We start from the raw sequence: 454804 nt of genomic DNA on the forward strand, positions 1-454804 counted from the left end.
GAACGAGTTCAGCACCCCACCCGGCCCGAAACTTTCCAGCAAAGCAAGAGCAGCGTCGATCTCGCGCTGGGTGTTCGTGGGCTCGGCGGCAGCCATCAGCCTCACCTCATGCGACCGGCTCGCCTCGGCGACATTCGCTGGCATCGGCGCGATGGGGGTCGCGGCGATGACCCCCGCACCGACAAGTGCGACTCCCGTCGTCATGTACGTTTTGGCGCTGGCTTTCATAAGCCCCTCCCCGGATAGCTGTGGCGAATCAGGCAGCAACTTACGCTTGCGTCAGACTGGTGTCCAGTTTCCCGCGAATATTGTCGATCAGAAGTAGCTGTATGAGGAAAAAATGGACCTCCAGAGCCGCATACCTCCCGGCATATCCCGGTCTGCAACGGACTTTCGACATCTACATCGGCAGTGCCCGGCCGTCATGTCAGCCACAAGAGTTCGCCGTGTACTCGGTACCCGCGTGCCAGGCGCTGAGACGCCATCAATCTCCGCAAACCGCGAAACTCATCACGTTCTGGCGCGAGCCCGACGCGACTCGTGCACGTTGGGAATGCTGCGCACCGCAACGTCGAGAATCGGCGTGGCGACCGTATCCCGCTATCCGATTTGCGAAGCAGGCGGACGGCCGACTGTAGAAGTAGTTAGTTCGAGCGCTCATGCCGGTGGCTGCGCCGGCGACCGCCTGCCTGAACAGCAAACGTCAACGCTGAGCGCCTCAGTACCCCGGTGTGACGACCTCGGCGAGTTCCTGCTCGGGCTCCTGTGGCGGCACGGGCGCGGGCATCCGGGGCCGCGGCGAGCCGACCTCGTTACCGGTCGAGCCGCCACATTCCGCACCGCTCACTCCCGGCGGACACGCGGAATTCGCCGGAGTTGCCGCACTCGCAGGCGAGTTCGGCACCAGATACGGCACACACTGTCCGGCGTAGAGGTCCTCTTCCTCGCCGGCCGGGCAGTTGGCGAGGTGGACCGGCGCGACTGACGGCACGGAGGCGACCATCCCGAGCGCTGGCGCTGCTGCCGCGACCGCGAACCCGCCGGCGAGGATCAATCGTCGCGCGGACAAGGAGATCGACCTCATCGGCCACCCTTCGCTCGTGAGTTTGGCTGCCGCCACAACCGTATCGCGCAGCGCGGCGCAAGGCTCACTGCACGAGCGATGGGGTGCTGAACGGTTGGCCGTCTCGGGCGGCCAAGTACTCGGGCCGCGGTGTTTCGGCCCGAAAGGGCGCCACGAGTCGGTTCTCGATCGAGTTGAACACCAGGAAGATGTTCGATCGGGGGAACGGCGTGATGTTGGAACCCGACCCGTGCATCAGGTTCGAGTCGAACCACAGTGCCGTGCCGGCGGGTCCGGTGACCTGGTCGATGCCGAAGCGCGCGGCGGCCTCGGTGAGCGTGGCCTGGCTCGGCACCCCGATCTCCTGTTTGACCAGCGATGAGGTGTGGTTATCGGGCGGTGTGGTCCCCACGCACGGATAGAAGATCTCGTGCGATCCCGGCATCACCATCAGCGAACCGTTGTAGGCGAAGTTCTCGGTCAGGGAGATCGAGCAGGAAACGGCCCGCATCATCGGCATCCCGTCCTCGGCATGCCAGGTCTCGAAGTCGGAGTGCCAGTAGAACCCGGTGCCGGTGAACCCCGGCATCAGGTTGATCCGCGCCTGGTGCAGGTACACGTCGCTGCCGAGCAGTTGACGGGCTACGGGCAGCACGGAGTCGAGGGTGACGACCTCGGCGATCACGTCGCTGAACAAGTGCGGCTGGAACACCGACCGGATGCTGCCGCCGGGCTCGCGGATGATCCGGGGATCGGCGGGATCAGCCTGAGCCCCAATGTGGTTCAACTCATCGCGTAGCGGCGACAACCAGTTGTCGCCGACGGCCGAGGGGCGTACCAGGTAGCCGTTCGCAGCGATCGTTTTCAGGTCGGCATCGCAGAGCGGACCGTCGGGCTCGCCACCCCAGACCGTCGGCTCGGCGCGCGGGATGGGCGCGGACGGTTTCTCGAGCCGGGTGGGATACCTGTCCACGCGATCGGGAAAACAGTTGCCGCTCAACTCGCTTGCACCGCCGGAGGGTAGGTCCCGGTCTCGTCGTGCACCTCCTGGCCGGTCACCGGGGGATTGAACACGCACAGCATCCGCAGTTGGATGTCGCATGCGACTCGGTGACGTTCGTGGCCGTCGAGCAGGTACATGGTGCCCGGCCGCAGCGGATGCTGCTCACCGGTCTCCAGATTGGTGAGCGTGCCGGAGCCCTCGACCACCCAGACCGCCTCGACGTGGTGGCGGTAGTGGAACTCGCTGACGGAGTTCGCGTTGATGGTGGTCTCGTGAAACGAGAAACCGACGCCGTCGCCGGCCAGGACGATGCGTTTGGATCTCCAGTCCTTCGCCGACACATCGCGTTCGGTGCCGGTGATCTCGTCAGTGGTGCGCACGATCACGGTCGTGCTCCTTTCGGGGTTGCGATGACGACGGTCAGGACAGCGTCGCGGCGATCGATTCGGCCAGAATATCGATGCCGGCATCGAGATCCGCCTCGGAGGTGGTCAGCGGCGGAAGCAGCTTGACGACCTCGTCCGACGGACCGCTGGTTTCCATGAGTACCCCGCGGTCGAACGCGGTCCGGCACACGGCCGACGCCATCGGTTCGTCGTCGAACTTGAGTCCTTGGGCCATTCCGCGTCCTCGCGCAGTGATGCCCGGATACCGTGCGGCGATCTCCTCCAGCCTCGCCCTGACCTGCTGTCCTTTGGCGATGGTGTCGTCGGCGAACGTTTCTGTCTGCCAGTAGATTTCGAGGGCTTTGGCGGCCGTGACGAACGCCGGGTTGTGGCCACGGAAGGTGCCGTTGTGCTCACCGGGCGCCCACACGTCGAGGTCTCTGCGGAACAGCGTCAGCGCCATCGGGAGCCCGTATCCGCTGATCGACTTGGACAGCGTGACGATATCGGGAACGATGCCGGCCTCCTCGAAACTGAAGAAGCGGCCGGTTCGCCCGCAGCCCATCTGCACGTCGTCGACGATGAGCAGAATCTCACGCCGGCTGCACAATTCGGCGAGCGCTTGCAACCACTCCATCCGGGCGACGTTGAGACCGCCCTCGCCCTGCACGGTCTCGACGATCACCGCGGCGGGACGGTTGAGTCCGCCACCGGAGTCGTCGAGCACCCGCTCGAACCACTGGAAGTCCTCGGTGGCGCCACCGAAGTAGTTGTCGTACGGCATCGGCGTGGCGTGCACCAGCGGGATGCCCGCCCCCGCCCGCTTCATCGAATTGCCCGTCACCGACAGCGCACCCAGGGTCATGCCGTGAAATGCGTTGGTGAAGTTGATGATCGACTCACGACCGGTGACCTTGCGGGCGAGCTTGAGTGCCGACTCGACGGAGTTCGCGCCGGTCGGGCCGGGGAACTGCACCTTGTAGTCGAGCCCGCGAGGCTTGAGGATCAGCTGTTCGAAGTTCTGCAGGAACTCGGTCTTGGCCGATGTCGCCATGTCGAGCGAGTGCACGATCATGTCGTTGGCCAGATAGTCGATCAGCGGGCGCTTTAGTTCGGGGTTGTTGTGGCCGTAGTTCAGCGCGCCGGCACCCGCGAAGAAGTCGAGGTATCGATTGCCCGAGGCGTCGGTCAGCCAGGAGCCTTGGGCGACGGCCATGGTGGTCGGCCATCCCCGGCAGTAGCTACGCACCTCCGATTCGACCGAGCTGTAGACCTCGGGCAGGTCGGATTCATCGGGACGGGGGAGTGTTGCAGGCGTTGACATGTGTCCTTTCCGGTGTCAGTCGGCCAGTGGCATGGCGATCGGTCCGATCCGCAGAGTCGGTTCGTCCTCGTGGGCCCGATCGGCGTCCAGTTGTTCGGCGGTGAAGCGGGGCTGTTCGATCAGGGGTACCCCGTGCCGCCGCGCGAAGGAGCCGAAGAACGCGCGCGAGGCCGAATTGCTGGGGGCCACCGTGGCTTCCACTGTGACCGGATGACCCCGCCGGTCGCTGCGGACGCGGTGGACGAGGTTGTCGAGCATGGCGCCGGCCAGGCCGGTCCCGCGGGCCGCAGAGGCCACGGCCACCTGCCAGACGAACAACACCTCCGGTCGTGCCGGCGGGTGGTATCCGGTTATCAACCCGCAGATATCACCGTCTCTGTCCGCCACGATCGAGGTACTGGCAAAGTCCGTGGCCATCAGAAGATAGGTATAGGTGGAATTCAGATCGAGCACTTCGGTCTCTGCGACCAGACGGTGCATCGCGATGGCATCGCCCTCGGCTGGAGGCCGAAGAAAGTGCTTCCAGGAAATAGTTTGCGGTGCTGTCGCTTTCGAAGTTGCAGCCCGTTGGTCGAGGACTGGGCTCCGTTCACGACGTGCACGAATCGTCACTTGCGTTGTCACCACCGAACAAATTCATCGAGTCTCATCAGTTACGTCATCGGCGACGTGACCGTATGCCAGCAAAAAATGGCAAGCAAGTTTCGACGGTCGCTTCCTGAGCACGTGGCGGCGTGTCGATGCCGGAATTACCTGCGCGGATGTGCGATGGGCGGCGGGCGCCGCCAAGATCGATCTGTTATCAAATCGTTATCGTTCGCGCGCGAAGATGATTCGATGCACTAACAACGGGTACCGTGTTACGCGACCGTCAATGCGGACGACAGTGACATCCGGAGCGTTCGGGGGTCCGCTTCTAGCGCACTTTCTCCGCGCCCGGCCATGCCGTGAGCGCCGCGGGACGAACGACTTGTTGACCTATTGGAGGAAATTTCGTGCGACGCATCGTCGGATCGCTCATTGCCGCCGCCGTCACCGCGGTCGGCTTCGCTGCGCCTGCAGCGGCCGACCAGGCGGAGTTCGTCCGCAAGCTGCAGGAGCAGTACGTTTTCCTGACCGCGGACCAGCTGATCGCCGCGGGCAACAAGGTCTGCGCCGCCACGGCCAGTGGGGTGCCCGCTTCCGACGCCGTGATGATGGTCCGCGACGATCTCGGGGTCTCGGTTCCGGCCGCAGGCGACATCGTCAGCCTTGCCGTCGTCGAACTCGGCTGCTGACCCGAACGCGACCTCTATTTGGTAACAAGCTGGTCAAGCGGCGCGTGGCGCACTGAAACACGAGACTCGGATTGTTAGCTTGCCTGCGTGAGGTCGTCTGTCTGCGCAATGCTGTCCGCGGTGCTGATTCTCGTAGGCGTCGCGGTCCAAACACCCACGGCCGCAGCTTATTCGCGTGACGGTTTGCCGGTGGAGACCCTCGACGTGCCGTCCCCCTCGATGGGTCGCAACATCCGCGTGCAGTTCCAGGGCGGCGGGCCGAATTCGGTGTATCTGCTCGACGGGCTGCGGGCCCGGGAAGACGCCAGCGGTTGGGACATCAACACCGCCGCCTTCGAGTGGTTTTACCAGTCCGGCATCTCGGTCGTCATGCCCGTCGGCGGGCAGGCCAGCTTCTACACCGACTGGTACCAGCCGGCGACGGGCAGCGCCGGCACCGTCACGTACAAGTGGGAGACCTTCCTGACGCAGGAACTGCCCGCATGGTTGGCGGCCAACCGCGGACAGTCGCCGACCGGCAACGCCGTCGTGGGGCTGTCCATGTCGGGCAGCGCGGCGTTGACGCTGGCGATCTGGCATCCGAGGCAGTTCATCTTCGCCAGTTCACTGTCGGGCTACCTCAACCCGTCAAGCGGCTTGTGGCCCACGCTGATCGGCTTCTCGATGAAGGATGCGGGCGGCTACAGCGCGACGAACATGTGGGGCCCGACGTCGGATCCGGCGTGGCGGCGCAACGATCCGATGGTCAACATCAAGACGCTGGTGGCCAACAACACTGCGCTGTGGATCTACTGCGGCAACGGCGCGATCTCGGAACTCGACGCCGGGGCGGACTTCGGGGCGCAGTACAGCGCGCAGTTCCTGGAGAACATCACGTTGTCGACGAACAAGGAGTTCCAGCAGAAGTACCTCGCGGCAGGCGGACGCAACGCGGTCTTCAACTTCCCGACCGACGGAACACACAGCTGGGGTTACTGGGGTTCGCAACTGCAGGCGATGAAACCGGACCTGCTGCGCATCCTCGCCCCCGCCCCCCGACCCTGACAGGCGGCGCTCATCGGACAATTGCCGGCTGACCGGCGCTGATGGGTCCCGCCGATGCGTGCAACCGGCCTACTCGCTACCCTATTGCGCGGGTTAAGACCGCAGCCTCGTGATCGGCCATGACCGCTACGGTGGTTGCCAAACAAGAGGTGAGTCTTGGACGGACAACTTTGTACCGAGAACTGGGTGGGACGCGTCGCTGTCGTCGCGGCCTCCGGGGATCTCGACATGCTCACGGCGCCTCAGCTGAGGGACGCCGTGCAGGCGGCGTTGGCCAAGGATCCGACGGGTTTGATCGTCGACCTGACCAGCGTGGAGTTCCTGGGGTCCGCGGGGATGCAGGTGCTGATGGAGACCCACAACCAGACCGACGGCGCGCAGACGCGGTTCGCCGTCGTCGCGGACGGCCCTGCCACCAGCCGGCCGCTGAAGATCACGGGGATCGCCGATCTGATCGACCTGTTCTCCTCGCTGGATGACGCGCTCGGCAACCTCACTGCGTGAGCACGGCCTGGGCGGGGTAATCAGTTCGGACCATGAACAGTACGACGGAACTTGGTTTTTCGAGCAACGGCCCCGCAGACGCTGAGACCGTTGCCGAGTTCCGCAACGCGTTCGCGCAGTGGCTGCGCGCCAATTTCGCGCTCGATGCGGACCGGCTCAGTGACGTGCTGCTGGCGGTCAACGAGGCGTTGACCAACGCGGCCGAGTTCGCCTACGTCCAGGCCCAACAACCAGGCACGATGTCGGTGACCGCCCGCTACGATGCCGCGGACCGCCGCCTGGTGGCGATGGTTTCCGACCACGGGACGTGGCTGGAGAAGACGCCGGACGGCAAGCCCAACACCCGCGGTCGCGGTATCCAGCTGATGCGCGCGCTGTCTGACCGCGTGACGATCGACCGCGCTGCATCCGGCACGCGCGTGCAACTCGACTTCGGCGATTGCCCGCTCATCTCCCAAGAGTGTTACGCGGACTCCGCATAGCTTGCGGTTGTGACGCTCGTGGCGCCTGATGTCGGTTTGCTGACGTGTCCGCCTGTGATCTACCGCTCACTTTGCGCTTGAAAGCTAAGAAACCGTTATCTCGTGACGCCGGACACAGCGTTCGGAAGTTGTTGCGGCATCGTCGTTTCCACAGGTCAGCGGACTGCGTCCCGTGCTCTTCGAAGGTGACCACCGGATGACGAGCACATTTCTAAGCGGTGTCTGAGAGCTTTTGGCGGATTGTCTCAAGCCGTGCTTCTCGCCGCCGAATCGTGTCGGTTTCCGTCGCTAGACTCATTGCGAGACCGCGCCGAGGGGCGCGCTGCGACTTGGAGTCTAGGGCCGGTGAACGTCATTACCGGCGGAGGTACCGAATAACAATGGTTAGCGTTTTGATGCCTGAACATGCCCCGCCTGCGAAGGCGACAACCCCAACGCGGGTGGACCCGAGCGTCACCGCATTGGGCGCCGTCGAGCTGAACCGCGGACCGGTCGGCGACATCGCGGCGACCGGAACCGGTGCGGCCCTGGTGACACATCCCGGCGACGACAGCGTCGCGGTGCTCAACGCCCGCACGCTCGCGGTCGAGGCGATCATCGCTGTCCACGGCGAGCCGTTCGCCGTCGCGGTCCACGAGGACCGCGCCTACGTGAGCACTTCTTCCTGGAGCCACAAGGACGAGGTCGCCGTCATCGACACCGCCACCAAGACGGTGATCGGCGCGTATCCGCTCTCAGAGAATGTCACGGCGCTCGCCGTCAGCCCCGACGGCAAGCGGGTCTACGCCGGAAGAACCGGAGACGGACACATCGATGTCGCGGTGATCGACATCCCCGCCGACCGTGTCGACACGATCGACGTCGCGACCGGCGCGGGCATCGGTATCGACGCCCTCGCGATCGACGCGAGCGGCACGCATCTTCACGTGGCGACCACCGACGCCCGCGGCAGCGCCGTGGTGACCGTCGACCTCGAAACCGGGCGACTCGGTCGGGCAGTGCGGATCGGCGCACCCATTCGCGACATCGCCGTGGCCGACGACACCGCTTACGTCCTCAGTTCGGACCGGACCCGCGGCGGTGTGGTGCACGTCGTCGAGCTCTCGACCGGACGCGTCACCGACATCGTCGAACTCGGCGGCGCTCCAACTCAGCTCGTGGTCGGTGCGGACAAGGCCAGGGCGTACATCGTCGACTACGACCACGTCGTGGTGTTGTGCACCCTCACCCTGCAGGTCGTCGACACCATCGCCGTCGGCGCCCGGCCGTCCTGCGTGACGGTCGACGCGCACGCCGGTCGGATGTATGTCGCCGACTACGCGGGCGGGGTGACGGTATTCGCCGCCGACTCGACAATGCCGCTGCTGTATCCGCAGTTCGCGGCGACCGATCCGATCGTCGCCGCCGAGATCCGCGAGCTGGAGCCGGTCACCGCTTAGGTTGCAGCGCAAAGGGTCCCGTGGTCACCGCCGACTGCACGCGGCGGTGAGCGTGCTCTAGCGGCGGCTGCAGTCCAGCGACACCGAGATGGGTTGGCTGATCACCACCGGGAACAGCACCCCGTCCTGATTGCCGCCGAGCACCGGCCGCAACTGAGTGAACTGCTGCGGGTTACGGACGCTGGTGACGACGCACTCGTCGAGCGGTGCGGTACCGATCTTGTCGATGCGGACCGTGTAGCCCTCGCTTTGCAGCTTCTCGATCACCTCGGCCGCCGACTCCTGCTGAGCCCAGGCCGACGCGGCGGGTGCGACCAGCAACCCGCAGACGCCCGCAGCGGCAGCCGCTACCCGAATCGTCCGCATGACCGGCCTCCCTCTCGTCCTGCGTCAATCATGCGCCATCAGCGCTCGGCGCGCTGGTATGCGGTCACTACCGCAGCACCGCCCAGGCCGATGTTGTGCTGCAGCGCGGCGGTGACGTTGTCGACCTGCCGCTTGTCGGCCGTTCCGCGCAGCTGCCAGGTCAGCTCGGCACACTGCGCAAGGCCCGTCGCACCGAGCGGGTGGCCCTTGGAAATCAGGCCGCCGGAGGGGTTGACGACCCAACGTCCGCCGTAGGTGGTGTCGTTGTTGTCGATCAGCTTGGGAGCCTCGCCCTCGCCGCACAGGCCGAGCGCCTCGTAGAGCAGCAGCTCGTTGGCCGAGAAACAGTCGTGCAGCTCGATCACCTGGAAGTCGGCCGGTCCGAGCCCGCACTGGTCGTAGACCTGCTGGGCGGCCTGCACGTTCATGTCGTAGCCGATGAGATTCTTGGCGCTGCCGTCGAAGCTGGACTCGAAGTCGGTGGTCATCGCCTGGCCGACGATCTCCACCGCCTGGCCGGCCAGCCCATGCCTGTCGACGAACGCCTCGCTGGCCACGATCGCCGCGCCCGAGCCGTCGGAGGTCGGCGAGCACTGCAGCTTCGTCAGCGGATCGGAGATCATCTTGGCGGCCAGGATGTCGTCGAGCGTGTACTCGTCCTGGAACTGAGCGTACGGGTTGTTCACCGAATGCTTGTGGTTCTTGTATCCGATCTTCGCGAAATGCTCTGCGGTGCTTCCATGTTGACGCATGTGCTCGCGGCCCGCGGCGCCGAACATCCACGGCGCCACGGGAAACCCGAACTCGTCGATCTCGGCCATCGCCTTGACGTGCTTGCCCATGGGAGATTCGCGATCGTCGTGACCACCCCGCAGCGACCCGGGTTGCATCTTCTCGAAGCCGAGCGCGATCGTGCAGTCGGCGAGCCCACCGCGGATCGTCTGTGCGGCGAGGAACAGCGCCGTCGAACCCGTCGAACAGTTGTTGTTGACGTTGACGATCGGGATGCCCGTCATCCCGAGTTCGTAGAGCGCCCGGTTGCCTGACGTCGAGTCGCCCGCGACGTAGCCGACGAACCCCTGCTGCACCTCGGAGTAGTCGATGCCGGCGTCCTCGAGTGCCTTGGTGCCGGACTCCTTGGCCATCTGTGGGTAGTCCCAGCCCTCACGGCGGCCGGGCTTCTCGAACTTCGTCATTCCGACGCCGACGACGAAAACTCTGTTATTGACGGTGGGCATGTGATGAATCCTTTCGCTGCGCTGCGATGACAGAAACACACAGCGCGGCACCTGTCCAGCGCCGTCAGCCGTACTTCAGCCACCAATTGTGCAGATCGACGAGGTTTCCGCTCAGCGTGTCGCCCAGAATCAACTCGGCGTTCCTGGTCCACGTCACGCCGGACTGCTCCTTGTAGGTGCCGCACGCGATGCGGCCGGCCACGGTGTCCGGTGTCTCGGTGAAGTGCCAGGTGGCCGGCGAGTCGGTGCTGCTTTCGGGGCATCGCAGCATCGGCGTGTACAGGGCGATGATGTCGTCGAAGGCCTTGTCGAGTGTCGGCTGATCGGCGTACAGCGAGTACCGCGCGTTCCGCGGGCCGCCCTCCGGTGTGGCCTGGCCGCAGTCGACGGTCGCCAACGCGTCGGTTGCGGGTGGGTGCACCGGCTGGCACACGCCGTCGTCGTAACCGGCCGGCAGCAGGCCCAGCAGCTTGGCGTCCAACGATCCTGCGCTCGGCGTCGTGCTGCGCGGGGTCCGCCGGGTGGTGCGCTCGCTCGTCTGCGTCGGCTCGGTGGTCGTGGTGCCCGACGCGGACGGCGCATCCTCGTCGGGCTTGATGAGGAACCAGATTCCGACTGCGCCGAGCACCAACACGAACACCGCGATCGCCGCGGCGACCGGGATCCAGGCGGTGCTTTTACGGGTCGGTGGTCCCGGTCGCCCGGGCGCAGGAGTGCTGCTCCACATCGGCCCGCTCGGCGGACCGGACGGCGTGTGGAAAGAGGCCGGCGTCGGGGCAGGCGTCTGGTAGATCGGCGGACCCTGCGGCACAGGCGGCGGTGGCGGACGATACGGTGTCGCGGCCTCACTGCGTTGCAGGATGGTCGCGGCCTTGTCCTGATCCCGTTGTGTCAGTGCGTCGTTCGCCGCCGCGGCCACGTCTCCGGCGCTGGCGTAGCGGTCCTCCGGTCTCTTGGCCATGCCGCGGGCGATCACCGCGTCGAAGGCGACCGGAACGCCCGGCCGCTGCCGGCTGGGCTGGGGGATGGGCTGCATCAGGTGCGCGGTGATGACCACGCTGACGCTGTCGCTGGGGTACGGCTGTGAGCCGGTGAGGCATTCGTGCAGAACGCAGCTCAGCGCGTACACGTCCGCACGGTAGGTCACCTCGTCGTTGGTGAACCGTTCCGGCGCCATGTAGGCGTAGGTGCCGACCGCGGTGCCCAGTTCGGTGAGCTTTTCGTCGGTGGCGGCGTTGGCGATGCCGAAGTCGACGAGATAGGCGAAGTCGTCGCGGGTCAGAATGATGTTCTCGGGCTTGACATCGCGGTGCATGATGCCGCTTTCGTGGGCGGCGTCGAGCGCCGAGGCGACCTGCTTGATGATCGCCACCGCCCGGGCGGGCGTCATCGGACCGTAGTTCTTGAGCACCTTGCGCAGGTCGGTGCCGTCGATCATGCGCATGTCGACGTAGAGCAGCCCGTCGATCTCACCGTAGTCGTGGATCGGCACCACATGCGGCTCCTGCAACCGGCCCGCCGAGTGCGCTTCGCGCTGTAACCGCTTGCGGAACACCGGGTCGTTGGAGGCGGACTCGGGCAACAACTTCAGCGCGACGATGCGGTCCTTGACGGTGTCTTCGGCTTCGTACACCTCGCCCATGCCGCCCTTGCCCAACAGCCGGCGCAGCCGATACGGACCGATCTGGGAACCGACACGTGATTCCCCCCGCTGCGGCTCGGTCATCGGATGCTCCTAGGGCGGTGCGGTAGCCGGCGAAGACACCCTAATCCCCAGCTGAGCCGGATGCTGCTGGATCCGCGGTCTGCAATGTGACCCGCACAGGCCCGGCCGTGGTGTAGACCTGCAAGAGTAGAACGTGTTCTAGTTTCCTGGTGAGGAGTCGGTATGGGGCTGCGGGTCGTGCAGTGGGCAACCGGAGGGGTCGGTGTAGCAGCGATCAAGGGCGTGCTCGAACATCCCGAACTCGAACTCGTCGGCTGCTGGGTGTATTCACCGCACAAGGCGGGCAAGGACGTCGGCGAGCTCGTCGGCACCGAACCACTGGGCGTCACCGCCACCGACAGCCTCGACGAGATCCTGGCCCTCGACGCCGATGCGGTGATCTATTCACCGCTGCTGCCCGATCCCGACGTGGTGGCGGCCCTGCTGAGGTCCGGTAAGAACGTCGTCACACCCGTCGGCTGGGTGTACCCGAGCGACCGGCAGGGCGCGCCGTTGCGGGAGGCCGCGATCGCAGGCAACGCGACGTTGCACGGCACCGGCATCGCTCCGGGCGGGATCAGCGAGAAGTTTCCGCTGCTGTTCTCCGCGTTTTCGACGGGCGTGACTTTCGTTCGCGCAGAGGAGTTCTCCGACCTACGGACCTACGAAGCCCCCGACGTCGTGCGGCACGTGATGGGTTTCGGCGAAGTCCCGGACAAAGCGCTCAGCGGACCGATGCAGAAGCTGCTCGACGGTGGCTTCATCCAAGCCGTGAACATGATCGTCGACAAGGTCGGCTTCCGCACCGACCCCAAAGTCCGGTCCACACAGGAGATCGCGGTCGCGACAGCGCCGATCGAATCACCGATCGGTGTCATCGAGCCGGGTCAGGTCGCGGGCCGCAAGTTCCACTGGGAAGCCCTGGTGGCCGACGAGCCGGCGGTGCGGGTCACCGTGAACTGGTTGATGGGTGAGCAGAACCTCGATCCCGCTTGGACATTCGGCCCGGAAGGCCAACGGTACGAGATGGAGGTCCGTGGCAACCCGGACGTCAACATCGTCGTCAAGGGCTTCCAGTCGGCGGTCGGCGGCGAGGGGCCGGAGTACGGCATCGTCGGCACCGCGGCGCACTGTGTGAACTCGGTGCCCGCGGTGTGTGCCGCCGCGCCCGGCATCGCGACGTATCTGGACCTGCCGTTGATCGGCGGGAGGGCGGCGCCCCGGCTCGGTTGATGCCTGGCACACTCACGGGCTGTGAGCAGACGAGCACTGGTACTCGCCGGCGGCGGGGTGGCGGGGATCGCATGGGAAACCGGCATCCTGACCGGTATCGCCGACGAGTCGCCCGTGGTGGCGGAAGCGCTGCTGGCCTCCCACGTCATGGTCGGCACCTCGGCGGGTTCGACGGTCGCGGCGCAACTCGGCAGCGGCCTCGGGTTGTCCGCCCTGTTCGACAGGCAGACCGCGGCGAGGTCCGCGGAGATCAACCCGGGTGCGGGCATCGAGGAGATCACCGAGGTGTTCCTCGCCGCGATGACGGAGGCCGGTTCGAAGACCGAGAAACTGCAGCGGATCGGCGCGATCGCGGTGGCCACCGAGACCGTCGCCGAACCGGTACGGCGCGCGGTGATCGAGCAGCGGCTGCCGTCGCACGACTGGCCGGATAACGACCTGCGCATCGCGGCGATCGACACCGCCACCGGTGAACTGGTCGCGTTCGACCGCAAGTCGGGCGTCTCTCTGGTCGACGCGGTCGCAGCAAGTTGCGCGGTGCCGGGGGTGTGGCCGCCGGTGACCATCGGAGGCCGGCGCTTCATGGACGGCGGCGTCGGCAGCACGGTCAACCTCGCGCTCGCCGACGACTGCGAGGTGGCGGTTGCCCTGATCCCGCAGGGCATCTCGTCGCCGTCGCCGTTCGGGACCGGAACCAGGGATGAGGTCGCCGCTCGGAACGCCTTCGCCGTATTCGCCGACGACGAGGCGCTGGCTGCCTTCGGGGCCAACCCGCTCGACCCCGCATGCCGTATCCCGTCGGCGCACGCCGGTCGCCGGCAGGGCAGGCGAGTGGTCGCCCAGGTGGCCGCGTACCTCGAGCTCTAATCCTCAGTGGCAGAGGGGATTTCGCGACGCTGGGGCTTCTCGAGCGCGTCGAGTGCCGCCGCGGTCAACTCCACACCGACATCGATCACCTCCGCGGCGCGGTGAAACTCCAGGCTCCGGCACGCCGAACGCGGCACCTCGATGAGCAGATCGGGCGGGTAGCCGGCCAATTGGTGCCTCGCCAGCGCCGCCTGCGCGATGTCGATGGTGCGGTTCATCACCTCGAAGCTGCCGAGTTTGGGGACCACGGCTGCTTCCTTGGTCGCGTCGACGAGTTCCTCGCCGCTGTCTGCAGGCGCAGGGTCTTCGTCGGGGCCGGCGCCGAAGCGCCCCAGCATCGCATTGGACTCGAACAGCGACGTGGTGCTGCGCCACACCCGGGCCAACCATTCGCTGGTCATGCGCGATCCGGGTTCGGCCGGCTCCTCGGCGCCACCGGATTCGCTGCCGGCCAGAGACACCGCGATGGTGAGGTCCGCGTTGACGGCCGCGATCGGCGCCATCGGCAGCGGTTCGAGGATGCCGCCGTCAGCGAGTAGGCGGCCGTCGAGCAGGTGCGGTGCGATCACCCCAGGGATCGCGATCGAGGCCCGGATCGCGGCGTCCACCGGCCCCCGCTGCAGCCACACCGACTTGCCGGCGATCAGATCGGTCGCCACCGCGGTGTAGGGGATCGGTAGGTCCTCGATCCTGACCTCGCCGAGGATGTCGCGGACCGCGTCGAGGATCTTGGTGGCACGCAACACGCCCGCAGCGGTGATCGAGGGATCGAGCAGGCGCAGCACCGCGCCCTGGGTCAGCGACTGCGCCCACTCCGCGAACTGGTCCAGCTTTCCCGCCGCCTGCAACCCGCCGACCAGGGCTCCCATGGACGATCCGGCGATGCCGACGATCTCGTAGCCACGGTCCTGCAGTTCCTCGATCACCCCGATGTGGGCGTATCCGCGGGCGCCGCCGCTGCCCAGCGCCAGCGCAACCCGCTTGCCAGCCATACCGCCATTGTCGCGCGCGGGCGACGGTGCTATCCGCAGAGGCCGTCGGCGGCCGCCCTCACGGCGACGATCACCGCGGCCTGGCGCGGCGGCGGCAACGCAGACCACGCGGTGTCGTAGGTGCCCGGCCCCGCCGAATCCGTGGACTGCAGCATGCCGAGGTACGGCTCGATCTGCGCCTTCGGGTCACCACCCCGCTCGTCCATCCACTGTCTGGCCGTCATGCAGGCCTTGGAGTATTCCTCCTCGGTCGAGTCGGCGGGAGCGCCCACCGCCGTGGTGACACCGCCAGGAGAAACCGCGACGGAACCCGGTGCCGCAGTTGGTGTTTCCGAGCTGGATTCCGTGGTGGTGGGGGATGAGGGCTCGTCGGGAGTGGTTTCGGCGCCCGACGAGCATGCCGCGATGACGCCCGCCATCGCGACGGCCGCCACGAGATGACCAGAGTGTCTGCGCATGCCCGCCAATCTAAGGCAATCGACCGGGCGGGTTCCCCAGCCGCGCTGTTCTGCTGACTTCGACTCAGCGTGAATCTGAGCCGTACCACCCCGCTGGCCAGCAGTTATCCGCTTCGCAAGCCGGTCGCGACGCCTGATGTCACGGGTCGACAGCGACACTTGAGTACATGACGACCGGACGCCAGGGGTGTTGTGGGGCTTAGCGCCCCGCCCTGCCCGTCTCGCCTCTTTTCTGGAGCTTTCATGGTCGCCCCTGCAGTCCTGCCCTCTGCCGTGCCGGCAGTTTCCGCGCCGACGCGGCTGCGGTTGCCCGATCTGTTGTTCGCCGCCGACCGCGGTGCCGACGATGTGCTCACCGGTCGCTACGACCACCTGATGCCCGTCGGCGGTCCGCCCACCGACGAGCGGTGGTTCACCCGCCTACACGGTGACGATGAACTCGACATCTGGTTGATCAGCTGGGCGCCGGGCCGGTCGACCGAATTGCACGACCACGGTGGGTCCCTCGGTGCGCTGACTGTCGTGTCCGGCGCACTGCGGGAGACTCGTTGGGACGGTGGGTCTTTGCGGCATCGTCGGCTGTCCGCGGGCGATCAGGCGGCCTTTCCGCTGGGATGGGTGCACGACGTGGTTCGGGCACCCGAGCGTGCCGCCTCAGCTTCGGTCGCGTCGACGCTGAGCGTGCACGCCTATTCGCCGCCGCTCACCGCGATGTCCTACTACGAGGTGACGAAACGGAAGACGTTGCGCCGCAAGCGCACCGAGCTCACAGATGCGCCGGAGGGATGACATGAGCAGCCGAATCGAACGGGTCCTCGACGACGCTCGCGCCCGGTTGCGCCGGTTGCCGGCTTCGGAGGTGCCCGCCGCATTGGACCGGGGAGCCATCCTGGTCGACATCCGGCCGCAGGCGCAGCGCGCGCACGAGGGCGGTGTTCTGCGGGCGCTGGTGATCGAGCGGAATGTGCTCGAGTGGCGCTGCGATCCGACCAGCAATGCGCGGCTGCCGCAGGCCGTCGACGACGACGTCGAGTGGGTGGTGCTGTGCTCGGAGGGCTACACCTCGAGCCTGGCCGCCGCATCGCTGCTCGACCTCGGCCTGCGCCGGGCGACCGACGTGATCGGCGGGTATCGCGCGCTGAAAGCCGAAGGCGTTCTCGTCTAGGCGTTTTCGTCGTTGGACAGCAGCGGGCGGAGACGCTGCGTCTTCTCCGGTGTCCAGCCGGGGGGCTGCAGGATCGCCGCCCATGCGTCGGCCACGTTCTTGACGTAGACGTGGCCGTGCCCGTCGGGAACGTCAACGGCGACCGCCATATCCGCCGACACCTGGAGGAACGTCACCACCGGGATCCACTGCATCCGCCCGGAGACGTCGTATCCGCGAGGCTCCTTGAGCCAATCAGGTTCGGCGAACAGCAGATCCGGGTCGAACCAGGCGATCGGGTCCGAGGCGTGCTGCAGATACACGACCCGGGGATTGCCCCACGGTTCGTCGGGCCGGCCCAGATCCTCGGCGCGGGCGGCGAAGCGGACGTTCTCACCCTTGTCGAATATCGGCAGCCACATCGGCGAACCCGGGTCGCGGTCGCGGGTGAGCTGCGTCCAGATCGTGTTGTTGAACGTCGGGCCGCTGAACAGCGCGCCGTCCGTGCGCGCGATGAGATTGTTGAGCGCGAGGAACGGTGCCTCGCCACCGAACGAGCCGAGGCTCTCGCCGAACACCACCAGGCGCGGCCGCTGCGGTTCGGGCATCTCGCGGATCAGCGCGTCGACGGCCTCGAACAGCGCCTGTCCGGCCTGCCGCGCGTTCTCCTTGTCCACGAGGAACGACAACCAGCTCGGCAGGAAGGAGTACTGCATTGACACGATCGCGGTGTCGCCGTTGTACATGTATTCCAGCGCCGAGGCTTCCGCCTCGTTGATCCACCCGGTGCCGGTGGTGGTCGCCACCGCGACCACTTCGCGGTTCAGACCGCCGGTGCGCTGCAATTCCCGGGCGGCCAACGCGGCGGTGGCCTTGATCCCGTCGGCGGAATGCAGACCGGCGTAGGCGCGGATCGGCTCGACGGCAGGGCGCCCGGTGAACGCCGTCAACTCCTCGACGGTCGGGCCCGCGGCAACGAACACCCTGCCCTGGTGGCCGAGCGACTCCCAGCTCACCAGCGACTGTGGCCCGCCGGAGCGCAACGGCGATGTCGGCGCGGCGAAGTCGGGATCGGTCTCGTCGTTGACCGCGGCGAACGTGCTGTTGATCGTGCTCATCGCGAAGCGCACCACGATGCCGTTGAGCAGCGCGACGGTGAGCGCGATCAGCAACACCACCACCACTACGGCCGAGACCCGCGGCGGCGCAAAGCGTTCGAGCTGGCGCACCAGGAAGCGCACCAGCCTGCCGATCAGCTGGCCGATCTCGACGAGCACGAACAGCGTCACGATCGACAGCACGGCGGTTAACGGATGATCCCAAAAGCCCAGTCGCGGTACGCCGTTGAGGTCGCGTACCTCGTCCTGCCAGATGCGGAAGTAGATGATCATCAGGATTTGCCCGACGACGCCGACGATCACGAGCGCGATCCAGGCCTGTCGCGGCGCGGGCGGACTGCTGTCCTTCGACCGCATGTAGCGCACCAGCCAGACCACGAACACGCCGAGGCCGTAGCCGAAAGCGCCGGCGGCACCGCTGACCAACCCCTGGAACAGCGGGCCGCGCGGTAGCAGTGACGGGGTCAGCGAGAGCCAGATGAACACCAGCCCGAGCGCGGTTCCGGTGAACGTGTAGTGGCGCAGCCACCACGGCTTGTCGGCTCGCTTCGCGGGTTTGTCCTGCGGCGGCGCTTCGACTGTCGGGTCGGTGTCGTCGCGGGTGTCGGTCACCCCCGCAGACTAACGATGGCGGAAGTTCGGGGGGCGCTTCTCGGTGAACGCGTTCATGCCCTCGGTCTGGTCTTCGGTGGCGAATGCCGAATGGAACAGCCTGCGCTCGTAGAGGAGTCCCTCGGTGAGGGTCGTCTCGAACGCGCGGTCGACGGCCTCTTTGGCCATCCGCGAGGCCGACAGCGACATGTCCGCGATGGTCTTGGCGACCGCGTTGGCTTCGTCGAGCAGGCTGTCGGCCGGCACCACGCGCGACACCAGGCCGGCGCGTTCGGCTTCCTCGGCGTCCATGTTGCGGCCGGTGAGGATCAGGTCCATCGCCTTGGCCTTGCCGATGGCGCGGGTGAGCCGTTGCGAGCCGCCCATGCCGGGCAGCACACCGAGTTTGATCTCGGGCTGGCCGAATTTCGCGGTGTCGGCAGCGATCAGCAGGTCGCACATCATCGCCAACTCGCAGCCGCCGCCGAGAGCGTATCCGGCTACGGCGGCGATCGTCGGGGTGCGGGTGGCGGCGAAGCGGCTCCACGCGGCGAAGAAGTCACTTCCGAACACGTCGGCGAACGACAGGCCGGCCATCTCCTTGATGTCCGCGCCGGCGGCGAACGCCTTCTCGTTTCCGGTGAGAATGATCGCGCCGATCGCGGGATCGTTGTCCAATTCGGCTGCCGCGGAGGTCACTTCGTGCATCACCTGGCTGTTGAGGGCGTTGAGCGCCTTCGGCCGGTTCAGGGTGATCGTCGCGACCCGGTCCTCACGGGTGACCAGAATGGTTTCGTAGCTCATGAGAACTCCAATTCGCGATCGGCCGGCGCGAAGTAGGCCTCGACGTCGGCGGTGGTGACCGCCGCCAACGAGGCAGGCGACCATTTCGGGTTGCGGTCCTTGTCGACGACCTGGGCGCGGATGCCCTCGACGAAGTCGTGGGAGCGCAGCGAGGCGCACGAGGTGCGGTATTCCTGGCCCAACACGTCCTCGAGTGTGTCGAGTTTCGCGGCGCGGCGCAGGGCTTCCAGTGCGACGCTCACACAGATGGGGGAGCGCGTGTTGATCAGATCGGCGGCGTCGACGGCGGCGGGCGTGCCGTGTCCCCGCAAGGCGGCGACGATGTCGCCCACGGTGTCGTTGGCGTAGCAGTGGTCGATCCAGTCGCGCTGCGCGGCAAGGCTACTGGGCGGCGGTTCGGTGGCGAACGCGGCCAGCGCTGCGTCGATCCCGTCATCGATGAGCTTGGCCTTGAAGTCGGGGAGTTTGTCGTGGGGGACGAAATGGTCGGCGAAGCCCATCGCGATCGCGTCGGCGCCGTCGAAGTTCGCGCCTGTGAGCGCGGCGTGGTAGCCGAGCAGGCCGGGCCCGTGCGACAGGATCAGCGTGCCGCCGACGTCGGGGACGAAGCCGATGCCGACTTCGGGCATCGCCATCTTGGTGGTGTCGGTGACGACGCGCACGCTGCCGTGGGCGCTGACCCCGACACCGCCGCCCATGACGATGCCGTCCATCAGCGCGACGTACGGCTTGCCGAACCGGCCGATCTGGGCGTTGAGCAGGTATTCGTCGTACCAGAACGCCCGCGCTTCGCGCCCTTTTTCGGGGCCGTCGGCCTTGGCGCTGTGATACAGCGCGACGATGTCGCCGCCCGCGCAGAGGCCACGTTCGCCGGCCCCGTCGACCACGACGGCGGTGACGGCGTCGTCGTGCTCCCAGTCGGCGAGTGTGCGCGACATCGCGGTGACCATCGGATGGTTCAGCGAATTGATGGCCTTGGGCCGGTTGAGGGTGATCAGGCCGACGCCGCGGTCAACAGTTACTAGGACATCCTCGTTTTCACCCACGGATATGCAATGTAGAACGTCGCCCGGCCTGCGGTGTCTCCGGGTAGGGTTTCTGCTGAAGACGCTGGGAAGTTCGGCGGTGCAGCCGGGAACCAACCAGAGGATCGAGACGTTGACGGTGTGTTCGCCGAATGTCGAACCACATCTCAGGAGAGGAACCGACGGTGCGGGAATCCAGCAACCCCGTATTCCGATCCCTGCCGAAGTCGCAGGGCGGATATGCGCAGTTCGGTACCGGAGCCGCTGGCTACGGTACGCAGGCGGTACACGCCGACCCCTATGTGACGCAGTACCCCGATCAGCAGCAGGCCGGTGTCGCCCGGCCGTTGACCATCGACGACGTCGTCACCAAGACCGGCATCACGCTTGCGCTCCTGACGGCCGTCGCGGTCGTGACTTACTTCCTGGCCACCGTGAACCCCGGCATCGCAATGCCGCTCGCGATGGTGGGTGCGATCGGCGGTCTGGTCCTGGTGCTGGTCGCCACCTTCGGCCGCAAGCAGGACAACCCCGGGATCGTCCTGAGCTACGCCGCGCTCGAAGGTCTGTTCCTCGGCGGCATCTCGTACCTGTTCGCCAACGTCATCTCCGACGGCGGCTACGCGATGATCACGCAGGCGATCGTCGGTACCTTTGGGGTCTTCTTCGGCATGCTGGTCGTCTACAAGACCGGTGCCATTCGGGTGACGCCGAAGTTCACCCGCATGATCGTCGCGGGCCTGTTCGGTGTGGTGGCGTTGATGCTCGTCAACCTAGTGACCGCCATGTTCGGCCTCAATGACGGCGCCGGGCTGGGCCTTCGCGACGGCGGCATGCTTGCGATCGGCTTCTCGCTGCTGTGCATCGGCCTGGCGGCGTTCAGCTTCCTGATCGACTTCGACGCGGCCGATCAGATGATCCGCGCCGGCGCGCCGGAGAAGGCGGCGTGGGGCGTCGCGCTCGGCCTGACCGTCACGCTGGTCTGGCTGTACATCGAGATCCTGCGGCTGCTGTCGTACTTCAACAGCGACTAGCAGCCTGACGAGAAGGCCCGGCACGAAATGTGCCGGGCCTTTCTCGTGCGTGGACTCTGCGCCGAAACTGACCGGAAAATACCTAAGGTGAGTGGGCAGGCGACAGCGACCCGGCGGAGCTTGCGGAGCCGGGTGTCGTTGCGGGACTTGTAGTTGGTGGTTAGGCGGCGGGTTCGAGAGTGACCTGGTAGCCCATGGCGGTGAGTTGGGCGATGTGGTTGCGGAGCTTGCGTTCGATGGCGATGCGGTTGGTGTGATAGTCAGGGCCGAGATCGCGGAAGCGGGCGAGCGGGTTGGCGAGTAGGTGCCAGATGACGACCAGGATGGAGCGGGCGACCGCGACCAGGGCTTTGAGCTTGCCGCGGCGTTTGGCGAGGCGCCGGTAGCGTTCGCCGAGGAAGGTATCGGTCTTGGCCGCCGCGGCGGCTCCCCGAGCGCACCCTTCAGATACGGGTTGCCCTTGCCGGTCTTGCTGGCGCGGGTCACCGGCCCGGACTGGATGGTGCGCGGGCACAGCTTGGCCCACGACACCAGGTGCTCTGGTGTTGGGAACCGGCTCATGTCGGTGCCGATCTCGGCCAGGATGTCTTGCGCGTTGGCGACGCTGATACCCGGATCTCGTCAAGGCGATCGACGGTGCGCAGGGCGCGTTCGGCCTGGATCGCGGAGTCGGCCTCGATGGTGGGATCGACCCGGATCGGGTTGGTGCCGCCGCCGCTGGCAGAGCCGGGATCGGCATCGCTATCGGCACCCGCGCGGGCGCCGGGCCCTCGTCGCTGCCGGTGTGCTCGATGGCGTGAGTGCCTTCGGGTAGCTCGTTGATGAGTTCCTCGATGCGCATGGTGAGGGTGTGGATCTGGGTGTCCAGTGCGTCGATCTGGCTCAGCAGCATGCGTGCCAACTCGGCGTGATGTTCATCGAAACGCCCGTCGAGCGCAGTGATCAGCTCTGACCGTTTGGACCTCATCTTTCCGCGGGCCAGCTCGGCCAGTCGATACGGGTCGTGCTCGCCGGCGATGAGGCCTCGACCATGTCCCGCGTCGACAGCGTGATCATCGTGGAGGCCACCGACGAAATTTTGATCAGTGCGTCCTCGAGCAGCTTTTCCAGCCGCTGCCAGTAGCGGGTGCGGTCGCGGGTCAGATCCTCGCGCATCCGGGTGTAGTCGCGTAGCCGCCTGATCTCGGGCGGCGGCACGAACGACGGCCGCAGCAGGCCCTTTCGGTCAGCTTGGCCAGCCAGACCGCGTCGAGTTTGTCGGTCTTGGGTCGGCCCGGCACGTTCTTCACATCGCGGGCGTTGACCAGCTGCACCGACAGCCCGGCCGCTTCCAGCAGGTAGTACCAGATCCGCCAGTAGTCGCTGGTGGACTCCACGGTGACCTTCTCGATGCCCAGGTCGGTCAGCTGATCGCCCAGCTCAGTAATGGCGCCGGTGCGCGCGGCAGGTCCCATACCCGACTGAACCGCCGCCCCGTCTTGCCGGGTAGGCGCACGCACACCTTGCCTGTCGCCTTGGCCACATCGATGGCCGCGACCCGTTCGATAACCAGTTCATGCTCGGCGTCGGGAATCTCCACCGGCCCCGCCACCCCTGCCGCTGGCTTCTGCTTGCGTTTGCGCCGTGCTGCCACTTCGCTTGCCCTCCAATCGAACCCATCCCAGAACATCGGGTGGATCGCCCGGGGGCCTCGGTCAAGGAAACCGAAATTCTGACCGGCGTGCTCAAGGCAACAGTACGTGACCCTGCAAGGTCGGGCCCCGGCGCCAAGCTGCACAACGGGCTACAAGCCCAGAGTCTCGTCGGCGTCGACGAGGCGACCCGACCCCATTTTCACGCCTACGAGGCGTCCCACAATGAAAAAGGAAGCTGCACACAGATCGCGATTCATCCACAGATTGCGATCTGGCTGCAGTTTCGGCGCATGATTTCGGCGAGAGTCGAGCCATGGCGATCCTCAACGAGCCCTTCATCGGAAGTGAAGCCGTAATCAATGGTGTGCTCCGCAAGCACGAGTTGCGGTCGCGCTACCGCACCGTCTTCCCAGATGTGTATATGTCGAAAGACGTTGTGCCGTCACTGTACGACCGCGCGAAGGCGGCATGGTTGTGGTCGAATCGCGAAGGCGTGATGGTGGGGTTGACGGCGTCGGCGTTGCACGGAGCGAAGTGGGTCGATGACGATGCTCCGATCGAAATGGTATGGCGCAACACGCGTGCGCCCCAAGGCATGCGAACCTACGACATGCGAGTGCCCTCCGCGGAATACCAGTTCGGGCCGGGGTTTCGCATGACCACACTCGCGCGCACGGCCTTCGACATCGGGCGTCGCAAACCGCTGGGTGAAGCGGTCGCTCGTCTCGATGCACTCGGCAACGCCACCGGGTTGAGTGTCGACGATGTGCTCGCGGTTGCTCGGTCGCATCGCGGGGCACGCGGTCTTCGAAGTTTGGAAGAAGCGCTGCGGCTCTACGATGCCGGCGCCGCGTCGCCGAAAGAAACATGGTTGCGGCTCTTGGTGATTCGCGCTGGTTACCCGCCGCCGCAGACGCAGATCCCGGTGCGCAGCCCCGACGGCTTACGCCAGTACTACCTCGACATGGGTTGGCCCCACCTGATGTTGGCGCTCGAGTACGACGGCGAACAACATCGACTCGACCCGCGCGAGTACGCCTACGACATCCGACGGTCGGAGGACGTCGCGGCGCTGGGCTGGACCCGGATCCGAGCGGTCAAGGCGCACTCGGGGGCCGACATCCTCCGCCGACTTGACCGAGCCTGGCGATCGAAACTGCACACAGATCGCGAAATCTCGTGAATTCGCGATCTGTGTGCAGCTTCCTTTTTCATTGTGGGACGCCTCGTAGGCGTGAAAATGGGGTCGGGTCGCCTCGTCGACGCCGACGAGACTCTGGGCTTGTAGCCCGTTGTGCAGCTTGGCGCCGGGGCCCGACCTTGCAGGGTCACGTACTGTTGCCTTGAGCACGCCGGTCAGAATTTCGGTTTCCTTGACCGAGGCCCCCGGGCGATCCACCCGATGTTCTGGGATGGGTTCGATTGGAGGGCAAGCGAAGTGGCAGCACGGCGCAAACGCAAGCAGAAGCCAGCGGCAGGGGTGGCGGGGCCGGTGGAGATTCCCGACGCCGAGCATGAACTGGTTATCGAACGGGTCGCGGCCATCGATGTGGCCAAGGCGACAGGCAAGGTGTGCGTGCGCCTACCCGGCAAGACGGGGCGGCGGTTCAGTCGGGTATGGGACCTGCCCGCGCGCACCGGCGCCATTACTGAGCTGGGCGATCAGCTGACCGACCTGGGCATCGAGAAGGTCACCGTGGAGTCCACCAGCGACTACTGGCGGATCTGGTACTACCTGCTGGAAGCGGTCGGGCTGTCGGTGCAGCTGGTCAACGCCCGCGATGTGAAGAACGTGCCGGGCCGACCCAAGACCGACAAACTCGACGCGGTCTGGCTGGCCAAGCTGACCGAAAAGGCCTGCTGCGGCCGTCGTTCGTGCCGCCGCCCGAGATCAGGCGGCTACGCGACTACACCCGGATGCGCGAGGATCTGACCCGCGACCGCACCCGCTACTGGCAGCGGCTGGAAAAGCTGCTCGAGGACGCACTGATCAAAATTTCGTCGGTGGCCTCCACGATGATCACGCTGTCGACGCGGGACATGGTCGAGGCCCTCATCGCCGGCGAGCACGACCCGTATCGACTGGCCGAGCTGGCCCGCGGAAAGATGAGGTCCAAACGGTCAGAGCTGATCACTGCGCTCGACGGGCGTTTCGATGAACATCACGCCGAGTTGGCACGCATGCTGCTGAGCCAGATCGACGCACTGGACACCCAGATCCACACCCTCACCATGCGCATCGAGGAACTCATCAACGAGCTACCCGAAGGCACTCACGCCATCGAGCACACCGGCAGCGACGAGGGGCCCGGCGCCCGCGCGGGTGCCGATAGCGATGCCGATCCCGGCTCTGCCAGCGGCGGCGGCACCAACCCGATCCGGGTCGATCCCACCATCGAGGCCGACTCCGCGATCCAGGCCGAACGCGCCCTGCGCACCGTCGATCGCCTTGACGAGATCCCGGGTATCAGCGTCGCCAACGCGCAAGACATCCTGGCCGAGATCGGCACCGACATGAGCCGGTTCCCAACACCAGAGCACCTGGTGTCGTGGGCCAAGCTGTGCCCGCGCACCATCCAGTCCGGGCCGGTGACCCGCGCCAGCAAGACCGGCAAGGGCAACCCGTATCTGAAGGGTGCGCTCGGGGAGGCCGCCGCCGCGGCGGCCAAGACCGATACCTTCCTCGGCGAACGCTACCGGCGCCTCGCCAAACGCCGCGGCAAGCTCAAAGCCCTGGTCGCGGTCGCCCGCTCCATCCTGGTCGTCATCTGGCACCTACTCGCCAACCCGCTCGCCCGCTTCCGCGATCTCGGCCCTGACTATCACACCAACCGCATCGCCATCGAACGCAAGCTCCGCAACCACATCGCCCAACTCACCGCCATGGGCTACCAGGTCACTCTCGAACCCGCCGCCTAACCACCAACTACAAGTCCCGCAACGACACCCGGCTCCGCAAGCTCCGCCGGGTCGCTGTCGCCTGCCCACTCACCTTAGGTATTTTCCGGTCAGTTTCGACGAAAAGCGGGAGTTAGCTCAGGCGCTCGATCACCATCGCCATGCCCTGCCCGCCGCCGACACACATCGTCTCGAGCCCGAACGTCTTGTCGTGCGTCGTCAGGTTGTTCAGCAGCGTGGTGGTGATCCGCGCGCCTGTCATGCCGAACGGATGGCCCAGCGCGATCGCGCCGCCGGACACGTTCAACCGATCCTCGTCCATGCCCAGCGCCCGCGCCGAACCCAGCACCTGCACGGCGAACGCCTCGTTGATCTCATACAGGTCGATGTCTCCGATCGTCATCCCGGCGTTCGCGAGCGCCTTCTTCGTCGCCTCGATCGGGCCAAGACCCATGATCTCCGGCGACAGCCCGCTCACCCCCGTCGAGACGACGCGCGCCAAGGGGGTCAATCCGAGTTCGCGAGCCTTGGTGTCCGACAGGATCACCAGCGCGGCGGCTCCGTCGTTCAGCGGGCAGGCGTTACCGGCGGTCACGGTGCCGTTAGGCCGGAAGACCGGCTTGAGTTGGCTGATTTTCTCGTACGTGGTGCCCGCGCGCGGGCCATCGTCCTTGGCCACCGTGGACCCGTCGGGCAGTGTCACCGGCGTGATCTCGCGTTCGAAGAAGCCGCTGTTGATCGCCTCCTCAGCGCGGTTCTGCGACCGCACGCCCCAGTGGTCCTGGTCCTCGCGGCTGATCCCGGTGTGCAACGCGACGTTCTCCGCGGTCTGGCCCATCGCGATGTAGACGTCCGGCAGCGCGCCGTCCTCGCGGGGGTCACGCCATTCCTCGGCGCCGGCCGCGGCCTGATCCGAGCGGCTCATCGCGTCGGCGAACACCGGGTTCTTGCTGTCCGGCCAGCCATCGGCCGTGCCTTTCGGGAAGCGCGAAACCGTCTCCACCCCAGCGGAAATGAACGCGTGGCCCTCGCCGGCCTTGATCGCGTGGAACGCCATCCGGGTGGTCTGCAGCGACGACGAACAGTAGCGGTTGACCGTGGTACCCGGCAGGAAGTCGTAGCCGAGTTCGACGGCGACCGCCCTGCCGACGTTGAAGCCGGCCTCGCCTGCGGGCTGGCCGCAGCCCATGATCAGGTCGTCGAGCTCGCGCGGGTCGAGCGCGGGCACCTTGTCCAACGCCGCGCGCACCATCTGCGCGGCCAGGTCGTCGGGCCGCATGTCGACCAGCGAACCCTTTCCGGCGCGCCCGATCGGCGACCGCGCGGTCGCGACAATGACGGCTTCAGGCATGGTGTCTCCTCGCATCGGTGGATATGAGGAAAACCTAGCTGGCGGGCACGACGATGGGTGCGGGGACCCCAGTCGACCGCCGCCATAGCCTGCTCAACCCGCCGACTCGGGCCAGCAGCGCGAGACCTTCGCCCGGCTGCGACTGCCACGGCAATTCCGGCGCCGCGCCACCGATCCACTCGCTCAAGGCATTACCCAGCGCGGGCAGCAGTTGGTTGGCGGCCAGCGCGTAGCCCGCACCGGACGGGTGAAACATGTCCGGGGAGAACAACGCTTCGGGAGTGGTGCGGAAGTGGGGCGCCAGCAGGTCGGCCAGCGGCACCGGGATCCCGCCCGCGGACCGCACCGCGGCCGCCTGGGCCCGAGCCAGCCGCAAGCCCCGACTGCGGGCGACCGAGCGCAACGGCTGTGGGATCGCGGTGATGACGCCGAAGTCCGGGCAGGTGCCGACCACCACGACGGCACCCGCCGCTCGCAACCGGCGCACCCCCTCGCCGAGTCGGTGCGCCGACGGCCTGATGCCATTGGGACGGGTGATGTCGTTGGCGCCGATCATGATTACCGCGGCGTCCGGCGGTGGTCCGGCGACGAACATCGCGTCGATCTGGCCCGACAACCCTTTCGACGTCGCCCCGACGATCGCCTTGGTGCTCAGCCGGATCCGTCGTCCCGAGATCTCGGCCAGCCCGCGGGCCAGCAGCACCCCGGGCACTTCGTCGGCGGTGGCGGCTCCGTAGCCGGTCGCGGTGGAGTCGCCGAAGATCATCAGGTGCAGGTCGAAGGGCACGTCCCGATGCCAGCGCTCGACGGGGCCGCCGCCCGGCGCGTACACGCCGTCCGCGCGCGGCGGGATGTCCCATGCCTGCGGAATGACGCTGCGGGCCTGGTCAGCCTGCCCTACCAGTAGGTTCCGCACCCCGATGTATGCCGAACCGACCGAACCGAGCGTGGCCGCGGCCGCAAGGGTCATGGTGGTCATCCGTCGCGGTGTGCCCACGGGTAAAAGTTTATGTCCGTTTCCCGGACCACCCGCGTGGCGAGAAGCGAGGCGGGGTCACATTGCGGTATCAACTCCGGTATCGAATATGACTCGCTGATTGTTTGAAGTGAACAGATGGTGTCAAGCTAAGATTGCGGGTCGCGCTCAGAAAATTAGGCGTACTCGGCACTACAACGGCGTAGGGAGTGGTTGTCATGACCGCACCGAGCAAGGTGAGACATGCTCACTATTCGCGGGTATCGCCTGGTCAGGCGCGTAAGCCGCGCAAGTTTCCAGTCAGTGACGGCGCGCCCGTCGAGGTCGTCGAAGACGGTCCCAGCCTGGCCGGACGGCTCACGGCGCTGGCCGCACTGCTAACTGTCCGGCCCACCCTAGCTATCGGAAGCTATGCGCCGAGGCTGCCCTGGCCATGGGGTTTGGTGGATTTCGCCGCACGTATCGCACGCCCGGCGCCCGGCACCGTGCGCGCGACGATCTCGCTGTCGGACTGCACCGCGCAGCTTGTCCGGGCGCCCGGTGTGCTGCCCGCCGACGGCAAGCGCGGTGTCATTCTCTACATGCACGGCGGGGCGTTTCTGACCTGCGGGGTGAACTCGCACGGCCGACTGGTGCAGGCGCTGTCGGGCTACGCCGACTGTCCGGTGCTGGTGGTCAACTACCGGATGATTCCCAAGCACTCGGTCGGCATGGCGATCGACGACTGCTACGACGCCTACAAATGGCTGCGCCTGAGGGGCTACGAGCCCGACCAGATCGTGCTGGCCGGTGATTCGGCAGGTGGTTACCTCGCGCTCGCGCTGGCCGAGCGCCTGCAGCGGGACGGCCTCGAGGGTGAGGTGCCCGCAGCGATGGTGACGTTGTCGCCGCTCTTCGAGATCGACAACGAGACCAGGGCCAACCACCCGAACATCCGCAGCGACGCGATGTTCCCGCCGCGGGCGTTCTGTGCGCTCGTCGACTTGGTCAAGGAGGCCGCGGGCAGGCACGTGACCGACGGCACGCCCGAGGAGGTCTACGAGCCGCTCGACCACATCGAACCCGGGCTGCCCCGCACGCTGATCCACGTGTCGGGGTCAGAGGTGCTGATCAGCGACGCGCGCAAGGCCGCGCGAAGGTTGGCGGCCGCCGGCGTACCGGTCGAGGTCCGGGTGTGGCCGGGACAGATGCACGTGTTCCAGCTCGCGGCGCCGGCGGTGCCGGAGGCGACCCGCTCGTTGCGTCAGATCGGCGACTACATCAGAGAGGCCACCTGGTAACCCAGCTGGTAACGGGGAACGCCGCCTGACACGATGGAGTCATGCGGATCGCCCGGCACGTCAGTGAGCTCATTGGCAATACCCCCCTGGTTCGGCTGAACTCTGTTGTCCCCCAGGGAGCCGGCACGGTCGCGGCGAAGATCGAGTACCTCAACCCCGGGGGCAGCGCCAAGGACCGCATCGCGATCAAGATGATCGACGCCGCCGAAGCCAGCGGTGAACTCAAGCCCGGCGGCACGATCGTCGAACCGACCTCGGGCAATACCGGGGTGGGGCTGGCTCTGATCGCCCAACAGCGCGGCTACAAGTGCATCTTCGTGTGCCCCGACAAGGTTGGCGAAGACAAGCGGAACGTGCTGCGCGCCTACGGCGCCGACGTGGTGGTATGTCCGACAGCGGTGCCACCCGACCATCCCGACAGTTACTACAGCGTGTCCGACCGGCTCGTCGGGGAGATCGACGGCGCGTGGAAACCCGACCAGTACTCCAACCCGATGGGCCCCGAGTCGCACTACGAGACCACCGGCCCGGAGATCTGGGCCGACACCGACGGCAAGGTGACCCATTTCGTGGCCGGCGTCGGCACCGGCGGCACCATCACCGGCGCAGGGCGCTACCTGAAGGAAGTGTCCGGCGGAACAGTCCGGATCGTCGGCGCCGACCCGGAGGGTTCGGTGTACTCCGGCGGCACCGGCAGGCCGTACCTGGTCGAGGGCGTCGGCGAAGACTTCTGGCCCGGCGCCTACGATCCCTCGGTTCCCGACGAGATCATCGCGGTCTCGGATGCCGACTCGTTCGAGATGACGCGGCGACTCGCCCGCGAAGAGGCCTTGCTGGTCGGCGGGTCCTGCGGCATGGCCGTCGTCGCCGCGATCAAGGTGGCCGAGCAGGCCGGCCCGGACTCGCTGGTGGTCGTGCTGTTGCCGGACGGCGGAAGAGGTTATCTGTCAAAGGTTTTCAACGACGATTGGATGTCCTCGTACGGGTTCCTGCGGAGCCGACTGGACGGTTCGGTGGAGGAGTCGACGGTGGGCGAGGTGCTCCGAGGCAAGTCGGGGGCGCTGCCGGACCTGGTGCACACCCACCCTTCGGAGACGGTGCGCGATGCTATCGGGATCCTGCGCGAGTACGGCGTCTCGCAGATGCCCGTCGTCGGCGCAGAGCCGCCGGTGATGGCCGGGGAGGTCGCGGGCAGCGTGTCGGAACGCGAACTGCTGTCCGCGGTGTTCGAGGGGCGGGCGAACCTCGCCGATGCGGTGGCCGAGCACATGAGTCCACCGCTGCCGCTGATCGGTGCCGGCGAACTGGTCAGCGCTGCGGCGAAGCAGCTGCGCGAATGCGACGCGGTGATGGTCGTCGAAGAGGGCAAGCCGGTCGGCGTACTGACTCGCCACGATCTGCTCGGATTCCTCTCCGACGGCAGTAGACGCCGCGTCCGCTAACGGTTCGCAGGCGTTTGGTCAGGGGGTCACGTTCCGGTCAGAACACCCTGCACAAGATCACTTCTCAGGTAGGGTAAGCACGCTCGTTTCAGCTAGGACACAGACTGGAAGCGTTCGTGACCGATGCACCGCTACCCCCGGCGGGTGGCTCTTCGCCACCGCCACAGGGCGGCGCGTCATTCGTTGGCGACGACCCGGCGACGGTGCTACCGACGGAGGCCTACACCGAGTGGTTCACCCGGGTGGTGGCGTGGCTGGTCGACTACATTCCGATCCTCTGCCTACTGGGGATCGGGTGGGGCGTGCTGCTCGGTACTCAGGAAACGGATTGCCTCACCGAGGTTTCCGGGTACGGCCTGAGTGAATCCTGCGCGAGGGGGGCGTCCACCGTCGGCCTGCTGACGATCGGCGTCACCTCGATTCTTGTGCTGACCTATGTGATCTGGAACTACGGCCACCGCCAGGGCACCACGGGCTCCAGCGTCGGCAAGTCGATCCTGAGATTCAAGGTAGTCAGCGAAAAGACCGGTGAACCAATCGGTTTCGCGATGTCGATCGTCCGGCAACTGGCCCACATCATCGACGCCGTGATCTGTTATATCGGTTTCTTGTTCCCGTTGTGGGACGCCAAGCGGCAGACGATCGCCGATAAAGTCATCGGCACCGTCTGCTTACCGTTGTAGTAGTCAACCGGGAAGGCCACATGTCCGATCAACCGCCCCCTCCGCCGGGAAACAACCCCCCGCCGCCGCCGGGAGGATATCCGCCGCCGCCCCCGCCAGGGGGCTACCCGCCGCCACCCTCGCCGGGCGGTTATCCGCCGCCTCCGCAGCAGGGTGGCTACCCGCCGCCGCCCGCGGGTGGATACCCGCCACCGCCGACCGGCGCCGGCTACCCGCCGCCGACGGGCGGCTATCCACCGGGCTGGGGTCCGGGTCATGGTGCAGGGCAGCAGGTCAACGTCGGCGATAGTTTCAACTGGGCGTTCGCCAAGTTCAAGGAGAACCCTGCAGCGCTGATCGTCCCGATGCTGGTCTACGTCCTGGTCATCGGGATTCTCTCCGCCATCGTCGTCGGCCTCATGTTCGCCACCGCGCCGGACTCGGTGACCACTTACGAGTCCTCTGAATACGGATTCGAGTACGAGACGAGTTCGTCGCTGGGAGGGACCAGTATCCTGGTCCTCATCGTCGGCTCGCTGGTGGGGTTGGTGGTTATCGCCGCGATCCACTCGGCGTACCTGGCAGGTGTGCTCGACATCGCGGACGGGCGACGGGTCACGATCGGGTCGTTCTTCAAGCCGCGCAACATCGTCAGCGTCATTCTGGCGACGCTGATCATCGGTATCCTGACGGCGATCGGCCAGATTGTCATCATCGGCGGGCTGGTCGTGGGACTCTTCACGGTCTTCGCCATCGTCGCCATCGTCGATCGCAACCTCTCACCGATCGACGGCATCAAGGCGAGTTTCCAGACGGTGAAGGACAATTTCGTACCCGGCCTTCTCACGTATCTGATGGTTGCGGTCATCACGTTCGTGGGCGCGCTGCTGTGCGGCATCGGACTGCTGGTTGCCGTCCCGCTGGCCGAGTTGTTCCTGGTGCATGCGTGGCGCAAGCTCAGCGGTGGTCAGGTCGCCGAGCTCAACCCGCAGCCCCTTCCGCCCGGGCCGCCGCCGCAGACCACTCCGCAGCAGTAGTCACCGGGTTCGCAACCAGGCTCACCGGAAGGCGCTGACACCGGTCAGCGCCTCTCCGATAACCATCTGGTGCACCTCCGAGGTGCCCTCGTAGGTCAACACCGACTCCAAGTTGTTGGCATGCCGGATCACCGGATACTCCAACGTGATCCCGTTGGCGCCCAACAGTGTTCGGCACTGACGGGCGATCTGGATCGCTTCCCGGACGTTGTTGAGCTTGCCGAGGCTCACCTGTTCGGGTCGGATTCTGCCTTCGTCCTTCAGCCGGCCCAGGTGAAGGGCCAGCAACTGCGCCTTGCCGAGTTCGACTGCCATGTCGGCGATCTTGGCCTGGGTCAGCTGGTAGGCAGCCAGCGGTTTGTCGAACACTTCGCGGCTACCGACGTAATCCAGCGCGGTCTGCAGACAGTCCCTGGCCGCGCCGACGCTGCCGAACACGATGCCGAACCGCGCTTCCGAAAGGCAGCTCAGCGGACCCGACAACCCGCGTGCCTCGGGCAGTTTCGCGTCGGCGGGCAGCCGGACGTCGTCCAGGTGAAGTTCCGAGGTGACCGAGGCCCGCAGCGACAACTTGTGTGTCATGTCGGTGGCAGAGAAGCCGGACGTGCCGGCGGGCACCAGAAATCCGATGATCCCCTCGCCGGAATTTTCGTGGCTGCGGGCCCACACGACCGCCACGTCGGCGACCGAGCCGTTGGTGATCCACATCTTCGATCCGTTGAGGATCCAGTCCGTGCCGTCCCGCTTTGCGGTCGTGCGCATTCCCGCGGGGTTCGACCCGAAGTCGGGCTCGGTCAATCCGAAGCATCCGATGGCCTCGCCGGTCGCCATCGCCGGCAGCCACTGGTTGCGCTGCTCCTCGCTGCCCCAGCGGTGGATGGCGAACATCGCCAACGAGCCCTGCACCGACACGAGGCTGCGCAGACCACTGTCGACGGCCTCGAGCTCTTGGCAGACCAGGCCGTACGCCGTCGCCGTCGAGCCGCCGCAGCCGTACCCCTTCAGGTGCATACCCAGCAGCCCGAGCTCACCGAAATCCGAGGCCAGCTCGCGGACCGGTACCTGACCGGTCTCGAACCACTCTGCGATGTAGGGCCGGAGCCGTTGTTCGCCGAAGCGGCGCACCGTTTGGCGCAACTCGACGTCCTCGGGCGACAGGTATGAATCCAACTCGAGCAGATCGTCGAGGCGGGTAACGGGGCTCATGGTCCATGTCTACACCGGCCCGTGCGTACCCCCGGCGTCGCTAGGCTGAGCGGTGATGACCGAGAACAGAAGGCACGGCCTGTCCACCAGGGCCATCCACGCCGTCCGGCCCGACCTGACCACCGGGGCGGTCAACGCCCCGATCTATGCCAGTTCGACGTTCGCGCAGGACGGCGTCGGCGGATTGCGCGACGGATACGAGTACGCCCGGACCGGCAATCCGACCCGGGCGGCGCTGGAGACGTCGCTGGCCGCAGTCGAAGCGGCCACCTACGGGCGGGCGTTCGCGTCCGGTATGGCCGCCACCGACTGCGCGCTGCGTGCGATTCTGCGGCCCGGCGATCACGTCGTGATGCCCGACGATGCCTACGGCGGAACGTTCCGGCTGATCGACAAGGTGTTCACCAAATGGGGCATCGACTACAGCGCAGTGTCGCTTGCCGACCTCGACGCGGTGCGCGCGGCGATCACGCCCAACACCCGGCTGATCCTGGTGGAGACGCCCACCAACCCGTTGTTGTCGATCGCCGACATCGCCGGGATCGCCCAACTCGCCGCGACCTCGAGCACGAAAGTGTTGGTGGACAACACGTTCGCCTCGCCGGCACTGCAGCAACCCCTGCTGTTGGGGGCGGACATCGTGTTGCACTCCACCACCAAGTACATCGGCGGGCATTCCGACGTGGTGGGTGGTGCGCTGCTGACCAACGACGAGGAACTCGACTCGGCGTTCGCATTCCTGCAGAACGGTGCGGGCGCGGTGCCCGGTCCGTTCGACGCCTACCTGACGCTGCGCGGATTGAAGACTCTGGTGCTGCGCATGCAGCGGCACAGCGACAACGCGGCGGTGATCGCCGAGTTCCTCGACGGTCATCCCGCGATCGAGACCGTGCTCTACCCGGGGTTGCCCGAGCATCCGGGGCACGAGGTAGCGGCCAGGCAGATGACCGGGTTCGGCGGCATGGTATCGGTGCGGCTGCGCGGGGGAGCGGATGCGGCACGTAAGTTCTGTTCGCGGACAGAGGTTTTCATCCTCGCCGAGTCGTTGGGCGGCGTCGAGTCATTGATCGAGCATCCCGGTGCGATGACCCACGCCTCCACGGCCGGTTCGCAGTTGGAGGTGCCCGACGACCTGGTGCGGCTGTCGGTCGGTATCGAGGACATCGCGGACCTGCTCGCCGATGTGGAGCAAGCGCTCAGTTAGCTGTACTGACCTGAGAGGTTAGGTATGCGGGTGGCGGGTGGTTGGCCGCCGAGTGCGGTGTGGCCGCGGTGATGATTGTAGGTGTGTAGCCATCTGGGGAACTCTTCGCAGCGTTCGGCGTCGCTGCGGTAGAGGCGGGCGTAGGCCCATTCATCGGCCAGGGTGCGGTGGAAGCGCTCGACCTTTCCGTTGGTCTGCGGCCGGTAGGGGCGGGTGCGGCGATGTTCGATCTCGCCGAGGGCATCCCGGAAGGTGTGCGACCGGTAGCATGATCCGTTGTCTGTTAACACTTTTCGTACTGTGAAGCCGCACTGGTTGAACCAGGCGTTCGCGCGTTGCCAGAACGCCGCGGCGGTTTCCTTGCGCTCATCTGTGAGTAGCTCGCTGTAGGCCAGGCGAGAGTGCGCATCGATGGCGGTGTGCAGGAAGTGATAGCCGCGCAGCGGATGGCGATACTTGCTGAGTTGCCCCGAGGTCTTGTCAGCCTGCGAGTGGCGATTGCCCACAGTCCGCCCGAGCATGCGCCAGCCGCCACCGGCGGGGATCTTGCCCAGCTTCTTGACATCGATGTGCACCAGATCGCCAGGGCGAGCCGACTCCATCCGGCGGATCACCCGTCCGGTCGGCCGGTCGAGCCACCGCAACTTGGCCAGGCCGTAGCGAGTCAGCACCCGATGCACGGTGGAGGGATGGATACCCAGCAGGTAACCGATGCGCGCTGGTCCCCAGCGGCGCAGCACCCGGACCTTGATGATGCGCCGCTCGGTACGTGTCGGTGTCTGGTTGGGGCTGCGATGCGGGCGCGAACTGCGATCAACCATGCCAGCCGGCCCCTGCTCGCGGTACCGACGAACCCAACGCTGCACGGTAGTCACCGCGACCTGGAATCGCTCAGCGGCGCGTCGATACGACCAGCCGTCGTCGACCACGCAACGGGCCAGGCGCAGACGACCGGTTTCTGATAAAGGGGCATTACTGTGGGACACGAAGACCTCCGAGATGAGTTGGTGCGTTTCTTAGCAGCTCGCACTTCACTCGGAGGTCTTCGTCATGTCACCTCGCCACGCCGTACCTAACGTCCGTGGTCAGTACAGTTAGCTGCGCAACAACGGGACTACGCCAGCGCCTGCCGCAACGCCGACGCGGTGATCGCCAGGTTCACTTCGGGCAGCCCGGTCGGGTACTCGTCGACCCAACTGCCCAGTGAGATCTCGCCCGCCCGCGCGTGCACCCACCGCCATCCGCGGTCGTTGAGGCTCAGCAGCGCACCCAGTCCGTCGACCGCATGCAGCAGCGAGATGATCGCCGCCGTCGTCGGTGTGGGCGGCTGGCGGTCGAACAGTGCCGACAACAGCGCCGAACGGGCCCACCCGGCGCGGTCGCGGTTGGTCAGCGGCCACGCGAAGTCGTGGCCGAATCGCTTGTCCGGCAATGGGACACACCGAATCTGCCCGGTGCGCTCCAATTGGCCGGCGATATGGCCCTCGGTGTGCTTGGCCAGCCGCTTCACCGCCGTTTTTGGGCGCAGCGGGCGACGCTGCAACAGTTGGAACGCCGGCTCGGCCACCGGGTCCATCACGCCCGGCACCGACAACGCGATCAGGTAACCGCGTTCGACGGCCTCACCGTCGATCGACGGCCGGATGCGGCAGGCGTGCGCCAGATCGAGCAGGACCGCGGCCGACAGCACCCGCTCGCGGCGGTGACGGTCCAGAACCGGCTGCGCGGACGCGTTGTCGACCAACAGGAGGAACAGGTCCTCGGCGATCTGCGCCATGAGCGGATGCTAAACCGCACCGCGCCGGGGCGCGTATTCAGCTGGGGCGCCGGGGCGCGTATTCAGCTGGGGCGCCGGGGCGCGTATTCAGCTGGGGCGCCGGGGCGCGTATTCAGCTGGCGGCTGTGTCAGGCGTGGTACGGCTCGGCCTCGAGTAGCTTCACCTTGACCGTGCTGCCGCTGGGCACCGTGTATGTGCGCACGTCACCGACCTTCGCGTCGATGAGCGCCTCGCCCAGCGGTGACTTCGGCGAGTACACCTCGAGCTTGCCGTCGCTGATGCCCTCCTGGCGGGTGGCGATCAGGAACGTCTCGGTGTCGCTCTCGTCGTCGCCGTACTGCACTTTGACCACCGAACCGGGCAGCGCGACGCCGGACTGCTTGGGCGCCTCACCGACCTTGGCGTTGTTGAGCAGCTCCTGCAGCTGACGGATTCGCGCTTCCTGCTGACCCTGTTCCTCACGAGCGGCGTGGTAACCGCCGTTCTCGCGCAGGTCACCCTCTTCGCGGCGGTCGTTGATCTCGGCGGCGATGATGGGCCGGTTGGCGATCAGCTGGTCGAGCTCCGCCTTCAACCGGTCGTATGCCTCCTGCGTCAGCCAGGTGACCTGCGTGTCGGTCATGTCGTCGCGCTCCTGTCTATCTAGGTCTTGCGGTGTTCTCGCGCTGTTCTCGCGTAAGAAGTCTGGTGGTACGGCGCCGGAAGCTTGACGTGTATTGCCGCGTTCCTGAGGTCCTAATCAAGAGGGCTGATCAGAGCACCAAATGCAGCAATACACGGCCCCAGCAGGAACCGTGTACTCGAACCATGATAGCACCGCGAAGACAGCTGTTCGTCATGTATTCGCAGTTCGCCGTTTGTTGTGCCGCTCGAATCATCGTGATTTCAGGGGCTCACCAGATACGGCGGCACATCGGTGCCGCATCCGTAAATATCCCCGATGACGGGCTGGCGGGTGGCCTTCACGGGCGCAGTCACCTGAACGGTCGTTTGCGTCGACGGAGGCACCAGCACCTCGCGCCGGCCGGTCTCTGCGCCGTCGATCGACCGGGCCCGAATAATGCACACCACCGGCCGAGACGGGTCCTCGCGGGTGACGCTGATCGTCACCGAAACGGTCTCGTCGTCGATCAACCGGTACGCGCTCAGCTCACCCGTGACATCGTCGCTGCCGAACCGACCGAACGCCACTATCGCCACTGCGACACCGGCCGCCAGCGCGAGCACCGTGAACCCGACGGTGATCCACCGGCGGTGCCGGCGGGACAGCCGCTGGCGGCCGTAGCGCTCGGCGGGACGCTCGATCATCTGGTTTTCTGGGCTCCCCGTCGGATGGATCTACAGAACTGGAACTATAGGGCTGTCCCGATGGGTTGTTATCCCCCGGAGACGACGGATCGCGATAGTCGCGAGAGTGAGGCAGAGCAGGTTGAGCGAACTGCGGTTGATGGCCGTGCACGCCCACCCGGACGACGAGTCCAGCAAGGGCGCCGCCACGATGGCCCGATACGCGGACGAGGGTGTCCGCGTGCTCGTGGTGACGCTGACAGGAGGCGAGCGCGGCGACATCCTCAACCCGGCCATGGACCTGCCCGAGGTGCACGGCCGGATGGCCGAGATCCGGCGCGACGAAATGGCGAAGGCCGCCGAGATCCTCGGGGTGGAGCATCACTGGCTCGGTTTCGTCGACTCGGGCCTGCCCGAAGGCGATCCACCACCGCCGCTGCCCGACGGCTGCCTGGGCGTCGTGCCGCTCGAGCAGCCGGCCGAGGCGCTGGTCCGCGTCGTCCGCGAGTTTCGGCCGCACGTCATGACCACCTACGACGAGAACGGCGGCTATCCGCATCCGGATCACATCCGATGCCATCAGGTGTCGATGGCCGCCTACGAGGCCGCCGGTGACTATCGTTTGTTCCCCGACGCCGGTGAACCGTGGAACATCCAGAAGCTCTACTACACCCATGGTTTCCTGCGGCAACGGATGCAACTGCTGCAGGACGAGTTCGCCAAGCACGGTGAGGTGGGCCCGTTCGAGAAGTGGCTCAAGCACTGGGATCCCGATCACGACATTTTCGCCAAGCGGGTGACGACCCGAATCGAGTGCGCCAAGTACTTCGCGCTGCGTGACGATGCGCTGCGCGCCCACGCCACCCAGATCGATCCCAACGGCGACTTCTTCCGCGCGCCGATCGAATGGCAGCAGCGGCTCTGGCCGACCGAGGAGTTCGAGCTGGCCCGGTCCCGGGTGCCGGTGTCGCTGCCGGAGGACGACCTCTTCGCCGGGATCGAGGACCGATGAACCTGATGCTCACCGTCGTCCTGCTGGCGCAGGAGCAGCCCCGGGAGACCGGTCCGGATTTCGGCAAGGCGAGCCCGCTCGGCCTGCTGGTCATCGTCCTGCTGCTGATCGGAACGTTCCTCCTGGTCCGGTCGATGAACCGGCACCTGCGAAAGGTGCCGAAGTCGTTCGAGCCGGGTGGCGCGGACGCGGATCCGACCGTTGGGCCGCCGACTGACTCCGAGGCGCCGAGCGAATCCGAAGCGCCGCCCGACGAGACGAAACGTGAGCCCGGCGGCTGATAGTTGGGCGGTCTTGCGGACGCTAAGAGGTTGATCACCCGCACCTGCTGCGGGCGATCAACCCGTTAGAGCGCACGACTTCCGAGTGGCAGGGTTGAGGTATGCCGAACCACCTCGCCCGGGCCACCAGTCCGTATCTGCGCCAGCACGCCGACAACCCGGTGCACTGGCAGGAGTGGACGCCCGAGGCGCTGGCCGAGGCGGCCGGTCGCGACGTGCCGATCCTGCTGTCGATCGGCTACGCCGCGTGCCACTGGTGCCACGTGATGGCGCACGAGTCGTTCGCCGACGACGAGGTCGCTGCGGCGATGAACGACGGGTTCGTCTGCATCAAGGTCGACCGCGAGGAGCGCCCCGACCTCGATGCGGTGTACATGAACGCAACCGTCGCCCTGACCGGACAGGGCGGCTGGCCGATGACCTGCTTCCTCACCCCCGACGGCAGGCCGTTCTTCTGCGGGACCTACTACCCCAAGCGCACTTTCCTGCAACTGTTGGCCGCGGTGAGCGACACCTGGCGCAACCGTCGCGGCGAAGTGGAGGAGGCGTCGGACAAGATCACCGACGAGCTGCGGTCGATGGCGTCGGGCCTTCCGGGCGGCGGTCCGCCGATGCAGCCGGCCCTGTGTGATCACGCCGTCGCCACGGTGCTGCAGGACGAGGACGTCGTGCGCGGCGGATTCGCCACCAATCCGGCTGGCGCGCCGAAGTTTCCGCCGTCTGCGTTGCTCGAGGCGCTGCTGCGCAACCACGAACGCACCGGCGACATCATGCCCATGGAGACCGTGGAGCGCACCTGTAGCGCAATGGCCCGCGGCGGCATCTACGACCAGTTGGCGGGCGGGTTCGCCCGTTACAGTGTCGACGCGTCCTGGGTGGTACCGCATTTCGAGAAGATGTTGTACGACAACGCGCTGCTGCTGCGGGCCTACGCACATTGGGCGCGGCGCACGGCAAATCCTCTGGCGCACAAGGTGGCTGCTGAGACCGCAGCTTTCATGATCGGCGAACTCGGCGCCGACGGCATGTTCACTTCGTCGCTGGACGCCGACGCCGCCGGGGTGGAAGGCCTGACGTACGTGTTTACCCCCGCGCAGTTGACCGAAGTGCTCGGTGCCGACGACGGACGTTGGGCCGCGGAACTTTTCGAAGTCACTGAGGAGGGTACCTTCGAACACGGCGCCTCGGTGCTGCAGTTACCTCGCGACCCCGACGACCCGGAACGGTTCGTCAAGGTGCGGACTGCCCTGCTGGCGGCCAGGGTCACCCGACCGCAACCGAGCCGTGACGACAAGGTCGTCACCGCGTGGAACGGGCTGGCGATCACCGCACTCGCCGAAGCGAGCGTCGCGCTCGACCGGCCCGAATTCCTCGACGCCGCAACGCAATGCGCGCACGCCGTCTGGAATCTGCACATGTCCGACGGCAGACTGCGGCGTGCGAGCCTCGGCGGCCTGGTCGGCGACAGTGCGGCGATCCTCGAGGACCACGCCGCGCTGGCCACCGGGCTGCTGACCCTGCATCAGATGACCGGTGACGCGGCCTGGCTGGATGCGGGATCTACGCTGCTCGACATCGCGCTCGACCACTTCGCCGACCCGGACCGCCCCGGCCGGTGGTTCGACACCGCCGACGACGCCGAGGCGTTGATGGTGCGGCCCGCAGATCCGCTCGACGGCGCGACGCCCTCGGGTGCCTCGCTGATCGCTGAGGCGCTGCTCGTGGCCGCCCATCTCGCACCGGCGGAGTCGGCCGACCGCTACGCCGCTGCGGCCGAGGCGACCCTGGCTGCCGCCACGCCGATTCTGACCCGGCTGCCGCGCTCGGGCGGGCACTGGCTCGCCGTCGCTGAAGCGGCCGTGCGCGGGCCGCTCCAGATCGCGGTCGCGTGCGAGCCCGGACACTCGGAGCTGCTGGCGGCCGCGCGCCGACTCGCCCCGGGAGGAGCTGTCGTCGTCGGCGGGCCGGTGAACTCGTCGCAGCTGCTGATCGACCGCGACCGCGTCGACGGAGCCGACGCCGCCTACGTCTGCCGCGGCAGGACCTGCGACCGGCCGGTCACGTCCGCGTCGGAACTGGCTGCTGCACTGAGTGCCTCCGTGTAGCCTTCGGCGCATGTCGACCCCCGAGGACAACGCCAAGACCGTCAACCGCTACCTCGAGCTGGCCGCCCAGGGCAAGGCCGATGATATCGCCGAGCTCTACGCCGACGATGCGACCGTCGAGGACCCGGTCGGCAGCGAGGTGCACATCGGCCGCCAGGCGATCCGCGGCTTCTACGACGCGCTTCCGACGATGGGCGCACAGGCTGACGTCGTGACGCTGCGGACGCTCGGCAACGAGGCCGCGTTCTTCTGGGCGCTCACGATCAATCTCGGCGAGAACAAGATGCGCATCGAGATCATCAGCGTCATGACCTTCAACGAGGACGGCAAGATCGCGTCGATGAAGGCCTACTGGACACCGGAGAACGTCACCCAGCTTTAGAAGACGGCGAACCACATCGCGATGTAGTGGCAGATCGCCGCGACCGCGGTGCATGCGTGGAAGAACTCATGGTGGCCGAACACCGACGGCCACGGGTCGGGCCACTTGAGCGCGTACAGCACACCGCCGATGCTGTATAGCGCGCCGCCGACGATCAGCAGCACCAGCGCGGCGACGCCCGCGCCCTGGGTGATCGGGCCGACGAACCACGCCGCCACCCAACCGAGCAGGATGTAGAGCGGCACGCCCACCCACCGCGGCGCCGACGGCCAGAAACACTTGAGCAGCACGCCCGCGATCGCGCCGCCCCAGACGATCCAGAACAACACCATGCCGTCGCCCGAGGGCAGCGCCAGCAGAGCGAACGGCGTGTAGCTACCCGCGATGAACACGAAGATCATCGAGTGGTCGAGGCGCTTCATCCACTTACGCGCCGTCTCGTTCTTCCAGTTCACCCGGTGGTAGGCACCGCTGACGGTGAACATTGCGACGATCGTCAGGGTGTAGATCAGCGTCGCGATCCCGGCGCGGGTCGACTGCAGCGACCACGACACCGACACCAGCGTGGCGCCGCAGATCGCCGCGACCACCGCCGCGTACACGTGAATCCAGCCGCGGGCGCGCGGTTTGCCGATGAAATTGGCGACGCCGTCGACGACGGCTTCCGGGAGATCCTCAGCGTGGCCGTGCGGCTTGCGGGACCGGTCGGAATCGGTGGCGTCGATGGATCGGGTCATGTCACCTCCACTAATGCCATGGGGGTTTGTGAACCTCACAGTAGTCTGGATCCTCGTGGAGCTCATTCCGCCGCGCCTCAAAGAGCCGGCCTACCGGCTGTATGAGCTGCGGTTGCGCCAGGAGCTGGCGCGGGCCAAATCCCAACTGCCGCGCCATATTGCCGTGTTGTGTGACGGCAACCGGAGGTGGGCACGTGACCTTGGCCACGATGACGTCAGCGTCGGCTACCGGATGGGCGCCCGCAAGATCGCCGAAATGCTGCGCTGGTGCCAGGACGCAGGGGTCGAGATGGCCACCGTGTATCTGCTGTCCACCGAGAACCTGCAGCGCGCACCTGACGAGCTGTCCCCGCTGATCGAGATCATCACCGACGTCGTCGAGGAGATCTGTGCGCCCGCCAACCATTGGAGCGTGCGCACCGTCGGGGACCTGGAGCTGATCGGCGAGGAGCCCGCCCGGCGGCTGCGTGACGCCGTTGAATCGACGGATGCGGCTCCGGGATGCTTTCACGTCAATCTCGCCGTCGGCTACGGCGGACGCCAGGAGATCGTCGACGCCGTCCGGCAACTGCTCGGCAAGGAACTGGCCAACGGCGTCTCCGGGGAACAGCTGATCGAGGCCGTCACCATCGACGCGATCTCGGAGAACCTCTACACCTCGGGACAACCCGACCCCGACCTCGTCATCCGCACGTCGGGGGAGCAGCGGCTGTCGGGCTTCCTGTTGTGGCAGAGCGCGTATTCGGAGATGTGGTTCACCGAGGCCTACTGGCCGGCGTTCCGGCGCGTCGACTTCCTGCGTGCCCTGCGGGACTACACCGCGCGCCACCGCCGCTATGGCATGTGATCGGCTCAGCCGATGTGGCATGTGATGGGACACTGAACCCATGGCTGCGCTGTCAGCAGTGGTCTTCGCGCTCAGCTGGTGGTTGGGCCTGTACCTGCTGGCGCGCGACCCGCGCAAACCCGAGCTGGTCCTGGCCGCGATCGGGCTGACAAGTTTCGCAGCGGTCGTCGCGCTGGATGCCGTGCGGACGACGAGCGGCTCCGAGGTGCTCAGCCGCATCGAGATCTACCTTGTCGCTGTGCCGGGCGTCGCGTGGTTCGCGGTGCTCGTGGAGCTGTCGCGGCCACGCGACACGTGGCGTAGCCGCGCGGGCGAGATCGTGCTCGTCGTCGGCGTCGCGGCCGTGGCGCTCACCGGGGCCGCAATGGCGGGCAGCGTCGACGGTCCGGTGCGACTCGGGCACTGGGTGATGTTCGCCGCGATCTCGCTTTCGGTGTTGGGCGCGATGATCAACGCGGTGCTACGCCGGTGGCAACCCGGCCCGGTGGTGGGTTTCGTCGTCATCGCGACGCTGTTCTTCGCGTTGGGCAACGCGAACCTGGTCATCCCGCTGGGCCTGGTGCCGAGTTGGCTGGCGTTGGCGTCCACCGGGTTCGACGTCGCACTGTTGGGCATCGCGGTCGCCATCGGCGACGCGTTTGACGAGGGTCAGGCGTTGCGTGCCGACATGCTGCGCTCGTTCGCCGCGACCGCCGTGGTGGCGGTGCTGTTCGGCGGGCAGGCGCTGATCGGGCTGGCCGTCACCGGGCACGACACCGCGCTGACGGTGCTGCTGTTCACCAGCCTGGGCATCGCGATCGCGATCAACGTGCTCGCCGATCCGCTGGCCGGCGTCCTCGACCGGTTGGCGTTCTCCCGGTCGCCCGCCCTGCGCGCCGATCGGGCCGCGCTGCGCCGCACCGAGGCGGCGCTGCCGCTGCGGTCGGCCAACCCGCTCGACGGCATCGACGACGACACCTTCGCCCGGCTCACCCGGCGCGCGCTCGGCCACTACGGCGATCTGTCCAAGCTGGTCGCCAGCCCGTTGACAGCCCTGCCGATCATCGACGAGCGCCTGGCCGCCCGCGGCGCGCCCGACCAACCGCTGGAGCGTGCCAACGAACTCAAGGCGCTGTTGGCCGACCGCATCGCCCGGCTCAAACCGCGCGACGGCAGCGAGTTCGGCACCACCGAACAGTGGCGGTACTACAACTCGCTGTACTTCCCGTACGTCGTCGGGGTGCGGGCCTACGCCCAGAACGCCACGGCGGCGGGGCTCGACCCGGTGGCGCGGCAGGCCTGGCAGTGGTTCGTCACCGAGGTGCCGCAGCGCTCGCTGCACAACTGGCAGAACGCTGCCGCGCGCCTGATCGCCGCCGACCTACGCGGCAGCCTGGTCGCCGCCCAGGATTGACTACCGCCCTGACCTGCAATTGGCAGTAACTGGCAGCGTTCTGCGTCGATCTGGCAGCGGTATCTGCGCATCGTCGGTGACATGACCACCACAACCACCCGTCCCCTGGAGGACCGCAGCGATGAGGTCGCCGGCGACGCCCTACTGCGTTTCGCGCTGAGGGCCGACGCGACGCTGTGCGCGGGCATCGGACTGGTCATCGCCATGGCCGCCGACCCGCTGTCCCGAGTGTCCGGTCTGTCGGCCACCAGCGAGTGGATCGCCGGTGCCGCGCTCGTCGGCTACGGCGCCGCGCTGTTCCTGGCCGCCGGAGTGCACGACGTCCGGCGCGTCGGCCTCGGCGTGCTCGTCGGCAACGTCGTGTTCGCGGTGGCGATCGGCGTGGTGCTGGTCGCCGGCTGGCTGCCGCTGACAGAACTCGGGGTCGTCGGCACCGTCGCGTTCACCGCCGTCACCCTCGCCTTTGCCTATGCCCAGTACCTCGGGGTGCGTCGCCTGACGTGACCCCCTCATGACTGGTCCGGAGCCGCCGTCGTCAGAGGTTGCGGCGTCGGCTCCGGAACGGTCCCTCACCACCCCACCGAAAGGAATCACACCGATGACCGCACTCAGCACTATGCGATTGAACGAGTCGACCGACTCACTGCTGCGCTTCGCCCTGCGCGCCGACGCGACCTGCAGCTTGCTCATGGGTATCGCCGGTATTCCGCTGGCGGGCTGGATGGCCGAGATATCGGGCACCACAAAGGCGTTCGAGTACTCCGTGAGCGCGCTCTTCATGGTGTTCGCGGTGGCGGTGTTCGCGCTCGCCGCACTGCCGTCGGTGAAACTGCCCGGTATCGCGGTGGCCGTCGGCAACGTGGTGTTCACGATCGCGGCCGTCGGCTTGGTGCTCGCCGACGTGTTTCCGTTGACCACCACGGGTGTGGTGCTCACGCTGGCCGCCGGTGTCTACACGCTGGGCATGGCCGAACTGCAATATCAAGGCGTGCGCCGCATCAAAGCGTGACCGCTGACCGCTGCGCCTGCGCGAGTGCTACAGCTTGCGCAGGCGCAGTCTGTTGATCGAGTGGTCGGCGTCCTTGCGCAGCACCAGCGTCGCGCGCGGGCGGGTCGGCAGGATGTTCTCGATCAGGTTCGGCCGGTTGATCGAATGCCAGATGTCGCGGGCGGCGAACACCGCCTGCTCGTCGGTGAGCGTGGCGTAGTGGTGGAAGTGTGAAGCGGGATCGGCGAACGACGTCGACCGCAGCCCCAGGAACCGGTCGATGTACCACTGTTCGATGTCGTCGATGCGGGCATCGACATAGACCGAGAAGTCGAACAGGTCGGACACCATCAGCGTCGGCCCCGTCTGAAGCACATTGAGGCCCTCGAGGATCAGGATGTCCGGATGACGGACGATCTGCTTCTCGCCCGGCACGATGTCGTACAGCAGATGCGAATAAACCGGCGCACACGCGTATTCCGAACCGGACTTGACCGTCGTGACGAACCTCATCAGCGCACGACGGTCGTAACTTTCGGGAAAACCTTTGCGACCCATCAGGTTCCGGCGCACCAACTCGGAGTTCGGGTAGAGGAACCCGTCGGTGGTGACCAGATCTACCCGCGGATGGTGTTCCCAGCGGGCTAGAAGTGCCTGCAGCACACGGGCCGTCGTGGACTTGCCGACCGCGACGCTGCCCGCGACGCCGATGACGAACGGCACCGGCCGGTCCGGATTCTGCTGGGGCTCACCGAGGAATTCGGCGGTCGTCGCGAACAACCGCTGGCGCGCGGCGACCTGAAGGTGAATCAGCCGGGCCAGCGGCAGATAAACCTCCTCGACTTCCAGCAGGTCGATCTTTTCGCCGATACCGCGCAGCTTCTTCAGCTCGTCTTCGCTGAGTTTGAGCGGAGTCGACATACGTAGATTCCGCCACTGACTCCGGTCGAACTCCACATATGGGCTGGGTTCACTCAGCCGCGCCATGCGCTCAGTCTTGCATTTACCGTTGAGGCCATGGTCGCCAGCACCTCGGTTTCGTCAGTCCGCGAGTATCTGCTGCTCGGTTTGCGCTTCGACCGGGTGGAGGAGGGCTACGTCGACTCGTTCACCGGCGATCCGGCGCTGCGGCGCGCAGTGGCCGCCGAGCCGCCGCCCGATCCCGCCGACCTGGCCAGGCAGGCTGAGCGGCTGCTGGCGGAACTGCCCGCGGGCCTCGACCAGCAGCGGGCCGACTACGTCGGCGCCCATTTGCGCGCGCTGGCCTGCGCCGGGCGCAAGTTCGCCGGCGAGGACGTCGGCTTCGTCGACGAGGTGCAGGCGTACTTCGATGTGCGCATCAGCAGGGGCGATCCAGAGCAATACCGGCAGGCCCATCGGCGACTCGACGAAGTGTTGGGCGGGACCGGTTCGCTCGCCGACCGGATGCAGTCCTACCGCGCGGGGGAGGAGATCCCGCCCGCCCGCCTCGAGGAGTGCATCCACGTGTTCTCCAGCGCGCTGCGCGACCGCGTGCGTGCCGAGTATCCGCTGCCCGACGCCGAGACCGTCACCTATGAGGTGGTCACCGACAAGCCGTGGTCGGGTTTCAACTACTACCACGGTGACTACAAGTCGACGGTGGCCGTCAATGCCGACCTCAGGCAGCAGATGTCGAACCTGCCGCGGCTGGTCGCCCACGAGTCCTATCCGGGCCACCACACCGAGCACTGCCGTAAGGAAGCGGGTCTGGTCGAACTAAGGGGCCAGGCGGAGCAGACGATCTTCCTGGTCAACACCCCGCAGTGCCTGATGGCGGAGGGCCTGGCCGACCTGGCGCTGTACGCGGCGATCGGTCCCGACTGGGGCACGTGGGCAGGCGAGATCTACGCCGACCTGGGGTTGCGGTTCGACGGCGACCGCGCTCAGGCGGTGTCGGAGGCGACGGCTGCGTTGGCAGACGTGCGGCAGGACGCGGCCCTGATGTTGCACGACGAGCACCGCGACGTCGATGAGGTCGTCGAGTTCCTCAAGCGGTGGCTGTTGGTCAACGACGAGCGCGCCCGCCAGATGCTGCGGTTCTTGTCCTCGCCGCTGTGGCGCGCCTACACCAGCACCTACGTCGAGGGGTACCGGCTGCTGCGGGGGTGGCTGGACGGACGGCCCGACGACGTCAGCCTGACCCAACGGTTCGGCACGCTGCTCGACGAGCCGCTGATCCCGTCGTCGCTGCGGGCGGCGTGAGGGCGCGCGAAGGACCGGAAAGTAGGCTAGGCCCATGACTGCAGACCCCGTGACCTCGAAAGCCGCTGCTCCGGGCGCGGAGTACGCCGAGACCGCGAGCGCCGCCTACCGGGCCGCGCTGCAGGTAATCGAATCCGTCGAGCCGAGGATCGCGGCTGCGACGCGCAAAGAGCTTGCCGATCAACGGGATTCGCTGAAGCTGATCGCCAGCGAGAACTACGCCTCGCCGGCGGTGCTGCTGACCATGGGCACCTGGTTCTCCGACAAGTACGCCGAGGGCACCATCGGACACCGGTTCTATGCGGGCTGCCAGAACGTCGACACCGTCGAGAGCCTCGCCGCCGAGCATGCCCGCGAACTGTTTTCAGCGCCGTACGCCTACGTGCAACCGCACTCCGGTATCGACGCCAACCTCGTTGCGTTCTGGGCGATCCTGGCCACGCGGGTCGAAGCACCCAGCCTCGCCGAACTCGGCGCCAAGCACGTCAACGAGCTGTCCGAAAACGACTGGGAGACGCTGCGCAACAAGCTCGGCAACCAGCGGCTGTTGGGCATGTCGCTGGACGCCGGCGGCCACCTCACCCACGGCTTCCGGCCCAACATCTCCGGCAAGATGTTCCACCAGCGCAGCTACGGCACCGACCCGGACACCGGCTTTCTGGACTACAGCGCGGTGGCCGAAGCCGCCCGCGAGTTCAAGCCGCTGATCATCGTGGCGGGGTATTCGGCCTATCCGCGGCGCGTCAACTTCGCCACGATGCGCGAGATCGCCGACGAGGTGGGCGCGACGTTGATGGTCGACATGGCGCACTTCGCGGGCCTGGTCGCGGGCAAGGTCTTCACCGGCGAAGAGGATCCGGTGCCCCACGCCCACGTCACCACCACGACCACCCACAAGTCGCTGCGCGGGCCGCGCGGCGGGATGGTGCTGGCCCAGCCGGAGTTCTCCGACGCCGTCGACAAGGGCTGCCCGATGGTGCTGGGCGGACCGCTGTCGCACGTGATGGCGGCCAAAGCCGTCGCGCTCGCCGAGGCCCGCCAGCCCGCGTTCCAGGTGTACGCGCAGCGCGTCGCCGACAATGCGCAGGCACTGGCCGACGGCTTCCTCAAACGCGACGCGGGGCTGGTCACCGGCGGCACCGACAACCACCTCGTGCTGCTCGACGTCACCTCGTTCGGCCTCACCGGCCGGCAGGCCGAGTCCGCGCTGCTCGACGCGGGCATCGTCACCAACCGCAACTCCGTGCCCGCGGATCCGAACGGCGCTTGGTACACCAGCGGCATCCGGCTGGGCACGCCGGCGCTCACCACGCGCGGGTTCGGTGTCGACGATTTCGACCGGGTGGCCGAGCTGATCGTCGACGTGCTGTCGAACACTCAGCCTTCCGCTACCGCGGGGAAACTCTCCAAGGCCAAATACACCCTCGCCGACGGCACCGCCGAGCGTGTGCACGCCGCGTCGGCCGAGCTGCTGGACGCCAATCCGCTGTACCCGGGGTTGCAGCTGTAATCGGGACGCGGGATCAGCGCCCGGTCGCGTCATCGATGAGCTCGCGCAGGATGTCCATGTGGCCGGCGTGACGTGCCGTCTCCTCGATCATGTGAACGAGCGCCCATCGCATCGACGGTGAATTGCCGTCGCGGCTCTGCCGCGCGCAAGGCAGATTCAAGTCGGCGCATCCGGAAATCGCGTCGTTGGCGTTCGCTACGACGCTGCGGTACTCCGCGGTCAGGGAAGCCGTCGTGGCCTCGGGCGCGGCGTGAAAGGTCTCCTGCCACTCACCGACGGTCTCGCCGAGGAAGATGAACCGCTCGACGTTGATGAGGTGGTTCAAAAGGCCCAGCACATTGGTTCCCGACGGCACACCCGGGTTACGCACCTGCGGCTCCGGCGCGCCGTACACCTTGTCGACAACGCAGCCGCGAAGGTAGTCGAGGAAAGCTTGCAGCACCTCTCTTTCGTCGCCGTCGGTGCGCGGCGGTGGCTTGTCGTTGCTGGAACGTTTGCGGGCCATGGCCTGACGTCTCCGTTCTGTGGCGAGCCGATTTCAGAGAACATGTGAACTCGGGTTACAGTTACTTTTATGGCACAGAAACCTGTACCGAATGCGCTGATCCTCGAACTCGAGCCGGTCGTGCAGCAGGAGCTGCGTCGTCACATCGACTCCGAGGACCTCTGGTACGCGCACGACTACGTACCGTTCGACCAGGGCGAGAACTTCGCGTTTCTCGGCGGTAAGGACTGGGACCCGTCGCAGGTGACCTTGCCCAAAGACGTCACCGATGCGCTGGAGATCCTGCTCATCACCAAGGACAACCTCGCGAGCTTCCATCGCGAGTTCGTGTTCAGCTTCATCCTCGAGGAGAAATGGGGCCGCTGGATCGGCCGGTGGACCGCCGAGGAGCATCTGCACGCGATCGCGTTGCGCAACTACCTCGTCGTGACCCGCGAGATCGACCCGGCCGCCAACGAGGACGTGCGCGTCGAGCACGTGATGAAGGGCTACCGCGCCGACACCTACAGCCAGGTCGAGCGCCTGGTGTTCATGGCGTTCTTCGAACGCGCGCACGCCGTCTTCTGCCGCAACCTCGAAGCTAAGATCACCGAACCGGTGCTCAAGCGCCTCATCGGTCGCATCGCCAAGGACGAGGAGCGCCATGAGGAGTTCTTCGCCAACCTCGTCGCGCATCTGCTGTCCTCCAGCCGGGACGAAACCGTGGATGCGATCGCGCGCCGCGCCACCGAACTCGACGTCGTCGGCGGCGACATCGACGCCTACGCAGACAAGCTGCAGCGCGTCGCCGAGGCCGGCATCTTCGGGCCCGAGCAGTTGCGTCAGGTGAGAGCCGACCGGATCGCCGCCTGGGGGCTGGCCGACGAGCCGAAACTGCGCGAGTTCGCCTCCGCGTAACCGACCGGTCACCCCACCCCGCGAGCAGCGGCGAACACTACGGCGCGCCTGCACCGCGCATGTGCCGCAACGGGAGTAGCGTCGCTTCCGATGGCTAGCGACTTGCTTTGCTGTCCGGGCGGTACCGATCGTTTCGATCATGAAGGGACCGGCCCCGGTCTCAGTGCCGCGGTGTCCGCCGAAGGTTCGTGCGGGGCCGCATGAAGCCAAGTGAGACGCGAGGAGCGCCACGTGACTGAATCGGCCATTCGGACCTATGTGCTCGATACCTCGGTGCTGCTGTCAGATCCATGGGCCTGCACGCGCTTTGCCGAGCACGAGGTCGTGGTTCCGCTGGTGGTGATCAGCGAACTCGAAGCCAAGCGTCACCATCATGAACTCGGCTGGTTCGCGCGTCAGGCCCTGCGGATGTTCGACGACCTTCGGCTCGAATACGGCCGGCTCGATCAGCCGATTCCCGTTGGCGCACAAGGCGGTTCGCTGCACGTGGAGCTCAACCACAGCGATCCGACGGTGCTGCCCGCGGGCTTCCGGACCGAGAGCAACGATGCACGGATCCTGACCGTCGCGGCCAACCTCGCCGCCGAAGGTAAGCATGTCACGCTGGTCAGCAAGGACATCCCGCTGCGGGTGAAGGCCGGTGCGGTCGGGTTGTCGGCCGACGAATACCACGCCCAGGACGTCATCACGTCCGGCTGGACCGGAATGGCAGAGGTCGAGGTCGGCGTCGACGACATCGATGCGCTGTTCGCCGACGGCGAGACGGATCTGGAGTCGGCTCGAAACCTTCCCTGCCACACCGGAATTCGACTGCTCGGTGGAACCTCGCACGCGCTGGGCCGGGTGACGCCGGAGAAGCGGGTGCAGTTGGTGCGCGGGGACCGGGAGGCGTTCGGGCTGCGCGGCCGTTCCGCCGAACAACGGGTGGCGTTGGACCTGCTGCTCGACGAATCCGTCGGCATCGTCTCGCTCGGCGGCAAGGCGGGCACCGGAAAATCGGCGCTGGCGCTGTGCGCAGGGCTGGAGGCCGTGCTCGAGCGCCGCACCCAGCGCAAGGTCGTGGTGTTCCGTCCGCTGTACGCGGTCGGCGGGCAGGACCTCGGCTACCTGCCCGGCAGCGAGAGCGAGAAGATGGGCCCGTGGGCGCAGGCGGTCTTCGACACGCTCGAGGGATTGGCCAGCCCCGCGGTGCTCGAGGAGGTGCTGGCGCGCGGCATGCTCGAGGTGTTGCCGTTGACGCACATCCGGGGCCGCTCGCTGCACGACTCGTTCGTGATCGTCGACGAGGCGCAGTCGCTGGAGCGCAACGTGTTGCTGACCGTGCTCTCGCGACTGGGCGCCGGGTCGCGCGTCGTGCTCACCCACGATGTCGCCCAGCGCGACAATCTGCGCGTCGGCCGGCACGACGGCGTCGCCGCGGTGATCGAAAAGCTCAAGGGCCACCCGCTGTTCGCCCACATCACGCTGCTGCGCAGCGAACGCTCGCCGATCGCCGCGCTGGTGACCGAGATGCTGGAGGAGATCAGCCCCGGCGCCCTGCCGTGATGGTGATTTCGGTGCGCTACCAGTCGTTCAGCGATCGGTAGCGCGCCCAAACCCCTGGCGGTGGAGGCTGCTGCGGGCCAGATACCACCCGGCGGCCGCCGCCCCGCCCAGCGCCACGACCCGATCGGCGCGGTCGCCACGCGGCAGGTCGAGCAGCGACACCAGGCCCAGCACCGCGAACCCGGTGCGCAGGGCGGGCTGGCTGGTGGCCGTCGTGACCAGCGCGGTGTTCTTGTCGGTCAGGGCCGCGGAAGCTTCGTCGAGACGCACCGGTCCTCCTGTCGATCGGGTGACGGGGCAGCCCTTTGACGGTAAATCTTTCGGCGCCACAGGGGAATAGGGAATTTCCCTATGCCCCGGCGGTTGTTTCGGGCGCCTGCGGCCTGCCGAGGTGACGGCCCAGCTCGGCCCGCGACCGGATGCCGAGCTTGCGGTAGATGCGGGCGAGGTTGGCCTCGACTGTCTTGGGGCTGATGAACAGCGCGGCCGCGACGTCGCGGTTCTTCATTCCCGAAGCGGCGAGCTCGGCGACCCGCTGCTCGGACGGCGTCAACTCGCCGGTGCCGTGTCGTCCCACGCTCGCGAGAGAAAGCTCGGCACGCGTCCGGGCGGCCCACAGCGGGATGTTCAGGCGCTCGAAGATCTCCGCTGCTTCCTGCAGGTGCGCCGATGCCGACTCCTTTCTGCGCTGACGACGCTCCAGCCGGCCCAGGGTCAGCAACGTCCGCCCGCGCTCGAAGGGCATCGGCAGCTCCTCGTGTGCGGTCATCGCCTGACGCGCGGCGTCGTGGGCGCCGTCGAGGTCGCCGCGGGCGGCCAGCAGCATGGCGCGCGACCGCGCGCCCACCGCGAGCATCCACTGGCGGTCGAGCCTGCGGCCGTTGTTCTCCAGCGCTGCGATGAGTGGCTCGGCCTCGGTGAGGCGGTCCAGTTGGACGAGCGCCTCGATGGCGTCCGGCAGAAAAGCGGCATTGGGTAGTTCGGTCGGCGTCTTCTCCGGATCGAACTCCGACAGCATCGGCTGCAGCGCGTCCACCGCGGCTCGGTAGTTGCCCAGCGACACCTCGAGGAAGCCCAGGGCGGCCAGTACCCGCTCCGCCAGCCGGAACGCCCCGGTGCGCCTGGCACATTCGAGGGCATCGTCGATCGCCTGACGCGCGGCGTCCTCCTGGCCGGCGAACGCGGTCAGCTGCGCGCGCAGGCTTTGGGTCAGGAACTGTGGGGTGTCGCCGCCGATCTGCCGCGCTTTCTCCAGCGCATGCTCGGCGACCAGGTTGGCCCAGACGAAGTCGCCCCGCCAGATCGCGTTCATCACCACATGTTGGGAGACGAACACGTGCTCGCCCTCTTCGCCCTTCTCCAGGCAGCGGGCGCGGATCTTGTCCAGCTCCTCGCGCGCCTCGTCGAGCCGGCCGGTCCATTCCAGCAGCAGCGCGTGCTGCACGGCGGGTCGGAACACCAACGGCGTATACGCCTCCGGGTCCTCCAGCTCCACCGCCCGCCGCAGCAACTCGTCGTCGTAACCCTGGCCCGCGGCGAACCGCATCACGGCCAGCATCCCGAGCGCCATGCCGAGCAGGTGCGGGTTGTCGACGCCCTCGGCACACGCGACCGCCTCCTCGGCGGTGGCGACACCCTTCTGCAAGTCATTGCCGTGAAACAGCGTGTAAGCCAACGTGATCAGCGTCTGTACCCGCAGCGCGCGGTTGTCGTGGTCTTCGTCGAGCGCGTCGCACAACAGGCGGGTGCCTTCGATGAAGCCGTCCCCGTACAGCCGCACGACAGCCAGGCGGCTCAACGCCTCCGCGCGCAGCGCGCCGGACGGCAGGCGCTCGATCGCCTCCTCGAGCACCGCAGCCGCCCGTTCGGAATTCCCCGCGTCGAAGTGGTGCAGCGCCGATCGCAGCCGCCGTTCGGGGGTGTCGCCGCCGAGCCCGATCGCCAGGTCCATCAGTTCGGCCGCCGCCGCAGGCGCTCCGCGCACCCGCGCCGAATCCGCCGCCGTGTCCAGCGCCCGCAACGTGATCTCGTCGCCGCGGGTGGCGGCCAGCGCCAGATGTCTTGCCCGCAGCTCGGGTTCGTCGACGATCTCGGCGAGCCGGCGGTGCATCGACCGGCGGTCACCGGGCGCGGCCTGGGTGTAGACGCCTGTCGCCAACAGCGGATGGGCGAACCGGATCCGGTTGCCGTCGATCGCGACAATGCCCTTGCCCTCGGCGATCTCCAACAGCTCGACGAGCCGGTCGTCGTCGCCGGTCGTCGCTTTCGACACCAGTTCCACCGTGGGCACCGCCAGGCACGCGGCGGCGAGCAGCGCGTCGTGCACATGGGCATCGAGGCCGTCGAGCCGGGTACGTACCACGTCGGTCAGCGTTTGGGGCAGCGACGGATCGATGCCCGAGGCGCGTTCGTCGATCGAGCGGGCCAATTCGATTGCGTAGAACGGGTTTCCGCCCGACACCTGGTGGATCCGCCCGATCGTCGGGCGGGAGAACGGCCGTCGCAGCCGCGTCGACACTGCGGCATGCAGATCGTGAACGCTCAACGGGCTCAACCGGATTCGATGGACCGCCTCGGGCCGCGGCAGCTGTAGCCAGGCGGTGCCCGCGCCATCTACGGGGTCAGTCCGGAGGCTGGCCAGCAGTCCGATGCGCCCGGTGAGCCGGCGCGCCGCGAAAGCGAGCACATGCGCGCTCGACGGGTCGAGGCACTGCAGATCGTCGATGGCCAACAGGACGGGCCGCTCGTCGCAGAGTCGCTCGAGCACCGACAGGAATGCGGCGGCGACGGCACGCTGGTCGGTCACCGCATCGTTGTCCGCCCGCAGCAGCACCTGGTCGAGCGCGAGTCGTTGAGGTGTCGGCAGCTCGGCCCAGGAAGCTGTGTCGGCGTCGTCGAGCAGATCTGCCAGAGCGGTGTAGGCGAGCACCGATTCGGCGGCCGTCGCTCGCGTCGAGAGCACCCGGAAACCGCGCTGCTGCGCGTGCTCCACGGCAGCCGACCACAAGGTGGTCTTGCCGATTCCGGCCTCACCTTCGATCAGCAACGCCGACGGGCCGACATCCGCCGACTCCAGGAAGGTGACGACGGCGCGCAGGTGTGTCGACTGGCCGATCACGACGTCACAGCTGACTAGCGGTCGTCGTCTTTCACCTTGGCCATCGCTAGCACGTCGAGACGCTTGTCCAATTCTTCCTCGGACAACTTGTCGCCGATCAGTCCTCGGTCGATGACGGTCTGGCGGATGGTCTTCTTCTCCTTGAGCGCCTGCTTGGCGACGGCTGCTGCCTCCTCGTAGCCGATCGCCGAGTTCAGTGGCGTCACGATCGATGGCGACGATTCCGCCAGCTCGCGCAACCGCTCCTCGTTGGCCACCAAGCCGTCGATACAGCGTTCGGCGAACAGCTTCGAGGAGTTCGTCAGGATCTTGAACGACTCGAGGATGTTGCGGGCCATCATCGGGATGTAGACGTTGAGTTCGAAGGCGCCCGACGCGCCGCCGAACGCGATCGCGGCATCGTTGCCGATCACCTGCGCGGCCACCTGCGTGACCGCCTCGGGGATCACCGGGTTCACCTTGCCGGGCATGATCGAGCTGCCCGGTTGCAAATCCGGCAGCTGGATCTCGCCGAGACCGGTCAGCGGCCCCGAGCCCATCCACCGGATGTCGTTGGCGATCTTGGTCAGCGACACGGCGACGGTGCGCAGCGCACCGGATGCTTCCACCAGGCCGTCGCGGGCGGCCTGCGCCTCGAAATGGTTGGCCGCGACCCGTAATTCGGCCAGCCCGGTCTGCTCGCTGAGCACCGCGACGACGCGCTCGTCGAAATCGTCGGGCGCGTTCAGTCCGGTGCCGACCGCGGTGCCGCCGATGGCCAGCTCACCCAACCGCGGCAGCGTGGCCCGCACCCTTTCTATGCCCGCTTCGATCTGACGGGCGTAGCCGCTGAACTCCTGGCCCAGGGTCACCGGAACGGCGTCCATCAGATGGGTGCGACCGGACTTGACCACGGTGCGCCACTGCCGCGCCTTGGAGTCCAGCGACTCGTGCAGTACTTCTAGCGCCGGAATCAGGTGACGCACAGCGGCTTCCGTCGCGGCTATGTGTGTCGCGGTGGGGAAGGTGTCGTTCGACGACTGCGACATGTTCACGTCGTCGTTGGGGTGCACGGTCACGCCGTTGCGCGCCGCGATGCCCGCGATCACCTCGTTGGTGTTCATGTTCGAGCTGGTACCCGAACCGGTCTGGAAGACGTCGATGGGGAACTGGTCGTCGTGCCTGCCGTCGGCGATCTCACCGGCCGCGGCGATGATCGCGTCGGCCTTGTCCGCTGCCAGCAGGCCGAGGTCCTTGTTGACCTGCGCACAGGCGCCCTTCAGCAGGCCGAGAGCCCGGATCTGGGTGCGCTCGAGACCGCGGCCGGAAATCGGGAAGTTCTCCACCGCGCGCTGGGTCTGCGCGCGCCACAGCGCGTTGACCGGCACCCGGACCTCGCCCATGGTGTCATGCTCGACGCGGTACTCGACGTCTGAAGACGAGTCGACGCTCATATATGTCCTTACGTTCCTCGGAGATTTACGGCAGCGGGTAGACGGCGTTGCTGTCGCCGGTGAAATCGATCGCAGAGTATTCGCTGAGCTTGGACAACCGGTGGTACGCCTCGATCATCCGCACGGTGCCCGACTTCGACCGCATCACGATCGACTGGGTGGTGCAGCCACCGCTGTAGAAGTGGACGCCTTTGAGCAGGTCACCGTCGGTGACCCCGGTCGCGCAGAAGAACACGTTGTCGCCGGAGACCAGGTCCTCGGTGGTCAGCACGCGATCCAGGTCGTGGCCGCGGTCGAGGGCCTTCTGGCGCTCCTCGTCGTCCTTGGGCGCCAACTGCCCCTGGATCTCGCCGCCCATGCAGCGGATGGCGGCCGCGGCGATGATGCCTTCCGGTGTGCCGCCGATGCCGGCCAGCATGTCGGTGCTGGTGTTCGGGCGGCATGCTGAGATCGCGCCGGCGACATCGCCGTCGGTGATCAGGCGGCACCTCGCGCCGGCCTCCCGCACATCGGCGATCAGCTGCTGATGGCGGGGCCGGTCCAGGATGCAGACGGTCAGGTCGGAGACCGAGACGTTCTTGGCCTTGGCCACCTTGCGGATGTTTTCCCCGATCGGTGCGGTGATGTCGATCGCGTCGACGGCTTCGGGACCGACGGCGATCTTGCTCATGTAGAACACCGCCGACGGGTCGAACATGGTGCCGCGCTCGGATACCGCGAGCACCGAGATCGCGTTGGACAGGCCCTTGCTCATCAACGTGGTGCCGTCGATCGGGTCGACGGCGAAGTCGCACTCCGGGCCGTCGCCGTTGCCGACGTCCTCGCCGTTGTAGAGCATCGGGGCGTTGTCCTTCTCACCCTCGCCGATCACTACGACCCCGCGCATCGACACCGAGTTGACCAGTTCGCGCATGGCGTCGACGGCGGCGCCGTCGCCACCCTCCTTGTCGCCGCGGCCTACCCAGCGGCCGGCCGCCATCGCGCCGGCTTCGGTGACGCGGACGAGTTCGAGGGCGAGATTTCGATCGGGGGCTTCCCCGCGGGCCGGACTCATGCGCAGATTGTCCCATTAGACGGTCGGCCTGTGAGAGCTGGGATACTGGCGGCAATGGAAGAACAGCCCGAACCCCGCGCCCAGGTCGGCGCCCAACCGGCGCCGCACCCCAGGCCCGCCAAGTCGCGGCTGCTGCAGGACGGCCGGGACATGTTCTGGTCGATGGCACCGCTGGTGCTGGCCTGCATCGTTCTCGCAGGTCTGCTGGGCATGTGCTCGTTCCAGGCGGCCGGCCCGGGCCAGGGTCCGGTCCCGTCCTACGACGCAGCGGCCGCGCTGCAGGCCGACGCCGATGCGCTGAAGATTCCCATCCGAGTACCCGAACTGCCGGAGGGCTGGCAGTCCAACTCCGGTAGCCGCAAGGGCATCGACGGCGGGCGCACCGATCCCGCGTCCGGCCAGCCGGTCCGCGCGGTCAGCTCCACGGTCGGGTACCTGGCCCCGAGCGGGATGTACCTCAGCCTGACGCAGAGCAACGCCGACGAGGACAAGCTGGTCGGCTCGATCAACCCCGACGTGGTGCCGACCGGGGTGCAGGACGTCGACGGCGTGACGTGGGTGGTCTACGAGGGCGGCGACGGTGACGGCGAGCCTGCCGAACCGGTGTGGACGACGCGGCTGGCCGGTCCGACCGGGCCCGCCCAGGTCGCGCTGACCGGCGCCGCAGGTACCGACGAGTACCGTACGCTGGCGGCGGCGACGCAGACCGCATCGCCGCTACCCGCCAAGTAACGGACGGAGACGCCATGACCGCTCCGGATCCCGGTGTCGCCGGCGCGGCGGCTCCGGAAGCAGACCTCACCGGGTGGACCGTCGCACCGTTCTCCGCGGCCGGCTACACGCACGACGTCTACCGCAGAGGCGAAGGCCCGGGCGTCGTGCTGATCCCGGAGATGCCCGGCGCGCATCCCGGTGTGCTCGCGCTCGGTAATCACCTGGTCGACAACGGCTTCACAGTCGCGATTCCGTCGCTGTTCGGCACGCCGGGTGCACCCGCAATGCGGCCCGGTGCCGTGCCGGTGATGTTGCGCGGTTGTGTGGCACGGGAATTCGCGGGCCTGGCCACCAACGCCGACCGGCCCGTCGCCCACTACCTGCGCGCGCTGGCCCGCGACCTCAACGAGAAGACACCGGGCAAGGGCGTCGGCGTGATCGGCCAGTGCTTCACCGGTGGTTTCGCGCTGGCCGCGGCGGTCGACGACAGCGTGCTCGCGCCGGTGCTCAGCCAGCCGTCGCTACCGCTTCCGATCACCCCGAAGCAGCGCCGCGACCCGGGACTGTCCGAGGCCGAGCTCAAGATCGTCGAACGGCGCGCCGCCACCGACGGATTGTGCGCGCTGGGTTTGCGTTTCACCGAGGACCCGCTGGTGCCTGCGACGCGGTTCAAGACGCTCAAGGACCGGCTGGGCGACGCGTTCGAGGTGATCGAGATCGACTCTCGCAAGGGCAACGAGCACGGATTCACCAAGATGGCGCACTCGGTACTGACGCGGGAACTGCGCCAGCGGGACGGTCATCCGACCGACGCGGCGCTCAAGCGCGTGATCGCATTCCTCACGGAGCGGCTGACCTAGGCTCGTCGGTTTCTTCGGGCTCCTTGGCGTCGTCCGTCTTGCCCCGGAGCGCCTCTTTGATGCGACGGCCCAACCACCAGAACGGGTTGCGCCGCTTGGGTTTCTCGTCCTCCTCACGGTCCTGGATGGGCACACCCTTGTAGACCGACAGGTAGACGATGATCGTCGTGACGATGACGATCATCAGCACCGGACCGATCACGATGCCCCAAGCGCCGAACATGCTGATACCGGAGAACACGGCGAGCAGCATCAGCGCGGGGTCCAGCCGCGCTTCGCGAGGTACCAGGATCGGCCGCAGGAAATTGTCGATATTGGTCACCACGATGAGGTGGACCAGGATGACGAACACGCCGCCGAAGATGTTGCCGAACAGGATCATTCCGATCCCGAACGGGATGGTGACGATGCCGCTGCCCAGGGGTATCACCGACAGCGCGGACAGCAGCACCGCGAACAGGAAGAAGCCCTGGTGGAATCCGGCGAGATAGATCGACAGGGCGCCCGCGACGCCTTGGCACACCGCGATGACGAACTGGCCCATCACGGTGCCCTTGACCATCGCGCCCATCTTCGCCATGTAGAGGTCGGTGGTCTCCTCGCCGAGCGGGTTGAGCTGCCGGATGATCGTCACCACCCGGTCGCGGTTGACGAGCAATGAGATGAACACGTACACGAACAGGATCAGGGCGGTGACGGCGCCGAACACGCCGCCCGCGGCGCCCTGCAGCAGGCCGAGCAGCCACTGGCCGGCATCCTGAGCCACCCGCGTCATCGAACCCTGCAGCGACTGCGGGGTGACGGTGGTGTCGACGTAGGGCACCCGGTCCAGCAGGTCGTTGACGAACTGCAGCGCACGGTCGCCCAGGGTCGACAGATCGGTGCGGGCCACCCATTCGGCCACCCGTTCCACCATGGTGGTGATCTGCACGACCGCGAGGAACACGAACAGGCTCAACGGCACGATCACCGCTGCGGTCGCGGCCAGCAGCGTCGCCGTCGCCGCCAGCCCGGTGCCGATCCGCCTGTTGAGCCGAATGTAGAGCGGCGAGAACAGGTATGCCGCCACGGCGGCGACCACCACGAGGATGAAGTAGCCGCGCAGGAAGTACGCCCCGAACACGATCGCGACGACGGTGGCGACGGCCAGCGAACGCTTCTGCGTAACCGTGAATTCGGTATCCACGCCGCTATGTCTACAGCGTGTCGGCCCTGGCTTGCGCTTGTTTGGCCCGCTGGTCGGCGATGAACCGCATGGAGAACCGGTTCATCAGCCTCGGCGCGAGCCGGGCGAACAACCACTGGGCGTGCGCGATGCGCGGTTTGACCAGGATCGGCTTGTTCTTCTCGACGGCGCGCAGGATGTCGGTGGCCAGCCGGTCGGCGTCGTAGGGCTTGCCGCCTTGAGCGGGCAGGAAGTAGTCGCGGCCGACGAACCCGCCGATCGCGCCCTTGTCGAGGATCGGGGTTTCCACGGCGGCCGGGCAGACGACGAGCACCCCGACTCCGCGGGCGGCGGCCTCCGACCGCAGCGCGAGCGACAGCCCGACGACGGCGTGCTTGGTCATCACGTAACTGGTGACCTGCCCGGCGGCGGTCAGCCCGGCCATCGACGCGGTGTTGACGATGTGACCGTGGCCCTGGCGCACCATCAGCGGGTAGGCGGCGGCGACGCCGTGCACCACGCCGCGGATGTTGACGTCGATGATCGCGTTCCACTGGTCCAGCGTGAGCAGTTCCGTGTCGCCGCCCCAGACGATGCCGGCGTTGTTGAAGATCAGGTCCAGCCGCCCCGCGCGGCTCACCACTTCGTCGACGGCGGCCTGCACCGCGTCCGCATCGGTGACGTCCAGGCGTGCCGCGCGGGCCCGCGATCCCAGGGCGGCCGCCGTGCGCTGGGCCGCATCGCCGTCGATGTCGGTGCACACCACGTCGGCGCCCGCGGCGACCAGTGCGCGGCACAGCGCGGCGCCGATGCCCGAGCCCGCGCCGGTGACCAGTGCTGTCTTGCCGGCCAGCTTGCCGCTGAAACTCATTGCGATTCCGCCATTCTCATGACATGTCCAAGCACGTCGGGGTACTTCTTGAGGTGAGCACCGCCGTTGAGGTCGAGCACCTCACCGGTCAACCAGGACGCGTTCGGGCTGCACAGGAACACGACCGCGTCGGCGATCTCCTCCGGTCGTCCCGCGCGGCCGAGCGCGGTGTTGTCGACGTAGTCCTCGACGAGGCCGGGGATCAGTGACGAGCCCTCCGTCAGTGGCGTCTCGACGAAGCCGGGCGACACGGCATTGACCCGGATACCGCGCGGCCCCATCTCCAGTGCCGCCACCTGGGTGAGCATCGACAGTCCCGCTTTGGCCGAGCAGTACGCGCTCATGCCCACGGCCGGTTGTCGACCATTCAGCGAGCTGATCGAGACGAGCGAGCCGCCTTCACGTAGCTTCTGGCCCGCGTATTTGGTGACGATGAACGCGCCGTTCAGGCAGACGTCGATTACCGACCGGAACTCGGTGACCGCCAGATCGGTGATCAACCCGAGGCTGCCGAAACCCGCGCAGTTGACCACGATTTCGAGTGGATCTGTCGCGTCGAACAACGCCTGTACCGAGGCTTCGTCGGTGACGTCGACGTGCGCGGCGGTGTGCGGATCGCCGAGTTCGGCGGCCCGAGCCTGCGCGCCGTCGAGATTGCGGTCAGCGAGCGTGACGCGGTCGCCCTCGGCGGCCAGTGCCTTGGCCGTCGCCCAGCCGATGCCCGACGCCGCACCGATCACCAGTGCATTCCTGGCGGTGTGCCCGTTGCTCATACAGTTGGCCCTTCGACGTCGAAGTAGAACGTGTTACAACGTAGCGCTTTGACACACTCGACACGCTCGCAGGTGGGGTGCCGCCGATCCCGTCGAAACGGGTCGCGCGCCGCTGAGCAATGGCAAGGTTGACCCGTGGCCAGATCTCTGCGGCGCGCCGCGACGTCGCTCGGACGTCCTCGTTTCCGCGACGTGATCGCCGGATTGGTGACGGGGCTGTTCTCCATCCCGGAGGGCATGGCCTACGCCAGCATCGGCGGGTTCAATCCGGTCGCCGGTCTGTACTCCGGTGTGGTCTCGACGATCGTCGGATCGATGTTCGCCCGCACCGTGCTCATGGTCACCACGCTGACCAGCGCGCTGGCGTTGACGTCGCAAAGCGTGTTGAACGCAGCAGGACTCGATCCGACCGACCCGTCGAACATCGCGGCGCTGGTGATCGTCGCCGGCGCGATCATGCTGCTCTTCGGTCTCCTGCGGTTCGGGGCGATGATGAACTTCGTCTCCAACGCCGTGATGACGGGCTTCACCACCGGCATTGCGCTACAGATCATCGCCGGGGTCATCCACGATTCCACCGGCTATCGGCCCGACAGCCACAACACCATCGGAAAGTTCGTCGACGCGTTCGCGCACATCGGGTCCTGGCAACTTGCCCCGTGCCTTGTCGCGCTCGGCACCGTCGCGGTGTGGGCGGTGTTCCACTTCATCAAGCCGCTGGAAGCCTTCGCCACGTTGATCGCTCTCGTCGTGGTGACGGTCGTGGTCACCGTGATCGGCGTCGAGGTCGAGACGGTGGGCGACATCGCCTCCATCCCGAATGCGCTTCCGCCGTTGACGATGCCGAACTTCGCGGCGATGACGGAACTACTCGCCGGCGGGCTGGCCGTGGCGCTGGTGGGGCTGGCGCAGGCGGCCGGCATTTCGGCGGCGGTGCCGAATCCGGACCGCTCCCGTCCCAGCACCAACGGCGATTTCATCGCGCAGGGTACGGCCAACCTCGCCGGCGGGTTCTTCGGCGCCCTGCCGACCGGCGGGTCGCTTTCGCGCACGGGGGTGGCGGTCTCGGCGGGTGCGCAGACACGGTGGGCGGGCATCTTCGCCGGGCTGTGGCTGGCCGCTCTGGTGGTCGTCGCGGGCTCGTTGGCCGAACTCATCCCGATGCCGGTGATCGGCGGGCTGATCCTGGTGATCGGCGCGGAACTCGTCGCCGGTCGGTGGGCGGACATCTTGCTGGTGCTGCGCACCGCGCCGCTGTCGGCGGTGGCGATGGTCGTGACCTTCCTGGCGACCACCCAACTTCCACTGCACACCGCCATCCTCATCGGCGCGATCACCTCGCTGGTTCTTTACTGCGTAAAGGCCTCGCAGGCAGCGGGTCTCGAAGCGCTTGTCCGTGCGGACGACGGTGGCTGGCTGATCGCTCCGGTACCGGAGAAGGTCGAAAGCGATGCTGTCACGGTGTTGCAGTACTCGGGCGTGGGCCTGTTCGCCGAGGTGCCGCGCATCGACGAGGAGTGGCCCCGGGTGGCGGATTCGCATCGTGCCGTCGTCGTGCTATCCATGAGAACTTTGCCGGATGTCCCGTCGACGAAGGTGATCAAATCGCTGCGGCGGTGGGCGCAAGACCTCCGCGACAACGGCGGACGCCTGATCATCGCCGGTGCCACCCCCGCCACCAAGAAGGTGCTGGAGGCGGGAGGCCTCGGCAACGTCCTGGGCGACGACGGCATCGTGCCCGCCAGCGACCGGGTGTTCGGTCCCGTCGAGGAGGCGGTGCGGCGCGGTGAGCGGTGGATCGCGGGGGAGGGCGACGGCCGGGGTTAGCGCTTGACGCAGCGAAAACCGATGTGGCTCATGCCGGTGTCGACCGGTTGCGGGCGGCGGGCCGCCGGCCGGTAGCGCCGGCAATACGAGTCGGCGCACAGGAAGGAGCCACCCTTGACGACTCGGCGCGGCACCCGGAACTGCGGCTGCTGCGGATCGTAACTGTCTGCGGCACAGCAGGGTTGGTCGTCTCGGGTGTCACCGTACCAATCCGTTGTCCACTCCCAGACATTGCCCGCCATGTCGTACAGGCCGTAGCCGTTGGGCGGGAAGGTCCCGACGGCAGTGGTACGGCCGTACCCCTTCTCAGGCTTCCAGGGAAACTCGCCGTGCCAATAATTCGCCAGGCGCTCGCCCGCTTGTTCGGGATCGTCCCCCCACGTGAACTCGGCCCCGCTCAGACCACCGCGGGCAGCGGTCTCCCATTCCGCCTCGGTCGGCAACGCCATGCCCGCCCATGCCGCATAGGCTTCGGCGTCTTCGTAGGCGATATGGACAACGGGGTGCTCGGCGCGTTTGTCGATCGACGACAACGGTCCAACGGGATGCTTCCACGATGCACCGGGTGTCCACGTCCACCACTGATTCAAGTGCCGCAAGTCCACCGGGCCCGGGGTGCGATGAAACACCATCGAACCGGGTTGGAGGTTCTCCGGGGGTGCGTCGGGAAAATCAGCGGGGTTCACGGGTCGCTCGGCAACGGTGAGATAGCCTGTAGCATCGACAAATTCGGCGAATCGGGCGTTGGTAACGAGGTGCGTCTGCATCCAGAAGCCCTCGACGCTGAGCTCCCGCGCGGGCGCTTCTTCGGGGTAGTGGCGGTCGGATCCCAGCACGGCCGTCTGCCCCGGAATCCAGAGAAGGTCGTCGCTCATGCTCCTATGCTCCGCCGAGACTGCGGAGAGATCGTCGATTCGTCCGAAAACGCGATCTGTGTGCAGTTTCGACGGGGGTTGGTCAGCCACTGAAGACGGTCGCCCAGTCGTTACGCATGCTGACCACGGACCAGCCATCCTTCGACGCTCGCTCGAGTGCCTTCTCTGCGCCTGCGGTGTAGTCGAATTCGCGCTCGGCGTCGTCGTGCAACACCAGCAGCCGCAACCCCCGGGTGAACTCCAGCATCTCGATGTCACCGTTGGAGTTGCCCGCGGCCAGGATCGGTCGCCGCCCGGTTCGCCCCCAGATGCGTACCGGCTTGACCGGTCCGTCGTCGAGGAACTCCGGACGGTTCGTGGTGCGCAGGTCGCCATCGGCGAAGTCGAGGCCGACCGAGCTTCCGATGACCCGTTCCGGCGGTATGCCGTACATCTGCGTGGTGACCGGGCGCATGAAGTCGCGACCGCCGCCTGAGGCGATGTAGTTGGTGAACCCGTTGGCCTCCAGGTAGCGAAGCAGTTCGATCATCGGTGCATACCCGCAGGTTGTGTACGGCCGCTTCAACGTCGGGTGTTCGGCCGTCGCGTAGAACCCCTTGACCCGCTCGGCATGTTCCTCGACGGTCAGGCCGGCGAAGGCCGAGAGTATGCCGCCGGCAAGGACTTTGAGTTCGGAGTCATCGCCGTTGTAATGCTTGGTGACCGCGTCCCCGAACCAGGCCAGGTCGCCGGCGGCGGCCGCTTTGTAGGGCTGGTTCTCGGCCAGTGCAGGGTCTGCCTTGGCCTGCTCGGCCATGCGGCGGACCAGGAAGTCGAGCTGGATGTAGGCCGGTTTCTCGCACCACAGCGTGCCGTCGTTGTCGAAGACCGCGACACGTTCTTCCGGGGCGATATCGTTGACTGCGCGGCCCACGAAGTCGACAATCGCCGACTTCGTGGGCCCGTCGCGCCAGCTGTCCAGGACGGCCAACTCAGCCGCCGACCCGTTCGAGGAAGTCATGGAGCTTCTCGACCGCATTGGTGATGGTGAACGATGCCGGTTCCCGCCGCGGCGGGAATTCCTTGAACGTCTCGAGGAACTGGGTGACGACCACATTGGCCATGAACGCGATGTAGTCGTGGTCGAAGAACCAGTCCCAGTAGGTGTTCGACGTGATGTCGGCGCGTTCGTACGGATCCGTGCGCAGGTTGAAGATCTTCGGTGCCCGCAGTGGTGTGAAAGGTTCGAACCAGATCTGCAACGTGCCCTGGCAGCGCTGCTCCATGAAGACGATCTTCCAGTTGTCGATGCGGACACCCAGTACATCGCAGTCGTCGGAGAAGTAGATCATGCCGCGGCGGGGGCTTTTGTCGACCTCGCCGGTCAGATACGGCAGCAGGTTGAAGCCGTCGATGTGCACCTTGAATTTCGTATCGCCGGCTTTGTGGCCCTTCTTGAGCTTCTCGACGATGTCGGGCTCGCCGGCCGCGGCCAGGAATGTCGGCAGCCAGTCGTGGTGCTGGATGATCTCGTTGGAGATTGCGCCCGCCGGGATCTTTCCTGGCCAGCGGATCATCTCCGGTACGCGGAAGGCGCCTTCCCAGTTGGTGTTCTTCTCACTGCGGAACGGGGTGGTCGCGCCGTCCGGCCACGTGTTGGCGTGCGGACCGTTGTCCGTTGAGTAGATGACGATGGTGTCCTCGGCCAGGCCCAGCTCGTCGAGGGCGTCCAGCAACTGACCCACATTGCGGTCGTGGTCGACCATGGTGTCGTGGTAAGGCGACTGCCACCGGCCCGCCTGACCCAGCGATTCCGGCTTGGTGTGAGTCCGGAAGTGCATGTGTGTGGTGTTCATCCACACGAAAAACGGTGTGTCGGCTTCCTTCTGGCGTTTGATGAAGTCGATGCACGCCTCGGTGGTCTCGTCGTCGATGGTCTCCATCCGCTTCTTGGTCAGCGGGCCGGTGTCCTCGATGCGCTGTTTTCCGACTGGGCCGAACCTTTCGTCCACCTCATCGGAGGACTCCTCGGTCGCCCAGGAGTGCACGACGCCGCGCGGCAACATGTTCGCCCGTAGCTGCGGTGCTTCTTCTGCGGTGGGGTAGTCCGGGTTCTCCGGCTCCTCCTCGGCGTTGAGGTGATACAGGTTGCCGAAGAACTCGTCGAAGCCGTGCGCGGTGGGCAGGTACTTGTTCAGGTCACCGAGATGGTTCTTGCCGAATTGGCCGGTCGCATAGCCCAGCGGCTTGAGCAGACTGGCGATCGTGGGGTCTTCCGGGGACATGCCGACATCGACACCCGGCATGCCGACCTTGGACAGCCCCGTGCGGTACACGCTCTGCCCGGTGATGAACGACGAACGCCCTGCCGTGCAGCTCTGTTCGCCGTACGAGTCGGTGAACAGCATGCCCTCTCTGGCGATGCGGTCGATGTTGGGTGTCTGATAGCCCATCAAACCCATGCTGTAGCAACTCAGATTCGAGATGCCTATGTCGTCGCCCCAGATTACGAGAATGTTCGGCTTGCCGTCGGGCATGTTTACTCCTCTTGTGTTGTGTTCTGCTGCAGGTGATTCGGCGTCAGTCCTTCGCTAGAAATGCGTGGAGCTTTTCCACGGCTTGATCGACACTGAAACTGGCGGGCGCATGTCGCGGTTTGAACTCCTTGAACGTCTCGAGGAACTTGGTCGCCATCGCGGTCGCGTAGAAGACGAAGTAGTCGTGGCGCAACAGCCATTCGTAATAGGTGTTGGAGGTGACGTCGGCGTATTCGAACGGGTCGGTGCGCAGGTTGAACAGTTTGGGCACACGCAGTGGTGTGAACGGCTCTGCCCAGATCCGCAACGTGCCCTGGCAGCGCTGTTCGGCGAAGACGATTTCCAGTTCTCGAAGCGCATGGCGACCAGATCGCCGTCGTCGGAGAAGTAGAAGAACCCACGACGCGGGCTCTCCTCAACCTCGCCCGTCAGGTAGGGCAGCAGGTTGTAGCCATCGATATGAACTTTGAAGTCCTTGTTTCCTGCCTTGTGGCCATTCTTCAGCTTCTCGCTGATGTCAGGTTCGCCCGCCGCCGCGAGCAGGGTGGGCAGCCAGTCGTGGTGCTGGATGATCTCGTTGGAGACCACGCCGGCGGGGATCTTGCCCGGCCAGCGAACCAACTCGGGCACCCGGAAGGCGCCCTCCCAGTTAGTGTCCTTCTCGCTGCGGAACGGGGTGGTGCCTGCGTCCGGCCACGTGTTGCGGTGTGGCCCGTTGTCGGTGGAGTAGATGACGATGGTGTCCTCGGCGATGCCCAGTTCGTCGAGGACATCGAGCACGGTGCCGACGTTGCGGTCATGATCAATCATCGTGTCGTGATAGCGCGACTGCCATAAACCGGCCTGGCCGGTGCTTTCCGGCTTGGTGTGGGTGTAGAGGTGCATGTGGGTGAAGTTGCACCAGACGAAGAAGGGATTGCCTGCCTCGTTCTGACGTCTGATGTAGTCGACGGTCGCATCGGCGACGTCGTCGTCGATGGTCTCCATCCGTTTGGAGGTCAGAGGCCCGGTGTCCTCGATCGTCTGCTTGCCGACCGGTCCGTACGTCGGGTCGTCGGGCTCGGTGGACACCTCGTCGGTGGCCTTGCATTTGAGCACGCCGCGCGGCTTGGCCAGTTTGTAGAGCCGGGGGTACCGATCCTCGTGCGGGTAGTCGAAACTCTCGGGCTCCTCCTCGGCGTTGAGGTGATACAGGTTCCCGAAGAACTCGTCGAAGCCGCGCACGGTTGGCAGGTACTTGTTGAGGTCACCAAAGTGGTTTTTGCCGAACTGACCGGTGGCGTAACCGAGTGGCTTGAGCAATTCGGCGATGGTCGGATCCTCTGCCGCCCAACCGATGTCCGCGCCGGGTATGCCTACCTTGCTCATGCCGGTGCGGTACACGCTTTGCCCACTGATGAACGCCGCGCGTCCGGCGGTGCAGCTTTGCTCGCCGTAGGAGTCGGTGAAGCGCATGCCTTCGTTCGCAAGGCGATCGATGTTCGGTGTGCGGTAGCCCATGAGCCCGTCGCTGTAACAACTCAGGTTGCTGATGCCGATGTCGTCCCCCCAGATGACCAAGATGTTGGGTTTGCCGTCCGGCATGTCGACTCCTTGCCTCCTATTTGGGCGTCAATTTCCTGAAGTCGACGGTATGTCGCCGCGTCGTCCGATGCGATGCCTTGGGGAAACTTTCACTCATTCGTCAGACGAGACTCAGTGTGAAGTTCATTAGGACTCACCGTTCTGCCCATCGCGTCGCTCACACGAGGCAATAATTCCCTCGCATGGATCCGAGTGAAGACGCATCGCAAGCAGCCACCACACGCGCCGCGGTTCTGGGCGCAACGCTGTCCCGCCGGACGGCGCTGAGTCGCCTAGGCCTCGCCGGTTTGGGCACAGTCGGAGCAACCACCATTCTGTCGGCATGCAACAACGACTCGGGAGAGTCGGGATCATCGGGCAACGGGACGCTGACGACAGACAACAAGCCGAAGGGCGCCACGGACGCCACCAAGGCAGCGAATCAGAAACTCGTCGACACGCTGCCATTCAACGACCGCAGCGACTTCGAGGATGCGAAGCGAGGTCTCATCGCCAAGCCCGACACGCTGACGATCAAAGACGCCGACGGCAACGTCGTGTGGGACCTGGAGGAGTACAAGAAGTACATCGCCGACGACAAGCCGGCACCGGACACCGTCAATCCCAGTCTGTGGCGCAATGCGCAGCTCAACATGCAGTACGGCTTGTTCGAGGTGGTGCCCGACCGGATCTATCAGGTGCGTGGGTACGACCTGTCGAATCTGACGCTGGTCCGCGGCGACACGGGGTGGATCATCATGGACACGATGGTCTCGCCCGGGACGGCGAGGGCCGCACTGGACTTGGCCAACCAAGAGCTCGGCCCCCGGCCCGTCCTCGCGGTGGTGCACAGTCACTCGCACACCGATCACTATGGAGGCGTTCGAGGGGTCGTCTCGCAGCAGGACGTCGACTCCGGCAAGGTCAAGATCATCGCGCCCGCGGGTTTCGTCGATCATGCGGTGAGCGAGAACGTGATCGCCGGCAATGCGATGTCGCGCCGCGCGGTTTACATGTTCGGCGCGCAACTGCCACGCAACGCCCAGGGCGGCGTGAATGCGGGTCTGGGGCAGACGATTTCGAACGGCATTCCCACCCTCATCATTCCGACTGATGTAATCAACACCACCGGTACCAAGATGACGGTCGACGGTGTGGATATGGAGTTCCAGATGACTCCGGGCACAGAGGCGCCGTCGGAGATGAACACTTTCTTCCCGCAGTTCAAGGCCATGTGGATGGCCGAGAACACGGTCAACACGATGCACAACCTGTTGACCCTGCGGGGTGCGCAGGTGCGTGATCCGCTGAAATGGTCGCAGTTCCTCGATGAGACGATTCGGCTGTATGGCCCAAACATCGAGGTCAAGTTCCAGAGCCACCACTGGCCAAAGTGGGGAAACGCCAACGTCATCGACTACTTCAAGCGTGTGCGTGACATGTACAAGTACATTCACGACCAGTCCGTGCGGTTGTTGAACCAGGGTTATGTGGGCTCCGAGATCGCCGAAGAGATCAAGATGCCGCCCGAGCTCGATCAGTACTGGCCCGACCGCGGCTACTACGGCACCGTGAAACACAACTCCCGGGCGGTCTATCAGCGTTACCTGGGATGGTATGACGGCAACCCGTCCGACCTCGACGATCTGCCTCCTGCCGATGCGGCGAAGAAGTACGTCGAATACATGGGCGGTGAGGAAGCGATCCTCGAGAAGGCGAAGAACGACTTCGACAATGGCAATTACCGCTGGACGGCGATGGTGCTCAAGCAGGTCGTCTTCGCCAATCCGGACAGTGTGCACGGCAAGAACCTGCTCGCCGACAGCTACGAGCAGATGGGGTACCAGGCCGAATCGGGACCCTGGCGATCGGTGTACCTGCAGGGTGCCTATGAGTTGCGCAATGGCGTGCCCGACGTGGCCGCGACGAACACCGCAAGCCCGGACACCATCAACGCGATGCCGCCGGAAATGATGTTCGACTACCTGGCGGTGCGGCTCAACGGCCCGAAGGCCGCGGGCAAGAACATAACCCTCAACGTCGATTTCACCGACCTGAACAAGCAGTATGGGCTGATCGTGGAAAACGGTGTGCTCAACTACGGGCCGCCGGGACCGAACGCCAATGCGAATCTCAAGCTCACCAAGCCGGTTATGAACGATATTCAGCTGGGCAAGTTGAAGCTCACCGACGGCATCGACCAGAACAAGGTGACGCTCGAGGGTAATCGCCAATCGGTCGAGGAGTTCATGGGTCTGCTGGACACGTTCCCGTTCTGGTTCAACATCGTGACGCCGTAGCCGCCATACGCTAGGGCATGGCCCTGGCCGTCTGCCTGCTTTTCGATCGTCGCTCCGAACGGGCGGTGCGCTCGCTGTGGGACCGGCTGGAAGACGTCGGCGTGCCGAGCCTGCGTTCACACACCCACGGCAAGCACCTGCCGCATGTGAGTTATGCGGTGCTGCGTCGCTGGGACGACGCCGCAGTCGCCGCTGCGCTCGCAGGTCTCGACGGTGAACCGGTCGAATTGCACTTCGACGGGGTAGGCGTGTTCCGGCGGGGCCGGGTGTGGCTCGTCGCAGGTGTCAGCGCGGACCTGGTGACGCGGCAGCAGCGGGTGGTCGAAGCCGTTGCGGCGAGCGGTGCCGATCTGCACAAGCACTATCGCCCGGGCAGTTGGCTGCCGCACTGCTCGCTTGCACCGCGCGCGACGTTGGCGCAGTTGCCGACCGTGGCGGCCACGGTGATGGACATCCTGCCGCTTCGCGCGCGGGTGGATCATGCGGCGCTGATCAACAGCGGCACAGGCGAAGTCACTGAGCTCGCGACGCTGCCCTGACGGTTTCGTCGACCGCGTCGACGTGCGCACGCACCAGTGCCGGAAACCGGCCGCGGTCCGGCCGGAAGATGTCGTGCGGGGAGTCGGGGAAGACATGCAGCCGGGCCGCCGGGAACAGACATCGGTAGCGGTCCCACGCGGCGTCGTCGATCAACGGGCTGGTGGGGCTTCGTACCACAAGCAGCGGCGGCTGCCACTGCGCCAGCGGTTCCCAGAATGACTGCGAGCGCGCGGCGCGGAACGTGGCGACGCCCGCGTCGCGGTCGAGACGCTCGTGCACGGGGGTTCCCCGCCAGCGACCGTCCAACAGTCGGACGAAGATGTGCTCGGCGAGCGTGATCTCCTCGGGGATGTAGTCGCCGATCGAGATCGACCGCACCCGGCCGCGATGCCCCAGCGCCCACCTCAGCGCATACGCGGTGCCGCGCGAGAACGTCACGAGGTGCACCGGACCGTCGGTGACGGTGTCGATCACCGCGCCGACATCGCTGCCGAGTGACGCTGAGTCATAACCAGTTTCGGGTGCGCCGCTACGCCCGTGCCCCCGCAGCTCCACGACCAACGTCCGTCGGCCGAACAGCCCCAGCACCTCAACGTAGTCCTCGGCGACATCGGTCATGCCCGGCACGAAGACGACCGGTGCACGTCGACTCTGCCCGCCGGAGTCGAGGTAGTGAAGGCGTACGCCGCCGTTGGTTGTGAAGCGCGATTCGACCATCGCACATCACCATGCCGAATCTCGTGCTGCACCGTGTGCGAAATGGGTGCGAAGCATCCGGCGAGGGAGCACCCTGGTAGTGGAGGGTGATGGCAATGTACGACAAGGTCATGGACAACATCTGGCACATCGACGTCGAGTTCGCTGAGGACGATACGCACACCCACGCGACGGTGCGGGCCACCCGCGACGACGGTGAAACGGTCACCGCGCTGGGCGACGCCTACCGCAACCCGAAGGATTCCGTGCAGCCACGGGTGGGTGAGGAGATCGCTGCGGCAAGAGGGCTGATCGCGCTCGGCGCGGAACTGTTGCAGCGCGCGTCCTCACGGATCGAGCAGACCACGCATCAGCCGGTCCACTTGTACCGCTGAGCTCAGCCCTCGGGCGGCGCCGTGGTGATGCTGACCGCCGGTTCCTTCGACGCGTTCTCCATCTGGCGGTACAGGTCGACGTAGTAGGGCAGGCACTCGGCCATCGCCTGCTCCGTGGTGAACAGCGGCCGGTAACCGAGGTCACGTTCGGCCTTCGCGATGGAGAAGTAGTTGTCGAGGTAAAGCCGTTCCACGCCAAGCGGTTCGATCATCGGCTTGGGCGCACCGAACTTGAAGTGCAGCCACTGCCACACCGTCATGACGAACCACACCAGCCGACCGGGCACGCGGAGCTTCGGGTACTTCTGTCCGCAGGCCTCCACCACCGGGCGGGAGAACTCGAACATGTTGATCGGTTCGCCGTCGTTGATGAAGTACGCCTGCCCAGGGGCCGTACCGCCGGGCACCAGATGCTGTGCAGCCAGGATGAAACCGTGAATCAGGTTGTGTACGTAGGAGTTGTCGAGCTTGACGTTCTTGCTGCCCACCAGCACCTTGACGTGCCCGGCGAGCACGCTCTCGAACACCTTGCGGAACATGGTCTGGTCGCCGCGGCCCCAGATGCCGCTCGGCCGGATCGAACACGTCAGCAGTCCGCCGGCGCCGTTCTGTGAAAGCACGAACTTCTCCGCGACCACCTTGGTCTCGGTGTAGAGATCGTTGAACCGCTCTGTGTAGGGCAGGGTTTCGTCGCCACCGGAGATGCGCCGCCCGCCCATGACGACGCTGTTCGAGGCGGTGTAGACGAAGCGCGGCACGCCGGCCGCCTGCGCCGCCCGCACGAGGTTCTCGGTCCCGGTGACGTTGATCGCGAAGCTGCGCTCGCGACTTTCCTGGCTCACCGCGCCGCCGCCCGTCAGGTCGATGATGGCCGCGGTGTGGAAGACGGTGTCGACACCGGCGACGGCGGCAGCCACCGTCTCGACGTCACAGATGTCGCCTTCGAGCACTTCGAGTCGCGGGTGCGCCGGTAGCGACGAGGGGGCGCGGTCGAAGGAGCGGACCTCATGTCCGCGCTCGAGCAGTTCGGTCACCAGATTGGCGCCGACGAATCCCGATCCGCCCGTCACAAGCACCCGATCCAATTCGGTGGTCAGCGTTGAGTCACCCATGGCGGGCAGCATAACTGAAACGTGTTACAGTTTCGACCCCTTGTCGCCAGGGTCGTTGCCGCGTCAACTTTCTTCAGGCTCCTTTGCGGCCAGCGCATCCTCGATCCGCTTGCGGGCCCCAGCTAAGTGCTCTTCACAACGTTTGGCGAGCTCCTCGCCCCGTTCCCAGAGCTTCAGCGATGCATCGAGATCCAAGCCGCCCTGCTCCAGTTGCTGAACCACCGCGACCAGTTCTTCTCGCGCTTCTTCGTAGCCGAGTTCACTAATGGGCTTCATTGAGTCGTCCCTTCCGGCCCGTCGCTGATCGCGGCAATCGCCCCGTCGGACACCCGCACCCGCAGCCGCGCACCCTTCGGGGCGTCGGCCGTCGTGCGCAGCACCGCCGCGTCCGGCATGGTCTGCACCACCGCGTAGCCCCGCGCCAGCGTCGCCGCCGGCCCCAGTGTGCTCAGGCGCGCCGACAGGTGTCCGATGCGGTCGGCCTCGGCGGCCACCAGGCGGGTGATATCGCGGCGGGCGGCGGTGCGTGCACGCTCGACCTCGTCGGCGCGTGCATTGATCGCGGCCATCGGCTGCGCCAGCACGGGTCTGCTGCGCAACTGGTCGATGGTGCGTTGTTCGCGGTGCACCCAGTTACGCAGCGCGCGCCCACCGCGTCGACACAGGTCGGTGATCAACGCCTGCTCGGCGGCGGCGTCGGGGACGATGCGCTTGGCGGCGTCGGTGGGGGTGGCCGCCCGCAGATCCGCGACCAGGTCACACAGCGGGTTGTCAGGTTCGTGACCGATCGCGCTGACCACCGGCGTGGTGCACTTGGCGATCTCGCGGCACAGTGTTTCGTCGTAGAACGGCAGCAGGTCCTCGACGCTGCCGCCACCGCGCGCGATCACGATGACGTCCACGTCGGGATCTGCGTCCAGTTCGCGTAACGCCTCGACGACCTGCGGCACGGTGTTGGGACCCTGCACCGCGGTGTTGCGGATCGCGAAATGCACTGCGGACCAACGGTCTCGAGCAACAGTGACCACGTCGCGCTCAGCGTGGCTGGCCCGGCCGGTGATCAGCCCGATAGTGCGCGGCAGGAAAGGCAGCGGCCGCTTCAGTCGCGGGTCGAACAGCCCTTCGGCGTCGAGCAACCGGCGCAGCCGCTCGATGCGGGCCAGCAGCTCGCCGAGGCCGACGGCGCGGATCTCGTCGATGCGCAGGCTGAAAGAGCCATTGCGGGTGTAGAACTGCGGCTTGCCGTGCATCAGCACCTGCGTGCCCTCGGTCAGCGGCACCGGCGCATTCGCGACCAGATCACGCGGACAGCTCACCGACAGCGACATGTCGGCGGCGGGATCGCGCAGCACCATCCAGGCGGTCGACTGGCGCAGTTTGAGTTCGGTCAGCTGGCCCTCGACCCACACGGTGCCGAGCCGGTCGATGTACTTTGCGACGCGCGTGGCCACAGCGCGCACCGGCCATGGGTTGTCCGGAGACTTGCCCGGCTCGGCTTCTGTCATCTTCGGCGCCCGCTGGGCGACGTCACCTGGCGGACGCGCGGGTGATTCTGTTCGCGAGCAGGGTCTGGAACGGTGCGCGGCCCTTGGTGGCCTCTTCGTAGGCCAGCAGCGCCTCGAGGTCGTTGACCCGCAGGGTGCCCAGTCGAGCCCGCAACTGCGCGAGCGTGAGCGATTCGTAGTCCAGTTCGGTGACGATCTCTGGGGTGTCGCCCGGGTCCGGTGACGCCGTGCGGGTTTCCCGGTCAGCCGTCGACGTCCCCGGTTCGCCGTTGCTGAACAGCGCGAAGCGGCCCTCGGTCAGGCGCTCACCGTCGGTGGTGGGCGTCGGTGCCGCGCCGTCGTCGAGGTCCTCGTCGAAGGTCGCCCACTCGGGCTGTTCATCCTTGGGCGGAAAGAGCGACTCCAGCGTCTCGTCACCCTTGATGACCAGGTCGGCGACGTCCTGCTGCATCTTCATCACGAGGTGCGCGAGCTGGCTGACGACGGTCATCGGGTACATCAGGATGGTCTGCGGGAGCTTACGGGTTTCCTCGATGGCGGTTACCGCCGCGCCAACCAGCAGACGGACCCCATAAGGTGCGGTTGCCATGGCCCTAGCCTACGGGCGGCCGCTCGGCTGGTCCGGGAGGGCCACCGAACGACTTTGTGCGTACCCTGGGTCTCATGCCGACGACGATCAACATGGGGATTCCGGGCGCCTCCAGCTCGGTCACCGGTGGTGTCTCCGGCAAGCGGGTGCTGCTGGCTGAGCCGCGTGGTTACTGCGCGGGAGTCGACCGCGCCGTCGAAACCGTCGAGCGCGCGCTGGAAAAGCACGGCGCCCCGGTTTACGTGCGTCACGAGATCGTGCACAACCGGCACGTCGTCGAGACGCTGGCCAAGGCGGGTGCGGTGTTCGTCGAGGAGACCGACGAGGTGCCCGAAGGCGCGATCGTGGTGTTCTCCGCCCACGGCGTCGCCCCGACGGTGCACCAGACCGCCAAAGAGCGCGACCTCAAGGTCATCGACGCGACCTGTCCGCTGGTCACCAAGGTGCACAACGAAGCCAAGCGGTTCGCCCGCGACGACTACGACATCCTGCTGATCGGCCACGAAGGCCATGAGGAGGTCGTCGGCACCGCCGGGGAGGCACCCGACCACGTGCAGCTCGTCGACGGGCCCGACTCCGTCGACAACGTCACCGTGCGCGACGAGAGCAAAGTCATCTGGCTGTCGCAGACCACGCTGAGCGTCGACGAGACCATGGAGACGGTGCGCCGACTCCGCGAGAAGTTCCCGACCCTGCAGGACCCGCCGAGCGACGACATCTGTTACGCCACGCAGAACCGCCAGGTGGCGGTCAAGGCGATGGCCCCGGAGTGTGAGCTCGTGATCGTGGTCGGATCGCGCAACTCGTCGAACTCGGTCCGGCTGGTCGAGGTCGCGCTGGGCGCCGGCTCCGACGCCGCCCACCTCGTCGACTACGCCGACGACATCGACCCCGCCTGGCTCGATGGGGTGACGACGGTTGGGGTCACCTCCGGCGCGTCGGTGCCGGAGATTCTGGTGCGCGGCGTGTTGGAGCGGTTGGGCGAGTACGGCTTCGACGTGGTGCAGCCGGTGACGACGGCCAACGAGACGCTGGTTTTCGCCTTGCCAAGGGAGATCCGCCCCGCCCGCGCGTAGCCGTCGAGCGACAGCGTCAGATGTCGTACTCCCAGGAGTCGGCCTCCCAGTCACGGGGCGTCCGGCGACGGGTCCGGTACTCCGCGCGGTCGTCGGTTTCTTCACCTCGGTAGCGCACCCGCGACACCGGGTGGTGTGTCCCATTGCCGTTGCTGCGGTGCGGCTCGCGAGGCTGGTAGTCGTCGAAGCGACGGCGACGTTCGGGGCGCTCCCCGGTTCGGTCGCGCCCGGTGCGCTCGTAGCCGACGCGGCGCTCCGATGGGGGAGGGCCGGGCTGCCGCGGGTTCGACGCGCGCGGTCTGCGGCGCGGCTCGGCCGATGACGGCGGTTCGGCGTGCCTGCCCGAGCGGGGACGCCGCGGGCGCTCGGCGACGGGCTCGATGACTTCGGTCTCGGGCGGGCGGACGTGGCGCGGTCGTGGCGTCGAAGTCCTGCTGGTTGGCCGACCGCTGCGATTCGACGCCGTTCTGCCGGTGCGGGTGGGCCGGCTCACACTCTCGGCGCGCTTACGGCGGGGCGGAGCAACCTCCTCGGCGTCATCGTGCGATGGGCGCGCCAGCAGTGCCGAGACCTTCGCCACCCCTTTGTTCATCAACGCCGTCGCCAACTCCGCCACGCGACCAGGCTTCGACTCGCTGCGGTCGTCGGCGGCTTGTGGAGATGTGCGGCGGGTCGCCATGCCGACGTACCAGCGGACCATGCCGACCAGCAGCACGGCCGCCGAAGTGAAGAACATCAGCGGGAAGCGTTCGATCAGCGGGTAGCCGCAGTTGATCGCCAGATCCTTGACGCCGGTGAACTGTCCGCCGGTGAACAGGAAGTAGGCCCCCGGCACGCTGACGAACAGAATCAGCGGCGGCTGGATGACCGCGGTGAACACCGCTTCCTGCCGGACGGCCAGCACGGCCGCGAGGCAGCCGAGGAGGTAGCACGCGGCGAAGACCGAGCTGAGTTCTTTGCCGCCCGAGCCGGCGTCGAACGCGAATCCGATCGCGGTTGCCGTGATCGCGACCAGCACAGCACCCCACCCGGGCACACCGGGGAAGTTGGGGTGCGCGGACCGATGGTCGGCGACGACCGCCGACCGTGCGCGCTGTGCTGACACAGGTAGACCGTACCGGCTATCGCTACATGTGGCGGTCAGCGCGGTTCGGGCGCGCCCGTCACAGTCTCCTAGACTCTGGACCCTGTGAGCTTGAACCTGGGAATCGTCGGCCTGCCGAACGTCGGAAAATCGACGCTCTTCAACGCGTTGACGCGAAACGACGTGCTGGCCGCCAACTACCCGTTCGCCACGATCGAGCCGAACGAGGGAGTCGTCCCGCTGCCCGATCCGCGATTGGCCGAGCTGGCCAGAATTTTCGGGTCGGAAAAGATCGTTCATGCGCCGGTCACCTTCGTTGATATCGCCGGAATCGTCAAGGGCGCATCCGAAGGCGCCGGGTTGGGCAACAAGTTTCTGGCCAACATCCGCGAGAGTGACGCGATCTGCCAAGTGGTGCGGGTGTTCAGTGACGACGACGTGGCGCACGTCGACGGCCGCATCGACCCGAAGTCCGACATCGAGGTGATCGAGACCGAACTGATCCTCGCCGACCTGCAGACGCTGGAGAGGGCGTTGCCGCGGTTGGAGAAGGAAGCCAGGACGCACAAGGAGCGCAGGCCGGCGCACGAGGCCGCCGCGGCGGCGCAGGAAATCCTCAACGGCGGGACGACGTTGTTCGCGGCGGGCGTGGACACTGCGCCGTTGCGGGAACTGAATCTGCTGACGACCAAGCCGTTTCTGTATGTGTTCAACGCCGACGAGGCGGTGTTGACTGACGACGCGCGAAAGTCGGAATTGCGCGAGATGGTGGCGCCGGCCGACGCGGTGTTCCTCGACGCGAAGATCGAAGCCGAGCTGCAGGAGCTCGACGACGAGTCGGCCGCGGAGCTGCTCGAGTCGATCGGCCAGACCGAGCATGGCCTGGATGCGTTGGCGCGGGCGGGTTTTCACACTCTGAAGCTGCAGACGTTCTTGACCGCGGGACCGAAAGAGTCGCGTGCGTGGACGATTCACCAAGGCGACACCGCGCCGAAGGCGGCCGGAGTGATCCACACCGACTTCGAGAAGGGTTTCATCAAGGCCGAGATCGTCTCCTACGACGACCTGGTCGAGGCCGGGTCGATGGCCGCGGCGAAGGCGGCGGGCAAGGTTCGGATGGAGGGCAAGGACTACGTCATGGCCGACGGCGATGTGGTCGAGTTCCGCTTCAACGTGTAGTTGCTCTCATGTGTAGCTGCGTTGCCACTGGCGTCCCGCTGTTCGCATGGGTCGCAGCCGAGGACGTTAACGGGTGGATTGCCCTGCGTATTTGCGGGTGATCAACCTCTTAAGCGTTGAGTTACGTCCGGGTCATCAACCATCGCCCACCGTCGTGGTGTTTATCGGCGACGCAATCCGGTCGAGTTCCGCTTCAACGTGTAAGCGTCCGGCGGCGGCTACTCGTCATCGGCGATGCTCTTCATCGCCTTCCAACCGTGCGTGACGCCGCCACCGGCGCGCAAGGCGGCGGCAACCATGACTGCTTCGGCGACATCGGCCTTGGAAGCGCCGGCCTTGACGGCGCGCTTGGCGTGGTCCTCGATGCAGAACGGGCACTGAGTGGTAACTGCGACACCGACTGCGATCAGCTCCCTGGTGGCCAGATCAAGGTTGCCGGTGTTCTTGTTGAACACGGCTTTGTCGAATCCGAAGAACGCCGAGACCATCTCCGGTGCGGCGGCCTTGATGTCGGCCATGAATTTTGCTTCGTCGTTGTGAGAGTGCATTGCTGATCCTTTGCTTGTTCGTTGGTGCTGCCTCAGGCGCGGCGGCGCAGGATGAGGCAGCGCTTTCTGGTCGTGCCACGGTCTACGGACGCCGGTGGGTAGACCCAGGGGCAGTCCGCGGTCCTCTGATCAGGTGCGGACCTCCCTGATTTCGTTGCGTCCGGGCGCGATTGCAGCAGATTCCTCGGTGTTCACGCGCCCGCTGAGGGTGAGCAGTGCCAGGACCGCCGCCGCGATCAGGATCCCCGTGCCTACCTCCAGCGCGGTGCCGCCTGGCATGACGACGCAATGGCAGGTACCGGTGATAACTATATACCCCCGGGGGGTATTCCAACCCGACAGCCGGATGTGGACAGCTTGGCGTCAGGCGTCGCATGCCGGTTCGACATGAGGCGAAGGTGCCCCGTCACCAGCAGAGATGGCTCGATATGTGTGATACCTCACGTCGTGTGGCAAGTCGGTACCAAGTCGAATTCCGCTTCAATGTGTAGAGGCTAAGCCGCTGGTCGTAGCTCCGCCGTTCTCGGGATAATTCAGACCTACACCGCTACAGTTCTGCCATGCCGATTCCGGCAGTGGATCCCACCAGCGATGGCACCGGCCTGATCAAGGGCGTCGTTTGCAAGATCGCAGGTTCACCGAGCGGCCAGTGGTATCTGCGGCACATCTCCCCTCGAGTTGACCCAACCCTGATGCGTCGCACGCGCGGTCGCGTCAGTTCCATAGGGACATGGCCGCGATTCCTTCTGCTGACCCATGCCGGCGCGAAATCGGGAATCGAGCGAGTCACGCCCCTGATCTATTTCACCGACGGCGACCGCGTGATTCTGATCGCATCGAACTACGGCGGTACCCGGCATCCGGCGTGGTATCACAACGTCAAAGCCAATCCCGTTGTGACGCTATGGGGGGGCGGATTCGAAGGGCAGTTTGTGGGCCAGGAAGTTACGGCCGCCGAGTATGACCGCCTATGGGCGTTGGCCAAACAGTGGAATCCCGGCTACAACACGTACGACGCGTCCTCCGGGGATCGAAAGATTCCATTGTTGGCGTTCACATCAACCAACCAGACCATCGGATAGGCGCCGGGGTGGTGGAATTCCGCTTCAACGTGTAGCTCTCGCGCGTTGCCTATCCCGACGGCAGAGTGCGCGTCGCCTGCTTGGCGACCCCGGGCACCGTTCTTGCCAGATCCGGCCGGCTTTTGGCGAATCCGCGGAGCGCGCTATAGGACGACCAGATCTGGCGTGGGGAAGGGACTTTCGGGATCCATGCCAGTTCCCAGTGGATGCCGTTGATGGGATCGTCGAAGAACACCGCGTAGTAGCCGGGCCAGTATTGCGGATAGTCCTCCGGTTCGTCGGTGACCGAGATGTCCCGCCCGATCAGGAATTCGCGATGGAAGCAGTCGACTTCACTTCTGCTGCGCGCCCACAGCGCGATGTGGTTGATGCCGACCGCCTGGTCGCTGTGCGTCAACTTGTTTCCGGTGCCGGCTGGCTGGATGCCGATGTAGCTGTGCGGGTTGACGTACCGCGTCATGTAATACGTCGACTGGTACTCCATGTTCAGCGAAGAGAAACTGCTGTATCCGAGCCAGCCGAACAGCGCGTCGTAGAACGCGATGGAGTCGTCGTAGTTCAGAACAGCGAACTCGACGTGACTCACACCGCGCCACCGCATCCGATCTCCCTCCATCATCAGTTACTACGCACGGTAGTACTAAAGGCTGGCGCGGGGAGCCCTAGGGTATCCGAGGGGTGTCATGCAATCGCGCTAGGATTCTGTACATGTCTACGCTGCCGCTGGCGGAGGTCCGTGCGAACCTCTCCAAGTTGATCGAGCAGGCGGTCCGTACCCACGAGCGGATCGAGGTCACCCGGCAAGGCCGCAGGGCGGCGGTGATCCTCAGTGCAGAAGACTTTGACTCGATCATGGAAACCCTGGCGATTCTCAGCGACCAGCAGCTGCTTCGCGAGTTGCGCGACGCCGAGGCAGAAGCCGACAACGGTGAGACGTATTCGCTTGACGAGGTGACAGAGGAGATGCGCGCCGCCGGGCGGCTGCCGCGGTGACCTACCGCATCGAGCTGACAAGGGCGGCGAAGAACGCGTTGACCCACGTCCTTCCCGAAGCGGTGGCCGTCGCATGTTGGGAATTCATCCGCGGGCCGCTGGCGGAAAGTCCGCGCCGAGTCGGAAAGCCGCTTCGTGGTCAGTTGGAAGGTCGGTACTCCGCGCGGCGCGGCGAATTCCGGGTGATCTACCAGATTTTCGAAGACCGAATCGTCGTGCGGGTCATTCACATCGCGCACCGTCGCGACGTCTATCGGTGATTGGCTTGGCAGGCTCCAAGCGATGGTTTGAGTAGATTCGGGGCATGACTGAGGACTGGCGCGTAGCCCGGGTCGAGGAGATCCGGTCGTTGATCAAGGAAGCCGAACCCGACGTCGTCGAGGAGATCAAGTGGCGTAAACCATCGAACCCCGATGGCGTGCCGGCGTTCTCCCTGGACGGTCTCATCTGCACGCTCGAGATGTACAAGGGCAAGGTGAAGGTGAATTTCGCGAAGGGTTCGTCCATCAACGACTCGGACAACCTGTTCAACGCGAGTCTGCAGGCGCCGGTCGGGCGCTCCATCGACCTACGCGAAGACGACGAATTGGATCCGGGCGCGTTCAAGAAGTTGATCAACGAGGCGGTCGAGGTCAACCGCACCAATCGAGCGTCGAAGCGCCGTAAGTGAGGGTGCCATGGCTCGTACGGATGTCGCGTCGCGAGTGGTCAAGGCCCCACTGACCCGCGTCTTCGAAGCGCTTGTCGACCCCGAAGCGCTCGCCGAGTGGTTGCCGCCGGCCGGCATGATGGGTCGGTTCGATCACCTCGACGCCCGCCCGGGCGGCTCCTATCGGAAGATCCTGACCTACACCGACCCGCCCGCCGCCGGCGGCTCGGATGTCGTCGAGGGTCGCTTCCTGGAAATCGCGCCCGACGACCGCGTCGTGCAAGCAGTCGACTTCGCTTCGGATGACGCGGCTTTCGGCGGGACCATGACGATGACGTGGACAGTGACACGGGTGGACGGCGGCACCAGGGTCGAGCTGCGCGCCGACGACGTGCCGCCGGGGATTTCGGCGACTGACCACGAAGCGGGAATGAACTCATCGCTGGACAAGCTGGCCGCCTACCTCGCCAGGCGTCAGGCCGTCTTTCGCCCGGACGGGCATAGGGCAGAATCGCGCAAGTGACGCAGCCGCCGCAACGCCCAGGGCCGCCTGACTGGCGAGGCCGCGGTGCACCACCGCCCAACCCGGGCCAGCGACCGCCATCGCCGCCGAGACGGCCGGCTCCGCCGAGGCAGCCGCCGAATCAGCCGCCCGAGCCGCCGACCGATCGGTTCGGGCCACCGTCGCCACCGCCGAACGTGGGGCCGGCTCAGCGATATCCGAAGCCTCCCTCACCTGCCGATGTGCGACCGACCGAGCAGCTCTTCCGGCACGAGTCGCCCCCACCGCCTCCACCGCCGGACTTCGGGCCGACGCCCGGCACTGACGAAAAACCGCGTCGCGCAAGGAGCTTGAACAAAACGTCGATCATCCTGATTGTCGTCATCGTGATCGCCCTGCTGGCGGGCGGACTTGCCGGCACCGAGCTGTACGCCCGGCACCGCGCCGACACCATCCTGACCGACGTCGCCGAATGCGTCACCGAGGACGGCGTCACGATCTCGTTCGGTGTGAACCCGCCGTTTCTGTGGCAGCACATCACCGGGCACTACACCAACATCTCGGTCACCACCGAGGGGAACCGCGTGCAGAGCGCCGACGGCATGACCGCCGAGGTGGTGCTCGCCGACGTCCGCCTGCAGGACTCGGGAGACTCCAAAGGCACCATCGGAAGACTCGACGCGACGTTGAGCTGGAAGTCGGCGGGCATCAAGGACACCGTCGCCGCGAACCTGCCGGGAGTAGGCAACCTGATCACCGGCGTGCGCACCGACGCCGCGGCGGGCACGGTGATTCTGGAAGCCGGCGACAACAGCGTCACCGCCAAGCCCGTCGTCAGCGACGGCGACCTGAACCTGGAGGTCCTCGACGTCACCGGTCCGCTGCCCAAGGACGCGGTGCAGACGGCGCTCAACGAGCTGACCAAGAAGCTCAACGACAACTACCCGCTCGGGATCCACGCCGACGGCGTCGAGGTGACCGACTCCGGCGTCGTCGGGAAGTTTTCCAGCGACGACGCCTCGATCCCCGAAGAGGACGCCAACCCCTGCTTCGCGCGCCTTTAGCGGTGATCCCTCAGATAGCGCGCGAGCACGGCGATCGCGGTGATCACCACGGCTACCCCGACAACACCCGCCAGCACGGTCGACGCGATAACACCGGCGTCGACGGGGCGGCCCATGAGCACGGCGCGACGCCAGTAGACCGCGCCGATCAGCACCGCTTTGACGACGATGACGATCGAGGCGACTCGCAGGGCGGTGGACAGCGACACCTCATCGAGCGTAGGCAGCTCGGCGGTCCCCGTCGATCAGTCCAGGTCCACGGCGATCTCGGCGCTGAGCTGATAGCCGGGGGCCAGCGGCAGCGTGTCGCCGCTCCAGAACGAGCCCGGGTCGAACCAGTTGTAGTGCTTTTCCGTACTCAGCAACCCCATCTCCTCGTAGGTGATGGCGACGGTCTCGGCGCAATACGCGGTCTCGAGCCCCACTTGAAGCTTTTGTTGCTTTCTACGTAGAGTCGCATCGCGAACCCTGCTGTGCACGAAGGGGATTCCGCGGGTGAGGTCCGCGACGGCCAACCGGCCGCGGAACCACCGGCCGGTCAAGCGCGCCGTGCTCGGAAACGGCGTGCCGTCCATCCGCGCGACCACCTTCAGTGCGCGGTCCTCCTGCTCCCGGCTGGCGATCGGTGTGAGCTGCCGCAGCCAGCAGCGCTGATGGTAGTTGTTGATCCACCGCTCCACGACCTGGCGGGCGTCGTTGAGTTGCACCCCGCGTTGGTTGCGGCCGGTCCACATGTCGGTCAGCTTGTCGCCCAACTCGGCATGCCAGATCAGCGGCGGCAGATCCTCGATCGCGAGCGTCATCCCGACGTGGTTGACCGGGCTGTTGGTCAGCGACTGGATGGCCCGATCCGGCCCGGACCGCCCCCGAAAAAGCCAGAGGTCCCCGGTCCTGGTCGCGTCGAGGGCCCGCTCGAGTGACACCGCGGCTGGTTTCACCCCCGCAGCTTAGGCAGACTGGCCGCTATGCGCGGCATATGGAAGTGGGTCGGGCTGGCGAGCGTCGCCGGCGTGGTGGCGGGCGGAGTGCTGGTCGCCCGCGACCAACGACGCCGCAATTCGTACACGCCCGAAGACATCCGGGCACGGCTGCACCAGCGGGCGGCCGAGGCCGGCAACGCCGAAGGCTAGGCCTCCACGGCATAGAGCCGGTACGACCCGCTGAAGCCCTTGAGTTCGGCGTCGCGACCGTCGTCGAACGTGACGTCCTCGACCTCGGCGAGGGCGTCGCGCACCACCTCGCTGACCAACACCTCGCCGCCGCTGGCTTCACCCGCAACCCGGGCCGCCATCGCGACGTTTCGGCCGAACAGATCGTCGCCACGACGCACGGACTTACCCATGTGGATTCCCATCCGGACCCGAATACCGTTGGGCTGTCTGCGAAGTGACCGTTGCACGTCCATGCTGCACCGCACCGCCTGCTCCGGTTGCGCAAACGCCACCATGAACCCGTCGCCCTGGCTCTTCACCACATAACCCGAGTGCTTGTCCACGTGGCGTCGCACCATCTTGTCGTGCCGACCGAGCAGCCTCACCCAGGCCCGGTCACCGATGCGTTCGTTGAGCGCGGTCGACTCCTCGATGTCGGAGAACAGGATCACCATCTTGCCGCTCGGGGCCAGACGGGCCAGATCCGGCCGTTCGACCTCCGCCCAGTCCGCAAGGTCCTCGATCGAGGACCGCACTGCAGCGCCGAAGCCGTCCTTGCGCAGGATATTGGCGGTCTGCCACACCTGCTTGACCGCCTCGCGGCCCCCGGTGAGCAGCATGTTCTTGGTGTCGACGCGACGACGAGCGTCGTCGAGTTCCTCGCGTTGGCGGGTGTAGCGGATCCACAGCACAGCCAGCGCAACGGCCTCCGCGGCCGCCACGAACCCGAGTATGTAAGCCGCGATCTGCGCTCCGGTCACCGCTCAAGTATTGGATGCTGAAGCGGTGACGCTTGCGGAACCCCCGTATTACGAGAGTCGCTACATCCGCGCCAACCACCCGGACCTGCCGCAGGCGCTGTGGCTGCGGGAAACGCTGCTGCTGCCGAGCGCCGGCGAGCCGGTCGCCGACGTGTGGGTGATGACCTTCGATCCCGACGGCGCCGGCAACCGGGCGCTCAAGGAGCCTTATCCGATCGACTCGGCCGAATTCGACTACGACAACTGGACCGCCCGCATCGCCGCCACCGTCCTCGACGACCGGTCGGCGCAGGGCGTCGTCACCGGCGGCCCGAGCTTGATCGCCGGCTCGGCCGGCGGGCGCTCGGCACGGTGGGACCTGCGCATCACTGCAGGCGACGAGCATCCGGTCAAGCTGCTCACCGAACGCGCCTACGCGGCCCGGTTACCGACCGCGAAGCCCACCGTGCGACATCCCCTGGCCCGGTTCGACGGGCTGCTCGAACTCGACGACGTCCGTCTCGTGGTCGACGGCTGGTCCGGCAGCGTCAACCACAACTGGGGCAGCCGGCATACACCGGCCTACGCATACGGGCAGGTCTGCGGGTTCGACGACGCGCCGGAGACGACCCTCGAAATCGTCACGGCGAGAGCTGCTCTCGGTCCGTTGCTGTTGCCCGGTGTCACGCTGTTCGTGTTCCGCCACGCCGGACGCGAGTTCGCGGTGCGCACGATTCGTGGCAGCCTGCACACGCACGGGCGCTACCGGCCGTTCGCGTGGACGTTCGGCGGCCGGATCGACGACCAGATGATCGAGGGTGAGATCGTCACCGAGCCGGCCGGTGTCATCGGGCTGACCTACACCGACACCGACGGCATGACGAAGTACTGCTACAACTCGGCGATCGCCACATGCCGGATACAACTGGCGGGCAAGACTTTCGAGCGTGCCGAACTGACGGCCACCCGCCGCACGATGTTCGAGATCCTCACCGACACCCGCCACGAATCGGTGCCACTGCTGGCCTGAACACCAGCCGACGATCACCGGCTGACGAACTGCACCACGACTTCGGAGAACGCGTCATTGTCGTCACCGGCGGCGGTGTGGCCGGCCGCGGAAAGTTCGGCGAACTCCGCGTGCGGCACCTTCTCGAGGAAGTCCTTCACGCCGTCGCTGCTGACCACGTCGGACAACTTCCCGCGGATCAGTAGAACCGGGATGGTCAAGCCCATCACCGCCTGCTCCAGCTTTTCCTCGCGGACGAACCGGTTGTCTGCCGGTGCGGTGAGAAATGCCGGATCCCAGTGCCAGAACCACCGACCGTCGCGGAACCGCAGATTCTTCTTCAACCCCTCGGGGTTGCGCGACCGCTTCCGGTGTGGCAGATACGCAGCAACCGCTTCGGCCGCCTCGTCGAGGGATTCGAAACCGTTCACGCCGCTGGACATGAATTCGCGGATGCGGGCGCTGCCGTCCTTCTCGTACCGCGGCACCACGTCCACGAGCACCAGCTGGGTCACCCTGTCCGGACCGGCCGCGGCGGCCACCAGCATGCCGGTCATCCCGCCCATGCTGGCCCCGATCAGGGCGACCGGACGGCCGATCTGCTCCACCACCTGCAGCGTGTCCGAGCACAGGGCGTCGACCGTGTAGTTCGCATCCGGCGCACGGTCGCTGTCGCCGTGTCCTCGGCTGTCCAGCGCCACCACGTGCAGACCACGATCGGCCAGGATCTGTCCGGTCTGCTTCCACGAGTGCCGGTTCTGCCCGCCGCCGTGCAGGAGCAGCACTGAGGAACGCTCCGATTCCACACCGCGGTTCCACTCGTCGGCCACCAGGGTGATGTCGTCGCTTCCGCGGAACTTCACGGTCTGCGGTTCGCTACCAGTCGCGTTCACGGACGTCCTCTCCGGCTCACCCCGGTGGCTCACGTTACCCAGCCGGCAAAATCGGCAGTTCCCCGGCGTCATTGATGAGAGCGTCAATATACTTTGCTCCGTGCAGCCCGACCTTGTCGCCGACGACCGTGAATGCATCATCGAGGCTGCCTACACCTGCCTTTCGCAGCCGCATGCCGGCCCCGTTCCCGTCGCCGCGATCTTGCAGCGCGCGGGGGTGTCGACGCGGGCCTTCTACCGTCACTTCGAATCGAAAGACGAGTTGTTCCTGGCGATGCTGCGGCGGGAGACCGACGCATTGTCGCGACGGCTCGACGGCGTCGCCGAAGACGAGTCGGGCACACCCGACGAACAGCTCGCGGCGTGGATCGAGGGCATGTTCAAACTGATCCACGATGACGAGACCCGGATGCACTTCACCGTGATCGATTCCGACGAGGTCCGCGCCGCGAAGGGCTACCGCGAGACGCGGGAGAAGGCACACGCCGATCGCGAGCGATCACTGGCGGAGATCCTGCGCCGTGGCCGCGACGACGGCTCGTTCCCGCTCGCCGACCCCGAGCAGGATGCGGTGGCGATCAACGCGATCATCAGCCGGGTGATGATCACCCAAACCCACGATGACCACGACGGTTTGCGCCGGGCCAAGGCCGCCGTCCTGGACTTCGCGCTGCGCGCCCTGGGCGCCAAGGAGCCCGTCGCCGGCAGGCGATGAGTTCCGGCCGCCGCGGCAGTCTTCACTGCATGCCCTCCATCACGCCCTCCCTCTGGTTCGACGACAACCTCGAAGAAGCCGCTGCGTTCTACACCTCGATCTTCCCGAACTCATCGGTGGAGAAGCTCAACCGCTACACCGAAGCTGGACCGGGCACGCCCGGAGAAGTTGTGTCGGCCAGCTTCGTGCTGGACGGCAACCGCTTCGTCGGAATCAACGGCGGCCCGCAGTTCGCCTTCACCGAAGCGGTCTCGTTCCTTGTTCGCTGCGTCGACCAGAAGGAGGTCGACTACTACTGGAACCGGCTCGTCGACGGCGGCGAAGAGTCGCAGTGCGGGTGGCTGAAGGACCGCTTCGGGTTGAGTTGGCAGATCGTGCCCGACCGGCTCTACGAGTTGCTCGACGATCCGGATCCCGCCCGGGCCACCGCCGCGACCAAGGCGATGCTCGGCATGCGCAAAATCGTCATCGCCGAATTGGAAGCAGCCGTGCGCGGAAGTTAGCCAGTCGCTTCCTTAGTGGGGAACCTCACCTATCCGGCGTCCCCTGTTGCCCGGCCGCAAAATACTGATATACGGTTCCCGGGCGTCCGCCCCTGTGTACCCTTGCGCCACAGCCATCACGGGCGCGTGTTGTTGGTGTCAGGGAAGGTCGGCGGGCTATGGCGGTGCAGATGGCGATGCACAGCACGCGGGTGAGAGCCGACTGATGGTCGCTGTCAACGCAATTGCCAAGCCGGTCCGCGCCTTCGGCGGGTTCTACTCGATGGCGCTCGACACCTTCGTGTGGATGTTCAAGCCCCCCTTCGCGTGGCGCGAGTTCATCTCCCAGGCATGGTTTGTCGCTCGGGTGTCGATCCTTCCGACCCTGATGCTGACGATTCCGTACACGGTCCTGCTGACCTTCACATTCAACATTCTGTTGGTCGAGTTCGGTGCCGCGGATTTCTCCGGCACCGGTGCCGCGCTCGGGACCGTGCGCCAGATCGGGCCGATCGTGACCGTCCTGGTCGTTGCCGGCGCCGGCGCCACCGCCATGTGCGCCGACCTCGGCGCGCGGACCATCCGCGAAGAACTCGACGCGCTGCGGGTGATGGGCGTGAATCCCATTCAAGCCCTTGTCGTTCCGCGCGTACTGGCCGCAACCTTGGTGTCGTTGGCGCTGTCCGCGACGGTGATCCTCGTCGGACTGGCCGGCGCGTACTTCTTCACCGTCTACATCCAGAACGTCTCACCGGGTGCGTTCGCGTCCGGTCTCACTCTGATCATCGGGACCACCGACGTCGTCATCGCGTTGCTCAAGGCCGCGTTGTTCGGGCTGTCCGCCGGCATGATCGCTTGCTACAAAGGCATTTCCGTCGGCGGCGGCCCGGCGGGTGTCGGCAACGCGGTCAACGAGACCGTGGTCTTCACGTTCATGGCGCTGTTCGCGATAAACATCGTCGCGACGGCCGTCGCGGTGAAGGTGACGATGTGACTGTATCGAGGCCGCATTCCCAGTTCCCCTGGCTGAAAAGCCGGTTCCGCAGCGTCGCCGACCCCTGGAACCGAATCGGGATGCAAACCAAGTTCTTCGGTCGCACCCTGAGCTCGATCCGGTACACGATCGTGCACTACCAGGTCGAGTTGATCCGGATCATCGCTCAAATGGGCCTCGGGGCGGGCGCACTCATCATCATCGGCGGCACGGTGGCGATCATCGGCTTCCTCACCGTGACGACGGGCGCGCTGGTGGCGGTGCAGGGCTACACCGACTTCTCGGAGATCGGTGTCGAGGCGCTGACCGGTTTCGCGTCGGCGTTCTTCAACGTGCGCCTCATCGCGCCGGCCACCACCGCGGTGGCGTTGTCCGCGACCATCGGAGCCGGCGCCACCGCCCAACTCGGTGCGATGCGCATCAACGAGGAGATCGATGCGCTCGAGGTGATGGGCATCCGCAGCGTCGCCTATCTCGCCTCCACGCGGGTGGTAGCCGGATTTCTCGTGGTGATCCCGCTGTACTGCGTCGGCGTGATCGCCGCGTTCTGGGCGGCGCGGTTCGGCACCACCGTGCTCTACGGTCAGTCGACGGGGGTTTACGACCACTACTTCAGGACGTTTCTCAATCCCACCGACCTGCTGTGGTCGTTCGGCCAAACCATCGCGCTGTCAGTGGTGATCATGCTCGTGCACACCTACTACGGCTACACCGCACGGGGCGGGCCGGCGGGTGTCGGCGAAGCGGTCGGGCGTGCGGTGCGCACCTCGCTGATCGTCTCCGCAGTCGTGCTCGTGATGCTCTCGCTCGCGGTCTACGGCCAATCCGGCAACTTCAACCTGGCTGGCTGACATGGACGAACACGACGAAGGCCTGCATCCCGCGTGGTGGACGTTGATCCTCGTGATCTTCATCGCGATCTCCGTCTGGCTGACGTATGCCTTGTTCCGCGGCAGCTTCAGGTCCACCGAGACGGTCACGCTGACCTCCGATCGGGCAGGTCTGGTGATGGAGACCAACGCCAAGGTCAAGTTGCGCGGCGTGCAGGTCGGGCGCGTCGCCGAGATCCAGGGTGGCAGCCAGCCGGTGGCGTTGAAGCTGGAGATCGACGAGGACAAGCTCGAGTACATCCCGGCGAACGTCGAGGCGCAGATCCGGGCCACCACCGTGTTCGGCGCCAAGTTCGTCGACCTGATCTACCCGAGCGACCCCAGCTCGCAGCGACTGACGGCCGGCCAGGTGATCCAGTCGCGCAACGTCACCGTCGAGGCAAACACGGTATTCCAGAACGTCGTCGAGGTGCTCGAGCAGATCGACCCGGCCAAGCTCAACAGCACCTTGTCCGCACTCGCGCAGGGTGTCCGAGGCCAGGGCGAGCGGATCGGTGAGGCCACCACCGCCGCGAATCAGGTTCTGCTGGAGCTCAATCCGCGCCACGAGACGGTGACCGCCGACCTGCGGGCGCTGCGGGACTTCAACGACACGTACAGCGTCGCGGCGCAGGACATCCTGACCACTCTCGACGCGGTCAGTACCACCAGCACCACGATCGTCGGCCGCGCCAGCCAGTTGGACGCATTGCTGCTGGCCACCATCGGGCTTTCCAACAGCGGCATCAACCTGCTCGCACCGAACCAGGCCAACCTGATCAAGGCCATCAACGTGCTGGAGCCGACGACGAACCTGCTCTACAAGTACAGCCCGGAGTACACCTGCCTGCTCACCGGCGCGAAAACGCTGCTGGACACCGGCGGGTACGACGCGCCGGGCGGTAACGGCCGCACGCTGGTGCTGGATGTCGGCTTGGCACTCGGCGACGACCCGTACCGGTACCCCGATCACCTGCCGATCGTCGGCGCCAAGGGCGGCCCGGGCGGCAAACCCAGCTGTGGCTCGCTGCCCGACGTGGCACAGAACTGGCCGGTCCGAAACCTGGTCACCAACACCGGATTCGGCACCGGAATCGACTGGCGGCCGAACCCGGGCATCGGCTTCCCCGGATATGCCAACTACCTGCCGGTCACCCGCGCCGTGCCCGAACCACCGAGCGTCCGCAACCTCTTCGGTGGGCCCGCGATCGGTCCGATCCCGTACCCGGGCGCCCCTGCCTACGGTGCGGACCTGTACGCAGACGACGGCACCCCGCTGTGGCCGGGCCTGCCCGCCGCGCCGCCGCCGATGGCGCCGCGGGAACCCGGTCCGACGCCGGGTTCGGAGCCGTTCATCGTGCATTCGCCCGCACAGATGCAGCCCACCCCGCTACGACCGACACCGTTACCCACCCCGGCCCGGCCGGGCCCGCCGTTCCCGTGACCGCCAGCGACCGCCCACCGAGCAAGCCATGAAAGGAGATGAGCAGTGTCAAGCGTGACAGCCAGGGTTCGACACGACGCCGTGCGTCTCGCCGTGTTCTTGTCTGTGTGCCTGCTCGGCGTCTTCGGTTTGTTCGCGATCTTCGGGGAGCTGCGCTTCGGGGAAGCCACCAACAGCTACGTAGCCGAGTTCACCAATGTCACCGGGCTGGAGAACGGCGACTTCGTCCGCATCGCCGGCGTCGAGGCCGGCAAGGTGGAAAACGTTGAGATCCAACCGGACACCACGGCGCGGGTCGAGTTCACCGCGGACCAGTCGGTGGTGCTGACCGAGGGCAGCAGGGCCGTCATCCGATACGACGACCTCATCGGCGGCCGCTACCTGGCGCTCGAAGAGGGTGCCGGCGGAATCAAGAAGCTCGAGCCCGGCAGCACGATTCCCTTGGCCCGCACGTCGCCCGCGCTGGACCTCGACGCCCTGATCGGCGGTTTCCGGCCGCTGTTCCGGGCTCTGGATCCAGAACAAGTCAATGCGCTGTCGGGCCAGCTGATTTCGGCCCTGCAGGGTCAGGGCGCGACGATCAACTCGTTCCTGGCCCAGACCGCGACGCTGACGAGCACGCTGGCCGACCGTGATCGGCTGATCGGCGAGGTCCTCGTCAACCTCAACGTCGTGCTGGGCTCGCTCGGCGACCAGAGCGACCAGTTCGCGAAGGCGGTCGACTCGCTGACCGAACTGGTGGGAACGCTGCAGGCGCGCAAAGAGGACATCAGCAGCGGAGTTGCGTACACCAACGCCGCCGCCGCGAGCATCACCGACCTCCTGGTCCAGGCTCGTCCGCCGTTCGCCAAGACGATTCAGGAGACGGACCGTGCGGCGGGGATCGTGGTGGCCGACCACGAGTACTTCGACAACCTGCTGAACACCCTTCCGGATGCGTACCAAGCGCTGGCGCGGCAAGGGATTTACGGCGACTTCTTCACCTTCTACCTGTGCGACATCGTGCTCAAGCTCAACGGCAAGGGCGGCCAGCCGGTGTATGTGAAAGTCGCCGGGCAGTCCACCGGGAGGTGTGCGCCGAGGTGAAGTCCTTCTCTGAACGCAATCAGACCGTCATCGGTGCCATCGGGCTGGTGTTGACGATCGGCATCGTGGTGGGGTCGCTGAACTACGACCGGCTGCCGTTCCTGCAGGGCAAGGAGTACTCGGCCTACTTCGCCGAGGTGGGTGGGCTGACTGTCGGTGAGGAGGTGCAGGTTTCGGGATTCGAGGTGGGGCAGGTCAAGTCCATCGGGTTGGACGGGCCGCGCGCCCTGGTGAAGTTCACCGTCGCCAAGGACATCCGGCTCGGCGACCGCACCGAGGCGGCGATCAAGACCGAAGGCCTCTTGGGCACGAAAATCCTCGAAGTCACCTCCCGCGGCGACGGCCAACTGGAGGGCACGATCCCGATGGATCGAACGACTTCCCCGTACCAACTCCCTGATGCGCTGGGCGATCTGGCGACGACGATCAGCGGCTTGAACACCAACCAGTTGTCGGACTCGCTGCGCGTGTTGGCGGACACGTTCTCCGACACCCCACCGGAGCTGCGCATCGCGGTCGAAGGGGTGGCGCGGTTCTCCGAGACGCTGAACGAACGTGATGCGCAGCTGCGAGGTCTGCTGGTCAACGCCGACAAGGCCACCACGGTGCTCGCCGAGCGCAGCGGCCAGGTGGTCAGCCTGATCACCAACACCAACGCGCTGCTGGCCGAGCTCGAAAGCCAAAGCGCCGCACTCGATCAGGTCTCCGGCAACATCTCGGCTCTCAGTGAGCAGTTGCAGGGCTTCATCGCCGAGAACCGCGAAACCATGCGACCTGCTCTGGACAAGCTCAACGGCGTGCTGACGATCATCGACAACCGCAAGGAACGTCTGCAGCGGTCGCTGACGTTGCTCACCGACTACTCGATGTCGCTGGGCGAATCGGTGTCCGGCGGCCCGTTCTTCAAGACCTACGTCGCCAACCTGCTGCCCGGCCAATTCCTGCAGCCGTTCGTCGACGCTGCTTTCTCTGACCTGGGTCTGGATCCCAATGTGCTGCTGCCGTCGGAACGCAGTGACCCACAGGTCGGTCAGCCGGGCACGCCGGCGCTGCCGGTGCCCTTCCCGCGGACGGGTCAGGGCGGCGAACCGCGGTTGACCGTTCCCGACGCCATCACCGGCAATCCCGGCGACCAGTCGTGCGGATTGCCCGGCTTGCCCTTGCCCGGCCCCGGCTGCTACCCGTACCGCCAGCCGCCGCCGGCGCCGCCGCCCGGAGGGCCGCCGCCAGGGCCGCCCGCCGCGGCGCCGCCGGGGCTGCAGTCGACCCCGGAGCCGACGCCCGCACCGGTGATGGTGCCCGCGCCCGGTGGGGACTCCCACCTTGCACCCGCGGGGGCCGGACAGTGACGCGCACCGCGAGGAACATCTTGGCCGTTGCCTTGGTCGTGATACTGGCCGGCGGCGCGATCTTGTTGTTGCGCGACGTCGAACGGATCGACCGCACCCACGTCGTCGCGTACTTCGAGAACGCCAACGGCATCTACCCCGGCGATGACGTCAACATCCTCGGTGTTGGCGTGGGCAGGATCGAGTCGATCGAGCCGCAGCCCGAGCGGGTCAAGGTCTCGTTCTGGTACGACAGCAAGTACAAGGTTCCTGCCGACGCCAAGGCCGCGATCCTGTCGCCGACGCTGGTGACCGCGCGCAGCATTCAGCTCACCCCGGCCTATACCGGCGGGCCGGTGATGAAGGACGACGCGGTCATTCCGCGGGAGCGCACCGCCGTTCCGGTGGAGTGGGACGAGGTCCGCCAACAGTTGGAGAAGCTCGCCGAGACGCTGCAGCCGACCGAGCCGGGCGGAGTGAGCCCGCTGGGCTCGGTCATCAACACCACCGCAGACAACCTACGTGGTGAAGGTGCCAACATCCGCGACACCGTCATCAAGCTGTCGCAGGCGGTGACGGCGTTGGGCGATCACAGCACCGATATCTTCTCCACCGTCAAGAACCTGGCGATCCTGGTGTCGGCACTGCAGGACAGCACCGACGTGATGCGCCAGCTCAATCAGAACCTGGCGACGGTGACCGGCCTGCTGGCCAACGATCCCGACGAGGTCGCCAACGCGGTCCGTGACCTCAACAACGTCGTCGGAGAGGTCCAGACCTTCGTCGCCGACAATCGCGAATCGCTTGGCACCACGTCGGACAAGTTGGCCGGCGTGACCCAGGCGCTGACCGACAGCCTCGCCGACGTCAAGCAGTTCCTGCACGTGGCCCCGAACACCTTGCAGAACTACGTGAACATCTGGCAGCCGGCGCAGGGAGCCGTCAGCAGCGTGCCGATGCTCAACAACTTCGCCAACCCGATCTCGTTCCTGTGCGGTGGTATTCAGGCGGCGTCACGGCTGGGTGCCGAGGAGTCGGCGAAGCTGTGTGTGCAGTACCTGGCGCCGATCATGAAGAACCGCCAGTACAACTTCCTGCCCATCATGCAGAACGTCTTCTCCGGCGCGTCGACGCGGCCGAACGAGCTGACCTACAGCGAGGACTGGCTGCGGCCGAACTACATTCCGCCGCAACCTGCTCCGTCGTCAGCCCCACCGCAGGCAGCACAGGCGCCGGCTGCGCAGGCGCCTCCCGCGGGTCCGCCGCTTCCGGCCGAGGCGACTGGAGGTATGCCCGTCACGCCGAATCCCGCCGACGGTCTGCACGGGCTGATGGTGCCGCCTGGAGTGGGACCATGATGCGGCGCAGGGTGTTTCGCAGAGTCGCCGTCGTCGTCGTGACGGCCGGCCTGCTGTCCGGCTGTTCGGACTGGCAGGGGCTGAACTCGCTTCCGCTGCCGGGCGGTGAGGGCACGGGGCCGAACGCATTCACGGTTCAGGCGCAGATGCCGGACGTGGACAACATCGAGCCGAACTCCCGTGTCCGGGTCGCCGATGTGAACGTCGGCCACGTCACGAAGATCGAGCGTCAGGACTGGCACGCGCTGGTGACGATGAAGCTCAACGGCGACGTCGAGCTGCCCGCGAACGCGACGGCGAAGCTCGGGTTGACAAGCTTGTTGGGTTCCCTGCACATCGAGTTGGCGCCGCCGACCGACGTGCCACCGGAAGGCAAGCTGAAGGAAGGCTCGCTGATTCCGCTGGCGTCGTCGAGTTCTTATCCGAGCACCGAGCAGGCACTGGCCGCCGTGGCGCTGCTGCTCAACGGCGGCGGGATCGGCAACATCCACGACATCACCGAAGCCTTGAGCGTCGCCTTCGCCGGTCGCGAGAACGACCTGCGCAGCCTGATCGAGCAGCTCGACATCGCGATCGGCCACCTCGACGACCAGAAGCAGGACATCATTGCCGCGACGGAGAGTCTGAACAATCTGATCGGGCAGTTCGCGGAGCAGAAGCCGGTGGTGGACAAGGCATTACGCACTGTGCCCGATGCCTTGGCCGTGCTACGGGATCAACGGGAGAACCTGGCCGACGCGCTGACCCAGCTCGGCAGGTTCAGCGCGCTGGCCGCCGACTCTGTCGACCAGACCAAGGACGCTTTGGTGCAGGAGCTCAAGGACCTGGGCGTGGTGCTGGAGGAACTGGCCGACGCCGGTCCCGCGTTGACCCGCGCGCTGAGCTTCCTGCCGACCTTTCCGTTCCCCAAGGAGACATTGCTCAACTGGATGCGCGGCGACTACGCGAACCTGACGCTGGTCGTCGACCTGACGTTGAGCCGGATCGATTCCGGCTTCTTCACCGGGTCGCGGTTTGAGTGCAACCTGACCTGGTTGGAGCTGCAGTGGGGCCGAACCATCGGCCAGTTCCCCAGCCCGTGCAACCACAACGTGCCGCCACCAGGCGGCAACCCGTTGGTGGCTCCATACCGCTGGGATCAGGGGCCCTAGCATGCGAATGACACGGCAAATCCTCATTCAGATGGCGATCTTCTCCGTCATCGCGATCACCGCGCTCGTGGTCATGGTCTTCGGGTACATGCGGTTGCCGACGCTGCTCGGCGTCGGGCAGTACCGCGTGACCCTCGAGTTGCCCGAGACCGGCGGGCTGTATCCGAGGGGCAACGTCACCTACCGCGGCGTGCAGGTCGGCGAAATCAAAAGCGTCGAGCTCACCGACACCGGAGTCAAGGCGGTGCTGTCGCTCAACTCCGACATCAGGATCCCCGCCGACCTCGAAGCCGAGGTACACAGCGTGTCCGCCGTCGGCGAGCAGTTCGTCCAGTTGCTCCCGCGCAGCGGAGACGGTCCGGAGTTGCAGGACGGCGACGTGATCCCGGTGGGACGCACGACGATTCCGACCGACATCAACACGGTGCTGGACGATACGGCTCGCGGCCTGCAGGCGATCCCGCAGGAGAACCTGAAGACCGTCGTCGACGAGGCCTACCTCGCGGTCGGCGGACTGGGGCCGGAACTGCGCCGGCTGGTCGCCGGAAGCGCCACGCTGGCCATCGACGCCCGCAAGAATCTCGACCCGCTGACCACACTGATCGACCAGTCCAAGCCGGTGCTGGACACCCAGACCGACACCCGGGGCTCGATCCAGGCGTGGGCCGCGAATCTGGCGAGCATCACCGGTCAGTTGCAGAACCAGGACCCGGCGGTGGCGGGGATCCTCGCCAAGGGGCCGGGGGCTGCCGACGAGGTGCGGGCGTTGTTCGACCGGCTGCAGCCCACGCTGCCGATCGTGCTGGCCAACCTGGTCAGCATCGGGGAGGTCGCCGTCGACTATCACCCCAGCCTCGAGCAGCTGCTGGTGTTGTTGCCCCAGGGCACTGCGGTCACGCAGGCCGTCGGCGTGCACAAGCGCAACACAAAGCAGGATTACGAAGGCGACGCCCTGATCTTCAACCTGAACGCGATCCTGCCCGCGTTCCCGGCGCCGCTGCCGCTGCCACCACAGAATCTGCCGCCGCCGTGCACGACCGGGTTCCTGCCCGCGCAGCAGCAGCGCGTGCCGACCTTCCAGGACTATCCAGACCGGCCGCCGGGCGATCTCTACTGCCGGACGCCGCAGGACGCGCCGTTCAACGTCCGCGGCGCTCGCAACCTGCCGTGCATCACTGTGCCGGGCAAGCGCGCCCCGACGTGGCAGCAGTGCGAGAGCGACGAGCAGTACGTGCCGCTCAACGACGGCTACAACTGGAAGGGCGACCCGAACGCCACCCTGTCCGGGCAGCCCATCCCGCATGTGCCGCCGGATGTACCGGTCGCGATAACGCCTCCACCGCCGGGTACGCCGCCGCTACCCGTCGCGGCCGTTGAATACGACCCGGCGACCGGCAAGTACGTCGGCCCGGACGGGAAGGTGTACACGCAGTCCAATCTGGCGGCCGGCGCGTCGGGGGAGCGGCCGTGGCAATCGATGCTCATCCCGCCGGGGGGCTGAGCGAGCGCTACACGCGGACGCGGCGCCGTTTCGCGAACAGGAACCGACGATAGGGTGTCGGGCACGTAGGTTTGAGCCGACCTGTGTACCCCGACCCAGACCTGGCCCGCGGGCCGTAGAGGAACGTAGATGGCAGACGAGACCACTCCCGCCGAAGAGAAAGCGGGCGAATCGACATCCGAGGTCGATGCCGCAGCGGACGGTGACGAGTCCACCACATCGGTCACTGAACCGGCAGAAGACGCCGGTGACGTCGAGGATTACGACGTCGAGGGCGCCGACGACACCGCGGAAGCCGTCCCCGCCAAACCGCGAATGTCGCATGTCCGGCTGGCGACCATCGCGGGTCTCGTCCTGGTGCTGGCGCTCGGAGGACTGACCGGTTGGCTCGGTTACCGGGCATATGAATCGCGGCAGGCCGAGGACTTGCGGAACCTGTTCCTGCAGGTCGGGCGGCAGGGAGCGTTGAACCTGACGACGATCAGCCACGAGCACGCCGAGGCCGATGTGCAGCGCGTCCTCGATTCGTCGACCGGGACGTTCTATGACGACTTTCAGCAGCGCGCGGCGCCCTTCGTCGAGGTCGTCAAGCAGGCGAAGTCCAAGTCGGTGGGCACGATCTCCGAGGCGGGCCTGGAGTCGTACTCCGAGGACGAGGCGCAGGTGTTGGTGGCGGTGACCGTCAACACGACGAACGCCGGCGCGCCCGAGCAGCAGCCGCGGGCCTGGAGGATGAGGATCTCGGTGCAGAAGACCGGCGACGATGAGGCCAAGGTCTCGAATGTGGAGTTCGTACCGTGAGTAGTAGACACAGGCTGCCCAAACGCGGCAAGAGCGACGACGCCACCGTGGATGATTCGGTCGAGCAGGCTGACGGCCAGCAGACCGAAGCGGTGGAGCTGACCGAGGCAGCCGTCGTGGAGGAATCGAGTCCCGCCGAACCGGTCGCCGCGGAGTCCCCTGCAACGGGTGCCGACTCAGACGCCGAGCCCGATGTCGCAGAGGCCGAAGCGGCAGAAACCCCCGCCCCCGCGGCGGCAGCTCCGAAGCAGAAAATCAACTGGGCGCGCGTCTTTGCATACGGGGTGCTGCCCGCCGTCGCGCTGCTGCTGGCGGGGGCAGCGGCCGGTCTGAAGTGGGTGGACAACTCGGTGCGCAATGCCGAAAACGTCCGCGACGAGACGGTGCAGGTGGCCAAGGACAGCACCATCGCGATGCTCTCGTACAAGCCGGACACCGTCGAACAGCAACTCAACGACGCGCGCTCCCTGCTGACCGGGGAGTTCCAGGAGTCCTACACAGGACTGATCAACGACGTGGTGATCCCCGGCGCGAAACAGAAGCAGATCTCCGCGGTGGCGTCGGTGCCGGCGGCGGCGTCGGTGTCGGCCGACCCCGACGAGGCGGTGGTGCTGGTGTTCGTCAACCAGACCGTGGTGGTCGGCCAGGATCCTCCCACCGACAGCGCCTCGAGTGTGCGCGTGACGTTGGAGAAGGTCGACGGCCGCTGGCTCATCTCTAAGTTCGACCCGGTATAGGAACCTTCGTGGCCGAACCCGAACTCATCGACGTCGAGGCCCCGGGTGTGCGGCTTCGCGCGCTGAGCTGGGGCGCCGCTGATGCGCCGATTGCGTTGTGCCTGCACGGCTTTCCCGACACCGCGTACGGCTGGCGCAAGGTGGCGCCGCTGCTGGCCGACGCCGGGTGGCGGGTGGTCGCGCCGTTCATGCGCGGCTATGCGCCGTCATCGATCGCGTCGGACGGCAGCTACCACGTCGGGGCGCTGATGGACGACGCGCTGCGGGTGCTCGACGCGGCCGGACCGACGGGCCGTGACGTGCTCATCGGACATGACTGGGGCGCGATCGCGGGCACGGGCCTCGCCGCGATGCCCTCCACCCCGTTCTCGAAAGCCGTGATCATGTCGGTGCCGTTCGCCGCGGCGTTCCGGCCGTTGGGCCGGGTGCCGGACGGTATGCGACTGGCCGCCCAACTGCCGCGTCAGCTGCTGCGCAGTTGGTACATCATGTACTTCCAATTGCCGGGGCTGCCGGAGCGGTCCGCGTCCTGGGTGGTGCCCCGGTTGTGGCGGCAATGGTCGCCGGGATACGACGCCGCCGAGGACGTCGCTCATGTGCGCGACGCGATCGGGGCGCCGGAGAACTGGCGCGCCGCGCTGGGCTACGACCGGGTCACCGTGCGCAACACAAAGCCGCCCGCGCAATACGCCGAACTGCATCGGCATTGGCTGTCCGCGCCGCAGCTGCCGACGCTGTATTTGCACGGCACAGAGGATGGTTGTGCCTCAGCAGATTACGTGCGGTGGGTGCAGCCCGTACTGCCGGAGGGAAGCCGGGTGGCGACCGTCGAACGGGCCGGGCACTTCCTGCAGTTGGAACAGTCGCAGGCAGTGGCCGGACACATCATCGACTTCATCGGACCGACCCAGGGGTTATGACGGCACGTCGACTCGCTGCGGTTGATGCGCAGACGTATTGGATGTCGGCGAAGGTCCCGAGCGACCAGTTTCTGCTCTACGGCTTTGCGGGGACCGTCCCCGACCTTGCTGCGGCGGTGGCCCGATTCGGTGACCGGGCGCGTGGTTGCCCGGAGCTGCGACTGCGGGTGCGCGACGGCGGTCCGCTGACCTATCCGCAGTGGGTGGCTGCTGACGTGTTGGCGAACCAGTTCGTGATGCACGCCGCAGGCAGCAGTTGGGCGGAATGCCTTGCGACAGTTGCCGGATTCGGCTCTGACCAACTCGACCCGCGGGTTGCCGCGTGGCGACTGCATGTGTTTCCGGCCGTCGATGGCGTGCCCGGCTCAGGGCTCGGCACGGTCGCGGTGGTACAGGTCGCGCACGCGTTGGGAGACGGCGTCCGGTCGTCGGCCTTGGCGGCGTGGTTGTTCGGGCGGGATGCTCGGGTGTCGGCGGTCGACGGCCGGCCGCCGTTCTTAGGCCTCACGCTGCCGTGGCGGAGCTACCGCGCTGCCCGCGCGCACCGTCAGCTGCTGCGCGATACCGATGCCGGATTGGTTCCGCCGCAAGCTGGTTCGTGCCCGGCGTTGCGGAGCAATTCTCAGCCCGAAGGTATGCGTGGTGTCCGCACCCTGCTCAGGAAGCGGTCGCAGCTCGCGGGTCCGACGGTGACCGTGAGGGTGCTGGCCGCGGTGTCGACGGCGCTGGCCGCTCATCTGCGGGAGCTCGGCGACGATCCGTCGCAATTACGCGCTGAGGTGCCGATGGCCAAGCCCGGTGAGCGGATCTCGCACAACCATTTCGGCAACGTCGGCGTCGGCCTGTATCCGGATCTCTCCACGGACGAGCGAATGGCTCGCATCGCTGAAGACCTGGAGCAGCGACGCCGGCGGGCAGCCCATCCGGCGATGCTCGAAGCCGACCGGGCGTCTAGGGCGGTGCCCGCACCGCTACTGCGTTGGGGCGTCGGGCGTTTCGACCCGACGCTGCGCTCACCGACGGTCACGGGAAACACCGTGGTGTCGAGCGTCAACCGCGGCCCGGCCGACCTGCACTTCGGCGGTATACCCGTCGTGATGACTGCCGGTTACCCCAGCCTGTCGCCGATGATGGGCTTGACGCACGGTGTCCACGGCATCGGCGAAACCATTGCGATCAGCGTCCACGCCGCGGAGTCCGCGATCGGTGACATCGACGCGTATGTCGAGAGATTGGATGCGGCGTTGACCGCTGACCGCCCTTAGAAGGGTGGGGGTTTGTTGCGTTCGTCGACGTAGGGTTGGTTGGCGCGGCGTTCGTCTTCGATGGCTCTGGCGTGGTTCTGAGCTCGGGTTCGCTTGCGGCGGGGCATCTTCAGCGAGCGGGCAGCATCGTCGAGGTGGTCGTCGGGGGACCGGTTCACCACGACGGGTGCGGTGGGCCGGCACAGCGTCGGGAAAAGCAGCTCGCTGCCGGGGCGGGTGGTGTAGGCCTGACCCGACGGGGCGACCCACTCGACGGTGCCGTCGGGATGCTGCACATCGCGCCAGCCCCAAAACGTCTTGAGCAAGTGGTGTTTTCGGCATAAACATTTGAGGTTGGACGCCTGGGTCGGCCCGTGCGGATAGGCGATCGTATGGTCAAGATCGCAATGATCGGCTGGCTCATCACAGCCTGGGAACCGGCACGTCAAGTCACGGCATCGCACGAACCACGCCAACGCCGCCGACGGGGTGTAGCGCCGTTCGGGCGGGCTGTCGCCGGGATGGTGGATGTATTGAATCTTGGCGGTGCCGGCCAGTTTCGACGCCAGCATAGGAGCGGGCAGCATTCCCCCGCCCATCAGATAAGCCGGGTCGGTGGCGGCCGGGCTCATCGGTTCGTCCTGCGGGCGCAGCGCTTCACCGTCCAAGTGCGCCGGGGTGGCATCGGTCAATGACTCCTCGCGAGCCACCACATGAACCACCACCGCACTCGTGGTCGCAACGGCGGCCTCACAGTCCTCACTGCCGCAAGCACACTGCAGACGGTCCGCGCCGCGGCCCCACGCGCCCAGCGCATCGGAACGGCGCTGTTCGACCGTGCGGGGATCACCGTCGCAGACCGCGGCGGCCATCGCGTCGAGGCGCTGATCCAAGGCGTCAGCGTCGGTGGCGAGCAACGATCCCTGGATCGAGGCGGTGCCGGATCCGTCGTTGGGGTCGTAGATATCGACGTAGCGGTCGCGAGCATGAGATTCGCTGCGCCGCACCGCGGCCGGGTCGTAGCGATCCACCCAGTAGTCGACCGAGGTCTGAACTTTGCTCTTCGACAACGTGGTCCACCCCGCGATCTGGGCGGCGACCTCGGTGTCGATCTTGGCCATCGCGTCGGGGTCGCGTACGAGCCGGGTGCGCGCGACCACGACCTCGACGAGGCGATAGGAGATGGCGCCGGCGGCGAACACCTCGGCCACCCGCGGCAGCCGATCCCGTAACTGCAAGCCCACAAACAACTGGTGCGAAGCTACGCCCAACGACACGTTCTGCGCGGCGCCGACCTCGGCGGCGGCGGCATCCCAGTTGTCGATACACCACTGCTCCCGATCGGCCGAACCATCGGCGGCAATCAGCCGGTCCAGAATCTCGACGCCGGCCGACAGCCGTCGCGCGCAGGCGGCGTTCTCCACCCGCGCCCACCCGCCCACCTCGGCGGCGGCATCGCGAGCGGTCACCGCCGCGTCGACTAGACATTCGAACATATGAGCGAAGCTACCCGGTGCTGGCGACGCGGCAGCGCAACCGACGCCGGAAGCTGCAAGGCTGTGGATGAATTGCCACTTGGGGATAACCCGTCATGCGGAGATGGGGGCTGGGCAGCGACTTAACACATGGCCTAGATTTTGTAGCTATGACTGCCTACGACGTCGGAGTGCTGATTCTGCGGGTGGTGCTCGGCCTGACCATGGCCGCCCACGGCTACAACAAGTTCTTCGGGCCCGGCGGGCTCAAGGGCACCGCCGGCTGGTTCGACAGTATGGGGATGAAGCCGGGCATGTTTCACGCCCGGGTGGCCGCGACGACCGAGATGGCCGCCGGCATCGGTCTCGCGGTAGGCCTGCTCACGCCGATTCCGGCCGCGGGCTTCGTCGCGCTGATGCTTGTCGCGGCGTGGACCGTGCACCGGCCGAACGGCTTCTTCATCGTCAAGGAGGGCTGGGAGTACAACTTGGTGCTCGCGGCCGCAGCCGTCAGCATCGCCACGATCGGCGCCGGCAAGATCAGCCTGGACCATCTGCTGTTCAGTGAGACCGGCTTCTACGACCTGCTGCACGGCTGGTGGGGTCTGGTCATCTCGTTGGGCCTCGGCCTTCTCGGCGGCATCGGTCAGCTGGCGATCTTCTACCGGCCGCCGGCCAAGGCCGACGCCTGACCGCTGCGACCCCGAACTACACCTCCCTAGCTAGAACACGTTCTAATCTGTGATGCCATGGGATTCTTGAAGCAGGAAGCGCCCGTCGTCGACTTCGAGCAATGGAGCAAGGGCACTCGCGCCGAGAAGATCGTGCCGATGGCCCGGCACTGGGCCGAGGTGGGGTTCGGGACGCCGGTCGTCCTGCACCTGTTCTACGTCGTCAAAATCCTGCTCTACATCCTGGGTGCATGGCTGGTGGTACTCACCACCACCGGGATCGACGGATTCACCAACGTCACCTCCTGGTATGACGAGCCGATCGTGTTCGAGAAGGTCGTGCTGTACACCATGCTGTTCGAGGTCGTCGGCCTCGGTTGCGGCTTCGGCCCGCTCAACAACCGGTTCTTCCCGCCGATGGGCTCGATCCTGTACTGGTTGCGGCCGAACACGATCCGGCTGCCACCGTGGCCGACCCGCATCCCGCTGACCAGAGGGGACACCCGCACACCGTTCGACGCGCTGCTGTACGGCGCGCTCCTGGTGCTGCTCGTCGTGGCGTTGTTCTCCGACGGCACCGGCCCGATACCCGAACTCGGCACGACGGTCGGTGTGCTGCCGGTATGGCAGGTCGGGGCGATCCTCGGTGTCCTCGCCGTGCTGGGCCTGCGCGACAAGGTGATCTTCCTTGCCGCTCGTGGCGAGGTCTACGCGAGTCTGGCGGCGTGCTTTTTGTTCGCGGGGCCCGACATCATCGTCGCGGCCAAGCTCGTGTGCCTGACGATTTGGCTCGGCGCCGCGACGTCGAAGCTCAACAAGCATTTTCCGTTCGTCATCTCGACGATGATGAGCAACAATCCGGTCTTCCGGCCGAAGTGGATCAAACGCAAGTTCTTCGAGCACTTCCCGGACGATCTGCGGCCGGGCCCGCTGTCACGTTGGCTGGCCCATTTCAGCACGGCGATCGAAGGACTGGTCCCGCTGGTGCTGTTCTTCTCCAACGGCGGCTGGCCCACGTACATCGCCGCGTTCGTGATGCTGGTGTTCCACTTCGGCATCCTGTCCTCGATCCCGATGGGTGTGCCGCTGGAGTGGAACGTCTTCATGATGTTCGCGGTGCTGGCGTTGTTCGTCGGGCAGTCCGACATCGGTCTCGGCGATCTGCAGAGCCCGTGGCCGATCGTGTTGTTCGCGATCGTCGCGGGCACCGTGGTGTTGGGAAACCTGTTCCCCCGCAAGGTGTCCTTCCTGCCCGGGATGCGCTACTACGCGGGCAACTGGGACACCGGGCTGTGGTGCGTCAAACCGTCGGCCTCGGCGAAGATCGAGCAGAACGTCGTCTCGATCGCGAGCATGCCGCAGGCGCAGATGGAGCGGTACTACGGCAGCCCGGAAACCGCGCAGATGTACCTGTATATGGGATATGCGTTCCGCGCCTTCAACACTCACGGCCGTGCCATGTTCACGCTCGCGCACCGCGCGATGGCGGGCCACAACGAGGACGACTACGTGCTCACCGACGGCGAGCGCATTTGCAGCACCGCGATCGGCTGGAACTTCGGCGACGGTCACATGCACAACGAACAGTTGATCGCGGCGTTGCAGAAGCGCTGCCAGTTCGAACCCGGTGAAGTACGGGTGGTGCTCATTGACGGCCAGCCGATACACCGGCAGCGCCAGCAGTACCGGTTGGTCGACGCCGCCACCGGCGAGTTCGAGCGCGGCCACATCCAGGTCGCCGACATGGTGACGCGTCAGCCTTGGGACGACACCGTGCCGGTTCACGTGACCTGGCAGAAGGAGACGACGTCTAGCCCATGACGTCGCGGACTTTGACGTCCTCGAGGCCCTGCAGAAGCAGATCGCGCGCGGTGTCCAGATGCTTGCGCCAATGTGCCTCGGCGGCGGCGCCGTCCCCGGATCGCAACAGCTGCATCAGCTTTCGATACGACCGCATCAGCTTGTCGTAGTCGGCTCTGGAGACGGGACGCCGCTCCTTGAACAGAAAAGCGTTGTGCCGCACGGTGATCTCCTGCAGCATCCCGGCGATGATGCTCAGCGTTGCGTTTCCCGACAGCTCGACGACGCGGAGGTGGAAGTCGCCGGTGGTCTCGGCCAGGGTGTCGTTCTGCCAGCCGGACGGCACATGCTCTTCGAGCATCTTGTCGAGTTCGTCGAACGCCTCGGCCGACCCCGATTCCGCCAGCAGCCGAACCGCCATCGGCTCGATGCCGGACCGGGCCGTCATCAGGTCGGCGATGGTCGCGCCGGACAGTTCGAGCAGCAGACCGGCGGGACGGGCCACGATCTCGGGGCCGGGCACCCGGACGCGGGCGCCGGTCCGCGAGCCGCGGCGGACCTCGACGAGGCGCTCCGATTCCAGTACCCGCACCGCCTCTCGCAAGGTCGGCCTGCTCACGCCGAAGTGGGCCATCAACTCGGCTTCGTTGGGGAGGAAGTCGCCGTCTTTGAGCTTGCCGTCGACCACCATCCGGCGCAGCGTTCCCGCGACGAGCTCGGCCGTCTTCGGGGACCGCACCGCTGTTCCCGCGCCGACGCCGTCCGGGCCGATCATCGGCGCCAGCGGTGTATTTCGAGCCACTCCCACTCCCACGACGTTGCGACTGGACGGTGGTCCAGCTATGCAACTCAGTAAACCATGTGCGATAAAGGGCGGATTGGCGGTTCCAGGGAGCCTCGGGTATGTGTCGCGGCGGCCTACCAACCAGTAGGTTGACCTAGTAAACTTTGTTCCTCTACGTTCGATGGTGGACCTTTGTGGGAGATCCCACCAAACCTTTCGAAGGAGTTGTTCCATGGCTGAAGCCGTCATCGTCGAGGCAGTGCGGTCGCCCGTCGGCAAACGTAACGGGGGACTGTCTGGCGTGCATCCCGCCGAACTGTCCGCGCAGGTCCTCAACGGTCTCGTGGAGCGGGCCGGGGTCGACCCGGCGCTCGTCGACGACGTGATCTGGGGCTGCGTCATGCAGGCCGGCGAGCAGGCGCTCGACATCGGCCGCACCGCGCTGCTCGCGGCGGGCTGGCCCGAGAGCGTGCCCGGCGTGACGGTCGACCGTCAGTGCGGGTCGAGCCAGCAGTCCATCCACTTCGCCGCTGCCGGCGTGATCGCCGGCCACTACGACGTCGTCGTCGCGGGCGGTGTGGAGTCGATGTCGCGCACGCCGATGGGCGCCTCGCTGGCCAGCGGCGGCAACCCGTATCCGCAGAGCTTCAAGGACCGCTACAGCCAGACCCCCAACCAGGGCATCGGCGCCGAGATGATCGCCGAGCAGTGGGGCCTCGACCGCACCATGCTCGACGAGTTCTCCCTCGGCTCACACGAGAAGGCCGCCGCTGCACAGGATTCCGGTGCATTCGACGATCAAATCGTCGCGATCAAGGACCAGGACGGCAATCCAGTGCTCAAGGATGAGGGCATCCGCCGGGGCACCACCATCGAGAAGATGGGGCAGCTCAAGCCGGCGTTCCGCGAGGACGGCGTGATCCACGCGGGCAACTCGTCGCAGATCTCCGACGGCTCGGCCGCCCTGCTGTTCATGTCCGCCGAGAAGGCCGGCGAGCTGGGTCTCAAGCCGATCGCGAAGGTGCACACCGCCGCACTGGCCGGTGCCGACCCGGTGATCATGCTGACCGCGCCGATCCCCGCCACCCAGAAGGTGCTGAAGCGCTCGGGGCTGTCGGTCGACCAGATCGGGGTGTTCGAGGTCAATGAGGCATTCGCGCCGGTTCCGATGGCATGGCTGAAGGACATCGGCGCCGACGAGAAGAAGCTCAACCCCAACGGCGGCGCGATCGCGATCGGCCACCCGCTGGGCGGCTCCGGTGCCCGCATCATGACCACGATGCTGTACCACATGCGCGACAAGGGAATTCAGTACGGCTTGCAGACCATGTGCGAGGGTGGCGGCCAGGCCAACGCCACCATCATCGAACTGCTGTGACCTCTGTGCCGTCCGACGTTGCGGTCCCCGCCGCTCTCACCGAGCGGCGGGGCAACGTCATGGTGATCACGCTCAACCGGCCGGAGGCTCGCAACGCGGTCAACAGCGCGGTGAGCACCGCGGTGGGCGACGCTCTGCAAGAGGCGCAGGACGATCCCCAGGTCCGCGCGGTGGTGATCACCGGCTCAGGCGAATCCTTTTGCGCAGGCGCAGATCTCAAGGCCATCTCGCGGCGGGAGAATCTCTTCCATCCCGAGCACGGTGAGTGGGGCTTCGCGGGCTACGTGCACCATTACATCGACAAGCCGACCATCGCCGCGGTCAACGGTACCGCGCTGGGCGGCGGCACCGAACTCGCGCTCGCCAGTGATCTGGTGATCGCCGAGGAGCGTGCGAAATTCGGCCTGCCCGAGGTGAAGCGGGGCCTCATCGCCGCAGCGGGCGGCGTGTTCCGCATCGTCGACCATCTTCCCCGCAAGGTCGCGATGGAGTTGCTGTTCACCGGCGAGCCGATGTCGTCGGCCGACGCGCTCAAGTGGGGCCTCATCAACGAGGTGGTGCCCGACGGCACCGCGGTCGATGCGGCCCTCGCGCTCGCCGAACGGATCACCTGCAATGCGCCGCTGGCGGTGTGGGCGAGCAAGCGGGTGGCGATGGGCGTCGACGACGGCGTCATCACCGACGACGAAGCCGGGTGGACGAGGACCATGCGCGAGATCGGGACCGTGATCCGTTCCGAGGACGCAAAGGAAGGACCGCTGGCCTTCGCGGAGAAGCGCCAGCCTATTTGGAAGGCCAAGTAACCATAGTGAAGAGAGCGATCTACGACGCCGAACATGAGGCGTTCCGGGAAACCGTGCGGGAGTACATCGAACGCGAACTCGTTCCCCACCAGGAGAAGTGGGAGTCCGAGCGCATCGTCGACCGGTCGGCATACACCGCCGCGGGCAAGTACGGGCTCATCGGGTTCAACATGCCCGAGGAATACGGCGGCGGCGGCTCCGACGACTTCCGGTTCAACGCGATCATCGACGAGGAGATGGCCCGCTCCGGCGCGGCCGGACCAGCGCTGAGCCTGCACAACGACGTCGTCGGCCCGTACTTCAAGGACCTGACCAACGACGAGCAGAAGCAGCGTTGGCTGCCCGGCATCACCAGCGGGGAGACCATCATCGCGGTCGCGATGACCGAGCCCGGCGCGGGCAGCGACCTGGCCGGCATCCGCACCTCGGCGGTCCGCGACGGTGACGACTGGATCGTCAACGGCTCCAAGACATTCATCTCCTCGGGCATCAACTGCGACCTCTGCGTCGTGGTGGCCCGCACCGATCCCGAAGCCGGCCACAAAGGTTTCACGCTGCTGGTCGTCGAGCGCGACATGGAGGGCTTCAGCCGCGGCCGCAAGCTCGACAAGATGGGCCTGCACTCGCAGGACACGTCGGAGTTGCACTTCGAGAACGTCCGCGTGCCCGCCGCCAATGTGCTGGGCAAGGAAGGCCGTGGCTTCTACCACCTGATGACCAACCTGCCGTCGGAGCGGTTGTCGATCGCAATCTCGGCGATCGCCGGGGCCCGCGCGGTCTGGGAGGAGACGCTGCAATATGCCAAGGACCGCAAGGCATTCGGACAGCCGATCGGCAGCTTCCAGCACAACCGGTTCCTGCTCGCCGAGATGGATACCGAGCTCGAGGTCACCGAGAACTACATCGACCGCTGCCTGCGCGCAGTCGTCGACGATGAACTGACCGCGGTCGAGGCGGCCAAGGCCAAGTGGTGGGCCACCGAGGTCGCCAAGAAGGTGGTCGACAGCTGCGTGCAGCTGCACGGCGGCTACGGCTACATGATGGAGTACCGCGTGGCGCGGGCCTACGTCGACGGACGCATCCAGACGATCTTCGGTGGCACCACCGAGATCATGAAGGAGATCATCGGCCGCGACTTGGGCATCTAGCCGGCTCGGCCGGCGTGGCATCTAGCCGAGGCGTCAGCCGATCGGAGCGTCCGCCGCCGGGGTCGGCTCGGTGGTCGTGGTGGTCGTGGTGGTCGTCGTCTCGGTGGTCGACGTCGCGGACGGGGTGACCGCCGTCGGCGCCTTCGCCGGGTCGAGCACCGTGTCGATCAGGTAGATCCGGGCGTTCGCCGCCTGGATGCCACCGCAGACCACCTTCGCGGTGTCGTTGATCTTGATGTCGGCGTTCTCACCGGTCACCTTGATCTCCGCGCCCTGCTGGGTGGGCCGCTGACCCTCGACATCCTTGGGTCCGAGGACGCCGAGGAACACGTGGTAGTAGTCGAAGTCCGTCAGCGCGGCCGGGTTGGCCTTCAGCGCGTCCAGTTGGGCGGGCGGCATCGCGGCGAACGCCTCGTTCGTCGGCGCAAACACGACGTAGGGGCCGTTCTCCAGGACCGGCACCACGTTGACCGCCGGGTTGAACCCGCCTGAGATCGCGGAGTAGAAGGTGCTGGCGTCCGGAATGGCTTGCAGCGCCTGTCCGACCGGCAGGGTGTTCAGCGACTTCCAGTTGGGCACCGCCTCTTTGAACGCGTCGCAGCCCGACCCTTCCGGGTTGGGAATCTCGATCACCGGGGTCGTGGTCGGCTCGGCCGGTTGGGCGGGTGCGGGCGGATCGGCGTAGGCGGTGACGGCCAGCGGCACCGAGAGCGCCATCGCGGCGATCCCGGCCGTGGCACCGATGGCTTTGCTGGTGCGGGTCTTCACTTACGGCTCCTCAGCTAGACAGGTCGCAAGGGATGTTAGAGGCAGTGCTGCGCCAGTGCCAAAGTCGTCACCTCGCCGAACTGCCGCCGCAACGGCCTGACCTGCACTTTGCGAATCTGCCCACATGTTGTTGGAGACCGTACGATGACGCGCATGCCCGAGCCGCTGATCGTCTCCATTCGTGGCCGTACGCCGTCGCTGCACGCCGAAGCGTGGGCGGCCCCCAACGCGAGCCTGATCGGTCAGGTGACGCTCGCCGCACGGGCCAGCGTCTGGTACGGCGCGACGCTGCGTGCGGAGGCCGAACCCGTCGACATTGGCTTCGGCACCAACATTCAGGACGGCGTGACCATCCACGTCGATCCGGAGTTCCCGGTGAGCATCGGCGCAGAGGTCAGCGTCGGGCACAACGCCGTCCTGCACGGCTGCGTCGTCGAGGACGGAGCGCTCATCGGCATGGGTGCGGTCATCCTCAACGGCGCGACGATCGGCCAGGGCTCGCTGATCGCCGCTGGCGCGGTGGTGCCTCAGGGATTCGTGGTGCCGCCGCGCTCACTGGTCGCGGGGGTACCGGGCAAGGTGCGACGCGACCTGAGCGACGCCGAGGTCGCCCACAACCGGCACAACGCGCAGGTGTACCAGCGGCTCATCGATCTGCACCGCGACGCGACGACCTAGATTCCGTCGGGACCGATCCGGGTACAGCCGTACCGTGAAACGTGTGCGCACCCTGGTGACCGGCGCGACCGGTTACGTCGGCTCCCGGCTCGTCGACGCCCTGCTTTCGGAGGGTCATGACGTCGTCGCCGCCAGCCGAAACCCGGACAGATTGGCCGATTTCGGTTGGCACGACCGCGTCACCGCCGTCGCATTGGACGCGCACGACGAGGCCTCGACGCGGTCGGCGTTCGCCGATGCGGGTCCGATCGACGTGCTCTACTACCTCGTGCACGGCATCGGGGAACCCGATTTCAGGGAAGCGGACAACCGCGCAGCGGCCACCGTGGCGCAGGCCGCCAAGGACGCCGGCGTTCGGCGGATCGTGTACCTGGGCGGATTCGTGCCGGATGGCGACGACCTGTCCGAGCACCTGACCAGCCGGGCCGAAGTGGCCGAAGCGCTGCACATCGACGGCGGTGCCGACGTGGTGTGGCTGGGCGCGGCGATCATCATCGGGGCGGGGTCGACGTCGTTCGAGATGCTGCGCTATGTCGGCGACCGGTTCCTGGTCTTCCCGCTGCCGTCGTGGTCGACGAACCCGATCGACCCGATCTCGATCTGCGATGTTCTGCACTACCTCATCGCTGCCGCGGACAGCGACCGTGTGCCGGCGGGGGCTTACGACATCACCGGCGCGGAGACGACGTCATACGCCGAGCTGCTTCGGACCTATGCGCGGATATCCGGTAAGTGGCGTGCCGAACTGCCGGTCGACGCCCTCGACACCGGGCTGGTGTCGTGGGTGACGGCGGCGGTGTTGCCCGTGCCGGGCGGTCTGGCGGCGGATCTGGTTCAGTCCCTTGATCATCCGATGATCGCCTCGGAGACGCGGCTGCGCGAGCTCGTGCCCGACCCGCCGGGCGGATTGGTCGGCATCGACGATGCGATCAGGCGGTCCCTGGGCAGTCGTCGGCGCAAGCCCGTCGACGAGCTCACCGATCCGCACCACCTCGCCGACACCGACCCCGACTGGGCCGGCGGGGACACACTGCGCCTGAAGCAGATGGCCGGTGCGGTCACACCCGGGATCGTCCGGCCCGCGCTCGGACTCATCGGCGGGGTGCCCGGACCGGTTGCCGGGGTGGTCCGCACCGGCCTGGACGCGCTGCTCAACCTGGTGCCGAAGGCGAGCCCGGCATGACGGAGCCGACGCAGACGCGAGCCGGACTCCTGCACGAGATCCGCGACATCGCGACCACCGCCGCCGTTCCCCACCACGAACCGCCCGCAGTCATCAGGCGCAGGCGCATCGTCGTCGCCGTCGTGCTGGTGATCGGCGCTGCGCTGCTGGGCTATTCGCTGACCCGGCCGCCCGGTGACGACTCGTTCTACTGGCTGACGCTGGCGCTGGCCGGCGTATGGGCATTGGGCGCGTTCGCGTCGGGACCACTGCACATGGGCTGCGTGCGGTTCCGCGGCCGAAACCAGCGGCCCGTCATCACCGGCACCGGCGTGGGGTTGGCGTTGGGCGCGACGTTCGTCGTCGGCGGTCTGATCGCGCGCGAGATTCCCGGGGTGCGCGAATACATCACCCGGGTACTGGAATTCGCCGATTACGGACCGCTGGCGGTGGTGACGTTCATCACCGTGATCAACGGTCTGGCAGAGGAGATGTTCTTCCGCGGCGCGATGTACACCGCGCTGGGTCGGTTTCACCCCGTGTTGATCTCGACCGCGCTCTATGTCATCGCGACGTCGGTCACCACCGGCAACCCGATGCTCGGCTTCGCGGCGATCATCCTGGGCACGGTCTGCGCGCTGGAACGCCGAGCGACCGGCGGCATACTCGCACCGATGCTCACCCACTTCTTCTGGGGGCTCGTCATGGTGCTCGCGCTGCCGCCGATCTTCGGCGTCTAGTTCACCGCAGCGGGTGGCCACCTCGTCGCGACGCATCCCGGCCGCGCACACCGCGACCGCCGCCACCAACACGGGGACGATGCCGGCGACGAGGAAAATCGTCTGCATCGACACGACTTTCGACAGCGGCCCCACGATCGCGAACGACAGCGGCATGAACGCCAGAGAGACGAAGAAGTCCAGACTCGAGACGCGGCCCAGCATCGCCGTCGGCACCCGTCGCTGCAGCAGCGTGCCCCAGATGACCATGCCGGCGCCGTCCGTGAACCCGACGACGAACGTCGCGGCCGCCATCACCGGGAACGAGGTGGTGAAGCCGAACACGATGAGCGGGATGGCGCCCAGACTCCACATCGCCAGCATCACAGAGAGGTAGCGACGAGGCATCCGGCGCGACGACACCGTCAGCGCGCCCAAGGCGCTGCCCACGCCGAAGAACGCGAGGATGAACCCGTACATCCGGGCACCGTCGGCGAAGCGGTCCTTGGCGATGAACGGCAACAGCACCTCGATCGGGCCCAGTACCACCAGCACGAAAATGCTCGCGTACAGCAGCGTCCACAACAGCCACGGTGTTCGGAGTACCAACACGAAGCCGTCGCGCAGATCACGCAGCGCGTGCGGGTGCTGCTGTGGCGCAGGGGCTTTCATGGCCGGCCGGGTCGCGATGAGCAACGCCAGGCCGACGGCGAACAACGCGGCCACCGCCACGGCGCCCAGCGCTGGGAACGTCGCACCGACGACGACGCCGGCGACGGCCGGACCCACCGCCCGCTGGAAGACCGGACGCACCACGCCTTCGACACCGTTGGCCGCGAGCAGCTGGTCCGGCGGCAGAATCCGCGGCAGGATCGCGCTGTAGGCGGGGAAGAAGAACGCCGCCGCGGCGCCCAGAGCGACCGCGCCCACCGCCAGGTGCCAGATCTGCAGCGCGCCAAGCAGTCCGAGTACCGCGATCGCCGACGAGGCGAGCACGTTGACCGTCTCGACCGCGATGATGATCGCGCGTTGGTGGAATCGGTCGGCGGCAATCCCGCCGATCAACACGAACGCGACCAGGGCGGCGCCGAAGCACGTCGTCACGATCGACAGCGATACGGGATCGTTGTCGAGTTCGATGACTTGCATGGCCAACACCACCGCGAACATGCCGTCGGCGAAGATCGACAGTGAGACCGCTGCGATCAGCAGGCGGTACTCGCGATATCGGAACGGTGCGAGTACGCGCCACCCGCCGGCGTTGTGCACCGGCTGTTGGATGTCGAACTGCGTACTCACCCGTCGATGGTTGCCGACGTGCGGGTGCCGAGTCCACCGATTTTCTCTGCGCCGGAAGGGTTAGAAGTCGGTGAAGTTCGCCGGCCTGCGTTGCTGGAAGGCCTTGGTGCCTTCGCGGAAGTCGTGGGAGTCGAGAAGCGACAACTGGCCCTGTTTCTCACGTTCCAGTGCGCCTTCGAACTCGGTGAGTGTGGCGGCGTTGATCGCGTTTTTGGTCTTGCGCAGTGCGACCGCGGGACCGGATTTCAGCGTCGCGATGACCTTGTCCACCTCGGAGTCGAACACGTCGGCGGGGTAGACCGCGGTCACCAAACCCCAGTCGTAGGCCTGGTCGGCCGGGATGCGTTCGGCCAGCAGTGCCATCCGGGTCGCGCGGATGCGCCCGATCGCCGCGGCGATGAGCGCCGAGGCGCCGCCGTCGGGCATCAGGCCGATCTTGGTGAATGCCAGCATGAAAAACGCCTTCTGCGAAGCCAATACGACGTCGGAGGCCAACGCCAGCGATACCCCGACACCGGCGGCCGGGCCGTGCACCGCGGCCACCACCGGTTGCGGCAGGTTCACGATGGACCGGACCGCACGGTTGGCGGCGTCGAGCACGTCGGCAGGTGTCCCGTTCGCGCCCGGGTTGGCGTGGTCCTCTTCGCTGATGCCTGCGCCCGAACAGAATCCGCGGCCGGCGCCGGCCAGCCGCACGACCTTGACCCTCGAGTCGGAGGCCGCCTGGTTCAGGGTGTCCGCGATGGTCGCGAGCATCGGTTGGGTCAGCGAGTTGAGGCTGTCCGGCCGATTCATCGTCACCGAGAGCACCCCGTCGGTGAGGTCGACCGACAGTGCGTCGATTCCGGTATATGTGGGTGCGCCCGAATCGAGGGTTGTCATGGCTGCACCCTAGAACCGGACGACTTGGTTATACAAGTAAGCTATGTCGGCGATCGAGGCGTTCCCCGGACGGAAGGCGGTTGAGCATGGCGGGACCACTGCACGGACTGCGGGTCATCGAACTGGCGAGCATCGGACCGGGCCCGCACGCCGCGATGATTCTCGGTGATCTCGGGGCGGACGTCGTCCGCGTCGAACGGCCGGGCAAGCTCGGCGGAGTTCCGACCAGCAAGCGCGAGGCCACGCTGCGCAACCGGCGGTCCGTCGCGGCCGACCTCAAGAGCGATGAGGGACGCGAACTCGTGCTGCGGCTCGTAGCCAAGGCCGACGTGCTGATCGAGGGTCTTCGCCCGGGGGTGACCGAGCGACTCGGACTCGGCCCGGAGGACTGCGCGAAGGTCAACGAGCGGCTGATCTACGGGCGCATGACCGGTTGGGGCCAGACCGGACCCCGTCGACTGCAGGCCGGCCATGACATCAACTACATCTCGCTCAACGGCGTGCTGCACTCGATCGGTCGGGCGGGGGAGCGGCCGGTTCCGCCGTTGAACCTGACCGGCGACTTCGGCGGCGGCTCGATGTTCCTGCTCGTCGGCATCCTGTCCGCGCTGTGGGAGCGGCAGACGTCGGGGAAGGGGCAGGTGGTCGACGCGGCGATGGTCGACGGTTCCAGCGTGCTGGCCCAGATGATCTGGGGTTTCCGGCAGGACGGCCTGTGGTCCGACGAGCGCGGGGTCAACATCCTCGACGGCGGGGCGCCCTATTACGACACCTACACCTGCGCCGACGGCCGCCACATCGCCGTCGGCTGCATCGAACCGCAGTTCTACGCCGCGTTCCTCGAGGGTCTCGGCCTCGCGGGTAAGGACCTGCCCGACCAGAACGACATGAGCCGCTGGCCGGAGCTGCGTGCGCGGTTCAGCGAGGTCATCGCCGCCAAGGACCGCGACCACTGGGCCAAGGTGTTCGCGACCAGCGATGCGTGCGTGACGCCGGTGCTGTCGTTCGGTGAGGTGGAGTCCGAACCGCACATCACCGAGCGCGACACGTTCTATCGCGACGGCGACTACCTGCAGCCGAACCCAGCGCCGCGGTTCTCCCGCAGCCAGCCACCCGCGCCGACACCGCCCGGCGCAGCCGGAGCCGACACCGAAGCCGTCTTACGAGACTGGGCCTGACAGAAAGGAACACCCTCAAGTGGAGATCAAGGACGCCGTAGCCGTCGTCACCGGTGGCGCATCGGGCCTCGGCCTGGCCACCACCAAGCGCCTGCTCGACAAGGGCGCGTCGGTGGTCGTCGTCGACCTCAAAGGCGAGGACGCGGTCAAAGAACTCGGCGATCGCGCCCAGTTCGTCGAGACCAACGTGACCGACCCCGATGCGGTGAGCGCGGCCCTGGACGCGGCCGAGAAGATGGGCCCGCTGCGCATCAACGTGAACTGCGCGGGCATCGGCAACGCGATCAAGACGCTCTCCAAGGACGGGCCGTTCCCGCTCGACGGATTCAAGAAGGTGATCGAGGTCAACCTGATCGGCACGTTCAACGTGCTGCGCCTGGCGGCCGAGCGCATCGCCCGGACCGAGCCGGTTGACGGCGAGCGCGGCGTCATCGTCAACACCGCCTCCGTCGCGGCGTTCGAGGGTCAGATCGGGCAGGCCGCGTACTCGGCGTCCAAGGGTGGTGTGGTCGGCATGACGCTGCCGATCGCGCGCGACCTGTCCCGTGATCTGATCCGCGTCGTCACCATCGCGCCGGGTCTGTTCAAGACGCCGCTGCTGGGCTCGCTGCCCGAGGAAGCGCAGGCCTCGCTCGGCAAGCAGGTGCCGCATCCGGCTCGCCTCGGCGATCCCGACGAGTACGGCGCGCTGGCCGTGCACATCGTCGAGAACCCGATGCTCAACGGTGAAGTGATCCGGTTGGACGGCGCGATCAGGATGGCCCCCCGATGACGATCACGACGAAGTTCACCGAGACCTTCGGGGTCGAGCACCCCGTTGTACAGGGCGGGATGCAGTGGGTCGGCCGCGCGGAACTCGTTGCGGCCGTGGCCAATGCGGGCGCCCTCGGCTTCATCACCGCGCTGACTCAGCCCACGCCGGCGGACTTGGCGAAGGAGATCGCCAAGTGTCGCGAGCTGACCGACAAACCGTTCGGCGTCAACCTGACGATCCTGCCGACGATCAACCCGCCGCCCTACGACGAGTACCGCCAGGTGATCGTCGACTCCGGCATCAAGATCGTCGAGACCGCGGGCTCGAACCCGGCGCCGCACCTGCCGATGTTCCACGAGAACGGGATCAAGGTGCTGCACAAGTGCACGTCGGTGCGGCACGCGGTCAAAGCGCAGAACCTGGGCGTGGACGGCATCAGCATCGACGGGTTCGAGTGCGCCGGGCATCCCGGTGAGGACGACATCCCGGGACTCGTGCTGATTCCGGCCGCGTCGGCCAAGATCGAGATCCCGATGATCGCCTCCGGCGGGTTCGCCGACGGCCGGGGTCTGGTGGCCGCGCTGGCGCTGGGCGCCGACGGCATCAACATGGGATCGCGGTTCATGTGCACCGTCGAATCGGCGATCCACCAGAACGTCAAGGAAGCGATCGTCGCGGGCACCGAGCTCGACACGGAGCTGATCTTCCGGCCGCTGCGCAACACCGCCCGGGTGGCCAGCAACGCGGTTTCCCGCGAGGTCGTGGAGATCCTCAACCGCGGCGGTCAGTTCGAGGACGTCAAGGACCTCGTGGCGGGCAAGCGCGGCGTGAAGGTCTACGAGGTCGGCGACCTCGACGCCGGTATCTGGAGTGTGGGCACCGCGATGGGCCTGATCAACGACATCCCGACGTGCGGGGAACTGGTGGCGCGCATCGTCGGCGAAGCCGAGGAGATCATCAGCGAACGGCTGAGCGGAATGCTCGAGGACGACGAGGAAGAGAACGTGGCGTGAGGCAGCGCCCGAGCGGTCCTCGCGGGACGGGCTAACCCGTCAGATCGAACGCGCGGCCCCTCGGCGCGCGCTCGGTCAGACGGCGGTGCGCAGGGGGTGCTCGTCGTCGAGCTGCTCCGAGGTGTCGCCTTCTACCAGGACATCGCCGTGGTAGAGGGCCTCGAAGTCAACCTTGATGACATCGGCACTGGTGTCGTCGATCCACATGTACTCGACAGTAGGGGTCACGTCTAAGGAATCGTTGAGTCACGATTCGGAAAATCGTGGCAATCTTACCGCCGGGTAGGTTTTGCCGAGCGAGCGTCCTAGGCCGGTGCGCTGAAGTGGATCGGGTTCGTTCCGAGCAGCGCCACCCACGTCAGGACCGCCGCGGCCAGGGCCGCGATGAGCAGGCCTGCGGCTATGCGGGTTCCCCACGTCGTTCTGCCGAGCACCTTCGCGTCGAGCGAGTACGCGCCGGCGCCGAGAAACAACAGCGCGGTCGCCCCGATGCCGATCAGGAACGGCGCATTGAACGGTTCGGACCAGAAGGCCATTCCCGACACGTTGACCGCCCATGCGTCGACCATCGCTGCGATCACCGCGAATGCCGCCAACGGCGTAACCGCGCCGAAGATCAGGCCCAGGCCGCCGAGCGTCTCGGCCGTCGTCACCATGAACGCCGCCAGGCCCGGTAGTCGCCAGCCGGCCGACTCCATGAAGCCGACCGCGGTGCCGAAGTCGAAAGCCTTGATCAGCCCGGCCTGAAGCATCGCCGCGCCGACGCCGATCCGCAGGATCAGCAGGCCGATGTCCACAGCGGTGTCGCGCGTGGTGGTGGTGGTGGTGGCCACGTCCGTCGTTGTCATGCCGATTACGACTACCAGACGAGTCGGAACTCATCGCGGTGAACGCCGCGGGTAGGTGAACCGTGTTCCGAACGGGCGCATTGACGCCAGTGACTTACCGCTGTTAAGTTATCGACGTTAGTCCGATGGACCGAGAGGATGCGGCGTGCTGCAACGAATCGCACATCTGGCCATAGCGGCGCCTCGGCGCGTCGTCGCGATCGCGGTCCTGGTGATGGTCGCGTGCGCAGTGTTCGGGATCCCCGTCGCCAAGCATCTGTCCGCCGGCGGATTCCAGGACCCGACCTCGGAGTCGGCGCAGGCGACCCGGCTGTTGGTGGACAAGTTCGGCCAGGGCGATATGGAACTGATTATCAGCGTGCACTCCGACGAGGGCGCGAAGAGCGCCGTGGCCCGTGCCGTCGGGGAGGACATCGTCGCACAACTGCGGGCCGCGCCGTCCGTCGTCGACGTGACGTCGTTGTGGGCCGCGCCGCCGACGGCCGCTCCGGCGTTGATCAGTCGCGACGGCAAGACGGGGTTGATCGTCGCGGGCATCACCGGCGGCGAGAGCGGGGCGCAGAAGCACGCGAAGGACCTCACCGAGCGACTCGTGCACGACCGCGACGGCGTCACCGTGCGCGCCGGTGGCGAGGCCATGCTTTACGTGCAGATCAACGGCCAGAGCGAAAAAGACCTGTTGATGATGGAAGCCATCGCGATCCCGTTGAGCTTCGTGGCGCTGGTCTGGGTGTTCGGCGGGCTGTTGGCCGCCGCGCTGCCGCTGGCCATCGGTGGCTTCGCGATTCTCGGCTCGATGGCGGTGTTGCGGGGGGTCACCTACTTCACCGACGTGTCGATTTTCGCGTTGAACCTCTCCGTGGCAATGGGATTGGCGCTCGCGATCGATTACACGCTGCTGATCATCAGCAGATACCGCGACGAGATCGCCGACGGGGCGGACCGGGACCGCGCGCTGGTGCGCACCATGGCGACGGCCGGGCGAACCGTGTTGTTCTCCGCGATGACGGTGGCGCTGTCGATGGTCGCGATGGTGCTGTTTCCGATGTACTTCCTGAAGTCGTTCGCCTACGCGGGAATTGCGGTGGTGACGTTCGCGGCGGTCGCCGCGGTGGTGGTCGCGCCCGCGGCGATCGTGCTGCTCGGCGACCGGATGGATTCGTTGGACGCGCGTCGTCTTGCGCGTTGGGTGTTCAGGCGGCCGGACCCGGTGCGCAAGCCCGTCGAGCAGACATTCTGGTACCGGTGCACGAAATACGTGATGCGCCGGGCAGTTCCGATCGGTATCGCGATCGTCGCGCTGCTGTTGGTGCTGGGGGCCCCGTTCCTCGGGGCGAAGTGGGGTTTCCCCGACGACCGGGTGCTGCCGGAGTCGGCGTCGGCGCGACAGGTCGGCGACGACCTGCGCGCCGACTTCGCCGTCGACTCGGCGCGCAACGTCACGGTCGTCATACCGGACACCGGCGGGATCACGCCCGCGCAGGTGGACCGCTATGCCGCCGACCTGTCGCGCGTCGCCGACGTGTCCTCGGTTTCGGCGCCCGGCGGCACGTTCGTCGACGGCAGGGTGGTGGGCCCGCCATCGGCTGCGACCGCCGTCGAGAACGGCAGCGCGTTCCTCACGGTGGCCAGCACGGCGCCATTGTTCAGTGACGCCTCCGAGGCGCAACTCGATCGACTGCGGGCGGTGAGCACTCCTGCCGATGTCCCGGTCCAGTTGACCGGTGTCGCACAGATCAACCGGGACAGTGCCTCGGCGATCACGTCACGGCTACCGCTGGTGCTCGGCGTGATCGCCGCGATCACCTTCGTGCTGCTGTTCCTGTTGACCGGCAGCGTGGTGCTACCGCTGAAGGCCTTGGTGCTCAACGTCTTATCGCTGACGGCCGCGTTCGGCGCACTGGTGTGGATCTTCCAGGAGGGCCATCTCGGCGCGATGGGGACGACACCGACCGGGACACTCGTGGCGAACATGCCGGTGTTGTTGTTCTGCATCGCTTTTGGGTTGTCGATGGACTACGAGGTTTTTCTGGTGTCGCGGATTCGTGAGTTCTGGCTGGAGTCCGGCAAGGCCGGCGACGCCTCTGCCCGCGCCCGCAACGACGAGAGCGTGGCGCTCGGCCTGGCGAAGACGGGCCGCGTGGTCACGGCGGCGGCGCTGCTGATGTCGATCTCGTTCGCGGCGCTGATCGCGGCTGAAGTCGCGTTCATGCGGATGTTCGGTGTCGGGTTGACCCTCGCGATACTCGCGGATGCCACACTGGTGCGCATGGCGTTGGTGCCTGCGTTCATGCATCTGCTCGGCCGCTGGAACTGGTGGGCGCCCAAGCCGCTGGCCAAGCTGCACGCCCGGATCGGCTTCAGCGAGACCGCCGAAACCCCGCCGCCTGTAACAAAGCCGTCGACCGAACCCGTGGGAACTCGATGAAACGACGCCGTGCGCCGCGCGGATCGGGGGAGCAGCTGCGCGACGAGATCCTCGATGCGACAACCGATCTGCTGCTCGCGAGCGGCGACGCCAAGGAGGTGTCGATCCGGTCGGTGGCACAGCGGGTCGGTGTGACGCCGCCGTCGATCTATCTGCACTTCGCGGACAAGGACGCGCTGCTCGACGCGGTGTGTGCCCGGTACTTCGAAAAGCTGGACGAAGAGATGCAACGGGCGGCTGCGGACCAACCGTCGACGATCGATGTGCTGCGCGCGCAGGGGCTCGCATATGTCCGATTCGCGATGAAAACCCCTGAGCTGTACCGCATTGCCACGATGGGACCAGGTCGGCCCGGCAGCGACGTGGACGTCGCGCTCAACAGCTCGGCGTTCGCGCATATCCGAAATTCGGTCGAGTTGCTGATGGCCGAAGGCCTTTTCGCTCCCGGCGATCCGACCGTCGTCGCGTTGGAATTATGGGCGGCGGCGCATGGGATGGCGGCGATGCTCATCTCCAGGCCGTACTTGCCGTGGGGTAACGTCGAGGAATTCACCGATCGTGCGCTACGGGCCGTGGTTGTCGGCGAGATCGTGGCGGGCGGCATCGACCCGAAGGCGGCGCCGCAGGACGTCGTGGCCAGACTGAAGGGACTGTTGGATGAGTCAAACCATCGATAACCCGTTCTTCGCGAAGTTGTGGACGGTGATGTCCACCCACGAGACCGACGCCATCCGGCAGTTGCGCCGCGAGAACCTCGCCGGCCTGTCCGGCCGGGTGCTGGAGGTCGGTGCGGGTACTGGGACGAATTTTGAGTACTACCCCGATACGGTCACCGAGGTGGTGGCCGTCGAACCCGAGCGTCGCCTGGCTGAACATGCTCAGCGGGCGGCCACGGCCACGCGGGTCCCGGTCACGGTCAGGACCGACACGGTAGAGCAGTTCATGGCGTCCGGCAGCGAACCGTTCGACGCTGTGGTGTGCTCACTGGTGCTGTGTTCGATCGAAGACCCTGAAACTGTTCTGCGGCAACTGCGCTCGCTGTTGCGACCGGGCGGCGAACTGCGCTACCTCGAGCACATCGCCGCTACCGGTGGTCGGGCGCGGCTGCAGAAGATCGCCGACGCGACAGTGTGGCCGCGGCTGTTCGGCAACTGCCACACCCATCGTCATACCGAGGAGGGCATCGTCGGCGCCGGTTTCGAGGTGGCGGGCGCTCGACGGGAATGGACGATTCCGCGATGGCTGCCGCTGCCGGTCGCGGAGGTTGCGATCGGGCGAGCGGTCAAGCCCTAGCCGAGGGCGGCTACCCCCGCCGACGACCGGGGACGCCGCTGCCCATCCCGAACGGAAGCTGGGGTTGGTTCGCCGGAGGCGCCACCGTCCCGGGCCGCGTCTTGATCGACACGCTGCCGTTGGTCTGGCAGATGGACTGGAACTGCGTATTCTGGCAGGTGGGTCGAGCATCGGCTGTCGGGGCCGAAATGCCCGTTATCACAACGAAACTCACGATCAGCAGTGCTGCCTTGATGCGGCCCATCATGGTGTCCTTCCCCTTGCCGGCGAGAACCGCGGTAGCGGAATGGTCATGCGCTGCAAGACCCGACAGCCGGCGGTCATCAGGGGCAGGCCGATATGACAACGGGGGCGGTCGGACTCAGTGGCGTATTGTTGGCCGCCGCCCGATTGAACGCATCCGCGCGGGCAGCCTCGACAGTCACTCCGGCTCCGCCTGCCACTACATCGCTGACGTCGTCAGCGACGGACACGATGCAGAGTCGATCGTTGGTCACCTCGTCGCTGGTGCACTCCACGCCACCGGCCTGCTCGCACTGCGCGATCACGGCCGCCGAGGCCTCTTCGTTGGTGTCGCCGGTCGCGGTGAAGCCCACCACGGCGCCTTCGAACACACCGGTACCGACTGCCGCGGAGATGTCCTCGGGATCCTCGACAACACCACCTTGACCGCCCGCCCAAGCGGTGCCTGCCGAGATTCCCGCGCCGATTAAGCCCGCAGCCGCGATCACCGAAACCAAACGGGTATTGACCATTCGGAACCCTCTCATCAGCAGAGTATTCCGGATCTTACACAGCGCCGATCTTGAACGTTCGAAATCGACGGATATGACGCCTAGCCGAGCAAGGCGGGCAGTCGCTGCAGCAGATTCGGCAATGCACCCGCCGCTGTTTCCCGCAGCGAGACCGTCGCGGCGTCGGACAGCGGTGTGCGTTCGGGGTTCACCTCTATGACCACGGTGCCGTTGGCCAGCGCCATCTCGGGAAGCCCGGCCGCGGGATAGACGATCGACGACGTGCCGACGACGATGACGAGGTCCGCCCCGGTGACCGCCTCGACCGACCGCTGCCACGCGTCCTCGGGCAGCGCCTCGCCGAACCAGACCACGTTCGGCCGGATGAGCCCGCCGCATGCGCACCGCGGCGGGTCGACGGTTTCCACTGGTTCCGGCATGGCCGGTAGGTCGCCGGCGTAGGCAGCTTGGCAGCGATCGCAGCGGAATTCGAACAAGCTGCCGTGCAGGTGATAGACGTTCTTGCTGCCCGCGCGCTCATGCAGGTCATCGACGTTCTGGGTGACGACGTGCACGTCGGCATGGTCCTGCCAGGCCGCGACGGCAAGGTGGCCGTCGTTGGGCTGCACCGCCCCCATCATGTAGTGGCGCCACAAGTACCACGCCCACACCTTCTCCGGGTTTGCTCGCCACCCCTGCGAGCTGGAGATTTCGTACGGGTCGACCTTCGCCCACAGTCCGGTCTCGACGTCGCGGAACGTCGGCACCCCGCTCTCGGCCGAGATGCCGGCACCACTGAGAACCGTTACCTGCACATGACCAAACTAGCCGGTGTGGGCAATACTGAGCACGTGGCCAACTTGGGGGATTGGGTACGCATCGACCAGCGTTCGTCAGGCGCCTTGTTCGACCAACTCAGGACGCAGATCATCGACGGCGTGCGCGACGGCAGGCTGGCGCCGGGGACCCGGTTGCCGACGGTGCGCGAGTTGGCGGGTCAGCTCGGTCTCGCGGTGAACACGGTGGCGCGGGCCTACCGCGAGTTGGAGTCCGCCGGAATCCTCGAAACCCGTGGCCGCTTCGGAACATTCGTGGCCCGGGCGGACCCGGCCGATGCCGCGATGGCGACCGCTGCGAACACCTTCGTGTCCGCGGCAAAGGCGCTGGGCGTCGACAAGGCGGACGCGCTGCGCTACGTGGAGACGGCGTTCGGCTAGCCGACTCAGCCGAATTCGAGCAGCGTGAACACCGGTCGCACGGAATCGAAGAGCGGAAGTCGTTGAGCGCCCCACATCAGAGTGTTCAGCACTTTGCCGCGCCCCGGTGGCAACGGCACATCGTGCACCGCGCGGATTCCCGGGATCTCGTCGACCAAGCCGGCGACCTCTGATGGTGTCATGCTGAACGGCATCGGCGGCACCCGGTAGCGCAACGACGGACGCAACAGGCCGCGGGTGATCAACCGGGCGAACCAGGCCGGCGCCAGGTCGAACATCATCCGTCCGCCGGGGAAGCGGCCGGCGCACTCGGTGATCAGGCCGAGCGCCTCGTCCGGCTGCAGGTACATCAACAGCCCCTCGGCGGTGATGAACACGCCGTGCTCGGTGTCCACCTGGTCCATCCAGCTGAAGTCGAGCGCCGACTGGGCCAGCATCTGCACCCGGTCAGAGGAGGGCAGCAGCTTGCGGCGCAACTCGACCATCGGGGGCAGATCCACGGTGAGCCAACGGAACTCATGCCCCACGTCCGTGGCATCTAGGCGGTAGAAGCTGGTCTGCAGTCCCTCGGCCAGCGCCACCACGGTCGCGCGAGGATGGGCACCGAGGTAACGACGCGCCTCCCGGTCGAACGCCAGCGCCCGCACCGCCATGTCCTGGCGGCGCGACAGCCCGAACTTGGCGAAGTCGAAGTCGATGGAGTCGGCGAGCTGGATCGCCATCGGATCCTCGATGCGCCCATCCGGTCGGCGGGCCTCGGTTGCCCGCACGCGCAGGGTCATCAGTGCGGTCTCGGAGACGCCGGTGAGCACGGTGCCGTCGGCTTTTGAAGTCGGGGGCCTGGAAGTTTGCGCGCCTGATTCGGAACTCACCTGACCGAATGTACCTATCGCAAGACCTTGTCCAGCGTGCGCAGGTTGCGGGTGGTCGTCGACGACTTGTAGCGCTTCTTGCCCATGGTCTTGCCGATCGCCGACTCGAGCGTCGCGGCTCTGGGCACCTGCCAGTAGATGACCCCGTCGCCGCGCCGGATCTTCTCCTCGGGTCCGGCGCCGTCGGCCAGTGCGGCGAGCTCGTCGAGCACCTGTTCGTCGGTCACGAATGTCACGTATGAGTGGTGTTCGGGCACCTCGCGCTCGAAGGGGTACGCCGCGGAGATCGCCGCCACCACGTCGAGCGGGTAGGCCAGCACCCAGGCGTCGTAGCCGAATCTGTCGCGCAACGCCGTCTCCGCCTTCCGTAGCACCGCTTCGACCCCGGCCTTGCTGTCGAACAGGACGTTACCGCTGGCGAGAATCGTTCGCACGGAACCGAAACCGGCGTCTTCAAAGGCCTTTGCGACGTCGGCCATCTTGAGGTTGACGCCCCCGACGTTGACCCCGCGCAGGAAGGCGGCATAGCGCGTCACGACTCGAACTCCAGCAGCGTGAAGCTCGGACGGCCCCGGCGCACGATCCCGACGCGATCCCAGACGGGTGACGCGAGCACCTTGAACAACCCCCGTCCCGGCGGCATCGCGATGTCGCGAGCGGCACGCACCCCGGGGATGCGCCCTGCCAGCGCGACGGCCTCGTCCGGCGACAGCGCGAACGGCATGGGCGGAGCGACATATCGGTCGGAGAGCTTGAGTTTTCCGCTCACCGTGCGGCGGCTGAACCACGGCGGGACCGAGTCGAACATCAGCCTGCCGCCGGGGAAGCGGGCCGCGCAGTCGCCGATCAGGCCCAGTGCGTCGGCGGGGTCGAGATACATCAGCAGGCCTTCGGCGGTGATGAACACGCCGTGGGTCGCGTCGATCCGGTCCATCCAGCTGCGGTCCAGCGCCGACTGCGCCAGCGGCACGATGCGGTCGTCGTGCGGCAACAGCTTGTCCCGCAACGCCATGACGGGAGGGAGATCGACGGAGTACCAAGTCAATTCGTCAGTGACGCCGTGGCGCTGCAAGCGCCAGAAGCTGGTCTGCAGACCTTCGGCGAGGGCCACCACCGACGCTTTCGGGTGCGCGGTCAGGTACTCGCGCGCGGCCGTGTCGAAGGCCACGGCGCGCAACGCATGCGACTGGTTGGGTTTGCCGAACTTGCGGTAGTCGTAGTCGATCGCGTCGAACAGCGTAACCGCCCACGGGTCGCGGATGACCCCGTCGGACCGCTTGGCCTCGCTGGCTCGGTTGTGCAGCGTCCACAGCGTCGTCGCGGAGACGCCGTCGGGCACATTGCCGTCGACTCGAGGTGCTGCACCGGTCACATGTCGATGGTAGAGACGTAGGCTCGGGACATGGGACGCCATGTGTTCGACGACAAGCTGCTCGCGCTGATCGGCGGGAACTCGTTGGGCGTCCTGGCGACGATCAAGCGCGACGGCCGTCCGCAGCTGTCGAACGTGTCCTACTATTTCGATCCGCGCGCACTGACCATCCAAGTGTCGATCACCGAACCGCGGGCCAAGACTCGCAACCTGCGGCGCGACCCGCGGGCCTCGATCCACGTCAGCTCCGACGACGGCTGGTCCTACGCGGTCGCCGAGGGCGATGCCATCCTCACCCCGCCCGCAGCCGCACCGGACGACGACACCGTCGAGGCGCTGATTGCCTTGTACCGCAACATCGCCGGTGAACACCCCGACTGGGACGACTACCGGCGCGCGATGGTCGACGACCGCCGGGTGGCGATGACGCTGCCGATCTCGCACTTATATGGGATGCCGCCGGGTAGGCGGTAGAGCTAGGCTGCGGTCATGGCGAACGAACCGGACGACGAGACGAAGCGCAAGTTCCGGGAAGCGCTGGAGCGCAAGAAGGCCAAGGCGGGCGGCGGCGCGGGGCACAAGGACGGCGGAGCCAAGCAGCCACGGGCGCACGGGCCGGTCGAGCATCGTCGCGAGTTCCGGCGCAAGAGCGGCTAACCGACGCGAAGGGTCAGTGTGCGACCGCTTTCTCCGCGCCGACGCCGGTGAGCGCCCGCACCTCGAATTCGGCGTTGATGTCGGGATTACCGCGGTCCCGTGACGTCAGCGTGCCCACGACGCCGAGCACGAACGCCAGCGGAATGGACACGATGCCTGGATTGGCCAGCGGGAACCACGCGAAGTCGACGTCGGACAGCATCGCGGTCTTGGAGCCCGAAACGGCGGGAGAGAACACGATCAGCACGATCGTCGAGATCAACCCGCCGTACATGCTCCACAGCGCGCCGCGGGTGTTGAACCGAGGCCAGTACAGCGAATACAGGATCGTCGGCAGGTTCGCCGCGGCGGCCACCGCGAAGGCCAGCGCGACGAGGAACGCGATGTTCTGCTCGGCGGCCAGCACGCCCAGGCCGATCGCGAAGACACCGAGCACCACCACCGTGATGCGCGAAACCCGCACCTGTTCGTCTTCGGACACCTGATTGTTCTTGATCACGCTGGCGTAGATGTCGTGGGCGAACGACGTCGCCGCCGTGATGGTCAGCCCGGCTACCACCGCGAGGATCGTCGCGAAGGCGACCGCGGAGATGATGCCCAGCAGGATCACCCCGCCCAGCTCGAAAGCCAGCAGCGGCGCCGCCGAGTTCTGACCACCCGGTGCGGACAGGATCGTGTCCGGTCCGACGAGCGCCGCGGCGCCGTAACCCAGCGCGAGGGTGAACAGGTAGAACGCGCCGATCAGCGCGATCGCCCAGACCACCGAGCGCCGCGCCTCCTTGGCCGTCGGCACCGTGTAGAACCGCATCAGCACGTGGGGCAGACCCGCAGTGCCCAGCACCAACGCCAGGGCCAGCGAGATGAAGTTGATCTGCGACGTCAGCGAAGCGCCGTACTGCGCGCCGGGGGCCAGCACGTCGCGGCCGGCGACGGCCTCGTTGGCCGACCCGGATACCGCCGATTGCGCCGCGCCGAGGATCTCGGAGAAGTTCGCCCCGAACTTGGCGAGCACCCACACTGTCATCAGCGCGGCACCGCCGATCAACAGCACGGCCTTGATGATCTGGACCCAGGTGGTGCCCTTCATGCCACCGATCAGCACGTAGACGATCATCAGTACACCGACGACCGCGATCACCAGGGCTTGGCCGAGGTCGCTGGTGACGTTGAGCAACAGGGCGACCAGACCGCCGGCGCCGGCCATCTGGGCCAGGAGGTAGAACAGGCAGACGGCCAGCGTGGCGGTCGCCGCGGCGAGCCGCACCGGACGCTGCTCGAGCCGAAAGCTCAACACGTCGGCCATCGTGAATTTGCCTGCGTTGCGCAGTAATTCGGCGACCAGCAGCAGCGCCACCAGCCAGGCGACCAGGAAACCAATGGAGTACAGGAAGCCGTCGTAGCCGTAGACCGCGATGGCGCCCGCAATACCGAGGAAGCTGGCGGCCGACAGGTAGTCCCCGGAGATCGCGATACCGTTCTGCGGGCCGGTGAATGCGCGTCCCGCGGTGAAGAACTCGGCGGCGGTGGCGTTCCTCTTGCTCGCGCGGATCACGATGTACAGCGTCACTGCGACGAACAACGCGAAGATGCCAATGTTGGCGACGGGGTTGCCCACACCCGAGTCGGCGGCCAGCAGCATGGTCATACCGCCCCGCCTTCCAGCTTGGTGCGGATCGCCTCGGCCCGCGGGTCGAGTTCACGGTTGGCGAAGCGGACATACAGGCCGGTGATGACGAAGGTCGAAACGAACTGACCCAGACCGATCAGGATCCCGACGTTGATGTCGCCCCACACCCTGATCGCCATGAAGTCGTGGGCGAACGCACCCAACATCACGTAGGCGAAATACCAGACGAGAAACAGTGCACTCATCGGGAAGACGAAGCGGCGCAGCCTACTACGCAGTTCCTGAAATTCCGGGCTGGCCTGGACGGCTCGATATTCTTCGCCGCTGATCGGGGTGTCCGAGGGAGATTGTTGCGTCTCGGGCACCGGCGACTCCTGATCTCGATGTAGTTGTGCGTGCGCAGCCATGGACGCGCGTCACACTGAACTGGTTGCCACGCAACTGTAAGCGCAGCGTCGGATCTAAACTGGCCGAGTGGCGAAACTGCAGCTGGTTCAAGATCCCGCGGCCGATGCGCTGCTGGAGTCCAATCCGTTCGCACTGTTGGTCGGGATGCTGCTCGATCAGCAGTATCCGATGGAGGCGGCGTTCGCTGGGCCGAAGAAGATCGCCGATCGGATCGGCGGCGTCGACGCCCGCGAGATCGCCGACTACGATCCCGACAAGTTCGCCGCGCTGTGTTCGAAAACGCCTGCGATACATCGGTTCCCGGGCTCCATGGCCAAACGTATCCAGGCGTTGGCGGAATTGATCGTCGACCGGTACGACGGGGATGCGTCGGCGTTGTGGACCGCCGGTCAGCCGGACGGTGCGGAGGTGCTGCGGCGGCTCAAGGCCCTACCCGGGTTCGGCGAGCAGAAGGCGAAGATCTTCCTCGCGTTGCTGGGCAAGCAGTACGGGGTGACGCCGCAAGGCTGGCGCGAGGCCGCCGGGGACTACGGCAAGGCGGGTTCTTTCCTGTCGGTGGCCGACGTGGTGGACGCCGGTTCGCTGGAGAAGGTGCGCTCGTACAAGAAGCAGGCGAAGGCGGCCGCGAAAGCCGCTAAGGGTTAGCTACCGCGGAGTCGTTGCAGTCCAGGCGGGCCAGCGTCTTGATGACCCCGGCGACGACGCGTCCGGTGGTGGTTCCGGTGTCGAGGCCCTCCTTGAGGGTGCGTAGCCGAAGTCCGCGGTCGCAGAGTTCGGCGATAATGCGGGTGACGTCGGCGCCGGTGCGACCGAGTCGGTCGAGCGCGACCACGACGATGGTGTCGCCCGAGCGCGCATAGCTCAGCATCGCGTGCAGTCCCGCGCCGATTCGGTCCGCGGAGTCCGACAGCCGGTCGGTGAACACGCGCCGCGGGTCGACGCCTGCAGCGTTGAGCGCCGCGAGCTGACCCTCGAGGCCCTGCTCGGCGGTGCTTGCTGTGGCGTAGCCCAGCGTGCAGGTCACCTATCCAAGGTCGCACGACACACGCGGCGCGGAAACCGACGCCACGACATCGAGTCTCGTTGCCGACCGAACTGTTACCGGACGTCAACATGCATAGGGCATCAGGTGCGCAGCGGGGACCCGTCGAAGCGTTCCTTGGTGGCGATCTCGGCGACGGGTCGCCGGGTCAGCTTGGTCAGTTGGCGGACCGGTTTGCCGAGCGGCAGCAGCGCAGCGACCGCGTAGTTGTCGGGGATGCCGAGCAGTTCCCGGACGCGGGGCTCTTCGGCAATCGCGGCCGTGGTGAGCACGCCGCCGTAGCCCTCATTTCGGGCGGCCAGCAGAATGTTCCAGACGAACGGATAGACCGAGGCGCCCGCGATCAGGCCGACCCGGTCGAGGTGCTGATCGAACGCTGCCACGACACCGAGGTCGACGCAGACCACCAGCACCGCCTCGGCCGTCCGCAGCGGCGACTGGTCCGGCACGTTCACCGCCTCGATGGTCTGCGCGTCAACCCGGCACGGGGACAGCGGATTCCACGGGCTCTCGCCGTTACGCAATTGCGCGATGTAGCGCTTGGTGCCGGGTATCGCGCATTCGATCAGCGCCTCGCGGGTCTGCCGATCGCGGACCACGATGACCCGGTTGCCCTGGCGGTTGCCGCCGCTGGGCGCGAAGCGGGCGTTGTCGAGGATGCGCTCGAGGACGTCGTCGGGTAACGGGTCGCCGGTGTATTCGCGCACCGCGGCCGTCGTGCGCATGACGCTGTAGAGGTCCATGGCTATATCTTGGGCCTGTCGGCGCCGACCTGTGCGAAGGTGAGGATATGAAGACGCACCTGAACTGCCCCTGTGGCGAAGCGATAGTCGGTAAGGACGAGGAGGACCTGGTCGAGAAGGCGCAGGCGCACCTCTCCGAGGCGCATCCCGGTCGCGAGTACGACCGGGACGCAATCCTCTTCATGGCCTACTGATCGCCCTGCGCCGAGTGCACGGTCGGTGTACGCAAATCACGCGTGGCCGTACAGGGACCGTGCACTCGACGAGAAACCTACGGAACGACCGTCGAGCCGATGGTCGGCATGAACTGACACTGCCGCTCGGTGGTCGTGACCTGTCCGAAGATCGTCGAGATGATGCTGCCCGACCCGGTGTCGGCGATCGCGGTCAACGTGGTCGGCCCCTGCGGGTTGATATCCGACCGCGGCTTGAGCGTGGCACTGCCTGACTTGCCGGTGGTCAGGTTGACCCAGGTGACGTTGAGCGGCAGCTTCTGCTCCGCCGCCGGGCCCGGCGTGCCGACCGCGGTGAACACGTAGGCGGTCTGACCGGGTCCGGGTCCCGGTGTCGGGATCTTCGCCGGCCCGGCCACCGAGATCGCGGTGGCGAGCACATTTCCGCCGTCCGCGAGACAGCCGTTGCTGATCGACGGGTACATGAAGTCCTGCGTCGGCGGGGCGTCCGGTCCGAACGCCGGACCGGGCGCGGCCTCGGGAGCCGGCGCCGGCGCAGGAGCGGGTGCAGGCGCGGCTTGTGGCGCAGGCGCCGGAGCGGCCACCGGCGCGGCCAGGGGCGCGGGCGCCGGTGCAGGAGCAGGCGGGGGAGCGGCCGCAGGGGCCAGCGCGGGCGCGGGGGCCGGTGCGGGCGCGACGGCCGCTTCCGGTGCCGGGGCCGGCAGTGCTTCCGGCACGGGTCCGACGGCATGCCTCGGGTCGACACCCGCCGGCAGGTGCGCCTGCGCGCCCGGCACGGCGCCGGGTGCGGGATTGTGAGCGACGAACTGGTTGACCGCCGTCGCGACATTGCGCGAGTCGGCAGGTGCGACGGCATCACCGGCGAATACCGCCGCCGCAGCCATCAGCGTCGAGGCCGCATTGGTCGGATCGGCGGCGGCCTGCTGGATCGCGGGGCTGATGCCCTGCACTGCCTCCAGGCCCGGCGTTTGCACGCTGTCGATCGGCGGCGGGGGCGGAGGTTCCGCGCCGGCCACACCGGTCACGCCGCTGATGAGCAGCGTGGCCGATGAGCCGATCGCGATGGCGACGGTGGCGAACATCCTTCGAGCTGACATGGCTCCCTCGGTTCGTGTTGTGGTGGTCGTGTCGGCCAGTTGGTAGTTCGGCGTCGCCGCGGTGATCACGGAAGGGCGGACAGCGGCATCAGCAGCGGCGCCATACCTGCGCTTGGTGCTGCCGCCGCCGCGGGTGCGACGGCCGCGGGTGCGACGGCCGCGGGTGCGGCGGCGGCCGGTGCGCTCGGCGTGGCTGCGGTCGCCGCGGCAGGCAGCAGGCCCGACAACGGCGAGTTCTGCGGCATCAGCGAAGCGAGGCCGGTCGGCAGGTTCGACAACAAGTTGCCGGCTGGGTTGGCCGGCGCGGTCGTCGCGGGCGCGGCGGGTGCCGGCGTGCCGGCCAACGCCGCCGGTGGCTGCGGCAACGTGACCGACGCGGTCGCCGACGGAGGTGTCGCGGCCGGCGCTGCGGGCGCCTGGGCGCTGCCGAGCAGCGACGTGACACCCTGCATCAGCTGCGTCGCGGCGGCCGGATTCGACGCCAACTGCTGGATGAAGGGCAGGCCGGGGACGCTCGGCGCGGGCGCCGGGGCAGCGGGCTGTGCGGTCGCAGTGGCGCTCAGCGCCAGCGCGGCCGAGACCGCTCCCGCCGCGGCGATCATCGTGGTGGCGAACAGTTTTCTGGTGCTGTGCATGGTTCTCCCAATCGGTTGTTTCGGCACGCCTGCGGCCGAAGCTACGGAGTTACTGGTGGTACTCAAGTGACACGTGTGGCGGTGACTCAACCGTTACGCAAGCGAAGGGTTTCGGTGACCGGCCGATAGAGTCGGGCGGATAGAGACCTCGACGAGCGCCGATCCGTCACCGAAGCGCACGCCCGCCCGACTGGCCGTTGCGGCGCCGGTGCTGCTGGTCCTCAGCATCGCCGCGCGACTGGCGTGGACCTATCTGGTGCCCAACGGCGCGAACTTCGTCGACCTGCACGTCTACGTCGGTGGCGCCGGTGCGCTGGACCACCCCGGCGCGCTCTATGACTACGTCTACGCCGACCAGACGCCGGACTTTCCGCTGCCGTTCACTTATCCGCCGTTCGCCGCGGTGGTGTTCTATCCCTTGCACCTGCTGCCGTTCGGGTTGGTCGCGTTCCTGTGGCAACTCGGCATCATCGCCGCGCTGTACGGGGTGGTGCGGATCAGCCAGCGGCTACTGGGCGCCGACGATCGGCCCGTCGCGATGCTGTGGACGGCGGTCGGCATCTGGATCGAGCCGATGCGCAGCACATTCGACTACGGCCAGATCAACGTGCTGCTGGCACTGGCGGTCCTGGGCGCGGTATACAGCACACGCTGGTGGCTGTCCGGATTGTTGATCGGGCTGGCGGCCGGGGTGAAGCTGACGCCGGCGATCTCCGGGTTGTATTTCGTGGGGGCGCGGCGGTGGGGTGCGGCGGCGTTCTCGGCGGTCGTTTTCTTTGCCACGGTGGGTGTTTCGGCGATGGTCGTCGGCGACCAGACCCGGTACTACTTCACGGAACTGCTCGGCGACGCCGATCGTGTGGGCCCGATCGGCACGTCGTTCAACCAGTCGTGGCGGGGCGGGGTGTCCCGGATCCTCGGGCACGACGCCGGTTACGGGCCTGCAGTGCTTTGCGGCATCGCGGTGACCGCCGTGTTGGCGGTGCTGGCGTGGCGCGCGATCGGCGGGGCGTCGGATCGGCTGGGCGCGATCGTGGTGGTGCAGTTGTTCGGCCTGTTACTGTCGCCGATCTCGTGGACCCATCACTGGGTTTGGCTGATCCCGTTGATGATCTGGTTGTTGCACGGGCCGCTGCGCGACCGGTTGGGCGCGCGGGTGTTGGGCTGGGGCTGGCTGGCGCTGACCCTGATCGGGGTGCCGTGGCTGCTGAGTTTCGCGCAGCCGACCATCTGGGTGGTCTCCAGACCGTGGTATCTGGCGTGGGCGGGGCTGATCTACATCGTCGCCACGCTGGCGACCCTGGGCTGGATCGCCACTACTGGGCGACGATCGCGTTGATGTCGCGGGCCATCTCGACGTCCTTATCCGTGATACCGCCCGCGGAATGCGTGACCAACGCGAAAGTCACTGTCCGCCAGCGGATGTCGATGTCGGGATGATGGTCCTTGGCCTCCGCGTGCTCGCCCACTCGGCGCACGGCGTCGATACCGTCGAGGAACGCGGGAAACTTGATCGAGCGGCGTAGTGCGCCGTCGGCGCGCTCCCAGCCGGGCAGGTCGGGCAGTGCGGCGTCCACTTGTTCATCCGTTAACACAGCCATGGTTCCACCGTACGGCGCATCACCGCAGCGACGCGTCGAGCTGGCGGATTAATTCACCGACGCGCCCCCTGTCCCGCGTCGCGGGCCTCATGAGCCGCACGTTGCGCCGCCCACGCGGTGTCGCGCAGCGCCTTCGTCCGATCGGCACCGTCGGCGAACCCCTGTGCGGTCTCGATCGCGGCGCGTGGGCGGGGGTCGTCGGGACGGACGCGTTCGAAGATCGCCAGCGCGGGCCGCGCGCACGCCGCCGCGTAGCCGGTGACGATCCGTAGTTCGGACTCGCTCAGTTCGAACGTCGTAACGTCGTCCGGCATGGCGACATCCTCCTGGAGTGGGTCCGAAGTCTCAACGAGGCCGGCGTCGGCGGGATACCGTCGGCCGCAGTGTTGAACCCGAAGCCGAATCAGATCGTCGTTGCGGGAGCGCTGATTTCGGGCCCGCAGCTGCTCGTCGCCCAGCGCGACCGGCCGCCAGAGTTGGCCGGCCTGTGGGAGCTGCCCGGCGGCAAGGTGGCGGCCGGCGAGACGGACGAAGCCGCGCTGGCCCGCGAACTGCACGAGGAACTCGGCGTCGTCGTGAGCGTCGGCGCGCGACTCGGCACAGACGTCGCGCTCAGCCCGACCACGGTCCTGCGCGCTTACGTCGTCACCCAGACCGGCGGGACCCTACACCCCAACGACCATCGCGCTCTGCGCTGGATCGGCGTGGGTGAACTCGATGACCTCGCCTGGGTGCCTGCCGATAGGACATGGCTGGCCGAACTCAAGGCCGCGTTGACGCAATGACTCCCGCATCGAGACTGCGTACAGATCGCGATCCCGGGAAATTTCGCGATCTGGCCGCAGTCTCGGCGGTCACGTTCGACGCGCCCGCTTGAACACTTTCTCGAGTTTCTTGCCGCGGATGCCGTTGCGTTCGGCCTTGCGCACCTGGTGCACGACGACCGGGCAGCGCTTGCACCGCGGCTTACTCCGGCAGCACTTCTTCTTCGGCTTGAGGTCGGCGAGCTTGCTTGGCTTCAAGTGACGGGTATCTCTCGTTTTCGTGATTGGCCGACCGCACTGGGATGATTCCGAAGTGAATTCGGAGCCTGACTTCAGAAACGTCGCCATCGTGGCACACGTCGACCATGGGAAGACGACCCTGGTCGACGCGATGCTGCGCCAGTCCGGCGCCCTGACCCACCGTGGTGACGACGCCACCGAACGCATCATGGACTCCGGTGACCTCGAGCGGGAAAAGGGCATCACGATCCTGGCCAAGAACACCGCGGTCCATCGTCACCACGCCGACGGCAGCGTGACGATCATCAACGTCATCGACACGCCCGGGCACGCGGATTTCGGCGGTGAGGTCGAGCGTGGCCTGTCGATGGTCGACGGCGTGCTGCTGCTGGTCGACGCGTCCGAGGGCCCGCTGCCGCAGACCCGGTTCGTGCTGCGCAAGGCCCTGGCCGCCCACTTGCCGGTCATCCTCGTGGTCAACAAGACCGACCGACCGGACGCGCGGATCGCCGAGGTGGTCTCCGACAGCCACGACCTGCTGCTCGACGTCGCCTCCGACCTGGATGAGGACGCGCAGAAGGCCGCCGAGGAGGCACTCGGGTTGCCGACGCTCTACGCGTCGGGTCGAGCCGGCATCGCCAGCACCACCCAACCGGCCAACGGCGAGAATCCCGATGGCGCCAACCTCGATCCGCTGTTCGACGTCCTCATGGAGCACATCCCGCCGCCCAGCGGCGACCCGGAAGCCCCGCTGCAGGCGCTGGTCACCAACCTCGACGCGTCGGCGTTCCTGGGACGCCTGGCGCTGATCCGCATCTACAACGGCAAACTGCGCAAGGGTCAGCAGGTGGCCTGGATGCGCGAGGTGGACGGCGTGCCCGTCATCACCAATGCCAAGATCACCGAACTGCTGGCGACCATCGGCGTCGAGCGCAATGCCACCGAGGTGGCGACAGCCGGAGACATTGTCGCGGTGGCCGGTCTTCCCGAGATCATGATCGGCGACACCCTCGCCGACCCCGAGCATGCGCATGCGCTGCCGCGCATCACGGTCGACGAACCGGCGATCTCGGTCACCATCGGCACCAACACCTCACCACTGGCGGGCAAAGTTTCGGGCCACAAGCTCACCGCGCGGATGGTGCGCAACCGGCTCGACCAGGAACTGGTCGGCAACGTGTCGATCAAGGTCGTCGACATCGGCCGGCCGGACGCCTGGGAGGTGCAGGGCCGCGGCGAGTTGGCGCTGGCCGTCCTCGTCGAGCAGATGCGCCGCGAGGGCTTCGAGCTGACCGTCGGCAAGCCGCAGGTGGTCACCCGCACCATTGACGGCAAGCTGCACGAACCCTTCGAGGCGATGACCATCGACTGCCCCGAGGAGTTCGTCGGCGCCATCACCCAACTGATGGCCGCGCGCAAGGGCCGCATGGAGGACATGGCCAACCACGCCGCGGGGTGGGTTCGGATGGACTTCATCGTGCCCAGCCGCGGGCTGATCGGTTTTCGCACCGACTTCCTGACGCTGACACGCGGCACCGGCATCGCCAACGCGGTGTTCGACGGCTACCGGCCGTGGGCGGGGGAGATCCGGGCCCGGCACAGCGGGTCGCTGGTGTCGGACCGCAGCGGCAGCATCACACCGTTCGCGATGATCCAGCTTGCCGACCGCGGCCAGTTCTTCGTCGAACCCGGGCAGGACACCTATGAGGGTCAGGTCGTCGGCATCAATCCGCGCGCCGAGGATCTCGACGTCAACGTCACCCGGGAGAAGAAGCTGACCAACATGCGCAGTTCGACGGCCGACGTCATCGAGACGCTGGCCCGTCCGCTGGAACTGACCCTCGAACAAGCGATGGAGTTCTGCGCCGAGGACGAGTGCGTGGAGGTCACCCCGGAGGTCGTTCGCGTCCGCAAGGTGGAGCTGAACGCGAGCCTGCGTGCACGCGCCAAGGCGCGCGCCAAAGCCCGGGGCTGAGGTTGAATGTCGCCGGCCGAGCGGCTCCGGCGCTGCCCGATACCCTGAACACCGTGTCGGGACCCCTACGCGCCATCGCTGCGCTATCGGCGATGGTGACCCTGGTAGCCGCCTGCACCGTCAGCCCCCCGCCTGCACCGCAGAGCACCGACACCACGGAGACGGTGGCGCCTCCTCCGCTGAAGGCGACGCAGATCATCATGGCGATCGACTGGATCGGCCCCGGCTTCAATCCGCACCTGCTGTCCGACCAGTCGCCGGTCAACGCGGCGGTCAGCGCGCTGGTGCTGCCCAGTTCGTTCCGACCGATTCCCGATGCGAAGACCCCGACCGGGTCGCGGTGGGAGATGGACCCCACGCTGTTGGAGTCGGCGGAGGTGACGAGCGAGGACCCGTTCACGGTCACCTACAAGATCCGGCCCGAGGCATCGTGGACCGACAACGCGCCGATCGGCGCCGACGACTACTGGTACCTGTGGCAGCAGATGGTCAGCCAGCCCGGCGTCGTCGACCCTGCGGGGTACGACTTGATCACCGGCGTGCAGTCGGTGGAGGGCGGCAAGACCGCGGTCGTGACGTTCTCGCAGCCGTATCCGGCGTGGCGCGAGCTGTTCAACGACATCCTGCCCGCCCACATCGTCAAGGACGTGCCCGGCGGCTTCGCCGCGGGGCTGGCGCGAACCCTGCCCGTCACCGGCGGGCAGTTCAGGGTGGAGAACATCGACCCGCAGCGCGACGAGATCCTGCTGGCCCGCAACGACAGGTACTGGGGCCCACCCGCGAAGCCCGACCTCATCCTGCTGCGTCGCGGCGGCGACTCCGCTGCGCTTGCCGACTCGATCCGCAACGGCGACACGCAGGTCGCCCAAGTGCACGGCGGAGCAGCCACATTCGCTCAACTGTCCGCGATCCCCGACGTGCGCACCGCGCGGATCGTCACGCCGCGCGTGATGCAGTTGACCCTGCGGGCACAGCAGCCCGCGTTGGCGGATTCCCAAGTGCGCAAGGCGATTCTGGGTCTGCTCGACGTCGACCTGCTCGCCTCTGTGGGCGCCGGTGACGACAACACGGTGACCTTGGCGCAGGCACAGGTTCGATCGCCGTCGGATCCGGGCTACGTGCCCACCGCCCCCCGGGCGATGGCCAAAGAAGACGCGCTCGGGTTGCTCGCCGACGCCGGTTATGAGCTGGAGCCGGTCGTGACCACCGCTCCACCCACTCCGGGTGCCCCGCCGCCGGACGGTGACCGCGGGCGGATCGCGAAAGACGGCGTGCCGCTGTCGTTGGTGATTGGGGTGGCGGCCAACGACCCGACTTCGATCGCCGTCGCCAACACGGCCGCAGACCAACTGCGCAACGTCGGCATCACGGCATCGGTGTCGGCGCTGGACCCTGTCGTGCTCTACGGCGACGCCCTGACCAACAACCGGGTCGACGCGGTGGTCGGCTGGCGGCACGCGGGCGGAGACCTCGCGACCGCGCTCGCGTCGCGTTACGGCTGCCGGGCGCTGGAGGCGACGCCGGTCGCGACGGTGCAACCCGGTGCGACGGCGCCGAAGACGCCGACCGCCACCTCACCGACCGCGCCGCGGCCCACGCCGACGGCCACGACGCCGAGTCCGGCGCCCGAACCGGGCGAGCTCGTCCAAGCTCCGAGCAACATCACCGGCATCTGCGACCGCAGCATCCAGCCGAAGATCGACGCCGCGCTCGACGGCTCGGCGAACATCGCAGACGTGATCACCGCGGTCGAACCGCGGCTGTGGAACATGGCGACCGTGCTGCCGATCCTGCAGGACACCACGATCGTGGCGGCCGGCCCGAGCGTTCAGAACGTCAGCCTGTCGGGCGCCGTGCCGGTCGGCATCGTCGGCGACGCGGGTCAATGGGTGAAGACCAAGCAGTAGCACCTGCAGCGCGGCGTACGCGGCCCAGGCAAGCTGGTGCGAATGGAACTCAACACGATTGACTGCGGCACCGGGCGGCTGTTGTTCGTGCACGCCCATCCCGACGACGAGACGCTGACGACGGGCGCCACGATCGCCCACTACGTCGCCCGCGGCGCGCAGGTGCGCGTCGTCACGTGCACGCTGGGCGAGGAGGGCGAGGTGATCGGGCAGCGGTGGGCGGGTCTGGCCGTGGACGCCGCCGACCAACTCGGCGGATACCGCATCGGCGAGCTGACCGCGGCCCTGGGCGCGTTGGGGATCGACGAACCGGAGTTCCTCGGTGGGGCCGGACGCTGGCGCGACTCCGGGATGGCGGGCACGCCGCTGCGCCACCATCAGCGGTTCATCGACGCCGACCCCGGCGAGGCGGTCGGCGCGCTGGTGGCGGTCATCCGTGAATTGCGTCCCCACGTTGTCGTCACCTATGACCCGCAGGGCGGCTACGGCCACCCCGACCACCTCCACAGTCATGAGGTGACGATGGCCGCGGTCAGGGCCGCCGGCGCAGCCGACCTTGCGGGTGACCCTTGGACCGTGCCGAAGGTCTACTGGGCGGTGATGTCGAAGACCGCGATCGCCGAGGGGCTCGCGGGAATCGGCGACCCCCCGCCGGAGTGGACCCGGGTGACGGTCGACGAGGTGCCGTTCGGCTATCCCGACGACGCGATCGACGCGGTGATAGACGTCCCCGAGCAGTTGAGCGCCAAGGTCGCGGCGATGCGGGCCCACGCCACGCAGATCAGCGTCGCCCCGGACGGTCGGTCCTTCGCACTGTCCAACAACATCGCGTTACCGATCGGCGCGGTGGAGCACTACATCCTGGCGGCGGGCACGGCCGGCGAGCGCGACGGCCGCAGCTGGGAAACCGACCTGCTCGCCGGGCTGAACCTTCAATAGCGCTGTCGCGGGGAGTAAGCTCCGGACAGTCGGCGGCGCCACGAAGGGACAGCACATGGATCAGGACCTCGATCCCAACCTGCAGCACTGGCAGGACCGGTTCGACAGCCTTCAGTGGGTGATCGGCTCGCTGACCGGAGTGCTGGACAGCATCCCGACCTGAGCTCGACTACTCCCGCCGCGGACCGTCGACGCGTGGCCGTGCTAACGCTGCTGGCCGTCGACGGGGCGCTCTGCGCGGTCGCGGCGGCCTTCTTCCTTCCGTTGCGCATCGGCTCCGTCCCGTTTCCCGTCAGCGCGCTGATCGCCGGCCTTCTCAACGCCGCTTTGGTGTGGGCCGCGCTGCACTGGACGTCTTCGCCGCGGGTGGCGACGCTGCCGCTGTGGACATGGCTGCTCGCGGTGGCCTTGATGACACTGCCCGGGCCGGGAGACGACATCGTGTTCGGCGGGACCGGGATCATGGAGTACGCGGCGCTGCTACTGATCGTGCTCGGTACCCTGCCGCCGGCCGCGGTGCTGTGGCGGCACGTGAATTCCTGACGCGCTAGTCGGTGCTGGCGTCGCCGGCGTCGCTCGTGTCGCCCGTGTCGTTTTTCCCCGTCGTTGTGTCGGTGCTCGCGGCGTCATCATCTGTTGGCGAAGCCGGCGTCGTCACGTCGGCATCGGGGTCGGCCGGGGTGACGTCCTCGGCCTCATCCGTCACCTCTTTCGACTCTTCTTCGGTTTCCTCATCGGTTGTCTGTCCAGTTTTCGGCGCGCCGCTATCGCGCACTTCGCCCTGGGCGGTAACGGTTCCCGACGTGGACGTGGTCGGCCCGGAGTCTGCAGTCTCGTCGGTCTCGTCGTCTTTCGCGGTCTCGTCGTCTTTCGCGGTTGATGCGTCTTCTGCGCCGGTGACGATTTCGTCGTCCGGCCGCAAGGTGTCCTCGGATGCAGGCGGCTCGCCCAGAAGTTTGGCGTCGACGTTGTCGGTGACCGTCGTTTCTGCCGACTCGATCGATGCGGCCATGGTGAACTCGTCTTCTGTGGTCTCGGCGACCAGCGGCAGCCGCGGGGGTAGGGGCGGAATGGGCGGAACGAGCCAGCCGAAGAAGTAGTTGAACTCGTTGATGCCGAGGTTGATCAGTGAGGTCACGGTGACCGAGCCGAGGGTCAACAGGCCGTTGACATAGCTTGCGGGGTTGAGCGGCTCATTGAGAACCGGACCGACCAGGTCCACCACGAAGCTGTTGGCGACGGGCCGAACCAAGCTGAAGTAGACGATGTCGATCTGATCGCCGATCAGGGAGCCGAACGGGATGAAGCCCAGCACATAATCGGCGAGTTCGACGCCGTAGTCGATCCAGGGCAGAACCGCATTCCAGGCGTTGACGACGGCATTGCCGAGCGAGGTGGCCCCGACGACCGGTTCGGCGGCGGGGGGCGACGGCGCGGCGGCGCGTGCCGGCACGACCACGCGCTGCAGCCAGTCGCCGAGCAGGTCCGGCAGTTCGGTCACCGCCAACGGCCGCGCCGCGGCGGTCAACCGCAACGGTGGTGTGGCGACGCGTGTCGACGCCACCGGTGATGGGGACGATGGTGCCGCGGCCGCCGACGGGACGACGGTCAACGCCGTCGCCGTCACCGCAGCAACACCCGCGGACAGACACGCTCGAGTCAGAGTCCTCAGGTCAAACCGCTCCTTCACGCTTCCCGAACCCCGACTCGGCAACCAACTTACGCCTGCGAAAATCGAACTGACAACCGAGCCCGCACATGCGAGCACCGACCCGATCGTTTGGGGACTAGGGTGACCCGTATGTCGGGTGTATGGCTGTCGCATGTTGTTTCAGAATGTGAGACGCGCGGATGATTCTCATCGACGCCGGGGTTACAGGGGAGTGGCCCTGAACCCTCAGCGCGGCGCCGATCTGCCCGACCCGGTGACCCCACCGACGTCCGATCAACCCAGTCCTGCCGCTGTGCGGCGGGTGCTGCGACGCGCCCGTGACGGGGTCGCGCTCAATGTCGACGAAGCCGCGATCGCGATGACCGCGCGCGGTGACGACCTCACCGACCTGTGCGCCAGCGCTTCGCGGGTGCGCGACGCGGGTCTCGAGGCCGCAGGACGGCGCGGACCGACCGGGCGGCTGCCGGTCAGCTACTCGCGCAAGGTGTTCATCCCCGTCACGCATCTGTGCCGCGACACCTGCCACTACTGCACTTTCGTCACCGTCCCGGGCCGGCTCCGCGCGCAGGGCATGGGCTTGTACATGGAGCCCGACGAGATTCTCGACGTGGCGCGTCGCGGCGCCGAACTCGGTTGCAAGGAAGCGTTGTTCACGCTCGGCGACCGCCCCGAAGCGCGATGGGACGAAGCCCGCCGATGGCTCGACGAGCGCGGCTACGACTCGACGCTGGACTACGTGCGCGCGATGGCGATCCGCGTGCTCGAGGAGACCGGCCTGCTGCCGCACCTGAACCCCGGTGTGATGAGTTGGTCGGAGTTGTCGCGGCTCAAGCCGGTCGCGCCGTCGATGGGCATGATGCTCGAGACCACGTCGCGACGATTGTTCGAGACGAAGGGGCTCGCGCACTACGGCAGCCCCGACAAGGACCCCGAGGTACGGCTGCGGACGCTGGCCGACGCGGGTCGGCTGTCGATCCCTTTCACCACCGGCCTGCTGGTCGGAATCGGCGAGACGCTTCACGAGCGCGCCGAGACCATCCACGCGATTCGGCGGTCGCACAAGGAGTTCGGGCACGTGCAGGAAGTGATCGTGCAGAACTTCCGCGCCAAGGATCACACCGCGATGGCGTCGACCCCCGACGCGGCGTTCGAGGACTTCCTGGCGACGGTGGCGGTCACCCGGCTGGTGATAGGGCCCAAGATGCGCATCCAGGCGCCGCCGAACCTGGTGTCACGCACCGAATGTCTGGCCCTGATCGGCGCCGGCGTCGACGACTGGGGCGGCGTCTCGCCGTTGACTCCTGACCACGTCAATCCGGAGCGGCCGTGGCCGGCGTTGGACGAGTTGGCGACCGTGACCGGCGAGGCGGGATATGACCTGGTTCAGCGGTTGACGGCGCAACCGCAGTACGTGCAGGCGGGCGCGGCGTGGATCGATCCGCGGGTGCGCGGCCACGTCGACGCGCTGGCCGACCCCGAGTCCGGGTTCGCGCTGGACGTCAAGCCGGCGGGCCGACCATGGCAGGAGCCCGACGAGGCGTCGGAGTCGTTGGGGCGCACTGATCTTCACTCTGCGATTGACGCGACGGGCCGGCTCACCGACACCCGCAGCGACCTCGACAGCGCGTTCGGCGACTGGGAGTCGATCCGCGAGAAGGTCTCCGAACTGGCCGCGCGTGCGCCCGAACGTATCGACACCGATGTGCTGGCGGCGCTGCGCTCGGCCGAGCGCGACCCGGCCGGCCTGTCCGACGACGAGTATCTGGCGTTGGCGTGTGCCGACGGCCCCGCACTGGATGCCGTTGCCGCGCTGGCAGATTCGCTGCGCCGCGACACCGTCGGCGACGACGTCACGTTCGTCGTCAACCGCAACATCAACTTCACCAACATCTGCTACACGGGCTGCCGGTTCTGCGCTTTCGCGCAGCGCAAAGGCGACGCCGACGCCTACTCGCTGTCGGTCGACGAGGTCGCCGACCGCGCCTGGGAAGCGCACGTCGCCGGCGCGACCGAAGTGTGTATGCAGGGTGGCATCGATCCCGAGCTTCCGGTCACCGGCTACGCCGACCTGGTGCGGGCGGTCAAGAAGCGGGTGCCGTCGATGCATGTGCACGCGTTCTCGCCGATGGAGATCGCCAACGGCGTCACCCGCAGCGGGCTGTCCATTCGAGAATGGCTGATCGCCTTGCGGGAGGCGGGGTTGGGCAGTATTCCCGGCACCGCCGCCGAGATCCTCGACGACGAGGTGCGCTGGGTGCTGACCAAGGGCAAGCTGCCGACATCGATGTGGATCGAGGTCGTGACCACCGCGCACCAGCTTGGGCTGCGGTCCAGTTCGACGATGATGTACGGCCACGTCGACCAGCCGCGGCACTGGGTCGGCCACCTACGGGTGCTCCGCGAAATCCAGGACCGCACAGGCGGGTTCACCGAATTCGTGCCGCTGCCCTTCGTGCACCAGAGCTCGCCGCTGTACCTGGCCGGGGGCGCCAGGCCGGGCCCCACGCACCGCGACAACCGCGCGGTGCATGCGCTCGCGCGAATCATGTTGCACGGCAGGATCGCCAACATCCAGACCAGCTGGGTCAAGCTAGGCGTGGAGCGCACACAGGTGATGCTCAACGGCGGTGCCAACGACCTCGGCGGCACGCTGATGGAGGAGACGATCTCGCGGATGGCCGGCTCGGAGTTCGGCTCCTACAAGACGGTCGAGGACCTCGTCGCGATCGCCGAGGGCATCGGCCGCCCGGCCCGCCAGCGCTCTACGACCTACGCGCCGCTGGCCGCCTGAGCGCCAGGCGCGTCAGGTCTTCAACGGCAGCGGCGGTGGGGTCTCGTCGGGCACCACCACCGCGACGGCCGATTCGAGAAGCCAGAACACCACCGTCGAAACCAGGATCGCGGCCGCGGGCAAGGCGACGATCGGCGCGGCGACGAGCAGCACCAGAAGCGTCGCGCCGGGCAGGTCCTTCCACCACCCCGCACCGCCCTTGCCCTGCAGGATCGCGGACAACCGGACGGTGGCCCAGATGATCCAGCGCCGCAGCAGGCTCACGCCATCGCGTTGCATCTGCAGGCGGAAGCGGTGGTCTGCCGCCCGTCGATCGCAACCGGTGCGCTCGGCGAAGCGCCACAGATAGTCGTGAAGCACGGCAGCACGCGCATAGCGGCCGGCGCGAGGGATGAACCAGGCCACCACGCCGGGCACCGACACCAGGTCGGTCGGAAAGTCGGCGGGGACCTCGAATCGCTCGTTGGGCCCCTCGAACCGCAGGGGCTGGGTGGTTCGCCACTCATCCCACGCGCTCTCCTTGAAGAACCTTTTCGCGGCGCGCACGGCGTCGAGTTCGTCGGCGGTCAGTTGGCGGACATGAAGGACGGCCGTCCTGTCGGCGGGGGGTGCACAGCGTTCCATCACGCAGGTATAGCAAGGTCGGGGGCGACAAGGGGCGATGCTGAGCAGTCGACCAGCAGATCCGCGCAAATCCGGGGTGTCTGTTGGGCGGTTGTATGTGCAACGTCTAGTATCAGTAACCACGCGCAACCCTAAATCGGGTTGCGCGTGAAGTTAGGGCACACTGAGACGAGCGTCCAAGTAACCGCTGGGATACTTGCGGAGCACTTGCACCGACTTTCGGCGGGCCCGCCCAGACCAGCAGCCCACTGGACAGGAGATCGAGGAGACCTTCGTGACGTACACGATTGCCGAACCTTGTGTCGATGTGAAGGACAAGGCGTGTATCGAGGAATGCCCTGTCGACTGCATCTACGAGGGCGCCCGCATGCTCTACATCCATCCGGACGAGTGCGTCGACTGCGGCGCATGCGAGCCGGTGTGCCCGGTCGAGGCCATCTACTACGAAGACGATGTGCCGGACCAGTGGAGCCAGTACACCCAGATCAACGCCGACTTCTTCGCCGAGCTCGGCTCGCCCGGCGGCGCCTCCAAGGTGGGGCAGACCGACAACGATCCGGAGGCGGTCAAGAGCCTGCCGCCGCAAGGTGAGGACTGATAACGGCTCGCGCCGGGCTTCGTAGGCGCGTCTCGGCGTCGCTGCCGGTTTTCCCATGGGACACCCTGGCCGACGTCACCGCGCTGGCCCGCTCGCACCCCGACGGCATTGTCGACCTGTCGGTCGGCACGCCCGTGGACGAGGTGGCACCGGTCATCCGGCAGGCGCTCGCCGCGGCCGGTTCCTCGCCCGGCTACCCGACCACCGCAGGTACCCCCGCGTTGCGGACGGCGGCGGTCGATGCGCTGGCGCGGCGCTACGGCGTGTCGGGGCTCGCCGATGGCGCGGTGCTGCCGGTGATCGGCACCAAGGAGCTCATCGCCTGGTTGCCGACGTTGTTGGGCCTCGGTCCCGACGACACGGTGGTGGCGCCCGAACTCGCGTATCCGACTTACGAAGTCGGCGCGCGGTTGGCCGGCGCACAGCTCCTGCGTGCCGACTCGCTGACCCAACTCGGCCCGCAAACGCCCGCGCTGGTGTACCTCAACTCGCCGAGCAATCCGACCGGCAAGGTGCTCGGTGCCGACCACTTGCGCAAGGTCGTCGGCTGGGCGCGCGAACGGGGCGTCCTGATCGCCTCCGACGAGTGCTACCTCGGACTGGGCTGGGACGCGCAACCCTTGTCGGTCCTGCACCCGTCGATCTGCGGCGGGGACCACACCGGACTGCTCGCCGTTCATTCGTTGTCCAAGACGTCGTCGCTGGCGGGCTACCGGGCCGGTTTCGTCGCCGGCGACCCGAACGTCGTCGCCGAACTGCTGGCCGTCCGCAAACACGCGGGCATGATGGTGCCGACGCCGGTACAAGCCGCGATGGTCGCCGCGCTCGACGACGACGAGCACGAGCGCGAACAGCGTGGTCGCTATGCGCGGCGGCGCGACGTCCTGCTGCCCGCCCTACGTGCCGCCGGGCTGACCCTCGACGACTCCGAGGCGGGGCTGTATCTGTGGGCGACCCGCGGCGAGCCGTGCCGGGAGACTGTCGCATGGCTGGCGCAGCGCGGCATCCTGGTCGCGCCCGGCGAGTTCTACGGCCCCCGTGGCGCCAAGCACGTGCGCGTGGCGCTGACGGCGACTGATGAACGGATTTCCGCAGCGGCGCAGCGACTTACCGCTTAGGCTTCGGTCGCGCGCAACCCGAGCGCGAGCACCAGGCGGTCGTCGGGATCGGCCAACGAGGTCGACAACAGCTTCTCGATGCGACGGACTCGGTAGCGCACCGTGTTCGGATGCACATGCAAGTGGGCGGCGACGGCGGCGATGTCGCCGAACCCGTCGAGATACGCCCCGAGCGTGTCGGCGAGCACCCGATCCTGCTCGCGCAGTTGACGTACCCGCGGGTCGACCAGCCGCGGCTGCGCGGCCACTTGAGCCACGATCTCGTCGAGAAGCACGGTGGTACGCGCGTCGGCGAGCGACGTGACGCGCCCGATCGCACCGGGGTGACGCGCAGCGCTGTCGAGCACGCGGTCCACCTCGGCGCGGGCGTTCGCGGCGGCCGCCAAACCCGCGAGCGGAGCGGCCACGACCGCCCGCAGTGAGCGGCCGAGTTCGCGGTCCAGGGTCGACACGACACCGCGCGCCCAGGACATCACCGACGACGGCGCGCCGGTCTGGGGCAGCAGCACGTAGACCCGGCCGCTGTCTGACGCGATTTGTGCGTCGGCACGAAAGGCGCCGGCGCTCAGCGCGATGACGTCTGGCGGCGCCGGACACCCGGGGTCGGTGAAGCCGACGAGTGCGGCGCGGCCGTCGGTCGCGATGCCCAGTTCCCGGGCGAGCGTGGCGACATCGACATCGTCGCCGGAGAGCCCGAGCAGCTCTCGCACCTGTCTGGTGTGCGTGGCCGGAGAGGCTGACAGCCTGGACATGATGCGGGCCGCCAGCACCGCGCCGCCACGCAGCACGTCGTCGACGTCGTCGGCCAGCGGCGCGGAACCCTGTTGCAGCCAGATGGTTCCCGCGAACCGCGACCCTCGCGGTGCAATCGCGTCGGGCACGTGGACACCGATCGCCAGCCGCGGTCGCAACCCCAACTCGGGTCGCTCGGCGACGTGCACGACATCGGCGCTCGAACGCAAGGCGTCGAAGATGCCCCACTGCCCGATCCAGGCAAGGTGTTCGGGCGGGCCGGCGCGGCCGAGGATGGTCAACCGGCGCAGTTCGTCGGCCTCGTCGTTGGATGCGGAATAGGCGAGCACGTGGGAGTCCTCGTCCTCGATGCTGATCATTCCGCGCGTCCGGTCGGCGATGGACTGGGCGAGACCGAACAGGTCGGCGCCCGGGTCATGGAGTGGGTCGCCGCGATCGCCGTGGTGGTCGAAGGCGTGGTTCACCAAGCGGTACAACGACTCCCAACGGGCCCGCGGCTCGACGGCCACCACCGCGGCGCCCATCGCGACCGCCCGTTCGACAATAGTGTCGGATGGTTCCTTGACGAAGACCGCCGCGGGCACCCGGCCGGCGCCGGTGAACTGCCGCTCGAGCCAGCGCACCGCATCGGCATCGGAGACGCCGAGCAGAAAGAACATGTCCGCCGAACCCGGACCGACGGCCAATCCCAACCGGACGTCGTCGGTGTCGACGAGGGCGACCGATCCGACCGGCATGTCCAGGCCGCGCGGGGCATCGATCAGCGTCACCATGGTGCGGTCCAGCGCCAGCAGCAGCTGGCCCAGGCCGAGACCGGTGGTCCGCGGGTCCATCACACACCCCTTTGTCTGATCCGACTATAGACCGGCAGCCGTCTTGTCGGATCGACCATCGGCAGGGGCGTGGCATCCGAGCATCATTTCGGCATGGACGCCATCATCGACGTGCCCCTTCCGGCCAACGAGCCGGTACGCGACTATGCGCCTGGTTCGGGTGAGCGCACCCGGCTTCTGGAAGCTCTGAGATCCGTCGCCGCCGATCCGGTGGACCTGCCGCACGTCATCGGCGGCCGGCGCCGCATGGGTGACGGTGACCGTGTCGACGTGGTGCAGCCGCACCGCCACTCTGACCCGGCTGGGCGGCTCGGCACCCTCACCAACGCCACGCACGCCGACGCCGTCGCCGCCATCGACGCCGCGATGGCAGCCAAAGCGGACTGGGAGGCCACCCCGTTCGACGACCGCGCGGCGGTGCTCCTGCGTGCAGCCGAGCTGCTCGCAGGGCCGTGGCGCGAGAAGATCTGCGCCGCCACCATGCTCGGCCAGTCCAAGTCGGCGTACCAGGCCGAGATCGACGCGGCGTGCGAACTGATCGACTTCTGGCGGTTCAACGTCGCCTTCGCGCGCGGAATCCTTGCCCAGCAACCGATCAGCGTGCGCGGCGTCCGAAACCGGACCGACTACCGGCCGCTGGACGGATTCGTCTATGCGATCACCCCGTTCAACTTCACCGCGATCGCGGGCAACCTACCGACGGCACCCGCGCTGATGGGCAACACCGTTGTGTGGAAGCCCTCGCCCACGCAGACGTTCGCGGCTTCCCTGACCATGCAACTGTTGGAGGCCGCCGGACTGCCGCCCGGTGTGATCAACCTGCTCACTGGCGATGGGGTGGCGGTTTCCGAGGTGGCGCTGGCCGATCCGCGGCTGGCGGGCATCCACTTCACCGGGTCGACAAGGACGTTCCAGCACCTGTGGCGGGAGGTCGGCACCAACATCGACCGCTACCACGGCTATCCGCGACTCGTCGGCGAGACCGGCGGCAAGGACTTCGTCGTCGCGCATACCAGCGCGCGCCCCGACGTCCTGAGGACCGCGCTGATCCGCGGCGCCTTCGACTACCAGGGGCAGAAGTGCTCGGCGGCGTCGCGAGCGTTCATCCCGCGCTCGGTTTGGCAGCAGATGGGCGACGACTTCCTGTCGGCGACCGAAGAGCTGCGCTACGGTGACGTCGCCGACCTGTCGAATTTCGGCGGCGCGCTGATCGACGACCGAGCCTTCGCCAAGAACGTCAAGGCTATCGAGAGAGCGAAGAACGCCCACGTGACGATCGCCGTCGGAGGCGAATACGACGACAGCGAAGGCTATTTCGTGCGGCCGACCGTCCTGTTGTCCGACGACCCGACCGACGAGGCGTTCTGCACCGAGTACTTCGGGCCGATCCTCGCAGTCCACGTCTACCCCGACGACGACTACGACCGCATCCTCGACGTCGTCGAAACCGGCGTCAAGTACGCGCTGACCGGCGCCGTGATCGCCGATGACCGCGCTGCGGTGCTGCAGGCCCAACGGCGACTTCGCCACGCGGCGGGCAACTTCTACGTCAACGACAAGCCCACCGGCGCGGTCGTCGGGCAACAGCCGTTCGGCGGCTCGCGGGCCTCGGGCACCAACGACAAGGCCGGTTCGGCGCTGAACCTGCTGCGGTGGACCTCGGCGCGCTCGATCAAGGAGACCTTCGTGCCGCCCACCGATCACAACTATCCCCACATGGGGGTCTGAATGCGCGTTTTCGAGCGCGTGGTGCGTCCGGCGATCATGGCCGCCGGTCGACGCGACGGTCTGCGCAGGGCCGCCGAACGGCTGCCCCTGACGCGCGACGTCGTGCACAGGTTCGTCCCGGGGGAAACGGTGCCTGAGGTGCTCGACTCCGTTGCGCGGCTGCGTGACTCGAACCGCCTGGTGTCGATCGATTACCTCGGTGAGGACGTCACCGACGTCGACGCGGCGAGCGCGAACGTCGAGGCGTATCTGAGGCTGCTCGACGGCCTCGCGCGGCGCGGGGAACGGCGACCGGGGGTGCCGCCGCTCGAGGTATCGGTGAAGCTGTCGGCGCTCGGGCAGGCGCTGGCCCGCGACGGGGAAAAGATCGCGCTGGAGAACGCCCACACCATCTGCGAGCGGGCACAGCGAGCCGGGGTATGGGTGACGGTCGACGCCGAAGACCACACCACCACCGACTCGACACTGTCGATCGTGCGCGATCTGCGCACCGAGTTCGGTTGGCTGGGAACGGCTCTGCAGGCCTACCTGAAGCGAACCCTGGCCGACTGTGAGGAGTTCACCGCGTCCTGCGCGCGGATTCGCCTGTGCAAAGGCGCTTACCACGAGCCGGCGTCAGTGGCCTACCGCGACCGCCACGACGTCACCGACTCGTACCTGCGCTGCCTGCGGGTGCTGATGGCCGGCGACGGCTATCCGATGGTCGCCTCCCACGATCCCGCCGTCATCGCCGCGGTTCCGGCACTGGTGCGTGAGAACAACCGCGGCCGTGACGATTTCGAATTCCAGATGCTGTACGGCATTCGCGACGCCGAGCAGCGCAGGCTCGCCGACGCGGGCGACCATGTGCGGGTTTACGTGCCGTTCGGCACCCAGTGGTACGGCTACTTCGTGCGTAGGCTCGCCGAACGTCCCGCCAACTTGGCGTTCTTCGTGCGGGCGCTGACCGAACGCGGGTCGAGCTAGACGGGGCGGGCGGCGACGGGCATCACGACGGTCCCGCGGCACGTACCGGCCAGAATCTCGGTGCGCCAGGTCCCGAACAGTGATCCGTCGATGTCGGGGGCGTAGAACACTCGCGACCGCGCTGGGGCGTACTCGCTGGGCGCGCCGTCGCCGCGGAAGCATTCCCACTGCCAGTTGTACGCGTACTGCCACCGTGAGCCGTCCCAGGTGTAGCGGACCGGTTGGGGGATGGTCGGGTTGCTGGGCGCCGGTCCCTCCACGACGGTGGCCACGCACAGTCCCGTCGAGCAGTCGGTCACCAGAACGTACTGCGCGCTGAAGTCGGGTTCGGCCTGAGCGGCGGCGATACTGCTGCCCATTTTGTCCGATGCGTAGGTGACGATCTCATAGCGCCCATTCCAGGCCGGGTTCGCTGCGACGGCCGACGGCAGCACCGAAAAGCTCGTCGCCGCAGCACAAGTCATGCCGAACAGCGCGCTGGTCAGACGGCGGGCAGACATGGCAGAAACAGTAATCGGCCAACCGCCCGAAAGCGTCACGACACGGTTTGCCGACGGCTACGAGACCATCACGGATCCGTATCGGCGAACGAGTGGTGCTCATGGGTGACGACCCAGCGACCGTCGCGCTTGCGCAATCCGATGGTCAGCCGTAGCCGGCTCTCGGGGTCGGCCGCCAGGTCGGCGGGCTTGCCGCAGCGCAGCAGCGCCCACGCGAGGGCGACGTCGTTTCCCACGGTGAGGTCGAGTTCGACGATCTCGAACACCGCGCCCTGTCGTTGCCATTCGAAGAACGGCGGCCAAGAGTCCCGGTACTCGACGATACCGCGCACCCCGCGGTGCGGCGGTGGCACGTCGAACATCACGATGTCCGGGTCATGATCGGCCACAACGGAATCCAGGTCACCGGTGTGAACCGCCTCCGCCCACCGGACGATGAGCTCGCGGATGGCGTCGTCGTCACTCACCGTGGCGGGCGCTTCCGGGTTTCGTCGCAGCCCGCCGAGGCCACGAGAACGTAGCCGGCGCCGCCGAACAACAGGGGCATCATCGCCATCATCCCGTAGAGCGCGGTCATCGTGTCACCCCTTTCCGTTCGTCTTACTGGTTACAACGAGACAGACCCCCATTCGGTTCGAAACTCATCGCCTCGGCTCGGATCGGTCAGCGCTCGGAGAGCAGCAGCAGCGCCCACGCGGCGATCGACTGGGCGTCGGTGATGACGCCGTCCCGCATCATCTGCTCCACCTCGGCGCGGCTGAACCATTCGCTGTGCATGTCCTGCTCCTCGTGCTCGCGGTCGTGTTCGCCCTCGGTGATGCCCGTCGCCAGAAACACCCAGCCGCGTTGGCTGCTCATCCCGGGCGCCACGTCGAGCCGGCCAAGGGCGGTCAGCTGCGACGCCCGCAGTCCGGTCTCCTCGCGCAGTTCGCGTGCTGCCAGGTCGGTCGGCTCGAGGTGCCGCCGCTCGGGCGCGGTGCCCTGCGGGAACTCCCAGCGCCGCATGCCCAGCGGGTAGCGGAACTGCTCGACGAGCCGAAACCGGTCACCGTCCCGGGCGATCACCAATGCGTACGTCGGCTTGTCGACGACCGCATAGATGCCGTCGCTGCCGTCGGGCCTGCGGATGTCGTCCTCACGCAGCGTCATCCAGTTGTTCCGGTAGACCTCGCGCGTCGCCAGCCGCTCAATGTGAGTCACGCGAGCCAGTATCGCCGAGCGGTTGTGGGTAACCTCGCTAACCATGCTGCTGGCTTCGCTGAACCCCGCCGCGGTGGCGGGCGGCGCCGACATCGCAGACGCGGTCCGTATCGACGGGGCGGTGCTGAGCCGCAGCGATCTGGTCGGGGCCGCCACGTCTGTCGCCGAGCGGGTGGGGGGTGCGCGCAGGGTCGCGGTGCTGGCCACCCCGACCGTGTCGACCGTGCTGGCGGTGACCGGTTGCCTGATCGCCGGGGTGCCCGTCGTGCCGGTGCCCGCCGACGTCGGCGCCGCCGAACGCCGGCACATCCTGACCGACTCCGGCGCGCAGGCGTGGCTGGGGGACAAGCCGGCCGAGACCGACGGCCTGCAACACGTGCCGGTTCGGCTGCACGCCCGCTCGTGGCACCGCTACGCCGAACCGCCCGCCGACTCGACGGCGTTGATCATCTACACCTCGGGCACGACCGGCCCACCCAAGGGCGTCGTGCTGAGCCGCCGCGCCATCGCCGCCGACATCGACGCGCTTGCCGAGGCCTGGCAGTGGACGGCCGATGACATCCTGGTGCACGGCCTGCCGCTGTACCACGTGCACGGGCTGGTGCTGGGCCTGCTTGGCTCGCTGCGGATCGGGAATCGGTTCGTGCACACCGGAAAACCGAGCCCGCAGGCGTATGCGGCGGCCGGCGGCTCGTTGTACTTCGGCGTGCCGACCGTGTGGTCGAGGGTGGCCGACGACCGCGCGTCGGCCACGGCGCTGCGGTCGGCGCGGCTGCTGGTATCGGGCAGCGCGCCGCTGCCGGTACCGGTGTTCGACAAGGTGGTTGAGTTGACCGGACACCGGCCGGTCGAACGCTATGGCTCGACCGAGTCGCTGATCACGATCAGCACCCGGGCCGACGGTGAACGCAGGCCCGGTTGGGTGGGTCTACCGCTGACCGGTGTCGAGACGCGGCTGGTCGGCGAGCACGGTGGCGCTGTCCCGCACGACGGGGAAACCATTGGGCGCCTGCACGTTCGCGGTCCCACGCTGTTCGACGGTTACCTCAACCGCCCCGACGCCACCGCCGAGGCGGTCGACGCCGACGGCTGGTACCGCACCGGCGACGTCGCGGTCGTGGGGCCTGACGGGATGCACCGCATCGTCGGTCGCGAGTCCGTCGACCTGATCAAGACGGGCGGCTTTCGTGTCGGCGCCGGTGAGATCGAGGCCGCGCTGCTCGGACACCCCGGGGTGCGGGAAGCGGCCGTCGTCGGTGTTCCCGACGACGACCTGGGGCAGCGAATCGTTGCGTTCGTCGTGGGTGACGCCACCGCCAAGGCGCTCATCGACTATGTGGCGCAGGAACTTTCGGCGCACAAGCGTCCGCGCGAGGTGCGGCTGGTCAAGGAGCTGCCGCGCAACGCCATGGGGAAGGTGCTCAAGAAGGAGTTGTCAGGATGACGCTCAGGTTCGACGAGATCTGCATCGACTCGCACGACGCGTCCGCGCTGGGGCGGTGGTGGTCGCAGGTACTCGGCTGGGCACACGAGATCGACGACGACGGCGACGTGGTGCTGCACGCGCCGCCCGGGGCGGGTCCGAACTGGTTGTTTCTGGCAGTGCCCGATGACAAGGTCGTCAAGAACCGGATCCACTTCGACTTCCGTCCCGACGATCAGCGCGCCGAGGTCGAGCGTGTCATCGGCCTAGGTGCTCGGCGCGTCGACATCGGTCAGGGCGACGAAAGCTGGGTCGTACTGGCCGATCCGGAAGGAAACGAATTCTGCATCCTCGCCGCCCCCTGACCTCTTGTTCTGCGCGAGCGTGCGTGTTTGCACACGACACGCCGCGAAAAATCAGCCTCATGTGCACGCTCGCGCTCGCTTCAGTGTGCGCAATTGCCGCGTGCAGCACACCCGAACCGGCGCCGACTCCAGGACCCGCCGTCGGTCAGGAACCGCTGAGCATCGGACCGGCCGCGCAGGACACCGTCGGCGGTTGGCTTCCCGAGGGCACGACGCTGAGCCCGTTTGACGTGGACGACCCGATCGTCGGCTGGCTGGACCCCGAACTGCTCGCGGCGGTCCAAGAGGCGGCCCGTCGGGCTCGAGCCGAGGGCATCGAGATCCGCATCAACTCGGGTTGGCGATCGAAGGGATTTCAGGAGCGGCTCTTCGCCGACGGTGTCGACCGATACGGAAGTGTGGACGTGGCAAGGGAATTCGTAGCATCCCCAGAGAAGTCGAAACACGTCACCGGCGAAGCCGTGGACATCGCGCCGGTCGAGGCCGACAGGTGGCTGATCGCCAACGGGCGCAAGTTCGGGCTCTGTCAGATCTATGCGAACGAGATATGGCACTTCGAACTGGCCGCTGTCGACGGGCGCTGTCCGCCGCTGAAGCCGAACGCGGCGGCGGGTTGAGCACGTTCGCAACCCGACGAGGGTGCGCAAAGAGCGGAATTTGCGCGGCGTGTCGTGTGCAAACACGCACGTCCCCAGCTTGCGCGTGGGCCCACGCGGAAAAAAGAGGGGGCAGGTCAGTTCTGGTGTAGTGCTTCGTTCAGCGTGATGCCGGTGCCGTCGCGCTTGACCACCTCGACGGCGCCCGACAGCGAATTACGCCGGAACAACAGGTTGTTCGCGCCCGACAACTCCCGCGCCTTGACCGTCTGACCGTCGCCGGTCTGCACCTTGGTGCCCGCCGTGACGTAGAGACCGGCCTCGACCACACAGTCGTCACCGAGCGAAATGCCGAGCCCCGCATTGGCTCCGAGCAAGCAGCGCTCGCCGACGGAAATCACCTCGGTGCCACCGCCGGACAACGTGCCCATGATCGACGCGCCGCCGCCGACATCGGACCCGTCTCCGACGACGACGCCCGCCGAGATCCGCCCCTCGACCATCGAGCTGCCCAGCGTGCCGGCGTTGAAGTTGACGAAGCCCTCATGCATGACCGTGGTGCCGGCCGCGAGGTGGGCCCCGAGCCGCACCCGGTCGGCGTCAGCCACCCGCACCCCAGCCGGCAACACGTAGTCGACCATCCGAGGGAACTTGTCGACGCCGTAGACCGTCACCGGCCCGCGCTTGCGCAGTCGCGCCCGCACGCTCTCGAAACCCTCCACCGCACACGGCCCGTGGTTGGTCCACACCACGTTGGTCAGCACGCCGAAGAAACCGTCGGCGTTCAGGCCGTGCGGCGCCACCAGCCGGTGCGACAGCAGGTGCAGCCGCAGATAGGCGTCATAGGCATCGGCCGCTTTGTCCTCCAGCGACCCGATGACGGTGCGGACCACCACGACGTGGACCCCGCGGTCGTCGTCGCGACCTGTCAGCTCGGCGAACTCGGGCGGGACCTCAGCCACCGAAAGGCGAGTGGTGCCCGACGGGCCGTCGGCGCCGAGTTCGGGTGCTGGAAACCATGTGTCGAGGACCGATCCGGCGGCGGCGATGGTCGCCAGCCCGATACCTGCAGCAGAAGTCACACGGGTAAGACTAACGTCGAGCCCGTGAGCCTCGACCTGCACGGTGACCCGGTCGCGTTGACCGCCGCCTTGGTGGACATCCCCAGCGAGTCGCGCAACGAGAAGCGCATCGCCGACGAGGTCGAGGCCGCGCTGCGTGAGCAGACCTCCCTTGAGGTCGTCCGCAACGCCGACGCCGTGCTGGCCCGCACGAACCTGGGCCTGCCGTCGCGGGTGTTGCTCGCCGGCCACCTCGACACGGTCCCTGCCGCCGACAACCTGCCGAGCCGCCTCGTCGACGGCGAACTGCACGGCTGCGGCACGTCGGACATGAAATCCGGCGACGCGGTGTTCCTGCATCTGGCCGCCACCGTGACGGCGCCGACCCACGACATCACGCTGGTGATGTATGACTGCGAGGAGATCGAGGCGTCCGCCAACGGCCTGGGCCGCATCGAGCGGGAACTGCCCGAATGGCTGCAGGCCGACGTCGCCATCCTCGGCGAGCCGTCCGGCGGCTACATCGAGGCCGGCTGCCAGGGCACACTGCGTGTGGTGGTCAACGCAACGGGCACCCGCGCCCACTCCGCGCGTTCCTGGTTGGGGGACAACGCGATTCACAAGCTCGGCGCTGTACTGGACCGGCTCGCGTCGTATCAGGCCCGCAGCGTGGAAATCGACGGCTGCACCTACCGCGAAGGGTTGTCGGCGGTGCGCATCGACGGCGGCATCGCGGGCAACGTGATCCCCGATGCCGCGTCCGTGACGGTCAACTTCCGGTTCGCTCCGAACCGCAGCGTCGCCGATGCGCTGCAACATGTGCACGAGGTGTTTGGCGGACTCGACGTGCAGATCGAGCTGACCGACTCGGCAGCCGGCGCGCTGCCCGGATTGACCAGGCCCGCTGCTGCCGCGCTGGTGGCCGCCGCCGGTGGCCAGGTGCGCGCGAAGTACGGGTGGACCGACGTGTCGCGGTTCGCCGCGCTCGGTATCCCGGCGGTCAACTACGGGCCGGGCGACCCGAACCTCGCGCACCGCGCCGACGAGCGTGTAGAGGTCGAGAAGATCACCGCGACGACCGACATGCTGCGCCGGTATATAACCGCTTGACCGCGCGCCTACTCTGGATTCATGCGGTGAGACGACGACTCCGGTGTCCCCAGTCGTCTAGGTACGAGAGATCTCACGCATGTCTTCCATCGTCTGTTCCAACCTGTCCTTCGCGTGGTCCGACGACACGCCGCTCTTTGAGCAGCTGTCTTTCACCGTCGGCGAGGGCCGCACCGGTCTGGTCGCCCCGAACGGTGCGGGCAAGAGCGCGCTGCTCAAGCTCATCGCCGGCGAGCTCACGCCCACGGCCGGCGCCGTCACGGTCGACGGCACCCTCGGTTACCTACCCCAGACGCTGCCGTACGACGGCCAGCGGACCGTCGCGGAGATACTCGACATCGCCCCCGTCGTCGAGGCGTTGAACGCGCTGGCCGGCGGGGAGACCGACGCCGACCTCTTCACCACGATCGGCGACGACTGGGACATCGAGGAGCGGACGCGGGCCCAACTCGACCGGCTCGGCCTCGACCACGTCTCGCTCGGCCGGCGGCTCGGCACGTTGTCCGGCGGCGAGGTCGTCACCATCGGGCTCGCCGGTCAGCTGCTCAAGCGTCCCGATGTGTTGCTGCTCGACGAGCCGACGAACAACCTCGACGTCGACGCGCGGCACCGGCTCTACGACGCGCTCGGCGACTTCACCGGCTGCCTGTTGCTGGTCAGCCACGACCGCGTGCTGCTGGACCGGATGGACCGCATTGCCGAGCTTCACAACGGTGAAATCACCTTCTACGGCGGCAATTTCACCATGTACGCCGAGTCGGTGAGCGAACAGCAACGTGTCGCCGAGAGCGAGGTGCGCAGCGCCGAACAACACCTCAAACGCGAGAAGCGGGAACGGCAGCAGGCGCGCGAGCGGGCGGCCCGGCGAGCCGGTACCGCGGCGCGCAACCTCAAGGACGCCGGCCTGCCGAAAATCGTTGCGGGGGCGAGGAAGCGGCGGGCCCAGGAGTCGGCGGGCCGCATCGATGGGGTCAACGCGGCGCGCGTCAGCGACGCCAGAGCCCGCCTCGACGAGGCCGAGCGGGAGGTGCGCGACGACGACGTCCTCGTCCTCGATCTGCCCGATACCGATGTGCCCACCGGACGTGTTGTCCTCAGCGCCAACGGACTACGTGCCCGCGCAGGCGGGCGGACGCTGCTCGCGGACGTCGACCTGTCGGTCCGCGGTCCCGAACGCATCGCGCTGACCGGGCGCAACGGGACGGGCAAGTCGACGCTGCTGCGCATCCTCAGCGGTGATCTGGAACCTGACGACGGCACGGTGCAGCGCGCCGACGGTCGGGTGGCATACCTGTCACAGCGGCTCGACCTGCTGGATCCGCGGTGCACGGTCGCCGAGAGCCTGGCCGCGTATGCGCCGAGCCTTTCGCACACCCGTCGTATGCACCTGCTGGCGCAGTTTCTGTTTCAGGGTGATCGGATCCACCTGCGGGTGGGTGCGCTGTCCGGCGGCGAGCGGCTACGCGCGACTCTGGCCTGCGTGCTCTACGCCGAACCGGCGCCACAACTGCTGCTGCTCGATGAGCCGACCAACAACCTCGACTTGGTCAGCGTCGGGCAACTCCAGTCGGCGCTCAACGCTTACCGGGGCGCGTTCATCGTCGTCAGCCACGACGAGCGGTTCCTCGCCGACATCGGGGTGCAACGTCGGCTGCAGCTGTCCGACGGCCACCTCGAATCAGCGCACCGAGGGGTGTCGAGGGCACGGTAAATTTGACGCCCGTAGCGCGTCACGAAAGGGGGTCGCATCATGGGAATCGCTCCCGATTCCAGTCCGTACGGCTCGCAGACCGTGACCGGTCCCGGCTGGCCGAACGTCGACGAGGAGACGCTGGCCGCGGCCGCGGCGTCGTTTGAGGCGCTGGCCGCCAAGATCAGCGGCAGCGTGGTGCCACAACAGCAGAGCCAGCTGATGCACATGTCCGATTCGTGGGAGGGCGCCGGGTCGCTCGCCGCGGCGGGGGAGGCCACCACCATCATCGGCGGCCACGAGGCCAATGCCGCGCACGCGGCCGCGATCGCGGTCAAGCTGCGCGCGATGGAGGCCACCGTCGTCAAGACGAAGATGCTGGCGAACACGATCGCGCAGGAAGTCCAGCACGAGTGCGAGGCCATCGCGGCGATGCCGTTCAGCAATACACAGGAGCTGGTGCAGAGCCGCGTCAAGATGGGGTTGTCGCAGAACATCGCCAACGTGACGACCAACACCACCGAACTCGCCAGCACCCTCGCCGTACCGCCGAGCATCCCGCTCTTCGGTGCCCCGCCTGTGCCGGGCGGCAAAGAAGCCGAGGACAGCGGCGAGGAGGCCGCGAAACAGGCCGGCGACGGCTCGCAGCAGGCCATGCAGATGATGAGCCAGATGGGGTCGATGGCCGCGCAGTTGCCCATGCAGATCGGCCAGTCGCTGATGCAACTACCCCAGCAGATGGGCCAGCAGCTTCAGCAGCTCTCGCAACCGCTGCAGCAACTCACGTCGATGTTCGGCCAGGGCGGCAAGGCCGACGCGCTGGGCGCCGCCGGGCTGCCGTTCTCGTCGTTCTCCAACCATCCGCTGGCCGGCGGATCGGGTGCGGGCGGCGGTTCGGGCATGGTGCGCGCGGCGTCGCTTCCCGGCTCCGGCGGCGCGCCTCTGCAGACGCCGCAGATGGCGAATCTGGTCGGCAGCAAGCCCGTCAGCACGGCGCCCGCCGCGGAAGGCGCGATGGCCGGCTCCGCTGTGGCTGCCGGCGCCGCGCCGATCGCCGCAGGCGGCGGGATGGGCGGGATGGCCCCGATGATGGGTCAGCGCGGTGACAGCGGAGGCACCGTGGCGGGCCTGATCGTGCCCGACCCGCTCGAGCATGACCTCGACGAAGACGACGATGACGACTGGTGACGAGGAGCGCGAATGAGCAGCCCGCTGAGAAAGCCCGAGAGCATCAGCTGGAACGCCGCGGCGGTCGAACTGCCGGAGATCCCGATGATTCCCGCCGGGCAGGATGCGATGAGCGCCACCATTTCGGCCGTGTTGCCCACGCTGGCCGCCGAGCTGACGGCCAACGTCGCAGCGCTGTCGGCGAAGGAGAACACGTTCTCCGGCAAGGTGGGCGCCGCGCAGGTCGCGTATCAGAACTCCGAAGACGCCGGTTCGCAGTCGGTCGGCCAGATCGTCGGGATGCTCGGCCAGGTCGGCCAGCAGGCCGGTCAGATGGGGCAGATGGCGGGGGCGCCCGCACAGGCGCTCGGCGGCCAGACCGGGATGTTCGGATCGCTGATGCAGCAGGCCATGCAGGGCGCTCAAGGGGCGGGCGGCCAGTCCGCAGGCGGTCAGGGTCCGGGCTCGGGCGGCACGGCTGCCGGTCCGGCCGGCGCGACCGCGCAGCAACCGCGCGACGAAACACCTGGCGGCGCAAGGGAACCCGAACCGGGTGAGCGTGACGAACGTGACGAACGCCAACCGCTGCACCACGCCGACGACCGTCCGTGGGCCGGCGCGGCCGGGCCCGAGGGCACCGGAGCGGGCCCGGTCCCGGTGACGCCGCGGGAGCCTGGACGAGGCGACGACGAGATCGCCCGCAACGTATAGCGGCTGCTAGTCGACCTGCGGGCGCGTCTGCGCCGGCTGCGGCCGCTGTGGCTCGGCCGGTACGTCCGGCGCCCGACCGCTCGCCGCCGCGCCCGCATCAGCGTGGCCGACCGGCTGGTCGTCGATCGCGCGCTCGGTATGCGGCGTCCGATCCTGCGCCCGGGACTCCTCAGCGCGGTCGTCTGCGGCGTCGCGCATGTCTTCGTCGTACGCGTCACGGCGCGTCTCGGCGTCGGCCGTCGAGCCGGCGGCGCCTTGCACGGCCTGCATGACCTGCTGTGGAACCTGGCCCAACCCTTGCGCGAGGCCGGCCAGTGACGCCGTCAGCCCGCCGACCGCCTGCCCCACCTGCTGGCCGACCTGGCCGAGCAGCTGGCCGGCCATCTGATCGCCGCCCGCCGGACTTGTGGTTGCTGCCGCGGGCCCGGCCGGGGCCGCAGGGCGGCCGGCACCGCCCTGTGGTGACTCCAGGGCTTCGGCGGCGGCGCGCAACTTGTCGGCGCCCGCCTGGTCACCCTCGTCGTACCTGCGAGCGGCCTCGCGCAGCAGCTCGGAGATCGTCTCGCCGGACCGGGCGGTGGCTTGCACGGTGCCGCGTCGGGTGCCGAGTGCGCTCGACAGCGCGGCGCCCACCGCGGAGGCGATGGTGCCGTGGCTGGCCTGCACACCGGCCGCTTCACTGGCGTCGGTGCCGATCACCTGCGACAGGTCCGTCGCGACCCGGTCGTGGATTTGGGCGTAGGACCGGACCCCGTCGGTCTGCACATTCAACTGGCTCATCTGCACCTCCGTCGAAGTCACAGTCTAGGGCCGCGACCGAAGCGTCTCCGACGCCAATTCAACGGTGCTCATCGCTCTGCGCGGCCGCGTCGGCCGCGGCACCGTGCCACCCGGCCGCCGCGTAGCTCTGCGACACCTCGGCCAGCGCGGCCGCATCACGCGCGGCGAGCGCCCGGCCGTGCGCCAGTGCCAACCGTCCGGTCGCGCAGTCGCATTCGGCGCTGAGCCGCCCGATGGCGTCGCCGGCGCGCACGTCGCCCAGCCGCACCGCGTCGAGCAGGGCGCGCAACGCGACGGCCGTCTGCCCGCCCCGCTCCGCGCTGCGCACCGCCTCGCGGGTCGCGGCGACGGCGCCGTGCCGGTCGCGTCGCGCCGACATCGTCCACGCCCGCGCCACCGCCAGCTCCGGGGCGAACAGCATCGACTTGAGGCCATGTCGAGATTCAGCGCGCGCCAACGCTCTTCCCGCCTCGACGCCGGCGCCGAGCTGGCCCAGCGCCTGGGCCAGCAGCATCCAGGCCAACGGAGCCCACGAGTAGCCGGTCGGCGACAGGACGGAGGCCGCGCGGCGCAGCAGCCGCACCGCGTCGTCGAGCTGCCCCTTGGCGATCAGCACGTCGGCCACCAACACCTCGCCGATCGCCCGGCCCGGTTGCTGCAGCTGCGCGAAGTCGGTGAGTTGCCGGGCAAGCTCATGCGCCCGGTCGAGTTTCCCGGCCATCACCAACGCCGTCGTCTGGCCAAAGCCACTGGTGAACCGCAGCAGCCCCGGGTGTCCGGCGGCGATCGCACGGTCGGCCAACGCGTCGACCTCGGCGAAGCGGCCTGTCCGCGCCGAACTCAACGCCGCGGCGGCCGCGGCCCAGCCGACCGCGGTGTCGTCGGCCGCCGGCGATGCCAGCACCTCGTCGGCGAGTTCCACGGCCCGCGACACGCTTCCGGCGTTCATCGCGAACGTCGCCGACAACGCGTCCAGCGTGGTGCGGGCCATCGGCGACGTCACCCGATTGCGCGTCGCACGCAGGAACGCCGTCGCCCGTTCCGGCTCGGACAGCATCCAGAATTGGTTCGCGGCCCGCGGCAGCGCCCATGCCATCAACTCGTCCTCCGAGAGCGCGGCGCTGTCCACCTCCGCGAGCACCGCGTCGGCGTCACGACCCCGGCCCTGCCAAGCCAGCGCATAACCCAGCGTCAGCCGCGTCGACAGATCCGGTGCGCGATGCAGCGCGGCGCGGGCGAGCCGTTCGCTGAGCGCCAGATCGCCAAGCCGCAGTGCCTCCGCGGCGGCCGCGGCCACCTCGGCGGGCTGCTGCGGGTTGTCGCTGTCGACCGCCAGCACCGCTCGGCGCAACCGGTCGACCGCGGTGTCGCCGGCCCGCGCCGCGAGCCGGTCGACGACCTCACCGCGCAACCGCCGCAGCTCCGGGCCACCCAACGCGTTGCGCACCGCGTCGGCGAACAGCGGATGTGCCGGACGCACCCAGCCGTCGTCGACGACGACTGCGCCATGAGTCGACGCGTTGTCGACGGCGTCGCGTCCGGCGAGGGCTTCGAGTTCGGCGAGGGCCAGCGGGTCGTCGACTGCGAGGTACTCCAGCACGCGGTGTGCGACAGTGGGCAGGGCCGCGACGAACTCTGCGACCCGAGCGGCCAGCCGGCTGTCGTCGTGACCCGGCGGCTCCAGCCCGATGCGCTCGACGAGCTCGTCCTCCCACAACGCCGAGACCCCTTCGGCCATCACGCCGTTCGGCGCCACCGACACGATCAACTTCGCGGCTGCACCGACCGCGAGCTGATACACCAGCGCCGCTGACAGCGTGTCGAGCAGATGGGCGTCGTCGATCACCAGCAGGCGTCCGTCACCGAGAGACTCACGCGCACAGCGCAACACGTCTGCCGTCTTACCAGTTTCGGGCACCTCGATCAGGTGGCTGACCGCCGCGAACGGCACCGCAGCCATCGGCGTGGTCGCGGTCACCCAGTCGACGCGTGGGTACTCCGCTCCGAACCGGTCCACGGCCGCGCGCGCCAGCGTCGTCTTGCCTACGCCGGCAGGCCCTATCAACACCGCACCGGAACGGTTGCGCAGCCCGGCGCCGATCGAATCGAGTGCCGGTCCGGGCGGCGAGGTGACCCACTCAATCGGCACCGCCGGAGTCTATGGCCAAATCGATCGCCGCACTCCTCAACGCGGCCGGGGCCGCTTGATCGTCGTCCGGCTAAATCGATCGCCGCACTCTCCCCCGCAAGCGGGAGGTGCCCCCACAACGCGGCCGGGGCCGCTTGATCGTCGTCCGGCTAAATCCGGCTAGGTTGTGCTCGTGTCCGGCGAACCTGACCGTCAATGGGCGGTATGCGTCTACTGCGCGTCGGGGCCGGCGCACCCCGAACTTCTCGCGCTGGCCGAGGAGGTCGGCGGGGCGATCGCCGAGCGGGGCTGGAGCCTGGTCTCCGGCGGCGGAAACGTCTCGGCGATGGGGGCGCTCGCCGTCGCGGCCAGATCCCGCGGGGGGCACACCATCGGCGTCATCCCCAAAGCGCTGGTGCATCGCGAGGTCGCCGACGTGGACGCCGACGAACTCGTCGTCACGGACACGATGCGTGAGCGCAAGCAGGTGATGGAAGGACGCGCGGACGCGTTCATCGCGCTGCCCGGCGGCATCGGCACCCTCGAGGAGTTCTTCGAAGCCTGGACAGCGGGCTATTTGGGTATGCATGCCAAACCGGTCGTGCTGCTCGATCCGATCGGGCATTACGACGGTCTGCTGGCCTGGTTGCACGGATTGCTCGACACCGGCTACGTCGCGCGGGAGGCACTGGACCGACTGGTCGTCGTGTCCGACGTCGAGTCGGCCATGGCAGCGTGCGCGCCGCGGCATGACCAGGGTCACTAGGGTGTGCGACAAACGAAAAGCGGAGGGACGAACGCACATGACCGAGAAGTCGGGGGGCCGCAGCAGCGTCGGGTTGCTGGACATCGCTGCCAGGATGCCGGGCCTGATCGTGGACGTGCCGACAATCCTGCGCGGCGTGGTCACCGGCTTCGGCGCGCGGCCGTCGGCGAAGACGTCGATCGGCAGGGTGTTCCAGGAGCGCGCCGCCCGCCACGCCGACAAGGTGTTCCTGAAGTTCGGCGACGAGCAGGTCACCTACCGTGAGGCCAACGAGACCGCGAACCGCTATGCCGCGGTGCTGGCCGCCCGCGGTGTCGGGCACGGCGACGTCGTCGGCATCATGTTGCGCAACTCGCCCGAATCCGTGCTGCTGATGCTGGCTGCGGTCAAGTGCGGTGCGATCGCCGGCATGCTCAACTACCACCAGCGCGGCGATGTGCTCGAGCACAGCCTCGGCTTGCTGAACGCGAAGGCCGTGGTCGCCGAGACCGATTTCGTCGAGCCGATCACCGAGTCCGGCGCGGACACCTCGGGCCTGATCACCGTCGACGAGCTGAAGCGCCTGGCCGCCACCGCGCCCACCGGCAACCCGCCCACCACCGCGGCGGTGCTGGCCAAGGACAAGGCCTTCTACATCTTCACGTCGGGCACCACCGGCATGCCCAAGGCCAGCGTGATGACCCACTACCGCTGGCTGCGCGCACTGGCCGGGTTCGGCGGCCTCGGCATGCGGCTGACCAGCAAGGACACCTTGTACTGCTGCCTGCCGCTGTACCACAACAACGCGCTGACGGTCGCGCTGTCGTCGGTGCTCAACTCGGGTGCCACGCTGGCATTGGGCAAGTCGTTCTCGGCGTCGAAGTTCTGGGACGAGGTGATCCGCTACGACGCCACCGCGTTCGTCTACATCGGCGAGATCTGCTCCTACCTGCTCAGCCAGCCGGAGAAGGACACCGACCGCGCCCACAAGGTCCGGGTGATGTGCGGCAACGGTCTGCGCCCGGCGATCTGGGACGACTTCACCGAGCGGTTCGGCATCGAGCGGGTGTGCGAGTTCTACGGCGCCAGCGAGGGCAACACCGCGTTCGTCAACGTCTTCAACGTTCCGCAGTCGACCGGCATCTGCCCGACGCCGGTGGCGTTCGTGGAGTACGACCCGGAGACCGGCGACCCGCTGCGCGACGACAACGGCCGCGTCAAGAAGGTGCGCAACGGTGAGGCGGGGCTGCTGCTGTCCAAGGTGAGCAGCTTCCAGCCGTTCGACGGCTACACCGACAAGAAGGAGTCGGAGAAGAAGTTGGTGCGCAACGCTTTTCGTGACGGCGACGTCTGGTTCAACACCGGCGACCTGATGCGCTCGCAGGGTTTCGGGCATGCGTCGTTCACCGACCGGCTCGGTGACACCTTCCGGTGGAAGGGCGAGAACGTGGCCACCACCGAGGTGGAGTCGGCGATCTCGGCCGACCCGCAGGTCGAGGAGTGCACGGTGTTCGGCGTCGAGGTGGAAGGCACCGGCGGCCGCGCGGGGATGGCGGCGATCCAGCTCAAGGAGGGCCAGGAATTCGACGGCAAGGCGCTGGCCAAGGCCGCCTACCGCAAGCTGCCCGGGTATGCGGTGCCGCTGTTCGTTCGGGTGGTCAAGGAGCTCGCGCACACGTCGACGTTCAAGAGCCAGAAGGTCGACCTTCGCAAGGAGGGCTACAACGTCGAGGAGATCGACGACCCGATCTACGTGCTGTCCGGCCGCGACGAGGGCTACGTCGAGTTCTACGACGAGTACCCCAAAGAGGTCGCCGACGGAAAGAAGCCCAAAAACTAGCGACTTGTGGAGCCACACGGCGGTGAGCGCCGCTAGAACTCCACAAATCACGCCGGCCGTAGCCTGGAAGCGTGCAGTCGACGTTCCTCGGCCGACCGGTCGCCGGTGACCGGGCGCTGATCATGGCGATCGTGAACCGGACGCCGGACTCGTTCTACGACCGCGGCGCCGCGTTCACCGACGACGCCGCCAAGGCCGCTGCGCACCGGGTGATCGAGGAGGGCGCCGACGTCGTCGATGTCGGCGGGGTCAAGGCAGGACCGGGCGGACTCGTCGATGCGGACGAAGAAGTCGCCCGCGTCGTGCCGTTCATCGAATGGCTGCGCGGCACCTATCCCGACCAGCTGATCAGCGTCGACACCTGGCGCTCGGTGGTCGCGAAACAAGCCTGTGCGGCCGGTGCAGACCTGATCAACGACACCTGGGCCGGCCACGACCCCGCGTTACCCGAGGTCGCCGCGGAATTCGGCGCCGGGCTGGTGTGCTCGCACACCGGAGGCGCCCAACCGCGGACAAGGCCATTTCGGGTCAACTACGGGATCTCCGAACGCGGCGTCGTCGACGACGTGATCGCCGAGGTGACCGCGGCCGCCGAACGGGCGGTCGCGGCCGGTGTGGCGCGCGACGCGGTGCTGATCGATCCAACCCACGATTTCGGCAAGAACACTTACCACGGTCTTATTTTGTTGCGCCACGTGAAAGAGCTTGTAAAAACTGGGTGGCCGGTCCTGATGGCGCTGAGCAACAAGGATTTTGTCGGGGAGACTCTGGGTGTGGGTTTGACCGAACGCCTGGAGGGCACCCTTGCAGCCACCGCCCTGGCGGCCGCAGCCGGAGCCGCGATGTTCCGGGTGCACGAGGTCGCACCGACTCGGCGCGTACTGGAGATGGTCGCGTCGATCCAGGGCGGACGGCCGCCGACGCGCACGGTGAGGGGACTGGCATGACACTCACTCCGGAACTGCCCGGCACCGCGATCCGCACTGGACGGTGGCTGGCCGACCACAGCTGGAACCGTCCGTCGTGGACCATCGCCGAACTCGAGGCCGCCAAGAGGGGCCGCACCATCTCGGTGGTGCTGCCCGCGTTGAACGAGGAAGACACCGTCGGCAGCGTCGTCGAGACCATCGCGCCGCTGGCGGGTGGGCTGGTCGACGAGCTGGTCGTGCTCGATTCGGGTTCCACTGACGACACTGAGATCCGCGCGTTGGCCGCCGGCGCCCGGGTGGTCAGCCGGGAGGCCGCGCTGCCCGAGGTGGCCCCGCAGCCCGGGAAGGGTGAGGTGCTGTGGCGCTCATTGGCCGCGACCACCGGCGACATCGTGGTGTTCGTCGACTCCGACCTGATCGACCCCGACCCGATGTTCGTGCCCAAACTGGTCGGCCCGCTGCTCACCGCCGACGGCGTGCACCTGGTCAAGGGCTTCTACCGCAGGCCGCTGAAGGTCAGCGGCAGCCAGGACGCCAACGGTGGCGGGCGCGTCACCGAGCTGGTGGCCCGGCCGCTGCTCGCCTCGCTGCGCCCCGAGCTCAGCTGCATTCTGCAACCGCTGGGCGGTGAGTACGCCGGCACCCGTGAGCTGTTGACGTCCGTACCGTTCGCGCCCGGCTACGGAGTGGAGATCGGGCTGCTCATCGACGCCTACGACCGGCTCGGCCTGGATGGGATCGCCCAGGTCAACCTCGGCGTGCGGACGCATCGCAACCGGCCGCTGACCGAGCTCGCCACGATGAGCAGGCAGGTCATCGCGACGCTGCTGTCGCGGTGCGGGGTGCCCGACTCCGGTGTAGGGCTGACGCAGTTCTTCGCCGACGGCGACGACTACACGCCGCGGACCTCGGCGGTGTCGCTCGCCGACCGCCCACCGATGGCGACGCTGCGCCCCCGCGGGTAGTCGGCCGATTTTGTCGCAGCCCTGAGGCAGTATCGACAGCGTGACCCTGGTTCTGCTGTATCTGGTCGTACTGGTCCTGATCGCTGTGGTGTTGTTCGCCGTGGGCAGCGTGCTGTTCGGCCGCGGTGAACCGCTGCCGCCCCTGCCGCGGGAGACCACCGCCACGGTGCTGCCCGCATCGGGTGTGACGGGCGCCGACGTCGACGCGGTCAAGTTCACCCAGACGCTGCGCGGCTACAAGACCAGCGAGGTGGACTGGGTGCTCGACCGGTTGGGCCAGGAGCTCGACCAGCTTCGCGGCCAGCTCGCGACGCTGCGCGCCACCCATGGCATCGATGACGACGAGCCCGTCGAGGGTGGTGCGCACGCGCTGCCGTCCGAGGAGGGAACGGAATCATGACCGCCACGACGGAGCTCGCCGCCGAACCCGACGGTCGCAGCCGGTGCGCCTGGATCGACGAATCACGGCTTGCGCCCGCCGATTTCGTGCTCTATCGCGACTATCACGACACCGAGTGGGGGCGACCACTGCGTGACTCGGGCGCGCTGTTCGAACGGGTCAGCCTGGAAGCGTTTCAGAGCGGGCTGTCGTGGCTGGTGATCCTGCGCAAGCGGGAGAACTTCCGGCGCGCGTTTCACGGCTTCGACGTCGAGCACATCGCCCGCTACACCGAACGCGACATCGCGCGGTTGATGGCCGACGCCGGGATCGTGCGCAACCGCGCAAAGATCGAGGCCACCATCGCCAACGCGCGGGCCGCGGTCGCCCTCGCCGACACCGGGGTGGAGCTCGCCGAGTTGTTGTGGTCATTTGCGCCGCCGCCCCGGCCGCGGCCCGCCGGGTTCGCCGACGTTCCGGCAGTCACCCCGGAGTCGACCGCGATGGCCAAGGAACTGAAGCGTCGCGGCTTCCGCTTCGTCGGCCCGACGACCGCCTACGCCTTGATGCAGGCGACCGGAATGGTCGACGACCACACCGCGAACTGCTGGGTGCCGGCGACGTCGCCACCGTCTCCGGAGACGGCCATAGCCGGGTCTTTGCACACCGAACACCGCCGATAGGGAACAATAGGGGAGTTCAGTAGCAGTTCAGTGCCGGGAGCTGTCAAACGGGTGGGCAGTCTCGGCCCCGACCGAGCCCGCAAGCGGGCCGGCTCATGTGGAGGGAGCACTCGATGGCGGCGATGAAGCCCCGGACCGGCGACGGTCCACTGGAAGCAACCAAGGAGGGGCGCGGCATCGTGATGCGGGTACCACTGGAAGGCGGCGGGCGACTGGTCGTTGAGCTCACTCCCGACGAAGCCGCCGCGCTCGGGGACGAGCTGAAGAACGTCACAAGCTAGTGAGCTCGCTGTCGGACACCTTGCGGTAGATCTCCAGCGTCTGTTCGGCGATGTGGGCCCAGGAGAACTCGTCGATGCAACGCTGCCGCCCGGCCCGACCGTATCGGCGCGCCCGCTGCGGGTCGGCCACCAGCTCGTTGACGGTCGCGGCCAACCGGGTCTCGTATCCCGTCGGGTCCTGCGGGTCGTAGTGCACCAGCCGCCCGGTGTGACCGTCGGCCACCACCTCCGGGATGCCGCCGACATCGGAGGCCACCACCGCCGTCGCGCACGCCATCGCCTCCAGGTTCACGATGCCCAACGGCTCATAGACCGACGGGCATACGAAAACCGTTGCTGCGGTTAATATTTCGCGAATCTTGACGATCGGAAGCATCTCGCGTACCCAGTACACCCCGGCGCGGGCCCGCGAGAGCTGAGCAACGGCCTGGGTCACCTCGGCGGCGATCTCCGGGGTGTCGGGCGCTCCTGCGCACAACACCAGCTGGATGTCGGGGGCGAAATCGTGTGCCGCAGCGATCAGATGCGCGACGCCCTTCTGTCTGGTGATCCGCCCGACGAATGCCGCGATCGGGCGCGTGGGGTCGACGCCGAGTTCGGCCAGCACCGATTCGCCCGGCTCCGGCGTCGCGGGATACCAGACCTCGGTGTCGATTCCGTTGCGCACGACATGGACCCGGTTCGGATCCAGTGCGGGATAGGTGCGCAACACGTCGTCGCGCATGCCGGAGCTGACCGCGATCACCGCGTCGGCGGCCTCCACTGCCGTCTTCTCCACCCACGACGACACCCGGTAGCCGCCGCCGAGCTGTTCGGCCTTCCACGGCCGCATCGGCTCCAGCGAGTGGGCCGTCAGCACGTGCGGGACGCCGTAGAGCAAGCCGGCGAGATGACCGGCCAGGCCGGTGTACCAGGTGTGCGAGTGCACGACGTGAGCCTGGGCCGCGGCGTTGACCATGTTCAGGTCCGCCGAGAGCATGGTCAGCGCGGCATTGGCGCCCAGCAGCGCCGGGTCGGGTTGGGCAACAATCGCGTCGGGCCGCGGTGCGCCCATGCAGTGCACGTCGACGTCGCATAGGTGGCGCAACTGAGCGACCAACTCGGTGACGTGCACCCCCGCCCCGCCGTAAACCTCGGGTGGGTACTCCCGGGTCATCATCGCCACCCGCATGGTTGTAGACGATAGTTACGGCGGCGGGCCGCCGCAGGCTTGTGCCGCGCCTGCAAGTGACTGACTCAGCACACCAATGCCTGGCCCCGGACAGAACCGGCCGATAGGTTTGAAGCATGAGGGAATTGCCACACGTGCTGGGCATCGTCCTGGCCGGCGGTGAGGGCAAGCGGCTCTACCCGTTGACCGCGGATCGGGCCAAGCCCGCTGTTCCCTTCGGCGGCGCCTACCGGCTCATCGATTTCGTGCTGTCGAATCTGGTCAACGCGCGATATCTGCGCATCTGCGTGCTGACGCAATACAAGTCGCATTCGCTCGACCGTCACATCTCGCAGAATTGGCGGCTTTCCGGCCTCGCCGGCGAATACATCACACCGGTGCCCGCTCAGCAGCGGCTGGGCCCGCGGTGGTACACCGGCTCCGCCGATGCGATCTATCAGTCGCTGAACCTCATCTACGACGAGGATCCGGACTACATCGTGGTGTTCGGCGCCGACCACGTCTACCGCATGGATCCCGAGCAGATGGTCCAGTTCCACATCGAGAGCGGCGCGGGCGCGACGGTCGCGGGCATCCGGGTGCCACGCGCCGAGGCCACCGCGTTCGGATGCATCGACTCCGACGAGTCCGGACGCATCCGCGGGTTCATCGAGAAGCCCGCCGACCCGCCGGGCACGCCCGACGATCCCGAGCAGACGTTCGTGTCGATGGGCAACTACATCTTCACCACCAAGGTGCTCATCGACGCGATCCGCGCCGACGCCGACGACGACCACTCCGACCACGACATGGGCGGTGACATCATTCCCCGTCTCGTCGCCGACGGCATGGCGGCGGTGTACGACTTCAGCAACAACGAGGTGCCCGGCGCGACCGAGCGCGATCACGGCTACTGGCGCGACGTCGGAACCCTCGACGCGTTCTACGACGCACACATGGACCTGGTGTCGGTGCACCCGGTGTTCAACCTCTACAACAAGCGCTGGCCCATCCGCGGCGAGTCGGAGATGCTTGCGCCGGCCAAGTTCGTCAACGGCGGCTCGGCGCAGGAGTCGGTGGTGGGCGCGGGCAGCATCATTTCCGCGGCGTCCGTGCGTAATTCGGTGTTGTCGTCGAACGTCGTCGTCGACGACGGAGCGATCGTCGAGGGCAGCGTGATCATGCCCGGCGCCCGGATCGGCCGCGGCGCAGTTGTGCGCCACGCGATCCTGGACAAGAACGTCGTCGTCGGCCCGGGCGAAATGGTCGGGGTGGATCTGGACAAGGACCGCGAACGGTTCGCGATCAGCGCCGGGGGAGTGGTCGCGGTCGGCAAGGGCGTCTGGATCTAGCCGCGGCCTGCTCGGGCGCGGCGTCGCCTGCGCACCAGTCGGACCGCCGCCCACACCAGTAGCGCCACGGCCACCAACACCAGCACCGGCAGCAGGATCGCCAGAAAGACCAGGCCGACGCTCACGCCGTCCTCGACGGTACTCAGGACCGGCGCCGCGACCCCCGCGGTGGCGACGTTGGCAGCGGGGCGCACCGCCGATTTCGTCAGCGACACGACGAGGGCCACGACCACCCCGATGACCACCGGGACCCACTGCCCGGACTGTGCGAACGCGCCGGGATCGGCGACCGCAGACGTCTGCGCGGCGGTGCCGGATCCGAACACGATGCCGCCGGCCGTCGGTCGCACGAAGGTCTGAATGGCGTCATTGACGCTGTCGAGGGCGGGGATCTTGTCGGCGACGATTTCGATCACCAGCAACACCGCGACGATCGCCATCACCCAGCCGTTCTCGAGCCAGGCCCAGCCATGCGGCAGCGCGACGAGGTCGGTGAACCGCGACAGCAGCCCGAGCGCCAGCAGCGGGATGTAGGCGTTGAGTCCTGCGGCGGTGGCCAGGCCCAGGCCGGTCAGCAGTTCCACATCGGCATTATGCGCCGGGCAGACCACCAACTTCACCAGACATAGGGCACCAACCGGTAGCGGACCTTCTGCGTGTACTCGCGGTAGCCGGCGAGATCGCGTGTGAGCAGAGCCTCCTCGTCACCAATCCGAAGGACGAGGACAGCGAGGCCGACGGGGACGAACACCAAACCCCACCAGGAGCCGAGAGCGAGCGGGACGCCGATCATCAGGATCACATTGCCGAAGTACATCGGGTGCCGGACGAATCCGTACCAGCCCGTGGATGACAGCTGTTGGCCCGATTCGACGGTGACATTTGCTGCGGCGTAATCATTCTGGATGGTGACCAGCATCGCGATCGTGAGTCCGCCTGCGACGAGGACGAGTCCGACGATCGAAACGACGGCGGGTACCGAGGACCAACCGAAGCGGAAGTCCAGCGCGCTCACCGCGATCATCGCGCCCATCGAGATGAAGGCGATGGCGATGACGAGTTTCTGCAGAGGTCGTGTCTCGGCTTGCGGACCCGCTTGCATGCGTCGGCGCAGCGCCTCTGGATTCCGTCTTGCCAGATATCCACTCGGTATCAACGTGGCCGTGGCGAACACTGCAATGAACGCCCAACCGCGCCAGTAGTCGAACGTCCCCGCGAATCCAAACACCAGAAGGCCGAACACGACGAAGCCGGCAAGAGACGTAACTGACGCCTGGACAGTGGTTTTCATCGTCACCACACCCCGGGGACCAGGCGGTAGTGCACCTTCTTGGTGTACTCGTCGTAGCCGTCGAGTTCCCGTCGCAGCGCCTTCTCCTCGTCGGTGATACGGGCGGCGAACACGAAGAAGCCGGGAATGACCGTGAGCAAGCCCCAATATGAGGCCAAAGCAAGCGGCGTCCCAAGAAACATGACTAGCGCTCCGGCGTACATGGGATGACGTACAACGCCATACAGTCCAGTCGACACGACCGGTTGCTCGGCCTCGACAGTGATCGTCGCTGCCGCATAGTTGTTCTGGATCACCACGAACTCCGACAACAGGAGGCCGGCGAACACCACTGCGTTGCCGATCACGGCAACCGCCGTCGGCACCGTCGACCAGCCGAACCGGTGGTCAAGCGAGCTGATGACACCGACGGCGACAAACGAAAGCACGATGCCGACGATGATGAACTTCTGTGCGAGTCGGGTCTCCGCCCAGGGCCCTGATGTGATGCGACGCCGAAACGCTGCGGGAGACCTCACCGCCAGATACACGGTCGGCCCCATGGTGCCGACGATGAAAACCGCGATGAAGACCCATGCCTGCCAATAATCAAACGTGCCTGCGGGCAAGAACAACAGCACGCCCATGAACAGGATTCCGCCGATCGTCGACGCCAGCAGTTGCAGAACGACTTTCACTGTTCCTCCTTCTGGTTCAGACCGCGTCGCGCCGGCGATACAGCGCGCCCGCGAGCAACGTCAACGCCCCTGCGACGACGACCATGACGGCCAGCGCGGTGACCGGATAGTCCGTCGGCGCGGTGGTGCGGCCGACCGGCGAGAGGTCGATCAGCCATTGCGGCAAGCGCAGCAGTGCGCCGAGATACAGCGAGGTGACGACGAAAGCTACCGCCAGCCACCCGATCCAGGGTCGGCGCACCGCAACGGCGAACGCGGCCAGCCCTGCCATCACGGCCATCGCGGGCACGAAGGCCAACCCGGCCAGGGTCAGCCGCAGCACGGTGGCCGGTTCACCGACCGCGATACCCGCGCCCAGGCCGTTGCCCAGACCGGCGGCCAACATCAGCACAGTCGAGCCCAGCAGCGCCGATCCGATCGCCGTCGACAGCCAGCGCCACCGTGACACAGAACCGGCCAGCACCGCCTCGCCGAACCCTTTGTCCTCGTCGGCGTACACCCGCAGCACCGCGCCGACGACATACGCGCTTGCCGCCGCCGCGAGGAACTGCGTCATGGTGGTGTGGACACTGTCGGTGCCCTGCTGCGCGATGACGCGCTGGATCATCTCGTTGTTCTCCGCCGCGTCCAGCAGCGACTTGGTCATCGACCCGAACGCGAGCCCGCCCAGGAACAGTCCGACCGTCCAGCCGACGGTCTGGCCGCGCTGCAGCGTCAGGTGCAGGGCCAGCACGCCGGTGATCGGAGGGGCGTCGGGGTGCTCGCCGGTGGACGGCAGGGTGCCGTCGTCGTACTGGCGTCTGCTCTCCAGCACGGCGGCCAGCGCCATCAGGGCCACGGTCAGTGCGACCAGCAGCGCGAACGGCCACCACCGCAGGTCGACGAACGCGCGCATCTGCTGTGCCCAGGCGACGGGGGAGAACCAACTCAGCACGCTGCCCGAGTTGTCGATGACGTCGCCGATCCCGCGCACCAGCGCGGCGACCGCCAACGCCGCCATCGCTGCGCCGGTCGCGGTGCGCGCCTGTCGCCACAGTTGCGCGGTGACGGCGGCCACCGCACCGAACACCATCGCCACCCCGGTGACACCGAGGCACATCGCCGCGGTGTCGACGAGCCCGAAGCCGGTGGCCGCCATCGCCAGAGTCATCGTCACCGCCAGCACGGCGTTGACTGCGCCGACGAGGATCAGCGCGGCCGCTGTGCGGGCATACCGGCCGACGACAGACGACAACACCAACTCCGCTGCGCCGCTTTCCTCCTCGGTGCGGGTATGACGAATGACGGTGAGAATTGCGAGGATCGACGTCGCCACGATCAACGTCAGCATCAGCTCGTTGGCCATCATCGCGCCGAGGTCGGTCTCGTTCTTCCCGAACATGGGCCCGCCCATCATGATCGCGGCGGGTGTTTTCATCAGGTCGACCCGGGCAAGGCGTTGCGCCTCTTCGGGGTAAGCCAGTTTTATCGCGCCTGGCGCGTAGACCATGAGCGACGTCAGCACTGCTATCCAGACGCCGAGTCGAACCCGGTCGCGATGCAGCGCGAGGCGCAGCAGCTTGGCGGTTCCGGTCCACGCGGCGTTTGGCGTGCCGTGCCGCGTCGTGACCGGCGCGTCGATCGTGGCAGTCATCGATCGACCCCCTGATACTCGCGCAGGAACATGTCCTCCAGCGAGGCCGGCGTCACCGTCAGGTCGATGATCCCGAGATCGCTGACGAAGTCCATCGCGTGATCGAGGTCGTTGCGGTCGACCGAGAAGACGTAGTGCCCGTCCCTGACCGCGAAGTCGTGGACGAACGGGGCGCCCTGAAGGCGTTGGCCGTCGTGGCGGGTGCGCACCGTCACGGTCGTGCGCATCAGGTGCCGCAGCTCGTCGAGGGGCCCGGAGCGTACGGTGCGGCCCGCGCGGATGATCGTGACGCTGTCGCAGAGTTTTTCGACTTCGGCCAGGATGTGGCTGGACAGCAGGACCGCCGCACCGCGGTCGGCGACTTCGCCGACGCACTGCTGAAACGCCTTCTCCATCAACGGGTCCAGGCCGGATGTCGGCTCGTCGAGGATGTACAGCTCGGCGTTGGTCGAGAACGCGGCGACGATGGCGACCTTCTGCCGGTTGCCCTTGGAGTAGGTGCGGGCCTTCTTGTGCGGGTCGAGCTCGAAGCGCTCGATCAGCTGATCCCGGCGGGTCGTGTCGACTCCGTTGCCGCGCAGGCGGACCAGGAAGTCGATCGCTTGCAGCCCGGTCAGGTTGGGCCACAACGTCACATCGCCGGGCACGTAGGCGATGCGGCGATGCAACTCCACCGCGTCGTGCCAGGGATCGCCGCCGAGCAGTCGCACCGCGCCGCTGTCTGCGCGCAGCAGGCCGAGCAGCACGCGGATCGTGGTCGACTTGCCCGCGCCGTTCGGCCCGAGGAAACCGGCGATCTGGCCCGGTGCAACGGTCAGGTCCAACCCGTCGAGCGCCCTGGTGCGACCGAATGATTTGGACAGCCCGCGGATTTCGACTGCCGGGCCACCGCCTGCGTCAACCCGCTGCAGGGGCCTGGCTGGTTGAGCCGTCATAGCCGTCTCCTTCTCTGGGGGTGCTGAACGGGATACCTTTTTCGCGTTGCTCGAGGAACGCGTCGTACATCGTCGAGTCGGTCATCAGGCCGTTGGTGTAAAGCTCGAGCGCGGGCAGCATCATTTCTTCGCCGTAGTCGCGAAGCACCTCACGCAGGTCCGTGGAGGGGTGCAGTTGCAGATACAGCAGGAAGCTGCCGCCGCTCGACATCGACAGAAACCGGGCCCTGGCGCGGGGGTCGCGGCTCGGCTTGAGCAGACCGGAGCGCACGCCCTCATCCATGTACTGCTCGGCGTTGTCGATCATCTGCTGCCAGAAGGTGTTCGCGAGCTCGCTGCCCGACTGCATGCTGCGCACCAGGTACGCCATCAGCGGCGCGTACGACTCGATCTCGGACATCTGCGCGAGCCAGGTCGCCGGATCGCCGTTCTGCAGCGACTCTGTCTTGGCTTCGCGGATCACTTCGGCGACGTGCTCGTCACACGCCTTGCGCAGGCCTTCCTTGGAGCCGAAGTGGTGAATGACCAGCGCGGCCGACACCCCCGCGGCCTCAGCGATCGCCCGCAGCCCGATGTTGAACCCGTGCGCGCCCCACTGCTCGATCGCGGCGTCGCGGATCCGCGCAACGGCCGTCCGGTCGTTCGAAGCTGAACGCATGTTCAGTAGACTAAACGCGCGTTCAGCCGTCGGTCAAGGATGGAACGCGTCACAGCTCAGCCGCGCGAGCGCTCACGCTGGTACGGCTTGGGGGCCGAAAAGCGTACGTGATTGAGCGCTCGCGGCCTTCCAGGCCTTCCACGCCTACATGTGGCCGATTGGGTAAGTGCGCCCGAAGTTCAGTCGCGGGCGGCCGCGAGCAGGCCGTCGCCCAGCGGCACCAGCACCGGGGTGAGTCGCTCGTCCTCGGCGATCAGCCGCGCAGCCTCCCGCACGGCCATGACTTCGGCGTCGTTGGCACTGGCGTCACCGGCCCGCCCGCCGAGTGCCGCGCGGTGCAGGACGATCGCCCCGCCCGGGCGCAGCAACCGGACGCCTTCGGCGACGAACTGCGGCTGATCCAACGGATCGGCGTCGACGAACACCAGGTCGTAGGACTCGTCGGCGAGGCGGGTCAGCACCTCCTGGGCGCGGCCGCTGATCAACCGGCTTCGTCCCGGCCCGATACCGGCTTCGGTGAACGCCTGCTTGGCGATGCGCTGGTGTTCGGGTTCGACGTCGATGGTGGTCAGCACGCCGTCTTCGCGCATGCCCGACAGCAGCCACAGGCCGCTGACCCCGGCGCCCGTGCCGACTTCGACGACAGCCTTGGCGCCGGTCAGCTTGGCGAACACGCACAGCAGCGCGCCGACCGCGGGGGAGACGGCGCCCGCCCCGATGTCGAGGGCGCGTTCCCGGGCGGCGGCGACGATGGCGTCCTCGGAGATGGACTGCTCGGCATGAGAGACGATGGCATCGGCACGGCTGTGCGGTCCGATGACGTCGTCGGTGCCGGCCATGCCCGCAGCGTAGCCAACCCGTATCGGCCAGCACCGCGACACGCCCGTCGCCGAATGCCGGATCGAGCAGATTTCGATGGATTCGCGCAGGTCGAAAATGGGTAGAGAAGCATTCTCAGGAAATGTTCAGTTTGCTCATATGCCAAGCACGGAACGGTCGGCGACGGTATGTCCCATGGAAAACGGTGGACGCTGGCTCTGCAGGGACGAACCGGGGACTACCGGGAATACCTGTGTGGGTCTGACCGTTGCCGCCAATAACGAGCCGCCGCGCCGTGATGGCGGCTGTGACCAGGAGGATCTGACGACCACCATCAAGATGGCCCCGACTTCCATGGCCCACCTCGAGCAGTTCGCGGACGGGGAATGGGTCGAGCCTTCCGACGAATTGACCGGTACCGCGGTGTTCGACGCCACCGGCGACAAGGCGACGATGCCGTCGTGGGACGAACTGGTGCGCCAGCACGCCGATCGGGTGTACCGGCTGGCCTACCGCCTGGCGGGCAACCAGCACGACGCCGAGGACCTGACCCAGGAGACGTTCATCCGGGTGTTCCGGTCGTTGCAGAACTATCAGCCCGGCACGTTCGAGGGCTGGCTGCACCGGATCACCACGAACCTGTTCCTCGACATGGTCCGCAGGCGCGGCCGCATCCGCATGGAGGCGCTGCCCGAGGATTACGACCGGGTCCCCGCCGACGATCCCAACCCCGAGCAGATCTATCACGACTCGCGGCTCGGCCCTGATCTGCAGGCCGCGCTGGACTCGCTGCCGCCGGAGTTCCGCGCCGCGGTCGTGCTGTGCGACATCGAGGGCCTGTCCTACGAGGAGATCGGCGCCACGCTCGGCGTCAAGCTGGGCACCGTGCGCAGCCGCATCCACCGCGGCAGGCAGGCGCTTCGCGACTATCTGGCCAATCACAGCGAAATCGCGGCCCAGACGGCCTGAGGTTCGCGGCGTTCCGGACCTGCGCCGCGCTACATTCGAGTGAGCACCGTGACACGACGCGAGAGGAGCTGGGCGATGGTCGAGCCGGGACACGTGTTCCGCCGTGCCTTCTCATGGTTGCCCACTCAGTTCGCCTCCCAGAGTGACGCGCCGGTCGGGCCGCGGCAGTTCGGCTCCACCGAGCACCTGTCGACCGAGGCCATCGCGGCCTTTGTGGACGGCGAACTGCGGCTGACCCCACATCTGCGCGCGGCCCACCACTTGTCGCTGTGCCCCCAGTGCGCAGCCGAGGTGGACGCCCAGCGCCAGGCCCGCGCGGCATTGCGGGATTCGCTACCGATCGACGTGCCGAGCTCCCTGCTGGGCCTGTTGTCCGAGATCCCGCACCACGCGCCGCCGGAGCCGCCCGTCGAGACGCAGCGGTCGCAGTTTGCTGACAGCGCAGAGCGCCCACGGCGTAAGCGCCGGTAGGGTAAATGCGAACACGAGCAGGGTTCTGCGCCGGCGATCGCGGGCGCCTTCACAGAGGGTGATACACGGGTGACCAATCTCGACCAGACCGGGCGTGAGCGCCTGGAGCCGCGTCCTGTCTCCCGTCCGCCCGTCGACCCGGCGGCGCAGCGCGCGTTCGGCAGACCCGACGGGGTTCGAGGTTCGTTCGTGGGCCTGGAGAAGTACCGCGACCAAGGCGAGTTCACCCCGACGGACCAGCCGCCCGACCCGGTGTTGGCCGAGGCGTTCGGTAGGCCGTATGCCAACGGTGAGTCATTGCAGCGTCATCCCGCCGACGCGGGGGCCCTCGACGCCGAACGCGAGGCGCAGGAGCCCGTCGAGGTCGCCGATCCATGGCGTGACCCGTCCGCTCCGGCTGCCCTCGGCGCTCCGGCGGTGCACGAGCCGCCGCGCGCTCCGACGACCGCGATGACCGGCAAGCTGGGCGTGCGCGATGTGTTGTTCGGCGGCCGGGTGTCCTACGTCGCGTTGGCGGTGCTCGCCATCGTCGCGCTGGTGATCGGCTTGGCCGGCGGCTGGGTCGGCCGCAAGACCGCCGAGGTGGTCGAGGCGTTCACCACGTCGAAGGTCACGCTCAACACCTCCGACAGCGGCCCGCCACCCGAAGGCCGGATCGCCAAAGTCGCTGCCGCTGTTGCCGATTCGGTCGTCACCGTGGAGGCGACCAGCGATCAGGAGGGTTCGCAGGGGTCCGGCGTCGTCATCGACGGCCGCGGTTACATCGTGACCAACAACCACGTGATCTCCGAGGCGGCGAACAACCCGAGCAAGTACAAGATGAAGGTCGTCTTCAACGACGGCAAGGAAGTGCCCGCCAACCTCGTCGGCCGCGACCCCAAGACCGACCTCGCCGTGCTGAAGGTCGACAACGTCGACAACCTGACCGTCGCGCAGATGGGCGACTCGGACAAGCTGCGCGTCGGCGACGAGGTGATCGCCGCCGGCGCCCCGCTGGGCCTGCGCAGCACCGTCACCGCAGGCATCATCAGCGCCATGCACCGCCCGGTGCCGCTGTCGGGCGACGGCTCGGACACCGACACCGTGATCGACGGCCTGCAGACCGACGCGCCGATCAACCACGGCAACTCCGGCGGTCCGCTGATCGACATGAACGGCAACGTGATCGGCATCAACACCGCGGGCAAGTCGCTGTCGGAGAGCGCCAGCGGTCTCGGGTTCGCGATCCCGGTCAATGAGGTCAAAGCCGTCGTCGAGTCGCTGATCCGCGACGGCAAGATCGCCCACCCGACGCTGGGCCTGACCGCCCGCTCGGTCAGCAACGACATCGCCTCGGGCGCACAGGTGGCCAACGTGAAGGCCGGCAGCCCCGCGGAGAAGGCGGGCATTCTCGAGAACGACGTCGTGGTCAAGGTCGGTGATCGCACCGTCGCCGACGCCGACGAGTTCGTCGTCGCGGTGCGTCAGCTCAAGATCGGCCAGGACGCGCCGATCGAGGTGATGCGCGACGGTCGGCGCGTGACGCTGACCGTCAACCCGGGTCCCGACAACACCGCCTAGCCGATGTTCGCCAACCTCGGCTGGGGCGAGATGCTGATCCTGGTGATCGCCGGTCTGGTGATCCTGGGGCCGGAGCGGCTGCCCGGTGCGATCCGTTGGACGTCAGGTGCGCTGCGGCAGGCCCGCGACTACATCAGCGGTGCCACCAGCCAGCTGCGCGACGACCTCGGACCGGAGTTCGAGGACCTGCGTGAGCCGCTGAGCGAGCTCAACAAGCTCCGAGGCATGAGCCCGCGCGCGGCGCTCACCAAGCATCTGCTCGACGGCGACGACTCCCTGTTCACCGGGAAGTTCGACCGTCCTGTGGATGACACGGACGACAAACCGGTCAGCCCACACGCGCCGACTCCACAGGTACCACCGGCCGCACCCGGCCAGCCGGAGACGTCCGCGCCGACACCGTTCGACAGCGACGCCACATAGCGCCGCCGCGGGCTCAGATTTCAGATGAAGTACTGCTCGTCCCCGGTGGGGTAGCCGCCGCCGTTGGTGGCGATGTGGATGTGGTCGAAGTGGTTGGCGGTCTCGTTGCCGTAGTCCGCCGTCCAACTCGGGGCGCCGACGCCCGGATAGAAGCCCTGGCGCCAGATCACATGGATGACGCCCCAGCGTTTCGCATTTGCCAACGCGTATCCGGCGATCTGGTTGCCGAGCGCGATGCCCTCTTCGCTGCCGTGGTTCGGGATCATCACGTCGATCGCCAAGCCGTTGGGATGCCACTGCAGCGGGTCCTGGCGATATCCGCCGATCGTGGTGACCTCGGGGAACAACACGCTGATGGCGCGGGCCACCCGGATCGTGTTGACCTGCAAACCGTCCTCGGGTGCGACGCCGGCGGGCAACGCGAACCGGGTCGCCGTGCTGGCGACCGGAGCGCTGGCTGCCATCAACTCGGCTTCGGTGAGACGGGGGACCGGCGGCGGCGGCGCGCCTGCAGGCGCGTCTTGCTGACTCTCCGCCGGCGCTGCGGCGGCATTCTGTTTCGGCGGTTCTGCGGTCTGGGCGTAGAACAACGCGGCCGAAAGCGCGATCGAGGTCGCCAGGGCCAGCAACTTGCCACGCCCGTTGGCTAACATCGCCCTACCCACGAACAGCACTTTAACGCCCGGCCCGACATGGTGTGACCTACTTCGATGCCGGATACCGGAACCGTTATCGGCCGGCAGGGTCCAGCCCCAGCGACATGCCCGCCAGACCGCGTCTGCGACTGGACAGGGCATCGGCGACGCTGCGCAACTCCTTGCCGGCAGTCGAGTCCGGCGCCGACAGCACCAGCGGGACACCGGAGTCGCCGGCGGCCACCAGGGCCGGGTCCAGCGGCACCTGGCCCAGCAACGGCACGTCGGCGCCGACCGCGCGCGACAGCCGCTCGGCGACCTGCCTGCCGCCGCCCTCGCCGAAGATCTGCATGGTCGTACCGTCGGGCAGCAGCAGCCCGGACATGTTCTCCACCACGCCGACGATGCGCTGACGGGTCTGCAGCGCGATCGCTCCGGCCCGCTCGGCCACTTCGGCGGCGGCCAGTTGTGGAGTCGTCACCACCAGGATCTCCGCGCCCGGGATCAACTGGGCCACCGAGATCGCGACGTCGCCCGTGCCCGGCGGCAGGTCGAGCAGCAGCACGTCCAGATCGCCCCAGTACACGTCGGCGAGGAACTGCTGCAGCGCGCGGTGCAGCATCGGCCCGCGCCACACCACCGGGGTGTTGCCCTGGGTGAACATCGCAATCGAGATGACACGCACGTCGTGGGCGACCGGCGGCACGATCATCGACTCGACCTGAACGGGCCGGTCCGTGGTGCCCATCATGCGCGGGACGGAATGCCCGTAGATATCGGCGTCCAGGACGCCGACCGACACCCCGCGGGCGGCCATCGCCGCCGCAAGGTTCACGGTCACGCTGGACTTGCCGACGCCGCCCTTGCCGGACGCCACCGCGTAGACCCGTGTCAACGAGCCGGGTTGCGCGAACGGGATGACCGGCTCGCGCGCATCGCCGCGCAGTTGCTTGCGCAGTTCGGTGCGTTGTTCGTCGTTCATCACGTCGAGGCTGACCCGGACGGCGCCGGTGCCGGGGACGTCGGCGACCGCGCGGGTGACCTGATCGGAGATCTCGGTCTTCTTCGGGCACGCGGCAGTCGTCAGATACACCTCGACATGGATCGCGCTGTCGGCCTCGACGGTGACGTTCTTGACCATGCCCAGTTCGGTGATCGGCCGCCGCAGCTCGGGGTCGATCACCTTGGCCAGCGCGCGACGAACCGCAGCTTCCAAGTCAGAGGGTGATTGAGACATCACCGTCGAGTCTAGGCCGACTCGACGGCGGTCTTTAACTGACCGGTCCGGGCGCCGGGCCTGGCTGGGGTCCAGGGGCCGGTGCCTGCGCGGGTGCCGGCGGGCCGACGGCCGGGGCGGGACCCGGCGGCGGAGGCGCCAACGGATTCGGCGGTGGCTGCGGCGCCTGTAGTGCCGGACCGGGCGGGGCCAACGGCTGGGCGACCGGTGGTCCGGCGAGCGCAGGCTGCAGTGGTGCCGGGTTGTCCTCGATGCAGAACACCGCACACTCGGGCCGCGGCGGCGGCTGCATCCACGGCGGCGTCCACGGCGGCGGTTGCGGCGGGGCCAGCGGCGTCGCCAGTCCCTGCGGCATGGGGCCGGGCGGCGGTCCGAGCCGCTGCTGGCCGGGCGCACCCATCTGGCTGGCGACCGAATCGCGTTCGAGCAGCGGCATCAGCGCCAACGGATCATTGGCGGGCAGGCCGAGCGCGTTGATCGGCAGGCCGGGGCCCAGACCTTCGTACTCGCGAAGGTCTGTGAGGTGGACGTCTTCACCGGTCTGACTCAAAGTCGGAACCGATCCGGTGATCGGTGGCAGGTCCATCGGCACCACACCCGTGGCGTAGGCGGCCGCCCAGCCCAGCACATTGCGGGCGTACGCCACCGAGTTGTTGTAGCGCAGGATCGCCGACATCACGTGGGACTGGTCGCGCAGGTTCAGGTTGCCGCTGCACAGGTAGCGCGCCGCGGCCAGGCTCGCGTCGAAGAGATTCTGCACTTCGGCCTTGCCGTCACCGTCGCCGTCGGAGGCGTAGCGCGACCAGGTGCCCGGCAGAAACTGCATGGGGCCCATGGCGCGGGCGTAGGTGATGCGATCGGCCGTGCGGTTCTGCACGATGACCTCGTTGCCGGGCAGCGTGCCGTCCAGCGCGGGTCCGAAGATCGGCCGGATCGCGGTGCCGCGGGCATCGGTGGCACCGCCGTTGGCGTGCATCGACTCGATGCGGCCGATCCCCGCCAGCAGGTTCCAGCTCACGCCGCAGCCTGGGTAGGCCGCGGCCATCATCCGTTCGGCGTTGCGGTACGCCGAAAGTGCCATCGCTGGAATACCAAGTGCGCCAGGAGAATTCACTACCGCCGCGGGCGGGGGTGCGGACCCCGTCGAGGTGGCGATGTGGAAGGCCGAGGGGGTCTTGGTGACCGCGACGACCGACGCGCCGGACCTGTTGCTCGGCGACGGTTCGACGGCGGCCAGCGGGGTCACCGCGGCATCGCTGAAGGGTGTGCGCGGCGACGGGGCGGAGGCGCCGACGCTGCCGGCCAGCACGACCGGGGCGATGATCGCGAGGACGAAGCCGGCACGCATGCGGTTGGCGGTAGCTAGCTTCTGCAGTCGGGGACCCGAAGCGGTCACCACGCCCGCCGCTCGGCGCCGCACGGCCCTGAGGGCGGCTCCTCCCCTTATGTGCACTCAACCGTCCTTGGTCTGCGATCGCTTGTGAACCAAGTCACCATACCTACTCGACCCCGCGCGCGTTGAGCAATGGTGTTAGCTGCCCGCACTCGACTTCTTGGCCCGTCGTTCACCCGCCTCGGCCCGGCCGGCACCGTCGTCGGCCGGATCGGCTGCCGGGGGCTGCAGCTGGGCCAGCATCTCGCGCATTTCCTCGAGTTCGCGCCGCAGGTAGTCGCGGGTCACGACCTCGCCGACCGCCAACCGCAACGCCGCCAGCTCGCGGGCCAGGTACTCGGTGTCGGACTTGGTCTGCAGCGCGCGCCGGCGGTCCTCCTCGAGCGAGACCCGGTCCCGGTTTTCCTGGCGGTTCTGCGCCAGCAGGATCAGCGGCGCCGCGTACGCCGCCTGGGTGGAGAACGCGAGGTTGAGCAGGATGAACGGGTACGGGTCCCAGCGCAGGCCGACGGCGAACAGGTTCAGGCTGATCCAGACGATCACGAGGATCGTCTGCCACGCCAGGTAGCGCCCGGTGCCCAGGAACCGGGCGATCGACTCGCTGAAGTTCCCGACCGCCTCGGGATCGACGTTGAAGGAGAACCGCCGCCGCGACTCCAGCGGCGTGTCGAGCCGGCCGCGGTCGGTCATGTGCCCCCCTCGGCGCCCGTGAGCTCCGGCTCTTCGGTGTCGCGCCAGTCATGGGGCAGCAGGTGGTCGAGCACGTCGTCGACCGACACGGCGCCCAACAGATGGTTCTGCTCATCGACGACCGCCCCGCAAACCAGGTTGTAGGCGGCGAAGTAGCGGGTCACCGCCGCCAGGGAGTCCTCCGGGCCGAGATTCGGCAGATCGGTGTCGATGATCCCGCTGACCAGATCGGCGGGCGGCTCACGCAGCAGCCGCTGCAGGTGCACGCAACCGAGATAGTGGCCGGTCGGCGTGGCCGTCGGCGGGCGCGACACGAACACCAGCGAGGCCAGCGCGGGGGTCAGGTCGGGGTCGCGGACGCGGGCCAGCGCCTCGGCGACGGTGGTGTCGGGGGCCAGCACCACCGGCTCGGACGTCATCAGCCCGCCGGCGGTGTCGGGGGAGTGCGACAGCAGCCGTCGCACGTCCTCGGAGTCCTCGGGATCCATCCGCCGCAGAAACTGCTCGGCATCCACCGGCGTCATCGACCCCAGCAGGTCGGCGGCGTCGTCGGGATCCATCGCCTCGAGCACGTCGGCGGCCCGGTCGGCGGGCAGCCGCTTGAGTACGTCGGTCTGATCGTCTTCGGGCAACTCCTGGAGCACGTCGGCCAGCCGTTCGTCGTCCAGGGCGTTGACCACCTCGTAGCGCCGCTTGTTCGGCAGTTCCCGGATGGCCTCGGCGACCTCGACCGCCCGCTGGCCCTCGAACTGCTCGAGCAGTTGCGCCACACCCTGACCGGGCATCGCCAGACCGGACGGCGTCAGGCCATGCACATGCTGCCAGTCGACGACGTGTACGTTGCTGCGCCGGCCGAGCCGTCGATGCGGGCGAACCGCCACCTTGGTGACCATCCAGTCGCGGGTGCGCGTCTGCTCGATGCCGAGGTCCACGACGATCACGTCGAGGTTCGCCAGCTGCGGCAGGTCGGGATCGTCGACGCGCACGCGTGTTTCGATGACCTGCCCCAGCACCAGCACCTCACCCGGGCGCTGCGCGAACCGGCGCAGCGACACACTGCCGGTGGCAAGCGTCACGGCGCCGGGCTCGATCGACGTCACCCGCAGAATCGGTACGAAAATCCTTCGCCGCGTGAGCATTTCGACGACCAAGCCGAGCACGCGGGGCTGCTGGCGCACGAGACTGATGCTGATCACGACATCGCGGACCCGGCCGATGGACTCCCCGTCGGGGCCCAACACCACCATTCCCGCGAGTCGGGCCGCATAGACCCTGTTCACCGCCGCCATGACTCAAAGGGTAGAGAGTGTTGTTGTGGAAAACCGGTATCGACCCCGCCGAACGGTGCTTTCCGTTCCCGGGAGCAGCGCGAAAATGGTCGAGAAGGCGAAATCCCTGGCCGCCGACGAGGTGTTTCTGGACCTCGAGGATGCCGTCGCGCCGGACGCCAAGGCCGAGGCCCGCACCCGGGTGGCGACCGCGCTGGCCGAGCCGGGCTGGGCCGGTCAACTGCGCGGTGTGCGGGTCAACGACTGGACAACGCCGTGGACGTACGCCGACATCATCGAGGTGGTGTCGACGGTTGCCTCGTCCCGGGACGCGGCGCTGGACATCGTGGTCCTGCCCAAAGTCACCGACGCCTCGCATATCCACGCACTGCACCTGTTGCTGAGCCAACTCGAGACCACCCATCGGCTGCCGGTCGGCGGCATCGGGATCGAGGCGCAGATCGAGAATGCGCAGGGGCTCACCAACATTGACGCGATTGCTGCCGCACCGCGGGTGCAGGCGCTGGTGCTAGGACCCGCCGACATGGCCGCCAGCCTGAACATGCGCACGCTGGAGGTCGGTGAGCAACCGGAGGGCTACGACGTCGGCGATGCGCACCACCACGTGCTGATGCGAATCCTGATCGCCGCTCGGACCCACGGTGTGCTCGCCATCGACGGCCCGTATCTGAAGATCCGCGACGTCGATGGCTTCCGCCGGGTTGCCGGTCGCTCCGCGGCGCTGGGCTACGACGGCAAATGGGTGCTGCACCCCGACCAGATCGCCGCGGGCAACGAGATTTTCAGCCCGCGGCAGGAGGACTTCGACCACGCCGAGCTGATCCTCGAGGCCTACGAGTGGCACACCTCGCGCGCGGGCGGGGCGAGGGGAGCCGTCATGTTGGGCGACGAGATGATCGACGAGGCGAGCCGGAAAATGGCGTTGGTCATCGCCGGAAAGGGCCGCGCTGCAGGCATGCAACGCCAGGGCGAGCCGTTTCGCCCACCGCAGTGACGTTACGCCTGCGTGCTCAAGTGCCCAGCATGGCGATGGCCAGCACGACGTTGAAGAGAAACGTCGCTGCGCCGACGGCGATGCCCGCGATGGCCAACCCGCGGCCGCCTTCGCCGGTTTCCTTGATCTGGTTCAGCGCGACGATGCCCAGCACGATGCCGATGATGGCGCCGATGCCGCACAGGATGCCGACCAGTGAGGCCACCAGCGAGCCGATGGCCATCCCGTTCGTCTTGTCCTGCGGCAGCTGGCCGTAGCCGCCGGTATAGCCGGTCGCGCCATACCCGGCGGGTGCGCCGTAGGGCGATCCGCCGTACGGCGATGCGCCGTAGGGCGGCGGCGGATAAGACTGCCCGAAGTTCGACGGGTCGGAGTACGACGGATAGCCGCCTGACGGCGGGGGATAGGCCCCCGGCGGGGGCGGGTAGCCACCTTGGGGTGGTGGCGGGTAACCGGACGGCGGGGGATAGCTCGGCGGGTAGCCGGCCGAGGGATCGTAACCGGACGGAGCCTCGTACGGTGCGCCGTAAGCCGGTGGGCTGTAGCCGGGCTGCCCCGGCGGCTCGAAAGGTGCCGAGGACTGCCCGCCCTCAGTCTGCCCGCCCTGGTCCTGCGCCGCCGACTGGTCCGTGGACTGCTCGATAGGTGGCGCTTCGGAGCCGCTGGAAGTCGGTTCGGACGCACCGCTGCTGGCGCCGGATGATGCCGTTTTTCCTGCGTCGTCGCCGGGATTTGTCATGCTGTCAACCTAGCGCACCCGCCGGGCACGATCGCGGCTCTCGCGGCGTTGATTCTGGTGGAACACACAGTGCGATCGGGCGCGAAAAGAGGAGATGGAGCAGCGATGACCAGTCCGTTTCAGCCTGGACAGACCCCCGGCGCCACGCCGGGCGCGGCGAGCGCCGGGCGTGGCCCCGCCAGCCTGCCGACCCCGCCGAAGGGCTGGCCGATCGGCTCATACCCGACCTACGCCGAGGCCCAGCGCGCCGTGGACTACCTGTCCGACCAGGAGTTCCCGGTGCAGCAGGTGACGATCGTCGGCGTGGACCTCATGCAGGTCGAGCGGGTCACCGGCAGGCTGTCGTGGCCGAAGGTGCTCGGCGGTGGTGTGCTGACCGGCGCCTGGCTGGGCCTGTTCATCGGCCTGGTCCTCGGATTCTTCAGCCCCAGCCCGTGGGGTGCGTTGGCCACCGGGCTGATCGCCGGTGTGTTCTTCGGCCTCATCACATCGGCCATCCCGTACGCGATGGCACGCGGCACAAGAGATTTCAGCTCGACTCTGCAACTGGTCGCCGGACGCTACGACGTACTCTGTGATCCGCAGAACGCCGAGCGTGGCCGGGATCTGCTGGCGCGCTTGACCATCTGACGGCTCCTCCTGCCCCGAGGATGCATGTGGCACCCCAACGCAATTGCGTAACGGTGCCCGACGCGCGGCCCTGAAGTGTTGCAAACCACGTGGTTGTGGCAATACGGTTTGCGCGCGGGACATTCCCGACGGAGTCGCTCCGGCGGCGACATCGGAGGCGGACGGAGGCGGGTGGTGCGCTTCCCCAGCGTGCGTGGGGGCCCACGGCGGCTAGGCGCTGCGGCGGTCGCTGCCCTGACGACGGCGTCAATGCTGACGGCTTGCGGTTCCGACAGCCGCGGCATCGTGATCAACTACTACACGCCGGCCAACGAGGCGCAGACCTTCACGGCAGTCGCCCAGCGGTGCAACGAAGAACTCGGTGGCCGGTTCACCATCCAACAGATCAGCTTGCCCAAGAGCGCCGACGACCAGCGACTCCAGCTCGCGCGGCGGCTCACCGGAAACGACAAGACCCTCGACGTGATGGCGCTCGACGTCGTGTGGACAGCCGAGTTCGCCGAGGCCGGTTGGGCATTGCCACTCTCCGACGACCCAGCAGGTCTCGCCGAGGCCGACGCCACGGCAAACACGCTGCCCGGTCCGGTGGAGACTGCCACCTGGCAAGGCAAACTCTACGCCGCGCCGATCACCACCAACACCCAATTGCTCTGGTACCGCGCCGATCTCATGTCGCAGCCACCGGCAACCTGGGATGCCATGGTGGCGGAGGCGACGCGGCTGCACGCGGCCGGCGAGCCGAGCTGGATTGCGGTACAAGGAAAGCAGTACGAGGGTCTGGTCGTCTGGTTCAACACCTTGCTGGAAAGCGCCGGCGGTCAGGTCCTTTCCGACGACGGTGAAACCGTCACCCTGACCGACACCCCCGAGCACCGAGCGGCCACCGTCAAGGCGCTGCAGATCATCAAAGACGTTGCCACAGCGCCCGGTGCGGACCCGTCGGTGACACAGACAGACGAAACCACCGCGCGCCTGGCACTCGAACAAGGCAAAGCGGCGCTCGAGGTGAACTGGCCGTATGTACTGCCGTCGCTGCTCGAGAACGCGGTCAAGGGCGGGGTGCCGTTCCTGCCGCTCAACGAAGACCCCGCACTCGCCGACAGCATCGACGACGTCGGCACGTTCTCCCCGACCGACGAGCAGTTCGAGGCCGCGTTCCAGGCGAGCAAGAAGGTATTCGGGTTCGCCCCCTATCCGGGCGTGCAACCGGGTCAGCAGGCCAAGGTCACCATCGGTGGTCTGAACCTCGCCGTCGCGAAGACGACGCAGCACAAAGCCGAAGCGTTCGAGGCCATTCGGTGCCTGCGCAATGTCGAGAACCAGCGGTTCACGTCGGTGGAAGGCGGTCTGCCGGCCGTGCGGACGTCGCTGTACAGCGATCCCGCATTCCAGATGAAATATCCGCAGTACGAGATCATCCGCGAACAACTCACCAACGCGGCGGTCCGGCCCGCCACGCCCGTCTACCAAGCGGTGTCGACGCGTATCTCGGCCACGCTGGCGCCGATCACCGACATCGACCCCGAGCACACCGCCGACGAACTCACCGAGCAGGTGCAGAAGGCCATCGACGGTAAGGGACTGATCCCATGACCGCGCCACCGATGGCCGCGACAGCGCAGACCACCCCGGCTCCGACCACGACCGGCAGCCAGAACACCCGCTCGGAGCGCAGGCTGGCGTTCCTTCTGGTCGCTCCCGCGGTGCTGCTGATGCTCGCGGTCACCGCCTATCCGATCGGCTACGCGGTCTGGCTGAGCTTGCAGCGCAACAACATGGCGGCGCCGCAGGACACCGAGTTCATCGGCCTGACCAACTACGTCACCATCCTCAGCGACCAGTATTGGTGGACCGCGCTTTCCGTCACCCTTGCCATCACCGTCGTCTCGGTCGCCATCGAGTTCGTGCTCGGCATGGCGCTGGCACTGGTGATGCACCGCACCATCTTCGGCAAGGGCGTCGTGCGCACCGCGATCCTCATCCCGTACGGAATCGTCACGGTCGCCGCGTCGTACAGCTGGTATTACGCGTGGACACCGGGCACCGGCTATCTGGCGAACCTGCTGCCGGAGGGAAGCGCCCCGCTGACCGAACAGATCCCGTCGCTGGCGATCGTGGTGCTCGCCGAGGTGTGGAAGACGACGCCGTTCATGGCGCTGCTGCTGCTGGCCGGATTGGCGCTGGTGCCACAGGATCTGCTCAACGCCGCCCAGGTCGACGGCGCGGGTGCGTGGAAGCGGCTCATCAAGGTCATCCTGCCGCTGATCAAGCCGGCGATCCTGGTGGCGCTGCTGTTCCGCACGCTCGATGCGTTCCGAATCTTCGACAACATCTACATCCTCACCGGCGGCGCAAACAACACCGGTTCGGTGTCGATCCTCGGATACGACAACTTGTTCAAGGCGTTCAACGTCGGCCTGGGATCGGCGATCAGCGTGCTGATCTTCCTGTGCGTGGCGCTCATCGCGTTCATCTACATCCAGATCTTCGGCGCAGCGGCGCCCGGGGCGACGGAGGAGCGTCGCTGATGGCGCAGCGGGTCGGTGCGACGCGTGCGACCGGTTGGACCGTCGTCAACATCCTGGTGATCGTCTATGCCCTGCTTCCGGTGCTGTGGATCCTTTCGCTGTCGCTGAAACCGACGTCGAGTGTCAAGGACGGCAAGCTGATTCCGGCCGAGATCACGTTCGACAACTACAAGGCGATCTTCGCGGGCGGCAACAACGGGGCCTTCACCTCGGCGTTGATCAACTCGATCGGCATCGGCCTGATCACCACCGCCATCGCGGTGGTGATCGGCGGCATGGCCGCATACGCGGTCGCGCGGCTCGATTTCCGCGGCAAGCAGCTGCTGATCGGCGTCGCGCTACTGATCGCGATGTTTCCCCACATCTCGCTCGTCACACCGCTTTTCAACATCGAACGCGCCGTCGGGCTGTTCGACACCTGGCCCGGCTTGATCATCCCGTACATCACGTTCGCGCTGCCGCTGGCGATCTACACGCTGTCGGCGTTTTTTCGCGAGATCCCCTGGGACTTGGAAAAGGCCGCCAAGATGGACGGCGCCACACCCTCGCAGGCTTTCCGCAAAGTCATCGCGCCGCTGGCCGCGCCCGGCATCGTCACCGCGGCGATCCTGGTGTTCATCTTCGCGTGGAACGACCTGCTGCTGGCGCTGTCGCTGACCGCGACGCAGCGGGCGATCACCGCGCCCGTGGCAATCGCGAACTTCACCGGCAGTTCGCAATTCGAGGAGCCGACCGGATCGATCGCGGCGGGCGCGATGGTCATCACGATTCCGATCATCGTCTTTGTCCTCATCTTCCAACGACGGATCGTCGCCGGACTGACATCCGGCGCGGTGAAGGGGTAGTCCCATGGCCGAAATTGTGTTGGACCGGGTGACGAAGAGTTATCCCAACGGCGCGACGGCCGTGCACGAGTTGTCGATGACCATCGCCGACGGCGAGTTCATCATCCTCGTCGGCCCGTCGGGTTGCGGAAAGTCGACCACGCTCAACATGATCGCGGGCCTGGAGGACATCACGTCGGGCGAACTGCGCATCGCGGGCGAGCGGGTCAACGAGAAGGCGCCCAAGGACCGCGACATCGCGATGGTGTTCCAGTCTTACGCGCTCTATCCGCATATGAGCGTCCGGCAGAACATCGCGTTCCCGCTCACCCTGGCCAAGTTGAAGAAGGACGAAATCGCCCGCAAGGTCACCGAAGCCGCGAAAATCCTTGACCTGAGCGAACTTCTGGATCGCAAACCGGGCCAGCTCTCGGGCGGCCAGCGCCAGCGTGTCGCGATGGGCCGCGCCATCGTGCGCGATCCCAAGGCATTCCTGATGGACGAACCGCTGTCGAACCTCGACGCCAAGCTGCGCGTGCAGATGCGCTCGGAGATCGCGCGCCTGCAGGACCGGTTGGGCACGACGACCGTCTACGTCACCCACGACCAGACCGAGGCGATGACGCTGGGGGACCGCGTTGTGGTGCTGCTCGCCGGGGTGGCTCAGCAGATCGGCACGCCCGACGAACTCTACAACCGCCCGGCGAACCTGTTCGTCGCCGGCTTCATCGGTTCGCCCGCCATGAATTTCTTCCCCGCAACGATCACCGACATCGGGGTGCGGCTGCCGTTCGGCGAGGTCACCTTCACCCAGGAGAACTACGATCGGCTCACCCGGCACAACCCGCCGGCGAATGTGATCGTCGGTATCCGGCCCGAGCATTTCGAGGACGCGGCGGTGCTCGACGGGTATGCGAGGATTCGCGCCCTGACCTTCGAGGTGCAGGTTGACAGGGTGGAGTCGTTGGGCGCCGACAAGTACGTCCACTTCAAGACCGAAGGCGCCGGGGCCAGGTCGGCGCAACTCGCCGAGCTGGCCGCGGAGTCGGGTGTCGGCGAAAACGAGTTCGTGGCAAGGGTTTCGGTCGAGTCGACGGCCCGGCAGGGCGAGACGATCCAATTGGGGTTCGACACGTCGAAGCTGGTGGTTTTCGATCCCGACTCCGGGCGCAACCTCACGCTGCCCGACGACACGTCCGCAGCACCGGCAGCCCCGGCCGAGTGATCGACGTCCTGGCCGAGGTTCGGGTTCACCTGCGCGAACATTTCGCCCGGGCCGGTATCACCGCTGAACCCGCCACGGCCAGCGTCACGTTCCTCGGCACCGAGAAGATCGACGTGCTGCGATTCGGCCCCGACGTCCGAGGCGGCCCGGACGTCAACCGCCACGTGTACCACTATGTCTCGCTGGGCTGTTCGCGCCATCCCATGCTCGACCCATCCGAGATGGTGACCGACGTGCTGCACGGCCCGCGTGCGGAGGTGACGGTCGCGCTGCGCGGCCCGGCACCGCGCGGGCTGTCCCGATCGATCGCGATCGTCGCCGCCGCGCCTGCAGTCGAAGGGCTGATGCTCGAACCCGACGCGCTGATCGATCTGGAAACGCCGCTGTGGGAAGGCGCGCCGTTTACCGCATTTGTGCTGAGCCGCAGCGACATTGACGACGTCTCGCTCACCGGGCCGCTGCAGCCGGTGGCGATCCTCTCGGCGACGCCGATCACCGCCACCGAAGCGGCATGGGTGCGGCTCAAGGGTGCCGACGCGATGCGCGAGGCGTGGGTGCAGGACGGCGTCGACGTCCTCGACCCACGGCGGCGGGCCGCCAAACCCAGCTGAGCGGCGGGCCGCCAAACCCACCTGAGCGGCGGGCCGCCAAACCCAGCTGAGCGGCGGGCCGCCAAACCCAGCTGAGCGGAAACTAGAGCCAGCGGTTGCGCCGGAACGCGCGGAACAACAGCGTGCACACGATCAACATCACGGCCAGTACCGCCGGATAGCCCCACGGCTGTTTGAGTTCGGGCATGTAGTCGAAGTTCATCCCGTAGATGCCGGCGATGGCCGTCGGCACCGCGGCGATCGCGACGTAGGCCGAGATCTTGCGCATGTCGACGTTCTGCTGCATGGCGACCTTGCCGACCGCGGCCTGCACCAGCGAGCTGAGCACCTCGTCGTAGGTGGCGATCCGGTCGGCGGCCTGCGTGTTGTGGTCCAGCACGTCACGCATGTAGCGCCGCACCTCGATCGAGATCAGATCGTCGTGATCGCTCATGATCCGCTGCAGCGCCAGCGTCAGCGGGCTGACCGCCCGGCGCAGCTCGACAATCTCCCTCTTGAGCAGGTAGATGCTCTCGATGTTGGTCTGGGTGGCCGGCGAGAAGACGTTCTCCTCCATCGTGTCGATGTCGGTCTCGATCGAGTCGGTGACGTCGAGGTAATCGTCGACGACATGGTCGGCGATCGCATGCATCACCGCGTACGGCCCCAGCTTGAGAAGCCCGGGGGAGGCGTCGAGCCGTTTCCGCACCCCGGCAAGCCCGCCGTGTTCGCCGTGCCGGACCGTCACCACGAAATCGGGTCCGACGAAGATCATGATCTCGCCGGTTTCGACGATCTCGCGCGCGTACGCGACGGATTCGTGCTCGACGTAGGTGACCGTCTTGAGGACGAGGAACAGGGTGTTGTCGTAGCGCTCCAATTTCGGTCGTTGGTGTGCGTGGACCGCGTCCTCGACGGCCAGCTCGTGCAGGTCGAACTTGTCGGCGATGACCTGCATCTGGCGGTCGTCGGGTTCGTGCAGGCCGATCCAGACGAACGCGTCCCTGCCGTCGGCGCGCAACTCTTGCACCTTGCCCTTGGCGGCGGCGTGGGTGTACTTGCCGGCGAGCCGCGTGCCCTCGCAGTAGATGCCACAGTCGACCGTCGCCTGCGCCACCGGCACGGGGATCGAGCCGGCGTCCACGCTGCCGGAGTTGGCTTTCACGGTGGGCCGCAGTGATGGAGGCAGTGAGCGAAACGACGGCATCGCATCAGCCTCCCGGGACAGCGCGGGACCCGTATCCGGGCCGTCGCCGATGCTACGCGGCCGGTGACATCGGCGTCCTGCTAGTTTCAGTCCCGACCCGATTTCGCCCGCGGTGCGGGCAACGTAGGACTGTCCAAGGAGCATCTGACGTGAGCACAACTCCCCTCAAGGTCGCCGTCACCGGTGCCGCCGGCCAGATCGGCTACAGCCTGCTGTTCCGCATCGCGAGCGGTTCACTGCTCGGTCCGGACCGGCCTGTCGAGCTGCGGTTGCTCGAGATCGAGCCGGCGCTCAAGGCGCTCGAGGGTGTCGTGATGGAGCTCGACGACTGCGCGTTCCCGCTGCTCGCCGGCGTGGAGATCGGCGCGGATGCGAACAAGATCTTCGACGGCGCGAACCTGGCGCTGCTCGTCGGCGCCCGCCCGCGGGGCCCTGGCATGGAGCGCAGTGACCTGCTCGAGGCCAACGGTGCGATCTTCACCGCCCAGGGCAAGGCGCTCAACGAGGTCGCCGCCGAGGATGTGCGCATCGGCGTCACCGGCAACCCGGCCAACACCAACGCTCTGATCGCGATGACCAACGCCCCCGACATTCCGCGCGAGCGGTTCTCGGCGCTGACCCGCCTCGACCACAACCGGGCGATCAGCCAACTGGCCCGCAAGACCGGTGCCAAGGTCACCGACATCAAGAAGATGACGATCTGGGGCAACCACTCGGCCACGCAGTACCCCGACATCTTCCACGCCGAGGTCGGCGGGAAGAACGCCGCCGAGGCCGTCAACGACCAGAACTGGATCGAGAACGACTTCATCCCGACCGTGGCCAAGCGCGGTGCGGCGATCATCGATGCGCGCGGTGCCTCGTCTGCAGCCTCGGCCGCGTCGGCGACCGTCGATGCCGCCCGCGACTGGCTGCTGGGCACCCCGGCCGATGACTGGGTGTCGATGGCGGTCGTCTCCGACGGGTCCTACGGCGTGCCGGAGGGCCTGATCTCGTCGTTCCCGGTGACGACGAAGGACGGCAACTGGACGATCGTGGGTGGCCTGGAGATCGACGACTTCTCCCGCGGCCGCATCGACAAGACGACGGGCGAACTCGCCGATGAACGCAAGGCGGTCACCGATCTGGGCCTCATCTGAGGCGACCACGAGGCTCGGGGAGCGATTAGGTTACCTACCAGTTCGTCGTTACCCTGAGCGCCGTGTCGCAAGCGGTGAGAGACCTACCAGTGACCGGATCCCACATCGTCGTCAGTGACGAGGAGATCTTCGCGGCCCACGTCGGCGGCAAGCTCTCGGTGGCGCTCAACGCGCCCCTCGACACCGAGCGGGCGCTGTCCCTCGCTTACACGCCGGGGGTGGCTCAGGTAAGCCGGGCCATCGCCGCCGATCACACCCTGGCCGCCCGCTATACCTGGGCCAACCGGATGGTGGCCGTCGTCAGCGACGGCAGCGCGGTCCTGGGCCTCGGCGACATCGGCCCCGCGGCGGCGCTGCCGGTGATGGAGGGCAAGAGCGCGCTGTTCAAGGCGTTCGCCGACCTCGACTCGATCCCCATCGTGCTCGACACCAAGGATCCCGACGAGATCGTCGAGACCCTGGTGCGGCTGCGCCCGACGTTCGGGGCGGTCAACCTCGAGGACATCTCGGCGCCGCGGTGCTTCGAGATCGAGCGGCGCCTGGTCGAGGCGCTGGACTGCCCGGTCATGCACGACGACCAGCACGGCACCGCGATCGTCGTGCTGGCCGCGCTGCTGGGTGCGGCCAGGGTCGTCGACCGTGACATGGCCTCGCTTCGGGTGGTGGTCTCCGGCGCAGGTGCGGCCGGCGTCGCGTGCGCGAACATCCTGATGGCCGCCGGGGTCGGCGACATCACGCTGCTGGATTCGCAGGGCATCGTGCACAAGGGCCGCGAGAACCTCAACTCCTACAAGACCGAGATGGCCGAGCGGACCAACCCGAGGGGGTTGACCGGCGGCATCGCCGAGGCGCTCGCGGGTGCCGACGTGTTCCTCGGGCTGTCCGCCGGCGTCGTGCCCGCCGATCTGATCGCGTCGATGGCGCCGGACTCGATCGTGTTCGCACTGTCGAACCCGGATCCGGAGATTCACCCTGACGAGGCGAGCAGGTACGCGGCCGTCGTCGCGACCGGTCGCAGCGACTTCCCGAACCAGATCAACAACGTTCTCGCCTTCCCCGGGGTGTTCCGCGGCGCCCTGGACGCCGGGGCGCGCCGCATCACCGAGCAGATGAAAGTGGCTGCCGCCCAAGCGATCTTCTCCGTGGTCGGCGACGACGTGGCGGCCGACCGAATTGTGCCCAGCGTGTTGGACCCCCGGGTCGCGCCCGCAGTGGCGCGGGCGGTCGCCAGTGCGTCCGACAACGCGTCCGGCGGCTAGGTCGCACGTGGGCCGGCGAGTGGCGCTGGCGCTCGTCGCGCTGATCGTGGCGGGCACCGCCGCATGCGGCCGGCCCGACGCGCCGCCGTCGATCGCGGTCGGTACCACACCGGATTCGGAGTCGACGCTGATCGCGCATCTGTATGCCGCGGCGTTGCGCTCCTACGGCCATCCGGCCCACGTCGAGACCGGGGAACACCCACTGATCGAACTGGACTCCGGCGATGTGCGCGTCGTTCCCGGCCTCACCGGGCGGTTGCTGGACAGGTTCAATCCCGAGTCGACGGCACGGGCGGCGGTGCAGGTTTACCGCGAGATGGTGTCGGCGTTGCCCGAAGGCATCGCAGCGGGTGATTACACCACGTCGGCGGAGGACAAACCCGCGCTCGCGGTCACCGAGGCGACGGCCGAGGCGTGGGGTGGACGCGACGTCACCGCGGCTCTACGCCATTGCGACGAGCTGACCGTCGTCGCGGTCGCCGATGCGCCGCGGCCGGCAGAGATCGGAACGTGTAAGCCGAAGGTGACCGAATATCCGGACAGCGCAAAGGTGTTCGCGGCTGTGCTCGCCGGCCGATTCCGCGCGGCGTGGACGACGACCGCGGCGCCCGGCATTCCGCCCGAACTGCTGACGCTCTCCGACAAGACCTCGCTGATCCGCGCCGAGAACCTGGTGCCGCTTTACCGCCGCAACGAGCTCAACGAGTCGCAGGTGCTGGCGCTCAACGAGGTGGCCGGCGTGCTGGACACCGCGGCGCTGGCCGACATGCGCGCAGAGGTGGCCGACGGAGCCGAGCCGGGTCAGGTGGCCGACGCGTTCCTCGCCGAACACCCGTTAGGCGACAGCTAGCAATTTCGTGAGCGCGCGCCCGGTCAGTGCGCGTTCGGCACCAACCGTGGCATCACCGTCGAGAACAACCGCTGGTATCCCGATCCGCTCATGCGCACGATGAAGTCGAGCACCTTGGCGTCCGGACCGACCAGCACGCGCGCCTTGTCCTTGCGCACCGCCTCGAGGATGATGTGCGCCGCCCGCTCGGGTGTGGTGATGGTGAGCCACTTGTCGAAGGTCCGGGTCAGACTCTCCTTGTCGAAACCCTCGACGGCCGTGGCGTTTCGCATGATCGCAGTCTTGATGCCGCCGGGATGCACCGTCGTCACCTTCACCGGATGGCGCGCCGCGGCCATCTCCTGACGAAGCGCCTCCGTGAAGCCGCGAACCGCGAACTTCGCCGAGTTGTACGCCGCCTGGCCGGGAACGGAGAAAATACCGAACAGGCTCGACACGTTGACGATGTGCCCGTCGCCCGACGCGATCAGGTGTGGCAGGAAGGCCTTGGTGCCGTTGACCACGCCCCAGAAGTCGACGTCCATCACCCGTTCGAAGTCCTTGTACGGTGTCACCTCGACGTCGCCGACGTAGGCGATGCCCGCGTTGTTGTAGATCTGGTTGACCGTCCCGAAGTGCTCGACCACCGAGTCGGCGTACAGCTCGAAGGCCTCACGCTCGGTGACATCGAGCCGGTCCGCCTTCACCGGCGCGCCGATGGCTTTGATGCGCGCCTCCGTCTCTGCCAGGCCTTCGGTGTTGACGTCGCTGATCGCCACCTTCGCGCCAGAGCGCGCCAGTTCGAGCGCCAGCGCCTGTCCGATGCCTGATCCGGCGCCGGTCACGACGGCGACCTTTCCGGCGAAGCCCTGCATATCCACTCCTCGTGTCAGTTGCTCGCGGTTGAGGTTAGCCGGTACCGCTGGTCCGCCCTCTAACGGGTTGATCGCATGCACCACATGCGGGTGATCCACCCGTCAAGCACCCGCCCGGAAAGGGAGCTAGCCGAAGGCCTCGTCGAGGATCTCCTGCTGCTCGACGGCGTGCACCTTCGACGAGCCCGAGGACGGCGCCGACATCGCCCGCCGCGAGATGCGCGTGATACCGGACAGCTTCTCCGGCAGCACCTCCGGCAGGGTCAGCCCGAACGTCGGCCATGCGCCCTGGTTCGCCGGTTCCTCCTGCACCCAGAAGTACTGCTCGATGTTGGGATAGCGGTCCAGCGTCTCGGCCAGTCGGCGCCGCGGCAGCGGAGCAAGTTGCTCGATCCGCACGATCGCCACGTCGTCGCGCTTCTCCTTGTTCTTGCGGGCGGCCAGCTCGTAGTAGATCTTGCCGCTGGTCAACAGCATGCGCTTGACCTTGCTGCGATCGCCGTCGCCGTCGGTGTAGGTCGGCTCCTCGAGCACCGAGCGGAACTTCTGCTCGGTGAAGTCGCGAATGTCGCTGACAGCGGCCTTGTTTCGCAGCATCGACTTCGGTGTGAACACGATGAGCGGCCGGTGGATGCCGTCCAGGGCGTGTCGCCGCAGCAGGTGGAAGTAGTTGGCCGGGGTGGACGGCACCGCGATGGTCATCGAACCCTCGGCCCACAGCAGCAGGAACCGCTCGATGCGGCCCGACGTGTGGTCCGGACCCTGGCCCTCGTGCCCGTGCGGCAGCAGCAGCACGACGTCGGACAGTTGGCCCCACTTGGCCTCGCCGGAGCTGATGAACTCGTCGATGATCGACTGTGCGCCGTTGATGAAGTCGCCGAACTGCGCTTCCCACAGCACCAGCGCGTCGGGGTTACCCACCGAGTAGCCGTACTCGAAGCCGACGGCGGCGAACTCCGACAGCGGCGAGTCGTACACCATGAACCGGCCGCCCGTCGGGGCGCCGTCCTTGTCGACGGTCAGCAGCTGCAGCGGGGTGAACTCCTGGCCCGTCTTGCGATCGATGATCACCGAGTGGCGCTGGCTGAACGTGCCGCGACGGGTGTCCTGTCCGGACAGCCGCACGGTCTTGCCTTCGGCGACCAGCGAGCCGAGCGCAAGCAGCTCGGCGAAGGCCCAGTCGACCTTGCCCTCGTAGGCCATCTCGCGGCGCTTCTCCAGCCCCGGCTTGACGCGCGGATGCACGTCGAAGCCTTCCGGGAATGCCAGATGCGCATCTCCGATGCGGGCCAGCAACGACTTGTCCACCGCGGTGTTCGTGCCGGCCGGCACCATCTGGTCGGCCTCGACCGAGGCGCTCGGCGCGATCTCGTGCTTCTCGAGTTCGCGGACCTCGTTGAAGACCCGTTCCAACTGGCCCTGATAGTCGCGAAGCGCGTCCTCGGCCTCTTTCATCGAGATGTCGCCGCGACCGATCAGCGCTTCGGTGTAGCTCTTGCGCACACCGCGTTTGACGTCGATCGCGTCGTACATGGCCGGCTGTGTCATCGACGGGTCGTCACCTTCGTTGTGCCCGCGGCGGCGGTAGCACAGCAGGTCGATGACGACATCCTTCTTGAACTTCTGCCGGAAGTCGACCGCGAGCCGGCCTACCCAGTCCGCAGCTTCGGGATCGTCGCCGTTGACGTGGAAGATCGGCGCGCCGATCATCTTGGCTACGTCGGTGCAGTACTCCGACGACTTGGCATCGAAAGGCGATGTGGTGAAACCGATCTGGTTGTTGACGATGATGTGGATCGTTCCGCCGGTGCGGTAGCCCCGCAGCAGCGCCAGGTTCAGCGTCTCGGCGACGACGCCCTGCCCGGCGAACGCCGCGTCGCCGTGCAGCATCAGCGGCACGACGCTGAAGGCCTCGGAGGTCTCGATGTCGTCGTCGTCCTTGGCGATCAAGTCCTGCTTGGCGCGCACCAGACCCTCCAGGACGGGGTCGACGGCCTCGAGGTGCGACGGATTGGCCACCAGCGACACGTCGATGTCGTTGTCGCCGAACATCTGGATGAACTTGCCGGTAGCGCCGAGGTGGTACTTCACGTCGCCGGAGCCGTGCGCCTGCGACGGGTTCAGATTGCCCTCGAACTCGCTGAAGATCTGCGAGTACGGCTTGCCGACGATGTTGGCCAGCACGTTGAGCCGGCCGCGGTGCGGCATGCCGATCACGACCTCGTCGAGTGCGTGCTCGGCGCACTGGTCGATCACCGCATCCATGGTCGGGATGACGGTCTCGGCGCCTTCCAGCGAGAAGCGTTTCTGGCCGACGTACTTTGTTTGCAGGAACGTCTCGAATGCCTCGGCCGCGTTGAGCTTGCTCAGGATGTACTTCTGCTCGGCGACCGTCGGCTTCTCGTGCTTCTTCTCGATGCGGTCCTGCAGCCACTGCTGCTGTTCGGGTTCGAGGATGTGGGTGTACTCGACGCCGACATGGCGACAGTAGGAGTCGCGCAGCAGGCCGAGCACGTCGCGCAGCTTCTTCTGCTCGGCGCCGGCGAAGCCGCCGACCTTGAACTCGCGATCCAGGTCCCACAGCGTCAGGCCGTGGGTCTGCACGTCGAGGTCGGGGTGGCTGCGGAACCGGTTCTTGTCCAAACGCAGCGGGTCGATGTCGGCCATCAGGTGACCGCGGTTGCGGTACGCGGCGATCAACTCGATGACGCGGGCGTTCTTGTCCTCGATCGAGTCCGGGTTGTCGGTCCGCCACCGCACCGGCTCGTACGGGATGCCGAGCTCACGGAAGGTCTCGTCGAAGAACTCGTCGTCGAGCAACAGCTGGTGCACGGTGCGCAGGAAGTCGCCGGACTCGGCGCCCTGGATGATCCGGTGGTCGTAGGTCGACGTCAACGTGACCAGCTTGCCGACACCGAGATCGGCGATGCGTTCCGCGCTCGCGCCCTGGAACTCGGCCGGATACTCCATTGCGCCCACGCCGATGATCGCGCCCTGGCCGCGCATCAGCCGCGGCACCGAATGCACGGTGCCGATGGTGCCGGGGTTGGTCAGCGAAATCGTCACGCCGCCAAAGTCTTGGGCGGTGAGCTTGCCGTCGCGAGCGCGGCGCACGATGTCCTCGTAGGCCGCGATGAACTGGCCGAACGACATGGCCTCGGCGCCCTTGATGCCGGCCACCACCAGCTGGCGGTTACCGTCCTTGCCCTGCAGGTCGATCGCGAGCCCGAGGTTCACGTGCTCGGGGGTGACCGCGGTCGGCTTGCCGTCGGTCTCGGCGAAGTGGCGGTTCATGTTCGGGAACTTCTTGACCGCCTGCACGACCGCGTAGCCGATCAGGTGCGTGAACGAGATCTTCCCGCCGCGAGTCCGTTTCAGGTGGTTGTTGATGACGATCCGGTTGTCGATCATCAGCTTGGCGGGTATCGCGCGGACACTGGTCGCCGTCGGCACCTCCAACGAGGCCGCCATGTTCTTCACGACCGCCGCGGCGGCACCCCGCAGCACCTGTGTCTCCTGGCCGTCGGTGGACTGCTTGGTCGCGGGTTCCTTGGTCGCTGGTTCCTTGGCCTTGGCCTTGGTTGCGCTCTTCGGCGCCGTGTCTTCCTTCGCCGGCGCTTTGGACTCGGAGGCCTTCGTATCCTTTGCCGGTGCCTTCGCCTCGGAAGCCTTGGATTCCTTGGCGGATTCCTTGGCCGGTGCGCTGTCGTTGTCGGTCTGCTTGGGCGCCGGAGGGGGCGCCGGCTCTGGCGGGCTCACCGGCGTGGCCGCGGCCTGACCGTTGGGGCCACCGGTCTGGCTCTCGGACGACGGCTCGGGAGAGTAGTCGACCAGAAATTCATGCCAACTGGGATCCACCGACGAGGGATCCTCGCGGAACTTGCGGTACATCTCCTCGACCAACCACTCGTTCTGTCCGAATGGTGAAGGTGAGCTCACGGTAGCTACTCGCCTCGATTCCTTCGCTTCGCGCGAGCGCGTCTCACACGCTCGCCAGGTTCTCTACGGTTACCCCGCATTCCGCCGCCTAAAGGCTAGCGCTGAAGCAACGGCCAAGCCATGACAACGGGCTTATGGTCGTCGCCACGCCACTAGCCCCGGGGTGCGGGCAGCACGTGCAGTGCCGCCGGCCACCGCGGTGGCGGATTGCCGAACGCCTTGCGCGCGTTCGTCACGATGCGTTTGCCCATCAGGCGGTTCCCCACGCCGCCGACGACGGCCCCGATGCCGACGGGCAGCATCTTGCCGAACGCGATCGCCCCGCGCTTGAGGGTGTAGCGCTTGACGAAGTACTTCAGCAGGCGCGAATTCAGTTGCGACACCGCGGGCAACGGCAGCGTCGCAGCGCCGTCGGCCAGCCATGCGCCACTGGTGCGGCCCGGGCCGACCAGGTCCGCGATCGCACGCTTGCTGTCCTCGCCGACCAGTACCGCCAACACCAGGGCGCGGCGACGTTCCCGATGCTCGGCGGGAATTCCGTGCACCTCCGCGACGGCCAGCACGTAGACCGCCGTCGCTTCGAGGAACACCACCGTCTCGCCCGCAACGGCCGACATCGCAGCCAGCGTCCCGATGCCGGGGAACGCCGCGGCCGACCCGACGGCCGCGCCGCTGGCCATCACCGCGGCGAGGTAGTGCTTCTCGAGCTTGCCGACGATGTCGGCCGGCGACGCGTCGGGACTCTGCTTGCGAAGGCGATCCACGTAGGCCTTGACCGCGGGACCCTGCACGCGCGCGCCGCGCTCGATGATCTGGGAGAGCACCTTGGCGGCGACGCCCGGATCTTCGGCGGCGCCATCGTTGACCGCCGGCAACTGGCTCTTGGCCTTCGACCGGGCACTCATGTGGGCCTCCTGTCCGAGCGATTGGCCTCCAGGCTAACGCCTCGCCAACGAACGACGACGGCCGTCGGTGCCCGGCCGTGATCGCGCTCACTGTGTACTGAATCGGGAAGAAAATATTGAGAAGCGACGCTAACCATTCTCATGGCAACATCACCGGCTGTGGACGTGACAACCGCCCCGACCTCGACACAGGAGGAAAGGACGCCGAGCCGCATCCGGATGATCATCGTGCTCGGGGTCATGGTCGCGCTCGGTCCACTGACCATCGACATGTACCTGCCCGCGCTGCCGAAGATCGCCGACGAGCTCGGGGTGTCCTCGTCGGTGGCGCAGTTGACGCTCACCGGGACGCTCGCCGGGCTGGCGCTGGGCCAGCTGGTTGTCGGCCCGCTGTCGGACTCGCTGGGCCGACGCCGGCCGCTGATGGCCGGGATCGTGCTGCACATGGTCGCGTCGCTGCTGTGCCTCTTCGCGCCGAACATCGAACTGCTCGGGATCGCTCGCGGACTGCAGGGGATGGGCGCCGCCGCAGCGATGGTGGTGGCGATCGCGGTCGTCGGGGACCTGTTCACCGACTCGGCCGCGGCGACGGTGATGTCCCGGCTGATGCTGGTGCTCGGCGTCGCACCGGTGGTGGCGCCGTCGCTGGGCGCCGCGGTGTTGCTGAAGGCCTCCTGGCACTGGGTGTTCGCCGCGCTGGTGGTGATCGCGGGCTTGCTGCTGCTGGTGGCCGCGCTCACCCTGCCCGAGACGCTGCCCACCTCGCATCGCCGTCCGTTGAAGGTGCGTGGCATCGCCGCGACGTATCTGGAGCTGCTGCGTGACGTCCGGTTCGTGGTGCTGGTCCTGGTGGCCGCGCTGGGCATGTCCGGGTTGTTCGCCTACATCGCCGCCGCGCCGTTCGTGCTGCAGGGCCGCTACGGCCTGGATCAGCAGGCATTCGCCCTCGTTTTCGGTGCCGGCGCGATCGCGTTGATCGCGGCGACGCAGTGCAACGTCGCGCTGCTGCGCCGGTTCTCACCGCAGACCATCGTGCTCTGGGCGCTGGTGGTCGCCGCGGTTGCCGGCGCCGTCTTCGTCGGCTTGTCGCTTGCCCATCTCGGCGGGTTGGCGGGTTTCGTCGTCCCCGTTTGGGTGGTCCTGGCGGCGATGGGACTGGTCATACCGAACGCGCCCGCCGTGGCGTTGACCCGGCACCCCGATGCCGCGGGCACCGCGGCGGCCCTGCTGGGCGCGGCGCAGTTCGGCCTGGGCGCGGCCATCGCTCCGCTGGTCGGCGCGCTCGGCAACGACGAGTTCGCGCTGGCGTCGGTGATGACGGTGGGTATGGTGATCGCGTTGCTCGCGCTCATGGCCGTCGGTGTGTCGACGACCGAACGCGCGGACGACTCCGAACACGACGTCATCGATGACGCCGTGCCCGAACCGGCCTGATGCTTCGTTGAATGCGGGTCCCGACTTGTCGGGGGCCTGCCAGGCTCCGTAGCGTCGGCGGGATCGCCGAGTACTAGTCGAGCCCAGATGTTCTCAACCCTCATTCCCCGGCAGGACGCCTCCCCGAACCCGTGGCATGCGCTCTGGGCGATGATGGTCGGCTTTTTCATGATCCTGGTCGACGCGACGATCGTCTCGGTCGCCAATCCGGCGATCATGGCCCGGTTCGATGCGAGTTACGACGCCGTCCTCTGGGTCACCAGCGCCTACCTGCTCGCCTACGCGGTGCCGTTGCTGGTGGCGGGCCGCCTGGGTGACCGCTTCGGGCCGAAGAACCTCTACCTCCTCGGCTTGACGGTGTTCACCGTCGCCTCCCTGTGGTGCGGGCTGTCCGACACGATCGGGATGCTGATCGCGGCGCGCGTCGTCCAGGGGGTGGGCGCAGCGCTGCTGACGCCGCAGACGCTGTCGACGGTGACCCGCATCTTCCCGGCCGAGCGGCGCGGCATGGCGATGAGCGTGTGGGGTGCGACGGCCGGCGTCGCGACGCTGGTCGGCCCGCTGGCCGGCGGAATCCTGGTCGACGCGCTGGGCTGGCAGTGGATCTTCTTCGTCAATGTGCCCGTCGGCGTGCTCGGCGTCGCGGTGGCGATCCGGTTGGTGCCCGAGCTACCCCGGCAGAAGCAGCGGTTCGACCTGCCCGGGGTGGCGTTGTCGGCGGTCGCGATGTTCTTGATCGTGTTCGCGCTGCAGGAGGGTCAGGCGCACCAGTGGACGCACTGGGTGTGGGGACTGATGGCGCTCGGCATCGGAGTGATGGCCGCGTTCCTGTACTGGCAGTCGGTCAACCCCAGGGACCCGCTCCTGCCACTGGTGGTCTTCCGGGACCGTGATTTCTCGCTGTCGAACTTCGGCGTGGCGACCATCGGGTTCGTGGCGACCGGGATGATGGTGCCGGTCATGTTCTACGCCCAGACGGTGTGCGGACTGTCGCCGACCCGGTCGGCGCTGCTGACGGCGCCGATGGCGATCGCGACCGGGGTGCTCGCGCCGTACGTCGGCCGGGTCGTCGACCGGTGGCATCCGCGCCCGGTGGTCGGCTTCGGTTTCTCGTTGCTCGCGATCGCGATGACCTGGCTGTCGATCGAGATGACGCCCGTCACCCCGATCTGGCGACTGGTGCTGCCGCTGACCGCGACGGGTATCGGCATGGCGTTCATCTGGTCGCCGCTGGCGGCCACCGCCACCCGCAACCTGCCACCGCAGTTGGCCGGTGCGGGTTCGGGGGTCTACAACACCACCCGCCAGGTCGGGGCCGTGCTGGGCAGCGCCGGCATGGCGGCGTTCATGACGTGGCAGGTCGACTCCGAGATGCCGCCGTGGGCAGCCGATTCGACGCAGGGCGAAGCCGGTGCGACGCAACTGCCGTCGGTTCTGCACGCACCGTTCGCCGCGGCCATGTCGCAAACGCTGCTACTGCCCGCCTTCGTCGCGTTGTTCGGCGTGGGCGCTGCGCTGTTCCTGCTCGGTTACGCCCGTCGGCCCCTCGACGACGACGCCGCCGCGACCCTCGCAGTCGAGTACGGCGGTGACGAAGCGTTCGTCGACGACGATGACGACTACCTCGAATACACCGTCGACTGGGGTGATGCCGATCCCTCGCCGTCGCGGTCGGCCGAGCGGGACCCGCCGACCGACCCGTTGGGCGTCCGGCCCGAACCCGAGCCAGAGAGGGCCGGTGACTCGTGGCGCGCGATCCTCGACCAACTGCTCGCCGACATTCCTCCGGCGCCACCGACCGAACCCACGGTCGAGCCGATCGGGTTGGCGCACAACGGTTTGCACGTCGACGATGAGCCGCGACTCAATCGGCTGCAGCGTTCCGGGTCTCATCGGAGGTCCGACGAGCGGCAGTCCTGGTTCGAGTCCAACGGCAGGCATTCTCGTTACGACCCCGACGAACGCTAGCCGAAGAGCACGGGGGGTTGAGGTAACCCGACGGGTCGAACGCCGCCTTCACCGTCCGCATCGCCGCGATATCGGCGTCGGTGCGCGACATTCCGACGTAGTGCCGCTTGCGGGTGCCGACACCGTGCTCGGAGCTGACATTGCCGCCGAGGCGGGCGATGAGGTCCATCATCGCCGAGTACAGCGCATGCTCCGACTCGCCGTCGATCGTGCATCGCACCAGGTTCAGATGCAGGTTGCCCTCGCCGATGTGCCCGAACAGCACCGGAATCGCCGCCGGGGCGTGGGTGGCGGCGACGTCGGCGGCCTCGGCCGCAAACGATGCGATAGCCGAAAGCGGCAGCGACACATCGAATTTCAGCGGCGGCCCGTACACGCCGAGCACCTCGGCGACGGCCTCGCGTACCTGCCACAGCCGCTGCTGTGCGGCCACGTCCACACCGACGGCGGGTTCGCCGGTCAGCTCCGCGTCGGAGATCGCCTCGGCAAGCCGCTCGGCCTGGTCGCTGTCGCCGGCCAGCTCGACCAGCAGCTGCCAGGCGCCGTCGACGGCCGCGGGCACGCCTGCGTGTTCGGCGGTCAGCGCGCTGGCGCGGGCGTCGATCAGCTCCAGCGCGGCGATGCCGTCCAGGTCCCGGAAGGTTCGGCCGGCGGCGACGAGCGAGTCGAGGTCGGCGAATCCGCAGATCGCGGTCACCCGGTGTCGCGGCGTGGGGTGCAGCCTGAGGTCGAGCCCGGTGATCACGCCCAGCGTGCCCTCGGCGCCGACGAACAGCGACGCCAGGTCATAGCCGGTGTTGTCCATCCGCACCAGGCTGTGCCGGTGCAGCACCGTGCCGTCGGGCAGCGCGACGTCCATACCGATGACCTGCTCGCCCATGTTGCCGTAGCGCACGGTGCGCAGACCGCCCGCGTTCGTCGATGCCATGCCGCCGACCGTTGCGGTGTCGCGCGCCGCCAGGTCGACACCGAACACCAGGCCGGCGGCCGCGGCCGCGCGCTGCACCTCGGCCAGAGTCACGCCCGCGCCCACCGAGATACGGCGCTCGGCGGTGTCGACCTCGCCGAGGTCGCGCAGCCGTTCGGTGGACAGCAGCACGTCGTCGTGTTCGGGCACGGTCCCGGCCACCAGCGAGGTGCGGCCGCCCTGCACGGTGACGCAAACCCCCGCATCGCGACAGACCAGCAGCACGGCGGCGACCTCGTCGACCGACCCGGGCCGCACCAGCGCGCCGGCCTTGCCGCGGTAGCGGCCCGTGTGGTCGACGCTGCGCCCGGCCACCACGTCGGGATCGGTGCTGACGTAGGTGTTTCCCACGATGCCGGCCAGCTGGGCGGTCAGGCTCATGCCGTCGGTGTATCACACGGCGACAGCGACAGGAACGCCCCCAACTCGATCAGCCGGTCCGGTGTGCTCGGCAGATATTCGGTGAGCGTCTCGGACCGAACGATCACGCTGAGGTATTTCGCGCGGCTGATCGCAACGTTGAGTCGATTCCTGTTGAGCAGGAACGATATCCCGCGCGGCACGTCATCGATGGACGACGCCGTCATCGATACGAACACCACCGGCGCCTGTCTGCCTTGGAACTTGTCGACGGTGCCGACCGAGACGTCGGGCAGCCCGACGGCGTCGAATCGCTCGCGCAGCAGCATCACTTGCGCGTTGTAGGGTGCGACGACGAGGACATCGGCTTGCGTCAGTGGGCGGGTGCCGTCCTCGTCGGTCCAATCGCCGCCGAGAAGCGCCTGGATTGCCGCGACGATCGCGTCCGCCTCCTCGGGGCTGCTGGTGGAGTTGCCGTCGTGGGCGATCGACACCACGCGCACACCGGGGTGTTGACCCTCGAGGCGCCGCTCGGCCGGGCCGCTCTCAGCAGGCAGCAGCCTGCCTTCGTAAGCCAGCCGGGACACCGCCGCGCACACCGCGGGATGCATCCGGTAGGAGCGGTCGAGAAAGTAGCCGAGTTCCTCGGACAGCGTGCGGTTTTCCTGCACCAGCCAGCCCAGCGCCGACGCGTCGACGGGTTCGGGATGATGCCCCTGACTGACCTGAGGCAGCTGCTGCGGGTCGCCGAGCAGCATCAGGTTGTCGGCCGCCCGCGCCACGGCGATGGTGTTCGCCAGGCAGAACTGGCCCGCCTCCTCGATCACCAGCAGGTCGAGGCTGTGGGCGTCGACGCGAGTGTCGTTCGCGAAATCCCATGCGGTTCCGCCGATCACGCAGCCGGCGTGCGCCGCGATGAATGCCGCGTACTCGTCCTTGTCGATCGCCTGGCAGCCGACGTCGGCGGGGCAATCCTTCTTCGCGATGCGCGCCGGATCCACGTCGGCCTGGACCAGGTCACGAAAAAGGTTCTCCACCACCGCATGTGACTGGGCAACGACGCCGACGCGCCACTGGTGTTCGTTGACGAGACGGGCGATGATCCGTGCGGCCGTGTATGTCTTACCGGTACCGGGCGGGCCGTGCACCGCCAGGTAGGACGAGTCCAGGTCGAGCAGTGCGGCGGTGATGTCGTCGGTCACGTCACCGGTGTGGGGCACTGGCGCCCCGCTGCGGGTGCGCGGTGGTCGGCGCAGCAATATGTCGACGACGGCGGTGCGTGGCAGGTCGGGCAGCGCGGCGGCCATTTCGGCGGCCGCGGCGTCGATGGCCTCCCGCTGCTTCTTCGTTCCCACGACGTTGCGGGGTGTGAGGGCGAACGGCATCTGTGTGAACGTCCCGGCCTGGGTTTCGCGTTCGCAGATCACCACACGGGTGGGGACATTGCCGTCGTCGACGTCGATGACATCGGCGTTGCCTGCGGCGCGCCTGTCCGTGTTGTCGGCCATGCCCGCCGGTGAGGGTGGTTCGTAGAGTGCGAACACCTCTTTGTTCAGGCCGCCGCTTTCGAGCGCGCCGGTGAGCGTCACCCAGCGCTGCTGCTTGCGTGCGCGGGTCGACGGCAGGTGCCAGTCCTTGACCAGCGTCGCGCCATCGGTATCGACCAGGAACACGTCGCTGGTGTCGCCCCATTCGTCGACCGGGTTGTTCAACCGGTCGAAATGCGCCCACCAGAACGGTTTGTCTTCGCGGCGGTGATAACCGCGGGCGGCGGCCATCAACGCCACGGCGGTCTGTTCCGGACTCCGCTGCGTCACACCGTCGCCGGCGAATTCGGTCAGCGTGCGTGCGAGTTGATCGGTGTCTTCGACGGCGACGCCGTCTGCGACGGGCTGGGGCCCCAGCGGTGGGACGCTCGACTCGATGGCGATCTTGATCAACCAGTCGCGCAGGCGATGCGTCGAGCGGCAGTCGTAGCGGTTGTAGTCCTCGATCTGCTTGAGCATGTTGGCGGCCTCGTCGTGGCGGCCCTCGGCACGCAGTTCGCAGAACCGCGCGTACATGGTGATCGACTCCGTTGCGGTGGTGACGTCGCCGCTGCGCAGTTCGGCGCCCATGTAGAGCGGCTCCAGCGATTTCAGGCTGTAGTTCTCGGTGCCGACGCGAATGCTCTTGCGTACCAACGGATAGAGGTCGACAAGGACACCGCTGCGCAGCAGGTCGTCCACCTCGTCCTCGCCGACGCCGTAGCGTCCGGCGAGCCGCAGCAGCGCGGTCTTCTCGTACGCCGCGTAGTGGTAGATGTGCATCTTCGGGAACCGCTTGCGGCGTTGGCGGACCAGCTTGAGGAAGTCGAGCAGAGCCTTGCGCTCGCTCGCGCGGTCGTGGGCCCACAGCGGCCGGAATGCACCGCCCGCCTCGAGCACACCCCACATGTACTCCAGGCCCCACTCGTGACCGTCGGCGGTCCACAGCGGGTCACCCTCGAAGTCGAAGAACAGGTCACCCCGATCGGGATCCGGCAGTAGCTTCAGCGGCTGCGCGTCGGCGACCTCATACGGCGGCTTGCCGTCGACCCGCGGGGCCAGCTGCAGCCGGGCCTGCGCCGACAGGGAGGCGACGGTCCGAGCCGGAAGCTCGGCCACCGGGCCCTCATGCTGCGCCAGCTCGGCGACCGTGGTGATGCCCGCGTCGAGCAGGCGTGCCCGCTGGCTCACCCGCATGTTCGCAACCAGCAGCAGATCGTCGTTGGCGCGAACCTGGACTTCGCATTCAGGGCAGCGGAAACAGGCGCGCACCGTCTCGTCCGCCCAGTCGACCGGCGCGCCGGACGCGAAGTGGTCGTCGAGCAGCCGCTGCAGGGCGTCGCGTCTGGGCCGATACACCGGAAGAAGTTCGTCGACGCGGTAAGTCGCGGTGGCGCCGTCGCCGAGCACCAGCTCGACCTCCTCGGCCACCGGAACTCCCGCGGCGGCAAGCGTCTCCGCATACGCCGCCAACTGCAGCAGCGCCTCCACCTTCACCGAGCGCGCGAGCTTGGTGTCACGCAGTCGGTACCGTTCACCGTCGAAGATCAGGAAGTCGGCGAAACCGACGAACCGGCCGTCGAACATCGCGGCCTGGTAGATCACCTGCGCGCGACGCTCGACCGCGCGCCTCGTCTGCTCGGCGGCGGCGGTCAGACCCTCGACCGTGTACGGGGGCCTGCCGATGATCGCGACGTCGGCCCGGTCGCGCAGCTGATCGAGATGCCGCTGTTCGTGCTCATCGCCGAGTTGGGCCGTCCTGGCCAGCAGCTCGTCCGCGACCGCGACGTCGGGACCCCGACCGAGCTTCGCGTCGAATGCACGCAGCAGCGCGTACTCGCAGCGGGCCGCCGCAGCGAGGTCGGATGCGCTGTAAATGACGCGGATTTCGGCGCCTTGAGAGGCCACGAACACGGTGCCACTGTATGTGACCCGGGCGACATCTCGATGGCCCCGCGACTCGAGTTGCCACCCGCGTTCGACGCAACAGGTACCGCGTCAGCCGGCGGTGTTACCGATCAGCTCGACACCGTTGCCGTTCCACCGGAACCGCACGACACTGTCGAGGCCCGGCACACCGTTGGAGTAGCGCAGTGCGATGGTGTCGCCGGTGGTCTCAGACTTGTCGACGCCGTTGAACCCGTAGGTGTCCGGCACCCCGGTCGGAATGAACTTGCCCAGGTGGAACATCACCGCGCGGGTGTTGGGGTTCTCGGCGTTGGTGTTGGCCTTGACGATGACGACCGAAAGCTGCGCGCACTCGTTGTAGTTGCCCGCCAGCGGCTCGGGGTTCCAGCCCTGGTTGCTGCGCGGGTCGCGGGGCAACTCCTTGACTGCTTCGGCGATCTCCGGCGCGGCGAGATTGACCGCACACGGATCGGCGGCCGCCGCGGCGCTGGGTGGCGCGATCGTCGGAGCAGGCGCCGGCGTCGCCGTCGTTGCCGGGGGAGCGGCGGGTGCGGCCGACGGGGTCTTGGAGACGGTGGAGTCGCCTGCCCCGCACGCCACCGAGAGCGCCGCCACCAAACCGACGAGGCTGCTGAGCCGAACCGAGCGAGTCACCTGAGCCACCATTGCAAATCGTGTCGAGCACGTCGCGCCGACACACCGCTTGGCAAGTCGGGCGTGTCGCGGGCATTAGACTCGGTTACCGATGACGCCCTCCGAGCCGGATGCGACTGGCACCGAGCTGACCTTTGATGACCTGCAAATTCACCCGTCGGTGCTGCGGGCCGTTGTCGACGTCGGCTACGAGACGCCCTCGGCCATCCAGGCGGCGACCATCCCGGCGATGATGGCCGGCTCCGACGTGGTGGGCCTGGCCCAGACCGGCACCGGCAAGACCGCGGCGTTCGCCATCCCGATTCTGTCCAAGATCGACACCGGCAGTCGCGTCACCCAGGCGCTGGTGTTGGCGCCCACTCGCGAGTTGGCGCTGCAGGTGGCCGAGGCGTTCGGTCGCTACGGCGCGCACCTGCCCGAGGTCAACGTGTTGCCGATCTACGGCGGGTCGTCCTACGGCCCGCAGTTGGCGGGACTCAAGCGCGGTGCCCAGGTGGTCGTCGGAACGCCGGGCCGGGTGATCGATCACCTCGAGAAGGGCCGGCTCGATCTGTCGCGGCTCGACTATCTGGTGCTCGACGAGGCCGACGAGATGCTGCAGATGGGCTTCGCCGAAGACGTCGAGCGCATCCTGTCCGACACCCCCGAGTACAAGCAGGTTGCGTTGTTCTCGGCGACCATGCCGCCCGCGATCCGCAAGATCACCACCAAGTATCTGCACGACCCGGTCGAAGTCACCGTCAAGGCGAAAACCGCCACCGCCGAGAACATTTCGCAGCGCTACATCCAGGTTGCGGGCCACCGCAAAATGGATGCGCTGACGCGGGTGCTCGAGGTCGAAGAGGGCGACGCGATGATCGTCTTCGTCCGCACCAAGCAGGCCACCGAAGAGGTCGCCGAACGGCTCAAGGCCAGGGGTTTCGCCGCTGCGGCGATCAACGGCGACATCCCGCAGGCGCAGCGCGAGCGCACCATCGCCGCGTTGAAGGACGGAAGCATCGACGTCTTGATCGCCACGGACGTCGCCGCGCGCGGCCTGGACGTCGAGCGCATCTCCCACGTGCTGAACTACGACATCCCCAACGACACCGAGTCCTACGTGCACCGGATCGGGCGCACCGGCCGCGCCGGCCGGTCCGGGGCGGCGCTGCTGTTCGTCACACCCCGGGAACGCCACCTGCTCAGGGCGATCGAGAAGGCCACCCGGTCCAAGCTGATCGAGGCCGAACTGCCGACGGTCGAAGACGTCAACGCCCAGCGGGTGGCCAAGTTCCGCGACTCGATCACCGAGGCGCTCAACGCCCCGGGGACCGACGTGTTCCGAAACATCATCGAGGACTACGAACGCGAGCACGACGTGCCGATCGCCGACATCGCCGCGGCGCTGGCCGCGCAGGCGCGCGGTGGGGACCAGTTCTTCATGGTCGAGCCGCCGCCGGAGAAGCGTCGCGAGCGCGACGACCGGCCGCGCCGCGACAAGCCCGACCGCAAGTCGCGGGACGGCCTGGTCACCTACCGCATCGCGGTCGGCAAGCGGCACAAGGTCGGGCCGGGGCACATCGTCGGCGCGATCGCCAACGAAGGCGGCCTGCACCGCAGCGACTTCGGCCACATCACCATCCGGCCGGACTTCTCGCTCGTCGAGTTGCCCGCCGATCTGCCCCAAAAGACGCTCAAAGCCCTTGAGAACACTCGTATCTCGGGGGTGAAGATCAACCTGCAGCCCGACCGGCGGCCGGACAAGGCCCGGCGCAAGCAGCAGAGATGACGCTGTCGCGCGGGCTGGACGCGCAGGGCGGCCTGGAATCCGTCGGCAAGCCTGAACGAGTCGCCTCGCTCACCGGCATCCGCGCCGTCGCGGCGTTGTTGGTGATGCTCACCCACGCCGCCTACACGACGGGAAAGTATCCGCAGGGCTACGTCGGGCTGGTGTACTCACGGGCCGAGATCGGGGTGCCGATCTTCTTCGTGCTCAGCGGATTTCTGTTGTTCGCGCCGTGGGTGAAGGCCGCCGCATCGGGTGCACCGGCGCCTTCGGTGCGTCGATACGCATGGCACCGCGTGCGCCGCATCATGCCCGCCTACGTGGTGACCGTGCTGGTGGCCTATCTCGTCTATCACTTCCGGACCGCGGGCCCGAATCCCGGGCACACCTGGGAGGGGTTGTTCCGCAACCTCACACTGACCCAGATCTACACCGACCACTATCTCTATTCGTTCTTGCATCAGGGCCTGACGCAGATGTGGAGCCTGGCGGTCGAGGTCGCGTTCTACGTTGTGCTGCCGCTGTTGGCGTGGCTGCTGCTGGTGGTGCTGTGCCGGCGACGGTGGCGGCCGGGCCTGCTGATGAGCGGATTGGGCGCGCTCGCATTGCTCACCCCGGCGTGGCTGATCCTGGTACACACCACCGGTTTTCTACCCGACGGCGCGCGGCTGTGGCTGCCGTCGTATCTGGCCTGGTTCGTCGGCGGGATGATGCTGGCGGCGCTGCAGCCACTGGGTATACGCGCCTACGCGCTGGCGTGTGTCCCGTTGGCGATCGCGTGCTATTTCATCGTGTCCACACCCATCGCCGGGGAGCCCACCACGTCGCCGAACGAGTTACGCGAGGGACTGGCGAAAGCGTTCTTCTACGCGGTGATCGCCACACTTGCGGTCGCGCCGCTGGCACTGGGCGATCGGGGACTCTACGCCAGGCTGCTCTCCAGCCGGCCGATGGTGTTCCTCGGCGAGATCTCCTACGAGATCTTCCTGATCCACCTGATCACGATGGAGCTGGTGATGGTCGAGATCCTGCACTATCCGATCTACACCGGTTCCATCGTCATGCTCTTCGTCGTCACCTTCGTGGTGACCGTCCCGCTGGCCTGGCTGTTGCACCGGTTCACCCGGGTGCGGACCGCCTGACCGTTCGACGAACGCTCGCGCTAACGGGTTGATCGCAGGCATGTGGTGCGAACAATCAACCTGTTAAGCGGCTTAGGGTAGCCTAACCAGAACGGCGACACGGAGGGCCAGTTATGTCGGAGAAGAAGCCAACGCGCGGTTTCCAGGGTGCGGTGCTCAAGCTGCTGCGCGCGGGCGACTACCAGCTGACCGTGACGGGTAAGCGGGAGATCAGCCCGCATTACCTTCGGCTGAGTTTCGACGCGGGCGGCATGCTCGAGGGTTCTCCGTTGCACCCGACGATGTGGATCCGCATGTGGTTCGCCGACGGCGAGAAACTGCATCAGCGCGGCTACACGCTGGTCGACCCCAATCCCGCGACCGATACCGTCGACATCGAGTTCGCGCTGCACGATGGCATCGCGTCGCACTGGGCGGAGAACGCCCAACCGGGCGACACCATCGAGGTGACGGTGCTGGGCAGCAACTTCACGTTGCCCGAACCGCCGCCCGCCGGCTACGTGATCGTCGGGGACACCGCATCGCTGCCCGCGATCAACTCGCTGCTGACCGCGATCGGCGACGCCCCAGCCCGGGTGTTCCTCGAGGCCGGCCACGACGACGACAAGCAGCTACCGGTGGCCCGCAGCACCGACGTGGTGTGGGTGGATCGCAAGAACGCCGGCGAGGCACTGGTGGAAGCCGTGGCCGCGGCGGCGTTCGACGCGCACGACCACTTCGGCTGGGTGGCATGCGACAACCGCACCACCCGCGCCGTGGCCAAGATCTTCCGCGAGGAGTACAAGATCTCGAAGAAGTCGATCAAAGCGCAGGCTTACTGGGTGGCATGACGGCGTCGGCGCGCGACGAGGAAAGCTGACCCGGCAGCAGGATCGGTACGACGAACTCCTCGAGCATCGAGCGCTCGTCGTCCTCGTCATGGCCGGGGAACAGCATCAGCGAGGTCATCACCCGCACCAGCCACCGGGCGCGATGCGCCACCAACTCGGGATCGTCAGGACCCAGCGAGATGACGAACGCCTCGGTCAGCGCCTTGATCACCTCGGACTCCTCGGCCATCTCCGCCCCGATGGGCCGCTGTGTCGTCGCGAACCAGGATGCGAGAGCGGGACTTTCGCGCACATTGCGCAGCGAGGCAAGCATCCCCTCGATCAGGCGCTCGCGTGGATCTGTCAGCGCGTTGATCTGCTCGGTCATCTCGCGATACAACCGGTAGCTCTCCCGGTGCACGTAGGCGGTGTACAGCGCGTCGCGGTTCTCGAAGTACCGGTACAGCGTCGCTCGGGAACACCCTGCTGCCGAGGCGATTTCGTGCATACCCACGGTAGCGGCCTCTTTGTGGGCGAACAGTTCGCCGGCCGCGTCGAGGATCCTGTCGGCGGCCACTTCGGTGCGTCGCGCGGCCAGCCAGTCGCCGGCCATCAGGGGTTCACCACGAACGGCACGGACAGCGGTCGACGCACGTAACTGCCGCCGGCCCAGACGATTTTGCTCTCCTCGACCTCGAAGTCCGGTATCCGCGTAAGCAGTTCGGTCAGCGCGACGCGAGATTGCATCCTCGCCGCGGCCGCGCCGAGGCAGTGATGCGCGCCGTGACTGAACGTCAGGATGTTGCGGGGCTTGCGGGTCACATCCAGTTCGGCGGCGTCGGCGCCGAACTGGCGTTCGTCGCGGTTCGCCGAACCGTAGAGCAACAGCACCCGTCGCCCCTCGGGGATCGTCGTACCGGCCACCTCCACGTCGCGGGTCACGGTGCGGGCCAGCCCCTGCACCGGCGAGGTCATGCGCAGAAACTCCTCGACGGAATCCGGTATCAGCTCGGGGTTTTCGACCAGCAGACGACGCTGGTCGGGCCGCTGATGCAACAGCTGCACCGAACCGCCGAGCATGCCGGTGGTGGTGTCGTTCCCGCCGGTGACCATGGTGAACGTGAACGCCAGGATCGACAGCACACCGGCGATGTCACCGTCGGCGCCCACCCCGGCGGCCACCAGATGCGAAACCGTGTCGTCCTCCGGTTCGACGCGGCGGCGTTCGATCAGCGCGGTGAAGTAGGCCATCATCTCGCCGAGCTTGTCGCCCAACGTCTCCAGCGCCCCGCCGATACCGCCGTCGGCGGTGTTGGCCGCGACGATCGCGTCGGTCCAACCGTCGAACTGGCCCCGGTCTTCTTCCGGAACGCCGAGGTAATGCGCGACGACCATCGACGGCAGGGGCTTGAACAACTCGGCGACGATGTCGCCGCCGCCGTTGTCTCGGATGCGCTCGATTCGCTCGACGACGTACTCGCGCACCTTGGGCTCGACCGCCTCGACCTGCCTCGGGGTGAAACCACGCGACACCAGCTTGCGAAACTCGGTGTGCACCGGCGGGTCCTGCATGACCATCGGCGGGTTGTCGGCCAGGCCGATGAGTTCCAGTTCGCCGTAGTTGACGGTCAGCCCTTGCGCGGAGGAGAACGTCTCGTGGTCGCGCGCGGCGGCCCAGATATCGGCGTGGCGCGACATGACGAAGTAGTCGTCATCGGGCCTGTCCTGCGGCACCACGTGGTGGACGGGATCATGGTCACGCAGCGCCCTGTACATCGGCCACGGATCAGCCCAGGTGTCGGCGTTCGCGAGCTGGAATCGAACCGGCGTGCCATGAGACAGAGTAGCCGTCATGTCTCATTGGTACGACAGAACCAGGGACCCTGTCAATAGCATCGACGTCGAAACCGACGAATTGGTCGCTAGCCGAGGTGGATAACAGCCATTACGTCGGTCTCGACGCGGGCCGAGTCAGTAGGCGGCGCCCGGGTTCAGAATCCCCTCCGGATCCAGCGCCTGCTTGATCCGCCGGTTGAGTTCCATCGCCTCGGGTCCGATCTGCCCGGCCAGCCAGGGCCGCTTCAGTCGGCCGACGCCGTGCTCGCCGGTGATCGTGCCACCGAGGCTGACGGCCAGATCCATGATCTCTCCGAACGCCAGATGCGCGCGTTCGGTCATCGCGGCATCGCCGGGGTCGTAGACGATCAGCGGATGCGTGTTGCCGTCGCCGGCGTGCGCGATCACCGAGATCAGCAGTTCGTGATTCGCCGCGATCTTCGCCACGCCGCCGACCAGATCGGCCAACGCGGGCAACGGAACTCCGACGTCCTCGAGCAGCAGCGAGCCCTTCAACTCGACGGCGGGAATGCAGAAGCGCCGGGCGGCGACGAACGCCTCGCCCTCGTCGGGATCCGATGTCGAGAAAACTTCCTTGGCGCCGTGTTCGGTGAACACATCGGCCATGAACCGGGCATCCTCGGCGCCGGATGCGCCGCGGTCGTCGGAGGCGGCCACCAGCATCGCGGCGGCGGAGCGATCCAGGCCCATCTTCAGCTTGTCCTCGACGGCGTTGATGGCCGCCGAGTCCATGAACTCCAGCATCGAGGGCCGGATCTTCGCCGTGATCGCGACGACGGCCGTGGCGGCCGACTCCACCGAATCGAAGCTCGCCACCACTGTGCACGCCGCCGACTGGGCAGGCAGCAGTTTCAGCGTCACCTCGGTGACGACGCCGAGCGTGCCCTCGCTGCCGACGAACAACTTGGTCAACGGGAGCCCGGCGACGTCCTTGAGCCGCGGACCGCCGAGTCGCACCGCGGTGCCATCGGCCAGCACCACCTGTAGTCCGAGCACGTAATCGGTTGTGACGCCGTACTTCACGCAGCACAGGCCGCCGGCGTTGGTGGCGACGTTGCCGCCGATGCTGCAGATCTCGAACGACGAGGGGTCCGGCGGATACCACAGCCCGAACTCCGCGACCGCCTTCTTGACCTCAGCGTTGAGCAGCCCGGGCTGGACGACGGCGGTGCGGGTCACCGGGTCGACGGTGATGTCGCGCATCTTCTCGGCGGTCAGCACGATGGCGCCGTCGAGGGCCGACGCGCCGCCGGACAGGCCAGTGCCCATTCCGCGCGGCACCACCGCGACCTTGTGGGCGGTGGCCCAGCGCAGCACGGCCTGCACGTCCTCGGTGCTGCGGGGCCGCACGACCGCAAGCGGTGTGCCCGCGGTCGGGTCGAACGCCCGGTCGTGCCGGTAGGAACCCAGGATGTCCGGATCGGTGACGACGCCGCCCTCGGGCAGCGCGTCGACCAGATCGGCCAGGGCGGACTCCACACGCCAATGGTACGAGCAGCTCCGGCGCGCGATGCTATAGGTTAGTGCAACCAGCAGACACACTTAACCGAGAGAGCCCATGCGACCTGACCTGACCGACGTGCAGCTCTTACGCGAGCTCGAGCCCGTCGTCGAGAGGAACCTCAACCGCCACTTGTCGATGCGCAAGGACTGGAACCCGCACGACTACATCCCGTGGTCGGACGGCAAGAACTACTACGCGCTCGGCGGCCAGGACTGGCATCCAGATGAGTCGAAGCTCTCCGAGGTCGCCCGGGTGGCGATGTTGCAGAACCTGCTGACCGAGGACAACCTGCCGTCGTATCACCGTGAGATCGCGATGAACTTCAGCCTGGACGGCGCGTGGGGACAGTGGGTGAACCGGTGGACGGCCGAGGAGAACCGCCACGGCATCGCGCTGCGCGACTACCTCGTCGTCACCCGCGCCATCGATCCCGTCGAACTGGAACAGCTGCGCATCGAGCAGATGACCCGCGGCTTTTCGCCGGGCCAGAACGATCAGGGCGACAGCAACCTGTTTGCGACCAGCCTGTTCGATTCGGTCATCTACGTCACGTTCCAGGAACTGGCGACCCGCGTCTCGCACCGCAACACCGGCAAGGCGTGCAACGAGTCCGTCGCCGACCAACTGCTGGCCCGGGTCTCGGCCGACGAGAACCTGCACATGATCTTCTATCGCGACGTGTCGGCTGCTGGGTTTGATATCGCCCCGGACCAGGCGATGCATTCGCTGCACCATGTGCTGCGCAACTTCAAGATGCCCGGTTACACGGTTCCGGAGTTTCGCCGCAAGGCCGTCATCATCGCGGTCGGCGGCGTCTACGACCCGCGTATCCACCTCGACGACGTGGTGATGCCGGTGCTGAAGAAGTGGCGCATCTTCGAACGCGAGGACTTCACCGGCGAGGCCGCCCGGATGCGCGACGACCTCGGTGTGCTCGTCGAGGAGCTGGAGGAGGCCTCGCAGAAATTCGAGGAGTCCAAGCAGCGCCGCCTCGAGCGCGAGGCACGCAAAGCCGAAAGACTCGCCGGCAAGCGTTGAGCGCTCACACCGTCGGCGGGCGATCCAACTCACGTAACGCGGGCAGGAACACCGCGACGATCCCGAGCAGCAGCATGGGCAGCGCCAGCGCCAGGAACGTCACGTGCAGGCCGGCGGCGTCGGCCAGTGGGCCCGCCACAATCAGTCCCAGCGGCCCGGCGGCGTAGGCCAGCGACCCCATCACCCCGACCACCCGGCCGCGCAGATGCTGGGGCGCCCGGGTCTGCATGACGTAGTTGTAGATCGGGGCGATCGGCCCGTAGACCAGCCCGACGATCGCCGACAGCACGAGGATGACCGGCAGCGGAGGTAGGAACGCGATGACCGTCATCGCGACCCCCAGCGTCAGCACCGCGGCCAGCATGGTCACCCGCCGGCTCAGGTACTTCGAGGACACCGCGTAACCAAGCGCACCCACCAGACCGCCGACGCTCAACGCCATCAACACCCAACCGAGATGCGCCGGTTCATTGCGGTCGGTGAAGTACTTCGGGAACAGCACGCTTTCCATCGGCATGTACAGGCCGGTGGCCGCCAGGTCGACGAACGCCAGCGTGCGCAACACCTTGTTGTGCCAGACGAACCGCAGGCCCTCGACGATGCCCGCCCACACCCCGTCGGGCAGCGAGGCGCGGTCGGGCCTGCCGGTGCCCTCCAGTCGCAGGACGCCGATCGCGACGATCGACAACCCGAAGGCCAGCGCGGTGACCCACATCGTGTTGATGCCGCCCAGCGTCGCGATCAGCAGGCCGCCGATGCCGGGACCGACGATGTAGGCCAGATTGAACACGGCCTCGTAGACGCTGTTGGCGCGGTCCAGCGTCCACCCGGCGCGGGCCGCCGCCTCGGGCAGCATCGTCTCGCGCGCGGTCATCCCTGCCGGGTCGAAGAAGGCGCCGAGGCCTGCCAGCGCCGCGAGGACCGCGACGTTGACGGCTTCCACGCCGAAGGTCAGCGCCAGTACCGGGACTGCGGCCACCGACAGCGCGGACAGGGCATCGGAGATCATCGAGACCAGCCGCCGGCCCAGATAGTCGACCGCGGCGCCCGCGATCAGCGTCGCGACCAGCAACGGCAGCGTGCCCGCCATCGCGACGATCGAGGCGTCCAGCGCAGAGCCGTTGCGCTGCAACACCAGCCACGGAAATGCGATCAGCGAAATGCCGTTGCCTGCACCGGCCATCAGCGCGGCGAACAGGATCAACAGAAGGGGGCCGCGCCTGCTGTGCGTCATGGTTACCGCGGCAGAATGTAACAGCGGCCGGGGCCGATCGGCATCCGAATTATGCACGCGGGCAAAGTGGTGGGCGTGCAGCTGCCTCACCCGCGGACCGGTGCGCGGTTCTCATCGCCGGTGCCGCCCGGCTCGGGCTGGCCCGGCGATCCCGCCACGCCGCGCACCGCGGTGGCGTCGACGGCCGCACAGGTGGCGTCGATGGCCCCGGAGGTGCAGTCGCTAGAGGAACTCGACGCCGCGGTGTCGGTGTGCCGGGCCTGCCCACGCTTGGTGGAGTGGCGCGAGGAGGTCGCCATCGTCAAGCGCAAGTCGTACGCCGACGAACCGTACTGGGGCCGTCCGGCGCCCGGCTGGGGAGCGGCACGGCCCCGGGTGCTGATCGTCGGCCTCGCGCCCGCGGCCCACGGTGCGAACCGCACGGGCAGGGTGTTCACCGGCGACCGCTCGGGCGACTTTCTGTACGCGGCGCTGCACCGGGTTGGCCTCGCCAACCAATCGGTCTGTGTGGACGCCGCTGACGGCCTGGTGCTCAACGGAACCCGGGTGGCCGCGGCGGTGCGTTGTGCACCGCCGGGCAATGCGCCGACACCGGCCGAGCGCGCGACCTGCGCCCCGTGGCTGGACGCCGAATGGCGGTTGACGGCGCCGTACGTGCGGGTGATCGTGGCGCTCGGCGGGTTCGCGTGGCGCGCGGCGCTGCAGATGCTGCGCACCGGCGGGGTGACGGTGCCCACACCGGCGCCGAAGTTCGGCCACGGCGCCACCGCCGAGCTCGGCGACGTCGCGCTGGTCGGCTGCTATCACCCCAGCCAGCAGAACACGTTCACGGGAAAGCTGACGCCGCAGATGTTCGACGACGTGTTCCGGCAGGCTAAGGCGCGAGCATCCGTCGGATAGTCGCGAACTGTGCGTCGGCCAATTCCTGTAGCGCGGTGACGGGAAAGTCGTCGTAATGGGCGAGCGTCCATTCGTCGAACACCTGCAGGATCCGGAGGATCAGCTCGGCCTGCAACGGCTCGGGGAGGTCGGTGCGGACCGCGCCGCATCGACGGCCGACGCTCAGTACCTCTTGCACCCAGTCCCGCACGGCGTCGAGCGCCCCGCTGACGGCGGCTCTGGCGGGGTCGGGCGCCTGCAGGTAGAACATCCGCCCCAGCAACAGGAAGTTCTGCTGCCGCTGGGAGAACAGCACGAGGTCCGCGAAGAACTGTTCGAGTCGCGGCCAGAATTGCTCGCCGGCGAATTCTTCAGGCGCGACGACCGGTATATCCGCCGACACATCCGTGATCAATTCCCGCACGACGAATTCATAGAGTTCGGCTTTGGAGGACAGCACATAGTAGAACGAGCTCTTGCTCATCCCGCATCGCTCGATGATGCGGTTGAGTGAGGCGTGTTCATAACCGACAGAACCGAATTCAGTGGCGGCCACCTCCACGAGCTGTTGCCGCCGCGCTGCCGGCATACGTCCGATCCGTGCCGAGGCCACGATTCAGGTTAACAGAGTGGACCGGCTGGTCCACACAATGGTACGGTGAAAATATGTTGAAGCTGACGAGCCTCGAAAAGCAATATGAACAGGCGGCCGCCGACGAGCTGCGGGTGCTGGTGGTCGGCGCCGGGATCGCCGGGGTCACGGCCGCGCAACTGCTGCGCCGCGACGGCCGCCACCCGGTGCTGATCGAGCGCGCCGAGAGTTCGTCGGACCAGGGCTACATGCTGGCGTTGATGCCCATGGTGGACGCCGCGCTCGACGACCTGGGGGTGCACGAGGCGTACCGGGCAGCCAGCACCCCGCTCGGGCGATACGCCGTCCACGGGCACACCGGTCGCAAGCTGCGTGAGGACTCGATGTCGGCGATCCTGGCCCGCTTCGGCGACTACCGCGGCATCGGCCGTGGCGATCTGATCGACGTGCTGACCGACGAGGGCGGGGCGGCGACTTTCGGTTCCACGGTCACCGAGCTCATCGAACGGGCCGATGGGGTTGAGGTGTCGGTGTCGACACCCGACGGCACACACCGGCTGAACTTCGATCTGGTGATCATCGCCGACGGAATACATTCGGACACACGTCAATTGGTGCTGGGGCAGCGGTCAGTCCAGGTAGTCGACACCAAATGGGGCGGCTGGGTGGTGTGGGCACCGGAAGACGCTGACTCGGATCTCGGTGAAGAATGGTGGGGCGCCGGCTATTTCGCCGGTCTGTATCCCGTCAAGGGGGAGGTCGGCGTGTTCTTCGGAGGTCCGCGCGCCGACACGGCCGCCGGCCCGGCATCGTTCGTCGCAAAAACCCGCCACCAGCTCAAGGACGTCAGCCCGCGGCTGGAACGGGCACTGACGGCGGTGCTGGAGGACCCCGATCCGTATTACTGGTCGCTCACCGACTGCCGCGCACCCGATTGGACCACCGCGCGCACTGTGCTGCTCGGCGACGCCGCCGCCGGGTTCCTGCCCACCGCCGGTATCGGTGCGGGGATGGCGATGGAGTCGGCCTGGGTGCTCGCCGGGATACTGCGCCAATCGGACGGTTCAGCGCTTGCCGATCTGCTGCGCGCGTACGAACGCCTGCAGCGGCCCCGGGTCGAGGCCGCGCAGGACAATTCCCGTCAACTTGCCAAGATGATGTTTCGCCGCAGCCGCTTCCTGGCGGTGCTCCGCGAGCTGGCGATGCGATTCGTCAGTGTCGAGCTCGCGCTGCGGCCGATACAGCGGCTGTTGCAGGAACAACCCGATCCGCGGGAAGTCACGGGCATAGGGCAGCGTTGACACGGTAATGCGCTTATCAGTTCTCGATCTCGTGCCGGTGCGCACCGACCAGTCGACCTCGGACGCGCTGGCGGCGTCGACCCGGCTGGCACAGACCGCCGACCGCCTCGGCTACACCCGATACTGGGTGGCCGAGCACCACAACATGCCCGCGGTGGCGGCGACCAGCCCGCCGGTGCTCATCGCGCACCTGGCCGCCCACACCGAGCAACTGCGGCTCGGGTCCGGTGGGGTGATGCTGCCCAACCACGCGCCGCTGGCGGTGGCCGAGCAGTTCGCGCTGCTGGAGGCGGCCCACCCCGGGCGCATCGACCTGGGTATCGGCCGCGCACCCGGATCCGACCCGGTGACGTCGATGGCGTTGCGGGGCGCCGCCGGCCGCGACGATCGTGACATCGAGGCCTTTCCCGACTACCTCGACGACGTCGTCGCGCTGATGGGCGCGCGCGGCGTGCGGGTGCCGATCCCGAACCAGCGCTACATCCTCAAGGCCACGCCCGCTGCGGTGAGCGAACCCAAGCTGTGGCTGCTCGGTTCGTCGATGTATTCGGCACACCTGGCCGCTGCCAAGGGTCTGCCGTACGTGTTCGCCCATCACTTCTCGGGCCAGGGCACCGCAGAGGCGTTGGCGGCGTACCGCTCCGGGTTCCGGCCCAGCGAGCTGGCCCCCGAACCCGTGACGTTCCTGACCGTCAACGCGGTTGTTGCCGAAACACGCCAGGAAGCAACGGCTTTGGCGTTGCCGAACCTGCAGATGATGGCGCGACTGCGAACCGGTCAGCCGCTGGGCCCGCTGGATCTGGTCGAGGACGCCGAGCAGCAGGAACTCGCGCCCCAGGCACAGCGGATCGCCGAAGCCGCGTTCGGGCGCGCCGTCGTCGGCGATCCGTCGGAGGCCGCCGACCAGGTGCGCGCGCTGGCCGACGAGTTCGGCGTCGACGAGGTGATGGTCAACCCGGTGGCCTCGGCACGCCGCGGCACCGAGCCGGCGACCGCGCCGGCGCGCGAGAAGACGCTGGAGTTGTTGGCCAAGGAGCTGTTCTAAGGAGTCAGCTTGACCACCGGGATCGGCCGCGTGGTCCGCTTCTGGTACTGGTTGTAGCGGTCCTTGTTGCCCTTCATGTTGTTGACGATCTCCCACAGCCGCGGAAAATCGGGATCGTCGCGGGTGACCGGCGTGGCCGTCACCTTGATGCGCTTGGGTCCGACATTGATTTCGACGTGCGGGTTGGCTTTGAGATTGTGATACCAGCCCGGCGCCTTGGGTTCGCCACCCTTGGACGCGACGACGAGGTAGTCGTCGCCATCGCGGGCATAGGCGAGTGAATTAGCGCGCTGCAGGCCGGTTTTCGCGCCGACGGTGTGCAGGATCAGCATCGGCGGCCCACCCGGGATCGTGTGTCCGATCCGGCCGTTGGTGCCCTTGTAGAGCTTGTCGTGCAGCAACAGCATCGGATATCCGACGTACTTCTCCCACCAGGGCATGCTCATGCCGTCAGTCTTGCGCAGCGGAGTCCAGTTGCGCCAGGGCCTCACGCAGCAGGCGGCCGGATTCCTCCCGGTCCGGGTCGCGACGCAGCAGCATGTTCTTGGCGAATGACAGCTTGTCGCCGCTCTGCCGGGGCAACACGTGCAGGTGGATGTGGAACACCGATTGAAATGCGGACTTGCCGTCGTTGATCACCATGTTGTTGCCGTCGGCGTGCAGCCCCGACTTGCGCGCGGCCCGTGCGATGCGCTGACCGATCCGCGCCATCGCGGCGACGGTCTCCGGCGGCGTGTCGGTCAGGTCGACGGTGTGCCGTTTCGGGATCACCAGGGTGTGGCCGCGGGTGAACGGGCGGACGTCGAGGATCGCGAGATAGTCGTCGTCCTCGTAGATACGGATGGCCGGCGCCTCGCCGGCGACGATGGCGCAGAACACACAGGACATCCCGCCACGGTAGCGGCCGACCCGCGACGCTCCCCGTCCGCCTGGTTCTTCGGCTATCGGCGTGCGGTGATGGCTTCGCGCCAGGTTACGAACTTGTCCTGATATCGCATGGTCTGCGCGGGACTGGTCGAGGGCAGTCGTCGGTGCGGCAGGTCAGGTGCGGTGGGAACAAGACGGATGAAATTCTTCTGCGCCGCAGCGCCGTTGAACAGCACCGGCGTGATGTCCGGATGCTCGGCGGAAAACCGCTGAAAGTCGTTGGGCACCACGCTGTCCGGCTTGATCGCGGCGTCCAAGCTGCCTTCACGCCGACAGGATCGCAGCACGTGCCAGACCGCGATCGAAAGTAGGGAGTGCTGCGGACTCCTGTCTTCAGGCTGGGGGTGAGCGTGTCAAGTCCACGCTTGGAGCGGTCAGGCCCGGCGTGGATCTGGTGTGTTGGCACATTCATAGTGAATGGCTGTCCGATGTTGTCGGTTGTGGCTGTTAGCTTGCGAACGAAGGCGAATATCGCGTTTCGAGGCCGGCTGAGTCGCTTTGATGGAGGAGAAGGGGACGTGGTTGTTCGAGGTGCCGACCATGCCTGATCGCGTGCATTTGCTGGTGGAGGTGGATCCGCATTACGGATTGCACAAGCTGGTGAGAGCGAGCAAGGCTCGGTCCACGCAAATGCTTGGTGAGGAGTATCCCTGGCTGCGGTCGCGATTGCCGTCGTTGGGGACGAATTCGCATTTCGTCGCGACGGGTCGTGCCGGGGGTCTAATGGTCAAACGGTATGTCGACACGCAGAAAGGCCGCTGAGTCGTGCTGGCGGGGCGGCGGTTCCGGGTCGACTTCACCGACGAACAAGCGTTGTTCGCAGAACAGATCGGTACGGCGTGCCGGGCGGTGTGGAACACCGGTCTGCAGCAGCGGCGTGAGTATCGCCGGCGCGGCGCGTGGATGAACTATGGGCCCCAGGCCCACGAGCTGGCCGAGGCCAAGCTTGAGCATCCGTGGTTGAAAGACGTTCCGGGGCATTGTCTGCAGCAGACGTTGATGGATCTGGACCGAGCGTGCCGGGAGCACGGCACATTCAAGGTGCAGTGGCGCTCTGGGCGGCGGTGGGTGGCGTCGTTCCGGTTTCCTCAAGGTTCCAGGATGACGGTGGAGAAACTGAACCGACGCCATGCTCGGGTGAAGCTGCCCAAGCTGGGGTGGGTGAAATTTCGGGCATCGCGGAGCCTGGATGGTCAGGTCATCCGCTCGGCCACCGTGTCGAGGGAAGGCAAGCATTGGTTTGTGTCGTTCCTGGTCGATGACGGAATGCGCACACCGAACGAACACCGCGCGCCTGGGGTGGCGGTGGGGGTGGATCGCGGGGTGGCGGTGGCTGTGGCCACCAGCGACGGTGAACTGTTCGACCGGACATTCGTCACTGATGGTGAACACCGCCGCGCGGTAGCGCTGCAACGCAAGCTATCCCGCGCGGGCAAGGGTTCGGCCAACCGCGCCAAGACCCGGTCGAAATTGGCCAGGCTGCGGGCGCGTGAGCGTCGCCGCCGTCAGGACTTCTGTGTCCAAACCGCTGCCCGCTTGGCGCGCGCTAACGCGGTGGTGGTGGTCGAAGACCTCAAGACCCGTAACATGACCCGGCGCGCCACGCCCGTCGAAGATCCCGACAACCCCGGCCGCTACCTCGCGAACGGTGCAGCGCGCAAATCAGCTCTGAACAAGGCCATCTTGGGAAAGGGGTGGAATCGGTTCGACAAAGCGTTGACCTCGGTGGCCCGCTACACCGGGACACAGGTGATCAACGTCGCGGCGGCGTTCACCTCACAACGGTGTTCGGTGTGTGGGCAGGTGGATCCGAAAAACCGTGAGAGCCAAGCGGTTTTCCGGTGCACCAGCTGCCCACACGGACCCGTGCACGCCGATGTGAACGCAGCCAAGAACATATTGGCCGCAGGGCTTGTGGTCACCGCCTGCCGAGAAACCGCAGCACCTGTGGGTGCGGCGGTGACATTGACGCAGGAACCAGCAGGAAACCGCGAGGAATTACTGCTTCAACCCGTCTAACAGGTTGGAATCCCCCGGCTTCAGTCGTGGGGAGGACGTCAAGATCGCACGCGGTATACGTTGAGTCGGTGGCCGATGACTTCGACGTCGACGCGTCCGGGTTGCTGGACGGGCTCGAAGGTGCGGCGCGCGCCGAACGGGCCGAGCTGATTCCGTGGTTGCTGGGCAAGGGTATCTCCGTCGAGGAGATCCGAAACGCCTACCTGCCAATGCTGCTCGGCGCACGCCAGGTGCTCGGTGACGACGGTGTGTACGTCTCTGCGAGAGAAACCAGTGAGAAGACCGGCATCGATCTCGACCTGCTGCAGCGCATCCAACACGCGATGGGATTGCCTACTGTCGACGATCCCGACGCGGCAGTCCACCTGCGCGCCGACGCCGAGGCCGCGGCCTTCGCGCAGCGGTTCATCGAGATCGGCATTCTGCCTGACCAGATCGTTGCGATAACCCGGGTGCTCGCCGACGGGTTGTCCAAGGCGGCGGAGGCGATGCGCTACGCGGGGCTGGCTTCGGTGCTCGACCCGAGCGCGCCGGAACTCGTCATCGCCAAGAACGCCGAAGCTCTCATGCGCACTGCGGACCCGTTGCTCGGACCGATGATCCAGGACTTGTTGCGGTTGCAGCTGCGGCATCTGATGGAGACCGAGGCGATCACGGCCTCCGAGCGGGCCCAAGGCCAGCGGCTGCCCGGTGCCCGGCTCGTGACGATCGCGTTCGCCGACCTCGTCGGCTTCACCCGGCTCGGTGAGGCGGTTCCGCCCGAGGATCTCGAACGGCTCGCCCACCGGCTCTTCGATCTCGCCCACGAGGTATCCGCACCGCCGGTGCGGTTCGTCAAGACGATCGGCGACGAGGTGATGCTCGTCAGCACGGAACCGGTGCCGCTGTTGGAGGGCGTGCTCACGCTGCTCGAGTGGACCAACGACGACGAGGACTTCCCCCGCCTCCGCGTCGGCGTGGCGACGGGTATGGCGGTGAGCCGGGCGGGCGACTGGTTCGGCAGTTCGGTCAATCTCGCCAGCCGCATCACCGGGGCTGCGCGGCCGGGGTCGGTCCTGGTCTCGGAATCGACCCGCGACGCCGTCTCTGACGACGAGCGGTTCGCGTGCTCATTCGCCGGCGCGCGTCACCTCAAGGGCTTCAAGTCCGACGTGAAGCTGTTCCGCGTGCGCCGAACCGACGCCTGAATCAAAGTTCGTTTCGAGACGGGCGTTGTCTGCGGTGTTCTACCATCCAGGGATGCGCCGGGTCGTCAAACTCGTGCTGGTTGCGCTGGTCATGGCGTCGACCGGTCTGCTGGGTGCCACGACGGCGGAAGCCCAACCGCCGCCACCGGCGTGCGGCTACACGCTGTCGCCGCCACAAGTGGTGAACACCGGTGGTGTGAGCAAGGTGACCGCGACGGTCTCGTTCATCGCTTGCGGGGCTCCGTTCCGCCCGGCGATGAGCGTCGCCTGTGTCCACATCGCCGGGCCGGATTCGCAGGGTCAGTGCACACAGGCCAGGGGACCGGCGGCGGCGCAGGTGTACTTCGAGCCGTATCAGCCGGGCGCGACCTATATCGCGAGTGGACGCGGTTGCGGCAAGGTTTTCGAGGACGCGCTGGAGCCGAACTGTCAGATGCTGGGGCCGATCAACGCGACGCTGTAGCGGTGAAGCGGCGCAGCCGAAGGCTGTTGCTGACGACGAACACCGAACTGAACGCCATCGCCGCGCCCGCGATCATCGGGTTGAGTAGACCCGCCGCCGCCAGGGGAAGCGCTGCGACGTTGTAGGCGAACGCCCAGAACAGGTTGCCCTTGATCGTCGCCAATGTCCTGCGGGACAGGCGAATCGCATCGGGAACTGCATTCAGGTCGTCGCGCACCACCGTCAGGTCGCTGGCCTCGATCGCGACGTCGGTGCCGCTGCCCATCGCGAGTCCGAGGTCGGCCTTGGCGAGTGCCGCCGCGTCGTTGACACCGTCGCCCACCATCGCCACCACCTTGCCGTCGGTCTGCAGGCGTTCGACGATTTCAACCTTGTCTTGCGGCAGCACCTCGGCGATGACGTCGTCGATGCCCACGTGTCCTGCGATGGTGCGGGCCGCAGCGGCGTTGTCACCGGTCACCATTATCGGCCTCAAGCCCAGTGTCCGAAGCCGCGAGATCGCCTCGGCCGACGTCGGTTTGACCGTATCGGCAACCACCAGCACGCCACGGACCGTGTCGTCCCAGCCGACAACGACGGCGGTGTAGCCCTGCGACTCCGCCTGTCGGACCGCTGCTTTCAAGGCGTCGGAGAACTCGTGCGAGGTCAGCATCAGCTGCCGGCCGACTGTGACATGGTGGCCCTCGACAAGCCCGCTGACGCCGAAACCGCGCCGGTTGGCGAAGTCCTCGACCGAGGGCAGATCACCGACCTTGTCCCGCGCGCCCTTCACGATCGCCCTCGCGATCGGATGCTCCGAGCCGTTCTCGACCGCGCCTGCCATCCGCAGCACCTCGTCGGGCCGTTCGTCTTCGGCGGTCACGACATCGACCAATGTCATCTTGCCGGTGGTGATGGTCCCGGTCTTGTCCAACACGATCGTGTCGATGCGGCGCGTCGACTCCAGCACCTCCGGTCCCTTGATCAGGATGCCCAGTTGCGCGCCGCGGCCGGTGCCGACCATCAACGCGGTCGGCGTCGCCAACCCCAGCGCGCACGGGCACGCGATGATCAACACCGCGACCGCCGCGGTGAACGCCACCGTCACCGATCCTCCTGTGCCCAGCCAGAAGCCGAGTGTCGCCACCGACAAGGCGATCACGATCGGCACGAACACACCCGAGATCCGGTCCGCCAGCCGCTGCGCCTGCGCCTTGCCGTTCTGGGCGTCCTCGACCAGGCGCGCCATCTGAGCCAGCTGGGTGTCGGTCCCGATCCGACGCGCCCGCACCACGAGTCGGCCGTCGACGTTGACCGTCGCGCCGACCACTTCATCGCCCGGGCCGACGTCCACCGGAACCGACTCCCCGGTGAGCATGGACGCGTCGACCGCCGAAGCGCCCTCGACCACCACGCCGTCCGTGGCGATCTTCTCACCGGGGCGGACGACGAACTCGTCGCCGACCGCCAGCTGGTCGAGCGGAATCCGTTGTTCCTCACCGCCACTGCGCACCACGACGTCTTTGGCGCCGAGTTCGAGCAGCGCGCGCAGCGCCGCGCCCGCCCGCCGCTTGGAGCGCGCTTCGAAATACCGTCCGGCGAGGATGAAAGTGGTCACCCCGGCGGCCACCTCGAAGTAGACGCTGCCGGAGCCATCGGTGCGCGAGAGGGCCAGCGAGAACGGATGCGTCATCCCCGGTGTGCCGGCCGTGCCCCAGAACAGTGCATATACCGACCAGCCCAGTGCTGCAACGGTTCCCATCGAGATCAGGGTGTCCATGGTGGCGCTGCCGTGCCGCAGGTTCGCCCACGCCGCGCGATGGAACGGCCACGCGCCCCACACCACCACCGGCGCCGCCAGTGTCAGCGACAGCCACTGCCAGTTCGTGAACTGCAGCGCGGGGATCATCGCCATCGCGATCACCGGAATCGTCAATGCCAGCGAGACGAGCAGGCGGTGCCGAAGTGCGGCCGTCGGGTCGTCTTCGGTGACGGCTTCCTGCACGTCCGGCAGTTGCGCCTGGTAGCCCGCCTCTTCGACAGTCGCCACCAACGCCTCGGGCGTCACGTCCTCGCCGTACTCGACGCGCGCCTTCTCGGTCGCGAAGTTGACGGTCGCCGTCACACCGTCGATCTTGTTGAGCTTCTTCTCGATTCGGTTCGCGCACGACGCGCAGGTCATGCCGTCGATCGACAGCTCGATCGTGTCAGTGGCCATGGCCGTCCCCGCCGTGATCCTGGGTGGGGGAGTGCTGCTGTCCGGACGGCTCGACCGACACCGTGAACTCGGCGGTGCGGACCTCGTCACGATGCTTGAAGTCCAGGAACAGCCGGTACTCGCCCGCACTGGGGAAGGTGGTGTGGAAATCGACGGCCGGTCCTGCGGGCGTGACTCCGTCGCCGGGTTCTCCGATCGGATGCACGTGCAGGTATGCGAGGTCGGCCGCCCGCAACGCCACGAGATGACCGTAGGCGCCCAGGTACGGTTGCAGGTCGTCGACCGGGGTGCCGTTGCGGTTCACCGCCAGCGTAAGGGTCGACGGCTCAGCGGCTTTCGGTGTGCCGCGCAGTGTCACGGTGTAGTCGCCGACGGTCGACGACGCGTCGACCGCGGGTAATGGCTGGGGCTGATAGGGGCCGGCCACGTGCACGTTGGCGCTCAGGGTGAGCGCGGGCCCGCCGGCGGGCAGAAAGTCGGCGAACACGCGGTAGTCACCCGCTCGGCTGAAATCGACGGGGACCCGCCACGTTCCACGGTCGTCGAGCACCGGATGCAGATGCTGGTATCCGGTCAGATCGTTGCGAACCACGATCAGGTGCAACAGCTCTTCGTGGGATTCCTCGAAGCGCACCACCGGTGTGCCGGCCTCATCGAGGATGCGGAACTCCAGCGGCGAGTTCGGCTCCGCGGAGCGAAGCGACTGAGCCAGCTCGAGGGTGTAGCCGCCCTGGCTCGCCTGCAACCCGCTCGGTGGTTGCGCAGCTGCGCCGGCGTCGTGACCGGCGGGGTGCTCGGCCGCAGTGACGTCGCCCTTCGGTCCGAACGACCTGCCGACCCACACCGCGACCGCGAACACCACCGCGAGTGCGGTGACGAAAGCGGCGATCCGAGGTCCGGTCCTCATCAGCTCGCCAGCCGGTAGCCGGCATCTTCCACGGCGCTTCTGATCTCGGCCGGTTCGACGGGCACGACGCTGGCTATGGTCACCGCACCGCTGGCGACGTCCACGTCGACGTTCGTCACACCTGTGATCTCGCTGATCTCTTCCCGCACAGAAGTGGCGCAATGTCCGCAGGTCATGCCGGTGACGGTAACTGTCGTAGTGGTCATGACCCCAAGCATACATATACCCCCATGGGGTATGCAATCAGGTCTTGCGGGCGGCACTTCGAGCACGTGCTGGCCCGCGAGGTCGCCGCCCGCCAGCCGTCGAAACCATGCCGCCTCGCGGGTGTGCTGGTGCGCGGCCCGCACGGGATTGTTCATCGCCGCGCGTTGGATGCTGTTCAGCTTCATACGGTCGAACGGTACCCCGGTAGGGTATGGCCTACCAGAGCTACGTTCCGTCGAGCGTGGCAGCATCGGCATCCATGCGGGTTCTCGTTCAGCGGGTCACGTCTGCCGCGGTCACGGTGGACGGCGAGGTCGTCGGCACCATCGCGCCGGAAGGTCAGGGCCTGCTCGCGCTCGTCGGCGTCACGCACGACGATGACGACGCCAAGGCCGCGCGGATGGCCGAAAAGCTGTGGCAGTTGCGGATTCTCGATGATGAGAAGTCGGCAAGCGACGTCGGTGCGCCGCTCCTCGTGGTCAGCCAGTTCACGCTCTATGCCAATACCGCGAAGGGCCGGCGCCCGGCGTGGAACGCGGCGGCGCCCCGCGCCGTGGCCGAACCACTCGTCACGTCCTTCGCCGAGGCGTTGCGCGGGCTCGGTGCCGATGTCGAGACCGGGGTGTTCGGCGCCCACATGGCCGTCGAACTCGTCAACGACGGCCCGGTGACCGTGTTGCTCGAACTCTGACCTACTGCGTCGCGACCGGCGGGACGCCCTCCGACGGCTGAACGATGACGAAGCCCTGGCCGTGGAAGGAGACCTGAACCGCCTCGCCGGAGCCTCGTCCGATCAGCGCCCCCGCCTTGAAGCTCGTCTTGAGCTGCGTCTGCAGATTCGCCGACCACGCCACCACCGCGTTCGTGTCGGCGAACGTCGGCGCCTCGGCGGCGTTGAGGACGACCGGCGGACCGTCGGTGGTCAGCGCCACCCAACCGGTCCCGCGCAGGGTGGTGTTGAACAGCCCGCCCGTCGCGATGCTGCCACCCTTAACCCGCTCGATGTTCCAGTCCAGACTCGACGAGAACGCCAGCACGTTCTTGCCGCTGATCGACAGGCCGGAATTGGTCAGGTTCAGCAGGTGTACGTCGTATGCCCGCTCGGCCAGGAACACATCACCCTGACCCTGACAGCGCATGAGCGGCAAGCCTTCTCCGGTCAACGCCTTCTTGAGGAACTTCGACGCGCCGCCACCCTCGAACGCGAAATCCACGTTGCCCTGATACGCGACCATCGATCCCTGCCGCGCCATGAACGGCTCGCCGAGGCGCACCCGCAACAGTTTCGAGTTCTGGTTCGCAATCGGCGTGGCTTCCTTCTCGCTGAACCTGCCGTCGACGAGATCGCCGGTGATGCCGGCGAAACCGTCCCCTGCGGGCTGGCCGACCGCGCTCGCTTGGGGCGGCGGACCCTGTGGATGGCCCTGCGCCGGACCGTGGGGCGGGGCACCCAGCGGTGCCCGGCCGACCTGGCCCTGATGCGACACCTGATCGGTCCAGCGCTGCCCGTCCCACCAGCGGTACTCGTAGCGGCCCTCAGGGTCGGGTCGCCAGCTTCCATTGTTCGGTGCGGTCATGGGCACCAAACTAACCGGACAACTGGCATTGTTGGGGTATGGCAAAGGAAATCGACCGGGTGCGGGCGCGCAGCGCGGTGGCGGTCATCAGGCAGCATCCGGGCATGGCGCTGTTCGTCGCGTCGCCCGCGCTCATCGCAGTGGGGCTGGTGTGGTGGCTGGTCAGCCCGGCGCTGGCAATTCTCCTGTTGATCGGCATGGTGGTGGCGGGCGGCGCAGCGCTGCTGCTCAAGCGCAACTAGCCCAATAAGACCTCAACATCGGTCGAGGTCAACCAGGACGTTTCGCTCTGAGATGAATTTTCCTCAAGCGGGCTGTAACAGAGTAATCATGTAATCATGAGACACAACATCCATGGCCGGCGCCGTCCGGGCGGCTGGCAACAGGCTCAGCAACCCGATGCCGGCGACGCGCCAGACTGGTTCGCCGGCCGGCTTCCCGAGGGCTGGTTCGCGGGCGACCCGACCGTGGTCGTCGACCGCGAGGAGATCACGGTCATCGGTCGCCTGCCCGAACCCGAGGGCGGCGAAAGTGAGGCGCGCGCATCCGGACGGGTCGCGCGGTTCCGTGAAGAGACCCGGGCCGAGCGCATGCACATCGCGGACGAGGCCGAGGCGCGCTACGGACGCAAAGTGGCGTGGGGCGTCCAGGTGGGCGCTGGCGAAACCGCCGAACAAATCCTGTTCACCCGCTTGGCCGTTCCGGTCATGACCCGGCTGCGCCAGCCCGAGCGGCAGGTGCTCGACACGCTGGTGGACGCCGGTGTGGCGCGGTCCCGTTCCGACGCGCTGGCGTGGTCGGTGCGACTGGTCGGCGAACACGCCGAGGAGTGGCTGGGCAAGCTGCGTGAGGCGATGCGCAACGTCGATGACCTACGCGCCGAGGGACCCAAGCTCTAGCTCGTCGCCCGCTCCACCGCGACGAAGGCCGAACTCAGCGCCGACGTCTGCGACAGCGGGTCCACCGGTCCACCGTCGATCAGCAGATTGCGGTTGGCGCCGTACACAATCGGCTCGGCGCGGCCGCGGGGATCGAAAACCCTTGAGCCCCAGCCGTGGTCGACGATGATCACGCCTTGACGCGGCCGATCGTTCACCACCGCCCTCAACTCGATCGCTCCGACCGGCGAGATGATCCTGACCAGATCGCCGTCGGTCACTCCCAAGTCGGCGGCGTCCTTCGGGTGGATGACGACGTCGTTGCCCTTACCCGCCGGATGTAGGCCGGGCAGGTCGTTGAGCCACGAGTTCATCGAGTGCCGGTGTCTGCGGTTGGCCAGCTGGAACGGATAGCCGACGGGCGGCTCGGGATGCGGTCCGGCGAGCAGTTCGCGGGCCCGCGCGACGAACTCCGGCGGCGCGGCGTGCACCTTCTTGTCGTCGGTTCGCAGCGCCTCGCGGAAATGCCCGAATTCGCGGGGGCCGAGCACCCAGCCGTGCGGATGCGATATGACGTCGCGCCATTTGATCCTGCGCCCGTTGAACTTTCGTCCGGTCGCGACGACCAGCCGGTCGATCCAGTGCGGTCCGAACTCCAGTTCCGGCTTGCGGGTCAGCCGTGCCAACGCCCGCGTCGCCGTGATGAACCCGTTGAGGCCGCGGGCACGGAACAAAGGTCTGCGCATCGCGATCGCCAGGTCGGTGAAGATCCGCCATTCCTGCCGGACGTCCGGCGGCGGCTCGACGGCCTTGGCCCCGTAGTGCAGGTACGGCTCATCGTGCATGTTGCTGGTGAACGCGAGCAGGTCACTGCGCTCCAGCCAGTGGGCCGCCGGCAGCAGCCAGTGCGCGTGTCGGTGGCTCTCGCGCTGGACGAAGTCGATGGCGACGAGCAGGTCGAGGTCGGCCAACGCGCGGTCGAGTTTGGCGCCGTCGGGCCCGGAGACCACGGGATTGCCACAGTTGATCAGCATCGCCCGGATCTGACCGCGGCCGGGAGTGGTGATCTCATCGGGCAATTCGCTGAGCGCGTGTGCCCCCGCGACCATCTCGCGGCCCAGCAGTCGGCTGTGGTGCGGCTTGGTCTTGACCATCGCCGACATCCGGATCGCGTCGACGTAGCCGGGCTCGTAGCGACGCCCGCCGGGGCGGTCCATCCGGCCGGTGATCACGTTGAGCACGTGCCCCAGCCACTCCGCGACGGTGCCGGTCAGGTGCAGCGAGACCCCGGTCCGGGTGACCACCATGGCCCCGCGCGCAGCGGCGAAGTCGCGGGCGACCCGCTCGATCCGGTCGCGGGCGATGTCGCAGCGGGCGGCCAGATCATCGAGGTCCGCATCGGCGACCAGTGCGCGCAGATCGTCCACGCCGGTGGCGAGTTCGGTGCAGTCGCCGCGATGTTCGAGGCCCTCGTCGAGGATGACCTTCACCATGGCCAGCAGCAGCGCCCAGTCCAGTCCGGGCCGCACCGCGAGATGCACGTCGGCCTTCTCGGCGGATTCGGTGCGTAGCGGGTCGACCACGACGATCGTGGCGCCCTGTTGTTGACGGGCGAGTGCGCGCCGCCACCCGCCGGGCACGGTCTCCAGCCAGTTCCACGCGCTCACCGCCGGGTTGGTGCCGACCAGAAGGAAGTAGTCGCAGTTGTCGATATCGGACACGGGCGCCATCAGGATCGACCCGTACATCGCGGCGGCGACGACGTGCATCGCGTTCTGGTCGACCGAGCCGACGAAGTAGCGGCTGTGCGTGCCGATCGCGTCCAGCCAGCCGTTCATGAAGATGATGTTCGACGACGAGAACCCCGATGGATTGCCGTAATAGACGCCGACCGCGTCGGGACCGCCCGCCTGGATCGCGGCATTCATCCTGGCGGCGATATCGCTGATGGCCTCGTCCCAGGTGGCCTCGACGTAGGAGTCGCCGACGCGGCGCATCGGGTGAAGGATCCGTCGCGGGTGTTCGACGAGTTCGTGTGCGGTGCGACCCTTGGCGCAGAAGTCCTGCCAGCTGTGCGGGTTCTGTTTGTCGGGGGCGATCTTGGTGACCCGGTTGTCGTTGACCGTCACCTCGAGGCCGCACGACGCCAGGCAGTATCGGCAGAAGGTGTAGACGGTCTTGCTCATCGTCTTGAGCGTACGGCGGTCAGGCCTGCGTCATGGACCAATAAGCACCACGCTTAGCGAGAAGTTCGGCGTGGTTGCCGCGTTCGACGATCCGGCCCGCCTCGAGCACCACGATCACGTCGGCGTCGCGGATCGTCGAAAGCCGGTGGGCGATGATGAAACTCGTGCGGTCCCGGCGTAGTTCGGCCATGGCGTGCTGGATCAGCAGCTCGGTGCGGGTGTCGACCGAACTGGTGGCCTCGTCGAGGATCAGCAGTCGCGGCCGGGCCAGCACCGCACGGGCGATCGTGATGAGCTGCTTCTCACCGGCGCTGATCGTGCCGCCGTCGTCGCTGACGTGAGTCTGGTACCCGTCGGGGAGCATGTGCACGAACCGGTCGACGTACGCGGCTTTCGCGGCCGCGAGCACCTCGTCCTCCGAGGCGTCGGGCCTGCCGTAGGCGATGTTGTCGTAGATGGTGCCGCCGAACAACCAGGTGTCCTGCAGCACCATTCCGATCCGCGATCGAAGCGAAGCCCTGCGCACCGTCGAGATGTCCACGCCGTCAACCAGTATCCGACCGGAGTCGACGTCGTAGAACCGCATCAGCAGGTTCACCAGCGTGGTCTTGCCGGCGCCGGTCGGCCCGACGATCGCGACCGTGCTGCCGGGTTCGGCGATCAGCGACACGTTCTCGATGACCGGTGTGTCGGGGTGGTAGCCGAACGTGACGTCTGCGAATTCCACCCGACTTGCCAACTCCCGCGAACGTCCGTCCGGATCGGCCGCCGGGTCGGGTTGTTCCTCCTCGGCGTCGAGTAGGTCGAACACCCGCTCGGCGCTGGCCACGCCGGACTGCATCGCGTTGTACATGCCGGCCACCTGCGTCAACGGCTGGTTGAACTGGCGGACGTACTGGATGAAGGCCTGGATGTTGCCGAGCGTGATCTGGCCGGTGGCCACCTGCAGTCCGCCCACGACCGCCACCGCGACATAGCTCAGGTTCCCGATGAACGTGGTGGCGGGGGACACCAGACCCGAGAAGAACTGCGCGCCGAAGGCGGCATGGTAGACGTCGTCGTTGCACTCGCGGAAGCGTTCCTGGGCGGCCGCGCGGTGGCCGAACGTCTTGACGATCGTGAAACCGCTGTAGGTTTCCTCGATGTGGGCGTTGAGCCGTCCGGTGTTCGCCCACTGCGCGACGAACAATCGTCGCGACCGGCGTGCGATCACCCGGGTCGCCCAAAGCGACAGCGGCACCGTCACCACCGTCAGCAGGGTCAGCAGCGGCGAGATCGTCAGCATCATCACCAGCACCGAAAGCACCGTCAGCACGGCCGTCATCAACTGGCTGATCGTCATCGACAGCGAGGTCTGGATGTTGTCGACGTCGTTGGTCAGCCGGCTGAGCACCTCGCCGCGCTGGCGAGAGTCGAAGTAGGACAGCGGCAACCGGTGGACCTTGTTCTCGACGTCGCAGCGCAGCGTCACCATGGTCCGCTGCACCGCGACGATGAGAAGCCGCGCCTGTAGCCAGACCAACAGCGCGGCAACGAGATACAGGCACAGTGCGAGGAGCAGGGTGCGGCCGACGGCGCCGAAGTCGATACCGCGGCCGGGAACGACGTTCATCCCCGACAGCAGGTCGGCGAAGGTGTCGTCGCCATGGGCCCGCGCGGCCTCGATCGCCTGCCCCTTGGTCAGGCCCGCGGGGAGTTGGCGCCCGATGACACCGTTGAACAAGAGATCGGTGGCGTGCCCGAGGATTCGCGGCCCGATGACGCTGATCGCGATGCCGCCGACACCCAGCAGGATCACCGCCGCGGTCAGGCCGCGCTGCGGGGTGAGCCGCTTGACCAGTCGGATCGCCGATCCGGTGAAGTCGCGGGACCGCTGGGTCGGTGGCTGCGCCATGCCGCGGATCGGCCGCGCCATCGGTCCCGTCACTGCGCATCACCCACTTCGGCGAGCGACTGCGAATCGGCGAACTCTGCGTACTCGGCGCATTCCGCCAGCAGGGTTTCGTGGGTTCCCACGCCGACGACCCGACCGTCGTCGATGACGACGATCTGATCTGCCTGTGTGACGGTGGAGATGCGCTGTGCGACAACGATGACCGTCGCATCCGCCGACACCTCGCGCAGCGCGGAGCGCACTCGGGTGTCGGTGTGTACGTCGAGCGCGGAGAACGCGTCGTCGAACAAGTACACGGCGGGGCGACGGATGACCGCGCGGGCGATGGCCAACCGTTGCCGCTGCCCGCCCGAGAAGTTCGCCCCGCCCTGCGCGACCCGCAGGGCCAGGCCGTCGGCGTGGGCGCGCACGAAATCGTCGGCCGCGGCCACCCGTAGCGCCTCCCACATCTCGTCCTCGGTGGCCACATGTCCCGGGACCGCGCCCAGTTGCAGGTTGTCGGCGACGGTGCCCGAGAACAGGTAGCCGCGCTGCGGCACCAGGCCGATCACCGACCACAGGTGCTCGGGGTCGTACTCGCGCACGTCGACGCCGTCGAGTCGAACCGAACCGCCCGTCACGTCGTACATCCGGCAGATCAGTGACACCAGCGTCGACTTACCGGAGCCGGTGGAGCCGACCACGGCCGTCGTCGTACCGGGTCGGGCGGTCAGCGAAATATCTTGCAGCACAGGACGTTCAGCGCCCGGATAGGAGAACGTCGCGCCCTCGAGCCGGACCTGTCCCTCGATCCTTTCCGGCCGGACCGGGTGCTGCGGGCTGGTGATGTGCGGTGAGACGGACAGCACCTCGGTGATGCGTTCGGCGCACACCGACGCGCGCGGGATGATGACGAGGATGAACGTCGCCAGCAGGACGGCCATCAGAATCTGCATGAAGTAGGCCAGGAACGCGATCAACGAGCCGACCTGCATCTGTCCGGCGTCGATGCGCATCCCACCGAACCAGATCAGTGCGACGCTCGAGATGTTGATGACCAGCGTCGTGGTCGGCAGCATCAGCGCCTGCCACCGGCCGGCCTCCAGTGCGGTGTCGGCCAACGCGTGGTTGGCCTCGGCGAACCGGTTGCGCTCGAACGGCTCCCGGGCGAACGCGCGGATCACCCGCAGGCCCGAGAGCTGGTCGCGCATCACCCGGTTGATGCCGTCGACCTGCCGCTGCATTCGGCGGAATATCGGCAGCAGGTGGCGCACGATCCAGTAGTTGGCCAGGGCCAGGATCGGCACACTGACCAGAAGCAGCCATGACAGGCCGGCATCCTGATGCACGGCCATGAAGATGCCGCCGACCGACATGATCGGAGCGGTGACCAGCATCGTGCAGGTCAGCTGCACCAAAAGCTGGATCTGCTGCACGTCGTTGGTGGTGCGGGTCAGCAGCGACGGCGCACCGAACCGTGCGGTGTCCTCCGCCGAGAACCCGGTGACGTGGTGGAAGAGCGCGGAACGCAGGTCACGACCGACTCCCATGCCCGCCCGCGATCCGAAGTACACCGCGCCAACCGCGCACACCACCTGGAGCGCTGTGACCGCAAGCATCACGCCGCCCAACTCGATGATCCTGCGCAGGTTGCCCGTCGTGACGCCGTCGTCGATGATCGCCGCGTTGACGGTCGGCAGGTACAGCGACGCCAGCGTGCTGATCAACTGCAGCGTGGCGACGGCGGCGAGCGGTGCCCGGTATGGCCGCGCGTACTGTCGCAGCAGCGCCCATAGCATCCAGTTACTGTCGCACACCGGATGAATCAGCAGGTCAACCGACATGTCGGTGGTTGACCCCGGAGGCTGCCGCTACAGTGCATGGCGTGACCCACAGCACGCGTATGACCCGCTGCCTGGCGGTTGCGGCCGCGGCGGTCATCCCGCTGGTCGCCGCATGCTCGGATTCCGAACCGGCCGGCCCGCAGGTGCCCGAGGACAGCCCGCCGCCGACGGAGAACGTCTCGCACGGTCCGTTTTTTCCGGAATGCGGCGGTATCAGCGACCAGGAGATCACCAAGCAGACCCGGGTGCCGGGGTTGGTCAACACCGCCAAGACCTCGGTCGGCTGCCAGTGGCTGTCCGGCGGCAGCATCTTGGGCCCGCACTTCTCGTTCACCTGGTTCCGGGGCAGCCCCATCGGCCGAGAGCGCAAGACCATGGAGCTGTCGCGCACCAGCGTCGAGGACATCAGCATCGAAGGCCACGACGGGTTCATCGGCTACAGCGAGGATCCGATCAACGGCGTCAACCTGTGTGAGATCGGCATCCAGTTCGACGACGACTTCATCGAGTGGTCGATCAGCTACGCCGCGAAGCCGTTCCCGGATCCCTGCGAAGTGGCCAAGGAACTGACCCGCCAATCGATTGTGAATTCCGAATGAGAACCGCGTCCGTTCGTCGGCTGCTCGCGGGCCTGCTCGCGGTGCTCGCCGCCCTCTCCGTGCTGATCGGTTGCACGCGGACGGTGGAGGGCACCGCGGCCAAATCGGGCTCGGGTGGCGGACCGCGCAACGAGGACTCCGAGCGGCAGTACCCGAACCTGCTCAAAGAGTGCGAGGTGCTGACCGAGGACATCCTCGCCGAAACCGTGGGCGCCGATCCGCTGGACATTCAGAGCACATTCGTCGGCGCGGTGTGTCGGTGGCAGGCGGCCAACCCGTCGGGTCTGGTCGACATCACCAGGTTCTGGTTCGAGATGGGCGATCTCGACCACGAACGCGAGGTCGCCCAGCGGCTGAACTACCGGATCGAAGACCGCCGGGTGGCCGGCATCCAGTCGATCGTGATGCAGCCCAACGATCCGAACGGCGCGTGCGGCGTGGCCAGCGACGCCGCCGGTGTCGTGGGCTGGTGGGTCAATCCGCAGGCGCCCGGGATCGACGCCTGCGGGATGGCGCTGAAGCTGATGGAATTGACGCTCGCCACCCGCGCCTAACGCGCCACGTGGAAGGTGACCAGCGCGGCGCCGTCGAGGCCAAGCTGATCCCACGGCCGCTCGGTGCGCAGCACCGCGATCGATGAGGTCGGGAACTTCATCGAGATCTGCTCGGCCGCAGTCTTGTTGCTGTCCTCTGCGTTGGCCAGCCCCAGGGCGACGCCGGACATCGCCGGCTCGTGCCCGATGACCAGCAGCGTCTGCACCTGGAAGTCGAAACGTGTCTGCACCCGGTTGATCTCGTCGATCACCGTGCCCGGCGTCGCGTCGTAGATGCGGTCGACGTACTCGACGGGTGCGGCGACACGGGTGCGGGCCAGTGTCTCGCGGGTGCGGGTCGCGGTCGAGCACAGCACCGCGTCCACCGGGGTCGACTGCGCCCGCAGCCAATCGCCGGCCAACCCGGCCTCGCGCACCCCCCGCGGGGCCAGCGGGCGGTCGTGATCGGCCACGCCCGCCGGGTAGTCGGACTTGGCGTGCCGGAGCAGCAGAAGCGTGCGATTCACCTTTGTCACCGGACTGGTCACCGGTCTCACGGTAAGGCATGCCGACGCACCTCCCGGGACTTGTCGGGGCACCGCCCTACACTCGCGATGCCTGGCAAACACGCAAGCAGAAGGGATGGGCCGAGATGCGATTCGTGCACACTGCCGACTGGCAACTCGGCATGACCCGGTACTTCCTCAATGGCGAGGCGCAGCCCCGTTATTCGGCCGCGCGCCGCGACGTGGTGGCCGAACTCGGGCGCGTGGCCGCCGAGTCCGGCGCGGAGTTCGTGGTCGTCGCCGGCGACGTCTTCGAGCACAACCAGCTCGCGCCGCGCGATGTCAGCCAGTCGCTGGAGGCCATGCGTGCCATCGGTGTTCCGGTGTACCTGCTGCCCGGCAACCACGATCCGCTGGATGCCTCGTCGGTGTACACCAGCGCACTGTTCACCACCGAATGTCCCGACAACGTGACGGTCCTCGCCCGCGCGGGCGTGCACGAGGTGCGCCCCGGTGTGCAGTTGGTGGCGGCGCCATGGACGTCGAAGGCGCCGTCGTCTGATCCGGTCGCGGATGTGCTCGCCGACCTATCCGCCGACGGTGCCGTGCGAATCGTCGTCGGCCACGGCGGTGTCGACATCTTCGTGCCCGATAAGGACCGGCCGTCGCTGATCCGGCTGGCGGCGCTCGAGGCGGCCATCGACCGAGGCGTGGTGCACTATGTGGCGCTGGGCGACAAGCACTCTCGGATGCAGGTCGGGTCCACCGGGCGGATCTGGTATTCCGGGTCTCCGGAGGTCACCAACTACGACGACATCGAGGCCGACCCGGGGCATGTGCTGATCGTCGACGTCGACGAGGATGACCCGGCGCACCCGGCTCGCGTCGAACCGCGGAAGGTGGGCCGCTGGCGGTTCGTCACGCTTCGCCGTGGGGTCGACAGCGGCCGTGACGTCACCGACCTGGACATCAACCTCGACCTGCTGCCGGACAAGGAACGCACCGTGGTGCGCCTGGCGCTGACCGGATCGCTGACCGTCACCGACAAGGCTGCACTGGATCGGTGCCTGGACAAGTACGACCGGTTGTTCGCGGCGTTGAGCCTGTGGGAGAAGCAGACCGACATCGCGGTGATGCCCGCCGACGGTGAGTTCGACGACCTCGGCATCGGCGGATTCGCGGCGTCGGCGGTCGACGAATTGGTCGGGACGGCCCGTTCGGACGGCGAGGCGGCCGACGACGCGCGGGCCGCGCTCGCACTGCTGCTGCGGCTGTCGGATCGAGGTGCGGCGTGAAACTGCACCGCCTGGTCCTGACCAACTACCGCGGAATCACTTACCGCGAGATCGAATTTCCCGACCGCGGTGTGGTGGTGGTCAGCGGGGCCAACGAGATCGGCAAGTCGTCGATGATCGAGGCGCTCGACCTGTTGCTGGAGGCCAAGGACCGGTCATCGAAGAAAGAGGTCAAAGAGGTCAAGCCGACACACGCCGACGTCGGCGCCGAGGTCACCGCCGAGATCTCCACGGGGCCATACCGATTCGTGTACCGCAAGCGGTTCCACAAGCGCTTCGAGACCGAGCTGACCGTGCTGGCGCCGCAGCGCGAGCAGCTCACCGGCGACGAGGCGCACGAGCGCGTCCGGGGCATGCTCGAGGAAACCGTCGACACCTGCCTGTGGCAGGCCCAGCGGGTGTTGCAGTCGTCGTCGACCGCGGCGGTGGACCTGTCCGGTTGCGACGCGCTGTCCCGCGCGCTCGATGTGGCCGCCGGTGAGGCGGTGGCACTGTCGGGCACCGAGCCGCTTCTGATCGACCGCGTCGAAGAGGAGTATCTTCGCTACTTCACCCGGACCGGCAGGCCCACCGGCGAGTGGGCCGCGGCCACCAACCGGTTGCGGGCCGCCGAGGAGGCGCTGGCCGAGGCGGCGGCCGCCGTCGCGGAGGTCGACGACGCGGTGCGTCGGCACGCCGCCCTCACCGAGGAACTCGCCCGGCTGAAAGCGCAGCGGGCCGACGCGGCAACGGGACTCGCCGCGGCGCAGGAGGCCGCAGAGGCGGTGGCCGTGCTGGCTCGCCAGCTCAAGGAAGCGGAGCTGGTTGCCGCTGCGGCACAGGCCAACCACGACACATCGCGGGCCGCGGTCGACCAACGACGGCGGTCGCGCACCGACATCGAGCAGCGGGCCGCCTCGATCGCCGATCTGGAGGCAGCCGTCGCCGCGGCCGCCGAAGAACAGTCGGCGGCCGCCGAGGTGGCCGAGGCCGCCGAAGTCGAGGCCGAGCAGGCGCGAAGCGCTCTGGAAGCGACCCAGACCCGGGTCGAAGCGGCGCGTCGATCGGTTCAGCAGCTCGCCGATCGCGACGAAGCGGATCGGATCGCTGCACGGTTGGCGAAGATCGACACCGCCCGGCGTGAGCTCGAACGGGTGCAGGCCGAACTCGACGAGATCCGGCTGTGCGACGAGGGTATGCGGGCCATCGAGGCCGCCAAGGCGGCGGTCGACGTGGCGATGGGACAGGTGGAGTTTGCGTCGGCGCAGATCGAGCTGACCGCGACCGCCGACGTCGAGGTGAGCGTGGGCGGCGAGACAGTCAGGCTCGGTGCCGGTGAGACGTGGGCGACCAGCGTGAGCGCCGAGACCGCCGTCGATGTGCCGGATTTGTTGACTTTCCGTCTGGTTCCGGGTACGCCGGCGTCACAAACTCGGGCCAAACTCGATGCGGCACAGCAGACTTTGGCATCGGCGCTCGAACTCTGCGGGGCCGACGACGTCGCCGCGGCACGAGCCCTCGACCAGCGTCGTCGGCAACTGACGGGCACCCGTGACCGGCTGTGTGCGACCAGCGAGGCACTGGCCGGCGACGAATCGGTCGAACAGCTCAGGGCGCGGCTGGCCGACCTGACCGAGGGCCAGCCGGCGGTCACCGAACTGTTCGACGTCGACTCGGACGCCGCCCGTGCCGAACTCGACGCCGCAACTGCCGCGCAGAAGCAGGCGATCGCCGACTGCGAGACGCACCGTAGAGTCGGCGAAGAGGCCGCAAAGCGACTGCGGCAGCGCGAGACTCGTCTCACCGTACTGACCGAGAAGCTCACCGGAGCACAGGCAGAGCTTGGGCTGGCGCGCGAACGGCTGGACGGGCAGCGGGCCGAAGTCGGCGACGACGACTTGGCGGTGACGGCGCAGGCACATGCCGACGAAGCGCAGCGGGCGGCCACTCTGGTCACCGAGCTGAGCGGCGAATTGGCCCGTACCGCGCCGGATACCGTCGCAGCCGCGCTGAACGACGCCGCGCGCCGGGCGGATGCCTTGGCGGCGAGCCACGATGAGGTCGCCGAGGCCCTGCGCGAGGTCACCACCCAGCTGAAGCTCTACGGAACCGAAGGGCGCAAGGGCAAACTCGACGATGCCGAAACCGAGCGCGAGCACGCCTTCGTGGAGTACTCACGGGTGCAGCGGCGTGCCCGGGCGGCGCAACTGTTGCGATCGGTGTTGGCGCGGCACCGGGACGCCACCCGGTTGCGCTACGTCGACCCGTTCCGCAGTGAGGTGGAGCGGTTGGGCCGCATGGTGTTCGGTGACGACTTCGAGGTCGAGGTCGACAGTGCGCTGCGAATCTGCACTCGCACGCTGTCAGGCCGGACGGTGCCGTATGAGTCGCTGTCCGGCGGGGCCAAGGAGCAGCTGGGCATCGTGGCGCGGCTGGCCAGTGCCTCGCTGGTGGCCAAGGAGGACAGCGTGCCGGTGGTCATCGACGACGCGCTCGGGTTCACGGACCCCGACCGGCTGGTCAAGATGGGTGCGGTGTTCAACGCGGTTGGCGGTGACGGCCAGGTGATCGTGTTGACCTGCAGCCCGCAGAGGTACGCCGCGGTCGACGGCGCCCACCACATCGCGCTGGCCGGCTGAGTTTCCACCGCGAGCTGGGCCCCAGCTCGCCGAGAAGAAATTAGACTCCCGCGAATGGAGGCCGACTACATCGTCGTGGGAACGGGCTCGGCCGGGTCGGTCGTGGCCGGCCGGCTGAGCGCCGACCCGTCCGTTCAAGTCATCGCACTGGAAGCGGGCCCGTACGACAAGGACAAGTTCATCCGGATCCCCGCCGGATTCCAAAAGCTCTTCCGCAGCCCGATGGACTGGGATTACCGCACAGAGCCGCAGAAGGAACTCGACGGCCGCGAGATCTACTGGCCCAGAGGCAAGATGGTCGGCGGGTCGTCGTCGATGAACGCGATGATGTGGGTCCGCGGTTTCGCCGCCGACTACGACGAGTGGGGTGAGGCCGCAGGCGACCAGTGGGACTACGCGCATCTCGAGCCGTACCTGCGCCGCATCGAGGCCGGTCCGCTCTCGATCAGCGCGCAGCGCAGCCCGCGCAGCTCCACCGCCAAGTGGCTGGCGGCCGCCGAAGAATCCGGCTTTCGCATCGAGAAGCCGAACCAGGCTGCGCCTGAGGGGTTTTGCGAGACACTCGTCACCCAGCGCCGGGGTGCCCGGTGGAGCGCCGCCGACGCCTACCTCAAGCCAGCCCTCAAGCGCGCCAACCTCACGCTCGAGACCGACGCACTGGCGACCAGGGTGGTTTTCGACGGGCGCCGTGCCGTCGGCGTCGAGGTGGAGCAGGCCGGCCGCCGCCGCGTCATCAACGCGCGACGCGAAGTGGTGCTGTGCGGCGGCGCGATCAACAGCCCTCAGCTGCTGATGCTCTCGGGCATCGGCGACGGCGAGCGGCTGGCCGAGCACGGCATCGAGACGCGGGTGCACGCGCCCAATGTCGGGGCCAACCTGCTCGACCATTTCATCGCCGCTCTCGGCTTCGACGTGCCCGACGATTCGCTGTTCGGCGCCGAGAAGCCGCTGCAGCTGCTGAACTATTTCCTGCGCCGCCGCGGCATGCTCACCTCCAACGTGGGGGAGGCCTACGGATTCATCCGCAGCCGTCCAGACCTCGCGCTGCCGGACCTGGAACTGATCTACGCACCCGCCCCGTTCTTCGATGAAGGTGTCGGCTATCCCTACGACACCCATGCCGTCGTCCTCGGCACGATCCTGCTCAAGCCGCACAGCAGCGGCACCATCGAGCTGCGCTCGGCCGATCCGAAGGACAAGCCGATCATCGACCCGCGGTACCTCACCGATCCCGACGGCGCGGACCGTGCGGCGATGATGGCCGGCTTGCGCATGTGCGCGAAGATGTCCCAGACGTCGGCGCTCAAAGGCGTCATCGGCAGGATCGCCCGGCCGCTCGACGCGACCACGCTCGACGACGAGACGTTGGAGCGCGCGTTGACCACGGTGTCTCACACGCTGTACCACCCCGTCGGCACGTGCCGGATGGGGCGCGACGACGCCAGTGTGGTCGACCCAAACCTGCGCGTCCGCGGCGTCGACGGCCTGCGGGTCGCCGACGCGTCGGTGATGCCGACGATCATCCGCGGGCACACTCACGCGCCCAGCGTGCTGATCGGAGAGAAGGCCGCCGAGCTGATCCGAGCGGGATGATGCCGGCGCCGACGCGGTGGGTGCCAGGATGGGTTCATGGCCGAACGTGACCGCGACGAAACCGGGCGGCCCCGCAACACCCGTCCGCGCGATGCGCTGGGCCGGCCGCTACCCCACGGCAGCGAGGGCGTCACGCGCATTCCCGACGAACTCGACCTCTCACCGGCCGAGACCCTGCGCTACGCCCAGCGACTCCTCGACGACGGTTTGGCCTTCAACGCCCACGAGGTGCTGGAATCGGCGTGGAAGAGCCGCCCGCAAGACGAACGGACACTCTGGCAGGGGCTCGCCCAACTCGCGGTCGGCATCACCCATGTGCAACGAGGCAACACCAAAGGCGCGATCGGTGTGCTGCGACGAGCGTCGGCCCGCCTGACCGACGGCGGTCAAGCGCCGCATGGCATCGACGTCACCGGCTTGGTCAGCTATGCCGACGCGCTGATCGACGACCTCGAGGCTGGAGCCACGGTTGCGCCCGAGCGACTTCGACCGCGCTTGTCCGCGAACTAGTCCTGCGATTTGTGGAGCCGCACCGGCGGTCACCGCCGCTAGAACTCCACAAATCGCCCGGCCCGGTGCCGGCTACGGCTTCATGAAACCGATCTTGGTGTAGTCCGCGTCGGCCAGGCCGAACGCGCCGAAATTCGCCAGATTGCTTCGGACGGCGACGTTTCCGGTCGACTGGGTCAGTGGCAGGCTGAACACCTCGTCGAACAGCATCTTGTCCAACTCATTGGCGAGTTTCCGAGCCTTGGTGGGGTCGAGCTCGCCGACCGTCTGCTCGATCTTCGCATCGATTTCCGGGCTGCTGATCTTGCCGAAGTTGCTCTCCGCGCCGGTCCGGTAGATCTGCGTCAAGCTCGCGAGCGGGAAAGCGTCACCACTCCAAGCGAATTGGGCGATGTCGAAGTTACCGACGGTGACGTAGTCGGTGAAGAAGCCCGCCGCCGGTCGCACGTCGAGTTCGAGTTTGACGCCGATCTGGGCGAGGTTGGCCTGGGCGATCTGGCCGTACTGACGCGTGCCGAGCGAGTCGAACAGCACGTCGCGGATCACGAGTGGACGCCCGTCCTTCTCGCGGAACTGGCCGTTGAGCCGCCAGCCCAGCGCGTCGAGTTCCTGCTTGGCCTTCTCCGGATCGAACGCGACGGCGCCGCTGTTGTCCTGGTAGCCCTCCTGACCCACGACATAGATGTGGTTGTTCAACGGCGCCGGGTTGTCGGCGAGTCCGCGCTGGGTGACCTCGGCGATCGTCTGACGGTCGATGCCCTTGGCGATCGCCCGCCGCAGCGCGGGATCGGCCAGGATCGAACCCGGCGCACCGTTGAACGTGAAGTGATACCAGGCCAGCCCTGGTGCGCGCCGGATGGTCACCCCGTCCGTGCGCCGCGCGATCTCCATTTCGTCGAGCGTCGCGAGACCGGTGGCGTCGATGGTGTTGTTCTGCAGCGCGGGCATGCGCGCGGCGTCGTCGAGGACCAGGAACGTGATGCTGTCCAGCAGCGGCGGCGTACCCCACCATTTGGGGTTGCGGGTCAACGTGATTCGCTTGGCGCCACGGTCGAGGTTCGACACGATGAACGGTCCGGCCGACGGTCCGGGGGCGTCCAGTTGTCCCTTGTTGAATACCTCGGGGTTCGCCGTCGAACTCTTGGGGACCAGCATCGAGGTACCCGCGAACATGCCGCGCCAGTCCGCCCACGGCTTGGCGAAGGTGATGACGGCTTGGCGGTCGTCGACGCCGCGCTCGACCTTCGCGACGCGGTCGCTGCCGTTGGTGGCGGCGATCGCGAAGTTCTCATCTTTCCCGCTGGTGGCGTGGATCTGAGACTGGATGTCCTGCCAGGTGATCGGCGTGCCGTCGCTCCACACCGCCTTCGGGTTGATCGTGTAGGTGACGACCTGGGGGTTGGTACTCGTCAGCTCGACATTGGTGAAGTAGTCGGTGTTGACGGTGGTAGAGCCGTCGGCCGCGATCCGGAAGGCGCGCGGCATCGTCGGCTTCATGAGCGAGTTGTTGTCGCCAGTGTTGCCGTCGATGTGCAGCGGGTTGAAGTTGGGCGGAAACGCATTGAGCGCCAGCCGAAGGTTGCCGCCCCGCTGAAGATCGGCGACGTCCTGCGGATTGATGTCGTTGCTGGTGCCGACCGCTGCGTCCCCGCCTGCGGAGGGGGCCTCTTCGGTGCCGCCGGAACACGCAGTCAGGGTCAGCGCGGTGATCATCGTCGCCGCAAGGAAGCGTCGCAAGCTCATGCGCTCCGACTTTAGCTGTGATGCACTTCTGGTTGCGGGACCGCGGCGAGCAACCGCCGGGTGTAGTCCTGGCGGGGGTTGGCGAACACCTGGTCGCCCTCGCCCTGCTCGACCACGGTGCCCTTGTACATGACCGCCACGTGGTGCGCGAGGTGTCTGACCACGGAGAGATCGTGTGAGACGAAAAGATAGGACAATCCGAATTGCTGCTGCAGATCCAGCAGCAGGTTGATGATGCCGGCCTGGATCGACACGTCGAGCGCCGACACCGGTTCGTCGAGCGCCAGGATCTTCGGTTGCAGCGCGAGCGCCCGAGCTATTCCGATGCGTTGCTTCTGCCCGCCGGAGAACTCCGTCGGATAGCGTGTGGCGTCCTCCCGGCGCAACCCGACTATGGCGAGCAGTTCGGCGACCCGTTCGTCACGGCTGCGCTTGTCGAATCCGTTGGCCTGCAAGGGTTCGGCAAGCACGTCGAACACCGGGAGCCGCGGGTCCAGCGATGCCACCGGATCCTGGAACACAACCTGCAGATCGCCCCGCAACGCCCGCCGGGCGTGTCGGTCCAGCGATGCGACGTCGTGACCGAGCACTTCGATGCAACCGGACTCCGGAGCCGTCAACTGCAAGACCTGGTGCAGCGTCGTGGACTTGCCCGACCCGGACTCGCCGACGATGCCCAGCGTGCGGCCCTGCTGCAACTCGAAGCTGACGCCGTCGACCGCACGCACCTCGCCAACCTGGCGGCGGAACACCACACCCTTGGTCAGCTTGTAGGTCTTGACCAGGTCGGCCACCCGCAGCACCACCGGCGCGTCGGGGTCGGGCGGCGTGTCGGGCGGCGCGGTGGACACCCCGTAGATGTCGGCGGCGCTGCGGCCGACGACGTGTTCGGTGCGAATGCAGGCCGCGCGGTGTCCCGTTTCCGTCGACCCCGTCGGGAGCAGCTCAGGTTCGGCGGCGCGGCAGTCGTCGATGGCCAGCGGACACCGCGGCGCGAAGGGACAGCCGGGCGGCAGGTCCGCCATCGACGGCGGTGCGCCGGGTATGGGCACCAGTCGCGCACCCTGCGCGGCGTCGAGGCGCGGCACGGACCCCAGCAGCCCGACGGTGTAGGGCATCCTGCGATCGGTATACAGCGCGGACACGGACGCGGTCTCGACGGCGCGCCCGGCGTACATCACCAAGGCACGGTCGGCGAACTCGGCGACCACACCGAGGTCGTGGGTGATGATCAACACGCCGGCGCCGGTCACGTCGCGGGCGGTCTTGAGCACGTCGAGGATCTGGGCCTGCACCGTGACGTCCAGCGCGGTCGTCGGCTCGTCGCAGATCAGCAGGTCGGGATCGTTGGCGATCGCGATCGCGATCACCACCCGCTGGCGCTCGCCACCGGACAACTCGTGTGGGAATGATTTCGCCCGCCGGTCGGGTTGCGCGATGCCGACCAACTCGAGCAGTTCGACCGCCCGCTTCCTGGCCGCCTGGCGACCGACGCCACGCTGATGAATCTCGATCGCCTCGGCGATCTGGTCGCCCACGGTGTAGACGGGGGTCAACGCCGACATCGGGTCCTGGAACACCGTGCCGATGGACTTCCCGCGGATCGCCGACATCCGTTGATCCGACAGGCCGATCAGCTCGTCCCCGTGGAGGCGGATCGAGCCGGCCACGTCGGCGTATTCGGGCAGCAGTCCGATGACGGCCATCGCGCTGGCCGATTTGCCCGCCCCCGATTCTCCGACCAGCGCGACGACCTCGCCCTTGTCGACGTCGAAGCTCATGCCGCGCACCGCGTTGACCGGCGCGGTGTCGGTCGGGAACGCGACGGTGAGGTCGCGGACTTCGAGCAGAGTCATCGCGGCCGGCGCTTCCGCAGCTGCTGCGCGCCCGGGTCTAGCGCGTCGCGCAGGCCGTCACCAACCAGGTTGGCGCACAAGATGATCAGCACCAGCACTCCGGCAGGAAACAGGAAAAGCCACGGGAACGTCGTCGCCGACTTGGTGCCGTCGGCGATCAGTGTGCCCAGCGACACGTCGGGCGGCTGGATGCCGAATCCGAGGAAGCTCAAGCCGGTTTCGGCCAACACCGCGACGCCGACGTTGAGCGCGGTGTCGATGATGATGATCGACGCGACGTTGGGCAGGATGTGACGCACGATGATCCGCGGGCCGCTGACACCCATATACCGCGCCGCGGCGACGAATTCACGATCGCGCAGGCTCATCGTCATGCCGCGAACGATCCGCGAACTGATCATCCAGCTGAACAACGACAGCAACACGATCATCCAGACGATGTCACCCTTGGTGCGCTGCACCACGATTGAGATCAGCAGGAAACTCGGCACCACCAGCATCAGGTCGACCAGCCACATCAGGGCCGGGTCCCGCCAGTCGAGGAAGTACCCGGAGATGGTGCCGACGGTGGCCGCGATGATCGTCGAGATGAACGCGACACAGACGCCGATCAGCATCGATTTCTGCATGCCCCGCAGTGTCTGCGCGAGCAGATCTTGCCCCAGCGCATTGGTCCCGAACCAGTGTTCGGGATTGGGGGGCTGCTGCAACGCGTAGTAATCGAGTTCGCTGTAGCTGTAGGGCAGCAGCGGCGGCAACGCGTAGCACCCGATGAACAGCAGCACCAACAACACCAACGAGATCACCGCCGCCTTGTTGCGCAGGAAACGGCGGAACACCAGCGATTTGCGCGACGTGAACCGCGCGGCGTCGACACCGGTTCGCGCGGTCGTCGACAGCTCTGCCGTCATGATCCGCGCACTCTCGGGTCGAGCGCCGCATAGACGACATCGGAGAGCAGGCCGGCGAGCAGGATCATCACGGCGGACAAGATGGTGATCGCGGCGACGATGTTGATGTCCTGATTGCCGATACCGGTGACGATCCATTCGCCGACGCCGTACCAGCCGAAGATCTTCTCGGTGAACACCGCGCCGGTGACCAACCCCGCGACGCTGTAGGCGAATAGCGTCGCCATCGGAATCAGCGCCGTCCGGAGCCCGTGTTTGACCAGGGCTTGCCGTCGCGTCAGGCCCTTTGCCCGCGCGGTGCGGATGAAGTCCTGGCCGAGCACGTCGAGCATCGCGTTGCGTTGGTATCGGCTGTAGATCGCGATCGAGCCAAGCGCGAGCGTCATACTCGGCAGCACCAGGTGCTGCAACCGGTCGACGAACTGGTTCCACGCGCCTTCGATGGGGTAGGTAGACGTCTCACCGGTGTACTCGAAGATCCGGACGCCTAGCACGTTGTTCACACCCAGCGCCGCGAGGATGAACAGGTTGGCCAGGACGAATATCGGTGTGCTGATCACCAGCAACGACAGCAGCGTGACCACGCGGTCGCTGAGCCGGTACTGCCTGATCGCACCCCACGCGCCGGCGGCGACGCCGATTATCGTGCCGACCACCGAGCCAATGATGAGCAGCCGCAGGCTGACCCCGACGCGTCGCCACAATTCGTCGGTCACCGGTTGCCCGCCGACGGTGACCCCGAAGTCGCCGCGGATGGCGCCGGACGCCCAGTGGACGTACTGCTCGAGCACCGGCTTGTCGAGTCCCAGCTCGACGCGTTTGGCGTCGATCACGGCCTGGGGCGGGCGCGGGTTGCGGCTCTCGAGGCTGTCGAGCGGATTGAACTGCCATGAGGCGAGCAGAAACACCAGAAACGACGCCAGCGCCAGCAACACCAGGTAGTTGAGCAGTCGGCGCGCCAGGAACCGCGTCATGCGGAGTGTCCGTCCGTCGGCTGCATGCGCACAGGTTAGCCAGACCGCGGATTGATATTTATCGCCGAGGAGGCGTGTCCCGGTCGTTTCGCCGGCCGCGGGTTCGGTTATCCAGCGAGGTAAGGACTCGACGACGAGCCTAAATGCGCTGTTCGAGGCCACGGCGTTGGCCGCCGCGGCCACCAGACGACGGAGAGGTCCAGGTGAACTCGAAACAGATCAAGATGTTCTCTGCGACGGTCGGCACCAGCGCCCTGCTCGCAATGGGTGCGTTCTCGGTGGCATCCAGCACTGCCGCTCAGGACGACACGACCGTCACGCCCGGTCCCGTGACAACCTCGGAGATCACCACTGGCGAGACCATCACCGAAACGGTGATTCCCGAAGCACCGGAGACGACGGTCGTCACGCCGCCCGTGACCGCGGAACCGGCACCGACCATCGACTGACCGTTGCACATGCTGTTCACAGCCGGCACATAGGAAACACTCACATTCCGCTCATCGCGGCCGCCAATAATGGGGCCGTGTCCACGTCCCGTCCTTCAGCCGTCACCGAACCGGGTCGGGTCGTCATGCGCCGAGCCGACGGGAACCCGATTCAGGTACTGGTCGTCGACGACGAACCGGTGCTCGCCGAGCTGATGTCGATGGCTCTGCGATACGAGGGCTGGAACATCGCGACCGCGGGCGACGGCGCATCGGCGATAGCGTCAGCCCGCGAAACTCCGCCCGATGTCGTGGTGCTCGACGTGATGCTGCCCGACATGAGTGGGCTGGAGGTGCTGCACAAACTGCGCGAGCAGACACCTGGGCTTCCGCTGCTGCTGCTGACCGCCAAAGACTCCGTCGAAGACCGCATTGCCGGGTTGACCGCAGGCGGCGACGACTACGTCACCAAGCCGTTCAGCATCGAGGAGGTCGTGCTGCGGTTGCGGGCACTGCTGCGGCGCACCGGCGTGGCGAGCGAATCCGGAGGCGCCAAGATTCTCGTCGGCGATCTCGTCCTCGACGAGGACAGTCACGAGGTGACCCGCGGCGGTGAGCTGATCACCTTGACCGCCACGGAGTTCGAGCTGCTGCGGTTCATGATGCGCAACTCCAAACGTGTGCTGAGCAAGGCACAGATCCTCGACCGCGTCTGGAGCTACGACTTCGGCGGCCGGTCCAACATCGTCGAGTTGTACGTCTCTTATCTGCGGAAGAAGATCGACAGCGGGCGCGAGCCGATGATCCACACCCTGCGCGGTGCGGGGTATGTCCTCAAGCCCGCGCGCTGACGGTGCGCGGATCCGCTCACCGCGGACCTGGTCGCTGCGGGCGCGGCTGCTGGCCTCGCAGATCGTGCTCTTGGCATTGGTGTGTGCGGCCGTCGGGATAGGCACCGAGCTTGCACTGCAACACTTCCTGATGAACCAGTTGGACGAGCGCCTGGCGGAGACGGGTCGACGCTCGTCGGGCCTGTTCGAGTTCGGCCCTCCGCCCCCGCCGCCCGGATTTCCGCGGCCCGGGTTCCGGCAACGCATGATCATCCGCGACGATCTCGGGCCGGGTCCCGCCTTCCTCAACGCGCCCGGGCAGGCAGCCCGCACGGTAGGCGCGGTGGTCTCGCGCGGCACCCCGGTAGACGCCGGGGTGATCACCGCCGACGGCACGCGCAGCGAGATCAGCGCTGACGCAGCGCAGCAGCTCGCACAGGTGGTGCCGGACACGCCGACGACCGTCGACCTCGAGGGGCTCGGCCGCTATCGGGTGATCGCGCTGCCCGGGCATCGACCCGGCGAGAAGATCGTGACCGGGCTGCCGACCTCGGACGTCGACGACACGCTGTTGACGGTCGCGATCATCTTCTGCCTGGTCGGGGCGACCGCGCTCATCGTCGCAACAACGGCCGGGATCCTGATTATTCGTCGTCAACTTGCCCCGCTCGCAAGGGTTTCCGATGCCGCCCAGCAGGTAGCCGATCTCGAACTCGACCGCGGCGAGGTGCGATTGCCGACGCCGATCGTGAAGGTGGACCCGGCGAGCGCGCACACCGAGGTCGGCCAGCTGGGCTCGGCGCTGAACCGGATGCTGGACCGGATCGCGTCGGCGCTGTCCGCGCGGCACGCCAGCGAGACGCGCGTCCGTCAGTTCGTCGCCGACGCCAGCCACGAGCTGCGCACCCCGCTCGCCGCCATCCGCGGCTATACCGAACTGGCGCAACGCAAACGCGACGACCTACCCGACGACGTCGCCCACGCGATGAGCCGCGTGGAGTCCGAGACACGTCGAATGACCCAACTCGTCGAGGACATGCTCCTGCTGGCCAGACTCGACACCGGGCGGCCACTGCAGCGCGAGCCGGTGGATCTCTCCCGCCTGATCGTCGACACGGTCAGCGACGCCCACGTCGCCGGCCCGGAACACGATTGGTCGTTGGACGTGCCCGAGGAGCCGATAATCGTCGTCGGCGACGAGGCCCGTCTGCACCAGGTGCTCGCGAACCTGCTCGCCAACGCCCGCACCCATACCCCGCCCGGCACCTCGGTCACCATCTCGCTGACCGTCGCCGCGGATCGCTCCGTGGTGCTGACGGTGGCCGACGACGGCCCCGGCATCCCCGCCTGGCTGCAGCCCGAGGTCTTCGAGAGGTTCGCCAGGGGCGACACGTCGCGCTCCCGTCGCGACGGCAGCACAGGACTCGGATTGGCGATCGTCGCCGCGGTCGTCAAGGCGCACGGGGGCGCGATCGTGGTGCACAGCCGTCCCGGCGAGACGCGTTTCGTCGTGACCATTCCTGGCTGACCACCCCACCTCATTCCCGCCAGCGTGCGTGTTCGCACACAACACGCCGCGAGATCTCTGCACTTTGTGCACGCTCGCGCCACGGCGCAGACATAGGTCGAGCCCCGGCAGACACGAGCTGCCACCGTCGGATCGTGGTGATTTTCTTCGGGGTCGCGGCACCGATGCAGGGCTATCGTCGAGAAATGTCTGCGACCGATGAATACCTGAAGAACAACGAGGCGTACGCCAGCACCTTCTCCGGTCCATTGCCGCTGCCGCCGAGTAAGCATGTCGCGGTGGTGGCGTGCATGGACGCTCGTCTCGACGTGTACCGGATCCTCGGCCTCGGCGACGGCGAGGCCCATGTCATTCGCAACGCGGGCGGCGTCGTCACCGACGACGAGATCCGCTCGCTGGCGATCAGTCAACGGCTGCTCGGCACCAAAGAGATCATCCTGATCCACCACACGGACTGCGGCATGCTGACCTTCACCGACGACGGCTTCAAGCAGCAGATCCAGGACGAGATCGGCATCAAGCCCGAATGGGCCGCCGAAGCCTTCGTCGACGTCGAGGAAGACGTGCGGCAGTCGCTGCGGCGGATCGAGGCCAGCCCGTTCGTCACCAGGCACGAGTCGGCGCGGGGCTTCGTCTTCGACGTCGCGACGGGCCGACTCAACGAAGTCACCCTGTAACCCGCGGCGCCACCTAATCTGCGCGAGCGTGCGCGTTTGTAGCCGACACGCCGTCGAAAAGCAGCGCTGAACGCACGCTCGCGACCCCGCCAACGTGCGCAAACCGTCGAGATTCCGCGGCGTGTCGTGTGCAAACACGCCCGCTCGCGCAGGGGGTAGCGCAGGAGGTCGCGCAGGACGTCGGGCAGGACGTCGGGCAGGAGGGGCGGAGCGTTGACAGCGGACGCAACCCCAGTGTCTAATAGCGGGCAATGGTCATAAATATGGTCAGTCCTACCAACTTTACGAGGAAACGATGACCGCGGTCAGCACCACCGAACAACTCAGCGCAGGGCGCTACGAGCTCACTCACCTGCGTTCCCTGGAAGCCGAGGCCATCCACATCATCCGCGAGGTGGCCGCGGAGTTCGAGCGGCCCGTGCTGCTGTTCTCCGGCGGCAAGGACTCCATCGTCATGCTGCATCTCGCACTGAAGGCGTTCCGCCCCGGCCGGTTGCCGTTCCCGGTGATGCACGTCGACACGGGCCACAACTTCGACGAGGTGCTGCAGACCCGCGACGAACTCGTCGAAGAATTCGGCGTACGACTGGTCGTGGCCAAGGTGCAGGACGACATCGACGCCGGCCGCGTGGTCGAGACGATCCCGTCGCGCAATCCGATCCAGACCGTCACGCTGCTGCGGGCCATTCGCGAGAACAAGTTCGACGCCGCGTTCGGCGGTGCCCGTCGCGATGAGGAGAAGGCGCGCGCCAAGGAGCGGGTGTTCTCCTTCCGCGACGAGTTCGGCCAGTGGGATCCGAAGGCGCAGCGACCGGAACTGTGGAACCTGTACAACGGCAGGCATAACAAGGGTGAGCACATCCGCGTGTTCCCGCTGTCGAACTGGACCGAGTTCGACATCTGGTCCTACATCGGCGCCGAGAAGATCAAGCTGCCGTCGATCTACTACGCACACCGCCGCAAGGTGTTCGAGCGCGACGGGATGCTGCTGGCCGTGCACAAGCACCTGCAGCCGCGCAAGGACGAGGAAGTCGTCGAGAAGACCGTGCGGTTCCGCACCGTCGGTGACGTCACGTGCACCGGCTGCGTGGAGTCGCGCGCCGCGACGGTCGCCGAAGTGATCGCCGAAACGGCGGTGTCGCGGCTGACCGAGCGCGGCGCCACCCGCGCCGACGACCGCATCTCCGAGGCCGGCATGGAAGACCGCAAGCGTGAGGGGTACTTCTGATGACTCGCACCACTGAGCGGCCCGCGTCGAGCGCGCGGCCCGCCGCGACGCTGCTGAGGATTGCCACCGCAGGCTCCGTCGACGACGGAAAGTCCACGCTCATCGGACGGCTGCTGTTCGACTCCAAAGCCGTCATGGAAGACCAATTGGCCTCGGTGGAGCGCACTTCCAAGGAACGCGGTCACGACTACACCGACCTGGCGCTGGTGACCGACGGTCTGCGCGCCGAACGCGAGCAGGGCATCACGATCGACGTCGCCTATCGCTACTTCGCCACGCCCAAGCGCAAATTCATCATCGCCGACACCCCCGGCCACATTCAGTACACCCGCAACATGGTGACGGGTACGTCCACCGCGCAGTTGGCGATCGTCCTGGTCGACGCCCGCCACGGCCTGCTCGAGCAGTCCCGTCGGCACGCATTCCTGGCGTCGCTGCTGGGCATCCGGCACATTGTGCTGGCGGTGAACAAGATGGACCTGATCGGTTGGGACAGAGAGCGGTTCGAGAAGATCCGCGACGACTTCCATGACTTTGCCGCACGCCTGGACATTCACGACGTGACGACGATCCCGTTGTCGGCGCTCAACGGCGACAATGTGGTCACCAAATCCGACAACACGCCGTGGTACGAGGGTCCGCCGCTGCTGAGCCACCTCGAAGAGGTCTACATCGCCGGTGACCGCAATCTCGTCGACGTCCGCTTTCCCGTTCAGTACGTGATCCGCCCACAGTCCTTGGAGCACCACGACCACCGCAGCTACGCAGGCACTGTCGCCGGCGGTGTGATGAAGGTCGGCGATGACGTCGTCGTGCTGCCCGCGGGCCTGACGTCGCGGATCGCGGCGATCGAGGGTCCGGCCGGACCGGTCGACGAAGCGTTTCCACCGATGGCGGTGGCGATCAGCCTCACCGACGACATCGACATCTCTCGCGGCGACTTGATCGCGCGACCGAACAACCAGCCGCGAGTGACGCAGGAGTTCGACGCCACCGTCTGCTGGATGGCCGACGGATCCGCGCTCGAGCCAGGCCGCGATTACCTGATCAAGCACACCACCCGCACGACCCGGGCCAGGGTCACGGCGCTGGACTACCGCCTCGACGTCAACACGCTGCACCGCGACAAGGAAGCCACCGCGCTCAAACTCAATGAGCTCGGCCGCATCTCGCTGCGCACGCAACAGCCGCTGTTGCTCGACGAGTACAGTCGCAACGCGGCCACCGGCTCGTTCATCCTGATCGACCCGAACACCAACGGGACCGTCGCGGCGGGGATGATCCTGCCGCAGGTCACCGCGCGCACCTCGAGCCCCAACACCGTGCGCCACGAATCGCTGTGCAAGGCCGAGGACCGACTGAGCAAGGGCAAGACCGTGTGGTTCACCGGCCTGTCCGGTTCGGGAAAGTCATCCGTGGCGATGCTGGTCGAGCAGAAGCTGATCGAAAAGGGCGTTCCCGCTTACGTTCTCGACGGCGACAACCTGCGGCACGGCCTCAACGCCGACCTCGGGTTCTCGATGGCCGACCGCGCCGAGAATCAGCGCCGGCTGGCGCACGTCGCGGCCATCCTCGCCGACTCCGGACAGGTGGTGCTGGTGCCGGCGATCAGCCCGCTCGAGGAGCACCGGGCCCTGGCCAGACAGGTGACGACCGAGGCGGGCCTGGATTTCTTCGAGGTGTTCTGCGACACCCCACTGGAGGATTGCGAACGCCGTGATCCGAAGGGCCTGTACGCCAAAGCCCGCGCGGGCAAGATCACCCACTTCACCGGTATCGACAGTCCTTATCAGCGGCCGAAAGACCCCGATCTGCGCCTGACTCCCGACCGCGACCCCGAGGAGCTCGCCGAGATGGTGATCGAGCTCCTGGAATCTCACCGGTGAGCGATCACGAACTCGCCGGCCGCCTGGCCACGGCGGCCGGAGAGCTCCTGCTCGACGTCCGTTCGGAGCTGGCCGAGGCGAGTGAAGCCGAGCGTAAGGTGGCGGGGGACAAGCGATCCCACGACTTCCTCATGGAGGCGCTGGCCGCCGAGCGGCCGGACGACGCCGTGCTCTCGGAAGAGGGTGCCGACGACCCGGTCCGCCTGAGCGCCGCACGGGTTTGGATCGTCGACCCGCTCGACGGCACCCGCGAGTTCTCCGAACTTGGCCGCGACGACTGGGCGGTGCACGTCGCACTATGGGAGGCCGGTGAGCTCGTCGCGGGAGCGATCGCCCTTCCAGCGCAAGGTGTCACGCTGGCCACACCGACGGTCGACTCACCACCCGCTGGCCCCGACAAGCCCCGGATCGTGGTGTCGCGGACGCGCCCACCGTCGATCGCGCTCGCGGTGCGCGACGCTCTGGGCGGCACGTTGGTCGAGATGGGCTCGGCCGGGGCGAAGGTTGCCTCCGTCGTGCAGGGTCTTTCGGACGTGTACGTGCACGCGGGCGGCCAGTACGAGTGGGACTCCGCGGCGCCGGTCGCCGTCGCCCGCGCTGCAGGCCTGCACACGTCCCGTATCGACGGGTCGCCGCTGATCTACAACCGGCCCGACCCGTTGCTGCCCGACCTCGTCGTCTGCCGGCCCGAGCTCGCCGAGGCGGTGCTGGCCGTCACGCGTGATTGACTGGGCACATGCGCATGTCGGCCAAAGCCGAGTACGCCGTCCGCGCGATGGTGCAACTCGCGACCGCTGAGGACGGTGTCCTCGTCACCACCGACGATCTGGCCAAGGCGCAGGGCATTCCGCCGCAGTTCCTCGTCGACATCCTCTCCGACCTGCGCACCGACCGCCTGGTGCGCAGCCACCGCGGCCGCGAAGGCGGCTACGAGTTGGCCCGGCCCGCGAAGGCCATCAGCCTCGCCGACGTGCTGCGCTGTATCGACGGTCCGCTGGCCAGCGTCAGAGACATCGGCCTCGGCGATCTGCCCTACACCGGCCCGACCACCCCGCTGACCGACGTCTGGCGGGCGCTGCGGGCAAGCATGCGTTCGGTGCTCGAGCAGACCAGCGTGGCCGACGTGGCCGCCGATGCGCTACCCAAGCATGTACGAAAGCTCGCCGACGACTACCGCAGTCAAGAGGCCAAGCGCGGCCACTCGTTGAGTTAGCGTCGCGGGTCAGCCGGAACCGGATCCGTAGGGACGGGTGATGATCTCGAGGTAATGGCCCGCGGGATCCTGGAAGTAGACACCGCGACCACCGTCGTTGTGGTTGATCTCGCCCGGGCGCGAGCCATGCGGATCGGCCCAGTGCTGCAGACCACGCTCCCGAATACGTCCGTAGATCTCGGAGAACTCGTCCTCGGACACCAGGAATGCGTAATGCTGCGGGCGGATCTCCTCATCGGTGCCGACTTGTGCGTAATCAAGGCTCGCGTCGTGCGCCAAGGACACTGCCAGGAAAGGGCCGAACTCTTTGGCGGGCGGCAGCCCGAACAACTCGGTGAAGAACCTGGCCGACTGCTCGCGGTCGCGCGCAGCCACGATGGTGTGGTTGAAAGTGATGGCCATACCGATTCAGTCAACCACCGTCGGCGGCGGGACGGCAACGTTGCACGATGTAGGCATGACGTTCGACTTTCGAGACCTCGTGCACCCCGTCGTCGTGGCGCCGATGGCGGGCGGACCGTCGACACCCGAACTGGCCGCCGCCGCAACCAGGGCGGGCGGTCTGGGTTTCGTCCCGGCCGGTTACCTGACCGCCGAGGTGTTCGCCGAGCGTCTCGACGCGGCGCAGCAGCTGGCGTCCGGCCGGGTTGGTGCCAATCTCTTTGTGCCGCAACCTAGTGCGGCCCTCCCGGAGGCGATCGCGCGCTACTCGGAAGCGCTGGCCCGAGACGCTGAACGCTACGGCACCACGCTCGGCGAGCCGCGGTTCGACGACGACGCCTGGGCGGCCAAGCTCGACGTCCTGCTCGACCTGCGGCCCGCGGTGGCGTCTTTCACCTTCGGTCTGCCCAGCACCGAGGAGATACAAAGGTTGCGCGCGGCGGGTATCACCACGGTCGGCACGGTGACCACGCTGGCCGAGGCGCAGCAGGCGGTCGCGCGCGGCGTGGACGCGGTGGCTGCGCAGGGACCGGCGGCCGGCGGGCACCGCGGCACCTTCGACCCGACCGCGCAGCCGTCGGATATCCCGTTGGACGCGCTGCTGGCTTCGCTGATCGAAACCGTCGACGTGCCCGTCGTCGCCGCCGGAGGCCTGATGACCGCTGAGGACGTCGACCGGGTGCGGCGCGCCGGCGCGGTGGCCGCTCAACTCGGAACCGCGTTCCTGCTCGCCGACGAGGCGGGCAGTAGCGTCGTGCACCGCGGGGCGCTGCAAGACGACGCGTTCACCGAAACCGCTGTGACGAAGGCGTTCTCGGGACGTTACGCGCGCGGACTGCGCAACCGGTTCATCGACGAGCACGAGCCCGAGGCACCGTTCGGCTACCCCGAGGTCCACTATCTGACGAGCCCGTTGCGCGCAGCAGCAGTCCGCGCGGGCGATGCGCACGGCGTGAATGTGTGGGCAGGCAGCGGTTTCCGGAAGGTCAGGTCCGGATCGGTGGCCGAAATCTTCAGCACGCTGGTCTGATCCGTTCAGGCCGGGTCACTTGGGGGCGGTCAACTCCAGCGCGATGTTGTCCGGGTCGCGGAACTCGAGGATGTAGGACGGCCCGATGTCCTTGATCGGTTCATGGGCGACACCGAGATCATCGAGATGCCTTGCGGCGGAATCGAGTTCGTCCTTGCTGAGCATACGGAACGCGACGTGGTCGAGGCCGGTGCGGTTCTCGTCGAAGCGGTCGGTGGCCGCAGGCCGCAAACCCACCAGCATGCCGCCGAGGTCGTAGATCACGCCGCCGAACAGGAAGCTCAGCGCGTCGCGGGTGGCCGCGTCGGCGCCTTCGGGGAGCTCGAACAGGACGCGCCAGCCGAACACGGCTTCGTAGAACTCGCGCGACCGCTCGATGTCGGTGACGGTCAAGCGGATGTGCGCGATGGACGTGGTGGTGATCGCCATGCCCCTCATGCTGCCAGCCGTGCCAGAATCGCCGTCGTGCAGATCGGGATGACGATGCCGGTGATGGAGCCCAACCTCGACGCCGCCACGCTCAAGGCATGGGCGCGGGCGATCGACGACGGGCCGTTCTCCTCACTGTGCTGGGGTGAGCGCATCGCGTTCGACAATCCGGAAACCCTGACGCTCCTCGGCGCGCTCGCCGCCTGGACCGATCGGGTCCGGTTGGTGACGACCGTCGTGGTTCCGCAGCTGCACGACCCCGTCATGCTGGCCAAGGCGCTGGCCACTGGAGACATGCTGTGCGGGGGGAGGTTGACCGTCGGTCTCGGGGTCGGCGGCAGGGCCGAGGACTACCGTGCGGTCGCCGCGGACCCTGCTACCCAGACGATGCGGGGGATGGCCGACCGTGTCGCGGTGATGCGGCGGGTCTGGGCAGGTGAGAAGGTCACCGAGTCCGTCGTTCCGGTCGGCCCGCGCCCCATGCAGTCCGGCGGGCCGACGCTGCTGGTCGGCACGATCGGCCCGAAGACGGTTCGCAGTGCTGCGCAGTGGGCGGACGGGTTGGCGGGTACGACGCTTGATCTCGACGTCGACCGGCAGAACGAACTGTTCGATGTCGCCCGCACCGCGTGGGCGCAGGTGGGAAAGCCCCCGCCACACCTGGCCACCTCGTTCTGGTTCGCGATGGGCGACGGCGATGGACCGCGCGCACAGGTGCACCGGCATCTGCGGCGCTACATGAACTGGATTCCCGCCGACGTCGTCGACGCGATGGCGCCCATGACGGGATGGGCGGGAAGCGAAAACGAGCTGCTCGACGTGCTGCACCGCTTCGAGGACGTCGGCACCGATGAGATCCACCTGATCCCGACGAGTTCGGACATCGACCAGGTGCGCAGAGTCGCCGAGGTGGCCAAGGAGTTCACGACGTAGTGGCCGGGGGGCGGGTGGCCGGTCGGAGCGCGGGGTGGCACGATGGAACTGTCGGGGAAGTCGTGAGCGCCTTGTCGTGTTGCACGCAACGGCAAGCGTTTTATGCAGCGGCGAGGCAGACAGCCGAGAGGAATTCACGATGACGATGACGACACTGAAGAAGATCGCAGCCGGGGCCGTGATGGCCGGTGCGCTCGGGATCACGTCGGTCGGCCTTGGTGCAGGTCAGGCGGTCGCCGACGATGAGTGGTGGTGGTGGGATCCGCCGCCGCCGGGCCACTTCGTCCCGTCGCCGGGGCACATCTCTCACATTCCGGGTGTGCCACCGCCAGGCCACTGGGACAAGCCGTGGAAGTGGGGCCATTAGGCCTCAGGACTCTGCAGCGGCGTCTTTCGGGAAGTTCACATCCTTGGTGACGGCTTCCCATGCGTCGATGGAGGCCGAGAATGCGGCCAGCTTGTCCCGGACCGCCTTGAGCACGTCGCGGCCGAGCAGTAGCCGCAGCGGTGGTTCGTCGAGCGTGCTCACCATCAACACCGCCTCGGCGACCTTGCGGGGGTCGCCGGGCAGGTGGTTGGCGAACTCCTTGATCATGGTCTTGCGGGCGCCGACGTTCTCGTCGTAGTCGGTGATCGGGGTTGTCGATTCCCACATCGAGCGGGCCGCCCAGTCGGTGCGGAACGCGCCGGGTTCGATCGCGGTCACCCGGATGCCGAATGGCTTGACCTCTTGGGCGAGGGCCTCGGTCAACGCTTCGAGGGCGAACTTCGTCGAGGAGTAGTACGCGTTCGGCGGATTGGCCACCAGACCCGTCATCGACGAGATGTTGATGATGTGGCCGGATTGGCGGGCGCGCATCTGGGGCAGTACGGCCTTGATGGTGTCGACGACGCCGAAGTAGTTGGTGTCGAACAGCTTGCGGACCTTCTCGTCCTCGCCCTCCTCGACAGCCGACAGGTATCCGTGTCCGGCGTTGTTGACCAGAACATCGATGCCACCGAACGCGTCGATCGCTCGCTGGACCGCGGCGGTGATCTGGCTCTTGTCGGAAACGTCGAGCGCGACGACCACCGCGCGGTCACCGAAGCTCTCGGCGAAGTCGGCCACCGTCTCGGTGCGACGAGCGGTTACCACCACCGAGTGCCCCGCTTGTAGGGCAGCAGCGGCGATCTCACGCCCGATGCCGGTGGAGCAACCGGTGATCAGCCAGCGGGCCATGTCTACAGTGTTCCTTCCGGTAGCCGGCGCAGATAGGCGGCGCGACGATTCGCCAGCTCGGTGGCGCGTTCCGCGGCCGACACCCGGCGCAGAGTCGGCACGTCCTTCTCCAGGCTGTCGAGTGCGACGACCCGGCCGCGGGCGCCGAGGTCCGGCTTGGGACCCTCCTCGCCGAACTCGGCCATCCGCAGCGTGAGAATGCCTTCGGTCAGACCGTCGGAGTCGATCCAGTTGGCGACACCGGGGTCGGTCGGGGCGATGACATAGGTGTAGGTGCCGTCTTCATTCGGCATCGACTGCGCCTTGTTCAGGCTGCCGGTGCGGTCGACGATGTCGAGCGTCGTGCCCCAGATATTGCTCAGCGGGACGGTGAAGTATTCGGCGCCGCCGTCGCTGACGTCCACGACGAAGGCCTCGCCGGGCTTCAGGTCGAACCGGCCCATCACGTAGACCTGGTTGCGCATCGCGCCGACCCGGTCGGCGGACCATGCGAGGTCGAAATGGTTCGGCGGCATCTTGTAGATACCGTGGCTGAGCTTTCCCGTGAAGTTCGCGAAGTACGACATCATCGCCGCGGTGGCATCGGCCTGCTCGTCAATGGTTCTGGCCGGTGCCGACGGTTGGCCACCCAGCCGTTGCACCGCAAGGTGGTTCGGGTCATCGCGGTCCCAGTGCAGCAGGACGTCGCGGATGTAGAACTCGTGCGCTTCGGAGGTGGTCTGCACGTGGTTGGTCCTGCCGTCGGCGGGCCGGGAGTCGACGTTGATGGTGAACGAGCCGTCGGCCTCGACCTCCATGGTGCGGCCGTTGAGCACCGCGACGGTGCCCATGTTGGCGTCCCACAGCGTGAAGTAGTTCTCGGTCATCCGGTTCTCGCCGACGCGGCCGTGGATCTCGTAACGTTCGTCACCGGAGATCGGGATGACGCGGTAGACACTGTCGGGATTGTCGATGCCCCAGCGTGATCCGGGTATCGAGCGGCCGGCTACGGGGTGAGCCAGCCGGGTGATGCAGCTGACCTTCGGCCGCAGCTTGTCCTGGTTCGACGACCACACCGCGGCGGAGAACATCACCTCGGCGAACGCATCGTCGAAGCGCTCGCGCATGGCGTCGGAGGCTTTCGCACGGCCGAGCCAGGTCTCGGCGACGCTGCGGTACGCCGCCTTGACCGTCGGGTGGTTCGTGAGCTCGAGTGCCGCCAGTTCCTGTTCGTGCTGCGAGGCCGTCGCAACGGGATCGCCGGTGAATTCGGTCATCGCGTCCTTCCATGGGTTGCGCCGCAACGGAACCGGTCGTTGTATGCCGCGAACCGCTCGTCGATCTGATCGTCACTGAGGCCGTAGTCCGACGCCGAATACGGTGGCCGGGCGAGTTCACGCGGCCGGTCGGTCAGCCACCGGCGCATCGCCGTCTCCGCGCCGGCAGTCAGTGGCACACCGATCGCGTCGTAGACCCGCGACACCTGCGCGATCGGATCGGCGACAGCGTCGGCGAACTCGATGTCGGTGCAACGCACCGACTCGTCGCGCCATCGGGACCGGGTCGCCATGGCGCGGTCGTTGGTCCATCCCATGCGCTGCAGCCACTCCGCGCCGACGCGGTGGCGGTCCACACGGTCGGCGTGCATCGCGTGCAGCGTCGCGTTGAGGCTCGCTCCCGACGGGATGTTTTCCTTCGGGTCCCGGTGCATGTGCACGATGTGCAGGTCGGGAAAGCGGGCCCGCAAGATGTCCAGATAGCCAAGGTGGGCAGGCGATTTCAGTACCCAGCGCGGTGCTGTCAGGCCCGCCTGGCGCTTCTGCCACTGCAGGAACTGCAGCATGCGGTGCAGGTAGTCGTACGCCGGAGCGAAGTCCTGGTGATCGATCCACGACCGGTATGCGGGAACGTGCGCTCCCGACTCGGGCACATGCGACAGGAACGCGTCGGAGAGGAAGACGATCTCCTCCTCGGGTTCGCGCGCGTACATCGGATGGATAGAGAACAACTCCGGTGCGTGCTCGCGCGACGTCGCTTCGCGCCGCTCGCTGATGGCGATCCGCGGATCCTCGCGGTCGGCGAAGTCGTAACCCAACTTCGGCGCGACCTCGACGACTTCCCAGCCGTGGGCGCAGTGGAACCGGTCGTCGGCGGCCAACAGGCGCTGCAGCAGCGTGGTACCGCTGCGCATCATGCCGACCACCACGATCGGCGCGCCGATGACCTCGTCGGTGATCTCTGGATGCCGCCGGATCCACTCCTGGGCGCGCAGTCGCATCCGCAGGCTGTGGATCAGACCCGAGCGCAGGATGTGTACGCCGATGTCGTTGAGGTCAGCAGCGGCGTAGCTGTCGCCGAGAACCGTCAGCGGTTCAGTGAAGGGCAGCGGCCCCCAATCCTCGAGGCCTTCCTTCTGCTGCGCGGCGGCCATCAGCCCGGCAGCGTCGAAGGGATGTCGCACGGGATCAGAACTTCAGGTGTGCGCTGGTGTCGCCGACTTGGTCGACGTACATGGTGCGGCTGTCGAACCACCACACGCCGTCGATGCGGTGGAAGGTGTCGCGGTAGTGGCCGGTGACGATGACCTGCAGCGGCAGTTCGGGGGTCGCCTGGGTGACGCAGTAGTACGCGCTGGCGCTGGCGGTGCCTGCGGCCTCGTCGACCTCTATCCGCACATTGGTGGTGAAGTGTTTGGTCTTCGGGGTGCCGTCGTCGTGGATGCGGGTCGCCATCTCGTACATCTGGCGGACCCGGGTTGTGCCTTCGAACACGGTTTCCGGAGGACCGTCCTCCATGCCGCAGATGCGACCGTGGGCGAACAGCGCTGCCACGCCGTCCAGGTCCCCGGCGTCGATCCGTTCGGCGTAGGTGTACACCAAGTTCTCGATCTCGCGGGCGGCGTCGCTCATCGAGCGGTAGACAACCAGTCGCAAAGTGTCATGTCAACGATTCGGCGCCTCGCGGCCGTCGCTACTGTTCAGTCCGTGGCAACGAAGTGGTCGCCGAGCCGGCTCGGCAATCTGAGCGACAAGCGGATCATCGTCACCGGCGCGACCAACGGCGTCGGCCTTGCGACGGCGCGGGCGCTGGCGGGTGCGGGTGCCCACGTCATTCTCGCGGTCCGCAACCTAGAGCTGGGCGCGCAGCGTGCGGCGGAGATGGGCGGGGACACTTCGGTGGTCAAGCTCGACCTTGCCGATCAGTCGTCGGTGCGGGCGTTTCCCGACCTGTTCGACGGCGACGTCGACATCCTGATCAACAACGCGGGCCTGGTCGCGCAGGGCCGAAGCGACACCGTCGACGGCTTCGAGATGACGCTCGGCACCAACTTTCTGGGCCCGTTCGCGTTGACCAACCTGATGTTCGATCGGGTGCGGGACAAGATCATCAACGTCGGCTCCGATGCGCACAGGGCGGCGACGATCGCGTTCGACGACCCGCATCTGCGGTCGCGCAAGTGGTCGGCCTATCCGGCCTATGCGCGCTCGAAGTTGGCAGTGATGCTGTGGGGCCTCGAACTCGACCGGCGGCTGCGCGAGGCCGGTTCACCGATCACCAGCTACCTGACGCATCCCGGCTGGGTCGCGTCGAACCTGACCAACGTGTCGGACACCCGGGTGATGGCCGCCTTCCATTCGGTGGCCAAGGCGGTGGCCAGCGCGCTCGCCAACGACGCCGACGCCGGCGCCGCCCCGACGCTGTACTGCATCACCGAACCCATTCCGCCAGGCAGTTACGTGGGGATCGACAGCAGATACGGCCTGAAGGGCGGTCCGACGTTGAGCGGCCGGGCGGCCGTCGCTTGCGACTACGACGACGCCAGGAAGCTGTGGGAATTCGCCGAGAAGGAGACCGGGACGAGTCTGCCGGTGTGAGCATCAGTGGCTCAGCCGGTGAACCGCGTCGGACAACTGCCCGTAGACCGACAGCTCCGCCCGGAGCGGTTCCAGAATGAATTCGTCCCCCACTGCGTCCACCCGGCGACGCAACTCGGAAGCTGCCCGCCGCCTGCGCCGCGCCGCGCCCACCGCGACGAAGGGTCTGATCACCAATCGCACCAACAACCCCAATGCCAGACCTCCGACAAGCAGCACAGTCGGCCAAGCGAAGGGCCCGAGCGAAGGCGCGTCGAGATCGATTTGCAAGTAAGCGAGCAGCGCGAGCAGCCCTAGCCATGCCCCGCCCACTACGGCGGCGCTGAGCAGGCCCCACTGAATTGCCGCGATAAAACTCCACCATCGGGGCGGGCGTGCCATTCCGAGGTCCGCGCCGCCGACCGCCCTGTCCAGGGCATCGGGCACGTCCGCGGCTCGCGACTTCGCCGTTTCGAGCAGCGTCCGGGGCCACGGTGTCGGCAGCCCGGCCGATGCGGTGTTGGCGAGCGCACGTACCGCGCTGTCTGCGGCCGCGCGCGACGCCGCAGAACCGGACGGCAGCGACGTGCGGCGGAGCACTTCCAGCTGTTCCACGGGCTGGCCCAAGCCCAAGCGACGCAAGGGATCACGCCGCAGTTTCCCGATCCAGCTCAGCGGCGGCCACCCGACCGCGGCCAGTGCCCGCCGCTCATATGCCTGACCGACGGCGCCGACCACTGCCGGCACGCCGGCGGCCGCAGCCAGCGCGGTCCCCAATTGTCGCTCCGCGTCGAGCAGTGCGGGCTCCGTTCGCCGCTGAGGAATCAACGGCGCGAGGCGAGCAGCCATCGAGTCCAGATCCGCACTGACCCGCGCAGTCCGCGCCCGGTGGACCGCCACGGTCGACACCAGGAATTCGCGCAGCGGCGCCGCACCCTCCGGCGTAACCGCCGACGTCGATAGCGTCGGCACGCCGGCCAGGCCGTCGTCAGCGAGCAGGCGGTCGAGATCACGCATGCAGGCGGCCAGCTCGTCATCGCTCAGCCGGTCGGACTGGTTGAGGACCACGACCATGACGTCGCGGTGCGCCGCCAAAGGCCGCAGATACGTGTCGTGCAGCAGCGCGTCGGCGTATTTCTGCGGGTCGAGCACCCAAGCGAACGCGTCGACGAGACGAACCAACCGATCCACCTCGGCTCGGTGGGACGACTCGACGGAGTCGTGGTCGGGAAGGTCGAGCAACACCAGCCCGGACAACCCGGGAGCGGACGCGCCGCCGTGTCGGCGATTGCCGATTTCCAGCCAATCCAGCAGTTCTTGGGCGCCGTCGGGTCCGAAAACAACGGCCTGGGTGGCCGACGTCGTCGGACGCCGGACACCGACCGTGGCCAATTGCGCCCCAGTGATGGCGTTGAACAGAGAGGATTTTCCGCTGCCCGTTGCTCCGGCCAGTGCGACCACGGTGTACTCCCCGGACAGGCGCAGCCTGGCTCCCGCCCGCTGGTCGAGGCGGTGCAGGTCGTCGAGCACCTCCTCGGGCAGCCGACCCGCGCCGAGGCTGACCACCGACGACAGCGCCGCCAATCGGTCGGTGAGCGTCACGTCAGCACCGCCGCAACCCGATCGGCTGCACGTCGCAGCTCGTCACCGGACACCATCGGCGACGCCGAATCCAGCACATGGCGATACCGGTCTGCGTCGCGGGCCAACAATGTGCCCGCTCGGGCCAATAGGTCGTCCCTGGCTTGCCGAGCCAATCCGCGGACCGCCTGCTCTCCGAAGATCGCCTCCAGCACCTTCTGGCTGGCCACCGACGTACCTCCGGCAATCCCCACCTCCGCGCCGGTCAGCCCGCCCGTCTGACTGAACACGGCGAGCATCACCACCAGCCCGGCACCGTTGACTCCGTACGAGGCCAATCGGGCGCTGGACCGCTTCGACGCGCCTTCCGTTCGGACGAGTCCCAGCACGAAGTCCTCCCAGTCGCGGACCAGCCGCTCGACCGCCTCTGCCAGCCCCGGGGCAGGTCGCGCCAGCTCGTCGGTCAGCAGCCGTGCACCGGCCTCATGCCGAGCCCAGCAGCCGTACGACTGCTCCGCGGCGTCCTCCACCGCCGCCACAACGACGGCAGCGATGCCGGTCTCCAACGCCGATCCCAATTCCTCGACCGGCGTGGAGCGCCCAGTCACCGCGGCCACCATGCGATCTCGAATTCGGCCAACCCTCGACTCGAGCCTGCGAAGGAATTCGCCCGTCCCTACCACGTCCTGCCAGCGGGCCAGGACCTCGCCTCGGAGCAGAGCACCATCGCGGATGGCCGACTCCACCCGCTCCAGCGCGCCGTCGTGCGCGGACGAGACGCATGATTCCAACTGGCTGCGCACATCGGCCTGATCGTCGGCGGCCGCGGCCAACGTGTAGGTCCGCGGCGAAAGACTGTGCAGCGCTCCGTCCAACGTGTAGCGAACCACCGCAGCACGCTGCTCCGCGTCAGCGGTCAGGCCTGTCAGCCAGGAGCGGATGGGGGCGATCGCCTTGTCTTTCAACCGCCCATGACGCAGCGCCTGCTCCGCGATCACGAACAGCGGCGCGCCGCTCAATTCACCCGCTGCAAGCATGTCCGACAAGTGCCGGCTCACATCGTTCAGCGCTTCTGGAGGGCAGCGGTTGAGCACGATGGCGACAGCCGTGCCGCGATCACGTGCCGTGCGCAGCATCTGCCACGGCACCGCGTCGGCGTACCGGGCGGCGGTGGTCAGGAAGATCCACAGGTCAGCGGCGGCGAGCAGGGTGGCCGCCAGCTCGCGATTGGTGCTCACCACGCTGTCGATGTCGGGCGCGTCGAGCAGCGCGAGGCCGGGGCCGATGCCTGGATGCGGCGCCAGCCGCAGCCCATCCGGGCCTGAAGACCGGGGCAACTGGGGCAAGATCCGGTCGTTGGCGAACCACGGCAGGTCCGACGGGTGGCACACGACTACCGGGCCCCGGGTGGTGGGCCGCAATACTCCCGCGGCAGAGACCTCCGCCCCGACCAGCGAATTGATCAGTGTCGACTTGCCGGCTCCTGTCGACCCGCCGACCACCGCAAGGAGCGGGGCATCGATGCTCTGCAGCCGGGGGATCAGGTAGTCGGCCATCTGCCCAGTCAATTCACGGCGGTCCCGCTCGGCCGTCCACGACGACGGCGTCGGCAGCGGAAACGTAGTTCGCTCCAGCGCCGCAGCGAGACCGGTGACCGCGTCGACCAGCTCGCCATCGCCCGTCATCACTTCAGCCTGCCCGAGGCTGGCTCCGCCTGCCCATGACTTGGCCAACTGTGCCGATGTTGCCGACAACACGGCTCGGCTCACTGAAGAAATTTGCTTTGTGCCCCCGGCAGGATTCGAACCTGCGGCCTTCTGCTCCGGAGGCAGACGCTCTATCCCCTGAGCTACGGGGGCGCACGAGAGTCGGCGCCGATGGGCCTGCACAGCCTAACGCATTCGGGTCACCGGAAACGGATTCGGGGGCTGACCACCCAAGACCATAGGATGGACCCTCGTGACCCCCGCCGATCTGGCCGACCTGCTCAAGACCACCGCCGCCGCGGTGCTGGCCGAGCATGGACTCGACACGTCAGCGCTGCCGGAAACGGTCACCGTCGAACGTCCGCGCAATCCTGACCACGGTGACTACGCCACCAACCTCGCGCTTCAGGTCGGCAAGAAGGTCGGCGCCAACCCGCGGGAGCTGGCCGGCTGGCTGGCCACCGCGCTGGCCGAGCATGCCGGCATCGCTGCTGCCGACGTCGCGGGTCCCGGCTTCGTGAACCTGCGCCTCGAGGCGTCGGCGCAGAACGTCATCGTCACCGACGTTCTCGCGGCCGGGGCTGACTACGGCCACTCCGACGCGCTCAGCGGTCAGGACATCAACCTCGAGTTCGTCTCGGCCAACCCCACCGGCCCGATACACATCGGCGGCACCCGGTGGGCCGCGGTCGGCGACGCGCTCGGCAGGCTGCTGTCGACCCAGGGCGCCCGAGTAGTACGCGAGTACTACTTCAACGACCACGGCGCGCAGATCGACCGGTTCACCAACTCGCTGATCGCAGCGGCCAAGGGTGAACCGACTCCCGACGACGGCTATGCGGGCGACTACATCAAAGACATCGCCGCCGCTGTGCTCGCCAAGGAACCCGACGCGCTGAGCCTCTCCGAGAGCGAGATGCGTGAGACGTTCCGCGCCATCGGCGTCGACCTCATGTTCACCCACATCAAGCAGTCGTTGCACGACTTCGGCACCGACTTCGACGTCTATACGCACGAAGACTCGATGCACACGTCCGGACGCGTCGAGCAGGCCATCGCACGGCTCCGCGACGCGGGCAGCATCTACGAGAAGGACGACGCAATCTGGTTGCGTACCACCGACTTCGGTGACGACAAGGACCGCGTCGTCATCAAGCGCGACGGTGCGCCGGCCTACATCGCCGCGGACATCGCCTACTACCTCGACAAGCGCGAGCGCGGGTTCGACCTGTGCATCTACATGCTCGGCGCCGACCATCACGGCTACATCGCCCGGCTCAAGGCGGTCGCGGCTGCGCTGGGGGAGGACCCGGCCACGGTGGAGGTGCTCATCGGCCAGATGGTCAACCTGGTCCGCGACGGACAACCGGTCCGGATGAGCAAGCGGGCGGGCACGGTGATCACGCTCGACGACCTGGTCGAGGCCATCGGCGTCGACGCCGCCCGGTACTCGCTGATCCGGTCCTCGGTCGACAGCCCGATCGACATCGATCTCGAACTGTGGTCGTCGGCATCGAACGAGAACCCGGTCTACTACGTGCAATACGCGCATGCGCGGCTGTCCGCTCTGGCCCGCAATGCCGCCGAACTGGGCGTCGTGCCCGGCACCGCGAACCTGCAGCTGCTGAACCACGACAAGGAAGGCACGCTGATCCGCAACCTGGGGGAGTTCCCCCGGGTGCTAAGAACCGCTGCTTCCCTGCGGGAACCGCACCGCGTCTCGCGCTACCTCGAGGATCTGGCCGGTGACTACCACCGGTTCTACGACTCCTGCCGCGTGCTACCTCAAGGCGACGAGGCGCCGAACGAACTGCACGCCGCGCGCCTGGCACTGTGTCAGGCCACTCGCCAGGTGATCGCAAACGGGCTGGGTATCCTCGGCGTCTCGGCTCCGGAGCGCATGTGATCGCCCATCCCGCCGGTCCCCGGCATGCCGAAGAGGTACACCACGGCGGTGCTCCGCCACGCCCGCAGTCGCCTGCGGAGCTCCTGCTGCTGGCGCCGAATGTCTGGCCGCGCAGCACCGTTCGGGACGGCGCCGGTGTGGTGTCGATCGGCGGCGTGCCGGTCACCGACATCGCCGCGGAGTTCGGCACCCCGACGTTCGTGGTCGACGAGGACGACTTCCGCGCACGCTGCCGCGAGATCGCCGCCGCGTTCGGCGGCGGCGAGAACGTGCGTTACGCCGCCAAGGCATTCATGTGCACCGAGGTGGCCCGCTGGATCGCCGAGGAGGGCCTCTCGCTCGACGTGGCCAGCGGTGGCGAGATGGCCGTCGCCTTGAATGGCGGCTTCCCCGCCGCGCGAATCGCCTTGCACGGCAACAACAAATCGATTGGCGAGTTGACGGCTGCGGTCGAGGCTGGGATCGAGCACGTGGTGGTCGACTCGGTGACCGAGATCGAGCGGCTCGACGCGATCGCCGGTGCCGCCGCCGTCGTACAGGACGTCCTGATCCGTGTCACCGTCGGCGTCGAAGCCCACACCCACGAATTCATCTCCACCGCGCACGAAGACCAGAAGTTCGGGTTGTCACTGGCCAGCGGTGCGGCGATGGATGCCGTGCGGCGGGTCTTCGAAGCCGACCATCTGCGCCTCAAAGGCCTGCACAGCCACATCGGGTCACAGATCTTCGACGTCGCCGGTTTCGAGATCGCCGCGCACCGCGTGATCGGCCTGCTGCGTGACGTGGTCGCCGAGTTCGGCGTCGACAAGACAGCCCAGATGTCGATTGTCGACCTCGGTGGCGGACTGGGCATCTCGTACCTGCCCCAGGACGATCCGCCGCCGATCGCCGACCTCGCGGCCAAGCTCGAGGCGATCGTGCGCCACGAGTCGGCTGCCGTCGGTCTGCCCGCACCGCGGCTGGTGGTCGAGCCGGGCCGGGCCATCGCGGGCCCCGGTACGATCACGCTGTATGAGGTCGGCACCGTCAAAGATGTCGCCATCAGCCCGACCGCGCACCGCCGCTACGTCAGCGTGGACGGTGGAATGAGCGACAACATCCGGACATCGCTCTACGGTGCGGAATACGACGTCCGACTGGTCTCTCGGGTCACCGACGCTGCGCCGGCACTCGGCCGTGTCGTCGGAAAGCATTGCGAGAGCGGCGACATCGTGGTGCGGGATACCTGGGTGCCAGATGACATCGAGCCCGGCGACCTCTTGGGCGTCGCGGCGACCGGCGCATACTGCTATTCGATGTCGAGCCGTTACAACCTGATCGGTCGTCCCGCTGTGGTGGCCGTGCGCGACGGGCGGGCCCGCCTGATCTTGCGCCGGGAGACGGTCGACGATCTGCTGAGTCTGGAAGTGAGGTAACCATGACCGACCCCGACAAGCCCGTCGGCGTAGCGTTGCTCGGCCTGGGAAATGTCGGCAGCCAGGTGGCGCGCATCATCGAGGAGAGCGCCGACGACCTCGCCGCACGCATCGGCGCGCCATTGGTGCTTCGCGGCGTCGGCGTCCGCCGGGTGGCCGACGACCGGGGGGTCCCGGTCGACATGCTCACCGACAACGTCGAAGAACTCGTCTCCCGCGACGACGTCGACATCGTCGTCGAGTTGATGGGACCTGTCGAACCCGCGCGCAAGGCCATCCTGTCGGCTCTGGAGCAGGGCAAATCGGTGGTCACCGCCAACAAGGCGTTGATGGCGGTGTCCACCGGCGAATTGGCCCAGGCCGCCGAAACCGCCCGTGTGGACCTGTATTTCGAAGCCGCGGTGGCCGGTGCGATACCCGTCATCCGTCCGCTGACCCAGTCGCTGGCGGGGGACTCCGTGGTGCGCGTCGCGGGCATCGTCAACGGCACCACCAACTACATCCTTTCTGAGATGGACGGCACCGGCACCGATTACGCGAGTGCGCTGGCCGACGCGAGCGCCCTCGGTTACGCCGAGGCCGACCCGACTGCCGACGTCGAGGGATACGACGCCGCGGCCAAGGCCGCGATTCTCGCCTCGATCGCCTTCCACACCAGAGTCACCGCCGACGACGTCTACCGCGAAGGCATCACCAAGGTCAGCACCGACGACTTCGAATCCGCAAAAGCGCTCGGCTGCACCATCAAGCTACTGGCCATCTGCGAGCGGCTCACGGGCGACGAAGGACAACAACGGGTTTCGGCGCGGGTCTATCCGGCGCTGGTACCACTGGAACATCCGCTCGCCGCCGTCAACGGCGCCTTCAACGCGGTGGTGGTCGAAGCTGAAGCCGCCGGCCGACTGATGTTCTACGGCCAGGGAGCCGGCGGTGCGCCCACCGCCTCTGCGGTGATGGGCGATCTCGTGATGGCGGCCCGCAACCGGGTGCAGGGCGGCCGCGGGCCCCGCGAATCGAAGTACGCCAAGTTGCCGATCGCACCGATCGGCTTCATCCCGACCCGCTACTACGTGAACATGAACGTCGCCGATCGCGCCGGTGTGCTGTCCGCCGTGGCAGCCGAATTCGGCAAGCGGGACGTCAGTATCGCCGAGGTGCGCCAGGAGGGCATGGTGGACGAGGGCGGTCAGCGTTGTGGTGCACGCATCGTCGTGGTGACCCATCAGGCCACCGACGCGGCGCTGTCGGAGACCGTGGCGGCGTTGGCGGATCTCGATGTGGTGCAGAGCATCAACAGCGTGCTCCGCATGGAGGGAACCAGCGAATGAGTACCGTACCGTCGTCGGCAGTGCACCAGCCGTGGCCCGGCCTGATCGCCGCCTATCGCGATCGGTTGCCGATCGAAGACGGCTGGACGCCGATCACACTTCGCGAGGGCGGCACTCCGCTGCTGCCTGCGGCGCGGCTCTCCGAATACACCGGCTGCACAGTGCATCTGAAAGTCGAGGGCCTGAACCCCACCGGCTCGTTCAAGGACCGCGGCATGACCGTGGCGGTCACCGAAGCGGTGTCGCGCGGGCAGAAGGCGGTGTTGTGCGCATCGACGGGCAATACCTCGGCGTCGGCCGCGGCCTATGCGGCCAGGGCGGGTATCACCTGTGCTGTCCTGGTGCCGCAGGGCAAGATCGCGATGGGCAAGTTGGCGCAGGCGGTCATGCACGGCGCCAAGATCATCCAGGTCGATGGCAACTTCGACGACTGTCTTGAACTGGCGCGCAAGCTCACGGCCGACTTTCCGACGGTGTCGCTGGTCAACTCGGTCAACCCGTACCGCATCGAAGGACAGAAGACCGCGGCCTTCGAGATCGTCGACGCCCTGGGTGCCGCGCCCGACGTGCACTCACTTCCGGTCGGCAACGCGGGCAACATCACCGCCTACTGGAAGGGCTACACCGAATACCACCGCGACGGGATCTCGGACCGTCTTCCCCGCATGCTGGGGACGCAAGCCGCCGGTGCGGCGCCGCTCGTGCTCGGAGAACCGGTCAGCAGACCAGAGACCATCGCTACCGCGATCCGGATCGGTTCGCCCGCGTCGTGGGATACCGCCGTGGCGGCGCAGCAGCAATCCGGCGGTCGATTCCTGGCTGCCACCGACGACGAGATCCTCGCGGCCTACCACCTGGTCGCAGAGAGCGAGGGTGTGTTCGTCGAGCCCGCGTCGGCGGCCAGCATCGCCGGTCTGCTCAAGTCGATCGAGGACGGTTGGGTGGCCAAGGGTTCGACAGTCGTGTGCACGGTGACCGGGAACGGGCTCAAGGACCCGGACACCGCGTTGAAGGACATGCCGACGGTCATCGCGGTGCCCGTGGATCCTGTCGCCGTCGCCGAGCAGCTGGGGCTGGGTTAGCCGGTGACCCGTGTTCTGCCGCCCGCGCTGACGGCCACCTCCGTGGTGGCCGCCTCCAGTGCCAACCTCGGTCCGGGGTTCGACAGCCTCGGCCTCGCCTTGAGCCTGTACGACGAGATCGTCGTGGAGACAACTGATTCCGGCCTCACCGTCGAAGTCGAGGGCGAGGGCGCAGGCCATGTGCCGCTGGACGACACCCATCTGGTGGTGCGGGCCATCCGGCGCGGCTTGCAGGCGCTCGACATCAGCGTGTCCGGGATGGCGGTGTGGTGTCGCAACGACATTCCACATTCGCGCGGGCTGGGTTCATCCGCGGCGGCCGTGGTCGGCGGCCTGTCTGTCGTCAACGGCCTTGCGGTACAGGCTGGTTCGAGTCCGCTGGCGGAGCGGGATCTCATCCAGTTGGCCTCGGAATTCGAGGGCCATCCCGACAACGCTTCCGCGGCGGTGTTGGGCGGCGGCGTGGTGTCGTGGACCGACGCCGAGGAGCCTGCGCCGCACTTCGCGGCCGCGCCGATCCGCATTCACAGCGACATCCGGCTGTTCACCGCGATTCCGCCCGAGCGCTCGTCGACCGCCGAGACCCGCGTATTGCTGCCGGAGAAGGTCAGCCACACCGATGCGCGGTTCAACGTGAGCAGGGCGGCGTTGATGGTGGTAGCGCTCACCGAGCGGCCCGATCTTCTGATGTCGGCCACCGAGGATGTGCTGCACCAGCCGCAACGGGCGGGGGCGATGCCCGCCTCGGCGGAATACCTGCGCGTCTTGCGACGTTGTGGCGTGGCAGCGGTGTTGTCCGGGGCGGGGCCGTCGGTGCTCGCATTGAGCACGTCGTCGGAATTGCCTGTAGAAGCCCTGGAGTACGGCGCCGCGAACGGGTTCACCGTCAGCGAAATGCGCATCGGCGATGGCGTCCGATGGACGTCCGGAGCGGCAGTGCGACGCTGACGGTGCCACGCAGCAGGGATCACAGGAGCAACACGACGCACATGTCTTTCTTGCTTCCCGCAGAGATGCGGGATATTCTCGCTGTCGTCCGGCAATCGCAGAGTCTCTACCTGCGCCGACACTAGGACACCACTCATTTCCCTCTGGGGCTACTCGTGGATTGACGGTTCGCCGCACACCGGCGAAGCCCGGCCATCACCGTTGCAGGGGCAATGGTGGGGCCCATGCGTTCAGTGCATCAACTGATCGCACCGAACCCCCGCATGACTCGTTCTGCGAGGGAAAGAAAGGAAATCCGTGACTGAAACGGACCTCATCACGGCTGGGGGCAGCAGCGACAACGGTGAGCTGCCGAACACCGTGAGTTCAGACACCTCGACTTCTGCGGCAGCGGAGGCACCGAACGCCTCGCCTGGTGCGGAAACCGCGCCGACGGCAGACGTCGCATCCGGTAACCGTGCCAGCTCGCTGTCCACCATGGTGCTGCCCGAACTGCGCGCACTGGCCAAGGAGATCGGCGTCGAGGGCGCTTCCGGTATGCGTAAGGGCGAGTTGGTCGCCGCGATCCGCGAACGCCGCGGCGAGTCGAACGGCCGCGGCCGCGGACAGGGCTCCGAGAAGCCCGCCGGCTCAGAGACGCCCGCCGCAGAGGCGCCAGTCGCCGCAGAGGCGAAAACCGCCGAGGCGAAGACCGGCGAGACCGGTGACGCCGACTCGAACACCGACCAAGATCAGCCCCGACGCCGCGAGCGTCGCGGTGCTTCGCGGGGAACGGGCGCGCCCGGCGCCTCGGACGACCAGTCCGACGACGCCGGTCAGCAGGCCAAGACGGGCGGCGACGGCGGCCGGCAGAAGAACGAACAGACCAACAAGGCGGACACCAAGTCCACTGGCGATCAGCAGCAAGGCGATCAGCAGCAGGGCGGCCAGAACCGCGGCGGCAGCGCCGATGACGACGGCGAAGGCCGTGGTGGACGTCGGGGTCGCCGGTTCCGGGACCGCAGGCGCCGCGAGCGCGGTGGCGGCGAGGGCGGCGGCGACCGCGACACCGAACTGCGTGAGGACGACGTCGTTCAGCCCGTCGCGGGCATCCTCGACGTGCTCGACAACTACGCGTTCGTCCGCACGTCGGGATACCTCGCCGGGCCCAACGACGTGTACGTCTCCATGAACATGGTGCGCAAGAACGGGCTGCGCCGCGGTGACGCGGTGACCGGCGCCGTGCGGGTGCCCAAAGATGGCGAGCAGACCAACCAGCGGCAGAAGTTCAATCCGCTGGTCCGGCTCGACACGATCAACGGCAAGCCGGTCGAGGAAGCCAAGAAGCGGCCGGACTTCAACAAGCTCACCCCGCTCTATCCCAATCAGCGGCTGCGCTTGGAGACCACGCCCGAGCGGCTGACCACGCGCGTCATCGATCTGATCATGCCGATCGGGAAGGGGCAGCGCGCCCTGATCGTCTCGCCGCCGAAGGCCGGTAAGACCACGATCCTCCAGGACATCGCCAACGCGATCACGACGAACAACCCGGAATGCCACCTGATGGTGGTGCTCGTCGACGAGCGTCCGGAAGAGGTGACCGACATGCAGCGCTCGGTCAAAGGCGAGGTGATCGCCTCGACCTTCGACCGGCCGCCGTCCGATCACACCCAGGCCGCCGAGCTGGCGATCGAGCGGGCCAAGCGCCTCGTCGAGCAGGGTAAGGACGTCGTGGTGCTGCTGGACTCGATCACCCGACTGGGTCGCGCTTACAACAACGCGTCACCGGCTTCTGGCCGCATCCTGTCCGGTGGTGTGGACTCGACCGCGCTGTACCCGCCGAAGCGGTTCCTCGGTGCGGCGCGCAACATCGAAGAGGGTGGCTCGCTGACCATCGTCGCCACCGCCATGGTGGAGACCGGGTCGACCGGCGACACGGTGATCTTCGAGGAGTTCAAGGGCACCGGCAACGCCGAGCTCAAGCTCGACCGCAAGATCGCCGAGCGTCGCGTCTTCCCGGCCGTCGACGTCAACCCGTCCGGCACCCGCAAGGACGAGTTGCTGCTGTCGACCGATGAGTTCGCGGTCGTGCACAAGCTGCGCCGGGTGCTGTCCGGTCTGGACCCGCATCAGGCCATCGACCTGTTGATGAGCCAGCTGCGCAAGACCAAGAACAACTACGAGTTCCTGGTGCAGGTCTCCAAGACCGCGCCGGGCTCAGCGGACGCCGACTGAGTCAGCGATTTCGGTGTAGCTGGTAGCGCTGACCGCGACGAGTTACACCGAAACCACCTCACCGGTAGGGGTCGGTGATCTCTCGCAGCGCCGTGAGCGCTTCGCGCAGCTGCTGGAATTTGCGCTCACCGAGAAACGACCGCCACTCGTCCTCGACCTTGGCTATCTCGGCGCCTGCCGCCCGGCACACCGCCATGCCCTTGTCGCTCAGCGTGACGAGTCTGGCGCGCGCGTCGGTCGGGTCGGGCGTCCGCACCACATAGCCGGACCGCTCCAATTGCTCGAGCAGCGCTCCGGCGGTCTGCTTGGTCACCCGCGCCTGCTCGGCCAGGTCGGTCAGCCGCATTCCACTCGAATTCACGTGCCGCAGATCGAGGCGCTGCATGAGCCTCGACTGCGCCAGCGTGATGTCGTCGGCGCCCGCCGCGACCAATGCCTGCATGACGCGAGCCTCGGCAGCACGGTGGCCGATGAACATCAACGTCGCCGTGCTCACCCAGTCAGTCATCCCATTGATTTTAGTATGGTTCCCTGACTATATTGTCAGGAGACCTGACTAACCGAGGAGGCGGCGGTGGATTCGGATACCGTTTGGCGGCACATCGACGAGCAGCGCGCCAACCTTGCCGACCTGCTGGACGGTCTCGAGCCCCAGCAATGGTCGACACCGTCGCTGTGCGAGGGGTGGACCGTGCGGGAGGTGGCCGCGCACATCACCCATTCCCAATTGCCGAAGTCGAAGATGTTGCTCGAGCTGCTCCGGTCCGGCTTCCGGTTCAACACCATGGTTTACCGCGCCGCCCTACAGGACGAGAGATCGCCCGGTGAGCTCACCGCGGTCCTGCGCGGCATGCGGGGCTCACGTAAACGGCCGCCCGGCACCAGTGAGGTCGATCCCTTGATGGATGTGCTCGTCCACACTCAGGACATCGCGGTGCCCCTCGGGATCGACCGGCCCATGCCTGTCGACGCGGCGGTCGCGGCGGCAGAACGAGTATGGACGACGGGTTTTCCGTTCAGAGCGAAACGGCGCCTGCGCGGCGTGGAACTCGCGGCAATCGACGCCGATTTCCGCGTCGGTCAGGGACGGCTCGTCGAAGCGCCGATCCGCGACATCCTCATGGTGCTCGTCGGTCGCCCCACGGCGATTTCGGCGCGCATTCAGTCGCTCACCGGTCGTTAGGGCACCGAAATCACACAGCCGGGTCCGAACGCAACCCCGGCATGACGTAGCGGCGCAGGTGCCGCAACACCGCGTCGGCATCGCTGGGATCAAGCGTGTTGCCCGGTACCGTCGCCAGCGAGATCAACACGCGGGCAAGCCATTCCGACGCTTCGGCGATGTTGGTTTCGGGATGGATCTCGCCGCCTTCGCGCGCGGCCAGCAGGTATCGCGACCAGAATTCGGCGAGGTCGGGCACCAGGCCCTGCACGCCCGCGCCGGCGCAGGCGGCGAACTCCTCGGGCTCCTCGACCCGCAGCTTCATCAACAGCGCGCCCGGGTCGTCGTAGGCGGTGCGGCCATGGAGAACGCCCGCCGCGAGCTGTCGGTCCAGGCCCTCGACGCGCTCGAGCATCGCGTGCGACTCAGACCAGTAGGCGTCGTTCAAGCGCACGATCGCCGCGCCCAGCAACGACACCTTGTCGGGAAAATGGCGGTACAGCCAGCCGCGGGAAACGCCCGCCACCTCTGCCACCTCTGACACGGTGGTCGAGCGAATTCCCTTGGCGCGCAGACACGTTTCAGCCGCGTCGATCAGCCGATCGCGAACGTTCTTGGTGGCGGTGCCGCTCGTCACCAGCTGGACTCCTCGGTTAGTCTCGCCCTCGAGTGGACCGATCGGAGCATTGTGTCATGGTAGACACAATCGGAAATCTGTTCACGGTGAGAGGTGAGCCATGGCGGACACACTTCAGCAGCTGCTGAATGAGCGCGCCGACCGCGACACCGTTGCGGTGAGGTACGAAGGCCGCACGTGGACATACGGGCAGTACGTAGCCGGGGCGAAGACGCAGGCCGCCGCCCTGATCGGGGCCGCCAACCGAAGCCGTCCGCTGCATGTCGGCGTGCTCATGGGCAACACACCCGACATGCTGACCGCACTCGCGGCGGCCGCACTCGGCGGCTATGTCGTGTGCGGCATCAACACCACCCGCCGCGGAGAAGCACTGGCCCGCGACATCCTCAAGGTGGACTGCCAGTTCCTGGTCACCGACGCCGAACATCGCCCTCTGCTCGACGGCCTGGAACTGCCGGGCGTCACGGTGCTCGACACGTCCAGCGCCGGGTGGGCGGATTTCCTGGCCGGTGCGCCCGCGTTCGTCCCGCATCGGGAAGTAGCAGTCGACGACACGTTCATGATGATCTTCACCTCCGGCACCAGCGGTGACCCCAAGGCGGTTCAGGTCGCCCACATGATGCCGCTGTTCGCCGGCAACGCGCTGGTCGAGCGTTTCGAACTCACCGACCGGGACACCTGTTACCTCTCGATGCCGATGTTTCATTCCAACGCCGTCGTCGGTGGCTGGGCGCCCGCCCTGGTGGCCGGGGCCGCGATGGTGCCGGCCAAGTTTTCCGCGTCCGGCTTCCTGGCCGATATCCGCCGCTACGGCGTCACGTACATGAACTACGTCGGCAAGCCGCTGGCCTACGTGCTGGCCACGCCCGAGCAACCTGATGACCGCGACAATCCGCTGCGCGTCGCGTTCGGCAACGAGGCCACCGACCGCGACATCGAGGAGTTCAGCAGACGCTTCGGCGTCACGGTCGACGACGGATTCGGCTCGACCGAGAACGCCGTGATCATCACCCGTACCCCGGATACACCGAAAGGCTCGATCGGCCAAGGCTTCCCGGGTGTCGCGATCTACAACAGCGAGACGGTGACCGAGTGCCCGGTGGCCGAGTTCGACGAGAACGGTGCGCTGATCAACGCCGACGTCGCCGTGGGCGAACTGGTCAACACCGACGGCAGCGGCCTGTTCCGGGGCTACTACAACGACCGCGGCGCCACCGACGAGCGGATGCGCCACGGCATGTACTGGTCGGGTGACCTTGCCTACCGCGACGCCGACGGCTTCATCTATCTGGCAGGCCGCACGGCCGACTGGATGCGGGTCGATGGCGAGAACCTCGCGACCGCACCCATCGAGCGGATCCTGCTACGGCTACCGGCGGTCAACCGCGTCGCGGTCTACCCGGTGCCCGACGAAATCGTCGGCGACCAGGTGATGGCGGCCCTCGTGCTGCAGGACGACGCCGAACTCGCTCCGGAGACCTTCGAGGAGTTCCTGGCGGCTCAGCGCGATCTCTCGCCCAAAGCGTGGCCCCGCTATGTGTGGATCGCCGACGACCTGCCCAGCACCGCGACCAACAAGATCCTCAAGCGCGAGTTGATCGCGCGCGGAGCCGCGGCGGACGGTAGGACGCTGTGGCGGCGCGATGGCAGCAGGTTCGCCCCGATCCCCGGCTGAAGCGGAATACCCGCCGCTGCGCACGCGTTTAGGCACTTGGCGGTTGAGCTGGCATAATGGACCGCCGACCCTCGGTTCCCGGTTCACGCCCGTCACCTCCAGCACGGAGGGGCGACCCGGGGCCACGATCGAAGAGGAAACCATGAAATCGGGTATTCACCCTGACTACGTCGAGACCACCGTGCACTGCGGCTGTGGCAACACGTTCACCACGCGGAGCACCAAGCAGAGCGGACAGATCCATGTCGAGGTCTGCTCGCAGTGCCATCCCTTCTACACCGGCAAGCAGAAGATCCTCGACAGCGGCGGCCGCGTGGCCCGCTTCGAGAAGCGCTACGGCAAGCGCGCCGGGGCGAGCGCAGCGACGGGACAAAGCAAGGCGGCCGACAAGAGCGCAAGCGACAAATAGCTTTCCTTCCGACGCCCGATCTGCCGCTTCAGCGGCCAGGCCGGGCGTCGGTTTGCGTTCGCGGAAAGCCACGGAGAGGAGGTCGACATGACGGACACCGCGCCGAAGATCGATGCGCTGCTGGCCGAGCATGCCGACCTCGAACGGCAGCTCAGCGATCCGGGCCTGCATTCCGACGCCGGCCGGGCCCGCAAAGTGGGCAGGCGGTTCGCGCAGGTATCGCCGATCGTCGCGACATACCGCAAGCTGGAGACCGCCCGCGGTGACCTGGAAGCCGCCCGGGAGTTGGCGGCCGACGACCCGTCGTTCGCCGGCGAGGTCGACGAGCTGTCGGCCACGGTCGAGCAACTGGACTCCCATCTGACCGATCTCCTGGCGCCCCGTGACCCACACGACGCCGACGACATCGTGCTCGAGGTCAAGTCGGGGGAGGGCGGCGAAGAGTCCGCGTTGTTCGCCGCCGATCTGGCCAGGATGTACGTCCGCTACGCCGAGCGCCACGGCTGGAACGTCACCGTGCTCGACGAGACGTTCTCCGACCTCGGCGGCTACAAAGACGCCACGCTGTCCATCCGCAGCAAAGGCGATTCGGCCGACGGCGTGTGGTCGCGACTGAAGTTCGAAGGCGGCGTGCACCGCGTGCAGCGGGTCCCCGTGACGGAGTCGCAGGGCCGCGTGCACACCTCGGCGGCCGGCGTGCTCGTGTACCCGGAGCCCGAAGAGGTCGAGGAGGTGCAGATCGACGAGTCGGATCTGCGCATCGACGTCTACCGCTCCTCGGGCAAGGGCGGTCAGGGCGTCAACACCACCGACTCCGCCGTGCGCATCACCCACCTGCCCACCGGAATCGTCGTCACCTGTCAGAACGAGCGGTCGCAATTGCAGAACAAAGCCCGCGCGATGCAGGTGCTCGCTGCGCGCCTGCAGGCACTGGCCGAAGAACAGGCGCAGGCCGACGCGTCCGCCGACCGGGCCAGCCAGATCCGCACCGTCGACCGCAGCGAGCGCATCCGCACCTACAACTTTCCGGAGAACCGGATCGCCGATCACCGGATCAACTTCAAGGCGCACAACCTCGACCAGGTGCTCGACGGTGATCTCGACGACCTGTTCGACGCGCTGGCGGCCGCCGACAAGCGAGCGAGACTGCAGATAACATGACCCGGCTCAGCCAGCTGATCGACGCCGCGACGACGGCGCTGGCCGAGGCGGGTGTCGCAGCGCCGCGCGTCGACGCCGAACTGCTGGCCGCCCACGCCACGGGCACCGACCGGGGCCGCCTCGGGTTCGTTGAGGCCGGGCCCCACTTCGCCGCGCGGTACGACGAACTCATCGCCCGGCGCGCCCAACGGGTCCCGCTGCAGCACCTGGTCGGCACCGCGCCGTTCGGCCCGGTCGAGGTGCACGTCGGCCCGGGCGTGTTCATTCCGCGCCCGGAAACCGAGGCTCTGCTGGAATGGGCGCTGGCACAACGGTTTCCCAACCGCCCGCTGATCGTCGACCTGTGTACGGGCAGCGGTGCGCTGGCGCTCGCGTTGTCGAAGAACTGGCCCGATGCCCGCATCATCGCCGTGGACGACTCCGCACCGGCCCTCGAGTATGCGCGGCGAAACCTCGTCGACACAGGCGTCGAAATCGTCTGCGCCGACGTCACAGAACCCGGACTGCTGCCAGAACTCGAGGGTTCGGTCGACCTGCTCGTCGCCAACCCGCCATACATCCCCGACGGCGCCCCGCTGGAACCTGAAGTGGGCGAGCACGATCCGGCGCACGCGTTGTTCGGGGGACCCGATGGCATGCGGGTGATCGACGCGATCGCCGAACTCGGGTCGAGCTGGTTGCGCACCGGCGGCCTGTCCGCCGTCGAACACGACGACACGACGGCGGACCGGACCGTCGAGTGCTTCGAACGAACAGAGCGTTTCCACGACATCACCGCTCGGCGCGATCTCGCCGGGCGGCCACGGTTCGTGACGGCCCGAAGACGACAACGAGTGAGGATCGCAGCGAGGGACGAGTGAGGACCGGAGCGAGGAGGAGTCGAGGCATGAACCGGAGGATTTGATGACACAACTTTTCGACTGCTCCGACGCCGACCAGCGTGCGACCGGTGTCGCGTCGGCGATCAGCGCGCTGCGGAGCGGCCGTCTCGTGGTGTTGCCGACCGACACCGTCTACGGCATCGGCGCCGACGCGTTCGACAGCGAAGCCGTCGCCGCACTGCTGGCGGCCAAGGGCCGCGGCCGCGACATGCCGGTGCCGGTGCTCGTCGGCTCGTGGCACACGATCGACGGCCTGGTGTACAGCGTGCCGAACACCGCGCGCGAACTCATCCGTGCATTCTGGCCGGGTGCGCTGAGCCTGGTGGTGCGCCAGGCGCCGTCGCTGCAATGGGATCTCGGCGACGCGCACGGCACCGTGATGCTGCGCATGCCGTTGCATCCGGTGGCCATCGAACTGCTGCGCGAAGTCGGGCCGTTGGCTGTGTCGAGCGCGAACATCTCCGGCCGGCCCGCGGCTATCACAGCCGAAGATGCGCGCGGGCAACTCGGTGATCTCGTCGAGGTGTATCTCGATGCCGGGCCGTCCGAGCAGCAGGCGGCATCGACGATCGTCGACCTCACCGGTGCGCACCCGCGCGTGCTGCGCCAGGGTCCGGTCACCGTGGAGGCGATCGCGAACGTTCTCGACGTGGAACCCACGACTTTGACGGACTGATAGTGAGTTTCGTGCAGTACGGTTCACCGGTGGTCTACGCGACCGACACACTGCTGGCACTCGACGATCTCGGTGCGGGCGTACCGATCCGGGAGCTCGCACTGGTCGGGCTGACCGCCGCGATCATCACGTACTTCGCCACTGGGTGGGTCAGGGTGATGGCGCGCCGGCTCGGCGCGGTGGCCTATCCCCGCGATCGCGACGTCCATCACGAGCCGACGCCGCGAATGGGCGGATTGGCAATGTACGTAGGTGTCGCGGCCGCCGTCCTCCTGGCGTCGCAGCTGCCGGCGCTGACGCGCGGTTTCGTCTATTCGTCGGGGATGCCGGCAGTGGTCGTCGCGGGTGGCTTGATCATGGTCGTCGGCCTGATCGACGACCGCTGGGGCCTGGACGCGTTGACCAAGTTCGCCGGGCAGATCACCGCGGCCAGCGTGCTCGTCACGATGGGGGTGGCCTGGAGTGTCCTCTACATCCCAGTCGGCGGCGTGGGCACCATCGTGCTCGACCAGGTGTCGTCGATCCTGCTGACGTTGGCGTTGACGGTCGCGATCGTCAACGCGATGAACTTCGTCGACGGTCTCGACGGGCTCGCCGCCGGACTGGGGCTGATCACCGCATCGGCGATCTGCATCTTCTCCGTCGGATTGCTGCGCGACCACGGCGGAGACGTGTTGTTCTACCCGCCCGCGGTCATCTCGGTGGTGCTCGCCGGGGCGTGTCTGGGCTTTCTGCCGCACAACTTCCATCCCGCCAAGATCTTCATGGGCGACTCCGGGTCGATGCTCATCGGCCTGATGCTCGCCGCGGCCTCGACCACCGCGGCCGGACCGATCTCGCAGACGGCGTACGGCGTGCGCGACGTGTTCGCGTTGCTGTCGCCGTTCCTGCTCGTGGTCGCGGTCATGTTCGTGCCTGCACTGGACATGCTGTTGGCCATCATCCGGCGCACCCGCGCGGGTCTGAGTCCCTTCAGCCCGGACAAGATGCATCTGCATCACCGGTTGCTGGAGATCGGGCACTCGCACCGTCGGGTGGTGTTGCTGATCTATCTGTGGGTGGGCATCGTCGCGCTCGGCGCCGCCAGCACGATTTTCTTCGACCCGCGCTACAGCGGGGCGGTCATGCTGGGGGCGATTCTGGTCGCCGTCGTCGCGACGCTGATCCCCCTTCTGGGCCGCCGAAACGGCGAGTTCGAGGAAATGTACGACGAAAAGTAGTAGACCCCCTTTTATGCCTCCCACCATGTGTTAGGGTGCAATCAGAACCCGAAAAAACCTCGCGGGTTGCCGGCCTCCGAGTCGTCGGTGCAGAACCGATCGACACGGAACAACGACCGACAAAGGGAGCTGCCCCGTGGGTGATTCTGGCGAGCCAACCGCCCTCCGATACGCTCAGGGCGCCACGCACGCACATCATCGGGGCAGCCACCGTGACCGCGGATTGAGGTGAAGTAGTGACGACGCCAGCGCAAGACGCGCCGTTGGTGTTCCCCTCCGTTGCCTTTCGGCCATTGCGCCTGCTTGCGATCTGCGCGGTGTTCGCCGGACTGGTGACTGCAGCCGCCGCTCTGCTCGGCCATCCCATGATCGGCGTGTTCTTCGGCATCGGGCTCGGATTGGGTTTGCTCAACGCCGTTCTGGTGCAGCGCTCGGTGGATTCGATCACCGCAGAGGCGCACCCGCTCAAGCGCAAGATGGCGCTGAACTCCGCCACCCGGCTGCTGATCATGACGGTAGTCGGGTTGACCATCGCGTTCGTCTTCCGGCCGCAGGGCTTGGGCGTGGTGTTTGGGATGGCGCTCTTCCAGGTATTGCTTGTTGTTTCCACCGCGCTGCCTGTGATGAAGAAGCTCAAGGAAGGCCCAGCTGATGAGATCGAAGGGGCGCAGCAATGACGGGACTTGATGTCGTCGGCCAAGCGGGACAAACCACGATCCTCGCCGCCGAATCCGGCATCCAGGTCGGCCACCACACGGAGGCCCACTGGTTCGGGCTGACGGTGAACACCGACACGGTGCTGGCGACGGCGATCGCGGCGGTGATCGTCCTCGGGCTGGCCTTCTACCTGCGCGCGAAGGTCACCTCGACCGGTGTGCCCAGCGGCGTGCAACTGTTCTGGGAAGCGATCACCGTTCAGACGCGCAACCAGGTCGAGGCCGCGATCGGGATGAAGATCGCGCCGTTCGTGCTGCCGCTGGCGGTGACGCTGTTCGTCTTCATTCTGGTGGCGAACTGGCTCTCGGTGTTCCCGTGGCAGTACACCGATTCCAGCGGCGCGATCCACGAGGTGCTCAAACCGCCGGCATCGGACATCAACTTCGTGCTCGCGCTCGCGTTGTTCGTATTCATCTGCTACCACGCGGCCGGCTTCTGGCGCCGCGGCCCGCTGGGCCACCCGTGGCGGGTGCTCAAGGGCCACGTCGCGATCCTTGCGCCCATCAACCTCGTCGAGGAGCTCGCGAAGCCGATCTCGTTGTCGCTGCGACTCTTCGGCAACATCTTCGCCGGCGGCATCCTGGTGGCGCTGATCGCATTGTTCCCGCCGTACATCATGTGGCTGCCGAACGCGATCTGGAAGAGCTTCGACCTGTTCGTCGGCGCGATCCAGGCGTTCATCTTCGCGCTGCTGACGATCTTGTACTTCAGCCAGTCGATGGAGCTCGATGAGCATCATGACTAGCCGCCCCACCCAGCAGGACCCACAGCCTGGTAGCGCAGCTACCAGTTATCAAGGAGGATAAGGAATGGATCCCACTATCGCTGCCGGCGCGCTCATCGGCGGTGGACTGATCATGGCCGGCGGCGCAATCGGCGCCGGTATCGGTGACGGCATCGCGGGTAACGCGCTGATCGCCGGCATCGCTCGCCAGCCCGAAGCTCAAGGCCGACTGTTCACTCCGTTCTTCATCACGGTGGGTCTGGTCGAGGCGGCGTACTTCATCAACCTGGCGTTCATGGCGCTGTTCGTGTTCGCCACGCCGGTCGGGGGTTAATGCCGGCCATGGCTGACTCGAACGTCGTTCTGTTGGCGGCAGAGGGAGGCGGACAGAGCAACTTCCTCATCCCCAACGGCACCTTCTTCTTCGTGCTGCTCATCTTCCTGATCGTGCTCGGCGTGATCGCGAAGTGGGTTGTGCCACCGATCTCCAAGGTGCTGCGCGAGCGCGAAGCCATGGTGCAGAAGACGATTGAGGACAATCGGCGGGCAGCCCAACTGCGGGCTGCCGCCGAGGCCGACTACCGCGAGGTGATGGCGACCGCGCGCCGCGATGCGACGAACGTTCGCGAGGAAGCCCGCGCCGAGGGACGCAAGATCGTCGACGAGGCGCGAACCCGTGCCAACGCGGAAGTATCGGGTCTGCTCCAGCAGGCCAACGAGGAACTCACAAGACAGTCCCTGGCGGTGACGACCGACCTCCAAGCATCGGTCGAAACCCTGGCGGCGAACCTGGCGAGCCGCGTGCTCGGCGTCGACGTGACGACTCGTACTGTGCCGGTCTCGACGAGTCAGGGGCGGTAGTCGCATGTCGACATTCATCGGACAGCTGATCGGTTTCGCGGTCATCGTGTTCCTGGTGTGGCGGTTCGTCGTGCCGCTGGTGCGGCGCATGATGACCAACCAGAAGGACACCGTTCGTCGGCAACTCGAGGAGCATGCCGAGGCCGAGAAGAAGGTTGCCGACGCCGACACGGAGCACGCAAGAGCGTTGGAAGAGGCCAAAGCCGAAGCGGCGGCGGTGATCGAAGAGGCCCGCCATGATGCCGAACGGATCGCAGAACAGCTTCGGGCCCAGGCCGACCTGGAGTTGGAGCGGATCAAAATCCAGGGAGCGCAACAGGTTCAACTGCTGCGCCAGCAGCTTGTACGCGAGCTACGGCAGGGCCTCGGTACGGAATCGGTGCAGCGGGCCGGCGACATCGTGCGCGACTTCGTGTCCGACCCTTCCGAGCTGTCGGCGACCGTTGACCGCTTCCTCGCCGATCTCGACGAAATGGCCCCGTCGACGACGACGTTCTCAGATGCTGCCACTGCGAAACTCCGTGCTGCCAGCCGTGAGTCGCTGTCCCAGGTGGTCGAACGGTTCGACGGAGTCGTTTCCGGTCTCGACGCCGACGCGCTGACGAAGTTGGCGAACGATCTGGCGTCCTGCGCGAAGCTGTTGCGTCGCGAGGCCGTACTCGCTCGGCATCTTGCTGACCCGTCGAGCGATGCCAGCCCCAAAGTTCAGGTCATCGAGCGTTTGCTCTCCGGAAAAGTTTCCGACTCCGCGTTGGAAATCCTCAAAACCGCTGTGTCGCAGCGCTGGTCGTCGACGGGCGATCTGATCCACGGCCTCCAGCACGCCGCCAGGTTGGCGTTGCTGGTGCGCGCTGAGACAGACGGTCAGATCGAGGATGTGGAAGATCAGCTGTTCAGGTTCAGTCGCATCCTCGATTCAGAGCCGCGTCTGATAACACTGCTCAGCGAGTACACCGCACCCCTGGATGGCCGAATCGGCTTGTTGAACAACGTGCTCGGGCGCCAAGCGAACAAGAACACCGCGGATCTGCTTCGCCAGACGCTCGACCTGCTGCACGGCGATCGCGCCGACGAGGCCGTTCGCGAACTGGCGAATCTGGCCGTTTCACGCCGCGGCGAAATCGTCGCGCACGTTCGTGCGGCCGCTGAGCTCAGCGATGCCCAGAGTGATCGGCTCACCGAACTGCTCACCCGTATCTATGACCGTCCCGTGTCGCTTCAGCTGGCCGTGGATCCCGCGTTGCTCGGCGGCTTGACCATCGCCGTGGGCGACGAGGTGATCGACGGTTCGCTGGCGTCGAAGCTGGCGGCGGCCGAGACGCACCTACCCGACTGACCTGACGACACCCAAAGACCGACACACGAAGTAGGAAGACAGAACACCATGGCAGAGTTGACGATCTCGGCGGATGAGATCCAGGGCGCGATCGAGGAGTATGTCGCCGGCTTCGAGGCGGACACCGAGCGGGAAGAGATCGGCACCGTCATCGACGCAGGCGACGGTATCGCCCACGTCGAGGGTCTCCCGTCGGTCATGACTCAGGAGCTGTTGGAGTTCCCCGGCGGTGTCCTCGGCGTCGCGCTGAACCTCGACGAGCACAGCATCGGTGCGGTCATCCTCGGCGACTTCGAGAAAATCGAAGAGGGCCAACAGGTCAAGCGCACCGGCGAGGTCCTCTCGGTGCCGGTGGGCGACGGCTTCCTCGGCCGCGTGGTCAATCCGCTGGGCCAGCCGATCGACGGCCGGGGTGAGGTCGAGACCACCGAACGCCGTGCCCTCGAACTCCAGGCGCCCTCTGTCGTGCAGCGCCAAGGCGTCAGTGAGCCGTTGCAGACCGGCATCAAGGCCATCGACTCGCAGACCCCCATCGGTCGCGGCCAGCGTCAGCTGATCATCGGCGACCGCAAGACCGGTAAGACCGCGGTATGTGTGGACACCATCCTCAACCAGCGGCAGAACTGGGAGACCGGCGACCCCGACCTGCAGGTCCGCTGCGTGTACGTGGCGATCGGGCAGAAGGGCACCACGATCGCCAGCGTGCGCCAGACCCTCGAAGAGGGTGGTGCGATGGACTACACCACGATCGTCGCCGCGCCGGCATCCGACTCCGCCGGCTTCAAATGGCTTGCGCCGTACACCGGTTCGTCGATCGCCCAGCACTGGATGTACGACGGCAAGCACGTGCTGATCGTTTTCGACGACCTGACCAAGCAGGCCGAGGCCTACCGTGCCATCTCGCTGCTGCTGCGCCGGCCGCCCGGTCGCGAGGCCTACCCCGGTGACGTGTTCTATCTGCACTCGCGGTTGCTGGAGCGGTGCGCGAAGCTGTCCGACGAGCTTGGCGGTGGCTCACTGACCGGTCTGCCGATCATCGAGACCAAGGCCAACGACATTTCGGCCTACATCCCGACCAACGTCATCTCGATCACCGACGGCCAGTGCTTCTTGGAGACCGACCTGTTCAACCAGGGTGTGCGACCGGCGATCAACGTCGGCGTCTCGGTGTCGCGTGTCGGTGGCGCCGCACAGATCAAGGCGATGAAAGAGGTAGCAGGAAGTCTCCGTCTCGATCTCTCGCAGTACCGTGAACTCGAATCGTTCGCGGCGTTTGCCTCTGATCTCGACGAAACGTCGAAGGCGCAGCTGGACCGCGGCGCCCGGCTCGTCGAGTTGCTCAAGCAGCCGCAGAACAGCCCGATGCCGGTCGAGGAACAGGTCGTCGCGATCTTCCTGGGCACCCGAGGCCACCTGGATTCGGTTCCCGTCGAAGACGTTCAGAAGTTCGAGCGTGAATTCCTCGAGCACGTGAAGGGCTCACAGGAGGGAATCCTCAAGGAGATCCGGGAGAGCAAGAAGCTCTCCGAGGAGCTTGAGGAGAAGCTCGAAAAAGTCGTCAACGACTTCAAGAAGGGCTTCGACACCACTGACGGCAGCTCGGTCGTGCCCGACGAACATGTCGATGCAATGGATGAAGAAGACGTCGAGAAGGAATCGGTGAAGGTCCGTAAGCCCGCACCGAAGAAGAAGTAAGGCCTGGGAAACAGATGGCTGCCACACTGCGCGAATTGCGCGGCCGCATCCGCTCCGCCGGCTCGATCAAGAAGATCACCAAAGCCCAGGAGCTGATCGCGACATCGCGGATCGCCAAAGCGCAGGCTCGAGTCGAGGCGGCTCGGCCCTACGACCGCGAGATCACCAACATGCTCACCGAACTCGCGAGCGCGAGCGCGCTGGATCACCCGCTGCTCGTCGCCCGCGAGAACCCTCGGCGGGCCGCCGTGTTGGTGGTGTCGTCGGACCGGGGGCTCGCAGGCGCATACAACGCGAACATCTTCCGGCGCTCGGAGGAGCTGTTCGCACTTCTCCGTTCGGAGGGCAAGGAACCCGTCCTGTACGTGGTGGGCCGAAAAGCTTTGGGCTACTACAGCTTCCGCAACTGGGATGTTCAGGAGTCGTGGACCGGCTTCTCCGAGCGACCCGACTACGAGAACGCGCAGGAGATCGCGTCGACGTTGGTCGACGCCTTCACGGCCGGTTTGGATGACGAAGGCGACGATCCCGGGGCGGACAACATCCTCGGCGTCGACGAACTGCACATCGTGTTCACCGAATTCAAGTCGATGCTGTCGCAGACGGCGATCGCGCGCCGGATCGCACCGATGGTGGTGGAGTACAGCGAGGAGGACACCGGCCCGCAGACGCTGTTCTCCTTCGAGCCGGACGCCGAAACCCTTTTCGGCGCGCTGTTGCCGCGGTACATCTCCACCCGCATCTTCGCCGCCCTGCTCGAGGCGGCGGCCTCGGAGTCGGCTTCGCGCCGACGCGCCATGAAGTCGGCGACCGACAACGCCGACGACCTCATCAAGGACCTGACCCTGATGGCGAACCGGGAACGGCAATCTCAGATCACCCAGGAAATCAGCGAAATCGTCGGTGGCGCGAACGCGCTTGCGGACGCCGCCAAGAAGTAGCCCCAGAAAGCGAAGAAAATATGACTGCTACTGCTGAAAAAGAGACCAGCACCGACACCGCGGGCCGCGTCGTCCGTGTCACCGGTCCGGTCGTCGACGTCGAGTTCCCGCGCGGCTCCGTGCCGGAACTGTTCAACGCGTTGCACGCCGAGATCGGCTACAAGGAACTGGCGAAGACGCTGACGCTCGAGGTCGCCCAGCACCTCGGCGACAACCTGGTGCGCTGCATTTCCATGCAGCCCACCGACGGGCTGGTTCGTGGCGTCGAGGTCACCGACACCGGAAGCTCGATCTCGGTGCCGGTCGGCGACGGCGTCAAGGGCCACGTGTTCAACGCGCTCGGTGACTGCCTGGACGAGCCCGGTTACGGAAAGGACTTCGACCGCTGGTCGATTCACCGCAAGCCGCCGGCATTCGATCAGCTCGAACCCCGCACCGAGATGCTGGAGACCGGCCTGAAGGTCGTCGACCTGCTCACCCCGTACGTCCGTGGCGGCAAGATCGCCCTGTTCGGTGGCGCCGGCGTCGGCAAGACCGTGTTGATCCAGGAGATGATCAACCGCATTGCCCGGAACTTCGGTGGCACTTCGGTGTTCGCCGGTGTGGGTGAGCGCACCCGCGAGGGCAACGACCTTTGGGTGGAGCTCGGCGACGCGGACGTGCTCAAGGACACCGCGCTGGTGTTCGGTCAGATGGACGAGCCGCCCGGCACGCGTATGCGAGTGGCGTTGTCGGCGCTGACGATGGCCGAGTTCTTCCGCGACGAGCAGGGCCAGGACGTGCTGCTGTTCATCGACAACATCTTCCGGTTCACCCAGGCGGGTTCGGAGGTTTCCACGCTGCTCGGCCGGATGCCGTCCGCGGTGGGGTACCAGCCGACGTTGGCCGACGAGATGGGTGAGCTGCAGGAGCGCATCACGTCGACCCGTGGGCACTCGATCACCTCGATGCAGGCCGTGTACGTGCCCGCCGACGACTACACCGACCCGGCGCCCGCTACCACGTTCGCTCACCTCGACGCGACCACGGAGCTGAGCCGATCGGTGTTCTCCAAGGGCATCTTCCCGGCGGTGGACCCGCTGGCGTCCAGCTCGACGATTCTCGATCCCAGCGTCGTCGGCGACGAGCACTACCGCGTCGCTCAAGAGGTGATCCGAATCCTGCAGCGCTACAAGGACCTTCAGGACATCATCGCGATTCTCGGTATCGACGAGCTGGCTGAGGAGGACAAGCAGCTGGTCCAGCGCGCCCGTCGCATCGAGCGGTTCTTGTCGCAGAACATGATGGCGGCCGAGCAGTTCACCGGCCAGCCGGGTTCGACCGTTCCGCTGAAAGAGACCATCGAGGCCTTCGACAAGCTGACCAAGGGCGATTTCGACCATCTGCCGGAGCAGGCGTTCTTCCTCATCGGCGGTCTCGAGGATCTGGAGAAGAAGGCCGAGAGCTTGGGCGCGAAGATGGACGGCGGTGGCGGCGACGGCGCGCCGGCGCAGACGGATTCGAACGGCGGTTCCGACAAGGGCGACGATTCCGACGAGGGCGAGTAGCGATGGCGGAACTAGACGTCGACATTGTCGCCGTCGAGCGGGAAATCTGGTCGGGCAAGGCGACGTTCCTCTTCACCCGCACCACCGCGGGGGAGATCGGCATCCTGCCTCGCCACATCCCGCTGGTCGCCCAGCTCGTCGACGACGCCATGGTGCGCGTCGAGCGAGAGGGTGAGGAAGATCTGCGCATCGCGGTCGACGGCGGATTCATGTCCGTCACCGACGAAGGGGTGATCATCCTCGCGGAGTCGGCAGAGCTCGAATCCGAGATCGATGCCGAAGGCGCGCGGCGGGACTCCGAATCCGACGACGCCGCAACAGCTGCCAAGGGTAGAGCGAGGCTTCGCGCCCTGGGTCAGATCGACTAGCGGCCGCCGATGAGCGCGCTCATGGTCACCATGGTCGCGCTGATCTGCGTGCTGCTACTTGTCGTCGTCGCGTTGTCCTATCGGCTGTGGAAGCTACGGCAGGTGGGTGGCACCGCGGCGATTCTGCGGGATGTCCCGGCTGTCGGCGGCCATGGGTGGCGTCACGGCGTAATGCGTTACCGCGGCGGCGAAGCCGGCTTCTATCGACTGTCCAGCCTTCGGTGGTGGCCGGATCGTCGACTGAGCCGCCGCGGTCTCGAGATCGTCTCGCGGCGTGCGCCTCGCGGCGACGAGTTCGACATCATGACCGACGAGATCGTGGTGCTGGAACTGCGTGACACCAGCCCGGAACGTCGCCGCGGCTATGAAATCGCGTTGGATCGCGGTGCGCTGACGGCGTTTCTGTCGTGGGTGGAGTCCAGGCCCTCACCTCGGGCACGACGCCGTAGCTTCTAATCCGTTGCAGGACCGCCCGGCCGCCACAGCACATCGCCATCGGGATTGGCGGCCCGGGACAGGATGAATAGCAGATCCGACAGCCGATTCAGGTATTTCGCGGGCAACACGCTGACCGCACCGCCGTGCGACTCCACCGCCGCCCACGCCGACCTCTCGGCGCGGCGGGCTACCGTGCGGGCCAAATGCAGAAGCGCTGACAGGGGCGTACCGCCCGGCAACACAAACGAATTCAAGGCGGGCAGCGACTCGTTGAACTCGTCGCACCACGCTTCCAGTCGGTCGATATAGCTCTGGGAGATCCGCAGTGCCGGATGTTCGGGATTGTCGACCACCGGTGTCGACAGATCGGCCCCCGCGTCGAACAGGTCATTCTGAATCTGCTTGAGAACCTTCGAGATTTGCTCGCTGGGGTTTCCCAGGGCGATTGCCACCCCGATGGCGGCGTTGATCTCGTCGCAGTCGGCATACGCCACGAGGCGCGCGTCGTTCTTCGATACCCTGCTGAAATCGCTCAAACCCGTGGTGCCGTCATCGCCCGTGCGCGTATATATCCGGGTCAGATGAACCGCCATGGTCAAACCGTACCGGAACGCGTAGCCGAGGAAACTGACACGGCCAGCAGCGCTGTTTAAACTAACCCGCGTGAGCGAGCGATTCGTGGTGACCGGCGGAAACCGGTTATCGGGCGAAGTAGCCGTCGGGGGGGCCAAAAACAGTGTTCTGAAGTTGATGGCCGCCACACTGCTGGCCGAAGGCACCAGCACGATCACCAATTGCCCTGACATTCTCGACGTGCCGCTGATGGCCGAGGTGCTCCGGGGCCTGGGGGCGACCGTGGAACTCGACAGCGACGTCGTGCGGATCACCTCGCCAGACGAACCGAAGTACGACGCGGACTTTGCCGCCGTCCGTCAATTTCGTGCGTCGGTGTGCGTGCTGGGCCCGCTCGTCGGCCGGTGTAAGCGAGCCAAGGTGGCGTTGCCGGGTGGCGACGCGATCGGATCGCGTCCGCTGGACATGCATCAGGCGGGCCTTCGCCAACTGGGGGCGCGATGCAACATCGAGCACGGCTGCGTCGTCGCCGAGGCGGACCATCTGCGCGGCGCCGAAATCCAGTTGGAATTTCCCTCCGTCGGTGCCACCGAGAACATTCTGATGGCGGCCGTCGTCGCTGAGGGCGTCACCACCATCCACAACGCCGCGCGTGAACCCGACGTCGTCGATTTGTGCGCAATGCTCAACCAGATGGGCGCCCAGATCACGGGCGCGGGAACCCCGACGATGACGATCACCGGCGTCGAGCGGCTCCATCCCACCGAGCACCGGGTGATCGGTGACCGCATCGTCGCGGCGACGTGGGGGATCGCCGCGGCGATGACGCACGGCGACATCTCGGTCACCGGCGTGGACCCGCAGCATCTGCAGCTGGTGTTGCACAAGCTGCATGACGCGGGTGCCACAGTGACGCAGTCCGACGACGGATTCCGGGTCGTCCAGTACGAACGGCCAAAGGCGGTCAACGTCGCGACGCTGCCGTTCCCCGGTTTCCCCACCGACCTGCAGCCGATGGCGATCGCCCTGGCGTCGATCGCCGACGGCACGTCGATGATCACCGAGAACGTGTTCGAGGCCCGGTTCCGGTTCGTCGAGGAGATGGTGCGCCTGGGAGCCGATGCCCGGACCGACGGTCACCACGCGGTCGTCCGGGGCATCCCGCAGTTGTCCAGTGCGCCGGTCTGGTCCTCGGACATTCGCGCCGGCGCCGGTCTGGTCCTGGCCGGCCTGGTCGCCGACGGCGACACCGAGGTTCACGACGTGTTCCACATTGACCGCGGCTATCCGCTGTTCGTCGAGAACCTCAAGAGCCTGGGCGCCGAAATCGAGCGGGTGGCTTGATCCCTGCTGGTCGCTGAGCCGTCTCCCCGCTCCGACGGCTTTGTAGGTGGCGCTTTTGGGACTTTGCCGTAACTGGCGTATCCTCTTGTGAGAAGCCCACGGCCCCAGGCCAATCGGACTGGCGGTCGGGGTTTGACGTCTCTGTCCAGATCGGTATAGACTGGCAGGGTTGCCCCAAAAGCGGGTGTGTTGTTTGAGAACTCAATAGTGTGTTTGGTGGTTTTTGTTTGTTGTTGTTTTTTGCCATGCCCTGTTTTCCCGTTTGTGGGTGTGGTGTTTTTTGATGCCAGTTTTTGGTGTCTTGCTTTGGTCAGATGTTTCTCTGATTGGCCTTTTTAGGTTTTGTTTGGAGAGTTTGATCCTGGCTCAGGACGAACGCTGGCGGCGTGCTTAACACATGCAAGTCGAACGGAAAGACCTTCGGGGTACTCGAGTGGCGAACGGGTGAGTAACACGTGGGTGATCTGCCCTGCACTTTGGGATAAGCCTGGGAAACTGGGTCTAATACCGAATATTCCCTACCGGTTGCATGGTTGGTGGGGGAAAGCTTTTTGCGGTGTGGGATGGGCCCGCGGCCTATCAGCTTGTTGGTGGGGTGATGGCCTACCAAGGCGACGACGGGTAGCCGACCGAGAGGGTGTCCGGCCACACTGGGACTGAGATACGGCCCAGACTCCTACGGGAGGCAGCAGTGGGGAATATTGCACAATGGGCGCAAGCCTGATGCAGCGACGCCGCGTGGGGGATGACGGCCTTCGGGTTGTAAACCTCTTTCAGTACCGACGAAGCGGAAGTGACGGTAGGTACAGAAGAAGCACCGGCCAACTACGTGCCAGCAGCCGCGGTAATACGTAGGGTGCGAGCGTTGTCCGGAATTACTGGGCGTAAAGAGCTCGTAGGTGGTTTGTCGCGTTGTCCGTGAAAACTCACAGCTTAACTGTGGGCGTGCGGGCGATACGGGCAGACTGGAGTACTGCAGGGGAGACTGGAATTCCTGGTGTAGCGGTGGAATGCGCAGATATCAGGAGGAACACCGGTGGCGAAGGCGGGTCTCTGGGCAGTAACTGACGCTGAGGAGCGAAAGCGTGGGGAGCGAACAGGATTAGATACCCTGGTAGTCCACGCCGTAAACGGTGGGTACTAGGTGTGGGTTTCCTTCCTTGGGATCCGTGCCGTAGCTAACGCATTAAGTACCCCGCCTGGGGAGTACGGCCGCAAGGCTAAAACTCAAAGGAATTGACGGGGGCCCGCACAAGCGGCGGAGCATGTGGATTAATTCGATGCAACGCGAAGAACCTTACCTGGGTTTGACATGCACAGGACGCCGGCAGAGATGTCGGTTCCCTTGTGGCCTGTGTGCAGGTGGTGCATGGCTGTCGTCAGCTCGTGTCGTGAGATGTTGGGTTAAGTCCCGCAACGAGCGCAACCCTTGTCTCATGTTGCCAGCGGGTAATGCCGGGGACTCGTGAGAGACTGCCGGGGTCAACTCGGAGGAAGGTGGGGATGACGTCAAGTCATCATGCCCCTTATGTCCAGGGCTTCACACATGCTACAATGGCCGGTACAAAGGGCTGCGATGCCGTGAGGTGGAGCGAATCCTTTCAAAGCCGGTCTCAGTTCGGATCGGGGTCTGCAACTCGACCCCGTGAAGTCGGAGTCGCTAGTAATCGCAGATCAGCAACGCTGCGGTGAATACGTTCCCGGGCCTTGTACACACCGCCCGTCACGTCATGAAAGTCGGTAACACCCGAAGCCGGTGGCCTAACCCCTTGTGGGAGGGAGCCGTCGAAGGTGGGATCGGCGATTGGGACGAAGTCGTAACAAGGTAGCCGTACCGGAAGGTGCGGCTGGATCACCTCCTTTCTAAGGAGCACCACGAGACCCAGGCCCGCCCACATGGTGTGGGATGTCGGTGATCTGGGCGATTCGATGGATGGGCCGCGCCTGTAGTGGGTGTGGTTCTGGTGCACAACAAACGTGTCGGTGGTGCGGAAACACTGCTGGCGGGAAATCATCGGACACACTATTGGGCTTTGAGGCAACACCGCTATCTCTTCGTCCCGCGTGTGGGAAACCGGAGATAGGACTTGGTTGTCGCCCTGCTTTGGTGGTGGGGTGTGGTGTTTGATTTGTGGATAGTGGTTGCGAGCATCTAGCACGCAGGGATTGCTGGCCTTCTCTTTTTGTGGGGGTTGGTGGTTGTTGTGTGTGTGATAATGCAATTTTTTATTCTTCCGAGAATATTTTGATCTGTTTTGTGTGTAAGTGTTTAAGGGCGCATGGTGGATGCCTTGGCACTGGGAGCCGATGAAGGACGTGGGAGGCTGCGATATGCCTCGGGGAGCTGTCAACCGAGCGTGGATCCGAGGATGTCCGAATGGGGAAACCCGGCACGAGTGATGTCGTGTCACCAGGCGGTGAATATATAGCCGTCTGGGGGGAACGCGGGGAAGTGAAACATCTCAGTACCCGTAGGAAGAGAAAACAATATGTGATTCCGTGAGTAGTGGCGAGCGAAAGCGGAGGATGGCTAAACCGTGTGCATGTGATACCCGGCGGGGGTTGTGTGTGCGGTGTTGTGGGGCGTTTCTACCTGAGGTCCGCCGGCCTGGGCGAAAGTGATAAACCGTGGGGTTAGTTGAAGTGGTCTGGGATGGCCTGTCGTAGAGGGTGAGAGCCCCGTAGACGAAAACTCGACGGCTTTCGTGAAATGTTTTCCCCGAGTAGCAGCGGGCCCGTGGAATCTGCTGTGAATCTGCCGGGACCACCCGGTAAGCCTGAATACTTCTCAGTGACCGATAGCGGATCAGTACCGTGAGGGAATGGTGAAAAGTACCCCGGGAGGGGAGTGAAAGAGTACCTGAAACCGTGTGCCTACAATCCGTCAGAGCCCTCGTTTTTGCGTGGGGTGATGGCGTGCCTTTTGAAGAATGAGCCTGCGAGTCAGGGACATGTCGCGAGGTTAACCCGGGTGGGGTAGCCGCAGCGAAAGCGAGTCTGAATAGGGCGTATCCAAACAACAGTGTTTGGTGTAGTGGTGTGTTCTGGACCCGAAGCGGAGTGATCTACCCATGGCCAGGGTGAAGCGCGGGTAAGACCGCGTGGAGGCCCGAACCCACTTAGGTTGAAGACTGAGGGGATGAGCTGTGGGTAGGGGTGAAAGGCCAATCAAACTCCGTGATAGCTGGTTCTCCCGAAATGCATTTAGGTGCAGCGTCGCATGGTTCTTGCTGGAGGTAGAGCTACTGGATGGCCGATGGGCCCTACTAGGTTACTGACGTCAGCCAAACTCCGAATGCCGGCAAGGTGTAGTGCGGCAGTGAGACGGCGGGGGATAAGCTCCGTGCGTCGAGAGGGAAACAGCCCAGATCGCCGGCTAAGGCCCTAAGCGTGTGCTAAGTGGAAAAGGATGTGCAGTCGCGAAGACAACCAGGAGGTTGGCTTAGAAGCAGCCACCCTTGAAAGAGTGCGTAATAGCTCACTGGTCAAGTGATTGTGCGCCGATAATGTAGCGGGGCTCAAGCACACCGCCGAAGCCGCGGCAGCATAGATTTTTCTATGTTGGGTAGGGAGCGTCCTGCATCCGGTGAAGCCGTGAAGTGATTCAACGGTGGAGGGTGTGGGAGTGAGAATGCAGGCATGAGTAGCGATAAGGCAAGTGAGAACCTTGCCCGCCGGAAGACCAAGGGTTCCTGGGCCAGGCCAGTCCGCCCAGGGTGAGTCGGGACCTAAGGCGAGGTCGACAGGCGTAGTCGATGGACAACGGGTTGATATTCCCGTACCCGTGTATGAGCGTCCCTGACGAATCCATTCTGCTAACCACCCAAATGGTGGGTGATTGTCTCCTTCGGGAGTCAACACACACCGGCTGCGTGGGACCCGTGTGGGTAGTAGTCAAGCGATGGGGTGACGCAGGAAGGCAGCCGTACCAGTCAGTGGTAATACTGGGGCAAACCTGTAGGACGAGTGATAGGCAAATCCGTCACTCACATGTCTGAGAGGTGATGCATAGCCGAGTGAGGCGAATTCGGTGATCCTATGCTGTCGAGAAAAGCCTCTAGCGAGCGCATACACGGCCCGTACCCCAAACCAACACAGGTGGTCAGGTAGAGAATACCGAGGCGTACGAGTGAACTATGGTTAAGGAACTCGGCAAAATGCCCCCGTAACTTCGGGAGAAGGGGGACCGGAACACCGTCAAGGCCTTCGCGGCCGGCAGCGGGATCCGGTGGCACAAACCAGTGAGAAGCGACTGTTTACTAAAACACAGGTCCGTGCGAAGTCGCAAGACGAGGTATACGGACTGACGCCTGCCCGGTGCTGGAAGGTTAAGAGGACCCGTTAACCCCGTAAGGGGTGAAGCGGAGAATTTAAGCCCCAGTAAACGGCGGTGGTAACTATAACCATCCTAAGGTAGCGAAATTCCTTGTCGGGTAAGTTCCGACCTGCACGAATGGCGTAACGACTTCTCAGCTGTCTCAACCATAGACTCGGCGAAATTGCATTACGAGTAAAGATGCTCGTTACGCGCGGCAGGACGAAAAGACCCCGGGACCTTCACTACAACTTGGTATTGGTGCTCGATACGGTTTGTGTAGGATAGGTGGGAGACTATGAAGCAGTCACGCCAGTGATTGTGGAGTCGTTGTTGAAATACCACTCTGATCGTATTGGGCCTCTAACCTCGAACCGTCTATCCGGTTCAGGGACAGTGCCTGGTGGGTAGTTTAACTGGGGCGGTTGCCTCCTAAAAAGTAACGGAGGCGCCCAAAGGTTCCCTCAACCTGGACGGCAATCAGGTGTTGAGTGTAAGTGCACAAGGGAGCTTGACTGCAAGACGAACATGTCAAGCAGGGACGAAAGTCGGGACTAGTGATCCGGCACCCCCGAGTGGAAGGGGTGTCGCTCAACGGATAAAAGGTACCCCGGGGATAACAGGCTGATCTTCCCCAAGAGTCCATATCGACGGGATGGTTTGGCACCTCGATGTCGGCTCGTCGCATCCTGGGGCTGGAGCAGGTCCCAAGGGTTGGGCTGTTCGCCCATTAAAGCGGCACGCGAGCTGGGTTTAGAACGTCGTGAGACAGTTCGGTCTCTATCCGCCGCGCGCGTCAGAAGCTTGAGGAAACCTGTCCCTAGTACGAGAGGACCGGGACGGACGAACCTCTGGTACACCAGTTGTCCCACCAGGGGCACCGCTGGATAGCCACGTTCGGACAGGATAACCGCTGAAAGCATCTAAGCGGGAAACCCCCTCCAAGACCAGGCTTCTCACCCATCAAGTGGGATAAGGCCCCCCGCAGACCACGGGATCGATAGACCAGACCTACACACCCAGCAATGGGCGCAGGGAACTGGCACTAACCGGCCGAAAACTTACACACACTCGCAACCACACCCATATCCACAAAAACCCAAACACCGGTTTTCACACCCCACCACCAAAAACACACCACCCACAACACACAGTGGGCACCCAAAAAAAGAATAAAGTTACGGCGGTCAATAGCGGCAGGGAAACGCCCGGACCCATCCCGAACCCGGAAGCTAAGCCTGCCAGCGCCAATGATACTGCCCAACCCGGGCGGAAAAGTAGGACACCGCCGAACACAAATTAAGCCCTATGGCCCCCAATTCGATTGGGGGCCATAGGCATTTGTAGCGGCAGTCGGCTCAATCAAACAACGTCAACGCCGACGAAACGCGGCTTTTCTCCAGCGCGAGAAGTGCACGCTTCCTGTCGAGTCCGCCGCCGTAGCCGGTGAGGCTTCCATTGGATCCGATCACGCGATGGCACGGCACAATGATGCCGATCGGATTGTGGCCGTTGGCCAAGCCCACCGCGCGAAAGGCGCCCGCAGAGCCGATCTGTCTGGCGATCTCGCCGTAAGAACGAGTCTCGCCATAGGGAATCGTGAGCAATGCGGCCCAGACTCGCCGCTGGAAGTCGGTGCCGACAAGGTCGAGGTCCAACTCGAACTCGGTGCGGTCGCCGGCGAAGTATGCCTCGAGTTGTTCCACCGCGTCGGGGAACGCTGTCTCGTCCGCAGCCCAGCCGTCGCGGCTGGGTTCATATGTCTGGTCGACCATCCGCAGATGCATCAGCCGGCCGTCCCTACCTGCCAATGTCAGCTGACCGACGAGACTGTCTATCGTGCGAAATTTCAAGCCTGCCATTACTTCTCCTTTGGTGGCCAGTCGTTGACAGCATGATTGAGCGCGGACCACAGGTGCTGGGTGGCGTAGGAACGCCATGGTCGCCAGCGGGCGCTGTGCTCGATGAGTGGGCGAAGGTCGGTGGGCAGACCCAATTGCCGTGCGGCCAGCTGTACGCCGAGGTCAGTGGCTGGGAAGGCATCGGGGTCGCCGAGCCCACGCATGGCTATCACCTCGGCGCTCCACGGCCCGATGCCGGGCAGCACCAACAACTGCTCCCGCGCCCGGTTCCAGTCGCAGCCCGCATCGAGGACGACGTGTCCGTCCGCCAAGGCTCGGATCAGCGCGATCAGCGAGCGTTGCCGTGACTTCGGGAAGGCCAGGTGAGCGGGATCGATGTCGGCCAGATGCTCGATCGACGGAAAGATATGTGTCAGACCACCGTTCGGGTCCGTAATCAGCTGCCCATAAGCTGAGACGATTCGCCAGGCGTGGGTTCGGGCGGCCTTGATCGACACCTGCTGACCCAGCACGACCCGCAAGGCTAACTCTTGTTCGTCGACTGTTCGCGGAATGCGCTGACCGGGGGCCTTGCTGACAAGCACACTGAGTTCCGGGTCGGCGCCGAGTTCATCGACGACCGCCTCGGGATCCGCGTCGAGATCGAGCAGCCGTCGGCATCTGGCGATGGCGGTGGCCAAGTCTCGGAAGTCATCGAGGACCACCCGGCACTGCACATGGTCGGGTTGTGGTGTGAGAGAGACGATCCCGTTGCCGTTCGGTAGGCGCAACGTGCGGCGGTAGACGCCGTCGCGCACTTCCTCGACGCCCGGGACGGCGCTGGCCGCCAGGTGTCCGAACAGTCCCTCATAGGCGAAAGGAGTGCGGACGGGCAACCGCAACGACAGTGCTCCGGTGCCGCCCTCGTCGCGGCCGAACCGGGCACGCGCACGCTGGCGCAGCGCGGTCGGGGTGAGATCGCATACCGCTCGTAGGGTGTCGTTGAATTGGCGGATGCTGGAAAAGCCTGATGCGAAAGCAACATCACCGAACGGCAATTCGGTGGTTTCGATGAGCACGCGGGCGGTCTGCGAACGCTGTGCGCGCGCGAGTGCCAGCGGGTTCGCGCCGACTTCCGCCTGTAGAAGCCGCTCGAGCTGCCGGGTGGTGTACCCCAGACGGGTGGCCAGTCCGGTGACGCCTTCGCGGTCGACGGTGCCATCGGCTATCAGTCGCATGGCCCTGGCAACGACGTCGCCGCGGACATTCCACTCCGGCGAGCCGGGTGACGCATCTGGGCGGCACCGTTTACAGGCTCGGAAGCCGGCCTTTTGGGCGGCCGCCGCGGTCGGATAGAAGCGCATGTTGCGCGCGTACGGCGGCCGAACCGGGCAGCTCGGCCTGCAGTAGATCTTCGTGGTCAGCACGGCGGTGACGAACCAGCCGTCGAACCGGGCATCTTTGGACTGGACGGCCCGGTAGCAGCGTTCGAAATCGTCGTGCACGCTTCTTACAATTACACGTCCCCACCGACAACACTGGCGGAAAACCGACATGGTAGTCGCAGTCAGGTGGGTCCCATGGCCCCTGTTCTCCTCCGGGCCGTCGCGGGACTGTAGGTTGCGAGCCTCATCGGCCTCGCGCGAGGCGAAACTGCTGCATCATCATGTCGAGGATTTCGGGGGTCAGCATGTCGCCCGCGTACTCCACCCAGCACCAACTGCGTGCTGGGTGTTTGATGGACGAACTGTGTGTCAGCTTTCCGAAGTAGTGGATGTAGCTGCCGGCGGTGTCGAAAGTGAAGGTGTAGGAGTCCGAGCCGATCGTGGTCTCCAGGGCAGTCAACTTGCCGTCGTCGTTGAAAGTCGGTGTCGCCACGATGTCGTTGTGGGCTGTAGTCACACCGTCCTTGAGTTGGTATCCGGGGCCGAATTCGAGGTCGTCGCGTCCTTGCCAGAAGCACCCGCCGCCCCACTGTCCGTCGTCGTACTCGTGTAGCCACGACACCCACATCCCTTGTAGCTGACGGACGACGGGCAATTCTGGGTAGACCTTTCCCGCTGGTCCGTAGGCGAAGTCCTGATGCAGGTAGCCCGAGACCGGGACCCCTTCGATGGTGCCGGTCGCGGCGAGAAGTTCGTGGCGGTAGTAGACCTCGTCGGCGATGTCGTCCTGTGGGGGGACGCGCACGGTGAAGATGTCGGTGACATTCTTGCCGTGCATTTCCCAGCGTCCTGCGGCGTCGTACCAATGGAAGCCGTCGCTGTCGCGCTCGATCCGTCCGCTGGGAAAGCTCAGCTGTACCCGGTCGGCGCCGTCTGCGTATTGCATCGGCTCGAACCAGTCGATGGTGGAGTACTCGGCGAACAGATGAGGGGGATCGCCGTCGAGAGATGGCTGTAGTCGCTTGAAGCCCGTGATAGGTGATACCACGTGTGTCATTCCGGCGAGGAAGTCGTCGGCCCCGCGCAAACCCCAAAAGGTCTGTCCCGCGGTGTCATTGACCACGGCCCCGATCCACATGCCCGCCAGCGCTACGCCGGGACCCGGTGTCCAGTCGCGTCGATAATGCTCCAGCGTGGGGGTATGAGTTGCCACGTCGAATTCGATGTGATTGGGCACGCTTTTCTCCTCTGGTTGACGGGGCCGCTAGAAAGGAACGCAGTGTGCCGGCGACTCGCGGTGGCGCGGTTGGCCGCTCGCTGTCATCCAACTGGGCCGCTGGGGAATTTGAGTAGTGCGCCGGCGTCAACGCGGATCTGTTGGCCGGTGATGTATCGCGACTTGTCGCTGGCGAGAAAGACCGCGAGGTTAGCGATGTCTTCAGGCTCGACATAGGGAATGGGCATCGCTTGGAAATGTGCGAACGCCAACTCAGCGTCGGCGCGGGTGATGTCGCGGTCCTTGATGTCGGGTCGGAAGACCTTGTAGAGGCCGTCGTTGTGGAGCAGGTGGGTGTTGCAGTTGGTCGGATGGATGGCGTTGACGCGGATCATTCGAGGAGCCAGGTGTAGTGCGATCTGTTCGACGTACGAGATGAGAGTGTGTTTGGCCCAGGCGTATCCAGAGCCACCAGGGCCCATGACGCTGTTCGTGGTGGTGTTCGGCATCATGCCGGCCGTCGAGCCGGTGATGATCATCGAGCCGCCGTCGGTGATGTGGTTGATGGACACGGCGACGGCGTTCATCACACCCAGCAGGTCTACGTCGGTTGCGTCGACGAAGTCGGATGGGTGCGGGTCGCCGAGTGCCATGGGCAGGATTCCGGCGTTGGCGACCAGGATGTCAAGCCGTCCCAACTCTGCGATTCCGGCCTCTAGAGCGGTGCGTAGCTCGCCGCGTTCTCGTACATCGGCTCGCACAGGGATACAGCGACGGCCGGCCTCCGCGACCTGGCGTGCGGTGGTCTCGAGATCTTCCGGTGTGGCAAGGGGATACTTGTTGGACTTGATCTGATCGCAGATGTCGACGGCGATGATGTCGGCCCCCGCTTCGGCCATCGCGATGGCGTGTGCGCGACCCTGGCCGCGGGCCGCTCCGGTGATGAACGCGACCTTGCCGGTGAGATCGTTGGTCATGTGGTTGCTGTCCCTTCTGGGTCTGGTGGCGAATCCCTGCAAAGCTTTCGGTTGTCAGGTGGCGCCGAAGTCGATGATGCCGCGGATGTTTCGTCCATGGCGCATGTGCTCGATCGCTTCATTGAGCTCGTCGAGTTTGTAACGGTGGGTGATGAGCTCATCGAGTTTGAGCGCCCCCGATTCGTACATCGACAGCAGCATCGGCATGCTTGCCCGGGCGTTCATCTCCCCGTAGAGCGAACCCTTGAGCGTCTTGCAGGAGTTCACCATGTCGGTGAGAACCAGTGGGACGTTCATCTGCGAGAGCGGCGTCATCGCTGTCACCACGCACGTTCCTCCTTTACGGGTGAGCATCAAGGCCAGTGGGATCAAACCGGGATCGAGGACGCCCACTGTGATCACCACGGCGTCGGCCATGACGCCCCAAGTGAGGTCCTTGACCAGTTTGAGCGCAGCGCCGGCGTCGGCGACGGTGTGAGTGGCGCCGAAATCTGTTGCGACCTCGCGCTTGAAGTCGATCGGATCGATGGCGATGACATGTTTGGCGCCTGCCGCCCGCGCCCCCTGTACCGCGTTCATCCCCACTCCACCGGTGCCGATGATCACCACGGTGTCGCCGGGTTTGGTGCCGGCGCTGATCGTGGCCGACCCGAAACCCGTTGTGACTCCGCAAGATACGAGCGCCGCAGCCTCGAAGGGTATCCAGTCGTGGATTCGGATGAGGGAACGTTCGGAGGCCACCACATACTCGGAGAATGTGCCGACCTGCATCATCGCCATGAGGTCGGTGCCGTCGAGGTGGCGTCGGCACGTGCCATCGGTGATCATGGCTTTGTCGAAGACGTCCGCCCCGACGTCGCACAGGTAGGTCGCGCCCGAGACACACCAACGGCAACTTCCGCACGCCGGCAGGAACGACACCGCGACATGGTCGCCAGGTGACAACGACGTCACACCGGGACCGACCTCGACAACGATGCCGGCGCCTTCATGCCCTCCGACCAGCGGAAACCATTGTGGCTCCGCGAGTCCCGCGGCTTTCATGGCAGCGACCATGCTTTCGTCGGGGACGCTGTCGCCGGTGGCAAAGTGATCGTCGGAGTGGCAGATGCCGGCAATGGCCATCTTCACCAGTACTTCGCCCGCACGTGGCGGATCGAGGTCGATCGTGGTGATGTCCCAGTCCCGCCCGACGTCATGGAGGACGGCCGCCCTGGACCTCATCGACGTGCCTCCAGATGAAGGTCTTTGCGCATCGTGTTTGCCCGCATCAGACCCTCACCGGCAGTTTCGCCCAGCCGCGAACGCTGGAGGTATGAGCTTTGACCGCAGCGCCGTAGTCGACTTCCCAGTCGGGCCACCGCGTGAGGACCTCCTCGAGCGCCACGCGGGCTTCCATGCGCGCCAGGGCTGCGCCGAGACAGAAGTGGACGCCGACTCCGAAGCTCAGATGACCCTCTCTGCGGTGGATGTCGAAGCGATCGGGGTCGCGGTGGTGACGTTCATCGCGGTTGGCCGATCCGTTGAGCAGCAGCATCACCGAGCCCGCTGGAACAACGCGACCGTGGTGTTCGCTGTCGTGCTGCACATATCGTCCCTGCACCGGTGAGGGCGGCTCGTAGCGAAGCACTTCTTCGACGGCGCGAGGGATCAGGGAGGGATCCGCCACGAGTTGACGGCGTTGGTCGGCGTGGTCGGAGAGCAGCTGGCCGGCGAATCCGATGAGCCGGGTGGTGGTTTCACTGCCCGCACCCATGACGGTACTGATGTAGGTCATGACTTCGGGACGGGTGAGCCTGCGCGTGGTGCCGTCGGTGTCTTCGACCTCGGCATTGATCAGGTCGGACATCAAGTCGTCGGCGGGGTTCTTTTCCCGCCAATCGACGTAGTCGGCGATCATCTCCATGTTGGGCGCCTCGAAGGCTTTGCCTGTGGTCACGCGTGTGGTCGGCGAACCGGACCGAAGAGTGATGGCACGGTCGGTGTTGTCGCGCATTGTCGCCTGATCTTGCTCGGGAATTCCTAACAGGGTGCCGATCGTGCGCATGGGCATCCAGGATCCGAGGTGCTCGATGAAGTCGAAGCCGACTTCTCCGACCAGCGGGTCGAGGGCTTCTATGGTGAATTGTCGTGCGATGGGTTCGACTGCGGCCATCCGTCGCGGTGTGAAGACGCGTGACAGCATCTTGCGGTGAATATCGTGTAGCGGGGGGTCCTCGAAGAGTACGAGACCAGATGGGATCTCCATCCCGCTCTTGATGATGTTGAGCACCGTGCCTTTTCCCGACCGGAACGTTTCCCAGTCGTAGAGAGCGGGTGCCACATCGGCGTGACGGCTCAGGGCGTAGAAATCGTATTTGGAGTTGTAGTACAGCGGTGATTCGTCGCGCATCCGTTTCCACGTGGGGTACGGATCGTCGTCGATGTCGAAGTCGTATGGGTCGTAATACACAGCTGCTGAGGCTGTTTCCGTCATCTCACCTGGACCTTGGCTCGGGGTGGGCGGGCCGTCGCGAATGAGTCAACGTCGCCGACTCCGTGGCACGGTGGCGGTCGACACCGTGGTCCGGGCTGCGGAACAGCGGTTTCACGTCTAATACCCCCGACTCGGTAGTTCTGGCATCAGGCGCAAGCTCACCCGAACGCACAGGCGCGACCGTGGCGCGGTACCACGGACCTCAATTTAAACCTCTATAGCTTTCATTTGTAAAGCGTCGGTCAGGAGCGCTCTGACTTGGGAGTGCGACATCAAATCGATGCGACTCAGTTGTCTGACATGTCCGCTCGCTGATCAGCGCGTCGGATCCCGATGGCCCAACTTGGTCATATGTCGGATATTTTGGAAGGAGACGGTGAGCCGACGTGGTCGGCGAGTCGGCCGAGAAGCCCCCTGTGGCGGGCGGGCGCAGCGAGAGGGAATGACGTGGCGAATCGCAGCACAGTGGATGCCGTGCCGGGGGCCGAGGGTGGCAAATCCGGAAAGCCGAAGCAGATCGCCCAGGCAATGCGGGAGCTGATCATCGCGACAGGCCTGGACGAGGGCGATCTGCTGGGCACCGAAGCCGACTTGCTCGAGAAGTTCGGTGTGTCGCGACCCTCCCTGCGCGAGGCGCTGAGAATTCTGGAGGCGGACGGTCTGATCTCGGTGGTGCGTGGAGCGCTAGGCGGAGTCATCGTGCACCGCCCCGATCAGCGCATGACGGCACGCGCGGCGGCGTTGGTGCTGCAGTCGCGCAGCGTACCGCTCGCAGACGTCTTTGATGCCAGCGTTGTCATCGAACCCGCCGCAGCCCGGATGGTTGCGTCCTCCCGCAGCCATCGCCGTGCGGCTGCCCAGCTGCGCGAATCGGTCATCCAACAGAAGCGGACGGTCAATGACGCGTTGGCGTGCACCAACGCGATCATCAAGTTCCACTCCGACATCGTCGCGTTGTCAGGCAATCAGACGTTGCAGCTCATCTGCGAAATGCTCAACGAGGTCATCGTTCGGGCGGTCGCCGATGTGCAACAGCGCACCCGCGAACAACCCGTCGCGGCTCGGCGCCGTATCACTCGGGATCACGAAGCGCTGTGCGACCTCATCGAAGCCGGCGATGGTGAAGGGGCTCAGGCTCACTGGAACGCCCACATGGCCGGCTTGCGCAGGGCACTCCTGGGCGAGCGCGGCTCCTCGGTGGTCGACCTCAACCATCACCTGTAGCGAGCGGGAAACCCGCGCCGCAGAAGGCCCTCGCGCCCGGTTTACCGCAATATTTGACGACTAAATCGTTGCGGTCGCACTCCGCCTAGCATATACCTCTAAAGGTATAGGCTTAGCTGTCAGCTGACCTATTTCAGGTGGAGACGAATTAGATATCCCGTTGATCAGACGCGTCGGCGAGCCAGGCGGGAGCCACAGCAACAGAAGGGGCGACATGGGTAACGTCACACCAGCGCGCGTCGGACTGCTCATCGATTACCTCGACGAGAAGGGCGGCTTCGACGAGAATGTCCTGCCCAGCTTGCAACTCGTCGCCGACGAGTTCATCGCCAGCGGAAAACTGGACCGTCCCGTCGAATTCGTCACCCGGGCCGTGCAAGGTCTGCCCAATGGGTCATTCCGCGCGGTGCGCGACGCCTTCGACGAGCTTGTCGCACAGGATGCGTTGGTGATCTTCGGGCCCTGGGTCTCCGAGAACGGTGTGGCACTACGCCGATACGTCGAGCGACTCGCTCAAGTGCCGATCATCACCATGGGAGCATCCGAGAACATGCTCGGCGAATGGGTGTTCGGCCTGCCCGCCGGATCGATGGAGGAAGAGCCCATCATCATGGCCACGGTCGCTGCTCTAGACGGGTGCCGCAGCGTTGGTCTGGCATTCGAAGACTCATTGATCGGACACGAGTACCTTCGCACCACGCGGGTGGCCTGCCGAGAAGCCGGCCTAGATATCGTGGTCGAGGTTGCGATACCACAAGTGGAATCGGAGAAGCTGGCGGCCATGTCGACGCTGGCGGCCAGTAAACCCGACGCCATCATGCACGTCGGCTTCGGGCTCGGTGTGGTCGGGATGAACGACGCGCTCCAGACACTCGGGTGGATCCCGCCGCGATACACCACCACGGCATTCGAATTCGCGGCGACCAGCAGATGGTGGCGGGAACAGTTCGCCGGTTGGATCGGACTCGATCAATACGATGAACGCAACGCGACGTGCCAGGCCTTTCTCGATGCCTTCGAAGCGCGCCACGGTCGCCGACCGGAGTACTTCTTTCCGCCCTACTGCTACGACGTCGGACGACTGATGATGACTGCACTGGCTTCCGCGCGCCCACTGACCGGTGCCGGCGTCAAGGATGCCCTCGAGAAGATCAAGATGCTTCCCGCAGCCACTGGCGCTCCAGGCACCCGGATGCGATTCGGCAAGTACATCCGTCACGGATGGATGGGCACCGAGTTCCTCGTCGCGCGGCGAGTACTTCCCGATGCCAGCCGAAGCGTGCTCTACGCAACTATCGAAGGCTTGCTGGACCACAGTTAGGCCCCATGCGGTAGAGGCCGCCTTACGCATGCTCATTTTGCGATAAATCTAAAGCTTCAATCATCTGGGCTGCCGCCGCGTTGATGACGTCGGCGCGGCAGCCTTGAGAAGCCTACTTCGCAGTCGATCGGACACTGTCCCAGCCAGACAGCGGTTCATCTGCGGATATCTGCATCGCCGAGAGAGGAACAACAGCCGATTGACCCCATGCGGACGGCTTGCGGCCGAACATACTGAGGGGTGTACAGTACGCCTAACCTATAGAGGTTTAGCGAGGGGAAGCTTGGTGACGATGCAGCGCAACGGTGTTGAAGCGACCGGCGGTGCCGACTCGAGTTCTGACTCCGCCGTCCTGTATGAGCTTCGCGAGAGCGGGGTGGCGGTGGTGACCTTGAACCGCCCCGAGCGACTGAACGCCTGGGGCGACGGGCTTGCCAGCGCGCTCTATGAGCGTCTCGACGCGGCCGAGCTCGATGAAGCCGTGAGGGTCATCGTGCTCACCGGACGCGGGCGTGCGTTCTGCGCCGGGGCCGACATGGGTGAGTTGGACTCCATCGGCAATGCATCGTCGTCGGCGGGGATCGATGTGAGCGTCCTGGTGGGGGAGCGCTTTCCGAGCTTCGTGACGACGATGCGCAAGCCCGTCATTGCCGCAATCAACGGCGCATGTGCCGGCATCGGTTTGGTGCAGGCGCTGATGTGCGATGTCCGATTCGCAGCGGCCGGAGCCAAGATGACCACGGCTTTCGCGCAGCGAGGACTTACCGCCGAATACGGGGTTTCGTGGATTCTTCCCCGGCTCGTGGGCTGGGGACCTGCGCTGGATCTGATGCTGTCGGGTCGGACGTTCTACGCCGAGGAGGCCGCCGAACTCGGAATGGTCAAAGAAGTCGTCGCACCCGACGACCTGATGGCGCGAACGCTGGAATATGCCGACGCGATGGCAGTCAGTTGTGCACCCAGTTCACTAGCGGTGATCAAGCGGCAGATGTACTCAGATGCTCTGCGTGATCTCGACGAAATCAGCGCGCGGGCAGAGAAATTGATGCAGGCCTCGATGCTCCGCCCTGACTTCATTGAAGGCATCACGGCGTTCTTCGAGAAGCGTCGGCCCGATTTTCCGCCACTTGCCGCTACCAGTGGCGCGCCGATCTCTGACGCTCGGGAGCCTGGGACGGCCAAACTGCGCACCGCGCAAACAACCTCGCACTTCGACAGGTAGCTAGGAGGCCAAAGCGTGAAGGTTCCGTTCACATGGAAGGTCACCGGCTGGTTCATGATCGGCTGGTCGGCGGAGTTCGAAGTCGGCACCGTGAAGGCGCTGAAGTACTTCGGGGAGGACCTGGCGGCCTACCGCGATGAAGCCGGCGCACTGCACGTGTTGGAGGCGCACTGCAAGCACCTCGGCGCGCACATCGGACACGGCGGCAAGGTCGTCGGTGACTGCGTCGAGTGCCCGTTTCACGGGTGGCGCTGGGGCCCCGAAGGCAACAACACTTTCATTCCGTACCAACCCGAACGACCCAACCGGGCGCTGCGGCTGCGGTCTTACCCCGTCAAAGAACAGTACGGCTGCATCTTCATGTGGTATCACCCGGCGGGCAGTCTGCCACGATGGGAATTGCCCGACATCATGCGGAAATTCCCGCAATTCGAGACCGACCCGAACGCGTACTACCGGCCCTATCCCGAGTTCTCCAGGCGCGCCGACGCGGTTCCGGTTCATCCGCAGATCGTCGCGGAGAACGGCCCCGACAGTTCGCATTTCCGCTACGTGCACGGTGCGACGGTCACGCCGGTGTGCCTGCACTGGGAACACGAGGAGCAGGAGTGGCGCTTCGTCACCGGCTGGCCCGACGCCCGTAGCGACGATCCCGAGGAGATGGCATTGCGCATCCACAGCCACTTCTCCGGCCTCGGCTTCGCGATGAGCGCATTCGAGGGCTCGAGCAACCACCGGCTGATCTTCGCCTGCACTCCCGTCGACGACGAGGTGTCGGACATGTTCTACTCGATCTGGTGGCCCAAGGAAACCAACGAGACCTCTGACATACCACCGGATCACGTCTGCGCGCATGTCGAGAAGCAGTTTCTCAAAACGGTCTGGGAGGACTGCGACATCTGGCGCCATCAGAAGTACGTGGAGCGACCCCCACTGGCCAAAATCGACGCCAAGCCCTACATGGCCATGCGCGAATGGGCGACCCAATTCTACGAAGTACCAGCCGAAGACGAACCCGCGAGGACGTGACGCGGAAGCTCTAGACAATCCATACCTCTAGAGGTTTAAGATGGAGTCGTCCATCGGAACAGGACGCGGGACGCTGCGCGACGTTTCCAGCGTCCACACCATTCGCCACCGAGCGGGAAGAGGCTGCCGTGAATAGCGACGAGATGATTCTGGTCAGCGTTGATGATCACATCGTCGAGCCGCCCGATATGTTCAAGAATCATCTGCCGAAGAAGTACATCGATGAGGCGCCGCGGTTGGTGCACAACCCGGATGGTTCGGATACCTGGCAGTTTCGTGACACGGTGATTCCGAACGTGGCGCTCAATGCGGTGGCGGGGCGTCCGAAGGAGGAGTACGGGCTGGAGCCCCAGGGGTTGGATGAGATCCGGCCGGGGTGTTGGCAGGTTGATGAGCGGGTCAAGGACATGAACGCCGGGGGCATTCTGGGGTCGATGTGTTTTCCGTCGTTTCCGGGGTTTGCGGGTCGGTTGTTCGCTACTGAGGATTCGGAGTTCTCGCTGGCGTTGGTGCAGGCCTATAACGACTGGCATGTGTTGGAGTGGTGCGGGGCCTATCCGGCGCGGTTCATTCCGATGACGTTGCCGGTGATCTGGGATCCCCAAGCGTGTGCGGCCGAGATTCGGCGCAATGCTGAGCGGGGGGTGCATTCGTTGACGTTCACCGAGAATCCGTCGGCGATGGGCTATCCGAGTTTTCATGATTTTGAGCATTGGAAGCCGATGTGGGATGCGCTGGTGGACACCGACACGGTGCTCAATGTGCACATCGGTTCGTCGGGGCGGTTGGCGATCACCGCCCCGGATGCGCCGATGGATGTGATGATCACCCTGCAGCCGATGAACATTGTGCAGGCCGCGGCGGATTTGTTGTGGTCCAAGCCGATCAAGGAGTATCCCGATCTGAAGATCGCGCTGTCGGAGGGTGGGACGGGCTGGATCCCGTATTTCTTGGAGCGGGTGGATCGCACCTATGAGATGCACTCGACGTGGACGGGTCAGGATTTCGGCGGCAAGCTGCCTTCTGAGGTGTTTCGTGAGCACTTCTTGACCTGCTTCATCGCCGACCCGGTCGGAGTGGCCACCCGCGACAAGATCGGGGTTGACAACATCTGTTGGGAAGCCGACTATCCGCACTCCGATTCGATGTGGCCGGGCGCGCCTGAGCAACTCGATGAGGTGCTGAAGGCCAACAACGTGGCTGATGAGGAGATCAACAAGATGACGTTCGAGAACGCCATGCGCTGGTATCACTGGGACCCGTTCAGCCACATCACCCGCGAACAAGCCACCGTCGGCGCCCTACGCAAAGCCGCCGAAGGACACGACGTCTCCATCCAAGCCCTGTCCAAACATGAGACAGGGCAGCGGGAGAAGGACGCGCTGAGAAAGGCTACGCGGGGCGCGTGAGCGCTATCCGGACGACCAACTGGCGGGTATCCCCGGCCTCGGCCGAGTGAACCGAGCCGAGCGGGTGTCCGAGCGAGGCGGCACGGTGACCAACTGCAGGAGTGCAACTATGGCCCACCCTTCGGAACTGTTCGACCTCAGCGGGCGCGTCGCAATAGTCACGGGATCCACCCGGGGCATCGGACGCGCTGTCCTCGAAGGGCTTTCACAAGCAGGCGCTTCAGTGGTGGTGTCGAGCCGCCGGCAGTCCACCTGTGATGAAGTGGCCGCGCAAGTACGGGCAAGCGGGGGGAAGGCGCTGGGACTCGCGTGCCACGTGGGTGACTGGGACGCCATTCCTCATTTCGTCGAGTCGGTGGTCAACGAGTACGGTCGTATCGATATTCTGGTCAACAACGCGGGTATCAACCCCGCGGTGCCGACCCTCAACGACGTCACCCTGGACCTTTGGCGAAAAGTCTTCAGCGTCAATGTCGAAGGCCCTATGCGGATGAGCCAATGCGTTGCCCCCGTCATGCGCGACCACGACGGTGGCAGCATCATCAACGTAGGCTCGATGGAGGGCTACTACTCGTCGAACCCGGTATCGGTCGTCTACGCAGCATCCAAAGCCGCACTGCACAACCTGACCAAGTCCATGGCCAACCTCTGGGCGTCGTGGCGGGTTCGCGCTAACCTCTTGTGCCCAGGGCCCTTCGCCACCGAAATGCTGGCTGAAGCCGAACGCGTGGCTCCCGGGGCATTGACCCTACTTGCGGACATGAATCCGCAGCACCGCATCGCCGACCTCTCTGAAATCGTCGGTCCCGCCCTATACCTCGCAAGCGACGCTTCGTCATTCGTGACCGGCGACGACATCACGGTGTCAGGCGGCATGCGCAAGTAGCTCCAGTTGCGAACACGGCCTACACCGCTTCTGGGTAGGTCATCAGGTCTATCCAGTTCTCAGCGGGTCGAAATTTCGATGCCCCTGAAGCAAATACGCCGAGGTTGCCCTGCGGATCGAGGAATGCGCCGGAGCTGGGGTCATAGGTGACACCGGCCTGGCTCTGCGCCTGCGGCGGGGCCTCGGCCGGAAGCTGGGGGGTGACCGCCGGAGGTGGTGGCGGCGGATTGGCGGGCTGTTGCCCGTACGGCGGCACAGATTGGTCCGGGGGCGCTTGGTAGGGCAGAGGTGGTGGTGGTGGCCCGTCGGCCGGCGCCTGTTGCAGCGGGTAGGGCGGTGTAAGGGCGGGCCCGGGCCCCGGTGGGACCCCCGGCGGTAGGTGGACGACCGGCGGGCCGGGGTCATAGTCGGCATTGGGAGGTAGCAACGGGAATTTATTGGGTGGCAGGATGTTTCGAGGGTCTGTCACCGGGGTGTCGATAGGTGCGGGCGGGCCACGCCACGTGTTGCGGCCAAGCGGGACAAAGCCGGCGGGGTCGCGACAGAGCTGAATCGTGGGCGCGCGTTTGCCGGGGAACTCTTGGCAGGGGTAATTGCGGGCGCCGCGGACGACGGCGGGATCATTCTGCGGCACCTTGCAATACAGATCGCGGGGAAGCTCGCGAAGCGTCTCGTCAGCGGGAGAACGAATCATGCTGGGCGGCAGAAATCCCACACTGCAAGGCGGGGGATCCTGGAGGCTGAGCTTGAAATCGGCACGTGCTCCCTCGTCTGGCGGCATCTGCTGGGCGACTGACAAGAGGGCGGCGGTGAGCGCGGGGAAGATGACGAGGGTCTGCTCGATCGACTTGTTGTAGATGACTCCGATTCGGCCGAAGTTGGCCAAATTTGCGGCTCTCCTGACACTTCCGTGGGTTGATTTCTGAGATGTCTGGGGCGCACGTCGTTGTCGCTTAAGGTTTCTGGCTTGTCAAGGGTCAGGAACCAAGGGAGCGGGCAACGACGTGCGCAATGTGAGGTTATGGCGTGGGCTGCTGGGTGTCGACAAGCGCACGGTGATCGAGGCGGTCGAGTTCGAGGAATTCGAAGGCCAGGACGCCGAGGGCGCCGCACTGGTGGTGGCGCGGGTGCGGCCACGAAGCGGGGTCTCACGGCGTTGTGGCCGCTGTGGCCGCAGGGCGTCTTGGTATGACCGGGGTGAGGGTCGACGCCGGTGGCGGGCCTGGATTGGGGCACTGTGCAGGTGGTGCTGGAGGCCGAGGCGCCGCGGGTGAACTGCCCCACCCACGGGCCGACGGTGGCGGCGGTGCCGTGGGCGCGTCATCACGCCGGACACACTTTGGCCTTCGATGACACGGTGGCCTGGTTGGCGGTGGCGTGCTCGAAAACCGCGGTGTGCGAGTTGATGCGGGTCGCCTGGCGCACCGTCGGCGCGATCGTGGCCCGGGTCTGGGCCGACACCGAGAAGACCTTCGACCGGTTCGCGGGCCTGCGCCGCATCGGCATCGACGAGATCTCCTACAAACGCCACCACAAGTACTTGACGGTGGTCGTTGATCACGACAGCGGCCGGCTGGTGTGGGCCGCACCCGGGCGCGACACCAAGACGCTGCGGCGGTTCTTCGACGCCTTGGGCGCCCAGCGGTGCGCACAGATCACCCACGTCTCCGCTGATGCCGCCGACTGGATCGCCGACGTCGTCGCCCAACGCTGCCGGTCGCGATCCGTTGTGCGGATCCGTTCCATGTGGTGGCCTGGGCCACCGAGGCACTCGACGTCGAGCGGCGCCGGGCCTGGAACGACGCGCGAGCGCTGGCGCGCACCGAGCCCACGTGGGGCCGGGGTCGGCCCGGTAAGGACACCGCGCCGCGGCCGGGCCGTGAGCACGCCCGCAAGCTCAAGGGGGCCCGCTACGCGTTGTGGAAGAACCCCGAAGACCTCACCGAACGCCAGAACGCCAAACTGGCCTGGATCGCCAAGACCGACACCCGCCTCTATCGCGCCTATCTGCTCAAAGAGGGCTTACGGCATGTGTTCTCGGTCAAAGGCGAGGAAGGCAAACAGGCCCTGGACAAGTGGACCTCCTGGGCGCGGCGTTGCCGCATCCCGGTGTTCGTCGAGCTCGCCGGCCGCATCGTGCGCCACCGGGTGGCCATCGACGCCACGCTCGATCACGGCCTCTCCCAAGGACTGATCGAATCCACCAACACCAAGATCCGACTCCTGACCCGCATCGCGTTCGGATTTCGCTCCCCAGACGCACTCATCGCCCTGGCCATGCTCGCCCTCGGCGGCCACCGCCCCGCGCTACCAGGACGCATCAACCACCCACGGATCAGTCAGTAGAGCCAAATTTGCTGCCAATATCGGAAAAGACGGGCGGATACCTCTGAACGTGTCGGCTGCGACGTCGGCGGCTCCGGGAGCGGTTGTCAGCAGCTCTCGAAGCTGCGGGTCGGCGCCACGCAGTTCGCCGGTGAACCGGGCCAAGCCGTCGGCTATCGATTTGATCGCCTCGCCGCTGCTGATCTGGGCGTCGAGGAACGGGCCGGCCTGATCGATGAGCGCCGTGATGTCCTGAGAGTGGGCGTTGGCCTCATCGACCAACAGCCGGGCCGATTCGATCAGACGCGCCAGCTCAGGTCCGGAACCGTTGAATGCGGTGAACGTTTCGCGCAGCAGATCGCGCAGCTTGCTCTGACTGATCGAATCGATGAGGCTCTGGGCCTCGCGCAACAACCCTGCGATGTCCTGGGGCAGCCGGGTGTGGTCTCTGGTGATGCGTGATCCATCGCGCAGAAAATCTGACGAAGAGTTCTGCTGCGGCACCAGATCGACGTATTGCTCGCCGATCGCCGAAACGCTGCTGACAGTCGCAATCACATCGTCGGGCACACGGGTTTCGGAGTTGAGCCGCATCGTCGCGTCGACTCCGTTGCGGTACGCGAGCGACACATCGGTGACTCGGCCGATGGTGGTTCCGCGGTAGGTCACGTTGGCGTTCTTGTACAGACCGCCGCTGGCAGCGAAATTTGCTGTCACAGTGTATGTCCCGATACCGAGAGCGGCGGGCACGCCGATATAGCTCACGGCCACCACACCCACTGTGATCATGGTGATGACCACAAAGGTAGTCAGCTGCCAGCGCATCCGTCGGCTGAGCATCAGCTGCCTCCCTGGGCCGGTGGGGGCGGCGCCGGGGGGATGTTGAACGGATCGGCGGCTTGGCCGGACAAATTGGCCAGAGACCCGACCAGCCAATCCGGCGGATTCACCATTTCGCTGAGGTGTTTCATGTTCGCGTCCAGCGGCGAGGTGGTGAACAGTGTTTCGCCGAGCTTGCGCATCGTCAGATCGAACGTGGCGTCGATGTTGAGGAAATCACCGCGAACGGCGTTTCGGACACCGGTCTGCGGTAGGGGAAAGGTTCCGATCATCGGTAGTGCGCTGATGAGATGATCCGCGTTGTCGGACAATGCCTTGACGACAGGATAGACATCTTTGATGTTGGCAGCGAAGTCGTCTTTGGTGTGCCTCAGGACGCGTGCGGCGACCGTGGCGAACCGTTGCAGCGCGGCGAAAGCCTCGATGACCGGAGGCGCGTTGCTGTTGAGGACGCGTAACGCTGAGGGGATCGCTGCCAGTGCGCGCTCGAGTTTGTCGGAGCCGCCCGCGAGCACGGAGGCGAACCTGTTCAACTTGTCGATCGCGATGATGAGGTCACCGGTCTGGCGATCGACGGCAGCGGTCAGTTCGGCCAGGCGTGGAAGGAACTCGGCGAACTGTCCGGCGCGCCCGACCGTAGCGGTGTAGAGCTCATCGGTGATGTCCTGCAACGCACCGAGATTGCCCTTGTTCACCACGACGCCCAGCGAGGACAACACCTCCTCGGTGGTGGGGTAGCGGCCCGCGTTGTCGATCGGGATGGTCTGCCCGTCGGAGAGTCGACCCACCCCCGGCTCGGTCGTCGGCGCCGCCAGCTCCACGTGCTGGGAGCCCAACAGTGACGTTTGTGCCACCTTCACCACGCTATTGGCGGGGAGCTCGACGCTTGCGGCTATGGAGAGCCGCACCGCGGCGTAGAACGTGCCGTCGGCGCGCTGCTCTGCCCGCATGCCCGAGACGCTGCCGACGGTGACGTCGTCGACTTTCACCGGTGAGTTTTGCGCCAACGTGGAAACATCGGGCAGCTCGACGGTGACAGTGAAGGCGCCGGCGCCGTGTCCGGCGGTACCCGGCATCGGAATTGAGTTCAGCCCATCGAACTCACAACCGCTCAGCAGGAGAACCGAAGCCGCGCAGCACCATACGCGCCTCGCCACAGCCTTCGACGTGGACTTGTTGACCGCTGCCGTCATCAACGTTCCCCTTCAGGCGGAGTCGGCGCAGGGACTGGTGGAGCGTTTGGCGTGCTCGACCGGGCGGTTTCGGGAGGCACCAGCAGTGAGGTCAAGTCGGTGCCCGGGTCGATCTTCGGTGGAGTCACGCCGGGAAGGGGTTGCCACTGAAGCTGGGCAATCGGCGTGCGGGCTTTCGCCTCGGTCTCGGGGGTGTCGTAGATGATCTGGCCCTTGTAGGCGGTGATGCTGTTTATCGGGTGGAACAGCATCGGCGGATAGTTCATGGTGATGCGCTTGAGAACCGGTGCCATCCGCTGTCGACAGATCTCGGCTCGTTTGAACGAATCTGCAGTGCCGCCGGTGTCGAAGGTTCCGCAGATGAACTGCACCGGGTTGGCGAAATTCGGAAGCGTCAGCAGGCCCGATAGCGATCCCTGGGCGGGGCTGTAGATGTTGTAGAAGTTGGCCAGGCCGTGCGGAGCGACGTGGAGGATCTGCTCGATATCCTCGCTGTGGTCGGTCAGGAGCTTGGTGAAGCTTGTCAGCCGGTCGATCGAACCGACCAGTGCGGCGTGATTCTCGTCGAGAAGCCCTCGGATGTCGCTCAGCGCCCGATTGAGTGTGCCCAGGGCGACATCGAGATCCGAGGAGCTATCGGCCAGCACTTGCGTCACCGTCGCGACACGGTTGGAGAACTGCAGAACCTGTTCGTTGCTGTCGGCCAGCGCGTCGACGAGGATACGCAGATTCTGCACCGTGCCGAACAAGTCGGTCCGGGAGTCGCCGAGACTTCCGGCAGCCTGGGACAATTCACGGATGGCCTGGCGGAACGACTGACCTTGACCGTCGAACGTATCCGCGGCCTGGTTGACGAACTTGGTGAGCGGGCCCTGCACCGACCCGGGCTGTGGACCTAGCTGTGAACTCAGTTTGGTGAGTTCGGATTTCACCTCATCCCATTCGACCGGAACCGCGGTGCGGTCTTCGGGTATGACGGCACGATCGCCCAGCGTCTGGCCACCGTTGTACACCGGCGCAAATTCGACGAACCGCGCCGATACCAGATTCGGCGCGATTATCAGCGCGTGTGCGTCAGCCGGTATCTCGACATCACCGCGCACCGCCATGACGATTCGGGAGTGCTGCGGCTGTGGCTCGATCGAGACAATGGTGCCGACCGGTACCCCGGCGACCTTCACCTGGTCGCCCGGATAAAGACCGACAGCTGAGGAGAAGTAGCCGGTCACCGTGATGTCGTCGGTGTGTGGCCACACCTGCGTCACTCCGGCGCACAGCGTCAGCACCAAGACCGATAGGACGCACAACCGCGTCCGCCAGCCTGCTCTGGACGGTCGGGGGGTGCTCACGGTGACTTCGGCCTGATGATCATGCGGGAAGTCATGAACCCGCGAAGGAAGTCGGCCAAGCTGTCGGGCAACTTGCCCGGTTGGAAGTAGGCGTCGAGCATCACTGCGCCGGTCGTGATGGGCGGCACTCCGTAGGTGTTCACGCTGAATCCGGGGCCCGAGCCGACGACCTCGCCGAGTTGGGTGGAGTAGCCCGGCAGTTGGCGAAGGGCCTCGCCGATATGGTCCTGTCGTGCGTTGAGGTTGTCGAGCACCAGGTTCAGCTTCTGCAACGTGTAGCCGAACTGCGGGCGATTGTCGTCGACGAATCCCGAGAGCTGGCGGGAGACTTCGTCGATCCCGGAAATAAGAGTCTGAAGTTGTTGCCGCCGTGCGGATAGTGCGGCGAACAGGCTGTTGCCGTCGATGATCAGCTGGTTGAGTTGGTCGGCGCGGTCGGCGACGATCGATGAGACCGACCGAGCGTGTTCGAGCAGTTCGCCGAGCTGGCCGTCTCGGGTGTTGATGCTGCGCGACAGTGCGGCGATGCCGTCCAGCGCTTGGCGCAACTGGGGGGTGGCGTCGTGCAGGGTTTCGGTGAGCACTTGCAGCGCTTGGATGAACTGGCCGTCGTTGATGCCGCCCGCGTTGGTGCCCAAATCCTGCAGCGCACTGCTCAGCGTGTAAGGAGTTGTGGTGCGTCCCACGGGAATCGACGTCGACGACCCTGCCCCGGCCGGGGTTACCTCCAAGGACCGTTGCCCCAGGACAGTGTCGGCCTTGATTGCGACGAGGGTTTGATCGCCGAGGCGGAGGTTGCGGTCGACAGTGAAGCCGATCCGGGCCTTATGATCGACCAGCTCCACTGATGTCACCTGGCCGACGGTGTAGCCGTAGACCTCGACGTCGTTTCCGGCCACCAGACCTGCTGCATTGGTGAAGTAGGCGTCGTAGCGCTTGCCCTGCGGCCAGAACGGCAGCTGGGTGTAGCCGGCCGAGACCAGCATCAGGCAGACGACGAGAAAGATCCCGAACAATCCGGTCCGCAGCGGATCGCGCTTGCCCCGTTCCTCACTCAGCAAAGGCGCACCTGCCCTTCGTCGGGTCCGGCGGTCCTCCGGCGGGAATGATGATGTCGCTACCTGCTGGACCGTTGATCTTGATCTTGACCGAGCAGTAGTAGAAGTTGAAAAACGATCCGTACGCGCCCAGCGATTGCAACCGCATGTAGTCCTCGGCCAGCGGTTCGATGACCTTGTTGATCTCGTCCTTGCGTTCGTCGAGTTTGGTTGCGAGAGGCCACGTGTTCTCCAGCACTCCCTGTATGGGCCGGCGAGAGCGGGTCAGCATATCGGTGAGGTCGGTCTCCGCGGACGCCAGCGGTTCGATGGCACCGGCGATCGGGTCACGTCCCGCCGCCAGGGCGGAGACGAGTTTCTGCAGCTGGTCGACGCTCTCGTCCAGTTCGGCTGACCGCCCATCAACTGCGCTGAGCACCTCGTTGAGATCGGTGATCACATCACCGATCAGCTGATCTCGAGAAGCGAGGTTTCGGGTGAAAGAACCTGTGCTGGACAGGATGTCAGCCAGCGCGCCACCCTTGCCCTGCAACAGTTCTATGACGGCGTTGCTGATCTCGTTCACCTTGGTGGCGTCCAGACCTTTGAGCACGGGACGCAGGCCACCCAGCAGGGCGTCGAGGTCGAGGGCCGGCTCCGTATGGCTCTGCGGGATCGTCGCCCCGGGCGGCAGTCTACGAAGATCTCCTGGCCCGGCTGTGATCTCCAGATACCTGTTGCCAACCAGATCCTGATAACGGATCACCGCGCGGGTGGAGGTGTAGAGCGCGAAGCGCTTGTTGACATCGAACGTGACGCTGGCGTGGCCGTCGCGGATTTCGATGTCTTTGACGTTGCCCACCACAATCCCCGCGATTCGGACGTCCTGGCCCTCCTTGAGCCGCGAAACCGACGCGAAATCAGCGTGATAGGTCACATCGGAGCCGAAGCGGAACTGCCCGAAGGTGACGACCAGAAGCCCAAGCACCAACAGCATCGCCACGGTGAAGATGGCGACCTTGAGCCCAACACGACGGTCACCCATCAGTAATCATCCAACTCGGCGTAGGCCCCGTTGAACAAGAACTGCAGCGTCGAGGGAGCGTCGAACTGCAACTCGGTGTTGGGTTGGTAGGGGACATAGGCGTTATCGGTTACCAGGAACGGCGGGCGATACCACGAGTTGCGGCTCTGCTTTGCGGGCAGATTGGGCAATCCGCGACAGTTGGGGCCACCCGAAGCGTTGACGATCGGCAGGCTCTCGGGGTAGGTGTACGCCGGCGCCCCTGGGAGGAGGCCGGCGCTGACGAACAGGGATGGCTTCAGGCCGCCGAAATAGGGCCCCAGCTTCTGTAGGGTGTCGGCCAAAGCTTGTAGTACACAGCCGTATTCCGGCGAGTAGTCACTCAACACCTTCAGGGGTGCGCGCAGACGTTGCATGGCAGCGATGTAGTCGTCAGCGCCGGCCGACAGTGTCTGCTCACCTTCGTTGGCGACGCCCACTGCCGCCAGCAGCGTGGCGTTGAGGTTGTCTTGTTGATCTACAAGCGTGTCGCTGATGGTCGGCACGTTGTCCAGCGTTGTTATCAGGTCAGGAGCGGCATCGGCATAAATGTCAAACGTTTCGCCTACTCGCTGAAGATCAGCCTGTAACGTCGGCAACTTCGGATTCAGCTGTGCCAAAAAATCATTCGCGTCCGAAATCGAGGCACCGACATCCTCGCCGTTATCACCCAAACCTTCACTGAGGGCGCTCATCGTCGCGTTGAGCTGGACCGGGTCGATCTTGTTGAGGGTGTCCACCAGCGTTTGGAACAGCGTGTTGGGCTCAACGGCGACTGTGTCTGTGGTGAATTGGGCGTCAGGGACCACCGCAGTTGGAGCCGGCTGAGCTGGTTCGAGAAACTCGACGGCTTTGGCCCCGAACACCGTCGTGCTGGCGATGCGCACCGTTGCGTTGGATGGTATGTAACCCAGCTGGTCCCGCCGAATTGAGAGCGTCAAACGCGCTTGGTGACCGTCGTATTCGATCGCCGAGACGTTGCCGACTTGGACACCCAGGTATTTGACCTTCGCGTCGCGATCCAGAACCAGACCCGCACGCTCAGCGAGGATCGTGACCGTGGCCACCGGAGTGAAGGCGCGGTAGTAGAAGAGGTAGGTGAACACCGCGCTAGCGCTGACCAGGAGCACGGCCACCAGTGCGGCGATGCGGACCGCACGGCGACGCGGCACGGCGATAGCCATGACCACACCCCTCCCATTCCGCGCCGGCCCCGCATGCGGCCATGGCAGCGCCCCCTGCGCCGGCCCGGCCCTCGTCGTTGGCAGCTGATAACTCGTGGGTGCTCCGAAACCTACCCCAGCTGAAGCGACGACGTAAAGAAAAATACCTCTATAGGTTTGAATCCAGGGCCGGACCCTCGATCAGGCCCACCATCGAAGCAGTGGTTGTGGCTGGGCAGACTGGGTAGGCGGTGATTGCACCGAACAGTATCCCTTGGGTAGGGCCAGCGGTCGGAAGTGCCGTCGCATCGGCTCTGGCTCAGCGCAAATCTCTGACCGCCTTGAGGTTAGGAGTGTGACCTCTCCTTGCCAGTGCAAAATAACCGACCCGTATCCCCGCCTGAGGGGAGCGGGCCCGGCCAGTGTGACATGTGGCGATGTTCAGCCGAGCCCGACGGAGGGCGGGGACAGGTAACACTTGGATCGTAGTGCCTGTCTTGCTGATCGACAGTGCGCTCTGCGGTGTAAACCACTAGATCTTTTGCTAGGTGTGCGGACAGTGCGCGCGTTGACCCGATAGCCTTCGGGGATGGCGATTCAGCTGGCGGCTCCGGCTCGGGCCGTGGGCGGGTTCGTGGAGATGTCTTTTGATACGTTCGCCAAGACTTTTCGGCGTCCGTTTCAGTTTCGGGAGTTTTTGGATCAGACGTGGATGATCGCGCGGGTGTCGTTGGTGCCGACGTTGTTGGTGGCGATTCCGTTCACGGTGTTGGTGGCGTTCACGCTCAATATTTTGTTGCGTGAGATCGGTGCGGCCGATTTGTCGGGGGCGGGTACCGCGTTTGGCACCATCACTCAGTTGGGTCCGGTGGTGACGGTGTTGGTGGTGGCCGGGGCGGGGGCGACGGCGATCTGTGCTGATTTGGGGGCGCGCACCATCCGTGAGGAGATCGACGCGATGCGGGTGTTGGGTATCGACCCGATTCAGCGGTTGGTGGTGCCGCGGGTGTTGGCCTCGACGTTTGTGGCGTTGTTGCTCAACGGTCTGGTGTGTCTGATCGGCCTGTCGGGTGGGTATGTGTTCTCGGTTTTTTTGCAGGGGGTCAATCCGGGGGCGTTCATCAACGGGTTGACGGTGCTGACCGGTCTGGGTGAGTTGGTGATGGCCGAGATCAAGGCGTTGCTGTTCGGTGTGGTGGCCGGGCTGGTGGGTTGTTATCGGGGGTTGACGGTCAAGGGTGGGCCCAAGGGGGTGGGCATCGCGGTCAACGAGACGGTGGTTTATGCGTTCATCTGCCTGTTCGTGATCAACGTGATCATGACCGCGGTCGGGGTGCGGGTGCTGGCCCGATGAGCTATGACGTCACGGTGCGGTTGCGCCGCATGTTCAGCGGGGTGCCCAAGGCGGTGGACACCATCGGTGAGCAGGCGCTGTTCTACGGCGAGACGATGCGTTATCTGCCCAACGCGGTGCGCCGCTACCGCACCGAGACGATCCGCAACATCGCCGAGATGACGATGGGCACCGGGGCGTTGGTGATGATCGGCGGCACCGTCGGGGTGGCGGCGTTTTTGACGCTGGCTTCGGGCGGGGTGATCGCCGTGCAGGGCTACTCCTCGCTGGGCAATATCGGGATCGAGGCGCTGACCGGGTTCTTGTCGGCGTTCCTCAACGTGCGCATCGTGGCCCCGGTGATCGCCGGGATCGCGCTGGCGGCCACCATCGGCGCGGAGCCTGTCACGAATTTTGTGTAAGTCAGAGGTGATTTGACTACGAGTTGTACTCTAGCACAACGGGATTCGACCGGGGAACAGCCTAGCCAGTGTGTTCAATGCCACAGTCCAGTTGTAAGTGCCGGTGCCTGAGAAGCCTCCTCTCTCGCTGGAGATGTTGCGCAATCCCAGATACAGCAACTTCATCGCGGCGTCCTTGTCGGGAAAGTGACCGCGATTTTTGGTGATCTTGCGCAGCTGGAAGTTGATCGACTCGATCGCGTTGGTGGTGTAGACGATCTTGCGCAGCTCCACCGGGAAGTCCAGGAACGGCACGAACTCAGGCCAGGCGTTGCGCCACACATCAATCGCGCCGGGATACTGGGCGCCGAATGCGGTGTCGAAGTCCTTGAGCGCGAGTTCGGCGGCCTCCACGGTCGCCGCGCCGTAGATCGCCCGCATCGACGTCGCGACCTTCTTGCGGTCCTTGTAGGACACGAACCGCATCGCGTTGCGGATCACGTGCACCACGCAGGTCTGCACCACGGTGTCGGGGTAGCACGAGCGGATCGCATCGGGCAGCCCGGTCAGCCCGTCGCAGCAGGCGATCAGGATGTCACGGACCCCGCGGTTGCGCAGATCGATGACGACTTTCTGCCAGAATTTGGCGCCCTCGGAGTCTTGGATCCACACCCCCAGGGCATGTTTGCGGCCCTCCAGATCCACCCCAATGGCCAGATAGGCCACCTTGGTGGTGACCACACCGTTGTCCTTGATCCGCAGCCGCAGCCCGTCGATATACAGGATCGGATAGACCTCGTCGAGCGGGCGGGACTGCCAGGCCTTGATCTCATCGACGACGACGTCTGTGACATTGGAGATCAACTCCCGCGACACCGCAGCCCCGTACACCTCCGCCAGGTGGGCCTCGATGTCGCGGGTGGTCATACCGCGCGAATACAGCGACAGCACAACGGAATTGATGTTGTTGAGCCGACGGGCCTTCTTCGGCACGATCGCCGGCTCAAAGGAGCCGTTGCGGTCGCGCGGCGCGTCGATTTGCACCGGGCCGTTGACCGTGGTCACCGTCTTGGACGTGGTGCCGTTGCGGGAATTGCCCGAGCCGCGCCCAGCCGGATCACCGGACTCATAGCCCAGATGATGGGTCAACTCCGAATTCAGCGCCCGCTCCAGCACCGCCTTGGTCAACTCGTTGAGCAAACCATCCGCGCCATCGATCGGGGTACCCGACTTCACCGCATCCTTGATCAACGAATCCAACGTCTCCGCCGAGAACGTCTCGGCCAGCTGCCGCGCCGCCGACTTGTCCTCAGCCGGCACCTGCGTGGTCTTGATCACAAAACACTCCTTCTGTCCGCCCAAACGGCGGTCCGATGATGGACCACCCCGGACTTACACAGATGGAATGACACGCCCTCGGCGCGGGCACCACCGCCCAACTCGGGGCGATGCGGGTGGCCGAGGAGATCGACGCGGTCGAAGCCATGGCGGTGCACTCGGTGTCCTATCTGGTCTCCACCCGGCTGATGGCCGGCATGATCGCGATCATCCCGCTGTACTCACTGTCGGTGCTCGCGGCGTTCTTCGCCGCCCGCTTCACCACGGTGTTCATCAACAACCAGTCCGCGGGCCTGTATGACCACTACTTCAACACCTTCCTGGTGCCCACCGACCTGCTGTGGTCCTTCCTGCAGGCGATCGTGATGGCCGTGGCGGTCATGCTCGTGCACACCTACTACGGCTACAACGCCTCCGGCGGCCCGGTCGGTGTCGGCATCGCCGTCGGCCAGGCCGTGCGCACCTCCCTGATCGTCGTCGTCACCATCACCTTGTTCATCTCACTCGCCGTCTACGGCGCGTCCGGCAACTTCAACCTCTCCGGGTAGGTGAGCACGAATGCCAGACAACGACGCCGATGTCACGAGCAATCCTCACGTATTGGTTTCGGACGGCTAACGATTCGACCGTTCACTGCCGATTGGACGGGCACCTCGACGACCGCTGTGGTGTCGTAGGACTCGATGTTGGCTCGCACATTGTTGATCGTCGGCGCTGCGGCGGCGTCGTTGCTTCTCGCGCCGACCGCCGTTGCCGCGCCAACGGCGGACGCTCAGGGCTATGTCGACTCCACCGCTCGGTGCGCCCCGCCCGACGAGGCGGTGCTCTTCGGCAGCACAGGGTCGTCACGTGTCGCCATCTGCAAGTCGTCCGACGGTGAGTATGAATACCGCGGCGTGCGAGTCCGCGACGGCGCAAAGTTGATCGTGCCCGCTTCGCCGACGGGCGATGAGTTCACCGCCGAGAACGACGGAATCACCTATTTCGTCTCCGAGGATTCGTTGACCATCAGCGCGGGCACCCGGGTGATCCGGGAGGAGCCGATGGTCGACGTTCACGAGGGACAGGTGGATGACACACCGTCGTCGCCGCCGGCCTCGACGCCGACGCCGACAAATCCGTTGCCGCCACCGCTGCCCGCCGAAGAGGGGCACACCGAGAGCTGAGCGAAACGGTGACTCGTTCGCTCCTACATGCCGAACAGCATCGTCGTCGCGGCCGTCAACGACTGCATCGCCTTGTCCCGCTCGTCGCCCATTCCGACCAGCGCGTCGACAGTCAGCGGCCCGAGTATCTGGGTCAGCCCGTGACCCTCGCGCCCGAAGAAGCCGGCCATCTCCAGCAGTACCGCGCCGTGGACGATGCTCCACATCCGCCCCGCCATCACGGCGATGCCGTCGTCGCGGATACGTCCCGCCTCGACCATCCTTCGCACCGCGGTCAACAACGCCTCGAACGACACCGCGAACTCGGCGCGGTCGGTCGAGCTGCCCGTCACGGTCAGGTCGGCGTGATGGCGGCTCAGCGATTGCGCGGAGGTGCCGAACATCATCTGGTAGCGCTGCGGGTTCTCCAATGCGAACTCGCGGTACCGCGCACCCATCACGAGGAAGTCGGTCACGGGATCGTCGGTCACCGGCGCATCCGTCAGCGCCTGGGTGAAGCGCGCGAACGTCTCGCTGGCGATCGAGTCGATGAGGCCGGTCATGCCGCCGAAGTGCGTGTACACCGCCATCGTCGACGTCCCGGATTCGGCGGCCAGTTTGCGCGCGCTGAGCGCCGCCAGGCCGTCCCGCTCGAGAATTCGGATGCCGGCCTCGACCAGTTGCTTGGCGGGACTGTCACTCACCCTTGCCATGGTGCCATAACGGTGTTATACAGGTCGTGTCATAACACTGTTATGGGAGCCCGCGATGACGAACCGCTATCTCGAAGGCGCTTTCGCGCCCCTTACCGAAGAGCACACGCTGACCGACCTCGAGGTCACCGGCACGATCCCCGAGCACCTCGACGGGCGCTATCTGCGAAATGGGCCGAATCCGGTCGGCGAGCTCAATCCGGAGCTGTACCACTGGTTCATCGGAGACGGCATGGTGCACGGCATCCGGATCCGCGATGGCAAGGCGGAGTGGTATCGCAACCGCTGGGTCCGCGGTCCGCAGACCGCGAAGGCTCTGGGGGAGCAGGCGCCATCCGGTCGATTCCCGATCTCCGGTATCGGCGCGAACACCAACGTCATCGGACACGCCGGCAGGACGCTGGCCCTGATCGAATCCGGTGTCACGAACATGGAACTCACCGACGAGCTTGACACCGTCGGGGCATGCGACTTCGACGGGACACTGACCGGTGGATACACCGCCCACCCCAAGCGTGACCCCGACACCGGTGAGCTGCACGCCGTTTCGTACAGCATGTATCGCGGCAACACCGTGCAGTACTCGGTGATCGGCGCGGACGGCCGCGCACGACACACGGTCGATGTCGAGGTCGCGGGCAGCCCGATGATGCACGACTTCTCCCTGACGGAGAACCACGTTGTGTTCTACGATCTGCCGGTCACGTTCGACGCACGCATGGCGGTAGAGATGACGGTGCCGCGCGGTCTGCGGCTGGTCTCGCGACTTGTGTTGTCGGCCTTGATCGGTCGGGTGCGAATCCCGGATCCGATCAGCGCTCGGCAACCGGCGGGTGACGCATCCGACCGTCGGTTCCCCTACTCCTGGAACCCGAGATATCCCGCCCGGGTGGGCGTCATGCCGCGCGACGGCGGCAACGCGGACGTGCGCTGGTTCGAGGTCGAGCCCTGCTACGTGTTCCATCCGATGAACGCCTATGACGACGACGGCACCATCGTGCTCGACGTCGTGCGGCATCCGAAGATGTTCGACACGAACCACCTTGGGCCAGATGAAGGCCCGCCGACACTCGATCGCTGGACTATCGATCTCGCCGACGGCAAGGTCCGCGAATCTCGCGTCGACGATCGCGGTCAGGAGTTCCCGCGCGTCGACGAACGGCGGGTGGGCAAACGTCACCGCTACGGATATGCGCCGACCGTCGGCGAGGGCGACGGCAGCGACACGCTGCTCAAGCATGACTTCGTCGGCGGCGACACCCTGTCTCGGTCCTTCGGCGACGGAAAAGTACTCGGAGAGTTCGTGTTCGAGGCATCCTCACCGGACGCGGCCGAGGACGACGGCGTGTTGATGGGCTTCGTCTACGACAGTCGGACCGACAGCAGCGACCTCGCGCTGCTCGACGCACGAACCTTGCAGGACGTGGCCAGCATCAAGCTTCCGCACCGCATGCCCGCCGGCTTCCACGGCAACTGGGTGTCGACATAGGATCGGTCCATGGCCGAACTGGTGCAGCGATACCTGGACCAGATTCTCGCGGAGCACGCCGACGATACTGGCGGCGCACTGGCCGACTACATTCCCGAACTGACTCGGGTCGACCCCGACGGATTCGGCTTGTCGCTGTCACTGGCGGACGGCTATGTATACGAATCCCGCGACACCGCCCTCGAATTCACCATCCAGTCAGTGTCCAAGCCCTTCACCTATGCCCTCGCACTCGACCGCCTCGGCTTCGATGCCGTCGACGCCAAGATCGGCGTGGAACCCTCCGGCGAAGCGTTCAACGAGATCAGCGTCGACGAAACCACCAAGGCGCCGAAGAACCCGATGATCAACGCCGGCGCCATCGCGGCCGTCTCTCTGGTACCCGGCACCTCCGCCGACGAGCGGTTCGACCAGATCCGCGACTTCTATTCGGCGTGTGCGGGTCGTGAGCTGACGGTCGACGACGACATCTACCCGTCGGAGAAGGCGACCGGAAGCCGGAACCGCGCGATCGCTTACATGTTGCAGAGTTTCGGCGTGCTCGACGGTGATCCCGATGAGATCCTCGACGTCTACTTTCGTCAATGCTCGATCAAGGTGACGACCACCGATCTGGCCCAGATGGCCGCCACCCTTGCGCGCGGCGGCATCGACCCGGTGTGGGGACGGCGAGTGGCTGCCGCGGCAGTGGTCCAGCGGACGCTGAGCGTGATGGTCACCTGCGGCATGTACGACGCGGCGGGGGACTGGGTCAGCGCCGTCGGCATGCCGGCGAAGAGCGGCGTCGGCGGCGGAATCGCGGCCGTGTTGCCCGCTCAGCTCGGAATCGGGGTCTACTCACCGCTGCTGGACGACAAGGGCAACAGCGTGCGGGGGGTGAAGGTGTGCCGCGATCTGTCGGCCGGCCTCGGACTGCACTTCCTTTCGGTCACCCGCGAAGCCCGCTCGACGATCCGGGACGCGTACGACGCCGCTGCAGGTGTCCGGATCTACGAACTGCACGGTGATCTCCTGTTCGCCGGCGCCGAACAGGTGCTGCGCACCGTTGACGAGGAGTGCGACGGTTTCGACGTGGCCATCCTGGAGTTGTCGAGGGTCGACGACGTCAACGATGCCGCCCGCCGGATGCTCGCCGGCATGCACGAGTCGCTCACTGCCGCAGGCAAAGAGGGTTACGTCGTGGATCCCGACGGCACATTGGCCGCCACTGATGCCGCGCAGGCCAGAGTGTTCGGCACCCTCGACGGCGCGTTGCGCGCCGCGCAGAGTTTCCAGCGAACAAGCTCAGGCGGGTGACGCCAGCCGGGTCGGCTCGTCGTGTCCGCGCAACGTCACCTCGTCGCCGAGCGTCCAATGAGCGCGCTCGGTTTCGCTCGCGCCGGTGACCGCATCGGATGAGGCGAGCAGGTGCCCGGCGGTTTCCTTGGCCAGTTCGCACAGCCGCGCCGCCTCGTTGACGGGTTCACCAATCACGGTGTACTCGAAGCGTTCCCTGGCCCCGACGTTGCCCGCGACCGCCTCGCCGGCCGCCACCCCGATGCCCGCCTCGCATTCGGGCACCTCCTCATGAATCCGGCGCGCGATCGACCGACCGGCGGCCAGCGCTGAATCCTCCGGATTGGCGAGGGGCAGCGGAGCGCCGAACACGGCCAGCGCTCCGTCACCCTCGAATTTGTTGACGAAGCCGTGGTGGCGGTCGACCTCCTCGACGATCACCGTGAAGAACCGGTTCAGCAGGTCGACGACCTCGGTCGCGCGGCGGGCCGTCACCAACTGCGTCGAGCCGATGATGTCGACGAAGATCACCGCGACATGGCGTTCCTCGCCACCGAGTTCCAGACGTTGCTTCTCCGCGGCCGCGGCGACGTCGCGGCCGACATGGCGGCCGAACAGATCGCGCACGCGTTCGCGTTCCTTCAGCCCGTCGACCATCGAGTTGAATCCCCGCTGCAACTCGCCGAGTTCGGTGCCGTCGAACACCACCAGGTTGCAGTCCAGGTCGCCCTGCTCCACGCGCTGCATTGCCGAGCGCACCACCCGCACCGGGGTTGCCGTCAGCCACGACAACAGCAACATCAGTATCAGTCCGAAGGCCAGCGCCACCACCGCGATGATCATCACCGCGACCGCGAACTGTGTCGCGGTGAGATTCTGCAACGACAGCGCGAAGACCGCGAGAAGAAGGATGCCCAACACAGGCACGCCGGAGCTGAGCAACCAGACAGTCATGGTCCGGCCCATGACGCCGTGCGCCAACCGGCGTGGCGGCCGGCCCGCCTCGAGCGCCTGAGCGGCGACGGGCCGCAGTGCGAACTCGGTGATGAGATAGCAGCCGGTGGCCACGACGATGCCGGGAAACCCGACTGCGAGCAGGAAGCGCGGGATGAACGCGGAGTCCTGCAGGCCGTACAACAACGTCAGCAGTGCCGTGCCGATGCCCCACAGCAGGAGCAGCCTCTTCGCCACATGCCACGGAGCGAGGAAGACATTGTGCTGATCGGCCCGGGTGGGGGCGCGGTCGGCGATGGCCCATCGAAGCGAATTCACGGTGCGAGAGGTGATCCACCAGGTGCCTACCACCAGGGCAACCAACATGTACGCGGGAACGACGCCCCAGGTCAACCATGCCGGCGCGTCGGTGAAGACGCTCGGCACCGGAATGGCGACCCCGTTGAGCAGTAGCGACACGGCGATGCCGAGGATGTTGGTGAACAGAAGGAGGAACGTCAGGATCACCTGGATGCGGATGCGTCGGCGCCGCTGACTTTCCTCCGGTTTGCCGAGTAACCATGACCCGTATTCGGGGGTGTCTGGTATCCGCCCGCTCTGCCGCGTCACCTTCTCGAGGACAAGACCGAGTCGCTGAGGAACGGTCTTCTTGGCGGTCATTGTGGCTAGAGCCTAATTCGCCGAACCGGCGCCTAAGGTGGTCGGGTGCGTCTCGTGATCGCCCAATGCACTGTCGACTACGTCGGACGCCTGACCGCACATCTGCCTTCGGCGCGGCGACTGCTGCTGGTCAAGGCGGATGGTTCGGTGAGCGTGCACGCCGACGACCGCGCCTACAAACCGTTGAACTGGATGACTCCGCCGTGCCGACTCACCGAGGACAACTCCGGGCCGGTTCCCGTCTGGGTGGTCGAGAACAAGGCCGGAGAGCAGCTGCGGATCACCGTCGAGGACATCGAACACGACTCCAGCCACGAACTCGGCGTCGATCCGGGCCTGGTTAAGGACGGCGTCGAAGCGCATCTTCAGGAGTTGTTGGCCGAGCACGTCGAGCTGCTGGGCGCGGGGTACACGCTGGTGCGACGCGAGTACATGACCGCGATCGGTCCCGTGGACCTGCTGTGTCGCGACGGCAACGGCGGGTCGGTCGCCGTCGAGATCAAGCGCCGCGGCGAGATCGACGGCGTCGAGCAGCTCAGCCGCTACCTCGAGCTGCTCAACCGCGACAGCCTGCTGGCCCCGGTGGCGGGCATCTTCGCGGCCCAGCAGATCAAGCCGCAGGCCCGCACGCTGGCCACCGACCGCGGTATCCGCTGTGTGACGTTGGACTACGACAAGATGCGCGGCATGGACAGCGACGAGTTCCGGCTGTTCTGATGGTTCGCAAGCGCCGGCGTCAACGTCCTGAGCGGCCGGCGCCCATGCCTGCGCCGCGCCGCGTGGAAACCGGACCCGACGGCTACGAGTACGAGGTCCGGCCGGTAGCGGCGGCGCGTGCCGTCAAGTCATACCGTTGTCCCGGTTGTGACCACGAGATCCGGCCCGGGACAGCACATCTGGTGGTGTTACCCGCCGATATGGGGGAGCGGGCGCTCGATGAGCGGCGGCATTGGCACACCGCGTGCTGGACGCACCGGGCCACGCGCAGCCCGACCCGCAAATGGTCCTAGTGGTCGTGCCCGTCGGCAGCCGGCTCCACGAGCTCGATGAGGACGCCGCCGGAGTCCTTCGGGTGGATGAAGTTGATTCGCGAGTTCGCCGTGCCGCGCCGCGGCGCGTCGTACAGCAGCCGCACGCCCTCGTCACGCAGACGCTCGCTGAGCGCATCGATGTCACTGGTGCGATAGGCCAACTGCTGAAGACCGGGACCGCGCTTGTCGATGAACTTCGCGATCGTCGAGGTCTCGTCCAGCGGGGCCATCAGCTGGACCTGCGCGCTGCCGACCGGAGCGCCGCGCACCGAGAGCATGGCCTCGCGCACGCCTTGATCCTCGTTGACCTCCTCGTGCAGCACGATCATCCCGAGGTGGTCGTGGTACCACTTGATCGCGGCATCCAGATCCGGCACCGCGATCCCCACGTGATCGATCGCCGTCACGAGTGCGCTCGCGAGCGCCGGACGTGCGTCTACGTGTTCAGTGGTCATAACGTAACGGTAACCTTGAGACAGATGTTTGCGGAATGTGTCATGGACCACATATCGATATACCCAGTTTCCGGAGGTACCAAATGACGACATCGGTGATCGTTGCTGGAGCGCGCACTCCGGTCGGCAAGCTGATGGGCTCGCTGAAGGACTTCTCGGGCAGCGACCTCGGGGGCCTCGCGATCAAGGGTGCCCTGGAGAAGGCCAATGTGCCCGCCTCGGCCGTCGAGTACGTGATCATGGGCCAGGTCCTCACGGCCGGTGCCGGGCAGATGCCTGCGAGGCAGGCCGCGGTGGCCGCCGGAATCGGCTGGGATGTGCCGGCGCTGACCATCAACAAGATGTGCCTGTCGGGCATCGACGCGATCGCCCTCGCCGACCAGCTGATTCGCGCCGGCGAGTTCGACGTCGTCGTGGCCGGTGGCCAGGAGTCGATGACCCAGGCGCCGCACCTGCTGATGAACAGTCGGTCGGGCTACAAGTACGGCGACGTCACCGTGCTCGACCACATGGCCTACGACGGTCTGCACGACGTGTTCACCGATCAGCCGATGGGCGCGCTAACCGAACAGCGCAACGACGCCGATCGGTTCACCCGCGCCGAACAGGACGAGTTCGCCGCCCGGTCGCACCAGAAGGCCGCCGCCGCCTGGAAGGACGGCGTCTATGCCGACGAGGTGGTGCCGGTGCACATCCCGCAGCGCAAGGGCGACCCGCTGGAGTTCAACGAGGACGAAGGCATCCGCGCCAACACCACCGCCGAGTCGCTCTCCGGTCTCAAACCGGCATTCCGCAAAGACGGCACCATCACGGCCGGGTCGGCCTCGCAGATCTCCGACGGCGCCTGCGCGGTCGTCGTAATGAACAAGGCCAAGGCCGAGGAGCTGGGGCTGAGCTGGTTGGCGGAAATCGGCGCCCACGGCGTGGTCGCCGGTCCGGACTCCACCTTGCAGTCGCAACCGGCCAATGCCATCAGGAAAGCCATTGCTCGCGAGGGGATTTCGCTAGGTCAGCTGGACGTCATCGAGATCAACGAGGCGTTCTCCGCGGTCGCCTTGGCCTCGACGAAGGAGCTGGGGGTCGACCCGGAGAAGGTCAACGTCAACGGCGGCGCGATCGCGATCGGGCATCCGATCGGCATGTCGGGCGCGCGGATCACCCTGCACGCCGCCCTCGAGTTGGCCCGGCGCGGGTCCGGCTACGCCGTGGCCGCGCTGTGCGGCGCGGGCGGTCAGGGCGACGCGCTGATCCTGCGTGCGCCGTAGTCCTCTACGACGTCGCGTAGTAATCATTCCGGTTTTCGTGCACAATGGCGGCCATGACTGGCGCTTTTGATCTGCGGTCCATTGCCGGATGGTTCCGTCTCGTCGCCTTGCTGGAGGCGTTGAGCTGGGTTGGACTGCTGACCGGCATGTACTTCAAGTACGTCGGCACCCCGCGAACCGAGGTCGGGGTGCAGGTGTTCGGCATGGCGCACGGGCTGATCTTCGTCGGCTTCGTCGCGGTGGGCCTGCTGGTCGGCATCACCTCCAAGTGGGCGCCCGGCACGTGGCTGCTGGCGATACTGGCGAGCATCGTGCCGCTGGCGAGTGTGATCTTCGTCATCTGGGCGGATCGAACCGGCCGGATGGGCGTCGTGCCCGCTGGCGCGGCCATGTCGCAACCGGGGCGGTCAATCCCCGAAACGACGTGACAAACTTGACCACGTGAGTCGTCCACGCCCTTCCATCGCGGCCTCCATGGCCGGTGCGGTTGATCTGTCCGCCCTCAAACAGCGGCCCTCGACGAACGAGGGCGGCTCGTCGGCGCCGGCCGGTGGAGTGGAGATCACCGAAACCAATCTCGAAGACGAGGTGTTGGTCCGGTCCAGCCAGGTTCCTGTCGTCGTACTGCTTTGGTCACCGCGAAGCGATGCCAGTGTCCAACTGGGTGATGCGCTTGCCGAACTGGCCACCGCCGACGGTGGCAAGTGGTCGCTCGCGACCGTCGACGTCGACGTCGTACCGCGGGTGGCGCAGATGTTCGGGGTGCAGGCGATCCCGACCGTGGTGGCACTGGCCGCCGGACAACCACTGTCCAGCTTCCAGGGCATGCAACCGCCCGAACAGCTGCGCCGGTGGATCGACTCGCTGTTGGACGCCGTCGCGGGCAAGCTGCCCGGCAGCGGTGAGGCGGGTGAAGCCGAGGATGTCGACCCCGCACTCGCGCAAGCCCGGGCGTCTCTAGACGCCGGTGACTTCGACGCCGCTCGCGCGGCGTACCAGGCGATTCTGGACGGCGATCCCAATCACGCCGAAGCCAAGGGCGCCGTGCGCCAGATCGACTTCCTTCAGCGCGCCAGCTCCAGGGACCCCGGTGCGATCGCCGCCGCCGACGCGGCGCCCGACGACATCGAAGCGGCGTTCGCCGCCGCCGACGTCGAGATGCTGCAACAGAACGTCGAAGCCGCCTTCGACCGGCTCATCGGACTGGTCAAGCGCACAGCCGGCGACGACCGCACCAAGGTGCGTACGAGGTTGATCGAGTTGTTCGACCTGTTCGATCCGGCCGACCCCGAGGTGATCGCCGGCCGCCGAAAGCTGGCCAACGCGCTCTACTGACCCTGTTCTCCGCGAGACCGACGAAATGGCGGTTTTCACCCGCACTTTCCCGCCATTTCGTCGGTTTCGACGTCAGAGCATGGGTTCGTATTCGAACCACAGTGCGGTCAGCGGGGGGAGCACCATGACGGCCGACGCGGGCCGGCCGTGCCAGGGCTCGTCGGTCGCCTCGACCTCACCGTAGTTGCCGATGCCCGACCCGTTGTAGATGTCGGCGTCGGTGTTGAGCACTTCGCGCCAGGTGCCGGCGTGCGGCAGGCCGAGGCGGTAACGGGTGTGCTCGGCGCCGGCGAAGTTGAACACACAAGCCAGCACGGAGCCGTCGTCGCCGTAACGCAGGAAGCTCAGCACGTTGTTGGCCGAGTCGTTGGCGTCGATCCAGGAGTAGCCCTCCGGGCGGGTGTCCTGCGACCACAGCGCACGCCGGCTGCGGTAGATGCCGTTGATGTCGTGCACCATGCGCTGGATGCCGGTCGAGAAGCCGTCCTCGTCGAGTTGGTACCAGTCCACGCCCCGCTCCTCGGACCACTCGGCGCGCTGGCCGAACTCCTGGCCCATGAACAACAGCTGCTTGCCCGGATGCGCCCACTGATAAGCCAACAGGCTGCGCAACCCGGCCGCCTTGTTGTGGTCGTTCCCCGGCATCCGGCCCCACAGTGTCCCCTTGCCGTGCACGACCTCGTCGTGGCTGATCGGCAGCACGTAGTTCTCGCTGAACGCGTAGAGCATCGAGAACGTGATTTCGTGGTGGTGGTAGCTGCGGTGGATCGGGTCACGCTTGATGAACTCTAAAGTGTCGTTCATCCAGCCCATGTTCCACTTCATCGAAAAGCCAAGGCCGCCAAGGTTGGTCGGCCTGGTGACGCCGGGCCATGAGGTGGACTCCTCGGCGATCGTGACGATGCCGGGCGCGGCCTTGTGCACGGTAGCGTTCATCTCCTGAAGGAACTGCACGGCTTCGAGGTTCTCGCGGCCGCCGTAGATGTTCGGCGTCCACCCACCCTCGGGCCGCGAGTAATCCAGGTAGAGCATCGAGGCGACCGCATCCACCCGCAGTCCGTCGATGTGAAATTCCTGCAACCAGTACAGCGCATTGGCCACCAGGAAGTTGCGCACCTCATTGCGGCCGAAGTCGAATACGTAGGTGCCCCAGTCCAGCTGCTCGCCGCGCCGCGGGTCGGAGTGCTCGTAGAGGGCGGTGCCGTCGAAGCGGCCGAGGGCCCAGGCGTCCTTGGGAAAGTGGGCGGGCACCCAATCCATGATCACGCCGATGCCGGCCTGGTGCAGGGTGTCGACGAGGTGGCGGAACTCGTCGGGCGTACCCATCCGCGACGTCGGCGCGTAGTACGACGTCACCTGGTAGCCCCAGGAACCGCCGAAGGGATGCTCGGCGACCGGCATCAGTTCGACGTGGGTGAACCCGTTCTCGACGACGTACTGGGTGAGCTGCGCAGCGAGATCGCGGTAGTTCAGGCCCGGCCGCCACGACATCAGATGCACTTCGAGCGTGCTCATCGGCTCGAACACCGGGTTCTGGGTGGCACGCCACGCCATCCAGTCCTGGTCCTGCCAGGTGTATTCGCTGAGAGTCACCTTCGACGCCGTCTTCGGCGGCACCTCGGTGGCGAAGGCCATCGGGTCGGCGCGGTCGCTGACCGACCCGTCGGCACCGTGGATGCGGAACTTGTACAGTCCGCCGATCTGGAACCCTGGCCAGAACACTTCCCACACGCCGGTCGAGCCGAGCACCCGCAGCTGGGCTTCGTTGCCGTCCCAGTGGTTGAACTCGCCGATCAGGCTGACGCCCTTGGCGTTCGGCGCCCACACCGCGAACGAGACACCCTCGACGACGCCGTCGGGGGTGGTGTAGCGGCGGGGATGCGCGCCGAGGATCTCCCACAGCCGCTCGTGGCGGCCCTCGGCGAACAGGTGCAGGTCCATGTCCCCGAGCGTGGGCAGAAATCGGTAGGCGTCGGCCACCGTGTGCACTTGGGTCGAGCCGTTGCCGTCGGAGTAGTGCACCTCGAGCCGGTAGTCGGCCAGCCCGGTGAACGGCAGCGCCACCGCGAACAACCCGGATTCGATGTGCTGGAACACATACCGCTCACCACCGACGAGCGCCACCACCTCCACCGCATGCGGGCGGTAGGCCCGGATCACGGTGTGGTCGTGGTACTCATGGGCACCCAGCACCGAGTGTGGATCGTGGTGTTCACCGGCAAGCAACCGGTTCAGGTCGGCGGTGTGCGGCCGCAGATGCGGGCTGCTCGCTTGTTTGATCTGCGTCATGTCGTCGTCACTCCCTACGCAGTAGCTCGAGTCGCTGGTCGGCGGGCACCTGTGGCATGTTCAAGATGTGCGCCACCGCACGCACCGGATCGATGCGCACGTAATTGGCCTGCCCCCACTGATATTCGTCGCCGGTGACCTCGTCGCGCACCCAGAACCGGTCGTAGGGCTCCATCCCGAGCGCGGGCATGTCGAGCCACAGCGTGGCCTCTTCGGGACCGAACGGGTTGAGTGTGACCACCACCAGCACCTGGTCGCCGGTGGCTGGATCGAACTTGCTGTAGGCCAGCAGCGCGTCGTTGTCGACGTGATGGAAAGTGATGGTCCGCAACTGATGCAACGCAGGATGCAGTTTGCGAATCTCGTTGAGCCGTGCGATGAACGGTTCCAGCGATTCGCCGTCGGCCAGCGCGGCGTCGAAGTCGCGAGGGCGCAGTTCGTACTTTTCGGAGTTGAGGTACTCCTCGCTGCCCTCTCGCACCGGGCGGTGTTCGTAGAGTTCGTAGCCCGAGTACACGCCCCACGCCGAACTCATCGTCGAGGCCAGGACCGCGCGGATCGCGAACATACCGGGACCGCCGTGCTGCAGGCTCTCGTGCAGGATGTCGGGCGTGTTCACGAACAGATTCGGGCATGCGTAGTCGGCGTGTTCGGCGATCTGTTCGCCGAACTCGGTGATCTCCCACTTCGCGGTACGCCAGGTGAAGTACGAATACGACTGTGTGAAGCCGAGCTTGGCCAACCCGTACAGCCGTGCCGGGCGGGTGAACGCCTCGGACAAGAACACCACGTCGGGGTGCTCGTTCTTCACCTGGCCGATCAGCCACGCCCAGAAGTTCGGCGGCTTGGTGTGCGGGTTGTCTACCCGAAACATCTTGACGCCGTGCGTGATCCAGTGCCGAACTACCCGCAGCACCTCCTCGTAGAGGCCGGCCGGGTCGTTGTCGAAATTCAGCGGATAGATGTCCTGGTACTTCTTCGGCGGGTTCTCCGCATATGCGATGGTGCCATCGGGCAGCACGGTGAACCATTCCGGATGTTCCTTGGCCCACGGATGGTCGGGGGCGCACTGCAGCGCGAGGTCGAGCGCGACCTCCATGCCTTCGTCGCGAGCCGCGGCGACGAAGTCGTCGAAGTCGGCGATGGTGCCCAGCTCGGGATGGACAGCGTCGTGACCGCCCTCGTCGCTGCCGATCGCCCACGGCGAGCCGACGTCGTTGGGCGCAGCGGTCACACTGTTGTTCCGGCCCTTGCGGTGAACCTTGCCGATGGGGTGGATCGGCGGCAGGTAGACCACGTCGAAGCCCATCCGGGCAATGCGGGGCAGCGCCTTGGTGGCGGTGGCGAAGGTGCCGTGAATCGGGTTGCCCTTGCGGTCCCAGCCGCCGGTGGAGCGGGGAAAGAACTCGTACCACGCGCTGAACCGCGCCTCGGGGCGGTCCACCCAGATCCCGTACTGCTCGCCGCGGGTGAGCAACTCGCGCAACGGATACTCGTCGAGCAGCGCGGTGACCTCCGGTGCCAGCGCGGCGCCTGCGCGGCTGAACGGGTCGCCGGGTTGTCGCAGCTGTGCCGCCGCCTCGATGAGCGGATAGCGATGCTGACGTGCCACCCCGGTCGAGGCGCGTTCGAGCAGGCGGGCGCCGAGCAGCAGATCGTTGGACAGTTCCGACTCGCTTTGACCCGCATCGAGCTTGGCGGTCACGTTCTTGCGCCAGGTGGCCACCGGGTCACCCCAGCCGTCGATCCGGAAGGTCCACAACCCGGCGCAGTCCGGGGTGAACGCACCGTGGAATACGTCGGGCGTTCTGCCGGTCGACATGGGCAGGTGCGCAGGCCTCTTGCGGGGTGTGGCGCCGAGGACAGTCTCGATGGGTACAGCCTCGGTGGACTTTGCCAGCCCGGGAGGGTCGTCGGCGAGCTGAGGGTATGCGGAGCCGTGGTAGCGCACCACCAGCGTGGCCGCCACCGCGTCGTGGCCTTCTCGCCAGACGGTCGCTGCGATCGGCACGATCTCGCCGACGACCGCTTTGGCCGGATAGCGTCCACCGGAAACAACGGGCTGGACGTCATCGATCTCGATACGACCGGCCACCTACCACTCCTTACACCCACGCGGCCCGCTGGGCCGCTGTGTCCTCTGGTCCGCTCACAGTCAACTTCAATAAGCCTCGTCGCGCCCTATACCCACGCTAGTGCGCAGCCCAACCCAAAGCCGACCGAGCACTCCGAACACCAAGCCTGCAGGACGGCGGATTGTCAGTAAGGTTGTGTCGCGTGATAGCCCGATGAAAGCGCTGAGAAGGTTTACCGTCCGCGCGCATCTGCCCGACCGGCTGGCGGCGCTGGAACGGCTTTCGATCAACCTGCGCTGGTCCTGGGATCGGCCGACGCAGGATCTGTTCGAGTCGATGGATCCGGAACTGTGGAAGCAGGTGGGCTGCGATCCGGTGGGTCTGTTGGGCCAGATCAATCCGGGGCGCCTGGACCAACTGGCGGTCGACGAGACGTTCTTGAACCGCCTCGACGGGTTGGCCGCCGAACTCGACGACTACTTGAGCCGGCCGCTGTGGTACCAGCAGGAAATCGAAGACGGCGCGCAACTGCCCAACGGCATTGCGTACTTCTCGATGGAGTTCGGGGTGGCCGAGTCGCTGCCGAACTACTCGGGCGGTCTCGGCATCCTCGCGGGCGACCACCTCAAGGCGGCATCGGATCTGGGCCTGCCGCTGATCGCCGTCGGGCTGCTGTACCGGTCGGGTTATTTCCGGCAGTCGCTGACCGCCGACGGCTGGCAGCACGAGAGCTATCCGGCGCTCGATCCGCAGGGCCTGCCGCTTCGCCTGCTCACCGACCGGGACGGCCGACCGGTCCTGCTCTCTGTGGCGATGCCGAGCGAAAACCGCTATGACAACCAGCTGCGGGCCCGCGTCTGGATCGCACAGGTGGGCCGAATCCCCTTGCTGCTGTTGGATTCCGACGTCCCGGAGAACGACCACGAGCTGCGTGGCGTCACCGACCGGCTCTACGGCGGTGACCAGGAGCACCGGATCAAGCAGGAGATCCTGGCCGGCATCGGCGGGGTCCGGGCGATCCGGGCGTTCATCGAGTTGGAGGGCAGACCCTCGCCGGAGGTGTTCCACATGAACGAGGGGCACGCGGGCTTCCTCGGTGTCGAGCGCATCCGTGAACTCATCGACGCCGGGCTCGACTTCGACACCGCGCTGACCGTGGTGCGCTCGTCGACGGTGTTCACCACGCACACCCCGGTGCCCGCGGGCATCGACCGGTTCCCGGTGGAGATGGTCCGCCGGTACTTCGGTGGGTCGGCCGATGAGCGCTCGCGCGAAGAGCATGGATCGAGCGAGCCTTCCGGTGAAACTTCACGGCTGCTGCCGGGTGTGCCGCTCGACCGCATCGTCGCGTTCGGCGAAGAGGATGACCCGGACAAGTTCAACATGGCGCACATGGGGCTGCGTCTGGCCCAACGCGCCAACGGTGTCTCGCTGTTGCACGGCAACGTCAGCCGGCACATGTTCAACGAGCTGTGGCCGGGCTTCGACCCCGGTGAGGTGCCGATCGGATCCATCACCAACGGTGTGCACGCGCCGACTTGGGCGGCCCCGCAGTGGCTGGAACTCGCGAGCGAGCTGCTCGACAACGAGGACCTGAGCCGCGCCCGGGAACCCGCGGTGTGGGAGCGGCTGCAGCAGGTCGATACCGGTCATCTCTGGTGGATCCGGTCACAGTTGCGTGAGCAACTTGTCCAGGACGTGCGCGCGAGACTACGCCGCTCATTTCTGGAACGCGGAGCAGCGGAAGCCGAGTTGGGTTGGATCTCAAGCGCGTTCGATCCTGGCGTGCTGACGATCGGGTTCGCCCGGCGGGTACCGACCTACAAGCGCCTGACGTTGATGCTTCGCGACCCCGAGCGGTTGGAGCGACTGCTGCTCAACGAGGAGCGGCCGATTCAGCTGATCGTCGCGGGCAAGTCCCATCCCGCCGACGACGGCGGCAAGGCGCTGATCCAGCAGGTGGTGAAGTTCGCCGACCGGCCCGAGGTGCGGCACCGGATCGCATTCCTGCCCGACTACGACATGTCGATGGCGCGCCAGTTGTACTGGGGCTGCGATGTGTGGCTGAACAACCCGCTGCGACCGCTGGAGGCCTGCGGCACCTCGGGCATGAAGAGTGCGCTCAACGGCGGGCTGAACCTGTCGATCCGCGATGGGTGGTGGGACGAGTGGTACGACGGCGAGAACGGCTGGGAAATCCCGACCGCCGACGGTCTTGCCGACGAGGACCGGCGCGACGACCTCGAGGCGAGCGCGCTCTACGACCTGCTCGAGGCCTCGGTGGCGCCGAAGTTCTACGACCGCGACGAGCGCGGCATCCCCACCCGGTGGGTGGAGATGGTGCGGCACACGCTGATCGTGCTCGGGCCGAAGCTGCTGGCATCGCGGATGGTCCGTGACTACACCGAGAAGTACTACGCGCCCGCGGCCCAGTCGCTGCGCAGAACCGTCGAACCCGGCGCGGACGGTGAGCCGTTCGGCGCTGCGCGGGAGCTGGCGGGCTTCCGGCTGCGCGCGCAGGAGTCGTGGCCGAAGATCCAGATCACCGACGTCGACAGCTACGGCCTGCCCGACACCCCGCTGCTCGGCTCGGAGCTCACGCTGACCGCCAAGGTGCATCTGGCGGGCCTGCGTCCCGACGAGGTCGTGGTGCAGGCCGTCCTCGGCCGCGTCGACGCCGGCGACCAGCTGGTCGATCCGGTGACCGTGCCGATGGCGCACACCGGAACCGCCGACGGCGGCAACGAGGTGTTCTCGGCGACGGCGCCGCTTCCCGTCGCCGGTCCGGTGGGTTACACCGTGCGGGTGTTGCCGCACCACCCGCTGCTGGCCGGCGACAACGAACTCGGCCTCGTCACGCTCGCGTGACGAGCCCGCTCAAGGTCGCCGTCGACGGCGGGCCCTACGGGCTCGCGGCGGCTCCGGACGGGGCGCTGTGGGTGACGTTGGTGCACGCCGGTGCGATCGCCCGGGTGACCGACGCCGGTGACGTCACCGTCTATCCCGTCGCGCCGGGATGTCGGCCATCGATCATCGCCGCGGGCCCCGACGGCGCGCTGTGGTTCACCCGCAACGGCGACGACCGCATCGGTCGCATCACCACGGCGGGAGAGGTCAGTGCATTCGAGCTGGCCGAGGGCAGCGGCCCCTACGGCATCACGATCGGGCCCGACGGCGCGCTGTGGTTCACGGCCCTGACTTCCGGTGAGATCGGCCGGATCTCGGTCAGCGGCGAGATCTCCGCCGGGTATCCGGTCGGCGGTGCGCCGTCGATGATCGTCACCGGGCCCGACAACGCGCTGTGGTTCACGCTGAACCAGGCGGGCGCAGTCGGTCGGCTGACGCTCTCCGGCGAGCTAACCGTGCGCGAAACCCCAACGGCCGCATCGGGTCCGGTCGGGATCGCCGCGACGCACGATGACGCGGTGTGGTTCACCGAGATCCTCGCCGAGCGGGTGGGGCGCATCCCGATGGACGATGCGATCCAGGAGATCGCACTTCCCGGCAAGCCGCACGCCGTGCTCGCCGATCCCGACGACGGGGTGTGGGTGACGCTGTGGGGGTCGAGCCAACTCGCCCGGATCAGCGGCGACGGTGAGATCATCACCATCGACCTCCCGCCGGGGAGTGAACCGCACGGGCTCGCTGTCGACGCCAACGGCTGCGTCTGGGTCGCCCTGGAAGCGGGTTACGTCCTGCGCATGCCGTCCTGATACGTCCGCCGGGACCATTCTGCGGGCGTCCCGTCCGCAGCAGGCGGTCGCCGCGGTAGGTTCCGAAGCGTTCCTAACGATCGGGAGGGCGGGCAGTGACGGTTGGGGTTGTGCTGCGAAGCGGCATCACGGTGATCGCCATCGTGGGACTGTTGGGCAATCTGGGTGCTGCAGTGGCCGCGGCGGAACCGGAAGTCGAACCCGTCGCCGCCGAGGTCGCGCCCCCGCCGGTGGACGGTGCGGTCGAGTCGACGCCGCCGGCGGTGACGGTAGGCCCCAACGGCTGGCGCCTGGAGATGAGTGCCGAGAAGGAAACCCAGGCCCCGATCCCCCCGCTGACCACAGCGCTGTCGTCACGTGAATACGTCGTCGGCGGCACCTACAAGGGACGGCTGAGCGGGCCTGGGGGCGGCGAGGAGCCGGAGGGCACCCTCGAGGTCGGCTACGAAATCGGTTGTGGCATCGACATGAGCACCTCGAACGGTGTCTCGCTGACCGGCACCGCCGGCATCAACCCGTCCATCGGACTCCTCGGACTCACCATCGTCGGAGGGGGAGAGGACTTCGGAATTCTGCCCAGCCTGGGCGGAAATGTCGGCGGCGGCATCACCGTCGGCCTCAAACCCGGCCTGGTCAACGTGGTTCCGGTGACGAAGAAGAAGTTCACCGGCGCCGAGCCGTGGGTGATGGTGAGCGGCTTCCGGGTCAAGATCGACGGCTGCGTCGGAGAGTCGTTCATCCGCTCCTATTCCTACCTCACACACTCGACCGAGCAGTCGGAGGCGATCGTCGCGTGGTACGGCGTGACTAAAAAAATCTGAGCAGATCTGATCAGTCGAATCGCTTGAAGCAACGCTCGGTGTCACCGAGCACCCCAACGCGGAACGCGTCGATGCGGGAGAAGCCCGACGGCACCGACTCGCCGTTGACGTCGCTGGCCACCAGGCCGTTGATGAGGATGCCGGACACCGCTTCGTCGACGTCGCCCGCGGTCAGCGCCACGGTGTTGCCGTCCGGGGTCTGCACGCTTTTCGACAACTTGGTGGTGGCCACGCCGGTCAGGCACGCCGTGCGCAGCGCGGCCTCGGCGTCGTCCAGTTCGACGCCGCCGTGCTCGTTCTGGATCGCCTGCATGTACCGCGAAACCAACACCGAGTAGGCGGTGTTGTCGCCGGTGGCCAGGCCGATCGGGTCGTCGATGTCGGGCGGCGCGCCGATCTGCGCCAGCTCGTCGAGATCGACGGCGATGGTGTTGGTGGCGGGACAGTAGGACACCGGCGGGCTGGGCCGCGCGTCCGGGCACTCGGCGGGGTCGAAGCTCAGCTCGGGTGGGGTCGCGGGTTCGAACAGGATGTCCATCGCGTCGACAACCGCGCGCACAGACTCCTCGGAGACGGCCCATTCGCCGGTTTCGTTCTCGTCCAGCAGCACCGGCAGATCGCCGCGGCGCTGGCCGATCTCGCGCATATCGATGGCTGCACAGGCCGCTGCGCCGTCGGTGAAACCGAACTGGAACGCCGAGACACGCTCGAACGCCGAACCGTGTTCGTCGACACCGGCTTCGGGGTCGTTCTCACTCAACAGCGGATCGCGGAACGCGACGACGGCCGCCAGCACGTTGTTGAGCCCATCACCTGTCGACAGTGTGAAGCGCGTCGAGTCGTCCTCGGCAACCCAGCGCATGTACGCACCTGCCAGGCAGTCGGCTTGCTGCTCGGAGACCAGCGTCGGGGTGTCCTCGCCGACCAGACCCGCCTGCTTCTGCACCGAGTGGCCGTACTCGTGGGCGAGCACCATCGTGACGCCCATGTCGCCGTACGCCTGACGCAGGCTCGGTACGAGTTCACCGCGATCCCAGCCGATCGTGTTGTCGGTCTTGCAGAAGCCGGCATTGACCAGTCCGTAAGTGTCGGTGTCGCAGAACCCGGTGTCGTCGAATCCGTTGGCGTCCCAAGAGTAAACCTGGTCGACCGGCTCGAACTTGCCGTCGAAGGCATCGCCGTAGGCACCCTCCCAGAACTCCTCGATGTCGCTGATCGCCTGGCGGGCCAGTTCGTCGGCGTCGCCTCCGTCGGTGCCTCGCACCTCACGCACGGGGTCCTGCGCGTGGGGCCGCAGACCCGTGGGGCCGTCCGTCGCCGGCATCCCGGCGACGCGGAAGGGATCGGCGAACACCGAGACCGGTTGGCCTTGAAGCGTGTTGGTGCATGCCGTCGCCAGCAGCGCCGCGCCCACCGCGATCGCGGCACCGATCCGGTGTCGTCGACTCATGGACGCCGCCTTTCGGGGTCGACTGGCGGCCGAGCGGCGCGCACTGAACCGTTGCCAGGATAGAAAACAATCAAACGGTGCGGAGACGTTCGAGCGCCTGACGCACGCGGGTGGAGTCGGTGGTGGCCCAGAACGGCGGCAGCGAAGCCCGCAGGTAGCCGCCGTAGCGCGCGGTGGCCATCCGGGAGTCCAGCACGGCGACGACGCCGCGGTCGTCGACGGTGCGTAATAACCTGCCGGCGCCTTGCGCCAGCAGCAGGGCCGCGTGGCCGGCGGCCACCGTCATGAAGCCGTTGCCGCCGCGTGCGGCCACCGCCCGCTGCCGTGCAGTGAGCAGCGGGTCGTCCGGGCGCGGGAACGGAATCCGGTCGATCAGCACCAGCGACAGCGATGGGCCCGGCACGTCGACGCCCTGCCACAGCGACAGCGTGCCGAACAACGAGCTCTCGGGATCGTCGGCGAACCGCTTGACCAACGCCGACGTGGTGTCCTCGCCCTGGCACAGCACCGGGGTGTCCAGACGCTCGCGCATGATCTCGGCAGCGGCCTTGGCCGCCCGCGTCGAGGAGAACAAGCCGAGGGTGCGTCCGCCGGCGGCGGTGACCAGCGCGGCGATCTCGTCGAGTTGTTCGGCCGATCCGGTGCCGTCGCGCCCCGGCGGCGGCAGATGGGCGGCGACGTAGAGGATGCCCGACTTGGCGTGCTCGAACGGGGATCCGACGTCGACACCCTGCCACTGCATGTCGTCGGCCGTCAGTCCCCACGCGGCAGCCATCGCGTCGAACGTGCCGCCGATGGTCAGGGTGGCCGACGTCAGCACCGTCGTCGAATCCTCGAACAGCCTGGTGCGCAACAACCCTGACACCGACAGCGGCGCCACCCGCAGGATCGTTCGTACCGTTCCGCGCGTCTCTTCGCGCTCGATCCACACCACGTCCGTGCGGTCGGGGATGGCGGGTATGAAGGAGTCGAGAATGCGCGAGGCGATGTCGCCGATGTCGGTCAACGCGGTGACGGCCTCGGCGCGCGCGGACGCCGCCCTGGGATCACTCGGCGCGGTGTCGATCGCCGACCGGACCCGGTGCGCGGCGTCGCGAACAGCGGTCAGATAGGTGGCCAATTCGTCGTCGAGCACGTCGATGCGGCCCGGTTCGGTGTCGTGGATCGCCGACGACAATGTCGCGGTCGCGGCCTCCAACCGGTGTGCCAGTTCCTCGTCGACCAGGCGCGCGGCGCGGCGGTGGGCGGCGCCGAGCGACGTCGCCGACAACTCGCCGGTGGCCACCGAGGTCACCCGGTCGACCAGCTCATGCGCCTCGTCGACGACGAGCAGGTGGTGTTCGGGCAACACAGCGGCATCGGAGATCGCGTCGATCGCCAACAGCGCGTGATTGGTGACGACGACATCGGCGTGCCCGGCTTTCTCCCGCGCCTTCTCCGCGAAGCAGTCGGTGCCGAACGGGCATCGGGCCACGCCGATGCACTCGCGCGCCGACACGCTGACCTGCGACCACGACCGGTCCGGCACACCGGGGGTCAACTCGTCGCGGTCACCGGTGTCGGTGTCCGACGACCAGGCGATGAGCCGCTGTACGTCCCGCCCCAGTGCGCTGGCCGCAACCGGTTCGAACAACTCTTCCTGCGGGCGCTCGTCCGATTCTGCAGCTCCGTTGTGAATCTTGTTCAGGCACAGATAGTTTCCGCGACCTTTCAACAGCGCGAATTCGGGCGTGCGCGGCAGCGCGCCGGTCAGCGACTCGGTTAGCCGCGGCAGGTCACGGTCGACGAGTTGGCGTTGCAGCGCGATGGTGGCCGTGGACACCACGACGGGTTCGTCGGTCTCGACGGCGCGCGCGATCGCGGGAACGAGGTAGGCCAGCGACTTGCCGGTGCCCGTTCCGGCCTGCACCGCGAGGTGCTCGCCGGTGTCGAACGCGCGCGCGACGGCCCGGGCCATCTCGATCTGGCCGGCCCGCTCGCGACCGCCCAGAGCGGCGACCGCCGTGGCCAGGAGTTGGGTGATGTCCGACGTGTCCGACGTGGCGTGCCCCCTACGCGCCGGGAGGGATCAGCCGGGTGGGGATCGCCGGCTCGCCGCGGGACAGCTTCAGCCCGTCCCACGGCAGGCTCGTCAACCCGTCGGCGACCCGCTGACGGACCGCGTCGAAGGACAGGTCGCCAACCGGTTCGCCACGCTGGATCAGCGGAACCGTCAACCCTCGCGCGGTGAGCCCGTCGTGGTCCGAGGGCGGGCGGCCGTAGGGGCACACGACCTCCTCGACGATCGTGCCGGTCGACTTGGCGAGCCGCAGCGCCTGCTTACGACCGCCATGAGACTGCTTGTGGCTGCTGCGCTTTTCCACCGGGATGCCGTCCACCTCGGCCAGCTTGTAAACCATGCCTGCGGTCGGGGCGCCGGACCCGGTGACGAGCGAAGTGCCCACGCCGTAGATGTCGACCGGTTCGGCGCGCAGTGAGGCGATCGCGAACTCATCGAGGTCACCGGACACCACGATCTGGGTTCCGGTCGCGCCGAGGCTGTCGAGTTGGGCCCGGACCTGTCGTGCGAGCACCCCGAGGTCGCCGGAGTCGATCCGCACCGCGCCGAGTTCGGGACCGGCGACGTCGACGGCCGTCGCCACCCCCGCGGTGATGTCGTAGGTGTCGACCAGCAGCGTGGTGCCCACTCCCAGCGCGTCGACCTGCGCCCGGAAGGCCGCCCGCTCGTCGGGGCCGTCGTTGGTGGTGTGCAGCAGCGTGAAGGCGTGCGCGCTGGTGCCCAGCGCCGGGACCCCGTAGTCGCGCTGCGCCGCCAGGTTGGACGATCCGGCGAAGCCCGCCAGGTATGCCGCGCGGGCGGCGGCGACGGCGGCCTGTTCGTGCGTGCGCCGTGAGCCCATCTCGATCAGCGGCCGGCCCTCGGCCGCGCTGACCATGCGGGCGGCGGCCGACGCGATCGCGGTGTCGTGGTTGAAGATCGACAACGCCAATGTCTCCAGTACGACGCACTCACCGAACGTGCCGTGCACGCAGAGCACAGGCGAACCGGGGAAGTACAGCTCACCTTCGGCGTATCCGTCGACATCGCCGCGGAATCGGTAGTCGGCGAGATAGGCAAGCGTCTGTGGGTCGAGAAACTCCGCGAGTGAAGACAGCGCCGCTTCGTCGAATCTGAAGTGCGCCAAAGCATCCACGAAACGGGCGGTGCCGGCGACCACGCCGTAGCGACGCCCTTCGGGCAGTCGGCGCGCGAAGAGTTCGAAGGTGGTGCGCCGGTGGGCGGTGCCGTCCCGCAGCGCGGCCGCGAGCATCGTCAGCTCGTATTTGTCGGTGAGCAGGGCCGGGGATGCGGCGGTCACACCGCCACCGTAGTAGCTCGAAGCGACGGTTCTGCGTTGGCTATCCTGAACAACATGGTTACGCCGGCGAAGGCTCGACCGAAAACTCGCAAGGAGCGGGACGTCAAGTCGGTCGCGGAGGAAGACGCGGCCACCGACACCCCGTGGGTGACCATCGTGTGGGACGACCCGGTGAACCTCATGACGTACGTGACTTACGTCTTCCAGAAATTGTTCGGCTACCCCGAACCGCACGCGACCAAGCTGATGCTGCAGGTGCACAACGAGGGCAAGGCGGTGGTTTCGGCGGGCAGTCGCGAGTCGATGGAGGTCGACGTGTCCAAGCTCCACGCCGCCGGGTTGTGGGCGACCATGCAGCAGGACCGCTGACAGACACGTGCGTAAATGGAAGCGGGTGGAGACCGCCGACGGCGCGCGCTTCCGGTCGGCCGTGGCGCCGCATGAGGCCGCGCTGTTGCGAAGCCTCGCCACCTCGCTGGTGGGCATGCTCGATGAACGTGAAACATCCGCGCCCGCAGACGAACTCGAGGACATCACCGGTATGCGCACCGGAAACTCCACCCCTCCCGACGATGACACGATGAAGCGGCTGCTGCCGGACTTCTACCGACCGCAGACCGAGCACCCGGCCGGCTCCAGCGCGGCCGAGAGCCTCAACAGCGCGCTGCGCAGCCTGCACGAGCCGGCCATCATCGATGCGAAACGTCAAGCGGCGCAAACACTTCTGGACACCATGCCACCGCAGGGCGGCAAGTTCGAGTTGTCCGAGGCCGACGCGCACGCCTGGGCCGCCGCGGTCAACGACATGCGGCTGGCGCTGGGCACCATGCTCGGCATCTCGCCGGACGGACCCGACGACCTGCCGCACGACCATCCGATGGCCGGACACCTCGACGTCTACCAGTGGCTCACCGTGCTGCAGGAGTATCTGGTGCTGGGCCTGATGGGCAAGTCGAGATGAGCTCGATCACCGATGTGGCCGGTATCCGGGTGGGCCATCACCATCGGCTCGACCCGGACGTGACGCTGGGTTCGGGTTGGGCCAGCGGCACCACCGTCGTGCTGACGCCGCCGGGGACCGTTGGCGGCGTCGACGGCAGGGGCGGGGCGCCCGGCACGCGGGAGACCGACCTGCTCGACCCGATCAACTCCGTGCAGCACGTCGATGCCGTGGTGCTGACCGGCGGCAGCGCGTACGGCCTGGCCGCCGCGGACGGGGTGATGCACTTCCTCGAGGAGCAGGGCCGCGGTGTCGCGCTGGAGGGCGGCGTCGTGCCGATCGTGCCCGCGGCGGTGGTCTTCGACCTACCGGTCGGCGGCTGGCAGTGTCGGCCGACGGCGGAGTTCGGTTACGCGGCGGCCCGGAGCGCCGGGACCGAGGTGGCGATCGGCACCGTAGGCGCGGGTACGGGCGCGCGGGTGGGTGTCCTCAAGGGCGGCGTGGGCACGGCGTCGATGACGCTCGACTGCGGCGCGACGGTGGGGGTGATCGTCGTGGTCAACGCCGCGGGCGACGCTGTCGACACGGCGACGGGTCTGCCGTGGTTGGCCTACCAGATCGAGGAGTTCGGGTTGGTGCCGCCGCCCGCCGACCAGATCGCCGCCTACGCCGACCGGCACCTCGAATACAGCCCGCTCAACACGACCATTGCCGTGGTCGCCACCGACGCCGTCCTGAGCTCCGCGGGCTGTCGCCGGGTCGCCGTCGCCGCGCACGACGGGTTGGCCCGCACCATCCGGCCGTGCCACACGCCACTCGATGGCGACACGGTGTTCGCACTGGCCACCGGCGCTGTGGAGGTCCCGCCCGACCCGACGACCCCGGCGTCGATGTCGCCGGAGGTTCCTCTGATCACGCAGGTCGGCGCCGCCGCCGCGGACTGCCTGGCCCGCGCGGTGATGGTCGGGGTGCTGGCCGCCGAGTCGGTGGCCGGAATACCCACGTACCGGGACCTGTTGCCCGGAGCGTTCGAGTAATCGCGAAACTGGATTCCAGCAGGCGTTTACTCGATATTTCGCTGCTGGAATACAGTTTCGGGCAGAAAGGGGTAGCTGTGTTGGTGATTCGGGCCGATCTGGTCGACGCCATGGTCGCCCATGCCCGGGCCGACCATCCCGACGAGGCGTGCGGGGTGATCGCGGGGCCGGAGGGCTCGGACCGTCCGGAGCGCTTCATCGCGATGGTCAATGCCGAGCGTTCGCCGACGTTCTACCGGTTCGACTCCGGTGAGCAACTGAATGTGTGGCGGGCCTTAGAGGAGGCAGGGGACGCTCCCATCATCATCTACCACTCGCACACCGCGACCGAGGCGTACCCCAGCCGAACCGACATCGCGTACGCATCCGAACCGGACGCCCACTACGTGCTGGTGTCGACCCGCGACCCCGAAGAACACGAGGTGCGGAGCTACCGCATCGTCGACGGCGTCGTCACCGAGGAACCCCTCAAGATCGTCGAGCAGTACTAGCCCACGAAGCAAGGAACAAGAACGCATGCCTGTATCTGTGTCCATCCCGACCATCCTGCGCACCCACACCGGCGGTGAGAAGCGCGTCACCGCGACCGGCGACACGCTCGCCGCTGTGATCGGCGACCTGGAGGCCAACTACTCCGGCATCTCCGAACGCCTGATGGACAAGGCCAATCCCGGCAAGCTGAACCGGTTCGTCAACATCTATGTCAACGACGAGGACGTGCGGTTCTCCGGCGGCCTGGACACCACGATCGCCGATGGCGACTCGGTGACCATCTTGCCGGCGGTGGCAGGAGGGTCAGTGGGCGTCTGATGACGCGTTACGACTCGCTGCTCGAAGCGCTGGGCAACACGCCGCTGGTGGGCCTTCGCCGTGTCTCGCCGCGCTGGGACGACGAGCCCCACGTGCGGTTGTGGGCCAAGCTCGAGGACCGCAATCCCACCGGCTCCATCAAGGACCGCCCGGCGTTGCGGATGATCGAGGAGGCCGAACGGCAGGGGCTGCTGCAACCCGGCGCGACGATCCTGGAGCCGACGAGCGGCAACACCGGCATCTCGCTGGCGATGGCAGCCCTGCTCAAGGGCTATCAGATGATCTGCGTGATGCCCGAGAACACGTCGATCGAACGTCGCCAGCTACTCGAACTGTACGGCGCGCGGATCATCTACTCGCCCGCCGAAGGTGGCTCGAACACCGCGGTCGCGCATGCGAAAGAGCTTGCGCAGCAGAACCCTTCGTGGGTGATGCTGTACCAGTACGGCAACGAGGCCAACTCGCTGTCGCACTACGAGGGCACCGGACCGGAGTTGCTCGCCGACCTGCCGGAGATCACCCACTTCGTCGCGGGCCTCGGCACCACCGGCACCCTGATGGGCACCGGCCGATATCTGCGCGAGCACAAGCCGGACGTGAAGATCGTCGCCGCCGAGCCGCGGTACGGCGAGGGCGTCTACGCGCTGCGCAACATCGACGAGGGATTCATCCCCGAGCTGTACGACCCGGACGTGCTGACGACGCGGTACTCCGTCGGCTCATACGACGCGATTCGGCGCACCCGGGATCTGGTTCAGGTGGAAGGGATCTTCGCCGGCATCTCCACCGGCGCGGTACTGCACGCCGCGCTGGGCATCGCGGCCAAGGCGGTCAAGGCAGGCGAGCAGGCCGACATCGCGTTCGTCGTCGCCGACGCCGGTTGGAAGTATCTGTCGACCGGTGCTTACGCCGGTAGCCTGGATGACGCCGAAGACGCGTTGGAAGGTCAGCTATGGGCTTGAGCGGTCCGGGATACCCGGCAACGCCACCGCAGCCGAAGAAGCGGCCCGCGTGGATGGTCGGCGGCCTGACCGTGCTCAGCTTCGTCGTGTTGCTGTGGGTCATCGAGCTGTTCGACTCGTTGTCCGACCACCGCCTGGACGACAACGGGATCCGGCCGCTGGAGAGCGATGGGCTGTTGGGCATCCTGTTCGCGCCGTTGCTGCACTCGAACTGGGATCACCTGATCGCCAACACCATTCCGGCGCTGGTGCTCGGTTTTCTGATGACGTTGGCGGGCATGTCGCGGTTCATCTTCGCCACTGCCATCGTGTGGATCCTCGGCGGCCTCGGCACCTGGCTTATCGGCAACGTCGGCGCGCACTGCCCCTACGTCGGTGTGCGGTGCGAGGTCAACCACATCGGCGCTTCGGGCCTGATCTTCGGCTGGCTCGCGTTTCTGATCGTGTTCGGATTCTTCACCCGTAAGGCGTGGGAGATCGTCGTCGGCGTGATCGTGCTGCTCGTCTACGGCAGCGTCCTGCTCGGTGTGCTCCCCGGCACGCCGGGGGTGTCGTGGCAGGGTCACCTGAGCGGGGCGTTGGCGGGCGTCGTCGCGGCGTATCTGTTGTCCGGACCGGAACGCAAGGCGCGAGAACGACGCAAGAGCGCGGCGGCGAACCCGTACCTGACGACGTGAGCTCGGCAGTGTCCGCGGAGGCAGCCGTCGGCGTCTTCGATTCTGGCGTCGGCGGGCTCACGGTCGCCCGCGCGATCATCGACCAGTTGCCCGACGAGAACATCGTCTACGTGGGCGACACCGCCAACGGGCCGTACGGACCGCTGTCCATCCCAGAGATTCGCGCGCATGCCCTGGCGATCGGCGACGACCTGGTTTCGCGCGGTGTCAAGGCGCTCGTCATCGCGTGCAACACGGCGTCGTCGGCGTGCCTACGCGACGCACGCGAACGCTACGCGCCGGTGCCGGTGATCGAGGTGATCCTGCCGGCCGTGCGCCGCGCCGTCGCGACCACCCGCAACGGGCGGATCGGCGTCATCGGCACCGCGGCGACGATCGCGTCGGGCACCTATCAGGACGCGTTCGCCGCGGCGCGTGACACCGAGGTGATCGGAGTCGCCTGCCCCCGGTTCGTCGACTTCGTCGAGCGCGGCGTGACCAGCGGACGGCAGGTGCTGGGACTGGCCGAGGGCTACCTCGAACCGCTGCAGCGCGCGGAGGTCGACACCCTCGTCCTCGGCTGCACCCACTATCCGATGCTGTCGGGCCTGATCCAGTTGGCGATGGGCGAGAACGTCACCCTGGTGTCCAGCGCGGAGGAGACCGCCAAGGACTTGCTCAGGGTGCTCACCGAACTGGATTTGCTGCGCCCGCATGACAGTTCAACCGCGCAGCGGATATTCGAGGCGACCGGCGATCCCGAGGCGTTCACCACACTGGCCGCCCGGTTCCTGGGGCCGACGCTCGACGGTGTTCGACCTGTTCAACGTCACGTCGGTTCCCAAACATGATTTCCGTCGCTCAAACCGGCCATGTTTTCGCCGCGGGGATACCGGGCATGGCAAGCTAGTGAGCGTGCGAATCACCGTACTCGGATGCTCCGGCAGTGTTGTCGGGCCTGATTCGCCAGCGTTCGGATACCTCGTTTCGGCCCCCGATACACCGCCGTTGGTCCTCGATTTCGGTGGTGGAGTGCTCGGCGCGCTGCAACGGCATGCCGATCCGAACGACGTCCACGTGCTGTTGTCGCATTTGCATGCCGACCACTGCCTCGATCTACCCGGGCTGTTCGTGTGGCGGCGCTACCACCCGTCGCCGGCACAGCAACGCGGGATCATGTACGGCCCGGCCAATACGTGGGCGCGGCTCGGTGCGGCGTCGTCGCCCGAAGGAGGAGAGGTCGACGACTTCTCCGACGTCTTCGAGATCCGTCACTGGGTCGACAACGAGGCGGTCACGATCGGCTCGTTGAACGTGACGCCGAAGCTTGTTTGCCACCCGACCGAGTCCTACGGCATGCGTATCACCGATCCGGACGGCGCCACGCTGGTTTACAGCGGCGACACCGGCTACTGCGACGCGTTGATCGACCTCGCCCGGGGCGCCGACGTTTTCCTGTGCGAGGCGTCGTGGACACACTCGCCGGACCGGCCGCCCCGACTGCACCTGTCGGGCACCGAGGCGGGTCGGGCCGCGGCCGCGGCGGGCGTCGGCGAACTGCTGTTGACCCACATTCCGCCGTGGACGTCGCGGGAGGACGTCATCAGCGAGGCCAAGGGCGAGTTCGACGGTCCGGTGCACGCGGTGGTGTGCAACGAGACCTTCGACGTCGTGCACCCCTGAGGCTGGCTACGTTCGCCGACCCTTCGCCGAACCTTTCGCCGAACCTTTCGCCGAAACCGACGCAATGGTCGATTCGGCGGCCGAAAACCCGCCAAAACGTCGATCTCGGCGATGTCACACCGAGCCGATAGGGTTGGCTGGTGTCCCGAAGAGAAGACGGCCGGCTTGACGACGAGCTGAGGCCGGTTCGCATCACCCGTGGGTTCACCACGCATCCCGCCGGTTCGGTGCTGGTGGAATTCGGCCAGACGCGGGTCATGTGCACCGCAAGCGTCACCGAGGGAGTGCCGCGCTGGCGCAAGGGCTCCGGGCAGGGCTGGCTGACAGCGGAGTACGCGATGCTGCCCGCCGCCACGCACGACCGCTCGGACCGCGAGTCGGTCAAGGGCCGCATCGGCGGCCGCACGCAGGAGATCAGCCGGTTGGTGGGCCGCTCGCTGCGGGCGTGCATCGATCTCGGTGCGCTGGGGGAGAACACGATCGCCATCGACTGCGATGTGTTGCAGGCCGACGGCGGGACCCGAACGGCGGCAATCACCGGCGCCTATGTCGCACTGGCCGACGCGGTCACCTACCTCTCGGCGGCGGGAAAGCTTTCCGACCCGCGGCCGCTGTCGTGCGCGATCGCCGCGGTCAGCGTCGGCGTCGTCGACGGCCGCATCCGCGTCGACCTGCCCTACTCCGAGGACTCGCGCGCCGAGGTCGACATGAACGTCGTCGCCACCGACACCGGGACGCTGGTCGAAATCCAGGGCACTGGGGAAGGCGCGACGTTCCCGCGCTCGACCCTGGACAAGATGCTCGACGCCGCGATGGCTGCGTGCGAGAAGATATTCGAGATTCAGCGCGAGGCGTTGGAGTTGCCCTACCCCGGAGTGCTGCCCGAGCCGAAAGAACCAACGAAGAAGGCGTTCGGAAGCTGACCGAGTTGTTGGTGGCCAGCCGCAACCCCAAGAAGCTGGCCGAGTTGCACCGGGTGCTCGAGGCGGCGGGGGTATCGGGTCTGACGTTGCTGTCGCTCGCCGACGTGCCCGCGTTCGACGAGGCGCCCGAGACCGGTGCGACGTTCGAAGACAACGCGTTGGCCAAGGCCCGTGATGCGTATCGCGCCACCGGGTTGGCGACGGTCGCCGATGACTCCGGACTGCAGGTCGACGCGCTCAACGGAATGCCGGGAGTGTTGTCCGCGCGATGGTCGGGCCGACACGGTCAGGACGCGGCCAACACCTCTCTGCTCTTGGCGCAACTCGCGGACGTACCCGATGAGCGGCGCGGCGCGGCGTTCGTCTCGGCGTGTGCGCTGGTGTCTGCAGCCGGCGAGACAGTGGTGCGTGGCGAGTGGCCGGGCAGCATCATCCGCGAGCCACGCGGAGACGGCGGCTTCGGCTACGACCCGGTGTTCCTACCGGAGGGGTCGTCGCGCACCGCTGCCGAACTCGGCTCGGCGGAGAAGGATGCGGCGTCGCACCGGGGCCGCGCTCTGGCCTTGCTGGTGCCCGTGTTGCGCGAGTTGGCCGCTCGACCGTGACGCCAATTTTGTATAGCCGAACTAATCTGTAGCATCCCCGGGGTGCGTCGCTCCTCCGTCCAACCCGTAGTCGGTAGGACGCGACACCCGGCGATCGTCGTGGTGGTGCTGGCGGCGGCGGGCATCAGCGTGTCGCTGATGCAGACGCTCGTCATCCCGCTCATTCCCGAACTTCCCACGCTGTTGCACACCAGCGCGTCGAACGCGTCGTGGGTGATCACTGCGACGCTGCTCACCGCGGCCGTCGCGACGCCGATGTTCGGCCGACTCGGCGACATGTACGGACCCAAGCCGATCCTGATCATCTGCGCCGTCGTGCTCACCGCGGGATCGTTGATCGCCGCGACGACGACTGCCCTGATTCCCGTCATCATCGGCCGCGGCCTGCAGGGCTTCGGCATGCCGATCATCCCGTTGGGGATCAGCGTGCTGAGGGCGTCGGTGCCGGCTCATCGGGTCGGCACGGCGATGGGCTTGATGAGCGCATCGCTGGGTGTCGGTGGGGCGCTTGGACTTCCGTTGTCGGCGATCATCGCCGACCGTTTCGACTGGCATGCGTTGTTCTGGTTCGCCGCCGCTCTCGGCGCGGTTTCCGGCCTGTCGTTCGCCGCCCTGGTGCCGCGCATTCCCGCAGCCTCCGCCGACCGCTTCGACGCGCTGGGGGCGGTCGGTCTTGCGGGCGGGCTGGTGACGCTGTTGCTGGGGATCTCCAAGGGCGGGAGTTGGGGGTGGACGAGCGCCATCACCGTGGGGATGTTCGCGGCGTCGGTCGTGATCTTCGCGCTGTTCGCGTGGTGGCAGTTCCGCACTCCGGCGCCGATGGTGGATTTGCGCACCACGCTCAAGCGACCGGTGTTGACGACAAATCTGGCGTCGATCGCGGTGGGCTTCTCGCTGTTCGCGATGTCGTTGATCGCGCCGCAGATCCTCGAGCTACCTGCTGAGACGGGTTACGGGCTCGGGCAGTCGATGCTGGAAACCGGGTTGTGGATGGCACCCGGTGGGCTGGCCATGATGCTGTCGTCGCCGGTGGCCGCGCGGATCGCCGGAGTGCACGGGCCGCGGTTCACGCTGCTCGTCGGCTCGTCGGTGGTGGCCGCCGGCTACCTTTCGGGACTGGTGCTGATGAACAGCGCCTGGCAGCTGTGCGTGTTCAACGTGTTGGTGAGCGTCGGCGTCGGTTTCGCGTTCTCCTCGCTGCCGGCGCTGATCAACGCGGCGGTCCCGGTGTCGGAGACCGCGGCGGCCAACGGGATCAACGCGCTGGCGCGCTCGCTCGGCACGTCGATCTCCAGCGCGGTGATCGGTGCGGTGTTGGCGGTGATGACCACGACGGTGGCCGGCCAGCACGTGCCGTCACTGGCCGGCCTGCGCGTCGCACTGCTCATTGCAGCGGTCGCGGCCGTGGTTGCCGCGATCACCGCGCTGGCCATCCCGAAGGCGGACGTTGCCGACGAGCCCGCGGATGACCTGGTGTTGGCTACAGACCGTAGCGGTCCTTGATCTCCTTGGTCTGGACCTGCTCGACGATGATGCCGACGAGTGGGATGGTGCCCGCCAGCAGTACGCCGATGGTCTTGCCGATCGGCCACCGCACTTTCACCGCGAGGTTGGCGGTGAACAGCAGATAGACGAAGTACACCCAGCCGTGGACGACCGCGATCCAGTTCAGGCCCTCTACGTGGTAGACGTACTTCATCACCATCTCGTAGCAGAGCGCGATGAGCCAGATGCCGGTCGTCCAGGCCAGCACTCGGTAGCCCAGTAGTGCCTTACGAATGTTTTCGGCAGAGGTGATCGGTGGTTCGGTCATGTGGCCGGGTGTTCCTTGTCTTTCTTCGCGAGCTCGGCCAGGTAGGCGTTGTACTCGCGTAGTGCGGGGTCCTCGACGTCGTCGTCGAATTGGGTTGGTGCTGAGGGCTTTTGCGGGAGCAGGTCCTCGGGGATCTCGGTGATCGCGTCGCGCTTCGCAGGCTCGGGCGGCGCTTCCTCATAGCGCACGAATTTGTAGTATGCGTACACGACGAAACCCGCGAACATGGGCCACTGCAGGGCGTAGCCGAGATTTTGGAAGCTGCCCGAGGCCGACTCGAAGCGGGTCCACTGCCACCAGGCCAACGCCAGGCATCCGGCGGCGCCGACGATCACCAGGGCGATGAGCGCTGGCCTCCTACGCCGTGTAGTGGACACCTTCCAACGGTACCGCGACGTCCTTGGGCCCGACGAATTCGTCGAGGCGCGCGGTCGCGGCCTTGCGGTAGATCGAGACGATGTACTTGCTGGACCGGGTCCACGGGATGCCGAGTTTGTCGAGGGCGGCGGTGAACAGACCGAGGATGTCTTCTGACCTGTTGGAGAAGTGGTAGCGGATGCTGCGGACGCCGCGATCGTTGGCGACGACGCGACAGCCATCGCTGTGGATCAGGCCGATGATGAACTCTTCGGTGGCCTGGTCGACGAGCGCCTGCTGCCAAGGTTCTAGCGCGATTCTCCGCGTGTGCTTACTGCCGGGCCCGTGTTGCGGGAGCAGGCACGGCCAGTGTTTGGAATGAAGTGAGACGTCCACACAACCGACTCTCGCGACCGTGCCTGTGCGTTGACCCGGCATCAAAATCTCAATGGCCTGACGGCACCGCGCGATGATCGCTGGGTACTTCTTATCCAGGGTGATTCGCAGGCGCCACACTCGACGGTTGCGTGAGATGGACCCGTCGCCTAGATACATGCCTAGGACATAGCTGTATGCGGCCGGAGGTAGCGTCGAAAAGTCATGGAGGACACCGCATGGCGTTCCGGCCACGAGACGCGGGCGAGCTTGCGGTCGGCTTCGCCAATCGCGCACCGTCGTCCGAGGAATGCCGAGTTGGCGTGCAATCGCGCAGTCGTTCACGCCCGCCGCAATGAGCCGCTTCGCGGCGTCGAATTCTTCGGCACCCCGCACGACCCATCCCCTTCCACCGTCCCTGACGTCAAGTTAGGCAGCAGGTCCGACAAGTCGGCCGCTACAACCGGGTAGCATCGACTCTCGCCGCGGGCGTGGCGAAATTGGCGATACGCGCGGGCTTTAGGTGCCCGTGTTCGAAAGAACGTGTGGGTTCGAGTCCCACCGCCCGCACAAACTAACTTCGCGGCGAAGGCCTTCAGTAGCGGCGCCGTCATCACAGCGGACGCCGTCGCGGGGGAGAGGCGGTTCAGCCGTCTCCGCTCTGTGTTGCGAAACAAACCAGGCTGGCGGCGAAGCTCAGAGTGGCGATGGCCCCGGACGCTGCGGCCATTGCCGCGTCGGCCGCGCCCCAACTGGCCAGCGACACCGCGACGGCGATCACTGCTGTGATGATGAGGAAGAGACCCGTGGTGGCGATCGCTTCGGCGGTCGGGTCGTCGGCGGGTGCGATAGCGCGCTCGCGCATCTGGTCTCCTACAGGCTCACGGGATGTGGTGCGCAGAGGTTGCCCGTTGTTGACGGCAGTGAAACCCGCCGACCCGAAGATCCCGTTCAGCCCACTTTTCGGGCGGTGAACCCGTTGCGTTCGGCCAGCGATTGAAGTTGCCGCAGCGCGAACTGGCGTGTTCGCCCGGCTTCCGGGATGAAGATTCCGGCCCACAATCCGACCGCCCCCGGGGTCTGGCACGCCTCCTGCGCGCAGAGCCAGCGGCGCGGGCATGCCCGGCACAGTTCCTTGGCCCCCTCGTCGGCGACGACGGCCCACCGGTCCGGGTCTTGGATGCACGCGCCGAACGGCGCCTCCCGCGGCGTCGACACAGCTCGCGATACGGGATCGACGGGGCCGCGACGCGTCGTCGGCGGAGTCGGTCGCCCGTTGACTGCCATTCGCGTCTCTCCTCCCGGTCAAGACAAGGGTTCATCGTCGGCGGAAGCCGACAATACACGTGTATCGGTTTCGGGCGATACAGACGTATTGGATACCTTGAGGATGTGCACAACCCCAACGGCAGGTCTTGATGGCATCCACTCGAGCTCGGCGACAAGCGTCCGGCGACGATCCACGTTCGAGCATCGAACGGATCCGGGGGGCGGCGCTCAAGTGCTTCGCGGCCCGGGGCGCGGCGGCCACGTCGCTGCGTCTGGTGGCGGCCGAGGCGGGCGTCTCGCTCGGTCTGGTGCAGCACCACTTCGCGACGAAAGCGAATTTGATCAAGGCCGTCGATGACCATGTGCTCGCGGTCATCGAGACGGTGATCGCGAAGCCCATTCCGGAGCCACCGGCCGACACCATCACCGACATCGGCAACAGGGTGACGTCGTTGGTGGCCGACGAACCGGATGTGCTGGGCTACGTCGGCCGCGCGCTCACCGACGGAAGCACACTCGGAGCGCAGCTGTTCGACTCGCTGGCGGCCATTGGCGCCGAACGCTGGCAAGCGCGGCGGGACCTCGGGTTGACGCGACCGGACCTCGACCCGACTTGGGGCACGCTGAACCCGCTGGTGCTGGCGCTGGGCACCTGGATCCTGCGCGGCCATATCGAACGGCACCTCCCTGAGCCGTTCGACAGTCCCTCGCAACTCCAGCGATGGCAGGACGCGGTGAATGCGCTACTGCGCGACGGGCAGATGCGCCACGACCCGTGACGCTCGCCCCGATCAGAGCGGCGTGCCCCCGACCCGCTTCCGGTAGCTCGTCGGCGTCTCTCCGCAGAACTGGGTGAAGGCCCGGGTGAACGAGCTGAGGCTGTCGAAGCCCACCGCCGACGAGGCTTCCTGCACCGACTGCCCCGGCGCGGCCAGCAGCGCCATGGCCTTGAGCATTCGGGCGTGCAAAAGATATGTGCGCCAGGACAATCCGATGGATTCGTGAAACAGGCGCCGCAACGTGCGCTCCGACACCGAGACCGCCCGGCTCACCTCGCGGGCACTCACGTCGTCGAGGTGCTCCTTCGTGTACGCCATCGCGGCGGCGACGATCGGATGCTCGGAACTCGGCAGACTCAGCGGCGCTTCGTGGTCGAGAGCCTCGGACACCAGGTTGGCCAGCGTCCTGAAGAAGGCGTCCGAGATGTCGTCGCCGTTCGGTCGGTCGATCGGCCAGCGCAGCGCGTAGATCATCATCTCGCGGATCAACGGGGAGACCCCGAGGATGCGCGCCCGGTCGCCCGCTTGCGGGATCAACTCGGGATCGAACATGACCGCGACGGTGCGAACGTCGGGGTTCATCGTGGCCTGATGCTCGAGCCCGACCGGAATCCACGCCGCCTGCTGTGGCGGCAGCAGATAGTGCGCCGAGTCCGTCTCGACTTCGACCACACCGCCGATCGCGTACTCGATCTGATGGACGTCGTGCGAGTGCCAGCCGGTGATCAGCGCATCGCCCTCGTAGAGGTAGCTGCCGCCCAGAGCGCGGCCGCCCCGCCGCAGGTCGATGACGCGCCGATGATGGGTCGCTGGGATCTTGGCCGTTTGAGCCAAATCTCTGTCCGATAGCGCGGAGACGGTCACACCGCTAGACGGTACTACTGGGGTATGGATATCGACGACCTGATCCTGGTGAGCATCGACGACCACGTTGTGGAACCGCCCGACATGTTCCTGCGCCACGTCCCGGCCCGGTACAAGGACGAGGCGCCGATCGTCGTCACCGACGACAAGGGCGTCGACCAGTGGATGTACCAGGGTCGGCCGCAGGGCGTCAGCGGGTTGAACGCCGTGGTGTCCTGGCCGGCCGAGGAGTGGGGTCGCGACCCGGCCGGGTTCGCCGAGATGCGTCCCGGCGTCTACGACGTCCACGAGCGGGTGCGCGATATGAACCGCAACGGCATCCTCGCCTCGATGTGCTTCCCGACGTTCACCGGGTTCTCCGCGCGGCACCTCAACATGCACCGCGAGGAAACCACGTTGGTGATGGTGTCGGCCTACAACGACTGGCACATCGACGAGTGGGCGGGCTCGTATCCGGACCGCTTCATCCCGATCGCGATCATGCCGACCTGGAACCCGCAGGCAATGTGCGACGAGATCCGTCGCGTCGCCGCCAAGGGCTGTCGCGCGGTCACCATGCCGGAACTGCCTCACCTGGAAGGGCTTCCGAGCTACCACGACGACGAGTACTGGGGTCCGGTGTTCCGGACGCTGTCGGAGGAAAACGTGGTGATGTGCCTGCACATCGGCACCGGCTTCGGCGCAATCAGCATGGCGCCCAACGCTCCCATCGACAACCTGATCATCCTGGCCACCCAGGTGTCGGCGATGTGCGCCCAAGACCTGCTGTGGGGCCCGGCGATGCGCAACTACCCCGACCTGAAATTCGCGTTCTCCGAAGGCGGTATCGGGTGGATCCCGTTCTATCTCGACCGCAGCGACCGTCACTACACGAACCAGAAGTGGCTGCGCCGCGACTTCGGCGACAAGCTGCCGTCCGACGTGTTCCGCGAGCACTCACTGGCCTGTTACGTCACCGACAAGACGTCGCTGAAGCTGCGCCACGAGATCGGCATCGACATCATCGCGTGGGAGTGCGACTATCCGCATTCGGACTGCTTCTGGCCCGACGCGCCCGAGCAGGTGATGGCCGAACTCAAGGCCGCCGGCGCGGACGACTCCGACATCAACAAGATCACCTGGGAGAACTCGTGCCGGTTCTTCGGCTGGGATCCGTTCAAGCTGACGCCGCGTGACCAGGCCACCGTAGCTGCATTGCGCGCCAAGGCAACTGACGTCGACGTGTCGATCCGGCCCCGCAAGGAGTGGGCGCGGCTCTATCAGGAGAAGCAGCTCACCACATCAAACCTCGGATGAGCTCGGCCTGAGGTATCTCCTCGGCCGAGATCAACCCCGACGGGGCACGGCACACCCAGTCGATCGCGTTGACAACGCGGGCGGCGGTGGACAGGCACCCCGCTTCGGTGACGTCGAGCACCGGATGCGACAGCAGCGTGCTCATCTCGATGCGCGGTTCGCCCTCGACGATCACCTTGTGCACACCGGAATGGCCGTCGGGCGGATACTCCCAATCCGGTGCGGCGGCCGGGGTGAGCCGGGTGGTGTGCGCGACAGTGATGACGGGTCTTCCGCCGTGCACCCCTTCTGCGGCGAACCGAACGCCGGCCAACTGGCCGGGCTCGACGGTCATCATCTTGCATTCGATGCGCTGGTCGGTGTACCACGGCTCGTAGCGCTGGCGGACCTCGTCGAGTTCGACACCGAGATGGTGAGCGAGGTTGCCGACCAATCCGCCGAACATCGAGGTGATTACTCCCGGCTGGAATGCCATCGGCAGGTCATCATCCGGGGTCGTTCCGAAACCCATTGCGGTGCCGGTGTACTCGTAGTCGTCGTAGCCACCGTAGTCGAAGATCTCCTGCACGGTGATCGAGTCCACGCGCGTCACCAGGCTCAGTGCCGAGAGCACAGCGGTGTCTCCGGAGTAGCCGGGATCGATGCCGTTGACGTAGAGCGAGGAGTTGCCTGTGGCACAGGCCGCTTCCAGCGGTACACGCAACCAGTCGTCGGCCTGCTTGGGCGTCACCAACCACACCATCGACGTGCCGACGACATTGACGCCCGCGGCGAGGAACCTCGACATCTGCTCGATCGCCTCCATCGGCCGCGTCTCACCCAGCGCGGTGTAGACGACGCAGTCTGGCTTCAGCGCGATGAGCGCGTCGATGTCATCGGTGGCGACGACTCCGGTGGGCTCGCTCAACCCGCACAGTTCGGCCGCGTCCCTGCCGATCTTGTCCGGGTTGGCGGCATGCACACCGACGAGTTCCAGGTCGGGCCTTCCGATGAGCGCGCGGAGCGAGTGCTGGCCGACGTTGCCGGTGGAAAACTGGACTACTCTGCGCATTTCGGGTCCGTTCTCAGTCAGTAGTCGGGGATCGGCAGTGGTGAGTTGTTCGAGTCGATGCCGCCGTCGACGTGAAAGACCGCGTTGGTCGCGTAGCAGTCGCGGGTGGCCAGGTAGACGCAGAGCCGCCCGAGATCCTCGACGCTGCCGAGGCGGTGCAGCGGTGTCGCCTCCAACATCTTTTCCAGCGAGCCGGGCATCATGTCCAGACTGCCTTGCAGACCGTCGGTGGCAAAAGAACCGAGTGCGATCGCGTTGACCCGGATCTTCGGCGCGAGTTCCTGCGCCATGGCGCGCGTCAGCGCTTCCAACGCGCCTTTGGCCGTGCAGTAGGCGGTCAATGCGCGGATGCCGAAACGTGCGGAGCCGGAGGAGATGTTGACGATCGAGCCGTGGCCCGCCTCCAGCATGTGGGGCGCAGCGAGTTGGCTCATGATGAATGCCGACGTGACGCACCAGTCGAAGGTGAGCCGGAAGTCGTCGTCGGTGATGTCGAGGAACCGGGCGTAGGTCGATCCACCGACGTTGTTCACCAGCATGTCGATTCGGCCGAAGCGCTCGATCGTGGTGTCGACGACGCGCTCACCGTCGGGCCGGCTCATCGCGTCGGCAACAAGCGCCAAGCCCTTGCCACCGGCGTCTTCGATTCCTTTGATCGTTCCCACGATGTCGGATTCGGTCCGCGCCGTGCCGACAACTGTGGCGCCCGCCTCCGCGAGGACTCTTGCGATTCCCTGGCCGACGCCCTTGCCCGCACCGGTGACGATCGCCACCTGACCGTCGAGATTGAACTGTTCCAACGCCATCGAGAGCCCTCCTGAAATTGACTGCAGTCAATCACACATGTCAATATCTGACCAGTGTTGCTATCGTCAGGTCATGGCGGTGGTGGACAAACCCTCAGCACGTGAGGCCAAGCGCTTGCAGACGCGTGAGCGGTTGATGGGTGCGGCGATCTCCGAGTTCAAGCGGTCGGGCATCGCTACGGCCGACGTCGGCGCCATCGTGGCTGCGGCGGGGGTTGCCCACGGCACGTTCTTCTTTCACTTCCCGACCAAGGAACACGTGTTGCTCGAGTTGGAGCGCCGCGAAGAGGAGCGCATCGCCAAACAACTGGGTCGCTACATCGATGCGACCCGCGATCTCGAATCCATCCTCAGCGAGGCCGTACGACTCGTGCTGGGCCTCGAGCGTCGCCTCGGTTCGCTGTTGTTCAAGGACTTCCTCGCATTGCACTTCTCGCAGACCCGGCCCGTCGACGAGAGCACCGAGCATCCGGTCATCGTCCGGGTCGCCGACGAGATCGGGCGTGCGCAGCAGCGTGGCGAGGTCGCTGCGGACGTGAATGCGATGAACAGCGCAGTGTTTTTCCTGCTCGGCCTCTACGCGCTGTTGACGACCACTCACAACTGGCCGACGCAGGGAACGATGCTCGAGGACTACGTCGCGAGGACCCTGCGCGGTATCGAAGCCCGCTAGCTCATTGACTGAGGTCAGTCTTGCTGCGATGCTCAAGAAGCTGATTCTCAGGAGGGCGCCTTGACTCTGCGGACGATTCCCGCCACCGGCAGCGGTCTGGACGACCACATGGAGCGCTCGCGGCTCGCGCAGCGGCAAGCCGACAAGTGGCTCATCTGTGGCAGCCTGCTCATCGGAACCGCGGCGCTCGGCGTCTTCGGTCTTCCGCTGTTCCTGCGGGGCGTTTGGCTGCTGCGCAAAGCTCAGCGCGACGGGCTGTCGGTGCGTCCGATGATCGTCACACTCATCGGCTACCTGGTCATCATCGACGCCGCGATCAACACCGTGGGTTGGGCGCTCGATCTCGTGGCCAACCACACGATCCTGGCGCGAATCCTGTTGAACGGCTGGGGCGCCATGTTCGACGCCGGCTACTTCTGGCACTACAACGAGCTGTGGCTCGGCGGTGCAGCCGGCCCGGGGGAGAAGGCGATGGAGGTCGGGATGATCCTCACCGTCTTCACGATGCGGATCGCCGCCGGAATCGGCTTCCTCCAGATGAAAAGGTGGGGCCACCAATGGATGATCGTCACCTGCTGGATGGGGGTGCTCATCTGGTGCCTCTACGTGTTCAACATGACGATGTACGCCGACGTGCGCTACGCCGGCACGATATTCCCCGTCGTCGGTTGGTGGCTGTACGACATCTTCTACATCACGCCGTTCCTCGCGATCCCCTACCTGCATTCGGTCAACCGCGAGATCTTCTCTGACTGACTTAGATCATTGACTTAAGTCAGTAGCTGCGTTACAAAGAGCAGACCACGACGGCTCAGGTGAGGCTGTCGGCGTGCTTGAAACGCCGGTGGCAATGACCAATAACGCGCCCGCAAGGAGGCCGCACTGGTGGACTGGATCTGGGAAATACTTCGTTACGTCGCCGCCTGGGGCGGTACCGGCCTGATCATCTGGTTCTGGTACTGGATGTTCTCCAACATCGGCACCTTCTGACCGGCCCGGGCAATCGATGACTGAACTTGCCGATGCGCACGCGATGGCGGTCGAGCGCAGTTGCGCGGTGACGGCCGTTGCGTTGAGCGGACAACGGCGCGAGGGCGTTCGTCTCGTAACCGGTGAGCACCGCGCATTCAGCTTGAGTGCGGCGTTGGACTTCGTACATGTGCCCTATCCGATCGGCCGCGACTGGACCCGCAGAACCCTCACATGTGGTGTCGCACTCCAATGTTCACCATCCAAGGACAGGCTAGTCGAGTACCGGCTCAACGAGCTCTCGGCACGCGAACTGCGCGCGCTTACTGTCGTCGAGGCACGCGTCGCCCTGGGCTGGGTCTGCGAACGCTGGCCCGGCCTGTTGCCGGAGATCCGGCGAGTGCTCGGCGATATCGACATGCTCGACGGCGACCTCGATGCGACGGCGATGCTCAACCAGGCGATCGCCTTGGCGCGCACCGGACAGCCACTGAGCGCCCATCCGCTGCTGGGCCGTCTTCCGCTTGCATACACGGCTCCGCAAGGCATGTCGGACAAGATGCGGCGCACGCTCGGCCGGATGCCGTGGACCACATCGCAGAAGCGCCTGCCGCGGCCTTACTCCATCCCTGTCGGAGGCGACGGCGGCATCCGCAATCCCAATCTGCCTCCGCCGAGCCGACCGCAGGACAACGATCTCGACATCACTCCGGACCACCGGCCCGGCATCCCCTATCCCGAGTGGAACGCGTGGACCAAGAGTTTCATGCGCGACCACGTCGCGGTGCTGGAAAGGGCACACCCATCCCGCAGCCGAGAGCCGGGATCGACATCGGCCGAGCTGAGAAGGTGGTTCGAAGAGCACACCCATCGCGCGATGAGGAACCGGTTGGAGGACGGCTCCGATCTGGACGTCGAACAATACGTCAACCATTACATCGACCTGACCACCGGTGAGGCGATCGAGCCGCGTCTTTTCCGCGAGCTCCTGCCGAGCAACCGGGACGTCACCACCGCCCTGCTGCTGGACGGGAGCTCGTCGCTCGGTGTCCACGGTGGCCGGATCTTCAAGCTCGAATTGGCCTGCGCCGACGCGCTATCGCGTGCGATGACGCTGGCTCGCGAGCGGCACGGCATCTTCGTGTTCACCGGCAACACCCGCCACCGCGTCGAGGTCAGTTGCCTCAAGGATTTCGAGGACCGCAGGTTCGTACCGCCCAGCCGGCTCGGACTGTCCACGGGCGGGTACACCCGGCTCGGGGCGCCGTTGCGGCACTTGACCAGTCGGCTTCTTGCGCAACCGTCCGAGCGTCGACTGCTGATCGTGATCGGCGACGGCCTGATCTCGGACGAGGGTTATGAGGGCCGCTACGCCTGGGCCGATGCCGCGCACGCCGTCGAGGAGGCCAGCGATGCGGGCGTGAGCATCTACTACGTCGGCGTCGGGCCGACCCGCGTCGACCCTCTACCGGAGGTCTTCGGACCCCGCCGCTCACAACGCATCCGACGAGTCGAGGAGCTTCCCCGAGTGCTTGCCCACGTCCATCGGGAGTTGGTGGCCGCATGAACTACTACGCGAACGGCAACGAGGTCCGGCTGTTCGAGCAGGCGTATCAGCAGCGCCTGCCCGTGATGCTGACCGGGCCGACGGGCTGCGGCAAGACCCGCCTCGTCGAGCACATGGGCGTCCTGCTCGAACGGCCCGTCGTGACGATCAGCTGCCACGACGACCTGACGAGTTCGGATCTGGTCGGCCGGTTCATGGTCACGGGCGGCGACGTCGTCTGGACCGACGGACCGCTCACCCGGGCCGTGAAGGCCGGTGCCATCTGCTATCTCGACGAGGTGGTGGAGGCGCGCCACGACTCACTGGCGATCCTGCACTCGCTGACCGACCACCGCCGCGCCCTGTTCCTCGACCGGGCAGGTGAGGTGGTCCAGGCACCGGACTCGTTCATGCTGGTCTGCTCGTACAACCCTGCTTACCGCAGCTCGTTGAAGGAACTCAAACCCTCGTTCCGCCAACGCTTTGTGACGCTGCCCATGAGGTATCTGCCTGCCGACCGCGAAGCCCAGGTGATCGTCGCCGAGACCGGTGTCGGGGCCGCGACCGCGACCCGGCTCGTGCAATGCGCCACCGCGATCCGCACCGCCGACGAAGCGTTCCACTTCGAACCGCCGTCCACCCGTGTCCTCGTCACCGCCGCCCAGCTGATCGTCGCGGGTGCAACCGAATTGGAGGCCGCCGAGGCCTGCATCCTCGCACCACTGTCCACCGACGGTGCCATCACCGACGGATTGCGTGAAGTCGCCGTGGCCAGCCTGGCCACCGATTCGCCGAGCACCTCCGGTTAGGAAGGAGTCCGACCCCATGGATCAGAAGGAGCGAAAGCGCAAGAGGGCGCTCATCGTCCTGCAGATCGTCATCTACGGCTACCTGCTCGCGATGTTCGGGATCCAGCTCTACATGTCATTCGCCCGCGGATGGTGGGAATTGTGAATCTGCCGCTGCTGAGCCGTCGCTCCAAGACGCCGCCCGCGCTCGACGGGTCCGTCAGCCTCGAGGAACACCACGAAGAATCGCGCCTGGCGCAACGCCGGGCGGACAAGTGGATGATCGTCGGCGCAGCCCTGATGGGCATGTGGGCGCCCGGCCTGATCGGCTTCCCGATCTTCATGCGCGGAGTATGGCTGCAGCGGCAGGCTGCCCGCGCCGGTCTGTCGATGCGGCCGATGATCGTCACACTGATCGGATACCTCGTGCTGATCGACGGGATGCTCAACAGTCTCGGCTGGGCACTCGATCTGGTCGCCAACCACACGCTGATCAACCGCGTACTGATGGTCGGCTGGGGCGCCATGTTCGACGCCGGTTACTTCTGGCACTACAACGAATTGTGGATCGGGGGCGCGGCCGGACCCGGTGAGAAGTCGATGGTGTTCGGGATGATCCTCACCGTGTTCGCGATGCGGTGCGCCGCCGCGATCGGCTTTTTGCAGATGAAGCGCTGGGGTCACCAGTGGATGATCATCACCTGCTGGATGGGTGTGCTCATCTGGTGCCTGTATGTGTTCAACATGACGATGTACGCCGACGTGCGCTACGCCGGGGTGGTCTTCCCGGTCATCGGCTGGTGGCTGTACGACATCTTCTACATCACGCCATTTTTGGCCATTCCGTATCTCCACACGGTCAACCGCGAAATCTTCTCCGACTGAACGGGTTCAAGGAGCCGAGCCATGACATCCTCTTCGCCGACGTCAGAAACCACCGAGGAACAAAAGGACGATCTGCCGCCGGGCACCACGCCGTATTACGCGCGGATGCACCGCTACATCAAGCGGGCGGTGCTGGTGTGTCTGGTCGCGCTGGTGATCGAGGGGGCGTTCACCCTGCCGTTCATGGCGGTGTATTACGGCTATCCCACACTCAGCCTCACCGAGATCTGCAGCGAACTGCTCAAGGTCCGCTACTCAGACGACACCTTGGAGTGCAAGGTCCCGTACCCGCCCCTGGGTCCGCCTGAGGGCGCCGAAGGCAAGGACACCGCTCAAGACGAATGGGGCATCCAACCGGTGCCGAAGTACAACAGGATCGGCTTCCGCGAACTGGTCCGCATACACGAACAGCGCGAAGCCCGGCAGGCGGCCGAACAGCAAGGCGCACAGGCTCCGTGACCAGGACGCTCGAGGAACACGCACAAAACTGGGACCTTCGTCACGAGGACTTCGGTGACAACGACTTCCTGTACGACGTCTACTCGGTGATGCGGCGCAATGCACCGTTCGCCCACACCGACACACCGTTCCTGTCCGCCACCCCCGGTGGCGCGTTTGTGGCGACGCGGTACGACGAGTGTTACCGCATCTTGCAGGATTGGCAGCACTTCTCGAGCAATCCCGTTCCAGAGGACGCCGAACGAGTTCCCGGCGAACTGCTCGTCATCATGGATCCTCCGCGGCAACAGAAGTTCCGCAAGGTGCTCAATCCGTACTTCTCGCCGGCTCGGATGAAGGCACTTGCACCCCAGATCCGGTCAGAAACCGACCGTTTGATCGATCTGTTCATCGAAGAGGGTGCCGGTGACCTCGCCCAGGTCGCATGGCGGCAGCCCGGAATCGTCTTCTTCAGGTACGTCCTCGGCATGCCCGTCGACGATGTTTCCCTGTGCATCGATCTGACCGACACCGCGCTCAACGGCGACACCGAGGAAGCCCGCACGACCGCCAACGTCGGGCTGTACCAGCATCTTCACGATGCGATGACGGCACGCGCCGCGCAGCCACCGCGAGACGACATGATCGACGTTCTTCTTTCTGCCGAGATCGACGGCGAGAAGTTGCCGTTCCAAGACGTGGTCGCCAACGCGATGCTGTTGGTGCAGGCCGGCCTGGAGACCACATCGAACGCGATGTCGTTCGCATTTCACTACCTCGCAACGCATCCCGATGAGCGTGACCGGCTCGTCGATGAACCGGAGATACTGCCACGAGCCGTCGAGGAGTTCATCCGGTACGGCGGCTCGATCCACGGCATCCCGCGGACGGTCGCCCGAAAAGTCGAAATGAGTGGGCACACTTTCTGTCCCGGACAGTCGGTACTCGTCAACTACGCCGCGGCGAACCGGGATGCCGACCAGTTCACCGAACCGGACCGGTGCATCCTGGACCGCCGCGACAACCGGCATCTCGGGTTCGGTGCCGGAGTGCACCGATGCCTGGGTTCGAATCTCGCTCGGCTGGAGTTCACGGTCGCCCTCGAGCAAGTGTTGGCGAGGATGCCCGATTACAGGTTGGCGCCCAACGCCGATCCGGTGTTCCACGGCAACTCTGTCACCCGCGGATACCGCAGCATCCCAGTCATGTTCACCCCCGGCGAGCGGCGGCCATGACTTATCGCGTCGTGCAGTGGACGACGGGCAACGTCGGCAAGAAGTCCGTGCATGCAATCGCCGCGAACACCGATCTCGAACTTGTCGGATGCTACGCCTGGTCGCCGGACAAGCTCGGCAAGGACGTCGGTGTGCTGTGCGGCATCGAACCGCTGGGCGTGACGGCGACCGACGACGTCGAAGCGCTGCTGGCGTTGAAACCGGACTGTGTGGTGTACAACCCGATGTTCGCCGACGTCGACGAGGTGGTGAACATCCTCGCCGCAGGTGTCAACGTGGTGACCACATCGGAGTTCATCACCGGCCACCAACTGGGAGAGGGCCGTGACCGCATCAGCGAGGCCTGTAACCGTGGTGGCGCCACGATCTTCGGCAGCGGCATCAACCCCGGATTCATCCAACTCTTCGCGGTGGTGACGGCCGGCCTCTCCGATCGCGTCGACCGGATCTCGATCCTGGAGTCCTTCGACACCACCATCTACAACTCGCCCGCCACCGAGATCCCCATGGGGTTCGGCCGTCCCATCGACGACCCGGACCTGCCGGCGGTCACCGAGAAGGGATCGGGCATTTTCCGCGAGGCCGTGCTGCTGGTCGCCGATGCGCTCGATGCCGAGCTCGACGACGTGCGATGCGAGGTCGAATATGCCCAGACCACCGACGATCTCGACCTACCCGGCGACTGGACGATAGCGGCCGGCTGCGTCGCGGGCATCGACGTCCGGTGGAAGGGCTACGTCGGCGGTCGGGACATCATCGAGATCCGTGGCGTGTGGACGAAAGGGCAGTCACTGCAACCGGCGTGGTCGGCGACGTTCGGTTACACCGTCACCGTGGAAGGCAGGCCCACGATCAAGAGCACGTTGAGTTTCGAACCGCCTCCGGACTTTCATGCCGAAACCCTCGACGACTTCATCATGCTCGGCCTCACCATCACCGCCATGCCGGCGATCACCGCGATCCCGGCCGTCGTCGCCGCCGATCCCGGCATCGCGACATACAACGATCTGCCGCTGCTGCTGCCGCGCGGCGTGCTCGCACAGTGAAGGAGGGCAGACGATGCCCGATCGCACGTACCGCGTGATCCAGTGGATGACGGGCGATGTCGGCCAGGTCGGTGTCCGGCACTTCGCCGACAGCCCGGTTTACAACCTGGTCGCAGTTCTGGTCCACACGCCGGAGAAAGTGGGTAAGGACGCCGGCGAGATCGCGGGCATCGCGCCGATCGGCATACGCGCCAGCGACGACATCGAAGCCGTCATCGCCATGGATGCCGACTGCGTGTTCTACACGCCCGTGATCATGGACACCGAAACGGTGTGCCGACTGTTGCGGTCGGGCAAGAACGTCGTCACCACAAGCGGCTTCTTCTACCCCTCACCGGATTTCGCCACGGACGGCGAGAAGATCCGTGCCGCCTGCCGGGACGGGGGAGTGTCGTTCCACGCGGGCGGAATCCATCCCGGCTACGCCGGCGACATCCTTCCGCTGACGTTGTCGCGGATCGTCAGCCGGATCGACAAGATCTCGGTGTTCGAAGTCGTCAACGTCCTCACCGACGCACCGCTCGACCACATCGACTGGATGGGCTTCGGTAAGGAGCGCGACGCCTTCCTCACCGAACCGACGATTCTGGGCCTCGGTGTCCCGTTCTTCGCGCAGTCGATGCACATGATCGCCGACGGACTGGGCGTGCACGTCGACGAGGTCACGGCCGACCTGGCGGCCGCCACCGCCACCGAGGACATTCCGCACGAACTGGGTGTGATACCGCGTGGAACAGTGGCCGCGCAGCATCACGAATGGACGGCAATCGTCGACGGCCGGCCGCTCATCGTTTTCCACGCGATCTACACGACGACATCGGCGGACAAGCTTGACCCCCCGTGGGATTGGGGCAAGACGCGGTACCGGATCGTGGTCGACGGCGACCCGCCGACGGAGATGACGCTCCAGGGCGTCGACCGGCCCGACGGCACCATGGCGCACCCCGGCTACAACTGGACCGCGATGGGCGCGATCAACGCGATCCCCGCGGTCTGTGACGCCGCACCCGGTTGGGTCACCCACCTCGATTTGGGTCTCGTACAACCTCGCGGGCTGGTGCGCAAATGACCGAGGAACGTTCCCGGCTGCATCACGTCGTTCTCGCGGTAGCTGGTGAACGCCAGGCGAGGGTTGCGCAGATGTTCACCGAACTCGGCTTCCGATTCGATGGCACCGACCTCACCGAACTCGGTGTCTCCGTTCGCCTCGACTGGGACGGAGGGCTCGAGTTGATCAGTCCCATTCCCGGGTCGACCGCCGAGGTGGCCAGATCGGTGACCGACTTTCTCGACCGCAACGGCGAGGGAGTCTACACGGTGGTGCTACGCGTGCCCGAAGCGTCGGCCGCCGGATCCCTGACCGCACAGTACGGTTCGACGACGCGCTTCCGGCAGAGCTTCTCAGGCGAGGGCTCCTACCTCGACGAGGTCGACCTTTCGGTGTTCGGCATACCGCTGACCTTCCTGTCCACGAACGTCTGATGACATGAGCATCCGCACCACCAAACCCAGTGTCTTCGAGGCCGATCTGCCGACACTGGCCTACGACATCACCGCGACACCGCAAGACATCTACCCGCAATTCCGGGCTGCCCAGGACGTGGCGCCGATCGCGCTGGGTCCGATCGGACCGGAAGTGCTGTCCTACGACCTGGCCCGGGCGATATTGGGGGATCCGCGGTTCGGCATTCCGCCGGGCATCCATCTCACCGCGCACGGGGTGACATCGGGGGAGTTGTGGGACCGGGTGACGCGCAGCATCCTCTGCATGGAGGGCGCCGAGCACCGGCGACTGCGCAGCCTCGTTTCCCGAGCGTTCACTCCCCGCGCGACGGCCCGCATGGACGTCACCATCCACACCGTCATGAACGACCTCATCGACGCCGTCGAGGGCGACGGCAGGTGTGAGTTCGTGGAAGCGGTCGCTCGCCCCTACCCGATTCCGGTCATCTGTGCGTTGCTCGGTGCACCGTCGGAGGACTGGAAGTTGTTCTCCAGGTGGGCTGAAGACATTTTCAAGGTCGTCAGCTTCGACATCGACCTCGCCGCCGAGGAACCGGCCGTGTTGCGGGCCTGGGACGCATTCGACGAGTACATCGACGACATGATCGCCCACCGGCGCACCGAGTTGACACATGACCTGCTCTCCGAGCTGATCCGCGCCGAGCATGACGGAGACCGGCTCGACGCGGCCGAGGTACGCATGCTCGCGTTCAGTATTCTGCTGGCCGGAACGGACACCACCCGAACGCAATTGGGCGCCTCCATGCAGGTTTTGTGCGACCACCCCGAGCAGTTGGCGCTGCTGCGGGACAGACCCGAACTCGCGATGAACGCCGTCGAGGAGACGATGCGGCATTCGCCGTCTATGTGCAGCACGCTTCGCAGCGCGACCGAAGACGTCACCATCGGCGAATACACGATCCCCGCAGGCACCTTCATCCTGGTCAACACCTTTGCCGCCAACCGCGATCCGGTGATCTACGACGACCCCACCCGCTTCGACATCACCCGTGGTGATCCGCCGCCCATTCTCACCTTCGGCGGCGGTGCCCACTACTGCCTCGGCGCCAACCTGGCGCGGCGCGAACTGGCCGAGGCGCTGAAGATCCTTGCGGTGCGGATGCCCAACCCACGTCTCACCGGTCCGGCGCCGTGGCGCCCGCTGCTGGGGATGAGTGGACCGACCAGCCTGCCGATAGAGTTCGGTTGACGTGATTTCGGTGTACGCGGTTGCGGTGAGCGCGACCGACTACACCGAAGTCGCCAGTCGGCGAGGTGCCCAGATCTCCGTCGGCGTCGAGCGGCCCCGCAGGGTTTCCGAACCCCGCGCCTCCCAGCTGCGGCGCTCCGCCTCGTCGGCGCGCTCGAGCGAGGCACCTGAGCACAGCACCCGTACGTCGAAATCCTTGGCGCGGTCGGCCAACCGCGCGGCCTCGTTGACCGCGTCTCCGACGACGGTGTACTCGTAGCGGTTCTCCGCGCCGATGTTGCCGGCGAACACCGGGCCGGCCGAGACGCCGATGCCGAAGTCGAGGCGCAGGCGTCGCAACTCCGTGACGAGCATGCGGGCGGTCGCCGGATCGTCGCTGCGCAGCGGAGCGCCGAACACGGCGAGCGCGGCATCGCCTTGGAACTTGTTGACCAGGCCGTGTTTGTCGTCCACGGCGGCCACGACGATGCGGAAGAAGTCGTTGAGCAGTTCCGCGACCTCATGGGGTTCGTGCGATGCGGCCAGCCGCGTCGACCCGACCAGATCGATGAACAGGACCGCGACATCGCGTTCGTCACCCGAGAGCGACTCGTTCTCTTCAACGGCGCGACGCACCACCTCTTCTCCGACGTGGCGGCCGAACAGGTCCCGCAGCCGGTCGCGTTCGCGCAGGCCGGCGACCATGCTGTTGAAACCCCGCTGCAGGAGCCCGATCTCCGACCACTCGTACACCTCGACTCGAGCGTCGATCTGTCCTCGTTCGACCTTCGCCATGCCGTCGATGACTTCGTGGACGGGGTCGGAGATCGACATCGACACCAGGATCATGGCCCGAAAGCCGAGCACCACGGCGACGAGCGCCAGCACGAGAAGGGCCAACTCGATGGGAGCGGCCCTGTCGATGATCCAACCGCGTGCGCGCATGATGAGCAGCAAGGCGATCGCCAGGCCCGGCAGCGCGGTACACGTGGTCCACATGAGCAGCAGGCGGGCACGCACTCCCGGCGCGGTGAGCCGGGTGAAATCCGTTGTGACACCGGCCATGACCGGCCGCAGCGGGCGCAATGTGAACAGAAACCCGGTGGACACCGTCGCGATCGTGCCGAAGAGCATGGCCGAGCCGATGACCGCCTGTGCCTCGGCTCCCGCGTCGAGATCCCAGAAGATCAGCACCGCGCCCGTGAGCAGCCACGGTGTGACCGTGAGCGCCGCCTGACGGCGCACGATCTTGAGCGTCTCCTGGCGTTCGGCATCGGTGGGCTCGCGGGAACCGAGCCACCGCAGCGAGGGGCGGATGATGAGCGCGCCGCCGACGGTCACCATCGCGGTGCCCACGATGATCAACGTGGCCGACACGAGGATGGTTTCGGCGGTCAACCCCGTCCAGCCGGTCATCGACATGACTATCGCGATGACCTCGGCGACCGTGAGGACATAGGCGAACGCTAGGCCCGCTGCGTAACGAACGAGCAGGCTGCGTTGCCTCACATCGGTAGAAAGTATCAGTCGCTGGCCGGTAACGGCTTGGCTTCTTTGAGCGACAGGGGAGTGCTGCCGATGCTCAATGTGCCCGCACCTGCCTTGGTGACGAGGACCTCCGCGCCGTTGTCGTCGACGTAGCGCTTGCCCATCGCATTGCCGTCGGCGAAGTCCGGATCGAGGGAAAGTTCGGAAGCCTTCGCCTCATCTGATTGGGTGTCGATCGGCACCATCGGTGCGCCGCCGGCGCGCAGATCGTCGAGACTGTCGGCGCTGCGTACCACGATCACCTGTGTGTCACACACCTGACTCTGAAGTCGTGTGCCGTTCTTGATCATGTTGAGCTCCTTGCTATTTGGTGGCTGTCAACTCGGCGATCAGTTCCCGACGGAGCACTTTGCCGGTCGCGTTGGTCGGCAACTCGTCGCGAAACACCACTCGGTCGGGGGTCCGCGATCCGCGCAGCTGACGTCGGACGTGCTCGCGCAACTCGTCGGCGTCCGGGGTGGCCGGCCCGTCTGGAGTGTCGGCGGGGACCACCACCGCGACGATGATCTGACCCCACTGCGGATCCTCCGGCCCCACCACGGCGCAGTCGCGGACCGCGGGATGCTCGACGAGTACATCCTCGATCTCGGCCGGCGCGATGTTCTCGCCACCGCGGATGATCGTGTCGTCGGAACGGCCGCCGATGAACAGGTAGCCGGCCTCGTCGAGCATCGCGATGTCCTTGGTGGGGAACCAACCGTCGGCATCGAGCACCGATCCGATCTCGGCGTAGCGGCCGGACACCTGGTCCCCACGGACGAACAGTTCACCGGTTTCGCCCGGACCGAGTACCTCGCCGTCGGCGTTGCGGATCTGCACCTCGATCCCGGGCACGGGTTGGCCCACCGAACCCAGCCTTCGCAGCACCGCGTCGTCGGACGAAGCCAGTGCCGCGCGGTGATCGTCGGGGCCGAGCACCGCGATGGTCGAACTGGTTTCGGTGAGCCCGTACGCGTTGACGAAACCGACGTTGGGAAGCAGTTCGAGCGCCTTGCGCACCAGAGGCAATGCAACCTTGGATCCGCCATAGGCGAGGTTGCGCAGCGTGGCCAAGTCGACCGACTCCGTCTCGAGAACCGTGACGATGCGGTCCAACATGGTCGGCACGACGGTGGCCGTCGTGACACCCTCCGTCTTCACCAGGCGCACCCACTCATGCGGGTCGAACTGGCATAGGTACACCATCTTGCGGCCCGCGTAGAGGTTCGACAATGCGGCGCCGACACCGGCGATGTGGTACGGCGGTACGCAGATCAGCGCGGCGTCATCGGGTGCCGCGGAGTCGAACTCCACGGTGCCGGTGATGTAACTGGTCAGGTTGTTGTGGGTCAGCTCAACGGCTTTGGGCCGTGACGTGGTGCCCGAGGTGAACAGCACCACGGCGACGTCCTCGGGGTCTGCGAACTCGGCCGCCGGTTCGGCGGTGCGGGCGCTCGCCACGAATTCCTCGGACCCGATGACCTCTTTGCCTGTTCCGGCGACGACGTCGCAGTACTCGGCGTCGGCCACGATCAGCGGGGCCGGCAGGCGGTCGATCAGCTCACGCAGTCCGTCCGCACTGAGCCGGTAGTTCAACGGTGTGACCGGCACGCCGGCCCTGGCGGAAGCGAACAACAGCAGCGGCAGCATGACACCGCCGGTTCCCACATATGCGACGTGGGAGGCGCCCGAAGCGGCGATGACGCCCGCTCCGCCGTCCGCGAGTGCACTCAATTCGCCTGTGGTCAGCCGCATTTCGCCGGACACCACGGCGGTCCGGTCCGGATTGCTCGAGGAGGCCATCTCGAGCAGCAGTGAAATGCTCATGACTTGTCGACGAAGATATCAAGGATGGGGTCGTCGCCACCGCCGTAGCGAGACAGGTCCGTCACGCCGGATTGCTTCAGCAGTTCGGAGTCGATGAAGCATTTGCCGTTGACGTCGGCCGCGGGGCGGGACAGGATCGCCGCCGCCGCATCACCCATGATCTGCGGATCGCGGGACCTGCCCAGCATCTCCTGGAAGTTCGGCGCATTGGCCACCGCAGCGGTGGCGATGTAGGTCTGCGGCCACAGGCAACTGAATCCGATGCCCGCATCCGCGTACTCGGCGGCCCAGCCCCGCGAGAGCAGCGTCATCCCGTACTTGGACAGCGTGTAGGACGGGTGCGCGCCCAGCCAGTGCGGGTTCATGTTCAGCGGCGGCGCCAACGTGATGACGTGCGCGTCGGGGCTCTTGCGAAGGTACGGCAGCGCGGCCTTGGTGAGCAGGAACGTGCCGCGTACGTTGATGTCCATCATCAAGTCGAACTTCTTGGCCGCCAACTGCTCGGTCGGTTCGGTGGCGATGGCGCTGGCGTTGTTGACGACGATGTCCACACCGCCGAAGTGCTCGACGGCCGCGTCGACCGCGCGTTGCACGTCTTCTTCCTTGCGTACGTCGCCCACCACCGCCACGCCCTTGCCTCCGGCGGCCTCGACCTCCGCGACGGCGGTGTGCACGGTGCCCGGCAGCTTCGGGTGCGGTTCGGCCGTCTTGGCCAGCAGCACGACGTTGGCGCCGCGTGCGGCCGCGGCGAGCGCGATCGCCAGACCTATGCCGCGGCTGCCGCCGGAGACGACGAGCGTGCGGTCAGTGAGGGCGGACATGGACCTCCTTAGCCAGGCGACCTGCGTCGTCCCACGATGCTAGCTGACACCCTTGGGCGAGCGGTATTGACGTTCTCATTTTACGCAAGTGCCATAATCGCTGTGTACCGCGTCTTCGCCTGCTCTTTACCGAGGGCGGCACCGCTTCCTCGGTGCGCGTTTGCCGCCAGCGGTATTGGCATTCTCATTTTTTGCAAGTACGTTATCCAGTGATGAGCGAGCCAGTACAGACCCCGTCGGGGATCCCGCTCGAGCCGGTCTACGGACCGGCGGAACGGGTGACCGAACCGCCACCGCCGGGCACCTATCCGTTCACCCGCGGCAACTTCGCAACCGGCTACCGCGGTAAGACCTGGACGTTTCGTCAGTATTCGGGGTTCGGGACGGCGGAGGAGTCGAACCGCCGCTACCGCTACCTGCTCGACCAGGGCGGGACCGGATTGTCGGTGGCATTGGATCTGCCTACGCAGTGCGGCTACGACTCCGATGACCCCGAGTACGGCGAGGAGGTAGGCCGCGTCGGCGTCGCGGTCGACACGCTCGCCGACGCCGAGATCCTGTTCGACGGCATCCCGCTGGACAAGATCAGCACCAGCTTCACCATCAACGGCACCGCCGCGATCCTGCTGGCGTTCTATGTCGCCGCGGCCGAGAAGAAGGGGGTGCCGCGAGCAAAGCTGACCGGCACCATCCAGAACGACATCCTCAAGGAGTACGCCTCACGCGGCACCTGGATCTGGCCGCCGGAACCGTCGCTGCGGCTGATCGCCGACACGATCGAATTCTGCGCGGCCGAGGTCCCCAGGTTCAACGCGATCTCCGTCGCCGGTGCACACTTCCGCGATGCCGGCGCGAATGCCGTTCAGGAGATGGCGTTCACCTTGGCCGACGGCGTCACCTACTGCGACACAGTGGTCGAGCGCGGCCGCATGACCATCGATCAGTTCGCCCCGCAGATCTCCTTCTTCTTCTACACCCACGGCGACTTCTTCGAGGAGATCGCGAAGTACCGGGCCGGGCGGCGACGGTGGGCGACGATCGTGCGGGAACGCTACGGCGCCACCACCGACAAGGCGTCGATGTTCCGGTTCGGCTGTGTGGCGGGCGGCGCATCGCTGTACGCGCCGCAGGCCCAGAACAACCTGGTCCGGGTCGCCTACGAGGCGATGGCCGCGGTGCTCGGCGGCGTGCAGTCGATGTTCACTGCGGCGTGGGACGAGCCGTTCGCGCTGCCCAGCGAGGAGTCTGCGACGCTGGCGCTGCGGACCCAGCAGATCCTCGCTTATGAGACCGGCGTGACGAAGGTCGCCGATCCGCTCGGCGGCTCGTATTTCGTCGAGGCGCTCACCGACGCGACCGAAGAGAAGATCGTCGAGATCATGCACGATCTGGAGACCCATGGCGGGATGGTCGCAGCCATCGAGGACGGCTATCTGCAGGGCCTGATCGCCGACGAGGCGTTCAAGATCCACCAGGAGATCGAATCCGGTGAGCGACCGGTCGTGGGAGTCAACAAGTTCGTCGCCGATGAACCGCCGCCGGAGATCGCAACCTACGAACTCGACGCCGAGGGCCGCGATATGCAGCTCAAGCGGCTGTCCAAGGTCAAGGCCGAGCGGGATGCCGCGGCGGTCAAGGAGTCGTTGGCGGCCCTTGCTCGCGCTGCCGAAGGTGATGACAACCTGATGCACAAGCTGATCGACTGCGCCAATACGTATTGCACTGTGGGCGAGATGGTTTCGACGCTCAAGGCGGTCTGGGGCGAATTCCAGCAGCCGGTGGTGTTCTGATGGGCGACTCCGCTCCCGCCCAGAGCCGCCCGGCCCGCGTGCTGGTTGCCAAACCCGGCCTCGACGGTCATGACCGCGGCGCCAAGATCGTCGCGCGGACACTGCGCGACGCCGGCTTCGAGGTGATCTACACCGGCATCCGGCAACGCATCGAGGACATCGTCTCGATCGCCTTGCAGGAAGACGTTGGGTTGGTGGGCCTTTCGATCCTGTCGGGTGCCCACGTGGCGCTCACCACGCGCACCGTGGAGGCGCTGCGCGCGGCGGACGCCGGCGATATCGCGGTTGTCGTGGGCGGCACGATTCCGCAGAGCGATGTCCAGAAGCTGCTCGACGCCGGCGCCGCGGCGGTGTTTCCGACCGGCACACCGCTCGACACACTGGTCGACGAGGTGCGCAAGTTGACGGTGAGCGCACAGTGACTCGCTCGGCGCTGAACTCTCGGAGGAAGAACTGACATGCGGCTTGGCGTGATGATCGGTGCCGAGCGCGGCGACATTGCCCGCAAGGTCAACAAGCTGGTCTCCGATATCGAGTGGGCCGAATCCGCGGGCATGGATACGGCATGGATGCCGCAGGTGCCCAACGACTTCGACTGCCTGACGATGGTTGCGCTGATGGCGGCGCACACCTCGAAGATAGAGCTCGGTACCGCGGTGGTCCCGCTGCAGGCGCAGCACCCGATCGCGCTGGCGCGTCAGGCGCTGTCGGTGCACGCGATGGCCGGCGGACGGCTCGCGCTGGGGGTGGGCCCGTCGCACCACTGGATCGTTCGGGACATGCTGGGCATTCCATATGAGAAGCCGGCCGCGTACACCCGCGACTACCTCGAGGTGCTCAACAAAGCGCTCGCCGGACCCGGCGATGTCGATGTCGAGAACGGCACCTTTTCGGTGCACAATCCTACGGTGTTGGGCGCGCAGAGCCCGCTGCCGGTGCTGGTGGCAGCGCTGGGTCCGGTCATGTTGCAGATCGCGGGGGAGCGCGCCGACGGCACGGTGCTGTGGATGGCCGACGAGAAGGCTATCGGTGAGCACATCGCGCCCAAGATCAACAAGGCCGCCGCGGAGGCCGGCAGGCCCGCGCCGCGCATCGTCGCCGGAATTCCGGTGTGCCTGTGCGCCGATTCGGAGATCGAGGCGGCGAAGGAGCGGGCGAACCGCATTCTCGCCGAGGCCGAGACGTCGCCGAACTATCAGCGGCTACTCGATCGCGGGGATGCGCGCGATGTCGGCGATCTGTGCGCCGCCGGCGACAGTGAACAGATTCTGCGGCGATTCCAAAGATTCGCCGACGCCGGAGTCACCGATCTGTCCGTACGGCTGTTGCCGATCGGCGAGAATCGCGACGAACTGATCGCGTCGAAATACCGCACCCGCGAGGTGATCGCGGAGTTGGCCAAGGCCGTGCGGTGACCGACTCGGGTCCGCTGGCGGGCATCCGGATCATCGAGGTCGGCGTCATGCTGGCCGGCCCGTACGCGACCATGCTGCTGGCCGACCTCGGCGCGGAGGTCATCAAGATCGAACCGCCGGGCGGTGAGATCTCGCGTCAGGTCGGTGACAGCTACTTCGCCAGTCTGAACCGCAACAAGAAGAGCGTCGTGCTCGATCTGCGCTCGGATGACGGTCGTCGGCGCTTGGCCGAACTCGTCGCGGAATCCCATGCGCTGCTGGTGAACATGAAGCCGTCGGCGATCAAGAAGCTGGGCCTGACTTACGAATCGCTTCGGCAGTTCAACGAACGCATCGTCTGTGTGGCGATGACCGGCTTCGGGCTCGAGGGTGGCGACGACCCCGCGTTCGACTACGTGATCCAGGCCGCGACCGGTGTCGCCGCGATGACGGGACACCCCGACGGGCCGCCGACCTTGCCGGGATATTCGTCTGCCGACAACTCGACCGGGTTGGCCGCGGCGTTGGGGTTACTGGCCCAGATCGTGTCCGGCCGCGGTGGTCAGGTCGACGTGTCCCTGCGTGACGTGATGCTCTCGCAGTTGAACTATCGTGCCTCGGCCTATCTCAACGATGGTGCGGCGCCGCTGCGGTATCCGTACGGGGCGCACTCGTATTACGTTCCGGCGCAACTGTTCGCCACCGCGGACGGTTATCTGGCGCTGTTCATCACCCACGACGGGTTCTGGCGGGCGTTCAGTGGCGAGGCCAGGATCGACGGCTACGAGACGATGGCGGAAAGGGCCGCCAAACGCGACGAGGTGCTCGCCGTGGTGGCCTCCGCGTTGGCCGCCGACACGGCGGCGGGCTGGGAGTCGCGGCTCCGACCGCTCGGGATTCCCGTCGCCGCGGTGCGCACGCTGCCGGAGGCGTTGGAGCAGACACCGGAGGTGATCGTCACCGCCGGCGAATTCCGGTTGGTGCGCAGTCCCATCCAGATCGCCGGCTACCAACCGGAATACCGGCCCGCGCCGGCCGTCGACGAGCACGGCGACATCGCGGCTCAGTCGTCTCAGTCGTCTCAGTCGTCGTAAGTGACGCTGATCGTGTCGGTGTCCGGGACGGCCTGGCAGGTGAGGATGTATCCCTCTTCGACCTCATCCTCATCGAGAGCGTCGTTGACGCGCATGGTCGCCCGTCCCTCGACGAGCTTGCCCATGCAGGTGCCGCAGTTGCCTGCTTCGCAGGAGAACGGCGGCGACAGCCCGGCCCTTCGGGCACTCTCCAGAAGCGTTTCGTTCCCTTTTCGCGCGATCGACACCGTCTTGCGATCGAGCACGATCGTCACCTGTCCGTCGCCGTCTGCAGCGGGCGGACCAGGCATCGGATCTGCCGTCATCGAACCTCTCCTGGCACGTCGATTCTGATATTCAGAGAATATCATTCTCGTTAAGTGATACGCTATTCTCGACCATCGGAGGATCCGACAGCGGCCAGTGAGGACAGGGTGTGAGTGAGGCGATCGCGCTCGCCTTCGAGCAGCGTGAGTACACGCTGTCCCAACTCGATGGCCTGACCGGCGGCATGGCCAACACTCTGCAACGCCGCGGTGTGCGGGCCGGGGACCGGGTCGCGCTGATGTCGTCCAATCGTCCCGAGTTCGTCGTCGCGCTGCGCGCCGTCTGGCAACTGGGGGCATCCGTCGTCCTGCTGAGCCCGGCCTGGAAGCGCACCGAGACCGAGCACGCACTTGCGCTGACCCGGCCGGCGCATGCCGTCGGGGACCATGGTGTGCTCGCAGAGCTCATGCCGATGCTTTCGCTGGACGAGCCGATCGCCCCAGCGCGACGGGAGTTCGAGGTGCCGGCGCCGGACGCCGACGCCCTGTTCGTGTTCAGTTCCGGCACCACAGGTATGCCGAAGGCGGTGCGTCACACGCACGCTTCGTTCGGCGTCGCCGTGCGGCACTGGCAAGATGCGCTGCAGCTGTCCTCGTCGGACCGCATGCAGATCATGACCCCGCCGTCGCACATCCTGGGGCTGCTCAACATCGTCATGGCGCTCGAAACGGGCACCTGGATCCGGTTGCATGGGCGCTTCGACATCGAGCTCATGCTGCGACATATCGAGCGCGACGGGATCACGATCGAGATGGCAGTGGCCCCAATCGCTTTGGCGCTCGCCGCCCATCCGGGTCTCGAGTCCTATGACCTGTCGTCGCTGCGGTACATCATGTGGTGCGCGACCCCGGTCACCGAGAGTGTCGCCGAGGCGGTCACCCGCAGAACCGGGGTGATGTGGGCGACGGCATACGGGGCGAGCGAACTTCCGGTCATCTCGTGCAACGACATCGACGGCAGGCATCTGGACACCGTGGGCCGGCCCGTTCCCGGTGTGCGGGTACGGGTGGTGTCGCTGGACAGTGGAGCGGTCCTGGGTGCGGGCGAGGTCGGCGAGATCCAGGTGCGCTCGGACTCGGTGATGGCGGGATACCTGCCGGAGTCGGCGACAGTAGACGCATTCGACGACGGGTGGTATCGCACGGGCGATGTCGGTTTCCTGGACGACGACGGCCGGCTGCGGATCACCGACCGGTCGAAGGAGATGATCAAGGTGCGTGGCTTCCAGGTCGCGCCCGCGGAGATCGAAGCGGTACTGCACGGGCACCCAGCGGTCGACGACTGCGCGGTTTTCGGAGTGCCCGATGCGGTCAACGGTGAGGCGATCGTCGCCGCGGTGAAGACGAACACCGCGGTCGAGGCCGGTGAGCTGGTGGCTTTCGTGGGCGAGCGGTTGGCGTCGTACAAGCGACCGAGTCGGGTGGTCGTCGTACCCGAGATACCGCGGCTGCCATCGGGGAAGGTTCTGCGTCGAGTGTTGAAGGAGCGTCTGTGGACGTCCGTCTGACAAGTGAACAACAGCAATTGCGGGAGGCCGCAGCCAGTTTGGCCGATGACCTCGGCCCGGGCTCGGTCGCCGACCTCGACGACGCGAATCGAGTCGCCAGGCTGGAGAAGGCGGTTGACGCCACGGGTTTCCGCACGCTGCGTTCCGATGGTGCGTCGGGTGTGGAAGTGGCGATCGTGGCCGAGGAGTTCGCCCGCGGACTGGTCGACGTGCCGTTCATCGGGCCGGTGCTCGCCGATGACCTTCGGGCGCGCGGTGGGCGTGACGTCGCGGCCGGCGCGCAGTCCGAGTCCGTCGACCTGACCAACAGCCTTGCCGGAGTCGTGGAATCGCCGTCTGAGCTCGGCGACCTTTCCGGAGATGATGCGCAGCGGTGGCGCGCGCTGGCGCTGACGGCCACCTGCGCGGACCTCGTCGGGTCGGCTCGTGGCGCTCACGCACTCGCGGTCGATTACGCCAAAGTGCGCGAGCAGTACGGCGCGACGATCGGTTCGTACCAGGCCGTCGGACATCTGCTGGCCGAGAGCCTGGCCCTGATCGAGGGTGCAGTCAGCGTGTCCCGGCATGCCGCCTGGGCGGTGGACGAACTACCGGCGGCTGAAGCGATCGAGGCGGCGCGGGTGGCCAAGATCTACTGTGCACGAGCCGCTCTGACCGTGTGCGAGACCTCGATTCAGGTGCACGGCGGCATCGGCAACACGTGGGAGTGCCTGGCGCATGTCTATCTGCGCCGGGTGCTCGCCGCCTCCGAGACGTGGCCTGTGAAGCTGGAGGAGCTGACAATTGGACTTTCGTGATTCGCCGGAGGAAGCCGCGTTCCGCGATCGGCTGCGCGGCTGGCTGACCGAACAGAAGGGCAAGTTCCCGACGTCGGGCGACGAGTATTGGGCCGCCCAGGGCGCCTGGCACCAGGCACTCTACGAGGCCGGGTTCTTCGGCACGTCGTGGCCGAAACAGTATGGCGGCCAGGATCTGCCGCCGGTCTACGACGTGATCGTCGACGAGGAGATCGCCAAGGCCGGCGCGCCGGCGCGGCCCAGCCTGGGCTATCTGGTGGTCGGGTTGTCGCACCACGGCAGCGAGGAACTGCGGCAGCGGTTCCTGCCCGGGATGATCAACGGCACCGAGCGGTGGTGCCAGGGCTTCTCCGAACCCGGTGCGGGATCGGACCTCGCATCGCTCACCACGACCGCGGTGCGCGAGGGGGACGAGTACGTCATCCACGGCCACAAGATCTGGACCAGCTACTCCGACGTCGCCGACTGGTGTCTGCTGCTGGCTCGCACCGACAAGAACGTCCCGAAGCACTTGAAACATAGAGGCATCTCGGCATTCATCGTGCCGATGCATCAACCCGGCATCGAGCAGCGCCCGCTGAAGATGATCAGCGGTGTCACCAAGGAATTCGGCCAGGTTCTGTTCGACGGGGCGCGGGTGCCGGTGGAGAACATGGTCGGCGCGCTGGGCGAGGGCTGGAAGCTCGCGATGACCGTCGTCAGCCATGAGCGGGAGCCCTCGACACTCGGCTTCTCCGCCCGGTACGGAAAGCTGGTGCGCCAGTTGGCCTTACGTGTCGAGGGCTCGACTCCCGAGGAGTTGACCTGGGCGTGGGTGCAGACCGAGATGCTGCGGTTACATGTGCGCAGGAGGCTGTCCGAACAACTCGACGGCATCACGCACGGGCCGCAGGGGTCACTGGACAAACTGTTGATGACGTGGGTCGAGCAGTCCGTCGGACACGCCGCGCTCGCGACCGTCGGCACCGGCGACGCCGAGCTGTTCGGCGCTTACATGTACAGCCGCGCGCAGAGCGTCATGGGCGGCACGTCGCAGATTCAGAAGAACATCATCGCGCAGCGGATTCTTGGACTGGGGAGCTGAAATGTACGGAATGCCAGACGAAATCGACGTCCAGGCCGACGGCGCGCTGCGCATCATCACGCTGAACCGGCCGGATGACCTCAACGCGGTCAACGACAACCTCCACGTCGGGCTCGCCAAGATCTGGGAGGAGCTCAACGAGGACACCGGCGCTCGCGCCGCGGTGATCACCGGTGCGGGGCGGGCGTTCTCCGCGGGCGGCGACTTCAACTACCTCGATGAGCTGCGCAACGACGAAGCCCTGCGGCAGAAGACCATCAAGCACGGTCGCGACCTCGTCATCGGCATGGTGCGCTGCCGAATTCCGGTGGTCGCCGCGGTGAACGGCCCGGCCGTCGGACTGGGCTGCAGCTTGGCGGCGCTGTCCGACGTCGTGTTCATGGCTGAGAACGCTTTCTTCGCCGACCCGCACGTGTCCATCGGCTTGGTCGCGGCCGACGGCGGCCCGCTGGTCTGGGGTTCACAGATCAGCCTGCTGCAGGCCAAGGAGTTCGCTCTGACGGGTGTGCGGATCAAGGCGCAGCGGGCCGTCGAACTCGGGCTGGCCAATCACGTGGTCGAGGATCCGGTCACCGAGGCCATCGCGTGTGCCAAGAAGCTCATCGAGTTGCCGCAGCAGGCCGTCGAGGCCACCAAGCGGCTGATGAACATTCAGCTCGAGAAGTCCGTGATGGCCTCGCTCGATTACGCCAACCTCGCCGAGTACGTCTCCTTCGGTACCCCGGATTTCAACAAGATCGTGGACGGCTTGATCGCCAAGGGGAAGTAGCCCGGCACCAAGCACCGCGAGCGGCGTGTCTGCTCCGCGACACGCCGCTCGCAGGCAGCAGTGAACGCACGCTCGAACTCCGGCGACCGTGCGTTTCCGTCGGTCCGGAGCAGCATTCTTCGCACGCTCACCGGCTGTGAGCGTGCGTGAACGGCTCGAATTTCCCGGCGTGTCGTGTGCAAACATGCACGCTCGCGGAACCTAGAAGGTGAGGGCTTCGGAACGCTGGATGGTGCCGGTGAAACCGCTGGCGTCCTGCTGGGCCAATCGCACCGCGGCGTTCGCCATCGCCTCCGGCGGTTCGACCATCTCCGGCGGGATATCCATGCCTGCGCCGCCGGCCTGCCAACCCTCGGTGAGCACGACGCGCGACGGACTCAGGCAGTTCACGGCGATGTTGTCGTCCTTGAGATCGGACGCCAGGCCGAGATACAACCGCTCGACGGCCGCCTTCGACACCCAGTAGGCGTTGGCGCCGTGGTCGACCATCTCGACGCCGGTCGTGGTGATCGCGATCAACGAGCCGCCGCCGCGGGCGCGCACATGCGGGATCACGGCCTTGGTCACGAGGAACACGCCGGTCAGGTTGACGTTGAGGCAGAGCTGCCAGCGCTTGAGGGGCGTCGACTCGATCGGTCCCAGCCACAGCACTCCGGCGTTGGCGATCAGTACGTCGATGCCGCCGAACTCCGAAACCGTTGCAGCGACCGCAGTTTCGACGGATTCCTCGCTGGTGACGTCACACGGCACTGCCAATGCGCGCCCACCCGCCGCCGCGATGCGTTCGGCGACGGCGTAAATCGTCCCCGGCACCTTGCCCTCGCGCTCGGAGCGCGCCGCGACGGCGACCGCCGCGCCTTCGCGGGCCAAAGCCTCGGCGACCGTCGCGCCGATACCACGGCTGGCACCGGCGACGAACGCCACCTTGCCCGCGAGCGCGCCCGTCATTTCGGTGGGAACCGCAGCGCCCCGTCCAGGCGGATGATCTCGCCGTTCAGATAGTCGTTTTCGACGATGCTCTGCGCCAGCTGCGCATACTCCGTCGACCGGCCCATCCGCTTGGGGAACGGCACCTGCGGGCCCCAGTACTGCTCGAGCTGGTCGGCCGCCTTGCCGTAGGCCGGGGTGTTGATGGTGCCCGGCGCGATGGTGACCACGCGGATGCCGAGCGGCGAGAGGTCGCGCGCGGCGACGAGCGTCATACCGAGCACGCCACCCTTGGCGGCCGAATAGGGCAGCTGGCCGATCTGGCCCTCCATGCCGGCGATCGAAGCGGTGTTGATGATCACGCCGCGGGCGCCCTCGTCGAGCGGCTCGGTCTTCGCGATCTCGGCTGCCGACAGCCTCATCACGTTGAACACGGCAGTCAGGTAAAACTCGATGGTCGTCTTGAAGCCGTCGAGGTCCAGCGGTGAGCCGTCCTTGCCGATGAGCCGGCCCCCGCTCGCCGGGCCGCCGTGGGTGTCCACCGAAATCCGCAGGGGCGCCAGCGAGGCGGCCTCGGCGATCGCCGCGTTGACCGAGTCCTCGGACGTCGCGTCGGTGCGGACATAGCGCACGCCGAGTTCGCTCTCGAGCTTCTTGCCCTTGTCGTCGGCCATGTCGGCGACGACGACCTTGGCCCCCGCACCGTGCAGGCGCCGGACCGTCGCCTCGCCGAGGCCACCGGCGCCGCCCACCACGATCGCCGAGCTACCTGCGATTTGCATATGGTTCCCCTTCTTGCAACTGGCACTCTCAGCCTGAGAGAATAGCATTCTCATACCGGTCGAGACGGAGACACCCATGCCTGAAGCCGTGATCGTTTCTGCGCTTCGCACCCCCATCGGCACCGCGATGAAGGGCTCGCTGCGCGACACCGACGCCTACCAGTTGGCCGAACATGTCGTCGGAGCGGCGGTCGGCGACCTGGCCTCGCGTCCGGTCGACGACGTGGTTCTCGGCGAGGGCCTCTACGGCGGCGGCGTAGTCGCCCGTCACGCGGCGCTGACCGCGGGCCTGACTTCGGTGCCCGGCCTCGCCGTGAATCGGCACTGCGCCGCGGGGCAGGCAGCTGTGCAGGGCGCGGCGGCGAGCATCCGCGCGGGCATGGACCAGTTGATTCTCGCGGGCGGTGTGAACTCCGCGTCGACGTCGCCGCGGTTCAAGCGCCGCGCCAGCAGCGACAAGGATGCCGAGCTGGTCGACTGGTTCCCGCCAACGCATCCCGACCGGCCCGACGCCCCGAATATGGACATGTCGATCACCGTCGGCTGGAACGCCGCGGTCAAAGCCGGCATCTCGCGCGAAGAGATGGACGAGTGGACGCTCGGGTCGCACCGCAAGGCAATCCAGGCCATCGACGAAGGCCGTTTCAAGCACGAGATCGTGCCGATCGACACCCCGCACGGGCTGTTCGAGGTCGACGAGCATCCGCGCCGGGACACGACGATCGAGAAGTTGGCGTCGCTGAGGCCGCTGCATCCCGAGATCGAGGGATTCTCGATCACCGCCGGAAACGCATGCGGCGCCAACGACGGTGCGGCGATCCTCGGCATCGCCAGTGACCGCCTCGGGTTGCCCGCGCTGGCGACCATCCGGTCCTGGGCGTCGGTGGGCGTGGACCCTGCATCGACCGGTCTGGCTCCCGTCGAGGCGATTCCGAAGGCGCTCAATCGGGCACGGCTCTCACTGGCCGACGTCGACCTGTTCGAGATCAACGAAGCGTTCGCCTCGATGTGCGTGGCGACGATCAAGCTTCTCGACATCGACCCTGGCCGCGTCAACGTGAGTGGTAGTGGATGCTCACTGGGCCATCCGGTAGCCGCCACCGGCGCGCGGATGCTCGTCACGCTCGTGCACGAACTGCGAAGGCGCGGAGGCGGTATCGGCGTGGCCGCGATGTGTGCGGGCGGCGGTATGGGATCGGCCACGGTCATCGAGGTAGCCGCTCCGTAGACTGCTGAAGCGATGACCATCGACGAACTACTCGACGCGGCGCGCAACGGGTCGGCCCGGGCAACCGGCCGGCTGCTCAGCCTCGTCGAAAGTCCGCGGCGCAGCGAGGTTCTCGATGCGCTAGGGCAGGTCCGCGCGCCTCGTGTCGTCGGTGTGACGGGACCACCGGGAGCGGGGAAGTCAACGACCGTCGGAGCCCTGGTCGGCGCATATCGTGAGCGCGGCGAGCGGGTCGCGGTGCTGGCGGTCGACCCGTCGTCGCCCTACAGCGGCGGGGCGTTGCTCGGTGACCGGATCCGGATGGCTGCCCATATCAACGATCCCGATGTGCTGATCCGCTCTGTGGCGGCGCGTGGACATCTCGGTGGGCTCGCCGCGGCGGTTCCCGCGGCGATCCGGGTGCTCGCGGCGCTGTCCTACGGGCTGGTCGTGCTGGAGACCGTCGGCGTCGGGCAGTCCGAGATCGAAATCGCTGCGGTCGCCGACCCGACCATCGTCATCCTCAATCCCGGCGCAGGCGACGCTGTGCAGGCCGCCAAAGCGGGTCTGCTGGAGGTCGCCGACATCGTCGTGGTCAACAAGGCCGACCGCGACGGGGCCGACCAGACGGTGCGCGACCTGCGCGCGGAGACCGCGGCGCCGATCCTGAAACTCATTGCCGCCCAAGGCGAGGGGATCGCCGAGTTGGTGGAGGCCATCGAGGCCCATGTCCGTAGCGACAGCCCGCAGCGCCGCGCCGCGCGGGCCCGGTCGCAGATCCTGTCGCTGGCGCAGACCCTGCTGCGCACTCACCCAGAGCTGGACCGGCTGGCGGCCGCGGTCGCCGACGGCAGCGACGATGCCTACAGCGCGGCCGAGCGGTTGTTCTCCGTCCCGGTCGACTCGTGAGCCGGAAGATCGAGCATCCGGCGTGACATCCGGACCAGTTGGGCGCGAAGGGTTTCGGCATCGATATCGGCAAGCAGTGGATGCATGACGGCCACGCTGATCGCGCTGGACAGCATCGCGGCGTGCAGACGCGCGTCGACGCCGGCCTCGGTGCCCAGCAGCGCGGCGTAGAGACGTTCGATGAACCGTTGAAACGGCTCGTGTTCGGCCTGTAGTCGGATGATCACGGGGTCGAACTGCAGGACGCTGACGATGCCGCGCCGCTCGACGGCCTGGTCGATCATCCGGTCGAGCAGAATCTCTCGCGACCGCACGCCGTTGCCTTCGGCCTCAGCGGCCTCCAGCGCATCCTCGAGTAAGCCCATCTCCCGTTCGGTGATGGCGATGACGATCTCTTCCTTCGTCTTGAACTGCCGATAGACGGCCGCCTTCGTCACGCCCATGGCGTCGGCGATCATTTGCAGCGACGTTCCACTGACCCCGTGTTGGGCGATCAGTCTCAACGCCGCATCCAGCACGCGGGTTTGAGCGGCAGTACGCGTGATCGCGCCGAACCGGGGGACTTCTCGCGTAGAGGTCACAGCCACGAGGGTAGCCGAGGATTGACCATCTAGTTGCCGATCGGCTACCGTCCAAGTAGCCGATCGGCAACCAATGTTATGCGAAGAGGGTTCGACGATGAGACGAACTGACGGCGAGTTGATCATGTTGTGGGCCATGCCCGTGATCGGGATCATCTGGGTGTCGGCGTTTTTCCTGTTTCCCGGCTTCACGCACCCCATGTCGCCGACCATGTCTGCGGAGGAGGTCGCCGCGTTCTATCGCGACGAGACAGCCCGTATCCGCTACAGCATGATCCTGTTCAACTGGTTCGGCGTTGGATTGATCCCGACCGTCATCCTGCTGGCAATGCAGGTACGCCGGATGGCTCACCGCACGCCGATCCTGTCCTATTGCCTGATCGCCTGCGCGGGCGGACCGCCGACGCTCTTTCTCATCGCCAACATGTTCTGGCTCCTCGGCTCCTTCCGGCCAGAACGTTCACCAGAACTCACCCTGTTGCTCAATGACCTCGCGTGGGTCACCTTCACGGTGCTGGTTCCTTACCTCATCGCCCAATGCCTGGTGCTGGCGCTGGCGATTTACTGGGATCGCCAGGACCAACCGGTGTTCCGACCGTGGGTGGCGCACTTCAATCTGCTCATCGCGGTCGCTCTGGCGCCGGCGGCATTCGGCGCGGTGACGTTCACCGGACCGATCGCATGGGACGGTCTGTTGTCGTTCTGGGTGAAGAACATCGCGATTGCGGTGTGGATCGTCGTGATGGGAATTGTTCTCGGCCAGACGATCCGGCGGGAGCGGGCCAAAACCGCCGTCGCCGCATGAGTACTTCGACAGCGGAAGCGCTGACCGTGCCGGAGCCCCCTACCGATTCACGGCTGGGACGACTCGTCTGGAACTGTCGACACCATCCCAAGCGCGAGTTGTGGTTCGCGTGGTGGGTGATGGTCGTGTTCTACCAACTGTACGGTGTGCTGTTCTTCCTCGTCACCCGCGTGCAGCCGCCACCGAGCCCGGACTGGGATACGGCGTTGGTCGTCCAATGGTTCGACGACCGCCACTACGGCATCCTCACCGGGTTCGGCATCGTGTTCTTGATTTCCGGAATGTGCGCACCGATGAACGCCCTTCTCGCATACTCGATGCGACGTATGTCGGTGAGCCGGATCTACGGGTACTCGTACCTCATCATGTATTCGCTCAGCGCACTTCCCGGCATGCTGGTGATGGCCATCGCGATGACCGTCGCAGCCCTACGGCCGGACCGCGATCCCGAACTGATTCACTGGCTCTACGATTTCGCGTTCCTGTCGTTCAGCGGAACCATGGGGGTGTTCCTGGTCGGTTCCGTGGTGTGGCTGGTTGCGATCTTGCTCGACAAGAACGGCGTCTTCCCGAAGTGGTTCGCATATCTCGGGCTGTGTAACGCACTGACCGAAGTCGTCGTGGCACCGGCATGGATCTTCCAACGCGGGGCGTTCGCATGGAACGGTGCGATCGCGTGGTGGATCAACATGGTCGTGTTCGTCACCTACACCGCCGCGTTCATCATGTTGCTGCGCAAGATGATCGAACGAGAAGATTTCGGCGCCGGCCCGCTACCCGATCTTCCGGGCAAAGACGTAGCCAACGATGCCGTGGAGGCGGTTCGATGACCGATCTCGCCGGGGCCAAGCCGCAACAGCTCGAGGAGACGCCGAAACGGTCCGTGCCCGGCCAGCCGGACATGTGGTTGTTCGTGCTGTTCGAAGCGCTTCTTTTCACCGGGTACTTCTCGGTCTACCTGGCCTTGCGCACTCAGAACGAAGACCTCTTCCTGCAGTCGCAGGCCGATCTGGATCTCCGGATCGGGGTCATCAATACCATTGTCCTGCTGTCGAGTTCCTGGGCCATCGCCCGATGTGTCCGCGCGGCACGCGATGGCGTCTACCGGACGGCGATGACGTACGCGTTTGTCACCGTCGGCTTCGGCGTGGTGTTCGTGATCTCCAAGGTGCTGGAGTGGATCCAGGAGATCCGCATGGGGAACACGTTCACCAGCGACGAATTCTTCCAGCATTACTTCTTCTTGACATCACTGCACTGCATCCATGTGTTGATCGGCTTCATTGTGCTGGGTGTGGTCATCTATCAGTTGTGGAATCCGGCCCGGCGATCCCAGCAGCTCGTCGAAACCGGAGCCACCTATTGGCACACAGTTGATTTCCTGTGGGTCCTTATCTTCGCAATGCTCTACGTCGTGAGGTGACCGGGTGAGCAACATATGAGCAAGATTCTGAACAAGAGACTGCTGATCGTCTGGTCGATCCTCACGTTGTTGACACTGGCGTACGTTTGGATGGATGAGGCGGTCGATCAGAACGGCACGCTCAAGGCCAGCGCCGTGGTCACCGTGAGTGCGATCGCGATCGCGCTCATCAAGGTGCGCATCATTTTCCGGGAATTCATGGAGGTACGCCACGCCCCGGTATGGCTGTGCCGCCTCACTGACTGCTGGGTGATGCTCGTCGCAGCATGCCTGTTCGGCAGCTACTTCATCGGCTCGGCGGTGTCGACTTGAGGCGGGCCGAAGGTCGCGGGCAGGACCGTGGGCGCGCCGACTTCTGCATCAGGTTTCTCGGCGCAATCGGCGACCGCTGTGGAGAAATCGGTATCGGAGCCCGGCGCATCTCAGTACGTTGAGGCTTGGCGCATTCGAAGGAGACAGTGACTGCCCGATGATATTGCAGGATATCGACGAAGTCATCGACCGATATTCCGGTCGCGCTCGTACAGTGCTCGAATATGCCGTCATCACCAAGACACTGGTCGACGCCGCGAAGCGGCCGGGGTTCTCAATCAACAGCTGGGCGCCTCTCGCCGAGTTGATCGACACCGAGGCGTTCGTGCGGGTAGGCAACTTCAAAGAAGTGATGAATTGGCCGGAGTACGCCGAGTTCCTGACCAACTGGGCCGCCGCCTCGGACTGGGACTGCTCGTTCAAACGCATCACCGAGACCGGCAATGTCATCTTTCTCGAGCTCGAGGAGCGCAGCCGGGTCGGCGACTTCAGCAACTCGGTCAACTCGATGACGGTCTACGAGTTCAACGACGCAGGCAAAATCGCTCGCATCGACGTGTATCTACAAATGGCGTTGCCGTCAGCCGAGATGCTGGCGAGTTACAACGGCGTCGAGATCACCGAGTAGCGCCTCAGGTCCGCGCTGACACGGCGAGCCCAGCGCGGTAGCCGAACGCCATTGCGGGGCCGATGGTTCCACCGGCACCGCCGTACGCCTTACCCGTCGCACCGGCCATCGCGTTGCCCGCAGCGAACAGCCCCGGGATCGCCGAACCGTTGACGTGCAGCACCCGGCCGTCGGAGTCGGTGCGAGGACCGCCCTTTGTCCCCATCGCACCGATCGACACCGGGACGGCGTAGTACGGCGGCGTGTCGATGGGGCCGAGCGTCCGAGCGGCCGCAGTGGGCGCCTTGTCGTCGCCCCAGTAGCCGTCGTAGGCGCTCGATCCGCGACCGAAATCGGGGTCGTCGTCGCGCGTGACGTTGTCGTTCCACACCCGCAGCGTGCGAGCCAATCCCTCCGGGTCGATGCCGGTCTTCTCGCCCAGCTCGGTCAGATCCTTCGACGGCGAGAACCACTCCGGCGCAGGGCCGTCCGGATCGATGCCGAGGAAGCCGTACTTCTTCAGGTGCAGCGAGTCGAACACGATCCACGCCGGATCGTTGGCGTAGCCGTGCCTCGGGTCGAGGTAGTGGAACGGCCCCGCCATCGAGTTGTACTCGCCGGCCTCGTTGAGGAACCGCTTGCCCGCCCGGTTGACGATGATGCTGCGCGGCCGCGTGCGTTCCAGTCGCACGCTGCGGCTGCGCGGCTGACCCTCAAACGTGTCGCCGGGTAGTTGAACAATCGGCACCCACCAGGCCTCGCCCATGTTGGCCAGGTCGGCGCCGTGCGCCATCGCCATCCGCAGGCCGTCGCCGGTGTTGTTGGGCGGCGACACCGGCCCGCGCATCGGCCCCCGCAGATAAGCCTCGACCAGCTTACGGTCCCACTCGAACCCGCCGGTACCCAAGACGACGCCGCGGCGGGCACGAACGCTGAAATCATTGCCGTCCTGTGAGATTCGCACCCCGGTGATGCCCAGCGGGTCGGCGAGCAACTCGACGGCTCGCGCGCCGGTGCGAGGCGCGACACCGAGGTCCAACAGACCCTTCAGCAACCCGGCGATCAGGGCGGTGCCCGCGACGCAGTAGTCACCGGATTCGTCGTCCACCGAGGCGTGGATGCGTGCCCGGGTCTCCGCGTCGATGCCGACATTGCTGAAGTCCGCCGGAAACGACGTGATGCGGTCGCGCCACTCGCCGAGCCTGCCCAGGTCGAAAGGCTTGGCGTTGAGCGAGCGCCCGCCCGATGGTCGCCCGCCGGGCAACTCGGGCTTGTAATCCGGAAACCCCTCAGCGACCTCGAATCGCAGATCACTGTGCGCCTCAACGAAATCGAGCATCTCGGGTCCCGTGCGCACGAAAGTCTCGACGAGGTCGTCATCCATGTAACCCAGTGACTGAGCGCGCAGATAGGCCATCGCGTCCTCGACGGTCAGTTCGCCGTCGGCGGCTCGGTCGTGCGCGGGAATCCAGATGATGCCGCCCGACACCGCCGTCGTGCCGCCCACGGTCGCGGCCTTCTCGTAGATCTCCACCGAAGCGCCGTTGGCCGCCGCGCTGAGCGCGGAGGTCAGACCGGCTCCACCGCTGCCGAGGACGACCACATCGACGTCATGGTCCCAATCGGTCATGTGCGCTGCTCCTTCCGGCTCACCGACCCTCTAGCTGAGGATCGCGGCTAATTCGTTGGCCGCCTTGATGACCGCGTCCCTGCCTTCCATCACGACATCCTCGCGGTGAGAGATGAGGTTGATGCAGGTCGGTGGCGCCGGTGGCTGCCGACGCACGGGCACTGCGAGGCCGTAGGTGTTCGGCTCGACCTCGCCGTGCGTGATCACCCAGCCCCGCTCCCGGGTCAGGGGAACCAGATCCCGCTCGCCGGGGCGCGGCGGCATGCTCGCCAACAGCGCTATTCCGGCGGAACCGCGGTCCAGCGGGTAGCGGCTGCCTTCGTGAAACGACAGTTGGTAGAAGACGTTCGTCGGCACGATGACGGCGATCGCGACCTGCTGATCACCTTCGGCGACGAGAAGCGACACCGTGCTTGCGAGTTCGTCGGCGAGCCCCCGCAGGGTGGCCAAGCTCAGCTGCCGCACGTTGTTGTCGAACGACGCCCCGAGCACCGCCAGCGCCGCGGCCGAGCGGTAGCGGCCGTCCTCACCCTTGGCCACCAACCGGAACTGGGAGAGCGTCGACAACAGCCGGTACGCGATGGTTCTGTGTACGCCGATGTCGTCGGCGACCTGCTGGGCGGTGAGCCCGGTGCGCGAGCTGGCAACCAGTTGCAGCGCGGCCAGGCCCCTGGCCAACGTCTGAGACCCGGGCGCACCGTTGGGCGCAGCGCTGATCGGCTCCGTCCCCTGTCGGGGCCGGCCCTGCGAAGCCATGGCGTCCCTTTCCCTTGACATTGAGCAGTCACGAGAGTGATGCTCTAACTATAGTGCACGTGGATGTGCGATAAATGAGCAGAGTGCTTACAAATTACGAGAATTCGATTCTCGCAGTCAAGAGAGGTAAGCGTGCCTGAAGCGGAGTTCGAGAGCGTCTGGAGCGACCTTCAGGGCGTCACGTTCTCGCAGGGCTACCTCGACGCCGGCGGCGTTCGCACCCGCTATCTGCACGCCGGTGACACCGACAAGCCGGTGCTCGTATTCCTGCACGGTTCCGGGGGGCACGCCGAGGCCTATGTGCGCAATCTCGAAGCGCACGCCGAACGCTTCTCGGTCTGGTCGATCGACATGCTCGGCCACGGTTACACAGACAAACCCGGTCACCCGCTGGAAATCGGTCACTACGTCGCGCATCTGATTTCGTTCCTCGACGCGGTCGGCGCACAGCGCGCCCACATCAGCGGCGAGTCGCTCGGCGGCTGGGTCGCCGCACGCGCCGCGGTCGACCACCCCGAGCGACTTGACCGGTTGGTGCTCAACACCGCAGGCGGCTCGCAGGCCGATCCGGAGGTCATGAAGCGGATCATCACCTTGTCGATGGCCGCTGCCGAAGATCCGACCTGGGCGACCGTGCAGGCCCGGATCAAATGGTTGATGGCCGACAAGTCAAAGGATTACGACGACATTGTGGCGAGCCGCCAGCGCGTGTACCGACAACCGGGCTTCGTGTCGGCGATGCGCGACATCATGGCCCTGCAGGATCCGCAGATCCGTGCGCGCAACCTTCTGGGACCCGATGAGTACGGGTCCATCACCGCGCCGACGTTGGTGGTGTGGACCAGTGACGATCCCACGGCCGACGTCGCCGAGGGGCGGCGGATCGCGTCGATGATCCCGGGCGCCCGCTTCGAGGTGATGCCGGGCTGCGGTCACTGGCCCCAGTACGAGGACCCGAAGACGTTCAATCGCCTGCACCTCGACTTCCTGTTGGGGAAGTGATGGCCGAGCAGGTTGATGTCCTCATCGTCGGCGCAGGTCCGTCCGGCCTGACGCTGGCCAACATCCTTGGACTGCATGGCGTTCGGACGCTGGTCGTCGAAGAGCGGGCCACGCTCATCGACTACCCGCGCGGCGTCGGTCTCGACGACGAGGCGCTGCGCACATTTCAGTCCATCGGTCTTGTCGAGCGGGTGCTGCCGCACACCGTGCCCAACCAGATCCTGCGGTTCTTCGATGCCAAGCGACGGCTGCTGGCCGAGATGGCGCCACCGGATGCGCGGTTCGGCTGGCCCAAACGCAATGGCTTCGTACAACCGATGGTCGACGCCGAGTTGTACGGCGGTCTAGACCGTTTCGAGCATGTCGAGGTCCGGTTCGAGCACCGCATGGAGGCGTGTGTCGAGACCGACGACGCGGTGACGGTTCGGTTCGCCGGCGGACAGAAGCCCGTGACGGCCCGGTACGTGGTCGGTTGCGACGGTGGCCGCAGCGCGACCCGGCGGTTGATGGGTGTCTCGTTCGACGGCACCACCTCGTCGACGCGCTGGCTGGTGGTCGACGTCGCCAACGACCCGCTGGGCCATCCGAACAGCGAGGTCGGCGCGGATCCGGTGCGACCCTATGTGTCGATCTCGATCGCCCACGGCATCCGCCGCTTCGAGTTCATGATCCACCCGGACGAGACCGACGAACAGGCCGACGACCCGGCGTTCGTCAAAAAGATGCTTGCGCAACGGGTCCCGCATCCCGAACAGGTCGACATGATCCGGCACCGGGTGTACACGCATCATTCGCGGATCGCGAGCTCCTTCCGCACGGGTCGGCTGCTGTTGGCCGGCGACGCTGCCCACCTGATGCCGGTGTGGCAGGGACAGGGCTACAACAGCGGCATCCGGGATGCGGCCAACCTCGGTTGGAAACTCGCCGCGGTGGTGACCGGGCAAGCCGATGCCGCCCTGCTGGACACCTACGACGTCGAGCGCCGCAAGCACGCGAGAGCGATGATCGACCTCTCAACGCTGGTGGGCCGGGTCATTTCGCCGACGAACCGGCGGGTCGCCGCACTACGCGACCGTGTCATCCACGCTGCGTCGGTCGTGCCCACGTTGAAGCGCTACATCCTGGAGATGCGGTTCAAGCCGATGCCGCGCTACAGAGAAGGCGCGGTCGTCCATGCCGGCGAGGACAATTCGCCCACCGGCACGCTGTTCATCCAGCCCCGGGTCGACACGCGCGCCGCGCAGAACGTGTTGCTCGACGATGTACTGGGCCCTGGCTTCGCCGTGCTGTGCTGGAGCAACAATCTGCGGGCTGTTCTCGGCGACAAGGCTTTCAACCGGTGGAAGGCGCTTGGCGCGACATTCATCGAAGCACGCCCGATGACGCAGCTGCACTGGCTGGGTCACGACGACGCCGATGTGACGGTGGTCGGCGACAAGACCGGCGCCTTGAAATCGTGGTTCGACACCTATACCGACTCGGTGCTGTTCCTGCGCCCCGACCGCTGCATCGCCGGTGCCTGCATCGCCCAGCGCGCCGCCGAAGTCAGCGAGTCGATCTTCGACATCCTTTGCCTGACCCAGGAAGGAGGCTCTGGTTCTCATGGGCACACTGGCCCTGTGCTGCATGTCGCACAGCCCGCTACTGAACCTTCCGGGACCGTCACGGGGACTCCTTGACGACGTCGAGGCCGCGCTGGCCGAGGCACGCCGGTTCGTCAGCGACTACGACCCCGACCTCGTCGTCGTCTTCTCTCCGGACCACTACAACGGGTTCTTCTACCGGACGATGCCGCCGTTCTGCATCGGGACGGCGGCCCAGGGCGTCGGTGACTACGGCACCCACTCCGGTGCTCTGAATGTGCCCGCAGACGTCGCGACCGACTGTGCCCGAGCGGTTCTCGAGTCGGGTATCGATGTCGCGATCTCGGCCAGCATGGACGTCGACCACGGAACGGTTCAGCCGCTGCAGAACCTGTTCGGCGATGCAACGGCACGGCCGATGATCCCCGTCTTCATCAACTCGGTGGCCACCCCACTCGGGCCGGTGCGCCGCGTTCGTGCGCTCGGCACTGCGATCGGCACCTTCCTCGCGACCCTCGACAAGCGGGTGCTCATCCTCGGATCCGGTGGGCTGTCCCACGATCCGCCGGTGCCGACGCTGGCCACCGCCCCGCCCGCGGCGCTCGAACGAATCGTGCACGGCACGCCGATGACCCCGGAGCAGCGGCAGGCTCGCCAGGTCGCCGTGATGGACGCCGCCAAGGCGTTCGCAGACGGGGACAGCCCGTTGCAGCCCCTGAATCCCGATTGGGACGCCGCGTTCCTCGAGGTGATCGACGGCAACCGACTCGCCGAGGTGGACGGCTGGTCGAACGACTGGATCGAGCGCGAGGCCGGCCATTCGGCACACGAAATCCGCACATGGATCGCGGCTTTCGCCGCACTCACCGCCCACGGCCCGTACCGGACCGAGCAGCGGTTCTACCGGGCGGCGCCGGAGTTGATCGCAGGATTCGCAATCAGGACGGCGGTACTGGATGTCTGAGAATTTCGACCACGTCGTCGACGTGCTCGTCGTCGGCTCCGGCGGTGGCGGAATGACCGCGGCACTGGCCGCCGACGCGTTCGGCCTGGACACCCTGGTGGTCGAGAAGGCCGCACACTTCGGTGGCTCCACCGCATTGTCCGGCGGCGGTATCTGGGTGCCCGGCGCACCGGCGCAGCGCAAGGCGGGTTACGTCCCGGACCCCGACGGTGTCGTCGAATACCTGCGCCGGATCACCGGCGGGCTGGTCAGCGACGCGCGACTGCGCCAGTACGTCGACGCCGCACCGGAGATGATGGAGTTCCTCGAAAAGCTCAGCCCGTGGTTCGAATTCGTCTGGAAGCCCGGCTATGCCGACTATTACCCGGAACTGCCGGGCGGCTCCGAGCAGGGCAGCACGATCAACGTGCCCGCCATCGACCTGCGCAAGCTGGGTGACGAGGAGAACCACCTGCTGCAACCGCTTGCGCTGGCGCCGAAGGGAATCTGGTTCGCGCCAAAGGATCTCCGGCTGTTCTATCAGGTTCGCCAGAACTGGCGGGGCAAAGCGGTGCTGGTCAAATTGATCTGGCGGATGTTTCGCGCGCGGGTGTTCGGCGACCGGATGGCGGCCATCGGCCAGTCACTCGCGGCAAGGATGCGGCTGGCGCTGCGGCAGCAGGACATCCCGCTGTGGCTCAACTCCCCGATGACCGAATTGATCACCGACGTCGACGGGACCGTGACCGGCGCGGTGGTGGAGCGCGACGGTCGCCCGCAGCGCATCGCGGCCCGCCACGGCGTGATCCTGGCCGCCGGCGGGTTCGACCATGACATGGAATGGCGCCGGGAACATCTGCCGGTGCTGGAAAAGGACTGGAGCTTCGGCAATCCGGCCGCCATGGGTGACGCGATCCGGGCCGGGGAGAAGGTTGGCGGCTCAACTGATCTGCTCGACGAGGCGTGGTGGTTCCCTGCGATCTGTTGGCCAGACGGCCGGTTGCAGTTCATGCTCAACGAACGCATGATGCCGTCGCAGTTCGTCGTCAACGGAGAGGGCAAGCGGTTCATCAACGAGGCCGCCCCCTACATGGATTTCGCACACGCGATGATCGAAGGACAGAACGCCGGGATCACGCACATTCCGTGCTGGTTGATCACCGACATCCGGTCGTTCCACCGCTATGTGGTCGCCGGGCACCTCCCGATTCCCAGGGTGCCGTTCGCGCCCGTGCCCACCGGCCGCAAGCTACCCAAGGCGTGGCTGGAGTCCGGTGTCGTACACGAGGGCGGCAGCTTCGAGGAACTCGCGGGCAAGATCGGCGTCCCGCCGGCGCAACTCCGTCAGACCGCCGAGCGCTTCAACGAACTGGCGCGCAACGGCCACGACGACGACTTCAACCGCGGCGACTCCGCCTATGACAACTACTACGGCGACCCGACGCTGGCGAACCCGAACCTGCACCCGCTCGGCAAGCCGCCGTACTACGCGTTCCAGATCATCCTCGGCGACCTCGGCACCTCCGGCGGCCTGCGCACCGATGAGCACGCCAGGGTGCTACGCGTCGACGACAGCATCGTCAAAGGCCTTTACGCAGTGGGCAATACATCGGCTGCGGTGATGGGCCGCAGCTACGCGGGCGCCGGTGCGACCATCGGCCCCGCCATGACCTTCGGCTATGTCGCGGCCAAGCACATCGCCGAGCAGCTGTCCGACTCCGACATCCCGGCCGGCACCAGTACCGATTCGACACTCGATACACATCGGAAGGTAACCAGATGAAGATCTCGCTGTTCTACGAATTCCCGCTGCCTCGGCCGTGGAGCGAAGACGACGAGCACAAGCTTTTCCAGGACGGTCTCGATGAGGTCGAGCTGGCGGACAAGGCCGGTTTCTCGACCGTGTGGCTGACCGAGCACCACTTCCTCGAGGAGTACTGCCACTCCACCGCACCGGAGATCTTCCTGTCCGCGGCCAGTCAGCGGACCGAGAACATCCGCCTCGGATTCGGCATCATGCACCTACCGCCGGTCGTCAACCATCCCGCCCGCGTCGCCGAGCGAATCGCGACACTCGACCTGATCTCCAACGGCCGCGTGGAGTTCGGCACGGGTGAGTCGTCGTCGGTCGGCGAACTGGGGGGCTTCGGCGTCGACCCCGCCGACAAGCGTGCGATGTGGGAAGAGGCCCTGGAGGTTTCGATCCGCTGCATGACCGAGGAGCCGTTCAGCGGGTTCAAGGGGCAGCACATCGAGATGCCGCCGCGCAACGTCGTACCCAAACCGCTGCAGAAGCCGCACCCGCCGGTGTGGGTGGCCTGTACGCGGCCGGCATCGGTCGCCATGGCCGCGCAGAAAGGCCTCGGCGCATTGAGTTTCGCCTACACCGGGCCCGGTCCGCTGACCGAGCGGGTGAACGGCTACTACAAGGAGTTCGAGGAGAACGGTGCGCCCGTCACACCTCAGATGAACCCGAACATTCTCGCCATCGGCGGTGACCTGTCGATGATGGTGGCTCCCACCGACGAACAGGCCATCGACCGGCTCGGCAAGGGCGGTGGCTTCTTCGCATTCGGCATCATGCACTACTACATGACCGGTATGCACACGCCTGGCCGGACCGGAGTGTGGAAGCGCCATCTCGAGGAGATCGAGAAGGATCCGAGCATCGTCTACGGACCCGACCGCGGGCCGATCGGCAGTCCGGAGACCGTGCGAAACTTCCTGCGCGGCTACGAGGAAAGCGGCGTCGACGAGCTGATCCTGCTGCTGACGCCCCGCCGCCACGACGAGACGATGGAATCCATCGAGTTGATGGGCAAAGAGGTGTTGCCCGAGTTCATCGAGCGCGACGAGAAGGCCCAGGCGGAAAAGGCCAAGCGGCTCGAGCCGATCATGGAAAAAGTGGAGGCTCGCCGGCCGGCATCGCAAGCCCCCTTCTTCGACGAGAGCTACGCGTTCGGCGGCCTGCCCACCGGACGCCAGAACTACACCGCCAACGAGGTCTCCCTGGCGATGGACGAGATGAACGCCGGCATCGAGGCTGCTGCGGCGAAACTCAAGTCAGGAGAAGGATGGACGAGCCGCAATCCGACCGTCGACCAAAAGTGAGCCATGAGCCGTACTGACGAACTGTGGCGCTATGACGGGCGCCGCGTGGTCGTCACCGGATGCGCGTCAGGCATCGGCGCCCACGTCGCCAGGCAGGTCGCCGATCTCGGCGCGTTGGTGATCGGACTCGACATCAAACCGCCCGCCGAGTCTGTCGGCGCGTTCATCGCACTGGACCTGTCGGATCCGGCGTCGATCGACCGGGCCGTCGACGAGATCGGCGACCGGGTCGATGCGCTGTTCAACATCGCCGGGGTGTCGTCGGGGATCAAAGATCCGCTGCGCGTGGTGGCGATCAACTTCCTCGGCACTCGGCGGTTGACCGAGGCGCTGGTACCGAGAATGCCGCCCGGTTCGGCGATCGCGAACGTGTCGTCGCTGGCCGCCTCGGCCTACCGGGAGAACGCACCGGTGACGGTCGGACTGGTCGACACGGACTCGGTCGACGCGGGAATCGAGTGGTGTAAACGAAATCCCGAGGCACTGGCCGACGGCGGTGGTTACCGGTTGTCCAAGGAGGCGATCATCCTCTACGGCATGGCCCACGTTGCCGCGTTGGGTGCCAAGGGGATCCGGATCAACTGCACCGCCCCGGGGGTGACGGACACACCCATCCTCGACCAGCTGCGCACTGCGTACGGCCAGGGGTTCCTCGACTCCTTCCGTACTCCGCTCGGCCGCGCCGCGGAACCCGAAGAACAGGCCAGCGTCCTGACCTTCCTGAACAGCAGGGCAGCCAATTACCTCACCGGACAGGTGATCTGGGTGGATGGCGGCACGATGGGGGAGACGGACCTCGCGGGATCGGTGCAGCGACGATGAGAGGCGAGAATGGCTGAGACTTCTTCCATGAGCGACTTCCGCCGGGTCGCCGACGACGTGCGCAACTGGGGCCGCTGGGGTGACGACGACGAACTCGGCACCCTCAACCTCATCACGCCCGAGAAGGTGGCCGAGGCCGCATCGCTAGTGAAGAAGGGCACGGTGATCCCGCTCGGCGGCGATTTCGGGTCGAACGGTCCGCAAGGAGCATTCCAGTTCCGGCCCAACCCCACCCACGTGATGACGGTCGACGGCGGGGACGCGAACACGCTGGCGCAGTACGGCCCGCAGTGGCTGCGGAACTCGGTGGCACACGAGGTCGGCGAGTTCTTCGTGGACAACCCGTTCCGCTTCAACGACGACATGATCGTGATGCCGCTGCAGGCGGCCACGCAGTGGGACGCGCTGTCGCACGTGTACTACGAGGACAAGCTCTACAACGGCTTCCCCGCGGACTCCGTGACCAGCTTCGGCGCTTTCCACTGCGGGATCGACAAGGTCGACGCCAAAGGCATCACATCCCGCGGCGTTCTGCTCGACGTGGTGAAGCATCGCGGAGCCGACGTCTTTCTGGCGCCCGGAAGCCCCGTGACGCCAGACGAACTCGACGACATCGCCAAGGCCCAGGGAGTCACGATCACCGCCGGCGACATCGTCGTCGTGCACACCGGGTGGTGGACCAGGTTCCTGTCGACCGGCGACGGCGCCGAACCCGGTTCCGGGCTGCACTGGACATGCGCCTCGTGGTTGCACGACCACGACGTCGCAGCGGTCGCCGCCGACAACCTGATGGTCGAGGATCCCGACCCGGCCAACGGAGTCGAGGGCACCTTCCTGCCGATGCACATGATCTGCCTGCGCGACATGGGCCTGATGTTCGGCGAGTACTGGGACCTCACCGGCCTGGCGGTCGACTGCGCCGCCGACGGCGTCTACGAGTTCCAGCTCATCGCGCCGCCGCTGAAAGTCGTTGGCGCGGTAGGTGCACCCGTCAGCCCGATCGCGATCAAGTAGTAGGTGAAACCAGATGACTGCACACACCACGACTGGGGATACACCATTCGTCGTCGGACTCGGCGGCACCCTGCGGGCCAACTCGTCGACCGAGCGCGCGCTGCGTTGTTGTCTGGCATCGGTCGAACGGCAGGGCGGCCGGACGCGTCTGTTCTGCGGTGAAGACCTCAACCTGCCCATGTACGCGCCGCACGAACTCGAGCGCACACCAGGGGCCCTCGAACTGGTCGGTGCGCTGCGCGACGCCGATGCCGTCGTCGTCGGATCGCCCGGCTACCACGGGGCGATCTCGGGGCTGGTCAAGAACGCGCTCGACTACATCGAGGACCTTCGTGAGGACCCTCGCGTCTACCTGGACAACACGCCGTGGGGATGCATCAGTTGTGCCTACGGCTGGCAGGCGGCGGTCGGCACGCTCGGACAGTTGCGCTCCATCGGGCACGCACTGCGTGCATGGCCGACCCCGATCGGGGTGGCAATCAACTCCGCCGACCAGATCTGGGACGCCCAAGGGCAGTTGATCCACGACGCCACCCGAAACCAGCTGGACATGCTCGCCACCCAACTACTGTCTTTCGCCAGCACCGCCCGGGAGACCGCGTGACCGCTTCGGGCGCTTCCGCGGAACGCAAGTCCGTCGTGGTTGACGGGCTTGTCACCGGCTACCTCGAAGCGGGACAAGGCGATCCGGTGGTGCTGCTGCACGGCGGCGAGTTCGGGGTGGGCGCCGAGATCGGCTGGGAGCGCAACATCGCCGCACTGGCCGAGCACTACCGCGTGCTGGCCCTCGACATGCTCGGCTTCGGCGAGTCGGCGAAGGTCGTCGACTTCAATGACGGCCGGGGCATGCGGATCCGGCACATCGCGCGGTTCTGCGAAGTCGTCGATGTCGACACCGCGCATTTCGTGGGCAATTCGATGGGCGCGGTGAACCTGTTCGTCGATGCCACCTCCGAATCGCCGGTGCTGCCCGCGCGCAGCCTGGTGACCATCTGCGGCGGCGGCGAGATTCAGCGCAACGAACACTCGGCCGTCCTCTACGACTACGACGCGACGCTCGCCGGGATGCGCCGGATCGTGGAGGCGCTGTTCTTCGACCCGTCGTATCCGGTCGACCAGGCATACGTGCGGCGGCGCTATGAGGCCAGCATCGCACCCGGCGCGTGGGAAGCATTGGCTGCCGCGCGGTTTCGGCGCCCCGGCCTGGACGCACCGCCGTTGCCGTCGAGCAAGCGGGCCTACGGGCGCATCGACGTACCGACGCTGGTCGTCGAGGGCGGCGGCGACAAGCTGCTCCCGAACGGCTGGGCCGCCGAGATAGCGGGCCAGATATCAGGCGGCCGCTCGGCGGTGATCGAGAACGCGGGGCACTGCCCGCAGATCGAGCAACCCGACGCGGTCAACGAACTACTGCTCGGCTTCTTCGCCGAGATACACGAAGGGGCGGCGACATGACCGGCGAACTGGAAGGCAAGGTTGCGGTCGTCACCGGCGGTGCCTCCGGACTGGGCGAGGGCCTGGTGCGACGATTCTGTGCCGAGGGAGCCAAGGTGGTCGTCGGCGACATCGACTGCGACGGAGGCGCACAACTCGTCACGGACCTCGCGGACCAGATCCGGTTCGTCGAAACCGATGTGGCCGAGGTCGATCAGGTGACCCGATTGGTGACAACGGCCGTCGAGGAGTTCGATGGCCTGCACGTCATGGTGAACAACGCCGGCGTGTCGGGCAAGATGTTCCCGAAGTTCCTCGACGATGATCTCGCGGACTTCCACCGGGTGATGGCGATCAATGTGCTCGCCGTGATGGCGGGTACCCGTGACGCCGCCCGGCACATGTCCCGACACGGTGGCGGATCGATCATCAACCTGACCTCGATCGGCGGCATCCAGGCCGGCGGCGGGGTGATGACCTATCGCGCGTCCAAGGCGGCCGTCATCCAGTTCACCAAGTCGGCGGCAATTGATCTGGCGCATCACGAGATTCGTGTCAACGCGCTCGCGCCCGGCAACATCCGCACTGCGATCGTGCGCAAGTCCGCGACGGGCGAGGACCTCGAAAAGCTGGAGGAGTTCGAGGCGAAGATCCGTGAACAGATGCGCAATGACCGCCCGCTGAAGCGGGAAGGCACGGTCGACGACGTCGCCGAGGCCGCGCTCTACTTCGCCACTGACCGATCGCGGTATGTCACCGGAACGGTGCTGCCGATCGACGGCGGCACGAGCGCGGGCAAGGTGATCGTTCGCAAGTCGACGCCATGACGACTTTAAATCAGTCGCTTGACTTAACCGTCGCGCAGCGGTTGACTGTGACCGTGACCACTGCCAGAAGTGTGCGCACCGAGCGCGCCAGCATCACGCGGGAAGCGATCTTGGCCGCCGCCGAGCGGCTGTTCGCCGAACATGGCGTGTACGCGGTATCGAACCGCCAGGTCAGCGAGGCCGCCGGGCAAGGCAACAACGCCGCGGTCGGCTATCACTTCGGCACCAAGGCCGATCTGGTGCGCGCGATCGAGCAGAAGCACCGCGTGTCGATCGAGCGGCTGCTGGCGCGCATGCTGGCAGCGATCGGGGACTCGACCGAATTGCGCGACTGGATCGCCTGCATGGTCTGTTCGCTCACCGAACACCTGGACCAACTCGGGAACCCGACGTGGTATGCGCGGTTCGCCGCGCAGGCGCTGGCCGACCCCGCCTACCAGAAGATCGTCGTCAAGGATGCGCTGGCCTCGCCGTCGCTGCTGCAGGTCGTCGACGGCATCACCCGCTGCCTGCCCGATCTGCCCATGCCGGTTGTCATCGAGCGCAACATCATGGTGCGCAACCTGATGATGCACACCTGCGCCGATTTCGAACGGGCCTTCGCCGAGGGCGCCGACATGCCCAGAACCACCTGGAGTTCGGTGGCTTCGGGCCTCATCGACGCGATCGTCGGGTTGTGGCGGGCACCGATCACGGAGCAGCCCTGACATGAAAGTCGCAGTCGACCAAGACAAATGCGTGTCCTCCGGGCTGTGCGTGCTCAACGCGAGCGACACCTTCGACCAGCGCGACGACGACGGCGTCGTGGTCCTGCTCGAGCACAGCCCCTCGGGGTCCCAGGCTGAGAACGCCCGCAAGGCGGCCGCGGCCTGCCCCGCACTCGCCATCCACATCGAGGAGTGAGAAAGACACCCATGTCCGACACCCTGACCGGAACCCCAGACGTTTCAGCGGATATTCCCGAGTACCCGATGGAGCGCGACGCCCGCTGCCCCTTCGCCCCACCGCCCCAGATGCTGAGAATGGGTGAGTCCAAATCGCTGTCACGGGTGCGCATCTGGGACGGCAGCACGCCCTGGCTGATCACCGGTCACGCAGTCGCGCGCGGACTGTTCGCCGATCCGCGGGTCAGCGTCGATGACCGCCGCGAAGGGTTCCCGCACTGGAACGAACACATGCTGTCCACGGTGCACAAGCGGCCGCGCTCGGTGTTCACCTCCGATGCCGAGGAGCACACGCGGTTCCGGCGGATGCTGTCCAAGCCGTTCACCTTCAAGCGGGTGGAGGGTCTGCGACCGGCCATCCAGCAGGTGACCGACGAGTGCATCGACAACATCCTCGCCGGCCCGCAACCTGCCGACATCGTCACCGCCCTGGCGCTGCCCGTGCCCACCCGGGTGATCAGCGAGATGCTCGGAGTGCCTTACGAAGACCACGAGTTCTTCCAGCACCACGCCAACGTCGGCCTCGCCCGCTACGCGTCCGCCGAGGACGGCCAAAAGGGCGCGATGAGCCTGGCGAAATACCTGAGCGATCTGGTCAGGGCCAAGATGGAAAGCCCCTCCGAGGACGCGGTGTCCGACCTCGCCGAGCGCGTCAACGCCGGTGAGATCAGCGTCAAGGAGGCCGCGCAGTTGGGCACCGGGCTGCTCATCGCAGGGCACGAGACCACGGCGAACATGATCGGTATCGGCGTGCTGGCACTGCTGGAGAATCCCGAACAGGCTGCGCTGCTGCGCGATTCGGATGATCCGAAATTCATCGCCAACGCGGTCGAGGAGCTGATGCGCTACCTGTCGATCATCCAGAACGGCCAGCGCCGCGTGGCCATCGAGGACATCGAGATCGCGGGCGAGACCATCCGTGCGGGTGAGGGCATCATCCTCGACCTGGCGCCGGCGAACTGGGACGCCAGCGCCTACCCCGAACCCGAAAAGCTCGATCTCGGCCGCGAGGCCGGCCAACAGCTGGGCTTCGGCTACGGCCGGCACCAGTGCGTCGGTCAGCAGCTCGCCCGCGCCGAGTTGCAGATCGTGTTCCACACCTTGCTGCGGCGCATTCCGACATTGCGCCTGGCCGTGCCGATCGACGAGGTGCCGTTCAAACACGACCGTCTCGCCTACGGCGTCTATGAGCTTCCGGTGGCCTGGTAGTCAGGTCCGTTTCACAGCCCGATTGGAGTGTCAACGATGTCAGCACCCAGCACCACTCTTTATCCTCCCGAGGGATTCGGTGCTCCCAAACACCGCAAAGGCCATGCCACAGGCGATTTCGGACTTCCTGAGGGCACCGAGATCTTCTCGGCCGACAACCACATCTCGGTGGCCGACGACATCTTCTACGAACGCTTCCCCGAGGAGCTCAAGGGCGCCGCGCCGCGGATCTGGTACGAGGATGGCGCGTACATGGTCGGCATGAAGGGCAAGGCCTGGACCGGCGGCGATTTCGGCCGGGTGCTGATGCAGTACGACGACCTGGCCGGCGCCGCGTCCAACAACATCGAGGCCCGTGTCCGGGAGCTCAAAGAGGACGGCATCGACAGGGAGTTGGCCTTTCCCAACGCCGTGCTCGCGCTGTTCCACTACCCGGACAAGGCGTTGCGCGAGCGGGTGTTCCGGATCTACAACGAGCACATCGCCGATCTGCAGGAACGCAGCAAGGGCCACTTCTACGGCGTCGGACTGATCAACTGGTGGGACCCCAAGGGCACCCGCAGCACACTGGAGGAGCTGAAGTCACTGGGGCTGCGGACATTCCTGCTGCCGTTGAACCCGGGCAAGGACGACGACGGCAACATCTACGACTACGGCAGCACCGACATGGATGCGGTGTGGGACGAGATCGAGGAGGCCGGCGTGCCGGTCAGCCACCACATCGGTGAGACGCCGCCGAAGACGCCGTGCCAGCACAACAGCGTGGTGGTCGGCATGATGGTCAACGTCGACTCGTTCCGCGAACAGTTCGCCAAGTATGTGTTCTCCGGCATCCTCGACCGACATCCGAAGCTCAAGATCGGCTGGTTCGAAGGCGGTATCGCCTGGGTGCCGACGGCACTTCAGGACGCCGAGCACATGTTCGCCTCGTACCGGCACATGTTCAACCACCAACTCGACCACCCGGTCCGCCACTACTGGGACAACCACATGAGCGCGTCGTTCATGGTCGATCCGCTCGGTCTCGAGCTGATCGACAAGATCGGCGTGGACAACGTGATGTGGTCATCGGACTATCCGCACAACGAATCCACGTTCGGCTACTCGGAGAAGTCGCTGAAGACGGTCGTCGACGCGGTCGGGTCCGAAGACGCCATCAAGATCGTCAGCACCAACATCAAGAACTTCCTGGGGATCTCGTGACTGTGATGTCTACTGCGTCGCCGTCGGTCAACACGTCCTTCGACATACCCGAGCTGCCGGACCGCGCCCGGATGTACCGCGAATGCGGAGCCCGACTGCGCGACTCGATGAACGAAAAAGGTGTCGACGCACTCGTTCTCATCGGCAACGGGAACGTCGTGTACGCGACCGGTGTCAGCTGGCCGCTGCTCGATGCCGGGCTGTCGCATGTGGAGCGGCCGGCGGCGATCGTGCTCGCCGACGATCCGCACCCACACCTGTTCATGCCGCTGCGCGAGGGATCGGCCTCACAGTGCGAGGTGCCGGCCGATCACGTGCACGGCCCGCTGTACCTCGAATTCGACGAGGGCGTCGCACAATTCGCCAAGGTGCTGGCCGACCTGGTGCCCGCCGGCGGCTCCGTCGCGGTGGACGAACTGACCGGTGCGATGCGCCGCGCGTCGAGCACGCTGTTCCCCTCCGGCCCGCCGTCGGACGCCGCGCAGGTCGTGGGACCCGCCAAGTTGGTCAAGACGCCCGACCAGGTCTCGTGTGTCCGCAACGCCTGCCGCATCACCGAAGAAGCCATGGTCGACGTGCAGAAGGCGCTCGCGCCCGGGGTGCGGCAGGTCGACCTCTCCGCGGCGTTCGTCCGGCGGGCGTTCGAACTCGGGGCGACGGCCAACATGCTCGAGGCCATCTGGCAGGTGATGCCGACGACGAAGACCAGCGGGTCTGTCTGGACCACCACCGGCGACCTCGCGCTGCCGCTGCTGACCACCGAACGCGAACTCGAACGCGGAGACGTGTTGTGGACCGACGTCAGCATCACCTACACGGGTTACTGCTCGGACTTCGGCCGCACCTGGCTCGTCGGCGATGAGCCGACGGACCGCCAGCAGGCCCAGTTCGAGAAGTGGCGCGAGATCCTGTCCGCGGTGCTGGAAGTCACCAAGGCCGGTGCGACGTCCGGTGACCTGGCTCGCGCGGCGATCGCCGCCAACGGAGGCCGAAAGCCGTGGCTGCCCCACTTCTACCTCGGCCACGGAATCGGCACCAATGCGGCCGAAATGCCGATGATCGGAACCGATCTCGGCGAGGAGTTCGACGACAAGTTCGTGTTCCCGACCGGGATGCTGCTGGTGCTGGAACCGGTGGTGTGGGAGGACGGTACCGGTGGTTATCGAAGCGAGGAGATCGTGGTGATCACCGACGACGGCTACCAATCGATCACCGACTACCCCTACGCACCCTACGGACGGATCTGATGGCACTCCAAATCCTCCCTGATGCAGCCGATTTGCGAAGGGGCCGCCGCGAACGCGCGCTGGCCCAGATGGCGGACCGCGACATCGACATCCTGGTGTTGGGCCGCCAGGCCAACGTCCGATACGTGACCGGCGCCCCGCAACTCTGGGTCGCGGGCACCCGCCCCTTCGGGCCGATCTGCGAGGTCGTGCGGTCGACCGGAGAGATCCACCTCAACAGCACCTGGGACGAGGGCATCCCCGACGAGATCCCGCACGACCACCTCTACGGGTTGGCGTGGAACCCGATGACGCTCGTCGACGTGCTCAAGGTGCTGCCCGGCGCCGCCACCGTGAAACGAGTCGGAACCGACTCGCTGACACCGACGTTCGCCCAACTTCTGCCGATGGCTTTCCCGAACGCCGAACTGGTCGACGCCGAACCCGCGCTGCGGGCGGCTCGCCGGATCAAAACGGCCGACGAGATCGCGGTGTTGCGCGGTGCGCTGGGAGTGGCCGAGGCGGCGCTCGAGGCGGCCCGCGCGGAGTTGACATCCGGTGTCACCGAGCAGACGTTGACCGGGGCGCTGATGGAGGCGATGGCCGCCGGCGGCGTCACCACGCCCGCCACCCAGGACGGTGCGTGGGCGACCAGCAAGGAGCATCCGTGGCGGCGCGCCCGCGGCGACGGCCGCATCGAGAACGGCGACCTGGTCGCGTTCTCCGCTGGGGCGTTGGCCGACGGCTATGTCGGCGAGGTCGGCCGCACCTGGCCGGCCGGTGACGTCGACGAAGCAGCGGTGCCGGCACTCTACGACCGCTGGAACAGGCTGTGGGACAGGCTGGTAGCGGCCTGCCGCCCGGGTTATCCGGCGAGCGACCTGCTCGCTGCGTACGAGGCGGCGGGCGAGCCGCTGCCCGCCATGCCCGTCGCCCACGGCCTCGGCCTCGGCTACGATTCACCGGTCGTCACGCCCGCGCTGCGGGCGACCGTGGCCGAGGAGGTGCTCGAACCCGGCATGGTGCTCGCGGTCACCGGCTACGTCTGGCAGCAGGGCGTCGGGGCGGTCTTCGGTCGCGAGGCCGTCCACATCACCGCCGACGGGACAGAGGTGCTGACCTCCAGCCCGTTCTGGAGTGGCGCGGGCGTCGGAATCGGTTGAGGGCACGCATGACTTCTCCTCGCGAGCGACCGTGTCTGCACACGACACGCCGTCAATGGGCAACATTTTGTGGTCGCTCGCGGTGAAAGGATCACCGTGAAAGACCCGCCCGCGCCAGAGGAAATCGTTCTCTACGAGAAGGACCCGTCGACCAAGATCGCGACGATCACGTTCAACCGGCCCGAGTACTTGAACGCACCCACGTCGGCGGCCCGGCTCCGATACGCCGACCTGTTGCGCGGCGCCACCGTCGACGACGATGTGAAGGTCGTCGTGATTCGGGGTGTCGGGGAGAACCTCGGCAGCGGTGCCGATCTGCCGGACTTCATGGCGGGCGATGACGAGGCACGGCTGGACGAGCTGCGGATCGACGATCCGAATGTCACGTATCCGCCGCAAGGGTCGTTCCGGCACGGCGCGACGATGGGACAGTGGTATGCCAACGTCGCCGCCGGCAACCGGGCGCTGCAGGAACTCAAGAAGATCAGCATCGTCGAGGCGAAGGGCTACTGCTACGGCTGGCACTTCTACCAGTGCGCCGATGCGGACCTGGTGATCTCCAGCGACGACGCGCTGTTCGGCCATCCGTCGTTTCGGTACTTCGGGTGGGGCCCGCGGATGTGGACATGGGTGATGACGATGGGGCTGCGGCCGTTTCAGGAGATGGTGTTCACCGGTCGGCCGTTCACCGCCGACGAGATGTTCGCCTGCAACTTCCTCAACAAGGTGGTGCCACGGGGTCAGCTCGAAGCCGAAGTGGCCAAGTACGCGCATGCATGCGCTCGAAACCGCCCGGTGGACAGCGTCTTTCAACAGAAGATGTTCTTCGAGGTGGTCAAGCAGTTCCAAGGCGAATATCTGGGCAGCCTGTTGTCGGCGATGTTCGAGTCGATGGGCGGCTTCGCACGACCCGACGGTGAGGACTTCATGCTGGGGGATGCGATCGATGCGGGTCTCGCCGACGCCGTCAACGACAACGACGACAAATTCCCGCCGGAGTTCCGGTTGAGCAAGTCGAACCGTAGGAAGAAGGATTAGTGCCTGCGCTGGACGAGTACACCGTCGTTGACCTCTCAAGCGGGATCGCGGGTGCGTATTGCACGAAGCTGCTCGCCGACGGTGGCGCCACGGTGATCAAAGTCGAGTCGCCGGCCGGTGATCCGCTGCGGACCTGGTCGGCTTCGGGTGCGGAGATCGAATCCGGCAGCGACGGCGCGCTGTTCAACTTCCTGTCCTGCTCCAAGTACAGCGTCGTGGTCGACCCTGCGAGCGCCGACGACGTGGGCTTGCTCCGTGGGCTGCTGCGGTCTGCGGACGCGGTGGTGTGGTCGCGCGGATCGACGGTCGCCGCGCTCCGCGAATTCGGGCCGGCCGCAATCGCAGACGCGTACAGCAGCCTGACCGTCACCGCGATCACCCCCTTCGGTCTCGATGGGCCGTGGGCCGACAAGCCCGCCACCGAGTTCACGGTGCAGGCGTGGTCGGGTGGGGTGATCGGGCTGGGCCGCGGTGCGCAAGACCGCGCGCCGCTGTTCGTGGCGGGACAGATCGGGGAGTGGCTGACCGGCGCGTTCGCGGCTGCAGGCACCATGGCGACAGCGTCGGGGTTGGTGGACGTCTCGATGCTGGAAACCGAAATCCTCAGCCTGACCTACTATTCGGTGTCCTTTCATGACGCACTTGGGCGACCGTTTCGCGACCGTCGCCGCCTGACGATCCCCGGTGTGGCGTCGGCGGCCGACGGGCTGGTGGCATTGGGCTGCGGCACCGCGCAACAGTGGTTCGACCTGTGCGCAATGGTCGGCCATGACGAATGGATCGACGAACAGGCCGACCTGTCCATCACCGAACAGGCCAACATCCACGCCGAGCAGATCTACGAGTGGGTGCGCGACAACCGCGTCGAGGACATCCTCGACCTGTCCAGTGCGTTCCGGATCCCGAACGCGCCGGTCGGAAACGGCGCCAACGTCACATCCTTCGACCACTTCGTCGAGCGGGGCGCTTTCGTCACCAACCCCCGCGACGGCTTCACACAGCCGGGCGCGCCGTACCGCACCAGCCCGTCGCTGCTGCGCCCGCCGCGGCCCGCGCCCGGGCTCGGCGAGCAAACCGAGGAGTACCGCTCGCGAACGGTACGCCAGGGTCGCGATTCTTCAGAGATCACGACCCTTGCTGCAGTTTCGCGAACGCCGTTCGACGGGCTGCGGGTGCTCGACTTGACGAGCTTCTGGGCGGGGCCGTCGTGCACCCATGCGCTGGCGCTGCTGGGCGCCGAGGTGATCCACGTCGAGTCCACCGCACGGCCCGACGGCACCCGGCTGATCGCCGGTGTGCCGACCACCGAGGAGCAGTGGTGGGAGCGTTCGCCGATCTTCTCGGGTTTGAACACGAACAAGAAGAGTGTCACGCTCGACATCCGCTCAGACCGCGGCGTGGAACTGCTTCGTGAGTTGGTCAAGACATCTGACGTCATCGTCGAGAACTACACACCTCGGGTACTCGACCAGATCGGCCTCGACTTCGACGCGGTGCACCGGTTGCGTCCCGATGCGATCATGATGCGCATGCCGGGTTTCGGGCTCGACGGTCCGTGGCGCGACAAGCCCGCCTTCGCCTACGTGATCGAAGACTGCTCCGGAATAACCTGGCTGACCGGACATCCCGACCAGAACCCGGTCGAACCGTATTCCGTCGGCGACCCGAACGCCGGTGTGCACGGCCTCAACGCGTTGCTGCTCGCGCTGGCGCACCGGCGGCGAACGGGCCAGGGTGTGCGGATCGAAGCGGCCATGGTCGACGCCGCACTCAACGTCGCGGCCGAGCAGGTCGTCGAGTACTCGGCATACGGCAACCTGATGCAGCGGCAGGGCAACCGTGGACCGACCGCGGCGCCGCAGAACCTGTATCGCACCGGCGAACTCGACGAGTTCGGCCGACCCGACGACTGGGTGGCGATCGCGGTTGCCACCGACGAACAGTGGGCCGCGCTGGTCACCGCCCTGGGCCACCCGGCATGGGCGACCGACGAGCTCACCACCGTCGACGGCCGCCGCCACCACCACGACGCGATCGACGACCACCTCAGCCAGTGGTGCGCCACCCGAACCGGCGACCAGATCGTCGAAACACTGTGGGAGGCGGGAGTACCGGTGGCCAAGGTTATGCAACCGCACCGCGTCGGCGAACTGCCGCAAGTGGTGCACCGCGGCTTCTACGAGCACGTCGAGCATCCCGTCAACCCCGCGGCCCGGCACAGCACGCTGCCCATGCGCTTCTCCGGCGCACGGCAGGGCCTTCACCGAAGCCCGGCACCGCTGCTCGGACAGCACAACCGCGAAGTGCTCACCGCGCTGGGGCTCTCCGATGATGAGATCACCGATCTCGAGCAACAGGGGGTCATCGGAAACGCGCCGGAAGGGCTCGCGATCCGCACCACCAAGACCGGATGACGGCCGCATGGATGACCGTGACGTCGTGCTACGGCCGAGATTGCAGCCACGGCTGTCCGTCAGCGAACGACCCTCACTGCAATCTCGGCGCTAGGCGCGTCGCGAGTCGCTAACCTCGACCGATGGCCATCAACCCCTCAGACATCCTGCTGACCGGACGAGTCGCGGTGGTCACGGGCGGTGGCGCGGGCATCGGCAGGGGAGTCGCCGAAGGGTTGGCGGCGTTCGGCGCGTCGGTCGCGATCTGGGAGCGCGACGCCGAGGCTTGCGCGGGGGCCGCCGAACGTCTTGGCGCACTGGGCATCGTCACCGACGTCCGGGACAGCGGCCAGGTCGACGCGGCACTCGAGCGCACCGTCTCCGAACTCGGCGAGGTGTCCATCCTGGTCAACAACGCCGGCGGCGTGTTCTTCTCCCCGCTACTCGACACCACCGAGAACGGCTGGGATGCGCTGTACAAAGCCAACCTGCGCCATGTGCTGCTGTGCACCCAGCGGGTCGCGCGGCGGCTGGTCGAGGGGGGACGGCCCGGCAGCGTGATCAACGTGACGTCAATCGAAGGTGTCCGGGCCGCACCGGGTTACGCCGCCTACGCGGCCGCCAAGGCGGGCGTCATCAACTACACCCAGACCGCGGCGTTCGAACTCTCGCCGCACCGCGTCCGCGTCAACGCGATCGCCCCGGACCTCACGCTGACCGAGGGACTGATGCAGATCTCGGGCGGCACGCTTCGGCCCGATGTCGCACCGGGCATACCGATGGGCCGACCGGGACACGTCGACGAGATCGCTTCCACGGCAGTCTTTCTCGCTTCCGATATGGCCGGCTACATCACCGGGCAGACCATCCACGTCGACGGCGGCACGCACGCGGCGGGCGGCTGGTACCACCACCCGCAGACCGGCAGCCCGACGCTGGGTCCTCCGGCTCAGTGAGCCCAGCCGTCGGCGGACTGGTCGTCGAAGGTGCGGTCGATGCGCTCGAACCGGCGACGGATCGAGCCGCGGGCCGCGCTGTGCGGCAATACATACAGCCGGTTGGCCTGGATCGCGTCGGCGGTCAGCCGGGCCACCTCGTCGACGTCGAGCACCGAGTCGTCGCCGGGATCCGACGCCAACTGCTGCACGGTCTCGGCGGCCGACGGGGTGGCCGGGCCGTAGTCCTGGCTGCGGACGCGTTCGGTGTTGGCGAGCAGGTCGGTGTCGACGATCATCGGGCACAGCACCGTCACGCCGATACCGTTCCCGCGCGCCTCGCGGGACAACGTTTCGGCGAGCGCCACGACACCGTATTTGGCCACGCAATACGGCCCCAGGCCGACGTTCGGAATCAACCCGGCGAACGACGACGTGAACGCGATGTGGCTGTCGGCTTCCTGCGCGATCAGCCGCGGCAGAAACGCCTCGACGCCGTGGATCGGACCCCACAGATCGACGTCGATGACGAAGCGCCAGTCGTCGTGGCTGGTGTCGGCGATCGGCCCGGCGTATGCGATACCGGCGTTGTTGAACACCAGGTGGACGTCGCCGAACACGGCGAAGGCCTCATCGGCCAATCGGTTGACGTCATCGAGCTTTCGCACATCGCAGACCACGCCGTGCGCATCGACGCCGTCGGCGCGTAGGCCCGCGACGGCGTGGTCGAGCGCCGCCGAATCGATGTCGCCGAGCATGATGCGGGCGCCGCGCCTGGCGAATTCTCTTGCGGCGGCGAACCCGATACCGCTCGCGCCGCCGGTGATGACCGCCGAACGTCCGTTGAACTTCTCCACCCGGCGAACACTAGGCCGTCAGGACAACTCGCGGGGCTGATCCCACGCGGGGTCGCCCAACCGGGCGCGGATCGCGCCCCACGGATCCGCGTACTGCCCGGGCGCCTTCCAGTACGCGCCGCGACGTTCGAGGATCGCGCGCAGCAGCGGTGCGAGCGGGGTGAGCAACCGCATCACGTGGCGGGTCCAGCCCGCGTTGGCCGCCGCCTCGGCCTGCATGTCCGGCCACGAATAGTGCTGGAACTGCAAGGCCTCCTGCGCGCGGGTGGTGTCCATCCAATCGGTGACGAACCAGGCGTCGTCACGGTTCGGGTCGCCGGGCCTGCCGGGCGGCAGCACGCCCGCCAGGCCGCGCGCCGCAGCGAGCGCCACGCCGACTTCGCTCTGCCGGATCCGGTGCGAGTCGTCGCCGGCGATCAGCAGGATTTCCCCGAGGACGTCGGCGGTGGTGGCGGCGGCGAAGGCCCACGCGACATCGCGGACGTCGACGCTGTGCAATCGACCGTCGGTGGGCAGCAGGCTCTCGAAATACAGGGCGTCGGAGCTCAGCGCCATCGCTTTCGGATCGGTGCTCAGCACGCCACCGAGTCGCAACACCACCCACGGCAGCGTCGAGGAGCGGACGATCGCTTCGGCCTCCGCCTTGGTTCCGCTGTACAGGTCGCACGGGCGCATCGGGTCGTCGGCCCGCAGCGGTGCCTCGGCGGTGTGCGGATTGCGTGCACCGAAGACCGCGTTGCTCGACGCCTGGATGAAGCGTGGGGGCGTCGGCTGTTGTTCGGCGATGCGCACCAGTGTCGCGGTGGCGTCGACGTTGACGCGTCGCGCGAGTTTCGGGTTCTTGTAGATGGGCGGCGGGATCACCGCGGCGAGGTGGATGATCACCTCGGGGGCGACGTCGGCGATCAGGCGCTGCACCTGATCCTCGTCGGTCAGGTCGGCCCACCGAACGGAGACACCGCCGGGAAGCGTCGACTGCGCTTTACGGTTGGCGGCGGTGTCCAAGTCGGCCACGACCACGGAGCGGCCGAGTTCGGCCAACCTGCGTACGGTCGCCGAACCCACCAGACCGAAGCCGCCGGTCACCAGTACCGTTCCCGCCATTAACACTCCTAGCTGCGGATATGGCATTCTCTTTTTGTGAGAGTAGCAAAACCGGTGGACATCGGGGGCGTCGCGGGTATGACAGGTGCGCGATGAGTAGCAACGGGGCGGGCAAGTCAGAGGTCGCGAAGTGGGATCCCGGGTTCACCCGGGGTGTCGTCAACGCGGTCGGCCCCCTGATCAAGCGGTACTTCCGCGCAGAGGTGCGCGACCTTGACCGCCTCCCGTCGACGGGCGGGGCCCTACTGGTGTCCAACCATTCCGGTGGGATGTTCACCCCCGACGTGTTGATCTTCGCGCCGGAGTTCTACAAGAAGTTCGGCTTCGACCGGCCGGTCTACACGCTCGCCCACTACGGCGTGTTCATCGCCAACATCGGCGACTGGCTGCGCCGCGCCGGGGTCATCGAGGCGACTCGCGAGAACGCCGCCAAAGCGTTGCGCGACGGCGCGATCGTGCTGGTCTTCCCAGGTGGCGACTACGATTCGTACCGGCCCACGTTCACCGAGAACGTGATCGACTTCAACGGCCGAACGGGTTACGTCAGGACCGCGGTGGAGAGTGGCGTGCCGATCGTGCCGATGGTGTCGATCGGCGGTCAGGAAACCCAATTGTTCCTGGCGCGTGGCGATTCGATCGCCCGCCGCCTCGGCTTGACCAAGGCGCGGATGGAGATCCTGCCACTGTCGATCGGGTTCCCGTTCGGTCTGTCGGCGATCTTTCCGCCCAATCTGCCGCTACCCGCCAAGATCGTCACGCGTGTCCTGGAACCCATCGACGTCGTAGCCGAATTCGGCGAAGACCCGGACGCGGAGATGGTCGACCTTCACGTCCGCGCGGTGATGCAGGAGGCGCTCGACGAGCTTGCCCGCCAACGCCGCTTTCCTGTGCTTGGCTGAACGCATGGCAGACCACCTGGGACTCATTCAGACGCTGTGGCGGGCCGGCCTGATCGCGCCGCTGCGACCCGACAAGTACCTGCGGATGGGTGCGGCGATGCGCCGGGTCGGAATGACTGCGACCGTCGGCTTCGCCGCGGCCGCGCAACGGTGCCCGGACCGCCCCGGCCTCGTCGACGAACGCGGCACCCTGACCTGGAAGCAGATCGACGACCGCTGCGACGCCGTGGCCAGCGGGCTTCAGAGCCTGCCCGGCGGCACACCGAAAACCGTTGCGGTGATGTGCCGCAACCACCGCGGCTTCATCGAGTCACTGGTGGCGTCGAACCGGGTGGGCGCCGACGTGCTGCTGCTCAACACCTCGTTCGCAGGTCCCGCGCTGGCCGAGGTGGTCGATCGCGAAGGCGCCGACGTCGTCATCTACGACGAGGAGTTCGCCGAGATCGTCGAGCGGGCGATGGCCGACAAACCGGACGCTGTCCGCATCCTTGCCTGGACCGACGGACCCGCAGCCGGGCGGACACTCGACGGGCTCATCGACGCCAACCTCGGCAAGCGACCAGCTCCCGCCGAACGCAAGAGCGACATCATCCTGCTGACGTCCGGCACCACCGGAACCCCGAAGGGTGCCAAGCGCGGCGAAGGCAGCGGCGGCGCAGGCGATCTCAAGGCGGTGCTCGACCGCACGCCGTGGCGTGCCGAGGAGGCGACCGTCATTGTCGCGCCGATGTTCCACGCGTGGGGCTTTTCTCAACTGCTGTTCGCCGCACTGCTGGCCTGCACCATCGTCACCCGGCGCAAGTTCGATCCGGAGGCGACGCTGGATCTGGTCGACCGGTACCGGGCGACCGGTCTCGTCGTCGTGCCGGTGATGTTCGACCGGATCATGGACCTGCCCGAAGAGGTGCTGAACCGCTACAGCGGCAAGTCACTTCGGTTCGCCACGGCATCGGGTTCGCGGATGCGCCCCGATGTGGTGATCAAGTTCATGGACCGGTTCGGCGACGTGATCTACAACAACTACAACGCGACCGAAGCCGGAATGATCGCCACCGCGACACCGAGCGACCTGCGGGCCGCGCCCGACACGGCCGGAACACCCGCCGACGGCACCGAGATTCGCATTCTCGACGCGGAGTTCAACGAACTTCCCAACGGGGAGACCGGACAGATCTTCGTGCGCAGCGGCACGCTGTTCGACGGATACACCTCGGGCGCCACCAAAGACTTCCACGAGGGCTTCATGGCGTCGGGCGACGTGGGGTACCTCGACGACGCGGGCCGGTTGTTCGTGGTCGGCCGCGACGACGAGATGATTGTCTCCGGTGGAGAGAACGTCTATCCGATCGAGGTCGAGAAGACGCTGGCCGCACATCCCGATGTCGAGGAAGCGGTGGTGCTGGGCGTCGAAGACGAGCAGTACGGCCAGCGCCTCGCGGCATTCGTCGTGCTCGGCGACGGTGCGAACGCCAACCCGGACGACCTCAAACAGCATGTGCGGGAGAACCTGGCGAATTACAAGGTGCCGCGGCAGATCACCGTGCTCGACGAGTTACCGCGGGGCAGCACCGGCAAGGTGCTGCGCAAGGATCTACGCGATCTGGTGACCTAGGTAGTGGCGGCGGTGGCCGGCGCCATCGCCGTGTCGACCGTCGACAGCGCCGGAAGCCCTGCGGCGTCACGGATTTCCGCCAGCCCGTGGATCATCGCGTCGGTGGCCTCATGGACGTCGTCGAAGGTCTGGTCGTCGGAGAGCACCGAGATGTCGACCTGATCGACGTAGCTCCACACCGTCATGTTGAACGCGCTGCCCGGCGACAGCACACCGACCGAGTAGATCTCGCTCACCTGAGCGCCCCCGACTTGGCCGTGCCTGCGCGGCCCGGGGACGCTGGAGATCGCGACGTTCATCAGCGGATTGTGGGACGCGCGTCGGGCCTGCCAGCGGAACAGCGCAGGCGCGAGCGGCGGCGGCAGGTAGTCCATCATCCGGGCCTGCAGTGTCGGGCCGAGTAGTTCGTAGACCTCTTTGGCGCGCGAGGTCGCGAAGGACGTCAACCGGACCCGTTCCAACGGGTCGTCGATGTGAACGGGCAACGACACCGACAGCCCGCCGATCTCGTTGCCGGTGATCCGGTCGGGCGACCGGTCGGTGGACACCGGCACCGAGGCCATGATCGGCCGGTCGGCCCGCCCGTCGTAGCGCAGGAGCAGTTCCCGCAACCCACCGGCCGCCATCGCCAGCAGAAGGTCGTTGAACGTCACGCCGAGGTGTTTGGCCGTCTCCTTGACGTCGGCAAGGGACAGGGAGGCAGTGGCGAATGTGCGGGCAGGCGACACCACATGGTTGAGGAATGTGGGCGGTGTCTTGAACATCTTGGCCAGATCGGGAGACGCGCTCTGTCCCCGGAACCGCCGTCGCAAGCGATTGACGCCCTGGCCCGCGTCGACGAGAAGGCGCGGCAACGCCGCGACATGGCGGGCGTTGTCGCGGCCCGCCTCCCACAGCAACTGCCTTCTTGTCGGCGGATCGCATGTCGCGTAGTCCTCGCGCTCGTCCTGCGTACCATCAGCCAGATCCATCAGCCGCGCAAGCAGATTCGCCGAGGCGACCCCGTCGGCCAGCGTGTGGTGCACTTTGCCGATGAGCGCGAAGCGGTCGTCCGCCATTCCCTCGGCGAAGTGGAACTCCCACAGCGGGTGGGTGCGGTCGAGCGGTGTGCTGGCGATCCGTCCGATCACCTCGTCGAGCTCGCGGCGGCCGCCCGGGCTCGGCACCTGGACACGGCGCAGGTGATAGTCGAGGTCGACCGGGCAGTCCTCGAGCCACATCGGATGATGCAGCTTCCACGGGATGTCGACGAGTCGGTACCGCAACGGGTCGAGCAGGTGCAGCCGTCGGGCGATGGTGCGTCGGAACACGTCGAACGTGAACTCGCCGTCGAAGTCGGCGGCGTTGACGATCGCCACCTTCAACGTGTGCGTGTGCAGGTTGGGCGTCTCGCTGTAGAGCAGCATGGCGTCCATGCCGTTGAGTCGCTTCACATCCAACCCCCTGCGGACCGTCGGCCCCGAAGGCTCTATCGAACCATCGGACCGCCCGAGATCGGGGGCTTTCGGCTAACTGATCGCCGCCAGTGCCGCCCGCGTGTCGAGGTCGATGAACGCCGCGGCGTACCGCTGTGCCAACGCGAGGCAGATGTCCGCGTTCTGCCAGGCGTCGCCGCCGGACAGGGTCGCCATCCAGATGGCAAGCCCGTGCGCGACCGAAGCGCGGTACCGTAGCCAAATCTCCTCTGCCGATGGAAGTTCGGCCGCGGGTAGGGTCAGCGTCGCGCGGTATTCGTCGAGCAGATCGCGCTCGCAGCGCCCGCGGTCCTCGATTGTCAACGCGCCCTGCATGAAATAGCCGAGATCCAACGACCAGTTGCCGCGTCGCGCCATCTGCCAGTCGAGGAACCCGACCTCATCGCCGGGAAGGACGTAGGTATTGCCGATGTGCGGATCACCGTGCAGCAGCGTCTGAGGCGCAGTCGTCAGGGTGCCGATGTAGCGGGCCCAGATGTCGACGAATAGTTCCGTGCCGCTCAACCCGAGAATTTCCGAGGAGACCGAATCGCCCAACCGTTCGTGGGCGATGTGCAGCGGGGCGTACTCGAGGCCTTCGAACGCGACGAACGGCTCGAGCCAGCCCAGCGCGGGGTTCGCGGTCAGCCGCTCACCCCAGAACTGGCTGTGCATCCGCGCCAGCCCGCGGACTCCGTTGGTGACCTGCTCGACCGACAACGGGCGGGTCGAGTCGCGCGGGTCGGCGCCGCGGGCGACGACATCCTCCATGATCATCAGGAAATTCGAGCCCGGCTCGTCGATGAGCGCGGCGTAGACGGTCGGATGGTCGAGCGGCAGCGGGACACCCGAGCTGAACAGCCGCGGTTCATGGAACAGACCGCTGGTGAACGCGACGAGCTCGGCGTGGTCGGGGTCGACGGCCTTGGCGAACACCGTCGCAGGGCCCGAACCCGCCGAGTACGTCAGCGCCAGGCGGGCCCGCCGGTTGGTGCCGTCGTCACGCAGCGCGACGGCGACACGTTCGACGGTGGCGCCCGGGAAGTGCTCGGCGAGCGCCGCGGTCATCCAACCGGGGGTGATTTCGTCCCAATTACGGGGCAGGGACAGCTCCGCTGCGGTCATCCGTCAGCTACTTCAGGCAACTGCCGCCGTCGACCGGCAGTGTCACACCGGTGATGTAGCGGCTCTCATCGGAGGCCAGGAACAGCACGGCGTTGGCGATGTCCTCCGGCTCCACCCAACCGATCGGCAGCGTGTGCATCAGCTGGCCGACGACCTTCATGTCGTCGGGGCCCGGGTTCTCCAGATCGGGCCGGAACAGCTTCATCGTCGGTTCGTTCATGAACAGCGGGGTGTTGACGTTCGTCGGGTGCACCGAGTTGACGCGGATGTTCTGGGCGCCCAGCTCGACGGCGAACGTCCGCATCAGGCCCACCACACCGTGTTTGGCGGCGACGTAGTGTCCGGTGTGCGGGTATGCCTTCAGGCCGCCGACCGAACTGGTCAGGATGATCGAGCCGCCGCGGCCACCTTCGAGGATGTGCGGCACGCCGGCCTTGACCGTCTTCCACACGCCGCCGAGGTTGACGTCGATCATGGCGGTCCAGTCGGTTTCGCTGGTCTTGTCCAGTGTCTGGCCGCCGTTGCCGATGCCGGCGTTGGCGACGATGATGTCGAGCCGGCCCATCTGCTCGACACCCGTGTCGACCGCGGCCTTGAGCGCGTCGTAGTCGCGGACGTCGACCTCGGCGGTGAAGATGCGCCGGTTGTGGCCTTTGACCAGATCCGCGGTCTCGGCAAGATCCTCGGGGGTCGACGCGGCGATCAGGTCGACGGTGTCGACCTTCTTACAGATGTCGACCGCGATGATGTCGGCGCCCTCCTGCGCCATCCGTACCGCGTGCGCACGGCCCTGGCCGCGGGCGGCTCCGGTGATGAAAGCGACTTTGCCTTCAAGACGTCCAGTCATTGGTTACCTCAATTCGTCGTTGCTGGAAGGAAATTCATAGAAGTCACGGAAGGAGAGCCGGCATTGACTCCCAGCCGCGGACAGTCGACGTCGGGGACAGCGACGCGTTGGCCATGTCGACATCCCATTCGGGGAAGCGCTTGAGGATCTCCTCGAGCGCGACGCGTCCCTCGAGTCGGGCGAGGGCCGAGCCGAGGCAGTAGTGCGTGCCCACGCTGAAGGCCAAGTGCTGGCGGGCTTCCCGGTGGATGTCGAACACATCGCCGTCCGGCGGGAACTGGCGGTGATCGCGCACCGCTGCGCCGATCAGCATCATCATCACGCTGCCTTCCGGCACCGTCCGGCCGTGGAATTCGACGTCGCGGGTGACGTAGCGGGCCACATGCGGCGCGGGGGGCTCGAACCGCAATATCTCCTCGATCGCCTGGGGGATCAGGGCAGGATTCTCGACGAGGTCGCGGCGCTGATCAGGGTGTTCGGCCAGCACCTTGCCCGCCCAACCGATCAGTCGCGTCGTGGTCTCGTTGCCCGCACCCGCAACCACATTCAGGTAGGTCAGCACCTCCTGGCGGGTCAGCCGTCTGGTGGTGCCTGTCTCGTCGACGAACTCGGCGTTGAGCAACTCGGTCATGATGTCGTCCGATGGATGCTCGACGCGCCAGTCGATGTAGGCCTCGAACAGCTCACCGACCGCGAAATCGGTGCCGGCCTTCATGGGTTTGCCTGCCTCCGTGCGCAATTGCGCGTTTGCGTGGTCGCGGATCATCTCCTGGTCGTCTTCGGGGATGCCCAACAGTGCGCTGATCACCTTCATCGGCATCTGCGCGCCGAGGTCGGCGACGAAGTCGAATCGCCTCGCGCCGATCAACGGGTCCAGGCTCTGTGCGCAGTACTCGCGGATCACCGGCTCGAGTGCGTTGACCTTGCGGGGGGTGAACATGCGAGCCAGCAGCTTGCGGTGGATGTCGTGAATCGGCGGGTCCTCGAAAATCACTGTGCCGGGAGGCATCTCGAGGTCGGCCTTGATCAGCTCGACGATGGCGCCACGAGCAGAGCTGAAGGTCTCCCAGTCCACCAGTGCCCTGTTGATGTCAGCGAAGCGGCTGACCGCGTAGAAGTCGTGCTGCTCGTTGTAATACAGCGGCTGCTCGTCGCGTAGCCGCCGGAACATCGGGTACGGATCGGCGTTCAGTTCTACGTCGTATGGATCGAAGTACACGGCGTCGAGGGTCGGGCTCTCGGCACTGATCGTCACGGGGTCGCCTCTCGGTGGACCAGGGTGGCGTAAGACATCGGGCGGGTATTTGTCTCACAACTCTGGCATTCGCCACGCGAGGGTGTCAACAACGGATTCATCTTCGCCTAATTGCGCTCTTCATAGCGAAGAACACCGTTCTCAAACGGGCTCCGGTCGTCGACTCGCCGACGTGCTTCGGAGGAGAGAACGCGATTCTCGCTCAAGATGCGAGAACGTAGTTCTCGGCTAGCCGGCGGCGAAACCGTGGGAGCAGAAGTCCCACACTTCGTCGGCGGTGATGGGCTTGGTGGTGCCGTCTTCGGCGCCGTTCGACTGCGCGACGAACATCACGGTCTGCATGGTCATTGCCGCCATCCGCTTGGGGTTGATGCCCTCGCGGAGTTGACCGGCTTCGCCGGCTTCTTCCATCAACTCGGTGAGAAGTGCCAGCAGCGGCGCGTGGGCGACCTTCACCTCGGCCGGGTGGGACAGCAGAAGCCGGGGGGCGAAGTCGGTGAACAACGGCCGCTTCGCGGTGGGGTCGGGCCGCGACGACTCGAACAGCAACTGCACCGCGACCTTGAGCCGCTCGATCGGCTCATCCTCGGTGGTGGTGGCGGCGCGGATCTGATCGGCGGACCGGCTCAGGGCGTCCTCGAAAAGCGCCAGCAGAAGCTCGTGCTTGCCGTCGAACTGCAGATAGAAACTGCGCAGCGACTGCCGCGAGCGGTCGACGACCTCCTGCACGGTGAAGTCCGTGCTGCCCTTCTCGATGATGATCGCCTGGGCGGCGTCCAGAAAGCGCTGCACCCGCTGTGCGGCGCGGAGCTTGGCCGTCTTGATCGACCGCTCGACCGCGCGCTGCTTCCAGGCCGGCTCTTCGCTTGGGCTTGTCACTGGCGACTCAGACGCAGGTCGAGTGGGGAGAACATGGACTGACTGTACCGGAGAACGCCTTGCCATTGCGGTCCTCGACCCCCTCGCGGCCAACGTGTCAGAGATTGTAACTTTCTCACGATGAGAATAGTATTCTCATTTTGGAGATAACAGTAGCCTTACCAAAAATTTGATCCAGCGGGAGTCTCGTGCAGCTGACCTTCGATGCTGATGTCGAGGCGTTCCGCGCCGAGTTCAACGCGTTCCTCGACGAGCATCTTCCCTCCGACGCCGTCGCACTCGAGCGGTCGCGGTCCAGCAGTGATGTCCCGGCCTGGGCTCGGGACTGGCAGCGGCTGATGTTCGACAACGGCTGGCTGTTGCCGGGGCATCCGCCGGAATTCGGCGGTCGCAACGCCACGATCCTGCAGCAGTACGTCCACCAACAGGAACTGGCCTGTCGGCGCGTGTATCTGACGTACAACCCGCAGGGTGTCGGCATCATCTCCGCGTCGCTGATCTCGTTCGGCACGCCCGAGCAACAACAGCGCTGGGCGGTCCCGATCCTGCGCGCCGAGATCACCGCGTCGCTGGGGATGAGCGAACCCGGCGCGGGATCGGACCTGGCGTCGCTGCGTACCAGCGCCGTCCTTGACGGTGACCATTTCGTCGTCAACGGACAGAAGGTGTGGACGTCGGGCGCACACGACGCCGATGTGTTGCTGACTTTCGTCCGCACTGATCCGAAAGCCGCCAAACGCAAGGGCATCAGCGTGCTGATGATCCCGACCGACCTGCCCGGCGTGGTGCGGCGGCCGTTCGCGTCGTTGTGCGATGTCGACGACCTGGACTTCAACGAGGTCTTCTTCAACGACGTGCGGGTGCCCGTCGAGAACCTGGTCGGGCCGCTGAACGAGGGCTGGCGGGTAGCCAACGGTTCTCTGGGTCATGAGCGAAACATGCTGTGGCTCAGCTACGCCGATCGCCTGCAGGAACTCGTCGAAGATTTTCGACCCTCCTCCGCGCTCGATCGCGACCGATACGCCGGGCTGGTGATGGACAACCAGGCGTTGCGGCTGCTCGGCTCGGTCGCGCTGGCCCGCGCAGCGCGCGGCGATGAAGACGTACCCGCCCTGTCGGTGCTCAAACTCCTCGGCTCGGAGGCGTCGCAGGCGGCGACGGAGTACGCGCTCGCCGCCGCGGGCACCGATGCGCTGGCCGCGCCGAACTTCTCCGGCCCGTACAGCGCTCACCACCTCGACCTGTACCGGTGCGGCTGGTTCGAACGATACGTACGGACGTTCGGCGGCACGATCGCCGGCGGCACTTCGGAGATCCAACGCAACATCATCGCCCAGCGGCTGCTGGGCCTGCCGCGAAACTAGAAGGACTGCAACATGTACATCGACTATGAGGTCGCCGACCGCATCGCGACCATCACGTTGAACCGGCCCGAAGCCGCCAATGCGCAGAACCCGGAGCTGCTCGACGAACTCGACGCCGCGTGGACCCGCGCAGCCGAGGACAACGAGGTCTCGGTGATCGTGTTGCGCGCCAACGGGAAACATTTCTCGGCCGGACACGACCTGCGCGGGGGCGGACCCGTACCGGACAAGATCACGCTCGACTTCATCATCGCGCACGAAGCCAAGCGCTATCTGGAGTACACGCTGCGCTGGCGCAACGTGCCCAAGCCGTCGATCGCCGCGGTGCAGGGCCGCTGCATCTCCGGCGGGCTGCTGTTGTGTTGGCCGTGCGACTTGATCGTCGCCGCCGACGACGCGCAATTCTCCGACCCCGTGGTGCTGATGGGCATCGGCGGCGTCGAATACCACGGGCACACTTGGGAACTCGGCCCGCGCAAGGCCAAGGAGATCCTGTTCACCGGCCGGGCGATGACGGCCGACGAGGTGGCCGCCACCGGCATGGTGAACAAGGTGGTGCCGCGCGATCAGCTGGACTCGGAAACCAGGGCGCTGGCCGAGCAGATCGCGAAGATGAACCCGTTCGCGCTGCGGCAGGCCAAACGCGCGGTGAATCAGACGCTGGATGTGCAGGGTTTCTATGCGGCCATCCAGTCGGTGTTCGACATCCATCAGACCGGCCACGGCAACGCTCTGAGCGTGGGCGGTTGGCCGGTGCTGGTGAACCTCGACGAGATGAAAGCCAACATCCAGTAATCCGTTGTCGGCGAGCGTGCGTGTTTGCACACGACACGCCGCCGATTTTCTGCACTTTGCGCACATTCACGCCGCGCGAGCGTGACGTAATTGCCGGTCCACCCTCGCCACGAAATCCCATGCTCGGTGACGCACGTCGTCGAACACGATCGCGATGATGATCCAACCGATGTCATGCAACGCGAGTCGACGACGACGGTCGTTGCGGACTGCGTCCGGGTCGGCGTGCCAATCGACTCCGTCGTACTCCACTGCGACGCGAAACTCGGGCCACGCGAAATCGAGGCGGCGTAGTTCACCGTTGCCGTCGACGACCTCGTACTGCAGCTCGGGCATCGGCAGCCCACCGTCGATCATTACCAGCCGCGCCTCGCTTTCCATCGGCGACTCGGCGCGACCGTCGGCGAGCGCAAGAAGATTGCGCACCGCGACGATGCCCCGCCGTCCTGCCTGTTCGATTGCCGCGCGCCACAATTCGCCGCGGGCGCATGTGCCGGAACGGAGGGCGGCGTCGAGAGTCGCCAGCGCGCGGGGCCGACGCAATGCGCGGGCTACTTCGACCGCGGTCCACGCCGGCGATGTCGCGAGCCGCTCGGCCGCCCTCACCAGCGGCGCGCCGTCGCGACGATGCACGACCAGACCGTCGACCGGACGCAGCTGATGACCGGGTGGATTGAGCACATGAAGTGCGGGAGTTTCCTCGGTGTCGAAGCCGAACAGCGCCGCGGCGGTGGACAGGCACACCGGGACGGTGGTGCCGCACGACAGATCCAGGCCGCGCAGGCGCAGTTCGTCGGTCGGTTCACCGATGCAGTAAATCCCGTGCCAGATCCGCTCCACGTGCTGAGTTTTCAGCACTGACTCGAACTCGTACCGGGGGACCATGGCCAAGATCTGGCCGCTGGTCGCGACTCCACCTTGCTCGTCGAACAACTGCTTCAGGCCTGCATCCATAGCGGCAATCGTCGGGCCGACGCGCCGGTGTCGCTGACGCTAGAAGCTCAACCTGTGGATGAACCTGCCCTTGTGCACAGTCGGTGCCGCACGAGCGTGCAGAAAGTGATGAAATTCCGCGGCGTGCCGTGTGCAAACACGCACGTCCCCGACTGCGTGTGGGCCCACGCCGAAATGGGCTAGAGGTAGGCGAGGCGGGGTGCTGAGCCGCGGGCGCGCAGACCCGCTCCGGCCCTCTTGGTGAGTTCCCTTGAGCTGCCCAGCAATCCGTCGAGCACCAGCGCGCGCTTGACGTGGCGGTGCAGGTCGTGTTCGGCGGTGAAACCGATACCGCCGAGCACCTGTTGGCAGTGCTTGGCTGCGGTCAGCGCCGCCTTACCCGCGGCTGCCTTGGCCAGCATCGCGGTCAGGTCAGCGCTTTCCGTCCCGGGCAGGCCGAGAGTCGCCTCGGCGCCTTCGATCGCCACCAGCGTCTCGGCCAGCCGGTGCCGGACCGCTTGAAACGACGCGATCGGCTTGCCGAACTGCACCCGGTCCAGTGCGTGCTGGCGGGCCATGGCCAGCATCCCCCTGGCCGATCCGACCAGCCACCAGCCGACGGCGCGCCGCGCCTCGCCCATCCGCATCAGCTCACCGTCGGGCACCTGGCGCAGCGGCAGATCACCCAGCGTGGGTTCGTTGTTCGCCGTGCGTTCCCACACCACCCAACTGCCCCCGGCGAACGGCATGGGTGGCGTACCTCCCGGCATGCCGCCAATGGTCTCCAGCAGCACATCGTTGAGAACCGAAGCGTGCGAACCGGTTTCCCCCAGCAGCCGGAACACCAGCGGAATCGCCTGGTCGGGCATGTCCGACAGCATCTCGGCCCACCCGAGCTCGGCCAGCGCGGCGTCCAGCTCGGCGCCGGAGGCCGACAGCATCGTCTTGCGCAGCGTGTCCTCGAGCATCGCCAGTGATTCGGCGTCCATACCGGTCTCCACGGTCACTCCTTACCGAGGTCGAGCAGGCGACGGGCGATGATGTTGCGCTGCACTTCGGCGGTGCCGCCGTAGATGCTTGCAGCCCGCGAGTACAGGAACTCCGTCCGCCACGCGTCGTCGTCGAGTTCGATCCTGCCCGGCAACAGATCGCGGACGGTGTCGTAGAGCCGTTGCTCGGCGGTTGCCAGCAGCACCTTGTCGATCGAAGTGTCGGCGCCCAGCTTCTCACCGTCGGCCAGCCGGTGCTGTGTCGCGCGCGATCGGCAGCGCAGCGTGTGCAGCGCCAGGTACGCCTCGCCGAGGTCCGAGTCCGACGCCGTGCCATGGCCTTTGACTTCGCCGATGAGCGCGTCGAACCGCGAGTAGAGATAGGCGATGCGCTGCCAGAAACAGGTCGAGCGCTCGTAGGGCAGCAGATCCATCGCCAGCTTCCAGCCGTCGCCCGGCCGGCCGAGCATGCGGTCCGCAGGCACCACGACGTCGTCGAAGTAGACCTCGCAGAACTCGTCGACGTCGTGCATGGTGCGCAGGGGACGCACCGAAACCCCGGGTGAGTCCAGGTCGACGAAGAACGCGGTGATGGCCTCGTGGTTCGGGGTGTCCGCGTCGCCGGTTCGGGTGAGCAGGATGCAGCGCGTCGCGAACTGCGCGAAACTCGTCCACACCTTCTGCCCGTTGACGACCCAGTTGTCGCCCTGCTGCACGGCACGAGTCGTCAGCGAGGCCAGGTCGCTGCCCGAACCGGGTTCGGAGAAGCCTTGGCACCAGGACTCCTGGCCCGACAGCAGTCGCGGCACCATCTCGGCGGCCAGTTCGGGTCGGGCGTAGTCGATCATCGTGGGTGTCAGCACGTCGAGCATCGAGTACGGCCCGGGATGATCGAGCCCGCGCCCGACGATCTCCTCGCCGACGATGGCGCGCAGGATATCCGGTCCGCCCAAGCCGCCCGCCGACTCCGGCCACCCGTAGCGCATCCAATCGGCGTCGTACAGGGCCTTGAGCACGCGCATGTGCTGGGCTTGATGCGCGTCGAGGGAATGGTCGTCGGCAAGCGGGGTCAGTTCGCCGGACTCGAGCTTGTCGTCGAGCCATGCGCGCAGCGCCGTGCGGAACGCGGCGGGCTCGAAGTGGTTGTCCGTCATCCCGCTTCGGGCCGTCCGATCGCGTGCGGGCGGCCGGAGTCATGCTCGCCGCTGCGCCGAATGAACGTCATGGCACGGGTTTTCAGCCGCCAGCCGTCGTCGGTGCGGACGTAGGTGTCGTTGTAGTAGCCGATGCGCATGTCGTGTTTGGAGTGCTCGATGAAGCACAACGGCTGGGTGCCGGTCGCCTTGTCGGGGTCGTTCTGGTCCAGGTGCACCAGCGACGTGCCCGTCATGAACAGTCCCTTGGGGGCGGCGTCGACCAGTTCGGGGAAGCGGTTCAGCGTGTAGGTCGAGCCGAAGGCGCTGTACGTGCCGTCCGGGGTGAACACCGAGATCAGCCCCTCGATGTCGCCCTGGGTGATGGTGACGGCGTACTTCGCCAGCAGCTGCTGGATCTCGACCAGGTCATCGGTCCGGGCCGAGGCCGGAGGCCGATCATCAGAGGTAGTCATTCTTGAAGACCTTACCGCCCTTCATTACAAAGTTGACATCGCGTGTAACGCTGATGTCGGTCAGTGGGTCGCCGGGCACCGCGATGATGTCGGCGAGAAAGCCTTCCGCGATGCGGCCCAGGTCCGGCTTGCTGATCAGGTCGGCGGCGACGACGGTCGCCGCGCGCAGCACCGCCGCGGGAGGCATGCCCCAGTCGACCAGGGTCACCAGTTCATCGGCGTTCTTACCGTGCGGAATCGCGGGGGCGTCGGTGCCGACGGCGATCTTGACACCCGCCTCGTAGGCCGCCTTGATTGACGTGCGCGCCTTGGGGAACATTTCAGCGGCTTTGTCCTGCAACGCCTTCGGCGCCTTGGACACGTCCATCGCTTCGGCCAGCCGACGCGTCGTCACCAGCCACCGGTCGTTGTCGACGAGCATCTGGATTGCCTCGTCGTCCATCAGGAAGCCGTGTTCGATGCAGTCGATGCCGCACGCGACTGCGTGCTTGACGGCCTCGGCGCCGTGCGTGTGCGCGGCGACCTTCAACCCGCGCCGGTGCGCCTCGTCGACGATGGCCCGCAGTTCCTCGTCCGAATAGTGTTGTGCGCCCGCCTCTCCGGTCAGCGACATTACGCCGCCCGAAACGCAGACCTTGATCAGCTCAGCACCGTGCTTGATCTGGTAGCGCACCGCCTTGCGAATCTCGTCGACGCCGTTGGCGATGCCCTCCTCGACCGTCAACTCGAGCGCGCCGGGCATGAACGCCGCGAACATCGTCGGGTCGAGATGGCCGCCCGTCGGGGTGATCGCGTGCCCGGCGGGCACCACGCGCGGACCGTCGATCCAGCCGGCATCGATCGCCTTGCTCAACGCGACGTCGAGCAGGTAACCGCCTGTCTTGACGAACAATCCGAGGTTGCGCACCGTCGTGAAGCCCGCCCGCAGTGTCCGTCGGGCGTTGCCCACGGCCCGCAGCACCCGGGTCGCGGGATCGTCCTGCACCTGGGAGAGGCCCGGGTTCTCACCGCGCCCGCCCATCAGCAGGTTGACCTCCATGTCCATCAGGCCGGGCAGCAGGATTGCGTCGCCCAGATCGATGACGTCGCCCTCCTCGGCACCGCCTACTGTGGCTGAATTGTCGGCACCGCCGACGCCGACGATCGTGTCGCCTTCGATTCGGACCACTCCGGGCCGGACGATCTCGCCGGCTTCGACGTCGAGGAAACCCGCCGCTTTGAGGGTCAGCACGGTCAGACCACCGGCTCCTTGACCAGCTGAATGTATGAGGCACCGCTGTCGAGCACGCGTGGCTGATTCCACACCTCGACAGGAAAACTCACCATGACGATCGACTGGCCGAGGTGCACCAACGCCTTGGCGTCGTCCGGCATGCCCTTGAGCGGGAAGCGCGCATCGACGTAGACCATGATGTCCTCGAGCCTAGCCATGCCGGCGTCGTACAACTCCTGCATCTCGGCCATCGTGGAGTTCAAGCGCTTCTGGTAGCGCTCCTCCTCGGTGGGCAGACACCAGTCACTGAACTTCTCCAAGTCGGCGAATTCGGCAGGTAGCTTAGACATTGGCGTGATCCTTCTCGGTCGCGGCGGCACCGGAGTTGGCATTGGCCGAACCGTTTCCGGCGGCCTTGCTCGCCTTGTACCGGTCGACATACTCGTGTGCCGTCTTATGCAGATGGCGCAGCAAAATCTCCTGATCACACAGCGGGAACTCGGTGACGACCCGGGTGTTGATCTGCGTCTGAGTGGCCTCCAGGGTGTTCGCGTCCTGGAACGCGTACTCCTTGAACGTCACCGCGGCCAGTTCCTGCGACAGTCGCTGGCGCAGGTTCGTCGGCGGCACGAAGTAAAGGTCGGCCTCGAAGATGTGTTTGTCCACCGCCGTCGGCCAGTAGTGATAGGTCAGATACCAGCCCGGTGCCCAGAACAGCAGCGTGAAGTTCGGAAAGAACTCGAACGAGTCGGTGCCCCAGGACTTGTGGCGACCGGGGTTGATGGCCGGCGGCAACTCGTCGGGCAGGATGCCCTTGATGTCGGGCCGATCCCAGGGCCCGAACAAGCCGCTGTGCAGAATCCGCTCGATCGGCTTGACCATGTTCAGGTCCTTGGGCGGGCTCATGCCGCCCCACGACGACACCATCGAGTGGTCACCCTTGATGTCGTAGGCCAGCGCCTCGAAGCCGAACTTGGCCAGCTTCTCGGCCTCCTCCTTCTCGGCCTGCTTCATGTGCAGGATTGGCGCGTGGTAGAACTCGACGAACGCGTCGATGAACAGCTTCCAGTTGGCGTTGATCTCCGACCGGTAGCTGTAGTGCTCGGTCATCTCGTGGAACGGGTAGCCCTCGAGTCCCTTGGCGAAGTCGCCCAGGTACTCCCGCAGCGGCATCGCGTCCTTGTCGAAGTTGATGAAGATGAAGCCTTCCCAGACCTCGCAGCGCACGGGCACCAGTCCGTACTGCGACTTGTCGAGGTCGAAGAATTCGCCCTCCTGCTGGACGAAGGTCAGGTCACCCTCGAGTGAGTAGCGCCAAGCGTGGTACTTGCATGTGAACTGGCGGCAGGTGCCGGACACCTCCTCGCCCGGGTAGTCGTTCCACACCAACTTGTTCCCGCGGTGGCGGCACATGTTGTAGAAAGCGCGGACCACTTCCTGCTTGTCTTTGACGATGATCACCGACGTGCCATGGCCGACCGACGGCATCTCGCGGGTGAAGTAGCTGCCCTTCTTGGGCAGCCGCTCGACCCGGCCGACGTTGAGCCAGGTCTTCTTGAAGATCGCCTCCTGCTCGAGCTTGTAGTGCTCGGGATCGATCGAATCCTCGTAGTTGACCGGCGCAGTACCGAGCTCCGGCCAGTTCTCTGTCCAGCTACCGGCTTCCGGCTTGGGGAAAAACGCCACGATTATCTACCTCTCTGCGTGCTTTTCGGGGTCGGGTTCTACGCCGAAAGTGTTGATCGCCATGGCCAGTGCGCCATAGCAGCCGATCGTGAAGACGAGGTCCATCAGCTGACGTTCCTCGAGGTGTTCGGACAAGGCAGCCCACGTCGCGTCGGAGACGTTGGACTTGTCCTGAAGTTCGTCCACCGCGTGCAGTACGGCGCGGTCGAGTTCGTCTGCGGCCTCGCCGCGCTGCAGGGCTTCGATGACCTCATCGGTCAAACCCTCGTCGCGGCCCATCTCGACGTGGTGCCGCCACTCGTACTCGCAGTTCATCAAGTGAGCGACGCGGAGCACTGCCAACTCCCGCAGCCGCGGCGGCAGCGTCGATCCGTACAGCAGGTGGAAGTTGAATCGCAGGAAGGCGCGGGTCAGCTTGGGGTGGCGAACCAGCGTGGCGAGCAGGTTTCCTGCGTCTTCGGGATTGCGGCGTTCGGGCGCCATGCTCGACAGGGCCTCGTCGACGGCTTCGTCCCACTCGTCTGTGGGCAGCGGCGGCACGCGCAAAGCGCCTCCTTCCTGTGTCCTCTCGGCGATGAGAATCAGGTTCTCATATTTCGCCAATAGATTTCCACCTTTCGCGCGAATGGTCAACGTGTGACGCCGGAACGGGTGGTCACGACGGTGCCGCGCGGAACCCAACACTGCTGCCAGAGGGGCCTAGGGTGGCTTTCGGACATTGATTCTCGTACGGTGAGAAGATAGTTTCCTCACATTGAGAACAGCGTGATGGATAGCCTCGGAGGATGCAACGAAAGGAACGGGCATGAACAAGGACGAGATGATCTTGATCAGCGTTGATGATCACATCGTCGAGCCGCCCGATATGTTCAAGAATCATCTGCCGAAGAAGTACATCGATGAGGCGCCGCGGTTGGTGCATAACCCGGATGGTTCGGATACCTGGCAGTTTCGTGACACGGTGATTCCGAATGTGGCGCTCAATGCGGTGGCGGGGCGTCCGAAGGAGGAGTACGGGCTGGAGCCCCAGGGGTTGGATGAGATCCGGCCGGGGTGTTGGCAGGTTGATGAGCGGGTCAAGGACATGAACGCCGGGGGCATCCTGGGGTCGATGTGTTTTCCGTCGTTTCCGGGGTTTGCCGGTCGGTTGTTCGCCACTGAGGATGCGGAGTTCTCGTTGGCGTTGGTGCAGGCCTATAACGACTGGCATGTGTTGGAGTGGTGCGGGGCGTATCCGGCGCGGTTCATTCCGATGACGTTGCCGGTGATCTGGGATCCCCAGGCGTGTGCGGCCGAGATTCGGCGCAATGCTGAGCGGGGGGTGCATTCGTTGACGTTCACCGAGAATCCGTCGGCGATGGGCTATCCGAGTTTTCATGATTTTGATCATTGGAAGCCGATGTGGGATGCGCTGGTGGATACCGACACGGTGCTCAATGTGCACATCGGTTCGTCGGGGCGGTTGGCGATCACCGCCCCGGATGCGCCGATGGATGTGATGATCACCCTGCAGCCGATGAACATTGTGCAGGCCGCGGCGGATTTGTTGTGGTCGCGTCCGATCAAGGAGTATCCCGATCTGAAGATCGCGCTGTCGGAGGGTGGGACGGGCTGGATCCCGTATTTCTTGGAGCGGGTGGATCGCACCTATGAGATGCACTCGACGTGGACGGGTCAGGACTTCGGCGGCAAGCTGCCTTCTGAGGTGTTCCGTGAGCACTTCTTGACCTGCTTCATCGCCGACCCGGTCGGAGTGGCCACCCGCGACAAGATCGGGGTGGACAACATCTGTTGGGAAGCCGACTATCCGCACTCCGATTCGATGTGGCCGGGCGCGCCTGAGCAACTCGATGAGGTGCTGAAGGCCAACAACGTGGCTGATGACGAGATCAACAAGATGACGTTCGAGAACGCCATGCGCTGGTATCACTGGGACCCGTTCAGTCACATCACCCGCGAACAAGCCACCGTCGGCGCCCTACGCAAAGCCGCCGAAGGACACGACGTCTCCATCCAAGCCCTGTCGAAGAAGGAGAAGACCGGCGCGAATTTCGCGGACTTCGCCGCCAAGGCCAAACAGCTGACCGGCAACAAGGACTGAACATGGGACGGTCCTCCGGTCGACGACCGGGGGAGCGTCTCGAAGTGCGCCGGTGCGGGAAGGGCGTTCGCGCGCCGGCGCACTGACGTGTGCGCCATTGAGCAGAGGAGAACAGACGTGGCAGACGTGTCTGGGGGGATGACGTTCGAGCTGAGCGAGGATCAGCAGATCATCCGCAAGTCCGTCGCCGAACTGTGCAGCAGGTTCGACGACGAGTACTGGATGAAGAAGGACCTGGCGCACGAGTTCCCGCAGGAGTTCTACGACGCGATTGCCTCCGGTGGGTGGCTGGGCATGACTATCCCGGAGGCATACGGCGGGCATGGGCTGGGCATCACCGAGGCCACGCTGCTGCTGGAAGAGGTTGCCCGATCCGGTGCGGCGATGAACGGCGCCAGCGCGATTCATCTGACGATCTTCGGGATGCAACCGGTCGTCAAACACGGCTCCGACGAACTCAAGGCCGCGACGCTGCCGCGTATCGTCAACGGCGACCTGCACGTCTGCTTCGGCGTCACCGAACCCGGTGCGGGACTGGATACTTCGCGGATCACCACGTTCGCCAAACGGGAGGGGGGCCACTACCGCGTCAACGGCCGCAAGGTGTGGATCTCCAAAGCGCTGGAGTCGGAGAAGATCCTGCTGCTCACGCGGACCACGCCCTTCGACGAGGTCAGCAAGAAGACCGACGGTATGACGTTGTTCCTCACCGACCTCGACCGCGACCACGTCGACATCCGGCCGATCAAGAAGATGGGCCGCAACGCCGTCAGCTCCAACGAGGTGTTCATCGACGACCTGATGGTCCCGGTGGGTGACCGTGTCGGCGAAGAAGGCAAGGGCTTCAAATACATCCTCGACGGGCTGAACCCCGAGCGGATGTTGATCGCCGCCGAAGCGCTGGGCATCGGGCGGGTCGCGCTCGAGAAGGCGGTCAAGTACGGCAATGAGCGGCACGTGTTCAACCGGCCGATCGGCATGAACCAGGGCCTGCAGTTCCCGCTCGCCGACTCGTTGGCCCGACTGGACGCCGCCGAGTTGGTGCTCCGCAAGGCCACCTGGCTCTACGACAACGGCAAACCCTGTGGGCGGGAGGCGAACACCGCGAAATACCTGTGCGCCGACGCCGGCTTCGGTGCCGCCGACCGCGCACTGCAGTTGCACGGCGGCATGGGGTATTCGGAGGAATATCACGTGTCGCGATACTTCCGCGAGTCCCGGCTGATGAAGATCGCACCGGTGAGCCAGGAGATGATCCTGAACTTCCTGGGCGAGCACGTCCTGGGCCTTCCGCGGAGCTATTGACAAGACCGCCAATGACGATGGAGAGCACCACCGAATGAGCAACTACTTCGATCTGACCGGCCGTTCGGCGCTGGTGACCGGCGCTGCCGGCGGCATCGGCTCCGCCGTGGCGCAGGCGCTGGCCGACGCGGGCGCGGCCGTGCTCGTCACCGACGTGGACAAGGACGCCGCCGCCGCTGTCGCCGAACGGATCTCGGGAAGCGGTAAGCGCGCGGAAGCCGCGGTCCTCGACGTGTCGGACCGCGAGTCCGCCGACGCCGCCGCTGCGCAAGCCGCTGCGCTGGCCGACGGCAAGCTGCACATCGTGATCAACAACGCCGGCGTCACCAAGCCGGCGATGTTCGAGAAGACGACGCAAGAGGCCTTCCGCCTGCTGTTCGACATCCACGTGATGGGTGCCTTCAACGTCACCCAGGCGGCGCTGCCGCACATTCCGACCGACGGCACCGGGCGCATCGTCAACGTCACGTCCGCCGCGGGTCTCACCGGCACCCTCGGTCAGGTCAACTACTCGGCGGCCAAGGCGGGCATCATCGGGTTCACCAAATCGCTTGCGCGAGAGCTCGCGACGAAGAGCATCATGGTCAACGCGCTGGCTCCGCTGGCGGCCACGCCGATGACCGAGACCATCCGGACGAACGAGAAGTTCGCGGCGAACATGATGAACCGCATCCCGATGAAGCGGTGGGCCGAACCTTCGGAGGTCGCGGGAGCATTCGTGTTCATGGCGTCCGATGCGGCGTCCTACATCACCGGGCAGGTGCTGCCGGTCGACGGCGGCATGGTCATGTGACCGGGCCGCTGAGCGGTGTCACCGTCGTCGCGATGGAGCAGGCCGTCGCCGCGCCGATGTGCACCCGTGTGCTCGCCGACTTCGGCGCCCGCGTCATCAAGATCGAGAATCCCAACGGTGGCGACTTCGCCCGTGACTACGACGATGTGGTCAACGGGCCCGGGGGCCTGGCGGCGCATTTTGTCTGGTGCAACCGCGGCAAGGAGTCGGTGACCTTGAACACCAAGGCGCCCGAGGGGATGGAGCTACTGCACCGGCTGCTGGACCGGGCGGATGCGTTCGTGTCCAACCTGGCGCCCGGCGCCACCGCCCGCCTGGGTTTGGCGCCCGCAGACCTGGCGGTGCGGCACCCCAACGTGATCCCGGTCGAAATCGACGGCTACGGCCCGGGCGGGCCGATCTCCCACAAACGCGCGTATGACCTTCTGGTGCAGGCGGAATCGGGCTCGTGCGCCGTTACCGGATATCCGGGCATGCCCGCCAAGCCGGGGCCGGCGATGGCCGACTTCACTACCGGCCTGTACGCGGCCACCTCGATTCTGGCGTTGCTGATCGGCCGCAACAACAGCAACACCGAGACGGCACCGTCGGTGGCGCTGAGCCTGTTCGACGTGATGACCGACGTGATGGGCTATCAGTTGACCTACACGCAGCACTCGGGGATCGACCAGGAGCCTCTGGGGGTCGGCTCACCCGCCGTCGCGCCCTACGGCGCATTTCCGACGCGCGATGGGCAGACCGTGGTGCTCGGCACGACCAACGACAGGGAATGGCAGCGGGTCGCACGCGAGATCATCGACCGCCCCGACCTCGCCGACGATCCGCGCTTCGCCACAAACCCGGGCCGTTGCGCACATCGCGGGATCCTCGACGAGGCCATCGGGAATTGGTGCGCACAACACGATCTCGCCGAAATCCAGAAGATCGCCGACGACGCCGGCATCGGCAACTCGCGTTACAACGTGCCCAGCGAGGTGGTCGCGCATCCGCAGTTGACAGCGCGGGACCGCTGGCGCACGGTCGACACTCCGAGGGGCGAGATCCGGGCACTGCGCCCGCCACCGGTGATCAGCGGATTCGAACAGCCGATGGGTGCGGTGCCGGGGCTGGGGCAGCACACCGATGCCGTGTTGAGCGAACTGGGGCTCACCGCAGACGATCTCGAGCGGCTACGCGCCGAGGGCGTGATCGGACCGGCCTACTCGTGACCGAGCAAGTGTTGTTGACGTCCGACCGCGAGGGCGTCCGCACCCTGACGCTGAACCGGCCGGAACGCAAGAACGCGATCAACGCGCAATTGTGGGAGGAGTTGGCCGAGGCGCTGCGCGCGGCCGCCCGTGACACCGAACTCCGCGCGGTGGTGATCACCGGTGCGGGCGGGGCATTCTGCTCGGGCGCCGACATCGGCACCGGAGAGGACATTCACCCCCGTCACAAGCTGCGCAGGCTCACCGATGTCGCGCTCGCTCTGCACGAGCTGACCGTTCCCACAATCGCCAGGGTGACCGGCGTGGCCGTCGGCGCAGGCTGGAACCTCGCGCTCGGGTGCGACTTCGTCGTTGCCACCCCGGAATCGCGGTTCTGCCAGATCTTCTCGAAGCGCGGGTTGTCGGTCGATCTGGGCGGATCCTGGCTGCTACCCAAGCTCGTCGGTCTGCAACAGGCCAAGCGGTTGGTGCTGCTGGCCGACATGATCGACGCCGAGGAAGCGCGGAGCCTGGGACTGGTCACCTGGGTCAAGTCCGCCGACGAGATCGACCGCTTCGTAACGGATCTGGCCTCGCGGTTGGCGGCCGGTCCGCCGGTCGCGCTCGCGCAGAGCAAGGCGCTGCTCAACGACGGGGCCAACGCGACGCTGCGTGAGGCGCTGGCCAACGAAGCCCGCGCGCAACCGGGCAACTTCGCCACGGCAGACTCGTCAGAGGCGTACGCGGCGTTCGCCGAGAAACGTGAGGCCACCTTCACCGGGCGGTGGGCAATGTCCAGATCGGAGAAATGACAATGCGTGAGACCGTGATCGTCGAGGCCGTGCGCACCCCCGTGGGTAAGCGCAACGGCGGGCTGTCGGATATACACGCCGCGGACCTGTCCGCGATCGTGCTCAACGCGCTCGTCGAGCGCGCGGGTATCGATCCCGACATCGTCGACGACGTCGTCTGGGGCTGCGTGTCGCAGGTCGGGGACCAGTCCAGCAACATCGGGCGATACTCGGTGCTGGCCGCGGGCTGGCCCGAGTCGATTCCCGGTACCACGGTCAACCGGGCATGCGGTTCGAGTCAGCAAGCGCTGGACTTCGCGGTGCAGGCGGTGATGTCCGGCCAGCAGGACGTCGTCGTCGCCGGCGGCGTCGAGGTGATGAGCCGGGTACCGCTCGGGGCGGCCAGGGCGACCGGAACGCCGTACGGCCCGAAAGTGCT

General features: G+C 66.6%; 441 protein-coding genes, 2 tRNA genes, 3 rRNA genes and 13 pseudogenes (2 of these 459 only partly in view). 271 read left to right on the forward strand and 188 right to left on the reverse strand.

Features of this window, described 5'->3' with window-relative positions; translation table 11 throughout:
- The 6 genes from G6N18_RS21630 to ectA form a co-directional block, all read right to left on the reverse strand.
- Positions 1-228: the beginning of a hypothetical protein gene (locus G6N18_RS21630; RefSeq protein WP_083006492.1), read on the reverse strand. Its footprint begins 1257 nt before the window's first position; only the first 228 of its 1485 coding nucleotides appear in the window; its start codon is at positions 226-228; the stop codon falls past the left edge of the window.
- A 490-nt stretch (positions 229-718) separates the two neighbouring features.
- Positions 719-1084, reverse strand: coding sequence for a hypothetical protein (locus G6N18_RS21635; RefSeq protein WP_083006494.1), 366 nt, complete (start codon positions 1082-1084; stop codon positions 719-721).
- A gap of 64 nt (positions 1085-1148) precedes the next feature.
- On the reverse strand, positions 1149-2036 hold the full coding sequence (gene thpD, locus G6N18_RS21640) for an ectoine hydroxylase (RefSeq protein WP_234806254.1): 888 nt from the start codon (positions 2034-2036) through the stop codon (positions 1149-1151).
- Between the two features lie 23 nt (positions 2037-2059).
- A complete protein-coding gene (locus G6N18_RS21645; RefSeq protein ID WP_067221271.1) occupies positions 2060-2452 on the reverse strand; it encodes an ectoine synthase in 393 nt (130 codons plus the stop codon).
- A 34-nt stretch (positions 2453-2486) separates the two neighbouring features.
- Positions 2487-3776 carry a diaminobutyrate--2-oxoglutarate transaminase gene (ectB, locus tag G6N18_RS21650; protein ID WP_083006498.1) on the reverse strand — a complete coding sequence of 430 codons (1290 nt, stop codon included), beginning with the start codon at positions 3774-3776 and terminating at the stop codon, positions 2487-2489.
- 15 nt (positions 3777-3791) lie between these two features.
- Positions 3792-4256, reverse strand: coding sequence for a diaminobutyrate acetyltransferase (gene ectA / locus G6N18_RS21655; RefSeq protein ID WP_234806255.1), 465 nt, complete (start codon positions 4254-4256; stop codon positions 3792-3794).
- A gap of 515 nt (positions 4257-4771) precedes the next feature.
- On the opposite strand from ectA, the gene G6N18_RS21660 reads away from it, so the two are divergent.
- From G6N18_RS21660 to G6N18_RS21680, 5 genes are all read left to right on the forward strand, one after another.
- On the forward strand, positions 4772-5053 hold the full coding sequence (locus G6N18_RS21660; protein ID WP_234806256.1) for a DUF732 domain-containing protein: 282 nt from the start codon (positions 4772-4774) through the stop codon (positions 5051-5053).
- Positions 5054-5161: 108 nt separating this feature from the next.
- Positions 5162-6097, forward strand: coding sequence for an esterase family protein (locus tag G6N18_RS21665; RefSeq protein WP_083006502.1), 936 nt, complete (start codon positions 5162-5164; stop codon positions 6095-6097).
- 156 nt (positions 6098-6253) lie between these two features.
- A complete protein-coding gene (locus G6N18_RS21670; protein ID WP_083006504.1) occupies positions 6254-6601 on the forward strand; it encodes an STAS domain-containing protein in 348 nt (115 codons plus the stop codon).
- A gap of 32 nt (positions 6602-6633) precedes the next feature.
- Entirely contained in the window at positions 6634-7083 is a 450-nt protein-coding gene (locus G6N18_RS21675; protein WP_083006507.1) for an ATP-binding protein, read from the forward strand.
- A 395-nt stretch (positions 7084-7478) separates the two neighbouring features.
- Complete coding sequence (locus G6N18_RS21680) at positions 7479-8522, forward strand: MmpL3/TtfA transport complex stabilizer (RefSeq protein WP_109749574.1); 1044 nt, start codon at positions 7479-7481, stop codon at positions 8520-8522.
- 57 nt (positions 8523-8579) lie between these two features.
- On the opposite strand, the gene G6N18_RS21685 is transcribed toward G6N18_RS21680, so the two are convergent.
- The 3 genes from G6N18_RS21685 to G6N18_RS21695 form a co-directional block, all read right to left on the reverse strand.
- On the reverse strand, positions 8580-8888 hold the full coding sequence (locus tag G6N18_RS21685) for a hypothetical protein (protein WP_083006511.1): 309 nt from the start codon (positions 8886-8888) through the stop codon (positions 8580-8582).
- A gap of 38 nt (positions 8889-8926) precedes the next feature.
- Positions 8927-10126, reverse strand: a complete 1200-nt coding sequence (locus G6N18_RS21690) for a lipid-transfer protein (RefSeq protein WP_083006514.1) — start codon at positions 10124-10126, stop codon at positions 8927-8929.
- A 64-nt stretch (positions 10127-10190) separates the two neighbouring features.
- Entirely contained in the window at positions 10191-11852 is a 1662-nt protein-coding gene (locus tag G6N18_RS21695) for a serine/threonine-protein kinase (RefSeq protein ID WP_083006516.1), read from the reverse strand.
- A 162-nt stretch (positions 11853-12014) separates the two neighbouring features.
- Between G6N18_RS21695 and G6N18_RS21700 the strand changes: the two genes are divergently transcribed.
- Positions 12015-13064 (forward strand): NAD(P)H-dependent amine dehydrogenase family protein, encoded by a 1050-nt coding sequence (locus tag G6N18_RS21700; protein ID WP_083006518.1) that lies wholly within the window; start codon positions 12015-12017, stop codon positions 13062-13064.
- Between the two features lie 21 nt (positions 13065-13085).
- Positions 13086-13931: a patatin-like phospholipase family protein gene (locus G6N18_RS21705; RefSeq protein WP_234806257.1), complete on the forward strand. Its 846-nt coding sequence runs from the start codon at positions 13086-13088 to the stop codon at positions 13929-13931.
- Here G6N18_RS21705 and G6N18_RS21710 read toward each other — a convergent pair.
- Together G6N18_RS21710 and lpqV are read right to left on the reverse strand one after the other, a co-directional pair.
- Complete coding sequence (locus G6N18_RS21710; protein ID WP_083006522.1) at positions 13928-14923, reverse strand: patatin-like phospholipase family protein; 996 nt, start codon at positions 14921-14923, stop codon at positions 13928-13930. The two genes, G6N18_RS21705 and G6N18_RS21710, sit on opposite strands and share 4 nt — an antisense overlap.
- Before the next feature lie 29 nt (positions 14924-14952).
- On the reverse strand, positions 14953-15381 hold the full coding sequence (lpqV, locus tag G6N18_RS21715) for a lipoprotein LpqV (RefSeq protein ID WP_083006524.1): 429 nt from the start codon (positions 15379-15381) through the stop codon (positions 14953-14955).
- 243 nt (positions 15382-15624) lie between these two features.
- Here lpqV and G6N18_RS21720 point away from each other — a divergent pair, with 243 nt between their 5' ends.
- The gene (locus tag G6N18_RS21720; RefSeq protein WP_083006526.1) at positions 15625-16170 is read left to right on the forward strand and encodes a cysteine dioxygenase; all 546 of its coding nucleotides are present in this window, start codon (positions 15625-15627) and stop codon (positions 16168-16170) included.
- A 1-nt stretch (position 16171) separates the two neighbouring features.
- Positions 16172-16546: a rhodanese-like domain-containing protein gene (locus tag G6N18_RS21725; RefSeq protein ID WP_083006528.1), complete on the forward strand. Its 375-nt coding sequence runs from the start codon at positions 16172-16174 to the stop codon at positions 16544-16546.
- On the opposite strand, the gene G6N18_RS21730 is transcribed toward G6N18_RS21725, so the two are convergent.
- The 3 genes from G6N18_RS21730 to G6N18_RS21740 are packed head-to-tail and all read right to left on the reverse strand — an operon-like array spanning position 16543 to position 20084.
- Positions 16543-18255: an alpha/beta hydrolase gene (locus G6N18_RS21730; RefSeq protein ID WP_083006530.1), complete on the reverse strand. Its 1713-nt coding sequence runs from the start codon at positions 18253-18255 to the stop codon at positions 16543-16545. The genes G6N18_RS21725 and G6N18_RS21730 overlap by 4 nt on opposite strands.
- A 9-nt stretch (positions 18256-18264) precedes the next feature.
- A complete protein-coding gene (locus G6N18_RS21735; RefSeq protein ID WP_083006532.1) occupies positions 18265-19038 on the reverse strand; it encodes an enoyl-CoA hydratase in 774 nt (257 codons plus the stop codon).
- Positions 19035-20084: an enoyl-CoA hydratase/isomerase family protein gene (locus G6N18_RS21740; protein WP_083006534.1), complete on the reverse strand. Its 1050-nt coding sequence runs from the start codon at positions 20082-20084 to the stop codon at positions 19035-19037. Before G6N18_RS21740 ends, G6N18_RS21735 begins: the two co-directional genes overlap by 4 nt.
- A 164-nt stretch (positions 20085-20248) precedes the next feature.
- On the opposite strand from G6N18_RS21740, the gene G6N18_RS21745 reads away from it, so the two are divergent.
- On the forward strand, positions 20249-21097 hold the full coding sequence (locus G6N18_RS21745) for a Bax inhibitor-1/YccA family protein (protein WP_067214262.1): 849 nt from the start codon (positions 20249-20251) through the stop codon (positions 21095-21097).
- 160 nt (positions 21098-21257) lie between these two features.
- On the opposite strand, the pseudogene G6N18_RS24965 reads toward G6N18_RS21745, so the two are convergent.
- Positions 21258-22688: pseudogene (locus G6N18_RS24965) on the reverse strand (IS110 family RNA-guided transposase).
- Positions 22689-23044: 356 nt separating this feature from the next.
- On the opposite strand from G6N18_RS24965, the gene G6N18_RS21755 reads away from it, so the two are divergent.
- Positions 23045-23914, forward strand: a complete 870-nt coding sequence (locus G6N18_RS21755) for a putative endonuclease domain-containing protein (RefSeq protein WP_083007460.1) — start codon at positions 23045-23047, stop codon at positions 23912-23914.
- 297 nt (positions 23915-24211) lie between these two features.
- Positions 24212-25650 (forward strand): annotated as a pseudogene (locus G6N18_RS21760) (IS110 family RNA-guided transposase).
- Positions 25651-25762: 112 nt separating this feature from the next.
- Here the strand turns inward: G6N18_RS21760 and G6N18_RS21765 are convergent.
- Complete coding sequence (locus G6N18_RS21765; RefSeq protein ID WP_067220096.1) at positions 25763-26980, reverse strand: acetyl-CoA C-acetyltransferase; 1218 nt, start codon at positions 26978-26980, stop codon at positions 25763-25765.
- A gap of 34 nt (positions 26981-27014) precedes the next feature.
- On the reverse strand, positions 27015-27959 hold the full coding sequence (locus tag G6N18_RS21770) for an SGNH/GDSL hydrolase family protein (RefSeq protein WP_067220092.1): 945 nt from the start codon (positions 27957-27959) through the stop codon (positions 27015-27017).
- A gap of 215 nt (positions 27960-28174) precedes the next feature.
- On the opposite strand from G6N18_RS21770, the gene G6N18_RS21775 reads away from it, so the two are divergent.
- From G6N18_RS21775 to G6N18_RS21790, 4 genes are all read left to right on the forward strand, one after another.
- Positions 28175-29236 carry an alpha/beta hydrolase gene (locus tag G6N18_RS21775; RefSeq protein ID WP_083007387.1) on the forward strand — a complete coding sequence of 354 codons (1062 nt, stop codon included), beginning with the start codon at positions 28175-28177 and terminating at the stop codon, positions 29234-29236.
- A 41-nt stretch (positions 29237-29277) separates the two neighbouring features.
- A complete protein-coding gene (locus tag G6N18_RS21780) occupies positions 29278-30678 on the forward strand; it encodes a cystathionine beta-synthase (RefSeq protein WP_083007389.1) in 1401 nt (466 codons plus the stop codon).
- 116 nt (positions 30679-30794) lie between these two features.
- Complete coding sequence (locus G6N18_RS21785) at positions 30795-31361, forward strand: Rv1078 family RDD domain-containing protein (protein WP_083007392.1); 567 nt, start codon at positions 30795-30797, stop codon at positions 31359-31361.
- 20 nt (positions 31362-31381) lie between these two features.
- Positions 31382-32377, forward strand: a complete 996-nt coding sequence (locus G6N18_RS21790) for a DUF2189 domain-containing protein (protein WP_163689970.1) — start codon at positions 31382-31384, stop codon at positions 32375-32377.
- A gap of 21 nt (positions 32378-32398) precedes the next feature.
- On the opposite strand, the gene G6N18_RS21795 is transcribed toward G6N18_RS21790, so the two are convergent.
- Positions 32399-33583 (reverse strand): acyl-CoA dehydrogenase family protein, encoded by a 1185-nt coding sequence (locus G6N18_RS21795; protein WP_083007397.1) that lies wholly within the window; start codon positions 33581-33583, stop codon positions 32399-32401.
- A 55-nt stretch (positions 33584-33638) separates the two neighbouring features.
- On the opposite strand from G6N18_RS21795, the gene G6N18_RS21800 reads away from it, so the two are divergent.
- Positions 33639-34787, forward strand: a complete 1149-nt coding sequence (locus G6N18_RS21800) for a cystathionine gamma-synthase (protein ID WP_083007400.1) — start codon at positions 33639-33641, stop codon at positions 34785-34787.
- Here the strand turns inward: G6N18_RS21800 and G6N18_RS21805 are convergent.
- From G6N18_RS21805 to G6N18_RS21820, 4 genes are all read right to left on the reverse strand, one after another.
- Positions 34784-35773 (reverse strand): IS481 family transposase, encoded by a 990-nt coding sequence (locus G6N18_RS21805; RefSeq protein ID WP_163689972.1) that lies wholly within the window; start codon positions 35771-35773, stop codon positions 34784-34786. The two genes, G6N18_RS21800 and G6N18_RS21805, sit on opposite strands and share 4 nt — an antisense overlap.
- Positions 35774-35901: 128 nt before the next feature.
- Positions 35902-36564: a GOLPH3/VPS74 family protein gene (locus G6N18_RS21810; RefSeq protein ID WP_083001671.1), complete on the reverse strand. Its 663-nt coding sequence runs from the start codon at positions 36562-36564 to the stop codon at positions 35902-35904.
- Between the two features lie 128 nt (positions 36565-36692).
- Complete coding sequence (gene greA, locus G6N18_RS21815) at positions 36693-37187, reverse strand: transcription elongation factor GreA (RefSeq protein ID WP_067221419.1); 495 nt, start codon at positions 37185-37187, stop codon at positions 36693-36695.
- Positions 37188-37450: 263 nt separating this feature from the next.
- Positions 37451-37873, reverse strand: coding sequence for a DUF4307 domain-containing protein (locus G6N18_RS21820; RefSeq protein WP_083001672.1), 423 nt, complete (start codon positions 37871-37873; stop codon positions 37451-37453).
- A 121-nt stretch (positions 37874-37994) separates the two neighbouring features.
- Here G6N18_RS21820 and mca point away from each other — a divergent pair, with 121 nt between their 5' ends.
- From mca to G6N18_RS21840, 4 genes are all read left to right on the forward strand, one after another.
- Positions 37995-38864 carry a mycothiol conjugate amidase Mca gene (gene mca, locus G6N18_RS21825; RefSeq protein ID WP_083001674.1) on the forward strand — a complete coding sequence of 290 codons (870 nt, stop codon included), beginning with the start codon at positions 37995-37997 and terminating at the stop codon, positions 38862-38864.
- Positions 38861-39145, forward strand: a complete 285-nt coding sequence (locus tag G6N18_RS21830; protein WP_083001676.1) for a hypothetical protein — start codon at positions 38861-38863, stop codon at positions 39143-39145. The genes mca and G6N18_RS21830 overlap by 4 nt, the downstream gene beginning before the upstream one ends.
- A 101-nt stretch (positions 39146-39246) precedes the next feature.
- Positions 39247-41250, forward strand: a complete 2004-nt coding sequence (locus G6N18_RS21835; RefSeq protein WP_083001678.1) for a thioredoxin domain-containing protein — start codon at positions 39247-39249, stop codon at positions 41248-41250.
- A 10-nt stretch (positions 41251-41260) separates the two neighbouring features.
- Positions 41261-41632 carry a nuclear transport factor 2 family protein gene (locus G6N18_RS21840; protein WP_067221432.1) on the forward strand — a complete coding sequence of 124 codons (372 nt, stop codon included), beginning with the start codon at positions 41261-41263 and terminating at the stop codon, positions 41630-41632.
- On the opposite strand, the gene trhA is transcribed toward G6N18_RS21840, so the two are convergent.
- Positions 41629-42369 (reverse strand): PAQR family membrane homeostasis protein TrhA, encoded by a 741-nt coding sequence (gene trhA, locus G6N18_RS21845; protein WP_083001680.1) that lies wholly within the window; start codon positions 42367-42369, stop codon positions 41629-41631. The two genes, G6N18_RS21840 and trhA, sit on opposite strands and share 4 nt — an antisense overlap.
- Before the next feature lie 55 nt (positions 42370-42424).
- Between trhA and G6N18_RS21850 the strand changes: the two genes are divergently transcribed.
- The 4 genes from G6N18_RS21850 to G6N18_RS21865 all read left to right on the forward strand — a co-directional run bounded on the left by G6N18_RS21850 (position 42425) and on the right by G6N18_RS21865 (position 45618).
- The gene (locus G6N18_RS21850; RefSeq protein ID WP_083001880.1) at positions 42425-43216 is read left to right on the forward strand and encodes a (2Z,6E)-farnesyl diphosphate synthase; all 792 of its coding nucleotides are present in this window, start codon (positions 42425-42427) and stop codon (positions 43214-43216) included.
- Positions 43217-43256: 40 nt separating this feature from the next.
- Positions 43257-44609 carry a hypothetical protein gene (locus G6N18_RS21855; RefSeq protein WP_083001681.1) on the forward strand — a complete coding sequence of 451 codons (1353 nt, stop codon included), beginning with the start codon at positions 43257-43259 and terminating at the stop codon, positions 44607-44609.
- 81 nt (positions 44610-44690) lie between these two features.
- Positions 44691-45113, forward strand: a complete 423-nt coding sequence (locus G6N18_RS21860; RefSeq protein WP_083001683.1) for a hypothetical protein — start codon at positions 44691-44693, stop codon at positions 45111-45113.
- A gap of 94 nt (positions 45114-45207) precedes the next feature.
- The gene (locus tag G6N18_RS21865; RefSeq protein WP_083001685.1) at positions 45208-45618 is read left to right on the forward strand and encodes a hypothetical protein; all 411 of its coding nucleotides are present in this window, start codon (positions 45208-45210) and stop codon (positions 45616-45618) included.
- A gap of 27 nt (positions 45619-45645) precedes the next feature.
- Here G6N18_RS21865 and coaA read toward each other — a convergent pair whose 3' ends face one another.
- The gene (coaA, locus tag G6N18_RS21870; protein WP_067221448.1) at positions 45646-46584 is read right to left on the reverse strand and encodes a type I pantothenate kinase; all 939 of its coding nucleotides are present in this window, start codon (positions 46582-46584) and stop codon (positions 45646-45648) included.
- Between the two features lie 30 nt (positions 46585-46614).
- On the opposite strand from coaA, the gene G6N18_RS21875 reads away from it, so the two are divergent.
- Positions 46615-47820, forward strand: coding sequence for a DUF885 domain-containing protein (locus G6N18_RS21875; protein WP_083001686.1), 1206 nt, complete (start codon positions 46615-46617; stop codon positions 47818-47820).
- 34 nt (positions 47821-47854) lie between these two features.
- Complete coding sequence (locus tag G6N18_RS21880; protein WP_083001688.1) at positions 47855-49330, forward strand: glycine hydroxymethyltransferase; 1476 nt, start codon at positions 47855-47857, stop codon at positions 49328-49330.
- A gap of 13 nt (positions 49331-49343) precedes the next feature.
- Here the strand turns inward: G6N18_RS21880 and G6N18_RS21885 are convergent, their stop codons facing one another.
- Complete coding sequence (locus tag G6N18_RS21885) at positions 49344-49835, reverse strand: DinB family protein (RefSeq protein ID WP_083001690.1); 492 nt, start codon at positions 49833-49835, stop codon at positions 49344-49346.
- A gap of 69 nt (positions 49836-49904) precedes the next feature.
- On the opposite strand from G6N18_RS21885, the gene G6N18_RS21890 reads away from it, so the two are divergent.
- Positions 49905-50732, forward strand: a complete 828-nt coding sequence (locus G6N18_RS21890) for an acyl-ACP desaturase (protein ID WP_067221459.1) — start codon at positions 49905-49907, stop codon at positions 50730-50732.
- 231 nt (positions 50733-50963) lie between these two features.
- The gene (locus G6N18_RS21895; RefSeq protein ID WP_083001882.1) at positions 50964-52277 is read left to right on the forward strand and encodes an RNA 5'-3' helicase PhoH2; all 1314 of its coding nucleotides are present in this window, start codon (positions 50964-50966) and stop codon (positions 52275-52277) included.
- 27 nt (positions 52278-52304) lie between these two features.
- On the opposite strand, the gene G6N18_RS21900 is transcribed toward G6N18_RS21895, so the two are convergent.
- The 4 genes from G6N18_RS21900 to glpX all read right to left on the reverse strand — a co-directional run bounded on the left by G6N18_RS21900 (position 52305) and on the right by glpX (position 57882).
- Entirely contained in the window at positions 52305-52547 is a 243-nt protein-coding gene (locus G6N18_RS21900) for a hypothetical protein (protein WP_234806151.1), read from the reverse strand.
- A gap of 79 nt (positions 52548-52626) precedes the next feature.
- Entirely contained in the window at positions 52627-55395 is a 2769-nt protein-coding gene (locus tag G6N18_RS21905) for a helix-turn-helix transcriptional regulator (RefSeq protein WP_083001692.1), read from the reverse strand.
- Between the two features lie 14 nt (positions 55396-55409).
- Positions 55410-56828, reverse strand: coding sequence for a class II fumarate hydratase (locus G6N18_RS21910; protein ID WP_083001693.1), 1419 nt, complete (start codon positions 56826-56828; stop codon positions 55410-55412).
- A 25-nt stretch (positions 56829-56853) separates the two neighbouring features.
- Positions 56854-57882: a class II fructose-bisphosphatase gene (gene glpX, locus G6N18_RS21915; RefSeq protein WP_067221476.1), complete on the reverse strand. Its 1029-nt coding sequence runs from the start codon at positions 57880-57882 to the stop codon at positions 56854-56856.
- A gap of 54 nt (positions 57883-57936) precedes the next feature.
- On the opposite strand from glpX, the gene G6N18_RS21920 reads away from it, so the two are divergent.
- A complete protein-coding gene (locus G6N18_RS21920; protein ID WP_083001695.1) occupies positions 57937-58614 on the forward strand; it encodes a DUF4245 domain-containing protein in 678 nt (225 codons plus the stop codon).
- A gap of 14 nt (positions 58615-58628) precedes the next feature.
- The gene (locus G6N18_RS21925; protein ID WP_083001697.1) at positions 58629-59456 is read left to right on the forward strand and encodes a dienelactone hydrolase family protein; all 828 of its coding nucleotides are present in this window, start codon (positions 58629-58631) and stop codon (positions 59454-59456) included.
- On the opposite strand, the gene G6N18_RS21930 is transcribed toward G6N18_RS21925, so the two are convergent.
- The 3 genes from G6N18_RS21930 to G6N18_RS21940 are packed head-to-tail and all read right to left on the reverse strand — an operon-like array spanning position 59437 to position 62265.
- A complete protein-coding gene (locus G6N18_RS21930; protein ID WP_083001699.1) occupies positions 59437-60642 on the reverse strand; it encodes an AI-2E family transporter in 1206 nt (401 codons plus the stop codon). The genes G6N18_RS21925 and G6N18_RS21930 overlap by 20 nt on opposite strands.
- Positions 60643-60652: 10 nt before the next feature.
- Positions 60653-61492 carry an SDR family oxidoreductase gene (locus tag G6N18_RS21935; protein WP_083001700.1) on the reverse strand — a complete coding sequence of 280 codons (840 nt, stop codon included), beginning with the start codon at positions 61490-61492 and terminating at the stop codon, positions 60653-60655.
- Positions 61489-62265 (reverse strand): SDR family NAD(P)-dependent oxidoreductase, encoded by a 777-nt coding sequence (locus G6N18_RS21940; protein ID WP_083001702.1) that lies wholly within the window; start codon positions 62263-62265, stop codon positions 61489-61491. Before G6N18_RS21940 ends, G6N18_RS21935 begins: the two co-directional genes overlap by 4 nt.
- Positions 62266-62400: 135 nt before the next feature.
- Between G6N18_RS21940 and G6N18_RS21945 the strand changes: the two genes are divergently transcribed.
- Positions 62401-64092 (forward strand): SulP family inorganic anion transporter, encoded by a 1692-nt coding sequence (locus G6N18_RS21945; protein WP_234806152.1) that lies wholly within the window; start codon positions 62401-62403, stop codon positions 64090-64092.
- Here G6N18_RS21945 and G6N18_RS21950 read toward each other — a convergent pair.
- The 4 genes and pseudogenes from G6N18_RS21950 to G6N18_RS21965 all read right to left on the reverse strand — a co-directional run bounded on the left by G6N18_RS21950 (position 64089) and on the right by G6N18_RS21965 (position 69067).
- Positions 64089-64967: an SUMF1/EgtB/PvdO family nonheme iron enzyme gene (locus G6N18_RS21950; protein WP_083001704.1), complete on the reverse strand. Its 879-nt coding sequence runs from the start codon at positions 64965-64967 to the stop codon at positions 64089-64091. The two genes, G6N18_RS21945 and G6N18_RS21950, sit on opposite strands and share 4 nt — an antisense overlap.
- A gap of 82 nt (positions 64968-65049) precedes the next feature.
- Positions 65050-65967: an HAD family hydrolase gene (locus G6N18_RS21955; RefSeq protein ID WP_083001706.1), complete on the reverse strand. Its 918-nt coding sequence runs from the start codon at positions 65965-65967 to the stop codon at positions 65050-65052.
- Complete coding sequence (locus G6N18_RS21960) at positions 65939-67483, reverse strand: arylsulfatase (RefSeq protein WP_083001708.1); 1545 nt, start codon at positions 67481-67483, stop codon at positions 65939-65941. Before G6N18_RS21960 ends, G6N18_RS21955 begins: the two co-directional genes overlap by 29 nt.
- Before the next feature lie 43 nt (positions 67484-67526).
- Positions 67527-69067, reverse strand: a pseudogene (locus G6N18_RS21965) (arylsulfatase).
- 182 nt (positions 69068-69249) lie between these two features.
- Between G6N18_RS21965 and G6N18_RS21970 the strand changes: the two are divergent.
- Positions 69250-71346, forward strand: coding sequence for an alkyl/aryl-sulfatase (locus tag G6N18_RS21970; RefSeq protein ID WP_082949334.1), 2097 nt, complete (start codon positions 69250-69252; stop codon positions 71344-71346).
- Between the two features lie 17 nt (positions 71347-71363).
- Positions 71364-71885 carry a 2'-5' RNA ligase family protein gene (locus G6N18_RS21975; protein ID WP_067221506.1) on the forward strand — a complete coding sequence of 174 codons (522 nt, stop codon included), beginning with the start codon at positions 71364-71366 and terminating at the stop codon, positions 71883-71885.
- Here the strand turns inward: G6N18_RS21975 and G6N18_RS21980 are convergent.
- Positions 71860-72603, reverse strand: coding sequence for an alpha/beta fold hydrolase (locus G6N18_RS21980; RefSeq protein ID WP_067221510.1), 744 nt, complete (start codon positions 72601-72603; stop codon positions 71860-71862). The genes G6N18_RS21975 and G6N18_RS21980 overlap by 26 nt on opposite strands.
- Before the next feature lie 95 nt (positions 72604-72698).
- Here G6N18_RS21980 and G6N18_RS21985 point away from each other — a divergent pair, with 95 nt between their 5' ends.
- Complete coding sequence (locus G6N18_RS21985) at positions 72699-72977, forward strand: DUF1876 domain-containing protein (RefSeq protein ID WP_067221513.1); 279 nt, start codon at positions 72699-72701, stop codon at positions 72975-72977.
- A gap of 2 nt (positions 72978-72979) precedes the next feature.
- On the opposite strand, the gene G6N18_RS21990 is transcribed toward G6N18_RS21985, so the two are convergent.
- From G6N18_RS21990 to G6N18_RS22005, 4 genes are all read right to left on the reverse strand, one after another.
- Positions 72980-74089: a 3-beta-hydroxysteroid dehydrogenase gene (locus G6N18_RS21990; RefSeq protein ID WP_067221942.1), complete on the reverse strand. Its 1110-nt coding sequence runs from the start codon at positions 74087-74089 to the stop codon at positions 72980-72982.
- A 63-nt stretch (positions 74090-74152) separates the two neighbouring features.
- Positions 74153-74365 (reverse strand): exodeoxyribonuclease VII small subunit, encoded by a 213-nt coding sequence (locus G6N18_RS21995; protein ID WP_082683845.1) that lies wholly within the window; start codon positions 74363-74365, stop codon positions 74153-74155.
- Positions 74362-75594: an exodeoxyribonuclease VII large subunit gene (xseA, locus tag G6N18_RS22000; RefSeq protein ID WP_067221516.1), complete on the reverse strand. Its 1233-nt coding sequence runs from the start codon at positions 75592-75594 to the stop codon at positions 74362-74364. Before xseA ends, G6N18_RS21995 begins: the two co-directional genes overlap by 4 nt.
- A gap of 22 nt (positions 75595-75616) precedes the next feature.
- The gene (locus G6N18_RS22005) at positions 75617-76183 is read right to left on the reverse strand and encodes a lipid droplet-associated protein (protein ID WP_067221519.1); all 567 of its coding nucleotides are present in this window, start codon (positions 76181-76183) and stop codon (positions 75617-75619) included.
- A gap of 74 nt (positions 76184-76257) precedes the next feature.
- On the opposite strand from G6N18_RS22005, the gene G6N18_RS22010 reads away from it, so the two are divergent.
- Positions 76258-77259 carry a 4-hydroxy-3-methylbut-2-enyl diphosphate reductase gene (locus G6N18_RS22010; protein ID WP_083001711.1) on the forward strand — a complete coding sequence of 334 codons (1002 nt, stop codon included), beginning with the start codon at positions 76258-76260 and terminating at the stop codon, positions 77257-77259.
- Between the two features lie 16 nt (positions 77260-77275).
- Here G6N18_RS22010 and G6N18_RS22015 read toward each other — a convergent pair whose 3' ends face one another.
- Positions 77276-78364 (reverse strand): DUF6542 domain-containing protein, encoded by a 1089-nt coding sequence (locus G6N18_RS22015; RefSeq protein ID WP_083001713.1) that lies wholly within the window; start codon positions 78362-78364, stop codon positions 77276-77278.
- A gap of 84 nt (positions 78365-78448) precedes the next feature.
- On the opposite strand from G6N18_RS22015, the gene ychF reads away from it, so the two are divergent.
- Complete coding sequence (ychF, locus tag G6N18_RS22020) at positions 78449-79522, forward strand: redox-regulated ATPase YchF (RefSeq protein WP_083001715.1); 1074 nt, start codon at positions 78449-78451, stop codon at positions 79520-79522.
- Between the two features lie 218 nt (positions 79523-79740).
- Here ychF and G6N18_RS22025 read toward each other — a convergent pair whose 3' ends face one another.
- Entirely contained in the window at positions 79741-80070 is a 330-nt protein-coding gene (locus G6N18_RS22025) for a carboxymuconolactone decarboxylase family protein (protein ID WP_067221531.1), read from the reverse strand.
- Between the two features lie 129 nt (positions 80071-80199).
- Positions 80200-80349, reverse strand: coding sequence for a hypothetical protein (locus G6N18_RS22030; RefSeq protein ID WP_163689974.1), 150 nt, complete (start codon positions 80347-80349; stop codon positions 80200-80202).
- Between the two features lie 281 nt (positions 80350-80630).
- Between G6N18_RS22030 and G6N18_RS22035 the strand changes: the two genes are divergently transcribed.
- Positions 80631-81152, forward strand: coding sequence for a nitroreductase family deazaflavin-dependent oxidoreductase (locus G6N18_RS22035; protein WP_067221534.1), 522 nt, complete (start codon positions 80631-80633; stop codon positions 81150-81152).
- Between the two features lie 49 nt (positions 81153-81201).
- Here the strand turns inward: G6N18_RS22035 and G6N18_RS22040 are convergent, their stop codons facing one another.
- On the reverse strand, positions 81202-81753 hold the full coding sequence (locus tag G6N18_RS22040; RefSeq protein ID WP_067221537.1) for a VOC family protein: 552 nt from the start codon (positions 81751-81753) through the stop codon (positions 81202-81204).
- Positions 81754-81860: 107 nt separating this feature from the next.
- Here G6N18_RS22040 and G6N18_RS22045 point away from each other — a divergent pair, with 107 nt between their 5' ends.
- The 5 genes from G6N18_RS22045 to G6N18_RS22065 all read left to right on the forward strand — a co-directional run bounded on the left by G6N18_RS22045 (position 81861) and on the right by G6N18_RS22065 (position 84360).
- Positions 81861-82145: a type II toxin-antitoxin system Phd/YefM family antitoxin gene (locus tag G6N18_RS22045; RefSeq protein WP_082949335.1), complete on the forward strand. Its 285-nt coding sequence runs from the start codon at positions 81861-81863 to the stop codon at positions 82143-82145.
- Complete coding sequence (locus G6N18_RS22050) at positions 82142-82405, forward strand: type II toxin-antitoxin system RelE family toxin (protein WP_067221539.1); 264 nt, start codon at positions 82142-82144, stop codon at positions 82403-82405. The genes G6N18_RS22045 and G6N18_RS22050 overlap by 4 nt, the downstream gene beginning before the upstream one ends.
- Positions 82406-82449: 44 nt before the next feature.
- A complete protein-coding gene (locus G6N18_RS22055) occupies positions 82450-82815 on the forward strand; it encodes a DUF1801 domain-containing protein (RefSeq protein WP_083001717.1) in 366 nt (121 codons plus the stop codon).
- Between the two features lie 7 nt (positions 82816-82822).
- The gene (locus tag G6N18_RS22060; RefSeq protein ID WP_083001719.1) at positions 82823-83317 is read left to right on the forward strand and encodes an SRPBCC family protein; all 495 of its coding nucleotides are present in this window, start codon (positions 82823-82825) and stop codon (positions 83315-83317) included.
- Between the two features lie 329 nt (positions 83318-83646).
- Entirely contained in the window at positions 83647-84360 is a 714-nt protein-coding gene (locus G6N18_RS22065) for an LmeA family phospholipid-binding protein (RefSeq protein ID WP_276060550.1), read from the forward strand.
- On the opposite strand, the gene G6N18_RS22070 is transcribed toward G6N18_RS22065, so the two are convergent.
- Positions 84357-84569 carry a hypothetical protein gene (locus G6N18_RS22070; protein WP_067221553.1) on the reverse strand — a complete coding sequence of 71 codons (213 nt, stop codon included), beginning with the start codon at positions 84567-84569 and terminating at the stop codon, positions 84357-84359. The genes G6N18_RS22065 and G6N18_RS22070 overlap by 4 nt on opposite strands.
- A 36-nt stretch (positions 84570-84605) precedes the next feature.
- The gene (locus G6N18_RS22075) at positions 84606-85283 is read right to left on the reverse strand and encodes a guanylate cyclase (RefSeq protein WP_067221947.1); all 678 of its coding nucleotides are present in this window, start codon (positions 85281-85283) and stop codon (positions 84606-84608) included.
- A gap of 42 nt (positions 85284-85325) precedes the next feature.
- Here G6N18_RS22075 and G6N18_RS24295 point away from each other — a divergent pair, with 42 nt between their 5' ends.
- A complete protein-coding gene (locus G6N18_RS24295; protein ID WP_109749439.1) occupies positions 85326-85490 on the forward strand; it encodes a hypothetical protein in 165 nt (54 codons plus the stop codon).
- On the opposite strand, the gene G6N18_RS22080 is transcribed toward G6N18_RS24295, so the two are convergent.
- Entirely contained in the window at positions 85487-86272 is a 786-nt protein-coding gene (locus G6N18_RS22080; protein ID WP_067221558.1) for an adenylate/guanylate cyclase domain-containing protein, read from the reverse strand. The genes G6N18_RS24295 and G6N18_RS22080 overlap by 4 nt on opposite strands.
- A 25-nt stretch (positions 86273-86297) precedes the next feature.
- Here G6N18_RS22080 and G6N18_RS22085 point away from each other — a divergent pair, with 25 nt between their 5' ends.
- Entirely contained in the window at positions 86298-87281 is a 984-nt protein-coding gene (locus G6N18_RS22085) for a hypothetical protein (protein ID WP_179962335.1), read from the forward strand.
- A gap of 14 nt (positions 87282-87295) precedes the next feature.
- On the opposite strand, the gene G6N18_RS22090 is transcribed toward G6N18_RS22085, so the two are convergent.
- Entirely contained in the window at positions 87296-88153 is an 858-nt protein-coding gene (locus G6N18_RS22090) for an alpha/beta fold hydrolase (protein WP_067221562.1), read from the reverse strand.
- A gap of 100 nt (positions 88154-88253) precedes the next feature.
- On the opposite strand from G6N18_RS22090, the gene G6N18_RS22095 reads away from it, so the two are divergent.
- The 14 genes from G6N18_RS22095 to G6N18_RS22160 all read left to right on the forward strand — a co-directional run bounded on the left by G6N18_RS22095 (position 88254) and on the right by G6N18_RS22160 (position 102804).
- Entirely contained in the window at positions 88254-88868 is a 615-nt protein-coding gene (locus G6N18_RS22095) for a TetR/AcrR family transcriptional regulator (protein WP_234783665.1), read from the forward strand.
- Between the two features lie 29 nt (positions 88869-88897).
- Entirely contained in the window at positions 88898-89371 is a 474-nt protein-coding gene (locus tag G6N18_RS22100) for a VOC family protein (protein ID WP_083001724.1), read from the forward strand.
- Between the two features lie 205 nt (positions 89372-89576).
- Positions 89577-90344, forward strand: a complete 768-nt coding sequence (locus G6N18_RS22105) for an MlaE family ABC transporter permease (RefSeq protein ID WP_067221567.1) — start codon at positions 89577-89579, stop codon at positions 90342-90344.
- Positions 90341-91195 (forward strand): ABC transporter permease, encoded by an 855-nt coding sequence (locus G6N18_RS22110; protein ID WP_067221570.1) that lies wholly within the window; start codon positions 90341-90343, stop codon positions 91193-91195. The genes G6N18_RS22105 and G6N18_RS22110 overlap by 4 nt, the downstream gene beginning before the upstream one ends.
- A gap of 1 nt (position 91196) precedes the next feature.
- On the forward strand, positions 91197-92657 hold the full coding sequence (locus G6N18_RS22115) for an MCE family protein (protein WP_083001726.1): 1461 nt from the start codon (positions 91197-91199) through the stop codon (positions 92655-92657).
- A 54-nt stretch (positions 92658-92711) separates the two neighbouring features.
- Positions 92712-93743, forward strand: coding sequence for a virulence factor Mce family protein (locus G6N18_RS22120; protein ID WP_083001888.1), 1032 nt, complete (start codon positions 92712-92714; stop codon positions 93741-93743).
- Entirely contained in the window at positions 93740-95092 is a 1353-nt protein-coding gene (locus G6N18_RS22125) for an MCE family protein (RefSeq protein WP_083001890.1), read from the forward strand. Before G6N18_RS22120 ends, G6N18_RS22125 begins: the two co-directional genes overlap by 4 nt.
- Positions 95089-96429, forward strand: coding sequence for a virulence factor Mce family protein (locus G6N18_RS22130; RefSeq protein ID WP_067221575.1), 1341 nt, complete (start codon positions 95089-95091; stop codon positions 96427-96429). Before G6N18_RS22125 ends, G6N18_RS22130 begins: the two co-directional genes overlap by 4 nt.
- Positions 96429-97580 carry an MCE family protein gene (locus G6N18_RS22135; protein ID WP_109749446.1) on the forward strand — a complete coding sequence of 384 codons (1152 nt, stop codon included), beginning with the start codon at positions 96429-96431 and terminating at the stop codon, positions 97578-97580. Before G6N18_RS22130 ends, G6N18_RS22135 begins: the two co-directional genes overlap by 1 nt.
- Before the next feature lies 1 nt (position 97581).
- Positions 97582-99081, forward strand: a complete 1500-nt coding sequence (locus tag G6N18_RS22140) for an MCE family protein (RefSeq protein ID WP_067221586.1) — start codon at positions 97582-97584, stop codon at positions 99079-99081.
- Positions 99082-99210: 129 nt separating this feature from the next.
- Positions 99211-99882 (forward strand): Rv1363c family protein, encoded by a 672-nt coding sequence (locus G6N18_RS22145; protein ID WP_067221596.1) that lies wholly within the window; start codon positions 99211-99213, stop codon positions 99880-99882.
- Complete coding sequence (locus tag G6N18_RS22150; protein WP_083001728.1) at positions 99879-100619, forward strand: hypothetical protein; 741 nt, start codon at positions 99879-99881, stop codon at positions 100617-100619. The genes G6N18_RS22145 and G6N18_RS22150 overlap by 4 nt, the downstream gene beginning before the upstream one ends.
- 8 nt (positions 100620-100627) lie before the next feature.
- Complete coding sequence (locus G6N18_RS22155) at positions 100628-101539, forward strand: alpha/beta fold hydrolase (protein ID WP_083001730.1); 912 nt, start codon at positions 100628-100630, stop codon at positions 101537-101539.
- Positions 101536-102804 (forward strand): WS/DGAT domain-containing protein, encoded by a 1269-nt coding sequence (locus tag G6N18_RS22160; RefSeq protein WP_083001732.1) that lies wholly within the window; start codon positions 101536-101538, stop codon positions 102802-102804. The genes G6N18_RS22155 and G6N18_RS22160 overlap by 4 nt, the downstream gene beginning before the upstream one ends.
- Here G6N18_RS22160 and G6N18_RS22165 read toward each other — a convergent pair.
- Entirely contained in the window at positions 102801-104279 is a 1479-nt protein-coding gene (locus tag G6N18_RS22165) for an HNH endonuclease signature motif containing protein (RefSeq protein WP_083001734.1), read from the reverse strand. The two genes, G6N18_RS22160 and G6N18_RS22165, sit on opposite strands and share 4 nt — an antisense overlap.
- A gap of 149 nt (positions 104280-104428) precedes the next feature.
- Here G6N18_RS22165 and G6N18_RS22170 point away from each other — a divergent pair, with 149 nt between their 5' ends.
- Together G6N18_RS22170 and G6N18_RS22175 are read left to right on the forward strand one after the other, a co-directional pair.
- The gene (locus G6N18_RS22170; RefSeq protein ID WP_083001736.1) at positions 104429-104950 is read left to right on the forward strand and encodes a DoxX family protein; all 522 of its coding nucleotides are present in this window, start codon (positions 104429-104431) and stop codon (positions 104948-104950) included.
- Positions 104951-105007: 57 nt separating this feature from the next.
- Entirely contained in the window at positions 105008-106750 is a 1743-nt protein-coding gene (locus tag G6N18_RS22175; RefSeq protein WP_083001738.1) for a DUF3556 domain-containing protein, read from the forward strand.
- Here the strand turns inward: G6N18_RS22175 and G6N18_RS22180 are convergent.
- Entirely contained in the window at positions 106740-107531 is a 792-nt protein-coding gene (locus tag G6N18_RS22180; protein WP_083001740.1) for a FadR/GntR family transcriptional regulator, read from the reverse strand. The two genes, G6N18_RS22175 and G6N18_RS22180, sit on opposite strands and share 11 nt — an antisense overlap.
- Positions 107532-107745: 214 nt before the next feature.
- Between G6N18_RS22180 and G6N18_RS22185 the strand changes: the two genes are divergently transcribed.
- Genes G6N18_RS22185 through G6N18_RS22195 form a run of 3 tightly spaced genes read left to right on the forward strand, consistent with a single transcriptional unit; the run spans position 107746 to position 110842 of the window.
- The gene (locus tag G6N18_RS22185) at positions 107746-108891 is read left to right on the forward strand and encodes a thiolase family protein (protein WP_067221617.1); all 1146 of its coding nucleotides are present in this window, start codon (positions 107746-107748) and stop codon (positions 108889-108891) included.
- A gap of 5 nt (positions 108892-108896) precedes the next feature.
- Positions 108897-109694, forward strand: a complete 798-nt coding sequence (locus G6N18_RS22190) for a crotonase/enoyl-CoA hydratase family protein (RefSeq protein WP_083001892.1) — start codon at positions 108897-108899, stop codon at positions 109692-109694.
- 5 nt (positions 109695-109699) lie between these two features.
- Entirely contained in the window at positions 109700-110842 is a 1143-nt protein-coding gene (locus tag G6N18_RS22195; protein WP_083001742.1) for an acyl-CoA dehydrogenase family protein, read from the forward strand.
- 33 nt (positions 110843-110875) lie between these two features.
- On the opposite strand, the gene G6N18_RS22200 is transcribed toward G6N18_RS22195, so the two are convergent.
- The gene (locus G6N18_RS22200) at positions 110876-111610 is read right to left on the reverse strand and encodes a fasciclin domain-containing protein (protein WP_067221621.1); all 735 of its coding nucleotides are present in this window, start codon (positions 111608-111610) and stop codon (positions 110876-110878) included.
- Between the two features lie 153 nt (positions 111611-111763).
- Between G6N18_RS22200 and G6N18_RS22205 the strand changes: the two genes are divergently transcribed.
- The 3 genes from G6N18_RS22205 to G6N18_RS22215 are packed head-to-tail and all read left to right on the forward strand — an operon-like array spanning position 111764 to position 114190.
- Positions 111764-112288 (forward strand): gamma carbonic anhydrase family protein, encoded by a 525-nt coding sequence (locus G6N18_RS22205; RefSeq protein WP_067221963.1) that lies wholly within the window; start codon positions 111764-111766, stop codon positions 112286-112288.
- 34 nt (positions 112289-112322) lie between these two features.
- Positions 112323-113471 (forward strand): NAD(P)H-binding protein, encoded by a 1149-nt coding sequence (locus G6N18_RS22210; RefSeq protein ID WP_083001744.1) that lies wholly within the window; start codon positions 112323-112325, stop codon positions 113469-113471.
- On the forward strand, positions 113468-114190 hold the full coding sequence (locus G6N18_RS22215) for a CPBP family intramembrane glutamic endopeptidase (RefSeq protein ID WP_083001746.1): 723 nt from the start codon (positions 113468-113470) through the stop codon (positions 114188-114190). The genes G6N18_RS22210 and G6N18_RS22215 overlap by 4 nt, the downstream gene beginning before the upstream one ends.
- A gap of 15 nt (positions 114191-114205) precedes the next feature.
- On the opposite strand, the pseudogene tet(V) reads toward G6N18_RS22215, so the two are convergent.
- Positions 114206-115438, reverse strand: a pseudogene (gene tet(V) / locus G6N18_RS22220) (tetracycline efflux MFS transporter Tet(V)); the annotation flags it as partial.
- Positions 115439-115528: 90 nt separating this feature from the next.
- Entirely contained in the window at positions 115529-116350 is an 822-nt protein-coding gene (locus tag G6N18_RS22225) for an enoyl-CoA hydratase (RefSeq protein ID WP_083001748.1), read from the reverse strand.
- 86 nt (positions 116351-116436) lie between these two features.
- On the opposite strand from G6N18_RS22225, the gene G6N18_RS22230 reads away from it, so the two are divergent.
- The 3 genes from G6N18_RS22230 to G6N18_RS22240 are packed head-to-tail and all read left to right on the forward strand — an operon-like array spanning position 116437 to position 119295.
- The gene (locus G6N18_RS22230; RefSeq protein WP_083001750.1) at positions 116437-117528 is read left to right on the forward strand and encodes a CaiB/BaiF CoA transferase family protein; all 1092 of its coding nucleotides are present in this window, start codon (positions 116437-116439) and stop codon (positions 117526-117528) included.
- 19 nt (positions 117529-117547) lie between these two features.
- Positions 117548-118300 (forward strand): 3-hydroxyacyl-CoA dehydrogenase, encoded by a 753-nt coding sequence (locus G6N18_RS22235; protein WP_083001753.1) that lies wholly within the window; start codon positions 117548-117550, stop codon positions 118298-118300.
- Positions 118297-119295, forward strand: a complete 999-nt coding sequence (locus tag G6N18_RS22240; protein WP_067221639.1) for an NAD(P)H-dependent flavin oxidoreductase — start codon at positions 118297-118299, stop codon at positions 119293-119295. The genes G6N18_RS22235 and G6N18_RS22240 overlap by 4 nt, the downstream gene beginning before the upstream one ends.
- A gap of 75 nt (positions 119296-119370) precedes the next feature.
- Here G6N18_RS22240 and G6N18_RS24755 read toward each other — a convergent pair whose 3' ends face one another.
- Both G6N18_RS24755 and G6N18_RS22245 read right to left on the reverse strand, forming a co-directional pair.
- Positions 119371-119502 carry a hypothetical protein gene (locus G6N18_RS24755; protein WP_090278021.1) on the reverse strand — a complete coding sequence of 44 codons (132 nt, stop codon included), beginning with the start codon at positions 119500-119502 and terminating at the stop codon, positions 119371-119373.
- Positions 119503-119600: 98 nt separating this feature from the next.
- Complete coding sequence (locus tag G6N18_RS22245; RefSeq protein ID WP_083001755.1) at positions 119601-120143, reverse strand: DoxX family protein; 543 nt, start codon at positions 120141-120143, stop codon at positions 119601-119603.
- Between the two features lie 145 nt (positions 120144-120288).
- Here G6N18_RS22245 and G6N18_RS22250 point away from each other — a divergent pair, with 145 nt between their 5' ends.
- The 3 genes from G6N18_RS22250 to G6N18_RS22260 are packed head-to-tail and all read left to right on the forward strand — an operon-like array spanning position 120289 to position 123864.
- Positions 120289-122571, forward strand: a complete 2283-nt coding sequence (locus tag G6N18_RS22250; protein WP_083001757.1) for an MMPL family transporter — start codon at positions 120289-120291, stop codon at positions 122569-122571.
- Positions 122568-123248 carry a TetR/AcrR family transcriptional regulator gene (locus tag G6N18_RS22255; protein ID WP_083001760.1) on the forward strand — a complete coding sequence of 227 codons (681 nt, stop codon included), beginning with the start codon at positions 122568-122570 and terminating at the stop codon, positions 123246-123248. The genes G6N18_RS22250 and G6N18_RS22255 overlap by 4 nt, the downstream gene beginning before the upstream one ends.
- Positions 123229-123864, forward strand: a complete 636-nt coding sequence (locus G6N18_RS22260) for a class I SAM-dependent methyltransferase (RefSeq protein WP_083001762.1) — start codon at positions 123229-123231, stop codon at positions 123862-123864. Before G6N18_RS22255 ends, G6N18_RS22260 begins: the two co-directional genes overlap by 20 nt.
- Positions 123865-124187: 323 nt before the next feature.
- On the opposite strand, the gene G6N18_RS22265 is transcribed toward G6N18_RS22260, so the two are convergent.
- A complete protein-coding gene (locus tag G6N18_RS22265; protein ID WP_234806153.1) occupies positions 124188-124634 on the reverse strand; it encodes a hypothetical protein in 447 nt (148 codons plus the stop codon).
- 65 nt (positions 124635-124699) lie between these two features.
- Complete coding sequence (locus tag G6N18_RS22270) at positions 124700-125413, reverse strand: NAD-dependent deacylase (protein WP_067221656.1); 714 nt, start codon at positions 125411-125413, stop codon at positions 124700-124702.
- A 36-nt stretch (positions 125414-125449) separates the two neighbouring features.
- Here G6N18_RS22270 and G6N18_RS22275 point away from each other — a divergent pair, with 36 nt between their 5' ends.
- Entirely contained in the window at positions 125450-125815 is a 366-nt protein-coding gene (locus tag G6N18_RS22275; protein ID WP_059098399.1) for an Rv1152 family transcriptional regulator, read from the forward strand.
- Positions 125816-125820: 5 nt separating this feature from the next.
- Here the strand turns inward: G6N18_RS22275 and G6N18_RS22280 are convergent, their stop codons facing one another.
- From G6N18_RS22280 to G6N18_RS22290, 3 genes are all read right to left on the reverse strand, one after another.
- The gene (locus G6N18_RS22280) at positions 125821-126597 is read right to left on the reverse strand and encodes a class I SAM-dependent methyltransferase (protein ID WP_083001894.1); all 777 of its coding nucleotides are present in this window, start codon (positions 126595-126597) and stop codon (positions 125821-125823) included.
- A gap of 104 nt (positions 126598-126701) precedes the next feature.
- Positions 126702-127223 carry a DUF1697 domain-containing protein gene (locus tag G6N18_RS22285; RefSeq protein ID WP_083001767.1) on the reverse strand — a complete coding sequence of 174 codons (522 nt, stop codon included), beginning with the start codon at positions 127221-127223 and terminating at the stop codon, positions 126702-126704.
- Positions 127220-128059: a class I SAM-dependent methyltransferase gene (locus G6N18_RS22290; protein WP_234806154.1), complete on the reverse strand. Its 840-nt coding sequence runs from the start codon at positions 128057-128059 to the stop codon at positions 127220-127222. The genes G6N18_RS22285 and G6N18_RS22290 overlap by 4 nt, the downstream gene beginning before the upstream one ends.
- Before the next feature lie 30 nt (positions 128060-128089).
- Between G6N18_RS22290 and G6N18_RS22295 the strand changes: the two genes are divergently transcribed.
- Both G6N18_RS22295 and G6N18_RS22300 read left to right on the forward strand, forming a co-directional pair.
- Positions 128090-128533 (forward strand): PPOX class F420-dependent oxidoreductase, encoded by a 444-nt coding sequence (locus G6N18_RS22295; protein ID WP_083001896.1) that lies wholly within the window; start codon positions 128090-128092, stop codon positions 128531-128533.
- A gap of 15 nt (positions 128534-128548) precedes the next feature.
- Positions 128549-128716, forward strand: a complete 168-nt coding sequence (locus tag G6N18_RS22300) for a DUF5302 domain-containing protein (protein WP_109749441.1) — start codon at positions 128549-128551, stop codon at positions 128714-128716.
- 13 nt (positions 128717-128729) lie between these two features.
- On the opposite strand, the gene G6N18_RS22305 is transcribed toward G6N18_RS22300, so the two are convergent.
- A complete protein-coding gene (locus G6N18_RS22305; RefSeq protein ID WP_083001769.1) occupies positions 128730-130361 on the reverse strand; it encodes a monocarboxylic acid transporter in 1632 nt (543 codons plus the stop codon).
- Positions 130358-130708, reverse strand: a complete 351-nt coding sequence (locus G6N18_RS22310; protein ID WP_067221671.1) for a DUF485 domain-containing protein — start codon at positions 130706-130708, stop codon at positions 130358-130360. The genes G6N18_RS22305 and G6N18_RS22310 overlap by 4 nt, the downstream gene beginning before the upstream one ends.
- A gap of 109 nt (positions 130709-130817) precedes the next feature.
- Between G6N18_RS22310 and G6N18_RS22315 the strand changes: the two genes are divergently transcribed.
- On the forward strand, positions 130818-131396 hold the full coding sequence (locus G6N18_RS22315; RefSeq protein ID WP_083001772.1) for an HhH-GPD-type base excision DNA repair protein: 579 nt from the start codon (positions 130818-130820) through the stop codon (positions 131394-131396).
- Here the strand turns inward: G6N18_RS22315 and G6N18_RS22320 are convergent.
- Both G6N18_RS22320 and G6N18_RS22325 read right to left on the reverse strand, forming a co-directional pair.
- The gene (locus G6N18_RS22320) at positions 131386-131775 is read right to left on the reverse strand and encodes a recombinase family protein (RefSeq protein ID WP_083001774.1); all 390 of its coding nucleotides are present in this window, start codon (positions 131773-131775) and stop codon (positions 131386-131388) included. The two genes, G6N18_RS22315 and G6N18_RS22320, sit on opposite strands and share 11 nt — an antisense overlap.
- A 101-nt stretch (positions 131776-131876) precedes the next feature.
- Positions 131877-132536, reverse strand: coding sequence for a nitroreductase family protein (locus G6N18_RS22325; protein WP_083001776.1), 660 nt, complete (start codon positions 132534-132536; stop codon positions 131877-131879).
- A 47-nt stretch (positions 132537-132583) separates the two neighbouring features.
- Between G6N18_RS22325 and G6N18_RS22330 the strand changes: the two genes are divergently transcribed.
- Positions 132584-132730, forward strand: coding sequence for a DUF1059 domain-containing protein (locus G6N18_RS22330; RefSeq protein WP_067221678.1), 147 nt, complete (start codon positions 132584-132586; stop codon positions 132728-132730).
- 77 nt (positions 132731-132807) lie between these two features.
- Here the strand turns inward: G6N18_RS22330 and G6N18_RS22335 are convergent, their stop codons facing one another.
- Positions 132808-133827, reverse strand: a complete 1020-nt coding sequence (locus tag G6N18_RS22335; RefSeq protein WP_083001900.1) for an Rv1157c family protein — start codon at positions 133825-133827, stop codon at positions 132808-132810.
- Positions 133828-133892: 65 nt separating this feature from the next.
- Positions 133893-134462, reverse strand: a complete 570-nt coding sequence (locus G6N18_RS22340; protein ID WP_067221680.1) for a hypothetical protein — start codon at positions 134460-134462, stop codon at positions 133893-133895.
- A 139-nt stretch (positions 134463-134601) separates the two neighbouring features.
- On the opposite strand from G6N18_RS22340, the gene G6N18_RS22345 reads away from it, so the two are divergent.
- Positions 134602-135801 carry a mannosyltransferase gene (locus G6N18_RS22345; RefSeq protein WP_083001778.1) on the forward strand — a complete coding sequence of 400 codons (1200 nt, stop codon included), beginning with the start codon at positions 134602-134604 and terminating at the stop codon, positions 135799-135801.
- On the opposite strand, the gene G6N18_RS22350 is transcribed toward G6N18_RS22345, so the two are convergent.
- Together G6N18_RS22350 and G6N18_RS22355 are read right to left on the reverse strand one after the other, a co-directional pair.
- Positions 135779-136063 carry a 4a-hydroxytetrahydrobiopterin dehydratase gene (locus G6N18_RS22350; protein WP_067221685.1) on the reverse strand — a complete coding sequence of 95 codons (285 nt, stop codon included), beginning with the start codon at positions 136061-136063 and terminating at the stop codon, positions 135779-135781. The genes G6N18_RS22345 and G6N18_RS22350 overlap by 23 nt on opposite strands.
- A 53-nt stretch (positions 136064-136116) precedes the next feature.
- On the reverse strand, positions 136117-136377 hold the full coding sequence (locus G6N18_RS22355) for a putative immunity protein (protein ID WP_083001780.1): 261 nt from the start codon (positions 136375-136377) through the stop codon (positions 136117-136119).
- 69 nt (positions 136378-136446) lie between these two features.
- Here G6N18_RS22355 and G6N18_RS22360 point away from each other — a divergent pair, with 69 nt between their 5' ends.
- The gene (locus G6N18_RS22360) at positions 136447-136848 is read left to right on the forward strand and encodes a (deoxy)nucleoside triphosphate pyrophosphohydrolase (protein ID WP_272937595.1); all 402 of its coding nucleotides are present in this window, start codon (positions 136447-136449) and stop codon (positions 136846-136848) included.
- 69 nt (positions 136849-136917) lie between these two features.
- Here the strand turns inward: G6N18_RS22360 and G6N18_RS24300 are convergent, their stop codons facing one another.
- On the reverse strand, positions 136918-137085 hold the full coding sequence (locus G6N18_RS24300) for a hypothetical protein (protein ID WP_109749442.1): 168 nt from the start codon (positions 137083-137085) through the stop codon (positions 136918-136920).
- A gap of 55 nt (positions 137086-137140) precedes the next feature.
- Between G6N18_RS24300 and typA the strand changes: the two genes are divergently transcribed.
- The 4 genes from typA to G6N18_RS22380 all read left to right on the forward strand — a co-directional run bounded on the left by typA (position 137141) and on the right by G6N18_RS22380 (position 142431).
- Positions 137141-139042: a translational GTPase TypA gene (typA, locus tag G6N18_RS22365; protein ID WP_083001783.1), complete on the forward strand. Its 1902-nt coding sequence runs from the start codon at positions 137141-137143 to the stop codon at positions 139040-139042.
- Between the two features lie 92 nt (positions 139043-139134).
- On the forward strand, positions 139135-140949 hold the full coding sequence (locus G6N18_RS22370; RefSeq protein WP_083001785.1) for an ABC transporter family substrate-binding protein: 1815 nt from the start codon (positions 139135-139137) through the stop codon (positions 140947-140949).
- Positions 140950-140991: 42 nt separating this feature from the next.
- Positions 140992-141888, forward strand: coding sequence for an N-acetyl-1-D-myo-inositol-2-amino-2-deoxy-alpha-D-glucopyranoside deacetylase (gene mshB, locus G6N18_RS22375; protein ID WP_083001788.1), 897 nt, complete (start codon positions 140992-140994; stop codon positions 141886-141888).
- A gap of 114 nt (positions 141889-142002) precedes the next feature.
- Entirely contained in the window at positions 142003-142431 is a 429-nt protein-coding gene (locus G6N18_RS22380) for a hypothetical protein (RefSeq protein WP_407663535.1), read from the forward strand.
- 4 nt (positions 142432-142435) lie between these two features.
- Here the strand turns inward: G6N18_RS22380 and G6N18_RS22385 are convergent, their stop codons facing one another.
- A complete protein-coding gene (locus tag G6N18_RS22385; protein ID WP_083001791.1) occupies positions 142436-143515 on the reverse strand; it encodes a hypothetical protein in 1080 nt (359 codons plus the stop codon).
- Positions 143516-143771: 256 nt separating this feature from the next.
- Here G6N18_RS22385 and G6N18_RS22390 point away from each other — a divergent pair, with 256 nt between their 5' ends.
- Positions 143772-146351: a bifunctional FO biosynthesis protein CofGH gene (locus G6N18_RS22390; RefSeq protein WP_083001793.1), complete on the forward strand. Its 2580-nt coding sequence runs from the start codon at positions 143772-143774 to the stop codon at positions 146349-146351.
- Between the two features lie 12 nt (positions 146352-146363).
- Here G6N18_RS22390 and G6N18_RS22395 read toward each other — a convergent pair whose 3' ends face one another.
- The gene (locus tag G6N18_RS22395) at positions 146364-146975 is read right to left on the reverse strand and encodes a DUF1353 domain-containing protein (protein ID WP_083001796.1); all 612 of its coding nucleotides are present in this window, start codon (positions 146973-146975) and stop codon (positions 146364-146366) included.
- A 274-nt stretch (positions 146976-147249) separates the two neighbouring features.
- Between G6N18_RS22395 and fdxA the strand changes: the two genes are divergently transcribed.
- Together fdxA and dapC are read left to right on the forward strand one after the other, a co-directional pair.
- Complete coding sequence (fdxA, locus tag G6N18_RS22400; RefSeq protein ID WP_067221701.1) at positions 147250-147573, forward strand: ferredoxin; 324 nt, start codon at positions 147250-147252, stop codon at positions 147571-147573.
- Positions 147573-148691 carry a succinyldiaminopimelate transaminase gene (gene dapC / locus G6N18_RS22405; RefSeq protein WP_220096950.1) on the forward strand — a complete coding sequence of 373 codons (1119 nt, stop codon included), beginning with the start codon at positions 147573-147575 and terminating at the stop codon, positions 148689-148691. The genes fdxA and dapC overlap by 1 nt, the downstream gene beginning before the upstream one ends.
- Here the strand turns inward: dapC and G6N18_RS22410 are convergent.
- Complete coding sequence (locus tag G6N18_RS22410) at positions 148688-150277, reverse strand: PucR family transcriptional regulator (protein ID WP_083001800.1); 1590 nt, start codon at positions 150275-150277, stop codon at positions 148688-148690. The genes dapC and G6N18_RS22410 overlap by 4 nt on opposite strands.
- A gap of 93 nt (positions 150278-150370) precedes the next feature.
- On the opposite strand from G6N18_RS22410, the gene pruA reads away from it, so the two are divergent.
- Together pruA and G6N18_RS22420 are read left to right on the forward strand one after the other, a co-directional pair.
- On the forward strand, positions 150371-152005 hold the full coding sequence (pruA, locus tag G6N18_RS22415) for an L-glutamate gamma-semialdehyde dehydrogenase (protein WP_083001904.1): 1635 nt from the start codon (positions 150371-150373) through the stop codon (positions 152003-152005).
- Positions 152006-152971, forward strand: coding sequence for a proline dehydrogenase family protein (locus G6N18_RS22420; protein WP_083001802.1), 966 nt, complete (start codon positions 152006-152008; stop codon positions 152969-152971).
- Here G6N18_RS22420 and G6N18_RS22425 read toward each other — a convergent pair.
- From G6N18_RS22425 to G6N18_RS22435, 3 genes are all read right to left on the reverse strand, one after another.
- Entirely contained in the window at positions 152968-153471 is a 504-nt protein-coding gene (locus tag G6N18_RS22425) for an Rv2253 family sensor-like surface protein (protein WP_067221712.1), read from the reverse strand. The genes G6N18_RS22420 and G6N18_RS22425 overlap by 4 nt on opposite strands.
- A gap of 68 nt (positions 153472-153539) precedes the next feature.
- Positions 153540-153938 carry a nuclear transport factor 2 family protein gene (locus G6N18_RS22430; RefSeq protein WP_083001804.1) on the reverse strand — a complete coding sequence of 133 codons (399 nt, stop codon included), beginning with the start codon at positions 153936-153938 and terminating at the stop codon, positions 153540-153542.
- 196 nt (positions 153939-154134) lie between these two features.
- Entirely contained in the window at positions 154135-154620 is a 486-nt protein-coding gene (locus tag G6N18_RS22435) for an NUDIX domain-containing protein (protein ID WP_407663587.1), read from the reverse strand.
- Positions 154621-154714: 94 nt separating this feature from the next.
- Here G6N18_RS22435 and G6N18_RS22440 point away from each other — a divergent pair, with 94 nt between their 5' ends.
- Genes G6N18_RS22440 through G6N18_RS22450 form a run of 3 tightly spaced genes read left to right on the forward strand, consistent with a single transcriptional unit; the run spans position 154715 to position 157076 of the window.
- Positions 154715-156115 (forward strand): acyl-CoA synthetase, encoded by a 1401-nt coding sequence (locus G6N18_RS22440; RefSeq protein ID WP_083001806.1) that lies wholly within the window; start codon positions 154715-154717, stop codon positions 156113-156115.
- Complete coding sequence (locus G6N18_RS22445; protein WP_067221720.1) at positions 156112-156459, forward strand: VOC family protein; 348 nt, start codon at positions 156112-156114, stop codon at positions 156457-156459. The genes G6N18_RS22440 and G6N18_RS22445 overlap by 4 nt, the downstream gene beginning before the upstream one ends.
- A gap of 59 nt (positions 156460-156518) precedes the next feature.
- A complete protein-coding gene (locus G6N18_RS22450; RefSeq protein ID WP_083001808.1) occupies positions 156519-157076 on the forward strand; it encodes a M15 family metallopeptidase in 558 nt (185 codons plus the stop codon).
- Between the two features lie 116 nt (positions 157077-157192).
- On the opposite strand, the gene dapD is transcribed toward G6N18_RS22450, so the two are convergent.
- Complete coding sequence (dapD, locus tag G6N18_RS22455) at positions 157193-158137, reverse strand: 2,3,4,5-tetrahydropyridine-2,6-dicarboxylate N-succinyltransferase (protein ID WP_083001810.1); 945 nt, start codon at positions 158135-158137, stop codon at positions 157193-157195.
- 24 nt (positions 158138-158161) lie between these two features.
- Here dapD and dapE point away from each other — a divergent pair, with 24 nt between their 5' ends.
- The 4 genes from dapE (at position 158162) to G6N18_RS22475 (ending at position 162794) form a co-directional block, all read left to right on the forward strand.
- Complete coding sequence (dapE, locus tag G6N18_RS22460) at positions 158162-159226, forward strand: succinyl-diaminopimelate desuccinylase (protein WP_083001812.1); 1065 nt, start codon at positions 158162-158164, stop codon at positions 159224-159226.
- A gap of 79 nt (positions 159227-159305) precedes the next feature.
- The gene (locus G6N18_RS22465; protein WP_083001814.1) at positions 159306-160937 is read left to right on the forward strand and encodes an ABC-F family ATP-binding cassette domain-containing protein; all 1632 of its coding nucleotides are present in this window, start codon (positions 159306-159308) and stop codon (positions 160935-160937) included.
- Positions 160938-160976: 39 nt separating this feature from the next.
- On the forward strand, positions 160977-162104 hold the full coding sequence (locus tag G6N18_RS22470) for a hypothetical protein (protein WP_083001816.1): 1128 nt from the start codon (positions 160977-160979) through the stop codon (positions 162102-162104).
- Between the two features lie 12 nt (positions 162105-162116).
- Positions 162117-162794: a hypothetical protein gene (locus G6N18_RS22475; protein WP_083001818.1), complete on the forward strand. Its 678-nt coding sequence runs from the start codon at positions 162117-162119 to the stop codon at positions 162792-162794.
- Between the two features lie 6 nt (positions 162795-162800).
- Here the strand turns inward: G6N18_RS22475 and G6N18_RS22480 are convergent, their stop codons facing one another.
- Entirely contained in the window at positions 162801-163574 is a 774-nt protein-coding gene (locus G6N18_RS22480) for an ESX-1 secretion-associated protein (protein WP_083001820.1), read from the reverse strand.
- Between the two features lie 58 nt (positions 163575-163632).
- Positions 163633-165723 carry an AAA family ATPase gene (locus G6N18_RS22485; RefSeq protein WP_083001822.1) on the reverse strand — a complete coding sequence of 697 codons (2091 nt, stop codon included), beginning with the start codon at positions 165721-165723 and terminating at the stop codon, positions 163633-163635.
- A 172-nt stretch (positions 165724-165895) separates the two neighbouring features.
- Between G6N18_RS22485 and G6N18_RS22490 the strand changes: the two genes are divergently transcribed.
- The 7 genes from G6N18_RS22490 to G6N18_RS22520 all read left to right on the forward strand — a co-directional run bounded on the left by G6N18_RS22490 (position 165896) and on the right by G6N18_RS22520 (position 171524).
- Positions 165896-166468 carry a cytokinin riboside 5'-monophosphate phosphoribohydrolase gene (locus tag G6N18_RS22490; protein WP_083001906.1) on the forward strand — a complete coding sequence of 191 codons (573 nt, stop codon included), beginning with the start codon at positions 165896-165898 and terminating at the stop codon, positions 166466-166468.
- Between the two features lie 37 nt (positions 166469-166505).
- Positions 166506-168287, forward strand: a complete 1782-nt coding sequence (fadD6, locus tag G6N18_RS22495) for a long-chain-acyl-CoA synthetase FadD6 (protein ID WP_083001824.1) — start codon at positions 166506-166508, stop codon at positions 168285-168287.
- Positions 168288-168358: 71 nt separating this feature from the next.
- Positions 168359-169234, forward strand: a complete 876-nt coding sequence (gene folP, locus G6N18_RS22500) for a dihydropteroate synthase (protein WP_083001825.1) — start codon at positions 168359-168361, stop codon at positions 169232-169234.
- Complete coding sequence (locus G6N18_RS22505; protein ID WP_083001827.1) at positions 169231-170181, forward strand: glucosyl-3-phosphoglycerate synthase; 951 nt, start codon at positions 169231-169233, stop codon at positions 170179-170181. Before folP ends, G6N18_RS22505 begins: the two co-directional genes overlap by 4 nt.
- Before the next feature lie 40 nt (positions 170182-170221).
- Positions 170222-170581 (forward strand): DivIVA domain-containing protein, encoded by a 360-nt coding sequence (locus G6N18_RS22510; protein WP_067221752.1) that lies wholly within the window; start codon positions 170222-170224, stop codon positions 170579-170581.
- Positions 170578-171243 (forward strand): DNA-3-methyladenine glycosylase I, encoded by a 666-nt coding sequence (locus G6N18_RS22515; protein ID WP_083001829.1) that lies wholly within the window; start codon positions 170578-170580, stop codon positions 171241-171243. Before G6N18_RS22510 ends, G6N18_RS22515 begins: the two co-directional genes overlap by 4 nt.
- 113 nt (positions 171244-171356) lie before the next feature.
- Complete coding sequence (locus G6N18_RS22520) at positions 171357-171524, forward strand: DUF3117 domain-containing protein (RefSeq protein WP_005059648.1); 168 nt, start codon at positions 171357-171359, stop codon at positions 171522-171524.
- On the opposite strand, the gene glgA is transcribed toward G6N18_RS22520, so the two are convergent.
- Entirely contained in the window at positions 171514-172695 is a 1182-nt protein-coding gene (glgA, locus tag G6N18_RS22525) for a glycogen synthase (RefSeq protein WP_067221758.1), read from the reverse strand. The two genes, G6N18_RS22520 and glgA, sit on opposite strands and share 11 nt — an antisense overlap.
- 116 nt (positions 172696-172811) lie before the next feature.
- Here glgA and glgC point away from each other — a divergent pair, with 116 nt between their 5' ends.
- Positions 172812-174026 (forward strand): glucose-1-phosphate adenylyltransferase, encoded by a 1215-nt coding sequence (glgC, locus tag G6N18_RS22530; protein ID WP_067221760.1) that lies wholly within the window; start codon positions 172812-172814, stop codon positions 174024-174026.
- Here the strand turns inward: glgC and G6N18_RS22535 are convergent.
- The 7 genes from G6N18_RS22535 to G6N18_RS22565 all read right to left on the reverse strand — a co-directional run bounded on the left by G6N18_RS22535 (position 174023) and on the right by G6N18_RS22565 (position 180059).
- On the reverse strand, positions 174023-174610 hold the full coding sequence (locus G6N18_RS22535) for a DUF4126 domain-containing protein (protein ID WP_083001908.1): 588 nt from the start codon (positions 174608-174610) through the stop codon (positions 174023-174025). The genes glgC and G6N18_RS22535 overlap by 4 nt on opposite strands.
- 32 nt (positions 174611-174642) lie before the next feature.
- On the reverse strand, positions 174643-175317 hold the full coding sequence (locus tag G6N18_RS22540) for a methyltransferase family protein (RefSeq protein ID WP_083001831.1): 675 nt from the start codon (positions 175315-175317) through the stop codon (positions 174643-174645).
- A 2-nt stretch (positions 175318-175319) separates the two neighbouring features.
- A complete protein-coding gene (locus G6N18_RS22545; protein ID WP_067221765.1) occupies positions 175320-175994 on the reverse strand; it encodes a methyltransferase family protein in 675 nt (224 codons plus the stop codon).
- 16 nt (positions 175995-176010) lie between these two features.
- The gene (locus G6N18_RS22550; RefSeq protein WP_083001832.1) at positions 176011-177627 is read right to left on the reverse strand and encodes an ABC transporter permease; all 1617 of its coding nucleotides are present in this window, start codon (positions 177625-177627) and stop codon (positions 176011-176013) included.
- Positions 177624-178562, reverse strand: coding sequence for an ABC transporter ATP-binding protein (locus G6N18_RS22555; protein ID WP_083001834.1), 939 nt, complete (start codon positions 178560-178562; stop codon positions 177624-177626). Before G6N18_RS22555 ends, G6N18_RS22550 begins: the two co-directional genes overlap by 4 nt.
- Positions 178525-179220, reverse strand: a complete 696-nt coding sequence (locus G6N18_RS22560; protein WP_083001836.1) for a TetR/AcrR family transcriptional regulator — start codon at positions 179218-179220, stop codon at positions 178525-178527. Before G6N18_RS22560 ends, G6N18_RS22555 begins: the two co-directional genes overlap by 38 nt.
- A gap of 179 nt (positions 179221-179399) precedes the next feature.
- Positions 179400-180059 carry an O-methyltransferase gene (locus tag G6N18_RS22565; RefSeq protein ID WP_083001838.1) on the reverse strand — a complete coding sequence of 220 codons (660 nt, stop codon included), beginning with the start codon at positions 180057-180059 and terminating at the stop codon, positions 179400-179402.
- A 175-nt stretch (positions 180060-180234) separates the two neighbouring features.
- On the opposite strand from G6N18_RS22565, the gene sigE reads away from it, so the two are divergent.
- The 4 genes from sigE (at position 180235) to tatB (ending at position 183462) form a co-directional block, all read left to right on the forward strand.
- A complete protein-coding gene (gene sigE, locus G6N18_RS22570; protein WP_083001839.1) occupies positions 180235-181008 on the forward strand; it encodes an RNA polymerase sigma factor SigE in 774 nt (257 codons plus the stop codon).
- Between the two features lie 75 nt (positions 181009-181083).
- Positions 181084-181479 (forward strand): anti-sigma E factor RseA, encoded by a 396-nt coding sequence (rseA, locus tag G6N18_RS22575; RefSeq protein WP_067221780.1) that lies wholly within the window; start codon positions 181084-181086, stop codon positions 181477-181479.
- A 69-nt stretch (positions 181480-181548) separates the two neighbouring features.
- Positions 181549-183039 carry a serine protease HtrA gene (gene htrA, locus G6N18_RS22580; protein WP_067221783.1) on the forward strand — a complete coding sequence of 497 codons (1491 nt, stop codon included), beginning with the start codon at positions 181549-181551 and terminating at the stop codon, positions 183037-183039.
- 3 nt (positions 183040-183042) lie between these two features.
- Positions 183043-183462, forward strand: coding sequence for a Sec-independent protein translocase protein TatB (tatB, locus tag G6N18_RS22585; RefSeq protein WP_067221785.1), 420 nt, complete (start codon positions 183043-183045; stop codon positions 183460-183462).
- 20 nt (positions 183463-183482) lie between these two features.
- Here the strand turns inward: tatB and G6N18_RS22590 are convergent, their stop codons facing one another.
- The 5 genes from G6N18_RS22590 to G6N18_RS22610 form a co-directional block, all read right to left on the reverse strand.
- Positions 183483-184136: a VldE C-terminal domain-containing protein gene (locus G6N18_RS22590; protein WP_234783667.1), complete on the reverse strand. Its 654-nt coding sequence runs from the start codon at positions 184134-184136 to the stop codon at positions 183483-183485.
- A 55-nt stretch (positions 184137-184191) separates the two neighbouring features.
- Positions 184192-185334 carry an Mrp/NBP35 family ATP-binding protein gene (locus G6N18_RS22595; protein ID WP_083001841.1) on the reverse strand — a complete coding sequence of 381 codons (1143 nt, stop codon included), beginning with the start codon at positions 185332-185334 and terminating at the stop codon, positions 184192-184194.
- 34 nt (positions 185335-185368) lie between these two features.
- The gene (locus G6N18_RS22600; protein WP_083001843.1) at positions 185369-186682 is read right to left on the reverse strand and encodes a lytic transglycosylase domain-containing protein; all 1314 of its coding nucleotides are present in this window, start codon (positions 186680-186682) and stop codon (positions 185369-185371) included.
- 183 nt (positions 186683-186865) lie between these two features.
- On the reverse strand, positions 186866-187417 hold the full coding sequence (locus G6N18_RS22605) for a DUF1003 domain-containing protein (RefSeq protein ID WP_067221793.1): 552 nt from the start codon (positions 187415-187417) through the stop codon (positions 186866-186868).
- Positions 187414-188706, reverse strand: coding sequence for a magnesium transporter MgtE N-terminal domain-containing protein (locus G6N18_RS22610; protein ID WP_083001844.1), 1293 nt, complete (start codon positions 188704-188706; stop codon positions 187414-187416). Before G6N18_RS22610 ends, G6N18_RS22605 begins: the two co-directional genes overlap by 4 nt.
- Positions 188707-188731: 25 nt before the next feature.
- Here G6N18_RS22610 and G6N18_RS22615 point away from each other — a divergent pair, with 25 nt between their 5' ends.
- Positions 188732-189700 carry an HpcH/HpaI aldolase/citrate lyase family protein gene (locus G6N18_RS22615; RefSeq protein ID WP_109749443.1) on the forward strand — a complete coding sequence of 323 codons (969 nt, stop codon included), beginning with the start codon at positions 188732-188734 and terminating at the stop codon, positions 189698-189700.
- 16 nt (positions 189701-189716) lie between these two features.
- Here G6N18_RS22615 and G6N18_RS22620 read toward each other — a convergent pair whose 3' ends face one another.
- Positions 189717-190439 (reverse strand): DUF4190 domain-containing protein, encoded by a 723-nt coding sequence (locus tag G6N18_RS22620; protein WP_083001847.1) that lies wholly within the window; start codon positions 190437-190439, stop codon positions 189717-189719.
- A gap of 105 nt (positions 190440-190544) precedes the next feature.
- Here G6N18_RS22620 and G6N18_RS22625 point away from each other — a divergent pair, with 105 nt between their 5' ends.
- From G6N18_RS22625 to G6N18_RS22650, 6 genes are all read left to right on the forward strand, one after another.
- Positions 190545-191069: a YflT domain-containing protein gene (locus tag G6N18_RS22625; protein ID WP_067221803.1), complete on the forward strand. Its 525-nt coding sequence runs from the start codon at positions 190545-190547 to the stop codon at positions 191067-191069.
- 249 nt (positions 191070-191318) lie between these two features.
- A complete protein-coding gene (locus tag G6N18_RS22630) occupies positions 191319-192662 on the forward strand; it encodes an ABC transporter substrate-binding protein (RefSeq protein ID WP_083001849.1) in 1344 nt (447 codons plus the stop codon).
- Between the two features lie 11 nt (positions 192663-192673).
- Positions 192674-193597 (forward strand): carbohydrate ABC transporter permease, encoded by a 924-nt coding sequence (locus tag G6N18_RS22635; protein ID WP_083001909.1) that lies wholly within the window; start codon positions 192674-192676, stop codon positions 193595-193597.
- Complete coding sequence (locus G6N18_RS22640; protein WP_083001851.1) at positions 193597-194442, forward strand: carbohydrate ABC transporter permease; 846 nt, start codon at positions 193597-193599, stop codon at positions 194440-194442. The genes G6N18_RS22635 and G6N18_RS22640 overlap by 1 nt, the downstream gene beginning before the upstream one ends.
- 4 nt (positions 194443-194446) lie before the next feature.
- On the forward strand, positions 194447-195646 hold the full coding sequence (locus tag G6N18_RS22645; protein WP_083001852.1) for an ABC transporter ATP-binding protein: 1200 nt from the start codon (positions 194447-194449) through the stop codon (positions 195644-195646).
- On the forward strand, positions 195643-196257 hold the full coding sequence (locus tag G6N18_RS22650; protein ID WP_083001854.1) for a suppressor of fused domain protein: 615 nt from the start codon (positions 195643-195645) through the stop codon (positions 196255-196257). The genes G6N18_RS22645 and G6N18_RS22650 overlap by 4 nt, the downstream gene beginning before the upstream one ends.
- A gap of 82 nt (positions 196258-196339) precedes the next feature.
- On the opposite strand, the gene corA is transcribed toward G6N18_RS22650, so the two are convergent.
- Entirely contained in the window at positions 196340-197443 is a 1104-nt protein-coding gene (gene corA / locus G6N18_RS22655; protein ID WP_067221815.1) for a magnesium/cobalt transporter CorA, read from the reverse strand.
- Positions 197444-197592: 149 nt separating this feature from the next.
- Here corA and G6N18_RS22660 point away from each other — a divergent pair, with 149 nt between their 5' ends.
- The 3 genes from G6N18_RS22660 to G6N18_RS22670 all read left to right on the forward strand — a co-directional run bounded on the left by G6N18_RS22660 (position 197593) and on the right by G6N18_RS22670 (position 200691).
- On the forward strand, positions 197593-198582 hold the full coding sequence (locus G6N18_RS22660; RefSeq protein ID WP_083001856.1) for a malate dehydrogenase: 990 nt from the start codon (positions 197593-197595) through the stop codon (positions 198580-198582).
- A 62-nt stretch (positions 198583-198644) separates the two neighbouring features.
- Entirely contained in the window at positions 198645-199841 is a 1197-nt protein-coding gene (locus G6N18_RS22665; RefSeq protein ID WP_179962337.1) for an NAD(P)-dependent malic enzyme, read from the forward strand.
- Between the two features lie 7 nt (positions 199842-199848).
- Entirely contained in the window at positions 199849-200691 is an 843-nt protein-coding gene (locus G6N18_RS22670) for a glycine betaine ABC transporter substrate-binding protein (RefSeq protein WP_109749444.1), read from the forward strand.
- Between the two features lie 23 nt (positions 200692-200714).
- On the opposite strand, the gene G6N18_RS22675 is transcribed toward G6N18_RS22670, so the two are convergent.
- The 3 genes from G6N18_RS22675 to G6N18_RS22685 form a co-directional block, all read right to left on the reverse strand.
- Positions 200715-201545, reverse strand: a complete 831-nt coding sequence (locus G6N18_RS22675) for an SDR family NAD(P)-dependent oxidoreductase (protein ID WP_083001858.1) — start codon at positions 201543-201545, stop codon at positions 200715-200717.
- Positions 201546-201671: 126 nt separating this feature from the next.
- Positions 201672-205436, reverse strand: a complete 3765-nt coding sequence (locus G6N18_RS22680) for a multifunctional oxoglutarate decarboxylase/oxoglutarate dehydrogenase thiamine pyrophosphate-binding subunit/dihydrolipoyllysine-residue succinyltransferase subunit (RefSeq protein WP_234806155.1) — start codon at positions 205434-205436, stop codon at positions 201672-201674.
- 200 nt (positions 205437-205636) lie between these two features.
- Positions 205637-206389, reverse strand: coding sequence for a hypothetical protein (locus G6N18_RS22685; RefSeq protein WP_067221827.1), 753 nt, complete (start codon positions 206387-206389; stop codon positions 205637-205639).
- A 141-nt stretch (positions 206390-206530) separates the two neighbouring features.
- Between G6N18_RS22685 and G6N18_RS22690 the strand changes: the two genes are divergently transcribed.
- Together G6N18_RS22690 and G6N18_RS22695 are read left to right on the forward strand one after the other, a co-directional pair.
- Positions 206531-207823, forward strand: a complete 1293-nt coding sequence (locus tag G6N18_RS22690) for a multidrug effflux MFS transporter (protein WP_083001861.1) — start codon at positions 206531-206533, stop codon at positions 207821-207823.
- Positions 207824-207910: 87 nt separating this feature from the next.
- Positions 207911-209791: an MFS transporter gene (locus tag G6N18_RS22695; protein ID WP_083001863.1), complete on the forward strand. Its 1881-nt coding sequence runs from the start codon at positions 207911-207913 to the stop codon at positions 209789-209791.
- Here G6N18_RS22695 and G6N18_RS22700 read toward each other — a convergent pair.
- From G6N18_RS22700 to G6N18_RS22710, 3 genes are all read right to left on the reverse strand, one after another.
- Complete coding sequence (locus G6N18_RS22700; protein ID WP_083001865.1) at positions 209688-211139, reverse strand: FAD-binding oxidoreductase; 1452 nt, start codon at positions 211137-211139, stop codon at positions 209688-209690. The two genes, G6N18_RS22695 and G6N18_RS22700, sit on opposite strands and share 104 nt — an antisense overlap.
- The gene (locus G6N18_RS22705; RefSeq protein WP_083001866.1) at positions 211136-214558 is read right to left on the reverse strand and encodes a TM0106 family RecB-like putative nuclease; all 3423 of its coding nucleotides are present in this window, start codon (positions 214556-214558) and stop codon (positions 211136-211138) included. Before G6N18_RS22705 ends, G6N18_RS22700 begins: the two co-directional genes overlap by 4 nt.
- Before the next feature lie 84 nt (positions 214559-214642).
- Positions 214643-215218, reverse strand: a complete 576-nt coding sequence (locus G6N18_RS22710) for an LppP/LprE family lipoprotein (RefSeq protein WP_083001869.1) — start codon at positions 215216-215218, stop codon at positions 214643-214645.
- A 79-nt stretch (positions 215219-215297) separates the two neighbouring features.
- Between G6N18_RS22710 and G6N18_RS22715 the strand changes: the two genes are divergently transcribed.
- The 3 genes from G6N18_RS22715 (at position 215298) to G6N18_RS22725 (ending at position 218943) form a co-directional block, all read left to right on the forward strand.
- The gene (locus tag G6N18_RS22715) at positions 215298-216974 is read left to right on the forward strand and encodes a DEAD/DEAH box helicase (RefSeq protein ID WP_067221843.1); all 1677 of its coding nucleotides are present in this window, start codon (positions 215298-215300) and stop codon (positions 216972-216974) included.
- Positions 216971-218113 (forward strand): acyltransferase family protein, encoded by a 1143-nt coding sequence (locus G6N18_RS22720; RefSeq protein ID WP_083001871.1) that lies wholly within the window; start codon positions 216971-216973, stop codon positions 218111-218113. The genes G6N18_RS22715 and G6N18_RS22720 overlap by 4 nt, the downstream gene beginning before the upstream one ends.
- A gap of 113 nt (positions 218114-218226) precedes the next feature.
- Positions 218227-218943, forward strand: a complete 717-nt coding sequence (locus G6N18_RS22725) for a siderophore-interacting protein (protein WP_083001873.1) — start codon at positions 218227-218229, stop codon at positions 218941-218943.
- Here G6N18_RS22725 and G6N18_RS22730 read toward each other — a convergent pair.
- The 3 genes from G6N18_RS22730 to G6N18_RS22740 all read right to left on the reverse strand — a co-directional run bounded on the left by G6N18_RS22730 (position 218915) and on the right by G6N18_RS22740 (position 222258).
- Positions 218915-219535: a TetR/AcrR family transcriptional regulator gene (locus tag G6N18_RS22730; RefSeq protein ID WP_083001875.1), complete on the reverse strand. Its 621-nt coding sequence runs from the start codon at positions 219533-219535 to the stop codon at positions 218915-218917. The genes G6N18_RS22725 and G6N18_RS22730 overlap by 29 nt on opposite strands.
- Positions 219535-220776 carry a cytochrome P450 gene (locus G6N18_RS22735; protein WP_083001877.1) on the reverse strand — a complete coding sequence of 414 codons (1242 nt, stop codon included), beginning with the start codon at positions 220774-220776 and terminating at the stop codon, positions 219535-219537. Before G6N18_RS22735 ends, G6N18_RS22730 begins: the two co-directional genes overlap by 1 nt.
- Before the next feature lie 117 nt (positions 220777-220893).
- On the reverse strand, positions 220894-222258 hold the full coding sequence (locus G6N18_RS22740; protein ID WP_083001878.1) for an FAD-binding oxidoreductase: 1365 nt from the start codon (positions 222256-222258) through the stop codon (positions 220894-220896).
- A 79-nt stretch (positions 222259-222337) separates the two neighbouring features.
- Between G6N18_RS22740 and G6N18_RS22745 the strand changes: the two genes are divergently transcribed.
- Positions 222338-223321 (forward strand): acyl-ACP desaturase, encoded by a 984-nt coding sequence (locus G6N18_RS22745; RefSeq protein WP_163689976.1) that lies wholly within the window; start codon positions 222338-222340, stop codon positions 223319-223321.
- Between the two features lie 4 nt (positions 223322-223325).
- On the opposite strand, the gene G6N18_RS22750 is transcribed toward G6N18_RS22745, so the two are convergent.
- A complete protein-coding gene (locus G6N18_RS22750) occupies positions 223326-224555 on the reverse strand; it encodes a multidrug efflux MFS transporter Tap (RefSeq protein ID WP_067221884.1) in 1230 nt (409 codons plus the stop codon).
- A gap of 75 nt (positions 224556-224630) precedes the next feature.
- Here G6N18_RS22750 and G6N18_RS22755 point away from each other — a divergent pair, with 75 nt between their 5' ends.
- Positions 224631-225455 carry a uracil-DNA glycosylase gene (locus G6N18_RS22755; protein WP_109749554.1) on the forward strand — a complete coding sequence of 275 codons (825 nt, stop codon included), beginning with the start codon at positions 224631-224633 and terminating at the stop codon, positions 225453-225455.
- On the opposite strand, the gene G6N18_RS22760 is transcribed toward G6N18_RS22755, so the two are convergent.
- Positions 225430-226023 carry a TetR/AcrR family transcriptional regulator gene (locus tag G6N18_RS22760; RefSeq protein WP_083005748.1) on the reverse strand — a complete coding sequence of 198 codons (594 nt, stop codon included), beginning with the start codon at positions 226021-226023 and terminating at the stop codon, positions 225430-225432. The genes G6N18_RS22755 and G6N18_RS22760 overlap by 26 nt on opposite strands.
- 77 nt (positions 226024-226100) lie before the next feature.
- Here G6N18_RS22760 and G6N18_RS22765 point away from each other — a divergent pair, with 77 nt between their 5' ends.
- Together G6N18_RS22765 and G6N18_RS22770 are read left to right on the forward strand one after the other, a co-directional pair.
- Positions 226101-227327: an FAD-dependent oxidoreductase gene (locus G6N18_RS22765; protein ID WP_067221892.1), complete on the forward strand. Its 1227-nt coding sequence runs from the start codon at positions 226101-226103 to the stop codon at positions 227325-227327.
- A 7-nt stretch (positions 227328-227334) separates the two neighbouring features.
- Positions 227335-228372: an LLM class flavin-dependent oxidoreductase gene (locus tag G6N18_RS22770; RefSeq protein ID WP_083005745.1), complete on the forward strand. Its 1038-nt coding sequence runs from the start codon at positions 227335-227337 to the stop codon at positions 228370-228372.
- On the opposite strand, the gene G6N18_RS22775 is transcribed toward G6N18_RS22770, so the two are convergent.
- The 3 genes and pseudogenes from G6N18_RS22775 to G6N18_RS22785 all read right to left on the reverse strand — a co-directional run.
- Positions 228369-228812 (reverse strand): nitroreductase family deazaflavin-dependent oxidoreductase, encoded by a 444-nt coding sequence (locus tag G6N18_RS22775; protein WP_083005772.1) that lies wholly within the window; start codon positions 228810-228812, stop codon positions 228369-228371. The two genes, G6N18_RS22770 and G6N18_RS22775, sit on opposite strands and share 4 nt — an antisense overlap.
- A gap of 10 nt (positions 228813-228822) precedes the next feature.
- Entirely contained in the window at positions 228823-229260 is a 438-nt protein-coding gene (locus G6N18_RS22780) for an HIT family protein (protein ID WP_083005740.1), read from the reverse strand.
- A gap of 53 nt (positions 229261-229313) precedes the next feature.
- Positions 229314-229601 (reverse strand): annotated as a pseudogene (locus tag G6N18_RS22785) (DNA-deoxyinosine glycosylase); the annotation flags it as partial.
- A gap of 196 nt (positions 229602-229797) precedes the next feature.
- Between G6N18_RS22785 and G6N18_RS22790 the strand changes: the two are divergent.
- The 4 genes and pseudogenes from G6N18_RS22790 to G6N18_RS22805 all read left to right on the forward strand — a co-directional run.
- A pseudogene (locus G6N18_RS22790) lies at positions 229798-230061 on the forward strand (IS200/IS605 family transposase); the annotation flags it as partial.
- Positions 230062-230064: 3 nt separating this feature from the next.
- Positions 230065-231318, forward strand: a complete 1254-nt coding sequence (locus tag G6N18_RS22795) for an RNA-guided endonuclease InsQ/TnpB family protein (protein WP_067221902.1) — start codon at positions 230065-230067, stop codon at positions 231316-231318.
- A 68-nt stretch (positions 231319-231386) separates the two neighbouring features.
- Positions 231387-232505 (forward strand): adenylate/guanylate cyclase domain-containing protein, encoded by a 1119-nt coding sequence (locus G6N18_RS22800; protein ID WP_067221905.1) that lies wholly within the window; start codon positions 231387-231389, stop codon positions 232503-232505.
- Positions 232506-232557: 52 nt separating this feature from the next.
- Positions 232558-232968, forward strand: a complete 411-nt coding sequence (locus tag G6N18_RS22805; protein WP_067221907.1) for a hypothetical protein — start codon at positions 232558-232560, stop codon at positions 232966-232968.
- Here the strand turns inward: G6N18_RS22805 and G6N18_RS22810 are convergent.
- From G6N18_RS22810 to G6N18_RS22820, 3 genes are read right to left on the reverse strand one after another with little or no spacing between them, the layout of a single operon-like run.
- Positions 232952-235165 carry a heavy metal translocating P-type ATPase gene (locus G6N18_RS22810; RefSeq protein ID WP_083005737.1) on the reverse strand — a complete coding sequence of 738 codons (2214 nt, stop codon included), beginning with the start codon at positions 235163-235165 and terminating at the stop codon, positions 232952-232954. The genes G6N18_RS22805 and G6N18_RS22810 overlap by 17 nt on opposite strands.
- Complete coding sequence (locus G6N18_RS22815; RefSeq protein WP_083005734.1) at positions 235155-236072, reverse strand: DUF8832 domain-containing protein; 918 nt, start codon at positions 236070-236072, stop codon at positions 235155-235157. Before G6N18_RS22815 ends, G6N18_RS22810 begins: the two co-directional genes overlap by 11 nt.
- Positions 236072-236278 (reverse strand): heavy-metal-associated domain-containing protein, encoded by a 207-nt coding sequence (locus G6N18_RS22820; RefSeq protein WP_067221915.1) that lies wholly within the window; start codon positions 236276-236278, stop codon positions 236072-236074. The genes G6N18_RS22815 and G6N18_RS22820 overlap by 1 nt, the downstream gene beginning before the upstream one ends.
- Before the next feature lie 260 nt (positions 236279-236538).
- On the opposite strand from G6N18_RS22820, the gene dtd reads away from it, so the two are divergent.
- Positions 236539-236970: a D-aminoacyl-tRNA deacylase gene (dtd, locus tag G6N18_RS22825; RefSeq protein WP_083005769.1), complete on the forward strand. Its 432-nt coding sequence runs from the start codon at positions 236539-236541 to the stop codon at positions 236968-236970.
- Position 236971: 1 nt separating this feature from the next.
- Here dtd and G6N18_RS22830 read toward each other — a convergent pair whose 3' ends face one another.
- On the reverse strand, positions 236972-237856 hold the full coding sequence (locus G6N18_RS22830; protein WP_083005730.1) for an AIM24 family protein: 885 nt from the start codon (positions 237854-237856) through the stop codon (positions 236972-236974).
- Between the two features lie 38 nt (positions 237857-237894).
- Here G6N18_RS22830 and G6N18_RS22835 point away from each other — a divergent pair, with 38 nt between their 5' ends.
- Positions 237895-238098 carry a hypothetical protein gene (locus G6N18_RS22835; RefSeq protein ID WP_067221926.1) on the forward strand — a complete coding sequence of 68 codons (204 nt, stop codon included), beginning with the start codon at positions 237895-237897 and terminating at the stop codon, positions 238096-238098.
- 96 nt (positions 238099-238194) lie between these two features.
- Positions 238195-238755 (forward strand): ATP-binding transcription factor AbmR, encoded by a 561-nt coding sequence (locus G6N18_RS22840; protein WP_083005726.1) that lies wholly within the window; start codon positions 238195-238197, stop codon positions 238753-238755.
- Here G6N18_RS22840 and G6N18_RS22845 read toward each other — a convergent pair.
- Genes G6N18_RS22845 through G6N18_RS22855 form a run of 3 tightly spaced genes read right to left on the reverse strand, consistent with a single transcriptional unit; the run spans position 238752 to position 244592 of the window.
- Entirely contained in the window at positions 238752-240920 is a 2169-nt protein-coding gene (locus G6N18_RS22845; protein WP_083005722.1) for a molybdopterin-containing oxidoreductase family protein, read from the reverse strand. The genes G6N18_RS22840 and G6N18_RS22845 overlap by 4 nt on opposite strands.
- A gap of 19 nt (positions 240921-240939) precedes the next feature.
- A complete protein-coding gene (locus G6N18_RS22850) occupies positions 240940-242835 on the reverse strand; it encodes an ABC transporter ATP-binding protein (protein WP_083005766.1) in 1896 nt (631 codons plus the stop codon).
- Positions 242836-242843: 8 nt separating this feature from the next.
- On the reverse strand, positions 242844-244592 hold the full coding sequence (locus tag G6N18_RS22855; RefSeq protein ID WP_083005762.1) for an ABC transporter ATP-binding protein: 1749 nt from the start codon (positions 244590-244592) through the stop codon (positions 242844-242846).
- A 77-nt stretch (positions 244593-244669) separates the two neighbouring features.
- Here G6N18_RS22855 and G6N18_RS22860 point away from each other — a divergent pair, with 77 nt between their 5' ends.
- Positions 244670-245236, forward strand: coding sequence for a DUF3558 domain-containing protein (locus G6N18_RS22860; RefSeq protein ID WP_067215664.1), 567 nt, complete (start codon positions 244670-244672; stop codon positions 245234-245236).
- Complete coding sequence (locus G6N18_RS22865; protein WP_083005719.1) at positions 245233-245790, forward strand: DUF3558 domain-containing protein; 558 nt, start codon at positions 245233-245235, stop codon at positions 245788-245790. The genes G6N18_RS22860 and G6N18_RS22865 overlap by 4 nt, the downstream gene beginning before the upstream one ends.
- Here the strand turns inward: G6N18_RS22865 and G6N18_RS22870 are convergent.
- On the reverse strand, positions 245787-246317 hold the full coding sequence (locus G6N18_RS22870) for a SixA phosphatase family protein (RefSeq protein WP_407663536.1): 531 nt from the start codon (positions 246315-246317) through the stop codon (positions 245787-245789). The genes G6N18_RS22865 and G6N18_RS22870 overlap by 4 nt on opposite strands.
- A gap of 104 nt (positions 246318-246421) precedes the next feature.
- On the opposite strand from G6N18_RS22870, the gene G6N18_RS22875 reads away from it, so the two are divergent.
- Genes G6N18_RS22875 through G6N18_RS22890 form a run of 4 tightly spaced genes read left to right on the forward strand, consistent with a single transcriptional unit; the run spans position 246422 to position 252291 of the window.
- Complete coding sequence (locus tag G6N18_RS22875) at positions 246422-247570, forward strand: metallophosphoesterase family protein (RefSeq protein ID WP_083005756.1); 1149 nt, start codon at positions 246422-246424, stop codon at positions 247568-247570.
- On the forward strand, positions 247567-250188 hold the full coding sequence (locus G6N18_RS22880) for an AAA family ATPase (RefSeq protein WP_083005715.1): 2622 nt from the start codon (positions 247567-247569) through the stop codon (positions 250186-250188). Before G6N18_RS22875 ends, G6N18_RS22880 begins: the two co-directional genes overlap by 4 nt.
- A gap of 54 nt (positions 250189-250242) precedes the next feature.
- Positions 250243-251781 (forward strand): GMC family oxidoreductase, encoded by a 1539-nt coding sequence (locus G6N18_RS22885; RefSeq protein WP_083005711.1) that lies wholly within the window; start codon positions 250243-250245, stop codon positions 251779-251781.
- A 36-nt stretch (positions 251782-251817) separates the two neighbouring features.
- The gene (locus G6N18_RS22890) at positions 251818-252291 is read left to right on the forward strand and encodes a DUF309 domain-containing protein (RefSeq protein WP_083005708.1); all 474 of its coding nucleotides are present in this window, start codon (positions 251818-251820) and stop codon (positions 252289-252291) included.
- Positions 252292-252363: 72 nt separating this feature from the next.
- Here the strand turns inward: G6N18_RS22890 and G6N18_RS22895 are convergent, their stop codons facing one another.
- Genes G6N18_RS22895 through G6N18_RS22910 form a run of 4 tightly spaced genes read right to left on the reverse strand, consistent with a single transcriptional unit; the run spans position 252364 to position 257775 of the window.
- Positions 252364-254034, reverse strand: coding sequence for an oligopeptide ABC transporter substrate-binding protein OppA (locus tag G6N18_RS22895; protein ID WP_083005705.1), 1671 nt, complete (start codon positions 254032-254034; stop codon positions 252364-252366).
- Between the two features lie 11 nt (positions 254035-254045).
- The gene (locus G6N18_RS22900) at positions 254046-255890 is read right to left on the reverse strand and encodes an oligopeptide ABC transporter ATP-binding protein OppD (protein WP_083005702.1); all 1845 of its coding nucleotides are present in this window, start codon (positions 255888-255890) and stop codon (positions 254046-254048) included.
- The gene (locus G6N18_RS22905; RefSeq protein ID WP_083005699.1) at positions 255887-256801 is read right to left on the reverse strand and encodes an oligopeptide ABC transporter permease OppC; all 915 of its coding nucleotides are present in this window, start codon (positions 256799-256801) and stop codon (positions 255887-255889) included. Before G6N18_RS22905 ends, G6N18_RS22900 begins: the two co-directional genes overlap by 4 nt.
- Positions 256798-257775: an oligopeptide ABC transporter permease OppB gene (locus G6N18_RS22910; RefSeq protein ID WP_083005696.1), complete on the reverse strand. Its 978-nt coding sequence runs from the start codon at positions 257773-257775 to the stop codon at positions 256798-256800. Before G6N18_RS22910 ends, G6N18_RS22905 begins: the two co-directional genes overlap by 4 nt.
- 203 nt (positions 257776-257978) lie before the next feature.
- Between G6N18_RS22910 and G6N18_RS22915 the strand changes: the two genes are divergently transcribed.
- The 8 genes from G6N18_RS22915 (at position 257979) to G6N18_RS22950 (ending at position 265565) form a co-directional block, all read left to right on the forward strand.
- Positions 257979-258224 carry a hypothetical protein gene (locus G6N18_RS22915; protein WP_082949433.1) on the forward strand — a complete coding sequence of 82 codons (246 nt, stop codon included), beginning with the start codon at positions 257979-257981 and terminating at the stop codon, positions 258222-258224.
- A gap of 125 nt (positions 258225-258349) precedes the next feature.
- On the forward strand, positions 258350-259054 hold the full coding sequence (locus G6N18_RS22920; protein WP_083005693.1) for a response regulator transcription factor: 705 nt from the start codon (positions 258350-258352) through the stop codon (positions 259052-259054).
- On the forward strand, positions 259032-260561 hold the full coding sequence (locus G6N18_RS22925; protein WP_083005689.1) for a sensor histidine kinase: 1530 nt from the start codon (positions 259032-259034) through the stop codon (positions 260559-260561). Before G6N18_RS22920 ends, G6N18_RS22925 begins: the two co-directional genes overlap by 23 nt.
- Positions 260562-260746: 185 nt before the next feature.
- Positions 260747-261238 carry a beta-class carbonic anhydrase gene (locus tag G6N18_RS22930; RefSeq protein WP_083005754.1) on the forward strand — a complete coding sequence of 164 codons (492 nt, stop codon included), beginning with the start codon at positions 260747-260749 and terminating at the stop codon, positions 261236-261238.
- A 295-nt stretch (positions 261239-261533) separates the two neighbouring features.
- Positions 261534-262466 carry a sulfate adenylyltransferase subunit CysD gene (gene cysD / locus G6N18_RS22935; RefSeq protein ID WP_067224929.1) on the forward strand — a complete coding sequence of 311 codons (933 nt, stop codon included), beginning with the start codon at positions 261534-261536 and terminating at the stop codon, positions 262464-262466.
- Entirely contained in the window at positions 262466-264352 is a 1887-nt protein-coding gene (gene cysN, locus G6N18_RS22940; RefSeq protein WP_083005686.1) for a sulfate adenylyltransferase subunit CysN, read from the forward strand. The genes cysD and cysN overlap by 1 nt, the downstream gene beginning before the upstream one ends.
- Positions 264349-265080 (forward strand): 3'(2'),5'-bisphosphate nucleotidase CysQ, encoded by a 732-nt coding sequence (locus G6N18_RS22945; protein WP_083005682.1) that lies wholly within the window; start codon positions 264349-264351, stop codon positions 265078-265080. Before cysN ends, G6N18_RS22945 begins: the two co-directional genes overlap by 4 nt.
- Positions 265081-265088: 8 nt before the next feature.
- Entirely contained in the window at positions 265089-265565 is a 477-nt protein-coding gene (locus tag G6N18_RS22950; protein WP_083005679.1) for an Rrf2 family transcriptional regulator, read from the forward strand.
- A gap of 9 nt (positions 265566-265574) precedes the next feature.
- Here the strand turns inward: G6N18_RS22950 and G6N18_RS22955 are convergent, their stop codons facing one another.
- Positions 265575-265967, reverse strand: a complete 393-nt coding sequence (locus tag G6N18_RS22955; protein WP_067224925.1) for a VOC family protein — start codon at positions 265965-265967, stop codon at positions 265575-265577.
- 55 nt (positions 265968-266022) lie between these two features.
- On the opposite strand from G6N18_RS22955, the gene G6N18_RS22960 reads away from it, so the two are divergent.
- Positions 266023-267036 (forward strand): nitronate monooxygenase, encoded by a 1014-nt coding sequence (locus G6N18_RS22960; protein WP_083005752.1) that lies wholly within the window; start codon positions 266023-266025, stop codon positions 267034-267036.
- Positions 267037-267051: 15 nt separating this feature from the next.
- Here G6N18_RS22960 and G6N18_RS22965 read toward each other — a convergent pair whose 3' ends face one another.
- A complete protein-coding gene (locus G6N18_RS22965) occupies positions 267052-267465 on the reverse strand; it encodes a VOC family protein (RefSeq protein WP_083005676.1) in 414 nt (137 codons plus the stop codon).
- 48 nt (positions 267466-267513) lie between these two features.
- Here G6N18_RS22965 and G6N18_RS22970 point away from each other — a divergent pair, with 48 nt between their 5' ends.
- Together G6N18_RS22970 and G6N18_RS22975 are read left to right on the forward strand one after the other, a co-directional pair.
- Positions 267514-268398 (forward strand): LLM class flavin-dependent oxidoreductase, encoded by an 885-nt coding sequence (locus G6N18_RS22970; protein WP_067224940.1) that lies wholly within the window; start codon positions 267514-267516, stop codon positions 268396-268398.
- 139 nt (positions 268399-268537) lie between these two features.
- Positions 268538-268765, forward strand: coding sequence for a hypothetical protein (locus G6N18_RS22975; protein WP_234783725.1), 228 nt, complete (start codon positions 268538-268540; stop codon positions 268763-268765).
- Between the two features lie 3 nt (positions 268766-268768).
- Here G6N18_RS22975 and G6N18_RS22980 read toward each other — a convergent pair whose 3' ends face one another.
- The 4 genes from G6N18_RS22980 to G6N18_RS22995 are packed head-to-tail and all read right to left on the reverse strand — an operon-like array spanning position 268769 to position 272505.
- Positions 268769-269617, reverse strand: coding sequence for an oxidoreductase (locus tag G6N18_RS22980; protein WP_083005673.1), 849 nt, complete (start codon positions 269615-269617; stop codon positions 268769-268771).
- Positions 269618-269619: 2 nt separating this feature from the next.
- Entirely contained in the window at positions 269620-270873 is a 1254-nt protein-coding gene (locus G6N18_RS22985; RefSeq protein ID WP_083005750.1) for a hypothetical protein, read from the reverse strand.
- Entirely contained in the window at positions 270870-272027 is a 1158-nt protein-coding gene (locus G6N18_RS22990) for a sulfotransferase family protein (RefSeq protein WP_083005670.1), read from the reverse strand. The genes G6N18_RS22985 and G6N18_RS22990 overlap by 4 nt, the downstream gene beginning before the upstream one ends.
- Positions 272028-272061: 34 nt before the next feature.
- A complete protein-coding gene (locus G6N18_RS22995; RefSeq protein WP_083005668.1) occupies positions 272062-272505 on the reverse strand; it encodes a nuclear transport factor 2 family protein in 444 nt (147 codons plus the stop codon).
- Positions 272506-272535: 30 nt separating this feature from the next.
- Between G6N18_RS22995 and G6N18_RS23000 the strand changes: the two genes are divergently transcribed.
- A complete protein-coding gene (locus tag G6N18_RS23000) occupies positions 272536-273471 on the forward strand; it encodes an SDR family NAD(P)-dependent oxidoreductase (RefSeq protein ID WP_083005665.1) in 936 nt (311 codons plus the stop codon).
- Between the two features lie 3 nt (positions 273472-273474).
- Here the strand turns inward: G6N18_RS23000 and G6N18_RS23005 are convergent, their stop codons facing one another.
- The 3 genes from G6N18_RS23005 to G6N18_RS23015 all read right to left on the reverse strand — a co-directional run bounded on the left by G6N18_RS23005 (position 273475) and on the right by G6N18_RS23015 (position 276890).
- The gene (locus G6N18_RS23005; RefSeq protein WP_083005662.1) at positions 273475-275052 is read right to left on the reverse strand and encodes a GTPase; all 1578 of its coding nucleotides are present in this window, start codon (positions 275050-275052) and stop codon (positions 273475-273477) included.
- Positions 275049-276716, reverse strand: a complete 1668-nt coding sequence (locus tag G6N18_RS23010) for a GTPase family protein (RefSeq protein ID WP_083005660.1) — start codon at positions 276714-276716, stop codon at positions 275049-275051. The genes G6N18_RS23005 and G6N18_RS23010 overlap by 4 nt, the downstream gene beginning before the upstream one ends.
- 101 nt (positions 276717-276817) lie before the next feature.
- Positions 276818-276890 (reverse strand) — tRNA-Arg (locus G6N18_RS23015).
- Positions 276891-276990: 100 nt separating this feature from the next.
- Here G6N18_RS23015 and argS point away from each other — a divergent pair.
- The 6 genes from argS (at position 276991) to rho (ending at position 285630) form a co-directional block, all read left to right on the forward strand.
- Complete coding sequence (gene argS / locus G6N18_RS23020) at positions 276991-278643, forward strand: arginine--tRNA ligase (protein WP_083005658.1); 1653 nt, start codon at positions 276991-276993, stop codon at positions 278641-278643.
- Positions 278640-280058 (forward strand): diaminopimelate decarboxylase, encoded by a 1419-nt coding sequence (gene lysA, locus G6N18_RS23025; RefSeq protein ID WP_083005656.1) that lies wholly within the window; start codon positions 278640-278642, stop codon positions 280056-280058. The genes argS and lysA overlap by 4 nt, the downstream gene beginning before the upstream one ends.
- Positions 280059-280060: 2 nt before the next feature.
- A complete protein-coding gene (locus tag G6N18_RS23030) occupies positions 280061-281386 on the forward strand; it encodes a homoserine dehydrogenase (RefSeq protein WP_067224915.1) in 1326 nt (441 codons plus the stop codon).
- Positions 281383-282468, forward strand: coding sequence for a threonine synthase (thrC, locus tag G6N18_RS23035; protein ID WP_067224914.1), 1086 nt, complete (start codon positions 281383-281385; stop codon positions 282466-282468). The genes G6N18_RS23030 and thrC overlap by 4 nt, the downstream gene beginning before the upstream one ends.
- Before the next feature lie 3 nt (positions 282469-282471).
- Complete coding sequence (gene thrB, locus G6N18_RS23040) at positions 282472-283416, forward strand: homoserine kinase (protein ID WP_067224913.1); 945 nt, start codon at positions 282472-282474, stop codon at positions 283414-283416.
- A gap of 297 nt (positions 283417-283713) precedes the next feature.
- Positions 283714-285630 (forward strand): transcription termination factor Rho, encoded by a 1917-nt coding sequence (gene rho, locus G6N18_RS23045; protein ID WP_083005653.1) that lies wholly within the window; start codon positions 283714-283716, stop codon positions 285628-285630.
- Positions 285631-285688: 58 nt separating this feature from the next.
- Here rho and G6N18_RS23050 read toward each other — a convergent pair whose 3' ends face one another.
- Positions 285689-286138 carry a MarR family winged helix-turn-helix transcriptional regulator gene (locus tag G6N18_RS23050; RefSeq protein WP_067224911.1) on the reverse strand — a complete coding sequence of 150 codons (450 nt, stop codon included), beginning with the start codon at positions 286136-286138 and terminating at the stop codon, positions 285689-285691.
- A gap of 66 nt (positions 286139-286204) precedes the next feature.
- On the opposite strand from G6N18_RS23050, the gene G6N18_RS23055 reads away from it, so the two are divergent.
- The gene (locus G6N18_RS23055) at positions 286205-286813 is read left to right on the forward strand and encodes a maleylpyruvate isomerase family mycothiol-dependent enzyme (protein ID WP_083005650.1); all 609 of its coding nucleotides are present in this window, start codon (positions 286205-286207) and stop codon (positions 286811-286813) included.
- A gap of 10 nt (positions 286814-286823) precedes the next feature.
- Here the strand turns inward: G6N18_RS23055 and G6N18_RS23060 are convergent, their stop codons facing one another.
- Positions 286824-287429: a TetR/AcrR family transcriptional regulator gene (locus G6N18_RS23060; protein ID WP_083005647.1), complete on the reverse strand. Its 606-nt coding sequence runs from the start codon at positions 287427-287429 to the stop codon at positions 286824-286826.
- A gap of 100 nt (positions 287430-287529) precedes the next feature.
- Between G6N18_RS23060 and fadD1 the strand changes: the two genes are divergently transcribed.
- From fadD1 to G6N18_RS23140, 16 genes are all read left to right on the forward strand, one after another.
- Positions 287530-289104 (forward strand): fatty-acid--CoA ligase FadD1, encoded by a 1575-nt coding sequence (gene fadD1 / locus G6N18_RS23065; RefSeq protein WP_083005643.1) that lies wholly within the window; start codon positions 287530-287532, stop codon positions 289102-289104.
- A gap of 142 nt (positions 289105-289246) precedes the next feature.
- Positions 289247-289513, forward strand: coding sequence for a 50S ribosomal protein L31 (rpmE, locus tag G6N18_RS23070; protein WP_067224907.1), 267 nt, complete (start codon positions 289247-289249; stop codon positions 289511-289513).
- Positions 289514-289600: 87 nt separating this feature from the next.
- Positions 289601-290674 (forward strand): peptide chain release factor 1, encoded by a 1074-nt coding sequence (gene prfA, locus G6N18_RS23075; protein ID WP_083005640.1) that lies wholly within the window; start codon positions 289601-289603, stop codon positions 290672-290674.
- On the forward strand, positions 290671-291534 hold the full coding sequence (prmC, locus tag G6N18_RS23080) for a peptide chain release factor N(5)-glutamine methyltransferase (RefSeq protein WP_083005637.1): 864 nt from the start codon (positions 290671-290673) through the stop codon (positions 291532-291534). The genes prfA and prmC overlap by 4 nt, the downstream gene beginning before the upstream one ends.
- Before the next feature lie 43 nt (positions 291535-291577).
- Positions 291578-292231: an L-threonylcarbamoyladenylate synthase gene (locus G6N18_RS23085; RefSeq protein WP_083005633.1), complete on the forward strand. Its 654-nt coding sequence runs from the start codon at positions 291578-291580 to the stop codon at positions 292229-292231.
- Positions 292232-292242: 11 nt separating this feature from the next.
- Complete coding sequence (locus G6N18_RS23090) at positions 292243-293451, forward strand: glycosyltransferase family 4 protein (RefSeq protein ID WP_067224937.1); 1209 nt, start codon at positions 292243-292245, stop codon at positions 293449-293451.
- Positions 293452-293687: 236 nt separating this feature from the next.
- The gene (locus G6N18_RS23095) at positions 293688-294128 is read left to right on the forward strand and encodes an ATP synthase subunit I (protein WP_083005630.1); all 441 of its coding nucleotides are present in this window, start codon (positions 293688-293690) and stop codon (positions 294126-294128) included.
- Positions 294125-294913, forward strand: coding sequence for a F0F1 ATP synthase subunit A (atpB, locus tag G6N18_RS23100; protein WP_067224902.1), 789 nt, complete (start codon positions 294125-294127; stop codon positions 294911-294913). Before G6N18_RS23095 ends, atpB begins: the two co-directional genes overlap by 4 nt.
- Before the next feature lie 64 nt (positions 294914-294977).
- A complete protein-coding gene (locus tag G6N18_RS23105) occupies positions 294978-295226 on the forward strand; it encodes a F0F1 ATP synthase subunit C (protein ID WP_059100228.1) in 249 nt (82 codons plus the stop codon).
- A gap of 8 nt (positions 295227-295234) precedes the next feature.
- On the forward strand, positions 295235-295753 hold the full coding sequence (locus G6N18_RS23110) for a F0F1 ATP synthase subunit B (RefSeq protein ID WP_067224936.1): 519 nt from the start codon (positions 295235-295237) through the stop codon (positions 295751-295753).
- Positions 295754-295757: 4 nt separating this feature from the next.
- On the forward strand, positions 295758-297089 hold the full coding sequence (locus tag G6N18_RS23115) for a F0F1 ATP synthase subunit B/delta (RefSeq protein WP_083005627.1): 1332 nt from the start codon (positions 295758-295760) through the stop codon (positions 297087-297089).
- A gap of 48 nt (positions 297090-297137) precedes the next feature.
- On the forward strand, positions 297138-298784 hold the full coding sequence (gene atpA, locus G6N18_RS23120; RefSeq protein ID WP_067224900.1) for a F0F1 ATP synthase subunit alpha: 1647 nt from the start codon (positions 297138-297140) through the stop codon (positions 298782-298784).
- A gap of 14 nt (positions 298785-298798) precedes the next feature.
- On the forward strand, positions 298799-299725 hold the full coding sequence (locus G6N18_RS23125) for a F0F1 ATP synthase subunit gamma (protein WP_083005623.1): 927 nt from the start codon (positions 298799-298801) through the stop codon (positions 299723-299725).
- Between the two features lie 20 nt (positions 299726-299745).
- The gene (gene atpD, locus G6N18_RS23130; protein WP_083005620.1) at positions 299746-301272 is read left to right on the forward strand and encodes a F0F1 ATP synthase subunit beta; all 1527 of its coding nucleotides are present in this window, start codon (positions 299746-299748) and stop codon (positions 301270-301272) included.
- A 2-nt stretch (positions 301273-301274) separates the two neighbouring features.
- Entirely contained in the window at positions 301275-301640 is a 366-nt protein-coding gene (locus G6N18_RS23135) for a F0F1 ATP synthase subunit epsilon (RefSeq protein WP_067224897.1), read from the forward strand.
- A gap of 9 nt (positions 301641-301649) precedes the next feature.
- Positions 301650-302096: a DUF2550 domain-containing protein gene (locus tag G6N18_RS23140; RefSeq protein ID WP_067224896.1), complete on the forward strand. Its 447-nt coding sequence runs from the start codon at positions 301650-301652 to the stop codon at positions 302094-302096.
- On the opposite strand, the gene G6N18_RS23145 is transcribed toward G6N18_RS23140, so the two are convergent.
- The gene (locus G6N18_RS23145; protein WP_083005616.1) at positions 302093-302671 is read right to left on the reverse strand and encodes a cob(I)yrinic acid a,c-diamide adenosyltransferase; all 579 of its coding nucleotides are present in this window, start codon (positions 302669-302671) and stop codon (positions 302093-302095) included. The two genes, G6N18_RS23140 and G6N18_RS23145, sit on opposite strands and share 4 nt — an antisense overlap.
- Positions 302672-302741: 70 nt before the next feature.
- Here G6N18_RS23145 and murA point away from each other — a divergent pair, with 70 nt between their 5' ends.
- The 4 genes from murA to rrf all read left to right on the forward strand — a co-directional run bounded on the left by murA (position 302742) and on the right by rrf (position 309604).
- On the forward strand, positions 302742-303995 hold the full coding sequence (murA, locus tag G6N18_RS23150; protein WP_067224894.1) for a UDP-N-acetylglucosamine 1-carboxyvinyltransferase: 1254 nt from the start codon (positions 302742-302744) through the stop codon (positions 303993-303995).
- A gap of 343 nt (positions 303996-304338) precedes the next feature.
- Positions 304339-305858 (forward strand): 16S ribosomal RNA (locus tag G6N18_RS23155).
- 396 nt (positions 305859-306254) lie between these two features.
- A 23S ribosomal RNA gene (locus tag G6N18_RS23160) occupies positions 306255-309379 on the forward strand.
- A 110-nt stretch (positions 309380-309489) separates the two neighbouring features.
- Positions 309490-309604, forward strand: a 5S ribosomal RNA gene (rrf, locus tag G6N18_RS23165).
- The 16S, 23S and 5S rRNA genes sit together here, the layout of an rRNA operon.
- A gap of 64 nt (positions 309605-309668) precedes the next feature.
- Here the strand turns inward: rrf and G6N18_RS23170 are convergent.
- From G6N18_RS23170 to G6N18_RS23195, 6 genes are all read right to left on the reverse strand, one after another.
- Entirely contained in the window at positions 309669-310172 is a 504-nt protein-coding gene (locus G6N18_RS23170; protein WP_083007354.1) for a methylated-DNA--[protein]-cysteine S-methyltransferase, read from the reverse strand.
- Entirely contained in the window at positions 310172-311656 is a 1485-nt protein-coding gene (locus G6N18_RS23175; protein WP_083007351.1) for a DNA-3-methyladenine glycosylase 2 family protein, read from the reverse strand. Before G6N18_RS23175 ends, G6N18_RS23170 begins: the two co-directional genes overlap by 1 nt.
- Positions 311657-311780: 124 nt before the next feature.
- Positions 311781-312773, reverse strand: coding sequence for a hypothetical protein (locus G6N18_RS23180; RefSeq protein ID WP_083007349.1), 993 nt, complete (start codon positions 312771-312773; stop codon positions 311781-311783).
- A gap of 83 nt (positions 312774-312856) precedes the next feature.
- Positions 312857-313729 (reverse strand): mycofactocin-coupled SDR family oxidoreductase, encoded by an 873-nt coding sequence (locus G6N18_RS23185; protein ID WP_083007346.1) that lies wholly within the window; start codon positions 313727-313729, stop codon positions 312857-312859.
- 54 nt (positions 313730-313783) lie between these two features.
- The gene (locus G6N18_RS23190) at positions 313784-314953 is read right to left on the reverse strand and encodes an NDMA-dependent alcohol dehydrogenase (RefSeq protein WP_083007343.1); all 1170 of its coding nucleotides are present in this window, start codon (positions 314951-314953) and stop codon (positions 313784-313786) included.
- A 46-nt stretch (positions 314954-314999) separates the two neighbouring features.
- Positions 315000-316205, reverse strand: a complete 1206-nt coding sequence (locus G6N18_RS23195; RefSeq protein ID WP_083007341.1) for a cytochrome P450 — start codon at positions 316203-316205, stop codon at positions 315000-315002.
- A gap of 474 nt (positions 316206-316679) precedes the next feature.
- Here G6N18_RS23195 and G6N18_RS23200 point away from each other — a divergent pair, with 474 nt between their 5' ends.
- The 6 genes and pseudogenes from G6N18_RS23200 (at position 316680) to G6N18_RS23225 (ending at position 323296) form a co-directional block, all read left to right on the forward strand.
- Positions 316680-317429, forward strand: a complete 750-nt coding sequence (locus G6N18_RS23200) for a FadR/GntR family transcriptional regulator (RefSeq protein ID WP_234806283.1) — start codon at positions 316680-316682, stop codon at positions 317427-317429.
- Positions 317430-317643: 214 nt separating this feature from the next.
- Positions 317644-318750, forward strand: a complete 1107-nt coding sequence (locus G6N18_RS23205) for an ABC transporter substrate-binding protein (protein ID WP_083007335.1) — start codon at positions 317644-317646, stop codon at positions 318748-318750.
- A gap of 292 nt (positions 318751-319042) precedes the next feature.
- A pseudogene (locus G6N18_RS23210) lies at positions 319043-319882 on the forward strand (enoyl-CoA hydratase); the annotation flags it as partial.
- Between the two features lie 105 nt (positions 319883-319987).
- Entirely contained in the window at positions 319988-321001 is a 1014-nt protein-coding gene (locus tag G6N18_RS23215) for a Rieske 2Fe-2S domain-containing protein (RefSeq protein ID WP_083007330.1), read from the forward strand.
- Positions 321002-321129: 128 nt separating this feature from the next.
- A complete protein-coding gene (locus tag G6N18_RS23220; protein ID WP_163689978.1) occupies positions 321130-322410 on the forward strand; it encodes an amidohydrolase family protein in 1281 nt (426 codons plus the stop codon).
- A gap of 109 nt (positions 322411-322519) precedes the next feature.
- Positions 322520-323296: an SDR family NAD(P)-dependent oxidoreductase gene (locus tag G6N18_RS23225; protein WP_067221373.1), complete on the forward strand. Its 777-nt coding sequence runs from the start codon at positions 322520-322522 to the stop codon at positions 323294-323296.
- Between the two features lie 19 nt (positions 323297-323315).
- On the opposite strand, the pseudogene G6N18_RS23230 reads toward G6N18_RS23225, so the two are convergent.
- Positions 323316-324191 (reverse strand): annotated as a pseudogene (locus G6N18_RS23230) (mammalian cell entry protein); the annotation flags it as partial.
- A 109-nt stretch (positions 324192-324300) separates the two neighbouring features.
- Here G6N18_RS23230 and G6N18_RS23235 point away from each other — a divergent pair.
- Positions 324301-325642: pseudogene (locus G6N18_RS23235) on the forward strand (ISL3 family transposase).
- Here the strand turns inward: G6N18_RS23235 and G6N18_RS23240 are convergent.
- From G6N18_RS23240 to G6N18_RS23265, 6 genes and pseudogenes are all read right to left on the reverse strand, one after another.
- A pseudogene (locus tag G6N18_RS23240) lies at positions 325643-326461 on the reverse strand (MCE family protein); the annotation flags it as partial.
- Positions 326461-327654 (reverse strand): MCE family protein, encoded by a 1194-nt coding sequence (locus G6N18_RS23245; protein ID WP_109749607.1) that lies wholly within the window; start codon positions 327652-327654, stop codon positions 326461-326463. The gene G6N18_RS23245 and the pseudogene G6N18_RS23240, both read right to left, overlap by 1 nt.
- Entirely contained in the window at positions 327654-329003 is a 1350-nt protein-coding gene (locus G6N18_RS23250; protein ID WP_083007406.1) for an MCE family protein, read from the reverse strand. The genes G6N18_RS23245 and G6N18_RS23250 overlap by 1 nt, the downstream gene beginning before the upstream one ends.
- A complete protein-coding gene (locus G6N18_RS23255) occupies positions 329000-330064 on the reverse strand; it encodes an MCE family protein (protein ID WP_109749608.1) in 1065 nt (354 codons plus the stop codon). The genes G6N18_RS23250 and G6N18_RS23255 overlap by 4 nt, the downstream gene beginning before the upstream one ends.
- Positions 330054-331085 (reverse strand): MCE family protein, encoded by a 1032-nt coding sequence (locus tag G6N18_RS23260; RefSeq protein WP_083007408.1) that lies wholly within the window; start codon positions 331083-331085, stop codon positions 330054-330056. Before G6N18_RS23260 ends, G6N18_RS23255 begins: the two co-directional genes overlap by 11 nt.
- Entirely contained in the window at positions 331085-332287 is a 1203-nt protein-coding gene (locus G6N18_RS23265) for an MCE family protein (RefSeq protein WP_067221395.1), read from the reverse strand. Before G6N18_RS23265 ends, G6N18_RS23260 begins: the two co-directional genes overlap by 1 nt.
- A gap of 568 nt (positions 332288-332855) precedes the next feature.
- Here G6N18_RS23265 and G6N18_RS23270 point away from each other — a divergent pair.
- A complete protein-coding gene (locus tag G6N18_RS23270) occupies positions 332856-333620 on the forward strand; it encodes an MlaE family ABC transporter permease (RefSeq protein WP_163689980.1) in 765 nt (254 codons plus the stop codon).
- Positions 333617-333997: pseudogene (locus G6N18_RS23275) on the forward strand (ABC transporter permease); the annotation flags it as partial. The gene G6N18_RS23270 and the pseudogene G6N18_RS23275, both read left to right, overlap by 4 nt.
- Before the next feature lie 54 nt (positions 333998-334051).
- On the opposite strand, the gene G6N18_RS23280 reads toward G6N18_RS23275, so the two are convergent.
- Positions 334052-335287, reverse strand: a complete 1236-nt coding sequence (locus G6N18_RS23280; RefSeq protein WP_234806289.1) for an IS256 family transposase — start codon at positions 335285-335287, stop codon at positions 334052-334054.
- A gap of 128 nt (positions 335288-335415) precedes the next feature.
- Between G6N18_RS23280 and G6N18_RS23285 the strand changes: the two are divergent.
- Positions 335416-335886 (forward strand): annotated as a pseudogene (locus G6N18_RS23285) (ABC transporter permease); the annotation flags it as partial.
- Between the two features lie 135 nt (positions 335887-336021).
- The gene (locus G6N18_RS23290) at positions 336022-336504 is read left to right on the forward strand and encodes a hypothetical protein (RefSeq protein ID WP_083004138.1); all 483 of its coding nucleotides are present in this window, start codon (positions 336022-336024) and stop codon (positions 336502-336504) included.
- Positions 336505-336527: 23 nt separating this feature from the next.
- Here the strand turns inward: G6N18_RS23290 and G6N18_RS23295 are convergent, their stop codons facing one another.
- Positions 336528-337187, reverse strand: coding sequence for a TetR/AcrR family transcriptional regulator (locus tag G6N18_RS23295; protein WP_083004134.1), 660 nt, complete (start codon positions 337185-337187; stop codon positions 336528-336530).
- A 64-nt stretch (positions 337188-337251) separates the two neighbouring features.
- Here G6N18_RS23295 and G6N18_RS23300 point away from each other — a divergent pair, with 64 nt between their 5' ends.
- Both G6N18_RS23300 and glsA read left to right on the forward strand, forming a co-directional pair.
- A complete protein-coding gene (locus G6N18_RS23300) occupies positions 337252-338685 on the forward strand; it encodes a carotenoid oxygenase family protein (RefSeq protein ID WP_083004131.1) in 1434 nt (477 codons plus the stop codon).
- A gap of 9 nt (positions 338686-338694) precedes the next feature.
- Positions 338695-339981, forward strand: a complete 1287-nt coding sequence (gene glsA, locus G6N18_RS23305; RefSeq protein WP_083004128.1) for a glutaminase A — start codon at positions 338695-338697, stop codon at positions 339979-339981.
- Here the strand turns inward: glsA and G6N18_RS23310 are convergent.
- Positions 339970-341574: an adenylate/guanylate cyclase domain-containing protein gene (locus G6N18_RS23310; RefSeq protein WP_067215841.1), complete on the reverse strand. Its 1605-nt coding sequence runs from the start codon at positions 341572-341574 to the stop codon at positions 339970-339972. The genes glsA and G6N18_RS23310 overlap by 12 nt on opposite strands.
- A gap of 45 nt (positions 341575-341619) precedes the next feature.
- Here G6N18_RS23310 and nucS point away from each other — a divergent pair, with 45 nt between their 5' ends.
- Both nucS and G6N18_RS23320 read left to right on the forward strand, forming a co-directional pair.
- Positions 341620-342291 carry an endonuclease NucS gene (gene nucS, locus G6N18_RS23315; protein ID WP_067215837.1) on the forward strand — a complete coding sequence of 224 codons (672 nt, stop codon included), beginning with the start codon at positions 341620-341622 and terminating at the stop codon, positions 342289-342291.
- A complete protein-coding gene (locus G6N18_RS23320; protein ID WP_083004124.1) occupies positions 342291-342584 on the forward strand; it encodes an Rv1322 family protein in 294 nt (97 codons plus the stop codon). The genes nucS and G6N18_RS23320 overlap by 1 nt, the downstream gene beginning before the upstream one ends.
- On the opposite strand, the gene mce is transcribed toward G6N18_RS23320, so the two are convergent.
- Positions 342581-343060, reverse strand: coding sequence for a methylmalonyl-CoA epimerase (gene mce, locus G6N18_RS23325; protein WP_083004122.1), 480 nt, complete (start codon positions 343058-343060; stop codon positions 342581-342583). The two genes, G6N18_RS23320 and mce, sit on opposite strands and share 4 nt — an antisense overlap.
- Before the next feature lie 83 nt (positions 343061-343143).
- Here mce and G6N18_RS23330 point away from each other — a divergent pair, with 83 nt between their 5' ends.
- From G6N18_RS23330 to G6N18_RS23340, 3 genes are read left to right on the forward strand one after another with little or no spacing between them, the layout of a single operon-like run.
- On the forward strand, positions 343144-344325 hold the full coding sequence (locus G6N18_RS23330; RefSeq protein WP_083004118.1) for an acetyl-CoA C-acetyltransferase: 1182 nt from the start codon (positions 343144-343146) through the stop codon (positions 344323-344325).
- A gap of 44 nt (positions 344326-344369) precedes the next feature.
- Positions 344370-344753, forward strand: a complete 384-nt coding sequence (locus G6N18_RS23335; RefSeq protein WP_083004115.1) for a DUF3817 domain-containing protein — start codon at positions 344370-344372, stop codon at positions 344751-344753.
- A 13-nt stretch (positions 344754-344766) separates the two neighbouring features.
- On the forward strand, positions 344767-345660 hold the full coding sequence (locus G6N18_RS23340) for a tetratricopeptide repeat protein (RefSeq protein WP_179962340.1): 894 nt from the start codon (positions 344767-344769) through the stop codon (positions 345658-345660).
- A 72-nt stretch (positions 345661-345732) separates the two neighbouring features.
- On the opposite strand, the gene glgB is transcribed toward G6N18_RS23340, so the two are convergent.
- The gene (gene glgB, locus G6N18_RS23345) at positions 345733-347949 is read right to left on the reverse strand and encodes a 1,4-alpha-glucan branching protein GlgB (protein ID WP_083004108.1); all 2217 of its coding nucleotides are present in this window, start codon (positions 347947-347949) and stop codon (positions 345733-345735) included.
- Positions 347950-347956: 7 nt separating this feature from the next.
- Entirely contained in the window at positions 347957-350044 is a 2088-nt protein-coding gene (locus tag G6N18_RS23350; protein ID WP_083004105.1) for an alpha-1,4-glucan--maltose-1-phosphate maltosyltransferase, read from the reverse strand.
- A gap of 193 nt (positions 350045-350237) precedes the next feature.
- Here G6N18_RS23350 and G6N18_RS23355 point away from each other — a divergent pair, with 193 nt between their 5' ends.
- From G6N18_RS23355 to G6N18_RS23365, 3 genes are all read left to right on the forward strand, one after another.
- A complete protein-coding gene (locus G6N18_RS23355) occupies positions 350238-352892 on the forward strand; it encodes a glycosyltransferase family 1 protein (RefSeq protein ID WP_083004101.1) in 2655 nt (884 codons plus the stop codon).
- Entirely contained in the window at positions 352889-353737 is an 849-nt protein-coding gene (locus tag G6N18_RS23360) for a Vgb family protein (protein WP_067215818.1), read from the forward strand. The genes G6N18_RS23355 and G6N18_RS23360 overlap by 4 nt, the downstream gene beginning before the upstream one ends.
- A gap of 110 nt (positions 353738-353847) precedes the next feature.
- The gene (locus G6N18_RS23365) at positions 353848-354558 is read left to right on the forward strand and encodes an MspA family porin (protein WP_067215815.1); all 711 of its coding nucleotides are present in this window, start codon (positions 353848-353850) and stop codon (positions 354556-354558) included.
- 10 nt (positions 354559-354568) lie between these two features.
- On the opposite strand, the gene G6N18_RS23370 is transcribed toward G6N18_RS23365, so the two are convergent.
- From G6N18_RS23370 to G6N18_RS23380, 3 genes are all read right to left on the reverse strand, one after another.
- Positions 354569-356008, reverse strand: a complete 1440-nt coding sequence (locus tag G6N18_RS23370) for a neutral zinc metallopeptidase (protein ID WP_083004098.1) — start codon at positions 356006-356008, stop codon at positions 354569-354571.
- Positions 356009-356078: 70 nt separating this feature from the next.
- Positions 356079-357965: an ATP-dependent DNA helicase gene (locus G6N18_RS23375; protein ID WP_272937596.1), complete on the reverse strand. Its 1887-nt coding sequence runs from the start codon at positions 357963-357965 to the stop codon at positions 356079-356081.
- A gap of 94 nt (positions 357966-358059) precedes the next feature.
- Positions 358060-359367, reverse strand: coding sequence for a nicotinate phosphoribosyltransferase (locus tag G6N18_RS23380; RefSeq protein ID WP_083004092.1), 1308 nt, complete (start codon positions 359365-359367; stop codon positions 358060-358062).
- A gap of 54 nt (positions 359368-359421) precedes the next feature.
- Between G6N18_RS23380 and clpS the strand changes: the two genes are divergently transcribed.
- The 12 genes from clpS to G6N18_RS23440 all read left to right on the forward strand — a co-directional run bounded on the left by clpS (position 359422) and on the right by G6N18_RS23440 (position 368486).
- Positions 359422-359736 carry an ATP-dependent Clp protease adapter ClpS gene (gene clpS / locus G6N18_RS23385; protein ID WP_059102066.1) on the forward strand — a complete coding sequence of 105 codons (315 nt, stop codon included), beginning with the start codon at positions 359422-359424 and terminating at the stop codon, positions 359734-359736.
- 7 nt (positions 359737-359743) lie between these two features.
- The gene (aosR, locus tag G6N18_RS23390; protein WP_067215797.1) at positions 359744-360328 is read left to right on the forward strand and encodes an oxidative stress transcriptional regulator AosR; all 585 of its coding nucleotides are present in this window, start codon (positions 359744-359746) and stop codon (positions 360326-360328) included.
- Positions 360325-361344, forward strand: coding sequence for a P1 family peptidase (locus G6N18_RS23395; RefSeq protein WP_083004088.1), 1020 nt, complete (start codon positions 360325-360327; stop codon positions 361342-361344). The genes aosR and G6N18_RS23395 overlap by 4 nt, the downstream gene beginning before the upstream one ends.
- A 77-nt stretch (positions 361345-361421) precedes the next feature.
- Positions 361422-361835 carry a M67 family metallopeptidase gene (locus G6N18_RS23400; protein ID WP_083004085.1) on the forward strand — a complete coding sequence of 138 codons (414 nt, stop codon included), beginning with the start codon at positions 361422-361424 and terminating at the stop codon, positions 361833-361835.
- A 25-nt stretch (positions 361836-361860) separates the two neighbouring features.
- On the forward strand, positions 361861-362154 hold the full coding sequence (locus G6N18_RS23405; protein WP_083004081.1) for a MoaD/ThiS family protein: 294 nt from the start codon (positions 361861-361863) through the stop codon (positions 362152-362154).
- On the forward strand, positions 362154-363116 hold the full coding sequence (locus G6N18_RS23410) for a cysteine synthase (protein ID WP_083004078.1): 963 nt from the start codon (positions 362154-362156) through the stop codon (positions 363114-363116). Before G6N18_RS23405 ends, G6N18_RS23410 begins: the two co-directional genes overlap by 1 nt.
- Complete coding sequence (locus G6N18_RS23415) at positions 363107-363793, forward strand: rhomboid family intramembrane serine protease (protein ID WP_083004074.1); 687 nt, start codon at positions 363107-363109, stop codon at positions 363791-363793. Before G6N18_RS23410 ends, G6N18_RS23415 begins: the two co-directional genes overlap by 10 nt.
- An 8-nt stretch (positions 363794-363801) precedes the next feature.
- Positions 363802-364623 (forward strand): glutamate racemase, encoded by an 822-nt coding sequence (gene murI, locus G6N18_RS23420; protein ID WP_083004155.1) that lies wholly within the window; start codon positions 363802-363804, stop codon positions 364621-364623.
- Positions 364624-364681: 58 nt separating this feature from the next.
- Positions 364682-365455, forward strand: a complete 774-nt coding sequence (locus tag G6N18_RS23425; protein WP_083004071.1) for a cyclic nucleotide-degrading phosphodiesterase — start codon at positions 364682-364684, stop codon at positions 365453-365455.
- A gap of 140 nt (positions 365456-365595) precedes the next feature.
- On the forward strand, positions 365596-366378 hold the full coding sequence (gene rph / locus G6N18_RS23430) for a ribonuclease PH (RefSeq protein WP_067215773.1): 783 nt from the start codon (positions 365596-365598) through the stop codon (positions 366376-366378).
- Complete coding sequence (rdgB, locus tag G6N18_RS23435) at positions 366375-366983, forward strand: RdgB/HAM1 family non-canonical purine NTP pyrophosphatase (RefSeq protein WP_083004151.1); 609 nt, start codon at positions 366375-366377, stop codon at positions 366981-366983. Before rph ends, rdgB begins: the two co-directional genes overlap by 4 nt.
- 138 nt (positions 366984-367121) lie before the next feature.
- Positions 367122-368486, forward strand: a complete 1365-nt coding sequence (locus G6N18_RS23440) for an MFS transporter (protein WP_109749500.1) — start codon at positions 367122-367124, stop codon at positions 368484-368486.
- Here the strand turns inward: G6N18_RS23440 and G6N18_RS23445 are convergent.
- The 4 genes and pseudogenes from G6N18_RS23445 to G6N18_RS24760 form a co-directional block, all read right to left on the reverse strand.
- The gene (locus G6N18_RS23445; protein WP_067215765.1) at positions 368464-368796 is read right to left on the reverse strand and encodes a DUF3817 domain-containing protein; all 333 of its coding nucleotides are present in this window, start codon (positions 368794-368796) and stop codon (positions 368464-368466) included. The genes G6N18_RS23440 and G6N18_RS23445 overlap by 23 nt on opposite strands.
- Positions 368793-369173 carry a hypothetical protein gene (locus tag G6N18_RS23450; RefSeq protein WP_082949174.1) on the reverse strand — a complete coding sequence of 127 codons (381 nt, stop codon included), beginning with the start codon at positions 369171-369173 and terminating at the stop codon, positions 368793-368795. The genes G6N18_RS23445 and G6N18_RS23450 overlap by 4 nt, the downstream gene beginning before the upstream one ends.
- Entirely contained in the window at positions 369154-369549 is a 396-nt protein-coding gene (locus G6N18_RS24695) for an LAGLIDADG family homing endonuclease (protein ID WP_234806200.1), read from the reverse strand. Before G6N18_RS24695 ends, G6N18_RS23450 begins: the two co-directional genes overlap by 20 nt.
- 264 nt (positions 369550-369813) lie before the next feature.
- Positions 369814-369924, reverse strand: a pseudogene (locus G6N18_RS24760) (helix-turn-helix domain-containing protein); the annotation flags it as partial.
- A gap of 89 nt (positions 369925-370013) precedes the next feature.
- Here G6N18_RS24760 and G6N18_RS23460 point away from each other — a divergent pair.
- A tRNA-Leu gene (locus G6N18_RS23460) sits at positions 370014-370098 on the forward strand.
- Between the two features lie 76 nt (positions 370099-370174).
- On the opposite strand, the gene G6N18_RS23465 is transcribed toward G6N18_RS23460, so the two are convergent.
- Positions 370175-370393, reverse strand: coding sequence for a hypothetical protein (locus tag G6N18_RS23465; protein WP_083004063.1), 219 nt, complete (start codon positions 370391-370393; stop codon positions 370175-370177).
- 86 nt (positions 370394-370479) lie between these two features.
- The gene (locus G6N18_RS23470; protein WP_109749496.1) at positions 370480-370815 is read right to left on the reverse strand and encodes a WhiB family transcriptional regulator; all 336 of its coding nucleotides are present in this window, start codon (positions 370813-370815) and stop codon (positions 370480-370482) included.
- Between the two features lie 131 nt (positions 370816-370946).
- Between G6N18_RS23470 and G6N18_RS23475 the strand changes: the two genes are divergently transcribed.
- The gene (locus G6N18_RS23475) at positions 370947-371576 is read left to right on the forward strand and encodes a TetR/AcrR family transcriptional regulator (protein WP_083004056.1); all 630 of its coding nucleotides are present in this window, start codon (positions 370947-370949) and stop codon (positions 371574-371576) included.
- Between the two features lie 12 nt (positions 371577-371588).
- Here the strand turns inward: G6N18_RS23475 and G6N18_RS23480 are convergent, their stop codons facing one another.
- A complete protein-coding gene (locus G6N18_RS23480) occupies positions 371589-372440 on the reverse strand; it encodes an AraC family transcriptional regulator (protein WP_083004053.1) in 852 nt (283 codons plus the stop codon).
- A 24-nt stretch (positions 372441-372464) separates the two neighbouring features.
- Here G6N18_RS23480 and G6N18_RS23485 point away from each other — a divergent pair, with 24 nt between their 5' ends.
- Positions 372465-373736, forward strand: a complete 1272-nt coding sequence (locus G6N18_RS23485; RefSeq protein WP_083004050.1) for an amidohydrolase family protein — start codon at positions 372465-372467, stop codon at positions 373734-373736.
- On the opposite strand, the gene G6N18_RS23490 is transcribed toward G6N18_RS23485, so the two are convergent.
- Positions 373714-374787: an NAD(P)H-dependent amine dehydrogenase family protein gene (locus G6N18_RS23490; protein WP_083004048.1), complete on the reverse strand. Its 1074-nt coding sequence runs from the start codon at positions 374785-374787 to the stop codon at positions 373714-373716. The two genes, G6N18_RS23485 and G6N18_RS23490, sit on opposite strands and share 23 nt — an antisense overlap.
- A gap of 17 nt (positions 374788-374804) precedes the next feature.
- Positions 374805-375593: an SDR family NAD(P)-dependent oxidoreductase gene (locus G6N18_RS23495; RefSeq protein WP_083004045.1), complete on the reverse strand. Its 789-nt coding sequence runs from the start codon at positions 375591-375593 to the stop codon at positions 374805-374807.
- 73 nt (positions 375594-375666) lie between these two features.
- Here G6N18_RS23495 and G6N18_RS23500 point away from each other — a divergent pair, with 73 nt between their 5' ends.
- The 12 genes from G6N18_RS23500 to G6N18_RS23550 all read left to right on the forward strand — a co-directional run bounded on the left by G6N18_RS23500 (position 375667) and on the right by G6N18_RS23550 (position 385886).
- Entirely contained in the window at positions 375667-376266 is a 600-nt protein-coding gene (locus G6N18_RS23500; RefSeq protein WP_083004041.1) for a TetR family transcriptional regulator, read from the forward strand.
- A gap of 108 nt (positions 376267-376374) precedes the next feature.
- Positions 376375-377022, forward strand: coding sequence for a hypothetical protein (locus tag G6N18_RS23505; RefSeq protein WP_109749499.1), 648 nt, complete (start codon positions 376375-376377; stop codon positions 377020-377022).
- Between the two features lie 250 nt (positions 377023-377272).
- The gene (locus G6N18_RS23510) at positions 377273-378802 is read left to right on the forward strand and encodes a nitric oxide reductase activation protein NorD (protein ID WP_083004034.1); all 1530 of its coding nucleotides are present in this window, start codon (positions 377273-377275) and stop codon (positions 378800-378802) included.
- Positions 378799-379590 carry a CbbQ/NirQ/NorQ/GpvN family protein gene (locus G6N18_RS23515; protein WP_083004031.1) on the forward strand — a complete coding sequence of 264 codons (792 nt, stop codon included), beginning with the start codon at positions 378799-378801 and terminating at the stop codon, positions 379588-379590. The genes G6N18_RS23510 and G6N18_RS23515 overlap by 4 nt, the downstream gene beginning before the upstream one ends.
- A gap of 16 nt (positions 379591-379606) precedes the next feature.
- Positions 379607-379735, forward strand: a complete 129-nt coding sequence (locus G6N18_RS24765) for a hypothetical protein (protein WP_014211088.1) — start codon at positions 379607-379609, stop codon at positions 379733-379735.
- Positions 379732-380454 (forward strand): hypothetical protein, encoded by a 723-nt coding sequence (locus tag G6N18_RS23520; protein ID WP_067224456.1) that lies wholly within the window; start codon positions 379732-379734, stop codon positions 380452-380454. Before G6N18_RS24765 ends, G6N18_RS23520 begins: the two co-directional genes overlap by 4 nt.
- A 21-nt stretch (positions 380455-380475) precedes the next feature.
- Positions 380476-380913, forward strand: a complete 438-nt coding sequence (locus tag G6N18_RS23525; protein ID WP_083004028.1) for a hypothetical protein — start codon at positions 380476-380478, stop codon at positions 380911-380913.
- A complete protein-coding gene (locus G6N18_RS23530; RefSeq protein WP_083004024.1) occupies positions 380910-382127 on the forward strand; it encodes a cytochrome P450 in 1218 nt (405 codons plus the stop codon). The genes G6N18_RS23525 and G6N18_RS23530 overlap by 4 nt, the downstream gene beginning before the upstream one ends.
- Complete coding sequence (locus G6N18_RS23535) at positions 382124-383173, forward strand: NAD(P)H-dependent amine dehydrogenase family protein (RefSeq protein WP_083004021.1); 1050 nt, start codon at positions 382124-382126, stop codon at positions 383171-383173. The genes G6N18_RS23530 and G6N18_RS23535 overlap by 4 nt, the downstream gene beginning before the upstream one ends.
- 13 nt (positions 383174-383186) lie before the next feature.
- Positions 383187-384242 (forward strand): NAD(P)H-dependent amine dehydrogenase family protein, encoded by a 1056-nt coding sequence (locus tag G6N18_RS23540; RefSeq protein WP_083004019.1) that lies wholly within the window; start codon positions 383187-383189, stop codon positions 384240-384242.
- Entirely contained in the window at positions 384239-384655 is a 417-nt protein-coding gene (locus tag G6N18_RS23545; RefSeq protein WP_083004015.1) for a VOC family protein, read from the forward strand. The genes G6N18_RS23540 and G6N18_RS23545 overlap by 4 nt, the downstream gene beginning before the upstream one ends.
- 4 nt (positions 384656-384659) lie before the next feature.
- Positions 384660-385886, forward strand: a complete 1227-nt coding sequence (locus G6N18_RS23550; RefSeq protein ID WP_083004012.1) for a cytochrome P450 — start codon at positions 384660-384662, stop codon at positions 385884-385886.
- Between the two features lie 39 nt (positions 385887-385925).
- On the opposite strand, the gene G6N18_RS23555 is transcribed toward G6N18_RS23550, so the two are convergent.
- Genes G6N18_RS23555 through G6N18_RS23570 form a run of 4 tightly spaced genes read right to left on the reverse strand, consistent with a single transcriptional unit; the run spans position 385926 to position 390040 of the window.
- Positions 385926-387374 (reverse strand): adenylate/guanylate cyclase domain-containing protein, encoded by a 1449-nt coding sequence (locus G6N18_RS23555; protein ID WP_083004008.1) that lies wholly within the window; start codon positions 387372-387374, stop codon positions 385926-385928.
- Positions 387375-387388: 14 nt separating this feature from the next.
- A complete protein-coding gene (locus G6N18_RS23560; RefSeq protein WP_083004005.1) occupies positions 387389-387703 on the reverse strand; it encodes a hypothetical protein in 315 nt (104 codons plus the stop codon).
- Between the two features lie 13 nt (positions 387704-387716).
- Complete coding sequence (locus G6N18_RS23565; RefSeq protein ID WP_083004003.1) at positions 387717-389219, reverse strand: class I adenylate-forming enzyme family protein; 1503 nt, start codon at positions 389217-389219, stop codon at positions 387717-387719.
- Entirely contained in the window at positions 389216-390040 is an 825-nt protein-coding gene (locus tag G6N18_RS23570; protein ID WP_083004000.1) for an SDR family oxidoreductase, read from the reverse strand. The genes G6N18_RS23565 and G6N18_RS23570 overlap by 4 nt, the downstream gene beginning before the upstream one ends.
- 212 nt (positions 390041-390252) lie before the next feature.
- On the opposite strand from G6N18_RS23570, the gene G6N18_RS23575 reads away from it, so the two are divergent.
- The 4 genes from G6N18_RS23575 to G6N18_RS23590 are packed head-to-tail and all read left to right on the forward strand — an operon-like array spanning position 390253 to position 394318.
- Positions 390253-391830, forward strand: coding sequence for a methylmalonyl-CoA mutase family protein (locus G6N18_RS23575; protein ID WP_083003997.1), 1578 nt, complete (start codon positions 390253-390255; stop codon positions 391828-391830).
- On the forward strand, positions 391830-392252 hold the full coding sequence (locus tag G6N18_RS23580) for a cobalamin B12-binding domain-containing protein (protein ID WP_083003995.1): 423 nt from the start codon (positions 391830-391832) through the stop codon (positions 392250-392252). The genes G6N18_RS23575 and G6N18_RS23580 overlap by 1 nt, the downstream gene beginning before the upstream one ends.
- A gap of 36 nt (positions 392253-392288) precedes the next feature.
- Positions 392289-393245 carry an LLM class F420-dependent oxidoreductase gene (locus G6N18_RS23585; RefSeq protein ID WP_083003992.1) on the forward strand — a complete coding sequence of 319 codons (957 nt, stop codon included), beginning with the start codon at positions 392289-392291 and terminating at the stop codon, positions 393243-393245.
- Complete coding sequence (locus tag G6N18_RS23590; protein ID WP_083003990.1) at positions 393242-394318, forward strand: CaiB/BaiF CoA transferase family protein; 1077 nt, start codon at positions 393242-393244, stop codon at positions 394316-394318. Before G6N18_RS23585 ends, G6N18_RS23590 begins: the two co-directional genes overlap by 4 nt.
- On the opposite strand, the gene G6N18_RS23595 is transcribed toward G6N18_RS23590, so the two are convergent.
- Positions 394306-394623: a 2Fe-2S iron-sulfur cluster-binding protein gene (locus G6N18_RS23595; RefSeq protein WP_067223269.1), complete on the reverse strand. Its 318-nt coding sequence runs from the start codon at positions 394621-394623 to the stop codon at positions 394306-394308. The two genes, G6N18_RS23590 and G6N18_RS23595, sit on opposite strands and share 13 nt — an antisense overlap.
- Before the next feature lie 110 nt (positions 394624-394733).
- Here G6N18_RS23595 and G6N18_RS23600 point away from each other — a divergent pair, with 110 nt between their 5' ends.
- From G6N18_RS23600 to G6N18_RS23615, 4 genes are read left to right on the forward strand one after another with little or no spacing between them, the layout of a single operon-like run.
- Complete coding sequence (locus G6N18_RS23600) at positions 394734-396131, forward strand: class I adenylate-forming enzyme family protein (RefSeq protein WP_083003987.1); 1398 nt, start codon at positions 394734-394736, stop codon at positions 396129-396131.
- Positions 396116-396928: an acyl-CoA dehydrogenase family protein gene (locus G6N18_RS23605; protein WP_067223266.1), complete on the forward strand. Its 813-nt coding sequence runs from the start codon at positions 396116-396118 to the stop codon at positions 396926-396928. The genes G6N18_RS23600 and G6N18_RS23605 overlap by 16 nt, the downstream gene beginning before the upstream one ends.
- Positions 396915-398012, forward strand: a complete 1098-nt coding sequence (locus G6N18_RS23610; protein ID WP_083003984.1) for an acyl-CoA dehydrogenase family protein — start codon at positions 396915-396917, stop codon at positions 398010-398012. The genes G6N18_RS23605 and G6N18_RS23610 overlap by 14 nt, the downstream gene beginning before the upstream one ends.
- Before the next feature lies 1 nt (position 398013).
- Positions 398014-398781, forward strand: coding sequence for an enoyl-CoA hydratase/isomerase family protein (locus tag G6N18_RS23615; RefSeq protein ID WP_083003980.1), 768 nt, complete (start codon positions 398014-398016; stop codon positions 398779-398781).
- Between the two features lie 201 nt (positions 398782-398982).
- Here G6N18_RS23615 and G6N18_RS23620 read toward each other — a convergent pair whose 3' ends face one another.
- Positions 398983-399729, reverse strand: a complete 747-nt coding sequence (locus G6N18_RS23620) for an SDR family NAD(P)-dependent oxidoreductase (RefSeq protein WP_083003976.1) — start codon at positions 399727-399729, stop codon at positions 398983-398985.
- Entirely contained in the window at positions 399726-400490 is a 765-nt protein-coding gene (locus G6N18_RS23625; protein WP_083003973.1) for an SDR family NAD(P)-dependent oxidoreductase, read from the reverse strand. Before G6N18_RS23625 ends, G6N18_RS23620 begins: the two co-directional genes overlap by 4 nt.
- A gap of 76 nt (positions 400491-400566) precedes the next feature.
- Here G6N18_RS23625 and G6N18_RS23630 point away from each other — a divergent pair, with 76 nt between their 5' ends.
- Together G6N18_RS23630 and G6N18_RS23635 are read left to right on the forward strand one after the other, a co-directional pair.
- The gene (locus G6N18_RS23630; protein ID WP_083003970.1) at positions 400567-401718 is read left to right on the forward strand and encodes a thiolase family protein; all 1152 of its coding nucleotides are present in this window, start codon (positions 400567-400569) and stop codon (positions 401716-401718) included.
- Positions 401719-401730: 12 nt separating this feature from the next.
- Positions 401731-402606, forward strand: coding sequence for an ArgK/MeaB family GTPase (locus tag G6N18_RS23635; protein ID WP_083003966.1), 876 nt, complete (start codon positions 401731-401733; stop codon positions 402604-402606).
- Here the strand turns inward: G6N18_RS23635 and G6N18_RS23640 are convergent.
- A complete protein-coding gene (locus tag G6N18_RS23640) occupies positions 402561-403193 on the reverse strand; it encodes a TetR/AcrR family transcriptional regulator (RefSeq protein WP_407663537.1) in 633 nt (210 codons plus the stop codon). The genes G6N18_RS23635 and G6N18_RS23640 overlap by 46 nt on opposite strands.
- Before the next feature lie 91 nt (positions 403194-403284).
- Between G6N18_RS23640 and G6N18_RS23645 the strand changes: the two genes are divergently transcribed.
- The 5 genes from G6N18_RS23645 to G6N18_RS23665 all read left to right on the forward strand — a co-directional run bounded on the left by G6N18_RS23645 (position 403285) and on the right by G6N18_RS23665 (position 406355).
- Positions 403285-403992: a hypothetical protein gene (locus tag G6N18_RS23645; RefSeq protein WP_083003962.1), complete on the forward strand. Its 708-nt coding sequence runs from the start codon at positions 403285-403287 to the stop codon at positions 403990-403992.
- The gene (locus tag G6N18_RS23650; protein ID WP_083003958.1) at positions 403989-404822 is read left to right on the forward strand and encodes a hypothetical protein; all 834 of its coding nucleotides are present in this window, start codon (positions 403989-403991) and stop codon (positions 404820-404822) included. The genes G6N18_RS23645 and G6N18_RS23650 overlap by 4 nt, the downstream gene beginning before the upstream one ends.
- Positions 404819-405415 (forward strand): cytochrome c oxidase subunit 3, encoded by a 597-nt coding sequence (locus G6N18_RS23655; RefSeq protein WP_067223247.1) that lies wholly within the window; start codon positions 404819-404821, stop codon positions 405413-405415. Before G6N18_RS23650 ends, G6N18_RS23655 begins: the two co-directional genes overlap by 4 nt.
- 15 nt (positions 405416-405430) lie before the next feature.
- Complete coding sequence (locus G6N18_RS23660) at positions 405431-405727, forward strand: cytochrome C oxidase subunit IV family protein (protein WP_083003955.1); 297 nt, start codon at positions 405431-405433, stop codon at positions 405725-405727.
- Between the two features lie 157 nt (positions 405728-405884).
- Positions 405885-406355: a hypothetical protein gene (locus G6N18_RS23665; protein WP_083003951.1), complete on the forward strand. Its 471-nt coding sequence runs from the start codon at positions 405885-405887 to the stop codon at positions 406353-406355.
- 4 nt (positions 406356-406359) lie between these two features.
- Here the strand turns inward: G6N18_RS23665 and G6N18_RS23670 are convergent, their stop codons facing one another.
- Positions 406360-407964, reverse strand: coding sequence for an FAD-dependent oxidoreductase (locus G6N18_RS23670; protein ID WP_083003947.1), 1605 nt, complete (start codon positions 407962-407964; stop codon positions 406360-406362).
- Between the two features lie 30 nt (positions 407965-407994).
- Positions 407995-408720 carry an IclR family transcriptional regulator gene (locus G6N18_RS23675; protein ID WP_083003943.1) on the reverse strand — a complete coding sequence of 242 codons (726 nt, stop codon included), beginning with the start codon at positions 408718-408720 and terminating at the stop codon, positions 407995-407997.
- Positions 408721-408852: 132 nt separating this feature from the next.
- Here G6N18_RS23675 and G6N18_RS23680 point away from each other — a divergent pair, with 132 nt between their 5' ends.
- From G6N18_RS23680 to G6N18_RS23770, 19 genes are all read left to right on the forward strand, one after another.
- Entirely contained in the window at positions 408853-409722 is an 870-nt protein-coding gene (locus G6N18_RS23680; RefSeq protein ID WP_067223233.1) for an alpha/beta fold hydrolase, read from the forward strand.
- A complete protein-coding gene (locus G6N18_RS23685) occupies positions 409722-411401 on the forward strand; it encodes a bifunctional 3-(3-hydroxy-phenyl)propionate/3-hydroxycinnamic acid hydroxylase (RefSeq protein ID WP_083003940.1) in 1680 nt (559 codons plus the stop codon). Before G6N18_RS23680 ends, G6N18_RS23685 begins: the two co-directional genes overlap by 1 nt.
- Entirely contained in the window at positions 411325-412269 is a 945-nt protein-coding gene (locus G6N18_RS23690; protein ID WP_083003937.1) for a 3-carboxyethylcatechol 2,3-dioxygenase, read from the forward strand. The genes G6N18_RS23685 and G6N18_RS23690 overlap by 77 nt, the downstream gene beginning before the upstream one ends.
- On the forward strand, positions 412262-414031 hold the full coding sequence (locus G6N18_RS23695; RefSeq protein WP_083003934.1) for an FAD-binding protein: 1770 nt from the start codon (positions 412262-412264) through the stop codon (positions 414029-414031). The genes G6N18_RS23690 and G6N18_RS23695 overlap by 8 nt, the downstream gene beginning before the upstream one ends.
- Positions 414028-415359 (forward strand): LLM class flavin-dependent oxidoreductase, encoded by a 1332-nt coding sequence (locus tag G6N18_RS23700; protein WP_083003930.1) that lies wholly within the window; start codon positions 414028-414030, stop codon positions 415357-415359. The genes G6N18_RS23695 and G6N18_RS23700 overlap by 4 nt, the downstream gene beginning before the upstream one ends.
- Before the next feature lie 3 nt (positions 415360-415362).
- Entirely contained in the window at positions 415363-416181 is an 819-nt protein-coding gene (locus tag G6N18_RS23705; protein WP_083003927.1) for a coniferyl-alcohol dehydrogenase, read from the forward strand.
- A gap of 27 nt (positions 416182-416208) precedes the next feature.
- Positions 416209-417195 (forward strand): cyclase family protein, encoded by a 987-nt coding sequence (locus G6N18_RS23710; RefSeq protein ID WP_109749495.1) that lies wholly within the window; start codon positions 416209-416211, stop codon positions 417193-417195.
- A gap of 13 nt (positions 417196-417208) precedes the next feature.
- On the forward strand, positions 417209-417799 hold the full coding sequence (locus G6N18_RS23715; protein ID WP_067223209.1) for an NADPH-dependent FMN reductase: 591 nt from the start codon (positions 417209-417211) through the stop codon (positions 417797-417799).
- Positions 417796-418650: an alpha/beta fold hydrolase gene (locus G6N18_RS23720; RefSeq protein WP_083003920.1), complete on the forward strand. Its 855-nt coding sequence runs from the start codon at positions 417796-417798 to the stop codon at positions 418648-418650. The genes G6N18_RS23715 and G6N18_RS23720 overlap by 4 nt, the downstream gene beginning before the upstream one ends.
- Positions 418647-419456 carry an SDR family NAD(P)-dependent oxidoreductase gene (locus G6N18_RS23725; protein ID WP_083003917.1) on the forward strand — a complete coding sequence of 270 codons (810 nt, stop codon included), beginning with the start codon at positions 418647-418649 and terminating at the stop codon, positions 419454-419456. Before G6N18_RS23720 ends, G6N18_RS23725 begins: the two co-directional genes overlap by 4 nt.
- Positions 419453-420163, forward strand: coding sequence for a TetR/AcrR family transcriptional regulator (locus tag G6N18_RS23730; RefSeq protein ID WP_082949377.1), 711 nt, complete (start codon positions 419453-419455; stop codon positions 420161-420163). Before G6N18_RS23725 ends, G6N18_RS23730 begins: the two co-directional genes overlap by 4 nt.
- A gap of 1 nt (position 420164) precedes the next feature.
- The gene (locus G6N18_RS23735) at positions 420165-420359 is read left to right on the forward strand and encodes a ferredoxin (protein WP_083003913.1); all 195 of its coding nucleotides are present in this window, start codon (positions 420165-420167) and stop codon (positions 420357-420359) included.
- A gap of 11 nt (positions 420360-420370) precedes the next feature.
- Positions 420371-421609, forward strand: a complete 1239-nt coding sequence (locus G6N18_RS23740) for a cytochrome P450 (protein ID WP_083003909.1) — start codon at positions 420371-420373, stop codon at positions 421607-421609.
- A 36-nt stretch (positions 421610-421645) separates the two neighbouring features.
- Entirely contained in the window at positions 421646-422812 is a 1167-nt protein-coding gene (locus G6N18_RS23745; protein WP_083003905.1) for an amidohydrolase family protein, read from the forward strand.
- Positions 422813-422817: 5 nt separating this feature from the next.
- Positions 422818-424059 carry a M24 family metallopeptidase gene (locus G6N18_RS23750; RefSeq protein WP_165757348.1) on the forward strand — a complete coding sequence of 414 codons (1242 nt, stop codon included), beginning with the start codon at positions 422818-422820 and terminating at the stop codon, positions 424057-424059.
- Positions 424059-425201: a M24 family metallopeptidase gene (locus G6N18_RS23755; protein WP_083003898.1), complete on the forward strand. Its 1143-nt coding sequence runs from the start codon at positions 424059-424061 to the stop codon at positions 425199-425201. Before G6N18_RS23750 ends, G6N18_RS23755 begins: the two co-directional genes overlap by 1 nt.
- 96 nt (positions 425202-425297) lie before the next feature.
- Positions 425298-426239 (forward strand): enoyl-CoA hydratase/isomerase family protein, encoded by a 942-nt coding sequence (locus tag G6N18_RS23760; RefSeq protein WP_083004147.1) that lies wholly within the window; start codon positions 425298-425300, stop codon positions 426237-426239.
- Positions 426239-428653, forward strand: coding sequence for a CaiB/BaiF CoA-transferase family protein (locus tag G6N18_RS23765; RefSeq protein ID WP_083003896.1), 2415 nt, complete (start codon positions 426239-426241; stop codon positions 428651-428653). The genes G6N18_RS23760 and G6N18_RS23765 overlap by 1 nt, the downstream gene beginning before the upstream one ends.
- A gap of 122 nt (positions 428654-428775) precedes the next feature.
- Positions 428776-429588 (forward strand): SDR family NAD(P)-dependent oxidoreductase, encoded by an 813-nt coding sequence (locus G6N18_RS23770; RefSeq protein ID WP_083003893.1) that lies wholly within the window; start codon positions 428776-428778, stop codon positions 429586-429588.
- Here the strand turns inward: G6N18_RS23770 and G6N18_RS23775 are convergent.
- Both G6N18_RS23775 and G6N18_RS23780 read right to left on the reverse strand, forming a co-directional pair.
- Entirely contained in the window at positions 429582-430424 is an 843-nt protein-coding gene (locus G6N18_RS23775) for an SDR family NAD(P)-dependent oxidoreductase (RefSeq protein WP_083003891.1), read from the reverse strand. The genes G6N18_RS23770 and G6N18_RS23775 overlap by 7 nt on opposite strands.
- An 18-nt stretch (positions 430425-430442) precedes the next feature.
- Entirely contained in the window at positions 430443-431528 is a 1086-nt protein-coding gene (locus G6N18_RS23780; RefSeq protein ID WP_083003888.1) for an NAD-dependent epimerase/dehydratase family protein, read from the reverse strand.
- A 92-nt stretch (positions 431529-431620) separates the two neighbouring features.
- Here G6N18_RS23780 and G6N18_RS23785 point away from each other — a divergent pair, with 92 nt between their 5' ends.
- Positions 431621-432427 (forward strand): lysophospholipid acyltransferase family protein, encoded by an 807-nt coding sequence (locus G6N18_RS23785; RefSeq protein WP_067223169.1) that lies wholly within the window; start codon positions 431621-431623, stop codon positions 432425-432427.
- A gap of 4 nt (positions 432428-432431) precedes the next feature.
- Positions 432432-434039: an acyl-CoA ligase FadD12 gene (gene fadD12, locus G6N18_RS23790; protein ID WP_083003886.1), complete on the forward strand. Its 1608-nt coding sequence runs from the start codon at positions 432432-432434 to the stop codon at positions 434037-434039.
- Here fadD12 and G6N18_RS23795 read toward each other — a convergent pair.
- The 5 genes from G6N18_RS23795 to G6N18_RS23815 all read right to left on the reverse strand — a co-directional run bounded on the left by G6N18_RS23795 (position 434036) and on the right by G6N18_RS23815 (position 439665).
- Positions 434036-435472: a WS/DGAT/MGAT family O-acyltransferase gene (locus G6N18_RS23795; protein ID WP_083004144.1), complete on the reverse strand. Its 1437-nt coding sequence runs from the start codon at positions 435470-435472 to the stop codon at positions 434036-434038. The genes fadD12 and G6N18_RS23795 overlap by 4 nt on opposite strands.
- Positions 435473-435547: 75 nt before the next feature.
- Positions 435548-436618 (reverse strand): phosphotransferase, encoded by a 1071-nt coding sequence (locus G6N18_RS23800; protein WP_083003883.1) that lies wholly within the window; start codon positions 436616-436618, stop codon positions 435548-435550.
- A gap of 7 nt (positions 436619-436625) precedes the next feature.
- Positions 436626-437465, reverse strand: coding sequence for a mycofactocin-coupled SDR family oxidoreductase (locus G6N18_RS23805; RefSeq protein ID WP_067223158.1), 840 nt, complete (start codon positions 437463-437465; stop codon positions 436626-436628).
- Positions 437466-437508: 43 nt separating this feature from the next.
- Positions 437509-438636, reverse strand: a complete 1128-nt coding sequence (locus G6N18_RS23810) for a cytochrome P450 (RefSeq protein ID WP_109749497.1) — start codon at positions 438634-438636, stop codon at positions 437509-437511.
- Between the two features lie 312 nt (positions 438637-438948).
- Positions 438949-439665: a TetR/AcrR family transcriptional regulator gene (locus G6N18_RS23815; RefSeq protein WP_082949376.1), complete on the reverse strand. Its 717-nt coding sequence runs from the start codon at positions 439663-439665 to the stop codon at positions 438949-438951.
- A 122-nt stretch (positions 439666-439787) separates the two neighbouring features.
- Here G6N18_RS23815 and G6N18_RS23820 point away from each other — a divergent pair, with 122 nt between their 5' ends.
- Together G6N18_RS23820 and G6N18_RS23825 are read left to right on the forward strand one after the other, a co-directional pair.
- Entirely contained in the window at positions 439788-440963 is a 1176-nt protein-coding gene (locus tag G6N18_RS23820) for an acyl-CoA dehydrogenase family protein (protein ID WP_083003878.1), read from the forward strand.
- A 12-nt stretch (positions 440964-440975) separates the two neighbouring features.
- Positions 440976-441758 carry an enoyl-CoA hydratase gene (locus tag G6N18_RS23825; protein WP_083003876.1) on the forward strand — a complete coding sequence of 261 codons (783 nt, stop codon included), beginning with the start codon at positions 440976-440978 and terminating at the stop codon, positions 441756-441758.
- Between the two features lie 66 nt (positions 441759-441824).
- Here G6N18_RS23825 and G6N18_RS23830 read toward each other — a convergent pair whose 3' ends face one another.
- The 8 genes from G6N18_RS23830 to G6N18_RS23865 all read right to left on the reverse strand — a co-directional run bounded on the left by G6N18_RS23830 (position 441825) and on the right by G6N18_RS23865 (position 448734).
- The gene (locus G6N18_RS23830; RefSeq protein WP_083003873.1) at positions 441825-442712 is read right to left on the reverse strand and encodes a type IV toxin-antitoxin system AbiEi family antitoxin; all 888 of its coding nucleotides are present in this window, start codon (positions 442710-442712) and stop codon (positions 441825-441827) included.
- Between the two features lie 179 nt (positions 442713-442891).
- Positions 442892-443680, reverse strand: a complete 789-nt coding sequence (locus G6N18_RS23835) for an acyl-CoA dehydrogenase family protein (RefSeq protein WP_083004141.1) — start codon at positions 443678-443680, stop codon at positions 442892-442894.
- A gap of 14 nt (positions 443681-443694) precedes the next feature.
- The gene (locus G6N18_RS23840; protein ID WP_083003870.1) at positions 443695-444834 is read right to left on the reverse strand and encodes an acyl-CoA dehydrogenase family protein; all 1140 of its coding nucleotides are present in this window, start codon (positions 444832-444834) and stop codon (positions 443695-443697) included.
- The gene (locus G6N18_RS23845; RefSeq protein ID WP_067223134.1) at positions 444831-445289 is read right to left on the reverse strand and encodes a nuclear transport factor 2 family protein; all 459 of its coding nucleotides are present in this window, start codon (positions 445287-445289) and stop codon (positions 444831-444833) included. The genes G6N18_RS23840 and G6N18_RS23845 overlap by 4 nt, the downstream gene beginning before the upstream one ends.
- Positions 445276-446520 carry a metal-dependent hydrolase family protein gene (locus tag G6N18_RS23850; protein WP_083003867.1) on the reverse strand — a complete coding sequence of 415 codons (1245 nt, stop codon included), beginning with the start codon at positions 446518-446520 and terminating at the stop codon, positions 445276-445278. The genes G6N18_RS23845 and G6N18_RS23850 overlap by 14 nt, the downstream gene beginning before the upstream one ends.
- A gap of 2 nt (positions 446521-446522) precedes the next feature.
- Positions 446523-446852, reverse strand: a complete 330-nt coding sequence (locus G6N18_RS23855; RefSeq protein WP_067223127.1) for a hypothetical protein — start codon at positions 446850-446852, stop codon at positions 446523-446525.
- Complete coding sequence (locus G6N18_RS23860; protein ID WP_067223124.1) at positions 446845-448188, reverse strand: aromatic ring-hydroxylating oxygenase subunit alpha; 1344 nt, start codon at positions 448186-448188, stop codon at positions 446845-446847. The genes G6N18_RS23855 and G6N18_RS23860 overlap by 8 nt, the downstream gene beginning before the upstream one ends.
- Positions 448189-448194: 6 nt before the next feature.
- Positions 448195-448734, reverse strand: coding sequence for a carboxymuconolactone decarboxylase family protein (locus G6N18_RS23865; protein WP_067223274.1), 540 nt, complete (start codon positions 448732-448734; stop codon positions 448195-448197).
- A gap of 259 nt (positions 448735-448993) precedes the next feature.
- On the opposite strand from G6N18_RS23865, the gene G6N18_RS23870 reads away from it, so the two are divergent.
- From G6N18_RS23870 to G6N18_RS23895, 6 genes are all read left to right on the forward strand, one after another.
- Positions 448994-450289 carry an amidohydrolase family protein gene (locus tag G6N18_RS23870; protein ID WP_163689982.1) on the forward strand — a complete coding sequence of 432 codons (1296 nt, stop codon included), beginning with the start codon at positions 448994-448996 and terminating at the stop codon, positions 450287-450289.
- A gap of 138 nt (positions 450290-450427) precedes the next feature.
- On the forward strand, positions 450428-451594 hold the full coding sequence (locus G6N18_RS23875; RefSeq protein WP_083006545.1) for an acyl-CoA dehydrogenase family protein: 1167 nt from the start codon (positions 450428-450430) through the stop codon (positions 451592-451594).
- Between the two features lie 34 nt (positions 451595-451628).
- Positions 451629-452387, forward strand: coding sequence for an SDR family NAD(P)-dependent oxidoreductase (locus G6N18_RS23880; protein ID WP_083006547.1), 759 nt, complete (start codon positions 451629-451631; stop codon positions 452385-452387).
- Positions 452384-453595 carry a CaiB/BaiF CoA transferase family protein gene (locus G6N18_RS23885; RefSeq protein WP_083006549.1) on the forward strand — a complete coding sequence of 404 codons (1212 nt, stop codon included), beginning with the start codon at positions 452384-452386 and terminating at the stop codon, positions 453593-453595. Before G6N18_RS23880 ends, G6N18_RS23885 begins: the two co-directional genes overlap by 4 nt.
- 8 nt (positions 453596-453603) lie before the next feature.
- A complete protein-coding gene (locus G6N18_RS23890) occupies positions 453604-454386 on the forward strand; it encodes an enoyl-CoA hydratase/isomerase family protein (RefSeq protein WP_083006603.1) in 783 nt (260 codons plus the stop codon).
- Between the two features lie 2 nt (positions 454387-454388).
- A protein-coding gene (locus G6N18_RS23895; protein ID WP_083006551.1) for a thiolase family protein crosses the window boundary here: on the forward strand, positions 454389-454804 show its 5' end (the start). Its footprint extends 730 nt past the window's final position; only the first 416 of its 1146 coding nucleotides appear in the window; its start codon is at positions 454389-454391; its stop codon lies beyond the right edge, outside the window.

This window comes from Mycolicibacterium celeriflavum (assembly GCF_010731795.1).
GTDB lineage: Bacteria > Actinomycetota > Actinomycetes > Mycobacteriales > Mycobacteriaceae > Mycobacterium > Mycobacterium celeriflavum.

Bases quoted from the DNA above. Each gene is read 5' to 3' on its own strand.
- G6N18_RS22340 (WP_067221680.1), bottom strand. From the start codon at position 134,462: ATGCACAGCACCAGAAAACTGTTCGCCACCACGATGATCGCCGCGGCG.
- G6N18_RS23440 (WP_109749500.1), top strand. From the start codon at position 367,122: ATGCAGACGCTCGTCATCCCGCTCATTCCCGAACTTCCCACGCTGTTG.
- G6N18_RS21685 (WP_083006511.1), bottom strand. From the start codon at position 8,888: ATGCGGACGATTCGGGTAGCGGCTGCCGCTGCGGGCGTCTGCGGGTTG.
- cysD (WP_067224929.1), top strand. From the start codon at position 261,534: ATGACCGCGGTCAGCACCACCGAACAACTCAGCGCAGGGCGCTACGAG.
- G6N18_RS23030 (WP_067224915.1), top strand. From the start codon at position 280,061: ATGACCGACCCCGACAAGCCCGTCGGCGTAGCGTTGCTCGGCCTGGGA.
- G6N18_RS22835 (WP_067221926.1), top strand. From the start codon at position 237,895: ATGGCAAAGGAAATCGACCGGGTGCGGGCGCGCAGCGCGGTGGCGGTC.
- G6N18_RS22565 (WP_083001838.1), bottom strand. From the start codon at position 180,059: ATGGCCGGCACCGACGACGTCATCGGACCGCACAGCCGTGCCGATGCC.
- G6N18_RS22735 (WP_083001877.1), bottom strand. From the start codon at position 220,776: ATGACGGCTACTCTGTCTCATGGCACGCCGGTTCGATTCCAGCTCGCG.
- G6N18_RS23715 (WP_067223209.1), top strand. From the start codon at position 417,209: ATGACTGCACACACCACGACTGGGGATACACCATTCGTCGTCGGACTC.
- G6N18_RS22675 (WP_083001858.1), bottom strand. From the start codon at position 201,545: ATGCAGGGCTTCGCCGGAAAGGTCGCCGTCGTGACCGGCGCCGGATCA.
- prfA (WP_083005640.1), top strand. From the start codon at position 289,601: ATGACGGACACCGCGCCGAAGATCGATGCGCTGCTGGCCGAGCATGCC.
- G6N18_RS22720 (WP_083001871.1), top strand. From the start codon at position 216,971: ATGACGCTGTCGCGCGGGCTGGACGCGCAGGGCGGCCTGGAATCCGTC.
- G6N18_RS23625 (WP_083003973.1), bottom strand. From the start codon at position 400,490: ATGCAAATCGCAGGTAGCTCGGCGATCGTGGTGGGCGGCGCCGGTGGC.
- G6N18_RS22520 (WP_005059648.1), top strand. From the start codon at position 171,357: ATGGCGGCGATGAAGCCCCGGACCGGCGACGGTCCACTGGAAGCAACC.
- G6N18_RS23800 (WP_083003883.1), bottom strand. From the start codon at position 436,618: ATGACCGCAGCGGAGCTGTCCCTGCCCCGTAATTGGGACGAAATCACC.
- G6N18_RS22140 (WP_067221586.1), top strand. From the start codon at position 97,582: ATGCGAATGACACGGCAAATCCTCATTCAGATGGCGATCTTCTCCGTC.
- G6N18_RS21910 (WP_083001693.1), bottom strand. From the start codon at position 56,828: ATGAGCGTCGACTCGTCTTCAGACGTCGAGTACCGCGTCGAGCATGAC.
- glgC (WP_067221760.1), top strand. From the start codon at position 172,812: ATGAGGGAATTGCCACACGTGCTGGGCATCGTCCTGGCCGGCGGTGAG.
- G6N18_RS22970 (WP_067224940.1), top strand. From the start codon at position 267,514: ATGACGATGCCGGTGATGGAGCCCAACCTCGACGCCGCCACGCTCAAG.
- G6N18_RS23330 (WP_083004118.1), top strand. From the start codon at position 343,144: ATGACGACATCGGTGATCGTTGCTGGAGCGCGCACTCCGGTCGGCAAG.
- thrC (WP_067224914.1), top strand. From the start codon at position 281,383: ATGAGTACCGTACCGTCGTCGGCAGTGCACCAGCCGTGGCCCGGCCTG.
- G6N18_RS22325 (WP_083001776.1), bottom strand. From the start codon at position 132,536: ATGGACCTCTACAGCGTCATGCGCACGACGGCCGCGGTGCGCGAATAC.
- G6N18_RS23870 (WP_163689982.1), top strand. From the start codon at position 448,994: ATGAACAAGGACGAGATGATCTTGATCAGCGTTGATGATCACATCGTC.
- G6N18_RS21735 (WP_083006532.1), bottom strand. From the start codon at position 19,038: ATGAGCTACGAAACCATTCTGGTCACCCGTGAGGACCGGGTCGCGACG.
- G6N18_RS23050 (WP_067224911.1), bottom strand. From the start codon at position 286,138: ATGACTGACTGGGTGAGCACGGCGACGTTGATGTTCATCGGCCACCGT.
- G6N18_RS23485 (WP_083004050.1), top strand. From the start codon at position 372,465: ATGGATATCGACGACCTGATCCTGGTGAGCATCGACGACCACGTTGTG.
- G6N18_RS23245 (WP_109749607.1), bottom strand. From the start codon at position 327,654: ATGACGGCAGCGGTCAACAAGTCCACGTCGAAGGCTGTGGCGAGGCGC.
- G6N18_RS22620 (WP_083001847.1), bottom strand. From the start codon at position 190,439: ATGACAAATCCCGGCGACGACGCAGGAAAAACGGCATCATCCGGCGCC.
- fadD12 (WP_083003886.1), top strand. From the start codon at position 432,432: ATGGCAGACCACCTGGGACTCATTCAGACGCTGTGGCGGGCCGGCCTG.
- G6N18_RS23270 (WP_163689980.1), top strand. From the start codon at position 332,856: ATGGCGATTCAGCTGGCGGCTCCGGCTCGGGCCGTGGGCGGGTTCGTG.
- G6N18_RS23660 (WP_083003955.1), top strand. From the start codon at position 405,431: ATGAGCAAGATTCTGAACAAGAGACTGCTGATCGTCTGGTCGATCCTC.
- G6N18_RS21800 (WP_083007400.1), top strand. From the start codon at position 33,639: ATGACCGAGAACAGAAGGCACGGCCTGTCCACCAGGGCCATCCACGCC.
- G6N18_RS22240 (WP_067221639.1), top strand. From the start codon at position 118,297: ATGACGATCACGACGAAGTTCACCGAGACCTTCGGGGTCGAGCACCCC.
- G6N18_RS23630 (WP_083003970.1), top strand. From the start codon at position 400,567: ATGCCTGAAGCCGTGATCGTTTCTGCGCTTCGCACCCCCATCGGCACC.
- G6N18_RS23465 (WP_083004063.1), bottom strand. From the start codon at position 370,393: ATGCGCGAGCGCGCTATCGCACCCGCCGACGACCCGACCGCCGAAGCG.
- G6N18_RS22700 (WP_083001865.1), bottom strand. From the start codon at position 211,139: ATGAGCCTGACCGCCCAGCTGGCCGGCATCGTGGGAAACACCTACGTC.
- G6N18_RS22805 (WP_067221907.1), top strand. From the start codon at position 232,558: ATGCGCCGGGTCGTCAAACTCGTGCTGGTTGCGCTGGTCATGGCGTCG.
- G6N18_RS23575 (WP_083003997.1), top strand. From the start codon at position 390,253: ATGAGCGAGCCAGTACAGACCCCGTCGGGGATCCCGCTCGAGCCGGTC.
- G6N18_RS23190 (WP_083007343.1), bottom strand. From the start codon at position 314,953: ATGAGGTCCAGGGCGGCCGTCCTCCATGACGTCGGGCGGGACTGGGAC.
- G6N18_RS22630 (WP_083001849.1), top strand. From the start codon at position 191,319: ATGCTGACGGCTTGCGGTTCCGACAGCCGCGGCATCGTGATCAACTAC.
- G6N18_RS22425 (WP_067221712.1), bottom strand. From the start codon at position 153,471: ATGTCTGCCCGCCGTCTGACCAGCGCGCTGTTCGGCATGACTTGTGCT.
- G6N18_RS23830 (WP_083003873.1), bottom strand. From the start codon at position 442,712: ATGGATGCAGGCCTGAAGCAGTTGTTCGACGAGCAAGGTGGAGTCGCG.
- G6N18_RS23810 (WP_109749497.1), bottom strand. From the start codon at position 438,636: ATGTTCCGGCGGCTACGCGACGAGCAGCCGCTGTATTACAACGAGCAG.
- G6N18_RS22850 (WP_083005766.1), bottom strand. From the start codon at position 242,835: ATGGCGCGGCCGATCCGCGGCATGGCGCAGCCACCGACCCAGCGGTCC.
- G6N18_RS22605 (WP_067221793.1), bottom strand. From the start codon at position 187,417: ATGACCGACCGCGGCCGGCTCGACACGCCGCTGGAGTCGCGGCGGCGG.
- G6N18_RS23135 (WP_067224897.1), top strand. From the start codon at position 301,275: ATGGCGGAACTAGACGTCGACATTGTCGCCGTCGAGCGGGAAATCTGG.
- G6N18_RS23585 (WP_083003992.1), top strand. From the start codon at position 392,289: ATGCGGCTTGGCGTGATGATCGGTGCCGAGCGCGGCGACATTGCCCGC.
- G6N18_RS22900 (WP_083005702.1), bottom strand. From the start codon at position 255,890: ATGACTCTGCTCGAAGTCCGCGACCTCACCGTCGCGTTCCCGACCGAC.
- G6N18_RS22395 (WP_083001796.1), bottom strand. From the start codon at position 146,975: ATGGAACGCTGTGCACCCCCCGCCGACAGGACGGCCGTCCTTCATGTC.
- G6N18_RS22560 (WP_083001836.1), bottom strand. From the start codon at position 179,220: ATGCGTTCAGCTTCGAACGACCGGACGGCCGTTGCGCGGATCCGCGAC.
- G6N18_RS23395 (WP_083004088.1), top strand. From the start codon at position 360,325: ATGAGCTCGATCACCGATGTGGCCGGTATCCGGGTGGGCCATCACCAT.
- G6N18_RS22225 (WP_083001748.1), bottom strand. From the start codon at position 116,350: ATGACAACCCTCGATTCGGGCGCACCCACATATACCGGAATCGACGCA.
- G6N18_RS22930 (WP_083005754.1), top strand. From the start codon at position 260,747: ATGTCTGCGACCGATGAATACCTGAAGAACAACGAGGCGTACGCCAGC.
- G6N18_RS22950 (WP_083005679.1), top strand. From the start codon at position 265,089: ATGCGCATGTCGGCCAAAGCCGAGTACGCCGTCCGCGCGATGGTGCAA.
- G6N18_RS22975 (WP_234783725.1), top strand. From the start codon at position 268,538: ATGACGATGACGACACTGAAGAAGATCGCAGCCGGGGCCGTGATGGCC.
- G6N18_RS22815 (WP_083005734.1), bottom strand. From the start codon at position 236,072: ATGAGGACCGGACCTCGGATCGCCGCTTTCGTCACCGCACTCGCGGTG.
- G6N18_RS23875 (WP_083006545.1), top strand. From the start codon at position 450,428: ATGACGTTCGAGCTGAGCGAGGATCAGCAGATCATCCGCAAGTCCGTC.
- G6N18_RS23300 (WP_083004131.1), top strand. From the start codon at position 337,252: ATGACGAACCGCTATCTCGAAGGCGCTTTCGCGCCCCTTACCGAAGAG.
- G6N18_RS21975 (WP_067221506.1), top strand. From the start codon at position 71,364: ATGGCCCTGGCCGTCTGCCTGCTTTTCGATCGTCGCTCCGAACGGGCG.
- G6N18_RS22215 (WP_083001746.1), top strand. From the start codon at position 113,468: ATGACGGAGCCGACGCAGACGCGAGCCGGACTCCTGCACGAGATCCGC.
- G6N18_RS23740 (WP_083003909.1), top strand. From the start codon at position 420,371: ATGTCCGACACCCTGACCGGAACCCCAGACGTTTCAGCGGATATTCCC.
- mshB (WP_083001788.1), top strand. From the start codon at position 140,992: ATGGAACTCAACACGATTGACTGCGGCACCGGGCGGCTGTTGTTCGTG.
- G6N18_RS23105 (WP_059100228.1), top strand. From the start codon at position 294,978: ATGGATCCCACTATCGCTGCCGGCGCGCTCATCGGCGGTGGACTGATC.
- ectB (WP_083006498.1), bottom strand. From the start codon at position 3,776: ATGTCAACGCCTGCAACACTCCCCCGTCCCGATGAATCCGACCTGCCC.
- G6N18_RS22610 (WP_083001844.1), bottom strand. From the start codon at position 188,706: ATGGCGGCGGTGAACAGGGTCTATGCGGCCCGACTCGCGGGAATGGTG.
- G6N18_RS23880 (WP_083006547.1), top strand. From the start codon at position 451,629: ATGAGCAACTACTTCGATCTGACCGGCCGTTCGGCGCTGGTGACCGGC.
- G6N18_RS22005 (WP_067221519.1), bottom strand. From the start codon at position 76,183: ATGGCAACCGCACCTTATGGGGTCCGTCTGCTGGTTGGCGCGGCGGTA.
- G6N18_RS22750 (WP_067221884.1), bottom strand. From the start codon at position 224,555: ATGACGCACAGCAGGCGCGGCCCCCTTCTGTTGATCCTGTTCGCCGCG.
- G6N18_RS22595 (WP_083001841.1), bottom strand. From the start codon at position 185,334: ATGTCTCAATCACCCTCTGACTTGGAAGCTGCGGTTCGTCGCGCGCTG.
- G6N18_RS21835 (WP_083001678.1), top strand. From the start codon at position 39,247: ATGCCGAACCACCTCGCCCGGGCCACCAGTCCGTATCTGCGCCAGCAC.
- G6N18_RS22810 (WP_083005737.1), bottom strand. From the start codon at position 235,165: ATGGCCACTGACACGATCGAGCTGTCGATCGACGGCATGACCTGCGCG.
- G6N18_RS23375 (WP_272937596.1), bottom strand. From the start codon at position 357,965: ATGGCCCGGGCCGTCGCGCGCGCGTTCGACACCGGCGAGCACCTCGCG.
- G6N18_RS23320 (WP_083004124.1), top strand. From the start codon at position 342,291: ATGGTTCGCAAGCGCCGGCGTCAACGTCCTGAGCGGCCGGCGCCCATG.
- G6N18_RS22690 (WP_083001861.1), top strand. From the start codon at position 206,531: ATGGCAACATCACCGGCTGTGGACGTGACAACCGCCCCGACCTCGACA.
- G6N18_RS23405 (WP_083004081.1), top strand. From the start codon at position 361,861: ATGCCTGTATCTGTGTCCATCCCGACCATCCTGCGCACCCACACCGGC.
- G6N18_RS22715 (WP_067221843.1), top strand. From the start codon at position 215,298: ATGACGCCCTCCGAGCCGGATGCGACTGGCACCGAGCTGACCTTTGAT.
- G6N18_RS22295 (WP_083001896.1), top strand. From the start codon at position 128,090: ATGGGACGCCATGTGTTCGACGACAAGCTGCTCGCGCTGATCGGCGGG.
- G6N18_RS21865 (WP_083001685.1), top strand. From the start codon at position 45,208: ATGACCGCACTCAGCACTATGCGATTGAACGAGTCGACCGACTCACTG.
- corA (WP_067221815.1), bottom strand. From the start codon at position 197,443: ATGCCGTCGTTTCGCTCACTGCCTCCATCACTGCGGCCCACCGTGAAA.
- G6N18_RS23725 (WP_083003917.1), top strand. From the start codon at position 418,647: ATGACCGGCGAACTGGAAGGCAAGGTTGCGGTCGTCACCGGCGGTGCC.
- G6N18_RS23705 (WP_083003927.1), top strand. From the start codon at position 415,363: ATGAGCCGTACTGACGAACTGTGGCGCTATGACGGGCGCCGCGTGGTC.
- G6N18_RS22505 (WP_083001827.1), top strand. From the start codon at position 169,231: ATGACACTCACTCCGGAACTGCCCGGCACCGCGATCCGCACTGGACGG.
- G6N18_RS22540 (WP_083001831.1), bottom strand. From the start codon at position 175,317: ATGAAAACCACTGTCCAGGCGTCAGTTACGTCTCTTGCCGGCTTCGTC.
- G6N18_RS22995 (WP_083005668.1), bottom strand. From the start codon at position 272,505: ATGAGCGACGCCGCCCGCGAGATCGAGAACTTGGTGTACACCTACGCC.
- G6N18_RS23500 (WP_083004041.1), top strand. From the start codon at position 375,667: ATGGCGGTGGTGGACAAACCCTCAGCACGTGAGGCCAAGCGCTTGCAG.
- G6N18_RS22640 (WP_083001851.1), top strand. From the start codon at position 193,597: ATGGCGCAGCGGGTCGGTGCGACGCGTGCGACCGGTTGGACCGTCGTC.
- G6N18_RS22145 (WP_067221596.1), top strand. From the start codon at position 99,211: ATGGCAGACGAGACCACTCCCGCCGAAGAGAAAGCGGGCGAATCGACA.
- G6N18_RS22480 (WP_083001820.1), bottom strand. From the start codon at position 163,574: ATGAGCCAGTTGAATGTGCAGACCGACGGGGTCCGGTCCTACGCCCAA.
- G6N18_RS22475 (WP_083001818.1), top strand. From the start codon at position 162,117: ATGAGCAGCCCGCTGAGAAAGCCCGAGAGCATCAGCTGGAACGCCGCG.
- G6N18_RS22135 (WP_109749446.1), top strand. From the start codon at position 96,429: ATGCGGCGCAGGGTGTTTCGCAGAGTCGCCGTCGTCGTCGTGACGGCC.
- G6N18_RS22780 (WP_083005740.1), bottom strand. From the start codon at position 229,260: ATGTCCTGTGTGTTCTGCGCCATCGTCGCCGGCGAGGCGCCGGCCATC.
- coaA (WP_067221448.1), bottom strand. From the start codon at position 46,584: ATGGCGCGGCTGAGTGAACCCAGCCCATATGTGGAGTTCGACCGGAGT.
- G6N18_RS22730 (WP_083001875.1), bottom strand. From the start codon at position 219,535: ATGGCCGGCGACTGGCTGGCCGCGCGACGCACCGAAGTGGCCGCCGAC.
- G6N18_RS22770 (WP_083005745.1), top strand. From the start codon at position 227,335: ATGCGCTTATCAGTTCTCGATCTCGTGCCGGTGCGCACCGACCAGTCG.
- G6N18_RS22280 (WP_083001894.1), bottom strand. From the start codon at position 126,597: ATGACCCTGCGCGTGCGGGCAACCGAGGCCCGCCGACCGGATGGGCGC.
- G6N18_RS23855 (WP_067223127.1), bottom strand. From the start codon at position 446,852: ATGTCTAAGCTACCTGCCGAATTCGCCGACTTGGAGAAGTTCAGTGAC.
- G6N18_RS24765 (WP_014211088.1), top strand. From the start codon at position 379,607: ATGGATCAGAAGGAGCGAAAGCGCAAGAGGGCGCTCATCGTCCTGCAG.
- G6N18_RS23490 (WP_083004048.1), bottom strand. From the start codon at position 374,787: ATGCGCAGAGTAGTCCAGTTTTCCACCGGCAACGTCGGCCAGCACTCG.
- G6N18_RS22895 (WP_083005705.1), bottom strand. From the start codon at position 254,034: ATGAGCTTGCGACGCTTCCTTGCGGCGACGATGATCACCGCGCTGACC.
- G6N18_RS23845 (WP_067223134.1), bottom strand. From the start codon at position 445,289: ATGACTACCTCTGATGATCGGCCTCCGGCCTCGGCCCGGACCGATGAC.
- G6N18_RS21970 (WP_082949334.1), top strand. From the start codon at position 69,250: ATGGATCCGAGTGAAGACGCATCGCAAGCAGCCACCACACGCGCCGCG.
- G6N18_RS23475 (WP_083004056.1), top strand. From the start codon at position 370,947: ATGGCATCCACTCGAGCTCGGCGACAAGCGTCCGGCGACGATCCACGT.
- G6N18_RS21790 (WP_163689970.1), top strand. From the start codon at position 31,382: ATGTCCGATCAACCGCCCCCTCCGCCGGGAAACAACCCCCCGCCGCCG.
- G6N18_RS21935 (WP_083001700.1), bottom strand. From the start codon at position 61,492: ATGAGTTTCAGCGGCAAGCTGGCCGGCAAGACAGCACTGGTCACCGGC.
- glsA (WP_083004128.1), top strand. From the start codon at position 338,695: ATGGCCGAACTGGTGCAGCGATACCTGGACCAGATTCTCGCGGAGCAC.
- G6N18_RS23410 (WP_083004078.1), top strand. From the start codon at position 362,154: ATGACGCGTTACGACTCGCTGCTCGAAGCGCTGGGCAACACGCCGCTG.
- G6N18_RS22440 (WP_083001806.1), top strand. From the start codon at position 154,715: ATGCTGCTGGCTTCGCTGAACCCCGCCGCGGTGGCGGGCGGCGCCGAC.
- G6N18_RS23115 (WP_083005627.1), top strand. From the start codon at position 295,758: ATGTCGACATTCATCGGACAGCTGATCGGTTTCGCGGTCATCGTGTTC.
- G6N18_RS23730 (WP_082949377.1), top strand. From the start codon at position 419,453: ATGACGACTTTAAATCAGTCGCTTGACTTAACCGTCGCGCAGCGGTTG.
- G6N18_RS22410 (WP_083001800.1), bottom strand. From the start codon at position 150,277: ATGGACCCGCGGACCACCGGTCTCGGCCTGGGCCAGCTGCTGCTGGCG.
- trhA (WP_083001680.1), bottom strand. From the start codon at position 42,369: ATGACCCGATCCATCGACGCCACCGATTCCGACCGGTCCCGCAAGCCG.
- G6N18_RS23515 (WP_083004031.1), top strand. From the start codon at position 378,799: ATGAACTACTACGCGAACGGCAACGAGGTCCGGCTGTTCGAGCAGGCG.
- fadD6 (WP_083001824.1), top strand. From the start codon at position 166,506: ATGACCGAGAAGTCGGGGGGCCGCAGCAGCGTCGGGTTGCTGGACATC.
- G6N18_RS22820 (WP_067221915.1), bottom strand. From the start codon at position 236,278: ATGACCACTACGACAGTTACCGTCACCGGCATGACCTGCGGACATTGC.
- G6N18_RS23145 (WP_083005616.1), bottom strand. From the start codon at position 302,671: ATGGCGGTTCATCTGACCCGGATATATACGCGCACGGGCGATGACGGC.
- G6N18_RS23510 (WP_083004034.1), top strand. From the start codon at position 377,273: ATGACTGAACTTGCCGATGCGCACGCGATGGCGGTCGAGCGCAGTTGC.
- G6N18_RS22890 (WP_083005708.1), top strand. From the start codon at position 251,818: ATGGCCGAACGTGACCGCGACGAAACCGGGCGGCCCCGCAACACCCGT.
- G6N18_RS22905 (WP_083005699.1), bottom strand. From the start codon at position 256,801: ATGACGGCAGAGCTGTCGACGACCGCGCGAACCGGTGTCGACGCCGCG.
- G6N18_RS23415 (WP_083004074.1), top strand. From the start codon at position 363,107: ATGGGCTTGAGCGGTCCGGGATACCCGGCAACGCCACCGCAGCCGAAG.
- G6N18_RS22910 (WP_083005696.1), bottom strand. From the start codon at position 257,775: ATGACGCGGTTCCTGGCGCGCCGACTGCTCAACTACCTGGTGTTGCTG.
- G6N18_RS22745 (WP_163689976.1), top strand. From the start codon at position 222,338: ATGCGACCTGACCTGACCGACGTGCAGCTCTTACGCGAGCTCGAGCCC.
- G6N18_RS22470 (WP_083001816.1), top strand. From the start codon at position 160,977: ATGGGAATCGCTCCCGATTCCAGTCCGTACGGCTCGCAGACCGTGACC.
- G6N18_RS23540 (WP_083004019.1), top strand. From the start codon at position 383,187: ATGCCCGATCGCACGTACCGCGTGATCCAGTGGATGACGGGCGATGTC.
- G6N18_RS21690 (WP_083006514.1), bottom strand. From the start codon at position 10,126: ATGCCCACCGTCAATAACAGAGTTTTCGTCGTCGGCGTCGGAATGACG.
- G6N18_RS22830 (WP_083005730.1), bottom strand. From the start codon at position 237,856: ATGACCGCACCGAACAATGGAAGCTGGCGACCCGACCCTGAGGGCCGC.
- G6N18_RS22980 (WP_083005673.1), bottom strand. From the start codon at position 269,617: ATGGCCCGCTGGCTGATCACCGGTTGCTCCACCGGCATCGGGCGTGAG.
- G6N18_RS21635 (WP_083006494.1), bottom strand. From the start codon at position 1,084: ATGAGGTCGATCTCCTTGTCCGCGCGACGATTGATCCTCGCCGGCGGG.
- G6N18_RS22230 (WP_083001750.1), top strand. From the start codon at position 116,437: ATGGCGGGACCACTGCACGGACTGCGGGTCATCGAACTGGCGAGCATC.
- G6N18_RS22920 (WP_083005693.1), top strand. From the start codon at position 258,350: ATGCGCCGAGCCGACGGGAACCCGATTCAGGTACTGGTCGTCGACGAC.
- G6N18_RS22335 (WP_083001900.1), bottom strand. From the start codon at position 133,827: ATGTCAGCTCGAAGGATGTTCGCCACCGTCGCCATCGCGATCGGCTCA.
- G6N18_RS21990 (WP_067221942.1), bottom strand. From the start codon at position 74,089: ATGGGTGACTCAACGCTGACCACCGAATTGGATCGGGTGCTTGTGACG.
- G6N18_RS23290 (WP_083004138.1), top strand. From the start codon at position 336,022: ATGTTGGCTCGCACATTGTTGATCGTCGGCGCTGCGGCGGCGTCGTTG.
- G6N18_RS23570 (WP_083004000.1), bottom strand. From the start codon at position 390,040: ATGTCCGCCCTCACTGACCGCACGCTCGTCGTCTCCGGCGGCAGCCGC.
- G6N18_RS23565 (WP_083004003.1), bottom strand. From the start codon at position 389,219: ATGAGCATTTCACTGCTGCTCGAGATGGCCTCCTCGAGCAATCCGGAC.
- G6N18_RS23470 (WP_109749496.1), bottom strand. From the start codon at position 370,815: ATGGCAGTCAACGGGCGACCGACTCCGCCGACGACGCGTCGCGGCCCC.
- G6N18_RS22445 (WP_067221720.1), top strand. From the start codon at position 156,112: ATGACGCTCAGGTTCGACGAGATCTGCATCGACTCGCACGACGCGTCC.
- G6N18_RS22265 (WP_234806153.1), bottom strand. From the start codon at position 124,634: ATGAGAGGGTTCCGAATGGTCAATACCCGTTTGGTTTCGGTGATCGCG.
- G6N18_RS22775 (WP_083005772.1), bottom strand. From the start codon at position 228,812: ATGCCCTGGTGGGAGAAGTACGTCGGATATCCGATGCTGTTGCTGCAC.
- greA (WP_067221419.1), bottom strand. From the start codon at position 37,187: ATGACCGACACGCAGGTCACCTGGCTGACGCAGGAGGCATACGACCGG.
- G6N18_RS23265 (WP_067221395.1), bottom strand. From the start codon at position 332,287: ATGGCTATCGCCGTGCCGCGTCGCCGTGCGGTCCGCATCGCCGCACTG.
- ectA (WP_234806255.1), bottom strand. From the start codon at position 4,256: ATGCACCGTCTGGTCGCAGAGACCGAAGTGCTCGATCTGAATTCCACC.
- G6N18_RS23125 (WP_083005623.1), top strand. From the start codon at position 298,799: ATGGCTGCCACACTGCGCGAATTGCGCGGCCGCATCCGCTCCGCCGGC.
- G6N18_RS23525 (WP_083004028.1), top strand. From the start codon at position 380,476: ATGACATCCTCTTCGCCGACGTCAGAAACCACCGAGGAACAAAAGGAC.
- G6N18_RS23355 (WP_083004101.1), top strand. From the start codon at position 350,238: ATGAAAGCGCTGAGAAGGTTTACCGTCCGCGCGCATCTGCCCGACCGG.
- G6N18_RS23745 (WP_083003905.1), top strand. From the start codon at position 421,646: ATGTCAGCACCCAGCACCACTCTTTATCCTCCCGAGGGATTCGGTGCT.
- mce (WP_083004122.1), bottom strand. From the start codon at position 343,060: ATGACCACTGAACACGTAGACGCACGTCCGGCGCTCGCGAGCGCACTC.
- G6N18_RS21725 (WP_083006528.1), top strand. From the start codon at position 16,172: ATGAGCAGCCGAATCGAACGGGTCCTCGACGACGCTCGCGCCCGGTTG.
- G6N18_RS22680 (WP_234806155.1), bottom strand. From the start codon at position 205,436: ATGTACCGCAAGTTCCGCGAGGATCCCTCGTCGGTGGATCCCAGTTGG.
- G6N18_RS23665 (WP_083003951.1), top strand. From the start codon at position 405,885: ATGATATTGCAGGATATCGACGAAGTCATCGACCGATATTCCGGTCGC.
- G6N18_RS23815 (WP_082949376.1), bottom strand. From the start codon at position 439,665: ATGGCAAGGCGTTCTCCGGTACAGTCAGTCCATGTTCTCCCCACTCGA.
- G6N18_RS21665 (WP_083006502.1), top strand. From the start codon at position 5,162: ATGCTGTCCGCGGTGCTGATTCTCGTAGGCGTCGCGGTCCAAACACCC.
- rpmE (WP_067224907.1), top strand. From the start codon at position 289,247: ATGAAATCGGGTATTCACCCTGACTACGTCGAGACCACCGTGCACTGC.
- G6N18_RS23645 (WP_083003962.1), top strand. From the start codon at position 403,285: ATGAGACGAACTGACGGCGAGTTGATCATGTTGTGGGCCATGCCCGTG.
- G6N18_RS23780 (WP_083003888.1), bottom strand. From the start codon at position 431,528: ATGGCGGGAACGGTACTGGTGACCGGCGGCTTCGGTCTGGTGGGTTCG.
- G6N18_RS21840 (WP_067221432.1), top strand. From the start codon at position 41,261: ATGTCGACCCCCGAGGACAACGCCAAGACCGTCAACCGCTACCTCGAG.
- G6N18_RS23085 (WP_083005633.1), top strand. From the start codon at position 291,578: ATGACACAACTTTTCGACTGCTCCGACGCCGACCAGCGTGCGACCGGT.
- G6N18_RS21960 (WP_083001708.1), bottom strand. From the start codon at position 67,483: ATGCCCGACGGCAAGCCGAACATTCTCGTAATCTGGGGCGACGACATA.
- G6N18_RS22060 (WP_083001719.1), top strand. From the start codon at position 82,823: ATGGCTCGTACGGATGTCGCGTCGCGAGTGGTCAAGGCCCCACTGACC.
- G6N18_RS22100 (WP_083001724.1), top strand. From the start codon at position 88,898: ATGCCCTCCATCACGCCCTCCCTCTGGTTCGACGACAACCTCGAAGAA.
- G6N18_RS21680 (WP_109749574.1), top strand. From the start codon at position 7,479: ATGCCTGAACATGCCCCGCCTGCGAAGGCGACAACCCCAACGCGGGTG.
- G6N18_RS22985 (WP_083005750.1), bottom strand. From the start codon at position 270,873: ATGACCGAATTCACCGGCGATCCCGTTGCGACGGCCTCGCAGCACGAA.
- G6N18_RS21860 (WP_083001683.1), top strand. From the start codon at position 44,691: ATGACCACCACAACCACCCGTCCCCTGGAGGACCGCAGCGATGAGGTC.
- G6N18_RS23110 (WP_067224936.1), top strand. From the start codon at position 295,235: ATGGCTGACTCGAACGTCGTTCTGTTGGCGGCAGAGGGAGGCGGACAG.
- G6N18_RS23445 (WP_067215765.1), bottom strand. From the start codon at position 368,796: ATGACCGAACCACCGATCACCTCTGCCGAAAACATTCGTAAGGCACTA.
- rseA (WP_067221780.1), top strand. From the start codon at position 181,084: ATGGTCGAGCCGGGACACGTGTTCCGCCGTGCCTTCTCATGGTTGCCC.
- G6N18_RS22960 (WP_083005752.1), top strand. From the start codon at position 266,023: ATGACGTTCGACTTTCGAGACCTCGTGCACCCCGTCGTCGTGGCGCCG.
- G6N18_RS22185 (WP_067221617.1), top strand. From the start codon at position 107,746: ATGGCTGAAGCCGTCATCGTCGAGGCAGTGCGGTCGCCCGTCGGCAAA.
- G6N18_RS21995 (WP_082683845.1), bottom strand. From the start codon at position 74,365: ATGAAGCCCATTAGTGAACTCGGCTACGAAGAAGCGCGAGAAGAACTG.
- G6N18_RS23840 (WP_083003870.1), bottom strand. From the start codon at position 444,834: ATGACGGACAACCACTTCGAGCCCGCCGCGTTCCGCACGGCGCTGCGC.
- G6N18_RS22685 (WP_067221827.1), bottom strand. From the start codon at position 206,389: ATGAGTGCCCGGTCGAAGGCCAAGAGCCAGTTGCCGGCGGTCAACGAT.
- sigE (WP_083001839.1), top strand. From the start codon at position 180,235: ATGGAAAACGGTGGACGCTGGCTCTGCAGGGACGAACCGGGGACTACC.
- G6N18_RS22260 (WP_083001762.1), top strand. From the start codon at position 123,229: ATGAGTCAAACCATCGATAACCCGTTCTTCGCGAAGTTGTGGACGGTG.
- G6N18_RS21925 (WP_083001697.1), top strand. From the start codon at position 58,629: ATGACCGCTCCGGATCCCGGTGTCGCCGGCGCGGCGGCTCCGGAAGCA.
- G6N18_RS22030 (WP_163689974.1), bottom strand. From the start codon at position 80,349: ATGCCAGGCGGCACCGCGCTGGAGGTAGGCACGGGGATCCTGATCGCG.
- G6N18_RS22115 (WP_083001726.1), top strand. From the start codon at position 91,197: ATGGACGAACACGACGAAGGCCTGCATCCCGCGTGGTGGACGTTGATC.
- G6N18_RS23670 (WP_083003947.1), bottom strand. From the start codon at position 407,964: ATGACCGATTGGGACCATGACGTCGATGTGGTCGTCCTCGGCAGCGGT.
- G6N18_RS22865 (WP_083005719.1), top strand. From the start codon at position 245,233: ATGAGAACCGCGTCCGTTCGTCGGCTGCTCGCGGGCCTGCTCGCGGTG.
- G6N18_RS22625 (WP_067221803.1), top strand. From the start codon at position 190,545: ATGACCAGTCCGTTTCAGCCTGGACAGACCCCCGGCGCCACGCCGGGC.
- G6N18_RS23685 (WP_083003940.1), top strand. From the start codon at position 409,722: ATGGCCGAGCAGGTTGATGTCCTCATCGTCGGCGCAGGTCCGTCCGGC.
- G6N18_RS23735 (WP_083003913.1), top strand. From the start codon at position 420,165: ATGAAAGTCGCAGTCGACCAAGACAAATGCGTGTCCTCCGGGCTGTGC.
- G6N18_RS21955 (WP_083001706.1), bottom strand. From the start codon at position 65,967: ATGACTTCCTCGAACGGGTCGGCGGCTGAGTTGGCCGTCCTGGACAGC.
- G6N18_RS22635 (WP_083001909.1), top strand. From the start codon at position 192,674: ATGGCCGCGACAGCGCAGACCACCCCGGCTCCGACCACGACCGGCAGC.
- G6N18_RS22010 (WP_083001711.1), top strand. From the start codon at position 76,258: ATGCCGACGACGATCAACATGGGGATTCCGGGCGCCTCCAGCTCGGTC.
- G6N18_RS23700 (WP_083003930.1), top strand. From the start codon at position 414,028: ATGAAGATCTCGCTGTTCTACGAATTCCCGCTGCCTCGGCCGTGGAGC.
- G6N18_RS22550 (WP_083001832.1), bottom strand. From the start codon at position 177,627: ATGACTGCCACGATCGACGCGCCGGTCACGACGCGGCACGGCACGCCA.
- atpB (WP_067224902.1), top strand. From the start codon at position 294,125: ATGACGGGACTTGATGTCGTCGGCCAAGCGGGACAAACCACGATCCTC.
- G6N18_RS22255 (WP_083001760.1), top strand. From the start codon at position 122,568: ATGAAACGACGCCGTGCGCCGCGCGGATCGGGGGAGCAGCTGCGCGAC.
- G6N18_RS21770 (WP_067220092.1), bottom strand. From the start codon at position 27,959: ATGACCACCATGACCCTTGCGGCCGCGGCCACGCTCGGTTCGGTCGGT.
- G6N18_RS23805 (WP_067223158.1), bottom strand. From the start codon at position 437,465: ATGACTGGACGTCTTGAAGGCAAAGTCGCTTTCATCACCGGAGCCGCC.
- G6N18_RS22350 (WP_067221685.1), bottom strand. From the start codon at position 136,063: ATGGCTGTGTTAACGGATGAACAAGTGGACGCCGCACTGCCCGACCTG.
- G6N18_RS21775 (WP_083007387.1), top strand. From the start codon at position 28,175: ATGACCGCACCGAGCAAGGTGAGACATGCTCACTATTCGCGGGTATCG.
- G6N18_RS22105 (WP_067221567.1), top strand. From the start codon at position 89,577: ATGGTCGCTGTCAACGCAATTGCCAAGCCGGTCCGCGCCTTCGGCGGG.
- G6N18_RS23335 (WP_083004115.1), top strand. From the start codon at position 344,370: ATGGCGGCCATGACTGGCGCTTTTGATCTGCGGTCCATTGCCGGATGG.
- G6N18_RS23495 (WP_083004045.1), bottom strand. From the start codon at position 375,593: ATGGCGTTGGAACAGTTCAATCTCGACGGTCAGGTGGCGATCGTCACC.
- G6N18_RS22205 (WP_067221963.1), top strand. From the start codon at position 111,764: ATGCCCGAGCCGCTGATCGTCTCCATTCGTGGCCGTACGCCGTCGCTG.
- G6N18_RS22165 (WP_083001734.1), bottom strand. From the start codon at position 104,279: ATGTTCGAATGTCTAGTCGACGCGGCGGTGACCGCTCGCGATGCCGCC.
- G6N18_RS22555 (WP_083001834.1), bottom strand. From the start codon at position 178,562: ATGACGGCTCAACCAGCCAGGCCCCTGCAGCGGGTTGACGCAGGCGGT.
- G6N18_RS23595 (WP_067223269.1), bottom strand. From the start codon at position 394,623: ATGACGGCAGATCCGATGCCTGGTCCGCCCGCTGCAGACGGCGACGGA.
- G6N18_RS23690 (WP_083003937.1), top strand. From the start codon at position 411,325: ATGGGCACACTGGCCCTGTGCTGCATGTCGCACAGCCCGCTACTGAAC.
- G6N18_RS23650 (WP_083003958.1), top strand. From the start codon at position 403,989: ATGAGTACTTCGACAGCGGAAGCGCTGACCGTGCCGGAGCCCCCTACC.
- G6N18_RS21810 (WP_083001671.1), bottom strand. From the start codon at position 36,564: ATGGCGCAGATCGCCGAGGACCTGTTCCTCCTGTTGGTCGACAACGCG.
- G6N18_RS23550 (WP_083004012.1), top strand. From the start codon at position 384,660: ATGAGCATCCGCACCACCAAACCCAGTGTCTTCGAGGCCGATCTGCCG.
- G6N18_RS23835 (WP_083004141.1), bottom strand. From the start codon at position 443,680: ATGGACGCCGAATCACTGGCGATGCTCGAGGACACGCTGCGCAAGACG.
- G6N18_RS23710 (WP_109749495.1), top strand. From the start codon at position 416,209: ATGAGCGACTTCCGCCGGGTCGCCGACGACGTGCGCAACTGGGGCCGC.
- cysN (WP_083005686.1), top strand. From the start codon at position 262,466: ATGACTCGCACCACTGAGCGGCCCGCGTCGAGCGCGCGGCCCGCCGCG.
- G6N18_RS23000 (WP_083005665.1), top strand. From the start codon at position 272,536: ATGTCAACGATTCGGCGCCTCGCGGCCGTCGCTACTGTTCAGTCCGTG.
- G6N18_RS22420 (WP_083001802.1), top strand. From the start codon at position 152,006: ATGCGCGTTTTCGAGCGCGTGGTGCGTCCGGCGATCATGGCCGCCGGT.
- G6N18_RS21985 (WP_067221513.1), top strand. From the start codon at position 72,699: ATGTACGACAAGGTCATGGACAACATCTGGCACATCGACGTCGAGTTC.
- fadD1 (WP_083005643.1), top strand. From the start codon at position 287,530: ATGGCGGACACACTTCAGCAGCTGCTGAATGAGCGCGCCGACCGCGAC.
- prmC (WP_083005637.1), top strand. From the start codon at position 290,671: ATGACCCGGCTCAGCCAGCTGATCGACGCCGCGACGACGGCGCTGGCC.
- G6N18_RS21795 (WP_083007397.1), bottom strand. From the start codon at position 33,583: ATGAGCCCCGTTACCCGCCTCGACGATCTGCTCGAGTTGGATTCATAC.
- G6N18_RS22845 (WP_083005722.1), bottom strand. From the start codon at position 240,920: ATGAGCAAGACCGTCTACACCTTCTGCCGATACTGCCTGGCGTCGTGC.
- G6N18_RS23170 (WP_083007354.1), bottom strand. From the start codon at position 310,172: ATGGCAGGCTTGAAATTTCGCACGATAGACAGTCTCGTCGGTCAGCTG.
- G6N18_RS22170 (WP_083001736.1), top strand. From the start codon at position 104,429: ATGACTGCCTACGACGTCGGAGTGCTGATTCTGCGGGTGGTGCTCGGC.
- G6N18_RS21885 (WP_083001690.1), bottom strand. From the start codon at position 49,835: ATGGCCCGCAAACGTTCCAGCAACGACAAGCCACCGCCGCGCACCGAC.
- G6N18_RS22885 (WP_083005711.1), top strand. From the start codon at position 250,243: ATGGAGGCCGACTACATCGTCGTGGGAACGGGCTCGGCCGGGTCGGTC.
- G6N18_RS22875 (WP_083005756.1), top strand. From the start codon at position 246,422: ATGCGATTCGTGCACACTGCCGACTGGCAACTCGGCATGACCCGGTAC.
- atpA (WP_067224900.1), top strand. From the start codon at position 297,138: ATGGCAGAGTTGACGATCTCGGCGGATGAGATCCAGGGCGCGATCGAG.
- G6N18_RS23620 (WP_083003976.1), bottom strand. From the start codon at position 399,729: ATGACGGGCGCGCTCGCGGGCAAGGTGGCGTTCGTCGCCGGTGCCAGC.
- G6N18_RS22435 (WP_407663587.1), bottom strand. From the start codon at position 154,620: ATGACGCTGCGTGAGGACGACATCCGCAGGCCCGACGGCAGCGACGGC.
- G6N18_RS21700 (WP_083006518.1), top strand. From the start codon at position 12,015: ATGGGGCTGCGGGTCGTGCAGTGGGCAACCGGAGGGGTCGGTGTAGCA.
- G6N18_RS23140 (WP_067224896.1), top strand. From the start codon at position 301,650: ATGAGCGCGCTCATGGTCACCATGGTCGCGCTGATCTGCGTGCTGCTA.
- G6N18_RS22710 (WP_083001869.1), bottom strand. From the start codon at position 215,218: ATGGTGGCTCAGGTGACTCGCTCGGTTCGGCTCAGCAGCCTCGTCGGT.
- G6N18_RS22955 (WP_067224925.1), bottom strand. From the start codon at position 265,967: ATGGCCATCACTTTCAACCACACCATCGTGGCTGCGCGCGACCGCGAG.
- glgB (WP_083004108.1), bottom strand. From the start codon at position 347,949: ATGACGCAGATCAAACAAGCGAGCAGCCCGCATCTGCGGCCGCACACC.
- G6N18_RS23560 (WP_083004005.1), bottom strand. From the start codon at position 387,703: ATGATCAAGAACGGCACACGACTTCAGAGTCAGGTGTGTGACACACAG.
- G6N18_RS22035 (WP_067221534.1), top strand. From the start codon at position 80,631: ATGCCGATTCCGGCAGTGGATCCCACCAGCGATGGCACCGGCCTGATC.
- glgA (WP_067221758.1), bottom strand. From the start codon at position 172,695: ATGCGGGTGGCGATGATGACCCGGGAGTACCCACCCGAGGTTTACGGC.
- G6N18_RS21875 (WP_083001686.1), top strand. From the start codon at position 46,615: ATGGTCGCCAGCACCTCGGTTTCGTCAGTCCGCGAGTATCTGCTGCTC.
- G6N18_RS23225 (WP_067221373.1), top strand. From the start codon at position 322,520: ATGGCCCACCCTTCGGAACTGTTCGACCTCAGCGGGCGCGTCGCAATA.
- G6N18_RS24295 (WP_109749439.1), top strand. From the start codon at position 85,326: ATGCGCGGCATATGGAAGTGGGTCGGGCTGGCGAGCGTCGCCGGCGTG.
- glpX (WP_067221476.1), bottom strand. From the start codon at position 57,882: ATGAGTCCGGCCCGCGGGGAAGCCCCCGATCGAAATCTCGCCCTCGAA.
- G6N18_RS22760 (WP_083005748.1), bottom strand. From the start codon at position 226,023: ATGCCGGCAGCGCGGCGGCAACAGCTCGTGGAGGTGGCCGCCACTGAA.
- G6N18_RS21675 (WP_083006507.1), top strand. From the start codon at position 6,634: ATGAACAGTACGACGGAACTTGGTTTTTCGAGCAACGGCCCCGCAGAC.
- G6N18_RS22965 (WP_083005676.1), bottom strand. From the start codon at position 267,465: ATGGCGATCACCACCACGTCCATCGCGCACATCCGCTTGACCGTCACC.
- pruA (WP_083001904.1), top strand. From the start codon at position 150,371: ATGGACGCCATCATCGACGTGCCCCTTCCGGCCAACGAGCCGGTACGC.
- G6N18_RS22160 (WP_083001732.1), top strand. From the start codon at position 101,536: ATGACGGCACGTCGACTCGCTGCGGTTGATGCGCAGACGTATTGGATG.
- G6N18_RS23755 (WP_083003898.1), top strand. From the start codon at position 424,059: ATGGCACTCCAAATCCTCCCTGATGCAGCCGATTTGCGAAGGGGCCGC.
- G6N18_RS23580 (WP_083003995.1), top strand. From the start codon at position 391,830: ATGGGCGACTCCGCTCCCGCCCAGAGCCGCCCGGCCCGCGTGCTGGTT.
- G6N18_RS22370 (WP_083001785.1), top strand. From the start codon at position 139,135: ATGGTGACCCTGGTAGCCGCCTGCACCGTCAGCCCCCCGCCTGCACCG.
- G6N18_RS21695 (WP_083006516.1), bottom strand. From the start codon at position 11,852: ATGACCGAGCCGCAGCGGGGGGAATCACGTGTCGGTTCCCAGATCGGT.
- G6N18_RS23675 (WP_083003943.1), bottom strand. From the start codon at position 408,720: ATGGCTTCGCAGGGCCGGCCCCGACAGGGGACGGAGCCGATCAGCGCT.
- G6N18_RS21940 (WP_083001702.1), bottom strand. From the start codon at position 62,265: ATGAGCAACGGGCACACCGCCAGGAATGCACTGGTGATCGGTGCGGCG.
- G6N18_RS23545 (WP_083004015.1), top strand. From the start codon at position 384,239: ATGACCGAGGAACGTTCCCGGCTGCATCACGTCGTTCTCGCGGTAGCT.
- G6N18_RS23635 (WP_083003966.1), top strand. From the start codon at position 401,731: ATGACCATCGACGAACTACTCGACGCGGCGCGCAACGGGTCGGCCCGG.
- G6N18_RS21755 (WP_083007460.1), top strand. From the start codon at position 23,045: ATGGCGATCCTCAACGAGCCCTTCATCGGAAGTGAAGCCGTAATCAAT.
- lpqV (WP_083006524.1), bottom strand. From the start codon at position 15,381: ATGCGCAGACACTCTGGTCATCTCGTGGCGGCCGTCGCGATGGCGGGC.
- G6N18_RS23505 (WP_109749499.1), top strand. From the start codon at position 376,375: ATGGAGCGCTCGCGGCTCGCGCAGCGGCAAGCCGACAAGTGGCTCATC.
- G6N18_RS21950 (WP_083001704.1), bottom strand. From the start codon at position 64,967: ATGAGCGACGACCTTCTCTGGATTCCGGGGCAGACGGCCGTGCTGGGA.
- G6N18_RS22840 (WP_083005726.1), top strand. From the start codon at position 238,195: ATGAGACACAACATCCATGGCCGGCGCCGTCCGGGCGGCTGGCAACAG.
- G6N18_RS23010 (WP_083005660.1), bottom strand. From the start codon at position 276,716: ATGACGGGCGATGGCGAGCTGGTCGACGCGGTCACCGGTCTCGCTGCG.
- G6N18_RS21980 (WP_067221510.1), bottom strand. From the start codon at position 72,603: ATGGTCGAATCGCGCTTCACAACCAACGGCGGCGTACGCCTTCACTAC.
- G6N18_RS22045 (WP_082949335.1), top strand. From the start codon at position 81,861: ATGTCTACGCTGCCGCTGGCGGAGGTCCGTGCGAACCTCTCCAAGTTG.
- G6N18_RS22925 (WP_083005689.1), top strand. From the start codon at position 259,032: ATGTCCTCAAGCCCGCGCGCTGACGGTGCGCGGATCCGCTCACCGCGG.
- G6N18_RS21855 (WP_083001681.1), top strand. From the start codon at position 43,257: ATGGCTGCGCTGTCAGCAGTGGTCTTCGCGCTCAGCTGGTGGTTGGGC.
- G6N18_RS21890 (WP_067221459.1), top strand. From the start codon at position 49,905: ATGGCACAGAAACCTGTACCGAATGCGCTGATCCTCGAACTCGAGCCG.
- G6N18_RS23785 (WP_067223169.1), top strand. From the start codon at position 431,621: ATGAGTAGCAACGGGGCGGGCAAGTCAGAGGTCGCGAAGTGGGATCCC.
- G6N18_RS21720 (WP_083006526.1), top strand. From the start codon at position 15,625: ATGGTCGCCCCTGCAGTCCTGCCCTCTGCCGTGCCGGCAGTTTCCGCG.
- G6N18_RS23770 (WP_083003893.1), top strand. From the start codon at position 428,776: ATGGCCATCAACCCCTCAGACATCCTGCTGACCGGACGAGTCGCGGTG.
- G6N18_RS23310 (WP_067215841.1), bottom strand. From the start codon at position 341,574: ATGACCGCCAAGAAGACCGTTCCTCAGCGACTCGGTCTTGTCCTCGAG.
- tatB (WP_067221785.1), top strand. From the start codon at position 183,043: ATGTTCGCCAACCTCGGCTGGGGCGAGATGCTGATCCTGGTGATCGCC.
- G6N18_RS23205 (WP_083007335.1), top strand. From the start codon at position 317,644: ATGGGTAACGTCACACCAGCGCGCGTCGGACTGCTCATCGATTACCTC.
- G6N18_RS23260 (WP_083007408.1), bottom strand. From the start codon at position 331,085: ATGGGTGACCGTCGTGTTGGGCTCAAGGTCGCCATCTTCACCGTGGCG.
- G6N18_RS22465 (WP_083001814.1), top strand. From the start codon at position 159,306: ATGTCTTCCATCGTCTGTTCCAACCTGTCCTTCGCGTGGTCCGACGAC.
- G6N18_RS22025 (WP_067221531.1), bottom strand. From the start codon at position 80,070: ATGCACTCTCACAACGACGAAGCAAAATTCATGGCCGACATCAAGGCC.
- G6N18_RS22600 (WP_083001843.1), bottom strand. From the start codon at position 186,682: ATGCGTGCCGGCTTCGTCCTCGCGATCATCGCCCCGGTCGTGCTGGCC.
- G6N18_RS22695 (WP_083001863.1), top strand. From the start codon at position 207,911: ATGTTCTCAACCCTCATTCCCCGGCAGGACGCCTCCCCGAACCCGTGG.
- G6N18_RS21710 (WP_083006522.1), bottom strand. From the start codon at position 14,923: ATGGCTGGCAAGCGGGTTGCGCTGGCGCTGGGCAGCGGCGGCGCCCGC.
- G6N18_RS23195 (WP_083007341.1), bottom strand. From the start codon at position 316,205: ATGACGGAAACAGCCTCAGCAGCTGTGTATTACGACCCATACGACTTC.
- G6N18_RS21765 (WP_067220096.1), bottom strand. From the start codon at position 26,980: ATGCCTGAAGCCGTCATTGTCGCGACCGCGCGGTCGCCGATCGGGCGC.
- G6N18_RS21780 (WP_083007389.1), top strand. From the start codon at position 29,278: ATGCGGATCGCCCGGCACGTCAGTGAGCTCATTGGCAATACCCCCCTG.
- G6N18_RS23750 (WP_165757348.1), top strand. From the start codon at position 422,818: ATGTCTACTGCGTCGCCGTCGGTCAACACGTCCTTCGACATACCCGAG.
- G6N18_RS23185 (WP_083007346.1), bottom strand. From the start codon at position 313,729: ATGACCAACGATCTCACCGGCAAGGTCGCGTTCATCACCGGAGCGGCC.
- G6N18_RS23615 (WP_083003980.1), top strand. From the start codon at position 398,014: ATGTACGGAATGCCAGACGAAATCGACGTCCAGGCCGACGGCGCGCTG.
- xseA (WP_067221516.1), bottom strand. From the start codon at position 75,594: ATGACAGAAGCCGAGCCGGGCAAGTCTCCGGACAACCCATGGCCGGTG.
- G6N18_RS22450 (WP_083001808.1), top strand. From the start codon at position 156,519: ATGTGCACGCTCGCGCTCGCTTCAGTGTGCGCAATTGCCGCGTGCAGC.
- G6N18_RS21830 (WP_083001676.1), top strand. From the start codon at position 38,861: ATGAACCTGATGCTCACCGTCGTCCTGCTGGCGCAGGAGCAGCCCCGG.
- G6N18_RS21880 (WP_083001688.1), top strand. From the start codon at position 47,855: ATGACTGCAGACCCCGTGACCTCGAAAGCCGCTGCTCCGGGCGCGGAG.
- G6N18_RS22855 (WP_083005762.1), bottom strand. From the start codon at position 244,592: ATGCTATGGGCGCTGCTGCGACAGTACGCGCGGCCATACCGGGCACCG.
- G6N18_RS22300 (WP_109749441.1), top strand. From the start codon at position 128,549: ATGGCGAACGAACCGGACGACGAGACGAAGCGCAAGTTCCGGGAAGCG.
- G6N18_RS22645 (WP_083001852.1), top strand. From the start codon at position 194,447: ATGGCCGAAATTGTGTTGGACCGGGTGACGAAGAGTTATCCCAACGGC.
- G6N18_RS21820 (WP_083001672.1), bottom strand. From the start codon at position 37,873: ATGATCGAGCGTCCCGCCGAGCGCTACGGCCGCCAGCGGCTGTCCCGC.
- G6N18_RS24755 (WP_090278021.1), bottom strand. From the start codon at position 119,502: ATGTGGATCGACGACACCAGTGCCGATGTCATCAAGGTTGACTTCGAG.
- G6N18_RS23655 (WP_067223247.1), top strand. From the start codon at position 404,819: ATGACCGATCTCGCCGGGGCCAAGCCGCAACAGCTCGAGGAGACGCCG.
- G6N18_RS22330 (WP_067221678.1), top strand. From the start codon at position 132,584: ATGAAGACGCACCTGAACTGCCCCTGTGGCGAAGCGATAGTCGGTAAG.
- G6N18_RS22990 (WP_083005670.1), bottom strand. From the start codon at position 272,027: ATGGCCGCCGCGCAGCAGAAGGAAGGCCTCGAGGATTGGGGGCCGCTG.
- G6N18_RS22245 (WP_083001755.1), bottom strand. From the start codon at position 120,143: ATGACAACGACGGACGTGGCCACCACCACCACCACCACGCGCGACACC.
- G6N18_RS23695 (WP_083003934.1), top strand. From the start codon at position 412,262: ATGTCTGAGAATTTCGACCACGTCGTCGACGTGCTCGTCGTCGGCTCC.
- G6N18_RS23825 (WP_083003876.1), top strand. From the start codon at position 440,976: ATGTACATCGACTATGAGGTCGCCGACCGCATCGCGACCATCACGTTG.
- atpD (WP_083005620.1), top strand. From the start codon at position 299,746: ATGACTGCTACTGCTGAAAAAGAGACCAGCACCGACACCGCGGGCCGC.
- G6N18_RS23370 (WP_083004098.1), bottom strand. From the start codon at position 356,008: ATGAGTCGACGACACCGGATCGGTGCCGCGATCGCGGTGGGCGCGGCG.
- G6N18_RS22515 (WP_083001829.1), top strand. From the start codon at position 170,578: ATGACCGCCACGACGGAGCTCGCCGCCGAACCCGACGGTCGCAGCCGG.
- G6N18_RS22055 (WP_083001717.1), top strand. From the start codon at position 82,450: ATGACTGAGGACTGGCGCGTAGCCCGGGTCGAGGAGATCCGGTCGTTG.
- G6N18_RS22305 (WP_083001769.1), bottom strand. From the start codon at position 130,361: ATGACCATGCTGCTGGCCGCCGACTCGGGTGTGGGCAACCCCGTCGCC.
- G6N18_RS22175 (WP_083001738.1), top strand. From the start codon at position 105,008: ATGGGATTCTTGAAGCAGGAAGCGCCCGTCGTCGACTTCGAGCAATGG.
- G6N18_RS22725 (WP_083001873.1), top strand. From the start codon at position 218,227: ATGTCGGAGAAGAAGCCAACGCGCGGTTTCCAGGGTGCGGTGCTCAAG.
- G6N18_RS22040 (WP_067221537.1), bottom strand. From the start codon at position 81,753: ATGCGGTGGCGCGGTGTGAGTCACGTCGAGTTCGCTGTTCTGAACTAC.
- clpS (WP_059102066.1), top strand. From the start codon at position 359,422: ATGGTTACGCCGGCGAAGGCTCGACCGAAAACTCGCAAGGAGCGGGAC.
- G6N18_RS22765 (WP_067221892.1), top strand. From the start codon at position 226,101: ATGTTGAAGCTGACGAGCCTCGAAAAGCAATATGAACAGGCGGCCGCC.
- dtd (WP_083005769.1), top strand. From the start codon at position 236,539: ATGCGGGTTCTCGTTCAGCGGGTCACGTCTGCCGCGGTCACGGTGGAC.
- G6N18_RS23535 (WP_083004021.1), top strand. From the start codon at position 382,124: ATGACTTATCGCGTCGTGCAGTGGACGACGGGCAACGTCGGCAAGAAG.
- G6N18_RS22355 (WP_083001780.1), bottom strand. From the start codon at position 136,377: ATGCCGGACGACGTTACGACGTTCGAACTGAGCGAGTCCGAACTACGG.
- G6N18_RS21920 (WP_083001695.1), top strand. From the start codon at position 57,937: ATGGAAGAACAGCCCGAACCCCGCGCCCAGGTCGGCGCCCAACCGGCG.